At 36.0% G+C, this 461373-nt stretch carries 402 protein-coding genes, 3 tRNA genes, 1 other RNA gene, 4 pseudogenes and 1 riboswitch (2 of these 411 only partly in view); of the genes and pseudogenes, 225 read left to right on the forward strand and 185 right to left on the reverse strand.

Annotated elements, in window-relative coordinates; all coding sequences use genetic code 11:
• Both nadE and B0I22_RS03495 read right to left on the reverse strand, forming a co-directional pair.
• Positions 1-14, reverse strand: the start of a protein-coding gene (gene nadE / locus B0I22_RS03490) for an NAD(+) synthase (protein ID WP_133943271.1). Its footprint begins 784 nt before the window's first position; the window shows 14 of its 798 coding nt (coding positions 1-14); its start codon is at positions 12-14; the stop codon falls past the left edge of the window.
• Positions 15-75: 61 nt separating this feature from the next.
• Positions 76-597: a GNAT family N-acetyltransferase gene (locus B0I22_RS03495; RefSeq protein ID WP_133943272.1), complete on the reverse strand. Its 522-nt coding sequence runs from the start codon at positions 595-597 to the stop codon at positions 76-78.
• Between the two features lie 46 nt (positions 598-643).
• On the opposite strand from B0I22_RS03495, the gene gldB reads away from it, so the two are divergent.
• From gldB to pheA, 8 genes are all read left to right on the forward strand, one after another.
• Entirely contained in the window at positions 644-1627 is a 984-nt protein-coding gene (gene gldB / locus B0I22_RS03500) for a gliding motility lipoprotein GldB (protein ID WP_133943273.1), read from the forward strand.
• A 76-nt stretch (positions 1628-1703) separates the two neighbouring features.
• Positions 1704-2030 (forward strand): gliding motility protein GldC, encoded by a 327-nt coding sequence (gene gldC / locus B0I22_RS03505; protein WP_133943274.1) that lies wholly within the window; start codon positions 1704-1706, stop codon positions 2028-2030.
• 95 nt (positions 2031-2125) lie between these two features.
• Positions 2126-3277: a cystathionine gamma-synthase gene (locus B0I22_RS03510; RefSeq protein WP_133943275.1), complete on the forward strand. Its 1152-nt coding sequence runs from the start codon at positions 2126-2128 to the stop codon at positions 3275-3277.
• Between the two features lie 99 nt (positions 3278-3376).
• A complete protein-coding gene (locus B0I22_RS03515) occupies positions 3377-3874 on the forward strand; it encodes a GNAT family N-acetyltransferase (protein WP_133943276.1) in 498 nt (165 codons plus the stop codon).
• An 8-nt stretch (positions 3875-3882) separates the two neighbouring features.
• On the forward strand, positions 3883-4953 hold the full coding sequence (locus B0I22_RS03520) for an endonuclease/exonuclease/phosphatase family protein (RefSeq protein ID WP_133943277.1): 1071 nt from the start codon (positions 3883-3885) through the stop codon (positions 4951-4953).
• A 32-nt stretch (positions 4954-4985) separates the two neighbouring features.
• Positions 4986-5429, forward strand: coding sequence for a hypothetical protein (locus tag B0I22_RS03525; protein ID WP_133943278.1), 444 nt, complete (start codon positions 4986-4988; stop codon positions 5427-5429).
• Between the two features lie 56 nt (positions 5430-5485).
• Positions 5486-6277, forward strand: a complete 792-nt coding sequence (locus B0I22_RS03530) for a DUF2490 domain-containing protein (RefSeq protein WP_133943279.1) — start codon at positions 5486-5488, stop codon at positions 6275-6277.
• A gap of 336 nt (positions 6278-6613) precedes the next feature.
• Positions 6614-7462, forward strand: coding sequence for a prephenate dehydratase (gene pheA / locus B0I22_RS03535; RefSeq protein ID WP_133943280.1), 849 nt, complete (start codon positions 6614-6616; stop codon positions 7460-7462).
• Positions 7463-7654: 192 nt separating this feature from the next.
• On the opposite strand, the gene B0I22_RS03540 is transcribed toward pheA, so the two are convergent.
• The 4 genes from B0I22_RS03540 to B0I22_RS03555 are packed head-to-tail and all read right to left on the reverse strand — an operon-like array spanning position 7655 to position 10342.
• Positions 7655-8197, reverse strand: coding sequence for an HD domain-containing protein (locus B0I22_RS03540; RefSeq protein WP_246022132.1), 543 nt, complete (start codon positions 8195-8197; stop codon positions 7655-7657).
• A 10-nt stretch (positions 8198-8207) separates the two neighbouring features.
• Positions 8208-8498, reverse strand: a complete 291-nt coding sequence (locus B0I22_RS03545) for a hypothetical protein (RefSeq protein ID WP_133943281.1) — start codon at positions 8496-8498, stop codon at positions 8208-8210.
• Entirely contained in the window at positions 8485-8958 is a 474-nt protein-coding gene (locus B0I22_RS03550) for a hypothetical protein (RefSeq protein ID WP_133943282.1), read from the reverse strand. Before B0I22_RS03550 ends, B0I22_RS03545 begins: the two co-directional genes overlap by 14 nt.
• Positions 8936-10342: an APC family permease gene (locus B0I22_RS03555; RefSeq protein WP_133943283.1), complete on the reverse strand. Its 1407-nt coding sequence runs from the start codon at positions 10340-10342 to the stop codon at positions 8936-8938. Before B0I22_RS03555 ends, B0I22_RS03550 begins: the two co-directional genes overlap by 23 nt.
• A gap of 183 nt (positions 10343-10525) precedes the next feature.
• Between B0I22_RS03555 and B0I22_RS16065 the strand changes: the two genes are divergently transcribed.
• The 18 genes from B0I22_RS16065 to B0I22_RS03635 all read left to right on the forward strand — a co-directional run bounded on the left by B0I22_RS16065 (position 10526) and on the right by B0I22_RS03635 (position 26372).
• Entirely contained in the window at positions 10526-10678 is a 153-nt protein-coding gene (locus tag B0I22_RS16065; protein WP_166668171.1) for a hypothetical protein, read from the forward strand.
• Positions 10672-11535 carry a hypothetical protein gene (locus B0I22_RS03560; protein ID WP_133943284.1) on the forward strand — a complete coding sequence of 288 codons (864 nt, stop codon included), beginning with the start codon at positions 10672-10674 and terminating at the stop codon, positions 11533-11535. Before B0I22_RS16065 ends, B0I22_RS03560 begins: the two co-directional genes overlap by 7 nt.
• The gene (locus B0I22_RS03565) at positions 11532-12071 is read left to right on the forward strand and encodes a hypothetical protein (RefSeq protein WP_133943285.1); all 540 of its coding nucleotides are present in this window, start codon (positions 11532-11534) and stop codon (positions 12069-12071) included. The genes B0I22_RS03560 and B0I22_RS03565 overlap by 4 nt, the downstream gene beginning before the upstream one ends.
• 178 nt (positions 12072-12249) lie before the next feature.
• Positions 12250-12651 carry an LNS2 domain-containing protein gene (locus tag B0I22_RS03570; protein WP_034975001.1) on the forward strand — a complete coding sequence of 134 codons (402 nt, stop codon included), beginning with the start codon at positions 12250-12252 and terminating at the stop codon, positions 12649-12651.
• 100 nt (positions 12652-12751) lie between these two features.
• Positions 12752-13708, forward strand: coding sequence for a D-2-hydroxyacid dehydrogenase (locus B0I22_RS03575; RefSeq protein WP_133943286.1), 957 nt, complete (start codon positions 12752-12754; stop codon positions 13706-13708).
• A 208-nt stretch (positions 13709-13916) separates the two neighbouring features.
• The gene (locus B0I22_RS03580) at positions 13917-14933 is read left to right on the forward strand and encodes an asparaginase (RefSeq protein ID WP_133943287.1); all 1017 of its coding nucleotides are present in this window, start codon (positions 13917-13919) and stop codon (positions 14931-14933) included.
• A 48-nt stretch (positions 14934-14981) separates the two neighbouring features.
• A tRNA-Ser gene (locus tag B0I22_RS03585) sits at positions 14982-15068 on the forward strand.
• Between the two features lie 188 nt (positions 15069-15256).
• Positions 15257-16606, forward strand: coding sequence for a sigma-54-dependent transcriptional regulator (locus B0I22_RS03590; protein WP_133943288.1), 1350 nt, complete (start codon positions 15257-15259; stop codon positions 16604-16606).
• A 159-nt stretch (positions 16607-16765) separates the two neighbouring features.
• Complete coding sequence (locus B0I22_RS03595) at positions 16766-17125, forward strand: DUF7674 family protein (RefSeq protein WP_133943289.1); 360 nt, start codon at positions 16766-16768, stop codon at positions 17123-17125.
• 12 nt (positions 17126-17137) lie between these two features.
• Positions 17138-17272: a hypothetical protein gene (locus tag B0I22_RS16400; protein WP_281276565.1), complete on the forward strand. Its 135-nt coding sequence runs from the start codon at positions 17138-17140 to the stop codon at positions 17270-17272.
• Between the two features lie 87 nt (positions 17273-17359).
• On the forward strand, positions 17360-17437 hold the full coding sequence (locus tag B0I22_RS16455) for a potassium-transporting ATPase subunit F (protein WP_133943952.1): 78 nt from the start codon (positions 17360-17362) through the stop codon (positions 17435-17437).
• 19 nt (positions 17438-17456) lie between these two features.
• Positions 17457-19154, forward strand: coding sequence for a potassium-transporting ATPase subunit KdpA (gene kdpA / locus B0I22_RS03605; RefSeq protein WP_133943290.1), 1698 nt, complete (start codon positions 17457-17459; stop codon positions 19152-19154).
• Between the two features lie 11 nt (positions 19155-19165).
• Positions 19166-21205 (forward strand): potassium-transporting ATPase subunit KdpB, encoded by a 2040-nt coding sequence (kdpB, locus tag B0I22_RS03610; RefSeq protein WP_133943291.1) that lies wholly within the window; start codon positions 19166-19168, stop codon positions 21203-21205.
• Positions 21206-21217: 12 nt separating this feature from the next.
• Positions 21218-21778 (forward strand): K(+)-transporting ATPase subunit C, encoded by a 561-nt coding sequence (locus B0I22_RS03615; protein WP_133943292.1) that lies wholly within the window; start codon positions 21218-21220, stop codon positions 21776-21778.
• Between the two features lie 19 nt (positions 21779-21797).
• On the forward strand, positions 21798-22877 hold the full coding sequence (locus tag B0I22_RS03620) for a porin (protein ID WP_133943293.1): 1080 nt from the start codon (positions 21798-21800) through the stop codon (positions 22875-22877).
• Between the two features lie 74 nt (positions 22878-22951).
• The gene (locus B0I22_RS03625) at positions 22952-24073 is read left to right on the forward strand and encodes a sensor protein KdpD (RefSeq protein ID WP_133943294.1); all 1122 of its coding nucleotides are present in this window, start codon (positions 22952-22954) and stop codon (positions 24071-24073) included.
• A gap of 8 nt (positions 24074-24081) precedes the next feature.
• The gene (locus B0I22_RS03630; protein WP_133943295.1) at positions 24082-25803 is read left to right on the forward strand and encodes an ATP-binding protein; all 1722 of its coding nucleotides are present in this window, start codon (positions 24082-24084) and stop codon (positions 25801-25803) included.
• Between the two features lie 269 nt (positions 25804-26072).
• Complete coding sequence (locus B0I22_RS03635; RefSeq protein ID WP_133943296.1) at positions 26073-26372, forward strand: hypothetical protein; 300 nt, start codon at positions 26073-26075, stop codon at positions 26370-26372.
• A 59-nt stretch (positions 26373-26431) separates the two neighbouring features.
• On the opposite strand, the gene B0I22_RS03640 is transcribed toward B0I22_RS03635, so the two are convergent.
• The 6 genes from B0I22_RS03640 to pelA form a co-directional block, all read right to left on the reverse strand.
• On the reverse strand, positions 26432-26977 hold the full coding sequence (locus B0I22_RS03640) for a hypothetical protein (RefSeq protein WP_133943297.1): 546 nt from the start codon (positions 26975-26977) through the stop codon (positions 26432-26434).
• An 89-nt stretch (positions 26978-27066) separates the two neighbouring features.
• Entirely contained in the window at positions 27067-28518 is a 1452-nt protein-coding gene (locus B0I22_RS03645; protein ID WP_133943298.1) for an LptF/LptG family permease, read from the reverse strand.
• Between the two features lie 108 nt (positions 28519-28626).
• Positions 28627-29616, reverse strand: coding sequence for a WG repeat-containing protein (locus B0I22_RS03650; RefSeq protein WP_133943299.1), 990 nt, complete (start codon positions 29614-29616; stop codon positions 28627-28629).
• 96 nt (positions 29617-29712) lie between these two features.
• Positions 29713-31338 (reverse strand): NADP-dependent glyceraldehyde-3-phosphate dehydrogenase, encoded by a 1626-nt coding sequence (locus tag B0I22_RS03655; RefSeq protein ID WP_133943300.1) that lies wholly within the window; start codon positions 31336-31338, stop codon positions 29713-29715.
• A 238-nt stretch (positions 31339-31576) separates the two neighbouring features.
• A complete protein-coding gene (locus B0I22_RS03660) occupies positions 31577-31966 on the reverse strand; it encodes a DoxX family protein (protein WP_034965509.1) in 390 nt (129 codons plus the stop codon).
• Positions 31967-32025: 59 nt separating this feature from the next.
• On the reverse strand, positions 32026-33045 hold the full coding sequence (gene pelA, locus B0I22_RS03665) for a pectate lyase (protein ID WP_133943301.1): 1020 nt from the start codon (positions 33043-33045) through the stop codon (positions 32026-32028).
• A 393-nt stretch (positions 33046-33438) separates the two neighbouring features.
• Between pelA and B0I22_RS03670 the strand changes: the two genes are divergently transcribed.
• The gene (locus B0I22_RS03670) at positions 33439-34725 is read left to right on the forward strand and encodes an AAA family ATPase (protein WP_133943302.1); all 1287 of its coding nucleotides are present in this window, start codon (positions 33439-33441) and stop codon (positions 34723-34725) included.
• A complete protein-coding gene (locus B0I22_RS03675) occupies positions 34718-35563 on the forward strand; it encodes a DUF4435 domain-containing protein (protein WP_133943303.1) in 846 nt (281 codons plus the stop codon). Before B0I22_RS03670 ends, B0I22_RS03675 begins: the two co-directional genes overlap by 8 nt.
• Before the next feature lie 28 nt (positions 35564-35591).
• Here B0I22_RS03675 and B0I22_RS03680 read toward each other — a convergent pair whose 3' ends face one another.
• The 9 genes from B0I22_RS03680 to B0I22_RS16225 all read right to left on the reverse strand — a co-directional run bounded on the left by B0I22_RS03680 (position 35592) and on the right by B0I22_RS16225 (position 42667).
• Positions 35592-36266 (reverse strand): TonB-dependent receptor plug domain-containing protein, encoded by a 675-nt coding sequence (locus B0I22_RS03680; RefSeq protein ID WP_133943304.1) that lies wholly within the window; start codon positions 36264-36266, stop codon positions 35592-35594.
• Between the two features lie 112 nt (positions 36267-36378).
• Positions 36379-37080, reverse strand: coding sequence for a hypothetical protein (locus B0I22_RS03685; RefSeq protein WP_133943305.1), 702 nt, complete (start codon positions 37078-37080; stop codon positions 36379-36381).
• Positions 37081-37365: 285 nt separating this feature from the next.
• Positions 37366-38130, reverse strand: coding sequence for a Rossmann-fold NAD(P)-binding domain-containing protein (locus tag B0I22_RS03690; protein ID WP_133943306.1), 765 nt, complete (start codon positions 38128-38130; stop codon positions 37366-37368).
• A 74-nt stretch (positions 38131-38204) separates the two neighbouring features.
• Positions 38205-38465, reverse strand: coding sequence for a hypothetical protein (locus B0I22_RS03695; RefSeq protein ID WP_133943307.1), 261 nt, complete (start codon positions 38463-38465; stop codon positions 38205-38207).
• 66 nt (positions 38466-38531) lie between these two features.
• Positions 38532-39629 (reverse strand): hypothetical protein, encoded by a 1098-nt coding sequence (locus tag B0I22_RS03700; protein WP_133943308.1) that lies wholly within the window; start codon positions 39627-39629, stop codon positions 38532-38534.
• Positions 39630-39638: 9 nt separating this feature from the next.
• The gene (locus B0I22_RS03705) at positions 39639-41624 is read right to left on the reverse strand and encodes a urocanate hydratase (RefSeq protein ID WP_133943309.1); all 1986 of its coding nucleotides are present in this window, start codon (positions 41622-41624) and stop codon (positions 39639-39641) included.
• On the reverse strand, positions 41624-42055 hold the full coding sequence (locus B0I22_RS03710; protein ID WP_133943310.1) for a hypothetical protein: 432 nt from the start codon (positions 42053-42055) through the stop codon (positions 41624-41626). The genes B0I22_RS03705 and B0I22_RS03710 overlap by 1 nt, the downstream gene beginning before the upstream one ends.
• 194 nt (positions 42056-42249) lie before the next feature.
• Positions 42250-42552, reverse strand: coding sequence for an endonuclease domain-containing protein (locus tag B0I22_RS03715; RefSeq protein WP_221411220.1), 303 nt, complete (start codon positions 42550-42552; stop codon positions 42250-42252).
• Positions 42500-42667 (reverse strand): hypothetical protein, encoded by a 168-nt coding sequence (locus B0I22_RS16225; RefSeq protein ID WP_221411212.1) that lies wholly within the window; start codon positions 42665-42667, stop codon positions 42500-42502. Before B0I22_RS16225 ends, B0I22_RS03715 begins: the two co-directional genes overlap by 53 nt.
• Positions 42668-42970: 303 nt before the next feature.
• On the opposite strand from B0I22_RS16225, the gene B0I22_RS03720 reads away from it, so the two are divergent.
• Complete coding sequence (locus tag B0I22_RS03720) at positions 42971-43360, forward strand: acyl-CoA thioesterase (protein WP_133943311.1); 390 nt, start codon at positions 42971-42973, stop codon at positions 43358-43360.
• Between the two features lie 36 nt (positions 43361-43396).
• On the opposite strand, the gene B0I22_RS03725 is transcribed toward B0I22_RS03720, so the two are convergent.
• From B0I22_RS03725 to B0I22_RS03740, 4 genes are all read right to left on the reverse strand, one after another.
• Positions 43397-43696: a hypothetical protein gene (locus B0I22_RS03725; protein ID WP_133943312.1), complete on the reverse strand. Its 300-nt coding sequence runs from the start codon at positions 43694-43696 to the stop codon at positions 43397-43399.
• 69 nt (positions 43697-43765) lie between these two features.
• Complete coding sequence (locus B0I22_RS03730; RefSeq protein ID WP_133943313.1) at positions 43766-44737, reverse strand: 2-hydroxyacid dehydrogenase; 972 nt, start codon at positions 44735-44737, stop codon at positions 43766-43768.
• 240 nt (positions 44738-44977) lie between these two features.
• Positions 44978-45655, reverse strand: a complete 678-nt coding sequence (locus tag B0I22_RS03735) for a DedA family protein (protein WP_133943314.1) — start codon at positions 45653-45655, stop codon at positions 44978-44980.
• A gap of 91 nt (positions 45656-45746) precedes the next feature.
• Positions 45747-47027, reverse strand: a complete 1281-nt coding sequence (locus B0I22_RS03740) for a replication-associated recombination protein A (protein WP_133943315.1) — start codon at positions 47025-47027, stop codon at positions 45747-45749.
• Between the two features lie 163 nt (positions 47028-47190).
• Between B0I22_RS03740 and B0I22_RS03745 the strand changes: the two genes are divergently transcribed.
• The 3 genes from B0I22_RS03745 (at position 47191) to B0I22_RS03755 (ending at position 48750) form a co-directional block, all read left to right on the forward strand.
• Entirely contained in the window at positions 47191-47895 is a 705-nt protein-coding gene (locus tag B0I22_RS03745; protein ID WP_133943316.1) for a hypothetical protein, read from the forward strand.
• Positions 47896-48001: 106 nt separating this feature from the next.
• Entirely contained in the window at positions 48002-48538 is a 537-nt protein-coding gene (locus tag B0I22_RS03750; RefSeq protein ID WP_133943317.1) for a DUF2975 domain-containing protein, read from the forward strand.
• Positions 48539-48540: 2 nt separating this feature from the next.
• A complete protein-coding gene (locus tag B0I22_RS03755) occupies positions 48541-48750 on the forward strand; it encodes a helix-turn-helix domain-containing protein (RefSeq protein WP_133943318.1) in 210 nt (69 codons plus the stop codon).
• Here B0I22_RS03755 and B0I22_RS03760 read toward each other — a convergent pair.
• The 4 genes from B0I22_RS03760 to rlmN all read right to left on the reverse strand — a co-directional run bounded on the left by B0I22_RS03760 (position 48747) and on the right by rlmN (position 52622).
• Entirely contained in the window at positions 48747-49724 is a 978-nt protein-coding gene (locus B0I22_RS03760; RefSeq protein ID WP_133943319.1) for a polyprenyl synthetase family protein, read from the reverse strand. The two genes, B0I22_RS03755 and B0I22_RS03760, sit on opposite strands and share 4 nt — an antisense overlap.
• 286 nt (positions 49725-50010) lie before the next feature.
• Positions 50011-50592 (reverse strand): LOG family protein, encoded by a 582-nt coding sequence (locus B0I22_RS03765; RefSeq protein WP_133943320.1) that lies wholly within the window; start codon positions 50590-50592, stop codon positions 50011-50013.
• 48 nt (positions 50593-50640) lie between these two features.
• On the reverse strand, positions 50641-51519 hold the full coding sequence (locus tag B0I22_RS03770) for a hypothetical protein (RefSeq protein WP_133943321.1): 879 nt from the start codon (positions 51517-51519) through the stop codon (positions 50641-50643).
• Positions 51520-51587: 68 nt separating this feature from the next.
• Positions 51588-52622: a dual-specificity RNA methyltransferase RlmN gene (rlmN, locus tag B0I22_RS03775; protein ID WP_133943953.1), complete on the reverse strand. Its 1035-nt coding sequence runs from the start codon at positions 52620-52622 to the stop codon at positions 51588-51590.
• 195 nt (positions 52623-52817) lie between these two features.
• On the opposite strand from rlmN, the gene B0I22_RS03780 reads away from it, so the two are divergent.
• Positions 52818-55148, forward strand: coding sequence for a GAF domain-containing protein (locus B0I22_RS03780; protein WP_133943322.1), 2331 nt, complete (start codon positions 52818-52820; stop codon positions 55146-55148).
• On the opposite strand, the gene B0I22_RS03785 is transcribed toward B0I22_RS03780, so the two are convergent.
• A complete protein-coding gene (locus B0I22_RS03785) occupies positions 55124-56080 on the reverse strand; it encodes a hypothetical protein (protein ID WP_133943323.1) in 957 nt (318 codons plus the stop codon). The two genes, B0I22_RS03780 and B0I22_RS03785, sit on opposite strands and share 25 nt — an antisense overlap.
• A 10-nt stretch (positions 56081-56090) precedes the next feature.
• On the reverse strand, positions 56091-57293 hold the full coding sequence (locus B0I22_RS03790; protein ID WP_133943324.1) for a Pycsar system effector family protein: 1203 nt from the start codon (positions 57291-57293) through the stop codon (positions 56091-56093).
• Between the two features lie 611 nt (positions 57294-57904).
• On the opposite strand from B0I22_RS03790, the gene B0I22_RS03795 reads away from it, so the two are divergent.
• On the forward strand, positions 57905-61582 hold the full coding sequence (locus B0I22_RS03795) for a metallophosphoesterase (protein ID WP_133943325.1): 3678 nt from the start codon (positions 57905-57907) through the stop codon (positions 61580-61582).
• 82 nt (positions 61583-61664) lie between these two features.
• On the opposite strand, the gene B0I22_RS03800 is transcribed toward B0I22_RS03795, so the two are convergent.
• Together B0I22_RS03800 and queA are read right to left on the reverse strand one after the other, a co-directional pair.
• Positions 61665-62525: a hypothetical protein gene (locus B0I22_RS03800; protein ID WP_133943326.1), complete on the reverse strand. Its 861-nt coding sequence runs from the start codon at positions 62523-62525 to the stop codon at positions 61665-61667.
• A gap of 83 nt (positions 62526-62608) precedes the next feature.
• Positions 62609-63658: a tRNA preQ1(34) S-adenosylmethionine ribosyltransferase-isomerase QueA gene (queA, locus tag B0I22_RS03805; protein ID WP_133943327.1), complete on the reverse strand. Its 1050-nt coding sequence runs from the start codon at positions 63656-63658 to the stop codon at positions 62609-62611.
• A gap of 242 nt (positions 63659-63900) precedes the next feature.
• Between queA and B0I22_RS03810 the strand changes: the two genes are divergently transcribed.
• The 5 genes from B0I22_RS03810 to B0I22_RS03830 all read left to right on the forward strand — a co-directional run bounded on the left by B0I22_RS03810 (position 63901) and on the right by B0I22_RS03830 (position 71097).
• Positions 63901-65778 carry a DUF349 domain-containing protein gene (locus B0I22_RS03810; protein WP_133943328.1) on the forward strand — a complete coding sequence of 626 codons (1878 nt, stop codon included), beginning with the start codon at positions 63901-63903 and terminating at the stop codon, positions 65776-65778.
• 154 nt (positions 65779-65932) lie between these two features.
• Positions 65933-67786 carry an endonuclease gene (locus B0I22_RS03815; protein WP_133943329.1) on the forward strand — a complete coding sequence of 618 codons (1854 nt, stop codon included), beginning with the start codon at positions 65933-65935 and terminating at the stop codon, positions 67784-67786.
• A 209-nt stretch (positions 67787-67995) separates the two neighbouring features.
• On the forward strand, positions 67996-68718 hold the full coding sequence (purC, locus tag B0I22_RS03820) for a phosphoribosylaminoimidazolesuccinocarboxamide synthase (protein WP_133943954.1): 723 nt from the start codon (positions 67996-67998) through the stop codon (positions 68716-68718).
• A gap of 16 nt (positions 68719-68734) precedes the next feature.
• Positions 68735-70258, forward strand: a complete 1524-nt coding sequence (gene purF, locus B0I22_RS03825; protein WP_133943330.1) for an amidophosphoribosyltransferase — start codon at positions 68735-68737, stop codon at positions 70256-70258.
• 419 nt (positions 70259-70677) lie between these two features.
• Complete coding sequence (locus B0I22_RS03830) at positions 70678-71097, forward strand: nucleoside-diphosphate kinase (protein WP_034965572.1); 420 nt, start codon at positions 70678-70680, stop codon at positions 71095-71097.
• Positions 71098-71252: 155 nt separating this feature from the next.
• Here the strand turns inward: B0I22_RS03830 and rpe are convergent, their stop codons facing one another.
• The gene (gene rpe / locus B0I22_RS03835; protein WP_133943331.1) at positions 71253-71903 is read right to left on the reverse strand and encodes a ribulose-phosphate 3-epimerase; all 651 of its coding nucleotides are present in this window, start codon (positions 71901-71903) and stop codon (positions 71253-71255) included.
• A gap of 70 nt (positions 71904-71973) precedes the next feature.
• On the reverse strand, positions 71974-73050 hold the full coding sequence (gene chrP / locus B0I22_RS03840; RefSeq protein WP_133943332.1) for a chryseobasin maturation metalloprotease ChrP: 1077 nt from the start codon (positions 73048-73050) through the stop codon (positions 71974-71976).
• Between the two features lie 59 nt (positions 73051-73109).
• On the opposite strand from chrP, the gene B0I22_RS03845 reads away from it, so the two are divergent.
• Positions 73110-73817 (forward strand): DUF4294 domain-containing protein, encoded by a 708-nt coding sequence (locus B0I22_RS03845; protein ID WP_133943333.1) that lies wholly within the window; start codon positions 73110-73112, stop codon positions 73815-73817.
• 68 nt (positions 73818-73885) lie between these two features.
• On the opposite strand, the gene lolA1 is transcribed toward B0I22_RS03845, so the two are convergent.
• From lolA1 to B0I22_RS03860, 3 genes are all read right to left on the reverse strand, one after another.
• Entirely contained in the window at positions 73886-74530 is a 645-nt protein-coding gene (lolA1, locus tag B0I22_RS03850) for an outer membrane lipoprotein periplasmic chaperone LolA1 (protein ID WP_133943334.1), read from the reverse strand.
• Between the two features lie 147 nt (positions 74531-74677).
• Positions 74678-77272, reverse strand: coding sequence for a T9SS-dependent M36 family metallopeptidase (locus B0I22_RS03855; protein ID WP_133943335.1), 2595 nt, complete (start codon positions 77270-77272; stop codon positions 74678-74680).
• 139 nt (positions 77273-77411) lie between these two features.
• Positions 77412-77702: a putative quinol monooxygenase gene (locus tag B0I22_RS03860; RefSeq protein WP_133943336.1), complete on the reverse strand. Its 291-nt coding sequence runs from the start codon at positions 77700-77702 to the stop codon at positions 77412-77414.
• A 124-nt stretch (positions 77703-77826) separates the two neighbouring features.
• On the opposite strand from B0I22_RS03860, the gene B0I22_RS03865 reads away from it, so the two are divergent.
• Positions 77827-79158, forward strand: coding sequence for a dihydrolipoamide acetyltransferase family protein (locus B0I22_RS03865; protein WP_133943337.1), 1332 nt, complete (start codon positions 77827-77829; stop codon positions 79156-79158).
• A 315-nt stretch (positions 79159-79473) separates the two neighbouring features.
• On the opposite strand, the gene B0I22_RS03870 is transcribed toward B0I22_RS03865, so the two are convergent.
• The 3 genes from B0I22_RS03870 to B0I22_RS03880 are packed head-to-tail and all read right to left on the reverse strand — an operon-like array spanning position 79474 to position 81426.
• On the reverse strand, positions 79474-79716 hold the full coding sequence (locus B0I22_RS03870; protein ID WP_133943338.1) for a hypothetical protein: 243 nt from the start codon (positions 79714-79716) through the stop codon (positions 79474-79476).
• 54 nt (positions 79717-79770) lie between these two features.
• Positions 79771-80883 carry a peptide chain release factor 2 gene (gene prfB, locus B0I22_RS03875; protein WP_133943339.1) on the reverse strand — a complete coding sequence of 371 codons (1113 nt, stop codon included), beginning with the start codon at positions 80881-80883 and terminating at the stop codon, positions 79771-79773.
• Between the two features lie 51 nt (positions 80884-80934).
• A complete protein-coding gene (locus tag B0I22_RS03880; protein WP_133943340.1) occupies positions 80935-81426 on the reverse strand; it encodes a hypothetical protein in 492 nt (163 codons plus the stop codon).
• Positions 81427-81585: 159 nt separating this feature from the next.
• Between B0I22_RS03880 and B0I22_RS03885 the strand changes: the two genes are divergently transcribed.
• From B0I22_RS03885 to B0I22_RS03895, 3 genes are read left to right on the forward strand one after another with little or no spacing between them, the layout of a single operon-like run.
• Positions 81586-82143 carry an RNA polymerase sigma factor gene (locus B0I22_RS03885; RefSeq protein WP_133943341.1) on the forward strand — a complete coding sequence of 186 codons (558 nt, stop codon included), beginning with the start codon at positions 81586-81588 and terminating at the stop codon, positions 82141-82143.
• A complete protein-coding gene (locus tag B0I22_RS03890; protein WP_133943342.1) occupies positions 82124-82813 on the forward strand; it encodes a hypothetical protein in 690 nt (229 codons plus the stop codon). Before B0I22_RS03885 ends, B0I22_RS03890 begins: the two co-directional genes overlap by 20 nt.
• A gap of 6 nt (positions 82814-82819) precedes the next feature.
• Positions 82820-83905, forward strand: a complete 1086-nt coding sequence (locus tag B0I22_RS03895) for a hypothetical protein (RefSeq protein WP_133943343.1) — start codon at positions 82820-82822, stop codon at positions 83903-83905.
• Positions 83906-83970: 65 nt separating this feature from the next.
• Here the strand turns inward: B0I22_RS03895 and B0I22_RS03900 are convergent, their stop codons facing one another.
• Complete coding sequence (locus B0I22_RS03900; protein ID WP_133943344.1) at positions 83971-84267, reverse strand: type II toxin-antitoxin system RelE/ParE family toxin; 297 nt, start codon at positions 84265-84267, stop codon at positions 83971-83973.
• Entirely contained in the window at positions 84252-84485 is a 234-nt protein-coding gene (locus B0I22_RS03905) for a hypothetical protein (RefSeq protein WP_133943345.1), read from the reverse strand. The genes B0I22_RS03900 and B0I22_RS03905 overlap by 16 nt, the downstream gene beginning before the upstream one ends.
• 126 nt (positions 84486-84611) lie before the next feature.
• Here B0I22_RS03905 and B0I22_RS03910 point away from each other — a divergent pair, with 126 nt between their 5' ends.
• The 7 genes from B0I22_RS03910 (at position 84612) to B0I22_RS03940 (ending at position 91351) form a co-directional block, all read left to right on the forward strand.
• Positions 84612-85037 carry a hypothetical protein gene (locus tag B0I22_RS03910; RefSeq protein ID WP_133943346.1) on the forward strand — a complete coding sequence of 142 codons (426 nt, stop codon included), beginning with the start codon at positions 84612-84614 and terminating at the stop codon, positions 85035-85037.
• Positions 85038-85131: 94 nt separating this feature from the next.
• Entirely contained in the window at positions 85132-86313 is a 1182-nt protein-coding gene (locus B0I22_RS03915) for an acetyl-CoA C-acyltransferase (RefSeq protein ID WP_133943347.1), read from the forward strand.
• Between the two features lie 137 nt (positions 86314-86450).
• Positions 86451-87932 (forward strand): MFS transporter, encoded by a 1482-nt coding sequence (locus B0I22_RS03920; protein ID WP_133943348.1) that lies wholly within the window; start codon positions 86451-86453, stop codon positions 87930-87932.
• A 38-nt stretch (positions 87933-87970) separates the two neighbouring features.
• Positions 87971-88753 carry an alpha/beta hydrolase gene (locus B0I22_RS03925; RefSeq protein WP_133943349.1) on the forward strand — a complete coding sequence of 261 codons (783 nt, stop codon included), beginning with the start codon at positions 87971-87973 and terminating at the stop codon, positions 88751-88753.
• Positions 88754-88848: 95 nt separating this feature from the next.
• Positions 88849-89775 carry a mevalonate kinase family protein gene (locus B0I22_RS03930; RefSeq protein WP_133943350.1) on the forward strand — a complete coding sequence of 309 codons (927 nt, stop codon included), beginning with the start codon at positions 88849-88851 and terminating at the stop codon, positions 89773-89775.
• Positions 89776-89923: 148 nt separating this feature from the next.
• On the forward strand, positions 89924-90847 hold the full coding sequence (locus tag B0I22_RS03935) for a UbiA family prenyltransferase (RefSeq protein ID WP_133943351.1): 924 nt from the start codon (positions 89924-89926) through the stop codon (positions 90845-90847).
• Positions 90848-90862: 15 nt separating this feature from the next.
• The gene (locus B0I22_RS03940) at positions 90863-91351 is read left to right on the forward strand and encodes a GNAT family N-acetyltransferase (RefSeq protein WP_133943352.1); all 489 of its coding nucleotides are present in this window, start codon (positions 90863-90865) and stop codon (positions 91349-91351) included.
• Positions 91352-91445: 94 nt separating this feature from the next.
• Here B0I22_RS03940 and B0I22_RS03945 read toward each other — a convergent pair whose 3' ends face one another.
• The gene (locus tag B0I22_RS03945) at positions 91446-92240 is read right to left on the reverse strand and encodes a S1/P1 nuclease (protein ID WP_133943353.1); all 795 of its coding nucleotides are present in this window, start codon (positions 92238-92240) and stop codon (positions 91446-91448) included.
• A gap of 152 nt (positions 92241-92392) precedes the next feature.
• On the opposite strand from B0I22_RS03945, the gene uvrA reads away from it, so the two are divergent.
• The gene (gene uvrA, locus B0I22_RS03950; protein ID WP_133943354.1) at positions 92393-95221 is read left to right on the forward strand and encodes an excinuclease ABC subunit UvrA; all 2829 of its coding nucleotides are present in this window, start codon (positions 92393-92395) and stop codon (positions 95219-95221) included.
• Between the two features lie 93 nt (positions 95222-95314).
• Here the strand turns inward: uvrA and map are convergent, their stop codons facing one another.
• Positions 95315-96079 (reverse strand): type I methionyl aminopeptidase, encoded by a 765-nt coding sequence (map, locus tag B0I22_RS03955; RefSeq protein WP_133943355.1) that lies wholly within the window; start codon positions 96077-96079, stop codon positions 95315-95317.
• Positions 96080-96210: 131 nt separating this feature from the next.
• Here map and B0I22_RS03960 point away from each other — a divergent pair, with 131 nt between their 5' ends.
• The 6 genes from B0I22_RS03960 to B0I22_RS16300 all read left to right on the forward strand — a co-directional run bounded on the left by B0I22_RS03960 (position 96211) and on the right by B0I22_RS16300 (position 100325).
• Positions 96211-96405 carry a quinol oxidase subunit 4 gene (locus tag B0I22_RS03960; protein WP_133943356.1) on the forward strand — a complete coding sequence of 65 codons (195 nt, stop codon included), beginning with the start codon at positions 96211-96213 and terminating at the stop codon, positions 96403-96405.
• Between the two features lie 176 nt (positions 96406-96581).
• Positions 96582-96977 (forward strand): hypothetical protein, encoded by a 396-nt coding sequence (locus B0I22_RS03965; protein WP_133943357.1) that lies wholly within the window; start codon positions 96582-96584, stop codon positions 96975-96977.
• Between the two features lie 294 nt (positions 96978-97271).
• Entirely contained in the window at positions 97272-98657 is a 1386-nt protein-coding gene (gene mnmE / locus B0I22_RS03970; RefSeq protein WP_133943358.1) for a tRNA uridine-5-carboxymethylaminomethyl(34) synthesis GTPase MnmE, read from the forward strand.
• Between the two features lie 524 nt (positions 98658-99181).
• Positions 99182-99736, forward strand: coding sequence for a site-specific integrase (locus B0I22_RS16290; RefSeq protein WP_246022133.1), 555 nt, complete (start codon positions 99182-99184; stop codon positions 99734-99736).
• Positions 99737-99804: 68 nt separating this feature from the next.
• Entirely contained in the window at positions 99805-99963 is a 159-nt protein-coding gene (locus B0I22_RS16295; protein WP_246022134.1) for a hypothetical protein, read from the forward strand.
• Between the two features lie 218 nt (positions 99964-100181).
• The gene (locus B0I22_RS16300; RefSeq protein WP_246022135.1) at positions 100182-100325 is read left to right on the forward strand and encodes a hypothetical protein; all 144 of its coding nucleotides are present in this window, start codon (positions 100182-100184) and stop codon (positions 100323-100325) included.
• Between the two features lie 414 nt (positions 100326-100739).
• Here the strand turns inward: B0I22_RS16300 and B0I22_RS03985 are convergent, their stop codons facing one another.
• The 7 genes from B0I22_RS03985 to B0I22_RS04015 form a co-directional block, all read right to left on the reverse strand.
• Positions 100740-101075 carry a helix-turn-helix domain-containing protein gene (locus B0I22_RS03985; RefSeq protein WP_133943359.1) on the reverse strand — a complete coding sequence of 112 codons (336 nt, stop codon included), beginning with the start codon at positions 101073-101075 and terminating at the stop codon, positions 100740-100742.
• Positions 101051-101479 (reverse strand): transposase, encoded by a 429-nt coding sequence (locus B0I22_RS03990; RefSeq protein ID WP_133943360.1) that lies wholly within the window; start codon positions 101477-101479, stop codon positions 101051-101053. The genes B0I22_RS03985 and B0I22_RS03990 overlap by 25 nt, the downstream gene beginning before the upstream one ends.
• A 152-nt stretch (positions 101480-101631) precedes the next feature.
• Complete coding sequence (locus tag B0I22_RS03995) at positions 101632-102129, reverse strand: hypothetical protein (protein WP_246022136.1); 498 nt, start codon at positions 102127-102129, stop codon at positions 101632-101634.
• Between the two features lie 48 nt (positions 102130-102177).
• Positions 102178-104193, reverse strand: a complete 2016-nt coding sequence (locus tag B0I22_RS04000) for a hypothetical protein (protein WP_133943362.1) — start codon at positions 104191-104193, stop codon at positions 102178-102180.
• 909 nt (positions 104194-105102) lie between these two features.
• Entirely contained in the window at positions 105103-105900 is a 798-nt protein-coding gene (locus B0I22_RS04005) for a hypothetical protein (protein WP_133943363.1), read from the reverse strand.
• 68 nt (positions 105901-105968) lie between these two features.
• The gene (locus B0I22_RS04010) at positions 105969-106538 is read right to left on the reverse strand and encodes a hypothetical protein (protein WP_166668172.1); all 570 of its coding nucleotides are present in this window, start codon (positions 106536-106538) and stop codon (positions 105969-105971) included.
• A 363-nt stretch (positions 106539-106901) separates the two neighbouring features.
• The gene (locus tag B0I22_RS04015; protein ID WP_133943365.1) at positions 106902-108395 is read right to left on the reverse strand and encodes a LuxR C-terminal-related transcriptional regulator; all 1494 of its coding nucleotides are present in this window, start codon (positions 108393-108395) and stop codon (positions 106902-106904) included.
• Between the two features lie 742 nt (positions 108396-109137).
• Here B0I22_RS04015 and ku point away from each other — a divergent pair.
• The 25 genes from ku to B0I22_RS04140 all read left to right on the forward strand — a co-directional run bounded on the left by ku (position 109138) and on the right by B0I22_RS04140 (position 144846).
• Positions 109138-109917 carry a non-homologous end joining protein Ku gene (gene ku / locus B0I22_RS04020; RefSeq protein ID WP_133943366.1) on the forward strand — a complete coding sequence of 260 codons (780 nt, stop codon included), beginning with the start codon at positions 109138-109140 and terminating at the stop codon, positions 109915-109917.
• An 81-nt stretch (positions 109918-109998) separates the two neighbouring features.
• Positions 109999-110610, forward strand: coding sequence for a DNA polymerase ligase N-terminal domain-containing protein (locus tag B0I22_RS04025; protein ID WP_133943367.1), 612 nt, complete (start codon positions 109999-110001; stop codon positions 110608-110610).
• A gap of 65 nt (positions 110611-110675) precedes the next feature.
• Complete coding sequence (ligD, locus tag B0I22_RS04030) at positions 110676-112538, forward strand: DNA ligase D (protein WP_133943368.1); 1863 nt, start codon at positions 110676-110678, stop codon at positions 112536-112538.
• 324 nt (positions 112539-112862) lie between these two features.
• The gene (locus B0I22_RS04035; RefSeq protein ID WP_133943369.1) at positions 112863-113471 is read left to right on the forward strand and encodes a hypothetical protein; all 609 of its coding nucleotides are present in this window, start codon (positions 112863-112865) and stop codon (positions 113469-113471) included.
• Positions 113472-114034: 563 nt separating this feature from the next.
• Positions 114035-114760: an NUDIX hydrolase gene (locus B0I22_RS04040; RefSeq protein ID WP_133943370.1), complete on the forward strand. Its 726-nt coding sequence runs from the start codon at positions 114035-114037 to the stop codon at positions 114758-114760.
• Positions 114761-114772: 12 nt separating this feature from the next.
• Positions 114773-116257: a xylulokinase gene (locus B0I22_RS04045; RefSeq protein WP_133943371.1), complete on the forward strand. Its 1485-nt coding sequence runs from the start codon at positions 114773-114775 to the stop codon at positions 116255-116257.
• 109 nt (positions 116258-116366) lie between these two features.
• Positions 116367-117695, forward strand: a complete 1329-nt coding sequence (gene xylA, locus B0I22_RS04050; RefSeq protein WP_133943372.1) for a xylose isomerase — start codon at positions 116367-116369, stop codon at positions 117693-117695.
• A gap of 83 nt (positions 117696-117778) precedes the next feature.
• Positions 117779-120643, forward strand: coding sequence for a SusC/RagA family TonB-linked outer membrane protein (locus tag B0I22_RS04055; protein ID WP_133943373.1), 2865 nt, complete (start codon positions 117779-117781; stop codon positions 120641-120643).
• A 12-nt stretch (positions 120644-120655) separates the two neighbouring features.
• The gene (locus tag B0I22_RS04060) at positions 120656-122596 is read left to right on the forward strand and encodes a RagB/SusD family nutrient uptake outer membrane protein (RefSeq protein WP_133943374.1); all 1941 of its coding nucleotides are present in this window, start codon (positions 120656-120658) and stop codon (positions 122594-122596) included.
• An 84-nt stretch (positions 122597-122680) separates the two neighbouring features.
• Entirely contained in the window at positions 122681-123859 is a 1179-nt protein-coding gene (gene uxuA, locus B0I22_RS04065; RefSeq protein WP_133943375.1) for a mannonate dehydratase, read from the forward strand.
• Between the two features lie 196 nt (positions 123860-124055).
• Entirely contained in the window at positions 124056-124871 is an 816-nt protein-coding gene (locus tag B0I22_RS04070) for an SDR family oxidoreductase (protein WP_133943376.1), read from the forward strand.
• Between the two features lie 349 nt (positions 124872-125220).
• A complete protein-coding gene (locus B0I22_RS04075) occupies positions 125221-126933 on the forward strand; it encodes a glycoside hydrolase family 43 protein (RefSeq protein WP_185145336.1) in 1713 nt (570 codons plus the stop codon).
• Positions 126934-126987: 54 nt separating this feature from the next.
• Positions 126988-129477: a glycosyl hydrolase 115 family protein gene (locus B0I22_RS04080; protein WP_133943377.1), complete on the forward strand. Its 2490-nt coding sequence runs from the start codon at positions 126988-126990 to the stop codon at positions 129475-129477.
• 15 nt (positions 129478-129492) lie between these two features.
• Entirely contained in the window at positions 129493-130554 is a 1062-nt protein-coding gene (locus B0I22_RS04085) for an aldose epimerase family protein (protein ID WP_133943378.1), read from the forward strand.
• A 620-nt stretch (positions 130555-131174) separates the two neighbouring features.
• Complete coding sequence (locus B0I22_RS04090) at positions 131175-132887, forward strand: GH35 family beta-galactosidase (protein WP_133943379.1); 1713 nt, start codon at positions 131175-131177, stop codon at positions 132885-132887.
• A 9-nt stretch (positions 132888-132896) separates the two neighbouring features.
• On the forward strand, positions 132897-134810 hold the full coding sequence (locus tag B0I22_RS04095) for a sialate O-acetylesterase (RefSeq protein ID WP_133943380.1): 1914 nt from the start codon (positions 132897-132899) through the stop codon (positions 134808-134810).
• Positions 134811-134837: 27 nt separating this feature from the next.
• Positions 134838-136283 carry an MFS transporter gene (locus tag B0I22_RS04100; RefSeq protein ID WP_166668173.1) on the forward strand — a complete coding sequence of 482 codons (1446 nt, stop codon included), beginning with the start codon at positions 134838-134840 and terminating at the stop codon, positions 136281-136283.
• A 90-nt stretch (positions 136284-136373) separates the two neighbouring features.
• Entirely contained in the window at positions 136374-137495 is a 1122-nt protein-coding gene (locus tag B0I22_RS04105) for an endo-1,4-beta-xylanase (protein WP_133943382.1), read from the forward strand.
• A 41-nt stretch (positions 137496-137536) separates the two neighbouring features.
• The gene (locus tag B0I22_RS04110) at positions 137537-138502 is read left to right on the forward strand and encodes a glycoside hydrolase family 43 protein (protein WP_133943383.1); all 966 of its coding nucleotides are present in this window, start codon (positions 137537-137539) and stop codon (positions 138500-138502) included.
• Between the two features lie 284 nt (positions 138503-138786).
• The gene (locus B0I22_RS04115; RefSeq protein ID WP_133943384.1) at positions 138787-140823 is read left to right on the forward strand and encodes an alpha-glucuronidase; all 2037 of its coding nucleotides are present in this window, start codon (positions 138787-138789) and stop codon (positions 140821-140823) included.
• 105 nt (positions 140824-140928) lie between these two features.
• Positions 140929-141735 (forward strand): Cof-type HAD-IIB family hydrolase, encoded by an 807-nt coding sequence (locus B0I22_RS04120; protein ID WP_133943385.1) that lies wholly within the window; start codon positions 140929-140931, stop codon positions 141733-141735.
• A gap of 156 nt (positions 141736-141891) precedes the next feature.
• Positions 141892-143118: a hypothetical protein gene (locus B0I22_RS04125; protein WP_133943386.1), complete on the forward strand. Its 1227-nt coding sequence runs from the start codon at positions 141892-141894 to the stop codon at positions 143116-143118.
• 23 nt (positions 143119-143141) lie between these two features.
• Positions 143142-143702: a LemA family protein gene (locus tag B0I22_RS04130; RefSeq protein WP_133943387.1), complete on the forward strand. Its 561-nt coding sequence runs from the start codon at positions 143142-143144 to the stop codon at positions 143700-143702.
• Positions 143686-144066 carry a hypothetical protein gene (locus B0I22_RS04135; protein ID WP_133943388.1) on the forward strand — a complete coding sequence of 127 codons (381 nt, stop codon included), beginning with the start codon at positions 143686-143688 and terminating at the stop codon, positions 144064-144066. The genes B0I22_RS04130 and B0I22_RS04135 overlap by 17 nt, the downstream gene beginning before the upstream one ends.
• Positions 144067-144147: 81 nt before the next feature.
• Positions 144148-144846: a CoA transferase subunit A gene (locus tag B0I22_RS04140; RefSeq protein ID WP_133943389.1), complete on the forward strand. Its 699-nt coding sequence runs from the start codon at positions 144148-144150 to the stop codon at positions 144844-144846.
• A 91-nt stretch (positions 144847-144937) separates the two neighbouring features.
• Here the strand turns inward: B0I22_RS04140 and B0I22_RS04145 are convergent, their stop codons facing one another.
• From B0I22_RS04145 to B0I22_RS04155, 3 genes are all read right to left on the reverse strand, one after another.
• Positions 144938-145978 (reverse strand): hypothetical protein, encoded by a 1041-nt coding sequence (locus B0I22_RS04145; RefSeq protein ID WP_133943390.1) that lies wholly within the window; start codon positions 145976-145978, stop codon positions 144938-144940.
• Between the two features lie 14 nt (positions 145979-145992).
• Complete coding sequence (locus B0I22_RS04150; RefSeq protein ID WP_133943391.1) at positions 145993-146820, reverse strand: NACHT domain-containing protein; 828 nt, start codon at positions 146818-146820, stop codon at positions 145993-145995.
• A 74-nt stretch (positions 146821-146894) separates the two neighbouring features.
• Complete coding sequence (locus B0I22_RS04155) at positions 146895-148682, reverse strand: ABC transporter ATP-binding protein (RefSeq protein WP_133943392.1); 1788 nt, start codon at positions 148680-148682, stop codon at positions 146895-146897.
• Between the two features lie 389 nt (positions 148683-149071).
• Between B0I22_RS04155 and B0I22_RS04160 the strand changes: the two genes are divergently transcribed.
• Positions 149072-149725: a CoA transferase subunit B gene (locus B0I22_RS04160; protein ID WP_133943393.1), complete on the forward strand. Its 654-nt coding sequence runs from the start codon at positions 149072-149074 to the stop codon at positions 149723-149725.
• A gap of 87 nt (positions 149726-149812) precedes the next feature.
• Here the strand turns inward: B0I22_RS04160 and B0I22_RS04165 are convergent, their stop codons facing one another.
• The 4 genes from B0I22_RS04165 to B0I22_RS04180 all read right to left on the reverse strand — a co-directional run bounded on the left by B0I22_RS04165 (position 149813) and on the right by B0I22_RS04180 (position 154025).
• Positions 149813-150619, reverse strand: a complete 807-nt coding sequence (locus tag B0I22_RS04165; RefSeq protein ID WP_133943394.1) for a DUF4197 domain-containing protein — start codon at positions 150617-150619, stop codon at positions 149813-149815.
• 185 nt (positions 150620-150804) lie between these two features.
• Positions 150805-152316: a carbon-nitrogen hydrolase family protein gene (locus tag B0I22_RS04170; protein ID WP_133943395.1), complete on the reverse strand. Its 1512-nt coding sequence runs from the start codon at positions 152314-152316 to the stop codon at positions 150805-150807.
• Positions 152316-153011 carry an SIR2 family NAD-dependent protein deacylase gene (locus tag B0I22_RS04175; protein WP_133943396.1) on the reverse strand — a complete coding sequence of 232 codons (696 nt, stop codon included), beginning with the start codon at positions 153009-153011 and terminating at the stop codon, positions 152316-152318. The genes B0I22_RS04170 and B0I22_RS04175 overlap by 1 nt, the downstream gene beginning before the upstream one ends.
• Before the next feature lie 279 nt (positions 153012-153290).
• A complete protein-coding gene (locus B0I22_RS04180) occupies positions 153291-154025 on the reverse strand; it encodes a hypothetical protein (RefSeq protein WP_133943397.1) in 735 nt (244 codons plus the stop codon).
• A 319-nt stretch (positions 154026-154344) separates the two neighbouring features.
• Here B0I22_RS04180 and B0I22_RS04185 point away from each other — a divergent pair, with 319 nt between their 5' ends.
• From B0I22_RS04185 to B0I22_RS04195, 3 genes are all read left to right on the forward strand, one after another.
• Entirely contained in the window at positions 154345-162276 is a 7932-nt protein-coding gene (locus tag B0I22_RS04185; RefSeq protein ID WP_133943398.1) for a BspA family leucine-rich repeat surface protein, read from the forward strand.
• Positions 162277-162286: 10 nt separating this feature from the next.
• Positions 162287-162655 (forward strand): hypothetical protein, encoded by a 369-nt coding sequence (locus tag B0I22_RS04190; RefSeq protein WP_133943399.1) that lies wholly within the window; start codon positions 162287-162289, stop codon positions 162653-162655.
• Positions 162656-162891: 236 nt separating this feature from the next.
• Positions 162892-162993: riboswitch (SAM riboswitch) on the forward strand.
• A gap of 102 nt (positions 162994-163095) precedes the next feature.
• Positions 163096-165912: a TonB-dependent receptor plug domain-containing protein gene (locus B0I22_RS04195; RefSeq protein ID WP_133943400.1), complete on the forward strand. Its 2817-nt coding sequence runs from the start codon at positions 163096-163098 to the stop codon at positions 165910-165912.
• 174 nt (positions 165913-166086) lie between these two features.
• Here B0I22_RS04195 and B0I22_RS04200 read toward each other — a convergent pair whose 3' ends face one another.
• The 11 genes from B0I22_RS04200 to B0I22_RS04250 form a co-directional block, all read right to left on the reverse strand.
• Complete coding sequence (locus B0I22_RS04200) at positions 166087-168627, reverse strand: copper-transporting P-type ATPase (RefSeq protein ID WP_133943401.1); 2541 nt, start codon at positions 168625-168627, stop codon at positions 166087-166089.
• 147 nt (positions 168628-168774) lie between these two features.
• Complete coding sequence (locus B0I22_RS04205; RefSeq protein ID WP_133943402.1) at positions 168775-169260, reverse strand: hypothetical protein; 486 nt, start codon at positions 169258-169260, stop codon at positions 168775-168777.
• Positions 169261-169389: 129 nt separating this feature from the next.
• Entirely contained in the window at positions 169390-169947 is a 558-nt protein-coding gene (locus tag B0I22_RS04210; RefSeq protein ID WP_133943403.1) for a hypothetical protein, read from the reverse strand.
• 51 nt (positions 169948-169998) lie between these two features.
• Positions 169999-170901: an EamA family transporter gene (locus tag B0I22_RS04215; RefSeq protein WP_133943404.1), complete on the reverse strand. Its 903-nt coding sequence runs from the start codon at positions 170899-170901 to the stop codon at positions 169999-170001.
• 32 nt (positions 170902-170933) lie between these two features.
• A complete protein-coding gene (locus B0I22_RS04220; RefSeq protein ID WP_133943405.1) occupies positions 170934-171740 on the reverse strand; it encodes a class I SAM-dependent methyltransferase in 807 nt (268 codons plus the stop codon).
• 23 nt (positions 171741-171763) lie between these two features.
• Positions 171764-172324, reverse strand: coding sequence for a helix-turn-helix domain-containing protein (locus B0I22_RS04225; protein ID WP_133943406.1), 561 nt, complete (start codon positions 172322-172324; stop codon positions 171764-171766).
• 40 nt (positions 172325-172364) lie between these two features.
• Positions 172365-174116: a tetratricopeptide repeat-containing sensor histidine kinase gene (locus tag B0I22_RS04230; protein ID WP_133943407.1), complete on the reverse strand. Its 1752-nt coding sequence runs from the start codon at positions 174114-174116 to the stop codon at positions 172365-172367.
• 9 nt (positions 174117-174125) lie between these two features.
• On the reverse strand, positions 174126-174776 hold the full coding sequence (locus B0I22_RS04235) for a response regulator (RefSeq protein ID WP_133943408.1): 651 nt from the start codon (positions 174774-174776) through the stop codon (positions 174126-174128).
• 96 nt (positions 174777-174872) lie between these two features.
• Positions 174873-175145 (reverse strand): hypothetical protein, encoded by a 273-nt coding sequence (locus B0I22_RS04240; RefSeq protein ID WP_133943409.1) that lies wholly within the window; start codon positions 175143-175145, stop codon positions 174873-174875.
• Between the two features lie 69 nt (positions 175146-175214).
• Positions 175215-177080, reverse strand: coding sequence for an outer membrane protein assembly factor BamB family protein (locus B0I22_RS04245; RefSeq protein WP_133943410.1), 1866 nt, complete (start codon positions 177078-177080; stop codon positions 175215-175217).
• Positions 177081-177222: 142 nt separating this feature from the next.
• Complete coding sequence (locus B0I22_RS04250) at positions 177223-179442, reverse strand: NADP-dependent isocitrate dehydrogenase (RefSeq protein ID WP_133943411.1); 2220 nt, start codon at positions 179440-179442, stop codon at positions 177223-177225.
• 202 nt (positions 179443-179644) lie between these two features.
• Here B0I22_RS04250 and tpx point away from each other — a divergent pair, with 202 nt between their 5' ends.
• The 3 genes from tpx to B0I22_RS04265 all read left to right on the forward strand — a co-directional run bounded on the left by tpx (position 179645) and on the right by B0I22_RS04265 (position 181569).
• The gene (gene tpx / locus B0I22_RS04255; protein ID WP_133943412.1) at positions 179645-180142 is read left to right on the forward strand and encodes a thiol peroxidase; all 498 of its coding nucleotides are present in this window, start codon (positions 179645-179647) and stop codon (positions 180140-180142) included.
• Positions 180143-180207: 65 nt separating this feature from the next.
• Positions 180208-180945 (forward strand): hypothetical protein, encoded by a 738-nt coding sequence (locus B0I22_RS04260; protein WP_133943413.1) that lies wholly within the window; start codon positions 180208-180210, stop codon positions 180943-180945.
• Positions 180946-180996: 51 nt separating this feature from the next.
• On the forward strand, positions 180997-181569 hold the full coding sequence (locus tag B0I22_RS04265; protein WP_133943414.1) for a Crp/Fnr family transcriptional regulator: 573 nt from the start codon (positions 180997-180999) through the stop codon (positions 181567-181569).
• Between the two features lie 87 nt (positions 181570-181656).
• On the opposite strand, the gene tatC is transcribed toward B0I22_RS04265, so the two are convergent.
• Both tatC and B0I22_RS04275 read right to left on the reverse strand, forming a co-directional pair.
• Complete coding sequence (tatC, locus tag B0I22_RS04270; RefSeq protein ID WP_133943415.1) at positions 181657-182484, reverse strand: twin-arginine translocase subunit TatC; 828 nt, start codon at positions 182482-182484, stop codon at positions 181657-181659.
• A 71-nt stretch (positions 182485-182555) separates the two neighbouring features.
• Complete coding sequence (locus B0I22_RS04275; protein ID WP_133943416.1) at positions 182556-183515, reverse strand: KpsF/GutQ family sugar-phosphate isomerase; 960 nt, start codon at positions 183513-183515, stop codon at positions 182556-182558.
• Positions 183516-183694: 179 nt separating this feature from the next.
• Here B0I22_RS04275 and recQ point away from each other — a divergent pair, with 179 nt between their 5' ends.
• Genes recQ through B0I22_RS04295 form a run of 4 tightly spaced genes read left to right on the forward strand, consistent with a single transcriptional unit; the run spans position 183695 to position 187551 of the window.
• Positions 183695-185905: a DNA helicase RecQ gene (gene recQ, locus B0I22_RS04280; RefSeq protein WP_133943417.1), complete on the forward strand. Its 2211-nt coding sequence runs from the start codon at positions 183695-183697 to the stop codon at positions 185903-185905.
• 18 nt (positions 185906-185923) lie between these two features.
• Positions 185924-186163 (forward strand): hypothetical protein, encoded by a 240-nt coding sequence (locus B0I22_RS04285; protein ID WP_133943418.1) that lies wholly within the window; start codon positions 185924-185926, stop codon positions 186161-186163.
• Complete coding sequence (locus tag B0I22_RS04290) at positions 186148-186477, forward strand: hypothetical protein (RefSeq protein WP_133943419.1); 330 nt, start codon at positions 186148-186150, stop codon at positions 186475-186477. The genes B0I22_RS04285 and B0I22_RS04290 overlap by 16 nt, the downstream gene beginning before the upstream one ends.
• A gap of 3 nt (positions 186478-186480) precedes the next feature.
• Positions 186481-187551: a glycosyltransferase gene (locus B0I22_RS04295; protein WP_133943420.1), complete on the forward strand. Its 1071-nt coding sequence runs from the start codon at positions 186481-186483 to the stop codon at positions 187549-187551.
• Positions 187552-187586: 35 nt separating this feature from the next.
• On the opposite strand, the gene B0I22_RS04300 is transcribed toward B0I22_RS04295, so the two are convergent.
• Together B0I22_RS04300 and mnmC2 are read right to left on the reverse strand one after the other, a co-directional pair.
• On the reverse strand, positions 187587-188003 hold the full coding sequence (locus tag B0I22_RS04300) for an NUDIX domain-containing protein (RefSeq protein ID WP_133943421.1): 417 nt from the start codon (positions 188001-188003) through the stop codon (positions 187587-187589).
• A gap of 32 nt (positions 188004-188035) precedes the next feature.
• The gene (gene mnmC2, locus B0I22_RS04305) at positions 188036-188710 is read right to left on the reverse strand and encodes a tRNA (5-methylaminomethyl-2-thiouridine)(34)-methyltransferase MnmC2 (RefSeq protein WP_133943422.1); all 675 of its coding nucleotides are present in this window, start codon (positions 188708-188710) and stop codon (positions 188036-188038) included.
• A gap of 83 nt (positions 188711-188793) precedes the next feature.
• Here mnmC2 and B0I22_RS04310 point away from each other — a divergent pair, with 83 nt between their 5' ends.
• From B0I22_RS04310 to B0I22_RS04320, 3 genes are all read left to right on the forward strand, one after another.
• Entirely contained in the window at positions 188794-189864 is a 1071-nt protein-coding gene (locus B0I22_RS04310; RefSeq protein WP_133943423.1) for a branched-chain amino acid aminotransferase, read from the forward strand.
• A gap of 138 nt (positions 189865-190002) precedes the next feature.
• Positions 190003-190515, forward strand: coding sequence for an FKBP-type peptidyl-prolyl cis-trans isomerase (locus B0I22_RS04315; RefSeq protein WP_133943424.1), 513 nt, complete (start codon positions 190003-190005; stop codon positions 190513-190515).
• Positions 190516-190533: 18 nt separating this feature from the next.
• Positions 190534-191628, forward strand: coding sequence for a peptidylprolyl isomerase (locus B0I22_RS04320; protein ID WP_133943425.1), 1095 nt, complete (start codon positions 190534-190536; stop codon positions 191626-191628).
• 63 nt (positions 191629-191691) lie between these two features.
• Here B0I22_RS04320 and B0I22_RS04325 read toward each other — a convergent pair whose 3' ends face one another.
• On the reverse strand, positions 191692-191931 hold the full coding sequence (locus B0I22_RS04325) for a hypothetical protein (protein WP_133943426.1): 240 nt from the start codon (positions 191929-191931) through the stop codon (positions 191692-191694).
• A 156-nt stretch (positions 191932-192087) separates the two neighbouring features.
• Between B0I22_RS04325 and B0I22_RS04330 the strand changes: the two genes are divergently transcribed.
• Positions 192088-192738, forward strand: a complete 651-nt coding sequence (locus B0I22_RS04330; protein WP_133943427.1) for a J domain-containing protein — start codon at positions 192088-192090, stop codon at positions 192736-192738.
• Between the two features lie 230 nt (positions 192739-192968).
• On the opposite strand, the gene B0I22_RS04335 is transcribed toward B0I22_RS04330, so the two are convergent.
• The 8 genes from B0I22_RS04335 to B0I22_RS04370 all read right to left on the reverse strand — a co-directional run bounded on the left by B0I22_RS04335 (position 192969) and on the right by B0I22_RS04370 (position 200993).
• Entirely contained in the window at positions 192969-193637 is a 669-nt protein-coding gene (locus tag B0I22_RS04335) for a GDSL-type esterase/lipase family protein (protein ID WP_133943428.1), read from the reverse strand.
• 85 nt (positions 193638-193722) lie between these two features.
• A complete protein-coding gene (locus B0I22_RS04340) occupies positions 193723-194787 on the reverse strand; it encodes an endonuclease (RefSeq protein ID WP_133943429.1) in 1065 nt (354 codons plus the stop codon).
• A gap of 199 nt (positions 194788-194986) precedes the next feature.
• On the reverse strand, positions 194987-196069 hold the full coding sequence (locus B0I22_RS04345) for an endonuclease (RefSeq protein WP_133943430.1): 1083 nt from the start codon (positions 196067-196069) through the stop codon (positions 194987-194989).
• Positions 196070-196264: 195 nt separating this feature from the next.
• Positions 196265-197275, reverse strand: coding sequence for an endonuclease (locus B0I22_RS04350; protein ID WP_133943431.1), 1011 nt, complete (start codon positions 197273-197275; stop codon positions 196265-196267).
• Between the two features lie 13 nt (positions 197276-197288).
• The gene (locus B0I22_RS04355; RefSeq protein ID WP_133943432.1) at positions 197289-197831 is read right to left on the reverse strand and encodes a tRNA methyl transferase PRC-barrel domain-containing protein; all 543 of its coding nucleotides are present in this window, start codon (positions 197829-197831) and stop codon (positions 197289-197291) included.
• An 80-nt stretch (positions 197832-197911) separates the two neighbouring features.
• Entirely contained in the window at positions 197912-199114 is a 1203-nt protein-coding gene (locus B0I22_RS04360; protein WP_133943433.1) for an ABC transporter permease, read from the reverse strand.
• A gap of 12 nt (positions 199115-199126) precedes the next feature.
• A complete protein-coding gene (rbfA, locus tag B0I22_RS04365) occupies positions 199127-199486 on the reverse strand; it encodes a 30S ribosome-binding factor RbfA (RefSeq protein ID WP_133943434.1) in 360 nt (119 codons plus the stop codon).
• 376 nt (positions 199487-199862) lie between these two features.
• Positions 199863-200993 carry an alpha/beta hydrolase-fold protein gene (locus B0I22_RS04370; RefSeq protein WP_133943956.1) on the reverse strand — a complete coding sequence of 377 codons (1131 nt, stop codon included), beginning with the start codon at positions 200991-200993 and terminating at the stop codon, positions 199863-199865.
• A 163-nt stretch (positions 200994-201156) separates the two neighbouring features.
• Here B0I22_RS04370 and B0I22_RS04375 point away from each other — a divergent pair, with 163 nt between their 5' ends.
• Entirely contained in the window at positions 201157-202452 is a 1296-nt protein-coding gene (locus B0I22_RS04375; protein ID WP_133943435.1) for an aminopeptidase P family protein, read from the forward strand.
• A gap of 168 nt (positions 202453-202620) precedes the next feature.
• Here the strand turns inward: B0I22_RS04375 and B0I22_RS04380 are convergent, their stop codons facing one another.
• Entirely contained in the window at positions 202621-203259 is a 639-nt protein-coding gene (locus B0I22_RS04380; protein WP_133943436.1) for an alpha/beta hydrolase, read from the reverse strand.
• 13 nt (positions 203260-203272) lie between these two features.
• Positions 203273-204568 carry a tyrosine--tRNA ligase gene (gene tyrS / locus B0I22_RS04385; RefSeq protein ID WP_133943437.1) on the reverse strand — a complete coding sequence of 432 codons (1296 nt, stop codon included), beginning with the start codon at positions 204566-204568 and terminating at the stop codon, positions 203273-203275.
• A 249-nt stretch (positions 204569-204817) separates the two neighbouring features.
• On the opposite strand from tyrS, the gene B0I22_RS04390 reads away from it, so the two are divergent.
• Positions 204818-205360 (forward strand): DUF1003 domain-containing protein, encoded by a 543-nt coding sequence (locus tag B0I22_RS04390; protein WP_133943438.1) that lies wholly within the window; start codon positions 204818-204820, stop codon positions 205358-205360.
• Between the two features lie 35 nt (positions 205361-205395).
• On the opposite strand, the gene B0I22_RS04395 is transcribed toward B0I22_RS04390, so the two are convergent.
• The 4 genes from B0I22_RS04395 to B0I22_RS04410 all read right to left on the reverse strand — a co-directional run bounded on the left by B0I22_RS04395 (position 205396) and on the right by B0I22_RS04410 (position 209661).
• Entirely contained in the window at positions 205396-206508 is a 1113-nt protein-coding gene (locus B0I22_RS04395) for an FAD-dependent monooxygenase (RefSeq protein ID WP_133943439.1), read from the reverse strand.
• A 1-nt stretch (position 206509) separates the two neighbouring features.
• Entirely contained in the window at positions 206510-207100 is a 591-nt protein-coding gene (locus B0I22_RS04400; RefSeq protein WP_133943440.1) for a hypothetical protein, read from the reverse strand.
• Positions 207101-207234: 134 nt separating this feature from the next.
• A complete protein-coding gene (locus tag B0I22_RS04405; RefSeq protein WP_027383822.1) occupies positions 207235-208101 on the reverse strand; it encodes a sigma-70 family RNA polymerase sigma factor in 867 nt (288 codons plus the stop codon).
• Between the two features lie 108 nt (positions 208102-208209).
• On the reverse strand, positions 208210-209661 hold the full coding sequence (locus B0I22_RS04410) for a hypothetical protein (protein WP_133943441.1): 1452 nt from the start codon (positions 209659-209661) through the stop codon (positions 208210-208212).
• Between the two features lie 121 nt (positions 209662-209782).
• On the opposite strand from B0I22_RS04410, the gene gldD reads away from it, so the two are divergent.
• The 4 genes from gldD (at position 209783) to B0I22_RS04430 (ending at position 214691) form a co-directional block, all read left to right on the forward strand.
• Positions 209783-210361 (forward strand): gliding motility lipoprotein GldD, encoded by a 579-nt coding sequence (gldD, locus tag B0I22_RS04415; protein WP_133943442.1) that lies wholly within the window; start codon positions 209783-209785, stop codon positions 210359-210361.
• A gap of 70 nt (positions 210362-210431) precedes the next feature.
• Positions 210432-211352, forward strand: coding sequence for a PfkB family carbohydrate kinase (locus B0I22_RS04420; RefSeq protein ID WP_133943443.1), 921 nt, complete (start codon positions 210432-210434; stop codon positions 211350-211352).
• A gap of 58 nt (positions 211353-211410) precedes the next feature.
• On the forward strand, positions 211411-213246 hold the full coding sequence (locus B0I22_RS04425; RefSeq protein WP_133943444.1) for a hypothetical protein: 1836 nt from the start codon (positions 211411-211413) through the stop codon (positions 213244-213246).
• A 65-nt stretch (positions 213247-213311) separates the two neighbouring features.
• Positions 213312-214691: a peptidylprolyl isomerase gene (locus B0I22_RS04430; protein WP_133943445.1), complete on the forward strand. Its 1380-nt coding sequence runs from the start codon at positions 213312-213314 to the stop codon at positions 214689-214691.
• A 75-nt stretch (positions 214692-214766) separates the two neighbouring features.
• On the opposite strand, the gene B0I22_RS04435 is transcribed toward B0I22_RS04430, so the two are convergent.
• From B0I22_RS04435 to B0I22_RS04455, 5 genes are all read right to left on the reverse strand, one after another.
• Entirely contained in the window at positions 214767-215105 is a 339-nt protein-coding gene (locus tag B0I22_RS04435) for a hypothetical protein (RefSeq protein WP_133943446.1), read from the reverse strand.
• Positions 215106-215160: 55 nt separating this feature from the next.
• On the reverse strand, positions 215161-216252 hold the full coding sequence (locus B0I22_RS04440; RefSeq protein WP_133943447.1) for an MBL fold metallo-hydrolase: 1092 nt from the start codon (positions 216250-216252) through the stop codon (positions 215161-215163).
• Positions 216253-216300: 48 nt separating this feature from the next.
• Positions 216301-216657, reverse strand: coding sequence for a DUF2116 family Zn-ribbon domain-containing protein (locus tag B0I22_RS04445; protein ID WP_133943448.1), 357 nt, complete (start codon positions 216655-216657; stop codon positions 216301-216303).
• A gap of 190 nt (positions 216658-216847) precedes the next feature.
• Entirely contained in the window at positions 216848-217375 is a 528-nt protein-coding gene (locus B0I22_RS04450) for a hypothetical protein (RefSeq protein WP_133943449.1), read from the reverse strand.
• 10 nt (positions 217376-217385) lie between these two features.
• On the reverse strand, positions 217386-217850 hold the full coding sequence (locus tag B0I22_RS04455) for a hypothetical protein (RefSeq protein WP_133943450.1): 465 nt from the start codon (positions 217848-217850) through the stop codon (positions 217386-217388).
• 176 nt (positions 217851-218026) lie between these two features.
• Between B0I22_RS04455 and B0I22_RS04460 the strand changes: the two genes are divergently transcribed.
• The 3 genes from B0I22_RS04460 (at position 218027) to B0I22_RS04470 (ending at position 221596) form a co-directional block, all read left to right on the forward strand.
• On the forward strand, positions 218027-218359 hold the full coding sequence (locus tag B0I22_RS04460) for a single-stranded DNA-binding protein (protein ID WP_034968038.1): 333 nt from the start codon (positions 218027-218029) through the stop codon (positions 218357-218359).
• A 67-nt stretch (positions 218360-218426) separates the two neighbouring features.
• A complete protein-coding gene (locus B0I22_RS04465) occupies positions 218427-218867 on the forward strand; it encodes an HRDC domain-containing protein (RefSeq protein WP_133943451.1) in 441 nt (146 codons plus the stop codon).
• A gap of 182 nt (positions 218868-219049) precedes the next feature.
• On the forward strand, positions 219050-221596 hold the full coding sequence (locus B0I22_RS04470; protein WP_133943452.1) for a phosphoenolpyruvate carboxylase: 2547 nt from the start codon (positions 219050-219052) through the stop codon (positions 221594-221596).
• A gap of 96 nt (positions 221597-221692) precedes the next feature.
• On the opposite strand, the gene B0I22_RS04475 is transcribed toward B0I22_RS04470, so the two are convergent.
• Positions 221693-222463, reverse strand: coding sequence for a 4-hydroxy-tetrahydrodipicolinate reductase (locus B0I22_RS04475; protein ID WP_133943453.1), 771 nt, complete (start codon positions 222461-222463; stop codon positions 221693-221695).
• Positions 222464-222865: 402 nt separating this feature from the next.
• Between B0I22_RS04475 and B0I22_RS04480 the strand changes: the two genes are divergently transcribed.
• Both B0I22_RS04480 and B0I22_RS04485 read left to right on the forward strand, forming a co-directional pair.
• Positions 222866-223258 (forward strand): hypothetical protein, encoded by a 393-nt coding sequence (locus B0I22_RS04480; protein WP_133943454.1) that lies wholly within the window; start codon positions 222866-222868, stop codon positions 223256-223258.
• Between the two features lie 135 nt (positions 223259-223393).
• Positions 223394-223804, forward strand: a complete 411-nt coding sequence (locus B0I22_RS04485; protein ID WP_166668174.1) for a hypothetical protein — start codon at positions 223394-223396, stop codon at positions 223802-223804.
• A gap of 66 nt (positions 223805-223870) precedes the next feature.
• Here the strand turns inward: B0I22_RS04485 and frr are convergent, their stop codons facing one another.
• Both frr and pyrH read right to left on the reverse strand, forming a co-directional pair.
• On the reverse strand, positions 223871-224425 hold the full coding sequence (gene frr, locus B0I22_RS04490) for a ribosome recycling factor (protein WP_133943456.1): 555 nt from the start codon (positions 224423-224425) through the stop codon (positions 223871-223873).
• A 243-nt stretch (positions 224426-224668) separates the two neighbouring features.
• Positions 224669-225376 carry a UMP kinase gene (gene pyrH / locus B0I22_RS04495; protein WP_133943457.1) on the reverse strand — a complete coding sequence of 236 codons (708 nt, stop codon included), beginning with the start codon at positions 225374-225376 and terminating at the stop codon, positions 224669-224671.
• Between the two features lie 147 nt (positions 225377-225523).
• Between pyrH and porQ the strand changes: the two genes are divergently transcribed.
• The 5 genes from porQ (at position 225524) to B0I22_RS04520 (ending at position 228675) form a co-directional block, all read left to right on the forward strand.
• Positions 225524-226522: a type IX secretion system protein PorQ gene (gene porQ, locus B0I22_RS04500; RefSeq protein WP_425459589.1), complete on the forward strand. Its 999-nt coding sequence runs from the start codon at positions 225524-225526 to the stop codon at positions 226520-226522.
• A gap of 108 nt (positions 226523-226630) precedes the next feature.
• On the forward strand, positions 226631-227308 hold the full coding sequence (cmk, locus tag B0I22_RS04505) for a (d)CMP kinase (RefSeq protein WP_133943459.1): 678 nt from the start codon (positions 226631-226633) through the stop codon (positions 227306-227308).
• An 88-nt stretch (positions 227309-227396) separates the two neighbouring features.
• Complete coding sequence (locus B0I22_RS04510; RefSeq protein ID WP_133943460.1) at positions 227397-227774, forward strand: YtxH domain-containing protein; 378 nt, start codon at positions 227397-227399, stop codon at positions 227772-227774.
• Positions 227775-227868: 94 nt separating this feature from the next.
• A complete protein-coding gene (locus tag B0I22_RS04515) occupies positions 227869-228177 on the forward strand; it encodes a phage holin family protein (protein WP_133943461.1) in 309 nt (102 codons plus the stop codon).
• 3 nt (positions 228178-228180) lie between these two features.
• A complete protein-coding gene (locus tag B0I22_RS04520; RefSeq protein WP_133943462.1) occupies positions 228181-228675 on the forward strand; it encodes a phosphoribosyl-ATP pyrophosphatase in 495 nt (164 codons plus the stop codon).
• Positions 228676-228699: 24 nt separating this feature from the next.
• Here the strand turns inward: B0I22_RS04520 and B0I22_RS04525 are convergent, their stop codons facing one another.
• Positions 228700-229428 carry an RNA methyltransferase gene (locus tag B0I22_RS04525; RefSeq protein WP_133943463.1) on the reverse strand — a complete coding sequence of 243 codons (729 nt, stop codon included), beginning with the start codon at positions 229426-229428 and terminating at the stop codon, positions 228700-228702.
• Between B0I22_RS04525 and tamL the strand changes: the two genes are divergently transcribed.
• The 9 genes from tamL to rsgA all read left to right on the forward strand — a co-directional run bounded on the left by tamL (position 229414) and on the right by rsgA (position 242546).
• A complete protein-coding gene (gene tamL, locus B0I22_RS04530; RefSeq protein ID WP_133943464.1) occupies positions 229414-232008 on the forward strand; it encodes a translocation and assembly module lipoprotein TamL in 2595 nt (864 codons plus the stop codon). The two genes, B0I22_RS04525 and tamL, sit on opposite strands and share 15 nt — an antisense overlap.
• A gap of 15 nt (positions 232009-232023) precedes the next feature.
• Positions 232024-233058 carry an SRPBCC family protein gene (locus tag B0I22_RS04535; RefSeq protein ID WP_133943465.1) on the forward strand — a complete coding sequence of 345 codons (1035 nt, stop codon included), beginning with the start codon at positions 232024-232026 and terminating at the stop codon, positions 233056-233058.
• Between the two features lie 126 nt (positions 233059-233184).
• Positions 233185-235995 carry a 2-oxoglutarate dehydrogenase E1 component gene (locus tag B0I22_RS04540; RefSeq protein ID WP_133943466.1) on the forward strand — a complete coding sequence of 937 codons (2811 nt, stop codon included), beginning with the start codon at positions 233185-233187 and terminating at the stop codon, positions 235993-235995.
• Positions 235996-236061: 66 nt separating this feature from the next.
• Positions 236062-237297 (forward strand): 2-oxoglutarate dehydrogenase complex dihydrolipoyllysine-residue succinyltransferase, encoded by a 1236-nt coding sequence (odhB, locus tag B0I22_RS04545; protein ID WP_133943467.1) that lies wholly within the window; start codon positions 236062-236064, stop codon positions 237295-237297.
• 84 nt (positions 237298-237381) lie between these two features.
• Complete coding sequence (locus B0I22_RS04550) at positions 237382-237909, forward strand: hypothetical protein (protein ID WP_133943468.1); 528 nt, start codon at positions 237382-237384, stop codon at positions 237907-237909.
• A gap of 179 nt (positions 237910-238088) precedes the next feature.
• The gene (gene dnaX / locus B0I22_RS04555; RefSeq protein ID WP_133943469.1) at positions 238089-239171 is read left to right on the forward strand and encodes a DNA polymerase III subunit gamma/tau; all 1083 of its coding nucleotides are present in this window, start codon (positions 238089-238091) and stop codon (positions 239169-239171) included.
• Positions 239172-239308: 137 nt separating this feature from the next.
• Positions 239309-239803: a hypothetical protein gene (locus B0I22_RS16305; protein ID WP_246022137.1), complete on the forward strand. Its 495-nt coding sequence runs from the start codon at positions 239309-239311 to the stop codon at positions 239801-239803.
• Positions 239804-240234: 431 nt separating this feature from the next.
• Positions 240235-241314, forward strand: a complete 1080-nt coding sequence (locus B0I22_RS04565) for a chorismate mutase (protein ID WP_133943470.1) — start codon at positions 240235-240237, stop codon at positions 241312-241314.
• Positions 241315-241619: 305 nt separating this feature from the next.
• Positions 241620-242546 carry a ribosome small subunit-dependent GTPase A gene (gene rsgA, locus B0I22_RS04570; protein WP_133943471.1) on the forward strand — a complete coding sequence of 309 codons (927 nt, stop codon included), beginning with the start codon at positions 241620-241622 and terminating at the stop codon, positions 242544-242546.
• 57 nt (positions 242547-242603) lie between these two features.
• Here the strand turns inward: rsgA and B0I22_RS04575 are convergent, their stop codons facing one another.
• Both B0I22_RS04575 and B0I22_RS04580 read right to left on the reverse strand, forming a co-directional pair.
• Positions 242604-244016: an OmpP1/FadL family transporter gene (locus B0I22_RS04575; RefSeq protein WP_133943472.1), complete on the reverse strand. Its 1413-nt coding sequence runs from the start codon at positions 244014-244016 to the stop codon at positions 242604-242606.
• 31 nt (positions 244017-244047) lie between these two features.
• On the reverse strand, positions 244048-245145 hold the full coding sequence (locus B0I22_RS04580) for a prolyl-tRNA synthetase (RefSeq protein ID WP_133943473.1): 1098 nt from the start codon (positions 245143-245145) through the stop codon (positions 244048-244050).
• 147 nt (positions 245146-245292) lie between these two features.
• Here B0I22_RS04580 and proS point away from each other — a divergent pair, with 147 nt between their 5' ends.
• The 3 genes from proS (at position 245293) to B0I22_RS04595 (ending at position 249718) form a co-directional block, all read left to right on the forward strand.
• A complete protein-coding gene (gene proS, locus B0I22_RS04585) occupies positions 245293-246768 on the forward strand; it encodes a proline--tRNA ligase (protein ID WP_133943474.1) in 1476 nt (491 codons plus the stop codon).
• 173 nt (positions 246769-246941) lie between these two features.
• On the forward strand, positions 246942-248267 hold the full coding sequence (locus tag B0I22_RS04590) for an OmpA family protein (RefSeq protein WP_133943475.1): 1326 nt from the start codon (positions 246942-246944) through the stop codon (positions 248265-248267).
• A 116-nt stretch (positions 248268-248383) separates the two neighbouring features.
• The gene (locus tag B0I22_RS04595) at positions 248384-249718 is read left to right on the forward strand and encodes an Nramp family divalent metal transporter (protein WP_425459590.1); all 1335 of its coding nucleotides are present in this window, start codon (positions 248384-248386) and stop codon (positions 249716-249718) included.
• Between the two features lie 70 nt (positions 249719-249788).
• Here the strand turns inward: B0I22_RS04595 and fsa (B0I22_RS04600) are convergent, their stop codons facing one another.
• From fsa (B0I22_RS04600) to gyrA, 3 genes are all read right to left on the reverse strand, one after another.
• On the reverse strand, positions 249789-250442 hold the full coding sequence (gene fsa, locus B0I22_RS04600) for a fructose-6-phosphate aldolase (protein ID WP_133943477.1): 654 nt from the start codon (positions 250440-250442) through the stop codon (positions 249789-249791).
• A gap of 127 nt (positions 250443-250569) precedes the next feature.
• Positions 250570-251952, reverse strand: a complete 1383-nt coding sequence (locus B0I22_RS04605; protein WP_133943478.1) for a tetratricopeptide repeat protein — start codon at positions 251950-251952, stop codon at positions 250570-250572.
• A gap of 17 nt (positions 251953-251969) precedes the next feature.
• On the reverse strand, positions 251970-254597 hold the full coding sequence (gene gyrA / locus B0I22_RS04610; protein ID WP_133943479.1) for a DNA gyrase subunit A: 2628 nt from the start codon (positions 254595-254597) through the stop codon (positions 251970-251972).
• Positions 254598-254746: 149 nt separating this feature from the next.
• Here gyrA and B0I22_RS04615 point away from each other — a divergent pair, with 149 nt between their 5' ends.
• The 3 genes from B0I22_RS04615 (at position 254747) to B0I22_RS04625 (ending at position 259320) form a co-directional block, all read left to right on the forward strand.
• Entirely contained in the window at positions 254747-255061 is a 315-nt protein-coding gene (locus B0I22_RS04615; protein WP_133943480.1) for a DUF4286 family protein, read from the forward strand.
• 177 nt (positions 255062-255238) lie between these two features.
• On the forward strand, positions 255239-256882 hold the full coding sequence (locus B0I22_RS04620; protein ID WP_133943481.1) for an ABC1 kinase family protein: 1644 nt from the start codon (positions 255239-255241) through the stop codon (positions 256880-256882).
• A 230-nt stretch (positions 256883-257112) separates the two neighbouring features.
• Positions 257113-259320: a polyribonucleotide nucleotidyltransferase gene (locus tag B0I22_RS04625; RefSeq protein ID WP_133943482.1), complete on the forward strand. Its 2208-nt coding sequence runs from the start codon at positions 257113-257115 to the stop codon at positions 259318-259320.
• Positions 259321-259681: 361 nt separating this feature from the next.
• On the opposite strand, the gene B0I22_RS04630 is transcribed toward B0I22_RS04625, so the two are convergent.
• The 10 genes and pseudogenes from B0I22_RS04630 to B0I22_RS16460 form a co-directional block, all read right to left on the reverse strand.
• Positions 259682-259927 carry a hypothetical protein gene (locus B0I22_RS04630; RefSeq protein ID WP_133943483.1) on the reverse strand — a complete coding sequence of 82 codons (246 nt, stop codon included), beginning with the start codon at positions 259925-259927 and terminating at the stop codon, positions 259682-259684.
• A gap of 159 nt (positions 259928-260086) precedes the next feature.
• Positions 260087-260368, reverse strand: coding sequence for a hypothetical protein (locus B0I22_RS16310; protein WP_246022138.1), 282 nt, complete (start codon positions 260366-260368; stop codon positions 260087-260089).
• Between the two features lie 84 nt (positions 260369-260452).
• Positions 260453-260809: a hypothetical protein gene (locus B0I22_RS16315; RefSeq protein WP_246022139.1), complete on the reverse strand. Its 357-nt coding sequence runs from the start codon at positions 260807-260809 to the stop codon at positions 260453-260455.
• Between the two features lie 256 nt (positions 260810-261065).
• Positions 261066-261608 carry a restriction endonuclease subunit S gene (locus B0I22_RS16405; RefSeq protein WP_281276576.1) on the reverse strand — a complete coding sequence of 181 codons (543 nt, stop codon included), beginning with the start codon at positions 261606-261608 and terminating at the stop codon, positions 261066-261068.
• Between the two features lie 108 nt (positions 261609-261716).
• A pseudogene (locus B0I22_RS04640) lies at positions 261717-263741 on the reverse strand (HsdM family class I SAM-dependent methyltransferase); the annotation flags it as partial.
• Positions 263742-264023: 282 nt separating this feature from the next.
• Complete coding sequence (locus B0I22_RS04645) at positions 264024-266456, reverse strand: TonB-dependent receptor (protein WP_133943485.1); 2433 nt, start codon at positions 266454-266456, stop codon at positions 264024-264026.
• 71 nt (positions 266457-266527) lie between these two features.
• Positions 266528-266971 (reverse strand): MarR family winged helix-turn-helix transcriptional regulator, encoded by a 444-nt coding sequence (locus tag B0I22_RS04650; protein WP_133943486.1) that lies wholly within the window; start codon positions 266969-266971, stop codon positions 266528-266530.
• Between the two features lie 540 nt (positions 266972-267511).
• The gene (locus tag B0I22_RS04655; protein ID WP_133943958.1) at positions 267512-268570 is read right to left on the reverse strand and encodes a nucleotidyltransferase domain-containing protein; all 1059 of its coding nucleotides are present in this window, start codon (positions 268568-268570) and stop codon (positions 267512-267514) included.
• 5 nt (positions 268571-268575) lie between these two features.
• The gene (locus tag B0I22_RS04660; RefSeq protein WP_133943487.1) at positions 268576-269325 is read right to left on the reverse strand and encodes a nucleotidyltransferase domain-containing protein; all 750 of its coding nucleotides are present in this window, start codon (positions 269323-269325) and stop codon (positions 268576-268578) included.
• Positions 269303-270127: an RtcB family protein gene (locus B0I22_RS16460; protein WP_425459592.1), complete on the reverse strand. Its 825-nt coding sequence runs from the start codon at positions 270125-270127 to the stop codon at positions 269303-269305. Before B0I22_RS16460 ends, B0I22_RS04660 begins: the two co-directional genes overlap by 23 nt.
• Positions 270128-271006: 879 nt before the next feature.
• Here B0I22_RS16460 and B0I22_RS04670 point away from each other — a divergent pair.
• Genes B0I22_RS04670 through B0I22_RS04680 form a run of 3 tightly spaced genes read left to right on the forward strand, consistent with a single transcriptional unit; the run spans position 271007 to position 276397 of the window.
• Positions 271007-275002, forward strand: a complete 3996-nt coding sequence (locus B0I22_RS04670; RefSeq protein ID WP_246022140.1) for an AAA domain-containing protein — start codon at positions 271007-271009, stop codon at positions 275000-275002.
• Positions 274999-275334 carry a HopJ type III effector protein gene (locus tag B0I22_RS04675; RefSeq protein WP_133943489.1) on the forward strand — a complete coding sequence of 112 codons (336 nt, stop codon included), beginning with the start codon at positions 274999-275001 and terminating at the stop codon, positions 275332-275334. The genes B0I22_RS04670 and B0I22_RS04675 overlap by 4 nt, the downstream gene beginning before the upstream one ends.
• A 52-nt stretch (positions 275335-275386) precedes the next feature.
• Positions 275387-276397 carry a helix-turn-helix transcriptional regulator gene (locus B0I22_RS04680; RefSeq protein ID WP_133943490.1) on the forward strand — a complete coding sequence of 337 codons (1011 nt, stop codon included), beginning with the start codon at positions 275387-275389 and terminating at the stop codon, positions 276395-276397.
• On the opposite strand, the gene B0I22_RS04685 is transcribed toward B0I22_RS04680, so the two are convergent.
• Positions 276394-277536 carry a DEAD/DEAH box helicase gene (locus tag B0I22_RS04685; protein ID WP_133943491.1) on the reverse strand — a complete coding sequence of 381 codons (1143 nt, stop codon included), beginning with the start codon at positions 277534-277536 and terminating at the stop codon, positions 276394-276396. The two genes, B0I22_RS04680 and B0I22_RS04685, sit on opposite strands and share 4 nt — an antisense overlap.
• Positions 277537-277680: 144 nt before the next feature.
• Between B0I22_RS04685 and B0I22_RS16410 the strand changes: the two genes are divergently transcribed.
• Positions 277681-277806, forward strand: coding sequence for a hypothetical protein (locus B0I22_RS16410; protein WP_281276568.1), 126 nt, complete (start codon positions 277681-277683; stop codon positions 277804-277806).
• 119 nt (positions 277807-277925) lie between these two features.
• Positions 277926-278090 carry a hypothetical protein gene (locus B0I22_RS16070; RefSeq protein ID WP_166668175.1) on the forward strand — a complete coding sequence of 55 codons (165 nt, stop codon included), beginning with the start codon at positions 277926-277928 and terminating at the stop codon, positions 278088-278090.
• A gap of 36 nt (positions 278091-278126) precedes the next feature.
• Here B0I22_RS16070 and B0I22_RS04690 read toward each other — a convergent pair whose 3' ends face one another.
• Complete coding sequence (locus B0I22_RS04690) at positions 278127-278420, reverse strand: rhodanese-like domain-containing protein (RefSeq protein WP_133943492.1); 294 nt, start codon at positions 278418-278420, stop codon at positions 278127-278129.
• Positions 278421-278707: 287 nt separating this feature from the next.
• Between B0I22_RS04690 and queG the strand changes: the two genes are divergently transcribed.
• From queG to alaS, 6 genes are all read left to right on the forward strand, one after another.
• Positions 278708-279631 carry a tRNA epoxyqueuosine(34) reductase QueG gene (gene queG / locus B0I22_RS04695; RefSeq protein WP_133943493.1) on the forward strand — a complete coding sequence of 308 codons (924 nt, stop codon included), beginning with the start codon at positions 278708-278710 and terminating at the stop codon, positions 279629-279631.
• Between the two features lie 239 nt (positions 279632-279870).
• Positions 279871-280548 (forward strand): TIGR02117 family protein, encoded by a 678-nt coding sequence (locus B0I22_RS04700; protein ID WP_133943494.1) that lies wholly within the window; start codon positions 279871-279873, stop codon positions 280546-280548.
• A gap of 139 nt (positions 280549-280687) precedes the next feature.
• The gene (locus tag B0I22_RS04705; protein WP_133943960.1) at positions 280688-281332 is read left to right on the forward strand and encodes a murein L,D-transpeptidase catalytic domain-containing protein; all 645 of its coding nucleotides are present in this window, start codon (positions 280688-280690) and stop codon (positions 281330-281332) included.
• Positions 281333-281465: 133 nt separating this feature from the next.
• On the forward strand, positions 281466-281600 hold the full coding sequence (locus B0I22_RS16435; protein WP_342772843.1) for a GxxExxY protein: 135 nt from the start codon (positions 281466-281468) through the stop codon (positions 281598-281600).
• A gap of 41 nt (positions 281601-281641) precedes the next feature.
• The gene (locus tag B0I22_RS16440) at positions 281642-281842 is read left to right on the forward strand and encodes a GxxExxY protein (RefSeq protein ID WP_342772850.1); all 201 of its coding nucleotides are present in this window, start codon (positions 281642-281644) and stop codon (positions 281840-281842) included.
• Between the two features lie 201 nt (positions 281843-282043).
• Positions 282044-284647 carry an alanine--tRNA ligase gene (gene alaS / locus B0I22_RS04715; RefSeq protein WP_133943495.1) on the forward strand — a complete coding sequence of 868 codons (2604 nt, stop codon included), beginning with the start codon at positions 282044-282046 and terminating at the stop codon, positions 284645-284647.
• An 83-nt stretch (positions 284648-284730) separates the two neighbouring features.
• On the opposite strand, the gene B0I22_RS04720 is transcribed toward alaS, so the two are convergent.
• Positions 284731-285213, reverse strand: coding sequence for a SixA phosphatase family protein (locus tag B0I22_RS04720; protein WP_133943496.1), 483 nt, complete (start codon positions 285211-285213; stop codon positions 284731-284733).
• A 506-nt stretch (positions 285214-285719) separates the two neighbouring features.
• Between B0I22_RS04720 and B0I22_RS04725 the strand changes: the two genes are divergently transcribed.
• The 3 genes from B0I22_RS04725 (at position 285720) to B0I22_RS04735 (ending at position 294589) form a co-directional block, all read left to right on the forward strand.
• A complete protein-coding gene (locus tag B0I22_RS04725) occupies positions 285720-286319 on the forward strand; it encodes a hypothetical protein (protein WP_133943497.1) in 600 nt (199 codons plus the stop codon).
• An 82-nt stretch (positions 286320-286401) separates the two neighbouring features.
• Entirely contained in the window at positions 286402-294042 is a 7641-nt protein-coding gene (locus B0I22_RS16075; RefSeq protein WP_166668176.1) for an Ig-like domain-containing protein, read from the forward strand.
• A 16-nt stretch (positions 294043-294058) separates the two neighbouring features.
• A complete protein-coding gene (locus B0I22_RS04735) occupies positions 294059-294589 on the forward strand; it encodes a hypothetical protein (protein WP_133943498.1) in 531 nt (176 codons plus the stop codon).
• Positions 294590-294655: 66 nt separating this feature from the next.
• Here the strand turns inward: B0I22_RS04735 and B0I22_RS04740 are convergent, their stop codons facing one another.
• Positions 294656-295354: a DUF1826 domain-containing protein gene (locus tag B0I22_RS04740; RefSeq protein ID WP_133943499.1), complete on the reverse strand. Its 699-nt coding sequence runs from the start codon at positions 295352-295354 to the stop codon at positions 294656-294658.
• Positions 295355-295437: 83 nt separating this feature from the next.
• Positions 295438-296469, reverse strand: a complete 1032-nt coding sequence (locus tag B0I22_RS04745) for a succinylglutamate desuccinylase/aspartoacylase family protein (protein WP_133943500.1) — start codon at positions 296467-296469, stop codon at positions 295438-295440.
• Positions 296470-297226: 757 nt separating this feature from the next.
• Here B0I22_RS04745 and B0I22_RS04750 point away from each other — a divergent pair.
• The 13 genes from B0I22_RS04750 to B0I22_RS04810 all read left to right on the forward strand — a co-directional run bounded on the left by B0I22_RS04750 (position 297227) and on the right by B0I22_RS04810 (position 317935).
• On the forward strand, positions 297227-300265 hold the full coding sequence (locus B0I22_RS04750; RefSeq protein ID WP_133943501.1) for a SusC/RagA family TonB-linked outer membrane protein: 3039 nt from the start codon (positions 297227-297229) through the stop codon (positions 300263-300265).
• Between the two features lie 18 nt (positions 300266-300283).
• Complete coding sequence (locus B0I22_RS04755; protein WP_133943502.1) at positions 300284-301834, forward strand: RagB/SusD family nutrient uptake outer membrane protein; 1551 nt, start codon at positions 300284-300286, stop codon at positions 301832-301834.
• 66 nt (positions 301835-301900) lie between these two features.
• Entirely contained in the window at positions 301901-303466 is a 1566-nt protein-coding gene (locus B0I22_RS04760) for an alpha-N-arabinofuranosidase (RefSeq protein WP_425459591.1), read from the forward strand.
• Positions 303467-303473: 7 nt separating this feature from the next.
• Complete coding sequence (locus B0I22_RS04765) at positions 303474-304964, forward strand: arabinan endo-1,5-alpha-L-arabinosidase (protein ID WP_133943504.1); 1491 nt, start codon at positions 303474-303476, stop codon at positions 304962-304964.
• 2 nt (positions 304965-304966) lie between these two features.
• Positions 304967-305914, forward strand: a complete 948-nt coding sequence (locus B0I22_RS04770) for a glycoside hydrolase family 43 protein (RefSeq protein ID WP_133943505.1) — start codon at positions 304967-304969, stop codon at positions 305912-305914.
• A 9-nt stretch (positions 305915-305923) separates the two neighbouring features.
• Positions 305924-306913 carry an arabinan endo-1,5-alpha-L-arabinosidase gene (locus tag B0I22_RS04775; RefSeq protein ID WP_133943506.1) on the forward strand — a complete coding sequence of 330 codons (990 nt, stop codon included), beginning with the start codon at positions 305924-305926 and terminating at the stop codon, positions 306911-306913.
• An 83-nt stretch (positions 306914-306996) separates the two neighbouring features.
• Positions 306997-308976, forward strand: a complete 1980-nt coding sequence (locus B0I22_RS04780; RefSeq protein ID WP_133943507.1) for an alpha-L-arabinofuranosidase C-terminal domain-containing protein — start codon at positions 306997-306999, stop codon at positions 308974-308976.
• A gap of 134 nt (positions 308977-309110) precedes the next feature.
• Positions 309111-311057: a glycoside hydrolase family 97 protein gene (locus tag B0I22_RS04785; protein ID WP_133943508.1), complete on the forward strand. Its 1947-nt coding sequence runs from the start codon at positions 309111-309113 to the stop codon at positions 311055-311057.
• A 50-nt stretch (positions 311058-311107) separates the two neighbouring features.
• Positions 311108-312799, forward strand: coding sequence for a ribulokinase (locus tag B0I22_RS04790; protein WP_133943509.1), 1692 nt, complete (start codon positions 311108-311110; stop codon positions 312797-312799).
• The gene (locus B0I22_RS04795) at positions 312783-313484 is read left to right on the forward strand and encodes an L-ribulose-5-phosphate 4-epimerase (RefSeq protein WP_133943510.1); all 702 of its coding nucleotides are present in this window, start codon (positions 312783-312785) and stop codon (positions 313482-313484) included. Before B0I22_RS04790 ends, B0I22_RS04795 begins: the two co-directional genes overlap by 17 nt.
• Before the next feature lie 29 nt (positions 313485-313513).
• Complete coding sequence (araA, locus tag B0I22_RS04800) at positions 313514-315010, forward strand: L-arabinose isomerase (protein ID WP_133943511.1); 1497 nt, start codon at positions 313514-313516, stop codon at positions 315008-315010.
• A gap of 25 nt (positions 315011-315035) precedes the next feature.
• Complete coding sequence (locus B0I22_RS04805) at positions 315036-316187, forward strand: aldose epimerase family protein (RefSeq protein ID WP_133943512.1); 1152 nt, start codon at positions 315036-315038, stop codon at positions 316185-316187.
• A gap of 2 nt (positions 316188-316189) precedes the next feature.
• Positions 316190-317935: a sodium:solute symporter gene (locus B0I22_RS04810; RefSeq protein ID WP_133943513.1), complete on the forward strand. Its 1746-nt coding sequence runs from the start codon at positions 316190-316192 to the stop codon at positions 317933-317935.
• Positions 317936-318050: 115 nt separating this feature from the next.
• On the opposite strand, the gene B0I22_RS04815 is transcribed toward B0I22_RS04810, so the two are convergent.
• Positions 318051-318737: an NUDIX hydrolase gene (locus tag B0I22_RS04815; protein ID WP_133943514.1), complete on the reverse strand. Its 687-nt coding sequence runs from the start codon at positions 318735-318737 to the stop codon at positions 318051-318053.
• Positions 318738-318920: 183 nt separating this feature from the next.
• Between B0I22_RS04815 and B0I22_RS04820 the strand changes: the two genes are divergently transcribed.
• From B0I22_RS04820 to B0I22_RS04845, 6 genes and pseudogenes are all read left to right on the forward strand, one after another.
• Positions 318921-321302 carry a glycoside hydrolase family 127 protein gene (locus B0I22_RS04820; RefSeq protein WP_133943515.1) on the forward strand — a complete coding sequence of 794 codons (2382 nt, stop codon included), beginning with the start codon at positions 318921-318923 and terminating at the stop codon, positions 321300-321302.
• 85 nt (positions 321303-321387) lie between these two features.
• Positions 321388-322041: pseudogene (fsa, locus tag B0I22_RS04825) on the forward strand (fructose-6-phosphate aldolase).
• Positions 322042-322047: 6 nt separating this feature from the next.
• Positions 322048-322896 carry a transketolase gene (locus B0I22_RS04830; RefSeq protein WP_133943516.1) on the forward strand — a complete coding sequence of 283 codons (849 nt, stop codon included), beginning with the start codon at positions 322048-322050 and terminating at the stop codon, positions 322894-322896.
• A gap of 12 nt (positions 322897-322908) precedes the next feature.
• Entirely contained in the window at positions 322909-323862 is a 954-nt protein-coding gene (locus B0I22_RS04835) for a transketolase family protein (protein WP_133943517.1), read from the forward strand.
• Positions 323863-324117: 255 nt separating this feature from the next.
• Positions 324118-324624, forward strand: coding sequence for a CinA family protein (locus B0I22_RS04840; protein ID WP_133943518.1), 507 nt, complete (start codon positions 324118-324120; stop codon positions 324622-324624).
• Positions 324625-324850: 226 nt separating this feature from the next.
• Positions 324851-325423: a YciE/YciF ferroxidase family protein gene (locus tag B0I22_RS04845; RefSeq protein ID WP_133943519.1), complete on the forward strand. Its 573-nt coding sequence runs from the start codon at positions 324851-324853 to the stop codon at positions 325421-325423.
• 291 nt (positions 325424-325714) lie between these two features.
• Here B0I22_RS04845 and B0I22_RS04850 read toward each other — a convergent pair whose 3' ends face one another.
• From B0I22_RS04850 to B0I22_RS04875, 6 genes are read right to left on the reverse strand one after another with little or no spacing between them, the layout of a single operon-like run.
• Complete coding sequence (locus B0I22_RS04850) at positions 325715-326419, reverse strand: lycopene cyclase domain-containing protein (protein ID WP_133943520.1); 705 nt, start codon at positions 326417-326419, stop codon at positions 325715-325717.
• On the reverse strand, positions 326419-326877 hold the full coding sequence (locus B0I22_RS04855; RefSeq protein WP_133943521.1) for a sterol desaturase family protein: 459 nt from the start codon (positions 326875-326877) through the stop codon (positions 326419-326421). The genes B0I22_RS04850 and B0I22_RS04855 overlap by 1 nt, the downstream gene beginning before the upstream one ends.
• Positions 326877-327347: an SRPBCC family protein gene (locus B0I22_RS04860; protein ID WP_133943522.1), complete on the reverse strand. Its 471-nt coding sequence runs from the start codon at positions 327345-327347 to the stop codon at positions 326877-326879. The genes B0I22_RS04855 and B0I22_RS04860 overlap by 1 nt, the downstream gene beginning before the upstream one ends.
• Positions 327348-327396: 49 nt before the next feature.
• Positions 327397-328233, reverse strand: a complete 837-nt coding sequence (locus tag B0I22_RS04865; protein ID WP_133943523.1) for a phytoene/squalene synthase family protein — start codon at positions 328231-328233, stop codon at positions 327397-327399.
• Positions 328217-329713, reverse strand: coding sequence for a phytoene desaturase family protein (locus tag B0I22_RS04870; RefSeq protein WP_133943524.1), 1497 nt, complete (start codon positions 329711-329713; stop codon positions 328217-328219). The genes B0I22_RS04865 and B0I22_RS04870 overlap by 17 nt, the downstream gene beginning before the upstream one ends.
• A gap of 3 nt (positions 329714-329716) precedes the next feature.
• Positions 329717-330391, reverse strand: coding sequence for a MarR family winged helix-turn-helix transcriptional regulator (locus B0I22_RS04875; RefSeq protein WP_133943525.1), 675 nt, complete (start codon positions 330389-330391; stop codon positions 329717-329719).
• A 221-nt stretch (positions 330392-330612) separates the two neighbouring features.
• On the opposite strand from B0I22_RS04875, the gene B0I22_RS04880 reads away from it, so the two are divergent.
• Positions 330613-331170: a tetratricopeptide repeat protein gene (locus B0I22_RS04880; protein WP_133943526.1), complete on the forward strand. Its 558-nt coding sequence runs from the start codon at positions 330613-330615 to the stop codon at positions 331168-331170.
• Between the two features lie 54 nt (positions 331171-331224).
• Here the strand turns inward: B0I22_RS04880 and B0I22_RS04885 are convergent, their stop codons facing one another.
• Positions 331225-332163, reverse strand: coding sequence for a DUF4349 domain-containing protein (locus B0I22_RS04885; protein ID WP_133943527.1), 939 nt, complete (start codon positions 332161-332163; stop codon positions 331225-331227).
• Positions 332164-332458: 295 nt separating this feature from the next.
• Between B0I22_RS04885 and B0I22_RS04890 the strand changes: the two genes are divergently transcribed.
• Positions 332459-333085 (forward strand): hypothetical protein, encoded by a 627-nt coding sequence (locus B0I22_RS04890; RefSeq protein ID WP_133943528.1) that lies wholly within the window; start codon positions 332459-332461, stop codon positions 333083-333085.
• Positions 333086-333122: 37 nt separating this feature from the next.
• On the opposite strand, the gene B0I22_RS04895 is transcribed toward B0I22_RS04890, so the two are convergent.
• From B0I22_RS04895 to B0I22_RS04910, 4 genes are all read right to left on the reverse strand, one after another.
• Positions 333123-334715, reverse strand: coding sequence for a peptide chain release factor 3 (locus B0I22_RS04895; RefSeq protein WP_133943529.1), 1593 nt, complete (start codon positions 334713-334715; stop codon positions 333123-333125).
• A 99-nt stretch (positions 334716-334814) separates the two neighbouring features.
• Entirely contained in the window at positions 334815-335990 is a 1176-nt protein-coding gene (locus B0I22_RS04900) for a DUF1566 domain-containing protein (RefSeq protein ID WP_133943530.1), read from the reverse strand.
• 156 nt (positions 335991-336146) lie between these two features.
• On the reverse strand, positions 336147-337673 hold the full coding sequence (locus B0I22_RS04905) for a SulP family inorganic anion transporter (RefSeq protein WP_133943531.1): 1527 nt from the start codon (positions 337671-337673) through the stop codon (positions 336147-336149).
• Between the two features lie 139 nt (positions 337674-337812).
• Positions 337813-338997 carry an MFS transporter gene (locus B0I22_RS04910; protein ID WP_133943532.1) on the reverse strand — a complete coding sequence of 395 codons (1185 nt, stop codon included), beginning with the start codon at positions 338995-338997 and terminating at the stop codon, positions 337813-337815.
• A gap of 183 nt (positions 338998-339180) precedes the next feature.
• Between B0I22_RS04910 and B0I22_RS04915 the strand changes: the two genes are divergently transcribed.
• The 3 genes from B0I22_RS04915 (at position 339181) to B0I22_RS04925 (ending at position 343803) form a co-directional block, all read left to right on the forward strand.
• On the forward strand, positions 339181-339981 hold the full coding sequence (locus B0I22_RS04915; protein ID WP_133943533.1) for a class I SAM-dependent methyltransferase: 801 nt from the start codon (positions 339181-339183) through the stop codon (positions 339979-339981).
• A 1-nt stretch (position 339982) separates the two neighbouring features.
• The gene (locus B0I22_RS04920; protein WP_133943534.1) at positions 339983-340894 is read left to right on the forward strand and encodes a glycosyltransferase family 2 protein; all 912 of its coding nucleotides are present in this window, start codon (positions 339983-339985) and stop codon (positions 340892-340894) included.
• A 215-nt stretch (positions 340895-341109) separates the two neighbouring features.
• The gene (locus B0I22_RS04925; RefSeq protein ID WP_133943535.1) at positions 341110-343803 is read left to right on the forward strand and encodes a PD-(D/E)XK nuclease family protein; all 2694 of its coding nucleotides are present in this window, start codon (positions 341110-341112) and stop codon (positions 343801-343803) included.
• Positions 343804-343919: 116 nt separating this feature from the next.
• Here the strand turns inward: B0I22_RS04925 and B0I22_RS04930 are convergent, their stop codons facing one another.
• The 3 genes from B0I22_RS04930 to B0I22_RS04940 form a co-directional block, all read right to left on the reverse strand.
• Positions 343920-344570: a peptidoglycan recognition protein family protein gene (locus tag B0I22_RS04930; protein ID WP_133943536.1), complete on the reverse strand. Its 651-nt coding sequence runs from the start codon at positions 344568-344570 to the stop codon at positions 343920-343922.
• Between the two features lie 55 nt (positions 344571-344625).
• Entirely contained in the window at positions 344626-345198 is a 573-nt protein-coding gene (locus B0I22_RS04935; protein WP_133943537.1) for a DUF1287 domain-containing protein, read from the reverse strand.
• 302 nt (positions 345199-345500) lie between these two features.
• Positions 345501-346682: an acyl-CoA dehydrogenase family protein gene (locus B0I22_RS04940; protein ID WP_133943538.1), complete on the reverse strand. Its 1182-nt coding sequence runs from the start codon at positions 346680-346682 to the stop codon at positions 345501-345503.
• A 350-nt stretch (positions 346683-347032) separates the two neighbouring features.
• Here B0I22_RS04940 and B0I22_RS04945 point away from each other — a divergent pair, with 350 nt between their 5' ends.
• Entirely contained in the window at positions 347033-347803 is a 771-nt protein-coding gene (locus B0I22_RS04945) for a DUF2971 domain-containing protein (protein ID WP_133943539.1), read from the forward strand.
• Between the two features lie 45 nt (positions 347804-347848).
• Here B0I22_RS04945 and B0I22_RS04950 read toward each other — a convergent pair whose 3' ends face one another.
• From B0I22_RS04950 to purB, 5 genes are all read right to left on the reverse strand, one after another.
• A complete protein-coding gene (locus tag B0I22_RS04950; RefSeq protein WP_133943540.1) occupies positions 347849-350746 on the reverse strand; it encodes an AsmA-like C-terminal region-containing protein in 2898 nt (965 codons plus the stop codon).
• Positions 350747-350829: 83 nt separating this feature from the next.
• The gene (locus B0I22_RS04955; protein ID WP_133943541.1) at positions 350830-351222 is read right to left on the reverse strand and encodes a barstar family protein; all 393 of its coding nucleotides are present in this window, start codon (positions 351220-351222) and stop codon (positions 350830-350832) included.
• A complete protein-coding gene (locus tag B0I22_RS04960; protein WP_133943542.1) occupies positions 351200-354889 on the reverse strand; it encodes a phosphoribosylformylglycinamidine synthase in 3690 nt (1229 codons plus the stop codon). Before B0I22_RS04960 ends, B0I22_RS04955 begins: the two co-directional genes overlap by 23 nt.
• A 9-nt stretch (positions 354890-354898) precedes the next feature.
• Complete coding sequence (locus B0I22_RS04965) at positions 354899-355927, reverse strand: NERD domain-containing protein (protein WP_133943543.1); 1029 nt, start codon at positions 355925-355927, stop codon at positions 354899-354901.
• A gap of 64 nt (positions 355928-355991) precedes the next feature.
• On the reverse strand, positions 355992-357419 hold the full coding sequence (gene purB / locus B0I22_RS04970) for an adenylosuccinate lyase (RefSeq protein WP_133943544.1): 1428 nt from the start codon (positions 357417-357419) through the stop codon (positions 355992-355994).
• A gap of 154 nt (positions 357420-357573) precedes the next feature.
• Here purB and apaG point away from each other — a divergent pair, with 154 nt between their 5' ends.
• Positions 357574-357957, forward strand: a complete 384-nt coding sequence (gene apaG, locus B0I22_RS04975; protein ID WP_133943545.1) for a Co2+/Mg2+ efflux protein ApaG — start codon at positions 357574-357576, stop codon at positions 357955-357957.
• An 18-nt stretch (positions 357958-357975) separates the two neighbouring features.
• Here the strand turns inward: apaG and B0I22_RS04980 are convergent, their stop codons facing one another.
• The 3 genes from B0I22_RS04980 to B0I22_RS04990 are packed head-to-tail and all read right to left on the reverse strand — an operon-like array spanning position 357976 to position 360392.
• A complete protein-coding gene (locus B0I22_RS04980) occupies positions 357976-358530 on the reverse strand; it encodes a 3'-5' exonuclease (protein ID WP_133943546.1) in 555 nt (184 codons plus the stop codon).
• Between the two features lie 6 nt (positions 358531-358536).
• Positions 358537-359514 (reverse strand): glycosyltransferase family 2 protein, encoded by a 978-nt coding sequence (locus tag B0I22_RS04985; protein ID WP_133943547.1) that lies wholly within the window; start codon positions 359512-359514, stop codon positions 358537-358539.
• Entirely contained in the window at positions 359514-360392 is an 879-nt protein-coding gene (locus tag B0I22_RS04990) for a lysophospholipid acyltransferase family protein (RefSeq protein ID WP_133943548.1), read from the reverse strand. Before B0I22_RS04990 ends, B0I22_RS04985 begins: the two co-directional genes overlap by 1 nt.
• Before the next feature lie 87 nt (positions 360393-360479).
• Here B0I22_RS04990 and B0I22_RS04995 point away from each other — a divergent pair, with 87 nt between their 5' ends.
• Complete coding sequence (locus tag B0I22_RS04995; RefSeq protein WP_133943549.1) at positions 360480-361028, forward strand: thioredoxin family protein; 549 nt, start codon at positions 360480-360482, stop codon at positions 361026-361028.
• A gap of 69 nt (positions 361029-361097) precedes the next feature.
• Here the strand turns inward: B0I22_RS04995 and rplI are convergent, their stop codons facing one another.
• The 7 genes from rplI to B0I22_RS05030 all read right to left on the reverse strand — a co-directional run bounded on the left by rplI (position 361098) and on the right by B0I22_RS05030 (position 367751).
• Positions 361098-361613, reverse strand: a complete 516-nt coding sequence (rplI, locus tag B0I22_RS05000) for a 50S ribosomal protein L9 (protein WP_133943550.1) — start codon at positions 361611-361613, stop codon at positions 361098-361100.
• Between the two features lie 147 nt (positions 361614-361760).
• The gene (gene rpsR, locus B0I22_RS05005; protein WP_055987318.1) at positions 361761-362063 is read right to left on the reverse strand and encodes a 30S ribosomal protein S18; all 303 of its coding nucleotides are present in this window, start codon (positions 362061-362063) and stop codon (positions 361761-361763) included.
• Positions 362064-362088: 25 nt separating this feature from the next.
• Positions 362089-362430 (reverse strand): 30S ribosomal protein S6, encoded by a 342-nt coding sequence (rpsF, locus tag B0I22_RS05010; protein ID WP_133943551.1) that lies wholly within the window; start codon positions 362428-362430, stop codon positions 362089-362091.
• 125 nt (positions 362431-362555) lie between these two features.
• Positions 362556-364244 (reverse strand): T9SS type A sorting domain-containing protein, encoded by a 1689-nt coding sequence (locus B0I22_RS05015; RefSeq protein WP_133943552.1) that lies wholly within the window; start codon positions 364242-364244, stop codon positions 362556-362558.
• 201 nt (positions 364245-364445) lie between these two features.
• Positions 364446-365792: a chloride channel protein gene (locus B0I22_RS05020; RefSeq protein ID WP_133943553.1), complete on the reverse strand. Its 1347-nt coding sequence runs from the start codon at positions 365790-365792 to the stop codon at positions 364446-364448.
• 2 nt (positions 365793-365794) lie between these two features.
• Positions 365795-366628, reverse strand: coding sequence for a dihydropteroate synthase (gene folP, locus B0I22_RS05025; RefSeq protein ID WP_246022142.1), 834 nt, complete (start codon positions 366626-366628; stop codon positions 365795-365797).
• Between the two features lie 55 nt (positions 366629-366683).
• Positions 366684-367751: a DUF2891 domain-containing protein gene (locus tag B0I22_RS05030; protein WP_133943554.1), complete on the reverse strand. Its 1068-nt coding sequence runs from the start codon at positions 367749-367751 to the stop codon at positions 366684-366686.
• 179 nt (positions 367752-367930) lie between these two features.
• Here B0I22_RS05030 and B0I22_RS05035 point away from each other — a divergent pair, with 179 nt between their 5' ends.
• From B0I22_RS05035 to B0I22_RS05085, 11 genes are all read left to right on the forward strand, one after another.
• A complete protein-coding gene (locus tag B0I22_RS05035; RefSeq protein WP_133943555.1) occupies positions 367931-368467 on the forward strand; it encodes a DUF1599 domain-containing protein in 537 nt (178 codons plus the stop codon).
• A 47-nt stretch (positions 368468-368514) separates the two neighbouring features.
• Positions 368515-369585 carry a BT_3928 family protein gene (locus B0I22_RS05040; RefSeq protein WP_133943556.1) on the forward strand — a complete coding sequence of 357 codons (1071 nt, stop codon included), beginning with the start codon at positions 368515-368517 and terminating at the stop codon, positions 369583-369585.
• A gap of 109 nt (positions 369586-369694) precedes the next feature.
• Complete coding sequence (locus B0I22_RS05045) at positions 369695-370045, forward strand: tellurite resistance TerB family protein (RefSeq protein WP_034974793.1); 351 nt, start codon at positions 369695-369697, stop codon at positions 370043-370045.
• A 7-nt stretch (positions 370046-370052) separates the two neighbouring features.
• Entirely contained in the window at positions 370053-370814 is a 762-nt protein-coding gene (tpiA, locus tag B0I22_RS05050) for a triose-phosphate isomerase (RefSeq protein ID WP_133943557.1), read from the forward strand.
• Between the two features lie 401 nt (positions 370815-371215).
• A complete protein-coding gene (mce, locus tag B0I22_RS05055) occupies positions 371216-371614 on the forward strand; it encodes a methylmalonyl-CoA epimerase (protein WP_133943558.1) in 399 nt (132 codons plus the stop codon).
• A gap of 63 nt (positions 371615-371677) precedes the next feature.
• Positions 371678-371751: transfer RNA gene (locus B0I22_RS05060), tRNA-Ile, on the forward strand.
• Between the two features lie 732 nt (positions 371752-372483).
• Positions 372484-372999, forward strand: a complete 516-nt coding sequence (locus B0I22_RS05065) for an RNA polymerase sigma factor (protein WP_166668177.1) — start codon at positions 372484-372486, stop codon at positions 372997-372999.
• A gap of 73 nt (positions 373000-373072) precedes the next feature.
• The gene (locus B0I22_RS05070; protein WP_133943560.1) at positions 373073-374335 is read left to right on the forward strand and encodes a histidine-type phosphatase; all 1263 of its coding nucleotides are present in this window, start codon (positions 373073-373075) and stop codon (positions 374333-374335) included.
• 84 nt (positions 374336-374419) lie between these two features.
• Positions 374420-375247 (forward strand): FecR family protein, encoded by an 828-nt coding sequence (locus B0I22_RS05075; protein WP_133943561.1) that lies wholly within the window; start codon positions 374420-374422, stop codon positions 375245-375247.
• Between the two features lie 79 nt (positions 375248-375326).
• Entirely contained in the window at positions 375327-378314 is a 2988-nt protein-coding gene (locus B0I22_RS05080) for a SusC/RagA family TonB-linked outer membrane protein (protein ID WP_133943562.1), read from the forward strand.
• A 7-nt stretch (positions 378315-378321) separates the two neighbouring features.
• The gene (locus tag B0I22_RS05085) at positions 378322-379932 is read left to right on the forward strand and encodes a RagB/SusD family nutrient uptake outer membrane protein (RefSeq protein ID WP_166668178.1); all 1611 of its coding nucleotides are present in this window, start codon (positions 378322-378324) and stop codon (positions 379930-379932) included.
• Positions 379933-380163: 231 nt separating this feature from the next.
• On the opposite strand, the gene B0I22_RS05090 is transcribed toward B0I22_RS05085, so the two are convergent.
• The 15 genes and pseudogenes from B0I22_RS05090 to B0I22_RS05155 form a co-directional block, all read right to left on the reverse strand.
• Positions 380164-381207: a serine hydrolase domain-containing protein gene (locus B0I22_RS05090; protein WP_133943564.1), complete on the reverse strand. Its 1044-nt coding sequence runs from the start codon at positions 381205-381207 to the stop codon at positions 380164-380166.
• Positions 381208-381237: 30 nt separating this feature from the next.
• On the reverse strand, positions 381238-382101 hold the full coding sequence (locus B0I22_RS05095; protein ID WP_246022143.1) for an alpha/beta hydrolase: 864 nt from the start codon (positions 382099-382101) through the stop codon (positions 381238-381240).
• 229 nt (positions 382102-382330) lie between these two features.
• Positions 382331-383455: a helix-turn-helix domain-containing protein gene (locus tag B0I22_RS05100; protein WP_133943566.1), complete on the reverse strand. Its 1125-nt coding sequence runs from the start codon at positions 383453-383455 to the stop codon at positions 382331-382333.
• A 693-nt stretch (positions 383456-384148) separates the two neighbouring features.
• On the reverse strand, positions 384149-384484 hold the full coding sequence (locus B0I22_RS05105) for a helix-turn-helix domain-containing protein (protein ID WP_133943567.1): 336 nt from the start codon (positions 384482-384484) through the stop codon (positions 384149-384151).
• Positions 384460-384888 carry a transposase gene (locus tag B0I22_RS05110; protein ID WP_133943568.1) on the reverse strand — a complete coding sequence of 143 codons (429 nt, stop codon included), beginning with the start codon at positions 384886-384888 and terminating at the stop codon, positions 384460-384462. Before B0I22_RS05110 ends, B0I22_RS05105 begins: the two co-directional genes overlap by 25 nt.
• Positions 384889-384900: 12 nt before the next feature.
• Positions 384901-385371 carry a hypothetical protein gene (locus B0I22_RS05115; RefSeq protein ID WP_133943569.1) on the reverse strand — a complete coding sequence of 157 codons (471 nt, stop codon included), beginning with the start codon at positions 385369-385371 and terminating at the stop codon, positions 384901-384903.
• A 29-nt stretch (positions 385372-385400) separates the two neighbouring features.
• Positions 385401-387200 carry an SdrD B-like domain-containing protein gene (locus tag B0I22_RS05120; RefSeq protein ID WP_133943570.1) on the reverse strand — a complete coding sequence of 600 codons (1800 nt, stop codon included), beginning with the start codon at positions 387198-387200 and terminating at the stop codon, positions 385401-385403.
• A gap of 386 nt (positions 387201-387586) precedes the next feature.
• The gene (locus tag B0I22_RS05125; protein WP_246022144.1) at positions 387587-387976 is read right to left on the reverse strand and encodes a hypothetical protein; all 390 of its coding nucleotides are present in this window, start codon (positions 387974-387976) and stop codon (positions 387587-387589) included.
• 151 nt (positions 387977-388127) lie between these two features.
• A complete protein-coding gene (locus tag B0I22_RS16320; RefSeq protein ID WP_246022145.1) occupies positions 388128-390980 on the reverse strand; it encodes a DUF11 domain-containing protein in 2853 nt (950 codons plus the stop codon).
• Between the two features lie 1755 nt (positions 390981-392735).
• Positions 392736-393338, reverse strand: a pseudogene (locus B0I22_RS16465) (vWA domain-containing protein); the annotation flags it as partial.
• 169 nt (positions 393339-393507) lie between these two features.
• Entirely contained in the window at positions 393508-394047 is a 540-nt protein-coding gene (locus tag B0I22_RS05135) for a hypothetical protein (RefSeq protein WP_133943573.1), read from the reverse strand.
• A gap of 409 nt (positions 394048-394456) precedes the next feature.
• Positions 394457-395026: a helix-turn-helix transcriptional regulator gene (locus tag B0I22_RS05140; protein ID WP_133943574.1), complete on the reverse strand. Its 570-nt coding sequence runs from the start codon at positions 395024-395026 to the stop codon at positions 394457-394459.
• A 407-nt stretch (positions 395027-395433) separates the two neighbouring features.
• Complete coding sequence (locus B0I22_RS05145) at positions 395434-396915, reverse strand: tetratricopeptide repeat protein (protein ID WP_133943575.1); 1482 nt, start codon at positions 396913-396915, stop codon at positions 395434-395436.
• A 36-nt stretch (positions 396916-396951) separates the two neighbouring features.
• A complete protein-coding gene (locus tag B0I22_RS05150; RefSeq protein WP_133943576.1) occupies positions 396952-398403 on the reverse strand; it encodes a tetratricopeptide repeat protein in 1452 nt (483 codons plus the stop codon).
• A gap of 636 nt (positions 398404-399039) precedes the next feature.
• Positions 399040-399113: transfer RNA gene (locus B0I22_RS05155), tRNA-Arg, on the reverse strand.
• A gap of 182 nt (positions 399114-399295) precedes the next feature.
• Here B0I22_RS05155 and B0I22_RS05160 point away from each other — a divergent pair.
• The 4 genes from B0I22_RS05160 (at position 399296) to B0I22_RS05175 (ending at position 402789) form a co-directional block, all read left to right on the forward strand.
• Positions 399296-400213, forward strand: coding sequence for an ABC transporter substrate-binding protein (locus B0I22_RS05160; RefSeq protein ID WP_246022146.1), 918 nt, complete (start codon positions 399296-399298; stop codon positions 400211-400213).
• Positions 400213-401028 carry a CPBP family intramembrane glutamic endopeptidase gene (locus B0I22_RS05165; RefSeq protein ID WP_133943578.1) on the forward strand — a complete coding sequence of 272 codons (816 nt, stop codon included), beginning with the start codon at positions 400213-400215 and terminating at the stop codon, positions 401026-401028. The genes B0I22_RS05160 and B0I22_RS05165 overlap by 1 nt, the downstream gene beginning before the upstream one ends.
• Before the next feature lie 203 nt (positions 401029-401231).
• Positions 401232-401816: an RdgB/HAM1 family non-canonical purine NTP pyrophosphatase gene (gene rdgB, locus B0I22_RS05170; RefSeq protein WP_133943579.1), complete on the forward strand. Its 585-nt coding sequence runs from the start codon at positions 401232-401234 to the stop codon at positions 401814-401816.
• A 55-nt stretch (positions 401817-401871) separates the two neighbouring features.
• Positions 401872-402789: a ribonuclease Z gene (locus tag B0I22_RS05175; RefSeq protein ID WP_133943580.1), complete on the forward strand. Its 918-nt coding sequence runs from the start codon at positions 401872-401874 to the stop codon at positions 402787-402789.
• A 5-nt stretch (positions 402790-402794) separates the two neighbouring features.
• Here the strand turns inward: B0I22_RS05175 and B0I22_RS05180 are convergent, their stop codons facing one another.
• On the reverse strand, positions 402795-403406 hold the full coding sequence (locus B0I22_RS05180; protein WP_133943581.1) for a hypothetical protein: 612 nt from the start codon (positions 403404-403406) through the stop codon (positions 402795-402797).
• A 45-nt stretch (positions 403407-403451) separates the two neighbouring features.
• Positions 403452-403745 (reverse strand): hypothetical protein, encoded by a 294-nt coding sequence (locus B0I22_RS05185; RefSeq protein ID WP_133943582.1) that lies wholly within the window; start codon positions 403743-403745, stop codon positions 403452-403454.
• Between the two features lie 154 nt (positions 403746-403899).
• Between B0I22_RS05185 and B0I22_RS05190 the strand changes: the two genes are divergently transcribed.
• The gene (locus B0I22_RS05190) at positions 403900-406332 is read left to right on the forward strand and encodes an alpha-ketoacid dehydrogenase subunit alpha/beta (protein WP_133943583.1); all 2433 of its coding nucleotides are present in this window, start codon (positions 403900-403902) and stop codon (positions 406330-406332) included.
• Here the strand turns inward: B0I22_RS05190 and B0I22_RS05195 are convergent, their stop codons facing one another.
• Positions 406333-406593, reverse strand: coding sequence for a hypothetical protein (locus tag B0I22_RS05195; RefSeq protein WP_133943584.1), 261 nt, complete (start codon positions 406591-406593; stop codon positions 406333-406335).
• A 363-nt stretch (positions 406594-406956) separates the two neighbouring features.
• Between B0I22_RS05195 and B0I22_RS05200 the strand changes: the two genes are divergently transcribed.
• From B0I22_RS05200 to B0I22_RS05235, 8 genes are all read left to right on the forward strand, one after another.
• A complete protein-coding gene (locus tag B0I22_RS05200; protein WP_133943585.1) occupies positions 406957-407457 on the forward strand; it encodes a GbsR/MarR family transcriptional regulator in 501 nt (166 codons plus the stop codon).
• A gap of 73 nt (positions 407458-407530) precedes the next feature.
• Positions 407531-407950, forward strand: a complete 420-nt coding sequence (locus B0I22_RS05205; RefSeq protein WP_133943586.1) for a hypothetical protein — start codon at positions 407531-407533, stop codon at positions 407948-407950.
• Positions 407951-408025: 75 nt separating this feature from the next.
• Entirely contained in the window at positions 408026-408436 is a 411-nt protein-coding gene (locus B0I22_RS05210) for a hypothetical protein (protein ID WP_133943587.1), read from the forward strand.
• Positions 408437-408510: 74 nt separating this feature from the next.
• The gene (locus B0I22_RS05215; protein WP_342772844.1) at positions 408511-408975 is read left to right on the forward strand and encodes an SRPBCC family protein; all 465 of its coding nucleotides are present in this window, start codon (positions 408511-408513) and stop codon (positions 408973-408975) included.
• Between the two features lie 86 nt (positions 408976-409061).
• Positions 409062-409586, forward strand: a complete 525-nt coding sequence (locus tag B0I22_RS05220) for an RNA polymerase sigma factor (RefSeq protein WP_133943588.1) — start codon at positions 409062-409064, stop codon at positions 409584-409586.
• Between the two features lie 11 nt (positions 409587-409597).
• Positions 409598-411997 (forward strand): vWA domain-containing protein, encoded by a 2400-nt coding sequence (locus tag B0I22_RS05225; RefSeq protein WP_133943589.1) that lies wholly within the window; start codon positions 409598-409600, stop codon positions 411995-411997.
• A gap of 103 nt (positions 411998-412100) precedes the next feature.
• A complete protein-coding gene (gene lpdA / locus B0I22_RS05230; RefSeq protein WP_133943590.1) occupies positions 412101-413492 on the forward strand; it encodes a dihydrolipoyl dehydrogenase in 1392 nt (463 codons plus the stop codon).
• Between the two features lie 66 nt (positions 413493-413558).
• Positions 413559-414362: a patatin-like phospholipase family protein gene (locus B0I22_RS05235; protein ID WP_133943591.1), complete on the forward strand. Its 804-nt coding sequence runs from the start codon at positions 413559-413561 to the stop codon at positions 414360-414362.
• Here the strand turns inward: B0I22_RS05235 and B0I22_RS05240 are convergent.
• Positions 414334-415131 (reverse strand): alpha/beta hydrolase, encoded by a 798-nt coding sequence (locus B0I22_RS05240; protein WP_133943592.1) that lies wholly within the window; start codon positions 415129-415131, stop codon positions 414334-414336. The two genes, B0I22_RS05235 and B0I22_RS05240, sit on opposite strands and share 29 nt — an antisense overlap.
• A gap of 105 nt (positions 415132-415236) precedes the next feature.
• Positions 415237-416064: an ion transporter gene (locus B0I22_RS05245; protein ID WP_133943593.1), complete on the reverse strand. Its 828-nt coding sequence runs from the start codon at positions 416062-416064 to the stop codon at positions 415237-415239.
• 120 nt (positions 416065-416184) lie between these two features.
• Here B0I22_RS05245 and parS point away from each other — a divergent pair, with 120 nt between their 5' ends.
• Genes parS through B0I22_RS05265 form a run of 4 tightly spaced genes read left to right on the forward strand, consistent with a single transcriptional unit; the run spans position 416185 to position 418991 of the window.
• Positions 416185-416640 carry a type II RES/Xre toxin-antitoxin system antitoxin gene (gene parS, locus B0I22_RS05250; protein ID WP_133943594.1) on the forward strand — a complete coding sequence of 152 codons (456 nt, stop codon included), beginning with the start codon at positions 416185-416187 and terminating at the stop codon, positions 416638-416640.
• A 5-nt stretch (positions 416641-416645) separates the two neighbouring features.
• Entirely contained in the window at positions 416646-417098 is a 453-nt protein-coding gene (locus B0I22_RS05255; protein ID WP_133943595.1) for an RES family NAD+ phosphorylase, read from the forward strand.
• Between the two features lie 13 nt (positions 417099-417111).
• Complete coding sequence (locus B0I22_RS05260) at positions 417112-418209, forward strand: Nif3-like dinuclear metal center hexameric protein (protein WP_133943596.1); 1098 nt, start codon at positions 417112-417114, stop codon at positions 418207-418209.
• A gap of 2 nt (positions 418210-418211) precedes the next feature.
• On the forward strand, positions 418212-418991 hold the full coding sequence (locus B0I22_RS05265; protein ID WP_133943597.1) for a zinc ribbon domain-containing protein: 780 nt from the start codon (positions 418212-418214) through the stop codon (positions 418989-418991).
• Positions 418992-419069: 78 nt separating this feature from the next.
• On the opposite strand, the gene B0I22_RS05270 is transcribed toward B0I22_RS05265, so the two are convergent.
• Entirely contained in the window at positions 419070-419897 is an 828-nt protein-coding gene (locus B0I22_RS05270) for a GIN domain-containing protein (RefSeq protein ID WP_133943598.1), read from the reverse strand.
• Positions 419898-420018: 121 nt separating this feature from the next.
• Here B0I22_RS05270 and B0I22_RS05275 point away from each other — a divergent pair, with 121 nt between their 5' ends.
• Complete coding sequence (locus tag B0I22_RS05275) at positions 420019-420510, forward strand: DUF4920 domain-containing protein (protein ID WP_133943599.1); 492 nt, start codon at positions 420019-420021, stop codon at positions 420508-420510.
• 46 nt (positions 420511-420556) lie between these two features.
• Here B0I22_RS05275 and B0I22_RS05280 read toward each other — a convergent pair whose 3' ends face one another.
• A complete protein-coding gene (locus B0I22_RS05280; protein WP_166668179.1) occupies positions 420557-421960 on the reverse strand; it encodes a T9SS type A sorting domain-containing protein in 1404 nt (467 codons plus the stop codon).
• Positions 421961-422082: 122 nt separating this feature from the next.
• Between B0I22_RS05280 and B0I22_RS05285 the strand changes: the two genes are divergently transcribed.
• From B0I22_RS05285 to B0I22_RS05300, 4 genes are read left to right on the forward strand one after another with little or no spacing between them, the layout of a single operon-like run.
• A complete protein-coding gene (locus B0I22_RS05285) occupies positions 422083-422919 on the forward strand; it encodes a 1,4-dihydroxy-2-naphthoyl-CoA synthase (protein WP_034979240.1) in 837 nt (278 codons plus the stop codon).
• 35 nt (positions 422920-422954) lie between these two features.
• The gene (locus B0I22_RS05290; protein WP_133943601.1) at positions 422955-423644 is read left to right on the forward strand and encodes a DUF2461 domain-containing protein; all 690 of its coding nucleotides are present in this window, start codon (positions 422955-422957) and stop codon (positions 423642-423644) included.
• Positions 423645-423653: 9 nt separating this feature from the next.
• Entirely contained in the window at positions 423654-424583 is a 930-nt protein-coding gene (menA, locus tag B0I22_RS05295; RefSeq protein ID WP_133943602.1) for a 1,4-dihydroxy-2-naphthoate octaprenyltransferase, read from the forward strand.
• 14 nt (positions 424584-424597) lie between these two features.
• Positions 424598-425281, forward strand: a complete 684-nt coding sequence (locus B0I22_RS05300; RefSeq protein WP_133943603.1) for a metal-dependent hydrolase — start codon at positions 424598-424600, stop codon at positions 425279-425281.
• 72 nt (positions 425282-425353) lie between these two features.
• On the opposite strand, the gene ffs is transcribed toward B0I22_RS05300, so the two are convergent.
• Positions 425354-425451: signal recognition particle sRNA small type (ffs, locus tag B0I22_RS05305), an RNA gene on the reverse strand.
• Positions 425452-425584: 133 nt separating this feature from the next.
• Here ffs and B0I22_RS05310 point away from each other — a divergent pair.
• The 10 genes from B0I22_RS05310 (at position 425585) to B0I22_RS05355 (ending at position 434043) form a co-directional block, all read left to right on the forward strand.
• Positions 425585-426175, forward strand: a complete 591-nt coding sequence (locus B0I22_RS05310) for a DUF4199 domain-containing protein (protein WP_133943604.1) — start codon at positions 425585-425587, stop codon at positions 426173-426175.
• A 99-nt stretch (positions 426176-426274) separates the two neighbouring features.
• Positions 426275-427228 (forward strand): glycosyltransferase family 2 protein, encoded by a 954-nt coding sequence (locus B0I22_RS05315; RefSeq protein WP_133943605.1) that lies wholly within the window; start codon positions 426275-426277, stop codon positions 427226-427228.
• A 38-nt stretch (positions 427229-427266) separates the two neighbouring features.
• Positions 427267-427968, forward strand: coding sequence for a GIN domain-containing protein (locus tag B0I22_RS05320; RefSeq protein WP_133943606.1), 702 nt, complete (start codon positions 427267-427269; stop codon positions 427966-427968).
• Between the two features lie 17 nt (positions 427969-427985).
• The gene (locus tag B0I22_RS05325; RefSeq protein ID WP_133943607.1) at positions 427986-429707 is read left to right on the forward strand and encodes a phospho-sugar mutase; all 1722 of its coding nucleotides are present in this window, start codon (positions 427986-427988) and stop codon (positions 429705-429707) included.
• A 197-nt stretch (positions 429708-429904) separates the two neighbouring features.
• A complete protein-coding gene (locus B0I22_RS05330) occupies positions 429905-431158 on the forward strand; it encodes a pyridoxal phosphate-dependent aminotransferase (RefSeq protein WP_133943608.1) in 1254 nt (417 codons plus the stop codon).
• Between the two features lie 60 nt (positions 431159-431218).
• Entirely contained in the window at positions 431219-431692 is a 474-nt protein-coding gene (locus B0I22_RS05335; protein ID WP_133943609.1) for an antitoxin Xre-like helix-turn-helix domain-containing protein, read from the forward strand.
• Entirely contained in the window at positions 431692-432159 is a 468-nt protein-coding gene (locus B0I22_RS05340) for an RES family NAD+ phosphorylase (protein WP_133943610.1), read from the forward strand. Before B0I22_RS05335 ends, B0I22_RS05340 begins: the two co-directional genes overlap by 1 nt.
• A gap of 47 nt (positions 432160-432206) precedes the next feature.
• Positions 432207-432932: a 3-deoxy-manno-octulosonate cytidylyltransferase gene (kdsB, locus tag B0I22_RS05345; protein ID WP_133943611.1), complete on the forward strand. Its 726-nt coding sequence runs from the start codon at positions 432207-432209 to the stop codon at positions 432930-432932.
• Positions 432933-433021: 89 nt separating this feature from the next.
• Positions 433022-433684, forward strand: a complete 663-nt coding sequence (locus B0I22_RS05350; RefSeq protein WP_133943612.1) for a LolA-like protein — start codon at positions 433022-433024, stop codon at positions 433682-433684.
• Positions 433685-433689: 5 nt separating this feature from the next.
• Positions 433690-434043 (forward strand): MmcQ/YjbR family DNA-binding protein, encoded by a 354-nt coding sequence (locus tag B0I22_RS05355; RefSeq protein ID WP_133943613.1) that lies wholly within the window; start codon positions 433690-433692, stop codon positions 434041-434043.
• Here the strand turns inward: B0I22_RS05355 and B0I22_RS05360 are convergent.
• The gene (locus B0I22_RS05360) at positions 434040-434966 is read right to left on the reverse strand and encodes a bifunctional riboflavin kinase/FAD synthetase (protein WP_133943614.1); all 927 of its coding nucleotides are present in this window, start codon (positions 434964-434966) and stop codon (positions 434040-434042) included. The genes B0I22_RS05355 and B0I22_RS05360 overlap by 4 nt on opposite strands.
• 161 nt (positions 434967-435127) lie before the next feature.
• Here B0I22_RS05360 and atpD point away from each other — a divergent pair, with 161 nt between their 5' ends.
• The 3 genes from atpD to B0I22_RS05375 all read left to right on the forward strand — a co-directional run bounded on the left by atpD (position 435128) and on the right by B0I22_RS05375 (position 438641).
• On the forward strand, positions 435128-436636 hold the full coding sequence (gene atpD / locus B0I22_RS05365; protein WP_133943615.1) for a F0F1 ATP synthase subunit beta: 1509 nt from the start codon (positions 435128-435130) through the stop codon (positions 436634-436636).
• A gap of 55 nt (positions 436637-436691) precedes the next feature.
• Positions 436692-436973: a FoF1 ATP synthase subunit delta/epsilon gene (locus B0I22_RS05370; protein WP_133943616.1), complete on the forward strand. Its 282-nt coding sequence runs from the start codon at positions 436692-436694 to the stop codon at positions 436971-436973.
• A gap of 246 nt (positions 436974-437219) precedes the next feature.
• Positions 437220-438641, forward strand: a complete 1422-nt coding sequence (locus tag B0I22_RS05375; protein WP_133943617.1) for a sugar MFS transporter — start codon at positions 437220-437222, stop codon at positions 438639-438641.
• Between the two features lie 168 nt (positions 438642-438809).
• Here the strand turns inward: B0I22_RS05375 and B0I22_RS05380 are convergent, their stop codons facing one another.
• The 4 genes and pseudogenes from B0I22_RS05380 to B0I22_RS05395 all read right to left on the reverse strand — a co-directional run bounded on the left by B0I22_RS05380 (position 438810) and on the right by B0I22_RS05395 (position 442518).
• Positions 438810-439361, reverse strand: coding sequence for an REP-associated tyrosine transposase (locus B0I22_RS05380; protein WP_133943618.1), 552 nt, complete (start codon positions 439359-439361; stop codon positions 438810-438812).
• 143 nt (positions 439362-439504) lie between these two features.
• Positions 439505-440683, reverse strand: a pseudogene (locus B0I22_RS16325) (5'-nucleotidase).
• A gap of 469 nt (positions 440684-441152) precedes the next feature.
• A complete protein-coding gene (locus B0I22_RS05390; protein ID WP_133943619.1) occupies positions 441153-441953 on the reverse strand; it encodes an anti-sigma factor in 801 nt (266 codons plus the stop codon).
• Between the two features lies 1 nt (position 441954).
• Positions 441955-442518 carry an RNA polymerase sigma factor gene (locus B0I22_RS05395; RefSeq protein WP_246022147.1) on the reverse strand — a complete coding sequence of 188 codons (564 nt, stop codon included), beginning with the start codon at positions 442516-442518 and terminating at the stop codon, positions 441955-441957.
• Positions 442519-442794: 276 nt separating this feature from the next.
• Here B0I22_RS05395 and B0I22_RS05400 point away from each other — a divergent pair, with 276 nt between their 5' ends.
• The gene (locus B0I22_RS05400) at positions 442795-443505 is read left to right on the forward strand and encodes a ferritin-like domain-containing protein (protein WP_133943620.1); all 711 of its coding nucleotides are present in this window, start codon (positions 442795-442797) and stop codon (positions 443503-443505) included.
• Positions 443506-443529: 24 nt separating this feature from the next.
• Complete coding sequence (locus tag B0I22_RS05405; protein ID WP_133943621.1) at positions 443530-444345, forward strand: ferritin-like domain-containing protein; 816 nt, start codon at positions 443530-443532, stop codon at positions 444343-444345.
• Positions 444346-444416: 71 nt separating this feature from the next.
• Here B0I22_RS05405 and B0I22_RS05410 read toward each other — a convergent pair whose 3' ends face one another.
• From B0I22_RS05410 to B0I22_RS05425, 4 genes are all read right to left on the reverse strand, one after another.
• A complete protein-coding gene (locus tag B0I22_RS05410) occupies positions 444417-446612 on the reverse strand; it encodes a B12-binding domain-containing radical SAM protein (protein WP_133943622.1) in 2196 nt (731 codons plus the stop codon).
• Positions 446613-446654: 42 nt separating this feature from the next.
• Positions 446655-447176 (reverse strand): helix-turn-helix domain-containing protein, encoded by a 522-nt coding sequence (locus B0I22_RS05415; protein WP_185145337.1) that lies wholly within the window; start codon positions 447174-447176, stop codon positions 446655-446657.
• Between the two features lie 159 nt (positions 447177-447335).
• Positions 447336-447989, reverse strand: a complete 654-nt coding sequence (locus B0I22_RS05420; RefSeq protein ID WP_133943624.1) for a hypothetical protein — start codon at positions 447987-447989, stop codon at positions 447336-447338.
• Between the two features lie 15 nt (positions 447990-448004).
• Positions 448005-449063 carry a TerC/Alx family metal homeostasis membrane protein gene (locus B0I22_RS05425; RefSeq protein WP_133943625.1) on the reverse strand — a complete coding sequence of 353 codons (1059 nt, stop codon included), beginning with the start codon at positions 449061-449063 and terminating at the stop codon, positions 448005-448007.
• Positions 449064-449402: 339 nt separating this feature from the next.
• On the opposite strand from B0I22_RS05425, the gene B0I22_RS05430 reads away from it, so the two are divergent.
• Together B0I22_RS05430 and B0I22_RS05435 are read left to right on the forward strand one after the other, a co-directional pair.
• Positions 449403-450506 (forward strand): M14 family zinc carboxypeptidase, encoded by a 1104-nt coding sequence (locus tag B0I22_RS05430; protein ID WP_133943626.1) that lies wholly within the window; start codon positions 449403-449405, stop codon positions 450504-450506.
• A gap of 179 nt (positions 450507-450685) precedes the next feature.
• Positions 450686-451204 (forward strand): hypothetical protein, encoded by a 519-nt coding sequence (locus B0I22_RS05435; RefSeq protein ID WP_133943627.1) that lies wholly within the window; start codon positions 450686-450688, stop codon positions 451202-451204.
• Between the two features lie 48 nt (positions 451205-451252).
• Here B0I22_RS05435 and B0I22_RS05440 read toward each other — a convergent pair whose 3' ends face one another.
• Positions 451253-452692: a glycoside hydrolase family 30 protein gene (locus B0I22_RS05440; RefSeq protein WP_133943628.1), complete on the reverse strand. Its 1440-nt coding sequence runs from the start codon at positions 452690-452692 to the stop codon at positions 451253-451255.
• A gap of 160 nt (positions 452693-452852) precedes the next feature.
• On the opposite strand from B0I22_RS05440, the gene B0I22_RS05445 reads away from it, so the two are divergent.
• Genes B0I22_RS05445 through B0I22_RS05455 form a run of 3 tightly spaced genes read left to right on the forward strand, consistent with a single transcriptional unit; the run spans position 452853 to position 455667 of the window.
• Entirely contained in the window at positions 452853-453695 is an 843-nt protein-coding gene (locus B0I22_RS05445) for a hypothetical protein (protein ID WP_133943629.1), read from the forward strand.
• A gap of 30 nt (positions 453696-453725) precedes the next feature.
• The gene (locus tag B0I22_RS05450; RefSeq protein WP_133943630.1) at positions 453726-454916 is read left to right on the forward strand and encodes an MFS transporter; all 1191 of its coding nucleotides are present in this window, start codon (positions 453726-453728) and stop codon (positions 454914-454916) included.
• Entirely contained in the window at positions 454900-455667 is a 768-nt protein-coding gene (locus B0I22_RS05455; RefSeq protein WP_133943631.1) for an NUDIX hydrolase, read from the forward strand. Before B0I22_RS05450 ends, B0I22_RS05455 begins: the two co-directional genes overlap by 17 nt.
• 55 nt (positions 455668-455722) lie before the next feature.
• Here B0I22_RS05455 and B0I22_RS05460 read toward each other — a convergent pair whose 3' ends face one another.
• From B0I22_RS05460 to polA, 4 genes are read right to left on the reverse strand one after another with little or no spacing between them, the layout of a single operon-like run.
• A complete protein-coding gene (locus B0I22_RS05460; protein WP_133943632.1) occupies positions 455723-456754 on the reverse strand; it encodes a M28 family metallopeptidase in 1032 nt (343 codons plus the stop codon).
• Between the two features lie 50 nt (positions 456755-456804).
• Positions 456805-457155 (reverse strand): bleomycin resistance protein, encoded by a 351-nt coding sequence (locus B0I22_RS05465; protein ID WP_133943633.1) that lies wholly within the window; start codon positions 457153-457155, stop codon positions 456805-456807.
• A 10-nt stretch (positions 457156-457165) separates the two neighbouring features.
• A complete protein-coding gene (locus B0I22_RS05470; protein WP_133943634.1) occupies positions 457166-457435 on the reverse strand; it encodes a YciI family protein in 270 nt (89 codons plus the stop codon).
• A 47-nt stretch (positions 457436-457482) separates the two neighbouring features.
• Complete coding sequence (gene polA / locus B0I22_RS05475; protein ID WP_133943635.1) at positions 457483-460317, reverse strand: DNA polymerase I; 2835 nt, start codon at positions 460315-460317, stop codon at positions 457483-457485.
• 131 nt (positions 460318-460448) lie between these two features.
• On the opposite strand from polA, the gene B0I22_RS05480 reads away from it, so the two are divergent.
• Together B0I22_RS05480 and mgtE are read left to right on the forward strand one after the other, a co-directional pair.
• Positions 460449-461003 carry a pyruvate decarboxylase gene (locus B0I22_RS05480; protein WP_133943636.1) on the forward strand — a complete coding sequence of 185 codons (555 nt, stop codon included), beginning with the start codon at positions 460449-460451 and terminating at the stop codon, positions 461001-461003.
• A 102-nt stretch (positions 461004-461105) separates the two neighbouring features.
• Positions 461106-461373, forward strand: partial view of a magnesium transporter gene (gene mgtE / locus B0I22_RS05485; RefSeq protein WP_133943637.1) — the 5' portion only. The gene runs 1052 nt beyond the window's last position; only the first 268 of its 1320 coding nucleotides appear in the window; it begins with the start codon at positions 461106-461108; its stop codon lies off the right edge, out of view.

The following is a 461373-nucleotide window of genomic DNA, read 5'->3' on the forward strand; positions in this document are numbered from 1 at the left end:
TTTTTTGTCTGCATATTTTTTAAATATTTTTTAGCCTTGTCAAGGTTTCAAACCTTGACAAGGCTGTTTTAACTATTATTTTTTTTCTAATTCGTACCAATAGCAATTGTCGCCATTATCAACAAAAACACCTTTGTTTTCAAAACCTAATTTTGTGAGAATGTGATTGGAAGATTGATGCTCGACATCGGCGTAAGCGTAGATTTTATCAGCATTGAGTTGATTAAATCCTAAATCCAATGAAGCTTTTGCTGACTCTGTTGCGTAACCTTTTCCCCAGAATTCGGGAAGAAATCTATAACCCAATTCATAAACATTTTTGAAGCCATTCACTTCATCTGTCAGAAGTTTGATGCCACTCCAACCGATGAATTTGTTGGTTTCTCTTTCGATGACAGCCAATCTTCCGGTTCCGTTTTTTTCGTATTGATTCAGAAGACTTTCAATCAGTTTTAAACTTTGTTCCTTATTTGTAAAAGGTTGGACTCCTACATATTTCATAACCTCAGGATTGCTGTCCAATAAGAACAAATCATCCATATCGTCTAGCGTTATTTTTCTTAAAATTAATCTTTCCGTAATTATTGGTAGCTTCATCTATTAAATTGTATTTTTGCTTTTCGAAAATCTTAATGTAAAAATAATGAAGTTTTTCCGATATATCTCTTTTTCGGCGATAATTGTTTTCAGTTTATCGGCTTGCAAAAAGGAAAACGAAAATAGATGGGAAGTTGAAATCAAGAATCCTGTCAAAAAAGTAAATGTGACGGACATCTCTGGCGAATTCTACAATTCATCGGTGAGTTTGGAAGATTTCAAGAAGAAATATCCGTGGTTTCAAGGTTCTGTTCCAGATTCGGAATATGGTGACCGACGAAAAGATACGATGGAAGTTCGCATTTATAAAGAAGCAATTTCCAAGATTGATAAATCCAAACTCGACAAAGATTTGGTGAATCTTTTTTCACATATCAAAAATTATTTTCCGAAGTTCGTTCCGCCTCATATTTACTTATATTCATCGGTTGTTGATCCTCAAAATGTGACAGATCCTATTTTCTTGAGAGAAGATGAAAATATGCTTTTCGTAGATATTACGGGATTCTTGGGCGATAAAAATAAAAATTACAACGGTCTCGAATTGTATTTTCAAAAATCAATGAATCCGGAAAATTTGGTTCCTAAGATTTCTATGTTTTTTGCGTCCAGATTGGTTCCTGCGCCAATGGATCAGCAAAAGTTTTTGGATCAAATGGTTTATCAAGGTAAAATTCAAATTCTTCAAGATGCCTTTTTGCCGAATGGTCCAGAGCATTTGAAAATGAATTATTCTAAGGAGCAATACGATTGGGCAATTGCGAATGAAGCCAATATCTGGAATTATTTTGTAGAAAACGATTTGCTTTTTAGTGCAGATCCAAATCTATCCGAACGATTCATCACGCCTGGGCCTTTCTCAAAATTCTACACAGAAGTAGATCGTGAAAGTTCACCACAAATCGCCATCTGGACAGGTTGGCAAATTTGCAAACATTATCTGAATGCCCATCCAGAAGAAAAACTACCCGTATTTTTGAAAAGAAATGCAACAGAGATTTTCAACGGATCAGAGTATAGACCGAAATAATATAGAGTGATAAATTATGAGTTTCAAATTTCAGAATCTCAATTTCTAAATATTTAAATTTTTAAGAATAAAATCAATGAAAAAATCAAAAATAGTTATAGACGTAGAGCTGGACGATAACCACGTTCCTGAAAAAATGTTTTGGAAAGCTGAAGATGGTGGCATCAAAAGACAAGAAACCAAAGCGGCGATGATTTCCGTTTGGGACAGCAAAGCAATGGAAGCGCTTAGAATTGATCTATGGACCAAAGATATGCCTGTGGACGAAATGAAAAGATTCTTCCATCAAATCTTAGTTTCAATTGGACACACATACGAAAGAGCCACCAGCGAAGACGATGTGGCACAATGGTTGGCAGAAGTTGCTGAGGAATTTGCGGTGAAGTCAGCGATAAAAATGTAAATCGTAAAATAGCAAAACTGTAAAATTGTTTATAATAAATAAGTGATTTAACAAATCATCAAATCAACGATTTTACGAATTAACAAATCAACAATATGAAATTCAATACAAAAGTTATTCACGGAGGACAACAGCACGAGCCAGCAACTGGCGCAGTCAATGTTCCCGTATTTTTAACATCAACATTCGCACAAAAAAGTCCGGGACAATTGATCTCTGGCTACGAATATTCAAGAGGTGCAAACCCAACGAGACAAGCTTTGGAAGATTCTTTGGCAAGCATCGAAAATGGTGCGAGAGGTTTGGCTTTCGGTTCAGGTTTGGCCGCTATCGATTGTGTTTTGAAATTGCTAAATCCGGGTGATGAAGTCATTGCAGTAGATGATCTGTACGGCGGATCTTACAGAATGTTTACTAGATTATTCGAAAAATACCAACTGAAATTTACATTCATTGGATTCGATAATGTTGAGCAACTTGAAAATGTCATTACAGATAAAACGAAATTGATCTGGCTGGAAACGCCAACCAATCCATTAATGAAATTGGTGGACATCAAAATGGTGGCTGACACTATGAAAGGAAAAGATATTTTGGTAGCTGTAGATAATACATTTGCAACGCCTTACATTCAAAAACCTTTGGATCTGGGTGCTGATATTGTGATGCATTCTGCAACCAAATATTTGGGCGGACATTCTGATGTCATCGCTGGTGCTTTGATCGCGAAAGATGCGGAATTAGGAGAAAAACTACATTTCATCCAGTTTGCAAGTGGCGGAATTTTGGGTCCTCACGATTCTTATTTGGTTTTGAGAGGAATTAAAACTTTGGCGCTTAGAATGCAAAGACATTCAGACAACGGTTTCGAAGTGGCAAAATATCTGGAAACGCATTCTTTGGTTGATAAGATTTATTATCCAGGATTGTCGTCTCATCCACAATACGATTTGGCGACAAGACAAATGACCGAATTTGGTGGAATGGTTTCTTTCACGTTCAAATCTGGGAATAAAGAAGATGCAGTTAAATTCTTGGAAAATATCAAAGTTTTCACTTTGGCAGAATCTTTGGGTGGCGTAGAATCATTAGCAAACCTTCCAGCTTTGATGACGCACGCATCCATTCCACAAGAGAAAAGAGCGATTCTTGGAATCACTGATGACTTGGTAAGATTAAGCGTCGGAATCGAAGATGCAGAGGATTTGATTGCTGATTTGGAAAAAGCGTTTAACTCAATTAGCTAAATCGTAAAATTGTTGATTTGTAAAATCGTTTTGCAGTTTTATGATTAATTAATTTAACAATTTTACAGTTTTACAAATCAACATTTTAAACATAAAAATATGACTTTTCGAGATGCCACTTTAGAAGACCTTCCAAAAATCGTAGAGATCTACAATTCTACGGTGGCGTCGCGATTGGTTACCGCTGATCTGGAACCTGTTTCTGTCGAAAGCAAACTCGACTGGTTCAATGACCACAATTCTGAAACGCGTCCACTTTGGATGGTTCAGGATTCTCAAGGGAATACGATTGGTTGGGTAAGTTTTCAGGATTTCTACGGACGTCCGGCTTATCAGAAAACGGCTGAAATCAGTATTTATATTGATGAAAAATATCGCGACAAAGGTTTTGGAAGACAGATTTTGGAATTGTCAATCGACAAATGTCCAAGTTTGGGCATCGAAAATCTACTCGCATTCATTTTTGCACACAATTTGCCAAGTTTGACCTTGTTTGAAAAATTCGGGTTTGAATTGTGGGGAAATCTCAAAAATATCGCTGAATTGGACGGCGAAAAAAGAAGTTTAATTATTTTAGGAAAGACCATTAAAGATTAAAAATATCTATGGAAAGTTACACGTATTGTTTGTATTGGATTCTTTCCATTTTGGCGATTCTGTCGGTGTTTGTGCCTGTTATCAAAAACACATTTTGGATTTTCAGGATTTTCGATTATCCTCGTTTTCAGAAATTCGTCATTCTCATTATTCTTGCTTTTCTATGGAATTTCGCAGTTGAAAATCCGACGATTTACGATAAAATTCTTCTGATTACGGAAGTCGTAGTTGCACTTTATTTGTTTTATATCATCATTCCTTACACCAAATTTGGAAAGACAATGATCGATAAAACCGAACCAGATCCTGACGAGGAATTGTTGGATATTTTAGTTTGCAACGTATATCAGCACAATCGGAATTATCAAAAATTGGTTGATTTAATAAAAGAAAAAGATCCTTCAATTTTGTTTTTTCTGGAAACCGATGAAGAATGGAAAAAAGCCTTGGAAACAGTCACGAAAGATTATCAGTACAAAATTGAAGTTCCACTTGCCAACACGTATGGCTTATTGTTTTACAGTCATTTTCCGGTCAAGAATTACGAGGTCAATTATTTGATTGATGACGATATCCCGTCCATTGTTGCCGATGTGGAATATAATAACAACGTTGTCCGATTGTTCGGAATCCATCCAACGCCACCGGTTCCTCAGGAAAATCCGGAAAGTACGGAACGTGATGCGGAAATTCTGATGGTTGGCGAAAAAGCCGAAGAATACGGAAAGCCCGCCATCGTTTTTGGAGATTTGAACGACGTCGCTTGGTCGCAAACCACGAAGTTGTTTCTAAAATCCAGCGGAATGCTCGATCCACGACGCGGACGTGGAATGTTCAATACCTTTCACGCTAAATATTGGTTTTTGCGTTGGCCTCTGGATCATTTTTTTGTTAGTCCGCATTTTCGTTTGGTGGATATGAAAGTTCTGAAAACCGTTGACTCTGACCATTTTCCAATCTGGATTTCATTAGTCATTCGCAATGAAGACACGGAAGATCAATTGGATATTTCGCACGAGGAAGAGCAGGAAGTGGCGGAAAAAATAGAGGAAGGAATCGAAAAAGGTGATGCCAATTAATTTTTGTATCTTGAAAATTAAATTTAATAAAAATGAAAAAGATAATTTTTAGCCTCCTGTTTTCCCTTGGTTTCATCTTCGGTTCTGCGCAGATAAATATGCCAAAACCAATTGTCATTGTTCAAAATGTCGTGATGGGATCTTTAACTTTGAATAGTTTGGATCCCAATAAAATCGAAAGTATTCAAGTTTTTAAAACGCCTTCGTCCGAAACGGCAAATTTTGATGACTTGGTTAAAAATGGTTTAATTAATGTCAAGCTTAAGGAAGAAATGTCCATCGAAAGTTTGACAATTTCTGAAGCTAAAAAGAGATTCGAATTGCCTGCAAATGCCTTAGTTTTTCTTAATGACATCCAAGTTCACAACGAAACGATTCTGATTGCAGAAGATTTATTAAAAACTACGAGAGTCATTAATCCTGACAAAAAAGTAAATAATTTTACTGCGCCAGTTTTGAGTATTAAAGCAGACTAAACTTGTTTTTCCCTTTCTGAATCATTAGTTTTGTAGAAATCGATATTATTTCAAATATGTTTTTCAACAAAGCAAAAGTCCTGCTCAGTTCAGTTTTTTTAATTTCAATTTCATCCACATTTTCCGCACAAAACCGAATCAGCGATCACAACAATATCGGCTGGTACGCTTATAACGGAACTTTCAAGCTGGATTCAAAATTCTCCATTCACACAGAATATCAGTGGCGAAGAAATGATTACATCACGACTTGGCAACAAAGTCTTTTGCGTTTGGGAATCAATTATCAAGCGAATCCAAATTTACAATTGCGCGTTGGTTACGCTTGGGCCGAGACTTTTCCGTACGGTGAAATTCCGCTCAACGGAATGGGAAAAGATTTCACAGAACATCGGATTTACGAAATGGCAACTGTGACAGACAAAATCGGAAAGATAGATTTGTCGCACCGTTTTATGCTGGAACAGCGTTGGGTTGGGCGATATTCTAATGCCAGTCTGACTTCCGAAGACCAATATCCATTTATGAACCGAGCGCGATATATGATTCGTTTGCAAATGCCTTTGAAGGGAAATTCAATTACGGACAAAACCCCGTATATTGCAGTTTATGACGAATTGATGATTGGATTCGGTAAAAACGTTGGCGAAAATGTCTTTGACCAAAACAGAATCGGAATTTTGTTGGGATATAAATTCAACAATTTGGTTAGGGTAGAAGGTGGATATCTGAATCAGATTGTGCAATTTGGGAGGGAAATAGAAGGGAAGAATGTGTTCCAATATAACAATGGATTTATTGTAAGCGCCAATTTCAATTTTGATTTTTCTAAGAAAACAGTTGATTAATTTAACAACTAACCTAACAAAAGATATTGTCTTTCTTAAGTTTTGCAAAAATTCAAAAGGAAGTCAATTTTCTAAAAAAAATAAGAGTCTGTTTCAAATTTTATGCTTGAAATTTATATCTGCTTTTTCTGCTATGTTATTTAGTTTCTCGCTGATTTTAAAGATTTAGCAGATTTTAATTACGGAAAACAAATCTGCCTAATCAGCAAAATCTGCGAGCAAAATATTTTTAAATTAAATTTAAATACGCTCTAAGCTTTTATACTATTAGTAAGTTTTTGTTTTTAGATTTTCTTTTGTGACTTTTGTGGTTCAAAAATTCTTTAATTTCGCAAAATGAAAATAGCATTCCTCGGCCCCGAAGCTTCTTTTACGCAGTTGACCGCAACGCAGTTATTCCCAAATGACGAGTTGATTCCAAAATCAAACATTTTGGATTGCTTCTTGGCGGTTCAAAACAATGAAGTGGACAAAGCGGTTATTCCATTGGAAAACTCGATTGAAGGAACGGTTTCTATGACCTTGGATTACCTTTATCAAACACCAGAAATAAAAATCGAGGCTGAAGCTGTGATGCCAATTGCACATCATCTGATGATTCATCCGAGTCAGGAAAATCAAGATTCGATTGAGAAAATCTATTCTCATCCGCAGGCTTTAGCGCAGAGTTTTCATTCGCTCAATAAAAATTATCCCGAAGTTCCAAAACAGGAATTCGCTTCCACTGCCGCTGCTGCAAAACGGGTTTCCGAAAATCCAGAAAGAAAAATCGCCGCTGTTGCGAATAAATTTGCTGCCGAATTATACGGTTTGAAAATCCTTAATGAAAACATCCACGATGTCGAGGAGAATCACACCAGATTCATCATCATTTCTAAAACTGAGAATTATTACGAGAATCATCTTGAAAATATCGGCAAGAAAACCGCAATGCTCATCACTTTGCCACAAGATCACGCTGGAGGATTGCATCAGGTTTTATCGGTTTTTGCGTGGCGAAATATGAACCTTAGCAAAATCGAATCCCGAACTTTGAAAACCAAATTGGGAAATTACTTCTTCTTCGTAACCGTAGTTGGCGGTTGGGATGATGTGCTTTACATCAATTCCATGGACGAACTGAGAGCGATTGGTGCGGATGTGAAGTTTTTGGGGAATTATAAAGAGTTTTTATTGGAAGCATAGAACTCGTTTTTTTGTCATTCCGTAGGAATCTAAACGGTTTTTTCAGTGTGTTGAGATTCTTTCAGAATGACAAAATACTGCTAAAACTAAATAGTACTTGCAATAGATAATCATAACATTGAAATTTCTCGTTGAATATTTTCTCTCGCCATCTTCTCATATTTCTCTTTAAAATAATCCGTTTTGAAAATCTCATCGAACTCTAGGAAATGAGTTAGTACTTTTTTTTCGTCCTGGATTATAAAGAAAATCCGGATAGATTGAATACTCCTTTCTGATTTGATAAACGTAATTTTCATAAACATTCCAATCTTTGCCGAGAATTGCTAAGTCAGCATCGAGAAGGAAATTGGTATCAGAATCGTTACTTTTTTTGTGGGATTTTGTCGCGAGAATTTGATTGTAGATTTTAATTATTCTTTCGTTTGAAATATTAATTTTTTCTAAGCGTTTCTTTGCAATTTCTGCGCTTTTTTCTTCGTTGTCTTTGGATGTTGCTTTATAAATGATGTCGTGATAGAAAACTGAAAATAGCAAAGCATCGTAGTCTATAATTTCATCTTTGACTTCTCCCAATTCACGAATCATATTTTCAAGATGAATGAGATTGTGATATTGTCTGCTTTTTTGAGAATAAGATTGTTCTATTTCTTTCCAGTAATCGAGTTTTAGTTTTTCATCTGAGGAGAACTTTGATATTAAATCCGAAAAAGTTGATTTTAGATTGATGGACATTATCTTGATATTAAAAATTTAGAAATAGCAAATATTCTGAATTTAGATTTTCATCAAATAAATAATCTATTTTAATGTTTTTCTTTATTAATGCTAACATTTTGCTCTCATTTAAACCAAATTTTTTGATTGAATTGACTTCAATAATATTATTTTCAGAATCTAACTTGATTTTATAAACTCCAAATTTGTTTTTTAATTTTTCCCCAAATACAGATTTAAATTCGTTATTTAAAATCTTATTTGCCTCGTCAAATTTTAATGAATTATCATAGAAATTTACAAATTTAAAATTTACCAAAAAGACTTTTATTCTTTTCTAAATAATCAAATTGCTTACTGTAGTTATCTATTTTGTTAAAATCACTAGTACTAATCTGGAGCATACTACTACAGAGAGAGACTACATATTCACCATTTTCGTTTTTATATAAAAGTATTAAATATTTTTCTCCAACTTCCACTTGTTTTTCACAAGAAGCTGAATTTGAGTTTTCAGAATTACCTATTATTTTTAATTCTTCGAATTTTTGACCTTTATACAATTTATCGAAACTAATTTTTGCTCTGTAGGTTCTTGCTCCAAATATTTTTTCTTTTTTAATTTCATTTCCATAAGTAGATTCAATTGTAATTAATCCAACTACATCTGAATCAAAATAATCCTGAGCAATGACAGCTGTTGCGCAAGAACAGGCTGAAATTTTAACTGATATGAAAAATAATATCAATAGAATTTTAATCCTCATTTGTGATAACATCAGATATTGTTTTCTTATTAATAAAAAAGTAAACCGGCAACCCAAGCAAAATCAATCCCAATCCGGGCAACGTATAATCTGGTTTATAAATCAAAAGCAAAATACAAAACGCTGTTCCAATCAAAAGGTAAAGCACTGGCGTGAAAGGATAAAGAAACGTTTTATAACCTCTTTCCATTTCTGGTTTTTTGATTCTGAGGTAGATCACACCGAAAACTGTCAACATATAAAACAGAACAATCACGAAGGAAACCATATCCAAAAGATTCCCGTATTGTCCGCTCAGACAAAGTAAACTTGCCCAGATTCCTTGCATCCAAAGTGATTTTGCGGGAACGCCATTTTTGTTGTTTTCAATGGCTGATTTTAGGAAAAGTCCATCTTTTGCCATCGTTTGGAAAACCCTTGCACCAGCGAGAACAATTCCGTTCACACAGCCAAAAGTCGAGATCATTACCAAAATTGCGATGATGATTGTTCCTGCATTTCCAAACATTTTCTCAGCTGCAGAAACCGCAACTCTGTCATTAGCCGCAAAAGCGATAGAATCTCTGTCAAGCGCATTCAGGTAAACGAAATTGACCAAAAGATAAAGAATCATCACGGCAGAAGTTCCAAGAATCATCGCTTTCACAACATTCTTTTTAGGATTCTCGATTTCGCCAGAGATGAAAGTGACGTTCTCCCAAGCCACAGAACTGAAAACTGAACCAACCATCGCTGCGGCAATGCCACCAAGGATTGTTGCGCCAGAAATTCCCGTCCATTCTGTGTTTTTTAGGTTTTGAAAAGCGTCCCAACCGAAACTCATATTGGAACTCCAATTGGATTTATCAATCAAAATAAAACCTAAAATAATCAATCCAAGAAGTGCGATTATTTTTGAAGAAGTAAAAACATTCTGCAAGATTTTCCCGAACTGTACACCTTTCGTATTCACATAAGTCAGGAAAAGAATAACGACAATCGCTAAGATTTGAATCCAAGTAATCTGAAATTCACCACTTTGGAAAATCGATGCAGCATCATTAAGAGAAGGAACAAGATAAGCCGTAAATTTCCCGAAAGCCACAGCCACAGCCGCAATCGTTCCGGTTTGGATCACCGTAAACATTCCCCAACCATAGAGAAATCCCATTGGTTTTCCAAAAATCTCGGTGATGTAAGTATATTGTCCGCCCGCTTTTGGGAACATCGCCGAGAGCTCGCCATAACTGATTGCTGCTGCAACGGTCATCACAGTCGTTATCAACCAAACCACGATCAGCCAATAGCCAGAACCGAGATTCCGCATAATATCTGCGCTCACGATAAAAATTCCGCTTCCGATCATCGATCCCATTACGATCATCACAGCGTCCCAAAGTTTGAGTTTCTTTTCCATAGTTTTTATTAATAATCAAATATATCTAAAATAACTCAAGATTCTTTACAAACATTATTTCCAATAAATTTTGAGCTGGTTGTTAACTGTAATTTATACTTTTATATTTAAGATTTACAAATGATTGAGAATGTTTTCTCAATATATTTGTCTCTAAATCGTTTTAAAAAATTAAAACAACAAATGAAAAAAATCTTTCTCCTTTTTTGCTTAATCTTCATTTTTTCTTGTAAAGAAAAGAAAGAAGAAGTGTTGAATAATCCTGATTTCAAAATCGAAGCTGCGAATCGTGATTCCAAAATTCCTGACAGTAGCGCCGACAAAGCATCTTGTTAAAAACAACTGATGACGGATTTTTCAGGATTTTTATTAAGTCTAATGAAGCACGCGGAAAGTATTTTTATTCCGATACGCTCAATGTTTTAATGGCGGAAAACTACATCAAAAAAGATAATAAATTTATAAAGACAAGAAGTTCCACATTGCTGGAAGGCGAGTGGAACTACCTGGAAATCGATTCTACCAACTTGTACAATCAAAAAATTAATAATGTCGATTTTCAATTTATTTCTGCGAATGATTCTTTCCAAGGAAAGGCAATTCCGGAGCAAAGCGCTCATTTTTGGATGATCAATACGAACAATGTTTCAGAATATTACGAATTGATTTACTCTGGTTATCCCGACAATCTTTGCGCCGAATGTATCAAAGGAGATTTTGCAAAAGATAAAAAATTGGACAAAAATCCTTCTGCGAAAAAAGTACTTTATGATTTTGCCAAGAAGTCCAAACTGATTTATCAAAAAACAAATGATGAAAAAAAGCCTAGCCATTTCAAAAATTTTAGAGAAAAATGGCAAAAAGACAATCAAGCCGAGATCAATTGGGGAGCCGGATATGGAGGCGAAATGGATGTAGTGATTTCTACTTATTACAATCAGAATTTGTTTGAGATTTCCGGTGGAACAGAAGCAAGTTTAGAAAATCAAAATTATTATTTAACCAGTTATTTCCGTGGTGATGTGATTGGATTTGACAAACAGAAAAAACGCTATTTTCCGATTATCGTAGAAAGTTGTGCTCACTTTTGCAACAAAGAAATTGAGTTTGTGAATGATCACACGATCAAAATCACTTATGAAGATGACAAATCTTGGGAATTGGATTTGACTAAAATAAAGTTTAACGAATGAGACCTTCAACAAAAAATATTTTGCAAAAAGCAACTAGGATTTTCTTTGTTTTATCTTTAGTGATGATTGCTTTCAGTTTGTCAGATGCATTTTTGAAATGGTACGAAATTCTGCAAATCACAATTCCTTATGCCATAGTTTGGTTGATTGTTATTGCAATCACGCTTTTGCTATTGGTAATTTTACAAAGGTGGAAAAGGTTTTTTCTAATTTTGTTTTTGGCAATTGGGAACTTTTTATTTTTCTTTTATGTGGCTTTTTCTTTTCCAATGACTGTCGGGAAATCAATTCCAAACAGTCAATATCGTTTAGAAGCTAATATAAATCAATACAAAATCTTGAAACAAAATTGTTGTTACAAAAAAGTAATTGCAACAAAATCTTCAAGAATTTTCTTTACAACAAATATGAAAACTGGACTCGTTCCAACGTTTGAAGCAACATTAATTTCAGAAAACAATGAGTTGATAATTTTGGACATTAAAACTTCCGGAGTAAAACCTAAAGTTCGAGACACAATCAAAAAGCTTGAATAATTTTCCAAATTGAAATCATTTCAGGTGTAAAATATTTTCTCTCCTCTTGATTTGGTTAAAACAAAAAGTAAATTTTTCTTTAAAATATTCTATAAAATTAAGATTTTATTAAGCATTCGATAATGATTTGTGAGTTCAACAAGAAAAGCTTAATTTTGCCAACTTAATTTTGAACCTCATGGAACTAGAATACGTAGAACATCTGAGCCCAATGCTGAAAGGCGATATCAAGAATTATCTGATCGATATCGACGGAACTATTACAGAAGATGTGCCTAATGAAGAGCCAGAAAGAATGGTAACTTGCGAACCTTTTCCAGATGCGCTGGTAACAATCAACAAATGGTATGACGAAGGTCACCAGATTTGTTTTTTCACGTCCAGAACAGAGGACCTGAGAGAGGTGACAGAAACGTGGCTCAACAAACACGGCTTCAAATATCACAGCGTTTTGCTAGGAAAACCAAGAGGCGGAAACTACCATTGGATAGATAACCACCTTGTAAAAGCAACAAGATACAAAGGGAAATTTACTGATATGGTTGAAAAACAAGTGACCATAGAAGTTTTCCGTGACTAAGAAATATCAATGATAAATGATGATTGATAAATGATGTTTATTTATACTCAAATCGACATCAATAATCATTTATCATCTATCAATTATCAATTATAAAAATATGAAAGTACTTGCAAATGACGGATTGACGCAATCTGGAATCAATGCGCTATTACAGAACGGATTTGAGGTAATCACTGCGAAAGTGGCTCAGGAAAATCTGATCACTTACATCAACGAAAACAATGTGACGGTTCTTCTCGTGAGAAGTGCAACGAAGGTGACGAAGGAAATGGTGGACAATTGCCCTAGCCTAGAGATTATCGGACGTGGTGGTGTCGGGATGGACAACATCGAAGTTGCTTATGCAAGAGAGAAAGGAAAACACGTGATCAACACGCCGGCAGCTTCATCCGAATCTGTGGCAGAATTGGTTTTTGCGCACCTTTTCTCAGGTTGTAGATTCTTGCAAGATGCAAACAGACAAATGCCTGTAAAAGGAAATACCGAATTTGCAAAACTTAAGAAAAAATACGAAGCTGGAATCGAACTGAGAGGTAAAACCATCGGAATCGTCGGCATCGGAAGAATTGGACAAGAAGTGGCAAGAATCGCGCTTGGATTGGGAATGAAAGTGATTGCTTCTGACACCAGAATCGGGAAAGCGAGCGTGCGAGTAGATTTCTACAACAGCCAATACATCAATGTTGAAATTGAAACTGAACCGTTGGAGCAATTGATCCAGCATTCAGATTTCATCACACTTCACGTTCCTGCTCAGGATGGACCAATCATAGGAGCGGCTGAGTTGGATAAAATGAAAACTGGCGCCGCAATCGTAAACTGTGCAAGAGGTGGCGTGATAGACGAAACTGCTTTGATAGAAGCGCTTGACAGTGGAAAACTAGCTTTCGCGGGCTTAGATGTTTTCGAAAACGAACCAACGCCTTCCGACGCTATTTTGAATCACCCAAAGATTTCTTTGACGCCACATACAGGCGCAGCAACGGAAGAAGCGCAAGACAGAATCGGAACTGAATTGGCAAATCAAATTGCTAGCATACTTTTGGTTAAATAATTTAACCAAAACATAAATTAAATGCTCGTTTTTTAACGGGCATTTTTTATTTTCCCGATTCAGATTAAAAATTTACTTTTGCTGAGAATTTTTATGGCAGCTTTTCCGTCTTCCGCTCCCAATCTTTTTTCCAGCGCTTTTCCAGCCACAAAAAAGGATTTCCGCTCAAGCCGGGCTGCAGATTTTCGCTTCGAATCAATATTGTTTTATGAAAAGAAAAGTTCTATTAATTTACACCGGCGGAACCATCGGGATGGAAAAAGATTATGAAACCGGAAGTCTGGTTCCATTTGATTTCTCTACGATTTTCAAAAGAATTCCTGAAATGAATCTTTTGGAATGCGAGGTTTCCGTTCATCCATTCGAAAAACCAGTTGACTCCTCAGATATGGGACCAAAAGAATGGCGAATGATTGCTGATTGGATTTTTAAAAACTACGATAATTTTGATGGCTTTCTGATTCTCCACGGAACAGATACGATGTCTTACTCAGCTTCTGCATTGAGTTTTATGCTTCAAAATCTTGGGAAGCCAGTGATTCTGACAGGTTCACAATTGCCAATTGGAGATTTGCGAACTGATGCCAAAGAAAATCTTCTAACAAGTTTATATTACGCCAGTCTCTACGAAAATGATGAAGCTGTCATCAAAGAAGTTGCTGTCTATTTTGAATACAAACTCTTGCGTGGAAACCGAAGTTTGAAATATTCTGCAGAATTTTTTGATGCTTATCAAAGTCCGAATTATCCGATTTTGGGGCAATCTGGTGTCAATCTCAACATCGAAAAAGATTTGCTTTGGAAACCAAAAGCTGACTTCGAACTGGATAATTATCTGAACGAAAAAGTTCTTTTCTACAGAATCTTCCCAGGAATGAACTTCGAATCTCTCTTGGAACTCAAAACGCCTGAAGCAATCGTATTGCAGGTTTTCGGATCAGGAACGATTTTTAATAATGAAAAAACGCAAAACGTTCTTCAGGAATTGAGAAATAGAGGAATTGAGATTGTGGTCATCAGTCAATGTATATCAGGAGGAATCAGTTTCGGGAAATATAGCAACAGTAATATTTTCACGAAGATTGGAGCCATCAGTGGAAAAGATATGACAGCAGAGTCTGCGATTACCAAATGTATGCACATTTTGAAGAATCCAAAATATACAAAACCTTTTTCGGAGGTTTTCAGTGAAAATATTTGTGGAGAAATTACAGAAGAATTCTAATATTGTTTTTGAGAATTCAGATATTTCATTATATTTGCAACCTCAAATAGAGAGGTGTCCGAGTGGTTGAAGGAGCTAGCCTGGAAAGCTAGTGTGCGGGTAACTGTACCGAGGGTTCGAATCCCTTCCTCTCTGCAAAGGTGATAAACCAAAACGTTGTGAATATTGATATTTGCAACGTTTTTTTTTGATTCTGTTAGTCATTTAAAATTCAGAAAAAAATGTGCTACTGGATCATTTCTAATTCAATGACTCAACTTCTTTTAAAAAGTTCTGCTGGAAATAAACAGCTATTAATTACATTTGCAGAGTAATAGTATCAATTGAACAAAATCCTAATCATAGACGACGAAGAAAAAATCAGGACTTTACTTTCCAGAATTATCGGTTTGGAAGGTTTTGAAATATTTCAGGCTTCTGATTTGAAGAATGCGAGAAGAAGATTGGAAGTTTCTGATATTGATGTAGTTATTAGCGATGTAAAACTTCCCGATGGTAGCGGTGTTGAGTTTTCTAAAACTATAAAAGAAAAGTACTCATCAATAGAAGTCATTCTTTTGACAGCTTACGGAAATATTCCAGACGGTGTTCAGGCAATTAAAAACGGCGCTTTCGATTACATTACAAAAGGTGATGACAATAACAAAATCATTCCATTAGTTTACAAAGCTTTGGAAAAAGTCGCTTTGAATAGAAGGGTTTTGCAACTCGAAAAACAATTGGACAACAAGCAGTCTTTTGACAATGTCATTGGAAAATCCAAGTTAATTGAATCCGCCATCAATTCTGCGAAAAAAGTCGCAGTTACTGATGCAACGGTGCTTTTGACCGGTGAAACAGGAACTGGAAAAGAGGTTTTTGCGCAAGCCATTCACAATGCGAGTCATCGTAATAAACAGAATTTTGTAGCGGTAAACTGTTCTGCATTCAGCAAAGAATTGTTGGAAAATGAATTGTTCGGACACAAAGCTGGTGCATTTACCGGCGCAATGAAAGATTCCAAAGGGATTTTTGAAGAAGCCAATAATGGAACAGTTTTTCTGGACGAAATAGGAGAGATGCCATTGGATTTACAAGCTAAATTGCTTCGGGTTTTAGAGTCTGGAGAATTTCTGAAAGTCGGAGACAGCAAACCTACCAAAGTGAATGTAAGAATCATAGCGGCAACTAATCGGGATTTGCAGAATGAAATCAATAATGGGAATTTCCGTGAAGATTTGTATTATCGAATTAATATTTTCAATATTGTTCTACCTTCCTTGCGAGAGAGAACTTCTGACATAGAAGAATTGGCCAATTACTTCTTGAAAAAATTCACTCATAAAATCGGAAATAAAATAACATCAATTTCCAACGAATATCTTGATGTCTTGAAAAAACATTCTTGGAAAGGAAATATCCGTGAGCTTCGTAATATTATTGAAAGAAGCGTAATTCTGGAAGACAACCAAACATTATCAATTGAAAGTTTACCTTTTGATTTACAGAAGATTTCAACTTCTCAAACATCTATGGACAAAACATTGTCAGCTTTCTCAATGGCAAGTGCAGAGAAAATCCACATCCAAAAAACTTTGAATTACACCAAAGGAAACAAAGCTGAAGCCGCAAGATTACTAGAAATCGGAATTGCGACACTTTATCGCAAAATAGAAGAATACAAAATCTCATAAAATTAATTATCATATTGAGAAAAAGCCTATCATTTTGATAGGCTTTTTTGTTGTTTAAAACTTCAAAATAAAATTTAATTAATTGATTTATAGTTGATTGAGTGTATTTATTTTTTAAAGGAATATATCTTGGCATTAGTGATTCAAAACAATTATAAAATGAATCACACAGAAGCCATTCAGGAAATCATCAAAGTTGCTCCTGAATTCGAAGAAGAGTTCAAAGAAATCTACAAGACCAAAAATTCTTATATGGTCATCAATGTTTTCACGAAGCAAATCCAAAAATTGATACAAAGGAAGGACAAAATTATTCTGATAACTTGTCTCAACAAGATGAACGAAATCTACAGAAAAGGCGACCAGACTTTGAAAAACGCAGTGGAATCGATTTTTATTTATTCGTTGGACAGACTTACTTTTTCCTGCGACAGAGTTTACAAAAATCTGATTTTCGAAAAGATTCCATCAGGACTTCAGAAAGCTTATTTGCGTCAGGTTTACAAATCAGGATTATAAAAATTACAACTTATGAAAATCAGAAACCGAATGAGTTGGGAAGAATGGAAAGCTTCCAATTCCAAACATAATCTTCAGATTTTAATCGTCAATCTCGCTGTAATTCTTAGTGTTTTTGTTTTTGCAGCCATAATTCAATTCTCATAAAAATTTAAAAATGACAATCACATTAATTATTCCGGGCGCATCATTTTTTGCCTTCTTTTTTCTAACCGTAAAATACTTTGAAAAGATATGATAACGCTCTTTATTATTGCCATCGCAGTGTTTGCGTATATGTGCTACGTTTTGGTAAAACCGGAAAAATTTTAATATTCAAATTAATTAAAAAATGAACTCAGAAATATTAGGAATTATATTAATGTTCTTTCTGGCGGTAGCTTTTGCGATTCCATTAGGAAGATACATCTCCAAAGTTTTCGGAAACGAAAAAACCTGGCTCGACAAGATTTTAAATCCCGTTGATAAATTATTTTACAAGCTTTCAGGCATCAATCCCGAAACTGAAATGACTTGGAAACAGCATCTTTTGGCATTATTGACCATCAATCTTGTTTGGTTTCTCACAGCAATGTTTGTTCTGACCAATATGAGTTGGCTTCCCTTGAATCCTGACAATAATCCATCGATGAGCGGAGATTTGGCGTTCAACACAGCGGTAAGTTTTGTGACGAATACCAATCTTCAACATTATTCAGGAGAAACAGGAATGTCATATCTCGGACAATTAACATTAATGCTTTGGCAATTCATAAGTGCAGGATGCGGAATTTCAGTTGCAGCAGTGGTTTTCTTTGCAATGAAAGAAAGAACGACCGATAAATTGGGGAATTTTTATTTCTTTTTTGTAAGAAGCTGCACCAGAATTCTATTACCTATTGCCATTTTAGTTTCAACATTATTGGTATTCAATGGAACGCCGATGACGTTTGAAGGGAAAGATTCAATCACAAACCTGCAAGGCAATAAAGTCGATGTTAGCCGAGGTCCGGTTGCCGCATTTGTTGCCATCAAACATTTGGGAACGAACGGTGGCGGATTTTTCGGTCCGAACTCAGCGCATCCTTTAGAAAATCCAAATTACTTTACGAATATCGTCGAGATTGTAACTCAGATGCTGATTCCGCTTGCAATGGTTTTTGCAATGGGATTCATTATCAAAAGAAGAAAACTTTCCTGGACAATTTTTGGAGTAATGACCATCGGATTTTTATTATTGATAATTCCAACCGTAATTTCAGAAGTTAATGGAAATCCAGCGATTTCCGAGATGGGAATTTCACAAACGATGGGAAATATGGAAGGAAAAGAAGTCCGTTTTGGTTCTGCAGCTTCTGCTTATTGGAGTATTGCAACGACAGTTATTTCGACAGGAAGTATCAACTCAATGCACGATAGTTTTATGCCTTTGAGTGGAATGAATCAGCTTCTTGGAATGATGGTTAACTGTTTCTACGGCGGAGTCGGTGTTGGTTTTCTGAATTTTTACATTTTTATCATCCTCGCAGTTTTCATCAGTGGATTGATGGTTGGAAGAACACCGGAATTTCTAGGTAAAAAAATCGAAGCCAAAGAAATGAAAATTGCAATGATGATTGCGCTCCTTCATCCACTTTTAATTCTGGCAGGAACAGCGATTGCAAGTTATACATACGCTCATAATCCCGAAACTTATGCAAGTTGGCTCAATAATCCGGGATTCCACGGCTTCAGTGAAATGCTGTACGAATTTACATCTTCGAGTGTAAACAACGGAAGTGGTTTCGAAGGTTTAGGCGACAACACACCATTTTGGAACATCGCCTGCGGAATCGTAATGCTGATGGCGAGATATTTACCAATCATCGGTCCGGTTGCAATTGCAGGAAGTTTGGCGGCTAAAAAATACATCCCGGAAAGTGCAGGAACGTTGAAAACAGACACGCCAACTTTTGGATTGATGATTTTCGCCGTCATCGCCCTTGTCGCTGCATTATCTTTTTTCCCAGCTTTGGCTTTAGGACCAATTGCAGAATATTTTTCACTTTAATTTTATCAATAATGAAAGGAAATAACAACAATTTGTTTCAACCAGAACTCGTCAATGAGGCTTTGAAACAATCATTTATAAAACTAAATCCGTCCACAATGTTCCGAAATCCGGTGATGTTTATGGTTTGGGTTGGAACTATCGTAATGGCCGGCGTTTGCGTTTGGATTGCGATGGGAGAGATGAATCAAGGAAGTTTGATTTACAATATTATCGTAACAGCAATTCTGTTTATCACTTTATTGTTCGCCAATTTTGCTGAAGCTATCGCAGAAGCGAGAGGAAAAGCGCAGGCAGATTCACTCAGAAAAACAAGAGAAGAAACGCCTGCGAAATGGATAAAACCTGTTGGGGAGATTTTTAATGATGAAATTACTATCGTTCCATCATCTCAACTCAAAAAAGGCGATGTTTTTCTTTGTGAACCGGGCGATATTATTCCATCAGACGGAGAAATAATTGAAGGTTTGGCAACGATTGACGAAAGCGCCATTACCGGAGAAAGCGCACCTGTAATTCGTGAATCCGGAGGCGATAAAAGTAGTGTGACTGGTGGAACAAAAGTTTTATCTGACAGAATAAAAGTAAGAGTAACCACAGAACCGGGAGAAAGTTTTCTTGACAAGATGATTGCTCTGGTAGAAGGCGCTTCCAGACAAAAAACACCCAACGAAATTGCCTTAACGATTCTTTTGGCAGGATTCACATTAGTATTCATCATCGTTACGGTGACTTTGAAACCATTCGGAGATTATGCACATACACCAATTACGATTGCGGCTTTCATATCATTATTTGTTTGTCTGATTCCAACGACGATTGGTGGACTTTTATCAGCCATCGGAATTGCAGGAATGGACAGAGCTTTAAGAGCCAATGTCATTACAAAAAGTGGAAAAGCGGTAGAAACTGCCGGCGATATTGATGTTCTTTTATTGGATAAAACAGGAACAATTACCATCGGAAACAGAAAAGCGACCCATTTTCATTTGGCAAATGGCATTAATGAAAAACATTTTATAAAAGCTGTTGTATTAAGTTCTATGGCGGACGAAACACCGGAAGGAAAATCAATTATAGAATTAGCGGCCGTAAATCCTTTAAGCTACGAAATCAAAAATCCTGAATTCATCAATTTTACAGCAGAAACCAGAAGTTCAGGTGTAGATTATGAAAACATCAGAATCAGAAAAGGTGCGTCAGATTCCATCAAAAATATAGTGGAAAAAGCTGGTAATAAATTTCCAAAAGAAACCGAAGAAGCTGTAAGAAATATTTCTAGTAACGGAGGAACACCTTTAGTCGTTTCCGAAAACGAAAAAGTTTTAGGTGTTGTCGAACTTCAAGATATTATCAAACCTGGAATCCAGGAACGTTTTGAGAGACTGAGAAAAATGGGAATCAAAACCGTAATGGTAACAGGAGATAATCCTTTGACCGCAAAATACATTGCCGAAAAAGCTGGTGTTGATGATTTCATCGCCGAAGCAAAACCGGAAGATAAGATGAATTACATCAAAAAAGAACAGTCCGAAGGCAGATTGGTCGCAATGATGGGCGATGGAACCAATGATGCGCCGGCTCTTGCACAAGCCGATGTTGGTGTCGCAATGAACAGCGGAACTCAGGCTGCGAAAGAAGCTGGAAATATGGTGGATTTGGATAACGACCCAACTAAATTAATTGAAATCGTTGAAATCGGAAAGCAATTATTAATGACCAGAGGAACGCTCACCACATTCAGTATTGCGAATGATGTTGCGAAATATTTTGCGATTGTTCCGGCACTTTTTATCGCTTCGATTCCGGCATTGCAAGGTCTTAACATTATGAATCTTCATTCTCCAGAAACAGCCATTTTATCAGCGGTTATTTTCAATGCGATTATTATTCCGATGTTGATTCCGTTGGCTTTGAAAGGTGTTGCTTATAAACCAATTGGCGCCAGCGCATTGCTTAGAAGAAACCTTTTGATTTATGGGTTGGGAGGCGTTTTGATTCCTTTCATCGGCATAAAAATCATTGATTTAGTCGTGTCATTATTTTTTTAAAATTTTAATAAAATGAAACAAAATATATTACCAGCAATTAGACTTACGGCGGTTTGTCTCGTCTTCTTCGCAGGATTCTACACGCTTATTATTTTCGGAATCGCACAATTTACTCCAAACAATGGAAAAGGAGAAGTGTTGAATTTCAATAATAAAACATATTATTCGAATGTCGGACAGGCATTTACAAAAGACCAATATTTCTGGTCTCGTCCTTCGGCTGTAGATTACAACGCAGCTGGAGCAGCGGGAAGCAACAAAGGTCCATCGAATCCTGATTATCTGAAAACCGTTCAGGAAAGAATTGACAACTTCATCAAACATAATCCTGAAATTCAAAAATCTGAGATTCCATCGGAGATTGTAACTGCAAGTGGAAGCGGACTCGACCCAAATATTTCAGTTCAGGCAGCTAATGTTCAGACAAAAAGAATTGCCAAGATTAGAAATATTAATGAAGATAAAATCCAGAATCTAATCGCATCAAATACCGAAAAACCTTTCCTCGGATTATTCGGGACAGAGAAAATCAATGTTCTGAAACTCAACATTGCGCTTGACGGTTTGAAATAATATTAAAATTAATTTAAAAATGAAAAAAACTATACTGCTGGCGTTTTCAATGCTGGGATTATCAACGATGCTTTTTGCTCAAGAAGAAAACAAAGCTTTGAAAATTACAGGTTACGCAGAATTATATTATCAATTTGATGCTAATAATCCAAAGAATAATTCACGTCCTGGTTTTGTTTACAGCCACAATCGGAACAATGAAGTGAATCTGAATCTCGGATTTATTAAAGCCAATTATGAAACCGAAAAACTACGCGCAAACCTTGCTTTTGGAACCGGAACTTATATGAACGCCAATTATGCAGCAGAGCCTGATGTTTTGAAAAATATTTATGAAGCGAATGTTGGCGTTAAGATTTCAAAATCAAAAAACTTGTGGATTGCTGCCGGAATCTTGCCTTCTCACATCGGTTTTGAAAGTGCTGTCAGCAAAGATTGCTGGACTTTGACAAGAAGTATTTTGGCTGAAAATTCTCCTTATTACGAAAGCGGAGCCAAAATCTCTTACACAAGTGATAATGGAAAATGGTTCGTTAGTGGATTAGTTCTGAATGGTTGGCAAAGAATTCAACGAGTTGATGGGAATTCTACAGTTGCTTTTGGTCATCAGTTAACTTTCAAACCAATGGAAAAAATCACTTTGAATAGCAGTTCATTTATCGGAAATGATAAACCTGACAGTATTAAACAAATGCGTTATTTTCATAATCTGTATGGGATTTTTCAACTTTCGGATAAGTTGGCTTTGACGACAGGATTTGATATCGCAGCAGAACAGAAAATGAAAGGAAGTGAGCAATATAATGTCTGGTATTCGCCCGTAATTATTGCGAAATATAAAGTGACTGAAAAGTTGAGTTTTGCTGCAAGAGGCGAATATTATAGTGATAAAAAAGGAGTCATCATCGCCACAGAAACCGATAATGGTTTCCAGACTTTTGGATATTCTCTGAATGCAGATTATTGGATTCTTCCGAATCTGGTTTGGCGAACAGAAATCAAAAATCTGAATAGTAAAGACCAGATTTTCCTAAATAGGAATGATGTTTTTCAGAACAACAATTTTTCGGCAGTTACATCATTGGCCATTAGTTTTTAATAGTTTCCATATTAATGTCCCTTACCGAAAAATTTTGGTAAGGGATTTATTAACTTTGATAAAGATAATCTGTTATGGATGAGAAAAAATCTGCGCAGGACTTCCTCAATTTAATCAAAAAATCAAGACGGGGAAAATTCAAAATCTACATCGGGATGAGCGCTGGTGTGGGGAAAACTTATCGAATGCTTCAGGATGCACATTCACTTTTGTCAAACGGAATTGATGTGAAAATCGGATATATCGAGACTCACAATAGAAAAGAAACGCATGCTTTGGTGGAAGGACTTCCTGTGATTCCCAGAAGAACATTGTTTTACAAAGGAAAAGAGTTGGATGAGCTGGATGTTCAGGCGGTTATCAATCTTCGTCCGGAAGTCGTGATTGTAGATGAATTGGCTCATACAAACATCGAAGGTAGCAAAAACGAAAAACGCTGGCAGGATGTAATGGAAATTCTGGAATCTGGAATTAATGTGATTAGCGGAGTCAATATTCAACATATAGAAAGTCTGAATGAAGATGTGAAAGACATCACGAATATCGAAGTCAAAGAACGAATTCCAGACAGCGTTTTGGCTCAGGCAGATGAGGTTGTGAACATCGATTTGACGGCAGAAGAGTTGATTGACAGATTAAAAGCTGGAAAGATTTATGACCAATCTAAAATCAATTCTGCTCTAAGCAATTTTTTTAAAAGCGAAAATATCCTTCAACTTCGTGAACTGGCTTTGAAAGAAGTGGCTTCCCAGGTGCAACGGAAAGTGGAAACCGAAGTTTCGTCAATCAAAAATATCAGAAAAGAAAAGTTTCTCGCCTGCATCAGTTCGAATGAGAAAACGGCTAAAAATGTCATCAGAAAAGCGGCAAGATTAGCCAATTATTACAACAGCAAATGGTTTCTTTTGTATGTTCAAATCCCCAGAGAAAGTGCTGATAAAATTGCGCTGGATAAGCAGCGTCATCTCATTAATAACTTTAAATTAGCAACAGAATTGGGCGCAGAAATTATCAAAGTTGAAAACACCAATGTGACAAGGGCAATTATGGAACAATGTGAGGAAAGAAAAATTACGACTGTTTGCATCGGGAAACCGCATCTCAACCTTTGGAAAGTGATTGCTGCAACGGATACTTTCAATTCTTTGCTTAATAAATTATCGCAAGAAAATATAGACTTAGTTATATTAAGTTGAAATTAAAAATGAAGATTAAAACTAAATTAAACGCTGGCGTTGGGTTACTTTTCCTGATGATTTTGATATTGTCTGTTTTAAGCGGTTGGTACATCAATCAACTTAAAAAAGATACCAATAACATTCTGAAAGCCAATTACAATACGCTCGAATATTCCCGAAATATGCTTTTGGCTTTGGAAGAAATCAATTCTGACCCATTGGCTTTCAATGTGTTTGAAAAACATTTGGAAAAGCAGCAAAAAAACGTGACCGAACCTGGCGAAAAAGAAGCGACGGATAATGTCGCCATTCATTTTGATGCTTTGAAAAAACAATCTGGGAATGTAACTCTTCAATCATCAATTCGAAAAGATATTGCTGAATTGATGCAACTCAATATGAGTGCTATCGAACATAAAAGCAGCATTGCGGATTCTACGGCGAAAAGTGCAATAATGGCAATCTCTGTAACCGGAATGTTGTGCTTTATTATTGCCTTTATTTTATTGGTGAATCTGCCATCCAACATTGCAAATCCCATCAAAAGTTTAAGTGAAAGTATCAAGGAAATTGCGAATCAGAATTACAAGGAACGTGTCCATTTTGAAAGCAGAAGTGAGTTTGGAGAATTGGCAAAATCCTTCAACACAATGGCGGAAAAACTTCAGGAATATTCTGAAAGTAAGTTGGATAAAATCATCAGAGGCAAAAAACGAATCGAGACATTGATTGATAATATGCACGACCCAGTTATCGGAATTGATGAAGATAAAAAAGTGCTTTTTGTGAATGATGAAGCATTAAAAATCACAGGTCTTAGAAAGGAAAATTTTGTTGGAAAACTGATTCAGGATGTTGCTGTGACAAATGATTTAGTTAGAGATTTGATTAAAGAATTGATTCAGCCAGAAAATGTAAATCCAAATAATGAACCGATGAAAATCTATGCGGACGGAAAGGAAAGTTACTTTGAAAAAGAGATTGTCGATATTAATGTCATTCCGACTGGCGAGAAGGAAAGCCGTTTTATTGGTCAGGTGATAATGTTGAGGAATATTACACCTTTTAAAGAATTGGATTTGGCTAAAACCAATTTTTTGGGAACTGTTTCTCACGAGTTTAAAACACCAATTTCATCTATCCAAATGGGATTGCAACTTTTGGAAAATAACCAAATCGGAAATTTGAATGATGAACAAAAAAATTTGGTTAATGGCATCAAAGAAGATTCTAATCGACTATTAAAAATCACGGGCGAATTACTCAATATAACCCAAGTAGAAAGTGGTTTGATTCAGCTTAATAAAAAACTTTCTAACATTCAAAATATCATTGATTATGCCATTAATGCTAACAAATCGGCAGCGGAACAAAAACAAATTCAGATAAAAATCAATATACAAAACGGACTTACAAATGTCTTTGCTGATGCAGAAAAAACGTCTTGGGTTCTTAATAATTTGCTTTCAAACGCAATTCGATATTCCTATGAAAATTCCGAGATTGACATTGATGTTCGAAATGAAAATGATAAAATCAGATTTTCTGTAAAAGATTTTGGACGAGGCATTGAAGAACAATACTTGAATAAGATTTTCGATCAATATTTTAGAATTCCGGGAACAAAAAAAGAAGGAACAGGTTTGGGATTAAACATCAGTAAACAATTTGTGGAAGCGCAAGGCGGCGAGATTTATGTTAAAAGTGAACTCGGTAGTGGAAGTGAGTTTTCATTCACGCTAGAATAATTTTTTTTAATCAAAATTTGAAACTTGAAATTTCAAATAAATCAGTGTCAAAAGTGCTATTATGATCTCAGTCATAAAATAATTAGTCACATATTTTTTACTTTTACGGTACAATGAAACCAGAAATTTCATTTTTTCTCAAAAACTATGATTCTTTAGTTCTTCATTAGAATTAAAGAAAATTAGATTCTTATCAATCCACATTTCGGTTGTCTCTCAGAAAATGAGGGACAACCTTTATCTAAGATTCTAATTTAAAAATTAATAATATGAACCTTGCAAAATTACTACAATCTCTGAAGTCAGAAAGTTTTCTAAAAGTACAAAATGAGGGCGTCAAATTCGAAAAGGATGCAGAAATCTACGCCAAGGAAATCAATCAGAATATCTTTCTCACGTTTGTCATTCTCAAGGATTTGAAAATGAAAAAAATCTACGCCACAATCGCCAGTTTTGACAGCTTCGAAAGCATTGGCCGCAAAGATCCCATCCAGATGATGTTTCATATTAATATCAACAGGAAAGAGGATTTTCATTACTTCGAAAAGTACGTTAATATTTCGGTTTAGCATAAAAAAACCTCTGATAGAAAAGTCTGTCAGAGGTTTTTATTTAAAGTAAAAATTCACTACTTCACCTTTTCCAAAAGATACAATTTACCGCCGGAAAAAGCCAATTTTGGCATCAGGCTTCCTTCCAAAATCATTGTTTTGCTGTTGATGTCGATGATGGAAATGTAGTTGCTCGAGTTGTATTTGATATAATTTTCTTTCTCCTTAGTCAACGGGTTTTTCCCAAATTCGAAATCATATTTTTCCCAACTCAGTTTCTCTGTGCTGCAATGCACGGGTTTTAGTTTAGACTTTTTAGAATTGAAAATAATCTGGTCAAATCCCTCTACACATTCGCTGTCAAAAGAACTTTCTGGGTTTGGATCATTCGTAAAAGTTTCGAAAGAACCTTTGTAAACGCCAATCACTTTCCAAGTTCCGTCGATCCGGTCTTCGTCTATCTTTCCTTTGGCCTTGCTCACCGCCCAGCTTACACCTTTTACAGTTCCTTTCACGGTTTTGTAACCCAATTTGGCTACACCACCAACAACTTTGGTAGCAGTAGAAACAATGCAAGATTGCAAGACTGCCACGGTACAAACAGCGATAATTATTTTTTTCATAAATTTAGATTTCTACCACGAATTTAGCATTAAAATATGGTAATGTTTCTCTATTAATGTAAATTAATATCGTTTTTGATGAATGGAAATTATTGATAACGTTGATGCTCTTTCGGTTTGCTGAATTTATCAATAATTGGTTTAAACAGCGCTCGGTATTTTTCGATGTCAAATAGCTGAGAATCTGTTAAAGCTTTGTATGTCAACCAAATACTAAATGGAAATAAAATTAGATTCGGAATCCAAGTCGCCAGATAAGGATTGAGAGAGCCTTTCCAAGAGAGATTTTCCACTGTAAGATTCACCACGTAGAAAATGATGAAAATCACAATCGCAATAATCACCGGAAGTCCCATTCCGCCTTTTCGGATGATGGATCCAAGACTTGCACCAATCAAAAAGAAAATCATACACGTGAAGGAATAAGACACGATTCTTTGCTGATAGATCACGATTTTGTTATGTCCTTTTACGATTTCCCTTATGGCATTTTCATTAGATTCCATGCTGGTTTTCACAGTTTCGATTCTGTTGTAGGCTTCCCAGAGAACTTCCAGTTTCTTTTCTTTTTTTAAAGTGTCAATTTTATAAGGCTCGGTAATTTTCTCTTTGGATTTAATTTTATCGATGTATTGAACCTGATTATTGGTCTGAGAAAGCACAGGAGCTACGATAGAACCTAGATTTGTGACGTTTCCTTTTCTGTTTTTTACCAGTGTTTCATTCACTTCCGCATAGGTTTGGAAACGGTAATCGTCCGTAATTTTTTCTTTGTCTATCGCATTGTTAATGACTTCGCTAATATCGATATGGTAAACCAAGCTGTCAAATTTCACCGATTGATTGGGTTGTTTTTTTCGTTCTTCGTAAGGTTTGTTCGCAATATTATCTTCGAAAACATAACCATTGTAAAGAATTAACTTCAAGAAATTGGGATTTTCAGCTGTTGCAAATTTTCCTGTTTTTGCAACAACAGTCTGTTGATTGTCGTATGGACTTGCATTTTTGTGGAGAAAAACACCATCTAATTTATCGCCATTTATACCAGAAATTTTATCAAACTTAACAGAATAACCAGGCATTTGATCTATAAAAACGCCTGGTGTAAAGTTGATCGCAGGTTTAGAAGAGATGATATTGAACATCATATTCTTCGCTTTCCGCTGGAAATCCGGAATCACATTATTGGAAAACAGAAACAGAATGCCGGCAAGCATCCCAACCGTGATGAAGAGAGGCATCATCACCCGCACGAGTGAGATTCCTGCAGCCTTCATCGCAGCCAGCTCATATCTCTCTCCAAAATCCCCAAATGTCATAATCGAGGACAGGAGAATAGTAAGCGGCAAAACCATACTCACGACACTGATTCCCAGGTAAAAAAGGAATTTGGAAATCTCCCAGTAAGTCAATCCTTTCCCCGTCAGTTGCGACATTTGCGTCCAGATGATGTTCACAATAAAAATGAAGAACAGTACACTGAAGATAAAAAGGAAAGGACCAAAAAAGGTCTTTATGATGTATTTATCTAATTTTTTCAATTCAGAAATTTAAACCTCAAAAATACTGCAAAAAAAGCAATACTGAAATTGATTGGCGGATTTTAGGAAATATTTAGAATTGTTTTGTCATTATTGCAATCCGTTTATTTAATTATCAAACTCATAATCTACTTTGAAATACGATTTTCCGTTTTCGCCAATGTAAACATCGTCCGATTGATGATTCTTGTAATTATTAATTTTAGCCCGGAAAATCTCAAACTTTTTACCATCAATCGTCAAAGTCTTTGCAGGATTGAAAGAAGAAAATTTGTTTTCAATAGTAGTTCCGGAAGTGATGATGTAATAATGTGTGACACTTTTTTTGGAACTGGAGTTTTTATCTTTATAAGCGATGTAATTTTTCTGAATGTAAATTCTGTCGTACTCTTTGGCTGGAAAAATTACCTTTTTATCCTGATCGATCACATATTTTTCGGAGCCATTTTCTACTAGAATAATGTATTTTGAAATGCTTGGACTCCAAGTCACATTTTTATAAACCGCTTTTTCATCATTCAGTAGAAAAACAGAAATCTTGGGCAGGAAAACGCCCAAAGGTTTGCATTGACCTTCATCCGTTTTTGAGCATAATTCGTAGTGTGTATTATTGGCGGATACAACATTGATCTTGCCTTTTCCAGGATATTTTTTATTAAGCAAATCCAATACTTTTTCATTAGAATAAGAATGAGAAATGTCTTCATCTTTCACGATGTCAAGCGGACTATAATTTCCAGACCTGCTTTCCAAAGTTTTCTTTTGCGTCAATTGATAATTTTTGGAATAATAATGAACTTCTTTATCAGAAATATAAATCAAATATCCATTACTGGTTTCTGAAATAGGATTGATAGAAATGAACGGAATCACAAGTTTCAAATCTTTGTTCATCAAACCATATTTCCCATTTTCTTTGATTGCATAACCATTGGTTTTTGCGGAGAAAAATCGAGTTTCGTCGTATTTTGGTTCTAATAATAATTTGCCTTCGATATCGCAAAGTCCAAATTTTCCATTGTTGTTGAATGGAATTAAATGTTGAGCGGTGAGATCTAAATTAATCACAACGAAAATGATGAGATATTTGAATTTCATATTTGGGTTTGTTTTTTTATAAAATTAATCTTTTAAAATAAGAACACAAAAAAAACCTTCTGTGACGAAGGTTTCCATTAATGATATTAAATATTCTTAGAAAATATAATCCGTACTCAAAAAATTAGAATCGTGATCTCTGACAATCGTATTTAAAAGTTCTTTGTTCGAATCAGTTATTTTCGCTGCCACCAAAGATCGAATCGAGAAAGATCTCAAGGCATCAAAGACAGAAAGCGTTCCTTCCGCACTGTCTTTTCTTCCTGTGAATGGGAAAACGTCCGGACCTCTTTGCGCCTGACAATTGATGTTCACACGACTTACCAAATTTACAAAAGCATCAATCAGTTTAGAAACTTCCAAAGCGTCTTCACTGAAAATACTCACTTGCATTCCGTGCGAAGCATTCACTTGATAGTCAATTGGTTCTTCGATATCATCAAAAGGAACAACCGGAATCACGGGACCAAATTGCTCCTCGTGGTACAATTTCATATCGCTGTTCACAGGATAAACCACGGCTGGAAAAACGAATGATGCTTCGTTGTAACCACCGTTTTCGTTCAAGACTTTTGCACCTTTCTCCAAAGCGTCATCAATGCATTCTTTCAGATAAGGCGGTTTGTTGACTTCCGGAAGTGGCGTGATTTTCACATCTTTTTCCCAAGGCAAACCTGCTTTCAAAGCGGAAACAGCTTCTGTCAATTTCTTGGTGAATTCCTCAGCAACCTCTTTCTGAACGAAGATCAACTTCAAAGCGGTACATCTTTGTCCATTGAAGGAAAGTGCGCCCAGAATAATTTCGCTGACTGCAATATCGAGGTTGGCGTGTTTGGTAACGATGGCGGCGTTTTTCGCATCAAGACTTAAAATGGCTCTTAGTCTGTTGACTTTTGGATGAAGTTTCTTCAAACCATTTGCAACTTTGCTCGATCCGATAAATGCCAGAACATTCACTTTTCCACTTTCCATAATTGGCGTGATGATTTCGGCACCTTTTCCATAAAGCGTGTTTACTGTTCCTGCGGGAAATGCTTCTTGAAAAGCTTTCAATAATGGATAATGTGCAAGAACGCCGTGTTTCGGAAGTTTGAACAGGATTGTATTTCCCATAATCAAAGCAGGAATCAACGTTGTGAAAATCTCATTCAACGGATAATTGAAAGGTCCCATACTCAAAACCACGCCGAGTGGCGCTCTTCGGATCTGGGCAATCGTGCCTTCCGCCTGTTGGAATCTGGAAGACTCTCTGTCGAGTTCTTTCAAAGCGTCGATGGTTTGGTTGATGTAATCTACAGTTCTGTCAAATTCTTTGGTAGAATCGGGGAGGGTTTTGCCAATTTCCCACATCAGTAGTTTGATGACCAATTCCCGCTCTTTGATCATTAGATAGACAAACTTCTGCATACATTTGATCCTGCCTTCCACAGACATCGTTGGCCATTTGCCAAGTCCGTTGTCATAAGCTTTTACCGAGGCTTCCAAAACATCCATCGCATCTTGTGGACTGATGTTGGGGATGCTTCCAAGAAGTTTTCTTTCCAGTCCGTTTTCGGTTGGGATGCAGATTGGGGAATAGATTTCGGTAATTTCTCCATTCCATTGGACTAATTCTCCATTCAAAAGATATTCTCTTTGGTGAATGATGGGAACTTTATATTCTTCCGGGATTTCGTTTTCTGATTTGAACAAATGGTTGAAATTGGTTTGTACTGAACTCATAGTTTTTTATTTAATGTGAAATTAAATTCGATTTTTCGAAGTATAAATTTAGAGATAAAGATTGATTCTCAGCGCTTGTTAACATAGATTTATTCTATCCGAAAATCAAAAAAACTCAACAATAGCTGAGTTTTTATTTTAGTATATTGCAGATGCTTCGACTCCGCTCAGCATGACATTAAAGTAATCTTTTTAATAATTGTCAGTCTGAGCGGAGTCGAAGACCTTATGTGTAGAATCATTTACCATCCGTCGATTTCAAAGCCCAAGCAATCAACGCTGGTTGCATAAACAATCTTGCGAATCTCTTGTTATCTGTATTCAGTCCAAAGGCGTTTCTTCTTTCTTTGTATTGGGTGTAGTTTCCCGGGAAAACGGCAGTGAATAATCCTGCAGTGATTTTCCCGACAAGCGATTCGTATTTCTTGGGTGCTGTGATGACGGCGACGCCCATTGCGATTTCAACGATTCCTGAATAGACTACAGTGTCATCTTTTTCCAATGGCACCCATTCCGGAACTTGTGCCTGAAATTCTTTTCTTGCAAAGGTCAAATGTCCGATTCCAGCTGAGATCAGCATTGCGCCTAAGCCATATTTTGCGATGGTTTTGATTGTACTTGCTTCCATAATGAACGATTTTTATGGAAGAGGTTCAAGAATGATTCCAAATACAAATTCTTATCGAATTACTCCGCCAGTTTATTTTTCTCCAGCCATTTCGGGAATTCTTTGTCGATTAGTTTTTGAGGAGTGTCCACATACCAGCTGTAGCCGTTTCTTCTTTCTTCCGAGACGTCGTTGTAATTGTATTTGATGCTTCCATCGCGGTCTCCGAAGAGCGAACGGTTGTCATTCACATCATAGAATCTGGACCAGATCACCGAGTTCTTTTCTGGCGCCAATTTTCTCAATGCTTTCCCATTTTCCTTCGTCACTTCGTAACTGAAACCTTCGATCTTGTTTTGTTTGAACCATTGGATGGCGGACTTCACGGCGCGTTCTATCTCTGGCGTTACGGGTTGCATCATCAGGAATTTGATGATATTCACAGACTCTGCACTTGCCAGGGAAACGGGCTCAAATGCTCTGGCTTTTTCTGGAACAAGGGTGATCTCGTTGTATTGATCGCCCCAGATCGTGAGTTTTTCTTTTTGTAGAATCTGAGTTTTAAGAATACAATTGATGCCATTTTGGACGGCTAGTTTTGATTTGGTCTTCAGTTTTTCATCCACGACTTCGAAGCCGTTTTTGCCTTCTGCCACGTTGTAAAGAACCGTCAATGCGTTGATCATTGCGTTGTCGTTGTAAGTGATCTGCTTTCTGTACAGCGATCTGTTAGGATAATATTGTGGGAAACCGCCGTTTTTGTATTGCATCTGTAGCAAGTACGCAATTCCTTTTTCGGCTGACTTTAAGTAGCTTGGGTTCTTGGAGGTTTGGTAGGCATTGATGAGGATGTTGATCTCTTTGGTGGTCGCATTGTTGTCGATTGTGGCGTGGTCATCTCCGGTTTCCTTGATGCTGCGGGTGAGTTCTTTGCTGAGAGGGAGATCGTAGTTCACGGTAGATTTGTCCTCGAGGTGTTTTCCCCAACCGCCGTTTGGAAGTTGATAGACCAAAACCTTCTCCGCCAAAGTATCTTTTGTCTGCGCAGTACACGCCATTGTAAGGAAGCTGATCGCCAGTAACGCTATTTTAGATTTCATTATTTTAAATTTTGTGCAATCGGTTGCATAGCGCTAAGATAGAGATAATTGCTGATTTAGAAATGCGTGAATGATTGGTAGCTCAAAATTATTTTATGAGTATGGTAGAGTTCTGTGGATAAAGAAGGTTTAAGCTAAGTGGTTTTTGTCATTTTGACAGATTATTTTGAGAGACAGTTTCCGTTACATCGCTGTTACCTTTCCGTTACCTAAGTGTGTTTTTGTTAGCTTTTAGTTTTGGGTGGTTTTTGACAGTTTTGCAGAGTGGTTTTTTGATTTTTTTGTTGTTTACGGAAAACCGTAATTGTAAGTAGTTTAAGATAGCTATTTTTGTGATTTGAATATATAGAATTGTTTGTATTTTTGTGCAAATACCTATTAATTATAATTATTATGTATAAAATTAGAAAAGTAAAAGTTACTGGTTTTTGGAATAAATTTTCTATTGAAACGAACTTAGATGAAAATGTTAACATTTTTATAGGCAGAAACGGTACTGGAAAAACTACTTTTATAAACCTTATAGAAGCTGCTTTAAGCGTTAACCTAGAGAATTTAGTATCAACAAAGTTTGATGAATTAGTAATTCATTTGCAACAGGGAAAAAGCAACCGAAAAATTACTATTTCTAAAATAGAACATAATTTACAATACAAAGAACTACAATATAAAATTGGGACTAATGTTTTTAGAATTCCCATCTTAAGTACTAGAGAATTAAGAAGCTTAAATAGTGGTAGAGTTCATCCAAAATATTTACGTGAAAAATTCTCAATTAAGGATTCTTTGGAGCCCTTAGTTAATTTAACATATCTTTCGGTTAGTCGTGAAAAAATTTTTAATGACAGTATCGAAGAAAGAAATTCTAGCGAAATCTATAATGCAATAGATAATAGACTAGAGCAACTAATAAGTGATTTGACAGTATATCAGCTGGAATTAGAAACTGAGGTTAGTAAGCTATCTAAAAAATTCCAAGAAGATGTCTTGAAGATTATGCTTTTCGACGAAAATCTTGATTATATCGATATTACTAAACATATTGAAATTAATCTAGAAGAGATTCGACTTGGACTTTCAAAAGCATATTCTGTACTTGGAATTTTAGATTCGACAACAGAACAGAAAATTGAAATACATACTGAAGAGTTAAAGAAGTCAGTTGAAAAAATTAATTCTAGTTTAAAAAGTGAAAAAAATACGCCAATATTTCCTAATGATGTAACACCTTTAACTCTTGTTAAGCGTACAAAAAAAATAATAGATCTATCTTCTAAATTGGAAGATGATAAGAAAAAAGTTTTTTTTAGGGTTGATAATTACATAAATCTTCTTAATAAATTTCACTCTAATAAATACTTTTCTTTACAAGGAAGTAAAAAAGGAGCAATTGGAATTTTTAGTGATAATCAAAGTAGAATTGATTACTCTGATTTATCTTCCGGTGAAAAACAATTGCTAATACTATTGACAGAAACATTATTACAAAAGGAGAATAATTCAATTTTTATAGCGGATGAACCTGAACTTTCATTACACATAGAATGGCAACGAATGATAATTACGTCAATTAGAGATTTAAATCCAAATTCCCAAATAATTTTGGCAACCCATTCACCTGAGATAGTAGGTAGGAATTTTAGTAGTGTGATAAATATGGAAAAAATTATTAATGGATAATTTAGAATACTCAACAGCAGCGCTCGAGGCAAAAGCTCTGTTTTATAATAAAAAAGCCGTTCTATATGTTGAAGGGATTGATGATCCATTATTCTGGTATGAGTTTACTAGTAAATTGAGTCTCGATTTACATATCGAAGAAATTGGAGGGGGAGAAAATCTTGAAAAAATTATAGATAAAATAATTGAAGATGATGCTAGAATTTATGTTGCTCTAGATCGTGATTATTTGGATTTTTATGATGAAGAAGTTAAACAAAGATATATTCATGATAGGGTTTTGCTAACTTATGGACATTCCATAGAGAATACGTTATATAATTCAAAAATATTAAATGAAGTAATTAAAAGTTATGTTAGAGTAACTGATTTTGATAAAATTCAAGAAATTGAAGAATGTTTTCAAATGTTTGAACAGGATGTTAAAAATTTATTAATTTTTGATATATTATCTAATAAATTTAATTCATCAGTTAAAATTTTAGGAGATTCTTGTATGAGGCATTTGAAGAGTGCTAAATCATTAAATTTATGTCCTAACAAAATTTTAAGCTATATACAAGATTTACCAATCAATTATGCGAACGAATTAAAAATTGACATTGAAAATAAGATTGATAATTCGGACAAAACAATATCCCAGATTATTAAGGGACATTATCTCACGTCATTTGTTATAAACTTGATAAAAAGTTATATAAAGCGATTTAGAAATAAAGAAATTACTTTCAGTAATGATAATTTATATTCTTCAATTATAGATAAGATTTTTTTTATAGAAGACTTGGATGAATATAAACATTATTTGAATGAATGTAGTAAAATTAACTATGCATAATTAGTAAACTGAAATATTCCATTTAAAATCAATCCGTAAAAAACTGTTTCCCCTTCAAACTAACAATCACAACCCCATTTTTCCCTTTCGCTCCATATTTGGAAGTAGCGTCTTTACCTTTTAAAACTTTGATATCCTTAATGTTCTTCGAATCAATCTGCTGAAATTGTTTATTTGTAATAATTTTTCCATCTGCAACGTATAATGGTAGATTCTTTTCGTTGATGGATAAAGGCGCTCCAGTTCTGAAATGTTGCGTATTTGGATTCTGTCTATCAGCATCAGATATTGCGATCTTACCAAGTCTAAAGGGTGTATTCTGGTCTCTTTTAACAGGTTCTTTAGGAACTTGCACCTGAACGACTTCGCCAGTAATCTTGGTTGGAGAACTCGTTTTTACGGGCTGATTCACTTTCGGTTGCGTCTGTGCCGAGACTATACCTCCGGACGTGAGGACAAATCCAACGGCAAATTTTGCAAACAAGGAATTGATGAAAGAATAGCTGAGATTTCTGTCCAATTGATCCACTCGGAAACTGGCGCAGATGTTGGGGTTCTCGGAAAGATCTGTGATGATGTCCAGATCAGACGCGCTGGTGAAATCTCTCACACTTTTGGAACAGACTTGGCAGAATCTGCCTTTTTCCTCGGGCGTCATATTCGCCCAGTTTTCGTGACACGGTTTTGGGATGGTAACTTTCATAGCGGTGCATTTTTATAGTAAGATGCATTTTTAACTCCAAAGGTTGGAAATGACGTTGAAAATATTACCAATTAACCTTCAAAACTTGATGAAGTGCTGTCACAGAAAAGCCTCAATGGGAGATTCTGTACACATAGAGATTGACTTTGGCATTGGTAAGAAGTCCCAGATCCAATAAGCCATTGGAGTTAAGCGCAAAGGTCAAAGAGTCGCCCGTATTGAGTTCTACAATAGATTGGATGCTGGATGAGGTAACGGGAATGGAGGCGATTTCCAGAAACAAGATGGCAAGCCTGACTCCGTCAAAACTTTTTTCTTCCCAAAGAGAATTGTTTTTCAATAGCCCTAGTTTTTTCCCGCCGAGGAGTTCTACATTCACGCCGGATTCGAATTGTATTTCGTAATTTACCATATAGATTCCGGGTTTTGTAGCCGTGTAAACACCATTGTTAAATATTGCAGGATTTCCGAGTTTTGTGTCGGATGTGCCTGTGAGACTTAGTTTTTGCCAACCTCCCCCTAGATTTAGATTTAGCAAAGACCAATTTCCGGTTCTGGTGGCGTAGTATGCTGTATTTCTTTGTGAAAGATAGTTGCTGCTCACCTCCTTGATAGCGCCATCGCCAGCTACAGAGTTGTCTCTTATGAGAAAAGAATGATCTGGGTTGATGGTTTCTACATTCGCAACGGTTCTTATGGTGAGATCACCGTTGATGTCCAGTGTAGATTTAGGATTGTCTGTATTGATGCCGACTTGTGCACGTGTGATGGTGGCCAATAGAATCAAACCAAAAAAATAGAATTGCTTTTTCATAATCTGTAGTTTTTCGAATTAATATGAGCTTGCCAGGATATATTGATTAAAACAAATTTCTGATCTTGCTTGTACGACTTTATCGATCCTTTTTTACGAAGACTTGGTTCAATACGTTGTACTTGCAAGGCAAAGTTTGCGAAAAAAAGCAAATGATAATTCCGTAGAAATACCGCATTTTATCATTAATGAAAAATACCTATTGCGTTGGCAATGAGTTGTGTTAATGAAAAAAAACCTGCTGGTATGCAGGTTTTGAGTTGTATAGATTTGAGTTTTACTATTCTAAAGATGGAAATATCTTGGGTCGGGATATTGGAATTCAAAATCGAAATCTGCAATCAGTTTTGCGGGCGAGATGGTTCTGCCTATGGGAGTTCGTTCGCCAGAGTAGGAGAGTCCTTTTTGAGCGTTGATAACTTCCTCTTTGTTCGGATGGATGGGCGCTACGATGTTGTAAACCTGGGACTCGGAATTGTTGTCCAGCATTTTTTCCACCGCGGAACAAATATCAGCGTAATGAATGTGGTTCACCAGCAAATCGAGATTCGAGATATTGTAATTCTTGAGAAGCCTTTGGTCGCCCATCAAGCCTGCTAATCTCAGAATATTGGTTTGGGGAAATTGTTCTAAAATGAAATTTTCACTTTCTACTTCCTGCGCCGGTTTGTCAGCTTCTGTGAAATTTTGTTCGGTCTCCGGATAGACGCCAGTGGAGCTGAGTAGGAACAGCTGACCTTTGTAATCGCCGAGGAAATTGAGAAGGTTTTGGCGTTTGTCATTCATCTGAATCTGTGCCCCTCGAAGTCCGGAAAACGGAACGCTGATGATAATGGCGTCTAAGTCTTTTGCGACATCCCACGGTTTCATCTCAGGGTCTAGTTTGTCTGGAAAATTCACTAAAGTAGCGTGGTAGCCTTTGGCGCTGAGGTCTTTTGCTTTGGAAGGGGTGGTAGTGGTTGCGAAGATGTTGTATCGGTTGGATAGTCTTTCTGCGATGTGATTTCCAAGCCAGCCGAAGCCGATGATTCCTAGGTTTTTGTTCATCATTTTTTTATTTTATCTTAAAAGGAATTCACGAACCTTTCGTTTTCATTTGAATTTTAACTTTTTAGTGATTAATATTATTTAAAATTTTCTATAGTTTTATGTAAAGATTCTAGAACCTCTTTTTTGGTTTCATTGCTCCAAATTTTAGGATCTACGTATTGCGCAATAATTAGTAATTCTTCTGGCGTAAATCGCTTGTCTTTAAGCTTCTTGAAAAAAGTTGGTTTTTTGATTCCAGATTTTTCTATGATAAAGGATAATTTGACTGGAGAATTTTTAAGAATTTCATCAATATTGTTTTGAATTTCGATGTATTTTTGGATTTCTGCTATCATTATTTTATGTTTTGTGTCTCATTATGTGATACAAATTTAATAAAAATTTGACAACGATCGTGATAATTAATGAGAGTTAATCTCTAAAGAATTTCTAAAAACCTCGAATTTAACTAATTCATATATTTTTTGCCAATTTTCATCAAATAAATTTCCTTTTAATACAATTCTTCCATTCTTTAATTTATCAGAAATACTGGGACTTAATAAAAATTCATTTTTGTCTCCAATAAATACTTTTTTGCCGACATTTTTTTCTGTGAATTTCACTAAAATGTTTTTACCATAATCATTCAAAAAAAGAGAAATGTAGAAAAGGTTGTCTTCATAAATTTCTTCATTTTTATGGCCTTCAAAATAAAATCCCTCGACAGAATTGATAAGCTTATTTTCCAGGTTATCAGATTTTCTAACAAAAAATAATTTTGAAAAAATATCGAAATCTTTTCCTGGGTTTAATAGAAAAGTAACATTTCTTGAATCAAAACATTTAGACTTTTGGTAATAATCCAGAATAGGAATTGAAACATCTTTATAGATTAACAGATGGTTATTTTCCTTCTTCAAATAATTGTTTTTAACCAAATTGTTATTTTCATTCAAGAAGCAATGATGAATTTTTTCTAATTCTATTTCATCAATTGCTTCGTGAAAAAACAATCGACTATTAAAGAAAATAGTTTTTGTTTTTTCTAAATTTTCTTTATTGATGAAGTTAATTGTAAATTGATTATAATCGGTTTGGGTAATTTTAAAACCTCTAATTTCATTATCAATCAATATTTTTTCTAAAAATTCAGAATCAAAATTTACTTGAACTATTTTCTTATATAAGCTGAGTAAATTTCCATTTTGCATTTCGAAAGATAATGAATCTCGTTGTTTTTTCTCCAAATCGGATAAATTTCGCTTCTCTTTTTCACTAATTTTAAATTCATTTTTTAAAACAGAATCTAAAATGTTGACATAATTATAATTCAAAGAATTTTGTGTAATAGAGTCTGCCTTCCTAAAAGCATTCAGAACAAATTCATTTTTTGCATTGTTTCTGATAAAGCTAGAAAGAAAATGTTTTTCATTGAACTTCAGTTTCAAAACATAATCTGTTTGGGAGAAAAAGAAATTGAAAATAAAAAATGTGATTAAGAAATATATTTTTTTCATTTGTTAAATTTAAAACAAACTCTCATCCACAAAATTCGGCAACGTCACCTTCAAATTCGGTTCAGCTTCCATTGCTCTTTTAATTGCGAAAACAGCACCTTCATTTCTTGCCCAGCTTCGTCGGGAAATTCCGTTGTTGACGTCCCAGAAAAGCATTGATTTTAATCTTCTGTCGGCATCATCGCTTCCATCGAGCAACATCCCGAAACCACCGTTGATGACTTCGCCCCAACCAACGCCACCACCGTTGTGAATACTCACCCAGGTCGCCCCACGGAAACTGTCGCCAATCACATTGTGAATCGCCATATCTGCCGTAAATCTCGAGCCGTCATAAATATTGGAAGTCTCTCTGTAGGGCGAATCCGTACCCGAAACATCGTGATGGTCTCTTCCCAAAACCACCGCTCCGATTTCTCCGTTGGCAATGGCTTTGTTGAAGGCTTCAGCGATTTTCATTCTTCCTTCGGCATCGGCATACAGAATTCTCGCTTGCGAACCAACGACCAGATTGTTTTCCTGAGCGCCCTTAATCCACGTGATATTGTCTTTCATCTGCTGTTGGATTTCTTCGGGCGATGTTTTAATCATTTCTTCTAAAACGGCACACGCAATATCATCGGTTTTCTGCAAATCTTCCGGTTTTCCGCTGGTACAAACCCAACGGAACGGCCCGAAACCGTAATCAAAACACATCGGTCCCATAATATCCTGAACGTAACTCGGGTATTTGAACTCCCTTCCAATCGTAGGATTTTCTGACATTACATCAGCTCCGGCTCTGGAGGCTTCGAGTAAAAAAGCATTTCCATAATCGAAGAAATAAGTTCCTTTTGCTGTATGTCTGTTGATGGCGGAAGCGTGTCTTCTCAAGGTTTCCTGAACTTTTTCTTTAAATAAATCAGGGTTTTCTGCCATCATCGTATTGGATTCCTCAAAGGTTTGCCCGACCGGATAATAACCGCCCGCCCAAGGATTGTGCAGTGAAGTCTGGTCTGAACCGATATCGATTCTTAAATTTTCTTCATCAAATTTCTCCCAGATATCGACGATGTTTCCAAGGTAAGCCAAAGAAACCGTTTCCTGATTTTCCTGAGCTTTTCTTACTCTTGCCACCAGTTCATCCAGATTTTCGTGGATTTCATTCACCCACTTCTGTTCGTGACGGATTTTGGTAATCTTTGGATTCACTTCTGCAATCACCGTAATACAGCCTGCGATATTTCCGGCTTTTGGCTGAGCGCCAGACATTCCGCCCAAACCTGAAGTGACAAATAATCCGCCTTTCGGTTCTTTATTGATTTTTCTAAAAGCATTCAAAACGGTAATCGTCGTTCCGTGCACAATTCCCTGCGGACCGATGTACATATAAGATCCGGCCGTCATTTGTCCGTACTGCGAAACACCCAGCGCATTGAATTTTTCCCAATCATCCGGCTTGGAATAATTTGGAATCATCATTCCGTTTGTCACTACGACTCTTGGCGCATCTTTGTGCGAAGGAAACAATCCCATCGGATGTCCGGAATACATTGTCAATGTCTGTTCGTCAGTCATTTCAGACAGGTATTTCATCGTCAGAAGATACTGCGCCCAATTGCTGAACACCGCACCGTTTCCACCGTACGTAATCAATTCGTGCGGATGTTGCGCCACGGCATAATCCAGATTGTTCTGAATCATCAGCATAATCGCTTTTGCTTGTTCGGATTTCCCTGGATATTCGGCAATGTCTCTTGCTTTCATCTCATAGTCGGGACGGAAGCGATACATATAAATTCTGCCGTATTTTTCCAGTTCTTCCCGAAATTCAGGCAACAATTCTGCGTGGAATTTGGGTTCGAAATAACGTAAAGCGTTTTTCAGAGCAAGTTTTTTCTCTTCGTCTGATAGGATTTCTTTACGTTTCGGCGCGTGATTGATTTGGGTTTCGTATGGTTTTGGTTGAGGTAATTCGGAGGGAATACCTTGTTGGATTTGTTGTTGGAAAGTCATTACTTAGGTGATAGTTGTTGGTTGATAGTTGATGGCTTTTTTATGGTTTTAAAGATATTTAAAATGAAAAACATAAAACCAAAAATTGTGAATGGAATTAGAATTCTATTTTCAGAATTATTAGAAAGTAAAATGTAGTTTAAAATAAATATAATGAAATGAACTATAGAATATAGAAAATCTGTAAATCTTCCAATCAGAAAAATGATAAAATAGCTTAAAAGATATATTGGATACGTAAAAAGGAAAAAAGAACCGGTATAAATTGGGTTTCTCAAAATTCCATCAATATCAATTCCTCCAAAATTAATAGTTTTATTGACACCATAAGTTCCCACGGCTCCTTTTGCTGATAAAAAGTAAAATATAATTAATAGTAAAAGCGGAGTTAGGAATAGAGAAAATAGATATTTTTTAAAAACTTTTTTCATAATGAAGTTTCGATTTTCAAAGTTTTAAAGATATTCAATTTGAAAAATATACAATAATGAATTGAGAAAAAATTCCCCTCCCTTGGAGGGGAGAAATTTGAAATTGTAAATTTCAGATTTAGGGGGTGGTCAATTATGCGGAATCACCCCGTCTTCTCCCTTTGGTCGAATCCCCCATTTATAGGAGGAGAATTTTAGCATCTGTAATTTTCAATAATAAAATCCTCCAATTCTTTCATTACCAATGTCAAATTATTCTTCACATCAAAATCTGTAATTCTGAATATTTTCAATCCCAGAGATTCCAAATAAGTTTGTCTTATTCCATCATAAACTTGTTTTTCGTCGTGACTTGAACCATCGATTTCAATGATTAGTCCAAGCGTTTTTACATAAAAATCGACAATATAGTTTCCTATAATTCTTTGTCTGTCAAAATCGATGTCATGAAATGTTCTTGCACGAACTTGGTTCCAGAAAAGAACTTCGCTTAGGATTCCGGCTTGGCGTTTTCCGCTTAATAATTTTTTTCAGGTGAGGATTGTAGGGTAGATGTTCTACGAAGTTTCTAAGGATGGGAATTCCGTTGATTTGGGTTAGGATTTCATTCATTTGTTTATGTTTTTTTGATTGACCACCCCGATAATTTACCTTTGGTAAACCATCGAACTTCCAAAGGAGAGGAATTTTCTAATAGGATGTCAGAATCTAATTTAATAATTTTTCATATAACAATTCCTAAAACCTATATTTGCACCATCAAAAAAATGGGTGAATCGTGTGCAATCCACGAGCTGTCGCGCAACCGTGATTCATTTGAATGAGAAGTCGGATCCCCAAAAACTTTCGCGATTTGAAGTAGAAATTCAATTTTCTATTCATTTCAATGTTTAATATTAATTCTAAAAAAAAGAAATGAATTACGAAACCCAAATTCAGGAATCAGAAACCCACGTTTTCAAAGTTGTTTTTCCTAATACAACCAATCATCACAACACAATGTTTGGCGGAAAAGTAATGGAAATGATGGATGAAGTGGCGTTTATGACAGCAACAAGATTTGCCAGAAAATCATTCGTAACCGTGAGTTGTGACAGAATCGATTTCAAAAAACCAATTCCTGCTGATACTTTGGTTGAGTTGATTGGGAAAGTAAAATATGTGGGCAACACCAGCGTAAAAGTGAATGTCGAGATTTTTGTAGAAGAAATGTACAGAGATGTTCGTGAGAAAGCCGTTTCCGGGGATTTTACCTTGGTTGCAATTGATGAAAATAAAAAGCCGTCAAGAATTTTTGAAAACTAAAAACAAGAAAGCTTACCGATTTGGTAAGCTTTAATTTTATTCTACGATGTCGTCGTTTTCTTCTTCGTGGTCATCTTCATTATCGCTGGTGCTGTAATAATTATTTTCTTCGTCTGGCAATTGATTGGTGACCTGCTCAAAATTATCATCGTCTTCAGCGCCAGGAACGTCGAGTCCGAAAGGCATTTCGTCGTTAACTTGACTGGCATCTCGGATTGGATTTCCATCGCCATCCAGCGGAATATGCTTTTCTCTGTTGAAAATATCTTCGCCGGGATTGTAATTCAAATCTTCCAAATTTCTGTCTTGCTCATCTTTATTATTTTGCGTAATCATAATAATTTATTTTTTTGGTTAATGAATTACAGACAAATTTGATTCCAAGATTTCAATGTCAGAAGTTAATTATTCATAAACTTCAGGATTCACGATGGTTGGCATTTTCTCACCTTTACTAAAAGCTACCACGTTTTCTGATGCCAATTTGGACATTCCGCTTCTGGCTTCGATAGTTGCAGAACCGATGTGTGGCAAGATGCAAACGTTGGGAAGTTGGAGTAGTGGACTGTCACTTTCCATCGGTTCCGGATTCGTTACGTCCAAACCTGCACCCCAGATTTTTCCTGATTCTAAAGCCTCGTACAAATCTTTTTCATTATGAAATCCACCTCTTGCGGTGTTGATGAAAATAAGATTTGGTTTCATCTTTTCGAAAGTTTCTTTGTTGAAAATATCCGCTTGTTCCAGCGTGAAATTGGCGTGAATGCTTATTACATCAGATTTCTGAACAAGTTCTTCAAAAGAAACATATTTTGCATTCAGTTCTTTCTCAGCTTCTTCATTGTGATTTCTGTTGTGATAAATGATGTTCATTCCAAAAGCCGATTTGCATTTTTCAGCCATTTCGAAACCGATTCTTCCAAGTCCTAAAATTCCCAAAGTTTTTCCATACAATTCTTGACCGAGTTCTTCCAAAGCGTCGAAGTCTTTCCAGTTTCCTGATTTTACTTTTTCGATGTTATAATTGACTTTTCTGGAAACCATTTGCATCAATAGAAATGCAACGTCAGAAGTAGCTCTACTCAAAACATCTGGCGTGTTTCCAACTGGGATTTTTCGTTTTGTCGCTTCTGCAATATCGACTTGGTCAAATCCTACCGAAAATAGAGCAATCGCTTTTACATTGAGACAATTGTCGAAAAAGTCTTTGTCATATTTGTTCTTGCCGACATTCAAAATGATGTCTGCTTTTTTACAGTTTTCCAACCATTCTTCGTGGCTTGGATTATCGTTTTCTGAAGTGATGATTTCCAGATTGTTTTCTTTTAAAATATCGATTCCGATTTGTGGAATTCTTTTGTTGATGAATACTTTCATTTCTTATTTTTTATTGATGTTCAATTTTATGTAGAAAATTTCTACTGATGAAAAAAACCGCAGCCCGACTTGAGCGGAAATCCTTTTTTGCTTGTACTCAATTTCTATTTAATTAAGAAAAGTTCTGCAAAAAAGATTGGGAGCGGAAGGCGGAAAAGCTGCCCAAATATTACTTTTTAAAATACAAAAACCGGAAATAGCTCTCCGGTTTATATGTTGTTTTTATATTGCAATCAAAAATTATTCCTGCGTTGGTCTTTCTTTGTCTTTTGTGAAAAAGAATTTGATGATAATTGGAAGTGTAGTCACCAAAACAATAATCAGAATGATGATTTCCAGTTTTTTCTTCAAATCTATTCCGAACTGATCCATAAACAATTTGTCGAGATAATGTCCCGCAAAAATCATACTGAATGACCACAAAACTGCGCCTACAACATTGTAGAGGAAGAATTTTGGTTTGTCCATCTTCACAATTCCTGCAACGATGGGAGAGAAGGTTCTCACAATCGGAAGAAATCTAGAAAGAATAACCGCAACTGCGCCGTGCTCTTCGAAGAAATCGTGCGCTTTAAAAAGGTATTTTTTCTTGAAAAAGAATGAGTCTTTTCTTTCGTACAACAATGGTCCGCTTTTGTATCCAAACCAGTAACCGATTTCGTTTCCAATGATTGCGGCAATGGCTACGGCTGTTGCCAAAATGGTTGTATCCAGAAAATCTGATCCTGTGGAACCAAATGTTGTGTCAATAATTGAAACGGCATAAATTCCCGAGATGAAAAGCAAGCTGTCGCCGGGTAAAAAGAAACCGACGAAAAGTCCTGTTTCTGCAAAAATGATGAATAAAATGAGCCAAAATCCACCCAAATGGATGTAAAATTCGGGGTTCAATAAGTCTTTCCAGCTTTGGTATTCCATAAATTATAAGTCTGCGGCAAATATATTAAAAGCAATCTGAATTAATCTGTTAAAAATAAATATTTAGGATTATTTAACGTAACCACGATGTTTAGTCATATTTGTCGCCCCATTTATCTTTAAGTTGTTCCTTGATTTTTTTCTCCGTTGAGTTGTTAGCCGGTTCATAAAATGCAGTTCCCTTGATTTCGTCTGGCAAAAATTCCAAATCGACAAAATTTCCCTCATAAGAATGAGCGTATTGGTAATCTTTTCCGTAGTCCAAATCCTTCATCAGTTTGGTTGGCGCATTTCTGAGATGGAGGGGAACTGGGAGATTTCCTGTTTTTTTGACGAAAGCCATCGCTTCGTTTATTGCATTGTAGGTGGAGTTGCTTTTTGGTGAAACGGCAAGGTAAACTGCGGTTTCACTTAGAATAATTCTAGCTTCCGGATTTCCGATAACGTTTATGGCTTGGAAACAATTGTTTGCCATTACCAAAGCATTCGGATTTGCCAAACCAATATCTTCGGCCGCCAAAATCATCATTCTTCGGGCAATGAATTTGATGTCTTCGCCGCCAACCAGCATTCTCGCGAGCCAATAGACGGCGCCATTTGGATCTGAGCCTCGCATCGATTTGATGAAGGCTGAGATAATGTCGTAATGTTGTTCTCCATTTTTGTCATAGAGCGCCATATTTTCCTGCAGTACAGAAAGAACATCTTTGTCCGAAATCTTATTTTTCTTCGCAGATTTGAATTGATTCAAAACCAACTCGATGGAATTAATCAATTTTCTTGCATCGCCTCCGGAATATTGGATGAAAGCTTGTTTCTCTTCTAATGAAAATTTGGTGTTGTAGATTTCATTGTATTTAGAAACAGAAATGTCGGCGAGTTCTTCTAATTTTTCAAAAGTCAAAGCTTTCAAAATGTAAACCTGAGTTCTGGAAAGCAAAGCGGAAACCACTTCGAAACTTGGATTTTCTGTGGTTGCACCAATCAATACAATCCAGCCTTTTTCCACAGCGTGTAGCAAAGAATCCTGCTGAGATTTGTTGAATCTGTGGATTTCATCAATGAACAAAATCGGACTTTTTCCAGAAAAAAGATTCTGTTTTTTAGCTTCATCTATGACGTCTCTCACATCTTTCACGCCGGCAGAAACGGCTGACAATTTATAGAATTTGCGTCCGGATTTTTCAGAAATGATTTCTGCCAAAGTGGTTTTTCCAGTTCCTGGTGGTCCCCAAAAGATGAGAGAATTGATTGTGTCATTCTCCATCATCCGTTTTATAGTTCCAGATTTTCCTGTAAGATGTTCTTGTCCAAGGACTTCATCAAGGGTTTTGGGGCGTAGGATTTCGGCAAGTGGCGCATTATTCATAATTCAAAAATACAAAGTTTCTGTTGGAATAGATGATTTTGGATTGTTTATTGATAATCAATATTTAATATTGATATGTAAATTTTAATTTGTTATATTTACAAAATAGTTATTGAGATAAGGGTTTTCTGGTTTTATTGATTTTTATAATTTAAAAAGCTTAATCATGAAAATATTCAATTTTTTATCAATGACCTGCGCTTTTTTCTTTTCCGTTTCTGGTTCATCGCAGGTAGGTATTAACACTAGCAATCCGCAAGCAACATTGGATGTAAACGGAAATGTTATTATTAGAAACACGCCAGAGACGGTGGTTTTGCCTGGTTACAAACTCTTGGTTGCTAATCAAAACTCTTTTGAAGTTGGTAAAGTGGATCCTTCGCTTTTTTTTACTGGCAGTAATTCCAATATTGCAAAAGCATCCGCATCTTCTGGGGTTTCTTTGCTGGAGCTGGATCTGAGTTTGCTGTATCCCGGTTGGAATTTGCTCAAGTTTGGGAATACTGAGATCAATCCTGCATTGTTCACTTCCACAACATCGGATTTCTATTACACGGTTCCCAATAAGGGAAAATATTTCATTCATCTGAACTTTAAAATCCGAACATTATTAACTCTGGGTGTTGCTACCAATTCTCAAATAGGGATTTTGAAAACGTCTGGAAACACAACCACTTTGATAGATTCCAAACCCTTGAGTGTGATTGGATTGACTTTGGCGAACGATTCTTTTGAAACCATCCATTCAATTTACGAGTTTGAAGCTGGCGACAGAATTAGATTTGTTTTCAACCGCGGACTCTTGAATCTTGGTTTGGGTCTTCTCAATAATTCTTCCGGAACTGTTTTGCTTTATAAAATGTCGGATTGATTTTATTGTGAAATTGTCATAAAATTTAATTTTAATGAAAAAAGAAAAATATTTATTGTTTTTCAATAAATATTTTTTGATATTTGCATCATTAAAAACAACAATTATGTCAAAAACAAACAACTTCGTCTTTTGGGCTTTATATGTTATCGCCTGGATTATATTCGTCGGCTTGTGTATTGAAGCTGGTGGATTGATTGTGAATTTCGTTTTCCATCTTTACAACCCAGAGATTATCCAAAATCTTTATCAAAAGTTGGATTTGATGGAACTCTATAAAAGCAATAGCTCGGCTTTTTACAATGTTTATAGCTTTATTCTCATCATTTCAATTTTGAAAGCTGTTCTTTTTTATACAGTAATCAGCTTGATGCACAAAATGAATTTAACCAAACCGTTTAGTGATTTTGTGGCAAAGAAAATTTCATTAGTTAGTTATTATGCGCTTTCAATTGGATTATTGAGCTATATTGCTCAACAAGTTGTTAAAAACTTGAGTCATCGCAGTTTTGTTCCCGACAATTTAAACCAATTTTTGGGAGATAGTGAAGCGTTTATTTTTATGGGCGCTGTGATTTATATTATCGCAGAGATTTTCAAAATAGGCGTCAAGTTACAGGAAGAAAACGATTTAACAGTTTAATTATGCCAATAATCGTAAATCTTGACGTGATGATGGCAAAGCGAAAAATGTCACTCAACGAACTTTCCGAAAAAGTAGATTTAACACTTTCGAACCTATCAATCCTGAAAACCGGAAAAGCAAAAGCTGTTCGTTTCAGTACTTTGGAAGCGATTTGTAAAGCTTTGGATTGTCAGCCAGCTGACATTTTGGAGTATCGAAAAGAAGATTAAAGTTTTCTGTTGATCACGTAGTCCAGCATCAGTTTCAACGATTCTTTCGCCTCATTATCAGGAAATTCTGCTAAGATTGCCAGCGCTTTTTGCTGGTAATCTTTCATTGTTTGGATGGCATAATCCATTCCGCCGGAAGATTTCACGAACTCAACGAGTTCACGCACTTTTTTAGAATCGTTGTTATAACGCTTTATCGTTGCGAAATATTTTTTGTAATTCTCAGGACTTGCGTTTTTCAAAGTGTAAATCAATGGCAAAGTCATCTTCTGTTCCTTGATGTCAATTCCAACCGGTTTCCCAATGATATTACTTGTTTGATAATCAAAAAGGTCGTCTTTAATTTGAAAAGCCATTCCCGTGTAAGTCCCAAATTCCTGCATTTTTTTAGCAGTCGCTTCGTCCACATTGTTGGATAGAACACCAACTTCACAACACGCCGCAATCAAAGTTGCAGTTTTCTGACGGATGATTTCGTAATAAACATCCTCAGTAATATCAAGTTTTCGTGCTTTTTCAAGTTGAAGCAATTCACCTTCAGACATTTCGCGGATCGTCCTTGCAATCACAGAAAGCAGATCATAATCCTTGTTGTCCGTAGAAAGCAAAACCGATTTTGAAAGCAAATAATCGCCCACCAAAACTGCAATTTTGTTCTTCCAAAGCGCATTGATAGAAAAGAAATTCCGACGTTTGAAACTCTCATCCACAACATCATCGTGCACCAAGGTCGCTGTATGGATTAGCTCAATCATACTTGCGCCACGGAAGGTTTTTTCATTCACGTCGCCCACCAGTTTTGCGCACAAAAACACAAACATTGGGCGCATCTGTTTCCCTTTTGTGGTCACGATGAAACGCGTGACTTTGTCCAATAGAGCAACATTACTTTTCATAGATTCATAAAACTTTTGCTCGAAAAGTTTCATTTCCTCAGAGATCGGCGCTTTGATTTGTTCTACTGTATTTGCCACTTTTTACGTTTAGGGATTATGTTTTTTTTGGAGCAAGACGATTGCTAATTCTTTTCACTTGTTCAACCCGCTTTCCGTTGCAATCTTTTTTTTGAAAAAATTGTCATTCTGAGGCTCTCGAAGAACAATTTTTTCAAAAAAAAGGATTTCCACTACAATCGGGGCTATGTTGAGGATTTTTCTATCGATTGACCAAAAAAACTATTCAGCAAATATAATTAATCTAAATCGTTATCAAGAAACAAAATAAAGACTTTTAGAGCCTTTTTGATTTTAATCACAAAAACTAAACACTTTCTTTACTAATCCATTTTGTAACGTCTGGCGCAACATAATTTTTCATCATATCGATAAGTTCATCAATATCACTGCTTACCAAAACCATATCTCGATTGATTTCTTTCAAAAATCCTTTGTCAACCATTGTTTGTATGAAAGTGATTAGAGAATCGTAGAAACCATCGGTGTTTAGAATTGCAATCGGTTTTTTGTGAAGTCCCAATTGTGCCCAAGTCAACATTTCGAAAAACTCTTCCAAAGTCCCAAAACCGCCTGGCAATGCAATCACACCATCACAAAGTTCGTTCATTTTGGTTTTTCTTTCGTGCATAGTTTCTACCAAAATAAGTTCAGTCAAGTTTTCGTGAGCAATCTCCTTTGACTTTAGAAAGTTAGGTAAAACACCAATGGCTTTTCCGCCATTATTCAAAACACCGTCCGCTACAGCGCCCATCAATCCTACATTTGCGCCACCGTAAACCAATTCGATTTGATATTTTGCTAATGTTTTTCCTAATAATGTCGCTTCTGATTTGTAAATTTCTTCCGTTCCAAAACTAGATCCGCAGAAGACTGTAACTCTTTTCATTTTCTATTAAAACTTGTTTCTCTTGATTTAAATAATTCTCAGAAGTAATTATTGCAATTCGCTGTAAGGAACAAAATAAAGACTTTGGGGCACTTTTTTGATTTTTATATCGAAACGTTCTCCCGAAATGTAAATTCCTTTTTCCGTTGCCGTAATTCCCTCAATTTGTCCAATATTGAAAGCTCTTCCAAGCGCATATTTTTTTAAAGGTTTATTGAAGAACAGATTTCCATTTTCATCCTTTTCGAAAATCATTAGAAAAACCCTCGCTTTCTTAGTGTAGCCAACAACGTACAATTTGTTATCGTAAAAAGAAGAATCCGTCACCACAAATCCTGTGTCAAAACTTTCCAATTTCTGAGCTGGTTGATTTTCAGATAGATTTGGATTGATGACGTAATGAGAAACAGTATTCGTAATCCATTCCTTCGTGAAAATATGAATATTTCCATCCAAGAAAATCATCGCTTCTGCATCAAAATTATTGTTGATATTCTTCGGCGTAAAATCCTCTTGTTCAGGATAATAAAATGGAATTGTTTTAATAGAATCTATAATTATTGAGTCATTCTTAAAAGGAACTTTATAAACTTTCAAATCCTTTCTCGTCCCAAGATTATTCCCAAATTCCCCGATGTAAAAATTTTCGGCATCATTCGTGATCGCTTCCCAGTCAATGTTTTTCAATCCAGTTTGAAAAGTTTTTTCGATGTAAGAACTTTCGGGTTTTATCTCGAAAATTTCGCTCGTATTTCCGCTGTCATTGAAGGAAAATATTCTGCCATCAAACTCAGTCAATCCAGAGCTTTCTCTCAAAGAATCACTTAGAACGGCGCTTTTGTATTTTTTGAGTTTTAGTTTTTGGGTTCTCTGAGCTGAGATTTGAAAACTCAGCAGAAGAAATAAGAGATGGAAAATCCTTTTCATATTTCGTAAAAATAAGAATTGATTTTTTGAAGAGGAAATTTGATGGATTAAAATTTTGTTAAGGAAGATTACTCCGCAGATTTGTTCGCCAATTGTCCACAAGCGGCGTCAATATCGCCACCACGGCTTTTTCTGACCATAATTGTGATGCCGGCTTTTTCCAATTCACGGACGTATTTTTCTTCCGCCTCAATACTTCTGTGGTCAAATTTTCCTTCGCCAATCGGATTGTACTGGATTAGGTTGACTTTGCTTGGAACTTGACGGCAATATCTGATCAAGGCTTTGATATCTTCGTCTCCATCGTTGATGCCTTTCCAAACGCAATATTCGAAAGTAATTGGCGAACCGGTTTTTTGATACCAATATTGAAGCGAATCCATAATGTCCGTCAAAGGAAATTTCTCTGAAAATGGCATAATATCATTTCGTTTATGCTCGATTGCGGAATGAAGAGAAAGTGCCAATTTGACTTTAATTTCTTCATCGGCCAGCATTTTTATCATCTTCGGAATTCCGGATGTGGAAACGGTAATTCTTCTCGGCGACATTCCAAGACCTTCCGGTTTTGTGATTTTATGAATGGCCTCGACAACGTTTTTGTAATTCATCATCGGTTCGCCCATTCCCATAAACACAATGTTCGTCAATGGTCTGTCAAAATATTCTTTGCTCTGTCTATCGATTAAGGCAACTTGATCCACGATTTCTGCGACTTCCAGATTCCGCATTCTTTTGAGTTTTGCCGTTGCGCAGAATTCGCAGTTCAAAGAACAGCCGACTTGTGAAGAAACGCAGGCTGTACTTCTAGATTCAGTGGGAATCAAAACAGATTCTACCATCAATCCATCGTGTAATTTCACACCGTTTTTGATAGTTCCGTCTGTTGATTTCTGCAACAGGTCGATAGAGATTGGATTGATGAAAAAATCACGCGTCAGATTTTCTCTCAACTCTTTGGAAAGATTCGTCATCTCATCAAAGGAATGCATATTCTTGCTCCAAAGCCAATCATAGACTTGTTTCGCACGGAATGGTTTTTCGCCGATCGTGCCAAAATAGTCTTTAAGTTGTTCAAGGGAAAGTGCGCGGATGTCCTTCAATGTCTGAGAATTTTTTTGCAAAGATAAGGTTTTTTGGATGAAGATTTTGGCGTGGGAGAGTGAGAACGTTATTATGACATTTGATGAAATCAATTATTATTAATTTTCAATCCATTAATTTTTAAAGTAATTTTGCACTTTCATCGACTTTAATATTAACTCGATAATATTTTTTATTTGCCAGAACTTTACCCAATGGAATTCCAATCCTTCTACGAAAGCCCTTTTAAACTGAATTTTTCTTTTGAAAAACTAATTCAGAAAATGGAGTCCGAAGCTTCTCAAAACCCTGATTACGAAGTTTATCACAGGAATATTTTGAATGAAGTAAAACAATATCCTGAACTTACCACAGGCATTAAAAACCTTGATTTTTTCGAAAAAAACGAAAGAGTGATGAAGGAACTTTTGAAGGATTTGTTCCCGCCAATGCTTACGAAAAATGAGATCAAAGCCATTGGTTTCCCTTTTTACAATTTCTTTTTCAATCCGACTGAGCGTTTCCAAAATATCATTGATAAAGCTGGGGAAAACTTTGATATGATTATCAAAGATATGGACCCACACCGTTTCTACGTCATCAGTTGTTGTATTATTTTGCGCAATTATTACAATGTGGAGCTCAATTTTGTGCAACCTTTTATTTTTGATATTCCAAATGAGGAGGGAATAGTGAACCATTATCGTTTCCTTAATAATGTCGATTTTATCGAAATAAATCCTTTAGAAAATGTCAAAAAATTGACGGAAGATGAGATTGCTGAGTTGATGGACAATTTTGAAGATTATGATTTGTGGCGAGAGAAATTTCCACCTCAAAGTTGGGAATTGAAAGGTTTTGCGGTCATTAGTTTCTTTGATGCCACGACAGAAAATGCGATTTCGAATCTAAAAAGCAAACTCATCAATATCGAAGATGATAAAAATCTCAAAGCCGAAATGAACACAGTTTTCCGTTCGATTTTTCAGGTTTCGGATTTGGAAGTTGGCTACACTGCCATTAATATTGAAGAAAATAAATTCGTCAGAAGTCCTATCAATGGGATTATGGAGAGTTTTATCCTTTCCTCGACACCACGAAATTTCAAATATGAAATGCTTTGCGAGAAGAATTTCAATGCGTTGGTAGAATCCAAAAAATTCTTCAGCGTTTCCGATGTTGACCGAAGTTTCCGCGAATTTCCAGATAGCGAAATGGCTAAACAATTTTACGAATCCGGAATCAAAAGTGCGATTTTTGCGCCTATCATTAAGGATAAAAAAATCCTCGGAATTGTAGAATTGGTTTCCCGAAAAAAACAGCTCAACAGCATCAACGCCAACAAAATGGAAATCGTAATGCCCTATCTGGAAGATACGATGGACAGGCTTTACACGGGAATCGAGACGAGAATTCAGGCGATTATTCAACGGGAATATACGTCGATTCATCCAAGTGTTTATTGGAAATTCCGTCAAGAAGCGGAACGACATATCGGATTTTATAAAGAAGAATTCGATTTGCCTTACCGAAATATAAGTTTCCAAAATCTAACGCCACTTTTTGGACAAACCGACGTTCGTAATTCCTCCATTTCCAGAAATTTGGTCATTAAAAAAGATTTGGGAATTCAGTTGGGATTGATTTCAGATTTGATTTTAGCTTTAAGTTCAGAAAATGATTTTGATGGAATTAATGACCGACTGAAATATTATCAGGAATTGCTTCAAACAGACATCAAAGCGGATACAGAAAATATCGTTCAGACTTTTATTTTATCGGAAATTCATCCTTTATTTCAATCGATAAAGCTTCAAAATATTGAGTACAATCAATTGGTAACGGATTATTTCAAAAAACTGGATTCCAGAACCGATATGGTTTACGATTTTCGGAAAAAATTTGACGAAAGTTTGTCAGCCATCAATCGAAATTTAGCCGATATTCTCGACAAAAGACAGGAAGAACAACAGCTTCGTTTTCCATTTTATTACGAGCGTTTCAAGACGGATGGCGTGGAACATAATATGTACATCGGTTCATCAATTGCGCCAGAATTAACTTATGACCCAATCTTCTTGAAAAACCTGAGATTGTGGCAATTGCGTGTTCTTTGCGAAAGTGAATTGCAATACAACCAATTCCGAAAAAATCTGGAATTTTCTTTGGATGTTTCATCTTTGATTTTGGTTTACAGCACTGCAATCAGCATCAGATTCCGAATGGATGAAAAACGTTTCGACGTCGATGGAAGCTACAATGCGCGCTACGAAATGATTAAAAAACGCATTGATAAATCAACGATTAAAAACTCATCTGAACGCATCACGCAACCCGGAAAAATCAGCATTATTTTTTCTCAGGAAAAGGAAAGACACGATTATCTTCAATTAATCAAAATCCTTCAAAATCAAAATATTTTAGAATCTAATGTAGAAGAATTGGAAGTTGAAGATTTGCAAGGAATCAACGGTTTGAAAGCTTTGCGTGTAGAAATTAATTTTGAGGCGGAGGAAGTGGATTATGAGTTTGTGGAAGGAGTTTGATACTTCTCAATCAAGTTATTAATTTCAGAAATTTCTTTATTGTTTTCATTAAAATTAAATTCTAGCAATAGCTTTTCTTTTACTTTGAATAGTAATTCCAGTGATTTGTCTGTGTCTTCCAAATGGTACAAGCAAGAAAATAGATTTTCAAATAAATACTCTGAATCTTCTTTATTTTTTGTGAGAATAAATAAATGAGTATATAAAGTGTTGATATTTAGATATTTATTATCTGAAAAAAGAATTATATCTGCAATTTTATAATGAATCTCTTCTTTCCAATTTAAAATTTCTTTTGAAAAATTTTCTGTTTTAATTTTATTAAAATTATTAATCCATTTTTCAAAATCAGGAGAATGAATATATTCCCAGTGTTCAGCTGAGTCTTTTGCTAGCTTTATTACCTCATTATAGAAATCTTCGAATTCATTGTTTATTTTCTTTTCGAGTACTATTCCTTTTTCATTTACAAAAAAGGATAAAGAGTATCGATTGATTTCTTTAAAAAATGAATAATTAAATCTCGCAAAATATTTTGTTTGATTAGGATGCATTTCTACATTTTCTAATATAACTTTTTTAGATATATTTTCTTTTGTGAAATCTATTCCCAATTCTGTTATTTTTTCCTGTGGAATTTCACTAAACAAAAGGTTTGCAAATTCATTTATAACTGAATTCGAATCAGAATAACTTGAAATGATAATATTTTCAATATTGTTTTCGATTCTCTCAATATCAACAATGAAATTATTTATTTTTTTTAAAGTTATATTTTCTGTTCTTTTTTTAGTGAAGAAAATAGAAATATCAATATATCGATATTTTTTGTTTTTGTAGGTGCCGGAATAAATATTTCGTAAATTATCAAAATCTTCTTTTTCGAATCCTGCAACGGTAATCAATTTACGTTTAAAAAAATTAAAATTCATCTTATAAATTTTACATCGTCACATTCCGAAAAGCCACCATAAAAGCAACCACAGAAGCCAAAATCCCAATCGTGAAAACAGTGTAAGTCAGTCGCAACAATTTGTATTTTCGGTTCAGCACAATTCCGAGATAATAGAGGTCTTTAATCATCGTGTCGTACAGATATTGTCGGTCGCTCATCATTTCCTTCATCGCCCACAAGTACTCTTCCATCGGCATTTTGTAGAAATTCCCGAAGAACAGCAGATTCACTTTTTTCTCCTCGATTTCCTTTCTCGTAAACGTTCCGCTCGACACTTTCGGTCTTGTGGACATTATCGCCAAAATAATACACGCCACACTCGACATTATCATTATAAAAGTCGGAATTATTAGGTGCGAATTGCTCGGCGCATCCAGTTTCGGAATCAAGGTTGACAAGGCCACAGAAATAATCACGGCATTGACGGAAAGTAGAATATTTGCCTTGCTGTCGGCGATTTGGCTCAGTTGCGTGTGGTTGTTCAGCGTCACTCGGAACATCGTTTCAATCCCACGTTCCGGCGAATCCATCTTCTCCAGTTTCTTTTTATTCAGAAGCGCTTTGTCACTATCCTCGGCGTTTTTTTTCTTTTTCTCTTCCTTCATATTTTTAATGTCAGAAAGGATTCGGTCCACATTTTTTTCCTTGATGGGTTGCCAATTTTCCTTCGCATATTTGGTGTAAAATTGATGCTTCGAAAAGAACACAATATTAATTTCCGACCATTGTTGCTTACTGAATTTCTGATGATGAACCTCCTTGATTTCCTGTCTCAAGTTTTCACAAATCCTGAAATAATCATCCGAAGCCAAATGATACAAATCCGCATCTTTTATCACTTCTTCCAGCTGATTTGTTGGTTTATAGAATTTGTCCGTTGCCAAAATCAATGCTCCGATTTTCGCAATTCTTTCTTCCGGAAATTGATGTTGTTTCAAAAAATCTGTAGCAATTTTTCGACTTTCTTCCTCGTGATTATCCACGTTATCCACATAACCCAAATCGTGAAACCAGCCTGCCAAAAGCAGATTTTCCGTATCTTCAGGATTGATATTTTCTTCCTTCGCCAGAATTTTTATTTTCTCGACAACCTGAATCGTGTGGTCAAGATTATGATAAGTATAGACAGACGACAACTTATCTTTGAGCAAATTTTTCGCATAATCTTCCGAGATTTTCAAAATATCCATAAAAGCAATTTGGAACAAATTTAAGAAAGATTGGTGATTATCTGAGATTTAATAAAAATTTTTATGGCGCCTATTTCCGCCCTCCGTTCCCGCTTTTTTGCTCGTCGTTCCTCCTCACAAAAAGAGCTCCACTCAGGTCGGGGCGCAGATTTTCGGTGGTTTAAAAAGTTTTATAGAAAGAAAAATTTTACCACCTTTGCGTTAAAATCCAATTCGAGTATCCGCAGTTTGTCATCAATAAAAATAATCACAAGCTTGTACAAGCGTTTGTCGTTCTGTGAAAAAAAGTTAGTAATTATAAAAATTTACTGAACTTTGTCTTCAAATTTTAAAAATTGAGGTTGTTTAAAGTAAATAAAAGTATAAAATTCATTTAGTAGCAAGAAAACTCCTTTGGAGTTTTATCTGTGTAGAAATAATGTCCAAAACCATTTTGCGTTCCTTAGGAACGCTATCTGTAGTCTTTAATAGATGTTGTTATTGCAATCCTACGGATTGCATTTGGACTAATTTCCCATTGTCTCTACACAGATTCTGCTCCTAAAGGAGCATTTTATAATTTTTTGCGATTTTTTTTACTTTGAACAACTTATTGATTTAATCAAAAAAAAATGAAAAAAATATATCCTCTTTTTCTTTCAATCATCATCTCAATCACTGCCATTTCCTGCGCAGTTCAAAACGCAGATTACGGGAAAAATGCCAAAGATTTTGAGAAGAATTCTGCCATCAAAGACAGCATTATTCATACTTTTTATTTAGTTGGCGACGCTGGAAACCTCGACCAGGACGAAGCTTTTCATAATATGAACACTCTCAAAGATTCATTAGCCAAAGCTTCAGCAAACAGCACTTTGCTTTTCTTGGGCGACAACATCTATCCAGTCGGAATGCCGAAAAAAGATGATAAAAACAGACCACTTGCCGAGAAAAAAATGGATAATCAGATTTCTCTGTCTCAAAATTTTAGAGGAAAAACGATTTTCATTCCAGGAAACCACGATTGGTACAACAACGGCATCAAAGGCTTGAAACGTGAAGAAGATTACGTCATCGAAAAACTAAATGGTAAATCCGCATTTTCACCAAGAAATGGTTGCCCAATCGAAACCCGAAAAATCAATAAAAAACTGACGTTAATTCTCATCGACACCGAATGGGTTTTGGCAGATTGGAGCAAAAATCCTGGCATCAACGAAAAATGTGATTTGAAAACCCGTGAGGATTTTTACACCGAATTCGAAGACCAGCTCAACAAAAATCAAAACAAAACCATTGTCGTAGCAACGCATCATCCGCTGATTACACACGGTTCTCACGGCGGATTTTATTCTTGGGAAAAGCAATTGTTTCCATTAGAAAATAAAATTCCACTACCAATTTTAGCAACCGGAATCAATTTGATACGAGCAACCGGCGGAATCACGCATCAGGATATTTCGAACCAGAATTATAAAAATTTAGCCGACCGACTAAAAACCTTGATTGGTGGACGGAAAAATGTGGTTGTAGTTTCTGGTCACGACCACAATTTGCAATACATCGAGCAGGGAGACATTCGTCAAATCGTCAGTGGAGCAGGCTCCAAAACCGAATCTGCACAAGCCGTTGGAAACCACGATTTTTCCTTTGGTAAAAACGGTTACGCAGAATTAAAAATTTCAAAATCAGGAAATGCGGAAGTCAGTTTTTTTAGTTTGAATCAGGAAAAATCAGATTTGCTTTTTAGAAAAACGGTTTTGGGAAAAGAAGAAAAAATCGCCAAAGATTATCAAAAAAATTTCGCTCCAAATTCGCAGGCTTCCATCTACGATTCGGCGATGACGAAGAAAAATAAGTTCTATGAATTTCTTTGGGGAAAGCATTATCGTGAATATTATTCCAAGAAAATTAATGTAAAAAATTTAGCTTTGGATACGCTTTTTGGTGGCGTAAAAACCGATAGAGCCGGCGGTGGACATCAAACCAAATCTTTACGCTTGGAAACCAAAAACGGAAACGAATATGTCATCCGAGCATTGAGAAAAAGTGGCGTTCGGTTTTTGCAATCCGTGGCTTTTAAAAATCAATATGTGATTGATGAATTTACGGGAAGTTATGCGGACAAATTTTTGTTGGATTTTTACACGACTTCTCATCCATACACGCCTTTGGTGATTGGTGAAATGGCTGATAAGTTGGGAATCCGTCACACAACGCCACAGCTTTTCTATATTCCGAAACAGAAAACTCTTAAGAACTTTAATGAAAATTTTGGTGATGAATTGTATTACTTGGAAGACCGACCGATGGAAACGGAAGAAAATCCAAACAAAGTGGTCGGAACGGACGAAGTGATTCTCAATCTGGCGAAAGACGAAAAATATAAAATCGATGAAAAATCGTGGATTAAAGCACGTTTGTTTGATATGCTCATCGGCGATTGGGACAGGCATCACGACCAATGGAAATTTGAAGCGAGAAAGGAAAATGGAAACGTGATTTACAGCCCGATTCCGAAAGACAGAGACCAGGCTTTCACGAAATATGATGGTTTTGTGACCGGAATTATTATGGAATTTCCGGAGTTGAAACATATGCAGACTTTTGATAATGAGATTGAAAGTGTGAAATGGTTTAACCGCGAACCTTATCCGCTGGATTTGGTTTTTGCGAAAAATTCTGTTCAAAGTGATTGGTTGAAAGAAGCAGAATTTATTCAAAATAATCTAAATGAAAATGATATTCGGCTGGCTTTTAAAAGTCTTCCGAAAGAAGTTCAGGACGATGTTTCAGAAGATTTAATTAAGAAATTATTAATTAGAAAAAAAGATTTGCCAAAATATGCCTCGCAATATTATCATCTTTTGAATCAAAAAGTAATCCTTACCGGAACTGACAAAAAGGACAGATTTGTCATCACGAGATTGCCCAACAATGAAACCGAAATTAAAATCATTAGACTGAAAAAATCAGGCGAAGAATTGCAATCCTCTAAGCTTTATTCCGGGAAAATCACGAAAGAAATTTTGCTTTACGGATTGGATGACGAAGACGAATTTTTAGTGGAAGGAAATCAAAAATCCAGCATCAAAATCAAACTTTTGGGTGGTTTGGATAATGATAAATATTCGGTTTCCAATTCGAAAAAAGTAACGATTTACGATTATAAAAGCAAAGCCAATAATCTGGATAACAAAGGAAATACGACTGTAAAATTGACGGATGATTACGACATCAATCAATACAATTACCGAAATGCGAAATACAATGTTTTCACAACCTTTATGAATTTCAACTTCAACCCGGATGATGCTTTGGCAGTGGGTTTCAACGCAGATTATACGGTGAATGATTTTATCAAAAATCCGTATTCTCAAAAGCATCATTTTACGGCGAACTATTTCACGGGAACCAAAGGTTATGAGTTGGCTTATCGCGGATTGTTTCCGCTGTTGAAAAGCAATTGGTTTTATGGTTTGGATACAAGAATCACGAGTTCACATTACATCCGAAATTTCTACGGAATTGGGAACGAAACCATCAATCCAAAGGACGAATTTGGAGATAGATTCAACAATGTGAGAGCTAAGGAATTTGCGTTTTCTCCATCAATTAATTGGAACAAAAATGCGTCAACGTTCTCTGCGAAACTGAATTATGAAATTTTGAAAATTGATAGAACGAACAATCGTTACATTTCAATTCCTGGCGTTGTGAATCCTGATGTTTTTACCTCGAAACAGTTTGGTGGAGCAGATGTTTCTTTTAATTATGAAAACTTTGACAACACAGCCAATCCGAAATTGGGAATGAAATTCGATATTCGAAGTGTTTACAATATCAATTTGAAAGATACTAATCGTCAATACGCATCCATCGAAACGGGACTTGGTTTTCTGCATTATTTAACAAAAAATCAAAAGCTGGTTTGGTCATCTTACGCCAAAGCAAAATGGCTTCTGGGCGATGATTACGAGTTTTATCAAATGGCGACTTTGGGCGGAAGTCGGGATTTGAGAGGTTTTAGATTTAACCGTTTTTATGGGAAGAATTCTTTCTATCAAACGTCGGATTTGCGATATGAAGTTGGGAAAATCAAAAACTCGATTTTGCCTTTATCTTATGGATTTTTTGGTGGATTTGACTTGGGAAGAGTTTGGGTTCCAAATGAAAAATCAAACAAATGGCACAATTCCTACGGAGGCGGTTTTTGGCTGAATGCTGTGGATGCCATTTCTGCGAATCTTTCGTATTTTACATCTTCGGATGGTGGGAGATTGGTTGTTGGGATTGGTGGGACTTTTTAGTTATCAAATTTTGTGTAACTTAATAATATAAAACCCCTTCAGAGTTTCAAACTCTGAAGGGGTTTCTTTATAAATGACAACTTTACTTCAACTTCAATTCATACAAATTCCCGGTAATCTTCTTATCACCTTCATCTGTCATCAAGATTGTGTTTTCATCTTTGAAACAAAGTCCTTCTTTTTGGGTGTGGTGATTTAATTCAATTTTTTCCACGTTTCCGGAGAAGAAATTATTGCCTTTCCAATTGATGAAAATCCAAACTTTGTCGGAACTCAAAATCGCAACTTTGTCTTTATTTGGGCTAATGTCTGCGCTCGTCACAGCACAATGATTGAATTGGTCACACGTCACAAAACTTCCAATCTTTTTTGCAGGTAATTTCTGAGTCGAATTATTGTCAACTTCATATAAAACCGTTGTTCCTTCAAATTTCGAACTTCTGTTTTTCGTGAAAAGATAGAATTTGTTGTTGTGAATTAAAAACGATTCCACATCGAAGATTCTGTCTTTTTTCTTGGGTGGAAATTCTGTTTGTTCCGGATAATAGAATTGGACAATCGATTCTGCTTTTGCTTCGTTCTTATCCAAATCGGACGCATTTATTTTATAGATCGCAAGATTCTGTCTTTCATTATCATTGTTCCCAAAATCACCGATGTAGATATTTCCTTCATCATCAGAAGTCAAATCTTCCCAATCGTTGTTTTCAACATTGGTAATAGTAATTTCCTTGATTAATTGTCCTTTATCATTAAACCCGAAAAGAACATTTTTGTTGTGATTGTCCTCAATCGTCCAAATCAACGACGAAACTTTTGAAATCTCGCAAGCCGACGCTTCTTTTATTTTTTTTGGTAAAGATGAAATGATAGAAAAATTCTCCTGAGTTTGCGAACAAGAAAATGTAATCGATAATAATGCTAAAAAGGAAAGTGCTTTCATTGGATGAAATTAAATAAAATATAAGACATAAAAAAATGCACAACCATAAAAGTTGTGCATTCTCTATTTGAAAAATTCAAATCTTAAAGAATCAACATAGCGTCTCCGTAAGAATAGAATTTATATTTTTCTTTTATCGCTTCTTCGTACGCTCTCATCACAAAATCTTTGTTTGCAAAAGCGGCAATCATCATAATCAAAGTAGATTTTGGTGTGTGGAAGTTGGTAATCATTGCGTTTGCAACTCCAAATTCGTGAGGCGGATAGATAAATTTGTTCGTCCAACCTCTGTAAGCCGAAATCTTTTTGTTAGAAGAAACAGAAGTTTCCAAAGCTCTCATCGTAGTCGTTCCAACGGCAACAACTCTGCGACCTTCTGCAACTGCTTTGTTGATGATTTCTGCGTTTTTCTCATCGATGATGGCTTCTTCAGATTCCATTTTATGTTTAGACAAATCTTCAACTTCAATTGGGTTGAAAGTTCCAAGTCCAACGTGAAGTGTGATTTCAGCAAAATCAATTCCTTTGATTTCCAATCGCTTCATCAAATGTTTCGAAAAGTGAAGGCCTGCAGTCGGCGCTGCAACAGCACCTTCGTGTTTTGCATAGATAGTTTGGTATCTTTCTGCATCTTCTGGCTCAACTTCTCTCTTGATGTATTTCGGAAGTGGCGTTTCTCCAAGTTCTGTCAATTTTGCACGGAACTCTTCATAAGAACCATCGAATAAGAATCTAAGCGTTCTTCCTCTAGAAGTTGTGTTGTCGATAACTTCAGCAACTAGAGATTCGTCCTCTGTGAAGAATAATTTGTTCCCGATTCTGATTTTTCTTGCTGGGTCAACCAAAACGTCCCAAACGCGCGTTTCAGCATCTAGTTCTCTCAACAAGAAAACTTCAATCTTAGCTCCGGTTTTTTCTTTGTTCCCAAATAATCTTGCAGGGAAAACTTTTGTATTGTTGAAGATGAAAAGGTCTTTCTCGTCGAAATACTCAATCACATCTTTGAAAAGACGGTGCGTGATGGTTTCCGTTTTTCTGTCAAGAACCATTAGTCTTGCCTCATCGCGGTTTTCTGTTGGGTGTTCTGCCAATAATTCTTCTGGCAAATCGAAATTGAAATCAGATGTTTTCATAAAATTTACGGATTTTATTTTGTTTTATCAGGAAAGCCTGATGTTAAATTTTCAGGAGGTGCAAAGATACGACATCAGAAAGCCTTTGTCAAGTAATTATTAATTTTTAAATTTTTAATAAGAATGTTAGTGATTGTTTTATGTTTTTTTGAGAAAATTAGAATTTATATTTGGTGTTTTCTGTAAAAAACAGTTAATTTAGTGCATTTAAAAGTTGTTATTGTCAATTAATTTGCTTTGTTATGAGTATTGAAAACGAAAATCCTGAGAACGAAAATCTAAATTCTGAAGTCAATTCTGCTGAGAATCAATCAGTAGAAGAAGTGACGACGGAACAAGTCTCGGAAACTGAAACTCCAAATTCTGAATCTGAAGTAAATCCTTCTGAAGAAGTTGCTACAGAAGAAAATTCGGAAACCGAAACTGTACATCAGGAAATCGAAGTTGTGGAAGAGAATTTTTCAAATTTATCTTTGAAAGAAGCTTTAGCTGAAATGGAAACCATCGTAAACAAAGATGATGCGCATCATTTTTCTAAACAGTTCAATGCTTTGAGAGAACAGGCGAATCACAAAATTGCCGACGAAATCGAAGATAAAAAACACGATTATCTGGAGCAGGGCAATCCAGAAGAGCATTTTGACAATCATCATCCTGAATCTTCAAAATTGTCTGCGCTTGTCCATATTTACAGAGAAAAGCAGGATAAATTTCACAAATCTCAGGAAGCTGAGCATCAAAAAAATCTTGATGAAAGACTTTCAATCATCGAAAAATTGAAGAATCTTTACACCAATTCTGAGCCTGGAACCAATCTTTTCAAATCGATTAGAGAAGTGAAAGAAGCTTGGGGAAATGCTGGACAAGTCGCAAAATCCGAATTCAAAAATCTTAATAATAATTATTTCCATCATCTGAAAATGTTCAATGAGATGTTGGATTTGAACAAAGAATACTTGGAACAGGAATTTGCTCATAATCTTGAGAAAAGAGAACATATTATCTTGAGAGCAAAGGAATTGTTGGAAGAAAAAGTAGTTCAAAAAGCTTTGAACGAATTACAATATTTGCATAAACTTTGGAAAGAAGAAGCTGAACCGGTTGCAGAGGAATTCCGTGAGAAAACTTGGGAAGAATTCAAAGAAATTTCAAATAAAATTCACGAGAGAAAATCTGAATTGATTGCCGTTTTAGAATCCGAGCAACAGGAAAATCTTGAAAAGAAAAATAAAGTTATCGAAGAATTGAAAACTTTGTCAGCACCTCAAAATATCAATCATTCTTTTTGGCAACAGGCGATAAAAAGAGTAGAGGAGTTGCGAGCAGAATTTCTGAAATTAGGACTAGTTCCTAAGAAATTGTCTAACCAAAATTGGACAGATTTCAAACAAGTTTTGAGAGATTTTAATACGGCTAAAAATGATTTTTACAAGAACTTGAAAGGTTCTCAGATTCATAATCTTGAAGAAAAATTAGGTTTGATAAAAACAGCTCAGGACAATATGAATTCTGAGGATTGGGAAACTGTAGTGCCACTTTTCAAAAAACTTCAGGAGGATTGGAAAAAAATCGGCCACGTTCCTAGAAGTCAAGCGAACAAAGTTTGGGATGATTTCCGTGAAGCTTGCAATACTTTCTTCAAAAATTACAGAGAAAAAAATAATGCAACGGGAGACAATTGGAAAGAAAACTATAAGAACAAAAAGGCACTTCTGGAAGAGCTTAAAACTTTGACAGATGAAGAAGGTTCTGTAGAAAAAATCGAAAATATCAAGAATGCTTGGAATGCGATTGGGAAAGTGCCAAAAGATAAATTGTCCATCAATACAGAATTCAACAAAACGCTGAGGGAAAAACTGAAACTCAACAAAATCAATGAGTTTGATTTGAAAGAAGAGAATCTTACTGAAAATCAATTGACTGACAAAGCAAGAAAAATCAAAAATCAAATTGCTGATTTGGAATCAGAAGTTGTTCAGCTGGAAAATAATTTGGCGTTCTTTGGTAATGCGAAACGTGACAATCCACTTCTGAAAGACACTTATGAAAAACTGGATGGCAAAAAAGAACAATTGGAAAGCCTGAGAGTCACACTTCATAACATCATCGCTGGAGAATAAAATTTGAAAATTTTAAAATACGAATCCCCTTTCAGAAGGGGATTTTTTTGTTCAAACTTAAATGTAAAACATTATTAATATTCAAGTAATTAAAAATGAATATTATATAATAAAAAAATGATATTTTTATGACCCCATAATTAAAAATACCATTATGCTGAAAAAATACTTATTTGTATTGTCTGCTTTTCCGATTTTGACACTTGCTCAGGCTCCTGCTGGATATTATTCAGGAACAGAAAGTTTGACTGGTTATGCTTTGAAATCCAAACTCCACGAGATTATTTCTACAAAAACTTACAATTTTCACTATGATGATCTTAAGACTTTGTATGGTCAAACGGATATGGATCACCATTACGATTATGATGCCAGCAATTCTACTTATCTTTTAGATATCTATTCTAATAATCCAACTGGTACAACGGCATATCATTACACGCTGAATAATATTGTAAGTGGTGCAAATGCTGAAGGTCTGGGATGGAATCGTGAACATATGATGCCACAGAGTTCTTTTTACAGTGCTTACCCTATGTATTCTGATTTGTTTTTCGTAATTCCAACAGATGGTAGAATCAATCAGTTAAGAAGTGATTATCCTTATGGAAAGGTCGCTTCTGCAAGTTATACTTTTACCAATGGCTCGAAACAAGGAACCAACGGGATTCCTGGATCAACTTATAAGGAGCGAGCTTACGAGCCTGTGGATGAGTTCAAAGGCGATGTTGCAAGGTCATTGTTATATTATGTTGTGAGATATGAAGGAAAATTGGGGAGTTTTAGATTTTCAACAAATGCAGATCCAACAAAAGATCGAAATCCTCTTGATGGAACAGCGGAACGCGCTTACGAAAAATGGTATATAGATATGCTTTTGAGTTGGCATCAGCAAGATCCAGTTTCTCAGCGCGAGATAGAACGTAATAATGCGGTTTTCAATATCCAGAAAAATAGAAATCCTTTTGTAGATCATCCGGAATGGGTGAATATTATCTGGAATCAAACCCCTGATAATGTTGCGCCATCTGCGCCATCTTCATTGGCTTTGCAAAGGAATTCGGCATATTTTGTAAGCCTCAATTGGCAGGCAAGTCCAGAATCTGATGTTTTGGGCTATAATATTTATCAAGATGGAATATTAGTCGGAACATCTAAAACCAATTCTTTCACAGTCGATCATTTAATGCCGGAGACAACTTATAATTTCGCTGTGAAGGCTTATGACAATGCCTATCTGGAAAGCCCAGAAAGTAATACAATGAGCATTACGACTCTGGCTACTGATGTTTTTGCAAAAGATTTACAAATAATCAAATATCTCGAAGGAACAAGTAATAATAGAGCTTTGGAGATTGTCAATAGAACTGGACACTCTATTGATCTTTCAAAATACAAATTGGGCATTCAGCTCAAGATTAATAATTACTTTTTTGCAGAGCCATTTGAGTTTGAAGGAAAGGTGGAAAACAATGAAAGTTTTGTAGTTATCAATCCAAATGCAAATTTTGGATGTTTTGATGTTTCCAACGCAAAATTCGTTACAGCCTCGCCAGCACTTACTTTCACAGGGAGTAATTATGTAGAATTATCGTTCAAATCTACCACAATAGATGCTATTGGGGCAAAAGGTGTTGATAATACCAATGCCAACAAATCGCTGTACAGAAAGTTAGATGTCATCAATCCAACTTCAACGTTTGACCTTACGGAATGGACTTCGTATGCTTCAGATTATTGCCTTAATTTAGGTAATTTATCAATTAATGATATTGCAAATAATTCTCTTGAATTTAATATTTATCCTAATCCTGTAGTCGAAGTTATCAATATAAATGGAGACATTAGCAAAGCCAAGTCCGCTAAGATTTACGATTTTAATGGCAAGTTGATTAAGGAGATTAATAATCCATTCGTGAACAAAAAATCAATCAATGTTAGTTCATTGTTATCTGGAACTTACATTTTGAATGTTGATGGAAAATCGATGAAGTTTATCAAAAAGTAAAAAGACATAAAATTTTTATTAATGAACTCCTTAATTTTTTTAAGGAGTTTTTTTGTTTAATAATGGCGGTAATTCATAAACTACATCATCGTTTTTATCGATTTAGATTTAACAAATAATTTCGTAAATTTGTGCGTAAATCTAATAGTAAAAAGTTTAAATGGAAATCGTAATGAAAGCGGCTTCTATTTAGAAAAATGAAAGTAATTATGAGTCAAAAGAAAGAAATGCTTTACGAAGGTAAAGCTAAACAGGTTTTCGCTACAGATAAGCCTGACGAAGTCGTTGTACGTTATAAAGATGATGCTACAGCGTTCAACGCACAGAAACGCGGACAGTTCGATAGAAAAGGCGAATTGAACAACGCAATTTCAACCCTTATTTTCGGTTATCTTGCAGAAAACGGAATCCCAACGCACCTTATTGCAAAACTGGACGACAGAGAGCAATTGGTAAAAAAAGTGGACATCATTCCTTTGGAAATGGTTGTTCGTAATTATGTTGCAGGAAGTATGGCTCAGAGATTGGGAGTAGAAGAAGGTTTGAAATCACCAGTTACCATTTTTGATCTTTGCTACAAAAAAGACGAATTAGGAGATCCGCTGATTAACGATCATCACGCTGTTTTCCTTGGCGCTGCTTCTTACGAAGAACTGAATGAAATGTACACTTTGACAAACAAAATCAATGAACTTTTGATTGCTTTGTTTGATAAAGCCAATGTGATCCTTGTAGATTTCAAAATCGAATTGGGAAAAACTTCTGATGGAAAAATTGTTTTGGCAGACGAAATCTCACCTGACACTTGCAGACTTTGGGACAAAGATACTATGAAAAAGCTTGACAAAGACAGATTCAGAAGAGATCTTGGCGAGATCACAGAGGCTTACGTAGAAATTTTCAACAGACTTCAAACAGCTTTAGCTAAATAATCCAAAAACCATAAAAATGGATTTAGAATTTCAAGAATATAGCACATTACCGAAATATGCTTTCCAAAACCGCTATCAGGAATTCGAAGAAACCAAACATCTTTCCAAAGAAGAAAAGGATGAACATTATCCTTTTGATAAAATGGAAGAAGAATGTGGCGTTTTTGGATTGCATTCGACAGAAAATCAGGATACATTTTCACTATCTCAGTTTGGACTTTTTGCGTTACAGCATCGTGGTCAGGAGGCTTGTGGAATTGCGGTTGGTAACAACGGGAAAATCCTTTCTGTAAAAGATGAAGGTCTGGTTTTGGACGTTTTCAAATCGATAGAAGATCCTCAGCAATATATGGGAAGCACCGTTATCGGTCACACCAGATATACGACTGCGGGAGACAAAAAGAAATACAACTTTCAACCGTTCTTTGCAAAGAATGAATACGATCAAATCATCCTTTCCATCGCTCACAACGGAAATCTTACCAATGCAAAACAACTCAGAAAAGAATTGGAAGATGAAGGTGTAGTTTTCCGTGCAACTTCTGACACCGAGGTTATTTTAAGATTAATTCAAAAAAATCTTGACCTTGGACTTCGTGGCGCAATCAAAGCGACGATGGAAAAGATTGAAGGTGCCTATTCTGTAGTTGGACTTACAAGAAATAAATTTTTCGCTTTCCGAGATTTCAACGGGATCAGACCTTTGGTTTTGGGTGCGGTAGATGAGAATACATTTGTTGTAGCTTCAGAGAGTTGTGCGTTGGATGGAGTAGGAGCACAATATGTGCGTGATGTTTTGCCTGGCGAAATCATTTATACGAATGATAATGAGAAAGGTTTGCAGTCTTACATTGTGAAAGACGACTGTGTCAACAAAATCTGTGCGTTCGAGTACATTTATTTCGCAAGACCAGATTCTACTTTGGAAGGCATCAACGTTCATGAAGTGCGTGAAAAATCCGGAATGAAAATTTGGGAACAAGCGCCTGTCGACGCCGATATTGTGATTGGTGTTCCAGATTCTGGAGTTCCTGCCGCGATTGGTTTTTCCAAGGCTTCTGGCATTCCATTCAGACCGGTTTTGATCAAGAACAGATATATTGGACGTTCGTTCATTATTCCGTCTCAGGAGATGAGGGAACATTTGGTAAACCTAAAACTGAATCCAATCGTTTCCGAGATCAAAGGTAAAAGAGTCGTAATCATAGATGATTCTATCGTTCGTGGAACAACTTCCAAACGTTTGGTTAAGATTCTTAAAAACGCAGGTGTAAAGGAAATCCACTTCAGAAGTGTGTCTCCGCCAATTATTGCGCCTTGTTTCTTAGGAATTGATACGCCGACGAAGGACGATCTGATTTCTGCCAATATGAACAAAGAAGAGCTCAGGAAATATCTTGATGTTGATAGTTTAGAATTTTTAACTGTCGATAATCTCATTAATATTTTAGGTTCGCCCAATCATTGTTTCGGTTGTTTTACAGAGAAATATCCAGTGCAAAATCCAGATGAGTTGGCATTTGTAGATCAAGGTGATTAAAATTTGGGCAGCTTTTTCCGCCTTCCACTCCCAATCTTTTTTGCAGACGATTTCAGTTTAAATACAACTTTAGCAAAAAGCAAAAAAGGATTTCCGTTCAAGTCGGGCTGCGGGATTTGTTAAATGATCAAGTTACCTAAGCAAGTTTAACGTAGGTCAAATAATATAAAACCACCAAAACGAGATTATCGTTTTGGTGGTTTTATATTATTTTCAAATTTTGAGGAACAAAAACAAAAAACCCTGCCGAAGCAGGGTAAAAACTAATAACCATGAAAACTCAAATTAAACATGAGAATCGAATATTAAGTAGCAAACTGTGTGCCAAAAAATATCTTTTCCCAGAAAAGAATTTCCGAGAGCAAATGTAACAAAAAAATATTGTAAATTTGCACTTCTTTAAAACAAAAATTAAAATAATGTCAGGAAAAATCACATTTACCATGATCAAGCCAGATGCAGTTGCAGACGGACACATTGGTGCGATCCTTGGAAAAATCAGTGAAGCTGGTTTTAAAATCAAAGCTTTGAAATTGACGCAACTTACAGTTGCTGATGCTAAGAAATTCTATGAAGTACATTCTGAAAGACCATTCTATGGAGAATTGGTTGACTTTATGTCTTCTGGCCCAATCGTAGCAGCGGTTTTGGAGAAAGATAATGCAGTAGAAGATTTCAGAACTACAATTGGCGCTACAAATCCTGCTGAAGCGGCTGAAGGAACTATCAGAAAACTTTTCGCAAGAAGCATTGGTGAAAATGCAGTTCACGGTTCTGATTCAGACGAGAACGCATTGATCGAAGCGCAATTCCATTTTTCTGGAAGAGAGATTTTCTAATTTCTTCTGAAAATTAAATATAAAATAGGCTGTCAAAACTGACAGCCTATTTTTTTTTATTTCATAGCCCCGATAGAAGTGGCATCCTTTTTTGCTGGGGGAAAAGCCTAGGCAAAAAAGATATAGCGGATAGCGGGAAATAGCTCCAAATAATTTTATAACTTCAATAACTCAATGGTTCTTTCTGGATCTGGAGAAGAGAAAACTGCATTTCCAGCAACCAAAACATCTGCACCAGCTTCAAAAAGTTTGGACGCATTGTCGAGATTCACGCCACCATCAATTTGGATTAGAGCAGTTGAATTATTACTCAAAATCAAATCTTTGGTTTCACTGATTTTTTTATAGGTGTTCTCAATGAATTTCTGTCCGCCAAATCCTGGATTGACGCTCATCAATAAAACCAAATCGACATCTGCAATGATATCTTCCAGCATCAAAACTGGCGTGGAAGGATTCAGAACAACGCCAGCTTTTGCGCCTTTGCTTTGGATTAAATTAATCGTTCTGTGTAGATGAACGCAGGCTTCGTAATGAACGGAAACCAAGTCTGCTCCCAACTCGATGAATTCCTCGACGTATTTTTCTGGCTCTACAATCATCAAATGTACATCCACGAATTTCTTTGCGTGCTGTTGAACGGTTTTCATCACCGGAAATCCGAATGAGATGTTTGGAACAAATCTGCCGTCCATCACATCTACGTGAAACCAGTCAGCTTGGGAATTGTTGAGCATCTCGATGTCTCTCTGTAGATTTCCAAAATCTGCAGAAAGTAGGGAAGGTGCAATAAGTTTTGTTTTCATTTTTACTTAATTAGATATTAGGATTAAGTTTTTAGGATTAAGGTATAACTGAGACCTAAATCCTAAAAACTTAATGGTATTTCAACTTCATTGTTGGTTCGATTTTCAGCAGACTTTCATAGATTAGTTTGATAACATTGCTTACATCTTCTTTGGAAACCATTTCCACGGTCGTGTGCATATATCGCAAAGGTAAAGAGATCAATGCACTTGGGACACCGCCGTTGGAGTGGGCGAAAGCATCAGTGTCTGTTCCTGTTGCTCTGCTTGCAGCCGCTCTTTGGAAAGGAATTTTTTTGGTTTTAGCTGTATCGATAATCAATTCACGGATGGTGTGATGTACGCTTGGTGCGAAGAAAACAACTGGTCCGTCGCCACATTTTTGGTCACCTTCTTTTTTCTTTTCAATCATTGGTGTTGTGGTGTCGTGCGTCACGTCTGTCACAATGGCAATGTTTGGTTTGATGGTGTCAGCAATCATATCTGCGCCATAAAGTCCAACTTCTTCCTGTACAGAATTGGTGATGTAAAGTCCGAATGGCAGTTTCTTTTTGTTCTCTTTCAAAAGTCTGGCAACTTCGGCAATCATAAAACCTCCGATTCTGTTGTCCAGTGCTCGGCAAACGAAATATCTGTCATTTAATTCAAAAAACTCGTCAGGGTAAGTAATCATACAACCCACGAAAACTCCCAATTCTTCCACTTCTTTTTTTGTGGTTGCGCCACAATCAATGAAGATGTTTTCAATTTTTGGTGTTGGTTCGTTTTGGTTTGCACTTCTGGTGTGGATTGCCGGCCATCCGAAAACGCCTTTCACAATGCCTTTTTCTCCGTGGATGTTAACCACTTTGGAAGGTGCGATGGTTTGGTCGGATCCGCCATTTCTAATCACATAAATTAATCCATCATCTGTAATATAATTCACATACCAAGAAATTTCGTCGGCGTGAGCTTCTATTACTACTTTGAAATCAGCTTCTGGATTGATGATCCCGTAAGCTGTTCCGTAATGATCGACCTCGATTTTATCGACGAAAGGTTTGATGTAATCCATCCAGACTTTTTGTCCGTTGTGTTCATAACCTGTAGGAGAGGCTGTGTTGAGATATTCTTCTAGAAATTTAATTGCTTTATTTTCGAATTTCATATGAGGAAGGAATGATTTTTGATGTTAAATTTTGTTAACTTTTTTATGAAGTAAAAGTAATGAATTTTAATAAATTGTTTCCGATTCTTTTTCTGTTTGTTGGGATATTTTGTTTTTCGCAACAAGATACTTTGGAATTGAAATCGTTTGATGATATCCCAAAAAGCAAACTGAAAAAAGATGAATTTGGAAATGAATACTACTACGATGAAGCTCAAAAAGCGAAAATCTACACCATCAATGGCGAGCAGGTAATTGTTTTGGATGAGTTGGTTTTGCGGGCAAATCCTCACTTTAATAATCAATTGGATAGGAATTTTTATTTCTTTCTTAATAAAAAACTGAACCGAGTTTATCCCTTGTTTGTACACGCTTTGCAGCAATATCGTGACATCCAGAGTGAAAGCGCAAATATGAAAGGTTCCGAAAAAACAAAATATATCAAGAATCGACAAAATATCTTGGCTGGAGAATATGAAAAGCAGCTCCGCGAATTAACGACATCTGAAGGACAGGTTTTTGCTAAATTGATGAATCGTGCAACGGGAAAAACGGTTTTCGAAATTATCAAAGAATTGCGAGGTGGCTGGAGCGCATTTTGGTGGAATGTGAAAGGAAATATTGCTGATGTAAGTTTGAAAACACCTTACGATCCACATAAATATAGAGAAGATCTTTTTATAGAATCCCTGTTGCAATCTAATTGGAATCTTGGTTATTTGCAACCATATCCTGGAGCAGATTCATTTAAAGTGAAAAAGAAATAAGTATAATAAGTATTATATATAAAAAGCCTTGCAATTGCAAGGCTTTCTTGTTTGAGGATAATAAATTGTTACAATTCTGTAATTAAGTAATTTTGATATTTCGTTTTATCAAAACTAAAAATTGATGGAGAAAGTGTTTGATTTTCTTTATAATTATTAATGGAAATTACAGCAAGATCATTATTGGTTGAGATTTGTTCCAATTTGATAAGTTTCTTCTGTGGTGTGTTAACAAATAAAGTTACACTTTTTAGACCATTAGCTTTTACAGGTTTCATTGTAATGATGTCCACTGGAATTCCATTAATTGTTTTCTTTCCAGAGTACTTTACATTATAGTCTTTTTTATAAGAGTCTAAGTAGCTTAATGGTGAAAAGTGTGTTTGATTTTCATTTGGTTTTGCAATCGTGATTTCTTTGTCCTCTTCACTGATGTTGTAAACCTTGTTACCATCAAAAATCTGTTCGACACCCATTATTTTCAATTTGTATCGGTTGTTATCGGAATAGAAAATTCCCGTTTGACTTTGGGAATCACTTTTACTTCCTGTTGTATAAGAAAATTTGAAATAAGAATTTTTTTTGCTTTTGTAACTTTTCGTAATATCATCTAAAATAGTTTTAGACTTGTTGTCAATAGTTTGACTGCTTACAAGTAAACTAAAACCTGTAAAAGCTAAAACCGATAAGTATTTTGTTGTATGATTTTTCATTAATATTTGCAATTTTGATAATGCAAAGTTATGTTTTCAAGATTGATGCCAATTATTATGAATGCTAAAGTTTGTTAAGATTATCAAACAAAAAAACCTTTTTAGATTTTTCTAAAAAGGTTTTTAATTTACACTGATTTTTGCAGATTATTCTACAATCAATTTTTGTGCATCAGATTTTCCATTTTCAGTAATTACGACAAGGTAAGTTCCTCTTACAAGACCTTGGGTAGAAACCGATTCTGAACTATTTTTCTTTCTTTCCAAAGATTTAACAGTTTTACCACTCAAGTCGATGATGTCAACTTTTACAGTAGCGTTTCCAACTGTTGGAGCTGTTTTGATGAAGAATTCTCCTTTCGCAGGATTTGGATAGATTCCGAATGTTTTGTTTTTAGCAATGTCATCTGTTGCAAGTACGCAACCTTCCGGAACATCAAAACCGTTTACTTGATCATTAATCAACGACGCACTACCAGCAGAAGCGCTAACGCCTAAACCTCTTCGTGCAAAGACATTCCAAATAAGACAGTTATCTGCACCACCTGCAAGTTCATCTGCTTTTAAAATTGCATCTCTTCCTGAGATAAAACTAGGATTACAAGGTTGAAGTTTTAGACCATCCATTACCAATTGAAGTGTTTTGGCGCTTCCAGAGTTTGGATCTGCAGTTACATCAGAATTATATCCATATTTCTCAGCCATTTTCCAATGCAGATCCCAAAGCATAGTTGCCCAGATTTCTCCAATTGCATGCTGTTGACCTCCGGTTAGATTTGTATTTGCATAAGTATGTGGATTTACAGTCATATCCGTTGTGTACCTGTATTGTCTGATACCTGAAGCATTGGTTGCAGTGTTGTTGGAATAAGTTCCGATTCCTCGTGGGCTAGTGGCTGAAGCATTAGGAGAGTTGGTAAGCATTAATGCAAAAAAGTCAGACCAACCTTCTCCCATCTGTTCAATACTTTGTAAACAGGCATAACCTTGGGATGTAAGTCTGTTGGAGATTCCGTGTCCATATTCGTGAACGATGATACCATTGTCAAAACTTGAATTTTTATATCCCACACCTAAGTCTTTCAAATTAACATTTATAGTTTTACCAGCTGTAAGTTCTGCTGTAATAAAATCTCCTTCTGCTTTTCCAATCATTATAGACGGGATACTAATTCCTGTTACTCCAGATGAAGCCATGTCAACAGCAGTATTTGAATTTGTTCTGTGTACAATTACACCTATAGCACCTGCCAATTGCGCATTTCTAGTTTTAACATCATAAGAGCATCCAGAATGTGTAACAAGTGCAATTTTTCCTGTTAAGCTTCCAGTGGTTAGGGAGGTACAAGCTGTTGGAACAGATGGAATTATGATATCGCCCGTAATTCCTATTTCCATTAGAGGTCTTCCAAATCCAGCAGAACCAGTATTTACTGCTGGGCGCGTAGCTAGTATGGGATCAGTATAAAAAAGTCTAGTCTTTAGGGAAACTCTCTGATTCCATAAAAACATTTGCATTCTTGGAGCTTGATAATTGGATTGTGAAATCTCATATCCGGCATTGAAATTAGCATTGTTGTAACCACTTCCATCGTATGCTTCGGCTCTTACTGCGTCATTTCCAAAACCGCCTTTTCCAAAATTATTTGTTTGAAAGTTCTTATTCGCTTCTCTAAAGCCAAATTTGTACATGATGTCGTGTATCATATTATTGGCATAGAAAAGATTAGTCACTGCTGAACTTTTGTTTTCATAAGCGCTCAAAGTTGTACTTTCTGCAAAAGGGAAATCAAAAGTCAAGTTTCCTGTTGAACTACTTTGAGGAGAGAATCCATTAATATTATTAGTAGCATTATTATCTACATATGCAAAAACGTTATTTCCACTAGTATTGGTATAGTTTGTGTTACCGGTAGAGTGCCAGCCTTCAGGCGAAGCATCTAGATCCCAAGGGTTCGTAACTAAAGCTCTAGAACCAAAAGTTGGAGCTTCTAATGGGAAAGGGAAAACATTGTAAGTAGCATCAGTTATCGCCTTTGTAGATTTTTCTGTTCTGCTTTTGGCTTGTTGCTCTGTAGTGATAACATGGTTGAGTAAGTGAGTACTTTGATCTTGAGAGCCATCTGCAAAATGATCTTCATCAAAAGAACATTCAATAATCATGTTATTACTTTCTAATATTTCACCATTAATAAGACTAACAAGAACGGCAAATGATTTGTTTTCTTTGTTTTCGTTTATAAAAAATAACTGCGCAGGAATCAAACTATTGTTTTTCTCGTAGTAAAAACGAAGGTTGTCAACTTTTTTATCAGTCTTATTCAACGCATCTTCATTCTGCGCATCCCAAGTCTGAAATCCACTGTCAGTAATGTTCAAATGTCTTAAAGCTGTAGAAAGAGCTTCTGATTTGTCAATTTTATCCGAAATAACTGCGTTGCTACTCAATTTTTGGAAATTATTGTTGAAAGAAATTACTTTTCCATCTCTAATAATTGCTTTTGCCAATGACTTATAGATGGGAGTTGTTCCGTGATATTGCTGAACATTTACAATTTTAGATTTTAAGCTTGGAGAATCATCCTCATTTAAGATTTTGAATTCGGCGTTTTCAATCCCTCGAGCACTAACATCAGATTTCATGAAGTTTTTGATTAGGCTTTCGGAAGACTGTGCATTCAGATTGGCAAACAAGAAGAAAACGCCAATGCCTGCGCACTTAGAGAGTTGATTTATTTTCATTATTTAAAATTTATTTTCAATTAAAAAAAAGATTAACAAAAATATTAAAAATTTTCTTTTTTTATGGATTTAATTCAAACAATTTTCATTTATTTGAATTTTTAATAATTATTAATTGTTTTTTTTATTGATTGTGTAATTAGAAAAGCTTATTTCCAATGTAAGCAATATTTGGTTTTTCTTGAAATGGTCTTATGCCTTCGCGGAACTTCATCATATGATCTGCCACTTGGTGGCTTTGCAAATCATCATTGGATTCCCAGATTTCATGGATGAAAAAAACACCTTTGTTTCTGTTGTCTTCAAAGAGGTCATATTGGATACAGCCTTTTTCTTTGCGGGTTTCTATCACGAGTTTTTTCATTAGTTCTATGGCATCCATCATCGAGTTTTCCTTGATGTGAATGATTGCGCTTAAATAAATATTCATTGTATGATTATAAAATTTTTGATTATCAAATGTATAAAAAATTGTCGTTTTTAATTTTTAAAAAATAGAATTATATAATTAATAAAAAAAAATGTACTTTTGGAAAAATTCAAAAATCAAAAAAATGGCAGAATATAAACTATTGCTTCCGAGTATGGGCGAGGGAGTTATGGAGGCAACTATTATCAGCTGGATGTTCAATGAAGGTGATTTTGTGAAAGAAGACGAATCTGTGGTGGAAATTGCGACAGATAAAGTTGACTCTGATGTTCCGACACCAGTTTCCGGTAAAATCATCAAAATCCTGAAACATAAAGATGATGTTGCGAAAATAGGTGAAGCCATTGCGATTTTGGAATTAGAAGGAGATTCTTCAAATGCAGAAGTTTCTGAGGCCAAATCTTACGAAGAGGTAAAAGACCAGATTCATCAACCTGAACCAGAAGTAATCAGTACTTTGGAACAGCCATTATCTAATACATCTACTTCATTTAATAGTCAAAATTCAGATTTATATCTGTCGCCTTTGGTAAAGTCTGTTGTTCAACAAGAGAATATCTCAGAATCTGAACTTAAAACAATTAAAGGAAGCGGACTGGAAGGCAGAATCACAAAAGAAGATATTCTTGATTTTGTGAAAAACAGAGGCAATAAAGTTGAAAATCCAGTTTCTCCAGCGCCACAAGTTTCCAACACTCCAGCACCTCAAAAAGCTTCAGCTCCAGCTCAGCCAATCAGCATCAACGACGGTGACGAAATTATCCAAATGGATCGTGTCCGCAAAATCATTGCAGAAGCGATGGTGAATAGCAAACACACTTCGCCACACGTCACTTCTTTCATCGAAACTGATGTGACCAATGTTGTGACTTGGAGAAATGCCAACAAAAATTCTTACCAAAAAAGAGACGGAGAGAAGTTGACTTTTATGCCAATTTTCATCAGAGCGGTTGTGAAAGCAATTCAGGATTTTCCTATGATTAATGTTTCTGTTGATGGTGATAAAATTATCAAGAAAAAGAATATCAACATCGGAATGGCAACGGCTCTTCCAGATGGAAATCTGATTGTTCCAGTGATTAAAAATGCAGACCAATTGAGTTTGTCAGGATTGGCTAAAGCAATCAACGATTTGGCTTACAGAGCAAGAAATAAAAAACTGACGCCAGCTGATACGCAAGGTGCGACTTACACGATTTCAAACGTTGGAACTTTCGGAAATCTAATGGGAACACCGATTATTCCTCAGCCTCAGGTTGCGATTTTAGCTGTTGGTGCGATTATTAAGAAACCTGCAGTTATCGAAACTGAATTTGGAGATGTGATTGCGATTCGTCAGAAGATGTTTATGTCGCATTCTTACGACCATAGAGTAGTGGACGGAAGTTTAGGCGGAATGTTCCTGAAACACGTAAACGATTATCTGGAAAATTGGGACCTCAATACAGAAATATAAAATCAAAGCCTCAGAATTTTCTGAGGCTTTTTTATGTTTTTCTTTTATCTGGAGATTGTCTGTTGGAAAAGAATGATAAAATCTCAATCTTATCATTCTTAATTCTATAGTATAAAGTGTTGAATTTTAAAATTACTGCTTTTCTAGTTTGCAATTTATCAGAGTGCGGAAAAATATTTGGATTTTGCGATATGATGGAACTAATTCTTTCAATTTCATCGCCCAAATTATCAATTTCTTTTTTGAGAAAATTCTCTTTCAAGATATCCAACAGTTTCAGCAAGTTCTTCCAAAGCTAAATCAGTCCAAAGAATTTCAAATCCTTTTTCCATAAATTTCTCTCGCTTTAGAATGTGGATTTAATTTTCCAGCGTCTGCTTGTACAATTCCTTTTTCAATAGATTGTCTTTCAGCGTCCGAAATTTGATTTGCCCAATCTTTTTTGTTTTCACGAGAAATTAAATCTGAAATTTTTTCCAAGAAAGTTAAATCTTCAATAGTTGATAACCATTGAATTAACTCTAATTTTTTATTCTGTATTTGTAAGTTCGTATCCATTTTTAATTCTTTTATCAAATTTAAAAATATTATTTCAAATTGATTTGATGTTTTCTACAAATCATCCATTTCCCCACTTCCAGCTTGCCCTTCATTCATCAGATAAGCTTTTAAGAAAGGCGTGATATTCCCGTTCATCACGCTGTCAACATCTGAAGTTTCGTGTCCGGAGCGGACATCTTTTACCAATTTATACGGTTGCATTACATAATTCCGGATTTGAGAACCCCATTCGATTTTCATTTTTCCGGCTTCAATTTCGTTTCTTGCCTTCAGACGTTCATCAAGTTCGATTTGGTAAAGTCGAGATTTCAGGAGTTGCATTGCTTTTTCCTTATTCTGAAGCTGAGAACGTGATTCTGAATTTTCAATGATAATTCCTGTTGGTGCGTGACGAAGACGAACGGCGGTTTCCACCTTGTTTACGTTCTGTCCACCGGCGCCGGAACTTCGCATTGTTTCGAAACTGATGTCGGCTGGATTGATATTAATTTCAATAGTATCGTCAACCAAAGGATAAACATAAACCGAAACGAAACTTGTGTGACGTTTTGCGTTGCTGTCAAAAGGCGAAATTCTTACCAACCTGTGAACGCCATTTTCACCTTTCAAATATCCGAAAGCAAACTCGCCATCGATTTCTATCGTTACGGTTTTGATTCCTGCAACATCGCCTTCCTGGAAGTTGAGTTCACGAAGTTTGTAGCCTTGTTTGTCGGCCCACATCGTGTACATCCGCATCAGCATACTTGCCCAGTCGCAAGATTCTGTTCCGCCGGCTCCGGCTGTGATTTGAAGAACGGCTGACAGCTCATCGCCTTCGTTGGAAAGCATATTTTTGAATTCCAGATTTTCGACTTTTTCGACTAATTTTGGGAAAGCTTCGTCCAATTCTTTTTCAGAATCTGGGTCTTCTTTTGCAAATTCTAACAGAACCTGAAGGTCCTCAAATTCTGTTTTGATATCGTCATAACCTTCCACCCATTTTTTCTTGGAACGGAGCTGTTTCAGGAAAACTTCGGCTTCTTTGGAGTTATTCCAGAATTCGGGTGCTGCGGTTTTCTCATCGTCGTTGGAAATTTCGATTTTTTTCTTTTCGATTTGGAGGAATTTGTGCAGGTCTTCGATTCTGGATTGGATATCTTTTATTTGGTCTGTGTTTACCACGTTTGTTTTAATTTTTGCAAAAATAAGAAGAAATTGATGAAACTGATTTTATTAATTTATTTTAAGATATTCAAAGAGTGTTTTATTTGTCACATTTAGATTTTGATTAAAAAACTCATTAAGAATAAAAATGTGTGTTAGAGGAACAATCAAAACAAGTAATAGGATAAGAAGGTTTTTTAAATCCTTAATTATTAGTTTTCTTTCGATTATAAATCTAATTCCAATAAATAGCATTATAAATGTTGCAATTCCAGACGTCATTATCATCCAAGCAATTCCTTCATTATCGTGAGTTCCAGGTGCAATATACCAATCTAATGTTCTGCTTAACAAATAAAAGATAAGAATTGCTAATAGAATTTTGTTGTATTCAATTAAATTTTTTTCTCCACTATATTTAATAAAAGAAGGTAAGAGAATGGTAGTTCCTAGCATAAAACCTAAAGGAGGAAATGTTAAGCTAAAAAGTTGAACTGCCAATAATATTAGAAAACTCAAAGCAATGAACTTTGATTTATTGTTTTTTAAAGAATAATTCAAAAGAATATTTTTTTGTTTGGATAAAATTACGAATAAAGTTATAATTAAAAATTAAATTTATTAAAGTAATAATCAGTTGTTTGAGTATTGGTTTTAAATTGTTTTGAAAATCGAGGCAACCATTTTGGTATTTTGCCGTCTTATAGTCAGAAAGCGAGAATGAATCGAAATTTACAACATATCTTTTCCAAAGCAAAGAAAAATGACCGACTGGCTCAGAAGAGTTTGTTCGAGATGTTTTCAGGGAAAATGTTGTCGGTGGCGAATTCTTACATTAATAATCGGGATGATGCAGAAGATGTTTTGATGAATGCTTTCTACAAAGCGTTTACGAAGCTTGAGGATTGTAAAAATTACGAATCTTTTCCGTTTTGGCTGAGGAAAATTGTGGTAAATGATGCGATTAGTTTTATCAGGACAAACAAACATATTTTGTACGCGGAAACTGAGTTTACGGACGCAATTGCAGAACATACGGAAGATATTGATACGTTTTCTCAGGACATCGATTTGGAGGTGATTTTCAAGGAAATGCCGATTGGTTATAAGTTGATTTTCAATCTTTCGGTTTTTGAGGAAAAGAAACATCAGGAGATTGCGGAAATCCTGAATATCTCAGAAGGAACCAGCAAAAGTCAGCTGAGTAAGGCGAAAAAATGGCTACAAGATTATTTTAATCAACAAAATACGAAACAAAATGCAGAATCTGAAATCTAAATACGAACAAAAGGAAATGAAAGTTTCCGAAGGTCTTTGGGACAGATTGGAAGAAAAACTTGACCAAGTTCCTGCGAAAGAAGACAAGCCAAAAATGGTTTGGTTGAGATATGTTGCGGTGGTTTTACTGATGATTGGTTTGGGTGGAAGTTTTTTGATGATTAATCATAAATCTGATATTAATGAAAATCAGGAATTTGCGAATCGAACTGAAAATTCAAATCCAACTGAAACAATAGAAAATGATGAAGTTGATACATTAAGTCCAATTAAAATTAATTCTGAAAAAGATAATCAAAAATTGGCTGTTGAAGATAAAGGTTCTTCGACTCCGCTCAGAATGACAGAGGAAATTAAAAAAGAAATTCAAAATACAAGTGTGGTTTCTGAGAAAGAAATCTTAATCAAAAAAGAAGAAATTTCAATTCCGAAGCCGGAAGAAAAACTGGCTCAAAATGAGATTCAAAAACCTAAGGAACGACCAAAATATATTACCTCTTCCGATTTACTTTTCGGAGTGGAAATCGACAAAGCGAAATCTGAAACTCCAAAATCTGCAATGGGAATTAATGTTTCAAAACCTAAAATTGATTCGGATTTTCCAAATCCAAAACGTATCAAATTTTTCGGAATTACGCTCTACGACAAAGATTCTTTAACAACTAAATAAACTATTATGAAAGTCAAAATTTTACTTTTGGCAATGCTTTCAAGCTTTGCTACAGCACAAACTACGCTCGATAATCAGATGAAATCTTACACCGAGAAAGTTAATACAATCGTTTCTATCGAGAAAGCAAATATGAAATTGGAAACCGATAAAATCGATGAAGCTTTTGCGTCTGGAAAAATTACAAAAACAGAACAAATTGCTCAGAAAGAATCGGTTTCTAAAAAGTACGAAACACTCATCAATGAAAAAATTGAAAGCGAGCGGAATCACTTAGATGAAATTACTAAAGAAACTGTCAGAGAATCCATCTACGAAAATCCTTTCAACGGGAAAACCGCTTCACAAGCCGAATTGTCTGTTGGAGGAAATGGATTATCTCTTTCGATAAGAAAGAAAGATAAATCGCCAAAGGAATATATTAATCAAAGTTCTATAAGTGTTGGATATGCTTTTGCAAATCTGACTAAAGACAAAGGCAGTTTCAATCCTTTTGAGAATGATTCTGAAATGCGAATCGGAAATTCTCATAGCATAGAAGTCCAGTTCAGAAAAGACCGTCAGTTGGGAAGTTTCACGAGTCCGTGGGTTTTGAGATACGGTTTGGCTTACAGAACCGATACTTATATGCCAAAACGTCCACAGGTTTTTGTTCAGGAAAATTCGCAATTATTCCTTGAGAATTTTAAAGAAGGAAGATTGAAACGCTCAAAACTCAGAAATGTTTACCTGACTTTGCCAATTGAATTTCAGCTTTATCTGAATCCAAAATACACAGAATATGATGGAAAACAATATCTGGATGTGAGAAAAAATATGTGGAAAATTGGATTAGGAGCTTATGCAGGAATCAATACAAGAAGCATCGTGAAAGTGAAATATTACAACGAAAAAGATAACTTCAAAAAGTACGATTACACTTTGGATGACGGCGTAAATGCTTTCTTATTCGGAGGGAAATTCAGTCTGGGTTATGGTGGCGTTACTTTGTTCATCAAAAAAGATTTCACACCTATTTTTAATGACAAAACCATTTTGCCAAACAAAAACGGAATCCAAGTCGGAATCGAGATTGCGAACATTGATTTTTAAAACATTATATTTTCATAGAACACTTTTTATTATTTTCAAAAGCATACTTTTAGGAGTGTGCTTTTTTATTTCAATTTAAAAGTTTCAGGGTTTTGATTTCCGTGTCTGATAGTCAGGATGTAAAGTGTGTCGTTTACAAATTCATAGTAAAGAAGATACTTGTGAATAATTTTGATGTAAACATTTGGAATATCTGTTTTTCTGCCAATCTTGGGTTGTTCAAGAATCAAATTTAATTGAGCTTCAATCAAGGAATTTAATTTCAAACTAAAGTTATTAGACTTGTTTCTATTCATCCAATATTGAAGAATTTCGACAAGTTCATTTTTTGCTTTTCGAGTCCAGATTATTTTTTCAGCCATTCTTTTATTTCTTCTTGAACGCTATCATTTGCTAAAATATCTCCATTCTCGATTTGATATCTTGCTTCAGAAATTGCTGTTTTTTCATTTTCATTTGTGATGTAAAGTGATTCATCAGCTTGAAATTTCAATTGTTGTAGCAATTCCTTTAGCCTCACTTTGTCTTTAATATTAGTGATATGATTGATTAAATCTAATTTTAATTCTGCAGTATTCATAATTGAAAAATTCTTGATATAAAATTATAAAATTAATTTGACTTTTTTTGTGAAAAATTAAAAACAACTCCGCACATTTTTTGCAAGTCAAAAATTTTTATTTACATTGGCGAACAGGATTTAGAAATGAAAAATTTACAGTTAATCGGATTATTTTTGGTTGTGGCAGGCAGTTTTCTGCCCTTGGTTCATATTCCAATTGTTGGAAACTGGAACTATTGGAAAGTCGATAATACACTTGCGATTGCAGTTTGGGGATTTTCTTTATTGATGCTAGTTTTCATACTGATTGGCAAAACCAAATTGGTTAGAATAATGGCATTTTTAATGATATTGCTTTTTGTTTTCACAATTGTTGCCATTAAGTTAAAATCTTTGGATTATTTCAGCTTTTTACCTTTCAAATCCTGGCAATCCACATTTGCAGGAATTGTGAAATTATCCTGGGGATGGTTCATCGAGTTTCTGGGCGCGGTTATTATTTTAATTGCATCGAGAAAAAGTAAAATTAAACCACAAAGTCACAAAGATTTGCACAATGAGCACAACTAATTTTACATTAATTGCAACCTTGTGAGCTTTGTGAAAAGAACTTTGTGAACCTTGTGTTTAAATAAATATTAAATCAAAAAAAATTAAAAATATTATGAAAGAAGTATTCATTGTATCAGCAGCCAGAACGCCAATGGGAAGTTTTATGGGAAGTCTTTCGACGGTTCCTGCTACACAATTGGGCGTAACTGCTGTTAAAGGAGCTTTAGACAAAATCAACCTTGACCCAACTTTGGTCGAGGAAATCTATATGGGAAATGTTTTGCAGGCTGGGGAAGGTCAGGCTCCGGCAAGACAAGTGGCTTTGGGCGCAGGTTTGTCCAATCATACACCTTCTACAACCATCAATAAAGTTTGCGCTTCGGGAATGAAAGCCGTAACAATGGCAGCTCAGGCCATAAAAGCTGGCGACGTCGATATCATAGTAGCTGGCGGAATGGAAAATATGTCGATGGTTCCCCATTATATTGATGGAAGAAATGGCGTGAAACTCGGCGAAATCAAAATGCAGGATGGACTTCTGAAAGATGGTTTGACCGATGTTTACAACAAACAGCATATGGGTGTTTGCGCAGAATTGTGTGCTAAAGAAAACAACATCACGAGAGAAGAGCAGGATGCTTTTGCAATCCAATCTTACAAAAGAGCTGCATCAGCTTGGGAAGCTGGTAAATTTGCAGAAGAAGTTGTTCCTGTTTCGATTCCTCAAAGAAAAGGAGAACCAATTATTTTCTCAGAAGATGAAGAATATAAAGCGGTTAAGTTTGATAAAATCCCAACTTTAGCGACTGTTTTTCAGAAAGAAAATGGAACAGTAACTGCGGCAAATGCTTCAACATTGAATGACGGCGCATCTGCTTTGATTCTAATGTCCAAAGAAAAAATGGAAGAATTGGGATTGAAACCTCTAGCGAAAATCATTTCTTACGCCGATGCAGCTATTGAGCCGGAACGATTCACCACTGCGCCTTCGGTGGCAATGCCAATCGCCTTGAAAAAAGCCAATCTTACAAAAGACGACATTGATTTCTTCGAATTTAATGAAGCATTCTCAGTGGTTGGTTTGGCTAATAATAAGATTTTAGGTTTAGATTCTTCTAAAGTCAATGTGAATGGTGGTGCCGTTTCTATAGGACATCCGCTGGGAAGTTCTGGTTCCAGAATCATTGTCACTTTGATTAATGTTCTGAAACAAAACAACGGAAAATATGGCGCAGCTGCAATCTGCAACGGTGGTGGTGGCGCAACAGCTATTGTGATTGAGAATTTGCAATAGTCATTAATCAAAATATAATTTAAACCCTTTCAGATTTCACGTTTGAAAGGGTTTTTGTTATTAAATTTTTGATACAAACGCATTTTTTCGTGAACTTGTAATTCCTTTTTTTACTTTTGTCTAAATAATTATTTCCAATGTCCGAAATAGAAAAAACAATTCCAGAAAACTCAATCAAAAATAATCCGAAAATTATGCGCGCCTGGGCGTTGTATGATTGGGCAAACTCGGTTTATTCACTGGTGATTACCTCCACAATCTTCCCGATTTATTACGCAATTTTGACGACGGCGTATGAAAAGAAGGAATATGTGGCAGAAACCAAGCAATGGATTGATGTTGCGGTGCCTCATATGATTAAAATATTTGGCAAAGAATACCATCCAGACACAGTTTACGGTTATTCTCTCACGCTTTCCTTTTTGATTGTCGTTTTGCTTTCGCCGATTTTGTCGTCGTTGGCAGATACGATTGGAAACAAGAAATCTTTCCTTCAGTTTTTCTGCTATCTGGGCGCGACTTCTTGTATGGGATTGGCGATGTTTACAGGAATGGGAACGGTTTGGCTCGGTTTATTGTTCAGCGTGACAGCAAGTGTTGGTTTCTGGGGAAGTTTGGTTTTTTACAATTCATTTTTGCCGGACATTGCAACGCCGGATAAGCAGGATTCGCTTTCTGCAAAAGGTTATGTTTACGGTTACATCGGTTCAGTTATTTTGGTAATTATTTGTTTGATTTTGATCCAAGTTTGTGCGGAAACGCCTAAGCAGGCGCAGATTTACACGCGTGTGAGTTTCCTTTTGACGGGTGCTTGGTGGTTTGGATTTTCTCAATATACCTTCAAACATTTGCCACAATTTGGTCAGGTCAAAGAACAATTGCCGAAAGATTTGGTTTTGCTTAATTATAAAAATATCTTCAAAAGTCACAGAGAGCAAGGTGGTTTCTTTGAAGTTTTGAAAGATAATTTCGGATTTTATTTTGATGTTTTCAAACAAAGTTTCCGCGAATTGTTCAAGGTCGGCGGTCATCTTTTTGCCGATAAAAATCTGAAATTCTTCCTTTCCAGTTTCTTTTTCTACAGTGTCGGGATGCAGACGATTTTCCTAATGGCGACACTATTTGGAAAGCGTGAAATCAATATGGCTCAGGATAAATTGATAATGACCTTATTATTAATCCAAATAGAAGCGATTATTGGAGCTTTGTTTTTCTCTTGGTTATCAAGAAAAATCGGAAACAAAAATGTCATTAGTATCACGGTAGCTTTGTGGATTGGCGCGTGTCTTTCAGCTTATTATTTGAATAAGGAAAATCCGAATGTAGAATATCAATTTTACGGAATTGCTGCTGTGATTGGTTTGGTAATGGGCGGTTTGCAGGCGATGTCGAGGTCAACCTATTCCAAATTGTTGCCGCAGGATTCTATGGACAACACGACGTTCTTTAGTTTTTATGATGTCTTGGAAAAAATCGCGATTATTTTAGGAACTTTCATCTTCGCAACGTTGATAGAATATTACAACAATATGCGTTACGCCGCTTTATCGATGACAATTTTCTTCGCCATTGGTTTGATATTGATTCGTTTTATGAAAGTGAAAAATAACGCCAAATAATTATCATTTTGAGAATATTATGTTTTTTGTTTTTGTTAATGTTTTCAGCTTTCAAAGCTCAAACTTCGGTTTCAGAAGATTTGATTATTGGTAAGAAAATTACATTGGATTCTAAGATTCTTAATGAAAAAAGGACACTGAACATCTATCTTCCACAGACTTATGACAAGACCAAAAGTTATCCTGTCATCTATATTCTGGACGGAAGTATGAATGAGGATTTCCTTCATTTGGTCGGACTTCATCAGTTTTTCAATTTGCAGTTCAAAATGCCGGATTTTATCATTGTTGGTATTGCAAACGTTGATAGAAAAAGGGATTTTACATTCCATACAGATTTGGAAGATTTGCAGAAAGATTATCCTACGACAGGACATTCCGACAAGTTTATTGAGTTTGTTGAAAAAGAATTACAGCCTTTAATCAATCAAAATTATAAAATAGAAAAGACAAAATATTTGATTGGTCAATCGCTCGGCGGACTTTTGGCAACTGAAATTTTATTGAAGAAACCAGAACTTTTCACCCATTATTTCATCATCAGTCCAAGTCTTTGGTGGGATGATGAAAGTCTTTTGAATATGGCTAAGTCATTACTTTCCTCACAAAAAGATGAAGAAAAATTTGTGTATGTTTCTGTCGGGAAAAATGAACATAAAACGATGGTGAAAGATGCGGATTCACTTTTTCAAATTCTCAAAAATTCAGAAAAAAAGAAATTGAAATTAGAATATAATCTAATGCAGGACGACAACCACGCAACTATTTTGCACAAAAGCGTTTACGAAGGATTTTTGAAATTATATCCATCATCAGATTAATTTTGAATAATTAATAAAAATTTAAAATCTCGGTTCATTTTTTGATAATAGTCGAATAGTTTATTTTTTGTAAATTTGCAACATCAAAACACACTATGACAAACCCTTTATTTTACGCTAAAATTCTTCTCTTCGGTGAGTACGGCATTATTGAGGATTCTCAAGGGCTCACTTTACCGTACAGTTTTTATAAAGGAACACTCAAATTTTCCGATTTGGACAACGATTTCGAAAAGAAATCCAATCAATCTTTGGAAAAATATTCCAATTATCTTCTTGATTTAGAATTGCCTGTAGAATACAAATTGGATGTCAATTCTTTTAAGAATGACATTGCAAAAGGTTTGTTCTTCGATTCCAATATTCCGCAAGGTTATGGCGTTGGAAGTTCGGGTGCTTTGGTGGCCGCGATTTTCGAAAAATATTCTTTCACAAAAAGAGAACCTGATACGATTTCCAAAAACGAACTAAAGGATTTGAAAATGATTTTCGGTCAGTTGGAAAGTTATTTCCACGGAAAAAGTTCTGGAATCGACCCGTTGATATGCTTTATGAATCTTCCAATTCTGATTGAAAGCAAAGACAGCGTTGACAAAGTTTCCATTCCAGCAGAAGAATTGGGTAAAGGCGCAATTTTCTTGATTGATTCTGGAACGATTGGCGAAACCGGACCAATGATTCAAATCTTCTTTGAAAAGTTGAAAAACGAAGGTTTCCGTAAAACGTTGAAAGAAGAATTCATCCGTTACAACAACGCTTGCATCGACGCTTTCCTTAGAAAAGATATGAATCCGTTTTTCAAAAACCTGAAGAAATTATCGGTTTGGGCTTATGAACATTTCCGCCCGATGATTCCGGAAAATCTTTTCAACATTTGGAAAAAAGGAATCGATTCTAATGCTTATTACCTCAAACTTTGTGGTAGTGGAGGCGGAGGCTATATTCTTGGCTTCTCCAAAGATTATGAAAAGGCGGAGAAAATGCTGGAAGGTTTTCACAAAGAAGTGATTTACAGATTCTAAATTATTTAAAATCAAAAAAATATAAAAGTCTTCGACTCCGCTCAGACTGACAGCTCTAAAAAACATTGTTAGTATAAGCGTTGTCACACTGAGCGGAGTCGAAGTGTTTTTCATAATACTCAAAAGCTTACGCACAAAGAACTTTAAAATGACCAACGAAACGAAACCTGCTTCCCGAAATGCCCTGTACCGTGTTTCTCAGTTGATGGGTTTTCTGTTGGGCGCTCGTTTTTTCGTAGCGGTTTTGCTCACATTTGCACTTTACGTTTCCACATTTTTTCTGTTCAATCGAGAAGAGAGTTTCAGGAATTTTGTCTTCGATTATAAGGTTCACTTTATCATCATTTGCTCTGTTCTAAGCATTTTAGCAGGCGGAATTATCAATCGGTTTTATGATAAGGAAAAAGACCAATTGGTCAAGCCTTTTCGTTCCAGATTGCAGAATTTCCTCAAGGAAAAATATTTTCTGACGGCTTATGTTATTCTCAACGCATTGTCTCTTGGGTTGGCATTTTTTGTGTCACATCGGGTTTTTATTTTCTTCTTGATTTACCAGTTTTTGATGTGGTTTTACAGCCACAAACTCAGCAAAATCATTGTTCTCAATAACTTCACTTTTGTGGCGTTGACACTTTATCCATTTTTCGGAATGTTGATTTATTATCAGACGTTTTCGCTGAAGATTTTATTTCTCGCAATCTTCCTTTTTCTAATGCTTTTCATCATAGATATTACAAAAGATACATTGACAAGAAACGCCGATAAGATGTTTGGTTACGAAACGATTGCGAACCGATTGGGATTTCAAAATACAAGGTCTATTTTACTAATTTTATTAATTATTACCTTAATTGTTTCATTGATTCTAAGCGTTGGAATTGGCTTCAAAAATATAATTGCGTGGTATTTTTTATTAACAATCATTGTGATTCTAGGAACAGTTTATATGTTGTTCCGAAATCAAAAAAATGATAAATTCAAAGCTTTGAATCTTCTTAAACTTTGGATTTTCTTCGGAATTCTGGCAATGCTTTTGGATGGAATCTATCACAAATATCCTTGGTTAATCTAAAATATTCTCAAAAAAATGTCAGTAATCATTAGAGAAAATAAAGTCGAAGATAACGCTATTCTTGCAAAAATTATCAAAACTGCATTTCACGATTTTGAAGTTAGTTGTACGGATGGAACGGTTTACTCCGACCCGACTACAGATGATTTATATTCATTATTTCAGACTGAAAAATCAGCATTGTTTGTTGCAGAAGAAGATGGACTAATTTTAGGCTGTTGCGGAATTTTTCCAACTGATAATTTGCCTGAGGACACAACTGAACTCGCCAAATTCTATCTTTCAAAAGAAGCAAGAGGAAAAGGAACTGGAAAATTATTACTCGAAAAATGTCTTGAAAAAGCTGAAGAATTAGGTTATAAAAACGTTTATCTCGAAAGTATTCCAGAGTTCAGCAAAGCAGTTTCTATTTATGAAAAACAAGGCTTTGAATATTTGGAAAAACCTTTGGGAAATTCGGGACATTCTGGTTGCAATCTTTGGATGATTAAAAATCTTGATTAATATTTGAGAATTAAAATACTTAATCAAATAAGAAATAAGTAAGTCCAAAACCTTCCGGAATTGGACTTTTTAAATATTCGATTTTAAGCTTTACTTACCCGAAAACATCATTCAGCACCTTCGCCAAACGCAATCCGCCGTACAACAATTGTCTTTCAACGGTCGATTCAAAACGGTAATTGTAATCGTAACTCAATTTGGAATCTTTCGGTGTATGGAAATAAATCGAGTTGGCGATTTTCTGACTGTCGTACAACCAATCCTGCAAAGTTCCACCTTGGATGGTTTTTACTTCATCTTTCGATTTGATATCCAAAAGATTGGCAAATTCTGTATAGGAATATTTTCTGTCTTCCACCATTTTAGTATCCCAAAGTGAATGCAAATTTGTCGCTTGACCAAAATAAGTTACATTGATTTTATTTCCTCCCAAATCCTCATAACGCCCAACGTGAAGCGGTTGATGAAGGTCACCCATCAAATGAACCAAGAAGACCAAAGCATTTTTCTTATCAGATTCCGAAGTGTTTTTATCTTTAATTTTTTTTGCTAAATTTTCAATCTGAGTATAAAGATTCGGACTTTTTTGAGCTTCCAAAGAATCTTTGAATTGCTGAAAATTCTTTTGTGCATTGATGTTTACATAATGCCAAGACGACGTTTCCTTCCAAACGCCAGTCGTATCAGATTTGATGAAATCTGGCCAGTTAGCGTAGTAAGCCAATTTCTGATTTTGAAGAAGTTTTTTGATGTTTCTCTCAGCTTTCGAACTCAAATGATGTTGTGCGATTTCTGCAATCACGCGGTGGCCAGTCAATCCCCAAGCGAAGCAATAGAACGACGAGAATATTAAAACAGCAAAGGTGAATTTTGATAAAATACGTTTCATTTTTTTAATTTATTTCAAGTGGCAAAGATAGGTCTATCAAAAATTTATTTAAGGCCAAAACTCTGTTAAATATTATTAAACTTGGATTAAGGTAAAGTGCAATCGTCAATTAAATTCCGTAAATTTGCGTTTTCCCAGAATGAGACTTTTCTATGCAAGATAATCAGGAATTTATCGAAATATACGGCGCTCGAGAGCACAACCTCAAGAACATCACCGTCAAAATCCCACGCAACGAATTGGTGGTCATCACAGGACTTTCCGGAAGCGGAAAATCTTCCCTCGCATTTGATACGATTTTTGCAGAAGGGCAAAGACGTTACATCGAAACGTTTTCTGCGTATGCAAGGCAGTTTCTCGGTGGATTGGAACGTCCGGATGTTGACAAGATTGAAGGTCTGTCGCCCGTAATCGCCATCGAACAAAAAACGACCAACAAAAATCCACGTTCAACCGTTGGAACGATTACCGAACTTTATGATTATCTGAGACTTTTGTTTGCAAGAGTTTCCGACGCTTATTCGATGAGTTCTGGGAAGCGTTTGGTAAGTTACACGGAAGACCAGATTCTTGAGACCATCAAGGAAAACTTCAAAGGGAAAAAAGTCTATCTGATGGCACCGGTTGTGCGTTCCAGAAAAGGACATTACCACGAATTGTTCATCCATCTTTCAAAGAAAGGTTATTCGCAGGCCAGAATCGACGGCGTTTTACAGGATATCGAATACGATTTGAAACTCGACCGTTACAAAACTCACGATGTAGAAGTGGTGGTGGACCGATGGATTATCGGAGAATCGGCGACGGAACTGAGAATGCAAAAATCTCTGAAAACCGCTTCCGATATGGGCGAAGGTTTGATTGCGATTCAGGAAATGGGAAGTGAGGAAATTCATTTTTTCAGTAAGAATTTGATGGACGATATCACGGGAGATTCAATGGCTTTGCCGGAACCGAATACGTTCTCATTCAACTCGCCGAAAGGAAGTTGCGAAACGTGCAAAGGTCTTGGAACAGTTAAAAAAGTGAACACCGACTATTTTGTCGAAAATGATAAACTGTCAATCAATCAAGGTGCGCTTTTGCCACTCGAACAAATCAAATCCAACAAATGGATTCTTTCTCAGATTAAATTAATCTTGGAAGTTTTTGATTTGAGTTTGACAACGCCGTTCAAAGATATTCCGAAAGAAGCTTTGGAATACATCTATTACGGTCATAATAAGGACATTACGAAAGAACTGAAACACGCCGGAATCTCGAAAAAGATTAAAATCAACTTCGAAGGTTTGGTTCATATTCTTGAGGAAATCGTGGACGAACGTGAAAATTACGACGCTGTTTTGGTGGAACGTAATTTTACAACTGAGGAAGTTTGCCCGACTTGTAAAGGCGCGCGTCTGCGTCAGGAAAGTTTGAGTTTCAAGATTGACGGAAAAAATATTGCGGAAATCAACGGCCTTTCTCTATTAGATTTGAAAGAATGGCTGGCTGACGTAAAAGATACTTTCAGTGATAAAAATAAAATTATCGCTTACGAAATCCTTAGAGAAATTGAAACCAGATTACAATTCCTTTTGGATGTCGGTTTGGATTATTTGAGTCTCAGCAGAAGCTCGAAAACCCTTTCCGGAGGGGAATCTCAGCGAATTCGTTTGGCGACGCAAATCGGTTCTCAACTCGTAAACGTTCTTTATATTTTGGATGAACCTTCAATTGGTCTTCATCAACGAGATAACGAAAGATTGATTAATTCCCTGAAACATCTTCGTGATATAGGGAATTCGGTTTTGGTGGTGGAGCACGATAAAGATATGATTCTGGAAGCCGACCACGTTTTGGATATTGGTCCGAGAGCGGGAAAATTCGGTGGAGAAATCCTTTGGCAAGGTCATCCGAAAGACATTAAAAAAGCCAACACCATCACGGCAGATTATTTAACAGGAAAAAGAAAAATCGAGATTCCTGCAGAACGAAGAGCCGGAAACGGAAAATCGATTGTTCTGAAAGGCGCGACTGGAAATAACCTTAAAAATGTCAATCTAGAAATTCCATTAGGAAAATTGGTGGTTGTTTCAGGGATTTCCGGAAGTGGAAAATCGTCTTTGATTAATGGAACACTTTATCCAATTCTGAACCGCCATTTTTACAGAGCAATCCAAGAACCTTTGCCTTACAAAAGCATTGATGGGATTGATAATATCGACAAAATCGTAGACGTTGACCAAAGTCCGATTGGAAGAACGCCACGTTCTAATCCAGCGACTTACACAGGAATGTTTACCGATATTCGTAATCTTTTTGCCGAATTGCCAGAGAGTAAAATCCGTGGTTACAAAGCAGGAAGATTCTCTTTCAATGTGAAAGGCGGACGTTGTGAAACTTGCCAAGGTGGCGGTTTGAAGGTTATTGAAATGAATTTCCTACCCGATGTTTACGTGCATTGCGAAACTTGCCACGGAAAACGTTTCAACCGTGAGACTTTGGAAGTGCGTTACAAAGGAAAATCGATTTCTGATGTTCTGGAAATGACCATCAATGAAGCGGTAGAATTCTTCCAGCCGATTCCGAAAATCTACATCAGAGTGAAAACTTTGCAGGATGTTGGTTTGGGCTATATCACGATTGGTCAGCAATCCACGACTTTGAGTGGAGGAGAAGCGCAACGTGTGAAACTGGCAACGGAACTTTCGAAAAGACAAACCGGAAATACACTTTATATTCTTGATGAACCTACAACAGGACTTCATTTTGAAGATGTAAAAGTTTTAATGGAAGCCATCAATCAATTGGTGGAATTGGGAAACTCCTTCATTATCATAGAACATAATATGGATGTTATCAAACTCGCAGACCACATCATCGATGTCGGCCCGGAAGGTGGAAAACACGGCGGACAAATCATTGCAGAAGGAACGCCTGAGCAGATTATCAAATCCAAGAAAAGTTTGACGGCGAAGTTTTTGAAAAAGGAAATGTAAGTTAGAAGTTAGAGCTTAGATTTTAGAAGTTAGATTTTATGAATAAATAAAAAATGTCATTCCGATTGGAGTGACATTTTTTGTTTGATTTTCTTAATTATAAATTCCGTTAGCTTCCGTCAAAATCATTGGTTTTCCGTCTGTCACAACAATTGTATGTTCGTGTTGCGCCATAAAACCACCTTTGTTTCCAACCATTGTCCAGCCATCTTTTTGCGTGTCTGCAATCGTGGAAGTTGTGGAAATGAAAGTCTCAATCGCCACCACAGAATTCTTTTTGAATCGTTGTGTATTGAATCGGTCGCGGTAATTTGCAATCTCGTGTGGTTCCTCGTGCAGACTTCTGCCAACGCCGTGACCAGTTAGGTTTTTGATGACTTTGTAACCTCGTTTTTTGGCTTCGGTTTCCATCAGATGGCCAATGTCTGAGATTTTCACGCCACCTTTAATATTTGAAATTGCTTTTTGCAGAATTTCTTTGGAAGCGTCAATCAGTTTTTGATGATGGTTAATGTCTTCCCCAATCACAAACGAACCGCCATTGTCTGACCAATAGCCATCCAACTCCGCAGAAACATCGATGTTGATAAGGTCGCCTTCTTTCAGAATCGTTTTCTCAGACGGAATCCCGTGACAAAACTCATTATTCACGCTGATGCAAGTGTAACCGGGAAATCCATAAGTCAGATACGGAGCAGATTTTGCGCCCATTTCTTCAAGAATTTTACCGCCGAAATCATCCAATTCTTTGGTTGAAATTCCAGCTTTGGCAAAGTTTCTCATTTCCTTCAAAGCATACGCAACCGTCTCGCTGGCCTTTTGCATTCCGATTAATTCTGACTCGTTGGTGATGGACATATTGGTAGTTTTTAATTCAGTAAGAGTCAAATTTATCGATTATCATTAGAAAAAACAAATATGGACGACTTACTCCAATCAAAAATTTGCAAATGGTATCAATTTTGTCATTAATGATAAAAATAAAAGTTATGAAATCAATTAAAATTTATTTAGCGACTGGTGTTTTCCTTCTTAGTTTTGCTTCTTGTGTTGCACCACCAAGACCACCGAAACCACCAAAGCATCCGCGACATTCTAAGGCAAAGCCAATGCCTCCAGGACACGCTAAAAAAGTTTTCGGAACCAAGTCGGCAAGACCTTTTGCGCCTGGACAACGTAAATAAGTTTAAAAAAAATAAAAGTTGGAAATTCCAAGAGATTCGGTTCTCTTGGAATTTTTTTGGTTTCTAATGTTAAATTTTCACTTTCAATGTTAATTTAATATGAACGGAATATTAAAATGTTGTAACTTTGTCATTAGATAAGATAAATATTAACTAAAAATCAATTGATTATGGAAATGAAAATGATAAAAAAAATGGTTGCATTATCAATATTTGTATTTGCAGGTTTGTTCAATGTAGCACAAGCTCAGGAATCTGAGAAAAATATACAAGAAGTGGTTCTGAGTTCTGGTGATGGTTTCGGGGAACTTAGGAAACTGGTAAAAGATAATTTCGATTTTACAGCTTCCGAATATAAAGAAGGAATTGTCAATTCTGATGTGAGATTCAGTGTTGCAGAGAACGGAAAGATTACCAATATCCACGCAAACGGCGATTGCAAAAACGTGAGCAAAGAACTTGAGAATGTATTGGCAAGCCTAATCTACAAAGTGGATGCTGATAAAATAAATTCTAAAATGATGGCGACCACTTACGTAATGCCCGTGAGTGTGAGGATAGATAATAGATAAATGTTTAAAATTGTTAGTAAGAAGCCATACGCATTTTTGTGTATGGCTTTTTTGTGTTTTAAAAGAAACTTTCAAAATGAAAATGAATAGTTGATTGGATCAGAAAACCCGTAGCCCTGATGGGAACGGCATCCTTTTTTGGCATTGCGAAGTAAACTTCAATCAAGATAAACTCTCGCCGTTCGCAATGACAAAAAAGATATAGTGGACAGCAGGTTCCCGGCTCCTAACAATGGTGATAGAGTTTGAGAGTTCGAGTGATTGGGAGTGTGTTAAATTTCGTAATTTTGCGGGATGAATCAGGACACGATCTGTGCATTGGCCACGGCAAACGGAATAGGAGCAATTGGGATTATCAGGATTTCTGGGGAGAGATCTTTTGAAATTGTGAATCAGATTTTTGAGGGCAAAAACCTTGAGAAAGTGGATTCTCATACGGTGCATTATGGTTTCATAAAGGAGGAAAATGAGGTGATAGATGAAGTGATGCTGTCGGTTTTCCACGCGCCAAGGACTTTTACGACGGAGAATTCTGTGGAGATTTCGTTTCACGGGTCGCCTTACATTGCCAAAAGAATCTTGGAAGTTTTGATAAAAAATGGTGCGAGAATGGCGAAGGCTGGTGAGTTTACGATGCGTGCTTTTATGAACGGAAGGATTGACCTGAGCCAAGCCGAATCTATTGCTGACCTGATTGCATCTGACAATGAAACGTCTAGAAAAGTGGCTCTGAATCAGCTGAAAGGTGGGATTTCGCAGGAGATTTCGGTTCTTCGGAATGATCTTTTGAATTTTACTTCGTTGATAGAATTGGAATTGGATTTTGCGGAGGAAGATGTAGAATTTGCGGATCGCTCGGCTTTGAATCAGTTGCTGAATAAAATTGAAGTGAAATTGAGCTCTTTGATCGATAGTTTCCAATACGGAAATGCGATCAAAAATGGTACTGCGGTTGCGATTATCGGGAAACCAAATGCGGGGAAATCCACCTTGTTAAATGCTTTGCTCAAAGAAGAAAGGGCGATTGTGAGCAATATTGCTGGGACGACGCGTGATACGATTGAGGAGATTTTGCACATCAAAGGCAATGCTTTCCGACTGATTGATACAGCAGGTTTGCGTGATACGGTAGATGAAATAGAAGCGATTGGTGTGAAAAAGGCCAAGGAAAAAGTGGATTCTGCGGACGTTTTGGTTTATTTGGCTGATGCATCAACTGAGGATTTTTCGGAGGATTTTGAAATTTTAAAACCCTTGTTGAGAGACGATTTGAAACTAATCATCTGTGCGACAAAGATTGATGAAGTGCTTCCGACAAAATACAATCTTGTAGAAGAATCCTTCCGAAAAGAGATTGATTCTGATTTTGATTTTATAAAAATTTCAGCGGTTGAGAATCAGAATATTCAGGATCTTAAAAATGAGTTGTCTTCGTTTGTTGAACAGTTGAAATCCGAAGAGAATAATGTTGTTATCACCAATCAACGCCATTTTGAAGCTTTGAAGAAATCGCTTGATTCGGTAGAAAAAGTGGAGGAGGCTGTGAGTTCTAAAATCACAACCGAGCTTTTGGCTTATGAGTTGCGAAATGCTTTGGAACATCTGGGGGAGATTTCTGGGGAGTTTAGCAATGACGAGGTGTTGGGGAATATTTTTTCGAAGTTTTGTATCGGGAAATAATTTAGCTTTTCTTTGGTTTTTTTCTTTCTTTCTTTCTTTCTTTCTTTCTTTTGTTTGATTATCAGATATTTATAAAAATTTTATTTTCTCTTTTTAGACTATATTTGTACCACTTTTGTACTACTTCAGACCTTGAAAAAAGTGAAAAGTAGTACAAAAGTGGTACAAAACTAAATATATGAAAATATCACTTAGTCAAAGAAAATTAAAAGACGGCAGGATTAGTCTGTCAATCGAGTTTTACCGTGGTTCTGAAATTACTGAAGACGGAAAAAGATAACACCTGCGGAGTTACGAGAATTTGGATACGTATTTAACTGTAGATCCAAAAACTGCCAAAGAAAAAAAGAAAATAAAGAAGCTTTGGAATTTGCAGAAAATATAATTTCAATTCGAAAAGCCGAATATGCACAAGGAAGATTTGAGTTGAAAAATACTGCGAAGGCTAAACGAGTATTTTTAAATTTCTTCGCTGATCTTGCTGAGGAAAAACGAACGCTCGATTCGTCAAATAATTATGGTAATTGGTACTCCACCTACCAACATTTAAAAAAGTAGTTCCAAAGAATTTAACTTTTGAGGAAATTGATGAATATTTCATTAAAAAAGTCAGGAAATACTTTGAAAAGGATGCAATTAGCAAGAGTGATTTACCTCTTTCTCAAAGCTCAATGTATTCTTATTTCAACAAGTTTAAAGCTGCACTTCGAAATGCTTTCGATAATGGTTATTTGACGATAAATTATGCTTCAAAAATAAAATCGTTTGAACAAGCTGAGAGCCAAAGAGAATATCTGATTTTTGACGAATTACAACGTTTAGCTAAAGCTGAATGTAAATATCCTGTTTTAAAGAGAGCTTTTCTATTTTCTTGTTTATCCGGATTGCGTTGGTCGGACATTAATACATTGTTTTGGTCAGAAGTTCGTGATGAAGATGATGTAACTAAAGTGAATTTCCGGCAAGAAAAGACTGACGGAGTTGAATATTTATACATCTCAAAACAAGCGAGAGAATTGGCAAAACCAGCAAGATCGAGTTTTCAAAGGCTTAAAATATGGAATGACCTACAATACTGAAATTATTCGCTGGTGTAATCGTGCTGCCGTTCCCAAACATATAACTTTTCATTCAGCCCGACATACAAATGCTGTTTTACTTCTGGAAAAATGGAACAGATATTTATACTGTTTCTAAAAGATTGGGACACAGAGAATTGAGAACTATGCAGATTTATGCAAAAATTGTGGATAGCAAAATGAAGGAAGCTGCGGAAATTATCCCGGAATTGAATATTGAGTTGTGAAATATTAAATAGATAATCGATTTATTTCCGATTATCTGTTTATATTTTGACATTTGTAATGTGAGTATTGAAGTCTTAATCCAGATTATTCTTCTTTAGACTTTTGACATTCCAGATTAATCCACATTGTTCTTATTTCGCTCTTAAGTGTTTGATTATATTGTTTTTATGGTTTTCTATGATGATTTTTGCTTCATTAAATTTGTTAAACGAAAGCAATGGAAAATAACGAAATCATCATCCACCAACTCAACCGAATTGAAAAACATATTTTTGGTTTAAAGGAAATTCTGAACGTTGAAGAACTTTCCGATTACACAGGATTCAAGAAATCCTATATCTATAAAATTGGTACATTCTAACAGTATCGCTTTTTCTAAACCTAACGGGAAAATTCTATTTTTTGAAAGCAAAAAAATTGATGAATGGTTGTTAAAAAACAGCCATAAATCAAATGATGAAATTCAACAGGAAGCCATAGAATTTTCTTTACGCAAAAAAAATTAATCCTAATTATTACAGTAGTTAGGATTAAATTCTTTGTTTCTTTTTCCATAATACCCAGATGCTTTTGTGGAGGAGAAAAATACTCTGTGTCAAAATGGTACAGACGGCAAAACTATTTTTGATCGCAATCTAAATTATCTCAAATTGAAGTATTCATTAGTTGAACGTTAGTGATATGATGCCATTAAAGTATAATTAAAAGTGATGCTCGATCTGATAAAACGTTCAACTGTTAAGGTTGAAGCAGTTCATTAAGATCAATATTTCTTTTACAAAAAGGCTTTCTTCCATTTGGTAACCGTATTTCGGCTTAATTTAAAATGCGTTGCTAATTGTGTATTAGTCAACTTTTGTTTGTTTTGGTAATCCAAAATTTCTAATATAGCGGACTGGTCGTACGCGCGATGTTGCTGATCAAAAATTTCTTTAGATTGGTCTTTTAAACCGAATATTTTAGTATCCAGGGTCAAAATATCCATGACGGTTAATTTTTCTTTTTCCATTATCTTTTTGCAGTCATCTATTTTATCTGGAAATTTCTTATGAAGAATATCAGTGTATATCCTCTTATAATTGGGCACTATATTTTGTATTTGTTTATCCATTTGTAAAGTGTGGTTTTGGGGATTTGGTAGTCATTGATGATTTGAGCAATTGATTTTTCTTCTTTTTCAATTAGTTCAAGTATAAAAAATATGATTTCTTGTGTATATATATTTTTGCGAAATTGAGGAAGCTTTGATTTTTCTTTCTTCATATTTGCTTCTTTATTCGGTTTTGGAAGAGGGGAAAAGAGGATTAGGTGTTGGGAAAATATTCTGAAGAAATCATATTGTAACAGCTTGCTGAGTTTTAAAAGCATTTCTGTATTAAGATTATCCGAATCATAAATATTGAGGAGTTCTAGATCAGTACAATTAAGAGATTTACAAATTCGCTCATTGGTCATCTGGACTTCCGAAACTCTTTTTTCGATCAATTTGCCGATATGTATATTTTTAAGACTCATCAAAGTATTTTTTTATTGATAGTTTCCTACGTTCTTTTGTTTTAGAATTTCAATTAATATTACTTGAAATTCAATAAAAAAGAATTACAGAAGCAGAATTAATTCCGCATTCTGTAATCTTAATGTGAATAAATATGTTTGATCTTATATGTTTACGGCTTCCAGAAAGACCATACGGTTCCATTGAATACCGCTAATTGTCTAGCATCCGTATCATAAACTAACATTCCCGAAGCTGGATTGCTAATATTAAGATGTGGGCTAGCTACCTTAGGAAGTATCATCGCCTTGTCTGTATCAGATAGAACGAGAATTCCAGGTGTGGTATCATTTAAGCCATTTGTTCCGATAACTGCTTTTGCTGAGTTATTTTCTACTTTGGAATTTTGCAATGATGTGTCAACCGTACCAGTTTCATCCACACTCAGATCAAACCACCTCCCAGATCTTCGATACTTCACTTTTTTGTCGGTAGTATCATAGATAATAGTTCCATCTACGGCTCCTGCAACTGAATTCTCAGAAGTTACCCAAGGCAATAGTAAGCCCTTGTTTTCACTTCCGAACTCCAGAGATACGGAAGTATTGGTTACATTTTCTTTTCCAATAGCCACTTGAGAATAAGCACAAATAGCTACGAAGGTCAACAATATGATGAATGTATTTTTCATTTAGATTAATTTTTTAATATTTAAACATTATTTATTTGGACAAGCTGGCGTTACCATGCAATGCCAGGCCATAGAGGATGCTCCATCTTTTAGGGTGTAAATTTTCAAGCATTTAGCTTCTTCGTCATATACCATCATTCCTTCAACAGGGTTAGGAATTGCATTAACTCCAAAAGAAGTAGAAATCCTATTGACCACAAATCCTTTTGTTTTAGATTCCAGTGCTGTCCAAGCACCTTTTCTCACCATAGGCCAATTATCGCCTTGGTCTTTACCCGCTCTGCCAAGAGAGGTAATGCCGTGAGTGGTATTTAATGTAATTCCAGATGTTGACGCTGGTTTGTAGCAGAAACAAGGGGTTATTTTTTTACCATATCCAAAGCCTTTCATAGATGTATCTCCAATTACATTTTGAGAAATACTTACTTCATTGCTAGATGATGTGTTCCATGGAATTGTATTGAAACTATTTCCAGTCTTAAATCGAGCAGGGTACAGTTCATAATTTTCATTATCTGCTGAAACCTTACTTGCAAATAATGTAACGATACCATTTGAGGATATATTCACTCTGATGATTGGGCGTGCATTGGCTTGATCTCCATATAATTGATAGATTGCTGGGATTGTGCCGTCCTCCCAATGTGTGCCGTCCAGAAACTCAATATTCTGATTAATGTTTTGTGTACCAGCTACTATAGATTGAAATTCCAATTCATTATTTGCAAGCGGAACTCCATTGATAATCATATTAAAAGAATTATCAAGATTATAAATATCAAAAGTGTATCCATAGTCGCTTCCCGGTTGTGAAGGAATGGTTGATATCAATGGGCTAGATGACAAGGAATCACCAGGATAGTTCCATTCAAATAAATTTCCGTTTACAGGTTCTGTACAGATTTCAGCGCATTGTGAATTGGCTAATGCATTTTTGGAATCTCCTACGCCTTGTCCATTTGCTCCCACTAATGTTGGAACGCCATTGGCATCAACTACAATTCCAAGGTTTTGATTGCTAGCCGACGATCCGACCCCTACTTTTACCGTACCCGACGCGCTGGTAAGATCTGAAGCTGTAAAACCACCTGCTCCTTCTATGGCATCTAAACAGCCGTCATTATCAGAATCTAGATCTAGGTAATCTGGAATGCCATCACCGTCAGTGTCACAATATTGGGTTACTCTAATTGTAAAGTTGTCAAATAATATTGCTCCAGAAGAAGCAAGCGAGTAGAAATACACCCGTACTTTATACTGTTTATTAGGTTCCAACGCATAATCCGGATTTTTATAAACCTGTATTGTATTACTTTTACGGCTACTCAGATCTGTCAGCAAAACTGTGCTGGTTGCGAAATTATCTGTTGATATTGCAACTGCAAACCTATAATCGATAGGATTTACGCTCTGATGAAACACCGAGGTTCTGTCAAATATATATTGCATACTATTTGGTACAGACGTGCTCCAGTTAGAAGTTTTGAATTGATATTCAACATAATCATTCTGGGAAATGGCGCCAGAGAGGGTAGTTGTTGATGCACTGATGCCCGACAATTGATATGAGCTCATGAAAATAGAAATTGATGTCAAACCATCTCCTTTTGACGCAGCGATTGTGCCATTATTTGCAATTACAGAAGGTTGTAGAATTTGAGGATTTAAGCCATAACTTCCATCACCTGACCAGATAACTGCAGCACCTATCGGATTGACACATTCATTGGTGTCCAGTATTCCATCATTATCATCATCCAAATCACATTCGTCAGGAACGCCGTCTCCATCGCTGTCTAAGGTACTTCCACTTGGAGCAGTTATGACTTGATTTGCAGAAGGCGAACTGGAACAACCTGCAGAAGTGACAATCACAGTATATGTTCCAGGAGTGGAAGTGGTGTAAGTCTGGGCTGTCGCTCCACTGATTGCAGTTCCATTTTGGTACCATTGGTTTCCAGCAGTAACAGAAGAAGTTAATGATACAGAACCTCCATTACAAAAATTTAACGCTCCTGAAGTAGTGACAGTGGGAGTAGGCACATCACATGTTGGCTTAATAGAAGCAGAACAAATACCCATTAATGATCCTGCTAAACCACCATTTCCATTAATTGTTAAACGGGTATAGGGCAATGTAGATCTAATTCTAAAATATCCTCCACCATCATTGTATGCCGGCGGAGAACTTGTTGTATAAATGGTGTTACCAGATATTGTAGCATTACAACTTTGAGTTGATGAGATCGATACAGCTCCCTGGTTGGGTGTGAATATGAAATTTTCTGACTGGGGATAATTCGTATTTCCTCCTCCAGAAAGCACTATAATAATGTCATTTACAGGCTTATTAAAGTTAAGTACCAATTGCCACGGTGCTACCGATGCATTTGTGGAAGGATAATTATCACCTACCCATAAAGAGTTACCACTCAATGATGCACAGTTCCCATTCCAAGAAGGATTGTAAACCGAGATTTTCCCGCTTGAGCTAGATGTTACTTGTACGCCGTTTACTGTAATATTTCCGTTCATTGGTATATTTGCAGTAGCAGCACAAGTTTGTGCTTGAAATAAATTTTCACGTGCTGTGAAAATCAATAAAAGTATTGGTAATACTTTGATTAAATGTTTGTATATTATTTGTTTCATCATTTATTATTTGTGTATTTAAAAGCCTGGATAGACTTTACTTTTTTTCATTTGTTGTTTATTGTGTGCTTACTAACCTTGTACTTTCAACATCATTTGTTTATTTTTTTCTACTCTCTGTAGTTCACCATATACATCTGAGAGACTTTTCTCAAACTACTTCTCATGATATATTTAAATATGGGAGAGGTGTTTATTATCGTGAGATGAAACACAAGAAATGATTCAGCTTTTTCCTACTCGATTTTTAACATGAAAAATTTCACCTGCTTTTCATCATTATTTAATATTTAAACTTTTCTAATTAATAGGAATAGCAAAAAAATAATTTTCAAAGGCAGCTGTGTTATATTCCCATGCATTCGCACCAATTGATTCAATCGCTAAATAAATCCGTGAATTGTCCTGAGTGACATTAATTAAAGAACTGCCTGGCATAAAATTTAAATCAGTCACCCTTGCACTATTTGAAATCAATCCGGCAAAGGCAGTACTAACTCCTGCTGGTCCCAAATGTGTAAAATTGGTTCTCGTAATTGTATTGGTTGTACTGCTGGTTAGATAAGCATGGAGCCAAGCTTCGCTGTTTACAATATTATAGCCAAGTGTGATTCCGACACTAACAAGCCATTTCCCTTTGGGTAATGTAATATAGACTCCGGTATTTGTTACGCCCGTAGCAGAAATTAATGACCTTACAATGTTTGATGGGGTGGGAAAGGTCCCCGTGATGGTGGGTCTCATAGAAGCCGGAGTCTGCCAAGTTCCAATTCCGGTTGCATCACTCGTTAGTACCTTGCTTTCACCTTGAGTACCATCAGCTAATAAAAAACCAGTCACAGGAGCAATCGTTGTTCCTCCAGTTTGTATTTCTAGTTTCTGGGAAGGGTTTATTGTGCCTACACCAACATTTCCGTTTGGTAAGATGGTGAAATCATTTAATTGTTGCGTAGCAGTATGCGCTGATCCTGTGGTGGGATTGTCTTTTCCTCCATCTATGTTAAATATTCCTTTGGGATTCTCGGTATTGATCCCTACTTGAGAGAATGCAGCTCCCGAAAAAAAGATAGCACCTAAAAAAAATACATATTTTTTCATTTTATTTTATATTGTTTTTTGTTCAAAAACTTTTCAACACTTTTTTAAATTTTAATATCATTTAGTTTTTATATGGCCAGGCAGGCTGGTGGAGGTCTAACTTTAAAATCATTAAAAAAGCCGTTTATATCTTCTTTAAAGCTTTTAATATTGCCTTTAGACCTTATGGAACTGTAGGTTTTTGTAGAGTTCCAGCTTGTAGAGTTCTCCAAGAATTTATTTGAGTAATCTTGAAAACTCCCTGAAAAAGAAATTTTGTGAAGATGAGAAGTGATGAAAAGTTGATTTTTATCTGTTGAAGAATAACGATAATTAACAGTAGGTTTCTTCCTGTGTTTTAATGCAGTCCGATTTTTTTGGCTGGTACTTTTCTTTTTTCTTACAGAAATTGATCTTTTTTTAGGCTTTGTAGCTTTCTTTTTTCCGGAGTTTGCAGTTTGAGGGAAATTGTGCACATATGTACCTTCTACAATATAAATTGATGCACTTTCGGATTTCGGATTTTTGTTCCTGAAAACAATCTGTTTATCGTGTGCGTAAATTTGTCCAAAACTATTCTTACAAATGAAAAGAAGACAGAGAATACCTAAAGCTCTTCTAAGTAAATAGAAAAGCTCTGGATTATTTTTTCTCATCATTTGCGTGTGGTACATTATTTATAAAGTTTCGTTTTTAATCAGAATTTTTAGTTCCAATACATGCTTGGGCAATTCTCTTTACATAGAATTGGTTTTACAAACTAATCTTCGTAAATAATAGAAGTGTGTGTTGTGTTTTTCATCATTTTGTTTTTGAGATCTCAATAAGGAAATTATATTTAATATGACCTGTCCTGAAATCTGATGCAAATGAAAAAAAACAGATTATAACTATAAAAAAAACCGCCCCCTAACAACCTCCCGATTTTATTTTGTTGCTGATAATCAAGGTGGTATGATAATAAAAAACAAGAGGGCTCTCTAAAAGAACCCTCTTGTTTTTATACACAGTTTATAGTGTTTTTAAGCTTCAGCGATATAATTTCTTATCCAAACCGTAAAATCCTCATCACTGTTCAATGAGATTCTTTTCCGAAGGTTTGATCTATTATTTTCAATCGTTTTCAAGGCCTTGAAAGTGTATTCTGCAATTTCCTTATTGCTAAAGCCCATATAGATGTATGCAAAGAAACAAAGCTCTGTAGTTTTTAAGGCAGGATTTAATTTTAGCAGTTTTTGAGCGAAATCCGGATAGGCATCTTGAAACTTTGTCCAAAAAAGAGGTGAGTTATTTTTAACTAGCTCTATCAATTCTGAAGTTGATTCATTTACCCTTTGTCGCAACATTTCAATTTCATCTTCTTTTTCCTGGATTGTAAATATTTTTTCAGATAATCTTGATTCTTGTTCCAAAATAATTTTTCGTTTTTTCTTCCTGATATTGAAAAACACAGCAACTAACAACGAAATACAAAAGAAAATAATACTTGCAACAATTAAATTTTGATTATATCTCAAGTTAATTTTGTCTATTTCCTCTTGGGTCAAGGCGTTGTGAAGCTCTTTTTGTACAATTTTTAAATCTTCCCTACCATCTATTTCTCGCCTTTTTTCTGCTCTTTCCATGTAACGCAACATATTGGCATGATCGCCCAATGCCTTGTATGATGAAGCGATCTTAGAATCGACATTGGCATGGTAGTGTTTAAATTTTTTCTTATTCTCGACTGATTTTAGATAAAACGCTATCGCTTTTTGATAGGATCGCGTCTGGTAATAGTAGTCACCATAGATCTCATAGAAGAGAGCCATGTAATGGTAACGTTCCAATACTGCGCTATTGAATGCTTTTTCAATAAAAGGAAGTGCTTCCTGTGGTTTTTTTTCCTGAAGCAGAATCCAGCTTTTATAAAAATAAATAAATGGTTTATCTCTATAGATTTTTTTTGTTGAAAAATATTTTTGTTCTGGAATTTTTTCAATCGCAACTATTGATTTGTCAGCATATAGATGAGCTGACTGAAGATCATTCGTATCAATGTAATAGTCTGCGATACCAACGTAGTAGTTGGCAGTTAAAAGTTGGGATTGTAAATCGCTGTTATGTTCAACCAATTCTAAAGCCCTTTTTTTACTCTGAACTGATTGCTCAAACAAGGACATTCTTGCGTAGTAAGATCCCTGCAAACTAAAAAACAATGATTTTAAAATAATATCATTTTTCAATTCACTTATTTTGAGACCTTCTTTAAGATAACGAGAGCTTTCTTCAAATCTTCTGAAAAAAACAAGAGATTTGGCTGCATAGTAATATGCTTTTGCCATTCTCTCTTCATCTTTTTCCTTCTTTGCCTTTACAAGGGCTTTTTCGGCAAACAGGAGTGTTTTATCAAAATCTACGTTGATGTTTTGGTCAGCTAGATTTATAAGACTGTCAATTTCCTTTTTAGAATCTCTTTGTTGTGCAAAATGCAGATTAAAGAATAAAATTAATAACAGGGATGTTTTTTTTATCATCTTTTTTTATCAAGAATCTCAAAAATACTGAAATATTAGTAGAAGTCTCGAACATATATTTTATATCTTTAGAATTTGACATAAACTAGACTTTGAGATTAAACAAATACTATCGCAAGACTGCAAATTAATTGTTATGTATTTTTGTACTTAGAAACAATCAAAACAAAATTAATTAAGATGTTTGATAAATAAACCATTTTAACACCTATCTTAAAAAGATTCTATAATACCTTAATTACGTACCACTTTTGTACACCTTTTGTTGTATAAATCACCATTAATAAACGCTTATATAGATACTTGTATAAGAAAGTAACTTTTACAACCTCATATAAAATTTTCCAGAAGAAGATATTGATGAACGTACACAAAGATTATCAAAATTGGCTGATCATTAGGAAATGATGTTTGGTTAAGAACTTATTCACAACTCCGATTCTTTCATAAAAGATTGATTGGAGATTTTTTCTTTTTTCTGTTGATGCAATCTCCTTAATGTAAAAGGGAAAATTGATAAAAATCTAACTTACAATTCAAAATATTATATGGATAACATTGATTTATCGATACCTTGGCTTATTTAAATTAAGACCAACAGAAATTCCAATTTCAACTCCATTTATGTTCCAGTAGAAATAATTTCAAATTTTCAAAGAATCGAAAATCGATGATGGAATATTTATTGTTAGAAACTAAGTAATAATATTTCATTATTAATTTCAATTATAAAAACTGAATTATGAGAGCAATCTGGAATGGCGCCATTGGCTTTGGACTTGTGAATATTCCGATCAAACTATATTCTGCGACAGATTCCAGCACTTTGGATTTGGATATGTTGGACAGCAAGGATTTGAGTAACATCAAATTTAAGCGTGTCAACGAGAAATCTGGGAAAGAAGTCGTTTGGGAAAATATCGTGAAAGGTTACAAGCTTGAGGACAAATATATCGTTCTCGACAAAGAAGATTTCGCGGCCGCAAGTCCGGAAAAATCTAAAGTTCTCAGTATTGCGCAATTCGTCAAACAAGATGAGATTGATTCAGCCCTTTTCGAAACACCATATTTCCTTGAACCTCAAAAGAATGGTGAAGCGGCTTACAAATTATTATTAAAATCATTAATGAAAACCAAAATGGTCGGCATCGGTTCTTTTATTTTGAGAGAACGAGAAATCCTATGTCTGATTCGGCCTTACGATGATAAGATTTTGATTGTCAACAGAATGCGTTATCCTGAAGAAATGAGAAGCTACGAAGATTTGAAAATCCCAACCGGAAAAGCACCGAAGCCTGACGAACTCAAAATGGCAGAGTCATTAATCAAATCTTTGGCGACCACTTTTGACCCTTTAAAATACAAAGACACTTACAATGCAGATTTATTGAAAATCATAAAGCAAAAAGCAAAAGGCAAAAAAGTAAAATTGGTGGAAGAAAAAGAACCAAAAGGAAAAACCACCGACCTGATGGCAATGCTCAAAGCCAGTCTCGAAGGCAAAAAGAAAAAAGCTGGGTAGAAAAGATACAAGAAAGAAGGCAAAGGATTCAGGCTTTACAATTGAAATCATTTATCAATTATCATTCATCATTTATCAATTATGGCACTCGAGGATTACAACAAAAAACGCAACTTTAAAGAAACTTCAGAACCGAGTGGAAAGGAAAAAGCGAGCGGTAAAAAACTGAAATTCGTGATTCAAAGGCACGCAGCGTCGCGATTGCATTATGATTTCAGACTTGAAATGGAAGGCGTTTTGAAAAGTTGGGCAGTTCCAAAAGGTCCGTCATTGAATCCTTCCGACAAACGATTGGCGATGATGGTTGAGGACCATCCTTACGAATACAGAACTTTTGAAGGCTCGATTCCGAAAGGAAATTATGGTGCCGGCGAAGTGGAAATTTGGGATGAAGGAACCTACGAACCCATTGAAAAAGTAAAAGGCAAAACTGATGACCTCGTGATGCGAGCGGAACTTCACAAACAATCTTTAAAATTCATTCTTTACGGTAAAAAATTGAAAGGAGAGTTTGCATTGGTCAAAATCAAAAATCCGCAAGAGGACAACGCTTGGTTGCTCATTAAACATAAAGACGATTTCGCGGTTTCCGATGACTACAACGCGGAAGAACACACCTCCAAAAATTCAAAAGTAACAGCTTACCTCGAGGGGAAAGACAGTAAAAAAAAAATACCGCCTCGGAAAGCATAAAGCATTTTAAAAATTATACGCCAGCACTTTCCGGTGAGAAAAAATTATCGGAATTCATCACGCCGATGCTGTGCAAAACCACTGGTAAAGCCTTTGATGATGCGGATTGGGCATTTGAAATTAAATGGGATGGTTATCGGGCAATTGCGGATTTAAGAAACGATTCTGTTGGATTGTATTCCAGAAATGGTCTCGATTTTTCTCAGAAATTCAAAAAAGTAATAAATTCATTGAAACTTCAGGAACACGAGATGATTCTTGATGGCGAAATCGTTGCTTACGATGACAAAGGAAAACCGAACTTTCAATGGCTTCAAAGAATTGGCGATAATCCTGATTTGGCCCTGATTTATCAGGTGTTCGATTTGCTTTGGCTTAACGGACATTCAACCGAGGAACTGACTTATCTTGAACGAAAAGAATTGCTGAAAGAAGCTTTGGTTCAGAACGATATCGTTCAATTCCACGACCATATTATCAAAGACGGAAAAGATTTTTATCAAGTCGCAAATGACCTTGGTTTGGAAGGTATTGTGGCGAAGAAAACTGACAGCACTTACAAAGAAGGCATCCGAAGTTCGGAATGGCTGAAGATAAAAATCAATCAAACCGATGAAGCAATTATCTGCGGATTTACCGAACCAAAAGGATCTCGGATCAAATTTGGTTCCCTAATTCTTGGGAAATATCTGGACGGCGAAATGGTTTTTTGTGGACATACTGGAACGGGTTTCAATGATAAAATGCTTTCTGAACTTCATCAATTAATGAAACCTTTGATTATCGATAACTCGGTTTTCAAAATCACGCCGAAAACCAATGCAAAAGCGACCTGGGTGAAACCAGAACTGGTTGCCGAAATCAAATTTACGGAAGTGACGAAAGATTTTATTTACCGCCATCCCGTGTTCCTACGACTTCGCGACGATGTGAAACCGAAAGAGGTGGAATTCAATTCTGAAAACAAATCAAAAAACGAAATTGTGAAAAAAGCCGAACCGAAAACAAGAACTGCCAAAAACGAAATCATCAAAAAAATCGGAAAACAAGAATTGAAACTGACGAATCAGAACAAAATCTATTTTCCGGATGACGATGTGAGCAAAGGCGATGTCATCGATTATTATCAAAGTATTTCCAAATATATTTTGCCACATCTCAAGGCGCGTCCGCAATCTATGAATCGTTTTCCTAATGGTATCAAAGGTTTGAGTTTCTATCAAAAAGATGCGTCTGAAGAAACGCCGAATTGGATAGAGATTGAAAAAGTTTTTTCGGAAAGCAGTGACAAATACATCAATTACATCATTTGTAACGACAAGGAAACTTTGGCCTATCTCAACAATCTCGGTTGCATCGAACTGAATGTTTGGACAAGCCGATTGCCAAAAGCCGATTTTCCCGATTACCTTGTTTTAGACCTCGACCCATCAGACAAAAATACTTTTGAAGACGTGATAGAAACGACTTTGGCGGTGAAAGAAGTTCTGGATTTTGCAGGAATCAAAGCTGTTCCGAAGACTTCGGGAAGCTCCGGAATTCACATTTACATTCCGATGGGCGCGAAATATGATTACGACCAAGTCAAGGATTTTGGACATCTTTTGATGCAGATGGTTCAGCAGAAATTGCCGGATTTGACAACACTTGAAAGAAGTCTTCAAAAACGAGATAAGAACAAAATCTATCTCGATTATCTTCAAAATCGTCGTGGACAGACGCTTGCGAGTGTTTACAGTCTTCGCCCAAAAGAAGGCGCGACCGTTTCGATGCCATTGGAATGGGACGAAGTGAAAGTTGGACTGAAACCTACAGATTTCACTATTCATAATGCTTTGGAGCGATTGAAAGAAAAAGGCGATCTTTTCAAGCCTGTTCTAGGAAAAGGTGTTGATATGTTGAAGGTGATTAAGAAATTGGAAAAGTAGAAATTGTATTTTTATTAATCTAAAAATTAATAAGTTTAATTTTTCTTTTAAATTAATATTTTGCATAGATAAAAATGAATTATCACAATGTTGAAATGCAAAGTATTTCCAAAGCTCTATTTAAGAAATTAAGGAGCAAGTAAACTGTAAATCTAAGCAGTAATTAATGCCTTTCTATATGACTGTAGTCATAGCGAAACTGTTATTGAAATCGTATTTTTACAACGGTTTGTAATTTCAAATTCAGAATGTTATACTTTTTTATTTCAAATTTTAAAGGCTGACTCAGATCATAGTATTGTAATTATTTAAAACAAAAATATTTTGAAAGCTAAACATATTTCCGGCGTTCCTGGTCAAAAAGAGGGAGCCTTCCAAGATACAGAAAGTCATAAAAAAATTGATTCGCCAGAAGCAGCTTTTACAAATTTTGATATTTTAAAAACAAGATTTTTATCGGTAAACGAGTGGCAAAATTACTGTGGGAAATCGACCGCAGAGTTTAAACTGTTTGATGAGAACGGACAGCATGTGAATCGCAAACCACAAGAAGGTGATTATATAAGAATAGATATCCCAGGACCAGGTGATTTTGAAGCCAAAGGTTTTGATTGGGTAGAAATCACTGAAATGGACATTACCAGCGAAGAAAGCTTTCGCATTACTTGCAAACCTTCCAAAGATCCCACCGGTCAAAGCTCAAAGATTGCCCATTTTTACTCTGCCAAAACGAGTTCGACATTTATCATTTCCATAACGGGGCATTCTCTCAAAGTGGGGGTTTACCTGCGAAATGAACTACCTAATTCGCAGACAGGTTTTCTGAATCGTGTCAGAAACTTCCTGATTTCTCTCGGGGGTAATACTAGATTTACAAAAATCCAGTGGAAAAGTTTTACGGATGGAATGTTGGATTTCCAGCCTCATTTATGAATTTTTATCGTCTTCTTTAACTCACCATTTATTGACTTAATTTTGACTTAATTTTAAAATTAAAGTTTTGTTATTTATTTTCTAAAAAATATTCAAAATTATTGTCAATTCTATGGATATTTAGGTTTTATTGATGTTCAGTTTTATTTCAATCTTAATACTTTTAGGGATTAATTAATTTCCTTAAATCGAAATTTTAAAGTTTTAGTAGAAAATTTAGTCAAAAAAACTTGGCATTATTATCCATTTTCATTCCAAAAAACGCAAATTTTTGTTAATTTTTATAAAAAAATAGAGGTATAATAAAAGATTTGTTATCATAAATTATTCTCCAAAAATAAGTTAAAATTTTGTTTAAATTTCTTCAATTAAGTATCTAAGCAGTAAGTACTTTAGAATTATATATCATATTAAATATGATAAGCTTATCATATTGTTTACATCATTCTTATCATATAAAATCGATATGTAAATAGTTGATATATAGTACATAATGTAAAATTTATTTTTTTATTTCAATTCTATTTTTATATTTGTGATGTTACGTAAATGTTAACACTCAAATGAATCCAGAATTTATACATACCTATGTTTCTGTTGACTGTGTGGTTTTCGGTTTTGACTATGAAAATAGACTGAACATTTTGTTGGTGCAGCGCCACGTAGAAAATATGCCGGTTGACAGTCAGAAAAAATTGCCAGGAAGTTTGATCTTTAGTGATGAAGATGTGGATGATGCGGCAAATAGAGTAATGTATGAATTGACCGGAATCAAAAAAATGGTTTTGAAACAATTCAAATGTTTTGCAGATCCTGCCCGCGCCAGCAATCAGAATGATATCAAATGGATGGGAACGGAGTACAAACATAATATTGACCGAATCATCACTGTGGCGTATCTCGCGCTTTGCAAAATAGACCACAAGATCAACAGCTCAAAATATGATACTGTAGATTGGCATCCAATAGACAAAGTTCCGCAATTGCCCTTCGATCATAACCAAATCATCAATGAATCTTTGATAGAAATCAGAAAGTGGATGGAAACAGATTTCTCCATCATCTTTGAACTCTTGCCAAAGAAATTCACAATCAGAATGTTGTATCAGCTTTACAGCGCCGTGAGCGAAAAGAAAATTGACATCAAGAATTTTCACAAGAAGATTTCATCATTCAATTATATCATTCAGATGGAGGAGATCGAGCAGAATGTTTCCCATCGCGCTGCAAGATATTACAGGTTTGATCCTAAAATTTATAAAAAAACCCACAATAAATTAATTAAATAAGTTTCAAGAATTATGTATTTGTTAGGATATGATATCGGCAGTTCTTCTGTAAAAGTTTGTCTCATAGAGGCTTCCAGTGGGAAAATTGTAGCCTCTGATTTTTCACCGAAAAAAGAGATGAAAATCACAGCCATCAATCCTGGTTGGGCAGAGCAAAATCCTGCGGATTGGTGGACCAATCTAAAGTTGGCGCATCAATCCGTAATGTCGCACGCCAATGTAGATGCAGATGACATCAAGGGAATTGGGATCACTTGGCAAATGCACGGATTGATATTGGTTGATAAAGACCAGAATCTTCTTCGTCCATCCATCATCTGGTGTGACAGTCGCGCAGTCCCTTATGGTGAAAAGGCTTTCAAAGAAATTGGAGAAGAAAAGTGTCTTTCACATCTTTTGAATTCGCCAGGAAATTTCACAGCTTCCAAATTAGCTTGGGTTAAGGAAAATGAGCCGGATATTTTTTCTAAGATTGATAAAATAATGTTGCCCGGAGATTACATTGCAATGAAACTTTCCGGCGAAATAGGAATTACTGTTGAAGGTCTTTCCGAAGGGATTTTCTGGGATTTCAAAAACAATTGTATCTCAGAAGATGTTATTAATTATTACGGAATTCCGAAAAGTTTTTTTCCAGAGATTGTTCCAACATTTGGGATTCAATCCACAGTTTCCGCTTCTGCCGCAGAAGAATTGGGACTGAAAGTAGGAACGCCAATTTCCTACAGAGCCGGCGATCAACCGAATAATGCATTGTCATTAAACGTTTTCAATCCGGGAGAAATTGCTTCTACAGCAGGAACTTCTGGTGTTGTTTACGGTGTTTTGGATCAGTTGGATTATGATAAATTATCCAGAGTTAACACTTTCGCACACGTGAATCACACCGAGGAGCAAATGAGATTAGGCGTTTTGCTTTGCATCAATGGAACAGGAATTCTTAATTCTTGGTTGAAGCACAATTTTGCCACTTCATTATCATCTTATGGTGATATGAATGAACTTGCATCACTTTCTCCAATAGGTTCCAAAGGTTTGAGCATTATTCCATTTGGAAACGGCGCCGAAAGGGTTTTGGAAAATAAAGATACAAGATGTTCCATCCACGGAATTAATTTTAATATTCATTCAAAAGGTGATGTTCTCCGCGCTGCGCAGGAAGCCATTGTTTTTTCTTATGAATACGGGATGAACATTATGCGAGATATGGGAATGGACATCAATGTCATCCGTGCAGGAAACGCCAATATGTTTTTGAGTTCCATCTTCCGTCAGTCATTAGCGAGTGTGAGCAATGCAACCATCGAGCTTTACGATACAGACGGAGCTGTTGGAGCCGCGAGAGCCGCAGGAATGGGAATCGGTTTTTATGAAGATTCCAAAGAAGCATTTTCTTCATTAGAAAAAATAGCTGTGATAGAGCCCGAATCCGAGAAAAGAGAACAATACTTAGAAGCCTACGAGAGGTGGCAAGATCATCTCAAAGAAATAATTTAATCCAAAAAAACATACCGAATTTACATTCACTTGCTGACTCAAAAAGTCTGTGAGGAAGGGATTCTACAATCAAAAATTGAAGTCAATAATTAAAAATAAATTAAATAATATGAACATTTCAACAGAAACAAAAACGTTTTTCCCAGGAGTAGATCAAATCAAATTTGAAGGTAGAGAGAGCAGAAATCCATTGGCGTTTCGCTATTATGATGCAGATAGAGTAGTGATGGGGAAACCAATGAAAGAATGGATGCGTTTTGCAATGGCTTGGTGGCACACACTATGCGCAGACGGTAGCGATCCATTTGGAGGACCAACTATTCACCACCCTTGGAGCAAAGGAACTGATGCCGTTTCCAGAGCCAAATATAAAATGGACGCTGGATTTGAGTTTATGCAAAAAATGGGATTCGGATATTACTGTTTCCACGATATTGATTTGGTAGATCCTGCTGACAATTGGAAAGATTATGAAAAAAATCTTCAAGCTGTTGTAGAATATGCTAAAGAAAAACAAGCAGAAACAGGAATCAAATTGCTTTGGGGAACGGCTAACGTTTTCACGCACGAAAGATATATGAACGGAGCTTCTACCAATCCAAACTTCGATGTTGTGGCTTGCGCAGGAACTCAGGTTAAAAATTCTATCGATGCAACGATTGCACTTGGTGGTGAAAATTATGTTTTCTGGGGCGGAAGAGAAGGTTATATGAGCCTTTTGAACACCGATATGAAACGTGAGAAAGAGCACCTTGCCCGTTTCCTTACAATGTCTCGCGACTATGCAAGAAGCCAAGGTTTCCAAGGAACTTTCCTTATCGAGCCAAAACCGATGGAGCCTACAAAACACCAGTACGACTACGATGCAGAAACAGTAATCGGATTTTTGAAAAGCCACGGATTGGAAAAAGATTTCAAATTGAATCTTGAGGTAAACCACGCAACATTGGCAGGACACACTTTCGAGCACGAACTTCAGGCTGCAGTAGATGCAGGAATGTTGGGAAGCATAGATGCAAATAGAGGAGATTACCAAAATGGTTGGGATACAGACCAGTTTCCAATCGATTATTTTGAACTAGCTCAGGCTTGGTTGGTAATTCTTCCAAGTGGCGGTTTAGGTTCTGGCGGTGTGAACTTCGATGCGAAAATCCGTCGTAATTCTACAGATGCCGATGATCTTTTCATCGCTCACGTGGCGGGTATGGATGCTTTTGCAAAAGGACTTTTGGTAGCAGCAGATATTTTGGAAAATTCAGATTACAATAAACTGAGAACAGAAAGATATTCATCATTTGACAGTGGCAATGGAAAAGCTTACGAAGAAGGTAAATTAACTTTAGAAGACTTGCAAAAAATTGCCCACGCATCCGGAGAACCAATCCCGAAAAGTGGCAAGCAAGAACTCTTCGAAGCGCTTGTGAATATGCATATCTAAAAAAATAATAAGGGTGTTGATGTGATTTTACATTAATGACATCAACACTTTTAGAACAACCTAACTTAAAACAATAAATTATTATGAATAGATTTAATTTTGCCAAAAACAAGGCTGCAATATTTTTTGCAATGGCTTTGTTGCCTACCACGTTGGCCTATTCTCAAAGTACAAATGATACCGTTGTTGCCAATGAAAGTAAGATAGATGAAGTAGTCGTAATAGGATATGGAAAACAGAGAAAAGAGGCTGTCACAGGATCCGTAGTTTCTGTAAAAGGAGACGTTATGAGGGAAGTTCCTTCTGCGAATATTAGCCAGGCTTTGCAAGGTCGTGCCGCGGGTGTTGATATCGCCCAAACATCGAGCAAGCCAGGAGCGCCAATGCAAATCAGAATACGTGGAACGCGTTCTCTTACAGGGAATAACGATCCTTTGATTGTTCTGGACGGGATTCCTTTTCCTGGATCATTGGCGGATATTAGTCCTAATGATATTCAAAGTTTAGACATCTTGAAAGATGCTTCTGCTACGGCTATCTACGGTTCTCGTGGAGCGAATGGAGTTATTTTGATTACTTCCAAAACTGGTAGAAAAAGACAAAAAGCGACTTTTTCTTACAATACATTCACAGGGGTTTCAAAAATATTTTCAGAATATCCGATGATGAGTGCTGACAAATTCATCAAACTTCGTGCAGACGCCAATCTTTTTGTTCAGCCGGGTGTAGATGAATCTAATGATATTAATACCGATTGGCAGGATCTTCTTTACAAAAAAGGAATCACTACCAATCACGATGTCGGGATTTCTGGAGGAACAGAGAAAGGGTCTTACAACTTCGGATTCAGTTATTACAATGAGAAATCTGTGCTTCCGGGACAAGGTTTTGAAAGACTGAATGTGAGAGGAAGTTTGGATCAGGATCTAGGGAAATATTTCAAAATAGGAATGTCCACCAACAATGCTTACACTGTAAACAAAGGCTCTAATCTTGGAATCTACAATGCGTTGAGTTCCACACCAATTTCCAACCCATACAATGCGGATGGAACTTTGAAAGAAAGAGTGATAATGTCTGCGGATACACAATATGTAACCACTAGAGCAAGTTTAGACAGACTTGGAGATGCTTGGATAGATAAAGCTTTGTCTTTCAGTTCATATAATAATTTCTTTGGAGAGTTTAATATTCCTTGGGTAAAAGGTCTTAAACTAAGATCCAACGTAGGTTTGAACTTTAAAACTACAAATACTGGAAACTACACTGGAGAAGGTGTTTTCAGCTCAGAGCCAAATAATCTTTCATCTGCATCCATTGGTAATTCCCTTACAACACATTGGGTTAACGAAAATATCTTGACTTACGACAGAACTTTTGCTGATAAACACAAAGTGAATGTTGTAGCATTGCAATCTCAGGAGCAAACCAAATTCAACAGTTCTTACATCACGGCAAGAGATATTCCTACAGATGCTTTCCAGTTTTATAACTTAGGACACGCAGAAGGAGAGATTACCATTAATCCAGATCAGCAAGGTTATTATATTGCTGGATTGAAGTCTTGGATGGGACGTGTAATGTACGAGTATGATGGACGTTATATGTTTTCTGCAACCATCAGAGGAGATGGGTCTTCTAGACTCGCGCCAGGATACCAATGGAATATCTACAATGCATTCTCGGCAGGTTGGAATGTAGCTAATGAAGCTTTTCTTAAAGATTCTCAGTATGTTAATAACTTAAAACTGCGTTTTGGGTATGGAGGAACAGCGAATCAAGCGGTAAGTCCTTATACAACTTTAGGACAACTGAGCACAACACCATATAACTTTGGTAGTGCTTATGCAATGGGATATTACGTGTCCAGACTTCCAAATCCAAAATTGGGTTGGGAAAACTCAGAAACATTTAACTACGGTTTAGATTTCGGATTATTTAATAATAGAGTTACTGGTACTTTTGAATATTATGTAACTAATACCAAAGATTTGCTTTTGGATGTTAATTTACCATTTACTTCCGGAGCAGACAGAACGCTTTCAAATGTTGGTTCTACTCAGAACAAAGGTTTCGAATTTTCATTGAATGGTAGCATCATCAATGGTCAAGATTTTAGTTGGGATGCAGGATTTAATATCTCTGCAAACAGAAACAAAATTACGTCATTGGCTTCTGGTGCAACTAGAGATGAGTCAAACTGGTGGTTCGTAGGACATTCGATAAACTCCATATTTGATTATCAGTATGAAGGTCTTTGGCAAAATGGAGATCCTAATTTAAATACATTAGAACCAGGTGGAAATGTTGGTATGATTAAGGTTCTTTACACAGGCGGATACAATGCTGATGGAACACCTGTAAGAGCTATTGGGCCAGCAGACAGACAAATCATCAATACAGATCCGGATTTTGTTGGAGGTTTCAATACGAGATTAGCATATAAAAACTGGGATTTGAGTATGGTTGGAGCTTTCAGAAGTGGAGGTGTTTTGATCAGTACACTTTACGGAAATACAAGTTACTTGAATATGTTAAGCGGTAGAAGAAACAACGTTGATGTAGATTACTGGACAGAGGAAAATCCGAATGTGAGATATCCAAAACCAGGCGGAATCCAAAGTAGTAATAATCCAAAATATGGTAGTACTTTAGCTTTGTTTGATGCTTCTTATCTTAAAATCAGAACGATAACTGTAGGTTACAATTTTGATCAGGAAGTTTTCAAAAAAGCGGGAATCACAAGATTGAGAGTTTACGCAACAGTTACCAATCCATTTGTATTCTTCTCTCCATACCACGATGAGTCTGGAATGGATCCGGAAACAAACTCACTTGGAAATGAAAATCAAGCTGTGAATGATGTTTACAAAAGCAGATTCTTGACAATTGGTACCAACACGCCATCTATACGCAACTATATGATTGGTCTAAACTTAACATTCTAAAAATTATTCAAAATGAAAAAATTCAGAATAAATACAGCAGTAAAAGCAGTTTTGGCTACAGTAGTATTATCAAGCTGTTCGAATGATATATTAGAAGAAACACCTCGCGCAACTTATACATCAGCCTATTTTGGAACAGAAGAAGGTGTTTTGGGAGGTATCACTTTTATGTATGCCAATCTTAGAAATATCTATGGTAATGGTTATTGGCTAAATGCCACAGAAACCGGAACCGATGAATATACTTGGGGACACGGCGCAGATGGAAACTACAAAGATATGGATCTATCTGGTGTTGGACAATTGACCCCAGCAAGTAGCCGGTCTGATGTTTTATGGAACAATGCTTTCAAAAGTATCAACACTTCAAATGGTGTAATAGAAAAAGGTGGACAGTTTAATATTGCAAGCAGTATTATCGCAGAAGCTAGATTCTTCCGAGGTTTTATGTATTTCAATCTTGCACAGACTTTTGGTGGAGTTCCATTGGATTTAGGTTCTGGCGAATTAGCTTTCAACACAAGTACAGTAAGAGGTTCCAAAAGAAATACAGTAACTGAGGTTTACACAAAATCTATTTTTCCAGATTTAATAAAAGCGATAGAAGATTTGCCAAATACGCCTCGTGTTACGGGTGGTGTTACAAAAACAGTAGCCAGACTTTATCTAGCAAAAGCTTATTTGACCTACGCTTGGTGGCTTCAAAATCCAAACAACATCCCAACTTATCCGGAAACGCCTAGAGTGGATCCTAATGGACAAAGTGCACAATGGTACTTCCAAAAAGCTTATGATATTGCGATGGAAGGTATCAACAATCCTTCAGGATATGCACTTCAACCAACTTACTACGATGTGAACGTAGGAAGTAATGATCGTCATAAAGAAATGTTGTTGTTTGCAGATCATACAGAAACAAGTGAGTATTACGATGGTTCAAGTGCTTCATACAACACAGGATCTTCACCAGGAAACTTTGCAATGTGGATGACAACTTGGGATTATACTTTCCTTGAAAGTTCTTCTGACGCTGCTTGGACAGGTGCAAAAGTTCGTTCTGTTCAAAGAGAATCTGCACAAGCTTATGGAAGACCTTGGAAATGTATGGCGCCACCAATCGAAGTCGTAAAAAATACCTTTGCTGATAAAGTAAATGACTCTAGATACGACGGAACTTTTGTTACGACTTTCAGATCCAACTGGAACAAAGCCGGAATTTCAACTAATACGCTTTACGGAGCAAACGGTTTACCAGTACAAGTAGGAAGCGCAATACTTTCATTTATAGATGAGGACAATTCAGCGATTGATTATTCTAATTCTGTTTATAAAAGTAATGTTGGAGCTGGTGTATTACCAGGAAGAGCAGATTTTGTAATTGCACCAAATGGAATCAACAGATATGCTTATCCAAATCTTTGGAAAATAGGATATTACAGATCTTCTTACACGGGATTGGGTCAGCCAAATGGAGGAAGTCCAAGACCTTTCCCAATTGCAAAATTCTCAGAACTGTATTTTGTTGCAGCAGAAGCAGCTGTGAAAGGCGCAACTGGAGCTACAAGTGCTAGAGATTTGATCAATGTTATCAGAGCTAGAGCTGGAAAATGGAGATTCAGTAACAATGGAAATGTTGTTAAAAATGAAGATAACAGTGCTGCAATGATCGCTGCAACACCAGCTGCAATCACAATTGATTATATCTTGGCAGAGAGATCCAGAGAATATTTTGGTGAAGGTTACAGATGGCATGACTTAGTAAGAACTCAAAAATGGGGAGAATTGGCGAAGTCTTACACCATTGGTGGTACAGCTTTGACAGACCACACGCCAAAGACTTACAACAGAACAATTTCTAATTATATGTACTTGAGACCAATTCCTCTTAGACAAATGGAATCTATGGAATTAAGTCCTGCAGAATTGGCGGCTTACCAGAATCCTGGATATTAATTATTAATAATTTCACATTCATATCAATCAAGAACAAAGTAGGTGTAGCCTTTACACCTGCTTTGTTTAATTAAATAAACTACTATGGAAAAAACTTGGCGTTGGTTTGGGAAGAAGGACAAAATCAAATTGGATATGCTCCGCCAAATCGGAGTAGAAGGTATTGTATCAGCACTTCACGACATTCCGAATGGCGAAATCTGGTCATTGGAGGCCATCGAGGATTATAAAAACTATATAGAAAGTTTCGGACTTCGTTGGTCTGTAGTTGAGAGTCTTGCCGTGAGCGAGCCTATCAAGTACGGAGGCGAAAACAGAGATCAACTGATAGAAAATTATATCGAAAGTCTCAAAAATCTTGGCAAAGCAGGCGTTAAAACCGTTTGCTACAACTTTATGCCGGTTTTGGATTGGGCTCGTACAGACCTTTATTTTCAATGGAAAGATGGTTCGTCATCATTGTATTTTGACAAAGCCAAATTCGCCTATTTCGAAATTCACATTCTGAAAAGAGAAGGCGCTGAAAAAGATTACACCCAAGAAATTCTCTCAAAAGTTGAAGAACTAAAAACCACTTTAACCGATGATGATAACAATGATTTGATCGATTCTATCATTGTAAAAACACAAGGTTTTGTGAATGGAAATATCAAAGAAGGCGATCAAAATCCAGTAGCCATTTTCAAAAGTCTATTGGCACTTTATGACGGAATCGACAAAGATCAGCTTCGTCAGAATATGAAATATTTCCTCGAAAAAATAATGCCCGTTTGCGAAGAATATGGCATCCAAATGTGCGTTCATCCAGACGATCCACCATTTTCGTTGTTAGGTTTGCCAAGAATTGTGACCAATGAAGATGACATCGATTGGTTCCTGAATGCGGTCGATAATCCCCACAACGGATTGACTTTTTGTACAGGTTCATTGAGCGCTGGACTTCAAAATGACGTTCCAAAGTTGGCTCAGAAATATGCTTCCAGAACAAAATTTGTCCACCTCAGAAGTACCAATGTTTTCGAAAATGGAGATTTCATAGAAGCTGGACATTTGGAAGGCAGAGGGAAAATTGTTGAGGTTATCAGAATTTTTGAGAAGGAAAATCCAGCTTTACCAATGCGCATCGATCACGGTCGACTTTTGACGGATGATATCGATAAAGGCTACAATCCAGGTTATTCTTTCTTGGGAAGAATGCTGGCATTAGGTCAAATTGATGGCGTAATCGCAACAGTTCAAAACGAATTGTCAAATAAAAACTAAATCAAAACCCAAAGGATTTAATATCAGTAGCCGTAGGTGAAACCTATGGAATATAAATTATAATTTCCCAACAAACCCGAAAGGGTTCAACAACAATAGCCGTAGGTGCAACCTACGGAAAAATCGAACAAACAAAAACCGAACCCGAAGAGTTCAACATTATCATTTATCAATCATCATCCATCAATTATAAAAAATGAACGAAATATTCAGCATAAAAGGAAAAGTCGCAGTCATCACCGGAGCTTCAGGCGTTCTCGGCGGAAGCTTGGCTAAAAGTTTCATCGAAGCCGGCGCAAAAGTAGTTGCGATTGGCAGAAATCAGGAAACTTTAGATTTGAAAGTAAAGGAACTTACGGAATCCGGAGGCGATGCATTAGCCATCGAGGCAAACATTATGAACATCGAAAGTCTCGAAAATGCTTCAAAACTAATTCTCGAAAAATATGGCAAAATCGATATTTTATTGAATATCGCTGGCGGTAATATTCATTCGGCAACACTTTCTCCAGACCAATCATTTTTCGATATGAATTTGGAAGGCTGGGATGAGGTGACGGATCTGAACATCAATGGAACCGTTTACCCGAGCTTTGTTTTCGGGAAAGCAATGGCAGATCAGGGAAGTGGAAGCATTATTAATATTTCTTCGATGGCGGCTTATTCAGCGATTACGAGAGTTGGAGGTTATGCGGCGGCGAAGTCTGCAATTACCAATTTCACGCAATGGTTGGCTACAGATTTGGCGCTTAAGTTTGGAGACAAAATCCGTGTGAATGCCGTTGCGCCAGGCTTTTTCATTGGCGATCAAAATCGTGCGATTCTCATCAATCCAGATGGATCTTTAACCGACCGAAGCAAAAAAGTAATTGCCAAAACACCAATGCAAAGATTTGGCGAAGTGGAAGAACTTAATGGAACCGTTCAGTTTCTATGTTCGGATGCGGCCAGTTTTATCACAGGCGCTTTGATTCCTGTTGATGGTGGTTTCAGCGCTTTCAGTGGCGTTTAAAATTGAGTATTATTTTCTTTATACAGTGAACAAGGCCTTGATTTTAATTTCAATTAAGGTCTTGTTTTTAAAGTTTTTTTCTCAGTTGAATTATCATCAATCTATTAAAAACCTGAGTTCGATTAATAATTTATTACTAAGTGATTGTTATGTGTTTGAATTGCAATCAATAGGGTCGGGCTTTAGCCCGGCTATAAAATGTGGAGATTAAAAAGGCTTTAGCCAAACTTTATAATAGATTTTGGCTAAAGCCAATTTCGGATTAATATTTTGTAAATGGGCTAAAGCCCATTCCTATTAATGTTTTTTTTACAAAATTTAGAATCAAACTCAGGTTAAAAATAAAATAATGAAACAGAATCCAATGAATCTCAATTTTAAAATAAATAGAAACTCGCTGATTGCGACAGCATTATTGACAATCTCTCAATTTTCTGCACAAACTTTTTCTGATTTTTCTTATAAAGGAAATGATAAAATCTACTCAGAAAATCCTCTGAAAGAAGACGAATTCTATTCTCCGATTCTTCAAGGCTGTTATCCGGATCCGAGCATCACGAGAAAAGGAAACGATTATTATTTGGTCAATTCTTCATTTTCGATGTTTCCGGGTGTTCCAATTTTTCATTCTAATGATTTGGTAAATTGGAAGCAGATTGGTCACGTTTTGGACAGACCTTCCCAATTGAAAGTCGATAAAGCTGGATTTTCAGAAGGAATTTACGCTCCAGATATTAAATATAATAAGTTCAACGATACTTTTTATATGATTACTACGCAGATTGCAAGTGGAATAGGAAATATGGTCGTGAAAACAAAAGATCCAAAACAAGGCTGGAGTGAAGTTCAAAAACTAAACTTTGACGGAATTGATCCTGCAATTTTCTTTGATGATGACGGGAAAGCCTACATTGTCCACAACGATGCACCACCAAAAGGAACAGAACAATACAGCGGTCACAGAGTCATCAAAATCTGGGAATATGATTTGGAGAAAGACCAGATTGTTGCCGGTTCAGATAAAATTATCGTGAATGGAGGCGTAGATATTAGTCAAAAACCGATTTGGATAGAAGGTCCGCATTTGTACAAAAAAGACGGTAAATATTTCCTGATGTGTGCGGAAGGTGGAACTGGTGGCAATCACAGCGAAGTAATTTTTATGTCGGATTCTCCAAAAGGTCCATTTGTTCCGGCTGGTAACAATCCTATTTTGACCCAAAGATATTTTCCGAAAGACAGAAAAGATAACGTGGATTGGGCTGGCCACGCAGATTTGGTGGAAACGCCTGATGGAAAATATTACGGCGTATTTTTAGCCATTCGTCCGAACGAAAAAAACAGAGTGACAACTGGTCGTGAAACTTTCATTTTGCCCGTTGATTGGAGCGGAACTTATCCGGTTTTTCAAAACGGTTTGGTGCCAATGAAACCAAAATTAAAAATGCCAAACGGCGTGAAAAATCAAACCAACGAAAAAGAATTTTTTCCCAATGGTAATTTCACTTTCAATGATGATTTGAAAAAATCTCAATTGGATTACCGATGGATTGCGATGCGTGGACCTCGTGAAAGTTTTATTTCTCAGACTAAAATCGGGATCAAAATCAATGCGTTTTCTACGAATATCAAAGCAAAAGCTCCAATTTCAGCATTGTTTCACAGACAGCAACACGCAACTTCGGAAACTTCTGTGACTTTGGATTTCAAACCAAAATCTGAAAAAGAATTAGCGGGAATCACTTGCTATCAAAGCGAAAATTTCAATTATGTTTTTGGAATTACGAAGAAGGACAAAGATTTCTACATCGTTTTGGAACGCACGGAAAAAGGAATTTCAACTGTAGTTGCAAGTGAGAAGATTTCGCTTTCGAAGAATATTCAACTTCAAGTTTCTGTTGTTTCGGATGATTATCAGTTCAATTATTCTTTGGATGGGGATAATTTTAAGAATCTTGGCGGAAAAGTCTCTGGCGACATTTTGTCAACAGATGTTGCAGGCGGATTTACGGGAAGCTTGATTGGTTTGTATGCAACGTCTGATAATGATATTAAATTTTAAATAATTATGAATCAATTTGTTAAAATAAATTATTTGAATTTTTTTTTATCATTAATGACATTTTCTTTTATCATTAATGTAAAAGCAACTGAACCTTTCATCACGACTGAAAAAAGTTCTGATGTTCTTGTTATAAAGGAAAAATCAACAAAGCTTTCAATCTTCACAAATTCATCCATCGATAAAGGAATTCTAAGAGCTGTAAATAATCTTCAATCTGATTTTCAAAAAGTAACAGGCGAAACTCCGAATGTCATTAATCAAATTTCAAATTCAAATTCGCCATTGATTATCATTGGAACGATTGGAACCAATTCAGTCATTGATGAATTAATCAAACAGAAAAAACTGAACGAGAAAGATTTAAAAGGAAAACGAGAAAAATATCTCATTCAAAATATTAAAGATTTCAACGGAATCTCAGAAATCATCCTGATTGCAGGAAGCGACAAACGCGGAACAATCTACGGAATCTACGAGTTTTCAAAGCAAATTGGTGTTTCGCCGTGGCATTATTGGGCAGATGTTCCGGTCAAAAAATCGGAAAATATTTATTTCAAAAAAGGAATTTACACAGATAATGAGCCAGCTGTAGAATACCGTGGAATTTTCCTAAATGACGAAGAACCTTCGCTTGGAGGCTGGGCGAGAGCGACTTTTGGCGGTTTCAATTCCAAATTCTATGAGAAAGTTTTTGAACTGATTTTGAGACTCAAAGGCAATTATCTTTGGCCGGCAATGTGGGGAAGTGCTTTCTACGATGACGACCCACAAAACGGAATTTTGGCTAACGAAATGGGAATCGTAATGGGAACGTCGCATCACGAGCCGATGGCTTTGGCACAACAGGATTGGAGACGATACATCAAGAAAAATAATCTGCCAAATGTCTGGGATTATTCTAAAAACAAAAAAGTTTTGGATGAATTCTGGACAACCGGAATAGAACGTTCCAAAAACTGGGAAAAGCTGGTTACAGTCGGGATGCGTGGCGATGGCGACGAAGCGATGGGCGAGGGAACCAACATTTCACTACTTGAAAATATCGTTAAAAATCAAAGACGAATTATAGAAAAAACTTCTGGTAAAAAAGCCAATAAAACGCCACAAGTTTGGGCATTGTACAAAGAAGTTCAGGATTATTATGATGCGGGAATGCGTGTTCCGGATGATGTGACTTTGCTGTTTTGTGATGACAATTGGGGCAATGTGCGCAAACTTCCGGATTTGTCAAAACCTTTGCACAAAGGCGGTTACGGAATGTATTATCACTTCGATTATGTTGGCGGACCGAGAAATTCCAAATGGATAAATATTAGTCCAATCCAAAGAGTTTGGGAACAGATGAATCTCACTTACGAACATAAAGTTGATAAAATCTGGGTTGTAAATGTCGGCGATTTGAAGCCGATGGAATTTCCGATCAGTTTTTTCTTGGAAATGGCTTGGAATCCGAAACAATTCAATTCTGATAATCTTTTGGAATACACGCAAAATTGGGCTTCTGAACAGTTTGGAGAAAAGAATTCTAAGGAAATTGCAAGAATGATAAATCTATATGCAAAATATAACCGAAGAGTCACGCCTGAAACTTTGGACAGCAAAACTTACAGCCTCGAAAATTATAATGAATTTGAAACTGTTGTGAATGATTACAGGAAACTTTCTCTTGATGCAAATCGCTTGTACAACGAGATTCCTGTTGAATATAAAGATGCGTATTACCAATTGGTTTTGTATCCGATCGATGCTTGTAGTAATTTGTATGAATTGTATTTTAATGTCGCAAAAAATCATCATTTAGCTTCAAAAAAAGACCTCAGAGCCAATGATTTTGCAGACAAAGCAAAGGCAAACTTTGAGTATGATTCGGTTTTACAAAACAAATACAATAATGAAATCTCTGGCGGAAAGTGGAAACACACGATGGATCAAACCAGAATTGGGTACGACAATTGGCAACAGCCTGAAAAGAATAAATTGCCTGAAATGATTTATTTAAACGAAAATGAAGTTTTAAAAAGCAGAAGTTTCAAAGAAAAAGCTGGTTACATTTCAATCGAAGCGGAGCATTTTTCAAGAAAAAATAATTCAGATAAAATTGAATGGAAAGTCATTCCTGATTTTGGAAAAACTTTGTCTGGAATTACCACTTTTCCTCAAAATATTTCTCCAAAACAGAATGAGAATGTTTCGCTTGAATATGAAGTTGATTTCACTTCGACAGGAGAATTTGAAGTTCAATTGTTATTAGCGCCGACTCTTAATTTTAATTCAAATAAAGGTCTTCGTTATGAGATTTCTTTTGATAATGAAAAACCTCAAATCATCAATTTCAATGGACATTATCGTGGAGAATTAGGGAAATGGCAGTCGGAACACATCATCAAATCCAAAACGAAACATCAGATTTCAAAAGCTGGAAAACACACCTTGCGTTTCCGAGTTTTGGATGCGGGAATTGTCCTTCAAAAAATATTGATTAATACAAGCGGTTTGAAAGATTCTTATCTCGGTGCGCCGGAAAGTGATTTTGTAAATTAATTAGATTTAAAATTAATGAAAGATATTCAAGTTTCAGATTACGGGACAATGGCTGACGGAAAAATGGTCAAGAAATATACGCTGACCAACAAAAATGGGATGAAGTTGGAAGTCATCAATTTTGGTGGAATCATCACTTCACTTACGGCGCCAGACAAAAACGGGAAGTACGAGGATGTCGTTTTAGGATTCACAAAACCGGAAGATTATTTCAATGGAAATCCATACTTTTTTGGAGCCATCATCGGAAGATACGGAAACCGAATTGCGAACGGAAAATTTGAGATTGATGGAAAATCATATCAAGTCAATCAAAATGATAATTCTAATAGTTTGCACGGCGGAAAAAATGGTTTTCACACAAAGTTTTGGAATATTGAAATTGTAAAAGATTCAGAATTTTCATCATTAAAACTGACCTACACAAGCCCAGACGGCGAAGAAGGTTTTCCTGGAAATCTGAAAACAACGGTTTTTTACACGCTGACAGATGATGATGCTTTGGAAATCTCTTATGAAGCTAAAACCGACAAACCGACGATTGTCAATCTGACACAACATTCGTATTTCAATCTTTCGGGAGATTTTGCCAAGGAAATTCTAGACCACGAATTGCAGATTGATGCCAATCAATTCCTTCCGACAAACTCGTCAATGATTCCAACTGGAGAATTGAAAAATGTGGAAAACACAGCGTTTGATTTTACAGTTTCAAAACCAATCGGAAAAGATATTAATGCTGATGATAAGCCATTGAAATTGGGAAATGGTTACGATCACAATTTTATTTTGAATGGAAATGGACTTAGAAGTATCGCCACAGTTCATCATCCAGAATCGGGTAGAGTGATGGAAGTTCTGACAAGCGAACCAGGCGTCCAGTTCTATTCCGGAAATTTCCTCGATGGAAAATTTGAAACTAAAACTGGCGGGAAAAGTGAAAAGAGAACTGGATTTTGTTTGGAAACTCAACATTTTCCGGATTCTCCAAATCAACCAAATTTCCCATCAACAGTGTTGAAACCGGGAGAAAAATATGATTCAAAAACGATTTATAAATTCTCTGTGAAAAAGTAAATTCTAAGAGTTTTTTAGAATTTAATCTAAATCATAATTAAATGTAATATGGACACTTAATTTTGAATTAATTTTAGAATTTTTTGAAAATCAGCATTTAGACAATGTTTTCTGTTATTTGAAGAGACTTAAATTGAGCTTTAAAGTTCAAATTAACATTAAATATAAATGAATTGAATGTTAAAATTATGTTAAAGTTGAATTCTGATTCACAGAAGCTTTTCATAAGTTTTACCAAAAATCATATCGTCAAAATTACGATAAGTGTAAGAGATTGAAATTTGAAGAATAATTTTCGTTTAGGCTAATCAATTTGTATATAAAGAATTTGAATTTATGGTCTTGATTATCTTTCCTTTTGCTAATCTTATTTTTTATGATAAGGGTAGCGATTTTTTTCAATATTTTTAGACTTTGAAACCTAGGAAAAGATTGATTCCAACTGCATTTTCTCAAATTGGTTTGTCAGTTAGAATCTTTCTGCTATTTTTAAAAATGTTGATTCGAAACCAATTTTTCCAAACACAATTGGATTTGATACCGATTGATTCGAATCATTGAAATATTAGTATTGATATTAAACTTTTCTAGCTAATTAATTTTAAATAAAAGATTTCTATATGAGACTTTACAAAATACTTGCACTTGGATGTTTTACACTGTCAGCTGCCGTTTCTGCGCAGAAGACTTTACCTCATTTGCAGAAGAAAGGAACTGCCACACAGTTGATTGTGAATCAGAAACCGTTTTTGGTTTTAGGTGGTGAGTTGGGAAATTCCTCTGCATCATCGTTTCAGGATATCGAAAGAGAATTTCCAAAACTTCAGAAAATGGAACTCAATACAGTTTTGGTTCCTGCATCTTGGGATTTGATAGAGCCGGAAGAAGGGAAATTTGATTTTAAAATTATAGACAAAGCCATAGACCAGGCGAGAAAAAACAACCTGAAAATTGTTTTTCTATGGTTCGGAGCGTGGAAAAACTCGATGAGTTGCTATGCGCCACTTTGGTTCAAAAAAGATTACAAAAAATATCCAAGAGCTTACACCAAAGCAGGGAAACCTTTGGAGATTGCAAGTTCTTTTTCGGATCAGGTTTTTGAGGCCGATCACAAAGCTTACTCGCAATTGGTAAAACATATTGCCGCTGTAGATAAAACTGAAAATACAGTCGTAATGATTCAAATCGAGAACGAAATCGGAATGCTGGAAGATGCTAGAGATTATTCCAAAGCGGCCAATGCAGCATTCAGCACACAGGTTCCGGAATCTCTGATGAAGTTTCTTGTGAAAAATAAAAAAGACCTCCATCCTTCACTTTCCGAAAAATGGGGGAGACAAGGGTTCAAAACCAAAGGGAATTGGCAAGAAATCTTCGGAGCAGATTTGTTTACAGACGAATTGTTCACGGCTTATTCTTACGCTTTGTATGTTGAGAAATTAGCCAAAACTTCACGTTCTCTGCACGATATTCCGCTTTTTGTGAATGCGGCGATGAACAGCCGAAACCGACTTCCAGGACAGTATCCTGCGGGAGGACCATTGGCTCATCTTATTGATATGTGGCATTCTGCAGCGCCAACAATCGATTTTCTTTCACCAGATTTATATGACGGCGATTACGCCAATTGGGTTACAAAATACAGACTTCACAACAATCCGCTTTTTGTTCCGGAAGTGAAAATGACGGGTAACAACGGTGTTCAGGCATTCTATTCTTTTGGCGAGCACGATGCGATTGGCTACAGTCCTTTTTCCATCGAAAATAATTCTGAAGCAGGAAGCAAAAGATTAGCAAACGCCTATTCCAAATTGAAACAGCTGACGCCAATTCTTGCAAAGCATCAAGGTCAAGGTTTGTCCAAAGGGCTTTTGTTTGACCAAAAAAATATCGAAAGAATCATTAATTATGATGATCTGAAAATTACCGCAAGACATTATTTCTCACTTCCGTGGGATGCAAGAGCTAAAGATGGCAGCGTTTGGCCAGAAGGCGGCGGACTGATTCTAAGATTGGCAAAAGATGAATATCTGATCGCTGGAAGTGGAATCGTGCTTGAGTTTGAAAAGGAAAATGAGAAAAAAGAAATTCTTGCAAAAGACTTGGGCGAAGATGGTTTCGTGGCACAAGGTGGTAAAGATCAGAAGCAAAACCAATGGAATGGCGGAAAGCGTGCTGGGATTGGAACTGTAGATGAAATTGATATCAATGAAGACGGAAGTTTCAAATATATCAGAAGACTGAATGGCGACCAAACGCATCAGGGAAGACATGTGAGAATTGGTGTGGATGATTTTCAGATTTTGCACGTAAAACTTTATGAATATCAATAATTTAGATTGATGAAAAATTTCATTATTTATAAAAAAATCAGCATTCTTTTTTGTGCCATTTGTTTGATGACAAACTTGGGTGCAAAAGTGAAATTGCCGGCTTTGGTTTCCGATGGGATGGTTCTTCAGAGAAATCAAACGGTTAAAATCTGGGGAAAAGCGGATACGAAAGAAAAAATTAATGTTGAGTTTTTAAATAAAAAATATGCAACGATTGCTGATGAAAATGGCGATTGGAAAATCAATTTGAAATTGTCCAACGCGGGCGGACCTTACAAAATGAGCATTAATGAAATTAGTTTAAATGAAATTTACGTTGGCGATGTTTGGCTGGCTTCGGGACAATCCAATATGGAATTGCCGATGCGAAGGCTGAAACCACTTTATGAAAATGAAATAAAAACTGCCAACAATCCAAATATCAGATTTTTCACAGTTCCACAGAAATATGATTTCAAAACGCAACGTGAGGATTTGGAAAGTGGAAAATGGGAAGCAACGAATCCTGAAACCATCAACAATTTTTCTGGTGTTGCTTACTTTTTTGCTAAATCACTTTATGAAAAAAATAAAGTTCCGGTTGGCATCATCAATGCAAGTTTGGGTGGTTCTCCGGTTCAGGCTTGGATGGATTTTAATTCTTTGAAAAAATTCCCAGAGTATCAAGACGAAGCTAAATATTGGCAAAATGATGATTTAATTAAAACCACAGAATCATCCGAACAAGCGCTCAGCAAAGCTTGGTACGAAGAATTGGATCAAAGTGATATTGGTTACAACCAACATTGGGAAAATTTCGATTTGAATGATTCCGATTGGAAAACGATGAAAGTCCCTGGTTCTTGGGAGGATTTGGAAGGTCAATTTGAAGGATCAGTTTGGTTGAGAAAAGAAATTAATATCACAAAAAACCAAGTCGGAAAACCAGCTTTTCTGAATCTCGGAAGAATCAAAGATGCGGATGTGACTTACATCAATGGAAAAAAAGTAGGAAACGTAACGTACGAATATCCGCCACGCTGGTACGATATTCCGGCTGGGATTCTGAAGGAAGGCAAAAATATCATTGCTGTCAGAGTCATCAACGGAAGTGGAAAAGGGGAGTTTATTGCAGATAAACCTTATTATTTGGAAATCGATAATGAGAAAATTTCTTTGGAAGACGAATGGAAATATAGAGTTGGCGCAAAGATGGAAAAAATGGCGCCCGGACAAACTTTCATCCGCTGGAAATCGACTGGACTTTACAACGCGATGATTCATCCAATAATCAATTATCAAATCAAAGGTTTTCTTTGGTATCAAGGCGAAAGCAATACCAAAAAACCTGAAGAATACAGCGAATTGCTATCCACAATGATTTTGGATTGGCGTGCGAAATGGAATCAAAAAGATTTGCCTTTTCTAATTGTTCAGTTGGCTAATTTTATGGATAAAAAATCTGAACCCGTAGAAAGTAATTGGGCAGAATTGCGCAATCAGCAAAGAAAAGTGGTTTCGAATGTTCCAAACACTGGATTGGCTGTAGCGATAGATCTTGGCGAATGGAATGACATCCATCCATTGAACAAAAAATCTGTCGGCGAGAGATTGGCGCTTCAAGCTTTTAAAATTGAAAATAAAAATATAGTTGCAGACGGACCAATTTACGAATCGATGAAAATTGATGGAAACAAAATCATTCTTTCTTTCAAAAAAGGAACTGATGATTTTGCACAAGTTTCAGATTTAAAAGGCTTTGCAATCAAAGATAAAACAGGAAATTATAAATGGGCAAAAGCGAAAATTGAGCAAAATAAAATCGTAGTTTGGAATGACGAAATTAGCAACCCAACAGCCGTGAGATACGATTGGGCAGACAACCCAGACGGAAATCTCATCAATAAAAATCAACTTCCAGCTTCGCCATTCACCACAGAATAATCATTTATCAAATATCAATTATAAATAATGAACAACACTCAAAAAATATCAGTTGTAGAAAAAGTAGGCTACAGTCTTGGCGATTTAGCTGCGAATCTGGTTTTCCAGACTTTGGTGACATATCTCGCCTATTTCTACACAGACATCTACGGCTTGAAACCAGAAGATGCCTCTATCATCACACTTGTGGTTGGTTTGATTGCGGGATTTGGATTCAATCCAATCGTTGGCGCGTTGGCAGACCGTACTAGAACCAAGTGGGGGAAATTCCGTCCTTGGATTTTGTTTACAGCAATTCCCTTGGGTGTTACCGCGCTATTGGCTTTCAGCACGCCAGATTTTTCTTACAAAGGAAAAATGATTTATGCGGCCGCAACTTACACTTTATTATTGTTGCTTTATTCTGCTAATAATTTACCTTATTCTGCCTTGAGTGGCGTGATTACGGGCGATATGGGCGAAAGAAATAGTATTTCATCTTATCGATTTGTAGCCGTGATGTTTGCTCAGTTTTTCGTTCAGGTTTTTATGTTGCCGATTATTTTATCAGTCGGAAATGGTGACAAAGCTGTCGGAATTGAAAGCGTAATGACTTGGTTGGCAATCATTGGTTCTGTAATGTTGTTAATAACATTTTTCACAACAAAAGAACGCGTAATTCCAAAACCAGAGCAGGAATCCAGTTTGAAAGCTGATTTAAAAGATTTGTTTCAAAATAAACCTTGGGTGATCACATTGTGTGTTACAACTTTGATTTTCATTACATTAGCAATGAAAGGCGGATCTTACGTTTATTATTTTAATAATTATGTTGATGAAACGGCGTTGGCAAATTTTATTTCTCCAATTACAGGATTTTTCAGTTCGATTGGAATGAATTTCTTTGGTGAAGATCCAAAATCAGCTGGCTTCGGATTGTTCAATGCTGGTGGCATTATTATGATGATTATTGGGATTGTTTTCTCGAAGAAATTAGCAGATAGATTCGGTAAACGTGACGTTTTTATGGTGTCATTATTTATCGCAACTGTATTTGTCTTTTTGTTCCTTTTCTTTCCATCAAAATCAGTTGGATTGATGTTCACTTCTCAGATTCTGCACGGTTTCTTTTACGGCATCGGAACGCCACTTTTGTGGGCAATGATTGCCGATGTTGCCGATTATTCTGAATGGAAAAATAACCGAAGAGCAACAGCAATCATCTTCTCCGCAATGATGGTTGGGCTGAAAGTAGGATTGAGCATTGGAAGTTCATTAGTAGCATTCATCATTGGTCAATACGGCTATATTTCTTCGGAAGGAGCGGAAAATATCATCCAACCAGAAACGGTGGCGACGGGCGCAAAAATGCTCGTGAGTATTTTCCCAGCGATTACATTTTTCACCGCTTGTGGATTGCTTTTCTTTTATAAGATTGATAAAAAAACAGAAATACAAATCGAGCAAGATTTAGCAGAAAGAAGAAAAAAATAATTGAATATGAAATCGCCACTATTTTCAAATAGAAACGTCATTGAAAATTGAGCGATAACATACGACCATCTAAAACAATAAAATCGACGTATGAAACAAGTAATAATCTCTCTCAGCATAGCAACTCTGGCTATTTCCAACAGCGTTTTTGGACAGCAGGAAAAGTCAGCAACGTTAAAATCTGCGTACCAAAATGATTTTTTCATAGGTACAGCTTTAGGACTTTCTCAAATTTATGAATCTGATAAACAAGAATCAAAAATTGTAGCAAATCAATTCAATTCCATTGTTGCAGAAAACTGTATGAAGTCTATGTTTTTGCAACCTCAAGAAGGTCAGTTTTTCTTTGAAGATGCGGATAAATTTGTAGCATTAGGAGAGAAAAATAAAATGTTCACAATTGGACACACTTTGATTTGGCATTCCCAATTGCCGGATTGGTTTTTCATTGATAAAAATGGAAAAGATGTTTCTCCGGAAGTTTTGAAACAGAGAATGAAAAATCACATTCATACCGTTGTTACAAGATACAAAGGCAAAGTGAAAGGCTGGGATGTGGTGAACGAAGCCATTATGGAAGATGGTTCTTACAGAAAATCTAAATTTTATGAAATCCTTGGCGAAGAGTTCATCCCTTTGGCTTTCAAATATGCTCAGGAAGCAGATCCAAAAGCAGAACTTTATTATAACGATTATAATGAATGGCATCTTGGAAAAATTGAAACCGTTGTCAAAATGGTGAAAAATATGAAATCCCGCGGAATCCGAATTGACGGCGTAGGAATGCAAGCTCACGTGGATATGACAAGCCCAACTCTGGCAGAATATGAAAAGGCAATCGTAAAATATGCACAAGCTGGCGTGAAAGTCAATATTACAGAGTTGGATCTTAGCGTTCTCCCTTCACCTTGGGGAACTTCTGCAAACGTTGCGGACAAAGTGGAGTATGACGAAAAAATGAATCCATACGTGAATGGACTTCCCAAAGATGTAGAGGAAAAATGGGAAAACCGATATATGGATTTCTTCAAATTATTTCTGAAACACAAAGATAAAATCCGCAGAGTTACTTTTTGGGGCTTGACAGATTCTCAGTCTTGGAAAAACGATTTTCCTGTGAAAGGACGCACGGATTACGCCTTGTTTTTTGACCGAAAATGTGAAGCAAAACCCATCGTCGAAAAAATCATCAAACTAGCTGAGAAAAAATAAAACTCTAATACCTAATTTCTAAAATCTAACATCTCAATAAAATGAACAAAGCAAAATACCTTTTCCCAAAAGATTATATGGCAGATCCATCCGTCCACGTTTTCGAAGGTAAAATCTATATTTATCCGTCCCACGACAGAGAAAGTGGAATAGAGGAGAACGACAATGGCGATCACTTCGATATGAATGATTATCACGTTTTCTCTTTGGATGATGTAGAAAATGGGGAAGTTACGGATCACGGTGTTGTACTGTCTGTAAAAGATATTCCTTGGGCTGGCCGACAGTTGTGGGATTGCGATGTAGCGCACAAAGACGGCAGATATTATATGTATTATCCTTTGAAAGATAAGAATGATATTTTCAGAATTGGTGTTGCGATTAGTGATAAACCTTCTGGACCTTTCGTTCCTGAGAAACATCCGATGTTGGGAAGCTACAGCATCGACCCGTGTATTTTTGAGGATAATGGGAAACATTATATGTATTTCGGAGGAATCTGGGGCGGACAATTACAGCGTTACAGAAATAACAAAGCTTTGGAATCTGCCATCTTGCCAAATGATGATGAACCAGCAATTCCGTCAAAAGTAGCTCTTTTAAGTGATGATATGTTGGAGTTTGCCGAAGAACCAAAAGACTTACTGATTTTAGATAAAAACGGCGACGAATTATTGCACGGTAATCCGCACAGATTCTTCGAAGCGTCTTGGATGCATAAGTATAACGACAAATATTATTTCTCATATTCTACCGGAGATTCTCATCTTTTGTGTTATGCGATTGGCGATAATCCTTATGGACCATTTACTTACGAAGGTGTGATTTTGACACCAGTTGTTGGTTGGACAACCCATCACAGCATCGCAGAATTCAAAGGCAAATGGTATCTGTTCTTCCACGATTCAGTTCCAAGTGAAGGTAAAACGTGGCTCAGAAGTATGAAAGTCGTAGAATTAGAATATAACGAAGACGGAACTTTCAAAACCATCGAAGGTCTAGATTAAATTAAATCATTTCCAAAGAACTCGAAGGGTTCAATATGAATAGCCGCAGGTGCAACCTACGGAAAACGGAATGAGACAAAACCACAGAACCCGAAAGGGTTCAATATGAATAACCGTAGGTGAAACCTATGGAAAACAGAATGAAACAAACCACAGAACCCGAAAGGGTTCAACAACAATAGCCGTAGGTGAAACCTATGGAACACAGAATGAAACAAACCACAGAACCCGAAAGGGTTCAATAATAATCGCAGGCAAAAAACCTCTGGATAAAACCTTTTCAAATGCAAAATTTCAAAGCTTACGTTCTAATATTTTTATTAATTCCATTCTCAATGTTTGCGGAAGATGGAAGTCAATTATGGCTTCGATTCCCAAATGTAAAAAACGGAATTTCTGCTGATAAAATTATTTCTAAAGGCAACAATCCAACCATCGAAATTGCTAAAAATGAATTAACCAATTTCTGGCAAGGACAAACAGTGGAATTAAGGACAGATAAAGCTTTGAAGAACCAGAAAGATGGTTACACAATCAAATCGTCATCAGACAAAATCACCATTTCATCTAGCAAAGAAATCGGTTTACTTTATGGCGTTTATCACATTTTGAGACTTCAACAAACCAAATCCAATATCAACAACTTGAACATCACAGAAAAACCTTCTTATGATGTCAGAATTCTGAATCATTGGGATAATCTGGACGGAACGATTGAGCGTGGTTATGCCGGATATTCGCTTTGGAAATGGGAAGATTTGCCTAATAAAATTTCGCCCCGTTACAAAGAATATGCAAGAGCCAACGCCTCAATCGGAATCAATTCTGTGGTTTTGAATAATGTGAATGCGTCTCCGAATATCCTCAGAAAAGATTATCTTGATAAGGTGAAAGTTTTGGCTGATATTTTCAGACCTTATGGAATTAAAGTTTATTTGTCCGTCAATTTTGCGTCACCAAAAGTATTATCTGGATTGGAAAATTCAGACCCATTAAACAAAAATGTTCAGAAATGGTGGAAAGACAAAGCGAGCGAAATTTACCAAACCATTCCAGATTTCGGCGGATTTTTGGTAAAAGCGAATTCGGAAGGTCAGCCAGGTCCGCAAGATTACGGAAGAACCCACGCAGACGGCGCAAATATGATGGCAGATGCGCTGAAACCTTATGGTGGAAATATTATGTGGCGCGCATTCGTTTACAGTCCGAGCAAGGAAGATCGTGCAAAACAAGCGTATTTGGAATTTGTTCCGTTGGATGGGAAATTTCGGGATAATGTGATTGTTCAAATCAAAAATGGACCGATAGATTTCCAACCGAGAGAAGCTTTCAATCCATTATTTGGCGCTTTGAAAAAAACACCAGAAATGGTAGAATTTCAAATCACTCAGGAATATCTTGGATTTTCCAATCATTTGGCTTTTCTGGCTCCGCTTTTCAAAGAGGTTTTGGACAGCGATACTTATTCGGATGGCAAAGGTTCTACGATTGCAAAACTGACGGATGGAACGCTTAGAAAAAACAAATTCACGGCAATTTCTGCAGTAGCCAATATTGGCGAAGATAAAAACTGGACCGGTCATCACTTTGCACAAGCCAACTGGTACGCATTCGGAAGATTGGCTTGGAATCACAGTTTGTCATCAGAACAGATTGCCGATGAGTGGATCAAGATGACGTTTACAGATAATCAGGATTTTGTAAAACCCGTGAAGGACATAATGCTGACTTCCAGAGAATCTGTTGTAGATTATATGATGCCTTTGGGACTTCATCACATTTTTGCATCGGGACATCATTACGGGCCAGAACCTTGGGGCGATTACAAAGGCGGAAGGCCAGATTGGTCGCCGGTTTATTATCACCAAGCTAATGAAAAAGGCATTGGTTTCGATAGAACAAAATCTGGTAGCAATGCCGTTTCTCAATATTTTCCACCATTGGATGAATTGTATGGAAACATCAAAACAACGCCGGAAAATCTCATTCTTTGGTTTCATCACGTGCCTTGGGATTACAAAATGAAAGATGGAAAAATGTTGTGGGAAGAGTTGGCTTACAAATATGACTCAGGTGTCAAGAATGTTAGAGAATATCAAAAAACCTGGGACAAAATGCAAACTTATGTGGATTCGGAAAGATTTGCCCACGTTCAATCAAGATTGAAAATTCAGACAAAAGATGCGGTTTGGTGGAAGGATGCTTGTTTGCTATATTTTCAACAATTTTCTAAGCAACCGATTCCATACGACATTGAAAGACCAGTTCACGAACTAGAAGATTTGAAGAAAATCAAATTGAATATGGGACATCATAATTAATGTTTGATTAATGCCAATCAAAAAGTCATTGTAGGTTAAATGTTTAACTTTGCAGCTTTAGTTTAATGTACAAACCATCAAAAATCATTGTTGTAAATTAGCATTATGAAAGATATTAAATTGATTGTGACGGATATGGACGGGACTTTTCTGAACTCAGATTATGAAGTGAGCCCAGATTTTCCAGCCATCTATGAAGAATTGAAAAAGAGAAATATTCTTTTTGTGCCTGCCAGCGGACGTCAAATGCCCGGAATTACTCAATATTTTAAAACCATAGAAGACGAGATTGGCTTCATTGCAGAGAATGGCGGATATGTGATTTATAAAAATAAGGAGCTTTTTGCGGATAAACTGGAACAGGAATTTGTGATAGATATCATCAAAAAAACAAGAGAAATTCCTGGTGCCAGACCTGTGTTGTCTGCCAAGAAAAAAGCTTATTATGATAGTGATGACAAGGCTTTTGTAGATTATTTCACCAGATATTATACAGAAAATCAAAAAGTGGATGACTTGACTTTGGAAGTGGACGATGATGCTTTTAAAATTGCCATCTATCATCCCGAAGATTCTGAAAAATATCTTTATCCATTCTTGAAAGAATTTGAGAAGTATAATTTGGAAGTTGTCGTTTCCGGTAAATATTGGGTGGATATTATGAATAAGAATATCAACAAAGGCAAGGCGGTAGAGATTCTGCAAAATCTACTGAACATCTCGCCAACGCAGACGATGTCTTTTGGTGATTATATGAATGACATCCAAATGCTGAAGAATTCCAAATATTCTTATGCGATGCAAAATGCGCATCCAGCCGTAAAAGAAGCCGCCAATTACGAAGCAACTTCCAACGATGATTTTGGTGTTCTGAAAACCATTTCAGGCTATTTGGATAGCATTGAAAATTAGACGAAATTAATTTTAAAAATACAGAAAGACAAAGCATTTTAATGTTTTGTCTTTTTTATTAATATTAATTTAAAACTTTTCTGATCTTAATATGAAGTTCTAATCCATCTTTTTGACTAAATTAGTAAAACCAACTGGAAATTTTTCTATTTGCCTATGAATGATTTTTTAGAATTTTACAATAATTTGGCGATTGACAACGGGCTTCTGATTATGCTAATGGTGATGAGTGCTTTCGTAGCCATTTTTCACACCTTTATTCTCATCGGACTTTACGAAATCGATTTGAAACCCAAATGGCTTTTCTTCATTCTCAATCCAGCATTGATTGGATTAAGTTCATTTTACGATAACAAACTTCCTGCGCTGGTTGCCATTGTTTTGTTCTTATCGGTTTTTGTTTTGGGAATTGTCGGGATGATTTATTCAGCCATTAGAAGTGGTTGGCAAAACTCCAAAGAAGAAGATGCACGCCGAAAAAGAACGGGCGAAAAACCGCTTCCACTGTGGAAAAAGATTGTGATGACGCTTTCAGGATTATTAATCATTGGATTCGTTTTCAGTTTGGGCGTTCCGTATTTTATCATCATTGTCTTCATCATTGTTCCATTTTTAGGCTCATTAAAACCGAATAACAAAAAGAGATTTTACAAATACCAACGCACTTTGCCAACCGCCAATATCAGATCGGTAGCGATGGGTTTGGCAGAGATTTCCGGGAAAGTTAAAACCATCGAGCCAATGGTTTCGAGGATTGGAAGCAAACAATGCATCGGCTTTCTTCATACGATAGAAAAAGTTTCTACGGACAAAGACGGGAAAGATTCTTACTCATTGGAATCTTCCGAAACCATTTGCAAAACTTTCTATTTGCAGGATTCTACGGGGCAAATCAAAGTTGTGACAGATAATATCGAGTTCATTGATTTTGAAATTGATGAGCAATACCAATCTTCGATGAAGCGCTACACACAGTATTTGCTTAAGGAAGATATGGAAGTTTTGATGATTGGAAAAGCTGGCGTGAAGGAAAATAACGAAGCAGTTTTCGTGAAAGAAGAAGTGAAAGATGTCTTCGGAATTTCGCCAGTTGAAAGCGTTGAGAATTACAACACAATGCGTCCGATTATCCAGTCTGCAGGATATTTCATTTATTTTTGGGTAATTCTAATGGCGTTGATTTTTTTAACGTCTGTTAGACTCGGGAATAATGGAATTGAAATTGGTAAAATCAGATTCGATTTGCCATTTCAAAGTTCAAAACCGGTGAATTCGGTGGATGATTTTTATGATAATGTTTATGACAGTTACGAGAAACCAGAACCGGTCGAAAATATATATGATGAAGCGGACGGCGCAAAAGCCGTAGAAGCACCAGAATAAATTAACCAAAGAAAAACAAAATTATGATACAGATTTTAGCTTACGTCATCATCGGATTGGTGGTTTTAGGATTGTTGAACGTCGTCGTTTCCATTTACAATAGACTTGTGATGCTCAACAACAATGTGGACAAATCCTTCGTAAACATCGATGTTTTACTGAAACAGAGAGCGGACGAAATTCCTAATCTCGTTAAAGTCGTAAAAGAATCGATGAGATTCGAAGAGTCATTGCTGACCAAATTGACAGATTTGAGAACGCAATATCTCAACGCCACTTCGGCAGAAGAAAAAGTGGAACTTTCCAACCAAATGCAAACCCAGCTGAAATCCATTTTCGCCGTTGCAGAAAACTATCCGGACATCAAGACGAGCCAAAGTTTTCTTTCGCTTCAAAGCCGTGTTTCCCACATTGAAGATGCAATCGCGGACAGAAGGGAATTTTACAACGAAAGTGTCACGATGTACAATATCGGAATCGAAGAATTTCCAAATCTCATCCTTGCGAAAATAATGTTGTACAAGAAAAAACAGCTTTTGCAAATATCTGAACAAGAAAAAAAATACGATGGCGTTACCTTTTAGTTTCATAGATATTCTTAGATACATAGAATCGGAACCCGGCGTTTTGGTGGCGTTTTCGGCGTTTCATCCGTTTGCCTTGTTGTTGCTCACGATTCCGCTTTGGCTTTTCAAAAAAATGGGGATTTACAAACCAGCTGAGACGATCGGAATTTTCGGATTTTCGGTGATTGTGATTTTGATGGTCGGTTGGCTTATGGGCTTTGTATTTCAGATTTTACTAATGTTTATGGGCGTTCAGGGGATGAAAATGTTGTTGATTTACATCGCGATGTATTTCTGTATCACGGCTTTTGTAATTGTAAATGCGAGAGGTCTGCAGAAGCAATTTGACAGAGATATGCTGAAAAAACTTAAAACTAATTAATAAGTTACAAAAGCCTTTACATTTCTAAAGGTTTTTTTATATTTATAACCCAACAAACAGAACGATTTAAAACTCAATTTTATGATTGATAAAAGAGTGAAAAACGCCCAAGAAGCGGTAAAAGATATAGAAAACGGAATGACGATTATGCTCGGCGGATTCGGACTTTGCGGGATTCCTGAGAATTGCATCACAGAATTGGTCAACAAAAACGTAACGGATTTGACCTGCATTTCCAACAATGCTGGCGTTGACGACTTCGGATTGGGATTATTATTACAAAAAAAACAAATCAAAAAAATGATTTCGTCCTACGTTGGCGAAAACGCAGAATTCGAGCGTCAAATGCTTTCCGGAGAATTGGAAGTAGAACTCACGCCACAAGGAACACTTGCCGAAAAATGCAGGTCAGCACAAGCAGGAATTCCCGCATTTTACACGCCAGCAGGATTCGGGACAGAAGTGGCGGAAGGCAAAGAAGTCAAAGATTTTGATGGGAAACCACACATTTTGGAACACGCCTACAAAGCAGAATTCTCCATCGTAAAAGCCTGGAAAGGTGACCACGCAGGAAATTTGATTTTCAAAGGTTCAGCCCGTAATTTTAATTTCCCAATGGCAGGCGCCGGAAAAATTACGATTGCAGAAGTGGAAGAGTTGGTAGAACCCGGACAATTGGACCCGAACGAAATTCACATACCCGGAATTATGGTTCAAAGGATTTTCCAGGGCGAGAATTATGAGAAGAGGATAGAGCAGAGGACTGTGAGGAAGAAATAGAAAATGCGCTGATTTAGTCAGCGCATTTTTATTAGAAATATGATTCAGTTTTTATTTCCAACAAAGTATATAATTTTAACATCTGGCATTCTTAAATTAAATCTACTAAATCTTTTTCATTAGTTTTAGTTTCTTTAATAAACTCTTCAGTTTCTAAAATTTCTGTGTCTAGAAATAAGACAAATTCTTTTGTTAATTGCGAAATAAAATCTTGGTCTAATAAATTAAAAAATTCATCGAATAGTTCATCTGTAAATTCTAAATGTGAAGTGACTAATTTAAATGAAGCATCTGTTTGTCTTTTTGTTTTGGAATTAACAAAATTATCTATCTTATAATCAAATATTTTATTGTCTTTTAACTCTTGAATTAAATATTCATTTAATTTCTTAGTAAATGGAATATGTATATAAATTGTCTTTCTTAATAAAGCTGTTCTCATCGGAAAAATATTAATAGAATCATTACTTTTTGAAATAAGTCTTCGATTAACAAAACCTTCCATAAAAAAACGAACTAATTTTTTTTCATTTGTATCTTGCGGAATACTTTCGAAATCTTTTTTTAACGTTAATAGTAAATTATAATGGAAATATTGAGTGTAGTTGTATAAGTCAATTTCTTTTAATAATAAAAGTAAATTTTCAATTTCTCTTATTAAAAGATTATGTTTTGTATCAAATTTGTTAATTATTTTCTCGTAAACACGCCTATTCTCGGTCTCTTTAAGTTCACTAATAAACAAAGCTGTAAAATATTCTTGTAATGATCTATGTGAAAAAGATATTTCTCCATCATCATCAACCCAAAGTGAAATAGCTGATTTTAAATCTGTAATAAAGCTATTGTTGTCAAATTCAATACTTTTTTTTGATTTTATAATCTTAAGTTTTTTCATTATATAATCAGAATCGAATACGAACTCACTTTCAAAATATGATAGAAAACTAAATGATTTTAAAATTTCTTCGAATTGTTCTTGATCCAAACCACATTGTTTTTCACGAACAAAACCAAGCTTAGTCTTACTGTCGTGTTCCGAGAATAAAGCATTTATAACTCTGCGATAGAATATATATTTTTTGTCAGGAATTGAAGCGTAATTTTGAAATGTTAGGAGATATAATGACAATAGTAATGGATTGACTAAAAACTTTGAATATACTGAATTTCACCTTGTTCAATTGATTTTACAGCTTTTTCGGCTAACTCCTTTTCATTACCTAACTGTTTGTAGACAAATCCCTTAATTTCGCCATTCTCAAGGCTCAATTCCTTCATCTCCAAATTTATAAACAATGGTAAATGTTCGATATTTGTATATGGTCTGGAAGTTAATATATATGAATTTTTCGTGTATTTTTCAATAAAATCATTTAATTGTTTAACTGTTTTTTTCTTTGTTTTTTGATCTAACTCATCAAAGCCATCTAAAAAGAAAGTAAATTTTCCATTTTCTAGAAATCTTTCTAATATATTCTCATTGCTCTGAAGCTTATTGCTATTGCAGATTTCTTTTATATAACTTTCCAATGAAAAAGAAGAATCAAAATCATTAAGATAACGGAGTTCAACTAATATTGGAATCGAATTTTTCTCTAAAATTGTATTTAAAAATAAATGCTTTACTAAAGTACTTTTTCCGCTCCCAGCATCACCAATGATTGTTAAATATTTATATTTTTTTGTAAGTAATCTAATGGAATCCGTTGAAATTATCTCTCCATTTTCATCAATTAATTTTGCAGGAAAATAAATGTCATATAAAAAAACGGGAGTGTTTCCTCTTAGCAATGTTTTAATGTGAGAATATTTTTCTTGATGTTTATTTAGATAATTCTTTAAATCTTTCCCGATGTATTGTTTTATTTCATCGGAAGTAACCCCAACAAAATTGTCAAGTATTTTTTTTGATTCTTCAATTAATGTTTTGGTAAAGCCCGAAACCATTGATTCGAGTATTTTTTCTTCCATTCCTTTGGGTTGTATTTATATGATGATTTTTACAAGTAAATGTACATTTTTATAGATAGAAATCAAAATTGTATCTACATTTTCCTTTCCCCAATCTGCTGTCTCCACATCGCATAATACAAACCTTTTTCGGCAATCAGATTTTCGTGAGAACCCATTTCTATGACTTGTCCGCGTTCCAAGACGTAGATTCTGTCGGCGTGCATTATGGTGCTCAATCTGTGGGCGATGAGAACGGTGATTTGTTCTTTTTGTTCAGAAATATCTTTGATGGTCGTTGTGATTTCTTCTTCCGTGATGCTGTCCAAAGCAGAAGTCGCTTCATCAAAAATCAATAGATGTGGTTTTCTCAATAAGGCTCTGGCAATGGCAATTCTTTGTTTTTCGCCACCACTCAATTTCAATCCACCTTCGCCAATCACGGTTTCTATTCCTTTTTCGGCGCGTTCCAATAATCCTGTGCAACTTGATTTTTTCAAAGCCATTTGGATGTCCGCTTCCGTTGCGTCTGGATTCACGAAGAGAAGATTTTCTCGGATGGTTCCTGCGAAAAGTTGCGTGTCCTGGGTCACAAAACCAATTTGATTTCTCAATTCATCAAAATCAAATTCTTTCCCGTTGATTTCGTTATAAAAAATATTCCCTTCCTGAGCTCGGTAAAGTCCAACAAGAAGTTTCACCAACGTACTTTTCCCGGAACCACTTGACCCGACAAACGCAATCGTTTCTCCATTTTTGACATCAAAAGAAATATTGTTCAAAGCTTTATACTGCGCTGACTGATGCTTGAAAGAAACGTGTTTGAATTCCAGTTCTTCAATCGCACCAATTTGTTTCGGGGTCAAAGGTTTTTCTTCGACAGGCTTTTTCATTAGATTATCGAAGTTTTTCAAGGACGCTTCGGCTTCTCGATAAGAAATGATGATGTTTCCAATTTCCTGCATCGGACCGAAAATAAAGAAGCCGTAGAACATCAATGACAAATATTGTCCAGGTGTAACAATATTTCTGAAAATCAAATATAAAAGCGTCAGCGTAATCAGTTGCTGAAGAAAATTGACCATCGTTCCCTGGATGAAACTTAATGAACGGATGCTTTTGACTTTCTTCAGTTCAAGTCCAAGAATTTTATAAGTGTTGTTATTCAGTCGTTTAACTTCCTGTTTCGTTAAGCCTAAACTTTTTACGATTTCGATATTTCTCAAACTTTCCGTTGTACTTCCAGCCAAACTCGTGGTTTCAGTCACAATCGTTTTCTGAATATTTTTAATTCTTTTACTTAATAAATTCGTGATAAAAGCAATGAGAAAGATTCCGACCACATAAACAGGCATTATCGACCAATGCAAACGAATCGCATAAACGGAAACGAAAATAATACTCACCAAAATTCCAAAGAATATATTGATGAAATTGGTAATAAACTTCACCGAATCTTCTCTTACCTTGGTCAAAATCGATAAAGTTTCGCCACTTCTTTGGTCTTCAAATTCCTGATAAGGCAACGCCATCGAATGTTGCAAACCATCTGTAAAAATATTCGCTCCAAATTTCTGCGTAATCACGCTCACGACATAATCCTGAAAAGCTTTGGCAATACGACTTATCATCGCCGTTCCAATCAATAAACCAAGAAAATAAAACGCACCGTGGAAAACATCATTTCCATAAAGAAATTGATTCAGGTTTCTAGGCATTAATTTTTCTTTATCGAAAAAGTTGGGATGTGTGACTAGTTGGTCGAGAATATTTCCTGTGATAGCGGGCGCAAACAAAGAAAAAACCTGATTGATAGTTGCTAAAAAAAGTGAGGTAAAAAGCAACCATTTATGTGGTTTGAGATAATGTAATAGTGTCTTCATAATAATTGGTGCAAAATTACTGATATAATTTCTCTTGACTTAGAAATAATTTTGGATTAATCGAATCTATAAAATCGATGGAACCATATAGACATAGATTAACTATACAAAGAAAATAAGCGCAAAGATTTAATTTGAAATGTGAAAATTTTAGCTTGCAAAGACAGATAAATCTGTATTGATGAAGCTTGTGGTAGAATTCTTTCAAATTTCAAAGTAATCAATTTTTGCCCTTAATCAAATCAATTTATTGGTAATTCATTGCTAACTACAATTATGAAAGTTTTGATAAATCTTTGCGTTTAAATTTCGCATACTGAGAAGCAAATGTTCTGAAAAAATGTGATGTAATCAAGAATTTTATATAAATTGCAGGACAACATTTCACTATGCTTACAAAAGAACAAATCGCACAGCGCATCTCCAGAGAAGTCAAAGACGGCTATTATGTAAACCTAGGAATCGGGATTCCCACATTAGTGGCAAACTACGTCCCAGACAATCTTTCCGTAGAATTCCAAAGTGAAAATGGCGTTCTCGGAATGGGACCTTTTCCGTTCGAAGGCGAGGAAGATGCCGACCTTATCAATGCTGGAAAACAAACCATCACGATTCTGCCAGGTGGTTCTTTTTTTGATTCGGCTTTCAGTTTTGGGATGATTAGAAGTCAAAAAGTGGATTTGACCATCCTTGGCGCAATGGAAGTTTCTGAAAATGGCGATATTGCCAACTGGAAAATTCCGGGCAAAATGGTAAAAGGAATGGGTGGCGCAATGGATTTGGTAGCCTCGGCAGAAAATATCATCGTCGCAATGATGCACGTGAACAAAGCTGGTGAATCTAAGATTTTAAAGAATTGCACGCTTCCCTTGACAGGTGTCAATTGTGTCAAAAAAGTAGTGACAGAATTAGCTGTTTTGGAAGTGACCGACAAAGGTTTCAAACTTCTGGAAAGAGCACCAGGAATTTCTGTGGAAGATATCATCAAAGCAACAGAAGCGGAATTGATTATTGATGGTGAGATTCCGGAGATGCAGTTTTAATAATTAAAAGATTAAAAGATTAAAGAATTAAAATGTCGCCCCGTGATAATAACGAGACGACATTTTAGTTTTGTCTAAATTCTAAAATTACTTCTTAACCGCTCCAAAAACCTTCTGAAGAATAGAAGTTGTTCTCATTACTGAGTTATTTCTAATTCCGGTTTCTTTCTCGGCTACCATTTTGAAAACACCGTTGATGGTTTCAGTAGTGACATATTCGTTTAGGTCTGTAGTAACTGCTTGTCCTGTGAATGTGTTGTATTTTGAAATGATGTTTTTCCAAACCGTATCTGCGCCGACTTTACTTAAAGACGCTTGCACTTTTGGCTGAAAAGCCGTGAAAAGTTGCGTCTGAGTTTTGGTCTGAAGATAATTGGTCGCCGCGTTGTTACTTCCCAAAAGAATATTTTTTGCATCATTGATGGTCATTGATGTAATGGCTTTCGTAAAAATCGGAGTTGCTTCTGTTACGGCGTCTTCTGCCGCTCTGTTGAGCAGTTTAACGCCCTGATCTGCCAAACTTCCCAATCCGAAACTTCGAAGTGTAGTATCAATTTTTCTCAGTTTTTCTGGCATCAATATTTTGACTGCTTCGTTTTTTAGGAAACCATCAGTCACACCCAATTTTTGCACGCCTTCTTTTACGCCAAGATTCAAAGCTTCTTTGAGGCCTGATGAAATTTGGGTAGAAGTTAGGTTGCCAAGATTGATATTTGAATTGGAATTAGTCGTTGTTGTAGGAACTGGAGTTGTAGAAGTTGCTGGAGTTTGTGCTTTCGGTTGAGTAAGATCTACGCCTGTTTTATCTTTAACCACTTTTAAAAGATCACCAAACTGTGCCTGTGCAGAGATTGAAAATAATAAAGCAGAAGCTAAGAAAATCGTTTTTTTCATTATTTATAATTTTATACAAATTTAGATGATTAATTTGAAGCGTTGTTAAATATGCTCTCAAACTAATTTTGCAAATGTTGTTTTTGCAGAATCCCGCAGCCCGACTTGAGTGGAGCTCTTTTTTGCATTGGGAAAAGCCTTGGCAAAAAAAGCGGGAACGGAAGGCGGAAATAGCTGCCCAAATTTTAATTCTGATTTCTCAGTATCACATCGTACAAATCCTGTCTTCTGTCGGTCAATGTTTTCACGGAACCGTTGTAATGAAGCTCTTTTAACAAGTTCAAATCCACATCTACAATGATGGTCATCTCTGTGTTTGCCGTTGCTTCACCCTTGATGGCATTGGACGGAAATGCAAAATCCGAAGGCGTGAAAACCGTCGCCTGACCATATTGAATATCCATATTGTTCACACCAGGCAAATTCCCGACGCAACCTGCAATTGCGACATAACATTCGTTCTCGATGGCTCTTGCGGCGGCACAATGGCGAACGCGCGTGTAAGCGTTCTGAGTATCTGTGAGATAAGGGACGAATAGAATCCTCATTCCTTGGTCTGCCAACAATCTCGGCAATTCTGGAAACTCTACATCGTAGCAAATGATCACACCGATTTTTCCACAATCTGTATCGAAAACTTTGATCTCGTTTCCGCCCGTCATTCCGTAGTATTTCTTTTCGTTTGGCGTGATGTGAATTTTTCTGTATTCATCAATTTTTCCGTCACGGTGAAGCAGATAACTCACGTTGAACAGTTGACCTTCTTCCAAAATCGGCATACTTCCGGAGATGATGTTCACGTTGTAGCTGATGGCCATTTCCGAGATTTTTTCTTTTATTTCTTCTGTGAGTTCAGCCAATTTTTCCATCGATTCTCTTTCGTTGAGATGATTGAAGGGCGCGAGTAGAGGTGTGTTGAAGAACTCCGGAAACAAGCAGAAATCTGATTGATAGCCGGCAACTGCATCTACAAAAAACTCGACTTGTTTGTAGAAATCTTCAATGTCTTTCAGCGGTCGCATTTGCCATTGAACCAAGCCAAGACGTACAACACTGTCCTGCATTGTATTTTTCTTTGCCGTGTAATAGATATTATTCCATTGCAAAAGAACGGCATATTCCTCGGATTCGGAATCGCCTTTCAAATAACCTTTCAAGATTTTGACTGGGGAAAAATTATTCCCGATTTGAAAACTTAAAACAGGATCATAAATCTCCTTATTTCTAACTTTTGTAATATATTCTCTAGGTGATAGTTCTGAGCTATACAAGTGATAATTTGGAATTCTGCCACCAACGATGATGGATTTTAGATTCATTATTTCGCAAAGTTCTTTTCTCGCGTCGTACAATCTTCTTCCAAGTCTCAAAGCTCTGAATTCTGGATCCACGAAAACTTCGATGCCATAAAGTACATTTCCGATATTGCTGTGCGTGTTGAAAGTGCCATTTCCTGTGATTTCGTCGTAGGTATGTTGATCGCCGTAAAGCTCATAATTAACATTGATGGACAATGCCGCCGCTGCTAATTTTCCATCGACAAGGATACAAATCTGTCCTTCTGCAAAAATGGAAGTCAGTTTTTGAATATTCCTTTTGCTCCAGACATTGTCATCTATTACCGGATAAGCTTTTTGCATAGCTTCTGCCAATTCATCATAATCATCGATGTTTAGTTTTCTGATTTCTACCTGCATTATTGATACTTTTCTATTAATATTTGTTTTAATTTCTTCATTCCTTCCGTGGCCGAGGCTTTGAAATAATTCTCATTTCGGGTAAATGAATTTGGATTCTCAAGGTTTGGATCGATGACGAAAACTTCGCAATGACTCGGAATATATCTTAGGACAGAAGCCGCTGGATAAACCTGCATCGATGTTCCGATGACCAAAAACAGATCAGCTTGTGAAGCAATTTCAATCGCTTTGTCCATCTCTGGAACCATCTCGCCAAACCAGACAATGTGCGGGCGGAGTTGCGAACCATCCGGATGCAAATCTCCAATCTTGATGTCATCAACATAATCAACAATTGTGCTGTTTTCTTTGATTGATTTTGCCTTGGTCAGTTCACCGTGGAGATGAATGATTTTGGTCGAACCACCTCGCTCGTGCAAGTCATCCACATTCTGCGTGATGATATGGACATCAAAAAAAGCCTCCAATTCTGCAAGCAATATGTGCGCCGTATTGGGTTCTACTTCGGTCAATTGTCGTCTTCTGGCGTTGTAAAAATCCAAAACCAACTGTGGATTTCTGGCAAAACCTTCGGGCGAAGCGACATCTTCAATCCGGTGATTTTCCCAAAGTCCATTGTAATCGCGGAAGGTTTTGATGCCACTTTCTGCAGAGATGCCTGCGCCAGATAAGATGACTAATTTCTTTTTCATCGTTTTCTACTTTTCTCAAAGTTAAAGATTTTGAAGGAATTGAAGTATTATAGAATATGAATTTAAAATAAAATGTCTTATGTTTTTATTAACTTTCTCATTCTGAAATTTGTCCATTCCCAAAGTCTTCATAGGCTTTTATTGCAGATTTCATCCTGTCTTTTTCGGGGAAAAGATGCTTTTTCCAGATAGTAACCCTAGAACAATGCTAAATCAGCTCAAGACATTCCCAGTAGATCTGTCTTTTTTGCCCATTACATCCAGCAAATAATCATTGGGTTATTTTGGGTGAGAGAGGTCTGCCCACAGATAGCAAGAGGCTGTGGTTTCTTTTCTGTTGTTTTTATCTGGTTCTTCAAAATCCATTTTGCAGAGACCTATGACAAAAAGAAGCTTGTTGGCAGGCAGTGGATCTGTTGTCCAAACTGTTTCTGGGAGATTTATAAGAGGCGAGATCTCCATTGTAAAATCGGCACAAATCTCTACAGAAGGATGGGAGTCCTGCTGTATATCTACAGCCAGTACATAGAATGATAAAGTGATGCTGTCCGACTTTTCTACCGGGCGAAAATCTCTCTTGAAGATCAGCTCTTGCATACCGATACTAAGACGAAGATCTGTATCCAAGCTATAGCTAGGGAAGAAACGGCACAAAGATCGCCACTCTGCCTCTTCATTGAACTCGAAGCCCGTCATCATCTGGGGCAAGCTCCATTGGATACTGGTATTAGGAGTGTTGGGGTCTATATCTCTAACTGCCATCCTGTTAAAATGAGTGCGGTGGCGGTAGGCGTACTTCTTGTCTGTAACTATCGGGAGCAGGCGCAGGAGGTTCTGGCGGTAGAGCTTGTCTAGATTGCTGATTTTTCCAAAACAATTGGCTGACTTTTCTGTGGCAATGGTTTGTTTTATTCGGTTTGGTTTGCTCCGTACCACCGTCGTGTTTCCCAGATTTACAAATACCAAACGGCCAACACTGCCGCTCAACTGTCCTTTTGGATTGATTTTTCCCATCTTATTTGTGTTTTTTAAGAAGGCTATTGCCGTCCTTTGTTCGTATAAAATTAATTAAAAATAAAATATAAAAACAATACAAAACTATATTTTTTATAGTCTATCAATAGCTCAACTATGGACTTACTATAGAGTCTGTTCCTATGAAACCCAAGCTGTGAAAGTATAAATCAACAAGAAAAGAGAGGGCGTTTTTTGTTGATTATTAGAATTGTAAAAATTGTAAAGTATTGTGAATCATAGGTTCTTATTTGTAAAATTATTTGTCCACCCTTTGTCCACCCCTGTTTTTTGGAGTTTGTGATCTTATCTGATTTCTTTGTTTGCTGGATTACTATTTATAAACTCCTGTAAAGATGAAAAAACTCTATTTATTTCTATTGATGACCCTGCTATTGCCTTACCTTTCTTTTGGGAAGTCCCATGCCGTAGAAAAAACGATTCTAAAAAACCTACTGCAGATGTGCCTTTTGTCACCACTTGGGACTTGAGCAAGACTGGGAGCGGGACTACCTCGCTTAGTTTTGGGGTACAGGTTGCGGGTGCTGTGAACTATAGCTGGCGTGCTACGGATAACTCTATGGATGGTAACGGAACAATAAACAATGGTGCCACCGATGCTACAATCACCGGTTTGCCAGCAGGTAAAACGATAGAGCTGAGCATAGAGCCAGCTAACTTGAGAAGATTTTTTACTTACAATAGTTCAACATATACAAATTATGTAGATAGGCAACGTCTGATGGATGTGAAGCAATGGGGTACGGTGGCTTGGAGCAGTATGCAGAATGCTTTCTATGGATGTAGCAATCTCAACATCAAGGCAACGGATGTACCTAACCTGAGTGGGGTAACGGATATGTCTCAGATGTTTGAGGATTGTAGTAATCTCAATGGTCCAGCAAATATCAACAGCTGGAATGTTGGAAATGTGACAAATATGTCTCGAATGTTCGCATTAGCAAATTCTTTTAATCAGAATATCGGAAATTGGAATGTTGGAAATGTGACAAATATGCAAGGTATGTTCTATGGGCCATCATCTTTTAATCAGCCTATCGGAAATTGGAATGTCGGAAATGTGACGAATATGCAAGCTATGTTCAATAGTGCATCATCTTTTAATCAGCCTATTGGAAATTGGGATGTTGGAAATGTGACAAATATGTTGGAAATGTTCACAGGTGCATCATCTTTTAATCAGCCTATCGGAAGTTGGGATGTATCTAAGGTGACTAGTATGGCTAATATGTTTCAGTCTGCATCATCTTTTAATCAGAATATTGATAGTTGGGATGTATCTAAGGTGACTAGTATGGCTAGTATGTTTCAGTCTGCATCATCTTTTAATAAGAATATCGGGAATTGGAATGTTGGAAATGTGACGAGTATGTATAGTATGTTCTATAGTGCATCATCTTTTAATGAGAATATAGGGAATTGGAATGTTGCTAATGTGACGAGTATGTATGCTATGTTCTATGATGCATCAGCTTTTAATCAGCCTATCGGAAGTTGGGATGTTTCTAAGGTGACGACTATGCAGGGTATGTTCGCATTTGCAAATTCTTTTAATCATAATATCGGAAGTTGGGACGTGTCTAAGGTGACGACTATGCAAAGTATGTTCTATAGTGCATCATCTTTTAATCAAAAGTTGGGAGCTTGGACATTGAACAGTGGGGTTAATTTAGGAAGTATGCTTAGTAATTCTGGGCTAGACTGTATCAACTACTCATCTGCACTGATGGGCTGGGCAGCTAATCCTGCAACACCATCGGGTAGAAGTCTGGGAGCAGACGGCAGAATCTATGGGACTAATGCCGTGGCGGCCAGAACTACGCTAGTGACTGGCAAAGGGTGGACGATATCTGGTGATACAGCAGGAACTGAGATTTGTGCACCTCTTGCCGCTACAGATTACTTCATCACCACTTGGGCTGGGAACGGGACTACCTCGTTTAGTTTTGGGGTGCAAGTTGCGGGTGCTGTGAACTACAGTTGGCGTGCGACAGATAACACTACCAATGGTACCGGAATTATAGCCAATGGTACTACTAATGCTATTATTATAGGTTTGCCAGCTGGTAAAACCATAGAGCTGAGCATAGAACCGAAGAACTTTAGAAGAATTTTTAATAATGGAACAGACCACCTACGCCTGACGGATGTCAAGCAATGGGGAACAGTGGCTTGGAGCAGTATGCAGAGTGCTTTCTATGGCTGTAGCAATCTCAACATCACAGCTACCGATGTCCCTAACCTGATTGGGGTAACGAATATGTATCAGATGTTTGCGAATTGTATTAGTCTCAATGGTCCAGCAAACATCAACAGCTGGAATGTTGGAAATGTGACAAATATGGAAAATATGTTTCTCTATGTACAATCTTTTAATCAGAATATCGGGAATTGGGATGTTTCTAAGGTGACAAATATGTCTCAAATGTTCGCATTAGCAAATTCTTTTAATCAGCCTATCGGAAGTTGGGATGTTTCTAAGGTGACGAATATGGTAGGTATGTTCAGTGGTACATCAGCTTTTAATCAGCATATCGGGAATTGGAATGTTGCTAATGTGACGAGTATGTCTGCGATGTTCGAGGCTGCTATAGCTTTTAATCAGCCTATTGGAAGTTGGGATGTTTCTAAGGTGACAAATATGTCTTATATGTTCAATGTTGCATCAGCTTTTAATCAGCCTATCGGAAGTTGGGATGTGTCTAAGGTGACGAATATGGGTTATATGTTTCTGTCAGCATCGGCTTTTAATCATAATATCGGGAATTGGGATGTCTCTAAGGTGATGAATATGAATGGAATGTTCTCTGGTGCATTGTCTTTTAATCAAAACTTGGGAGCTTGGACATTAAACAGTGGGGTTAGTTTAGGGAATATGCTTGGTAATTCTGGGTTAGACTGTAACAACTACTCATCTACACTGATGGGTTGGGCGGCTAACCCTGCTACACCAAACAATAGAAGTTTGTACGCATTTGGCTTCACGTATGGGACTAATGCAGTGGCGGCCAGAACTATGCTTACCACAGCAACAGGCTCTGGTGGAAAGGGCTGGACTATATCTGGTGATACGGCTGGGGTTACTGCTTGTGGTACAGTTCCCGTAACGCCCGATGCCAATAACATCCTCTACGTGAACACTGCAGTAGTAGGCGGAGACGGCTCTGGAAACAGTTGGGCAAACGCCATCAAAGAACTGGCGGATGCACTGAAGTGGGCTAATACCAACAAGGCTAATTTTGCTACCACACTATTACAGATATGGGTAGCCAAAGGTACTTATAAACCAATGTACCGCCCAGATACTTTTGCTGGGCCTAATATCACCGATAGAAACAACAGCTTCCTGATGGTGAGCAATGTAAAACTTTACGGTGGCTTTGCAGGTACAGAAGCAACCTTGGCAGAGCGTAATCTTGGTAATACGGCTAACGCAACTATCCTAAGTGGTGACTATAATAATGATGATGTGGTGACGGGTACTGGTGCTACATTGGCGATTACTGGTAATGCGGAGAATGCTATGCACGTGGTTGGTAGTTTTGGGGGTGTAGGGGTTGCAGAATTAAATGGGTTTGTCATCAAAGCAGGGAATGCAAATATTTATGAAGCTCCTAATTTTAAAGTAAATGGTTATGATTCTTATCTTCCTATTGGGGGAGGTATTTTGATGAATACTTCTAATCCGACTATTCAAAACTGTATATTTAAAGAGAATAGTGCTATTAATGTAGGGGGAGCAATGGCACTTTATCCATCATCTTCAAAAGTTATCAATTCTCTTTTTGTTAATAATTTAATTACTGGTTCATCTTGGGGTGGGGGAGCAATTATTAATAGTGGAAATACTTCCCAACCTATTTTTATGAGTTGTACAATAACTGGTAACAATTCACCTAACGCAGGAGCTATTTATAATTGGGACTCTCCTCAGCCTAAGATTTACAACACAATTATCTACGGTAACTCTTCTGGGATTAATAATACTACGGGTAATGACATTCAAAACTCATTAATACAAGGCCTTAGTATTACAACTAATGGCAATATAAATGGTTCAACCAATCCTTTGTTCGCCAATGCTTCTGCAGGAGATTACAGATTACAATCTACGAGCCTAGTGATAGATAAAGGAAGCAATACGCTCTACAATGCTAATGGTGGTACCCTAAGCACAGACAAGGACTTGGCGGGCAACTCTCGTTTGAACAGTACAACTATAGATATGGGGGCATACGAATATACGGTAGTTACAGTACCAGAGCCTACAGCTGCGGCAATACAAATCTATACAGGCAATGGAACTATCGCTAACCTAACGGCTACAGGAGATAATTTAAAATGGTATGCGGCACTTACGGGCGGAACGGCTTTAGCCTCTACAACCGCTTTGACAGATAATACCAAATACTACGTGAGCCAAGCAGTAAACAATGTAGAAAGCGCTAGAACAGAGGTTCTTGCCAAACGCATCAGTGATGATGCTCAGTCCTTTTGTGGTGCTACTACTGTTGCTAATTTGGTGACCACACCATTGCCTGGTAATACCGTTAGCTGGTATAGTGTATCCTCTGGCGGAACAGCTTTGGCAAACAATACGGCATTGGCGACTGGGGACTACTATGTGGAGATGCGGAGTTCTGGTTCACCAATACCAATTGCTAGTGGATTAAATAATCCATACGGTGTTGCAGTTGCCAATGACAGCAAGATTTGGGTAGCAAATAGGGGAGGTAATACTATTCAGCAGTTGGACGCCAACGGGAATGTACTTGCTACCAAGTCAGGATTTAGTAATCCGATTGGTATTAATATTCAAAAGGATGGGCGATTACTGGTAGGCGATTGGGGAACTAGCCGAATATTGCGCACAAATGTCAATGGTGATAATCCTGTTGCTCTTGGGGCTGGATTTGATCACGCTTTCCGTGCTGTGGAGCAAGCTAATGGTAAATTACTAGTGGCAGACGCTTGGAATCATACGATCAAAAGAATGAATGCTGATGGTAGTAACACGACAGTATTGGCTTCAGGATTTAATTATCCAGCTTCTGTGGCAGAAGATAGAGATGCTAATATCTGGGTTGCAGATTATAGGAATAATGCCATCAAAAAAATGAATAGTGATGGTAGTGGGATTAGTAGTATAGGAACTGGAATTAGTAACCCTTTTGATCTTAAAATTGATCTACTAGGCAGAATTGTCTTTACTCAAATTGATGGAAAACTGCGTAGAATGAACCCCGATGGTAGTAACATAGAGACTCTATATAGTTTTGTGAGTGGAGAGAATAATTTGGCCTTAGAATCCAATGGGAGTATTTTGGTTACTGAGGCTGGTACAGGAAGGTTGTATCGTCTCAGTCCTTCCTACACCACCAACCGAGTAAAAGTGCGCGTCACGGTCAATCATTTTGGAGCTATCTCCTATGTGGATAAAAATGTAATAGGCGGAAACAAAAGTGGCTCGTCCTGGGCAAATGCCGCACCAGAGCTAGCAGATGTGATGAGATGCGCCAGAACACAGTATGATGCGAACAATACCATTTATGATGCAACACCACTAAAAGTCTTTGTAGCCTTAGGAACGTACAAACCATTGTATAACGCTGCAGATGGGCAGTATAAAACGGATGGCCGTAGAGACAATGCTTTTGTATTGGTAAAGAATGTACAGTTATATGGTGGTTTTGATCCAGCTAATGGGATTAGTACGTTAAACGATAATAGAATCTTTGGAAGCAACGGAAGTATATTGAGCGCCGATATAGGAACAGCGAACGTTGCTACAGATAATACTTACCATGTATTATTGAGTTCAGGTAATGTTGGTAATGCGGAATTAAATGGCTTTGTAGTAAAGGATGGTTATGCAGATTCTTCTAATTCTGGTGTTTTAGGTGCAAATAACCAGTCCGGAGCTGCCATGTATATTAGTAATTCATCTCCAACTATTAATAACTGTAGCTTTACTAATAACAGTGCTATGTGGGGTGGAGGTATCGTAATTAATGGTTTTTCTTTACCAGTTATTAAAAATTGTAATTTTACCAATAACAGAGCATGGTCTTACGGAGGAGCAATTTCCTTGTACGGAAATACTTCAGCATCAATAGTTAATTGTTTTATCCATGAAAATATTGGAGATAATTATGGAGGTGGCTTATATAGCAATTCTTTATCTTCTTCAAAACTGATTAATACGACCATTGCTAATAATGGAGTAAATGCCTTTTATACTAGTTCAAGTACGTCGGTTATACAAAATAGTATTATCTGGGATTCAATATTTGGGGCTAACATCGCTACCTATTCTCTGATAAAAGATCTATATCCTGCCGGTATTGGTAATATTGATGCTAGGGGTTTATTTGAGAATGATGTATTTACTAATTATTTAATTCAAGATTATACCCTAAAGCCTACAAGTCCGGCGATAGACAAAGCAAATAATGTTTTATACTCTGCTAGTGGAGAAAATCTGAATTTAGACAAAGACCTATCAGGCAACAACCGACTTTCTGAGTGCACTATCGATATGGGCGCTTACGAATATCAAAACTCTGATACTTACATCAATTGGGACGGCACTTCTTGGAGCAATACAACAGGACCTACACAAAGCTTGGGCGCTTGTATTAATAACAATTACAATATTGCCAACAACTTCACTTCAAAGAATCTGAAAGTCCTCAATGGAGTCCTTAATATCCAACCAAACAGCACGGTAAAGGTTTATGGTAACATCACGCAATCGGTAGACAATAATATTGTTTTGGAGAGTGATGCCAACTTGATTCAGACTAATGATAATGCAGTAAATAGCAATCATAAAATCAATGTTAAAAGATCTGCCAGTATGCGGAAGATGGATTACACCTATTGGGGAACGCCAGTCAGCAATCAAAAATTATTGAATGATGTTGCGATAAATGATGGTTTCTCAGTCGGAACGCCAAACAATAGGATTTACAGGTACAATGAACCTAATGATTATTTCGCTGCAACCACAGATTCACATTTTGTTCCAGGCAAAGGCTATGCAATCCGTGGAAAAGATGGTTTTGATGAAAACATTCTATCAGCAACTAGTTATCTCTTCAATGGGAATGCGAATAATGGAGTTTATCCTGCAACGGTTCAGAAATCTAAAAATACAATTCTCAATAATATAGAGTACGAGCACGGCTACAACCTGATTGGAAACCCATATCCTTCGAATATTGACTTTGATAAATTCTTCAATCTCAATACCAACAGCAGTAAGATCTTCGGAAAAGTATGGTTTTGGACCAATGTCGCTCCAAGACTCAATCAGTCTGGTTCTGGCTATAGTGGAAATAACTATGCAACTCTGACATTAACCGGAGGAACACCACCAACCACGACGCAGCCAAACAGTGGACTTACGCCAACGCAGTTTATCAAAGTAGGACAAGGTTTCATAGTTCAAGTAAGAGATCTTGCAACCACTACATCACCGACTGTCACACACCAATTGGATTTTAACAACAGCATTAGAACTTCTGAAACGGGCGTTTTCTACAATGCTAAAAATAGTTCGTCAGACAAAGACCGTTTCTGGTTGCAACTCATTTCACCGGAGCAGTTTACAAATACGATTCTCGTTGGTTATATCAATGGTTCGGTGGATGCTTACGATGGCGATTATGATGCTGAGGTAATGACGATTGGCGATGATGCCATCTACAGCAAATTGGATGATTATAAACTTCAAATCCAGGGAAGGAAATATCCTTTGAATCAGGATGATAAAGTTCCATTGGGGATGAAATATGCACAAACTGGAATCTACCAAATCTCATTAGGCGACAAAAACGGAATTTTCGATGTGCAACAGACCATCTATTTGCGAGACAAACTTCTGAACAAAGTCATCAACATTTCTGAGAATGATTACAGTTTCCAAGCAGTTAAAGGCGTAGAGGATCACCGTTTCGAGATTGTTTACAAACCGGATAATTATTTGGATGCCAATTCCACCGCAAGTCAACAGCTTACAGTTTACAAAGACAAAACTGAGTTTGTAGTCACCAGCAGTCAGACTGTCAAAAAGATTCAGATTTTTGATATGAGTGGAAGATTTCTGGATGAGGTTTTGGGGAATTCCAAAGCATTGAGAATCTCTCACCAATCTCTTGTGAATGGTGGTTATGTGTTGAAAATCTACCACGGAAACGATATTGTAACCAAAAAAGTCATCAAGTAACAATCAGATTATGAGAAAACTTTGTACCATTTTTCTGTGTATTTTTTCCATATTGATTTTAGGTCAGAACTGGAATCTGGAAACAAATCCGTTTAACAATCCGTACAGAAATCCTTATGAAAATTCTAGCGCGAAAAAGGAACAGGAAATCAAACGGGATATAGATAACGTCAACAAAATCATCAGAAACTCAACTGTCATCTACGAACATTTCAAAGACGAAAGGGTAAAGAATCCGGAAGAAACGCAGAACAATGCCAATGCGTCTTTTCCTGGAGCGCCCGGAGAGCCAGTTCCGATTGACGATTATTTGATTTTGTTAATGATTGCTGGATTTGCCTTGGTCATCATTTATACAAAAAATAGAGAAACGGCATAACTCCTCGACAAAAACAACTACTACTTTCATTTCTTTTATTTTTTCCAAAAGCCTGTCAATGTGATGGGCTTTTTGCTTGATAAATTATTGAACTAATTAGAATACTTTGTTTTAATGATTTGATTATTAATAAGTTAATTCAATATGATATTTATCATACCAAATTAGTAGGAAATAAATTTGGTTGAAATTATCTTTTCAAATTACTTTTGCCCTGTGATTACAAGTTGCTGTCATACTTATTAAGAAAGACCGAGGGATCTGACCCAGTGAAGTCTTAACAACCTGCCGAGAGGAAAGGTGTTGCATTCAGCCTTTGAAAAAAGGAAAGATAAGTGGAAAAAGTTTTTATTAGTTGGACTAAATCGTTCCTTATATAGCTTCTTTCAGATTTATCTGAAGGAAGTTTTTTTTTGTTATAAACGTAAAATTTAAAAAATATGAATTCTAAAATTATTATTAATTCCAGAAAAGGATTGGTGCTTTCTGCGGCCGTTATATTCTTTTCAGGTATTTCTCTGGCTCAAGCTCAGGAAACAAAACCAGTACAAGACACAGTAGCGAACAAAGAAATCGAAGAAGTGGTTCTTGTAGGTTCCAGAAGTGGTGGACGATCCAAAGCCGACAGCCCGGTTCCTGTGGATGTTTTCAATTTGAAAGACATTCAACAAAGTTTGCCACAGACGAACATCAATCAAATTCTTAATACGATTGCGCCATCTTTTACATCAACCATCCAAACCAACGCAGACGGATCTGACCATTCCGATCCTGCACAGTTGAGAGGTTTGGGACCAGATCAAACTTTGATTTTGGTTAATGGAAAAAGAAGACATACATCCGCATTAGTCAATGTTAACGGCGCTCCAGGAAGAGGAACTGTCGGTACAGATTTGAATGCCATCCCAGCATTTGCTCTTTCCAGAATCGAGGTTTTGAGAGATGGTGCTTCTGCGCAATACGGTTCTGATGCCATTGCCGGTGTGATGAATCTTCAATTGAAAAGAGACACTGGAAAACTGACAGGACAACTGAATTACGGTGGTTATCTGACAAATGCAGCGAAGGATCACACTGGAAATTACGATGGTCAGCAATATCAATTGGACTTAAACTACGGAAACAAAATCGGAAAGAGAGGTGGTTTCTATAACTTGACTTGGTCTTCTCAATTCCGTGATCCGACGAGAAGAGCAGGAACCGAAAGTGGAAATATTTATAATGCCTACAACGCGATTGAGAAAAGAGCCTCAGAAAATGGCGTGAATCTTTCATCTTATTTCAATAATATCAACAATCTGAAAGGAACTGCGGGCGAGCAAGATTTCGTGAATCTGATTCACCAGTATGCTCAAGGCGTGAGTTATTTTGATTCTGGTTTCCAATCCAACATTCAAAATGCTTCTACAATTACGGCTTTGCAAGGATTATTGGGAGCCAATTATACCAATCAAGAATTGGCTTACAGAGGACAAGACAGAAAAGACTTCAATATGCAAGTGGGACAATCGAAACTGAATAACCATCAATTGTTTGCAAACGTAGAAGTTCCGTTGAATGATGATTGGAAGGCTTACACTTTTGGTGGCTATTCTATCAGAGACGGTCAATCAGGCGGTTTTTACAGAAGACCAAATCAAGCGAGAACATTCACTGGAATCAGCATTGACGGTTATTTGCCAGAGATTCACACAAGGATTCAGGATGTTTCATTGTCTGCTGGAGTTAAAGGGAAATGGAACGGATGGAATGTTGATCTAAGTAACACTTTCGGACAAAATAGTTTCGATTACACTATTGAAAATACAGGAAATACAAGTTTAAGATTCAATTCTCCAAGTACTTTCAAAGCTGGTGGATTGCAGTTTTTGCAGAACACGATCAATTTGGATTTCAGCAAATCGTTTGATGTTTTCCAAGGAATCAACGTCGCTTTCGGAGCAGAGCAGCGTCACGAGAATTTCAGGATCAATCCAGGCGAAGAAGCTTCATACACCGCTTATGACATCAATGGAAATGTGCAAACGCCAACAACACCAAATGCTTTGAAACCAACTGACTTTTTTGGAGCAGCATTGGCAGGAAGTTCTCAGGTTTTCTCGGGCTTCAGAGCGGAGAATCAAACGAATAGAAACAGGAATTCTTATGCTGGATATGCAGATGTGGAATTCAATTTTACCAATTGGTTTTTGGTAGATGCTGCCGTTCGTTTTGAGGATTATTCAGATTTTGGTTCGACTTTCAATTACAAATTAGCGTCCAGAATCAAACTTTCTAATGACTTAAATTTCAGATTTGCAGGATCCACTGGTTTCCGTGCGCCATCCATTCATCAGATTTATTATAACACAACTTCCACATTGTTCACGTCACTCCCGGGAAGTACAACACCAACTTTGGTAGAAGTAGGAACTTTTGCTAATGATTCTGGAGTTGCAAAAGGTTTGGGAATTAATAAATTGAAACAAGAAACTTCAAAATCTGTAAGTGCGGGTTTCACATACAAAATTCCTGCTCTAAATTTGAATATTACTACAGATGCCTATTTCATCAGAATAGATGACAGAATTGTGTTGACAGATCAGTTTGCTAGACCGACAGATGCCCAAATATTACTAAATCCTAATCTGCAAGAAGTAAGAAATGAACTTGATAGAAACAATGTGAATGCGGCGCAGTTTTTTGCCAACTCCATCGACACAGAAACGAAAGGTTTGGATTTGGTGATTAGCCATACGTTGACAAAAGAAAGTTTCAAGTTTACGAATGATTTCGCCATCAATTTAAACGAAACTAAAAAAGTTGGCGACATTCACGCGTCAGATCTGTTGAAAAGTGCAGGATTGGAAAATACCTATTTCGGCGAGAGATCCAGAGTTTATCTAGAAAATTCAGTTCCAAAAGTGAAAGCGAGTTTGTCTAATAATCTGAAGTGGAATGATTTCAATTTCTATCTGAGAAACACTTACTACGGAAAAGTTTATGGTGCAGACATTGTGGATGCCAACTTTGACGGTGTCATTTTGCCAAACGAACATCAATTGATTTCTGACAAAATTATTACAGACTTATCAATCGGTTATGACATCAACAAGAATTTCAACTTAACGATTGGAGCTAATAACTTGTTTGATATTTATCCTACAAAAAACTTGACAGCTTCTACGAATAATGACCAATTCATCTATTCTAGATCCACATCTCAGTTCGGACAAAACGGACGATATGTGTTCAGCAAGCTGACGGTTTCTTTTTAATTTGACGATTTTAAGGTTTTATATTTGTTTTGAAATGGCATCGGGGTTTTCCTCGATGTCATTTTTTGTTTATGGAATTTAGTATTATGAATGCTTCGAGAGCCTCAGCAAGACATCGCGAATAATAACAGTTTTAATAAACATTGTCAGTCTGAGGCTCTCGAAGACCAATAATTATAAATCCAACTTCGCATTATTCAATCTCAAAGAATTAAGAATCACAGAAACCGAGCTAAAACTCATTGCCGCCGCGGCAATCATTGGACTTAGCAAAATCCCGAAGAAAGGGTAGAGCAGTCCAGCCGCCAAAGGAATTCCCAAAACGTTGTAGATAAAAGCAAAGAACAGATTTTCTTTAATATTTCTCAATAACTTTTCACTTAAAATTTTGGCTTTTGCAACACCGAGAATATCACCTTTCAACAAAGTTATTTCTGAGCTTTCTATCGCGACATCAGTTCCGGTTCCCATTGCGATTCCGATGTTAGCTTGAGCCAAAGCTGGCGCATCATTGATTCCGTCGCCTGTCATTGCCACTATTTTTCCTTCGTTTTGTAGTTTTTTGATTTCATTCATTTTATCTTCGGGAAGACAATTGGCTTTGAAGTTCTTGATTCCGAGTTGTTCAGAAACTGCTTTTGCTTTGTTTTCGTTGTCGCCCGTCATCATTATCACTTCGATGTTTTGATTTTGAAGAAGTTCAATCGCTTGTTTTGAAGTCGGTTTTATGTTGTCAGAAAAACTTAAAAATCCTAAAACTTTTCCACCTTTTGCCAAGTAAGAAATGGTTTTCGCTTCGTTTTGTTTTTCATTAATTTTTAATTTCAGATTTTCTGGAATATTGATGTTGAAATGCTTCAACAAAGATTCATTTCCTAATAAAACTTCTTCGTTATTAATGATTCCTTTCACGCCTTTTCCAGAAATGTTTTCGAAGTTTTTTACTTTCTCGAATTGTAAATCCTGATTGTCACGCTGAGACTCTCGAAGCGCATTCAAAACAGCATTCGACAAAGGATGTTCAGAATTTTGGTTGAGTGATGAAGCGAGTTTTAAAACTTCATTTTTATCTGAATTTTCCAAAGTTTCGATGTTGTCCAGACTTGGCTTACCTTCCGTTAAAGTTCCAGTTTTGTCAGTAATTAAGACATTGATTTTGTGCATTTGTTCCAAGGCTTCGGCATTTTTTATCAAAATTCCGTTTTGCGCACCTTTGCCGATTCCGACCATCAAACTCATTGGTGTTGCCAATCCGAGAGCACAAGGACAAGCGACAATCAACACAGCGACGGCATTTACAAAAGCATAGGTCAATTTATTTTCGCCACCGAAAATGTACCACGCGACGAATGTTAAAACCGAAATCGCCATCACGGTCGGAACAAATATCTTCGAAACTTTATCCGCTAATTTCTGGATTGGCGCTTTGCTTCGGCTGGCGTCGTTCACCATTTTGATAATTTTGGAAAGCAAGGTCTCATCGCCTATTTTTTCTGTTTTCATCAGAAAAGTTCCGTTTCCGTTGATAGTTCCGGAAGTGACTTTGTCGCCTGATTTTTTTTCTGAAGGAATTGGTTCGCCTGTAATCATCGATTCATCCACATTGGAATTTCCTTCGATAATTTTTCCGTCAACAGGGATTTTTTCACCTGGTTTTACTCTTAGAATATCATTGATTTTAATTTCAGAAAGTGGAACTTTTGTCTCATTTTCATTAATAATTAAATTCGCTGTTTCCGGCGAAAGATTCATCAAAGCTTCAATGGCTTTTCCGGTTTTTTGATGCGCTCTTGCTTCCAACATTTGTCCCATAATCACCAAAGTCAAAATCACACAAACCGATTCAAAATAAAGCGGAACTTTTCCATCGTGAGACAATTCGTGAGGCAGAATATCAGGGAAAATTAAAGCAATTAAACTGAAAATAAATGCGACAGAAACGCCCAACGCAATCAAAGAAAACATATTGAGATTCCACGTTTTGAATGAAATCCAACCACGTTTCATCACAAACCAACCTGCGTAAAACAGGACTGGAATCGTTAAAATCAATTCAAAAATCGCCTGAACTTGATAAGAAAAAGGAAAATCGATAAACATTCCGCCCATCGAAAGAATGAAAACAGGAACGGAAAATCCCAATGCAATCCAGAATTTTCTTTGCAAAGTTTGATAGGTTTTGTCTTCGTGTTTTTCGCCTTTTATCGGAATCATCACCAAATCCATCCCGCAAACCGGACAACCGACGTTGGAATCATAAACCTTATCGCCTTCGCAAAACATCGGACAATAGTATTTTCCTTGATTTTGAGTTTCGAGTTCTGGGTTTCGAGTTTCGGGTTTTGAAGTTTGAATATTGAACTCAGAATTTTTAACCAAATCATCAGTGATTTCCTCCAAATGCATATGACAAACCGGGCAACCGGAATCTGATTCGTAGGTTTTGTCACTTTCGCAAAACATTGGGCAAAAGTATTCGCCGATTTTATCTTTGAAACTCTCGGGAAGATTGGTTTTGGAATAGGTTTTTGGTTTGTTTCGTTGGTCTTCACGCTCTTCTATCGGAACGAGGAACATATTACAAACCGGACATCTGCCTTGCTTGAAATACAGTTTCTCACCTTCGCATTCCATCGGGCAATAATAGACGGAACTTGGCGAAATTCTTTGATTGGGATGAAGATTGTCGTGATTATGATGATTGTGGTTTTCCATTTTTGAAAATTTAATGATACAAATTTCAACAAATCTAAAATGATTGTGTTGTAAATAAATGGAAAGATTTTATATCCAATTAAAACAAAAACCTTCAGAAATGTCTGAAGGTTCATTTTTTATAACTTTAAGATTGAAGAATCTATTTTATTTTCTCGGTTTCAAAGAAAGATTATCCAAATAAACGGCTTGATGAACACCATTCAGCATCACTTTCAGACCTAAGTTGCTGTCTTTTTTCAATGAGATGTTGAAGACTTTTTTGTCTTTCCCAATTTTCACCGGTTTTGCGATGGTTGCAAAAGTTTTTGGGTTTCCTGCGTTTTGGATGGATAGAATTTCCAATGTTGTTTCTCCGCCATTATCTGTCACATCAAGGCTTAACTTGTAGTTTCCGGCTTTGATTTTTGGCGTTACGAGATACATATTTTCCTTAGGACTTGTCATCGAGTAGAAGATGATTTTGTTTTCGCTGGCGTAGAGCATTGCTTCGCCTTTTTGGATAGACCAACATTTGTTGATATCTTTCCAGTTATCAAAATTTTCTGTCAAGGTGGAGACGGTTTTACATTGCGCATTAATTGTCACAAATCCGCATAAAGCCACGATTCCTCCGAGTATTAGTTTTCTCATTTTCGATTAAATATTATGAGGTAAAAATAAGTAAAAATGAGTGAGTGGCAAAGTTATTTTTAATGAATCTAAATAGCTTGGTTTCTATTATAATTTAATCCGAAAATATATTGATTTCTGATAGAACATTTAATCCTCGATTCTCTGTAATTCTAAGGTGTCACTATTTTTTGTGAGCGAAATTGATATTTCAATTGGAACGTAACCTTGTTCTTTTTCATAATATTCTCTGTAAAAAATATTATTTTTTTGGAAATTTATGGATGTCTTATTTGGGATTTTTCTAAGTTGATGTTTCGCTTCTGATAAAGCTGTAGAATCATATATTTTAAAATTATCACTAATTGTAATTTGACTAATTATTCTATTTCTGTCAGCTTCGGAAATTTTAAGTTTTGTGAACTGAAAATATTCAGGAAAACCCTCAATCTTATTATCAACTATTTTGAAATCGTCATTAAGAGTGATATTTAAAAATTTTAAATCTTTTTTTACATCATTTTTTGAAAAAACAAAAGCATCAACAGAATTCATAAATGCCAAGCTGAGAAATATGAGTAATAAAATTGATGAAATGATGTACGCCGTTTTTTTATTTCCTGTTTTGTAAAGAATTACGAAAACTATTGGAATTAACACCAGGAAAAATATCAAAAACAATAATGCAATTAATAAAGGAATTCCCATCGATTAGTTTTTTTATAATTCTTAAAGTTAACAATTTTGAATATTAATCAGCTATTCAAAAGATTTTTCTCTGTTAAATTTAAAAATCTCCTTCCCATTAAACACAATCACCGCCAAAAATATCAAAGCATAAGAGAAAATCTGCAAACTTTCCAAAGGCTCGTGATAAACAACGCCAGCCAAGATAAAGGCAATAATCGGATTGATGTTCAGAATCATTCCAACCTTAGACGAACTGATGCCGGAAAGTGCATAGAGATTCAGGAAAAGTGGAACAATCGTGTACATCACAGCGATGATTTCGACGTAAAAATAGAATTTGAAATCGGTAATAAGTCCACTTGAATAGAATGGGAAAAATGGCAACAAAATCAATGCGCCCAAAAGGATGTGGAAGTTGATAACCAGAAACTTATCAAAGTTTTTATTGATGCTTTGGCTCACAAGATACGAGGCGTAGGTGAAACCAATGAGACTGCTGTAAAACATATCAATCAAATTGGCGTAAGACAGCAAAACACATCCAACAAAACTTAGAAAAACCGACAACCATTGTAGTTTCGTGAGCTTGTCTTTTAAGATGAAATAGGCGAGAATCGTAGTGATAATCGGGCAAACCAAATAGGCGACAGAAGTTGCGCGAACGCTAACGTGATTCATCACAAAAATAAATGAAAACCAATTGGCAGTCAACAAAATACTGCTGAGAATATTGAGACCAATGAGATTTCGTTTGCTTTTTTGAGGAAGTTGTTGGAAATAATCCAGATTATTGGCGAGTTTTTTCCGTTTGAAAAGCAATGAAATAACAGTCATTATCAACGCGCAACTGAAAACTCTGTAAAACAGAATGTCCAAGGAAGCGTACTCGTGGAGCGGTTTCAAAACCAAACTGAATGTTCCCCAAAGCGAAAACGCAATGATGGCGGAGAGATAATGTTTTAGATTGTTCAAAATGTGGGGAATGATACTGCAAAAGTACCGATTTAATACGCTTTCTTCGTCGCCAAAACAGAATAAACCATCGGAATCTTATCACCAAGATGTTCGATTCTGAATTTTTTCGGAGCAATTTCCACTGTTTTGTTGAAACAATTGTACGACGAATAATCGTATTCGTCAAGAGAATTAATCTCAAGTCCGTTGGTTATCAAACTGTTCAAAACCTCGCTGAATCCGTGGTTCCACATCACATAATCTTGTGTAATGTCGGCAGTTTTGTCTGCGTAAGTTCCGCTTTCAGTTTCTACAATTGCTCCTGAATTGAAATATCTGTAAGCAATATTTTCAAAATTGTCATCAAACATCCAAACCACAGGATGGAACTCAACAAACACAAATTTTCCATTGGGTTTCAAAAATTTGGAAACCACTTTTGCCCATTTGTCCAAATCTGGCAACCAACCAATCGTCCCGTAACTTGTAAAAACAATGTCGAATTTTTCATCAAGATGATTGGGCAAATCGTAAATGTCGGAACAAATAAAAGTCGTGTCTGTATTGGTTTCTTTTGCCAATTGTTTCGCGCTGTCAATCGCTTTTTTGGACAAATCTACGCCGGTAACTTCAGCGCCCAATCGGCTCAGGGAAATGGAATCTTGACCAAAATGACATTGCAAATGCAGAATGGATTTCCCTTTGATTTCGCCCAACAAATCAAGCTCAATATCGTTAAGCGACGTATTTCCGTTTTTGAAACCTTCGAGGTCGTAAAATTCGGATTCGAGATGCGAATCTGTTCGGTTGTTCCAAGATTCTCGGTTGATTTCTATGTAGTTTTTTTCTGGATTCATAGTTTATTTTTAATGTAATTTCATCAAACCTTATCCAGCGCAATCCTCTTTTTCTCCTTAGAATTCAAAAACTGAGTAGGAGAGAAGCCTGTGATTTTCTTGAATTGAGAAGAAAGATGCTGAACGCTTTTGTAACCTAATTTCTGAGAAATTTCAGTTAAATTAAATTCTTTATAAAGCAACAGTTCTTTCACTTTTTCAATCTTCTGCAGAATGAAATATTGCTCCAAAGTCACATTTTCATTCTGCGAAAAAAGTTTGGAAATAGAACTGTAATCTCGATGGATTTCGGAACTCAGAAACTCTGTCAAAACAAAATCCTCACTTAAATCTTCTTCAGCAATTTTTTGAATAATCAAGTTTTTGATTTTCTCAATCTGTTTTTTGGAAGAATCTTCCAGAATTTCAAATCCTATTGATTTTAGTTTGGAGTTGAGCGTTTGAAGTTGTTCATTAGAAATCTGATTTTTAGTTTCAACTTCGCCCAATGAAATTTGAGTAATGTCGATTTTCAATTCATCAAATATCGATTCAACCGCAGAGACGCAACGGTTGCAAACCATATTTTTGATAGAGATTTTCATCTCACGAATTTACTAAATTCTGAATAATAATCGTCAAAATTTAAACTTTAGGAATGCGTAAAATTATCTGAGTTCCATTACCTTTTTCAGAGTTTATTTCAAAATCAGCATTCAGTTCGGAAGCTCTTTTTTGCATATTTCGGATGCCGTTTCCAAGTTCAATTTCTTCTGTATCAAAACCTTTTCCATCGTCTGTTATTTTGATTTCGATTTGATTATCAATTGTTTTTGCTGTCAGATTGATGTTTTTCGCTTCGGAATATTTCATTGCATTGTTCACCGCTTCCTGCGTGATTCGGTAGATATTCATCCCTTCCACAGATGTGAATTTCAACGAATCCAGAGCATTTTCTCTTTCGAAAATAATGTTAATAAAGTCATTAGACTTTTGCGCTTTTTCGACAAAATTCAGGATTCTGCTTCGGATTTCATTGAAGTCGATTTCTGAGTGATTCATCGCCCAAATCGTGTCGCGCAGTTCTGTGATTGTGTCTTTTGTAAAGGTCGAGATAGAGGATAATTTGGAATTTATTTTCTCGTCTTTGATATTAAAAGCTTGTTTCAAAGTTTCCACAGACGAGATGATGAACGTGAGTTGCGCTCCAATATTATCGTGCAAATCCCGTGAAATAGACAATCTTTGTTCCTGCAATTTGTTCTGGGTTTCGATTTTAGAAATGGCTGTTGTAAGTTCGTATTCTTGTTTTTGTTGTTTGTTTTTGAGAAATAAAGTTCTGTAAATCAAAAATGAAATGATGATTAATGAAACGAAAAGTATGGACAGAATTTTAATCGTATTCAATCTTTTTTTCTCCTGATTTTTCTGCTTCAAAATTTCCTTTTCTTTTTGAACCGTATCAAATTTCATCTGAAGTTCCGCCATTTTATCATAAGTTTCCTTGTTGATAATTTGGTCTTTTAAAGCTTGACTTTTCTTGAAATATTCTAAAGCTTTTGGTAGATTTTGGTTGAGTTCATAAGCTTGGCTAAGCATTCCATAATCGTGTCGCAGGAGATTTGTAATTTTATATTTCTCGGCAAGTTTCACCGATTTTTCAAAATTCTGAATGGCGAGCGGATAGTTTTTCATTGCTAAAAACAAATCACCGTTGTAAGCAAAATTGTCCGCAATTCCATAATCGTCCTTCAATGCCACTCTTTGAGCCATAGCTTTATCAAAATATTGCTTTGCTAAGTCAAATTTTTTCTGTTGAAGATAAGCCTCACCAATGTTGTTCAAACTGTAAGGGATTCCAACGCTGTCATTAGATTTAGTTTTGATTTCCAAACCTTTATGGAAATAGATAAGAGCGCTATCTTTTTGATTCAGATTGTTTTTGATGACACCATAATTATTATAAATACTGAGAAGAGGCTTGGTGAAATTTGCTTTTTCAGCAATTTTCAAACCTTTCATCATATATTTCTCCGCATCTCGGATATTGGTGGCTTTCAGCCGAAATCCCATTTCTCCATAAACAGATGATACATTTTCCAGATCATTCAATTTCTCAAATATTTCTATGGATTTTAATGAGTATTTGATGTTTTCGTCATAATCGCCATTGTAATAAAATGCCAGTGAAAGTGATGCGTAGGTTTTTGCTTCAGCCTTTAAATTTCTGGACTTTTTTGCATCGAGCGCATTTTTTCTGAGTTGTGGAATCACTGTTTTCAGATTGGTTTGGATGTAAGTCATCGGCAAATTGCTGATAGAATCAATCTGCTTTTTCGATTGCGAAAACACATTAATGAAAGTAAATGTCGAGAAAAAGAGTAGAAGTTTTATCATCGGCAATGTTTAAATGATTCTACTGCTTTTAGCTTTCTCAATCGCCTCCAGTTTGTTATGAACTTGAAGTTTTTTATAGATATTCTCGATATGTTTTCTAATGGTGCTGGGAGATAGGAAGAGGTTTTGAGCGATAATGTTATAATTCAAGCCTCGGCTCAGTTGTTCCAAAACTTCTATTTCTCTGGGTGAAAGTTTGATATCCTCCTCGCATTTTTTATTTTCAAATTCTTGAGGATTTCTAAGTAATTTCAAAGTTTTGAAAGCGATAGAAGGACTCATCGCCGCGCCACCTTCCAAGACTTCCATTATCGATTTTTGAAGTTCCTGTGGCGAAGTTTCTTTCAGAAGATAACCATCAGCACCAGCTTTTATGGCGTTGAAGATATTTTCATCATTGTCAAAAACAGTCAGAATCAAAATCTTGATTTGCGGATAGCGGTGTTTTACAAATTCCGTCGCCAAGATTCCGTTCATCACAGGCATTTCTATATCCATCAAAATCAAATCTACGTTCGCATCTTTTTCCAGTTTTTTGATCAGGTCTTTCCCATTGTCTGCAAAAAATTTGATTTTGAAATCTTCGTACAAAGACAATTTTTCCTGAACAGCTTTTGCCAGGAAAAAATTATCCTCAGTGATTGCAATCTTTGTAATCATAATTATAAATTTAATTAAAATCAACAGAGATAACAGAATATTTGTTTTTCATCCTATTAAGTTTTTAATAAAATTAAAAATATTTTTCTATTAAAATTAATTTTCCGAAATTTTTCTAAAAACATCCATCTGCAAATCAAAAATATCCTCATTCAAACGCAGTTTTGCATTTTCGATTTTTGTAGAGAAGTCTTGGTTTAATTGTAATTTCAGTTCATCCTGCTTTGTCACAGAGTTTAGCAACGCCAATTTTTGATAAAGTTCAGTCAATTTTCTCTGATGATTTTTTTTGATAGCATAGATTTTTCTTATCAAAATTGAAATGATAAAACTGAGCAAAACGATAATTCCGATATAAAAAAAATCCAATAGTCTGATTTTAAAATTAAACAAAAACCCCTCTTTTTATTTGAGTAAAAGCGAGGGGTCACAATAAACCTACTTCATAAGATTATACTTGTAGATTGTGTTGTTATTAGCTTGATAATAGAGCGTTCCAGAGAATTCGTCCACTTCGTAAGTTGGTTTTTTATCTTTTAATAAAATCTCTTCTTCCTTCTCGCCCGTATTTTTATTCACTTTTGCCAAGCCTGCGCCACTATCCAATTTGGTCAAAATAAACTGATAGTTTTCTGTGGCAGAAGTCGCTTTGAAACGTCTTGCCATTTCTGCAAAAGAAGCAGACGCAACACCGGCAAACGCATCGCCCATTGCTTTGTATCTTTCGCCTTCCGAGGTGTATTGCCCAATCGAGTTTCGGTTCATTCCCGCTTGATAAGATGCGCTTGCAGAAACCGCTGTAGAAGCAACCGCCAAAACGCCGTGCAAAATCATTCCGGCTGTACTTTTCCCTGGAGAGCGGAAATATTGTTGATATTTTGTAGATCCATCGTGAGCAAAATGCATCATATTCTGAGAAGATCCGATGAAAATCCCATTGTCTTTGGCTCTGATGTTTGTCGGTGCTTCTTTTTCATCAAATTTATAGGAAGCGAAAGAAGAAATATCACCAGAGTTTTCATCGATAGATTTGATTTCTTCGCCTGTGCTTATCAAATATCGTTTTCCCATTTTGTCATAAGTACTGCAAACGGCCTTTGCCTTTTTATAGTTAATGGCTTTTCCGTAGATAGATTCACCTGTTTTCAAGTCAATAATATTAGCATCCTCGTCTGTGATGTAGATCATTCCTTTTGGAACCAGAGCCATTGTGTGGATGTTTTCTCCAGTTTTCAAAGGTTTTCTGAAAAGCGTTTGTCCATCAAAGGAAATTTTGTTGATGCCACCTTCTTGGATTCCGAAAAGTATTCCATCATCCATCACATAAAAATGCTGAACGTAACCTTTCGTTTTTGGTGCTTTTTCCCAAAGATCTTCGCCCGTGCTGGAGCTTAGAAAAGCAATTCTGGATTCGGAAGCGGCGGAAGCTAATTTCATCAAACCAGATTTTCCACTGTTGTCCACATCACTCACGACAGCTAATCCGTTGGGGAGAATTTGGAAATTGGAGATTTTTCCTTTCACAGAATGTGGTTCTTTCCAGAGAACTTGTCCGCTGTCGCTCAGTTTGAAAATATTGGAGTTTCCGTTTGGTTTTTGCTCGATGGCGTAGATTTCTTTTCCTGTTTTGTCTGCTGTCAACCAGCTAATATCATCTACTTTGGCTTCCCATAGCTGATTTCCTGTGTTAAGATCCAGACAAATCGTCGCTTTGCTTGTAGGTATCAATAGTTTGTTTCCGGTAATGAGAGGTTTTCCCGTGACGGTCGTGATGCTCATAGAAACTTTTCCAGGATCTTGAAGGTTAAATATTTTTTCTTCTTTCCCCGTTGCGAGATCATAGATTCCGACTGCCATTGCAAATTTTTCCTTCGAACTTCTTTGTCCTGCAATGATTAATTTATTTTGAGGAAGCATCAGATTGAATTGCGTCAGCATTTTCCAGCCATTTTCTTCTGTAGCGAATAGTTTTTTGCCAGAAACAATATCAATGACACTTTTCTTTGAACTGAAAATTCCGCCTTGAGCAATGATGACATAAGGAGAATTCGGGACAAATTCTACTTCCTCTTGTTTCACTTTTCCATAATCTTGAAAATTGAAATGAAGCTGATTGCTTTCTGGTTTAATGCCTGCAAAACCGTCTCCGTTGGCAACTAGAAGTACGCCGGCATCCGTCAGTTTCATAAACTGAATGTTGCCATCCATTTTGAATTCTGAATCTGGTGCTTTTTGTCCAAACATAAAAATATGACTTCCAAGCAAAGCTGAGACGGCGACTGTTTTAAAAATTTGAGTTTTCATAATGATGAAGTTTAGGATTTATTGTTGTCCCAAAATTCCATTATTAATGAAGCTCAAACAATACGGCATTTGACGTATTTTAAATGAAAAAAGCACCACGATCTGTGATGCTTTCATTATATAAGTTTAATCTCAATTAAAACTAAATTGCGTTCAAAATCTGATTCAAAGTTTCAGAAGGTCTCATTGCTTTGTCTGTTTTCTCGAAATCCGGTCTGTAATAACCATCGATTTCTTTTGGCTGACCTTGAGAACCAATCAATTCTTCATTGATTTTGCTTTCGTTTTCAGTCAACGCTTTTGCAACAGGCGCAAATTTGGAAGCGATGTCTGCATCTTTAGTTTGATTTGCCAAAGCTTCCGCCCAATAAGTTGCCAAATAGAAATGCGAACCTCTGTTGTCAATAGTTCCTAATTTTCTTCCTGGAGATTTATCTTCTGCCAAGAATTTTGCATTAGCCTCGTCTAAAGCATCAGCTAAAATCTGAGCTTTTGTATTGTGTTGAGTTTGAGCCAAATGTTCCAAAGAAGCCTGCAAAGCCAAGAACTCTCCAAGAGAATCCCATCTCAAATAACCTTCTTCGATGAATTGCTCGATATGTTTCGGAGCAGAACCTCCAGCTCCCGTTTCGAACAATCCGCCACCGTTCATCAATGGAACGATAGACAACATTTTCGCAGAAGTTCCTAATTCCAAAATAGGGAAAAGGTCGGTCAAATAATCTCTCAAAACGTTTCCAGAAACAGAAATGGTGTCTTTGCCTTCTCTCGCTCTTTCCAAAGTTTCGGTCATTGCATCTTTTACGTCTAGGATCTTGATATCCAATCCAGTTGTGTCGTGATCAGCTAAATATTTTTCAACTTTTTTGATCATTTCTCTGTCGTGCGCTCTTGCTTTGTCCAACCAGAAAATTGCTGGTGTATCAGATAATCTCGCTCTGTTGACAGCCAATTTTACCCAATCCTGGATTGGTGCATCTTTGGTCTGACACATTCTGAAAATATCAGATTTCTCAACTTTTTGCTCAAGCAAAGTATTTCCATTTTCGTCAAGAACTTTGATTGTTCCATCAGCATCAGCTTGGAAAGTTTTATCGTGAGAACCGTATTCTTCAGCTTTTTGAGCCATTAATCCAACATTCGGAACAGAACCCATTGTTTTTGGGTCAAGCGCTCCGTTTTTCTTCATATCATCGATTGCTGCTTGGTAGAAACCTGCGTAAGAACGGTCTGGAATGATAGCAACTGTATCATCTTCTGCACCAACTTTGTCCCACATTTTTCCGCCATTTCTAATCAATGCTGCCATAGAAGCATCAACGATGATGTCAGATGGAACGTGGAAATTGGTAATTCCTTTGTCAGAATTTACCATTGCTACTTTTGGACCTTCAGAAAGAACTTTGTCGATGTCAGCTTTGATTTCTGCTTCTTGTGGAATTCCAGCAATTTTATCGTAAAGATTCTGCAATCCATTGTTTGGATTGATATCTAAGGATTTGAAAGTTTCAGCATATTTAGCAAAAACATCTTTAAAGAAAGTCTCAACAATTGCTCCGAAGATAATTGGGTCAGAGATTTTCATCATCGTTGCTTTCAAGTGAGCAGAAAGGATTACGCCTCTTTGTTTCGCTTCATCAATTGCTGTTTGAACGAAAGCTTTCAACGAATTAAGATTCATCACAGAAGAATCGATTACTTCGCCAGCTTTTAGGTTTGCAAAATCTTTCAACACTTTTTCAGAACCATCATTTCCAAAGAAAACGATTTTGAATTTAGAATCAGATTCCACAGTTGTAGAAGTTTCTGTTCCGTAGAAATCGCCTTGTTCCATATTCGCAACATCCGTTTTGCTGTCAGAAGCCCAAGCGCCCATTTTGTGAGGATTTGCTTTTGCATAATTTTTAACCGCTTTTGGCGCACGTCTGTCAGAATTTCCTTCTCTAAGAACAGGATTCACTGCAGAACCTAGAACTTTAGCATATTTAGCTTTAATCGCTTTTTCTTCTTCCGTTTTTGGTTCAGCAGGATAGTTTGGAACTGCGAAACCTTTGGATTGTAATTCTGCGATGGCTTCTTCCAATTGAGGTGCAGATGCAGAGATATTTGGTAATTTAATAATGTTTGCTTCCGGAGTTGTAGCCAATTCTCCAAGCTCCGATAAAGCATCTCCAATTTTTTGGTCATCTTTCAAAAACTCCGGAAAGTTTGCCAAGATTCTACCTGAAAGTGAAATGTCTTTTGGAACGATGTTAACGTCTGCAACAGAAGTGAAAGCCTGAACGATAGGCAAAAAAGAATGTGTTGCCAACATTGGTGCTTCATCCGTAAGCGTGTAGATAATTTTTGATTTTTCTGACATTATTGAGTTGATTTTATTTCGTTTTGAATCACAAAAATAGGTATTTTATAATGATTTTAAAAGTGTGCAAATATGATTTTTATTTCAATCAAGATTTAATATTGGATTATTGATATTAAAAGTTAAATTTTATTAAAGTAGAATTAATTATTGTAGAATTAGAAAATCAACCATTAACTTTGATGCAAATAAATTATAAACAATGTCACAAATTACATTCAAAGGAAGTCCTATCAATACAGTTGGAACTTTGCCAGAAGTTGGAACTATCGCTCAAGAATTTACATTAGTTGGAGCAGATTTATCAGAAAAACATTTGGCTGATTACACAGGGAAAAGAGTTTTGTTAAACATCTTCCCAAGCATCGATACGGGAGTTTGCGCGGCGTCTGCAAGAGAATTCAACAAAGAAGCTAGTTCTTTGGAAAATACAGTTGTTATCAACGTTTCTAGAGATTTGCCTTTCGCATTGAGCAGATTTTGTGCCGCGGAAGGTCTTGACAATGTAGAAGTTTTGTCAGATTTCAGAGGGAATTTCGGAGAAGATTATGGCGTTACTTTGGACGATTCTCCATTGAGAGGTTTGTTAAGTAGAGCGGTTGTAGTTTTGGATGAATCAGGAACTGTAATTTACGCAGAACAAGTTCCGGAAATTGGACAAGAACCAAATTATGCAGAAGCTGTGAATGCTTTGAAATAATTTCAAAAAATAAATCATTCGTCATAACCGAAAATCTATTAATTTAGATTTTCGGTTTTTAATTTATGGACATATTAAAAAATATCTATCAACATCCTTCCCTCTCAGAAAACAAATTGAGAGTGATTTTCAATAATTTTAAAAATGTTGCTATTGTATTTCTTCTGATTATAAGTGTAAAAGGAAATTCTCAAATAAATACTAAATACATTGAAATAAGAAACTCTTGGGATTCTTGTTTTGTCGAAATTGAAAATAAAACAAATAAAAACTTGATCTTATTCTTGAATTTAAGAAAGAGTGAATATAAAATTTCCTCTAAGAAATTGCAGATTATCGATGATTTTTATGCTCCTTATTCTCAAATTAATACGAGTAATTATAATGATTGCATGAAAATTTCTGAAACCAAGATAAAATATATTCAGAATAAATATAATTTGAGTCACGATGATGCGGTTAATTTCCTATTTAAAATAAATTCCGTAGTAGTTATTCCGAAAAATAAAAAAAGAATTATTGGATTTAAAATGTTTAATTATTTTGAATATGAAAAAAATCATTTTCCAGACGATGAATATTTTCTTTCAACAAAGATTAGATTTAAAAATCCAATCTTTAAATTTCCTAAGCAATACTTAGATTCTCTAAGCAAAAAACACCAAATAATTGATGAAATCAATTTACCAATAACAAAAATCGATATTAATAAATTTTATTCTAAAATAAATATTGATTCAATTATTGAGAACTCTAATGTATCTTCGGATGAAAATTGCAATCTTGTTTTCAAAAGAAAATAAATAATTATTCATCAACAGAAATTTATTACTTTACATTTTCGGTTTTTATTTATGGACATATTAAAAAATATCTATCAGCATCCCGCATTTTCAGAGGAAGATTTGAAATTGATATTTGAAAAGCACGAGAAAATGTTTTTCAAAAAAGGTGAATTCTTCTTGAAAGAAAATGAAGTTTCCAATGAGTATTTCGTTTTGGAAAGCGGTGTTGCGCGTTCTTTCGTTTTTGATGTTAATAATAATGACATCACAATCAATTTTTTTACAGAATCCGACATTGTGATAGAAGCGTCCTCGATTTTTCAAAGAATTCCATCGATGGAAAACATTCAGGCAGAAACCGATTGCGTGGCTTGGAAGATTGATTATGATGATTTTCAGAATTTATTTTTGACAATTCCTGCGCTTGCAGAATGGGGAAGAGCGTGGATGTCTTACCAGCTGTTTTATTTAAAACAGAAATCTGTGGAAGTGATAACCAAATCTGCAACAGAACGTTATCTGGATTTAATTAAAGCAAAACCAGAAGTTCTAAAATTTGCTCCACTCAAAAATATTGCTTCCTTTCTTGGGATTACAGACACTTCGCTAAGTAGGATAAGAAAAGAAATTATTAAGGGATAAATCACCAATTTTCTCTTTTAATTTAGAAAATAAAAAAGTCAGCAATGTAAAAACTGCTGACTTTTCTTTTATCATATTCGTTGTGATTTACAATTTTGTAAGATCTTTACTTAGATTTTTCTTTTGCATTTTCTTAAAAATGACATTCGACATTATGATACTGATTTCATAAAGCAAAACCAACGGAAGTGCCGCCGCCATCATACTTAGAACATCGGCAGGTGTGATGATTGCCGCAACCACCATTATCAAAACAATCGCGTGGCGTCGGTAAGTTTTAAGGAATTTTGGTGTCAGGATTCCGATGGAAGTCAAAATGTAAACCGCTATCGGAAAAAGGAAAACAACGCCCATTCCTATCGTAACTTGCAGAAATAGAGTGGTGTAATCCGATAAATCAAACAATTGAACAATATTGTCCGAAACTTTGAAAAGTAATCCGAAGTTGATTGCGAAAGGCAGAATCAAAAAATAACCTGTCAAAACGCCACACATAAACAAAATCCAAACAGAATTGATGTAAAAAATAGAATTCTTTCTTTCCTGTGGCATCAATGCTGGGCTGATGAATCGCCAAATTTCCCAAACCAAATAAGGAAACGCCAAAACCAATCCCGAGAAAATGGAAACCGCCATCATCACATTGAACTGCTGAAACAATTGTTTCTGCTGAACGCTGAATTGCGCCGGCAAAATAAAACTGTCCGCTCCAGTCAACTCTCTGGAAAAATGATTCACCACTTTGAACGTGAAAAAATCACTCCTCGTAGGACCGAAAAAAATATGATCCATCACCCAATTGATATTGAATCCGACAATGATTGCAAATACCACAATTGCCAGAATAGATCTTACCAAATGCGATCTTAGTTCTCCAATATGCCCTAGAAAGGACATTTCCTTTTCTTCACTCATTATTTTATAAATGATAAATTATGATTGATAAATGATTTTCGACTTAATCTTTTACTTTTTTTCTTGTTTCTTTAATTAATGCCTTCATCCAGCAATTTATGAATATCAATAATACCAAAATATTGATCATCATTTGTCACTACCAATTGTCCGATATTGTATTCTTTTAAAATCTGCATCGCTTCTTTTGCAAGCTTATTTTTATCGATTGTTTTTGGGTTTTTGCTAATGATGTCAGAAGCTTTCACTTTCGAAATATCGTCTTGATTCAAGAGCATTCTTCGGATGTCACCATCTGTGATGACGCCGATGATCTTTCCGTTTTCTACAACAACAGTGATTCCGTGTTTGGATCCGCTGACAGAAATGATGACGTCTCGGATTGAAGTTTCAAGTCCAACTTCCGGTTTGTTATTAGAAACAAATTGCTCCACTTTCGCCGTCAGATTTTTTCCTAAACTTCCACCTGGATGGAACTTTGCAAAATCCACATCTTTAAAGCCTTTTAACTCCATCAGGCAAACCGCAAGCGCATCACCAAGAGCCATTTGCACCGTCGTTGAACTTGTTGGTGCCAATTTGTTTGGGCAAGCTTCTTTTTCTACGTGTGTATTGAGAATGATGTCCGACATTTTCCCCAATTTGCTGTCAGGATTTCCCGTCATCCCAATCAAAGCGGTAGAATATTCTTTCAGAAAAGGCAAAAGATTCACAATCTCTGCAGAGTTTCCCGAGTACGAAATGCACAGTACAATATCTTGTTTTTGGATCACGCCAAGGTCGCCGTGGATGGCTTCTGCAGCGTGTAAAAATTGCGAAGGTGTGCCGGTAGAATTGAGTGTGGCTACAATCTTATTGGCAACGTGTGCGGATTTTCCAATGCCCACGACAATTAGTTTTCCTTTGGACTCATTGATGGCGAGAACACTTTTTACAAAGCTTTCATTCAGGCGGTTTCGAAGGCTGGTAAGTTCCCCAATTTCAATATCCAGCGCCTGGTGCGCATTAAACAGAATTTCTTTAGGATTCAAAATTTTATAATGTTTAATTATTTTTTTTAATAATATTTATTTTGTATCTTCACGGTAACATTTTTAAACAGAATTAATGAAGTTTTTAGGCTTCATTTTTTTATCCCATAAACTTAAGGATTTTTACTATTAATGTAATACCTTCGACAAAATGCAAATTTAGCAAACTATATTAAAGGATGGACACAAAAGACATCAACTTATCTGCTGAACTCAAAAAATATTTTGGATTTTCTAAATTCAAAGGGCAGCAAGAGCTAATTATAAATGAACTTTTAAGTGGCAAAGATATATTTGTTTTGATGCCAACTGGCGGCGGGAAATCACTTTGCTATCAGTTGCCAGCATTGATTTCTGAAGGAACTGCCATCGTGGTTTCACCTCTGATCGCTTTGATGAAAAATCAAGTGGATGCCGTAAACGGACTTTCTTCTGACGAAGGTGTAGCGCACGTCCTTAACTCTTCGTTAAATAAAACCCAAACGAAACAAGTGATGGATGACATCACAGCTGGTAAAACCAAATTGCTTTATGTTGCGCCAGAATCTCTCATCAAGGAAGAGTATGTGGAGTTTTTGAAAGCGGTTAAGATTTCCTTCGTCGCAATAGATGAAGCGCATTGTATCTCAGAATGGGGACACGATTTCCGACCGGAATATAGAAATCTGAAAGGTATAATTGATAAAATTGCAGATGTTCCCGTTATTGCTTTGACGGCAACTGCGACCCCAAAAGTGCAGGACGATATCCAAAAAACTTTAGGGATGAACAATGCTTTGGTTTTCAAGGAAAGTTTCAACAGAGCTAATCTGTATTACGAGATTCGTCCGAAAGTGAATGTGGACAAAGAAATTGTAAGATTTATCAATCAACACAAAGGAAAATCTGGAATCGTCTATTGTTTGAGTAGGAGAAAAGTGGAGGAGTTTGCCCAACTTTTACAAGTGAACGGAATCAATGCTTTGCCATATCACGCAGGACTTGACCAAAAACTGAGGGTTGCAAACCAAGACAAATTCCTAATGGAAGAGGCTGATGTCATCGTAGCAACTATCGCTTTTGGAATGGGAATCGATAAGCCGGATGTTAGATTTGTAATCCATTATGATATTCCAAAATCTTTGGAAAGCTACTATCAGGAAACTGGTCGTGCGGGAAGAGATGGCGGAGAAGGCCATTGTCTGGCTTTCTATGATCCCAAAGATATTGAGAAATTAGAGAAATTTCTGGCACAAAAACCTGTTTCCGAACGTGAAATTGGACTGCAGTTATTGAATGAAGTTGTAGGTTACGCAGAGACATCTATGAGCAGAAGACAGTATTTGCTTTATTATTTTGGCGAGCGATTTGACCCTGTGACTGGCGAAGGTGCGCTGATGTGCGACAATTCTCAAAATCCACCTAAGTTAAAAGATGCGGCGCAAGATTTGAAAAAAGTTCTGGAAATGATAAAATCTTTAGGGGAGAAATTCCGGACAAAAGATTTGATTTCTATTATTTCTGGTAAAGAGTCTGCTGTTACAAAATCATATAAATTAGAACAGACAGGATTTTTTGGATTTGGAAAATCCGAAAGTGATAATTATTGGAAGTCTATCATAAGACAAGCCACCGTTCAGGATTTCCTTCGAAAAGATATTGAAACCTATGGTGTTTTGAAAATTTCTGAAAAAGGAAAAGAATTCATCAGTGGAAAAACCGAACAGTCTTTTCTCATTGCAGAAGACAGGGAGTACGATCTCGTGCAGTCCAAAGCGAAAGCGGATAATGAGCAGATTCAAACCCAAGCTGGGGGCGGATTGGATCAATTGTTATTTGGACAATTGAAAGATTTGCGCAAGACAGTTGCAAAGAAATATGGGATTCCGCCTTACACGGTTTTTATGGACCCAAGTTTGGAAGATATGACCGTTCAATATCCCATTACAGTAGAGGAAGTTGCTAAAATCTATGGTGTTGGCGAAGGAAAAGCACGAAAATATGGGAAGGAGTTTGCGGATTTTATCAAGAAATATGTGGATGAAAATGAGATAGAAAGAACGCAGGATTTGGTAATGAAACAAGTGGCTAATAAATCCAGTCACAAGGTTTTTATCATTCAAAATACCGATAAAAAAATTGATCTTGAAGATATTGCAAAAGCTAAGAATCTGAGTATGACAGAGCTTTTGTCTGAGATGGAAAGTATCATTTATCAAGGAACAAAACTCAATATCGATTATTACATCAATGAGAATTTTGATGAAGATATTGTAGAAGAATTTATGGATTTTATGAAAAATTCTGAAAGCGACAGTATGAAAACTTTGCTTGCGGAATATGGTGATGATTTGACGGATGAAGAAGTTAGGATCTTAAGAATTAAGTTTATAAGTGACGTGGCGAATTAATTTTAAAATCAAAATGAAATGAATTCTGATTTTATTAATGAAAAAAAAGAACTTCTGCAATGGATTTCTGAATTGCAAGATGAAGAAACGATTTTGGAGATTTTGAAAATCAAAAATGATTTTGAAAGTTTGGTTAAGGAGTCAAAGTCAGAATACATTGTAGCCGATGATTTTGAAGAAAGATGGGCAAAAGGTTTGACTTCTGAGCAATCTAGAGCAGAAACGAAACGTAGAATCAATGAATGGTGGGGGAAATAGAGGTTATTTACTCATCAAATTTTAGAGATTATGTTGATGAATTAGCTAGAATTTTATATAAAATTGGCTATTTTGGATTTTTGGAAAATGCTCATCGATATACAGATAGGATTTATGATTTTATTGATGATAATATTGACAAACCTATCTCAAAATATTCACCTGAAAAATTCCAAAAATTCGGAAAACATTACATAAAATACAAAGCCAACGAAAACACAACTTGGTATATCTTCTTCGATAGAAAAGACAATCGTTTTCTAATCAATCATATTCTGAATAATCATTCAACCGATTTTCCAGAATTATTATAACAAATGAAAAAATCCATTATTTTCATATTACCAGACTTGGAAACTGGCGGCGCAGAGCGCATTGTGACCACCATTGCAAATCACCTGCCGAGAGACAAATTTTCTCCAGCTATTCTTTTGCTAAGGAAAGAAGGCGGTTATCTGGAGTTGTTGAAGTCTGATGTCGAAATTATCGACATCCAAACGCCAAGAATTCGGCATTCTCTCAAACCGATTCTATTGGAAATCAAACGCAGAAAACCGGATATTGTGTTTTCTGGTTTCGGAGAAGTGAATGCTTACTTGTCACTCTTTATCAAACTTTTTCCCAATACAAAATTCATTGCAAGAGAAACCAATGTGGTGTCGCAACACGTTACAAGAAAAGAAATCCGATTTTTCTATAAATTCTATAATAATTACAGCAGAATCATTGCGCAAAGTAATGATATGGAAATTGATTTGATAAAGAATTTTGACATCAAAAATAACAAATTAATTAAGATTAATAATCCTGTAGATATCAATTATATAGAAGAAAAATTAGCTGAATCCGAACGTCCAGCAGAATTTTCTCATCAGCACAAAAACGTTGTAGCCATCGGAAATCTTTCGGCTAGAAAAGGTTTTGATAACTTGCTGAAAGTTTTTACGAGACTAAAAAATCAAAATATCCTGCTTCATATTTTAGGGGACGGAAAAGATAAAGAGATGCTTTTGCAAATGAAGGAAATGCTTGGTTTGGATCACGTCATTTTTCATGGGAAAAAGAGCAATCCGTATCAATATCTCAAGTTTGCAGATCTTTTCATTTTGTCTTCGCGGTACGAGGGTTTTCCCAATGTTCTTTTGGAAGCAGGAACGTGTGGCGTCTATTCATTGGCGAACAACTGTCCTGGTGGAATAGATGAAATCATTGTCGATCAAGTGAATGGTGAAATTTCAAATATTGAAAGTTATGATGATTTTGCTGAAAAAATAAAGCACGCAGTTCATAGAAACAACGACAAAGAAAATATTAAAGCCTCGATAAAATCTCGTTTTTCTAAAGAAATAATCCTGAAAAAATACGAAGATCTGCTTTGGAATATTTAAGAACTTCATATCTATAAATATAAAATTCCTGAATCTTACTTCAGGAATTTTTCTTTTGCTAATTCGAAAACTCTTTTATCAATTGGGAGTTGAAACGGATTGTCACCATTGAGGTCAAACCATTCCGATCTTTCTATGCAAGGATCAAGAATTAACAAGTCCTGCTCATTTAGGATTTCTGCCAGATAATAGATGGTAATCAGTTGCTCATTGTCCCGAAATCTGGAAACCAGAAAATCGTCTTGTGTGTAGAAGTGCTCTGTAACATTGATGTCAAGATTCAACTCTTCTTGGAATTCTCTTTTCAAACATTCTATCATGCTTTCCCCGAATTCCAAACCGCCACCGGGCAATTTTGTAAGAAAATCTCCTGCATATTCCTCGTGCAGCGCAAGAATTTTGTTGTCCTTAATACAAAGCGCATAAACACGAATGTTAATTTTATCGATCATAAAAGTGATTTGTGATGTCTAATTTAGGAAAATTATTTTTTCCAGGCGTTTATCATTTCTCTTTTTCCTGGAGGACCTTGTTTTTTCTCAACTTCAAAACCTAATTCTATCAAAAGCCTTCGCACACTACCTTTAGAAGAATATGTGGTAAGTAATCCGCTAGGTTTCATTTTGTCTGCAACGATTTCTAACAATTCCTTCTCCCAAAGGTCCGGCTGTACTCTCGCTCCGAAACAGTCAAAATAAACCAAATCAATAGGTGGCAAATCGAGATTCTTAATATTATAAAAATCACTTTTCAACTTTGTAAGAGAAAAATCTGAATCTAAACTGACGGATTTTTCCCATTCCGTTTCGTGGATTTTTAATGACAAATCTTTGACTATTTCCTTCGAAAATAATTCTGAATAAGATAATTCTGAAGCTTCATGAAAAAAAATTGGATATTTTTCTACCCCGAAATAATTAATTTTATGATTTTTATCATTTCGCAAATATGCATCAAATGTTACCAAAACGTTAAGACCTGTTCCAAAACCTAACTCTAAAATATTAATTTCATAACTATTTATTAAATTAAGTCCATTATTAATAAATACATGGTTCGCCTCTTGTAATGCCCCATGTTTGGAGTGGTAAGTCTCTTCTAATCCGTTGATTAATAGTGTTTTGCTTCCGTCGCTGGTACTGATTAATTCTCTTTTCAAAGTATTTTTTTACAAAATTAAACTAAATTTTGATTATTGAAAAATTATTATATATTTGTAATACCTCAACAAAAAATTAAAAAATGATAATTCAAAAATCTACAAATCCAAGAATTTCTACGTTTGATCCTACAAATTTTGCATTTGGGAGTACATTCGTAGATCATATGATTATTTGTGAATACGAGAATGGAAAATGGGGGGATCTGCAATTGGTTCCTTATGGTCCAATCGGTTTTACCCCTGCAATGATGGGGGTCAATTACGGACAGGCTTGTTTTGAAGGAATGAAGGCTTACAAAGATAAGGATGATCAAATCTTCCTTTTTCGCCCGGAAAAGAACTTTGAACGTATTAACAAATCCGCAAAAAGATTAGCAATTCCTGAGATTTCGGAAGAGATATTTATGGAAGGACTGAAAGCTTTGGTGGATATTGATAGAGATTGGATTCCTCATGGAGAAGGAATGTCTCTTTATTTAAGACCACTATTGTTTGCTACAGAAGAAGCTTTGAAAGCTAGAATTTCTGAAAAGTATATGTTTGCGATCGTTGCAACGCCAGCAAAAAATTATTACACGGCTCCGGTATCTGTTAAGATTGCAGACCACTATTCCAGAGCGGCAAGTGGAGGTGTAGGTGCTGCAAAAGCGGCAGGAAATTACGCTGCATCTTTCTACCCAACTCAATTGGCAATAGAGGAAGGCTACGAGCAAATCATCTGGACAGACGATTGTTCTCACGAGTATTTTGAAGAAAGTGGAACGATGAATGTTTTTGTGAGAATCAACGATACCATTTATACACCGAAAACTTCAGATAAAATCTTAGATGGTGTTACCAGAGATAGTTTTATCAAGTTGGCCAAGAAAAGAGGAATTGAAGTTGTAATTGGAGATGTAAAAGTTTCTGATGTTGTAGAAGCTCAGAAAAACGGAACTTTGAAAGAAGTTTGGGGTGTGGGAACTGCGGTTGTGACAAGTGTTTTTCAGGCTTTAGGCTATCAGGGAGAGCATTTGGTTTTGCCAACACTTTCCGATGACGAGAGCTATGCATCATTACTGAAAAATGATCTTGTGGATATCCAGACCAATCTTGCGGAAGACACTTTCGGATGGAGAGTTTTGGTAGAAGAGCAAGTTTACAGCGTATAGATTTAAATTAATATAATTAAATTGAGAATGAAAACCGGAAATTGCTTCCGGTTTTTGTTTTTTGATAACAATTAAGTCTATTAAAATTCTTAATTTCGCAAAAGCTTTTTGATACATATCGAAGAGCAAATCGGAAAGATGAAAAACTTATTTTATACATTCATTTTAGTTTTGACTGCAGCCTGTGCAAAGCAAACGCCTGTACAACAGCCTGCCGAGCTGCATCTATCTGAAAGTGAAATGGAAACTTCTAAAAACCGAACCAAAGATCTGAACAATTTGGAAAGAACCCAGATTGAAGATTGGATCAAGTTTCAGGAAGTAAAATATTACCCGATGGGAATGAACTATTGGGTGAATATTCAAAATCTGGATCAGCAACCTCGTAAAAATAACGGTGAGATTGTTTCTTATCAATATCACATTTACGATTTTGATAGAGTGAAACTCTACGAAACTCCGATTGCAAATAAAAATGTTCAATTTGGACGTTTCAAAGAATTGGATGCTGTAGAAGATGTGATCCGGTATTTGAAAAAAGGTGAAGAAGCAGAAATTCTTGTTCCTTCGGTTTTGGCCTATGGAACCTATGGCGACAGCAAAAAAATAACCAACGATATGCCTTTGATCATTAAGGTAAAAGTATTGTAAAGTAACGATTATAAAACAATGAAAAAAATTATAGCACTTTCTATAACATTATTAACATTATTAAATTGTAAAACATTGGAAATAGACAAAGAAGTTTATAAAGGTCTGCCAGACGGACTTTATGGAAATTTTGTAACAAGCAAAGGTGAAATTTTGGTAAAATTCGAAGATGAAAAATCTCCAGTTACGGTTGCCAATTTTGTAGGTCTTGCAGAAGGAAAAATCGAGAACAAATCCAAGAAAAAAGGAGAGCCTTTTTATGATGGAACTATCTTCCACAGAGTGATCAAAGATTTTATGATTCAAGGTGGAGATCCACAAGGAACTGGAATGGGAGATCCAGGATACAAATTCGGTGATGAGAAAAATGACCTTCAACACACTGGAAAAGGAATTTTATCTATGGCGAATTCTGGACCAAATACCAACGGTTCCCAATTCTTCATCACTGAGGTTGCAACGCCTTGGTTAGACGGAAGACACACTATTTTTGGTAAAGTTGTTGGCGGTTTGCCAGTGATTGATTCTATTGCAAACGTAGAAAAAGGAGCTCAGGACAAACCGAAAACTGATATTGTTTTGACAAAAGTTGCCGTTTTCAGCAAAGGTGATGCTTACAAAAAATACGATGCTGCAAAAATCTTCGAAGAAGGTAAATCTAAAATCGAAGAAAAAAATAAAGCTTATTTAGCTAAAGCTGAAGAGGAAAAAGCAAAAAAGTTAGCTGAGTTTGCTGCTAATCAGGAAAAATTGGTTAATGACATGAAAGCTGGAATGCAATCAACTGCTTCTGGACTTTTTTATAAAATCACGAAAACGACTGCAGGTGTAAATCCAACACCGGGACAAACTGTTGCCGTGCATTACGCTGGAAAATTGATCAACGGTGAAGAGTTTGATAATTCTTTCAAAAGAAATGCGCCAATCGATATTCCAATCGGCGTTGGACAAGTCATCAAAGGTTGGGACGAAGGGATTCTTCTATTGAAAGAAGGTGAAACTGCAACTCTATTGATTCCGCCAGCTTTAGGTTACGGAGAAAGAGGCGCAGGAGGTGTGATTCCACCAAACTCTTGGTTGGTTTTTGATGTAGAATTGGTTAAGATTAACTAATCAAACATTATAGATAAAAAAGGAGCGAAAATTAAATTCGCTCCTTTTTTTTGTTCATTGGATTTAGTTTGCAACTTTTGTACGGCAACACTTGCTTTCAAACTCAGATTTGATTTTATTTTTTAGTTCGGAGTAATCTTCATCACTCAAAGTTCTGATTCTGTCTGCGAAACCAAAAGGTGTTCTTTCCTTCACATCGTATTCGTCAAAAATCCCTTTTACGAATGCTTTTCTTCTTTGTGCTTTTTTAGCGATAACTGCTATTACGGCCAATCCTGCGATTGCCAAAATTCCTTTTTTCATTATTTTAAAATTTTACGTTTTACATTTAGGAAGACGCTAACTGGTTTGGTTTACTTTAAAATATTTTTTTAGGTTAATGACAGATTCTATTAATATAATCGGAATTAGGCTTTCTAATTTTTGTTTTTCAAGCTTTGAATTTATTAAATTTGTTCTGTGAAGGATTACTATTACTTTCTCGGAATTCCTCAAAATGCTTCTGCAGAAGACATCAAAAAAGCCTATCGAAAACTCTCTCTGAAGTATCATCCGGATAAGAATGAGAACGATGACTTTTTCTCGGATCGTTTTAAGGAAATCAAAGAAGCTTATGAAACTTTGATGGATGCGGGAAGAAGAAAGTTGTACGACCGAAATCTTTCCAGCCAGCAGAGAAATGTGAAAAGCATTCTACCACCGAAAATCAAGAATTTTTCTGCGAGTAAAATTCGTGCGAAAGCAGGCGAAGAAATTACCGTTTATTGGAATACTTATGATGCAGATTTGGTGAAGATAATACCTTTCGGATTGGAGAAGCCCAACGGTGAAAGGACCATTAGAATTAAAGAATTTGACTCTCAAGGGAAATTTCAGATTTTGCTCCACGCTACGAATACTGTGCTTCATAAAACCATAGTTCAAGGAATTACGATTACAGAATTGGCGGAAAGTCAATCGGATTCTTTTGAGAAAGAAACGTTGAGCAATTCGACAAATACCTACCAACAAACGCAAAAAAAAGAAACCAAATCACAAAGATTGGTTTCTCTCATTATATTTTTAGCATTGGTTGCTATGATTATTGTATGGCTGTTAGCTGATTTTTAATCTGCCCGGACATTTTTTACAACGTTTTCCTTTTTTAAATTTTTTACAACATTTTTTCTTGTCACAATACATCATTTCGTCATTTCTGAAAGCTGGCGCGAGTGGTGCAATTTTGAATGCTATAACTTGTGGAATCATAGCTGCAAATATAAGTTAATTTAGAATAAATACAAATAGAAAATTAATTTTTTGTTATTTTATCCACAATGCTTTCAGAGAGTTATCGGAGATTATTTTAAATAAGGCGCCATCACTTTTGTCCAAAGCTTATAACCTTCGGGTTTCATATGAAGCATATCATCCAGAAAAATATCGGTGCGGACTTTTCCTTCTGAATCATTCATGATCTCAGTAATATCAATGTATTCTGCGCGCTTTTGAGTTTTAAGATAAGATTCTATCATCTGATTGACTTCCTTTACAATTGGCCAAAATTGCTGACGGCTTGGAGAAAGTTTAATGGAAACATAAGCAACTGGAACTCTCGGATATTTCTGGCGAATCTTCCTGAAAAATGTTTTAAATCTTTCGAAAACTTCTGCTGCAGTTGGATTATCCGTCGCTACGTCATTTTCTCCGCAATAGATAATAATTTGTCTCGGTTTGTAAGGATCCAAAAGGTCATCTGCATAATAATTCAAATCCAGTAATCTTGACCCGCCAAAAGCACGATTGACAATGTTTTTGTTAGGAAAATATTCATTCACATCTTTCCAATACGTGAAAGAAGAACTTCCCACCAAAAGTATTGGTTTTTTAGAAATCGGATTTTCTTTATTAATTTTTTTAAATTCCTGAACTTCTTTCCAAAATGGTTTTTCCTGACCGAAAAACAAGAGAGAGTTGAGAATAAAAGCTAGGAATAGAATTCTTTGGAAAAGGTGTTTGTTCAATTTCATTTTTAAATTTTTTTGAAGTTTCAAGGTACAAAAAAACAGTTGCTTTTGGCAACTGTTCCTTGGGTTTTATAATTTGTTAAGAGTATTAATCAACAATAAATTTAGTGTTCAATTCTCCCGTTTTCAAGATGTAAACACCTTTTGGCAAATTTTTCAAAGTCAATGTATTTCCATTTTGGAAGGGATTCTCAATCGTTTGTACGTTTTGTCCAACCGTATTGTAGATGAATGCTTTTTTGAATTGTTTCAAATCTTTGTCACCAGTCACAGTAATTGTGCTTCCTTTCACAGGATTTGGAGCAATTTGTAGATTTTTAGAGAAAGAAGCATCATCCACAGCCATCACAGTTCCCCAGATTTGCGCAATATATTCTGGATGATCTACAAATGGGTTTCTGTTTTTTTGATAGTTGTAAACCGCATTGTTTCTGTCGATTTCTTTCAGAGAAACAGGATCTTGCTGATGCCATCTCAACAACATGTTTAAGAAAGGTTCTTTGAAAACTTTGGTTTTAGATCCATCATACATGTCGTAAACAAAACTCTGAATTTCGTTTTCATAACGTGTAGCAAAATAGAAATAGATTCTGGCAATATCACCTTTAAACTCATTGATTGGTTCGAAAACAATTCCGCCATAGCCATTTAGTTTACTGTTTCCCAATTTAGAGCCGTTTTTTGAAGTCCAGCTTGCAGTTCCCACTTCACCATAAGGATAGTTACTTCTTTTTCCGTTGACTTGATAATCCGTTGCTAATAGATGATGATAGTCATTATGCATCGGCGTTCTATCATCAAACGTAGATTTAGGAATTGTGTGTTCTCTGTTGTAGCAAGTTCCTTCAGGACCATTTGATGAACCACACTGATCTGTTACGATTGTATAATTGTAAGGATCTGTACCTGTCGGATTTTCGGAATAAATATCCATAACAGAGTTATCATTCTCATAGTATTTATCTCTGTCCGCCGTAGCGAAAACTACCCAGTTGTAGTTTTTGTCTTGATGACCGTTTGTAACAATGTCTCTAAGTTTTGTTTTTAAAGGGAAACCTGTGAGACCAGTTGTTTGGCTGTAATAACCTGTTGGGATTTGGGCATTCATAAAACCCGAAAAACCAACTAAAAGTAAAAGAATAGATTTTTTCATTTCAAGAAAAATTATTTAGGGCGACTAAGGTATAAAATATATTAATAGCAAAAGTAATGAGTTCTTAACAAGGTAGAAGATTCTTTATAATTATATTGATTTTATTCTTGTTAAAATGGTTAATGGAAATTATTTACTTATGAAATAAAAAAAAGACAGAAAATAATTCCTGTCTTTTAGCTATGATAATTTTTATTAATTAATCGATAATAAACTTGGTGTTTAATTCTCCAGTTTTTAGGATATAAACGCCTTTTGGTAAATTATTAAGTTTAATTGTATTTCCGTTTTGGAAAGGATTTTCAATTGTTTGAACATTTTGACCAATCATATTATAGATCATTGCCGTTTTGAATTGTTTCAAATCCTTGTCGCCAGAAACAGAAATTACATTTCCTTTCACAGGATTTGGTGCGATGCTCAAATTTTTAGAAAAGTTAGCATCATCCACAGCAAGTGGAGAAGTTCCCCAAATACTAGTAACCCATTCTGGATGATCGATGAAAGGGTTTCTATTTTTTTGATATAGATATGCAGAATTATTTCGATCGATTTCTTTTTGAGAAACAGGATCTTGCTGATGCCAAAGTAAAAGAATGTTTAGTTCCCAAGTTACAAGACCTTGATTAACATTACTTGTGTTTAGAATGTTACCACTAGAAAAACCAGAAAGTTGACTCTGATAACGTGTTACAAAATACAAAAGGCATCTTGCAATATCTCCCTTGAACTCATTGATAGGCTCAAAAACAGAACCACTGTATGTAGAGCCTGGCGTTGCGTTAGGTCCTACTTTTCCACCATTTTTAGAAGTGTAGCTAGGATTGTTCACTCTACCAAACGGATAGTTGCTTCTCATTCCATTCACTTTACCATCTGTAGGCAGAACGTGATGGATGTCACTTCTCATTGGTAGTCTTTGATTGAATAAACTTTGAGGAACAGTATGTTCTTTATTATAACAGTCGCCCTCAACAGAGTAGTTTCCACATTTTTTTTGACCAAAATTATAATTGTAAGGATCTGCGCCAGATGGATTCTCAGAGTAAATATCAAGAACGGTGTTATCCTTTTCATAATATTTATCAGCATCACTGGAAGGATATTGGCTATCTAAATCATCATAAGAATGCTGGCTGTAACCCGCTGTGATGATTTGGGATAATTTTGTTTTCAACGGATATCCAGTAAGTCCGGATGTGCCGTCGTAATAACCTGTAGGAATCTGGGCATTCGCAAAGCCGAAGAATCCAGTCATTAAAATAAGGATAGATTTTTTCATTTGAAATAATTAGGGCGCTAAAGGTATAAAATTAATTAAACCAATGGTGTTATTAATTATTAACATAGGAGTTGTTAAGAAATAAAATTCGATATGTTTTATTTGCTTAAAATGTAATAGATAGTTAAGGTGAGTAATAAAATAAAAAAAGACAGAAAATAATTCCTGTCTTTTTTAAATTATAAATTTTACCTATTAGTCAATAATTAATTTGGTGTTTAATTCTCCCGCTTTCAAGATATAAACTCCTTTTGGTAAATTTTTCAGTATAATTTTCTGATTATTTTTTACATTGCTTATAGTTTGAACCAATTGACCAGTCAAATTATAAATTTTAACCTCTGCATCATTGCTAATCCCATTGATGAAAAGTTCATTGTTTCTTACAGGATTTGGATATACTGATATTATTTTGTTTGTAACTTCACCAGTAGCTAAAATTGTGTTTGGCCAAGTATTCTGAGCTTTCGGTCCGCCCCAGATTACGGTAGCAAGATATGGATTATCTATAAACGGGTTTCTATTTTTCTGTACGCCAAAGAAATGGTTGTTTCTTTGGATTTCAAATGCTGATACGGGATCTTCTGCATTCCATTTTAACAAAATATCAGCCATATCTGCTGAATAAGTAAATGGGCCTTTAGTAACATTTTTCGGTAAACATTGTGTAGGATACCTTACATAAGTGTACATTATGATTCTTGCAATATCACCTTTCCATTCGTCCCCAGGAAACCAACCTCCGTTGGTTGCATAAGCTGTCGCTCCTGATCCATCGGCAAAAAATAAATTTCCTCTGTTGCTATTTAATTGTATATCAGAAGGTCTTAAATGATGTCCATCTGAGCCAGCGCCAGATTGTCCCAATGCAGGAGTTCCTAAAGATTGTGCGAAAACGTGTTCTCTGTTCCAGCCACTTTCTGGGTTGGCCGCGCGACTTCTTTGGTGAATTCCTGAAGTCTGTGAACCATAAACTAACAAAATGTTATTCGGAACAGCAGGATCTTTGTCGCTAATTTTTAACTCATCTCGTAATTGAGAGTAACTGATTTTCACAGTATGGGTATTTGTAATCAACGTAGTAAGTTGTGTTTTTAGAGCATTACCTGTTTTTGTAAAATCAATTCCGTTGTAATACGACGGTGCGGTTTGTGCAAATATTACGATTGAAGTAATGATTGCTAAAAATGATAGTTTTATTTTCATATTAAAATTGTTTTTAGATGTTTATTGTTGCTAAAAAGGTCTCGTTGTGATAAATGCTTGCATTCTTATATTTATAGATATTAATGGATTCCGGAAATTCTAAAAATAATTCCTCTTTATCGTAATAAAGCTTTACATTATCTAATAAATATTCTTCATCAAAATAAACTTTCACAACTACAGGTTCAAAATTATTATTTAAAAAGAATGTATCTGTATCTTCTAATTGTAAATCTTTTTTTAAAATTCTAAGTACTTTAACTAAAAGCCCAGGATGGTTATTTCCCGCTCCAACAAATATTCTGTTTTCATTTTGATCTATTGAAATTACATACAATGGCAATTGATGTCCGCCACTTGATGTTTTTCTTCGTTGACCTAATTTAAAATTTTCAATTCCTTGGTGTCCACCAATCAATATACCATCAAATAGATCGTATGTTTTGGGAGTTGAATACCAAATTAATTCTTCTTTTTTGGTCAAAAAATTAAGAACATCTTCATTATACAATGATGATGAGGCAAGTATTTCTACAATTTGTCCTTTGTCTTTCATTTCTTAAAGCCCTTTATCAGTTATTCTATAATAATGAGAAACGGGCGACTAAGTTAATAAAAAAACGAATACGCAAATTTTTATTTTTCAGTCAGATAGCGTTTGTTGATTTTTGAAAACAAGAAAGAAATCGTAACTCCAAAGAACATTGCCACAGCGGAAACAATGAAATAATTGAAGAGTTCTATCTTCACAGGGAAAGCCAGATTCTCGCTTGCTCGGAAAAACCCGGTTTTTATCTGAACAAAAGAAATAGCAGATCCAATTATCAACCCGCAAAGCACTCCAAAGAAAACAATCAACAATCCTGTGAAGAAATAAGTCAGCCTCAAATCTCTTTTGCTAAAACCTAAAGCAATCAAAGATTTAGCTTGATCCTTTTTATCCAGTTGGAGAATCGTGATTGCGCCAGCCAAATTGAAAGTTGTAATGAAAATCACCAAACCAAAAATCAGATAGATCATCAACTTTTCAGTATTGATCATTTTCCAAAAAGCCGCATTTTCCTCAGATTTTGTGTTGACGATGATTTTATTTCCAAATTCTTGCGTCAGTTTTGATTTGATAAGATTAGAATTTGCTGGATTTTTCAGTTTGATAACAATTTGATAGCAAGCTGATTTCGGCAATCCCAAAAGTTCCTGAGCCAATTCCAAAGGTGAAACGATATAATTATCCAACTGGTCATTTCCGGGAAAAATCCCGCTCACATAGATGTCTTTTTTGTTGAAAATATCATTTTCCTGTTGGATGATTCCTTTTCCTGGTTTCGGCATCAAGATCGTTGCAAAATCCTGAGTAGAGTTCACAGGAAGTGATAGTCGGTTGTCCAAACCATTTTCCATAATGACTTCATTATTGTATTTGAAGTCCGGATATTTCCCGTAGAAAACACTTTCATTGATAGGATTCACTTGTATGTAGGCCGAATCTACGCCTCGCAAATAGGCAATTTCACCATTATCTTTGTAGCCGAGATAGACCTTTTCCTCAATCACTTTTGAAAAATGAGAGATCTCAGAATTATTCTTTAGAGATTGACTTATTTTATCAATTTCAGGAAGTACTTTTCCTGTTTTGCTTTTTATCGTAAGATCCGCGTGAAGATTGGCGATCATATCCTTATTAAGTTCCTCCAAACCAGAAAAAACCGAAATAATAATGAACATAGCCGCCACCGCTGCAACCATAGCAAACGCCGCAAGCCACGTGATAAACGTCACTGCCGTACTTCCTTTTTTGGAAATCAGGTATCGGGATGCTATGTAAAAAGCATTTTTCAAACTCGCGAAAAATTAAAGAATTGGATTGTCGCCTTCGCCTTTCAGCTCTCTTTCGATGCGTTCTACATCGTCCAGACTTGTGTCAATATAAAAAGCCAACTGCGGAATGATTCGCACTTGTTTACCCATCTTTTGTCCGATGTAATTGCGGTAAAAAGAATTGTTGGTATTGATTTCCTTCAAAATTGGTTGGCGCAAATCCGCAGGGAAGATGCTAAGATATATTTTTGCGATGCTAAGATCCGCTGTCACTTTCACATCAGAAACCGAAACCAAAAAGCTCTGTTTGCTTTCTGATGCCTGTTTGCGGAAGATTTCCGCCATATCTTCCTGAATGATCTGTGCTACTTTTCGTTGTCTGTTACTTTCCATAAATGTTGCAAATTTAGTGTTTTTGTTTTGATTTTTGGGAAGCAATTTCGGCTGAGAATGAAGCTTTTGATATTATTAGTTCTTAGGGCAGCTTTATCCGCCTTCCGTTCCCAATCTTTTTGCCTTGGCTTTTCCAGCCACAAAAAAGGATTTCCACTCAAGTCGGGCTGCAGCTTCGCAAAGTTCAAACATTTCAATTTCAATCAAATATTTGTCAATAGTTGAACTTCTCTTATCAATTTCAAAGAGACGAAGTCTCGAAATATTGGTAGAAAATTAATAAAGACCAAGACTCAAAGGTGCGAAGCTCCGACATATTTTTTAAGAATATAATTCTCGAATTAGCCATTTAAATTAATATTTATTGTAAAAAATATTATTCCATCAACCAAATCAAACTCGCCTTCAATTCACGTTTCCAATAGCTTTCTGTATGTGTTCCGTCTTCATCTATTTTCACAAAGATATTCTTTTCCGGAACCGATTTCTTTAATAATAATTTTTCCACGTTTTCAATTTCCGGAGCCATAGTTTCATCCTCATTTTTTCCTGCTACAAAATAGAATTTAGAATTCTTGAGATTATTTTTTCTAATGTTCAAATATTTTTTCAAATCCGCCGAAACAAACCAAAAAGCCGGACTGAAAATTCCCGCTTTTCCAAAAACAGACGGATATTTTGCCGAAGCATAAAGCGAAATCAATCCGCCCATCGAACTTCCCATAATCAAAGTTTTTGAAGCTTGCTTTTCGGTTCTGTAAGTTTTATCGATGTAAGGTTTCAGCGTTTTTGCAAGAAATTCTACGTACAAATCGCCTTCGCCAATAGTTTTATATTTCTCATTATTCCAAGGTGAATATTCTGCCAATCGTTTTTCTCCGCCATTATCAATTCCGATGACGATTGCGGATTTTCCGGTTTCTTTATAGAGTTCGTTCAGGGTTTCGTCAACGCTCCATTCTCCGGAAAAACTTGTGAACTCATCGAAGAGATTTTGTCCATCGTGCATATAGATCACGGGATATTTTTTCTTCGAAGTTTCATAATCGGGTGGGAGATATATCCAGATTTTTCGAGTCGTTTTAAGTTGTGGAATATTGAAGTTCTCATTCAATATTTTCACATTTGAAGTTGCTGTATGAATTTTTTCTTTCGGTGAACTCCAGTTTTTTACTTCCAGATTTAGGGTTTGAATTTTCTCGGGATTTTCCAAAATTCGGTTTGGGATTCCGTTTCCGTTTTCATCGGTTTCGGAAAAATCCCAACTTCCTTTCGTGATTTTATATTCGATTTTTTGAGTTTGATTTGGAATTGTCAAACTATAAAAACCATTATTGTCTTTCTTAAATTCAAATTGAGAATCATCCGCTTTCCATCCATTAAGATTGGAAGCCAAATATAATTTCGCATTTTCCTCCGTGTTTTGAGGAAGTTTAGTTATCCGAAATGTGATTTGTGATTGCACTGCGATAAAGAACAATGTAAAGATTAAAGCCAGATTTTTCATAAAAGTAAAAGTAATAATTTGTCTCACATCTTTGGATTTATATTTTATGAAAAATTTAAGCCTTAATTTTAATTTTAATCTTTTTAGGTTTTGTAAATTTGGAACGCTTTAATTGATGTTTATTCGATCAACCAAAGCCTAATATCTAATATCTATTTTTAAAATGACAACAAAATACGAACAAATCCCAAGTTCACTTTTCGTAAAAAACAGAAAGAAATTTGCCGAAAAACTATTACCAAAATCTTTGGCAGTTTTCAATTCCAATGATATTTATCCCATCAGCGCCGATTCCACGATGCCTTTTCAGCAACACCGCGATATTTTTTATCTGAGTGGTGTAGATCAGGAAGAAAGTATTTTGGTGATTTTCCCAGACGCTTATTTGGAGGAGAATCGTGAGATTTTGTTCTTGAGAGAAACCAACGAACACATTGCAGTTTGGGAAGGCGAAAAATTAGATAAAAATCAAGCGTTTGAAACTTCGGGAATCAAAACTGTTTATTGGCTAAGCGACTTCGATAAAGTCTTTAAGTCATTGATGTACGAAGCTGAAAATGTTTATCTTAATAAAAACGAACATTATAGAAATGCTGTAGAAACTGAGCTCCGAGAAGACCGTTTTATCAAAAAAATCAAAGCGGATTTCCCGATGCACAATTATAAAAGAAGCAATCCAATCTTACAACGTTTGAGAAGCATCAAAGAACCCGAAGAATTGGCTTTGATTCAAAATGCTTGTAACATCACAGAAAAGGGAATTCGAAGATTGCTAAGTTTCATCAAACCAAATGTTTGGGAATACGAAATTGAAGCGGAATTGATCCACGAATTTGTGAGAAACAGAAGCAAAGGTTTTGCCTACACGCCAATCATCGCAAGTGGAAATAATGCGAATGTTTTGCATTACATCGCAAATAATATGCAATGCAAAGATGGCGACGTGATTCTTTTGGATGTTGGTGCAGAATATGCGAATTATTCCTCAGATTTAACGCGTACAATTCCGGTAAACGGAAGATATTCTGAAAGACAAAAGAAAGTTTACAACGCTGTTTTGAAATGCAAAGAGGAAGCGGAAGATCGTTTGGTTGCTGGTAATAACTGGTACAGATTCCACAAAGAAATGGGAGAGGTTTACACTTCGGAATTGCTTCAATTAGGTTTGATAGACAAAGCGGATGTTCAGAATGAAGACCCAAAATGGCCGGCTTACAAGAAGTTTATGATGCACGGAACATCTCATCATATGGGATTGGACACGCACGATTACGGAATTTTGACCGATGATTTTGTGGAAAATATGGTCTTTACAAACGAGCCTGGATTCTATATTCCTGTCGAAGGTTTTGGCGTAAGAATCGAGGATGATTATGTGATCCAAGAAACTGGAAAACCATTTAATATGATGGCCAACATTCCAATTACAGTAGAAGAAATTGAAGATTTGATGAATTAAAAAATTGAATTAAAATATATGAATCCGCAGTTTTTATAATTGCGGATTTTTTATGATAAGTATGTGTGTAAAAAAGCCCGCTTATGTTTTATATAAGAGGGCTCATTGTTTAACAAATTTTTAATTCATTCGTGTTGTGGATATGATAACGCAAATTGGATGCCAAGATTATTTTTTGAAAAAATCCATCAGATCCAGATAATTCTTTTGGTTCACACCGTGTCCACTCATATATTCTCGGAAAGAGAAATAAGCGCTCAAATCATAAAGCAAATCCGCTCCTTTTTTTCCCCATTCGAAAGGAATAATCGCGTCGTCTGTTCCGTGCGAAACGAAGAAACGCAATTTTTCAATTTTCTTTTTGTCCTTTACCAAGTTCTTCAACATTTTTTCCTCTGGGAAAGCGCTTAAACAAGCGATTTTTGAGAACAAATCTGGATACTGTAAAGCCAAAGAATAAACAATAATTCCACCTTGGCTGAAACCACAAAGATGAGTCGGGTTGTTGGTCAATCCATATCTGTTGGTTACTTTTAGGATGTTTTCCATTACTAATTTTACGGCTTCGTTTCCTTCATTTTCTTCAAGGAAATTTTCTGGACTGTTGAAGTCAATTTCAAACCAGGCAAATCCGCCATAACTTGAATCATTTGGAGCGCGGAAACTCACGACCAACCAATCTTCTGGCAAAGTCGGAACGAAGTTGAACAAATCCTCTTCATTACTTCCGTAGCCGTGTAGCATAAACAGAATTGGCGTTTTTGAGGTGATATTTTGAGGTTCTCTTACGAGGTATTTTAAATCCATTTTTTATTAAAAATTAATTGACAGAAACAATGAAATAATTCTTCTTTCCTTTTTGAATTAATAAGAATTTCCCATCAATTAAATCATTTTCCGAAACTGAATAATCTTCTCCAACCTTAGTTTTATTAATAGAAATTGAGTTTCCAGCTAATTCTCTTTTAGCTTCGCCTTTAGATTTTAGGAAACCTGTTTTTTCAGAAATCAAATCAATAATGTTAGCTCCAATCGTTTCTGATTTTGACAATTCTTTTTGAGGAACACCGTCAAAAACCTGAAGGAATAATTCTTCATCCAAACTAACCAAATCTTCTGCAGTTGACTGTCCAAAAAGGATTTGAGAAGCTTTCAATGCTTTTTCAAATTCTTCTTTCCCGTGAACCCAAATCGTTACTTCTTCTGCCAATTTCTTTTGAAGTTTCCATTCGTGCGTTGCTAATTTATGTTCTTCGATTAAAGCTTCTATTTCCTCTTTTGGAAGGAAAGTATAGAATTTGATAAATCTTTCTGCGTCAGCATCAGTTGCGTTTCGCCAAAATTGGTAGAATTTGTAAGGCGACGTTTTCTTGGCATCCAACCAATAATTCTCTCCACTTTCTGACTTTCCGAATTTCGATCCGTCTGCTTTTGTAATCAAAGGAACAGTCAATGCGTAAGCTTCGCCTTGTGCTTTTCTACGGATCAGTTCTGTTCCGGTCGTGATATTTCCCCATTGGTCAGAACCTCCCATTTGAAGTTTCACGCCTTCGTTTTGGTAAAGGTGAAGGTAATCGTAACCTTGTAAAAGCTGGTAAGTAAACTCCGTAAAACTCATCCCGTCCACGCCAGAATCTCCGGAGAAACGCTTCTTTACGGAATCTTTTGCCATCATATAATTCACAGTGATGTGCTTTCCAATATTTTTAGCAAAATCAAGGAAAGTGAAATTCTTCATCCAATCGTAATTGTTGACAAGAATCGCCTTGTTGTCGCCATCGCCATCAAATTCTAGGAATCTTGATAATTGGTTTTTCAGACAATCCACGTAATAGAGTAGCGTCTCCTCACTCAAAAGATTACGTTCTGCAGATTTGCCGGAAGGATCACCAATCATTCCTGTCGCACCTCCAACCAAGGCAATCGGCTGATGACCGTGTTGCTGGAAGTGGGCTAAGATTTTGATTTGGATAAGGCTTCCGATATGCAAAGAATCCGCAGTTGGGTCAAACCCAATGTAAGCTTTTGTCATTTCTTTATCCAGTTGATCTTCCGTTCCCGGCGTCATATCAGAAAAAAGTCCGCGCCATTTTAGCTCTTCGATAAATGCATTCATTGTCTTAAAAAATTTCGTGCAAAGATAAGGATTTGAAGTGGTAGTTCATTTCCGGATTTGAAATTATTATTTTTAGAATTACTATTGCTTTGAACTTTTAAGTCAATGAAATGATTTTTATAAAAACTTTTCTAATTTTAAGTTATTTTTGTGGTGTTCTTGAATTTTTGAATCGTATTAATATAAATATTCAGCTTAATTTTTTACTGTAGGAATTCAAGGTTTACATTAATTAAAATAAATCCAGCAATGAAAATCACAGAAGAGAACCAAGAAAAACTCAGCGTTTTAGAAAAAATTGCCAATGGAATCATCTGGTGGGTAGGTTCTATTCAGTCGTTGGTTTTCCATACAATTTTCTTTATCATATCTTTTGCTTTGCCGATTTTCAATATCGTTGAGTTCGAACATATGTTATTGGTTCTCACGACTGTTGTTTCGTTAGAAGCGATTTATTTGGCGATTTTCATCCAAATGTCTGTCAATAAAAGTACAGAACATATCGAGGATTTGAAGGAAGATGTAAATGAAATCCAAGAAGATATTGATGAAATCCAGGAAGACATCGAAGAAATCCAGGAAGATGTAGAGGAAATTCAAGAAGATATTGACGAAATTCAGGAAGATGTTGAAGAAATCAACGAGGACGATGACGACGAAGACCACAGCGAACGTGCCAGAACGGTAATGTTGAAAAGTAAAGTTTCCAATAATAAAAACGACATCAAGAACTTAAAAGATAAAATCAAAGAACTTGAAGGTTTGATTGAAAGTTTGAAAAAAGAAGAGTAGTGTGTCAGTTTGAGGCTCTCGAAGACCAATAAAAACTACAATTCCAATTTCAGAATCTTCTCCATCTGTTTCTGATTCACACTTTCCGGAATATTCCTAAAAACAAAATTCCGAAGTCCAGTCAAGTTTTCCCATTGCGCAACTTTCCCAAGCGTCCAACTCATTTTCACAATGTGATTGACTTTTGATTTTCTGATTTTTTCGAATTGATAAAAAACTTTATTCCAATCTTTTTCAGTTTCTAAAAGTTTTCCGATGATGTAAGCATCTTCCACCGCTTGGCAACCGCCTTGTCCCATATTTGGGGTTGTGGCGTGTGCAGAATCTCCAATCAAACAAAGGTTTTCAGCTGTCCAATTTTCTATTGGTTTTAGGTCGATGATGTCATTCAGAATGATATTTTCTTTCGAAGTTTTACCAATCATTTCCAAAATATCAGGATGAAATTCTTTAAATGTTTCTAATAAATCAATGTCCTTAGAATAGAATTTCTCGTTCACCAACGCGTACCAATACAAAGTATTTTCCTTAATCTTCACAAAGCCGAAACGTTTTCCTTTTCCCCACATTTCGTAAGCATTGTGGCTGTATTTTTCTGGGATTTCTTTAGTTAGAATGCCTCGCCAACATTTTTGTTTGGCTTCTCGTATTTCGCCAGATTTTAGGATTTGGTTTCGAATCAAAGATTTCACTCCGTCAGCTCCGAAGATGATTTCGCTTTCGATTTCAGTTTTGTCTTCAAAAGTCAAATGGTAATTTTCTTTTTTCTCAATTGTCGAAAGACGTTTATTTAGAATGATGTTTTCTGAAATATTCTCGCTCAAGACTTTTTGAAGTTCTGCTCTGTGAATCGCAATATTGCAAACATTGTATTTGCTCTCAAGTTTCAGAACGTCGGTTTTTGAAATCGTTTTAAGATTTTCATCAGTGATAATTAAAGCTTGCATTTTGGTTCCTGCATTCTCGATTTTCTCTTTCAATCCGAGTTTGTCGAAGATCTGCATTGCATTTCCAGCCATTGCAATTCCAGCTCCGACGGGTTTTATTTCCGGCGCACTTTCATAGATTTTGAAATCGATGTGGTGTTGCTTCAGAACATTTCCCAAAGTCAAACCGCCAATTCCGCCACCGATAATTGAGATGCTCATATTATTTCATATTTTTCAATTCGTTCAGCAATTGATTTTGTTTATTAATAAACTGATTCAGACTATCAGTATTCAGAGGATGAGCTTTCTGATATTTTTCAATTTCAGGAATTGTTCTTCTGATTTTTAAAGCCTGATAAAAACTAAAAATTCTATTGTTATTAAGTCTGACTTGTTTTTTAAGTTCCTCGAGTTTATTTTTATTTACACTAAACTTGTCTGAACTATTTTCTACAAGTCCGAGAATTTCTTTTCTCATAATAGAATCTTGAATTGATTTTGCACTATTCTTTGCTAATAAGTAGTAATCATCTGAATTACTGACAATATCACTATTAATATTCTTTAATATTTTACCATCATTTTGTATTGAATTAATTTTTTCATCAAGTTTTTGAAGTTCAGCATCATTCTTTAGTAATTCCGAATAGATTCCATTTAAAATATCCTGGCTTTTGCTCATCCTTTTTATTGAAAAATTGGATTCTGTATTTTCTGCAGCCTTTTCAACAATTTCATTCTTATCAGAATTATTTTCTTTACAAGAATAAACGGACAAAATAAGAGAAAGGAATAAGAAAGTTTTTTTCATAGTTAATATCGCTTTTAACAAAGTTAATTATTAAAACAAAAAAAGCAAGACCAAAAAGTCTTGCTTCAATTATATTAAAATTATCAAAAATTGGTTTTGCCCCAACCCTAAAGGGAACCCAATTTTACTAATTTTTATTTTCCAAGGTAAGATTTCAATATCTTACTTCTTGTATTGTGTTTCAATCTTTTGATTGCTTTTTCTTTGATCTGACGAACTCTCTCTCTCGTAAGGTCAAAAGTTTCACCGATTTCTTCAAGAGTCATTGGATGTTTTCCGTTCAATCCGAAATACAATCTTACCAAATCCGCCTCTCTTGGCGTCAAAGTTTGAAGCGCTCTTTCGATTTCGATTTGTAGAGATTCCAACATCAAATCTTTATCTGGACTTGGAGATTCACCCGAACGCAAAACGTCATAAAGGTTAGAATCTTCACCTTCCACAAGTGGCGCATCCATCGATAGGTGACGACCACTGTTTTTCATAGATTCCTTGATGTCTTCCTCGCTCATATCCAGAACTTCTGCCAATTCTTCCGGAGAAGGTGGTCTTTCGTTCTCTTGCTCCAAGTGAGCATAAGCTTTGTTGATCTTGTTGATAGAACCAATCTTATTCAATGGCAATCTTACAATTCTCGACTGCTCTGCCAAAGCCTGCAAAATCGATTGACGAATCCACCAAACAGCGTAGGAGATAAATTTGAAACCTCTCGTCTCATCATATCTTTTCGCCGCTTTCATTAGACCAAGATTTCCTTCGTTGATTAGATCGGGAAGAGAAAGTCCTTGATTTTGATACTGTTTAGAAACCGAAACCACGAAACGTAAGTTGGCTTTGATCAATTTCTCCAACGCAGCTCTGTCGCCAGCGCGGATTCTCTGAGCCAAATCTACCTCCTCGTCAGCGGTAATCAATTCAACTTTTCCAATCTCTTGCAGATACTTGTCTAGTGATGCGGTTTCCCTGTTGGTAACCTGTTTTGTAATTTTTAATTGTCTCATTATAAAAACCTCATTCTGTTAGGTTGCATTATATTATACGATCACAACATCAAAAAGGTTACAAATATTTTATTAATGAAACAATTTTATGAGAATATTATGAAATGTTTATTTGCAAGTAGCATATTCTTTTGCGATTTGAATCAAATCATTCACATCCTTGATGTTAAAGTTTTTCTTTTTGATGTCATCTGCCAATTCTTTACAAGTCTTCAGATAATCTATCAGTCTGTTTGCTTCTGTATCATCAGAACTTCTGTCTAGCATCAGACCTTTATCTTCTTTATCAATTTTCACAACGAATTTTTCTTTTTCTACAGGATCTTGAAGAATTTGGATGCCTTTGTCTTCATAAATTAAAGTGTAGAAATACGCATTGTTAAAACTAAGATCGTTGATGTTTGTAAGCTTTTTCATCGCCTCACCTTTCACTCCCAAACCGATATAACACGTTTCTCCATTTTCTGTCTCGATACAGAATTTGGCACCAGAAGAAGCATTGATGGTTTTGGTTCTTGGTTGTTTTTTCTCATTGTTATATTTTACCATCAATCTTTGACCGAATTTGTCTGCGTAATCTGTGGGCAACACATCGCCAGTTCTATCAATGTCAAGTTTTTGAAAATAGATCGTCAAACTTCCTGTCATTTTCTTCCCATCTTTGTCTATCACGTAGCCATCGGTATTGTAGATGTTTGCAGATCTAACTTTTGCGTCTGCAATTTTAGCGTCTAAGATTTGACCTCTTAAAGTTTTTGCTTGATGTCCCAGCATATAACCTTCTGCCATCAGGACGGCTAGAAACTCTTCACCAAAAGCTGGATCTCCTCTTAAATATGATTTTGCGGCATTGTAATAGAAAGTTTTGTCATCATAAGTTTCAACCTTATATTTTTTAAAGCCTTCTTTTTCATTTTTGACAGTGGCAATTCTGTTTTTGTCCAAATCGAAAACCTGTATGCAATTATTAGTATCAAAGGCGCTGCATTGTCCAAATTCTATTCTTCCAATAACTTTTCTAACGCTCATGTTTTGGGTTCCAATAATATCTTGTCCTGAGATTGCCGGTGCAACACTCATTTTGATAGAATTAATTTTAGTTGCTCTTTCTTGGGCTCTTTGTATTTCCTGAGCTGCAACATTGTTAACTTCTGCGCTGGTATTATTGAAAAGTTTGTCTAATGCCGTTTTATCTACACCATTTTTTGTGAAAACACCATATTTTACTGTAAGATTATGTGTAATGATATTCTGCACACTGAAAGAAGCTTTTAAAACCTCATGTTGGATTGTGGCTTTTTGAGTTCCATCTCCCGAAATCACCTCCAAATATTGTAATGGTTGCGCACTGGAAACCTGCGCAAGTCCTTTAAAGTCTACTGTGAAAAGTTTTTCTCCTGCTAAATTGAAATACTCGTAATGATCACGGTAAGGATTTTTTATGGTAGCAGCAGGCGTTCCATCAATTAAGATTTGATCTTTCTTGATTTTGACATCTTGAGAAAAAACTTTAATAGAACAAATAAAAATCAAAATAAATGTAAAGCTTCTAAGTTTCATAGGTTTGTTTTTTTCAAATATACATGAATTATACAATGGATTTAATTGGAAATCAATTATTCTTAACAAAAATTAAGTATTCAAAATTCTTTGTATCAATTCTAATTGTTATTTTTGCGGAATGTTTAAAAATCTGATCAGAGTTTTCATAGGCTTATCACTTTTCTCCTGCGGCAAAGAACCGGTTCCAAAACCGAAAGGAGATCTGCGTTTGGAATATCCAACTCCGAAATATCTGAATTTTTCTGCACCGTGCGATTACTCATTTGACTATTCAGATTTTGCAAAAGTCAAAGATGCAAAACAGTCTTGCTGGTACAATTTGTCTTATCCTGGGATGAAGGCAAACGTTTTCATTACTTATTTCCCCATCAAAAATGATTTTGATCTTCACGTGAAAGAAGTGGAGAAGATGGTTTACGAGCACACAATCAAGGCAAGTTCTATCGACACGAAATCTTTCGCGTATCCAGAGAAAAATGTTTACGGAAATTTCTACGAATTGAAGGGGCAATCGGCTTCAAACATTCAGTTTTTTGTGACAGATAGTACGAGACATTTTGTAACCGGAAATTTATATTTCAATTCCCGTCCGCGTCCGGATTCTTTGGCGCCGGCTGTGGATTACATCAAAAAAGACCTTTTGCATTTGATCGATTCTTTTGAATGGAATAAGAATGACAATCAAAGCAAGAAATAATAAAAAATATAATCAATATAAAAAACTTCGGACATCCATCTTTGGACTTCCGACATAAAAAACTTAAATTATGAAATTACTAGCAGTAGGAACTGTAGCATTTGATGCCATCGAAACACCTTTTGGAAAAACAGATAAAATTCTTGGTGGTGCAGCCACTTACATCGGACTTGCGGCTTCGGCTTTGGATACAGACGTAAGTTTGGTTTCCGTGATCGGAGGCGATTTTCCTCAAGAATATCTGGATATGATGACTTCAAAAAACATCAATGTAGATGGGGTAGAAATGGTGAAAGAAGGGAAAACTTTCTTCTGGAGTGGAAAATACCACAACGATCTAAACTCCAGAGATACTTTGGTGACAGAACTTAATGTTTTAGCAGATTTTGACCCGAAAGTTCCTGAGCATTCTTCTGAAGCAGAGGTTCTTTTGTTAGGAAATCTAGATCCTGTAGTTCAATTGTCAGTTTTGGAAAGAATGAAAACGCAGCCAAAATTGGTGATTCTTGATACCATGAATTTCTGGATGGACATCGCTTGGGACAACTTGATGAAAGTGATTGCTAAAACAGACGTTATCACCATCAATGACGAAGAAGCAAGACAACTTTCCGGAGAATATTCTTTGGTGAAAGCGGCTAAGAAGATCCACACTTTGGGTCCAAAATATGTGATCATCAAAAAAGGAGAACACGGCGCATTGCTTTTCCACGACGGAAAAATCTTCGCGATTCCTGCTTTGCCTTTGGAAGAAGTTTTTGATCCAACCGGAGCTGGAGACACTTTCGCTGGAGGTTTTGCATCTTACTTGACGAAAAAAGGAGATTTCAGTTTTGAAAGTATGAAAACGGCAATCATCGTTGGAAGTGCAATGGCATCTTTCACGGTGGAGAAATTCGGGACAGAAAGAATCGAAAACGTGACAAAAGCAGAATTGAGCGAGAGAATCAACCAATTCAAAGAGCTTACGACTTTCGAATCTGTGATTTAAATTTAACTTAATTCCAATTTATAACTCCAAAGAAGAGTTGTAATTATTCATATTAAAAATGAAAAAAAATATTTTTCCGATTGTTTTGGCTTTTGCCTCACAAATGGCTTTTTCGCAATATCTAATCGTAGGGAAGGACAGCATCTCTGTCAAAGATTACATCAGAGACAATAAATACGGTCTGGAAACCAATGGTCCGGACAAGTCTGTGAATTCTACAGTGGAGTTTCTACTTTTGCAACAATTAGCAAAGGAGAAAAAAGCGGATACACTTAATTTTTTCGTCAATTCTATCAATCAGAAAATGTCTGAGTTGAGAGAAGAAAAGTTCTACCCAAAGCCTGTTTCAGAGCCTTTGCTTCAGGATTTTGTAAACTCCAATCAAAAGGAAATACAGATTTCACTTTTCATAAAAGAGAAAAAAGCTGACGATAAAACCGATTATAAAAAACTTTATAATGACGTAAAATCCGGGAAAATGACAATGGACGATTTTCTGGCAAAAAACTCTACACCAGATGCTTCCAAACCATTCTATATAAAACCGGGAATGTTGGATTACAAGCTTTATCAGGAGATTAAAAATGTGCCTGCTAATTCTTACACCACTTTCATAGATAGACCAAACATTGTTGGTTTTGCAAAAGTTTTGAATACCAGACCAAGTTTGGGTTACATTATTTTCGGTGTTTTATCGATTCCGAATGATGCCAATTACGAAGCTACAAAAGCCAAAATCTATAAAGAATTGGAATCTGGGAAGAAATTTCAGGCAGTTGTGAAGGAGTTTGGATCTACGGAAGAAGAGAAAAATTCTGGTGGCGCTGTGATGGGATCTCCAATTTTGCCGGATGAAGTTTATGAAGCTTTCAAAGGTCAGAAAAAAGATTTCTACACGAAGCAGCCGATTCTTTTCAATGATAAATATTTTATTTTTAATATTTATAACATGGAACCTTACACGCTGAATGACGCCAACCGCAAGTTCTTCCAAAAAGAAATGCTGTCCACCAGTTATGGCGAAGAAGTGACTTCCAGATTGGTAGAATGGTTGAAAACTCAGAATAAATATACAGAAACAGCTGATTTTGCAGAGTTGAAAAAGTCTTATCAAAGTTATCTGAATCCAAAGAATCCAAAAGCCATGCTTTTCACTTACGGGAAAAACAGTGTAACGTACGAAGATCTTAAAAAAGCGATAGACGGACAATACAAAAATCTGGAACAAATGCCAACCAATCAATGGTCTGAGCTTTTGAATCATCAGTCTCAGCAATATATTGTGGGAGTTTATGCCAAGAATTTTGAGAATCTTCCGGATGTGAAACCTGAGGTGGATGAACTTAGAAAAAATCTACTTTCTGAATATATATTCTCAGAATATCTGAAAGGCGAAGTTAAAAACAATCCTCAACTTTTTACAGAATATTACAACGAGAACAAAGCCAAATTTGTTTGGGAAAAGCGCGCTGAAACAAGAGCCGCAGTAATCTCTGATCCAAAATTGCTAAAGGAAATCGAAAAGGAAATCAAAGATCCTAAAAAATGGGAAGCGCTGAAAACCAAATTCAAAAACCAGGTGAATGATAAGAACAAGGTTTTGGTTCATTTTGAGGAAGGAAAAATCCAGGAATCTTCTGATATATTCAAAAAGAACAACGTACCTTTCAAAAAGGGGACATTCACAACCAAGATTTCTGACCGCGATGTGGTCGTTGCAATAGATGCACTTTTGCCGGAACAGCAGATGACACAAGAGGAATCTCAGGAAGATATGACAGATGGCGTGACAGAAAAAGTGTTGCAAAAAACAATCGCAGAACAACGCGCGAAAACAAAAATAGAAATTCAGCCCGCTTTTATGGCAGAACTGAATAAAAATTTTAAGAAATAATTATAACTAATAATAAAGCGGAATAGGCGGATAATCCTAATTTTGCAGCTTAATAAATAAAAATAATGTCGAAATACACAAAATGTCTTTTTCTCTTGTCCTTATTCGTTTTCCTTTTCACAGGGAAACTATCAGCTCAATTGCAAAAAGGACAGCTTATAGATGGAATTGCAGCGGTAATTGGTGATGAAATCGTGCTGGAGTCTGACATCAAGGATCAGGAAAACTACGCGAAGCAGCAAGGTGCCAATGTAGGAGATAAATGCGATTTTATGGAGAGTATTCTTAATAATAAATTGCTAATCTACGAAGCCAAAAAAGATACATTGATTGAGAACAGAAGTGCAGCCATCAAAGAAATGGCAGGGAATAAATATACCCAGATTCTAGGACAGTTCCCAGATGAGAAAGCAATGCTTGCGGCTTATAAATTCAGAACATCGTACGAGATGAAAACGGCGATAGAGAAGATAGATGCTGACAACTATTACGGACAGGCAAAGTACGGAAGAATCACAGAGAAAGCGGATGTAACGCCAAATGAGGTGACGGATTTTTACAACCAATTCAAATTCCAGTTGCCAAATGTGAAGGACGAAGTTTCATTATCAAAAATCAGTATTTTCCCAAAAATATCATCGGCTCACAGAAAAGAAATTATTGATAAGCTTAATAAAATAAAAGAAGACATCAAGAAAGGTGAAAGCTTTGAAAGCCAAGCCAGAATCTATTCCGAAGACGAAGGTTCTGCTGCATTGGGCGGACTTTACAAGAATATCAACGTGGGACAAATGGTAAAACCTTTTGAAGCTGCGGCGCTTAATCTCCAGGAAAACGAGATTTCTGATCCTGTAGAATCTGAGTACGGCTATCACTTGATCCAACTCATCAAAAGAAACGGAAAGAAGTACGACGCAAGACACATTCTTATCAAAAATACGCCAAACGCCAGTGAAATATCGGCTGCTAAAAAAGAATTAGACAGTATCAGAACTTTGATTTTGGCTAACAAAATTACGTTTAAGGATGCCGCGTTCAAATATTCTGATGACAAAAGCAACAAGTTCTCTGCGGGAATTATGACCAACAATCAGGATGGTTCTGACAGATTAGAAAAGCTAAACCTGGATCCAACGATTTCTTACCAAATTGCAGGTCTTAAGAAAAACGATATCACAGAACCTTTCCAACAGGAAGATCAGCAAAAAAGAAAAATGATGAGCATCATTCAAGTTAATGAAATCATTGATGCGCACCAACTGGAACTTTCTACAGATTACGAAAGAGTGAAGGAAATGGCGCTCAACAAGAAGAAAAACGAAATTGTTGAAAAATGGGTGAATGCAAAAATCCCGTCCATCTTTATCTCATTGGATGACAAATACAAAGACTGCAAATTCCACAGCAACTGGCTAAAAGGAAATGTAGTGACTACAGCGAAATAAGCTGTATAATTTTATAAAATAAAAAAGGATGAGTGTTTTGCTCATCCTTTTTTTGTTTTGATTTTTTGAATAAAATTATTCCGGTTTTACAATCTTGAATTCCGAGATTTTCCCATCCCATTTTTCATTGTAAGTAGAAAATTCGATAGAAGTGATTTGTCCCATCGTCACATCGATGACGTAGCTCAAACCTTCCTTCAAACCTTTGATTTCGATGTTTTCGCCATTGCTGAAAAGTGCATTGGTGTCATCCAATTCATTACTGAAATCAACATATTCAAGATTGACGTTCAAACCTTCGCCTGTTGATTTTCTTTCGGAAACTTTCAAGAATGGAATATGAGATTGCAATTGCGGATATTTTGCCGTTAAACATTCTAATAATGATAATTCTAGGTCGTTTAATTCTTGCATAGTCAGCTTCTATTAGAATTTGTAAATTAAGTAATTCTATTTTGAAATGAAATAATTATTTTAAATTTTTCCACCATCCCGTAAACTTCTGATTTGCATCAGTTAAACTCATTTTTTCGCCAATCATCGGTGTGCAGATTCGGAAGTTTTTGTCTTTGCAGTTTTCAGTAACTTTTTCCAATGGCTCATCCCAAGCGTGGTTAGCAAGAGAGAATTTCCCAGAGTGGACGGGCAAAACATTTTTAGCGCCAAGATCTTCCATAACCTTCGAAAATTCCTCTGGCAAAGTATGGATGTATTTCCACTTTTCATTATACTGTCCATTTTCCAGAATTGCCCAGTCAAAAGGCCCGAATTTTTCTCCGATTTCTTTAAAATGAAAATCATAACCGCTGTCGCCACCGATGAAGATTTTCTGAGTCGGCGTTTCCAAAACGAAGGAAGACCAAAGCGTCGTATTTCTCTTGAAAAGTCTTCCTGAAAAATGTCGGGCTGGGGTAGAAGTGATCTTAAATCCATTAGAAGAAAAATCCTCATACCAATCCAATTCCGTGATTTGATTTTCCTTATAATCCCATCTTTCGAAATGCGCGCCAACACCCAATCCACAAATCACTTGCTTCACTTTTGGTTGCAATTCTTTCACAGTTTTATAATCCAAATGATCGTAATGATCGTGCGAAATAATCAAAAAATCAATCTCAGGAAAATCTTCTGTGGTGTAAATATCCGCTCCAGCAAAGGCTTTCGTAGTTCCAGGAATCGGCGATGCGTTGCCACTGAAAACAGGATCTACCAAAAATCGCTTTCCATCAATCTGAAAATAGTAGGAAGAATGTCCCATCCAAACCATAAAATTCTCTGTGATTGGCTGGCTTTTCAAATCGGTTTTTACGCTTGGGATTTTGTGGTCTGGTGTTTTGTTTGGCGTTTTATCGGTCAGGAATTCCCACATCACTTGTCGCATCGTGAAGCCTTCTGCCACGGATGGCGTGATGCTGAGATTCTGGAAAGTTCCGTCTTTGTAATTGGGCGATTTTTTCAGTCGTTCCAATCGCTTTCCTTTGATGGAACCGCCGAAAATCGGATGATTGAATATCAAAATGATCACAGCTAACAGACCAACAACAGCGAGATATTTGTACATAATTTTTTCTGAATGAGACGGTTTGAAAATTGATTTACTTTAAAATAATTAATCAATCGTTTTTTTGACAATCAAAATCCACTCATTGTCCAAGATTTTGTAACCTTGATCATAAACGAAAAAATATTGCGAACCATTTTTGTAAGTTACGATTTGTGTCACATAGTCAAAATCGAAATCGGCGCTTTGCAACTTCAGTTTTGTGATTTTCGTTTTGCCTTCGCTATTGTATTCGGCTAGGATTCGGTAGTTCTTGCGGAGTCTGTTGTTCACATTCCGCATATAGTTGGTCGAGTTTTTATTCTGCTTGTTGTTGAAGGCATTTCGGCAAGCATCGGAGCAGAATTTCTTGTCGGATCTACCGATGATCTTGTCGCCACATTCTGGGCAGGTTTGGGTTTCCATTGGTGTGTTTTTATAAATTAAAATAGTTTTTTAAATAATGAAAATCATTAACCACAAAAGTCACAAAAGAAATTGGTTAAAATATTTCTGCAAAAAAGCAATAAATTAACAATCTAAAAGCATTTTCTTTTTTGAACTTTTGTAAAGCTTAAAAAGAAAAAAAACTTTTGTGACTTTTGTGGTTTCAAAATCATTTCAAATTCACTTTTTTCTTAATCAATTTTCCATTTCCTTCACTCATATCTTTTTCCAAATAAAAAATTTGGTTTTTCTCACGAAAGATTTTATTTTGTAAATCATCCTTGCTAATTCCGTCACAACCAGTCGGAATCAAAAATCTATCGACAATTTTTTTCCAATTTCCGTTGATATTAGAATAAGTTTCCATCGCGTAGGTGCAACCGTTCATTGGAGATTGGTAGATTGATATTTCGTCGATTCCATCGCGGTTCAGATCACCTTCGTTGATTAGGATGAGTTCGCAACAGCCAGCTTTTATTGGTTTTAATTTCTTATCAGAAAACCGAATTTCATATTCTGCTGGCGTTCCGTCTTCGATGGGATTTCCTTTCGCTTCTTTAGTTTTGATGACGCTTGCGATAACTTTTTTTCCATTTCCAAGAAAATTCCCTTCAATTTTCTCTCCGATTTTTTTGTTCGTCGTAGTTTGACCAAAAGTGAAAATTCCGATTGTCATTAAGATTAAAGTCAATTTCATATCGCAGATTTTATTTTTTATTAAGAACCAAACTATCGCTGAATTTCTCAATCTTCATTGTCAATATTTTCGGTTTAGCGAAACGTTCGATTGGCGCTTCACAAGTTCCGGTTCTTGTGATGCTTTCGATTTGAAATTTGATTTCAGATTTGTCAACAAATTTATATTTTCCATCGATGGAGGTGAAGCAGTCATTCCCACATTCCCAACTGTTGTAACTCCTGAATTTTTCCTTGTCCGTAAATTCAATCGCAGAAAAATTCCAAATGAGCGCCGTGTCATTTTTCTTATTTAAAATAAATTGTTTCTCACCGATTTCATATCCAATCAGTTTTTCATCCTTGATGAGCCAAGTTGTATTAACTAGATAATTCTCATAATTTCTGACAACAGTTTTCTCGTTTTTCTTTTCGCAATTGATTAGAAAAGTTAAGGTGAGAAAAGAGTAGAGTAAGGTTTGGATACTTTTTATCATCTGGATTTTGTTTAAATCAAATGTATAAAATCCTTCCCAATTACAAACGATTACAAACGGATATAAATACTTTTCTACCGAATACTGTTTTCTTTTTGATGAAAATTTGCAACAGAAAATCAAGCGAAAGACGAACACTACTTGGTTTTAAAAGTTTAATTCAAAAATTTAATATTATGTCTTTAAGAAACAAAGTGACACTTATTGGTCACACAGGAAAAGAAGTAGAAATTTTCAATTACGAAAATGGTAACAAGCAAGCAACGGTTTCAATTGCTACCAATGATTACTACACCAAAGCCAATGGCGAGAAAGTAGAAGAAACACAATGGCACAATTTGGTTGCTTATGGCAAAACTGCCGAAGTGATGGAAAAGTATATGCCCAAAGGCAAAGAAATCGCTATCGAAGGAAAACTAACTTACAGATCATACGATGACAAAGATGGGGTAAAACGAATGATAACCGAAATCCGTGTGGAAGAATTGGTTCTTTTGGGTTCCAAATAATCTACATTATTCAAACCTTGGCAAGTCAAAAACTTGTCAGGGTTTTTCATTTTAAAATTTCAATGTGATGAAAGTTAAAATATTTAAAATAAGAGTTTCAGAGGAGTTTTTAGAATCAGATCAGGAGTTAATCAACAATTTTCTTGCGCAATCTGAAGTCTTGCACACCAATTCAAAATTAATTGAAGAGGAAATCAATTATTGGTCTGTCCTAATTTCTTATGAGGAAAAAAAGTTGAAAAACATTTCAAGCAAAGCAATTCCAATATCCGAAGATGAACTCTCGGAAGAAGAAACGATCATCTATAATAAGTTGAAGGATTGGCGATCGGAAAAAGCGAAGGAAACTCAATTACCAGCTTATATAATTTTTCATAATGCGCATCTGGTGTCAATTGCAAGATACAAACCGAATAATTTGGAAGACTTGGAACAAATCAACGGATTGGGCAAATCCAAAACAGAAAAGTATGGTGCTGAAATAATAGAAGTTTTAGAAAATGCTTAACATTCATTTGAATATGATATTATTCCTTGTTGTGTTTTATTTTTTTTAGCTTAAAATATTTTATATTAATCATCAGTAAACCCTGTGAGCTTGTGTTTAAAAAATTATCATTTCTAGAGATATTAAGATAAAAATAACATTTCCAAAGATTGATATTCTAATTTATCTCTTATTTTTGTTAGATGCTAAACGATCAGAAAATTGAAAAATTCAGGCAAATTGTAGAGAATAAATTTCAAATCTACAACTCGCTCTTTATGAGTTTGCCATATGATAAAATGACAAACATTGGAATGTTGTTGCCTTTTCTTTACGAAGAAAGTAAGGATGGTTACAATGTCGGGAAGTCTCCGGAAGAGATTGTGGAGGAGTTTTTCCAAAAACATACGGAACTGGAAACCGAGGATCAAAAACTGGAATTGCTTTTCAAAATCATACAATACATAGAAAGACAAGTCGTATTGTTTGACAGTATAGAAGACGCCGCTTTCCAACAATTGCATAAAGAAAGTGACTCCGGAACGGTTCTCAACCTCTACGAAAGAGCAACGCAGGAACATCATCTCACAGCCATTCGTAAGAAGATGGATGACTTCGGGATTAAGATTGTTTTCACGGCGCACCCAACGCAGTTTTATCCAAATGCAGTTCAGAGAATTATCCACGATTTGCGCGATGCTATTATCAATGATTCTGTGACGCAGATTGATACTTTGCTTCAGCAATTAGGAAAAACACCTTTTGTGAATAAGGAAAGACCAACACCTTTGGATGAAGCGATGAGCATCATTTATTATCTGAGATACGTTTACTATCAAAGTATTGGCGAGCTTTACCGAAAAATAAAACAAGTTTACGGAACGTCGAATTTTACGCCAAATCCGGATATTATTCAGTTGGGATTCTGGCCAGGCGGAGATCGAGACGGGAATCCTTTCGTAACGGCTGACATCACAATGAAAGTGGCGGAAGAATTGAGGATTTCTATCCTGAAAGATTACTACGGCCATTTGAAAATCGTAAGACGGAGATTGAGTTTTCGTGGCGTTTCGGCTGTTCTGGAGCAATTGAGCAAAAAACTCTACGCTTCTATTTTCCAAAAAGACAGCAGAATCTCGGCACAAGAAATTATTGCCCGATTGGACGAGGCAGAAAAAATACTGAAAGAAGAACACAACTCGCTTTTCATAGATGTGTTGGATGATTTCCGAGACAGAGTCAAGATTTTTGGGACGCATTTTGCAACTTTGGATATTCGTCAGGATAGTAGAATTCATCAAAATGTGATTGATGATATATTCAAAAAAATAATTGATGGAAATGTTGATGAAAGAACCGACGATGAGAAAATCGATTTGCTTTTGGATTCCGGAATTGTTTTGAATCCAGACGATTTTGATGATGAGATGACCTGTGAAACGTTGAAAAGTGTTTACAACATCAAAACCATTCAGGAAAGCAATGGCGAGCGCGGAATGCATCGCTACATCATTTCCAACTCAGACGAAGTGAAAGATGTGATGAACGTCTATGCGATGATGAAACTTTGTGGCTATGCGGATGATGAAATCAACATCGATATTGTTCCGCTTTTTGAAACGATGGAAGGTCTTGATAAATCAGAAGAAGTGATGAAAACCTTATACAACCATCCGGTTTACAAAAAACATATTGCCAGACGAAACAATAAACAAATCATTATGCTAGGTTTCTCAGACGGAACCAAAGATGGCGGTTACCTGAAGGCAAACTGGCAAATCTATACATCGAAAGAAAAATTAACCAAAATCTCCGAAGATAATAACATCAAAGTTGTTTTCTTCGACGGTAGAGGCGGACCTCCAGCAAGAGGTGGCGGAAAAACCCACGATTTCTACGCGTCTCAAGGAAAAACAATTGCCAACAACCAAATCGAATTGACGATCCAAGGACAAACCATTACAAGTGTTTTTGGAAATAAGGATCAGGCAAAGTTTAATTTTGAACAATTGCTGACGGCAGGAATCGAAAATGATGTTTTCAAAAGCATCAAAAAAGATTTGAACGAAAAGGAAAGAAAACTGATTTCAGAATTAGCGAATATCAGCTATCAAACCTATTCCGATTTGAAAGCGCATCCAATGTTTGTCCCTTACTTGCAGGAAATGAGTACATTGGAATATTATGGAAGAACCAACATCGGAAGCCGACCAAGCAAGCGAGGCGCCGGTTCTGAACTGAAGTTTGAAGATCTGCGTGCCATTCCATTTGTAGGATCTTGGGCACAACTGAAACAGAATGTTCCTGGATTCTTTGGATTTGGCTCAGCGCTCAAAAAATTGAAAGAGGAAGGCAGATTTGATGAAATCAAAGAACTTTACAAAGGTTCGGATTTTTTCAAAACATTGGTTCTCAACTCGATGATGAGTATGAATAAAACTTACTTCCCGCTGACTTATTATATGAGAAATAATGAAAAGTTCGGAGAGTTTTGGAATATTCTCTTCGCTGAATTTTCATTGTCAAAAGAAATGATGCTGGAACTGACAAACTATAAAATCTTGATGCAGGAAGAACCAATCAACAGAAAATCCATCAAAATACGCGAGAAAATTGTGTTGCCACTTCTCAGCATTCAGCAATATGCACTGATGAAAATCCAAAAAGGAGAAGGCAACCGCGAAGCTTATGAAAAGCTGGTGATGCGATCTCTTTTTGGAAATATCAATGCAAGTAGAAATTCCGCTTAAGGCACGAAACAAGATAAAATTAGAAGAATCAAGTTAAAAATGAAACCTCTCAAATTACTGAGAGGTTTTTTGTCGATTTAAGCGAATAATTTTAAATCAAGATAAATTGTTTTGAGATTGATTGAAAAAATAAGGTCGCAAAATATCTTCAAAATTGTACAGGCCGTTCAGTTTATTTTTAAGATTTTCTGCTACGAACAAAGCGCCACTTCCAAACGCTTCTCTCGAAATAGATTCGTGAACCAACCGAACCGTCTGATATGGAAATCCAAAGATAACTTCGTGTTTTCCAACAATTCCGCCAGCTCTCACCGAATTGATGCTTTCTGTTTCCACATCCAAAACTTCTGCAATTTTCACAGCAGTTCCCGATACACCAGACTTTGCTTTGAAATGTTCTTCAATAACTTCTATGTCCACGCCAGGCGCAATACTTTTCAATAACGATGAGGCAAATAAGAGATAATTAACACCCAAAGTAATGTTGGGTGACCAAAAAACTACAGTGTCGCCGGCAAGTTCTTTTAGAAATTTCGTTTCATTTTCTCCATAATGCGAAATGGCGGAAATGATTTTAATTTTTTTTTGAGAAACGATTTTGCCGTAAGAGTAAATGCTTTTTTTATTAGAAAAATCGATTATGAAATCTACTTGATGGTCTGTCAATAATTTTTCCAAATCTGTGGTCTGCTGAGAATAAATCATCGCAAGGTCCGAAACCGAAATTCCCAATACGTCTTTTGCAGAGAGATTTTCCATCTTTTCGCTGTTTCGAAGCACCCATTCCAGAGAGAAATCCGGATGCTGGAGAATCACATTGGCAACCGCTTTTCCAGCCTTCCCAAATCCTATTAATCCTATTTTCATAATTACTTACTTTTTAGATATATTTAATTATTAATTTCGAATTCTTAACATCAGTAAGGTACAATAAATAAAATAAATGCTATTTAACATCCATTCTAACTGATAAAAAGAACTTAAGAAATTCTATTTTTAATTTTAGATCATAAGAAGTTTTACTTTGTAACAGAATTTGATTCCAATCAAAATAATAAAAAGTGCGATCAAAAAAACACACTCAAAAATTGAAACGAGGTTTTTATGAATCTTAAAACAGAAACTTAAATCTTTTAACATGACTTTTTCTTTTAGTCATTTCTTTTTGAATTTAAAATGAATATTTGTTTTTAGTAATCTTAAAATTCCTAATGCAAATCCTTTGTAATGGCATAACTTCTGATAAGTAATCCACATCAAATTACAACTATGGGACTACAATTACAATTGGCGCAATGCGATACATGCAATGGATATTCTTCTTCAACAGTTTTAAATCCTAAGGATCTGACCCACCCACAAATCATTGATCATTATTTTTATCACGGAGAACCTTGGTTTACTTTGGACCAGAAGACATTTGATCAATCTGTCAAACATTGTAACACTAATGTTCGGATAATTGATTTTGACGAACATGTGGAAGATGATGAGAAATATTGTAATTGTGGTGATGGCAAGAAATTAAATATAGAATCTGCATCAATATTCACGGATAAAAAAAAGATAAGTGAGTACATAGATCAAGATATTTATTTTTATGACCTTTATATCACTTGCCAAAATTTTTATCAAGATTTTTCAACGCGTAAGGTAATTTGAAATTTGATTTTCAGAAGTTTTTAAAATTAAGCCTTCAGGATTTTCTTTTGATCATTTGCTTTATGGCAAACATTTAACGATTCTAATTAAATGGCTCAATTTGTGCAAATGCAATTACTACAAAATCAATCCAATATGTACAAGAAAATACTTGCAGGTCTGGGTGGCGCAATTGCCCTCAATCTATTACACGAAATCATCAGAAACAATTTCGACAATGTTCCAGAAGTAAATAAAGTAGGAGAGGAAGCTCTGAATAAAAGTCTAGAGAAAGTCGATCTCAAAATTACAGATAAAGATCAGTTCTATTTAGCGACGCTCGCAGGAGATGTTATTAGTAATGGCGTCTATTATGCATCTACGGCGACCAGCGGTTTCAATATCGTCTCAGGACTTGCTGCTGGAATAGGTGCTGTTGTACTTCCAAAAAATATGGGACTCGATGATTCACCTGTTGCAGAAACCACTCAGAAAAAGATAATGACAGTCGGCTATTATTTATTTGGCGCAATAGTAACTAAGCTCATCTACGATAGAATCAAATAACAGAATAAAAAAACCTCGTTCAGAAAATTGAAACGAGGTTTTTTATTACAATTCCAAAACAGAAACTTAAACTTTCAAGATTTCAGCTTCTTTTACTTTCAGAAGTTCGTCAGATTTTCTTACAAAAGCATCCGTCAATTCTTGGATGTCTTTTTCAACACCTTTTATCAGATCCTCAGCGATTCCTTCCAGTCTTTTCAATTCCTTGTTACCTTCCTGTCTTGCATTTCGGATGGTAACTTTGGTTTGATCGGTTTCGCCTTTTGCTTGTTTCGCAAGGTCACGTCTTCTTTCCTCGGTCAAAGGCGGAACGTTGATGATGATCACATCACCATTGTTAGAAGGTGCAAATCCAAGATTGGAGTTCACGATTCCCTTTCCGATAGCACCCAGCGCAGTTCTGTCCCAAGGTTGGATAGAAAGCGTCATTGCATCTACCACAGACACGTTGGCAACCTGACTTAGTGGCGTTGGTGCGCCATAATAATCCACCATTACATCCTGAACCATAGACGTAGAAGCACGTCCGGCTCTGATCTTTTGAAAAGCGTGTTCCAAATGCTTGATTGCAGCATCCATCTCTTGCTTTACGGAGGCTACAATGAGTTCTAATTCTTCCATTGTATATTTAAAATTTGATAATTGACACATTATTTATAATTGATAAACGATAATTTATGATTGATATTTTTTTTGGGCAGCTATTTCCGCCTTCCACTCCCGCTTTTTTTTGAAAAATTCCAACCCTCGAAATCCCCAGCTTATTTTTCAAAAAAAGAGCTCCGTTCAAGTCGGGCTGCGAAAAGATTCAACATTCCAAATAAAATTGAAGATTTGAATCATCTATCAACCATCAAAAATCTTTTACATATTCACGAGCGTTCCGACAGTTTCTCCGTCGATAAGTCTTTCCAAGTTACCTTCCTTGTTCATATCGAAAACGATGATTGGCAATTTGTTCTCGTGACTTAGTGTGAAAGCAGTCATATCCATTACTTTCAGGTTTTTCTCAAACACTTCGTCAAAAGACAAACTGTTGAATTTCACTGCGTCTGCATTTTTCTCAGGATCGCTGTCGTAGATTCCGTCAACTCTGGTTCCTTTCAGGATCACGTCTGCATCAATTTCGATGGCTCTCAATGTTGCAGCAGTATCAGTCGTGAAATATGGATTTCCAGTTCCAGCGCCAAATATTACAACACGTCCTTTTTCAAGATGACGAACTGCTTTTCTTTTGATAAATGGTTCAGCCACTTTGTCCATTTCGATAGCAGATTGCAATCTCGTGATGATTCCTGCATCTTCCAAAGCGCCTTGCAAAGCCATTCCGTTGATTACAGTTGCCAGCATTCCCATATAATCGCCTTGAACTCTGTCCATTCCTTTTGCAGCGCCAGCCAATCCTCTGAAAATATTTCCACCACCAATTACGATTGCCACTTCGCAGCCTTTGTCAACTACTTTTTTAATCTCGACTGCATATTCTTTCAGCCTGTCGTTGTCGATTCCGTATTGGCGTTCTCCCATTAGTGCTTCACCACTCAGTTTCAGAAGGATTCTTTTGTATTTCATCTATTTTGTAATTACTTTTTGATTTTTATTTCAAATTTTGACTGTGCAAATATAATGAAAGGAAAAGAATTACGTTAATGAAAAAGATAGTAGTCCAAAAATTTTGATAAGCATCAAAATAGATTATTTTTGCAAAGCCAAAAAACAGTGTTGAAGAAGTTTTACAATCTATTTTTTATCGCAATCTCTGGTGTGGTTTTTTCTCAAACGGGAACCACGGTTTACCAGTTCCTGAATATTCCCATCTCTCCAAGACAAGCTGTTTTGGGTGATGCCGTATCCGTCCGTGATTATGATGTCAATTTTACGGCCGCAAATCCGGCGCTTATGAATCTAGAAATGGATCAAATGCTTTCCGTGAATTATGCCTCTTATTTGGCAGATACAAAAATAGGAAGCATCAGTTACGTTCGTGATTTGGAATTTGGACATTTGGTTTCCTTCAATGCCAGATATATGGATTATGGATCGATGCCGAGAACTGACGAAAATTCTAATATCAATGGCGATTTTTCTGCGATGGATGCTTCTGTTGGACTTGGCTACGCTTACCAGTTCGAAGATAATTGGACGATAGGTGCCAACGTTAATTACATCACTTCAAAAATTGATACTTATTCCTCTTCTGCAATTGCGGCAACTGCCGGTGTGACTTATTATTTTGATAAGAGTAATGAAACTTTGGCTTTGGTTTTCAGGAATTTTGGTTATCAAATTCAACCTTATAATGGTGTTCGGGAAAAACTGCCTTTCCGTGTAGATCTTGGATATACGAAAATTTTGGATCAGTTTCCTGCTGCATTGACGATTACGGCACACGATCTTCAGCAATTCAATATTTCTGCAGAGACAGATATTAATGGACAGCCTACCAAATTTGGAAGGAAAGTCTTGGATCACATATCTCTAGGTGCGGAGTTGTTTCCTGGTCAGGCTTTTAATATCAGATTTGGATATAATGTGAAAAGAGGTGGGGAATTGGCAGTTTTGGACCAGAGAAGTTTCAGTGGATTGTCCGCAGGTTTCAGTTTGAAGATTTCTTCTTTCAGATTTGATTATTCTCATATGCGTTATCACAATGCTTCCAATGTCAATATGATTGGCCTTACAATGGATTTGATTGAACTGAGCGGAAATAGAAGATAAACTAGAAGCTCAAAAAAATAGTATTCAAATTCAGGAACTAAGATTTAATTTCTTAATCTTTCAAATGATTATAATGTCAAAAGTCTCAAAATTTTTTAATTTTGTGTTATGACAAAAAAACCGGTAATCGCGATCGACGGATTTTCATCCACGGGAAAAAGTTCCATTTCTAAAATCATTGCAAAAAAATTAGGTCTCATCCATATGGACACAGGCGCACTTTACCGAGGTGTGACTTACTTTGCACTTCAGAATTGTACCGATGAAAACCGAAACATCGATATTCAAAAACTAATTACCAATCTGTCACAAGTAAAATTGGAATTTCAAAACATTGATGGCGAGCTCCAGTTATTTCTAAATGGTAAAAACATCAACAGAGAAATCCGTTTTCCTCAAGTTTCCGACAATGTGAGTCAAGTAGCAAAAGAAGCGGATGTGCGTAATTATCTTTTGAAAACTCAGCGAGATATTGCGGAAAAGGGTGGTGTGATAATGGATGGCAGAGATATCGGAACAGTTGTCCTTCCAAATGCGGATTACAAATTTTTTATGACAGCAAGTCAGGATGAACGTGCCAGAAGACGTTTCCTGGAATTAGAATTGGCAGGCGAAAAAACCGACATCGAAACCGTGAAACAAAACTTAATCTCACGAGACAAAATCGATAGCGAAAGAGAGGTTTCTCCTTTGAAACAAGCAGATGACGCTATTCTCATTGATAACACAAATATCAATAAAGAAGAAACCATTGGCTTGATTTTGTCCTCTATCAAAAAGTTTTAACAAAATTTTAAGAAGCCAATTCTTCTTTTGGCATTTTAGTTGTAAATTCACAAGTATCATTATACATTAACTTAAAAAATCATAAATAATGTCAAAAAAATCAAATTCAGGAGCAGTATTAGCTGCATTATTAGCAGGCGCTGCAACAGGTGTAATTTTAGGTTTGCTTTATGCACCAGAAGAAGGTAAAGAAACCAGAAAAAAAATCAAAGACAAAGCTAACGACTTGAAAGACAAAGCTGTTGACGAGTATGGAAGAACCTCCGAAATCGTAAAAGATAAATATTCTGAAGTTTCTCACAACGTAAAAGACAAGTACAACTCTTTGTCATCTACTGTGAAAGAAACTGCTAGCAATGTAGCTTCTACAGTAAAAGACAGCTATGATAAATATAAAGATCAGATTGTTTCCAAAACGTCTGATGTTGTAAAAGACGTAGAAACAGAATTGGACGGTTTGAAATAAAAACCTCAAATTTTTAGTTTTTCGAAAAGGAATTTAGTTTCTAAATTCCTTTTTTTGTAAATAAATGTGTAATTTTATATTTAACAAGACTCATATGATTGATATTATAAAAGATTATACGTCCAAACGGCTCGATCTGGTAAAACTCCAGTTGACGGAAAAATCCTCTCTGTCAGCAGGAATTATTGCTTTTTTATCCATTGTTCTGATTGCTTTTTCATTCTTTATTATTTTGTTCAATTTTGGAATTGCTTTCCTTATTGGGCAATCTATGGGAAATATTGGGCATGGATTTCTGATCGTAGCTGGATTTTATTTTATAGTGATGATTGCTGTATTTTTCATGAAAAAAGCAATTGTGAAATCTGTAGCAAATCAAGTAATAGACTTTCTAAACAAATAAGTTATGGCCACTAATTATACTAATCTTGATGAACTTAGAAGTCAGAAAAGACTTTTGAAAGAGGAAATAGGTGGATTGGAAGACCTATTGACTTTCAAAAGTAAAAAAGACAGTCTAAGTGTAATGACAAACGGACTGACAGACAAATTCCTGAAAGAAACTGAAGATGAAGATGGTGAAAAATCCTTAGCTTTGGATACGCAGAACATCATGAGAGAAATCTCCGCAGGGATGAAGGAAACCGCTTCCAAAAGAACTGTAATGGGTCTGGCAAATGACAGCGTGCAATCTGGATTGCTGGAAACTACTCTCAAAATGGGAACTGTAGCGCTGGTAGGTAATTTCGCAAAAAAAAGTGTGATGAATAAAAATTGGAAAAGAAAAGCATTAGGCCTTGCCCTAATCTATGTTGCGCCTTACGCGTTGAGATTTCTCCGTAAAAAACTGGATGAATATCAAAGAAACAAAACCGCTTCTAGCTTAGAAAAATTGATTTAATTCTTAAGCTAAGATTAATGACCATTATTTTTTAGAAAAAATCTCTCCAAGGATAATTCCCGCAGACATAGAAACGTTTAAGCTTTCTGTGGATTGGGAATTTCCAAATCTTGGGATGGTAATCATTTTTGTAATAAGATCTTCCGTGGAAGGTCTTATTCCGTTTCCTTCATTCCCAAAAACCAATGAAAACTTCTCCGGAAATTGTGTTTCATAGATGTTTTCGCCATTCATATCGGTTCCTAAAATCGGGTGCTTATATTCTTTGAAATAATCTTCAAGATCGGTGTAAAAAACATTGACTCTGAGGAAAGACCCCATTGTCGCTTGGATAACTTTCGGATTGTAAACATCTACAGTATCATTGCTGCAAATGATTTGCTCAATCCCAAACCAATCTGCCAATCTTATAATTGTACCTAGATTCCCAGGATCCTGAATCCCGTCCAAAATCAATTGAATAGAAACATCTTTCAGAATCTTGTCTTCAGGGATTTTGCAAACCGCAACAGAATCTTTCGGATGTTGCAGAAAACTGATTTTTTTGAGATCATTGGGCAAGATTTTTTCGATTTCCTGCGTTGTGAAAGTAATATTTTCTGGTTCTACAGAATATAGGTTTTCAATTTCGTAGTCAGAGTCGGGTAGTTCTTTTATAATTTTATTACCTTCAACTAAAAACAAATTGTATTTTTGCCTGTATTTCTTTTTGTCCAGAGATTGTATAATCTTTATAGTATGAGCCGTAAGCATATCAACAAATATTTTCAAAAATATCATATATTTTCCTACGCCGCAATTTTAAGTGTCATTTTGTATGCGTGTAATGTCACGAAGAAAGTTCCAGATGGGGAATATCTTCTTACAAAAAACAAATTTCAGTTTGTAGATGGCAAAGTTCATGCAGATGAGATCGAAGATATGGTGGCGCAGAAACCGAACAAGAAAACGCTAATGGTTTTGCCTTTAGGATTGTTGTTTTACAATGCTGCGAATCCAAAGTACGATACCATTCTGAAAGAGTATATGACTTATCCCAGCGAGATGAGAAATCAGAAACTTCGGGATTCACTTTTTGTCAAATACGAACGTCCAGAATATGTAGGTAAAAACCTTTTTTGGAATCGTTTTTTTCATACCGTTGGACAGGCACCCGTTATCTTTAGCGATGCGAAAACCAAGCAAAGTGAGAAAAGTATTAATAATAGATTAGTCAATCGTGGCTATTGGGATTCTGAAGTGAAAACGAATGTCAAAAAAGATTCTGCTTCCAAAAAAGCCGAAGTAGAATATGTCATTACGCACAAAGATCCTACGCACATCAAAGAATATTATTATCATATTCCAGATCCAAACATTCGCTCGCTTTACGAATCCCGACTAGATAAAAGTCTTGTCAGAAAAGGTCAGGTTTTGGATGAGACGGTTTTGGAAAAAGAAATTACAAGAATTAATGATCTTGCGAAGGAAGCTGGTTATTATAAATTTAATAATGACAATCAGGATATCTATTTCGTAGCAGATTCTTTGAGAAGCAGAAAAGATGTTCCAGTGGTGATGAACATTCATAAAGATTCTCTGGATACGCCTTATCGAAAAGCAACGCTTGGAAAAATATCTGTGTCTGTTGTCAATAATATTAATAATATCAACCGACTGAAAATAAAAGACAGCATCCGAGGCATTCAAATCAGTAGAAACAACAGAAAATATGACTCAATTTCTCTTTGGCGACCAATTACCATAAAACCTGGTGATCTTTATAAACAATCGGACTTAGATCTTACGCGAAGAAACTTGATTGCGATGAATAATTTCACCATTCTCAAAGCATCTGATGAACTTAGAAAAAATGGAACGCCTGCAGAGAGAGACAGCATCATAGATGTAGAATATATTCTGAAACCGCTGCCAAAGTATGAGTTCAATATTGCCACAGATGTTCATTATTCTCAGATTCTTAATTTTGGGTTTTCTCCTTCTGTAGATCTTACGACGCGTAATGTTTTCGGTGGTGCAGAGAATTTGATTACAAGTTTTTCTGGCATCGTAGGAACTACAAAAGATCCCAAAAATCCTGATGCATTTTTCAATGCGTACGAATTGTCGGCTCAGGCTTCTTTGCAATTTCCAAGACTGTTGGTTCCGTTCAAAAATTACTGGAAACTGGTTCCCAAGAGATATTCGCCAACCACAAGCTTGAATCTTGGAGCCTCTATCCAAAATAATATTGGATTGGGAAGAATCAACTTCAACACAAGTCTGTCCTACAATGCCAATGTTAAAGATGGGCTGGTACAACATAGATTGACGCTATTCAATACGCAACTAAGTCTTACCCAAAACAAAGACAGGTATTACGAATATTTTCCGGGAGATAATGACATTCGGAAAAATATATTCAATCTCTATGAAGCCAGCAATCCTGGGATTAATCAAAATGACTATTCCTTTGATGAATTTTCAGCTCTCCTTTTGGGAGACACAGCTTTCATAAACAATTTGATTAATTCTGACAGGAATTTGCTTTACAATTTCATGCAGTCGATTTACAACAAGGAGCGCCAGACCCAAGATGTTATTATTTCTTCTATCATTTATAATTATACGTATAACGAGATAGGGAAGAAGGAATATGTGAATCCGTTTTCCTTCATCGGAAAAGTAGAATTGGCAGGTAATTTTTTGAATTTAATAACTAAAAAAGAAGAGAATTACCTTGTTTATGGAAATACGAAAACCATCTTCAAAATTCCGTTTTCTCAGTTTATCAAATTTGATTTGGATTTTAGAAAATATTTTACATTTTTTAATGATAGAGCAAAACCGCATACATTGGCAATCAGACAATTTATGGGGATCGGAATTCCTTATGGAAACTCCAGCGAGATGCCATTTGTAAGGTCCTATTTCAACGGAGGTGCGTACGACATCCGAGCTTGGATGGCGTTTGGCGGTTTGGGTCCTGCAGATTCTCAGTTGGATGAGCGAGTGCGTTCCTATGCGATGGACAATTTGAAGCTTACAACCAGTGTAGAATACCGTGTTCCGCTTACCGATATGTTTGAAACCGCTATTTTTACAGATGCCGGAAATATCTGGGGACTCAAGGATAATGGATTTGGAGATCAGTTCAAATTCAGAAAGTTCATTAGCCAAATGGGTGTGGGAAGTGGTTTTGGAATCCGTATGAACATTGCTTATGTAAATCTGAGATTGGATATGGCTTACAAAATGTACGATCCAAACCGTCCGCAAGGAGACCGTTGGGTAGTAGATAAAATCAAGCCTCTGAAACCAACTATTAATTTTGCCATCGGTTATCCATTCTAAAATTTATCTTTATCCATGAGACTTGTCAAGTTTATCGTTATTATCATTTTGTGTCTTTTCGGGATCTATTCTATCTCTATGAATTTTGTGGATGAGAGCAAGAGTTTTGTGCATCATTCCGAGATCGATTATCCTGTGGATCGTGTTTTTCCTCAGTTCAATAATCTTCAGAACTTCACCACTTGGAATGATTTCTTTAATGAAAAAGATAATATCAGTTACAATTTTTTCAGTCCGTACGAAGGCATTGGAAGTGCGATGAAGTTTTCGGATAAGAAGAATGATGATTTCGGAGATTTGTTCATCCGATATTCCAATCCCAACAGAACTTTGCGTTATCAGCTTTTTGAAGGCGATAGCGAGAATCCTTATTTGATTGATGTCAAATTCATTCCTTCTGGCAACAAAACCAAAATGATTTGGAATATTCACACCCCAAAAAGAAGCTATCTGGAAAGATCTCTCAATTTGGTTGCAGAAGATTTTTTTGTAGAAAATATTGATAAAAGTATGAAAAATCTCTATCTGCTTTTAGGCAACAAAGTCAACAAAGATCAAATCTTGGCTTCTGTAAAATATGATAGCGTGATGGTGGAAAACAGAGAGGGTGGACTGCTTCTTGGCGTGAATGTAAGTGCCAGAAATACCAAGGATATTCTCTTCAAAAATGTGATTATGAATCACAACAAGGTTCTCAATTTCGTTAAATCCGATCTTGCAAAGAAAGACGATGAGTTTGGTACGCCCGTACTGATGACAAATCCAGCCAATCTTAAAGACAAAGAAGTTTCTTATTTCTACGGTGTTCCGCTTTCCAAAAGAACTTCTGTGAGCGACAATAATTTTAATTTCCAAACCATCAATCCTTCCAAGATGTATGTGATTTATTATCAAGGCAATTACACCGGTCGCATCAAAAACATTCAGGAGCTGGTAAAAAAAGCAAAGAAAGATACCTTAAGAAATGGCCAGCTAATGGAGGAATTCTTGGAAGAGCCTGCTGAAAATCAAGATGTAAAGCTGAAATTATCTTTGCCGGTTTACAGATAGTTTATCTGACAAATATCATGTATATTTACGGGAATAAATCGTTTGATTGAATGCTAATCCACAAAAAATTAGTAAATTTGGTCGCAATTATTTAATCGTAAATATTTTAACAGATAATCTGTAATAATGGATAAATTTTCATTTCTAAATGCGGTACATGCTCAGCTGATTGATGATATGTACGAGCAGTACAAAAAATACCCCGATGCATTAGAACCTTCTTGGAAAGCTTTTTTCCAAGGTTTCGATTTTGCTTTAGAAAACTATAGCGAAGATGATTCGTATTCTTCGGCGCCTTCTAATTCTGCTCCAGTTCAATACGCACAACAAGCTGTTGCAAACAATGCGGTTTCAGAAGATATTACAAAAGAATTTAAGGTGGTAAACCTTATCAATGCTTACAGATCAAGAGGTCACCTTTTCACAAAAACTAATCCTGTAAGAGAAAGAAGACATCATTTCCCTACGCTGGAGTTAGAAAACTTCGAATTGTCAAAAGAGGATTTGAATAAGAAATTTAATTCTGCGACACAAACCGGAATGCCTGGTCCTGCAACTTTGCAAGAGATCATCACACATTTGGAAAACATCTATTGTGATTCTATCGGTGTGGAATATATGCACATCCAAAATGTTGAGGAGAAGAAGTGGATTATGGAATGGGTGAATGTTAACGAAAACCATCCAAATCTTTCTGCTCAGGAAAAAACAGAAATCCTTTTCAAATTAAACCAAGCGGTGGCGTTTGAAAATTATCTTCATACAAAATTCGTAGGTCAGAAACGTTTTTCTCTTGAGGGAGGCGAATCTTTGATTCCTGCACTTGACCAATTGATTACTCGTTCTTCTCAATTAGGTGTTGACGAAGTGGTTCTTGGAATGGCGCACAGAGGACGTCTGAATGTTTTGACTAATGTTTTCCAAAAGTCTTACAAACAGATTTTCTCAGAATTTGAAGGGAAAGAATTTGAAGAAGACGTTTTCTCTGGTGACGTTAAATATCACTTGGGATCTTCTAAAAAAATCACTACTGCAAACGGCGAAGAAGTTAGAATTAATTTAACGCCTAATCCATCACACTTGGAAACTGTAGCTGCGCTTGTAGAAGGAATCTGCAGAGCAAAAGTTGACAACGTTTACAAAGATGATTACTCCAAAGTTTTACCAATCGTGATTCACGGTGATGGCGCAATTGCTGGTCAAGGTATTGTTTATGAGATCGCTCAGATGATGAATCTTGAAGGTTACAGAACGGGTGGAACAGTTCATATTGTTGTTAATAATCAAGTATCTTTCACAACCAATTATTTGGATGCAAGATCATCTGTTTATTGTACAGATATTGCAAAAGTGACGGATTCTCCAGTGATGCACATCAATGCTGATGATGTAGAAGCTGTAGTTCACGCCATCAGATTTGCAGCAGATTTCCGTGCTAAGTTTGGTAAAGATGTTTACATCGATCTTCTTGGATATAGAAAATATGGACATAACGAAGGTGATGAGCCAAGATTTACACAGCCAAACCTTTACAAATTAATCTCAAAACACAAAAATCCGAGAGAGATTTACAAAGATCTTTTGATTAAGGAAAATGTGGTTTCTGACGAAGTCTTGACTAAGATGGAGAAGGAATTCAAAGGTTTGTTGGATGAGGATTTTGACGCTTCCAAAGAAATCGAGAGAAATACGATGGACGTCTTTATGAAAGATGACTGGACGGATTTCCCGATCGGTGGAAAAGGTTGTGTTTCAAACTCCGATGTTGATACAACTTACGACCTTGAAAAACTGAAGGAACTTGCTATTAAAATTTCTACACTTCCTGCAGATAAAAAATTCATTAATAAAATCACCCGTCTTTTCGATAACAGAGTGAAGATGGTGGAAAATAATTCTTTGGATTGGGCTGTAGCAGAGCTTTTGTCTTACGCTACACTTCTTACCGAAGGTTACAACGTAAGGATTTCTGGAGAAGATGTGGAAAGAGGAACTTTCTCTCACCGTCACGCAGTTGTGAAAACTGAAGATACAGAGGAAGAATATATCCCATTGAGACACGTAAACGATCAAAGATTTGATGTTTACAATTCTCATCTATCAGAATATGGTGTTCTGGGATTTGATTATGGTTATGCGATGGCGGCGCCTAAAACATTGACAATTTGGGAAGCTCAGTTTGGAGATTTCACAAACGGAGCGCAAATTATTGTAGATCAATATTTGGTTGCTGCTGAGGAAAAATGGAAAATCCAAAACGGAATGGTGATGATGTTGCCTCACGGGTCAGAAGGTCAAGGTGCGGAGCACTCTTCTGCAAGACTTGAGAGATTCCTGACGCTTTCTGCAAACGAAAATATCATTGTTGCAAACATTACTTCTCCTGCGAATTATTTCCATTTGTTGAGAAGACAGATGAAATTCGGGTTCAGAAAACCATTGGTAATTATGACTCCTAAATCTCTATTGAGACATCCAAAAGTTGTTTCTCCATTAGAAGATTTGGCAACCGGAAGTTTCCAACCAATTTTGGATGATCCAACGGCTGATCCAGCAAAAGTGGAAAGAGTTGTACTTTGTACAGGTAAATTATATTACGATCTTTTGGCTAAGAAAGAAGAATTGAATGATGATAAAGTAGCCTTGATAAGACTTGAGCAAGTTTATCCATTAAACTTCGAAAAAGTTCAGGCTATTTTTGATAAATATAAAAACAGAAAAGACCTAATCTGGGCTCAGGAAGAACCAGAAAATATGGGAGCTTGGAGTTTTATTTTGAGAAACTTTAGAAACACAGATATTCAGTTGATTTCTCCGGTTGCGAGCGGAACGCCAGCTCCAGGAAGTCACAAGATGTTCGAGAAAAATCAGACGAAGATTATCAATTCTGTTTTTCAATGTAATGATGAGCCTGCAAAAAGACCAGTTACAGCTTAATAAAATTAATAAACTATAAAGAATAGCAATCTTAGGATTGTTCTGAAATTAAAAACAAATATTAGTATGTCAATATTAGAAATGAAAGTTCCTTCACCAGGAGAATCTATCACAGAAGTAGAAATTGCAACGTGGCTAGTACAAGATGGTGATTACGTAGAAAAAGACCAGCCAATTGCAGAAGTAGATTCTGACAAGGCAACTTTGGAACTTCCTGCTGAACAAAGTGGAATCATTACTTTGAAAGCAGAAGAAGGAGAAGTGGTGCAAGTTGGTCAGGTGGTTTGCCTTATCGATATGGATGCGGCAAAACCAGCAGGAAGTGCAGCTCCAGCTGAAACTCCTAAAGAAGAACCAAAAGCTGAAGTGAAAAAAGAAGAAGCGCCTGCTCCAAAAGTAGAAGCTGCTAAAACTGAAACTTACGCTGCTCAAACGCCTTCTCCAGCTGCTAAAAAAATCCTTGACGAAAAAGGAATTGCTCCAAGTCAAGTTCAGGGTTCTGGCAGAGATGGCAGAATTACAAAAGACGATGCTGTTACTGCTTCTGTTCCTGCAATGGGAACTTCAACTGGCGGAAACAGAGCTCAATCGACTACAAAACTTTCAGTTCTTAGAAGAAAGATTGCTGCAAGATTGGTTTCAGTTAAAAATGAAACAGCGATGTTGACGACTTTCAACGAAGTTGATATGTCAGAAATCTTCAGAATCAGAAAACAATACAAAGAAGAATTTGCTGCAAAACACGGAATTGGACTTGGATTTATGTCTTTCTTCACAAAAGCTGTGACTAGAGCATTAAAACTTTACCCAGATGTGAATGCTTCTATCGATGGAGATTTCAAAATCAATTATGACTTTGCAGATATTTCTATCGCAGTTTCAGGACCAAAAGGTTTGATGGTTCCAGTTCTTAGAAATGCAGAAAATATGTCTCTAAGAGGTGTTGAAGCAAACATCAAAGACCTTGCTTTAAAAGTAAGAGACGGAAAAATCACAGTTGATGAGATGACGGGTGGAACTTTCACTATTACAAATGGTGGAACTTTCGGTTCTATGATGTCAACGCCGATTATCAACCCGCCACAATCTGCAATCTTGGGAATGCACAACATTATCCAAAGACCAGTTGCTGTTGACGGACAAGTGGTAATCAGACCAATGATGTACGTTGCAATGTCTTATGACCACAGAATCATCGACGGAAAAGAATCCGTAGGTTTCTTGGTAGCCGTAAAAGAAGCAATCGACAATCCAGTAGAATTCCTAATGGATGGCGACGAGAGAAAAGCTTTGGAATTGTAATTAATTTCATCGATATAAAATTAAAAAGAGAACAATTTTTTTTGCTCTCTTTTTTTATTATATTTATTTCCTAAAACACATATTATGGATCATATGGAAATTTTTTTCGAATCACCTTTATACAAAAAGGCAGAGGAAATAGACGACACGCTAAATTCTATCGCTAAACTCATTCCAGAAAGGAAAGTTTTTTTTATTTTTATGAATGGGCTGATTCTCAAGGCAAGCGGTAGAATAACAAGTAACTTAATTAAGGCGCAGGATAGCAACCGCTATGATCGAAAGATGCATTGTGCAGCATTGGTTAGAAGTTCTTGTTTAGAAGTTTCAGGTTTAGGTGAAGAATTTCGTAAACGAGGTTTTTCTGATAGCAAATATTTCAGTATTGTAGATCGGCAAATAGAAGAATTTAGAATTCTTTTTCTAGAGTGGGTCGCTACTTTTGACACCAAACAGTTTATTACCGATAGATGGGGTATTTTTAATCCACCGGGAATTTCTATTGATCACATACAAAATCCAGAAGATATTGCCCATTTGCTAGCCGAAGATGAAGATGACAGCAATGACGACGGTCTTATGGATAAACTTCTCGGAAACGATGATGATTAATAAAAAGCTTTATATTCTTGAGAAAATAATTTGTTTATAATTTTTAGGGAATTTTGCGCCTCAATTTTTATAGGCAGAAGATTTGTCTTTATCATATATTAACCTTAAAGTTAATTTAACTCAGAAATAATCTGGCAAAACCATTTCCAAAATTCACAATTAATCCTTACTTTTGAGCAATGGAAAATTTCATAGTATCCGCACGCAAGTACCGTCCGCAAGAGTTTGACACTGTTGTTGGGCAATCGCACGTTACCGATACTTTGGAACACGCCATCGATGAAAGTCAATTGGCTCAGGCTTTGCTTTTTTGCGGACCAAGAGGTGTAGGTAAAACAACTTGCGCCAGAATCCTTGCCCGTAAAATCAATGAAAAATCCGGCGCTGCAGATGATGATGGATTTGCATTTAACATTTATGAATTAGATGCCGCGTCCAACAACTCAGTTGACGACATCCGCGAGTTGATTGATCAAGTAAGATTTGCACCTCAAGTCGGAAAGTATAAAGTTTATATTATCGATGAGGTTCATATGTTGTCTCAGGCAGCTTTCAACGCATTCCTGAAAACTTTGGAAGAACCGCCAGCCCACGCTATTTTCATCTTAGCAACGACTGAGAAACACAAAATCATTCCGACAATTCTTTCCAGATGTCAAATCTATGATTTCAAAAGAATTACGATTGAAGATATTCAGGAGCATTTGAGAAAAATTGCTGATAAGGAAAGCATCACTTACGAAGATGATGCGCTTTATTTAATTGCTCAGAAAGCGGATGGAGCGTTGAGAGATGCTTTATCTATTTTTGATAGACTAAGTACTTTTTCTCAGAAGAATATAACGCTCGAAAAAGCGGCGGAAGTTCTCAATATTTTAGATTACGACCAATATCTTAAAATAGCTGATTTAGCTAAGGGAAATGATATTCCAGGTGTTTTGACTGCGTTCGACGAAATCGTGAAAAAAGGTTTTGACCCACATATCTTCATTGCCGGACTGGGAAATCATTTCCGTGATTTGATGATGGCTCAGAATCCAAAAACTTTGAACCTAATCGAAGTTGGAGAAAAAACAAAATCCAAATTTGCCGAGCAATCCCAAAAATGGAAAGCTCAGGAATTGATAGATGGTATCGAGATTTGTAATTTCGCCGACATCAATTATAAAAATTCCAAAAATCCACGTTTGACTGTTGAGATTGCCTTGATGCAATTATCAAGTCTCACTGCAGGTTTGGAAGCTAAAAAAAAAAGTTCTTAATATTAGCGCCACTTCTTGAAGCTAATCTGATACAAGACTCAAGTAAAAAGACTCAAGAGTCAAAATCAGCAACAAAAGAACCAACAACTGACAACCAACAACCATCAACCAAAGTATCTTTCGAAGAACCAAAAAAGGTGATTCAGAAAGCATCTGAACCTATTGCTAGAACTTCTTCGAATTCTCAATTCAGTATCAAAGCAGCTCTGGAGAAAAAGGAGGAAATTATAAAAGATGAATTTGCGGAAATCAAAGATGAAAATCTTCCTTCCAACCATTTCTCTCAAACAGATGTGGATAGAGAATGGGATATTTTTCTCAAGAATCTCTCCAGAACAAATACTTTCGTTTACAACGCCATCAGCAGTTTTAAATTAGAAAAAACAGATGAGCATCAGATCACGGTCAAGTATTCTTCCGAATTTGCAAAGTCAGAATTTGATAGGATTAGCCCAGAGTTTTTTAATCATTTCAGGCATAAAGTAAATAATTTTAAATTCGAAATTGATTATGTTACTGATTTGTCAATCAAAAAAGAAGTGATGACTAAACGGAAAATCTTCGAAAAGTTTGTGGAAATCAATCCGCTTTTGAAAGATTTAGATGATTTGATGAGATTCGATTTGACTTAATTAAAAACATTTATCACTTAATGTAAAATTAATGCAACAATCATAGTTCTCATTTCCCATTAATTTATATATTTGTTCAAGATTTCGATGAAAATAATCGAAATCAATTAACCCAATCAAGCTAAAAAGCCTTCCAGTAAGGCATTAATAAATGGAATCAATCCAATTTCCATATCTTTCAACTTTTGCATCTGCCGAGTATTTTGGTGGATCATTTAGCTATTTTGGATCTTATTATAGAAATTTTAGAAACTATTACCGATTTTATTGGTTTAGCTAACTAAGTTTCTTTCTCAAAAATTTTGTGGAATATTTCAGATTTCCGCAACTCATTTAAAGTTTTTAAACGTTATTTTTTGGAAAAGAATTATAAATCAACATTTATAACAGATATACTATTGCATTAATTTAAAATATATAAAATTAAAAATATGAACCTTAATGAATTAAAAAACGATTGGATCAACGACTTCGCAAATCCAATGATCATCGCAGGACCTTGTAGCGCAGAAAGCGAATCTCAAATGCTTGGAACCGCAAAAAGGCTGAAAGAAAGTGGCGCGCAGATCTCCGCTTTCCGTGCAGGAATTTGGAAACCGAGAACAAAACCAAATGGTTTCGAAGGTGTAGGCGTTATTGGTCTCAACTGGCTGAAAAAAGTGAAAGAAGAATACGGTTTCAAAACAGCGACTGAAGTTGCAAATGCGCACCACGTTTTCGCAGCGTTGGAAGCTGACGTTGACATCCTTTGGATTGGCGCACGTTCTACAGTAAATCCTTTCACGGTTCAAGAAATTGCTCAGGCATTAAGAGGAACAAACAAACCGATTTTGGTGAAAAATCCAGTAAATCCAGATTTGGCACTTTGGATTGGCGCTTTGGAAAGATTGTTAGGTCAAGGGATTGAGAATGTTGGTGCGATCCACAGAGGTTTTTCCACTTACCAAAAAACAAAATACAGAAATATCCCGAACTGGCAGATTGCTTTGGATTTCAAAAATCAGTTCCCGAATATCCCATTATTTATCGATCCGTCTCACATTTGTGGGAACAGAACTGGTTTGGCTGGCGTTTCGCAAGAAGCTTTCAACGTTGGTTACCAAGGGGCAATTATAGAAAGTCACGAGGATCCGGATAACGCTTGGAGCGACGCTTCTCAGCAGATTACGCCAGAAGTTTTGGCGGAAATGATCAACAATCTTCAGGTTCGTAATTCCGATATCTCTGGTTATGAGGACGAGATGGGAAAACACCGAACGCTTATCAGCGATATGGATTTCCAGTTGATCGAATTGTTATCGCAAAGAATGAAAATTTCTGAAAAGATCGGAAGTCTGAAAAAAGAAAACAACATCGCCATTTTCCAGCCAGAGCGTTGGAAAGTGATCACAGAATATGCGAACCAAAAAGCAAGCGAAACCGGAATGTCTCAGGAATTCATCGAGAAAGTTTTCAAAGCGATTCACGAAGAAAGCATCGAGGTTCAGAATAATATTATGATTGATAGATAATTGTCAGTCTGAGTTTCTCGAAGACTTAGAAAAATAATTTGGGCAGCTTTTCCGCCTTCCACTCCCAATCTTTTTTGCAGACGATTTCAGTTTAAATAGAACTTTAATTCACGCAAAAAAGGATTTCCGTTCAAGTCGGGCTGCAGCTTCGCAAAATTTGAACATTTGTTTTTTCATTCAACATTGGTCAAAAATAAAACATTTGCAAAATGTAAAAATATCCCTTTCAGAATTCAAACTCTGAAAGGGTTTTTCATTTAAAAACAGATAAAAGCTTTAACTTTGCAAAACATAAAATCTATTTTTTGAAAGGAATCATCATAAAATCTACAGGAAGCTGGTACCAAGTTTTAGAAGAGAAAGCTAAAACGGTTTACGAAGCCAGAATCCGAGGCAAATTTAAACTGATCAAAACCAGACTTACAAATCCGCTTGCAGTAGGAGATGAAGTGGAATTTTCTTTGGAGCAAGATGATGTGGCCTGGATTACCAAGATTTTTCCGAAAAGAAATTATCTCATCAGAAAATCGGTCAACCTTTCCAAAGAAGCGCATATTATTGCTTCGAATGTAGATATTGCCTGTTTCATTTATACTTTGAAATTCCCTGAAACATCATTAGGATTTTTGGATCGTTTTCTTGCTTGTTGCGAAGCTTATAATATTAAGCCTTTGATACTGTTCAACAAAATGGATACTTTGAATGACGAAGAAAAAGAAATCGTAGAAAACATCGAAGCAATGTATCAAAACATCGGTTACGACACTTTGAATATCTCATCTTACACAAAACTCAATCTTAATTTTTTGATTGATAAGATTAAAGATAAAACGTCTGTTTTCTTCGGACATTCCGGTTGTGGAAAATCAACTTTGGTGAATGCGATGCAGCCAGATCTTCATATCAAAACAGGTGAGATCTCAGAATCTGTTTTGAAAGGAAAGCATACGACGACTTTTGCGCAGATGCATTTTTGGGATTTTGGTGGTTCGGTGATAGATACGCCAGGCGTTCGGGAGTTTGCAATGATTGATGTTCAAAAAGAAGAAATTCAACATTACTTTCCAGAGATTTTCGAAGTAGGAAGAAATTGCAAATACCACAACTGTATGCACATCAATGAACCGAAATGTGAAGTCGTGAACGGTTTGGAAACTGGAGAAATAGAGGAGACAAGATACTTCACATATCTAAAACTGATGGAAGAAGCAGAAGAGATGAATCAAAACTAAAAAGAAAGTCCTGTAAAATATTTTTACAGGACTTTTTTATATTTAAAGTGAAAATTCTTAGAATTTCCACCCAACAGTCACAAAGAAATTACTTCTGTTGTTTTTAACTTTCGAAACAGCATAAGCATCACTATTCACATCAAATCCACCATTGAAATATCCGGTATTATAATCCACATTTCCTTGTAGGAATGGACTGGAATATTCAGATGAAATGTTTTGATAAGATGCATCGATGTAAAAGGATTGGAAATCATAACCTATACCTGCACCGAAAGTGTTTCTTTTTCCCATAATCAAATTAGAGTAAGATTGATCCGACATAGTGCCATTGTCATTGTAAGCCAATAAAGATAGATTATCAAAGCTGTTTCCCTGGTAAGCATATCCGCCTCTCAGTCGGAACGCGTTGATTCTATATTCTGCACCCACACGGACTTCCGAAGCATTCTTGTAAGCGTCATCGAAGAAATTATTCAATTCCACTTCTGCATCTCCATACTCTTTGTACTTAGGTTTGCTGATTCCTTGAACAAAATCGACGTTTATAGCAAAATTTTTGTTGGGAACAAATGCTGCACTTAAAGTGGCTTTCATCGGTGTCGAGAATTTTCTGTCTTCACCGTAAGTTCTATCGTCTTGGTTAAAGTTGTATTGGCTGTAAACTCTATCCATTCTCCACCAAGTTGGCGTTTCTAAAGCAGCACCCACACGAAACTGATTTCCGACTTTTGCAATTACCCCAAAGTTAGCAGAGAATCCGTCTGCGTTTTCTTCATAACCTGTATATTGTTTGGAGTAAGGCAAACTTGTATTGTCATAATCGGATAAAAATTGAGCATTATCAAATTGTCTCAAAAATGAAGTATGGAAATTAAGCCCAGCTCCGAAATACAATTTGTTTTCATAATTTGCACCCACTGCAAAATTCATTTTTGATTGGTCGCCATACCTGTCATAAGCGTGACCTTGATAGGTATAATTAATGACTTTATCCGGCAAAGAAAAATTATCTACAATTTTGATATTTTGATTTCCTGCAGATTCGGTATAATTATCCAAAGATCGAGTAGAGTAGTTGACTCCAACGTTGATGAATTTCCATTTGGAATTGAGATCATTCAAATTAATTGTCAAAACACCTCCTGTATTATTAAGATCTGTATTATTCAATTTATAATTTGAAGATCTGCCGGCAAGTGTCGTCGTATTTTTGTTACTATTCACTCCCAGCGTCAAGTTCAAATCACTGGTGATAAAAACCCCGATACCCGCCGGATTGACATTAGCCGAAGAAATATCACCACCTAGAGCTCCGATAGATCCTGCCATCGCATTGTATTTGGCAGTTCCGTTGATTGGATTCGAAGAATAGACATCCACTGTATTTGTAATTACCGAAACATCCTGAGCTTGTAAATAAACAAATGAAACCGGAATGCTGAGCAGTAATAAAGTTTTTTTTAGCATTTTTATATGAAATGTTGTTTAAAATTAAAAATTATCTTCTTCCACCGCCACCGCCGGATCTCATTCCGCCGCCGCCAGAAGAACCTCCAGATCTCATTCCACCTCCGGAATTGAATCCTCCTCCAGAATTTCCTGATCTTGTTGGTGCTACATAAGTATCATTTCTGTAACCGCCACTTGGCTGTGTATTTCTGAATCCGCCATTGTTATTAGGTGAAGTTCTTACGCCACCATTGTTTGGATAATTTTGTCGGATTCCGCCGTTGTTTGGATAGTTCTGTCTGATGCCACCATTTTGTCTGATGCCTGTATTGTTTTGATTGATTCTATTACCATTATTAGAATTTCTGAATCCGTCATTCATGGTTCTCAATCCACTGTTTCTAGTTCCAACTTCATTTCTGATATCTCTGTTTGGACGGAAACCTGTTGAGTTAATTGCATTGAAAGGTCCAGAAGTTCTGTTTCCAACTCTGTTTTGAGAAATCATCCCATTGAGTCTTCCGCCATTAGCTCCAGATCTGTTGTAAATAATTGTATTGTGGTGACCGCCCCAATATCCGCCTCCATAATAACCTCCCCAGCCATAGTTCCAGAACGGATCATAGAATCCACCGCCCCAGCCCCAAGGTGAGTAGAATGAGTTGCCCCATCCCCAGCCGAATCCCATGCCCCAACCCATCGAGTTGAAACCACTATTCCAGCCCCAGCCATAGTAAGGATATCCCCAACCGCCAAAACCTCCCCAGCCGTAGCCCATTCCCATTCCGCCCCAACCCCAGTTGTTGAAACTAGAGTAGTTTGTTTCTGTTCCTGTGAAATTTCCCCAGTCAGAATCGCTACTTAGCGCGTATCGGTTATTTTGGTCTTGAACGTTTTGTTGATTGTTATCATAGATGCTAGGATAAGTATCTTGATAATTATAATAATTGTCAACTTGATTGTTGTAATTGCCAGAATAGGTACCAGCTGGCAAAGAATCCTTGTTCGGGTCGTAGTAAACGCCGTCTGTTTCTGAATAACCACCGGTGTAGATAACACAAGAAGTTAATAGAAAGCTGCTGGAAATCAATATCAAACCTTTTGATTTGATGAAATTGAATAAGCTTTTATTGTTGATATTTTTCATTTTATGAGATGTATTAAGTTTCCTATATTTGCATTTCTTAAAAGAAACCAAATTTTATACCATTTAAATATTATAAATACGTGTAAAATTAGGCTTTTTATTTAGATTAGAAAGTTTAAAAAAAGTTAAAATCATATCAAAAAATTTATGGCAAAATTAACATCAAGAGCAGAAGATTATAGCAAATGGTATAATGAATTGGTTGTTAAAGCGGATTTAGCAGAGAATTCTGGCGTGAGAGGTTGTATGGTAATAAAACCGTACGGCTATGCAATTTGGGAAAAAATGCGTGACGAGATGGATAAGAAATTCAAAGAAACGGGTCACCAAAATGCTTACTTTCCTCTTTTTGTTCCCAAAAGCTTGTTCGAAGCAGAAGAAAAAAATGCAGAAGGTTTTGCCAAAGAATGCGCAGTAGTAACGCATTACAGATTGAAAAATGATCCCGACAATCCAGGTAAACTAATCGTAGATCCAGATGCAAAATTGGAAGAAGAGTTAATTGTACGTCCAACTTCTGAGGCGATTATTTGGAATACTTATAAGAATTGGGTTCAGTCTTACAGAGATTTACCGATTTTGATTAACCAATGGGCAAATGTTGTAAGATGGGAAATGAGAACCAGATTGTTCCTTAGAACCGCGGAATTTTTGTGGCAAGAAGGGCACACCGCTCACGCCACAAAAGATGAAGCCATCGAAGAAACAGAAAAAATGCTGGAAGTTTATGCAAAATTCGCAGAAGAATTTATGGCAATTCCAGTAATCCGTGGAATCAAATCTCCGTCAGAAAGATTTGCCGGTGCAGATGAAACTTATTGTATCGAAGCTATGATGCAAGACGGAAAAGCTTTGCAGGCCGGAACTTCTCATTTCTTGGGTCAGAATTTTGGAAAAGCTTTTGATGTGAAATTCACAACTAAAGAAGGAAAAATCGAATATACTTGGGGAACTTCTTGGGGAACTTCAACAAGATTAATCGGAGCTTTGATTATGACGCATTCTGATGATCTTGGATTGGTTTTGCCTCCAACTTTGGCTCCAATTCAAGTCGTGATTGTTCCTATTTTTAAAGGAGAAGAACAGTTGGCAGAAATCAGTAAAGTGGCTTTGGATATTCAAGCTAAATTGAGAGCTAGAGGAATTTCCGTTAAATTTGATGATGATACTCAGAACAAACCAGGTTGGAAATTTGCTGAATATGAACTGAAAGGTGTTCCGTTGAGAATTGCAATGGGACCAAGAGATTTGGAAAACAAAACAGTTGAATTAGCAAGAAGAGACAACTTGACCAAAGAATCTGTTTCTGTAGAAGGTTTGGACACTTATATCGAGGAATTGCTCAAAACGATTCAAAACGATATTTATACCAAAGCTTTGACTTTCCGCGAAGAAAATATGACTAAGGTAGATTCTTATGACGAGTTCAAAAAAGTTTTGGAAGAAAAAGGTGGATTCATTCTCGCACATTGGGATGGAACGGAAGAAGAGGAAGAGCAAATCAAGCAAGAGACAAAAGCCACCATCAGGTGTATTCCTTTGAATAATGAGCAAGAAGATGGCATTTCTCTGATAACTGGGAAACCTTCCAAACAAAGAGTTGTGTTTGCAAAAGCGTATTAAAAATAAAATTTCTATATCAAATCCGAAGAACTTCTTCGGATTTTTTTTGTCTCTAATTTTTTGTTGAAGTTAAATGATAATCTGTTAAAGTTTTATTAAAATTATCAATAATGAAAATTTGTGGATTAATATTTGGTAACATTACAATACATCAAACAATAAAATAAACTATTATGTCAACTAACCTTATCGACCTTATCAAAGGTCAGCTGGGACCGGCAACGGTTTCTCAAACTGCAACTCAATTAGGCGAGAGCGAATCTGGAATTTCAAAAGCTATTTCTGCATTATTGCCTGCCGTGGTAGGTGGATTTGTTAATAGCAATGCACAATCTGAATTGTTTAGCACAGTGAAGGATGCTGCAACCTCTGGCGTTTTGTCCAATCTTTTGGGGAATTTGGAAGGAAGTGATTCTGTAATTTCAAAAATTCTAAGCTTGATTTTCGGCGATGGAGACAAGCTGGCTGCCATTACAAATTCGGTTTCCGAATATGCAGGCATCAAAAATGAAGCTACAAACTCTGTTTTGAATCTTGTAACTGGCGCAACAGCTGGAACTATCGGGCGATATGCGGTAGATCACAATTTGGATGTTTCATCTTTTGGAAATCTAATGAACGATCAAAAATCAAATCTTGCTTCTCTTTTGCCTGCAGGATTTAGTTTTGCTTCATTAGGCTTAGGGAATTGGTTTGGATCTATGGACGCAGCTCCGGTGAATGTAATTCCAGAAGTGAATCAAACGCCGATCGTAGATGTGAATCCCACAACCCCTGTTACCGAGAAACCAATTGTAACAGAAACTCCAAAAGTAGATGTGACAAGAAGCGGAACTACACACGAAATCGTTTCTGATAACAGTTCTGGTGGTAGCATTTGGAAGTGGCTTTTACCATTGCTTTTATTATTGTTATTAGGCTGGTTTTTCTGGAAACAATGTGATAAAAAAGCAGAACCAATGCCAGTAACAACGGTTGACTCTACAGCAACAGTTTCTGATTCTACAAATCCAGCAGTTGACTCTGTGACGTTTCAAAGAGAAACCATTATGGTGACATTGCCAAGTGGAAAAACGCTTCAAGCTTACAAAGGCGGAATCGAGGATCAAATGGTGAATTTCTTAAAATCTGACGAATACAAGAATTCTACTGAAGCACAATTAAAAGACAGATGGTTCAATTTTGACAATTTGAATTTTGAATTCGGAAACTCAAAACTAACTCCTGAATCTCAAGTTCAATTGGAAAATCTTAAAATGATCTTGGCAGAATTCCCAGATGCTAAAATTAAAATTGGGGCTTACACAGATAAAAAAGGTGATGAAGCTGTTAACTTAAAATTGTCTGGAGAAAGAGCAGCGGTTGTAAAATCCTCTCTTAATTCTGCTCAAGTATTAGAGGCGGAAGGATACGGTTCCAAATTTGCAAAAGTTTCTGCCGATGCTACTGACAAAGAAAGAGAATCTGATAGAAAAACTGCAGTAAGATTTACCAAGTAAATTTTTGTTTAAATTAAATATAAAACTGTCAAGAGATTGACAGTTTTTTTATTGTTAATTTGCAGGTTAAGTAGAGTATAACTATTTTTGTTAGTCTAATCTAACAATACGAAATATTGAATCAATTTAATCATAACAGAGGTTGGCGAAAAGAGAAGAGTTCCAACTCTCTTCAGGAGTCTTTTGCCAGCGTTCATATTCCGAAAGACGGAAGCTTCAAGAAGAAACTATTTGCCTATATGGGACCTGGATTGCTCATTGCAGTAGGTTATATGGATCCGGGGAATTGGGCGACAGATATTGCAGGTGGAGCGCAGTTTGGCTATGCTTTGCTCTCTGTGGTTTTGATTTCAAATCTGTTTGCAATTCTTTTGCAGCATTTGTCTGTAAAATTGGGAGTTGTGGCAGAGCGGGATTTGGCGCAGGCGTGTAAAGATCATTTTCATCCTGTGGTCAATTTTATTCTTTGGATTTTCTGCGAAATTGCCATTGCTGCGTGTGATTTGGCAGAAGTGATAGGTTCGGCAATCGCTCTTAATCTTTTATTTGGAATACCACTCAGTTGGGGTGTTGTGATTACGATTGTCGATGTTTTTCTGATTTTATTCCTTCAGTCACGCGGTTTTCGCTACATAGAAAGTATTGTTGGAGGTTTGATATTAATTATTTTTATAGCATTTTTTTACGAAATATTTCTAAGTCAGCCAGAGGTTTTCCCGATGTTGCAAGGTTTGATTCCTCAGAAAGAAATCATCACCAATCCATCGATGTTATATATTGCCATCGGAATTTTGGGTGCTACGGTAATGCCTCACAATCTCTATCTTCATAGTAGTATTGTGCAAACAAGAAACTACCCAAGAACCACCGAAGGGAAGAAGGAAGCATTGAAATTTGCGAGTATCGACAGTAGTCTTTCCTTGATGCTAGCATTCATTATCAATGCGGCAATTCTCATCATTGCAGCAGCTACTTTTCACACGTCTGGGAACAAAGATGTGGCGGATATCAATGATGCTTATATGCTTTTGACACCGCTTTTGGGAACTACACTAGCGAGTATTTTCTTTGGAATTGCACTCTTGGCATCTGGTCAGAATTCTACTTTGACGGGAACACTCGCGGGACAGATCGTAATGGAAGGTTTCCTGAATATCAGACTAAAACCTTGGGTTAGAAGATTAATTACCAGAGTTATTGCCATTGTTCCAGCGTTGATTATCTCTATTCTTTATGGAGAAAAGGGAACGGCAGAATTGTTGGTTTTCAGTCAGGTCATTTTGTCGATGCAACTTAGTTTTGCTGTAGTTCCGTTGGTTATGTTTACCAATAGCAAAGCGAAAATGGGGGAGTTTGCTAATAAAATGTGGATCAAAGTTTTGGCCATCATCATCAGTACAATCATTATATTTCTGAATCTCTATCTCTTGAAAGAAACATTCTTTCCTTGATAATAATAAAAAAAACCGTTTCAAAATTTTGAAACGGTTTTTTTTTTTATTTTTTCTTTCTTTGAAAATATTATCCTAACTTCTTAGAATCTGCAACAAACTGCGCCAACCCAGAATCTGTCAATGGATGATTCAATAGATTTAGGATTGATGGTAGCGGCGATGTGATGACATCTGCGCCAATTTTTGCACAATTGATGATATGCATAGGACTTCTGATGGAAGCTGCAAGGATTTCTGTATCAAACATGTAATTGTCAAAAATCAAACGAATTTCTTCGATCAAATTAAGTCCATCCACAGAAATATCATCTAATCTACCTAGGAAAGGAGACACGTAAGTTGCACCTGCTTTTGCAGCCAAAAGTGCTTGTCCTGCTGAAAAAATCAGAGTACAGTTGGTTTTGATGCCTTTGTCTGAAAAATATTTTAGAGCTTTGATACCATCTTTGATCATCGGGATTTTTACGACAATTCTCTCGTGAAGTGCCGCCAATTCATCGCCTTCTTTGATCATTTCTTCATAAGTTGTAGAGAGAACTTCTGCAGAAACATCGCCGTCTGAAATGTTGCAAATATCAACGTAATGCTTGTTGATAGCTTCTTTTCCAGAGATTCCTTCTTTTGCCATAAGAGAAGGGTTGGTAGTAACGCCATCCAAAATTCCAAGGTCTTGTGCTTCTTTAATTTGGGCTAGGTTGGCTGTGTCAATAAAAAATTTCATATAAAGGTATTTGTTTGTTTATTAAAGCTTGTTGTTATTTTTTATAAGTGTAACTGATTACAAATATACAGTTTTAGTTTGCTCTGTAAAAATCAAAAAAAAAAGAAGCCAGCTGGCTTCTTTTAATTTACTTCATCGCAGCTTCTTTCGCTTTGAATTCGTTGTACTTAGCAGTATTTTGAGTGGTCATATAAAGTCCTTTCAAAATGCTGACCATATCCTTATCATTTGGATTGTTGCTGTAATATTTCTCTGCATAAGGAATCGCTTTTGAGAATCGGCTTCTTCTTTCCTCCATCAATTTATTAGCAGCATCTATCTTTCCTGATTTTCTCAGTTTGTTGTATTCGTCAACAGTTTTGGTGTCATCTCCCATATAGAAGTAAACCATATTCTGAAGTGCATTACTGAAGTTAGGATCAATTTCTAAAGCTTTTTTCAAAGATTCCTCTGCATCTTTTTGCATTGAAGGATCTTTCAATTGCAAAACGCCTAAATTGTACCAGTTTACTTTATCCGTTGGATTTTTCGCCAATTGTGCTTTAAGGTTACTTACAAATTGTTCCGTTTTACCAGATTTATAATAAGCGTTTCCTTGAATTTGAGAAAGTGTTTTGTTGTTTGGGAACTTTTTCAAACCATCATCAGAAATAGCAGCAGCCTCCTCAAATTTCTGCTGATCAAAAAGTAATGAAGCTAGAATCTCATAAAGTTCTTCTTGCTTACTAGGTGTTTTTTCTATTTTAAAATCAGAATAATCGCTGCCGTCTTTCATTTTTTGATAAAGGTCGTATGCGTTCTTATCAAGATTTTCTACAGTTCCAGTTTTCTTGTTTTTTGCAGTGTAATTAGTTTCGATTCCTGTATAATTTGCTTTGATCAACTCATCAAGAATCGCAATGCCTTTTGCTTTCTGATCTTGAGTTTGTGCATAAGCTACACCAGCGTAGTAAAGATAGTTTTTGTTATCCTGTCCGGCTGCTTTGAACAAGTAGTAAGTCTCTGCAAATTTTTCTCCTGCAACATCATATTTTTTGTTGTTATAATTTGTAGTTGCCATTGCACTCGCTGCTTGCAATTGAGGATTGATTGTATTTCTCAGTTTCTCAGCTAATGAAGGTGTAAACTTTTCTTGCTTCAAAGAAATTCCGTTTCCGAATTTTTCTGAAGCTTCTTTTCCAACAAAATAAACTCTGTTTTTCTCAGCATCTTTTCCTGTGAAAATAGGTTCTGCACCCAAAGTTGCAATCTTTGCAAGAATTTCTGCACCTTCTACGCTTTTCCCGGATTTCAATAATGACAATCCTTTTGCATAATAGTATTGCTCAAGAAGAGAAGGCTCTAATAAATAAGTCTTATCTCCAAAAATGCCTTCTGCTTTCGCAATTTCTGAACTTGCAGTCGTATGATCTCCTGAATCAACTGCTTTTACAGCGTTAGCAATTTCTTTTTTCTGCGCATTCATCAATGCTACAGATAAAACTGCCAAACTTAAAATTAATCTTTTCATATGTTAACTTTTATTTTTTATTCGTTGTCTTCGGTTTCATCAGCATTATCAGCGGCTTCTTCATCTTCGATTTTCTTCAGTTCCTCCTCGTCGCCGATGTTGATCTGATTGTTTCCAGTCTGTGGTTTCACTTTGAATTCTGGATTGTTACTGTCGTTTTCTGCAACTTCTCCGTCTTCTTCTTCCACAACTTCACTATCCATTTCTACTTTTGCAATCGCTGCAATTTCGTCCTTGGTTTTAAGATTAATGACTTTCACACCTTGGGTATTTCTACCCATCACACGCATTTCGTTCATATTCATTCGGATGGCAACACCAGATTTGTTGATAATCATCAATCCGTCTTCGTCTGTCACACTTTGGATAGCAATCAGATTACCGGTTTTCTCAGTAATGTTCAGCGTGATTACACCTTTTCCACCTCTGTTTGTGATTCGGTAATCTTCTACGGCTGTTCTTTTTCCATAACCTCTTTCTGATACAACCAAAACTGTATCATTTTCCAAGTCATTTACAACAATCATTCCGATTACTTCGTCACTATCTTCAAGAGAAATTCCACGTACACCAATCGATCCTCTGCCGACAGCTCTCGCTTTTTCTTCAGGGAATCGAATACATTTTCCGTTTTTGGTAGCAATCATAATTTGAGAATTTCCGTCTGTCAATCTTGCGCCTAATAATGCATCATTATCACGGATTTCGATAGCATTTACACCATTTGTTCTTGGTCTGGAGTAAGCTTCCAATGATGTTTTCTTGATGGTACCGTTCTTGGTGATCATCACAACATTCATTTGGTTGATATATTCTTGATTTTTAAGATCTTTGGTTCTAATGTAAGCCTTGATCTTATCGTCTTGCTCAATATTAATTAAATTCTGAACCGCTCTTCCTTTTGAAGTTTTAGATCCTTCCGGAACTTCGAATACCCTTAGCCAGAAACATTTTCCTTTTTCTGTGAAGAAGAGTAGGTATTCGTGGTTGGTTGCAGTTACGATATATTCCAAGAAATCCTCATCTCTCGTAGTTGCCGCTCTGTTTCCAACGCCACCTCTGGATTGTACTTTGTATTCAGAAAGAAGTGTTCTTTTGATGTAACCAGCGTGAGAAATAGTCAAAACAACTTTTTCGTCTGGGATGATATCCTCAATAGAGAATTCTCCTCCAGAGTAATCGATTTCAGAACGTCTTTCGTCGCCGTATTTTTCTTTGATTTCTTGAAGTTCAGTTTTGATGATCTCATAACGTCTTGGTTCATTCGTCAAAATGTCTTCCAAATCTTTTATTAAAGCCATTATTTCTTCGTACTCAGCACGGATCTTGTCCAATTCCATTCCCGTAAGACGAGCCAAACGAAGATCTAGAATTGCTTGTGCCTGAATTTCAGAAAGTTCAAATTCTTCAATCAAACCTTCTTTCGCGGCTTGTGGATTGGCGCTGTGACGGATGATTGCAATCGCTCTGTCAAGAGAATCCTGAGTTCCGATCACTTTCATAAAGCCTTCAAGAATGTGTGCTCTTTCCTGTGCTTTTCTAAGTTCGTATTTTGTTCTTCTTACAATTACTTCGTGACGGTGATCTACGAAATGTAAGATCATATCTTTCACATTCAGCTGTACAGGTCTTCCTTTAACTAAGGCGATGTTATTAACTGAAAATGAAGTTTGTAGAGAAGTGTATTTATATAAAAGGTTTAATACGACATTTGGTATTGCATCGTTCTTAAGTTCATAAACGATACGCATTCCGTTTCTGTCAGACTCATCACGGATTTCATAAATTCCCGGAAGTTTATCATCTTTAACCAATTCAGCAGTTCTGGCAATCATTTCTGCTTTGTTGACTTGATAAGGAATTTCTGTTACGATGATCGCATTTCTATTTCCAATCTCTTCGAAATTGATTTTCGCTCTCAAAACGATACGCCCTCTTCCTGTATGGAAAGCATCACGCACGCCATCATAACCGTAGATGATTCCACCTGTTGGGAAATCTGGAGCAATGATGTGCTTCATCAACTCATCGATGGTAATTTCTTTATCATCAATATAAGCACAAATCGCATCAATACTTTCAGATAAGTTGTGAGGCGCCATATTCGTCGCCATACCAACTGCAATTCCGGAAGCTCCATTGACCAAAAGACTTGGGATTCTTGTAGGAAGAACGGTAGGCTCTGTTAAACTGTCATCAAAGTTATTTTGAAAATCAACAGTTTCTTTATCAAGATCGGCAAGAATCTCATCGGATATTTTTTTAAGTCTTGCTTCCGTATAACGCATTGCTGCTGGTGGATCGCCGTCCATAGAACCGAAGTTACCTTGTCCGTCAACCATCTGATAACGCAAACTCCACGGTTGCGCCATTCTTACCATTGCATCATAAACCGAGCTGTCGCCGTGTGGGTGATATTTACCTAAAACGTCTCCAACAATTCTCGCAGATTTCAAATGTTTTCTGTTAGAAAAGACATTAAGACCATACATACCGTAGAGCACTCTTCTGTGAACGGGTTTCAGTCCATCTCTCACATCTGGCAAAGCTCTTGATACGATTACTGACATCGAATAATCGATGTAAGAGGTTCTCATCTCGTCAACAATGTTGATTGGTATTAACCTTTCTCCTTCCTTATGCATAAATATTTTTTAATTTATTGTAAATCAGAATTTTAAAATACATTCTGATGCTTCAAGTTTTTCTGTTTTTTATAACGGGCTAATTTACAAAAAAAAACCGATTTTTGCATTCTGAATTTATCAACATTAATCATAAAAAAATATAAAAAATGAGCATCCTTAGTATTACATTTCATACAATCGAAAATAAAATTGAAGAATGGGACATCTATGTGGAAAGTGATCTGCATCAGATGGTGGAAAATCTTTTGGATGTGGAGCAATATATCCTTTCCGAAGTTCAATCGGATATGGTAAGCGAAGGAAAGAATACCAATTTATTTTTAGTTTTTGATAATGATGAGATGAGAGAGCAATTTATGGAAAGTGAAATGGTAAACTTGGAAGAAAGAATTAATGGGAGATTTGGTGAGCAAGTGATGATTTTCCCAACTTTTTTAAATCCTAAGAAAAAGAGATTTTAAATAAGGTTTTGAGTCTAAAAATTATTCTCTCGCAGATTTTTACTTTAAAGTTCTATCTTAATGTCAGTAAAAGTGGAATCAAATACTATCAAATGTCAGTCTGAGGCTCTCAAAGACCTTTTAATTTTCTGGGAATAATTTTTGGAGTTACTTTGTAGCTCCTTTATTTTTATAATTATGTTCGACAAACAACAACGAAAACTTAAGCGTTCTGCCAGATTAATTTCCGTTCTCAGTAAGTATGGTTTTAAAGATATGATTGCCAGAATGGGCAAAAAACCGGAAGAAAATTCGGTAAATTCTGACGAAATCATTTCCAAAGGAACGGTTTACGAAAGGATTAGATTGGTTTTGGAAGAATTGGGTCCGACGTTCGTGAAGCTAGGACAAACGTTCAGTAATCGGGAAGATCTGCTTCCGCCAGAACTGATTCAGGAGTTGCAGAAACTTCAGGATCGGGTAGAAATTGTTGATATGAATGTTGAGGAGATTTTGGAAAATGAATTCAATATTTCTGTTAAAGAACATTTCTCGGAGATTGTTGTAAAACCTTTAGCAACGGCTTCTATTGCTCAGGTTTACAAAGCAACTTTGATTACTGGAGAAGAAGTTATTTTAAAGATCAAAAAACCGGATGTTCTAAGTGTTATTGAGGATGATTTGCTATTAATAAAAGATTTAGTGAAATTGATTTCGACCTATTCAGAGATTGCTTCAAAATTGAACTTAAAACAAGCCATTGCCACTTTTGAAAAGTCATTGTTAGAAGAAGTTTCTTTGGTCAATGAACGAAATAATATCAAGCAGTTTGCTTTAAATTTCAAAAATAATAAGGAAACCTACGTTCCAATTGTTTACGACGAATTTTCCAATAATAATGTCCTTTGTATGGAGTTTATTGATGGAATTAAGGTTACAGATAAAGCTGAACTTTTGAATCATAATATTGATCCTATCAAAATCTCAGAAGTTGGTTTGAGGCTTTTCGTTTCTCAGATTTTGGATTACGGATTTTTCCACGCCGATCCACACGCAGGGAATATTTTGGTGAAGAGAGATGGGAGAGTCGTCTTTATTGATTTTGGTGCAGTTGGGAAAATTCAGCCAAATGATAAAGAGATTCTTGAAAGTTTGATTGTGGCTTTTGTTGCTAAAAATTCTAATAAGATTGTAAGGTCATTAAAAAAAATGGCGGTCAGCTACGAGATTCCGGATGAGAGGCGATTTGAAAATGATGTGGAAGAAGTTCTGAATTTCGTTCACAGCACGTCATTGAAAAATATCGATCCGCATATTATCATTAATAAAATGAAAGACGTTTTGAAGGACAATCAGCTTTATATGCCGGATTATTTTTATCTTTTGTTTAAAGGAATTGGTTTGATAGAAGGTGTTGGGCGAACAATCAATCCCGATTTGGACATTGTGAAAAGTCTGCATCCTTACACCAAGAAAATCTTGACGAGAAAAATTAGTCCAAAAAAACTCTTCAAAAGTGGAATGGACAAAATGATGAATTTCACCGATAATGTGGATGAAATCCCGAAAGAGTTGCGCTCCGTTCTGCAAAAACTGGATGATAATAAATTCACCATTTCCAGCGAGATAAAAAATATTGAGAAAACCAATAATCTTATCAAATCGAGTATCATTAATCTAATCTTAGCAATGGTTTTAGGAGCAAATATCATTGCAACATCCATCGTTTTCGTTTCAGAATCTGGACCAAGAATTGGCGAAATGTCTTTGGTGGCTGTTTTGGGATTTTTGTTTTCGGTAGTTTTGGTAATAATCTTATTATTAAGGATTACTAGAAAATAGTTTTAAAATTTTATCATCTCGCTGATTTGATAGATTCAGCAGATTTGAAATGTTAAATTTGTAAGATTAGTTTGATTTGATAGGAATTATTACTTAAATCATTCATTTAAAAATTCTTGTTTTGATACTTATTAATTATATTCAAATAAATACATTAAATTTGCACCACATTTTTAGACGAAATATAATTAATTAAAGCACTCAATACGGAGTGCAACACAAAAGAATTTATGAGTATACCTCAAGCAATTACAGAAACGGTCATTCTTGCAGACGGCAGAGAGATCACAATCGAAACAGGGAAATTGGCAAAACAGGCTGATGGATCTGTAGTAGTAAAAATGGGCGGGACAATGCTTTTAGCAACTGTTGTAGCCAGCAAAGAAGCAAAAGATGGCGTAGATTTCTTGCCATTGACAGTAGATTACAGAGAGAAATTCTACGCAGGTGGGAAAATCCCTGGAAACTTTTTCAGAAGAGAAGCTAGACCATCCGATCAGGAGATCTTGACAATGCGTTTGGTGGACAGAGTTCTAAGACCATTGTTCCCTGAAGATTTCCACGCGGAAGTACAGGTGATGATCTCTTTGATTTCTTACGATGGACAATCCATTCCAGATGATCTGGCTGGTTTTGCAGCATCTGCAGCGATCGCGATCACGGACATTCCTTTCAACGGGCCAATGTCTGAAGTAAGAGTGGTGAGAATTGACGGAAAACTTTCTGTTAATCCAAAACTAGAAGACCTTAAAATCGCTGACCTTGATATTATGGTTGGTGCAACGAAAGATTCTATCGTAATGGTAGAAGGCGAGATGAAGGAGATCTCTGAAGCAGAAATGCTGGAGGCTATCAACTTCGCTCACGTTGAGATCAAAAAACAAGTTGAAGCTCAGGAGAGATTGGCTGAAAAAGTTGGTAAATCATTTCCAAAAAGAGAATACAGCCACGAGAATCACGACGAAGCGATCCGTGAGAAAGTTTGGAAAGAAACTTACGATAAAGTATACGAAGTAGCGAAATCGCCTTCAGGTAAAGAAGAAAGAAGCGACAAATTCAAAGCGGTGCGTGAAGAGTTCTTGGCTCAATATGTTGATAACGCTGAAGAATTGGAGAGAGTAACACCTTTCGTAAAAGTATATTACCACGATGTTGAGAAAGAAGCGATGCGTCAGATGATCTTGAATGATAAGATCCGTCTTGATGGTCGTGATCCTCAAACCATCCGTCCGATCTGGAGTGAGATCGATTATTTGCCAGGTGCACACGGTTCTGCGATCTTCACAAGAGGGGAAACTCAATCTTTGACAGCAGTAACTTTAGGTTCTGTGAAAGATGCAAATATGGTTGACAGCGTGATGATCAATTACGACGAGAGATTCTTCCTACACTATAACTTCCCACCATTCTCAACTGGTGAAGCTCGTCCTTTGAGAGGAACATCAAGAAGAGAAGTTGGTCACGGAAACCTGGCTCAGAGAGCTTTGGCGAATATGATCCCGGAAGAAAATCCTTACACCATTCGTATCGTTTCTGATATCCTGGAATCCAATGGTTCATCTTCTATGGCGACTGTTTGTGCAGGAACTTTAGCATTGATGGATGCGGGTGTTCAGATCAAGAAACCAGTTTCTGGAATCGCGATGGGATTGGTAACTGACATCAAAACAGGAAAATTCACAGTGCTTTCTGATATCTTGGGTGATGAAGATCACTTGGGAGATATGGACTTCAAAGTAACCGGAACTGCAGACGGAATCACGGCTTGCCAAATGGATATCAAGATCCAAGGATTGTCTATGGACATTATGGAGAAAGCCCTTCTACAAGCTAGAGACGGAAGATTGCATATCCTTGATAAATTAAACGAAACCATCTCTGCACCAAGAGAAGACGTGAAACCTCACGCTCCGAAAATGGTGATGCTAGAAATCTCTAAAGATTTCATTGGTGCGGTAATCGGACCTGGTGGAAAGATCATTCAGCAGATGCAGAAAGATACGGATACTGTTATCGCTATCGAGGAAGTTGGAGAGATCGGAAGAATCGAGATCTCTGGTGTGAGTAGAGAGAAGATCAACGAGGCTATCGCAAAGATCAACGAGATCACTTTTGTACCAACTGTAGGTGAAGTTTACCAAGGTAGAGTTGTGAAAGTAATGGACTTCGGAGCTTTCGTAGCGATCGCTAAGGGAACTGAAGGACTTCTACACATTTCTGAGATCGAGTGGGCGCGTCTTGATAAAGTGCCTTACAACGAAGGTGACCAAGTTGAGGTGAAGTTTATGGGTTATGATGACCGTAAGAAAATGAAACTTTCCAGAAAAGTATTGTTGCCAAGACCAGAAAGACCGACTCCTAAACCAAGACCAGAAAGTCAAGTGAACCCTGAAGGTAAAGACCAACCAGGAGAACACAAGCCTTTGAACGAAGCATAAGATTAAGTCTTAATGATATTGAATCCCCCGAGTTATCGGGGGATTTTTTTTGGAATTTTTTATTTATTGTCCTTCGAGAGCCTCAGGAGGACAGGGTTGGGCGTACCTACGGCACTCTTGTGTTTGTGGGGTGGGTGTTTCTATTAACAGGTTGCTCCTCTGGAGTTCTTGTGAATTCGGGATTTAGTTTCCGGATAAGAGAATGTTAATTGCGGACGGCAGAATATTTTTGAAAGGAATTTTTTATTTATTGTCCTTCGAGAGACTCCGGATGACAGGGTAGTGGCGTACCTACGGCACGCCTATATCTTGTAACTGGGTGTTTCTATTAACAGGTTGCTCCTCTGGAGCTTTTGTGAATTCAGGATTTAGTTCCGGATAAGAGAAAATTAATTACGGACGGCAGAATATTGTTTACGGATGCAAGAATATAACTTCCGGATGTAAGAATATAGTTTCCGGATGCGAGAATATAACTTACGGATGTAAGAATATAGTTTCCGGATGCGAGAATATAACTTACGGATGCAAGAATATAGTTTCCGGATGCAAGAATATAACTTCCGGATGCGAGAATATAATTCCAGATGGGATAATATGAAAGCATTGTATTAAAATAGGAATTTCTTTATTAAGAATCCTTCGAGAGCCTCAGGATGACAGTACTAGTAGTACACTATTATAAAAACATCCTGTCAACATATCTTGACAGGATGTGGCATTAGAAAAATCAGACTGTGTAATAGACTATTGACTCGTCTGTGTATTATTTAGGTTCAGTAAACTTGATTGATGATACGTTGGCATATTCTGTGGAGGTAGCACCATAAAGACCTTTGACATATTTTTTGACGTTTTGGGCAATATCGTAGAGTCCAGTGTTTTCTGCGTATAGAATTTGATTTCTTTCTATTAGTTTGACATTGAGTTCGGCTTCGGTCTGGTCTACGGGTTGTGTTGTGCTTATCAGTGAAGCGTGGTAAGGCGATAGCGTGGTTAGTTTTAAATCGTCTTCGTTAGGCGTGTAACTGGGGATAGTTGCCAGCAACTGCAAGAGGATTCCGAAATTTTCGGCTTGCTGGGTGTATGATTGGCGGGAAGTGGATACTGTTTTTGGTGGTTCTCCGCCTTCTTAGGTTGTGGTTTTTGGTTTCTTTTGTCCGCCTTGGATGGTGCGGTTTAGGGTTCTCGCTTGGTCGATGGTTCCTTGTGGTAAGCCTAGGATTTCTAACAGACTTAGAATTCTGGTACAGGTTGGTTTCAGGTTTTCGAATGCTACCTGACGCAGGGCGATGGCGTTTTTGTTGGCATTTCGTTTTTCTTCTACTTCGCTGAGTTTTGCAACGGCAGTGGTGTAGAGGGTTTGGAGATTGGAGACCGATAGACTTGCTACGGGAGGGTTGTAAAGTGTGTAAACGGAAACTTGCTCTGTGAGTTTTTGTAGGTTGGCTACGTTTTTAGCGTGTCCTACTTCTGATGTTGAAGACATAATATTTGTATTTTTAGTTGTCTTCAAATATAGAATTTATTTTGAATCTGATAATAAAAAGATTGATTAATTGTGAATTATGTAATATTATGTTAAATTGGGAATGGGAAACCCTAGCGGGAGGCTAGGGTTTTTTGTTTTTTTTGGATGCACGGATTGCAAATCCGCGCTATCGGGATTTTTTTACTTTACTAATGAGCACGAGCGGGACGCTCGCGCTAGCAGAGGTTTGTTGTGAGAAAGCACGAGCGGGACGCTAGCGAGGGGAATCTATTTTTTTATTGGCAAACAAGACTATATCTTTAATAACCAATTTTTGAATTGCGGAAATAAGAGCTCTCATCAAAGCAAAGTCAATTTCATTATTGATAGCCGGTAATTGAATTTTAGTTATTTTGATTTTATCACGATTAAATTTTGTCCCATAATCATAATTCAATTCTAAAATTGCTTTTCTAAAACTTGAAATGGCAAAAAACAATTCAAATTTTTGAAAGTTTTTGTCGTATGCTTTAAGTACTTGTAAATGACTTTTTCCAATAAACTCAGTAGGTTGATAGAAAATTGTTCGTTCTGATTGCCAAGTATCACTCAATGTAATTACATTTGATGGGTTTAGTGGTTCTAAATTACTCCAACCGATATAACCATTATTTTGTGATTGATTGGAAACGTATGGGGTTTTACCATTTTCGATGAGAATATTTCTATCATTCATTTTGTAAGCTTTAGATGGTGAAACATCAAATAGTTTTTGAATTTCAAACTCTTCAAATTTCACTTCACCTTTTTCAAACATTTCAAATACTCGTTTTTCTTCACCAGTCAAAATATAGTTTTTAAGATTTGGAGCTGAAAAACACAATTTTAGCTCTGCTATACGTTCCTTTTCCAGTGCAGCCACAAAACTTTTATCTTCATTTTTTTGTCTTAGTAAGTTTGACACCTCCCAAGCTAAGTAATCGCCAATAGTTTTTTTGAAATCTTTAATTGTTGGCTTGGTATCAATTTTTTGATAATGATCAAAATTCCAATCGTTTCCATTTTTAGATATAACACTCATTACAATTGTTTGCTTCAAATTCCATAAAGTCGGAGAAACATCTGCTGTTACTCCATTTTTATAGATTTCAACTATATCATTATAGCGTTGCATCGAATTGTCTAATTCAATAAGACTTCGTTTGGTGCGTTTGTAACCATCGTTCCTAAAGTCAATAAATTTGACTTGTTTTTTATAATCGTGGCTTTTGCCTGTATGCTCGATAACATAGATAGAGGTCTGAACTCCTGCCATAGGTATAAATAAATCTATAGGCATTTTGATGCTTGCTAATAATTGGTTTTTAGCCAAAATAGCTTTACAACTTTCAACGCCTCGACCGTTTCCTGCAGAGTCTTGAATTATAATTGCCGCTTTGCCGCCAATCTTCATATTTTCAAGACCAAACAGAATAAATGGCATTCCATTTTCTTTAAAACTAAAAGGTGGATTTAGTAATAATTTATCGGCGTTAAACTCTCTGTAAAGGTCGGCTGGCTCATTAAAAGATGAACCTTTACGGATGTTACTTGAACCATCGCCACGCAAAATCATATTTGTTGAAGCTAGCGTAAACATTTCTGCGTTAAGCTCCACTCCAAGCAACTGATTTTTCTTAATTTCTTTTATTTTGTCAATTGCTTTCGTAGTGTTTTTACCATATTTTTTTTCTGCATATTCTATCATCATTTCCATAGATGAAATTAAAAAACCAGCTGAACCTGTGGCTAAATCCATAACCTTAGAGTTTTCATCTACTTCTAAAATTTGGGTCATCATTTTGGTAACATAAGGTGGAGTTAAAACAATCCCAATTTCCTTTCCATCACCAAGTGCATACTTCAAAAATTCAGAATACATTTCTCCCATAATATCTAAATGCCCACTCATAGAGTCTATAGACAAAAAAATGTTTTCATAGATGTATGTGAAAATTTGTTTATTGACACTTGCCAAATCAGGTAATAACTTTCCTATTATGGGGTCTAAATCTGTTTTTTTATCACGGTCGGTATCTTTGTTAATTTCCTTAAAGGATGCCATCATTAGATTTAATTTATCTAATGGTATCTCTTTTAATTTAAGGTAATTTTCTATTTGAGTTACGATAGTGTCTCCGTCTCTTTGATTGTCTAGATTGATTCCTCTTAAATCGTCTGGAGTTAATCCATTTTTAATATCCGCAATATCTTGCATAGCTAGAAGCATTCCCGAAACATATAGCACACGTTGAGGAGCTGTAATAGCGTGATTATTCATCAATTTATTTAGCTTCTTTGCATATTCTTGTAATTTCGCTTGCGAGTCTATTAAAATTTTATGTTTTTCGTCTTCTGTAAGTGTTGCTGCTTTGTAAAACTCTGCAAATGATTTTTTTGATTCTAAAAAATCTAATGAAGTGTAAGTGTCTATTAATTTGTATGTTTCATCAGTTGCGCCAAAAACATAATACACTTTTATAGTTACGTTATTAGCATTATTACCAGCTATTCCAATTGCAATTGCTTCGGTATATTTTTTACTCATTATAGCACATTGTGCGTAATGAATTGCTCCATTTACTGCGAAATTTTTAACGGATTTTATATCGTTTTTGATTTTATCACCATTGGTTGCCGATAGCTTATTAATGCCTAGTTTATTTTCAATTAAAACAGGGATTTTTCGATCAGCGAATATTTCAAGGTGAAAATCAGGTTTCCAAGATTTGCCTTTTTCTGTTTCACCAGCTTCTTCAAGAGCGAGACGTTTTAAAATCACGCCTTTTTGAATTGCATCTTTTAAAAAATCAGACATTGCCGATTCTACAGTATAGTTGTTTTGTTTAATTCTTGCAAATTCTGATTTTACCCAATCATTTACATTATCTTCCAAATTCCAGTCCTTCATTTTATTCTATGGTATTTTGATAATTTGCAAAAATAGTTTAATAATATTATCTATGTTATTATAGTCTACGAAAAATAAACAAATTCTACTATTAACTCTATATTTTGAGTAGTAATTTTATCCCTGACCATTCAAAATACTATTATGAGTTTCGGTCAATATTTCAAAATGATATTTTTCACATCATTTAATAAATTAGTTTAGATTCCTCCGGAATGATAAAGAGGATGTTTGCAAAGTAGAGATTGCTTCGTCACTTCGCTCCTCGCAATGATAATTGTTTTACCCATTCCCAGCCCTATGCTTCAAATCATCCGCCCCACCAGTTTTCCTCGCTTGTCCAGATTTTCCTGAGCCGAAGTTATAAGTATAGGAAAGCGTTGCCATTCTGGTGTCTCTTCTCACAATGAAGTTTTCTGCATAGCCGGAATAGATGTTTCGGGCTTCCGGATTGCTCTTGAAGAAGATGTCGTTGAAAGAAAACTTGAGCGTGCTGTTGTTCTTGAATTTCTTCTGAGCACCGATGTTTACAGACCACATCGGTTTCAGGTACATATAGGCGTAAACTTCTTTGGCTTTGTAGTTCCCCGAAAGTTCTGCTGAAAAACCATTTCCGATTTTGAAAGAATTGATGCTGTTGAGGTCAAATGTGAAGTTCCCCTGATTCTTGATATTGGTGTCGGAAATATTGCCGGTGTAACTGCCGTAATAGAAATTGGCACTGTTGTTCATCTCCCACCATTTGGTCACTTTTACAGGCGCAATCAGGTTGAGTCCGTAATAAGAAGCGGAACTGAGATTCTCGTTGGTCTGTACCACCACCGTTTTTCCGTCTTCGATAATCGGCATCAGGACATCTGTGATGTTTTTGTTGGTTTTGCTGTAGCTCAAGGTCGCAAAATACTTGTTGCTCAAACTGTACGTGAACTCATAATTCATCGTGGTTTGCGGGTCGAGATTGGGATTTCCGGCTTGGTAGGTTGTCGGGTCCAGATAGAATTTGAATGGGTTGAGCTGACGGTAATTCGGTCTGGTAATTCTTCTGCTGAAGTTGAGTTCTACGCTGTTTTTGTCATCCACATCATAAGAAAAAACGGCACTTGGAAATAACTGTGTGTAATTCTTTTTGTTGATTTGGTTGGTTGTGAGCTGATTTCCTGTCACGTTGGTATTTTCCATTCTGAGACCAAAATTGACTTTGAATTTTTCCCAATTCTTAATCACGTTTCCATAAACGGCATTGATGTTTTCCTCGTAAATGAAATGGTTGGTCTTAGAATTATCAATAACGGAAGTTCCGGAACTGGCATCAAAAAACTGAAGGTCGTTGTCCGCTTTTACAAAACTCGTTTTAAGTCCTGTTTCCAATTTCCAGTTCTTTTTGAAGACTTTGATAAGGTCTGATTTTAAGGAATAAATATTGAGGTTTCCGTCCAAATCGCCTTTTAAAATATAGGGGTTTGGGTTAGTTGGACTTGACGGAGAAAGGTTTCCATTATTATCAAAATTTCTTGTATTGAAGTTTTGAAGCGATGTGTTAGCATAATTGATATAATCCAAATCTGTCGTGAGTTCTGAACCCAGCGAATCGATTTTGTATTTGTGATTGAAGTTTAAAGACGCATTTTTCCAATGGTCGCGGTTGTTGCTTTTGGTGTTGAAAGTTCCGTCCGGCTGGTAATTTTGATTCAGAATCTGAGTGTCGTTATTGCTCGTCGGGTCAAACCTGTTGCTCACAAGACCAACTGAAAATCCTAAAACATTTTTATCGTTGGCGTAATAATCCATTCCGACTTTTGCGATGTGATTTCGGAAGTTCATTTTCAGGAAATTGTTCTGAACATAGGCGTTTTGGAACGTTTCGTTTTCATAGAAGTTTCTATCTAAAGTCAATTTGTTGTAAAATTCTCTGTAAGCAAAGCTGTAATTGGCAAAAAGATTCACTTTTTTGTTTCTGTGATTGATGCTGAAACTGTTGTTGTTCTTCACATATTTTCCGGTTCCGAGAGACGTGGAAAGACTGCCGTTGGTGCCTTTTCGCTGGTCTTTTTTGAGTCTGATGTTGATGATAGAAGTTCCGGATGCATCGTATTTTGATGAAGGATTGGTAATGAATTCGATTTTTTCGACTGTCGAAGAAGGGATTCCTCTGAGGTAATTGGCAAGGTCGGTTCCTGTCATCGGCGTGTTTTTTCCATCGATTTGAACGAGCAGGTTTGCTTTGCCACGCATGCTGATATTGTCGTTGCTGTCGATATTCACGCCGGGCGCTTTTTCCAACACTTCGAAGGCGGAATTTCCGGTGGAGGCGATGCTGTTTTCTACATTCAGAATCATTTTTCCGTCCTGCCGTTCGATATAAGGTTTTACTTTGGTAATGGTTACGGCTTCGATTGATTTTTCATTGAGTGAAATCGAAGGAAGTGTGGTATTTTCATTCACGGAAACTTGTGATTGATAAACTTCTGTTCCGCTTTTATTGATTTTCAGATTGTAATTTCCTGAAGTTAAATCATTGAAACTAAACTTTCCATTTTGGTCGGCTAATTCGGTTTTTACCAATTTGTTTTCTGAATTGAAAAGATTGATTTCTATCTGATTTGTATTGCCGGAATCAATCGTTCCTGACAAAGAAAAATTCTGGCTGGACTGTGCAAACACATTTGTGAAGAAAGAGACCATCCATAATAGGATGATTAGAAATAGTCTGGTCATTGTGTTATTTTTTTTGTTGAAACTGATTTTTATTTCTCGCAGATTTAAGTGATTTTGCAGATGAATATGCTTTATTTATTTTTTGTGTTGATGCAGTTTTCTGATATTTTGAGAAGGGCAGAGTTCATTATTTCCAGTTCAGTTTTAGAAACATTTTCTAAGGCTACGCTTCGGTTGTTCTCGATGAGGTTCTGAACTTTTTCGATGATTTCTTTTCCTGATTTGGTAACTTTCAGATTGGTTTTTCTACGGTCATTGGGGTGAACTTCTCGGGAAATGAATTTGGATTTTACTAATAATTCGATAATTCTTGTGACAGAAGCATTGTCTTTGAAAACCAGATTTCCGATTTCGTTTTGGGTAATTTCTGGATTTTCGAGAATGGCTTTTATGATGAGCCATTGGTCAATCGTGATATTGAAACCGTTTTCTTTCAGTTGTCTCTGTGCGTAATTTCTGTAAGCTCTGATGGCTTTATCGATGTTGTAAAATATGATTGAATCTAATTTTTCCATAGTTTGAAATTTTAAAATGACTTATCAATTATTGATATGTCAATTAATTTGTTGTGATTGTTTTTGATTTGTTACAAATGGGTGAAAAAAAAGTAACACTATCGGGTTTTGATAGTGTTACTCATGCACTTGAAATATCTATAAAAAATATTGCCATAAATTATGGATTGTATTTTTTATATCTTTGATTGTTAGATTTATTTAGAGAATTTAATATGATTGAAAAATATCTTAAACACGCGATTTCAATAGTTATTTTTATTGTTCCGATTTACATTTACTTTAATCCACCTCAAGATAGAGATGCGGGACCAATGATGGCGTATAGTTTCTTGTTTTTACTTTTTTTGTTATTATCAAGTTTGTTTTCAATAATTATTCTCCTTTCATCAATTCTAAATTTTAAGTCAAACAAAATCGAAAATTCATTGTTGATAATTTCCACTTTCCCAACAATTATTTTGTTAATATTTGTTTTTACTAAATTTTAATTCAATTGAGATTTAAATGAAAGTTCAAATAAACATTAAATACAAATTTTTATGAATAAAGCTTTTTTCTAATCTCAATTAAATTTTTCTCAGCTTTTTCTTTATCAGGGAAATCTGGCAATGAAGAGTTTTTCGCCAACAAATTCAATTCTTCGATTAATTGGTCAGCCAACAAAAGCAAATCATCATAATCCCAATTTCCAGCTTTGATATCCAAAAGTTCATCGCGGTTTTTGACACGGATTTCAATCTTATTATTCTTGAAAATGTTGACAGCCGATTGCAAAAGTCGAATTGTATGCATCATATTTTTGCTGTCATAATTTTTCCCGTGCTTTTGATTGGTATTGTACCGGTCTTCATTTCTTTTTTCTACCCAATCCCAATATTCCTTATAGCTTTTGCAGTAAGTAGAATAGGCATCTTGATTGAAAAATAAATAAGCTTCCAGCTTTTCATTTTTTGGAACAGAAGATAAACTGACTTCATTAGAATCTTCATTTTTATGGATTCCATTGTAGTTTTTATTTCCAATTTCATCATAGAATAACGCAAAAACTCCTTTTGAATTTGGCATCTTTACCAATCCGCAATTTTCCTTTAAAAAGTTTTTTTTCTTCAACCAATCTTTTGCAGGAATTGAATTTGAATCTTCCAATATCACACAAAAATCCAGAATTCCTTTTCGTTCTTTTTCAACAGGATTTACAATCTTTTTATTAAGTCCTCTTGCTTTCTGAATCTGTGTTGATGCATATCCGCCAAATGTATCTCTACAAAGTTTTGACAAAAAATTTTCCTGACGGAACTTATCCATTATCGGATTTTTGTAAAGAATACAATCTTCTGGCGGTGCTAATATTTCCAGAATATTTGGATTGTTTTTTAATAGAAGTTCAACAAAACGTCCTATTTCATAATATACAATATCATTAGTTTCGTTTGAAACTTGCGGAATATATTCTAAACCAAAAAACATATTTTTCGGCAGATAAAAAATACCTTTTATATCCGTATCCGAATTTTCCGTCGCCAATCCGAAAGACTTGCTTCCGGAAATGGCTTCGAAAAGGATAAGGTTGTTTTGTTTTAAAAAATCGATAGTTATCATTGTTACGATTTTAATAATTCTAAAAAAACTTTTTCAGCTTTTGATTTATCAAGATTTCCAGCTCTCAAAGTTTTTGCCTTTTCTGAAAGGTTTTCTATTTCCGATTTAAGATATTCAAAAAGTTCCCAATCTTGAGCGTGAAAATATTTTTCTCCATTTTCAGATTTTACATTCAATAAAAATTGAACTTTATTAAATATATTTTCTGGTAACAAATCTAACATTTCGTGAAATATCACAGGCGGAAAAGTTCCTTTCTCAACGACCCATTTTGAGGCTAAAATTGTCCGCAGACAGTAGAAATAATCTTTAAGCTTCACTTCGTCCTTGTTACACGATTCCAAATATTTTTTACTTATCGATAAATAATGGAAAACTACTGCAACAGGAGAAAAAGCTTCTTGTGCTAAAGGTATCATCTTTTCCAAAAATGCATCGTTTTTTATATAAAATATATGTGAAAACAAATGCTCCAAAAGTGGAACGTTTGATTTGTTTAACAAAAGAAATGTTTTCTTCAAATCCCAACCAGAACCGTCCAAATCATCTTCTGTCATAAATTCTATCGTGTCCCGTTTTTCCCAAGGCGAAAGATACCAGTCAACCGGATGTTTGTATATGAAACGTATATCATAATCGCTATCCGGAGAAGCAAATCCCCAAGAACGGCTTCCTGATTCTATCGCAAAAAGTATCTCTATATTTTTTTCTTTTTCGAGAGTTTTTAATTTATCTATTATTTTTGTTTTCATTGTTTTGTTGTCTAAATTTTTTCTTCTTTTTCCAAGACGCATTCTTCCCAACATCGCCAGCCATTATACAACCATAAGGCATTACTTCGTCCAGAACCTCACAAAGTCCATATTCCTCAATTTGCGCTCTTACGTTTTTTGCACTTTTGTAGGCGCTTGGCAATTCGGAAATATCAATTTCGTTGGTAAAAAATCTGATATCGAGACCTTGCGTTTCCTCAGCAAAAACTTCATCAATGGTTTTATGAGCCAGAGATTTTTTATGCTGCGTTCTGCTGAAGTTTCTTCCTGCACCGTGAGGAGCAAAACCTAAATTTCTGTCGTTGGTTGTCCCTTGAACAATCAATACAGGTTCCGCCATATTCAGAGGAATCAGTCTTGGACCTGTAATATCCGGCAAAAATTTGTCGTCCAGCGGAGTTGCTCCTTTCGCGTGGTAGAATAAATCTCCATCTCTGAATACAAAATTATGTTCGTTCCAATATCTATTTTGTTTTTCGATATTTAATTTTTCCAAAGTCGCATTATGAATGGATTCGTGGTTTTCTTTCGTCCATTTTCTAATCAACTGCAAAGCTTCCCAATATTGTTCTCCTTCCTCAGTTTCAAACGGAATCCACGCATTTTCTTTCAACGTTTCCGGCGAAAGTTCCATTCGGAAGCGGTTGGCGACTTTCATTCCTTTGTCATATAACTTTGCACCAGGCGCTCTGGAACCGTGATGTGTTACCAACATTGTGTTTCCTGTGTTTTTGGAAATCCCAACAAACAAAAAGTGGTTTCCGTCTCCTTGAGTTCCCATATGCGAACGGGCGATGCTAATTAGGTTTTCATCATTCAGGAAAAGATTTTCTCTGAAAGCATCCATCAATTCCTGAGACATCGGCATTTGTTCACTTCGTGGTCTTCCTCCGTAACCGAAATGCGTGATAGAATGTGCTGTATCCAAAACATCTTTAGGATTTGCTTTTCCAAAATCTGTCAGCATCACAGAACAACAGATATCTGCACTATGAAAACCTGGATGAATGGCGTTTTTCGCTACCACAACTCCGCCAACTGGAATATGACCTTCTGGTCCGGTTGGACAAGCATCAGGCATAATTGCACCGCCAATTAAAGTTGGGGTTTTCATTAGGACATTCATTGTGTTGATGACTTTTTCTACGTTGTCATTTTCGCTTTCATCTTCTGCTCTGATGTTGATGATGAATTCTGCCGGATTTTCTAATAATGAAATCGGTTCCGGAGATTTGAACTGCTCCAGATATTCTTTCATTTGAGTTTCATCAAGGTTGTTTTCGTTGATATATTGTAAAGCTTCGGCAAACCATTTTTTAGGTGTGAATCCTAAAGCGATTAAGTCGTTTCCTGTGATTGTAGTCATAATATTAATTTTATTTGTAACCTTGATGAGATTCGAACTCACATTCCATATTGGCATTGAGGCTGTAAATACGCTTCCCTACTAAATTTCGGTGCATCTGTAAACTCTACCCATTAGTCCGCACAGGTCTAACCGGAATATCCTCAAAATCCACGAATACGTCAATTTTTCCGTAGGCTTTTCCTTTTAAGCTACAAGGTCATTTTGATGATGCAAAGTAATTGCGTAAGTGCGCAATGTTTTTGCGTATCTGAATTTTTTTATACATTTAATGAAAATTTTTTAAAAAGCACAATGGAGAATTTGAATTCGGATATCTTTCAGGCCTTTCAAAACAAGCTCAAAACCGGAAACAGACGAGGCGTTCACCTCAATGCAATTCCAGGAAACTCAAGATATAAATTTGATTTAGCGAGATTGTCTGAGATAGAAAAAAGTTTACCTGAACATTTTATCGTCAATCTTTTGACTCAGAAAAATGTGAATTTCAAATTCTCTGTCCATCAAAAAAATACGGAGACACCTAAGAATGATAGTTATCTTTTGGAGGACGAGGGTAAAACCAATGAAGAACTGTTTCCCAACTCTGCAATCGCGGAAGTTCCCCAAGAGAAAAATAAACTGAGTGCTCTCGATAAGCTGACGACCAGCCTGGAAAATCTAATCTTCCAAAACGAAGTGATTCAGTCGGAGAAAGGCGTGAATTCTTTGGGTTTTGGTTTCCCAATCCTGATTCGAAAAGATATGGACGGACAGATCTCTGCATCGCCCATCCTGATTTGGTCTGTGACGATAAAAGCGGTCAACGAGATGAATACCTGGGAAATCAGCCGGACGGAAGATGACCCGATCTATGTGAATGAGGTGCTCATCAACCATCTGCAAAGTGATTCTGGTATTAGCATCAAACAAATCTCGGAGGAAATGCTTGCCGATGGAAAAATCGATAAACCAGAACTTCTTAATATCTGTCAGAGCCTGTTGGATCAGCTGAAGATTACGCAGAATCTGGATTTTATTCTCAATAATTATGAAGAGATTCCTTTTATAAAAGCCAAAGCTTCTTATGAAAACCGCGTTCCGAATAAAGGGGATTCGGTGATTATGAAATCTGGCGTTTTCTCCATCTTTGAGGTTCAGAAGCAGAATATCATCAATGATTATGAGACTTTGAAGAAGGAATTCAAACCTATTGAAAATTTCGAGAAAGGTAGTTTTCAAAGTATTACTTCCGTAGAAACCGATCCATCACAACAAGGGATTTTGGAGTCGTTGAGATCTCAATCCAAGATCTTGATCCAAGGTCCACCAGGAACGGGGAAAAGTCAAACTTTGACGGCTGTTTTGCTGAATGCCCTGGAGAATAAACAAAAAACCATTGTCGTCTGCGAGAAGCAAACGGCGCTGGAAGTGCTTTACAATGCGTTGCAAAAGTTGGGTCTGGGACGCTATTGCATTATGATCAAAGATGCTTCGACTGATAGAAAGTTGGTGGTAGATTCAGTCCGAAATACGATTGATTCGGCGGATTTTAAAAAGCTGATTCAGCCATATTCTGAGCAATCATTGCAAAATCAACTGACAGAAATCTCTCAGCATAAAGATACGATAAACGCTGTCCACGAGCTCTTGAATTCTGAATTGGTTCCAGGAAAAAACTGGACGGAGATTGTAGGGAATCTTTTGACCTATCAAGACTCCAAGGAAAATATTAATCTGCAAGATCTGAAGCTTTATTTTTCTGAAGATGAATTTAAAGTGATTGAGAATGTTTTGGCAAATGGGGAAGAATTGTATCAAAGTTTCAAGCCTTATGAAGCATCATCATTCATCAATCCTAAAAAATTAATTAAAGATAATTTCCATAGCAGTCAGCAGAATTTGGATTCGGCTTTTCAGAATTATGAGTATTCTTGGAAAGAAATTCAGAATTTGATTAATGATTTCAAACCGATCTATGAGGAAAAGCGCAAACAGGATTTTGGGAAGAATCTGCAAGAAGTTTCCGACTATATTGATGAAACCGAAGTTCTGACCTCAACCTTAAATCAAAGCTCGGAGGAATTGCATCCGGAAATTACGAATGGTTTTTTCTATAAACTAACGGCGCTATTTTCATCAAGCAAGAAAAATAAGATCAAGGCCCAGAAGCGATTGCTGGAGCTGAGTTCATTGGTAAAGCAAATCAGTTTGAAGGAATTTTTCCCTGCCATCAATTTGTCTGATCACCTTTGGAACAATAGAAATGAGATCATCAATTATAGACCGAAAGTTCAGGAGATTCAGTCTGAGTTTTTGTCTAAATTAGAAACAAGTTTTACTGAGATTGATTTTCTTAATGCCTTTGATCCCGTTATTTCTGGTCGTGAAACCGAAATGATCTCACAAAAAATCCAGCAATTACGCAAGGTAATCTCCAATGATTCTTGGTTGAATAATCTGGAATTTGGGAATACTTATCAAAGCTTCATAACTTATATTGAGCGAAATTTAGAACTTTACAAAACTTACAGAAACAATCCAGAGAATCCTTTGTTGAAAGCGTTTAGCTGGTTTACTTTTTATAATTCGCTTTCGAATTTTCAGAAGTCGATTTTGGAAAAATTGTATCCGATCACTAATTGGAAACCGACGTTTTATTCGGCTTATTACCCGTTGTTGCTCAATCATTATTCTGACCCGAAACTGAATTTCAGTGAGAGAAATTATGAGGAAATCGGAAAAAAAATTAAGCAATTGGGGATTTCTCAGAAGAGTTTTGTGGAGTTTTTCTGGAACGTTGCCCAACAGAATTCGGTGAAGCAATTTGAGCAAAATAATAAGGATGTAACTGTGGCGAATCTGTATAACAAAAGAAGCAGTATCAATCACAAAAGACTGACTTTGAGACAAATCGTTCAGAAAGATATTGACCTTTTCACGCATTTCTTCCCAATCATTTTGACGACGCCGGATGCTTGCAGTAATCTTTTTCAGGGCAAGAATTTTTATTTTGATAATGTCGTTTTTGATGAAGCCAGTCAGTTGAAATTGGAAGACAATCTGCCAGCGATCTTGAAAGGGAAAAACGTGATCATTGCAGGCGATGAGCATCAAATGCCACCTTCCAATTATTTTAGCAAAGTGTTTGATGGAACGATTGAGGACGAGGATGATATTGAATCTGAAGCCGAAGTTATCACGTACAAAAATGCAATGTTGAACATCGAATCTCTATTGGATTATGCGATGGAAAATAACTATGAAAAGAATCATCTTGATTTCCATTACCGTTCCAAACATCCTTATTTGATTGACTTTTCCAACCACGCTTTTTATAATTCGAGGTTGAAACCACTTCCGACAAAATCTGAAAATAAACCGATAGAATTTTTCCAAATCGACGGTGTTTTTGATGAGCATACGAATAAGGAAGAAGCGGATAAAGTTTTGGAGATTTTGGAAAGCATTCAGCCTTTGAAAGATGGGAATTATCCTTCTGTGGGAATTGCGACTTTCAATATTTTGCAACGGAATTATATCAAACGAAAGATTGTTCAGAAAGCCAATTTGCCTGAAAATGATAAATTCAAAGAGAGAATTCAGGGTTTGGAATCATCAGGATTATTCATCAAAAATCTTGAAAATATCCAAGGTGATGAGCGCGATATTATCATCATTTCAACGACTTATGGGCGGAAATCGAGTGGGAAATTCATTCAAAGTTTTGGACCTGTGAATCACACCAAAGGTTACAAATTACTGAATGTGATCATTACGCGAGCAAAAGAAAAAATCTACATCTGCAACTCGATTCCGGAAGAGGTTTTTTCCAATTACAAAGATGCTTTGCAACAAGAAGGTTCAAACAATCGAAAGGCGGTTTTCTATGCTTATTTGGCTTATTGCAAGGCGGTGAGTGAAGAAAATGAGAATGGAAGATTGGAAATTCTGAATGTTTTGGATCAATTCGGATATTCGAAACAGTCTAATGAAAGTGGCGAATCCAATCTGTTTATTGATCAGATTTTTGACCGATTGAAAAAGGATTTTCCAGATTATAAATTGTCGAAGAATATTGATTTTGGTGGTTATCAATTTGATATTCTCATTGAAAAAGAAGGCAAGAAATCTTTGATTGTAGAATGTATGAGCAAAGAGAAATACGCTGACGAATTGGGCTATCTGGAAGATCTGCACAAAGAAAAAGTGTTGAAGAATTCGGGTTTTGAGTACGTCAGAATTTGGAGCCAGAGTGTTTGGCGGAATTTAGAAAATGAACTTCAAAAAATAAATAAAAAATTACTATGATATTTGAACAATTAGAAAAATCAGCAGGCGAGATTCAATTCAAAGATGTGATTGCATTCATCGATGAACATTACGATTTTACGCCGACGAAATTCAAGAACGGAAACACAGTGAATGAAGCTGACCAGAATAATGGCTCTTGCAAGGTTTTCAGTTTTGCAAAGTTGAATGCATTATCCAAAGAAGAAACTTTGGCTTTGTTTGGAGAATTTTACAGAACAGATGTTTTGCAAAATCCTGAAGGAAATGACCATCAGAATATCAGAAATTTTATTGAGTTTGGTTGGGATGGTATTTCGTTTGAGGGTGAGGCTTTGAAACGAAGATTTTAGAATTTAAGTAAAGATCATTTATCACTTATCTTTCATCATTAATAAAAGCTTTATGTCATCCAACAAAAACGCATTAATCCGCTACAAAACCTTGGACAAATGTCTGAAGAACAAGTTCAAAAAATATACTTTGGAAGATTTGATTGACGAATGTTCCGAAGCGTTGTTTGAGTTTGAAGGCAAAGAATCTTTTGTGAGCAAACGAACTGTTCAACTCGACTTGCAGAATATGCGAAGTGAGAAATTTGGATATGAAGCGCCAATCGAGGTTTATGAAAGAAGATATTATCGATACAGTGATCCAGAATATAGTATTCATCAAATTTCCGTTAATGAAAATGATTTGAAAGCGATGAACAATGCCGTTCAGATTCTGAAGCAATTCAAGGATTTTTCGATGTTCAAGGATATGAACGGAGTCATTCAAAAGTTGGAAGATTCGATACAATCGACGAATCAAAAATCAATCATTCATCTTGACAAAAATGAGCAGCTAAAAGGTCTTGAGCATATCGATACGCTTTACGGAAGTATTTTGAACAAGAAGGTTTTGAAGATTTGTTATAAAAGTTTCAAAGCAAGGGAAATGAATATTCTGACTGTTCATCCGCAATTGTTGAAGGAATACAACAACCGTTGGTTTCTCATTTGTTTTCATAAGAACAGCATGATGAATCTCGCTTTGGATAGAATGGAAGAAATTGAAATCGATGAGAAAACAGAATATATTGACAAAGATTTCAATTCTGATCGGTATTTCGGAGAAGTAATTGGCGTAACTGTTTCGGAAACACAACGTCCGAAAAATGTGATTTTCAAAGTGATTTCAAAACACGTACCTTACGTGAAAACCAAACCTTTTCATCATTCTCAGGAGATTATAGAAGAAGATGAGACGGGAACAACTTTCAAAATCTGTGTTCAACTCAATTTCGAATTGGAAAGAATGATTTTGGGAATGGGAGAGTTTATCACCGTTTTGGCGCCAAGAAAATTAAAGCAACGAATTGCCAGAAGTCTAAAGTTAGCAGCGGAAAATTATACTTCTGAAACGATAAATTAATAACCGTGTAAATTAATTCCTTCCGTTCTTTGAAGCGTGACTTTCTTTCCCATTTTCTTTTGGATCACTCGGAAATGTTGTAACTCGTCGTCGGTCAAAATATTAATCGCTGTTCCTTTTTCGCCCGCACGACCAGTTCTACCGATTCTGTGAATATAATCCAAAGGCGAACGAGGTAATTCATAATTGATGACACAAGGCAACGCGTCGATGTGAATTCCACGACCAATCAAATCTGTTGCAACCAAAATTTGCGCACCGTTTACTTTGAATTCTTCCAAATTATTTCGTCTTGCACCTTGCGATTTCTGACTGTGGATTGCAACCGCTTTTATTTTGTTTTTCTTTAGTTTTTCAACCAAATTATCTGCAGATTTTGTGGAAGAAACAAAGATTAAAGCTTTCTCAACCTTTTTTTCTTTAATTAAATAACGCAAAAAAGGCCCTTTGTTTTCAGGAGACACGTGATAAGCCAATTGCTCAATATCATCAATGGTAACTTCTTCTTTTTTGATTTCAATCAATGTTGGATTGATGGAAAGACGTTGTTTCATCTCAGAAACTTTATCATCCAAAGTAGCTGAAAACAACGTCGTTTGTTTCATCGCAGGCATCAAACCGAAAAGCTTGTTCATTTCCTCGCCAAAACCTAGTTGAAACATTTTGTCGGCTTCATCTATCACCAAATGTTGAATTCCAGAGATACTCAACGCATTATGGTCAATCAAATCAAGCAATCTTCCAGGCGTCGCAATCAAAACTTCCACGCCAAACATTCCTTTCATTTGCGGATTGATGGAAACGCCGCCGTAAACTGCCATCGTTTTAACTTCACGCTTCAAATTATCTGTGAAAGCTCGGAAAACTTCATCAATCTGAATTGCCAATTCACGAGTCGGAACCAATATTAAAACCTGAACATTACGGTCTTTTTTAACTTCCGTGTTTTGAAGTTTTTCTAAAATCGGCATCACAAAACAAGCCGTTTTCCCAGAACCAGTTTGTGCAATTCCCATAAAATCTCTTCCCTCCAAAATCACAGGAATCGATTGTTCCTGAATCGGAAAAGGTTTTAGATAACCTAATTTTTTGACAGATTTGATAATATTGCTGGATAATCCTAACGACTCGAATGACATAAAATATTGATTTGGTGCAAAGATAAGTTATTGAAATTGGTTTATATTCTAAAGTTTTGCAGATTTCAAATTTCTGGACAATAATATTTCTATGTTAGAATTATAATGGCGTATTTCTTGTAATATTCTTTAAAATTAAAAAAAATGAAATCAAGATTATTAAGAATGGCTTTGACTTGGGTTGCTCCAATTGTAATTGGTTACATCGTCAAAAAAGTAGAGGAGAGAATGTCCCGAAAAACTCAACCCAAACAGATTCCTCAAAACTAAAAATTCATCCATCAATTACTGATGGATTTTTTATTGATTCATATTCATAATGGCAATTAATTAAATGAAATATTCTCTTTTGGCTTAAGTTTTGAATTTATCAGCAAAATATTTATACTATGAAAAAATATATCAATTTCATTCCCTTGTTTTTATTAGCAGGAATGTTGACAAGTTGTGAAGCCGTAGAAACTATTTTCAAAGCCGGAATGTGGTGGGGAATAATCCTCGTAGTCGGCATCGTCGGTTTAGTATTATGGTTATTATCCAGGGGTAAAAACTAAAAAAGCGGGAATGATTTCCCGCTTTCTTTTTATAAATTAATGATTTATAAATTTCAATGTTGCGCTAAGATCATTGTATCCACCGCCGTTGTAAACGTTGTCAAAACCTTGAGATTTGTAAAAATCTGTCGCTTTTCCCGATCTGTTTCCCGATCTGCAGAAGAAAATTACATTGCCGTCCAAAGCTCTGATTTCATCGATGTGAGCTTCGATATCGCCTAAAGGAATATTATTAGCTTCCGCAATATTTCCATCCATTTCCAATTCCAAAGGTTCGCGAACATCAATCAAGTGATAGTTTCCAGCTTTTAATACATCTTCTATTGCCATAATTTTTATTTTTTACATTATTAATATTAACAAAATTACAATTTAAATTTTTAAAATATTAAAAGCTTATTTAAAAATTAGTAAAACCACATAGACACATAGAAAAAGCGCAATATTCGGATTTACAAAGATAAAATAGGACTAAACACACAACTATTTTATCTTAAATCTATACAAAAACTATGTGCCTATGTGGTTAATAAAACTTTTCAATGTAAATTTAAAATGGCTCTAAATATTCTTTCACAAAAACATCAAAATTTAAAACATTATTTTTGTGCTGTAATATGAGTAACCAAGAGAAATACAGCAGTCTGATAAAATCCAAAGCTTTGGCTTTCGGGTTTCAGTCTTGTGGTATTTCCAAAGCAGATTTCTTGGAAGAAGAAGCGCCAAATTTGGAAAAATGGCTGAAGAACAATTTCAATGGCGAGATGCGCTATATGGAAAATCATTTTGATAAAAGATTGGACCCGAGATTATTGGTTGAAGGCTCCAAATCTGTGATTTCTCTGAGTTATAATTATTTTCCTGAGGAACTTCAAACCAATACAGATTTCAAACTCTCAAAATACGCTTACGGCGAAGATTATCACGAAGTTATCAAAGATAAATTGAGAAATTTGGTTGCCGAACTTCAATCTGAAATAGGGGAGTTTTCTTTTCGAGTTTTTGTAGATTCTGCGCCGGTTTTAGAAAAAGCTTGGGCTAAGAAATCTGGAATTGGCTGGGTTGGAAAAAACTCGAATTTAATTACCAAAAAGAACGGTTCGTTCTATTTTTTGGCAGAGATTATTTGCGATTTGGATTTGATTCAAGATTCGCCGGTTACAGATCATTGCGGAAGTTGTACGAAGTGCATCGATGCTTGCCCAACTCAGGCAATAATTTCTGATAAAATCATCGACGGAAGCAAGTGTATTTCCTACGCCACGATAGAGCTGAAGGACCAAATTCCTGATTTTTTCAAGGACAAAATGGAAGATTGGATGTTCGGTTGCGACATTTGTCAAGACGTTTGTCCGTGGAACAGATTTTCTGCACCAACTTTGGAAGAGAAATTCCGACCAAATTCTGAAATCAAAAACTTCACAAAACAAGAGTGGAAAGACATTACCCAAGAAATATTTTCCTCGGTTTTCAAAAAGTCAGCAGTGAAGAGAACTAAGTTTTCCGGACTTAAAAGGAATCTCGATTTCTTGTCAGGCTGAGGTTCTCGAAGCCTTCTAAAATCATTTTCTTTTCTGAACTCTTTTCGGGGCAACTTTCACTCTGATTTTTTGTCTTTTGTTGGATTGGCGATTTTTCGGCATATTTTATTACTTTTTCGCTAATAAATTTCAAACTAAAATTCCATAAAACCAAGATTTATTAAAAAAAATTAACATTTTCATTTTGTGTCAGATATTTTATTAACTTTATAGTTCGACGCTCTGGCAAAAACCATACAATGAAAAAAATGTTATTTCTAATTCTTAAAATAATCGGCTTCTTGATTGGAGTCGTTTTTTTGTACATTATATTAAGCTTGTTACTCCCTTTGATTCCCGTAAAAGCGAAGGAAACCAACGAGCCAAAAATTATAGAAGCCTACATTTTGACCAACGGCGTTCATACGGATTTGGTACTTCCTGTGAAGTCAAAATACATCGATTGGAGCCAGAAATTACCTATTGAAAATACCAAAGGAAAAGATTCAGACCAGAATTTCATAGCCTTTGGCTGGGGAGACAAAGGTTTCTACCTCGATACACCAACCTGGGCAGAACTCAAATTTTCTACCGCTTTCAATGCCGCATTTTGGCTTAGCGAATCTGCGATGCACTGCACTTATTACAAAAAAATGACAGTCGCTGATGATTGCAAAAAAATAATGCTCACAGAAAAGCAATATCAAGATTTAATCAAATTCATAGACGATAGGTTTGATAAAGATTCAGAAGGAAAATATATTCTGATAAAAACCGACGCCGTCTATGACAAGAATGATGCGTTCTACGATGCAAAAGGAAGCTACAACTTCACCTACACTTGCAACACGTGGGCAAACGACGGACTGAAAGCTGCGGGTCAAAAAGCCGCATTCTGGACGCCAACAGATTTCGGGATTTTCAGACATTATAAATAGAATAACATCAATAAATATTTGGGCAGCTTTTCCGCCTTCCGTTCCCGCTTTTTTTGCCAAGCTAAACCCAATGCAAAAAAGAGCTCCACTCAAGTCGGGCTGCGATAGTTCAACATTTCAAATCAGTTTCACTTTTTCTATGAAGTTCATTTTTTGTCTATTTTTCTCTACAATTATTTTCGGCTGCCAAAAAGAAAAATCGAACCAGCCAAATCCAGTTGTCGCTGATTCAGTCGTTATTTCAAAGCCAAAAATCGATCTTTCGAAAACAAATCAAAAAGCCAAAGAAGCTTTAGAATTCTGCAAAGCCAAAAACTTCAACACAGATTTTTGTATCCTAATCGATATGAGTTTGCATTCCGGGTTGAAACGTTTTTTTATTTATGATTTCAAAAAAGATATAATTACCAATGAATATTTAGTTGGTCACGGTTGCGGAAATTCTTCTTGGAGTGCAGATGACACAAAAGAAAACCCAAGTTTCAGCAACGAAGATAATAGCCATCTTTCGTCATTAGGAAAATATAAATTAGGAGCCAGAGGTTACAGCAATTGGGGCGTTCACGTCAAATATCTGATGCACGGTTTAGAAGAAACAAATAACAACGCTTTGAAAAGAATCATCGTTTTTCATTCTTGGGAAAAGATGAGCGATGAAGAAGTCTATCCAAAAGGCTCACCCGAAGGTTGGGGTTGTCCCACAGTTTCCAATAATGCTTTCAAACAAATTGATCAAGTGCTGAAAAATTCTAAGAAGCCTGTTTTGATGTGGATCTATAATTAAATTTGATTGAATTTTTGCTACTTGATGAAAATTTTTAAACGCAAAGTTTTTTTTAATAAATTCATATATTTAAGGAAGCATAGGCAGATGAATCTGCATTGATGAAGGCAATAAATTAAAAACACAAAATTGTATGACTGAAAATGAATTGTCCTATAAAGTTATAGGAGCGGCAATTGAAGTTCACAGAACTTTAGGAGTTGGATTACTTGAAAGTGCGTATGAATCTGCACTTCTTTATGAATTACAACAATTAGGTCTTATGTAAAAACTCAAGTTTTTCTATCAACAATTTATAAAGGCATCAAGATAAACAAAGCTTACAAAGTCGATATGATAGTTGAAGATAAACTGATTGTTGAAAACAAAGCTGTGCGTGAACTGCATCCAATCGACCATTTTCAAACAAAAACCTATTTGAAATTAACAGGTCTTAAGCTTGCTCTTTTAATCAATTTCAACACACCACTTTTAAAAGACGGAATCCACAGAATTGTAAACAAATTATAAAATCACGCTTAATCAAATCAATTCATTGATTAATCTTTGCTCACTTAAAATCACAAAACTATAAAAAGTCTTTGCGTTTAAATTTCCTATTAAGAAACAATATCGAAATAATACAATATCTCATATTTTAACCCAAAATTTCTTAAATTCGCAACCTATAAAAAGCAATTAGCAAAACGCTAAATGCCAAAAGCCCAAACTATGACTTCACAAGAAATAAGACAGCAATTTTTAGATTTTTTCAAAAGCAAAGAACATCTCATTGTTCCTTCTGCGCCAATTGTTCTTAAAGATGACCCAACACTGATGTTTTCCAATTCCGGAATGACACAGTTTAAGGACTATTTTTTAGGCTACAAAGAACCTAAATCTTCCAGAATTGCAGATACTCAAAAATGTCTTAGAGTTTCCGGAAAACACAATGATTTGGACGATGTTGGTCGTGATACCTATCACCACACGATGTTTGAGATGTTGGGGAACTGGAGTTTTGGCGATTATTTCAAAAAAGAAGCAATTACTTGGGCGTGGGAATTACTAACCGAAGTTTACAAAATTCCGAAAGAAAATCTTTATGTGACCATCTTTGAAGGCGACGAAAAAGAGAATCTTGAAAGAGATACAGAAGCTTACGATTTGTGGAAACAATTCATTTCCGAAGATAGAATCATCAATGGAAATAAAAAAGATAATTTCTGGGAAATGGGAGCGAGTGGACCTTGCGGACCTTGTTCTGAAATTCACGTTGATTTGAGAACTCCGGAAGAAAAAGCGAAAGTTTCAGGATTAGAATTGGTGAACAATGATCATCCTCAAGTGGTAGAGATCTGGAATCTCGTTTTTATGCAATTCAATAGAAAAGCAGATGGAAGTTTGGAAAATCTTCCTGCGAAACACATCGATACAGGAATGGGATTTGAGCGTCTTTGTATGGCGCTTCAGCAAAAAGAATCCAATTATGACACCGACGTTTTCACGCCTTTGATCGCTAAGGTTGAGGAACTTTCGGGTAAAAAATATACAGGAATTCTAACGGACGAAAAAGACATCGCCATCCGTGTGGTTGTAGATCACATCCGTGCGGTTTCATTTGCGATTGCTGACGGACAATTGCCTTCCAATGGTGGCGCAGGTTACGTCATCAGAAGGATTTTGAGAAGAGGAATTTCTTACGCTTACAGATTTTTGGATAGAAAAGAACCTTTCCTTTTTGAATTGGTAGCTGTTCTTCAAAATCAAATGGGCGCATTTTTCCCCGAACTTGAAAAACAAGGAAATCTAGTTACAGAAGTGATCAAAAGTGAAGAAGAATCTTTCCTTAAAACAATAGAAAACGGTTTAATTAGAGTTGAAAAATTAATTCAACAAACCATTTCTGAAGGCAAGAAAGTTCTACCAAGCGAAGAGGTTTTCGAATTGTATGATACTTATGGTTTCCCAGATGATCTGACGAGAATCATCGCAGAAGAAAAAGGTTTGACAATCGATGAAGCTGGTTTCGAAGCCGAAATGGCGAAACAAAAGCAACGTTCCAAAAAAGATTCGGCGGCGAAAGTTTATGACTGGGTTGTTTTGGAAGAAAAGCCTGAAACATTCGTTGGTTACGATGTTTTAGAATCCGAAACTTACATCACAAGATATAGAAAAATAGAAAATAAAGACGGCGAATTTTATCAAATTGTTTTGAGTAATTCTCCTTTCTATCCGGAAGGTGGTGGACAAGTTGGCGACAAAGGCGTTCTCGAAAATGCAACCGAAAGTTTAGAAGTTTTGGAAACTAAGAAAGAAAATGGATTGATCATTTCTTTAATTAATGGACTTCCGAAAGATGCAGGTGCAGTTTTCTATGCCAAAGTGAATGTGGCTGACAGAAAAAATTCTCAAGCCAATCACTCTGCGACGCACTTGTTGCACGAAGCTTTGAGAGAAGTTCTTGGAACGCACGTGGAGCAGAAAGGTTCTTATGTTGGTCCTGATTATTTAAGATTCGATTTTTCACATTTCAGTAAAATGACGGAGGGAGAATTGGCTTTGGTTGAGGAAAAAGTAAATGCGAAAATCAAAGAGAATTTGGCTTTGCAGGAATTCAGAAATATTCCGATTCAGGAGGCTTTGGACAAAGGCGCAATGGCGCTTTTCGGAGAGAAATATGGCGATAATGTAAGAATGATTCAGTTCGGAAGTTCAAAAGAATTATGTGGTGGAACACACGTGAAAACTACGAGCGAAATCGGACATTTCAAACTGACTTCAGAAAGTTCAACGGCTGCGGGAATCAGAAGGATTGAAGCAATTTCCGGAGAAAAGTCTGAAGAATATTTCAAGAATTTGGAAACTCAAGTTTCTGAAATTTCGCAATTATTAAAATCAAAAGATTTAATCAAATCAATTGAAAAATTGTTGGAAGAAAATTCGGCTTTAAAATCTGAAATTGATTCATTCAAAAAAGAAAAGGCGAAAGGAGAAATTCAAAATTGGAAAAATGATTTCGAAGATAAGAACGGGAAGAAATTATTAGTAAAGAAAACGTCTCTGGATGCAGGTTCTGTGAAAGACATCGTTTTCCAACTGAAAAAAGATACACCAAATTCTGTCATCATCATTATTTCTGATGCAGGCGAAAAACCAATGGTAACTGTTGGTGTTTCTACGGATTTGGAATCAACTTATCACGCTGGAAATATCGTGAAAGAATTGGCAAAAGAAATCCAAGGCGGAGGCGGAGGAAACGCAGGATTTGCAACTGCCGGCGGAAAAAATCTTGCAGGGATTGATAATGCTTATCAGAAAGCTTTGGAAATTTAATTTTCAAATTTTATTACACAAAACTAAAAGCGTCTCGAAATTTCGAGACGTTTTTTTATTATAAATCTTAATAAAATAAATAATTATTTAGCAAAATTCTTTGGCGAATAAAAATATAAGAATTTCTTTTTAGCCGTCGCAAAATTACTCCAATTGTCGCAATCTATTTGATAAGCAACAACACCGGAAGTTGGGAGATTCACAATTTCGTCTGTCAAAGAGTTGGCAAAGTTGGAAATGCCATTGTTGTGAGAAAACAATGCTACTGAATTGATGGAATTATCTAAACCAAAAATTAAGCTTTCAAAATTGCTCTCTCGCGGATTGTAAAGTGTCGCATCTGTGTCGTAATGTTTCTGAAAAACTTCTGAAAAAAGCTCACACGTTTGCTTCGCACGTTCTGCCGGACTTGTGATGAACGCGTCTATTTCTACCGATTTGTCTTTGAGAAGACGAGCCATTTTTGGGGCGTTGATTCTACCTAAATCGTTGAGCGGACGATCAAAATCTTGAACATCTACAGGCCAATCGCTTTTGGAATGTCTCACGAGTAAAAGTGTTTTCATTCAGAAATAATTAATATAAAATTAAAATTAGATAATATTTTTGATATTTGAATGCTTTTTTGTTATAAAATTTCCTCAATGATGATAAAGGACATAAAAATGTTGTAGAAAAAATGAGTCTGCGATCTTTTATTATCCATCTTGTTACATTTTTTGAAGCCAATTTATCATTGATATCTTAATTATTCTCTAAGATTTATCTTGTATGCATTAAGTTGAAATTTTTCACAATTTTTACTGTTACTATTGTGAATATTGAATAAATATTTGTTTAATGTCTTGATATTTGTATTAATATCAACTTATTGTTATAAAGTTTTTGATTTGTGATTTATTTTAATTTATATTTACCGCTTAAATAAATGATTATCAATCAATACTTTAAAACATTAGAAAGTTGCTGCGAATCTGCATTGTTTTGATGTTTGAAATATCATTTTTTTTACTTGTAAACAGTTGTGGGAACAGAAAAGCATTTTTCAAATCATCTTTTTTCATTCTTTCTTTTGAGTAAGAAAAAGTTTTTTGGACTTTTATTTTTATGTTTTTTTTGTTTGGTTTCTGCCCACGTTGAGATTGAAAATGGGGAAAATGTTGAAGTTGAGAATGATTCGGCTTCTGTGGAAAAAATTGAATCAGTTGATCAAATTGAAATCAGCAATCCATCTCAAGTAAAAATCTATGTAACGGCTGGGACTACGATTGTAAATACGACAGATCAGAAGTTGACAATTGTCCAAATTGAGGCGCCAAAGCAAACCTCTAAAGACAATCATTTTTCAGCTCCAAAAAAACTTTTAGCCACTAAAAAATCAGTGGTAAAACCGCTGAAAAAAGTGGAACAAAAGAAATATGTGAATGATTATCATTTTTCTGGCGCTATTCCTTCGCAGATTCATTTTTCTACACTCACAAAAGCAAGCTTTGCAATCCTAAATTTTTCTTCCCAAGAAAAAACGAATAATGGTATTGTAACATTGTTTCTTTTTGATTTTAAAAATACCAGTATCAATATAGAACCAGAATTATTTTTGTATTCTGATTTTATTTTTTCCAATCTTCATCTTACGACATTCTCTGTAAGACCTCCGCCGTTTTTGAGTTAAAATTTCATTTTTTGAAAATTCTCTTTCTTAGTCAAGGAAGAGATCAATCCTTTTATTACTAATTTTTTATACAATTATAAAAATGGAGGAATTTTACTCTAAAAATAATACAAACAGGTTTTGGAAAATCTTGCTGATTCTTATCGCTTTTTTCCCGAATCTTATGCTCTCCCAAAGTGTACCATCTTCATTAGGTACTACCAACTGTTGGGATTGCGTTCCAAACGTTGGCTGGACAAAAGTATTGGGAACACCAGATGTTTCTGATGCCAACAATGCCGCAGCAACGACTAATGGTGGTCTTTGGACTGGAAGACCTTTACCTCTGCCTCCCAATGGTCATACGCATTGGATTACAATTCGAGATGTAGGAGGTGCGGGAGCCGAAGAAATCATCAGAACTACTATTTCTAGTTTGGAAATAGGTAAAGAATACGAAGTAATTGTCTATTCTATGGCTGCGCTAACAGGAACTGCGAGCGGAGCTTACAGCCGTACTTACATCGATCAGTTTTTCTTCGAAATCGAAGGCGGAACTAGAGTAGCGATCAACGATGTCACCCAAAACAGTTGGGGCGTGAAAAAGCTAAGATTTACAGCTACATCTACATCCAGAACACTTACATTTTATCCAGGAGCTAACGGAGCTGGAACTGCGGGCTATGAAGCTGTGAACATTTCTCTTACGGTGAACGCTATCAACTCAGTTCCAATTGCTGTGAACGATAGTCGTACAGTAATAGGAACTAATCCCATTACGTTCAATATTTTGACGAATGATTCTGATCCAGGTGGTTCTCTGAATGTTAATTCTGTAGATTTGGATCCATCGACGCCGGGACTTCAAAAAACATTTTCCAATGCACAAGGATCTTGGTCAGTTAACACTGTGGGCGATGTTACCTTTACACCAGCGCCTTATTTTTATGGGACAGCCACGATACCTTACACAGTTGATGATAATTATACAGTGCCGGGATCTACGCCTGTTACTTCTGCACCAGCAACCTCATCACCAGCAAATATTTTTGTCTTTGTAAGCTTAGATTCAGATGGTGATGGGGTGACCGATGATGTGGATTTGGATGATGATAATGATGGGATTTTGGATACTGATGAAGCAGATTGTATCAATAAAGTCACTAATCTATCAGTTTACAATGGTCAGAGTACTTCTCAGGCAGTACTTAGTGCAAACAACATTACGGTCGGTACTTCCAGAATGCTTGTGACGCACACCACGTTTGGAAACGGGAATATTAATATTAATGAAATAAGTGATAATCACGTGCCAGGAGAAGTGGGAATACGATTAGGACACCCAAATAATACAACAAGGACAGAAGATAACAGAATAGAATCTAATTATACTTTTTCTGCTCCTGTGAGTAATTTTAATTTTAGCCTCCACGATGTAGATGCAGGAGACATTATTAGAGTTATATTATACGATCAAAATGGTAATGTCATTCCTATCGTAAGTTCTATGTACACAATACTTACGCCAGGATCTGTAAGTTATAGCACTACGAATAATTATTTTCAAGATACAACTGGCTCGGATACATCGGGGACAGTAGGAACAATACGTTTTAATCTTACAGGCTATCTAATTTCCAGAATTACACTTCAATATTGGGATTTGGAGGATACAGGAACTTACTCCTTTGTACCACAAACAGGGCAGGAGTGTAATGGTTCCAAAGATACAGATGGAGATGGAATTCCGGATCGTTTAGATTTGGATAGTGATAATGATGGTTGCCCAGATGCCATTGAAGGTGCGGGAAATTTAACAACATTGGTAAACTCCTCTATGCCAGGTGGAAATAGTGGTGCAACCAGCGGAACTCACAACCAGCCAGTTATTCAAAATCTTGGAAATACTGTTGGGAGCACGGCTACAACAAGAGGAATTCCTACGGTCGCAGGCACGGGACAAGGCTTAGGTCAATCTGCGGATGCTACAAAAAATGACTGTTTGGATAGCGATGCAGATGGCATTCCCAATTGGCAAGATTTGGATGATGATAACGATGGAATATTAGATGCTTTAGAATCACCAAATTGTTTCTATAATGCTACTGAAGCCAACGTAATCACTTCTGTAAAATCCAAATTTAATCCTTCTGCAGGAACTAATATTCCCAATTTGTATGATGCTTCTACAGCGACAGTGTTTAACTTCGGCGGTTCGCAAATTGTAAACCCAGATGATGCGTTGTTGACTGTAGAATATATCGTTCCGGTTGCATTAACTAATTTGAATGTAGATCAGCTTGCTTCCGGATTGATGACTGCTGGCACCAACAGATTTGGAAAATTATTCGGTTCAAATGATGGTGTTAATTATACCGCTTTATCTGCTGCTGGAGGTGGTATTCGTGTGGATAACACAGGGATTAAAACATTTCCTAATTTGACACCTACTGTTTCATACAAATATTATCAAGTAAGATATGTTGGAACAGTTGCTGCAGGAAATACTACATCGGGAATCATCGGGACAGGAAATATAAGAGAAATAACAGGTGATTTCAATGCTGCTGCGTATGTTCCTTCTGCAAATCAAAAACCAGGAGTTTGTACATCAGACTCAGATGGAGATGGCATTCCAAACCATTTGGATTTAGATTCTGATGGTGATGGATGTACAGATGCTATAGAAGGAGCGGCAACTTTTACACCTGCCAATCTTGTGACCGCAACAGGATCAATCTCCACACAGACGCCTAATCAAAATCTTGGTAATACAGTAAACACAACTGTGGGATCTCCAAGTTATGGAGTACCTACTATTGCTGGCGCAGGACAAGGCTTGGGAGAATCTCAAAATTCAACCAAGAATGACTGTTTAGATTCTGACGGAGATGGTGTTCCCGATCATGCGGATTTGGATGATGATAATGATGGAATTTTAGATGCTGTAGAATCTCCGAACTGTTTTTATACCTCGGCGGAAGCAAACGCAATTTCAAGCGTAGTTTCTCCTTTTAATGGAGTGGCGCCAGATCCGCTGGCTGGAAACAATATTCCTACTTTATTTAATGGAAGTACTGCTGATGCAAATCCATTCAATTTTGCAGCGGCTCAGACTATTACTCCTGGAACAGCAATCTTCACGATTACTTATCCAACTGCTATTGCTTTATCAACATTGACAGTTACACAAACTGCAAATGGGATGACGCCGGCATCCAGATATGGTGTTTTGTACGGTTCCACAGATGGAGTGAGTTATGTTCCAGTATCAAATACAGCGGGTATATTACTGAATGCAAGTTCAGTTGCATTTACAGTAACATCATCAACCCCATATCGATATTATCAAATACGGTATATAGGAACTGCTTCTAACGGAAATACAACAAATAGTCTTTTGGGAACAGTTGCAATTCAAGAAATAGCATCTGTAATTGCAGCGTCTTACATTCCTTCTGCAAATCCAAAACCAGGAATTTGTAGTGCAGATACGGATGCCGATGGGATTCCAAATCATTTGGATTTAGATTCTGATAACGACGGTTGTACAGATGCTTATGAAGGTGGCGCAAATATTACAATTGGACAGTTGGTAAATTCAACAGGTACAGTTAGTGTGGGATTTGGATCTACAGCTCCCAATCAAAATCTTGGAAACGCTGTTAACACAACTGCAGGATCTGCAAGCTATGGTGTTCCAACTATCGTTGGTGCGGGACAATCTCTAGGCGATTCTCAAAACAATTTGCTTAATGAATGTTTGGATTCTGATGGCGACGGTATTCCGGATGTTGCAGATTTGGATGATGATAATGATGGAATTTTAGATTCAGTAGAAGGTATTTGTACTGCCAATTCTCCATTGAGTTTAACAGGTTGGAAAGCAACAGTTTATGATGCTCCTGTTATCAATGCTTGGACTCAAATTTCAGCTTCTACATCATTCCCAACAGCTAGTTACGCACCGATAGCAACTTTTGATTATAATGAATTTGCGGGGACTAATAATGCATTTAGCATCAATTTCACTGTAACACCTTACGGAATCAATGCAACCCATCCAAAAGTTATAAACTTTTCAGGAACGCCAATATCTTCTGCAGCTACGAATGAAGATTTTGCTGTATTATTCAGAAAAACAATAGAGTACAGAGAGGCTGGTACTTATGTTTTCAATTTAACGTACGGTGATGATCACGTTTTTATTTATAAGAACGGAGTTAAGGTCAATCAACAACAAGATGTTTACAACGTAGCACCTCTAAACGGTTTTGCTACCATTTCGGTTGTTGCGGGTGATGAGATTTCAGTCTTATTAGTTGAAGAAAATCTATATAATACGACCATAAACATAGGAACGTCTAAAACTGCTGGTATATGTTATTTGAATGATACAGATGGCGATGGGATTCCGAATTATCTAGATTTGGATTCGGATAATGATGGCTGCCCAGATGCAATAGAGGGTGCTTCTACCACTATTACATCTTCAAATCTTGTCAACTCATCTATGCCTGGAGGTAATTCTGGAGCAACGAGTGGTAATCACAATCAACCCGTAATTCAGAATCTTGGTAATACCGTGAATACAACTTCTGGTTCTCCAAGTTATGGAGTGCCAACTATTGCTAACGCAGGTCAAGGGATTGGAAATTCTCAAAACTCAAACATCAATGATTGTTTGGATAGCGATGGAGATGGTGTTCCAAATCATGAGGATTTAGATGATGATAATGATGGAATTTTAGATGCCATAGAATCTCCGAGCTGTTTTTACACATCGGCAGAAGCAAACGTGATTTCAAGCGTAGTTTCTCCTTTCAATGGAGTTGCACCAGATCCGCTGGCTGGAAACAATATTCCTACTTTATTTAATGGAATTACTGCTGATGCAAATCCATTCAATTTTGCAGCGGCTCAGACTATTACTCCTGGAACAGCGATCTTCACTATTACTTATCCAACAGCTATACCTTTATCAACATTGACAGTTACGCAAGCTGCAAATGGGATGACGCCGACATCTAGATATGGTGTTTTGTATGGTTCCACAGATGGAGTGAGCTATGTGCCAGTATCAAGTACCGCAGGTGTATTACTGAATACAAATCCAGGCGTTACTTTTACAGTAACATCATCGACACCATATCGATATTATCAAATACGATATATAGGAACGGTTTCTAACGGAAATGCAACAAATAGTCTTTTGGGAACAGTTGCAATTCAAGAAATAGCATCCGTAGTTGCAGCGTCTTACATTCCTTCTGCAAATCCAAAACCTGGAATTTGTAGTGCTGATACTGATGGCGATGGGATTCCAAATCATTTAGATTTAGATTCGGATGGTGATGGTTGTACAGATGCCATAGAAGGTGGAGCCGCATTTACAACTGCGAATCTGGTGACTGCTACAGGAACTATTGCTACACAAACACCAAATCAAAATCTTGGAAATACTGTTGGAAACACGGCAACTACAATGGGTGTTCCAACTATTGCTACCACAGGGCAAACAATCGGGAATTCTCAGTCACTTTCAAAGAACGACTGTCTGGATTCTGACGGAGATGGTGTTCCGGACTGGGAAGATTTAGATGATGACAACGACGGAATTTTAGATTCGGCTGAGTGTCCCCCTGTTTATGCTGATTATACTGCGACTACAATTACTGGAGCAGCAGATCCAATAGCTACAGTTGCCAATATCAGATGGGGAAGTGTAACAGGAACGCTCATTAGAACTAACAATGGAACAACAGTTAATTCTGCATTAAATTTTTCTACTTTAAATTTTTCCAATTCTTCAGTTTTCACACCCGCAGGATCTGCAACCCAGAGTATGATTAGCGAAGGTATTACTGGTTTCAATAACACTAGTAACTTTACAAGATATACTCTCACATTGGATCAACCGGTTGAAAGTATCACACTTCAACTTGCCAATTGGGACTATATGAGAACACGTTTTGTAGGAAGCCATAGAGAAGAGCGCTTGAGTGGAGGAACACAGATGATCTATGACCCGGTTACAAGACAGCTTTATGACTCTGATCCAGCTACTTCAAGTGTCGGTGTAGAAACCAGAGATGGGTACGGTTCTATAAGAATCACGAGTATCAATGGAGCTCCCATCACACAAATCATTTTTGAGAGATATGATGAGCCTAATTCATCAAGTGTAACGGATGGGTTTTTCTATACTTTTTCTGTAGAGGCAATTTGCGACTCGGATGGAGATGGTATCCCTAACCGTTTAGATCTTGATAGCGACGGTGACGGATGTACAGATGCAGTAGAAGGAGGAGGAACTTTTACCAGCACAAATTTGGTAAATGCTTCTGGTGCGCTTTCTACACAAACACCAAATCAAAACCTTGGGAATACAGTTGGGAATACAGCAACGACAATGGGAGTTCCAACCATTGCTACCACAGGTCAAACAGTTGGGAATTCTCAAGCCTCTTCAAAGAACGATTGTCTGGATTCTGACGGTGACGGCATTCCAGATTGGCAAGATGTAGATGATGATAATGACGGGATTTTGGATACTGCAGAATGTAGCAATACTTTTGGAGATTTGCTTACTGCATTTGGCGCAGGTAGATTGTTGGGTATTATGCCTTCAGATTTTGGATTAGGTTTAGGTGTTAAAAACCAAAATATAACCAGAGATATAAGTACTAAATTTGGTTATCCTGCTAATTCAGGTGCGGTTGTCATTTCAATTACAAATGCATCTGTGCATCCAACTCAGGACGCTTGGTGGACTAAATTTGGAGAATCACAGTCTGTGTGGAGAGTCACAGGAACTATGAGTGCTTTTGTATTAATGACTCAAAATCCTGAATATTATGGCAGTGACAGCAAAACAATTCACATCTATGATGGTGACACTGTTATCCCTATCACTGGAACTGGTATTCCAGGACAAGATAATCAGACTCCATCAGCACAATGGTCAACAAATCTGACTGCTACTGCTAAAACACTTGCCAATCTCCAGCCTGAAGATAGCAACAATGCAAACATCAAGATTGGACAATGGAGATTCGCCAATATGAATTTTGGACAAAAAACTTTTGGTTTCTCAACTACCACAAGATTTGCAGATCCTACCTACGCTGTAAATATGTATTTGGAATGTGATTCTGATATGGATGGAATTCCGGATAGGCTAGATTTGGATAGCGATGCGGATGGTTGTTCAGATGCTTTGGAGGGAGGTGCTATAATAGAAACTTCTCAATTACAGACCTCTGGAGGAACTTTGAGCGGAGGAAGTACAAACGTTAATCAAAATATTTGTACAACGTGTGTCAGCACAGGCGGAGCCAATATTGGATTGCCGCAGTTTGCAACACCGGTTCCATCTGGGTATAGCAATGCCACAGGACAAAGTATTGGAGATTCCAAAAATGGTGCTGTTGCGGCTTGTTACTGTACACAGCCACCTGCTGCAGGAACAGGAGAAATCACAAAAGTGGGAATCTCTGTTCAGCAAAAGCAAGAAGGCTGGCCACAGAATATCCCGAATGGTCACATTGTTTTGGAATCCAAAGAAAAAGGATTAGTCATTACAAGAGTAGCTCACGTTAGTTTTGTACCTCAAGCGACGGATTCTATTGCCACGCCATTCGCAGGAATGTTGGTTTATGACATTCAGGATTCTTGTGTGAAACTTTATAACGGAATCAACTGGAAATGTCTTGAGAGAAGTTGTAATACAGCCAGTAATTAATTAAATCATTAAACAAATGAAAAATATAATATTAACAGCGTTTTTTAGCTTAGTTACGACGACTTTGAATGCTCAGATATCGATAGGCAAAAGTGCAATTACCAATGCCAGTGTCTTGATGGAGTTTGATAATGCTTTGACAAATAAGAAAGGTATCATCCTCTCCACGGTGGATAACGTTACCAATGCAATTGGATCAACTCCCGCTGCTAACAACGGAACATTCTTGTTTGACAGAAGTGATGACCGTGTGAAAATGTACGAAAACAATACTTGGATAAATCTAAGTGATCCTGGTAGTGAAACTAAAATTACGCCCAATACTTCAGCTGAAACAACTGCTAATCAAGGTGCCATCATCGGAGCAGATACAAGCAATGCAAAAGGTGTTTTGGTCTTGGAAGCTAGCAACAAAGCCTTGGTTTTACCTTGGATTCGTGATCCGCATTTGACAGTTCTCAATCCTTATCCGGGAATGATGTGCTATGACACAACCAGCAGAACTTTGGCAGTGTTTGACGGCACGGTTTGGAACTATTGGAAATAAATTGATTTTTTAATCAACTATAATTAAGCCTTCAAAATTAGATTTTGAAGGCTTTTTCTTGATGAATCAACAGATGAGAAGCAGTCTTAGTTCTCCATCATTTTCCACGGGCGCGCGATGAATGCAAGGCGGCGTTTTTTGATCGGGATGATCTACAGATAAACGCCAAAGATTGCCAATTCCTAAACTAATGGGCATTGCATTCGATTTTGGCTGATAATGCAAATCAAAATAATATTCCTCCAAAAAGTTTTCAAATCCTGATTCAGGACCATCATAGAGTTTTTTGAGTTCTTCACGAATTTCTGGAACTAATATTTTTTGAATAGCCATATCATTAGGCAAAATATCGCTGGTTGCGCCAAAATAGGTGCAGAGATAAGTACTGGTTGCCACAGGAGATCTATCAACGTGGTAGGAATAAACATCTGTCGAGATAAAATCAAACTCGTTATCCCGCTGATAGTTTCTTAATAAATTAAGCGATGGTGATGCACCAAAATCGGTTAAAAGTTGCAGATCGGATAAAATAATTTCTCTGGCAAATTCTCCTTCCTGCGACAATTCCAATGCTAAAAGATCTTCTGGTGAAACTTCGGTAATGTCCTCTTTCAAATGGAGCTTGGAAACTATTTCTTTGAAATCTCCCGACAGTTCTCTCTCCCAGCAAACGGCATTCATTTGACCTTCGAAATTTCTTTTCACAAGATCAGAAAACGAATTTACAATGGCGATTTGAGATGTTTCTAATAGATAATCTTTCATAGAATTGCAAAATAATGTTGTGTAATTATAATAAAAATTAGTTTAGGTTTTATGGTAATTAAACTAATCCTAAAAATTTCAAATCAGAAGCCAATACAAAGCAAAGTTTCGCCCAAATTCACAGGTGGCGTTCCTATTTTGTAGAGGATGACACCAGATTCCGGCGCTGTGATTTCTTTAATTTTATTTCCAAAAATATCGTTTATAAAACCAATTAATTCACCTTTTTTTACAGAATCTCCAGCTTTCAAATCACTGTAGAAAATCCCCTGAACTGGCACAGAAACATACGCTTGCTGGTTGTATCTTATTTTTACAGGGTTCGCTCTTGTGATATTTTCATCATACATTTTAAGCTCAGACATCATTCTGAAAATGGCATTTTTTGTGAAAGATAATTCCGACTTTTCCCAGTTTCCTAATTTTCCAATCTCAATGCTCAGTGCAGGAATACCTTGTCTCACCGCTTGTTTGAAAGAGTACATCGCCGGTTTGTCTGCAGGCAAAATGTATGGGTAGGAAACCACGGTGTCAAAACCACTTACTTCGCTCAGTTTTGCAGCCAGTTGCGTTTGCTTTGTAAACTCTTTGTTGTCGTAGTAGCAGATAAATGGAATCAAATCTTCGCCCACATCACCGCCATGCATATCCAGCAAAACATCGGTTACGCCAAAGATTTCTTTCGTCATAAAATCTGCCATCACTTCCGTGATTGTTCCGTTGGGATTTCCAGGGAAAACGCGGTTCAGATTCAGTTGGTCAATTGGATTTACGAATGGCGTTCTTTTGTAAAATGAGGTCACATTTACGATGGGAATAATGATGAGGTTTCCACGCAATTTTTTTGGATCAATTTCTTTGCGAAGTTCTAGCAGAGACATAATGGTAGGATATTCCATCCCGTGGATTCCTGCGATGATGGTGAACGTTGGACCTTTTTGTTTTCCCTTTATCACGGTGATTGGCATATCTACAGATGCCGTTTTATCCAATGTTTGCAATGTGAAAACAGTGTCTTTTACTGTTTCTTTTTCGCTTAGTATTTTTTTGAGTTTAAGATTTTGAGCCGAGACTGATAAGCTGATAAAAACGGCTAATAACGAGTAAAATTTCATTATAATTTTATTGATAAAACAAATAATTGACTGTTCCTCCTTACAGAAATACGATGATATTTTAAAGTTCCGAAGTTTTTTGGCTATTAAGAACTATCAAAACTAACAGTAAGAAAACCGATAAATAAAATGAAAGTAGTTCTATACGAGGATTTCTGATAATGACGGTTCAAAGTTACCATTTATAAATAGCGTAGGCAAAGTCTGACTTGTTACGAAGATATTAAATGTTGTAATTATTAGTTTTTTGGCATCAGTTTTAATGCTTATCATAGAAAATTTTCATTCTCATTTTGAGACATTTTCATATTTTGATTTGATGAATATTTTTCTCATTTTCAAAAATTACACTTTTTAGTTCTTTTTTTGGTTATTATTTTATCCCAGAATTGAAAAATTTGGGGTAAATTACTGTCTTAAAATTTGTTAATCATAAGTTAAATTATTGTTAAAATTTGATATATTTTTAATGTCTTAATTCTGCATTAAGGTTTGGTTCATATTGAATTAATATTGATAGTTTGTTTTAAATTATTATTTTAGTAATTTAATGATATTCAAATGTTTATAGCTTAAAATTATTTTGATTTTCTTTTGAATTATTTCCTTTTTTTTTATTTCATAAATGCTTTTCGGGAGCAATTTTCTATTTCATTTTGATGCTGAATGTTAACAAATTCTGCTTCATCTATTTTGTATATGAATTCTTTTATTACATTTAGAAGTGTAAAAAATACATTTATAAAATAAGCCTTTTATGAATAAAAAAATTGATTCCATTTCAAAGATAGCCGGTCGATTCTTATCATTTTCCAGCTCTCGAAAATTTATGGTTGTGCTTTTCGCCACCATCTCCAGTTCTATTTATTCACAACAGATCATAAAAGGGTCGGTTGTATCTAATTCCGACGGTAAACCTGTATCCAACGCAACAATCAAGATTGCAAATTCCAAAGTTTTGGTGGAGAGTGATGCAGATGGAAATTTTGAAATCACTGCAAGTCCAGATGATGTTCTTGTATTCACTTCTTCTGACTTTGACTCTCAGGAAATCAAAGTAGGGAAGAAGACTTTGTTTAATATCAAACTAAGAAGAAATCTTAACAATATTGATGAAGTTGTCGTAATCGGTTACGGTAAACAAAAGAAATCTGACATCACAGGCGCAGTTTCGGTTGTGAAGATGGAGGATGCGAAAAAAACGGTAACTTATGATATTGCAAAACAATTACAAGGACAAGTTGCAGGTGTGACCATGCAATCTTCTGGTGAGCCGGGAGGTTTTGTGAATATGAAAATCCGAGGGATTACATCTTTTACGAATAACAATCCACTCTTCGTTGTAGATGGAATTATGGTCAATAGTCCTGGCGATTTTGCTCCGGGTGATGTAGAGTCTATTCAGGTTTTGAAAGATGCTTCTGCTGCTGCTATCTACGGTGTGCGTGGAGCTGCGGGTGTTGTCATCATCACAACGAAGCAAGGCGCTAAAGGAAAAATGAGTATTGGCTACAAAGGATTAAATGGTTTTCAGTTTGCGCCTAAAAAACTAAGTCTTACCAATCGTGAGCAATATCAGCAAATTACAAATCAATCTTATTTGAATGCTGGTCTTCCAATTCTTTCTGGAAACGATCCTAACAGTCCATATTATATTAATAATGTTGATACAGATTGGCAGGAAGAAGGTTTTACGACGGGACAAATTCAGAATCATTCTGTAAACTTCAATGGAGGTTCAGAAAATTTGAGTTACAGTATTAATCTAGATTATTTTAAAAACACCGCTTATCTCAACACACCACAAGATTTTGAAAGATATGCGTTGAATGCTAACTTCAGTGGTAAAAAAGGAGACAAGTTCAAATATGGCGGTAAGTTTTCCTACACACAATCTGATAAGGAAAATTTCAATGGGTACAACAACGGTTCTGTTTTAGTTTCATTGATTCAGGCAATTCCTACAATGCCAATGTATGATTCTAACCGTTTAGGAGGATTTGGTGGAACAGATGCTAATACGCAGGCTGCTATCTCTCTGAACGTTTTAGGTTATAACCGTTTGATTCAAAACAATACGAAAAGAAACCGTTTCTTAGGAGACTTCTGGGCAGAGTACGAAATTGTGAAAGGCCTTAAATATAAGCTAGATGTTTCTGCAGACAGAACGACTGTTCATAACCGTTTATTTAATCCTGAATCGGATTTAGGATGGTACTACATCACAGAAGCTAGAGAAGCACAATTGGATGTTTCGGACAACTCTTTGCAAACCACATTCATCAATAATCTATTGACTTATGATTTAAAACTTGGAGATCATAATTTCAATTTTATGGCAGGATGGATTCAGCAGAGAGACGATTACTATAACCATTGGTCAAGAGGTGTTGGTTACGCAGCGGGAACTATCCCACAACTGGAATATGCCACTGCCAGAGACACCGGAGAATATAGAAATGTAGTGACAACAACTTCTTACATCGGAAGGGTAAATTATAACTATAATGAAAAGTATCTTTTCACAGCCAATTTCCGTCAAGATAAAACGTCACTGTTTGCACCAAGAAACAATCATGCAGAAAACTTCTCATTCTCTGGAGGATGGAGATTGGACAAAGAAGAATTCATCAAACTTCCGGATTATATCAAATTATTAAAACTGAGAGGAAGCTGGGGAAGATTGGGTAACAATACCATTCCTGTGTACTCTTGGGAAAACACCATCAATCCGTTCGCAAATTATATTTTTGGAGGTGGATTGCAACCAGGATCTACTATGATTACAATCAAAGATCCAAACATCAAATGGGAAACTGTAGAATCTACAAGTGCGGCATTAGAACTTAACTTGTTCAACAAATTAGATTTCACTGCAGAATATTATACCAAGAAATCTTATGACATGCTTTTGTCTGTGCCGTTGCCATTCAGTTCTGGTGGAACGCCAAACAACATTGTTACCAATGCTGGTGATATGAAAAGTATGGGATGGGAGTTCACATTAGGTTACCGTCAAAACATTGGGGATTTTAGATTAGCATTCAATGCCAACTTGGGAATCATGGACAATGAGGTTCTGAAACTTGGTGAAAATAATAGCCCTATTATCGGAATCAATTCCAGAACAGAAGTGGGAAGATCTGCAGGAGAACTTTACGGTTGGATCGCAGAAGGGATTTTCCAAAACACAGCCGATGTTCAAGGACACGCTACTCAGACGAATGCTGCTCCTGGTGATGTGAAATTCAAGGATCTAAACGGTGACGGAATTATTGATGACCAAGACAGAACTTTCCTTGGAAGATCTATGCCTAAATATACTTTTGGTATCAATCTAAGTGCGACTTACAAGAATTTCGATTTATCAATGTTCTGGCAAGGAATGGCTGGTCATTACATTTATAATGGAACCTACTCATCTTTAATGATTGGAGATTTGACCAACCATTCTACAGATATGTTGAACTATTGGACACCCGAAAATACCAATACAAACATCCCAAGACCGGTTAAAAATAATCCAAACGATAACAATAGACCATCTAACAGATTCGTAGAAAAAGGAGATTACATCAAATTGCAAGCGCTGGAGATTGGATACACTTTCGAGACAGATAAAACAATTTTTAACAAAGTTAGAATCTACACATCTGGTCAGAATCTCTTGACATTTACAAAATACAAAGGTTACGATCCAGATTTCATCAGTGATGGATTGATATCAAGAGGTTTTGAATTTGGTTCATTCCCAAATCCAGTCACCGTTTCTTTTGGTATCGAAGCTAACTTCTAATTATTAATCTACAACAAAATGACAAAGAAATATTTTTATATCGCAATAGCATCATTATCATTATCAAGTTGTGTGAATGATGCAGATCTAGATCAACACGATCCCAACGTCAACACAGAAGCTAATTTTTGGAAAACAGATGAAGATGGACTAAAAGGTGTCAACGCAGTGTATGCAGGCTTAATTACAGATGGAACTTATATGAGAAGCACGCCGCTTTTACTAGATGCAAGAGCAGATGATACGCACAGTGTAAGTCCTTGGGGAGCAATGTTTACGGCGGGTAAATTCACAACAGTTATTTCTCTAGATGACATCTATGGGTGGGCATTCAAAGATTACTATCAAGGTGTTTACCGTGCAAACCAAGTTCTTTTGAATGTTCCAAATATTGCATTTGCAGATCAGGAACTTAAAAACAGAGTTTTAGGACAAGCACATTTTCTTAGAGGTTTGTACTTCTTCCATCTGGTTAATTTGTATGGCAGAGTTCCGCTTCCGTTAGACTTAGAGCTTTACCACGGTCAGAAAACCAATGAAGAAGGTTGGCAGCAAGTCATTGCAGATTTTCAAAAAGCAGAAGAATTGCTTCCGGTTTCTTATACCAACTTAAATGGTTTGGACAAAGGTCATACAGGTAGAGCAACCAAAGGTGCAGCAATGGCTTATCTAGGAAAAGCATATCTCTTTACCAAAGATTTTTCTAAAGCAAAAGAACAATTCGAAAAAGTCATCAACCTTGGAACATATAGCTTAGTTTCCAATTATTCAGACAACTTTACAGAAGCCAATGAGAATAACTCAGAATCTATTTTTGAACTTCAGTTTGATAGAAACATTGGAGGAATAGATTTAGGCTGGGGTGGAGCACCAGGATCATCTTGGGGTAAAACATCTGCAAGAGCCATTACTTACGGACCTCCAGGATTTGGATTTAATGATATCCAACCTACGAAAGCTTTGTTTAATGAATATCAGCAAGAGAAAACCGTTTCTGGAGCTTTGGATCCACGGTTAGGAGCTACAATGTTCTACAACCATCCAGGTGAGACACTTTACGGGAAAGATTTTGCTCAAAATTACGCAGGTAATCCAGCATATCTGAATGATGTTTTCACAAAGAAATATCAAAATTATAATAACGGCTCAGTTAGTGAATATGACTGGAGATCGGGAATCAACGAAAGGTTGATGAGATACGCAGATGTCTTAATGATGTACGCAGAATGTCTTAATGAGTTGGGAAGCACTTCTCAAGCTTATGATTACATCCAGATGGTAAGAAACAGAGTCCAATTGCCGGATCTTAGAACTACTAAACCGGGAATGACACAAGCTCAAATGAGAGAACAAATCGCTCACGAGAGATTCCTTGAGTTTTCTTTGGAAGGCCACCGTTTCGATGACATCAGACGTTGGGGTTGGCTTCAAGATCAATCTAAACTGAATTGGTTGAAATCCAGAGATAGCGAGTTCAATACTTACTCTCCGGGCAGAGAATATTATCCAATTCCATTGACGGAAATTGATAACAATCCAAACAACATCACCCAAAATCCGGGCTGGTAAAAATCAAAAATAATTCATCTGGGTCAGTGGTTTTCTGCTGATCCAGATTTATCAAAAAAAATGAAAATGACTTCTATGATTACGAAAAATATAAACCCAGGAAAATTCTTCTTTACAGTCGGGATTGCACTTAGTATGACAGTTCAGGCTCAGACCAAATCTACAATCACAATTGATACCAATGCCAAAGCACCAACGATAAACAAACACATCTACGGTCATTTTGCTGAGCATCTTGGAAGAGGGATTTATGACGGAATCTTTGTAGGCGAAACTAGTACCATTCCTAATACCAAAGGTGTGAGGAATGATATTATCAAAGCTTTGAAAGACCTTAGTATTCCAAATCTTAGATGGCCAGGCGGTTGTTTCGCAGATACTTACCATTGGAAAGATGGCATCGGTCCAAAAAAAGAAAGACCAACTATTGTTAACAGATGGTGGGGTGGAAACACAGAAGATAATAGTTTCGGAACACACGATTTCCTTGATTTGGCCAAAGAAATAGGCGCTGAGCCGTATTTAGCTGGAAACCTTGGAAGCGGCGAAGTGAAAGAATTATCAGACTGGGTAGCTTATGTCAATGGCGATACCAAAAATCCAATGAGTGACCTTAGAAAAAAGAATGGTCAGGAAAAACCATGGAACGTAAAATATTGGGGCGTTGGAAACGAAATGTGGGGTTGTGGTGGTAATATGACGCCAGAATTCTACGCTAATCTTTACCGCCAATATTCCACTTTTATGACGGATTGGAATAACTCGGATAAATTATTCAGAATTGCTTCGGGAGCTAATATCGATGATTATCATTGGACAGAAGTAATGATGCGAGATATCCCAAGAGGCTTGATAGAAGGTGTGGCTTTACATTCTTATTCTTTTGCAAACTGGGAGAAAAAAGGTGATGCCGTCGATTTTTCTGAAGACCAATATTTTGCAACGATGAAATCTGCGCTTCGTATGGATGAATTGATCCAAAAGCACAGCGCCATTATGGACAAATACGATCCTGAGAAAAAAACAGCGTTGATTGTTGACGAATGGGGCGGATGGTACGAAGTGGAAAAAGGAACTAATCCAGGTTTCCTTTACCAACAAAATACAATGAGAGATGCGATGATTGCAGGTGTTACGCTTAATATCTTCAACCAACATAGTGATAGAGTGAGAATGGCAAACTTGGCTCAGACAGTGAATGTTCTTCAAGCTGTAATCCTGACTAAAGGAGAAAAAATGTTGTTAACACCAACTTATCACGTAATGAATCTTTACAAAGCGCACCAAGATGCCAAATTGATTCCTTTGAATATCGATAGCCCCAATTACAGCAACAAATCTGAAACTCTGAAAGCGGTTTCCGCTTCGGCTTCAGAGAAAAATGGCGTCACGACAATTTCATTAGTCAATATCGATAGCAAAAATGCAGTTGAGACAAGTATCGATTTGAAGAATTTCAAAGGTAAAAACTTCACAGCTCAGATTCTTGAATCAAACAAAATCAATGACCACAACACTTTTGACAAACCATCATTGATTGCGCCAAAAGAATTCAAAAATATCAAAAAAGAGAAAGATGCTTTGAAATTGACTTTGCCTCCGTTCTCAGTTGTTGTTCTAACATCAAAATAATCATCTTATGAAAACTCAATTTAATATCAGAAAGTTACTATTAGTAGTCCTTTCTTCCGCAGTGATCTATTCTTGTAAAGAAGAAGACTGGCAACCGGAAAATAATTATAATGCGGAAACTGGCACTGGAGAAAATACAAATTTTGATGCCATTACAGATACTTACGCAGATGTTGCAGGTCTTCCTTACATCAGTATGTGGGGCTATAGAAACGTTCACGATCCATCCATTATAAAAGTGGGGGATACTTACTATTGTTACAGTACAGACGTTGCTTTTGGAGTTGTTGTAAAACCTGGAATTCAAGTTAGAAAATCAAAAGATCTCATCAACTGGACTTTCGAAGGTTGGGTGTTTGATGGTCTTCCAAAGAAAGGTGCAGATTACATTAAACAAAATGGAGGAACGCCTGATAACGCATTATGGGCACCTTATGTTCTGGAAGTGAATGGAGAATACAGATTGTATTATTCTTTGGCATCCAACAAAGGAAGATTGAGTGTGACTGGATTGGCAACTTCATCTTCGCCAATGGGACCTTGGACAGAAAAAGAGATTGTGGTCACTTCCAAAGATGACAACAGCGTTGGAACAAATGCGATAGATCCTACAATTTTGGTAGCCGACGGAAGACATATTATGTATTACGGTTCTTCTTGGGATGGGATTTATAAATTAGAATTGGATCCAACTACAGGATTGGCGAAAAACTCTGGAGACAGAGGAACAAGAATCGTTCAACGTGCTTCTACAGGCGGAATGAGAAACGGAAATCTGGAAGGTCCGGAAATTATCTATAACGCAGAACAAAAGAAATATTATTTATTTTTAGCTTACGACTGGTTGCAAACCAAATACAACGTGAGAGTCGCAAGATCCGACAGTCCGGATGGTCCTTTCTTGGACTACAATGGCGTTAATGTTAATAACAATATAGATTCTGCACCAATGATTATTGCGCCTTATCAGTTCAAAGGTCATTCTGGATGGCAAGGTGTTTCGCATCCTGGTGTTTTCAAAGGAGAGAATAACCAATATTACATTGCGCATCAAGGTCGTCCGGGCGTGAACAGTTTCTATATGGATCTTCACGTTCGTGAGTTGTATTGGATGCAAGATGGCTGGCCGGTTGCTTCTCCGGAAAGATATGCTGCGGTAACTCAGAAAGAAATTAAATCTGCTGATTTGGCTGGAACTTACGAGCAAATCGTTCTTGGTTACAGAGTAACTCCTGGTTATGCAGCAGAGCAAACAAGTCCAGATTTCCAACCTTCATCTGAAACTATTTTAAGTCCAAACGGAACTATTAATAATGACCCAAATAATACTTGGTCTTACAGCGCACCTTATTTGACACTTTCTTGGGCTAATGGTGCTTTCAAAGATATTCTTTATGTAAAATACGGTAGAGATTGGGAAAACAAAGTCTCTTCTACAATTCTATTTACAGGTCTGAATCAATTCGGAACAGCAATCTGGGCTAAGAAAATTAAATAACAATGATTTTAAAATTTAAAAATATAGCGGCAACGGCATTGTTATCTTTTTACATTGCCGGAAACGCACAAACGGGCGAAAATCCAATCATCAAAGATGAATTTTTAGGAGATCCAGCGGCGTTGGTTCATAAAGGAAAAGTGTATTTGTACGCTGGTCACGATGAAGCACCAAATGATTTCAATTTCTATAAAATGAATGAATGGAAAGTCTATTCTTCATCCGATCTTAAAACTTGGGACAAACATCCCGTTCCTTTGAAAGCTTCAGATTTTGCTTGGGCTTCCGGCGATGCTTGGGCTTCTCAAGTGATAGAAAAGAATGGTAAATTTTATTGGTACGTTACAGTAAGTCACAAAACAATTCCAGGAAAATCAATCGGTGTTGCAGTAAGCGATTCGCCAATTGGGCCATTCAAAGATGCGTTGGGAAAAGCTTTAATTACGAATGATATGACCAAGAAAACTACCATCGATTGGGATGATATTGATCCGACGGTTTATATTGATGATAAAGGTCAAGGCTGGTTATTTTGGGGAAATACAGTTTGTTATTATGCAAAACTGAAAAACAATATGACAGAATTGGACAGCGAAATCAAAACCGTTGACCTTCCAAAATTCACAGAAGCGCCTTATATCCACAAGAAAAATGGATGGTATTATCTGTCTTATGCGACTGGTTTTCCTGAGAAAATCGCTTATGCTATGAGCAAATCTCTCGATGGACCTTGGGAATATAAAGGAATTTTAAACGAATTAGCAGGAAATTCCAATACCAATCATCAATCTATTATCGAGTTCAAAGGCAAAGACTATTTCATCTATCACAACGGCGCTATTGAACCAAATGGTGGAAGTTTCAGACGATCGGTCGCTATAGAACATCTTTATTATAACAAAGACGGAAGTATCAAACCGATTATTATGACTACAAAAGGCATTAACTAAATTTTTGACATGAAATTTTTCAAGTATATTATTATTTTCTTAGTCAATGGTTTCGCTTTCGCACAGGAAGCGAAGCCAATTGATGTTCAATTTTCGCACGATCCGGTCGCTATCAAACAAGGTAATACTTATTATATGTTTACGACTGGGAAAGGGATTGGCGTTTATTCTTCGACAGATTTTAAAAACTGGAAACCTGAGAAAAGTGTTTTCGATGTAAAACCAACTTGGGCAGACAAAGTAGTTCCAAATTATGACAATCATATTTGGGCACCGGATGTTGTTTTTCACAACGGACTTTATTATTTATATTATAGTGTTTCGGCTTTTGCTAAAAATACTTCTGCAATCGGCGTGACAGTTAACAAAACTTTAGATCCGAAAAGCAAAGATTTCAAATGGATTGATAAAGGCATCGTAATCCAAAGTCATCCAAACCGAGATATGTGGAATGCCATCGATCCTCAAATTATTTTTGATGATAATAAAGTACCTTATATGGCTTTCGGTTCTTTCTGGGACGGACTGAAAATGGTAAAACTGAATCCAGATTTAATCAGCATTGCGCAACCTCAGGAATGGCACACGATTGCAAAAAGAGAACGTTCTTTCAAGTTGGACGATACAGATCCAGGCGATGCAGCGATAGAAGCACCTTTCATTTTCAAAAAAGGTAAATATTACTATCAATTTGCGTCTTGGGATTTGTGTTGCAGAGCGGAAAAAAGTACGTATAAAGTGGTTGTAGGTCGCTCCGAAAAACTCACAGGACCTTATGTAGATGACAAAGGAATTCCAATGAACGAAGGTGGCGGAAAACTGGTCATCGAAGGGAATAAAAATTGGTTTGGCGCAGGACACAACAGTACTTATACTTTCGATGGAAAAGATTATATGATTTTCCACGCTTACGACGGTAAAAACAAAGGTTTCCCAGTTGGGAAAATCAAAGAAATCACTTGGCAGAATGATTGGCCAACTGTTACACCATTAGATTAATTTTCAACTTCATATTTGGCATTGTCAACCGATGCCAAATTTTCTTTTTTAATAATTATCACTCCTATTTTAATCAAATTATTATGATCCGAGTAAGACATAAAATGCTTGTGGCAAGCATCGCTTTATTAAGTTCAGCAACTATCTGGGCACAAAATTCAAAACACACTTTGGAATTGGACGGAAGTTCAACAAACATCAAAATTCAACCAGCAATGTATGGTGTTTTCTTCGAAGATATCAATCAAGGTGCAGATGGTGGACTTTATGCGGAATTAGTAAAAAACCGTTCTTTCGAATTTTACAATCCATTGATGGGATGGACACAGCCAAAAGGTGATCTTCATTCCGAAAACAAGAATTCTGGTTATGCTAATATCGTGACGGATAAAAATAAAAGCAATCACAACTACGCCAGAGTTACGATTAATAATGATAAAAACTACGAACTGATCAATGAAGGTTTCAAAGGAATGGGACTTCACAAAGGTTCTAAGTATAACTTCAGTTTTTTATCAGAAAAAGCTTCCGGAAACATTCATCATATCAAAGCTGATTTGATTGATGAGCAAGGAAATGTGGTTGGTTCAGCTAATATCGCATTAAACAAAAACGGATTTCAAAAATATGATGCTGTAATTACGCCTTCCAAAACCGTAGAAAAGGGAAAATTAAAATTAACTTTTGAAGGCAATGGAGTCTTGAATCTTGATATGGTTTCTCTATTTCCACAAGAAACTTGGAACAACAGACCAAATGGCCTCAGAAAAGATCTTGTTCAAAAATTGTATGATTTGAAGCCTGGATTTGTACGTTTTCCTGGAGGTTGTATCGTTGAGGGTAGAACTTTGGCAGAACGTTACCAGTGGAAAAAAACCGTTGGAAATATCGCTGATAGAGAAATTCTCATCAACAGATGGAACACAGAATTCGCTCACAGACCAGCGCCGGATTATTTCCAATCTTTCGGACTTGGGTTCTTTGAATATTTCCAATTGTCAGAAGATCTTGGTGCAGAACCACTTCCAATCTTGAGTTGTGGAATTGCTTGCCAGTTCAACACAGGAGAGTTGGTTCCGATTGGCGATATTGATACTTATGTTCAGGATGCTTTGGATTTGATTGAGTTTGCAAACGGCGATCAATCCACGGCTTGGGGAAAAGTGAGAGCGGATATGGGACATCCAAAACCTTTCAATTTAAAATATATTGGTGTTGGAAACGAGCAGTGGGGACCAGATTATATCGAGAGATACAAGATTTTTGAAAAAGCGATTAAAAGTAAATATCCGAATATGATTATCATTTCAGGAAGCGGACCTTTTGAAGCCGGAGAATATTTTGATTACGGTTGGGACGAATTGAAAAAACTGAACGCCGAGATCATCGATGAACATTACTACAAAACGCCTCAATGGTTTCAAGAAAATGCCAAAAGATATGATAACTACGACCGAAAAGGACCAAAAGTTTTTGCTGGAGAATACGCTGCACAAACTGTAGCAATCGCAAGTCCGGATAATAAAAATAGTTGGGAGACTGCACTTTCCGAAGCAGCTTTTATGACAGGTTTGGAGAGAAATGCTGATGTGGTTTATATGACGTCTTATGCGCCACTTTTGGCTCACGCAGAAGGCTGGCAATGGACACCAGATTTGATTTGGTTCAATAATTTATCTTCTTATGTGACACCAAATTATTACGTTCAGAAGTTGTTTTCTAACAACAAAGGAACAGATGTAATCAAGATTTCTGAAAACGGAAAAGCCGTGACTGGAGATGAGAAATTATATGCTTCTGCAGTGGTTGATAAGAATTCGAAAGAAACCATCATTAAGATTGTAAATACAGATTCTAAATCCAAAGAAATCAACATCAATTCTAAAAATCTAAAATGGGGTAAAAACTTAACCAAAACTACATTGTCTTCTTCCAGTCTTTCTGATGAGAATAATTTCAGCTTGGAGAATATAAAACCAAAATCGGAGAATATAAGCGTGAAAAGTGGGAGTCTTTCTACAACAATTCCAGCGAATTCTTTGGTCGTTTTGAAGATTAAATAGTTTTAAATTATTGATAATCAGTATAATTAAAAAATAAGTGTTTTTTTTACATTTATTTCAATAAGAATATTATATTTGTGTTAACAGAAACTTAATATTTCAACTTCTGCAGTAGTAATTTTTAAAATTAAATAATGAATATCACTAAACTTTCTAAGGATTTTGCAGTTCTATTATTTTTTTCGATAAGTCTCAATGCTTTTGCTCAACAGGCAGAAATATCGAGTCCGGACAAACTTTTGAAAGTGAAAGTTTCTTTGGAAAATCAGGAGTTGATATATTCTGTTTTTTATGAAAATAGGGTAGTTCTGGAAAATTCGCCACTTGGTTTAACGACCAATGCTGGAGATTTTACCAATAAGATGAGTTGGAAAGATTCCAAAACGTCTTCTGAAAACAAAACTTACAAGAATCAGAAAATCAAAAAATCAGAAGTTAATTATTCTGCCAATGTTCTGGAAGTAGAAACTCAGAATAATGAAAATAAGATTCTCAAACTTCGATTTCAAGTTAGTAATAATGATATTGCTTTCCGCTACGAGATTCCCTCTTGGAAAGACAAATTGAGTTTGGTCGTATTATCTGAAAAAACAGGTTATACTTTTCCAAAACAAACCACCACTTTCCTTTCTCCAATGATGCCAGCAATGACAGGTTTTGGAAATTCTGCACCAAGCTACGAAAGTGGTTATGAAGCGGATGCAACATTAGGAAAGATTTCAAAAAATAAAGAAGGTTATGTTTTTCCAGCGCTTTTTCACATCGGAAAAGATTGGGCAATGATTTCCGAAACTGGCGTTTCCAGCTTGTATTGCGCATCGCATCTTTCTGAAGCCAATGGAAATACTTACAATATTGCTTATCCGGATCCAAAACAGAATAATGGATTTGGAACTTCAGGCTCAGCGATTTCTCTTCCAGGCGTTACACCTTGGAGAACAATTACGGTTGGAAATTCTCTGAAACCAATTGTAGAAACTACGATTCCTTTTGATGTTGTTGAGCCTTTGTATGAAGCTTCTCAGAATTATCAATTCGGGAAATCATCTTGGAGCTGGATCATCTGGCAAGATCCAAGTATGAATTACGAAGATCAGGTTAAATTCATTGATTTGGCTTCTCAAATGAAATTCGAATATATTCTTGTCGATTCTCTTTGGGATACGAATATTGGAAAAGAAAGATTCAAAGATTTGATTGCTTATGCTAAATCCAAATCGGTAGATATTCTTCTTTGGTACAATTCCAATGGATCAGCAAACGACTCTCCAATGGGACCAAGAAACAAAATGAATACAGCCATCGAACGTAAAAAAGAAATGAAATGGCTGAAAGAAGTTGGCGTAAAAGGTTTGAAAGTCGATTTCTTTGGTGGCGACAAACAGGAAACAATTCGTCTTTACGAAGATATTTTGTCTGATGCCAATGATTACGGATTGAGCGTGATTTTCCACGGTTCAACTTTGCCGAGAGGTTGGGAAGTAATGTATCCGAATTTTGTAGGAAGTGAAGCAGTTTTAGCTTCCGAGATGTTGGTTTTTGATCAAAATGTAAGAAATTCAGAATCATTTTACGCAAGCCTTCATCCGTTTATGAGAAACTCGGTTGGAAGTATGGAATTTGGTGGCGTTGTCCTTAATAAATATTTGACCAAATCCAATACAGAGAAAAATAAAAGACTGACAACAGATGCTTTCCAATTGGCAACCTCGGTTCTTTTCCAAAATCCAATTCAGGTTTTCGCTATTACTCCAAATAATTTGACTGATGTTCCAGCTTTCGAATTGGATTTCCTTAAAAAAGTACCAACAACTTGGGACGAAACGGTTTTTATCGATGGTTATCCAGGGAAATATGTTGTGCTCGCAAGACGTCACAAAGACCAATGGTTTGTAAGTGGCGTGAATGCAGAGAAGAAATCAATCAAATTAAAACTGAATCTCAATATGTTGAAATCCAAAAAGATGGATTTGATATTTGATTCAAAAAATAATGAAACTCAAACCAAATCTATCAAAATTTCTGACAAAGGAGAATTTGAAGTTGAAATTCCAAACAATGGTGGTTTCGTGATTCATTAAAATATTTAGACAACAAAAATTAATTAAACAAAATTTATAAAGCTTTTACAATGAAAAAATATGTTATAGGTCTGGATTATGGTTCCGATTCCGTAAGAGCCGTTCTGATTGACACGGATAACGGGGCAGAATTGGCTTCCAGCGTTCATAATTATAAAAGATGGAGCGAAGGGAAATACTGTAACTCGAGCGAGAACAGATTCAGACAACATCCATTAGATCATATTGAAGGTCTTGAATTCACTATTAAAAATGTACTTCAAACCAGCCAAATAAATCCTGAACAAGTAGTCAGTATTTGTATTGATACAACAGGTTCTTCTCCAATTCCGGTAACTCAAGACGGAACGCCGTTGGCTTTGGTTCCAGGTTTTGAGGAAAACCCAAATGCAATGATGGTTCTTTGGAAAGATCATACATCAATCAAAGAAGCTGATGAAATCAATGAATTGGCGCAAAGATCATTAGAAGATTACACCAAATATGTTGGCGGAATCTATTCATCCGAATGGTTTTGGGCTAAGATTTTACATATCGCAAGAGAAGATAAACAAGTCAAAGAAGCTGCTTACAGCTGGATGGAACACTGCGATCTGATGACATTTTTGTTGGCAGATCACAAAGATTTGGCAACATTCAAAAGAAGCCGTTGTGCAGCTGGTCACAAAGCAATGTGGCACAAGAGCTGGGGCGGACTTCCACCAGTAGATTTCTTGAATGAGTTAGATCCTTATTTGGGAGAATTGAGAGGTCGTTTGTTTAATGAAACTTACACTTCTGATCAAGTTGCAGGTCATCTTAACGAAGAATGGGCAACAAAATTAGGGTTAACAACCAACACTGTAATCGCAGTTGGAACTTTTGATGCACACGCAGGCGCTGTAGGAGCAAAAGTGGATGAAAATATTCTCGTAAGAATTATGGGAACATCTACTTGTGATATTATGATCAGTTCTCATCAGCAGATTGGCGACAGAACTGTAAAAGGAATTTGTGGTCAGGTTGACGGTTCTGTAATTCCAGGTTGTGTTGGTTTGGAAGCTGGACAATCGGCTTTCGGAGATCTTTTGGCTTGGTATAAAGATATTTTACTTTGGCCGGTTAATTCAATTTTGATGAATTCTGAATTATTAAGTTCTTCCCAAAAAGAAGCGCTTAGAGAAGAAGTTTCTGATAAATTAATCAGAAGTCTAACTCAGGAAGCTGAAAATATTCCATTGTCTGATGCCGTTCCGATTGCTTTGGATTGGATTAATGGAAGAAGAACGCCAGACGCAGATCAAACTTTGAAAGCTTCTATCAGCAATCTTTCTTTAGGAACAAAAGCGCCCCATATTTTCAAAGCTTTGGTTAATGCGATTTGTTTTGGATCCAAGAAAATTGTAGATCGTTTCGAGGATGAAGGTGTTAAAATCGAAAAAGTAATCGGAATTGGAGGTGTGGCTAGAAAGTCGCCTTTCATTATGCAGACTTTGGCGAATGTTCTTAACAGACCAATTATTGTTGCAGAATCTGATCAGGCACCAGCTTTGGGTGCAGCGATTTATGCAGCAGTTGCAGCAGGCGTTTACACAACCGTTATCGAAGCAAGTAACAAAATGGGATCTGAGTTCGAAGCAGAATATTTTCCGCAAGTTGATCAGGTAATTAAGTATGAAGCTTTTATGGAACAATACCAACAATTGGCAGATTTCACAGAGTCTAATATTAAAGCAAAAAAAAGATATGAGCTCAAAGTATAAGGAATTACAAAGAGAATGCTACGAAGCTAATATGCAGTTGGAAGAACTGAAATTGGTGGTTTACACTTTCGGAAACGTGAGTGCGGTAGATAGAGCAGAAGGAATTTTTGCTATCAAACCGAGTGGTGTTCCTTACAAAGATTTGAAGCCGGAAGATATGGTAATAATGGACTATGATGCCAATGTGATCGAAGGAAAATTAAGACCGTCATCTGACACAAAAACCCACGCTTATCTTTACAAACATTGGGAAGATATCGGTGGAGTAGCGCATACGCACGCGATGTATTCTGTGGCTTGGGCTCAGGCTCAGTTGGATATTCCGATTTTTGGAACAACTCACGCAGATCATTTGACTTCTGATATTCCTTGTGCACAACCGATGAGCGATGAATTGATTCAAGGAAATTATGAGTTCAATACAGGAATTCAGATTTTGGATTGTTTCAAAGAAAAAAAACTATCACATCTGGAAACAGAAATGATTCTGATTGGGAATCACGGACCTTTCACTTGGGGCAAAAACGCAGACAAAGCAGTTTATAACAGTAAAGTTCTGGAAACCGTTGCAGAAATGGCTTATCTCACAAGGCAGATTAATCCATTAGCACCTCGTTTAAAAGATTCTTTAATCAAGAAACATTACGAAAGAAAACACGGTAAAGACGCTTACTACGGACAATAATTTTAAAATAATAAATAATATATATATCAATGTTAACAGACTTAAAAACTAAAGAAATCTGGTTCATCACCGGAAGTCAACATTTATACGGACCTGAAACGCTTGCTCAGGTTGCAGAACATTCTCAAAAAATTGTAGAAGCATTCGGACAATCTTCTTTGATTCCTGTAAAAATCGTTTGGAAACCAACTGTAAAAACAACAGATGAGATTTACGAAACATTAATGGCAGCAAACCACGCTCCAGATTGTATCGGAATCATCACTTGGATGCACACTTTCTCTCCTGCAAAAATGTGGATCAGAGGTTTAAGTGCTTTGCAAAAACCAATGCTTCACCTTCATACACAGTTCAATCAGGATATTCCTTGGTCAACAATGGATATGGACTTTATGAACCTGAATCAAGCGGCTCACGGAGACAGAGAGTTCGGATTTATGGTAAGCCGTCTTCGCAAAAACAGAAAAGTGGTTGTTGGACATTGGGCAGAAGAAAGAGTACAAAAACAAATCGGAGAGTGGTCTAGAGTTGCTGCCGGTTGGGATGATTGGCAAGGTGCTAAATTCGCTCGTTTCGGAGACAATATGAGATATGTTGCTGTAACCGATGGAGATAAAGTAGAAGCTGAAACTAAGTTTGGATTCTCTGTGAACACTTGGGGAATTGGAGATCTTGTAAGCGTTATCAATTCTATAGGAGAAGGCGAAGTTAAAACTTTGATCGAAGAGTACGAGGCTTCTTACAATATGGCCGCTTCTTTATTGGCTGGCGGAGCAAACAGAAAATCATTGGAATCTGCTGCAAGAATAGAACTTGGATTAGAAAAATTCTTGGTTGATGGAAACTTCAAAGGTTTCTCTGATACTTTCGAAGACCTTCACGGAATCGAACAATTGCCAGGAATTGCTGTTCAAAGATTGATGGCAAAAGGTTACGGATTTGCAGGAGAAGGCGACTGGAAAACGGCTGCTTTGGTACGTGCAATGAAGATTATGGGACAAGGTCTTGAAGGTGGAAATGCCTTTATGGAAGATTACACATATCATTTGAATCCATCCAATCCATCGATTTTAGGTTCGCATATGTTGGAAGTTGATCCAGTTTTGGCAGTTAACAAACCATCTTGTGAGATTCATCCTTTAGGAATTGGCGGTAAGGCAGATCCGGTTCGTTTGGTTTTCAACTCAAGAGGAAATATCGATTCTTTGGTAGCTGCATTAATGGATTTCGGAAATCACTTCAGATTATTAATTAATAAAACTAAAGCTTTAGATATTACGGAAGAAATGCCAAATCTACCTGTAGCCAGGGTTCTTTGGAAACCACTTCCAGATCTTTACACGGCTGCAGAAGCTTGGATTCTTGCCGGTGGAGCGCATCACACTTGTTATTCTGAAAACTTGAGCGTAGAGCAATTGGAAGATTTCGCAGGCATTGCAGGAATCGAATCTCTAGTGATTGATGAAGATACAAAAATCAGAGATTTCAAGAATACCATTAACTGGAATGAAATCTATTATAGATAACTTTACGAATTAATTTATTTAAATTATGAAGAAAAGATTATTCAAAATATCAGTCGTTTTGCTGACAGCTCTATCTATTTGGAGCTGCAGTAAAACAGAAAAACCATCAGATGCAACTATGGAAAAACTAAGTGTTTCAGATTATGCGGTTTCTCCGGCTGGAGATTCTATCAAGCAATATACTCTGAAAAATAAAAATGGGATGGAGGCGAAGATCATCAATTATGGTGCGATCATCACATCTCTTACTGCGCCTGACAAGGACGGTAAATTTCAGGATATTGTTTTAGGTTATACAAAACCTGAAGATTACTTCAATGGAAATCCTTATTTCTTTGGTGCTTTGATTGGAAGATACGGAAACAGAATTGCTAATGCGAAGTTTGAATTAGACGGTAAAACTTACGATTTAGACAAAAATGATGGTCCAAATCATCTTCACGGTGGTAAAAAAGGTTTCTATACTAAATTGTGGAAAGTGGATGAAAAAGCGTCTAACGATCATACTTTGAAGCTTGATTACACAAGTGCAGACGGCGAAGAAGGTTATCCTGGAAAGCTGGATGTTTCTGTAATTTATACTTTGAATGATGAGAATGCACTAGAGATCGCTTATTCTGCAACAACAGACAAGAAAACGATTGTGAATTTGACTCAACATTCTTATTTCAATTTGTCGGGTAATTTCAATCAGCCAATTACAGATCACGAACTTCAGTTGAAAGCGGCAACATTTATTCCTGTTAATAATACTTTGATCCCAACTGGAGAATTGAAGCCAGTTGCAGGAACGCCTTTCGATTTTAATCAATCAAAATTAATTGGTAAAGATATAGAAGCTTCGGATGAGCAACTGAAATTAGGAAAAGGTTACGATCATTGCTGGGTTTTGGATGGAAAAGGATTGAGAACGATTGGTTCACTTTATCATCCGGCATCTGGAAGAGTAATGGAAGTAATTACTACTGAACCAGGCGTCCAATTCTACTCAGGGAATTTCCTTGATGGAAAATACGATACAAAAACTGGTGGCAAAAATGAATTCAGAACTGGTTTGTGTTTAGAAACTCAACATTATCCGGATTCTCCGAATCAGCCATCTTTTCCTTCTGTGGTTATGGAACCAGGACAGAAATATGAAACAAAAACGATTTATAAATTCTCTGTAAAAAAATAACTATGAATTGGAATTCACACGAATTTATCTGGCTAGACTGGGTAATCATAGTAGTCGGAATCGTAGCAGTCGGTTGGGCTGTTTGGCGTTCTGTACAAAAAGACAAAAAGTCTCAGGACGGCGCCAATAGTGAAGATTATCTATTTGGAAAAGGGGAACCTTGGTACATTATCGGGGCCGCAATCTTCGCAGCAAATATCGGTTCCGAGCATCTTGTAGGACTAGCAGGAACTGGTGCAAAATCCGGAGTAGGAATGGCGCACTGGGAAATGCAAGGTTGGATGATTCTTTTGTTAGGATGGCTTTTCGTTCCATTTTATCAATTGATGAACAACAAAATGGGGAAAATCATCACAATGCCAGATTTTCTTAAATACAGATATACGCCAGCAACAGGATCTTGGCTTTCAATCATTACATTGATTGCTTATGTTTTGACTAAAGTAAGCGTAACTGCTTTCACAGGTGGAATCTTTATGGAAAGTCTATTGGGAATTCCATTCTGGTATGGTGCGATTGGATTGATTTTATTGACCGGAATTTTCACTGTTCTTGGTGGAATGAAAGGCGTAATGACATTGTCTGCAATCCAAACGCCGATTTTGATTATTGGTTCTTTTATGGTTCTTTTCTTAGGACTATCTGCTCTTGGAAACGGAAGTATTGGCGAAGGCTGGACTGCAATGATAGATTTTGCAAAGACTCAAAATGTTGGTGCAGATGGTGTTGCTTATGGTACCAATCATATGTTCCACTTGGAAACTGGTGATCCTATGTATGACGATTATCCAGGTTTCTGGGTTTTCTTGGGAGCTTCCATTATTGGTTTCTGGTATTGGTGTACAGATCAGCACATTGTTCAGAGAGTTCTTGGCCAACAAAAAGGCGAAGCTAATGAAGTCGTGATGATGCGTGCAAGAAGAGGAACGATTGCAGCTGGTTATTTCAAATTGTTGCCAGTTTTTATGTTCTTGATTCCAGGAATGATTGCGGCGGCTTTGGCGGCTCGTCCGGATAGTGGATTTGTTTTGAGCGATCCGGATACGGCTTTTGGCTCTATGGTAAAGTTTGTTTTGCCTGCAGGCGTTAAAGGGATTGTAACAATTGGATTTATTTCTGCATTGGTTGCATCATTGGCTGCATTTTTCAACTCTTGTGCAACATTGTTTACAGAAGATTTCTACAAACCAATGTACAAAGATAAAAGCGAAGCTACTTACGTTAATGTAGGTCGTTTGGCTACAATGGGTGTTGTGGTTTTAGGGATTGTTTGGATTCCTGTGATGAAGAGTTTGGGTAGTTTATATGATTATCTTCAAGGGATTCAATCTTTGTTGGCGCCGGCGATGGTTGCGGTTTTTGCATTAGGAATTTTTTCTAAGAAAATCTCGCCAAAGTCGGGAGAAGTAGGAATGATTGTAGGTTTCATCCTTGGAATGGTACGTTTGTTAACCAACATTTTTACCAATTCCGGAAAAGATGTGATGACTGGAGTTTTCTGGGAAAACACAACTTGGTTCTGGCAAACGAACTGGTTGATATTCGAAATATGGTTATTGGTTTTCATTATTGTATTAATGATTGTCGTGTCTATGTTTACACCAAAACCAACAGCTCAACAAATCGATGCAATCACATTCACAGGAAGTTACAAAGAGTTAATTAGAAAAAGCTGGAATGTTTGGGACGTCGTAGCATCTCTTGGAGTTGTTATTCTTTGCGGATTGTTCTACTGGTATTTCTGGTAAAGAAAGTTTGTTCTCTTTATATTTATTAAAAAAATACTGATCACTTCTTTGGTGATCAGTATTTTAATAAAATATCTTTTTGCTTTTCTCTACTATCCTTATTCTATTTAAGAAATTATATTTTGAATAAGTAACCTTGAGATAATTTTTTATGGTATTTTTCCTTATCAAATCGGTATAAAAAAGAACCTTTTCTGGAAGAAGTCATATCTTTTTCATCAGTTTTCACAAGGATATCCATACTATTGATTTTGCTGATGAAATTTCTCTTGTCATATTTCTCATCAAAAATAGCTTCATAAAGAGATTGCAGATCTTTCATCGTAAATTTTTCTGGCAACAATTCAAATCCGATAGGTTGTGTAGAAGCACGATATCTCAATCTTGTAACCGCATTTTCTACCATTATGTTGTGATCGAATATCAATGTCGGAAAGTCCTTTAGATCAAACCATTGCGCACTGTATTTTTCATTAATCTTGATATTCTCATCCGCATTGATAAGGGCAAAATAAGAAACAGAAATGATTCGCGCCGTAGGTTCACGATCCAATTCACTAAAGCTTTTGAGTTGCTCCAAATAGATGTTTTCCAATCCAGTCAAAGAATGAAGAACGCGGCTGGCAGATTCATCCAGAGTTTCTTCTCCGTTTACGAAACCTCCCATCAGAGACCATTCTCCTTTTTTAGGTTCAAAGTTTCTTTTGACAAGTAAGATTTTCAGATTTTCGCCATCAAAGCCAAAAATAATGCAATCTACAGCGATGAGATGTTTTATATATTGTGAGTAATCTTTCCTCATTAAATGGTATTAATTTTTAAATAATTTACAAATTTATCATTTTTAATTGGCGAATCGGATATAAAAATTAATAAACGTTTTGTTTACATTTATTAAAAATTATTTTAAACAATTTCAAATTAAATCTCGATCAATGCTTTTCAATAGCGACAATCATTCGATTTAATTAAAACACCAAATTTTATGAAACAGATATTCTTCATCATTCTCCTTTTGAGTTTCCAATTTTCGGAAGCGCAAGAAAATCAAAAATATCAAAAAATATCATATTTCCAACTTCAGGATGTTCAGCTCTTGGACAGTGATTTTAAAAACGCAATGAACCTGGACAAAAGTTACATTCTTTCACTCAATCCAGATCGATTGTTATCACCTTATCTCAAAGAAGCAGGATTGATTTCCAAAGCTTCCAACTATCCAAATTGGGAAAGTACTGGCTTAGACGGACACATCGGAGGTCATTATCTATCGGCATTATCTCTGATGTATGCGTCAACAGGCGATTCTAAAATCAAGGAAAAATTAGATTATGTGATAGATGAACTGGAAAGATGTCAGAATGCGTCGGGAAATGGCTACATCTCAGGAGTTCCTAATGGAAAAGCAATCTGGAAAGAAATCTCCGAAGGCAATATCCGTTCTTCTCTTTTTGGGCTTAATGACCGTTGGGTTCCTTTGTATAATATTCACAAAATTTATTCTGGTTTGCGCGATGCATATTGGTACACAGACAGCAAGAAAGCCAAAAAAATGCTCATCAAACTGACAGATTGGATGATTGCTACCACTTCAAAATTATCCAGAAATCAAATCCAAACTTTGCTCATCAGCGAACACGGCGGTTTGAACGAAGTTTTTGCTGATGTTTACAACATAACTGGCGATAAAAAGTATATTAAATTAGCCAAAGATTTTTCACAAGACACAGTTCTTGATCCGCTTCTGGAAAAGAAAGATGTCTTGACAGGAATGCACGCCAACACCCAAATTCCTAAAGTGATTGGGTTCAAGAGAATTGCTGATATTACCAATGATCAAAACTGGAATCAGGCGACAGATTTGTTCTGGCAAAATGTGGTTCACAAAAGATCCGTTGCTATTGGAGGAAACAGCGTGAGTGAACATTTCAATCCTATTACAGATTTTAGTGGAATGATGAAAAGTGTAGAAGGTCCGGAAACCTGCAATACGTACAATATGCTGAAACTTTCCAAAGATCTTTTTGCGACTTCTGGTTCGTCATCCTATATGGATTATTATGAAAAAGCGCTTTACAATCATATTTTATCGACTCAGCATGATGAGAAAGGCGGTTTTGTATATTTTACGCCAATGCGTCCGGGTCATTACAGAGTTTATTCCCAGCCGGAAACCAGTTTTTGGTGTTGCGTAGGTTCTGGTTTGGAGAACCACGGGAAATATGGAGAATTGATCTTTGCTCATACGGAAAAAGATCTTTTGGTCAATCTTTTTATTCCTTCAAAACTTAATTGGAAAGAGAAAAATGTAACCGTTACCCAAATCAATCATTTTCCAGAATCTTCTGAAACCAAACTGATTTTCAATTTAAAAAACAAATCAAAATTTAATTTGAAACTAAGAATTCCAGAATGGACAAACAGTTCTGAAGTCAAAATTTTAATTAATAATAAAGAATATCCAATTAATAAAGACCAAGACGGCTATTCTAATATCAATAGAACTTGGAAAAATGGCGATGTTGTGGTAATGCAATTGCCGATGCATCTTTCAGCAGAACAACTTCCTGATGGTTCAGATTATTATGCTTTCAAATATGGACCGATTGTTTTAGCTGCAAAATATGGAACCGAAAATCAAAAGGGATTGTTTGCGGATGACAGTAGAGGCGGACATATTGCGCACGGAATTCAGATTCCACTTAATGATATTCCGGTGATTGTCGGGAAATCTTCATCTGTTTTGGAACATATCAAAAAAGAAAATACGCAAGGTTTAAAGTTTAAATTGGATGGACTTTATCCAAAAGATAAATTCAAAGATGGATTGGAATTAGTTCCTTTTAATCGTATTCAAGCAGAAAGATATATCATTTATTGGCCTCAAGCCGATGAAGATAAAATTGAGGAATTAATGACTTTAAAAACTAAAGAAGAGCAGGAACTTAGAAAGTTGGAAAGTATTACCGAAGACAAGATTGCATTGGGAGAGCAACAGCCGGAGTCCGATCATTTTTTCAAAAGTCAGGAATCGTCTGCTGGTTATTTTGAAGACCGTCATTTCCGTGATGCCAAAGGCTGGTTCAGTTACGAGATGAGAAACAAAAACAAACAAGCTAAATATCTTTATCTGGCTTATTTTGATACAAATAAAAACCGTGTTTTGAATATTGATGTTAATGGAAAGAATGTGGTTTCTAGAACTTTGGAAGGTGCTTTTGGCACCAAAATTCAACAATTAATTTTAGAAATTCCTCAATCAGAATTTAATATTGAAAAACTAACGGTTACAATAAAAGCAAAAAATGAAAAGAATACAGCCAAAATCATAGAATTGCGTTTACTGAATCAAAGCTTTAATCCGTAATATTTTCTTGAATTTAAATAAAATAATTGTAAATATAACAAAATAAGTGTAATTTTAACACTTACAAAACTTAAACTAAATCTTTATGAAATTTTTCATCGACACTGCCAATTTAGAGCAGATAAGAGAAGCAAATGACTTAGGAATTCTAGACGGTGTAACAACCAATCCATCATTGATGGCAAAAGAAGGCATCAGCGGAAACGAAGCTATTCTTAAGCATTACAAAGACATTTGCGACATTGTAGATGGAGACATCTCTTAAGAAGTTCTTTCTACAACTTACGAAGAAATGATTGCAGAAGGAGAAGTTCTTGCTGCCATTCATCCCAATATTGTGGTGAAAATCCCAATGATAAAAGACGGTGTAAAAGCCTTAAAATATTTTTCTAATAAAGGAATTAAGACCAATTGTACTTTGATTTTCTCTGCTGGACAAGCTCTTTTGGCAGCGAAAGCCGGAGCAACTTACGTTTCTCCATTTTTAGGAAGATTAGATGATATCTCCACAGATAGTTTAAATTTGATTGAAGAAATCAGAGTGATCTTTGATAATTATGGTTTCGAAACTGAGATTCTAGCAGCGTCAGTTCGCCACGCGATGCATATTATCAATTGTGCAAAAATTGGAGCAGATGTTGTGACTTGCCCTATCCAACCGATCTTATCTTTACTTAAACATCCTTTGACAGATAGTGGATTGGAGCAGTTCATCAAAGATTCACAAAAAATGCAATAATCGATTATGGCTCACGATATTTCAAAACTTCAAAGTATCGCTTCTCAGGTGAGGAGAGATATTGTAAGAATGGTTCACGCTTGTCAATCCGGACATCCTGGTGGTTCGCTGGGTTGTACAGATTTTTTGGTTGCATTGTATTTTGATGCAATGAAACGTAAAGAAGGCTTCGATATGAAAGCTAAAGGAGAAGATGCTTTTTATCTTTCTAATGGACATATTTCGCCTGTTTTTTACAGTGTTTTAGCGCACGCTGGTTATTTTGACAAATCAGAATTAGCCACTTTCAGAAAATTAAATTCCAGATTACAAGGACATCCAACCACGCACGAAGGTTTGCCTGGAATCCGTATTGCTTCTGGCTCTTTGGGACAAGGTTTATCTGTTGCGATTGGTCACGCCATCGGTAAAAAATTAGACAAAGATGAGAACCTAGTTTTCAGTCTTCACGGTGATGGTGAATTGCAGGAAGGACAAAACTGGGAAGCGATAATGTACGCCTCTCACAACAAGGTTGATAATTTGATTGCAACTGTAGATTACAACGGACAACAAATCGATGGACCAACTTCAAAAGTCCTTTCTTTAGGTAGTCTTAAAACAAAATTCGAAGCCTTCGACTGGAAAGTTCTGGAAGTAGAAAATGGAAATGATTTGGAAGAAATTCTTAAAGTTCTAGACGAAGCAAAATCTCTAACCGGAAAAGGACAACCAATCTGTATTTTGCTAAAAACCGGAATGGGTCACGGCGTAGATTATATGATGGGAACGCACGCTTGGCACGGAAAAGCGCCTAATGATGAGCAACTGCAAAAAGCATTAGACCAATTAGAAGAAACTTTGGGTGATTACTAAAATTTGAATCAAATGAAAAAATATACATACACAGAAAGTAAAGACACCAGAAGTGGATTTGGAGCTGGATTGGCAGAATTGGCGGATAAAAATCCAGACGTTGTGGCACTTTGCGCAGACCTTATCGGTTCTTTGAAAATGGAGAAATTCATCGAAAAAGCACCTGAAAGATTTTTCCAAATCGGAATTGCAGAAGCGAATATGATTGGCATCGCTGCAGGTTTGGCGATCGAAGGTAAAATTCCATTTACAGGAACCTTTGCTAATTTCTCGACTGGTAGAGTTTATGACCAGATTCGTCAATCCGTAGCTTATTCTGATAAGAATGTGAAAATCTGTGCTTCCCACGCAGGATTGACTTTGGGAGAAGATGGTGCAACTCATCAGATTTTGGAAGATATTGGATTAATGAAAATGCTTCCGGGAATGACGGTGATCAATACTTGCGATTACAATCAGACCAAAGCAGCAACCATTGCGATTGCAGATTATGAAGGACCAGTTTATCTGAGATTTGGAAGACCTGTAATTCCTGTTTTCACAGATGAAAATCAAACATTCGAAATCGGAAAAGCTTGGATGGTAAACGAAGGAAAAGATGTGACAATCGTTGCAACCGGACATTTGGTTTGGGAAGCCATCAAAGCGGGCGAAATATTAGAAGAGTTGGGAATTGATGCAGAAATTATTAATATTCATACCATCAAACCTTTGGATTCTGAAGCGATTTTAAAATCAATCAAAAAAACTGGTTGCATTGTAACGGCGGAAGAACACAACAGATTGGGCGGACTTGGCGACAGTGTTGCACAGGTTTTGACAACCGAATATTATGTTCCTCAGGAATATGTTGCGGTAAATGATAGCTTCGGTGAAAGCGGAACACCTTCAGAATTAATGGAAAAATACGGACTGAATGCTGAATCCATTGTGGAAGCTGTAAAAAAAGTTTTGAAAAGAAAATAGAATTTCAGTATTTATTTTAATGATTTAAAACCGCAACTATTTGATTGAGTTGCGGTTTTTGTTTTTTCAATCAAGTGAAATTCTAAAAAAAATCAGTTGTTATGAGTCAAATCATATTCTAAGCTTATCTAAGTCAGTAGCTTTGAGTCAATACTTTCAAAAAGAAGTGCTTGTCTATAATTGACAATCACTTTGTAATAGTCTCAGAACGAATCAGGTTCTTTTTATCAATTAATAATTTAAAATAAAGAAACGATGGAACTTCTAAAAGCAGTACTAGACAAGATTAGCTATAATCTTAGGGAAAGAAATGAAACGATTTCCGTGGCAGAAAGTGTAACTTCTGGATTTCTGCAGTTGGCTTTTTCTCAGATGCCTGGTGCAGAAAAGTTTTTCAAAGGTGGAATCACCGCTTACACGCTGGAGCAAAAAGTGAAACATTTCAACATCGACTATGACAAAGCCCGGGCGGCAAATTGTGTCTCACGGGAGATTTGTGAAGCGATGTCTCAAAATGTAGCCTTGATTTTTGATACCGATTGGTCGATTGCTACCACAGGTTACGCGACCCCAGTTCCAGAATCGGACAATGAAATTTTTGCATATTACAGCATCGCTTATCGAGGAACGATTATTCGGAGTGATAAAATCGAACTTCACCACCTCACCAAACCGATGGATGCCCAACATTATTTTATGGATTATATTTTGGGTTGCCTTCGTTGCGAGGTTAAAAGAAATCATTCTACCATTTCAATTTAAAATAAAGTTGAGCTGATTCTAATATTTTAATTTTTCAAATTGATTATTCTTATTTGAATTTTATAAGAAGTTATTTTATTATAACTTCTATTATTTTGTGTCTAAAATTTAGTACAAATAATTATTAATAATATAATATATTTATTTTATTGTTAATTTATTTTGGCTTAATAGTTGTAAATATTGTTTTAATCACATTTATTAATTATTAAAATAAATAAAAATTATGGCAACTACAAAAACAAGTACAGCTGCAAAGAAAACAACAGCTTCATCAAGCAAAGCAAACTCCAAAACACCTGCTAAAAAGGACGCAGCCAAAGACCTGAATGATCTGTTTGAAGATAGTTTGAAAGACATCTATTGGGCAGAAAAAGCATTGGTAAAAGCTTTACCAAAAATGATGAAAAACGCGACCAACGAAAAACTCAAAACCGCCATAGAAAACCATTTGGCAGAAACCAAAATCCACGTTACGAGATTGGAAGAATGTTTTGAAGCGATTGGAAAAAAAGCGCAAGCCAAAAAATGCGATGCGATGCAAGGATTATTGGACGAGGGAGAAAGCATTATAGAAGAAACCAAACCGGGAAGTGTACGCGATGCCGGCATTATTGCGGCAGCTCAAAAAGTCGAGCATTACGAGATTGCGACTTACGGAACTTTGGCAGCATTTGCTAAAATTCTGAAAGAAAGTAAAGCTTTGAAAAATCTTCTCAAAACGCTGGAAGAAGAAAGAAACTGCGACGAATTGCTGACAAGTCTAGCAGATGTGAATCTCAATTCGAAAGCAAAATAATCAAAAAAAGAGAGCCAAATCATAGCTCTCTTTTTTATTTCAATTATCGCAAACACTATGACTGAAGTCATAATCTAAAATCAACTTTGCATTATATATTTGGATTCTGGAAGAAATTATGGGAAAATTTTTACATTTATTTTTAATCTGCTTATTTATGAGTTGTTCGGAAAAGCAGAAAACATCTGAATCTGATAAAAATAAATCCTCAAATAAAAAAGATAGTCTTGTAAAACATAAGCGATTGTTCAAAATTCGCAGAAATACTAATTTCAATTTTCCCTTGTAAATTCAAAGTTTTTCGGCTTCGATTTCCTCTTTTTTGAATCGATAAAAGAAAAACAAATTCCAAAGAATCATCTCATAGCCGTAAAAGAAATCTTCAATTGGAATCGTCAGCATTCTGAAACCAATGTGATTTTCGGGATTGTAATTCACGATAGGAGAGTCCAGACCTGTTCCGGTAAGGATTCCATTAACTAAGAAAAATCCAGGTGTCAATATCAAATAAATGAAAGATGCTTTCCCAATCCAATTGATTTTTAAAACGAAATACAAAATTAACAAGCTAATTGAAGTTGATAGGAAAGTGACAAATGTGTAAATTCTATCGTGATAATATAGTGCAATTCCCAGAAATAAGATGGATGAAATCACAACGAAAATCTTTTCAGATTCTGGTTTCCAATCGAGTTTGAAAAATTTATCAAGACAGAAATAAGTGAAAACACAGGAAAAGGGAATACAAATGAAAAATAATATTTCTTCGATTGGCAATTCCGAAATTTTAAAGCCAATTAAATATCGATAATTAAACCACCAAACACCATTTTTTGTAAACCAAACATCCCAAAGAATAAACACCAAACCGACTAAAAGCGAAGCTTTGATAAAAGCACCAAAGTGTCTGTTGAACTTAATCTTCGGATGAAAAGAAAAAATAAAACAGATGATTACTGTAAAGAAATTAATTAGCAAATAGGTGTATTGAATCATCAGGCTTTATCTTTATTAAAGTACATTTTGAAATATTTGAATGGCACCCAAAGAAATCCAAAACATTCGCCATCTTCTTTGTTGATATGTTTGTGATGTTGTTTGTGAGCCCGTCTGATTGCCAATAAATAAGGGTTTTTCGTATCCTTCAAAAACTTCACGCGTTGATGAATGAAAATATCGTGGACAAAAAAATACGACATTCCATAAAGTGTAATTCCAATTCCGATGTAAAACCAAACATCAAAATCGTTCATTGTTCCAATGTACATCAATGCAATTGCAGGAATCGCAAAAATAACAAAGAAGTAATCATTTTTTTCTAATGGCGGATCACTGCTATGATCGTGATGATCGCGGTGAAGTGACCATAAAAATCCGTGCATCACGTACTTGTGAACGACCCACGTAAAGCCTTCCATCAGGAAAAAAGTTATTAAAATTATCAAGAAATTCATTATTCTTTTCTTTTGTTGTTGAACATCACTTCCAAGACTTCGTGTCGGAAATCAAAGATACTTTTAAGCTTGCTTTTCACAAAAAGTTGGTGTGCTATTTCGCCAAAAAATCCCATCGGAATTTCGTAGCTTACGGTATCTTTTATCAAAACACCATTTTCATTGGGGATAAATTCGTGGTAATGATTCCACAATTTGTAAGGTCCTTTTTGCTGAAAATCGGTAAAACTTCTTTGGAAATCCACTTGTGTGATTTGCGTTTGCCATTTCATAGGAATTTTAAAAACAGGTGAAACCGTGTAATCTATCAGCATTCCTTTGTAAATTTCGTCGTTTTCCAATTTTGTCAACACGGTGAAATTCATATCTTTCGGCGTGATGACGGCTAAATTGTTGGCGGATGAGAAGAATTTCCAAGCCGTTTCTATATCGCAGTTGAGTTGTTGCTCTCTATAAAGTCTGTGTACCATTTTCAATTTTTAGATTTATTTCAATTTCATTTTACAGATCTATAGAAATTTAGATCGATAACATTTTATATTCTACATAACTTTCCATCATCAAGGATATTTTTTTGCTATTTGAGATTCGGATTCTTTGGTTTATCATTTTTGTAGCCGACGTTTTCTTGATTTTTTTGAAGAGAGAAAGATAATATCTGTACGCCAAATAAACGCCAAATCTGGAAGAAGTTGGTAATTTTTTGATGCCTTCTAGTGCCAATTGGAATTCGTGTGCGATTTCTTTTTCGATTTCCGCTTTTACTTGATTGTCAAATGCTTTGATGTCAACATTTGGGAAATAAGTTCTGCCCAAAACATCATAATCGTCTTTCATATCACGCAGGAAATTTACTTTTTGGAAAGCCGACCCCAAAATCATTGCTGAAGGTTTCAACCTCTCAAATTCTTCCTTGTCTCCATTGACGAAAATATGAAGGCACATCAAACCAACCACTTCCGCGGAACCCAAAATGTATTCTTTGTAAAGCTCTGAATTGTAATCAATTTTGTGCAAATCCATTTCCATACTTCGCAGAAATTGCTTGATGAGTTCGTGGTCAATCTCGTATTGATGAACAGTTTCTTGGAACGATTGCATAATTGGATTGAGAGAAATTTTTTCTTCCAAGGCCAAAAAAGTGTCTTCTCGGAAACGTGTTAAAAGTTTTTCTTTGTCAAAGCCGTGAAAACTATCCACAATTTCATCTGCTAATCTCACGTAACCATAGATTGCGTAAATGGGATTCCGAATTTTGGATGATAAAGCCAAGATTCCTAGCGAAAAACTCGTGCTGTATTGCTTTGTCGTCTGTTTGCTTATCTTGAAAGATAGGTCGTCAAATAGTTTTTTCATAGCTAGATATTAATTGTTTGTTGGCTTCTATCGATGCGATTTTCCCTGAAATAATACTTGGTGGAACTCCAGGACCTGGAACCGTCAATTGTCCTGTGTAGAAGAGATTTTTTACTTTTTTGTTTCTGAGAGAAGGTTTCAGAACGGCCGTTTGTGATAATGTATTTGCCAGTCCGTACGCGTTTCCCTCGAAGGCGTTGTAGTCCTGTTTGAAATCCTCCAAACAGAAACTCCTTTTATATTCGATTTTTAAAATTAAATTTTCCGCGTTCGTGTGTTTTTCCAATCTGCTCATCATTTCGAGGAAATATTTTTCCCGCATTTGATCAGAATCTGCAATTCCGGTGGCGATTGGCATTAATAAAAATATATTTTCGCAATTGTCCGGTGCAATATTCTTATCTGTTTTTGATGGACAACAAACGTAGAACAATGGTTTTGAAGGCCATTTTTTATCACCATAAATTTCCGTCGTGTGCAGGTCTAAATCATTTTCGAAGAACAACGTGTGATGTTTCAGATTTGGAATTTTTTCTTTGATTCCCAAATAAAATATCAAACAAGACGGTGCGAAAGTTTTCTTCTTCCAATAATTATCGTCGTAATTTCTGTATTCTTTTGGAAGCATTTTGCGTTCCGTGTGTTCATAATCCGAGGAAGCAATAATGGAATCAAACTCAATTTTTTCGCCATTGACAATGAGCGCATTTGCTCTTTTATCATTAATGACAATTTGCTCGACGTTAGCATTAAAATGAAACTTAACACCTTGTTCCATAGCGATTTCCTGCATCGATTCTATAATCTTGATGAAGCCTCCAATTGGATACCAAGTTCCTAATTTATATCCGCCATAATTCATCAAACTATACAGCGCTGGAATATCTTTCGGAGAAGCACCAAGGAAAATCACAGGAAATTCCATTAGCGTAATCAACTTTGGATGTGAAAAATATTTTCGGACAAACTTGCTGAAATCTGTTAACAAATCGAGACTGAACGCACTTTTTAAAATCTTAAGCGAAACAAACTCAAACCAAGAATTGCAAGGTTTTGTGACGTAATCTTTCATCCCAACTTCATACTTGAATTGGGCGTCTTTCATAAAATCGTCCAAGCGTTGTCCTGCGCCTTTTTCGGTCTCTTCGAAGAGCGTTTTCATTGCTTCAAAATCTTGGGGAATTCCCATTATTCCATCAGAAAAAACCATTTCAAACTGTGGATCGAGTGGCACTAATTCATAGAAATCGGAAGCTTTTTTATTAAAATCATTAAAGAAATTTTCGATAATATCTGGCATCCAATACCAACTTGGACCCATATCGAAAGTATAGCCATTCTCCGTCTGGAAACTTCGCGCACGACCTCCAACTGTGGAATTCTTCTCGAAAACGTGAACTTCGTGACCGAGTTTTGAGGAGTAGGCGCTGGCAGACAAGCCTGAGAATCCGGAACCGATGATGGCAATTTTCTTTTTCATAATTTAATTTTTCCCGAAAGAGTAGTCTTGGTAAACGGTTTCTATTAATTTTTCGCTGTTGATATTTTTGGAGAATATAGGCTGATGGAATTTTTCCAATTTGTCGAGAATTCTTATCAATTCCATTTTTTCGGAATGGTTTAGATTTCCGCTGACAATTTGTGTGGCGTTTCTAATCTTTTCCATTTGATTGTCTAATGCCAATTTTCCAGCTTCAGTAATGTTAAGAACTTTGGATCGCTTGTCTTCTTGGGAATTGGATTGTTGAATCCAGCCTTGGTTTATTAATCTGTTAATGATCAATATTCCGGAGGATTTGTCGTGGATATTTTTTTTAATCAATTCCATTTTAGTCATCGAACCAAAAGCTTTGAGATTGATCAAATAACTGAATTCGTCCTGCGTTTTGAAATCCGAACCTGCGATGGCGGATTTGGAATAAGTTTTTGCATAGCGATTGAGATGGACCAACAAAGTGCTAATCACGCTTTCCGCTGATCTTCCGTTTTCTTTTCCGGGCCAGTTTTGCTGGGAAGTTTCGGATTTGACCTTTTTAAATTCTGAGTTTGCAACCCAAGCTTTGAAACCATCAGCATCGTTTGAATAAAAATTTTCTTGATTTTGTGATTCAAATTCTTCCGCTAGATTGATGATATCTTTAATAAAACTATATTTCATTTGTGATGTATTTGTATTTTTCTGTACTAATTATTATGCCAATTGTTTATTAATGATATAAAATTAGTCAAAATTTATTTCACAAATTTGATAAATCGTAAAAAATCTTAATTACGCTGAGATTTATGTTAAGAATTTCTAAAAAAAATTAAAATTTGAAAAGAATAACGAATTATGGAATCGTTGTTGTGGCTTAGCTAATAACATTAAAACAAAAAGTTATGAAAACGGAAATGAAAAGTTTAATGTTTGGATTATCATTGGTAGCAGGAAGCTACTTAACTGCCCAAACAACACCGACCACGAATGATACTGTAAAAATGGAAACGACTGCAAATGCGACAGGCACAGCAGTTACAAACCCTACAATAGAAGCCTTGCAAAAGCAAGTTGCGACAAAACCAGATGATACACAAGCTTTGGTGACTTTAGCAACAGCCTATCAAGACGCGGGAGATTGGAACTCTGCAATTGCGACTTGGAACAAGATCACAGCCATCATTCCAGATTGGGCGCCAGCATATTACAGTATTGGATACGCCAACCAATCTGCGAAAAATAACCAAGGTGCTAAACAGGCTTATGAACAATATATTGCAAAAGTAAAACCAGAGGAAGTGGAAGCTTCTAAGCAAAATCTGGGTTACGCCTATTTCTTTATTGCATTCCAAGATAAAGACACCGATAAGGAAAAAGCAAAACAATATATCGCAAAATCTTTGCAATATGACGGTTCAAACCAAGATGCGCTCGCTTTGAGCAAAACCTTGATGAACTAATTTTTAATACACTCTTTATTATAAAAAAGACGCTTAATTTAAGCGTCTTTTGTTTTATACATTCTCTTGTGAATCCTTATTTTCAGAAGGATTTTGAGTTTTGTTGTTTTTCTTTTTATAGAAATAATAAACAATTCCGGCAATCAGGAAAACAGGCCAAAAGGGTAGGAGAAAGAGCAGAATGCTTCCGATGACATCCCAGCCAGAGGAAATTGCGTCCAGAGATTTTGATCCAAAGCTTTTGTCTTTTTCGTCCACAGTTGGATGGATTTTGTTGCCGTACAAAGTGATTTCGATGTCGCACATTTTGTTTTGATTGTAATCATTTCCGACAATCTCGACATTCTTATTTTTCACAATTCCAAGGTCTGCCAATTCCTCAACCAAATAATCGAATTTCTGCAACGGAACTTTTGCCGTGATGTAGTAAGTTTGGAATTCGTCATTGCTAATGAGATTTTCGGTTTTGATAATTCCGTCATATCTTCTGATTTGGTCCTGAACCAAATATTTTCCCGTTGCAATATCATCAACATTGATTTCTACATAACCTTTCTTTATAATCGAAGCTGGTTTTGGATGTGAATCTTGTTGCGGTTTGTCTCTGTAAACGATTTTATTAACCGTTTTGTTGACAGGTTTTGGAATTTCTTTTTTGATGGAATTTTTAATCGAATCCAGATTGGAACTGATTTTTTTCTCCTCGATTTCCTTCTTGAATTTCTCAACATTCTCACCAATTGAATCGATTTTGCTCTTGCTGTTTTCAAAAGCTTTCTCGATTTCTTCTTTATTTTTAATTAAATCTTTAGCCTTCAAGTTGACTGAATCCACAATCGAATTGGCGGTAGATTCAAATTTCTGTACGCTTTCCGAAGCTTTATCAAATAACGAATCTGCATTAGCGATTGCATTATTAGCTTGTTCTAAATCTGCCTTCTTACACATTGTCAATGTGCTCAAGGCGAACACGGTCAATATTAATTTTTTCATTTTGGATAATTTTGTTGATGTAAAACTACCAAGGCTGTGAAAAATTAATTTGTAAATGAAAGGGATTGTTTTTGTAAGGTTTTAAATTAATGTAAATCAGTTGTTTGTGTTTATTTTACAAAAGATTTACAAGAGATTAAATCAGATTTGAATTCAAGTTATAATAATAAATCCGTGTTTTTAAACTAAATCCAACTGAATATTTTTGCATTTAATTATTAAGTTGAAAATTATTTATTAAAAATTCAAATGAATCTAATTTTTTTTTAATTTTAAATTCTAAAACTTAAAACCTATGAAAAAAATTCTAATTCCAATCCTAGTTTGTTGTGGATTGTTTTCTAATGCTCAAAGCAGACCTTCAACTGGTGCAGCTGTAGGTGTAGCAGCAGCGGCAACTGCGGTTACATTTTTAGCGGCGAATGCTGCAAAAAAAGAAGTTGCAAAACAGATTTCTCAGTTTCGGTCAAAGGAATATATTATCAATCAGATTATTGGTGATGCTGGAAATCGAGAAATTAAATTTGAAACCGAAAGTTTAGCATCCGATGATAGCGGAGGTTTGATTTCTGTAGCTTTCAATTGTGATGAAGTAAATGAAAGAGGATTATTGCTTGCATTTTTTGGAGAAAATCGAGATTCTAATGGAAATCTGGGAAATGCTTATGCGTTCAGATACTTACCATTGGAAGAAGCACAAAATGTATTATTAAGACTAGAAAAAGTGCGTGAAGAAAATTCAAAATATTTGTCAGAATCTTCTAATGTCAACAATGTTTATGTTCAACATCAGGATATTAAATTTGTTTTTTACAGAGATTTTGGAAATCAAATCCGAGTTTTTTGGAACGGATTTGAAGTGATTTGGGAACAAACTGCTTTTGATCGAACAAAAAGAAGATTAAACAAATGGTTTAAATAAAAAAAAGTGATTCCAATCTAGGAATCACTTTTTTGTTTTATGATTGTTTAAACTCACTAATAAAATGCAACTTCACATTCGGAAACTTCTCCTGTGTCATCACAATCGTAAAAGATGAATCTGCAAGGAAAACCAATTGGTCGTATTTATCTCTCGCCAAAAATCTCTGTTTCAATCGCGCAAATTCCTGAAATTCCTCAGACCTTTCGTCCGCTTCCACCCAACAAGCTTTGTGGATTCCGATTGGCTCATACGTACATTTTGCACCATATTCGTGCTCCAAACGGTATTGGATCACTTCGTATTGTAACGCTCCAACCGTTCCAATGATTTTTCTGTTGTTCATTGTCAATGTGAAAAGCTGGGCAACACCTTCGTCCATCAACTGGTCGATTCCTTTGGCCAACTGTTTCGCTTTCAGTGGATCATCGTTGTTGATATAACGGAAATGCTCCGGAGAGAAATTCGGAATTCCTTTGAAACTGATCTTTTCACCAGCCGTCAAAGTATCACCAATCCTGAAATTTCCTGTGTCGTGAAGTCCCACAATGTCGCCTGGGAAACTCTCGTCCACAACTTCTTTTTTGTCCGCAAAGAATGCGTTAGGAGAGGAGAATTTCATTTTTTTGCCTTCTCTTACAAGCAAGTAATTTTCATTTCGTTTGAAAGTTCCGGAAACGATTTTCACAAACGCCAAACGATCTCTGTGTTTCGGGTCCATATTTGCGTGGATTTTGAACACAAATCCAGTGAAATTTTTCTCTTCAGGTTTTACAATTCTCGTCGAACTTTCCTTTGGCTGAGGCTTCGGCGCAATTTCGATGAAAGCATCAAGCAATTCTCTAACTCCAAAATTATTCAAAGCGGAACCGAAGAAAACAGGCTGTAGATCGCCGTTCATATAATCGTCTCGGTCAAATTCCGGATAAACGGATTCCACCAATTCCAACTCTTCACGAAGCGTCGCAGCGGCTTTTGCACCAACCAACTCATCGATTTGAGCATCATTGATGTCATCAAACTTAATCGCCTCACCAACTTTCTGTTTTTTCTCTTCCAAAAACAATTGGATATTCTTTTCCCAAATATTATAGATTCCCTGAAAGTCCGCTCCCATACCAATTGGCAGAGAAAGTGGCGTCACACGAAGACCCAATTTCTGTTCCACTTCATCAAGAAGATCGAAGGCATCTTTACCCTCACGGTCCAACTTGTTGATGAACACCAACATCGGAATGTTTCGCATTCTACAAACCTGAACCAATTTTTCCGTTTGTTCTTCAACCCCTTTCGCAACGTCGATTACGACAATTACGGAGTCAACCGCCGTCAAAGTTCTATATGTGTCTTCAGCAAAATCCTTGTGACCTGGCGTATCCAAAATATTGATCTTGTGACCTTTATATTCAAAAGCCAAAACCGAAGTCGCTACGGAAATCCCTCTTTGACGCTCGATTTCCATAAAATCGGAGGTTGCTCCTTTTTTGATCTTGTTGGATTTCACCGCGCCCGCTTCCTGGATCGCACCTCCAAAAAGAAGAAGTTTCTCTGTAAGCGTCGTTTTTCCCGCATCGGGGTGAGAGATGATCCCGAAAGTTTTTCTCCTGCTGATTTCTTGTTCTAAAGACATAATAAAATTTGAGACTGCAAAAATCGTGTTTTTTATCGAATTCTGAAAATCGAGTTTTTATAAAAGAATTAGTACCTACTTTCTGCTATATATTTTATTTTAATATCTTCTTACTGGAAAAACGTTGAGATTTAATATTTTGGAATAGTAACCAAATAATTCAAATCCAGTCTGTTGATTTTTAAAATTAGTTGAGTATGAATACTGGGAAGTATTTTGTGTTGATGTCCAAGCATAATCTCCAATATTTATGTTAGCTTTATACAAACTATTTGATATTACTAACATCTCTTCGCTTGATGCTAAAAACCAATCTGAATAGCCATTTCGGGTCAAATTATAACAAAGCTTTGCAGCACAATCTGCTTGTGAGGTATTATTAACAATAATTTGTGTATTTTCTAAACCTTTTCCAAAATCTGTTACTGTTCCTGAGATGTATTTAACTTCGCCCCAAGAAGCTCCATTAGTATTGGAGTAATATTTAAGTGAGGTTGGATGTATTTCTAAATACCTCCAACCATTAGTTGTTTCACCTTTGTCATAAGCAACATAACCACCAGCTGGTCCAAAATATCCTGTTGTTTTAAATTGTTTTTGTTCAGAATAATAATAGCCTCCTGATGAATTCTTCTTACAAGCTCTAACATAATATGTCGTATCCTTAGTTAAGTTTACTGCAGTTAAATCGTAAGAAGCAGAACCAATAACAGTTTTACTAACGAAATTATCATTTATAGTCGGATTAGGGTTTTTGCTATATACAAATCCTACCAATGAACTAGTTGAATTTTCCTGATTTATACTAGCTCTTAATTCCACTTCAGTTGCAAGTATATTTGTTGGGTTAATTATATTTAATATTTCATCTGTTTTAAAACTAACAGTATTACCATATTGTAAACCTTTTGCATTTTCACAATACGCTCGTACATAATATATTTTATTAGGTTCTAATTCATTACTTAGATTAAATGAAAATAATCCTGTTAAATTATTATAATATTCTTTAATATTATTTGAGGAAATAGTAGGATTATCAGATGTTCCCCAGCATATACCATATTTAATAATTTGACCATTACCATTATCAGTAATATTACCTCCTAATTCAGCACCGGTTGAATGTATATTTTCTGCTTTTAATGTGATGATTTTTGGTAATGTAACAGTAACATTAGTTTCAGAATTTTCATCATCAGAATTACTACATGATATTACGAATAGGAAAAGAATAATTTGAATGAATAAAGATAGGATTTTAATTGATTTCATATTTGAATTTTTTGCAAATATCATCTATTTTTCTTTAATATAGGTGTCAATTTTTAATATACTTTTTTGCCTGTTGTGTGTCTTTTGTAAAATAATTCAATTTTTTTAAATATTTATTTATAATCTTATTTTAGGATTCTCAATATTATAGATATATCAATTCTTCAAAACCCCATATTCAGTGTCTTCAATAATATTGATATCAACAAAATTCTCCGCATTTTTTATCAATCGTCTGCAATCAGGACTAAGATGTTTAAGGCGAATCGTTTTCCCTTGAGAGTGATAACGCTCAGTCAGTTTATTCAGAATATCAATCGCAGACATATCCACAACACGACTTTCCCTGAAATCAATAATCACTTCTTTTGGGTCATCCATCACATCAAATTTCTCAGCAAAAGTAGTTGTCGAACCAAAAAATAAAGGTCCAAAAATCTCGTAATGTTTCACACCATTATCATCAATATATTTCCTCGCTCTGATTCTTTTCGCACTTTCCCAAGCAAAAACCAAAGCAGAAATAATCACACCAATCAAAACGGCCAATGCCAAATTGTGAAGGAAAACGGTGATCAAAGTCACAACCACCATCACAAAAATATCAGACTTCGGAAATCTCTTGATCGCTTTGAAACTTGCCCACTCAAACGTTCCGATAGCAACCATGATCATTACGCCAACCAACGCTGCGACGGGCATTTTTCCAATTACTGGTGCTCCAAAAAGAATGATAAAAAGAATAACCAAAGCAGCAATGATTCCAGATAATCTAGCTCTTGCGCCAGCAGAAAGATTGACCAAAGTCTGCGCAATCATTGGACAGCCGCCCATTCCGGTAAAGAATCCGTTGAGAATATTGGCTGTTCCTTGTGCGACGCATTCTCGGTTGCTGTTTCCTTTGGAATTTGTGATTTCATCAACCAGATTTAAGGTCAACAAACCTTCCGTCAATCCAACGGTTGACATGATCAATGCAAATGGAAAAATGACTTTCAAAACTTCAAAAGACATCTCAACATTAGGAATGTGAAACGGAGGAAAACCGCCAGCAATATTAGCAATATCACTCACTGTTTTAGTTTGAATTCCGAAAATCATTACCAAAGCAAAAGTAACAGCAATCGCCACCAATGAAGCTGGAATTTTCTTTGTCAATCTTGGAAATATTAATACGACAGAAATCGTCAACGCGACCAAGCCAAGCATTATATATAAAGGACTTCCAAACAACCAACTATTCGAACCTTGGATTTTAAACTGATTGATTTGCGACATAAAAATCACAATCGCCAAACCATTCACAAAGCCGTACATTACAGGTTGCGGAACAAGCCGAATGAATTTACCCAACTTAAAAATCCCGACCATAATCTGAATGATTCCAGCCAAAACGACGGTCGCAAAAACATATTCGATGCCGTGGGAAATCATCAATGGAATCAAAACAATCACAGTTGCGCCGGCGCCACCGGAAATCAAGCCCGGTCGTCCGCCAAAAATTGCTGTGACCAATCCCATGATAAAAGCGGCGTACAAACCTGTCAATGGTGAAAATCCAGCAAGAATCGCAAACGATAAGGATTCCGGGATCATCGTCATTGCAACGGTTAATCCTGCGAATATTTCGTTTCTATAATTTACTTTTTGAGAGAAATCAAAAAGGTTGAGAACTTTCTGCATAAGAATTTGAAAATGCGAAATTAGGAAGAAACTTGTGAATTTAGTTGTAGAAGGAAATAATTAATTTTGTTCTAGATAAAGATGATTTTGCAGATTCGGTTTCATTAATAAAATGTGCTAAATCAGCGAGAATTTTAGATTATTCAGACAATTTCATTTTCAGAAAATAAGCCAAGCCCAATCCAACCAAAACAATCGCAATGCTAAAGGGAAAAATATACGCCAACCCAAAAGCATCAGCCACACCGCCAATCAAAGGACCCGTGATTCCCAAAGAAATATCGATGAACAATCCATAACCAGCCAACGCCGAACCTTGATTGGATGATGGAACAGTTTTCATCGCCATCACGCCCAAAGCTGGGAAAATCAATGAAAATCCTAATCCCGTAATTCCTGCGCCAACGAGAGCCAAATAAGGATGAGTCGCTAAACAAATGATGGTCAGACCCAATGTTTCAACCGTCAAACTGGCAATTGCGACATTGATTCCGCCAAATCTGTTAATTGCATTACTGAAAATCAATCTCGAAACGACGAACAAAATCCCGAAAACCGACAGACAAAGTGCGCCGTTTTCCCAATGGTGAAAATCGTAGTAAAGCGTGATGAATGTTGAAATCGTGGCAAATCCCAATCCCCCCAAAGCCAAACACATCCCAAAAGGCGCGACTTTTCCAAGCACGTTCCAGAAAGATTTTTGAGCTTCTTCAGATTTTTTGCCGGTTCGATTTTCTTTGGTTCTGGCGAAGAAATAGCCAATCAAGCCTAAAATGATAATCAGAATTCCCAATCCATAAAAACTGAAATTCTTCACAATCACAACGCCCAAAGACGCACCCAGAGCCAAAGCGCCGTAACACGCAACGCCGTTGTAAGAAATTATTTTTGCGGTATGTTTTTCACCAAGACTCATAATCGCCCAATTGATGGGACTTGCGCCAATCATTCCTTCTGCAGAACCAGTCAGCAAACGGGTGAAAATCAGGAAAACCAAACTCGTGATAGGAGAGAACTTAAAGTAAAACGCCATTATCAAAATAATTCCGGTCACTGAAAACCCCAACATACTTCCCAGAACTGCTGGTTTTGGACCTTTGTTATCCACTATTTTGCCAGAATAAGCGCGCATCACAAATGTCATCACATATTGCAAACTAATCACAATTCCCGCTACCAACATACTGAATCCCAAACCTTGATGAATGAAAATCGGTAAAACGGAAAGCGATAATCCGATAATGAAATAACCAATAAACGTGAAAATAATATATGAAATAAGGGAAAGTGAACTGTTCCGTGTGTTGTCAATCGTTGCATCCATATCATTAAAAATATCAAGATGCAAAATTACCCCACAATTATTTCTTAGACAGCGGTTTTTTGGTTAATAAATTGATAATTTTTTATAGATGAAATCAATAATCACCGTCAGATATATAGAAAAATCTGTAACTTTCGGCTTCTAACTCAAATTAGACTAATTTAAAACTAATTTTAACCCATAATGACGAAGCTTCAGAAGTTAAAAAACGCCATTCAGTACATCATTAAAGAACCAAGTTTACTCAATATTATTCTCGATTTGAATGATATTAGAAAACAGGAATTTGAAAAAAGGTATCCTCAATTTTTGAGTCTTCCAGAAGTTTCTCTGGACGAGATATCGGGTGGAAATTTTGAAGCTGATATTGATTTGTGCATTTTGGATGGTGGTTCACTTCCTACAGATTTGGCTTTGTTAAAGACTTTAGCGAAAGGAAAAGAATCTTATTTCGAGATTGGAACTTGGCGAGGCGAAAGTGTTTGGAACGTTGCCAAAGAAATCGATGATTGTACAACGCTCAACCTTTCAAAACAAGAAATGGAAGCGATGGGTTGGAATAAAAGATATGCGGAACTTCACGGTATTTTGTCCAAGAAAAATCCAAAAATCCTTCATCTGGAAGGCAATACCAAAACCTATAATTTTGCTGGATTGAATAAAAAATATGATTTGATTTTCATCGATGGTGACCATTCTTATGAGATGGTAAAACACGATACAGAAAAGGTTTTCCAACATTTGGTCCACGATGAAACTGTGGTGGTTTGGCACGATTACGCCTACAATCCTGAGAAAATCCGATACGAAGTTTTCAAAGCGATTTTGGATGCGTTGCCGAAAGAACTGCATCAAAATCTTTATCATCCACAAAATACAATGTGCGCTATTTTTACCAAGAAAAAATACAAAACTTCAACGTTTGAAAGTCCGAAAACACCAGAAGTTTTATTTGAAGTGAAATTAAAATCAAATCAATTTTAATTTGAAATTTCTCATCATTATTCCCACTCACAACGAAGAACAGAGCGTTGCTTCGTGTTTGGAATCTTTGCAAAAGCAGAGTTTTCAGGACTTTACCTGTGTGGTTGTGAATGATGGTTCTACGGATAAAACCAAAGAAATCATTAATAGTTTCAAGGTTCAAGATTCAAGGTTCAGAGTTTTAAGCTTAGAAAAATCAGAACATTCTCCTGGCGCAAAAGTGGTGCGGACCTTTAACAAAGGATTGGAATCTGTGGATTGGAAAAGTTTTGATGTGATTTGCAAGTACGACGCAGACATTGTTTTTCCACGAAATTATCTTGAAAAAGTCAATCGGGTTTTTGAAGAAAATCCAAAAGCTGGATTGGTTTCCGGTTTGGTTTACATTAGAAATTACAAACAAAATCCACAGATTAAAAACCTGAAATTACCGAGTGAAAATCTCTTAGATTTTAATAATAAAAATCACGATTGGGTTTTCGAAAATCTATCATCCAAAAATCACGTTCGTGGTCCGATTAAGGCTTACAGAAAGGAGTGTTTTGAAGCTATGAATGGACTTCGACCAGTTTTGGGCTGGGACAATTTGGATGTTTTGTTGGCGAAAAAAAATGATTGGGAAGTTGTGACTATTAAATATATTTGGGTAAAACATTTGCGCCCAACGGCTTATAAATACAAAGATCAGAAGGCAGAAAAACTCGGACAATATTTTTACAATATTGGTTTGAGTTTGCCTTTGGCGATGATTTCTTCTGCAAAATCCAGTTTCAAAAATCGTTCTGCAAAAGGGTTTTTCATCACAATTAATTCTTTTTTGAAACAGAATGAAAAACGGGAATTAAGCAAAGATGAAATTAAATTTATAAGAAATCTGCGTTGGAAAGAGTTCTTCAAAAACTTCGGCTTGTAAGTTTTCCATATTCTCTTTCAATTTATTATGATTTTTGCGCTTCTGTATTTGAAGATACAAAATGATTCTACTTTTATTCATCATTAAATGTTAAGCAGATATCAATCAAATTATTTTGAATCATTTCAAAAAAAATTGTGACTTTGTTTTAAAAATCTTTTCAAAGTCAACGAAAAAATATCTAAATTGAGCCTTTACTTCAAAAGGCTTTTTTTATGCAGTTTCTCCAAAGGATTATTTCAGAATTATTAGAAAATCACAAAGACCTTTCGGGCTTAGACATTGTTTTACCCGGAAAACGTCCAATGGTCTTCATCAAAAGGATCTTGCAGGAAAAGCAGTACCAAGGCCTTTTGCCCAACTTCGTGACGATAGACGAACTCATCGCAGAACTTTCTGAAGATTTGGAAGTAAAAGGAATCGCACTCTGGCTTTTCGCTTTCCGAACCTATCAGAAGGTAGATGCTTCCGAAGATTTCTCAGGCTTCCTGAAATGGTTTCCAACACTCCAAAAAGATTGGGATGATATGATGAAATTCTCAGAAAATGACCAAAAGATTCTTGAATGGATGTTGGATGAAGAGCGCATTAAAAACTGGGGCGAAGACCTTGGCGATGATGATAATGCAAGAAAGAGAAACCTCAATTTCTGGCGAAAAATGAACGAGTTTCTACCACTTCTGAAATCAGATTTAAAGAAAGAAAATCTCGCAACTGCAGGAATGATCTATCAGGAAGCTTTTTCCAAATTAGAAAATTTCGCAAAATCGACTCAGAATCATTTTGTTTTCTGCGGTTTCAATGCGCTATCAAGAGTCGAGGAACAACTTGTAAGAAAATTACTGCAATGGAACAAAGCTGAAACCTATTTCCAAGCCGACAAATATTACATTGACGATGCAAGACAGGAATCCGGAAAGTTCCTCAGAGACACCATCAAATGGAAAGAATTTGACCTTTACAGAAACTTTAATTGGATTGATGATCAATTCTCTCAACCAAAAAGCATTAAAACTTATGAAGTTTCCGGAAACATCGTTCAGGCAAAAGTTCTCCCTGAAATTCTGAAGAAAATTCCAAAAGAAGAATTATCAGAAACAGCTTTGGTCTTGTTGGATGAGAATCTTCTGCCAGCCGTTTTGGACAGTTTAACTTCAGTTGAAAGTGTTAACATTACGATGGGCTTTCCATTGAAAAATTTGTCATTTAGCAATGCGATCAAAAAACTATTTTACCTTCAAAAACAACAGGAAAAAAAGTCTTCCAGCTATTATTACGCCGATGTCTTACCAATTTTGGAAGAACTTCCGAATGATGAAATAGACAGCGCGGTCATTCAGGAATTTATTGCCAAAATCGAAGAAAGAAACATTGTTTATATTTCCAAAAATCTATTGGCAGAATTACTTGGAAAACTCAGTTATTTTCAATTGCTTCAAAAACCGGAATCAACTCAAAATTTTCTGGATCTTTTAATTAAATTCTGCTATGAATTGAAATTCAAAGAGTTGGATGATATTCAATATGAGAATGTGGCGCATTTTGAAAAGGTTTTCAAAGTCATCAAAAACCAATTGTTGCCTTATAAAATCGAAATTAAAATTGAGACTTTGGAAGTTCTCATCAATCAGTTGGTCAACACAGAAAGCATTGATTTTGTGGGAGAACCATTGGCCGGATTTCAAATTATGGGATTGTTGGAAACCCGACTTTTGAATTTTAAAAATATCATTCTCCTTTCCGTTAACGAAGGGAAATTGCCATTAGGAAATACCCAAAATACTTACATTCCGTTTGATGTCCGCAAAAATTTTGGACTGAATACTTTTCTGGAAAATGACAGTATTTACGCTTACCATTTTTATAGATTAATTCAAAATTCAGAGAATGTGCATTTGCTTTACAACGCTTTGAGTTCTGGTGTAAACACTGGTGAGAAAAGCCGATTTATCACTCAACTCGAAATGGAAAGTCCACACCAAATCGAACACATTATCATTGAAAATACTTCTGAAACAATTTCTCAAGAGCTAATGAAAATCGAGAAGAATGAAGCGGTAATTCAACTTTTAAACGAATGGAAAAACCGCGTTTCTGCTTCACATCTTGTGACCTATCTCTATAATCCAATTGATTTTTATCTCAATCAAATCCTAAAAACGAGAGAAACCAACGAAATCGAAGAAGAACTTTCACAAAGAAATTATGGGAATTTGGTTCATTATGCTTTGCAGTTTTTGCATGAACCAATCAAAGGTAAAATTCTATCAATTAATGATTTAGAAGATTTACTTCAAAAAGTGGATGAATCTATTGAAGATGCGATTGATAAACTAAAACACCAATCCGAATTCTATGAACGCGGAATGAATTTCATTCATAAAGAAATCGCCAAAAGGGTAGTGCGTAACATTGTAGAATATGATTTGGAATTGGTGAAAAATGGTTCAGCATTAGAGATCATCGACCTTGAAAAAGAAATCAATTGTGATTTTTATCTTGATGAAAACCGAACCGACAAAATCAGTTTCTACGGTTTCATCGACAGAATTGACCGCTTGGACGGAGTAACTCGAGTGATTGATTACAAAACGGCGAAACCAAAAAAATTAACCGTTAGTTTAGGAAAGAATAAGGAAGAAAAATTGCCGGAATTATTTTTTAATGATGATTACAAACAAGCTTTACAACTTTCGATTTATAAATATTGCATCACCAATTCTTTAAATATTAAACCAGAAAATGTGGAAACCGCCATTTGGTCTTTCGCAGAAGTGAATAACGGTCCGCAAAACCTTAATTTCATTGATATTGAAGATTCTGAAGTAGAAGATTCTATCAGAAATTTGATTGCTGAAATCTTGAATCCTGAAGTTCCTTTTGAAGAAAAGGAAAAAGTGAGTTGGTAACTCATAGCATTATCTTAAAACACAATTTTGTCATTCCGAAGGAATCCAAACTGTTTTATTTTCAGCGTGTTTAGATTCCTCCGGAATGACAAAATTGAAAATAATCTCAAATCATATCAAGGCTGGCTTTTCAATTTCAGATCCGTCACTTTAGCTCTTACTTTTTTCATAAAGTCATCACCCGGATCTGCTTTTCCTGTAAAATATTTCGGATCAGATTCTTTCCAAAGTTTTGAGTTTCGGAAAACGCCATATTCGGAATGTCCGATGAGATATTCAATCGGATATTTTTTTGCAAGATATTCTACTAATTCTGCATTGGCTTCAACTTGTTTATCAGTCAATGGTTGAGATTTGCTTCCGATATTTTCTACGCCGATGGCGCAATAATTCAGTCCAATGGTGTGTCTGGCAAATAGTTCTGGATCTACCAATTGATAGATTGTTCCATCTCTATCGATGATGAAATGTGAAGAGACATTTAGAGAACTTTGCTTTTTAAGCGTTGCTCTTTGATTCTCAAGATGTAGATTGTTGAAGTATTTGAAATTGGATTCCACAGTTCCGCCAGCTGTGTAATGCATCACGACGATTTTCGGTGTGATTTTCGGCGTTTTCTGATCTAAACCGTGGTGCTCTTTCATATATTCCAAACTCAATTTGATTTTTTCCTTAGAATAATCAATTGGTTTTTGAATGATTTTTAAGTTTTGAGCTTGATATAGAAAGCAAAAACTCAGAAATAATATTTGAAAAAATTTAGTCATAACTATTTTAAAGCACAAAAGTCACAAAAGTTTTTCATTTATCACTTATCATTTATTATCGTTGATAAAAATAATGCCCCGTAATCGTCCAACTAAAGAGACAATCCTGTAAAACTTGTCCTGCGCCAATGTTATGTGAAATCAAATAACGTTTCCCATCCGCTGATTTTTGATTAACTACAATCCCGATATGTGTCAGATTTTTAGGCAAATCCCAAGTGACAATATCTCCAGGAACATAATCTTTTGCATCATTCGTAATCGGTTTTACCTTCCCAAATCTTGAAAAGAAAACCATCAGATTTGGAACACGTCTGTGGTCGATATTGGTATCTGGTCTTTTCAGTCCCCATTTTTTAGGATATTTGGAGAAATTCTTCGCCATATCTTCGTGAACTTCCTTTTGCAAATCGATTCCCAATTTGCGGTAAGCACGAATTACAACATCGGTGCAAACACCTTTGTCAGCTGGAACATCGCCATTCGGATATTTCAGATTAAAATAAGTTGGGTCATAAACCACTTTGTCTTTAGTCAGGTTAATGGCTGCATTGGAAAGTTTGGTTTGAAAATTTTGTCCAAATATCGTAATGGAAACAAAGAATAGAATGGCGAAATATTTTTTCATATTAATGATTGATTAGTTTGAATTATAATAAAAACAAGTTTACAAGAAATTAACAAGTCGCTCCTACGGAGCTTTGTTTTTTGACAGCTTTTTTCTATTAACAGAAATCCCGACGGGATTAAATTCCTGCTCAGTTAGTAGCAATCTGTTAATAGATACAGTTTAGCATCGAACTAAAGCTCCGTAGGAGCGACCTGTGATTAAATTTTTAATATTACAATAATACACTTGCTATTGGAACGAAAAAACCTGCGAAAATATTCCGCAGGTTTCTGTTAAAAATATATAAGATTGATTTGGTCTTATCCAAAGGCATTGATGCCCGTAATATCCATTCCTGTAATCAACAAATGGATGTCGTGAGTTCCTTCGTAAGTAATTACCGACTCTAAGTTGGCAGCATGGCGCATCATCGGGAATTCTCCCATTATGCCCATTCCGCCAAGCATTTGTCGAGATTCTCTGGCGATGTCGATTGCCATTTTTACGTTATTTCTTTTCGCCATAGAGATTTGTGCTGGCGAAGCTTTATGTTCGTTTTTAAGATTCCCTAATTGGAAGCAAAGCAATTGTGCCTTAGTAATTTCGGTCAGGAATTCAGCTAATTTTTTTTGCTGAAGCTGGAATCCACCAATTGGTTTTCCAAACTGTTTTCTCTCTTTAGAATATTGAACAGCTGTGCAATAACAATCAATCGCTGCACCGATTACGCCCCAAGAAATCCCGTATCTTGCAGAATTAAGACAAGACAATGGCCCTTTCAAACCTTCAATATTTGGAAGCAAATTTTCTTTCGGAACTTTCACATTATTGAAAACCAATTCTCCGGTTTTGGAAGCCCTCAAACTCCATTTGTTATGCGTCGTTGGCGTTGTGAAACCTTCCATTCCTCGTTCCAGAATCATTCCTCGTACTTTTCCGTCTTCGCCTTTTGCCCATATTACAGCAATGTCAGCAACGGGAGAATTTGTAATCCACATTTTGGCACCATTCAAAAGATAATGGTCGCCTTGGTCTGTGAATTTGGATTCCATAGAAGAAGGGTCGGAACCATGGTTAGGTTCTGTCAAACCAAAACATCCAATCATATCGCCAGAAGCCAGTTTTGGAAGGTATTTTCTTTTTTGCTCCTCAGAACCATATTCGAAAATAGGGAACATCACTAAAGAAGACTGAACAGAAGCCGCAGAACGAACCGCCGAATCGCCTCTTTCCAATTCCTGCATAATCAATCCATAGGAGATTTGGTCAAGTCCTGGACCGCCATATTCCTCAGGAATGTAAGGTCCAAGTGCGCCGATATTTCCCAATTCCTTCATCAATCCGGGGATATCCGTATGATTTTGCGCTGCTTCATCTATCTGCGGCATTACGAAACTTTCTACCCAGCTTCTTACAGAATCACGGATAAGCTTGTGTTCTTCGGTCAAAAGAGCGTCTATGGAGTAATAATCTGGTATGCTTGTTAACGGGTAATATGACATTGTTTTTGTTTTGCCTAAAAATAGAGCTTTTCCTGAATTACCAAAAAAATTTGTTCACAAATAATTCATTTTCTGAAAAACATCATAATTGTTCCGCAAGTCGTTTTCAGACCTGCACAACTTTGGCGGAGGTTATAAAAATAGGGTTTTGTAACCAAATGACTTTTACTTTGATTTAAAAACCCTCGTTTTGTGACAAAAGTAAAAGTTGTTTTGTTTCCCACTAATCGTGGGAGACTTTCTGCAAAGTTGTTTGGTTTGAAAACGATGGTTTTGTAATGAAATGAGTTTCTATTTTTTAGAATGGTGTTGGGATTAATGTTATTTTTATCGTTAGAAATAAATAAAAAATGAATAATGATGAATTAGAAGTAAGTAGAGCTGAAATACCATACTTATTTCGTTATAGAAGCGATAATGATTTCACAATTGATGAAATAAAAAATAATTACATTTATTTCGCAAATTCTGAAAAACTTAATGACCCTTTTGATGCGTCCCATAAACTTGTAAATATTGATGATAATGATAAAAGTGTAAAAAAATCAATTGAATTTCTTAAATCAAAATTAACAGATAAGTTAAGTATCGATTATTTTGAAGAAAAATTCGGTAATAAAAAAGATTTTTTAGAATTTGTAAAGAAAGGAGTAATTGAATTCATCAATTATACAGGAATAGCTTGTTTTTCTATTTCTCCACTTAATATAATGTTATGGGCAAATTATTGTAATAATCATCAAGGTGTTTGTGTTCAATATAATACAGAAAATGACAAAACTTTTTTTAATGGAATCAGAAATGTTGAATATGTCCGTGATTTAAATCGAATTAACTATTCTATTGGAGATGGTGATAACGAAGCACTTTTGAAAATTTTCCACACTAAATTAGAACTTTGGAGACAAGAATATGAGATAAGATTATTAAAAAATCCTCCCGGAATTCATACTCTTAATCCAATTGCGATAAGAAGTGTGATATTTGGACTTAGAACTTCTGACGACTTTAGAGAAAAAATAGTTAATGTTGTAAAAAGTAATCAACCACATATTAAAATTTACAACTCTGAATTAATGGAAGACGGATTTGGGCTGACATTGACACAATTAATAATATAATACTAATAATTTTAAAAAAGCTCCAATTTGTTTGGAGCTTTCTTTCTATTTCTTCTTCAAATCTTTATCAATCTGCTTCTCGGCATTCTCAGCTTTCTTTTCTTGAGCGCGCTTTTCTTTTCGTTGTTGTGCTCGGGATTTTTTCTCAGCCCGTTTTTCTTCTCGGATGACTTTGTTGGATTTGGTGTTGTAAAGTGCTTCCATAATGCCTTGTCCAGTTTTACTGAAGATTTTGATTTTCGGTTTCTCGTGCGTTCCGGTGACTACAACTGGGAAACCTATCCATCCGCCTGGTGGCAATCCAACTCGGATTCGGAAATCGAGTAGGCCATTGAAACTCGTCGTTCCGCTGATGGATGGTCTCAAAACTGAAACTTTAAAAGTAAATGGATCCACGTGAATCAAATTATTTTTGATATTCGTTTTGATGTCAACGCCTTTCATATCTGGGTTATTGAAGGCATTAGCACCAAGGTCATTTCCAACTGCTGAAAGCATTTTTAGGTTTTTAACTTCGACATCTTTCAGATTGACATTTCCGCCACCTTCAAGTGAAGGATAAATCGGTTTCATATTCGCATCGAAATCGCCTTTCAGTTTATAATCCAATGACACAATTCCTTTCACATCTTTGGCTGCTGTCGCCATTTCACGCACCATATCAATTTCCTTGTAAGCGCGCTGAACATCGAAGTTATCGACTTTCAAAGCGACATCGTAATTGGCTGTAATCGGCGATTCGTTTTGATATCTTGCATCAATTCCCATTCGGCTGCCAACAATGTCAAATGTTGTATTTTTAAGATAAACTTCGCCTTTGTTTACAGAAGCTAATCCAACAAGATTATTCAGTCCAAGACCTTTAAATTCTACTTTTTTTGCATTCGCTTCCAATGAAACATCGAGGTTTGTAGGTACAATCACAACGCCGCTGCTTTTTGGATTTTCTTCTTTCGCATATTCAACGGCCAGCGATTTGTCTTTGTTGTCGCCTTCTTTCAGCGCCATAAATTCATCAATCAAAATATAATTCGATTTGAGATGAAATTTCCCGTGCAATGTTCCTTTTCTCTCGATGAAGTAATTAATGGTATTTAAAAGATAACCGTTCAAAGCAAAATCGGATTTACCATAAGTTGCATAGAACTTTCTGAACCACATTTTTTCATTTTCAAATTCGAAGTTTCCTTCTTTAATGAAGAATGATTTTGGTAGATATTCCGTCGTGGCTTTGATGTTTTTCAGGATTAAGTTTCCTCGGTTATCAAGCCTGCTGTATTGGCCGGTTGTCGCGTAACTTTGACGACCATTCAAAGATAAATCGGCCATTATCAGACCACTGACATCAAATCCTTCTTTCTTGAAAACCTGATAGATTCGACCAATATTCAAAACACCTTTTGCTCTGACTTTATACAACAAATCTTCGAAGTTTTGCAAATCGGCATTCACGAAAACAGGATTGCCTTCAAAATCAAATTTGAATGGGTCGAGTTTCACGCCCAGACTTTTGAAAGTCCCATCTGTGTTATAAATATTCGCTAAAATATTGATGTTTTGAATCGCATTTGGATAATAATTTGTTTTTAGCCAGCCATTTTTCAGATTCAGATAACCTTTTGTTTTTGGGAACAATTTTTTATCTAAGTTGAAAATCCCGTTCGACTGAATATCCGTATTCATCAAACCTTTCAGTTCAATATCTTTCAATCCCAAAGCCGAATCCAAAGTGGCCAAATCAATTCCACCTTTGATGTTGGCATTGATTTTCATCTCGTCCATTCCCTGCGTTCTTACAATAGCTCGGAACTTATTATTTTTTCCAAGGTCAAAACTCAGATTTCTCAAATCGAGTAGGAGTTTGTTGGTGTCCAGCGAAGGTAAATCAACATTCAAATCCAGATTCAGATTGTTCATCGGAACCGGCGCATTGCTGTTGGAAACCGAACCTTTATCGATTTTCAAACTTGCTTTCAAATCGGGCTTCAAATTTTTCGGCTCACTGAATCGACCTTTTAAACTAAAGAACAAATCACTGTTTCCCTCGATTTTCGTATCCTTCACCCAACCTAAATATTGCGGAGGCAAAACGGACAACATATCTTTAATCGTCGTTTTTTCCGACGCCGCATTGATGTTCAGATTATAACCATCTTTCAAAATACTGACAAAACCAGTAAATTTCAAAGGAAGTTCATTGATTCGCAACTCATTTTTTCTTAAGACGAAAGTCAAAGCGTTGGTGTTGATTCTCGTAATCAAATCGGCGTGAAGTGACTTTTCTTTAGCGTACCAAATTCTGTTCAAAGCAAAATCAAGTTTGTCGATTCCAAGGTCGGTTTCGAGGTCGAAAATATCTTCACTCAATCCACCTTTCCCTGTGTAGTTAAGACCTTTTGCATTGACCAAAACATTGGCTGCGTGGTCATTGTATTTGATATTCCAATTTTTCAGTTGAATCAAATCTAATTTAATCGATGCGCCCGTTCCTGCTGTGTCTTTTGGTTTTTCCGAAGGTTTGGAAACATAAACATTGTAGTTCGCCTGACCTTTTGAATTGACAAAAACATTGGCTGTAGCGTCGTTCACGTAGATTTCATCTATTTTTATCTCGCCATCAAAAATCAAATTTTTAAGATTGATTCCGACCGAAACGTCTTTTGCTGCGAGCAATGTATCTTGCTCAAATGGCTTGGAACCTTTGAGTAAAAAATCATCCACAGAAACCGTTAGAGAAGGGAAGTGGCGGAAAAATGTCAGGTGTGTTTTCTTGTAATCGAGTTCACCAGCCAGATGTTTGTTAGCAAATATCTTGACCTGATTCGAAATCTGCCCAGGGAAAAGTATTGGAATGATGAACATTAGAAATAGGATAGAGGCAATCGTAATTCCCAGCCATTTTAATATTTTCAGTAGCACTGTTATGATATTTCCCGCACTCATAAACATAGATTTTTATGATTAATTCAAAGATTGTGCTAAAGAAAAAATGCTTCCAGATTTGAAAGCATTTTGATTGTTGTTATTTATTTTAAAGTGAGATTGATATTCTTGTGCGATTCTAAAATCTCAATTAATATTTCAAATATGGTTTGTCCAGTTCCATTAATCAAATCATCGAGTTTTTGTTGAATCAATTCAACATTAAAAGGTTTTCCTTGTTTGATTTTGTTTTCGTAAAAAACCTTGGTCGCTTCAAAACCCAAATCCTGTTTTGATTTCTCAGATTCTTTCCAAATGATTTCACCTTCAAATCCATAAAGAATGTCATCAAAACCATCCAAAGTCCCGACTTTCCAATCTTCATCTTTCATCAAAACCTCGGAAACTTCCTCGTAGAATCCCGACAAATCAGAAAAATGGCTGCCATCGATGACAGCCGATTTCTTATTATTTTTATTTGAAGTATTCGACTCCATTTTTGAATATGTTATGATAATTCGCAGTTGGAATATTTTTCATCAGACCTTCTGCGAAACGTTCTGGATGTCCCATTCTACCGTAGATTTTTCCATCCGGACTTGTGATTCCCTCAATTCCGAACAAAGAATTGTTTGGATTGAAAGGCATTCCGTGAGCGATGTTTCCATCCAAATCTAAATATTGAGTCGCAATCTGTCCGTTTTCATACAACTTCTGAATTTCCGCTTCCGAAGCCATAAAACGACCTTCACCGTGAGAGATTGGAATGGTGTAAACCTGGTCTTTCATTCCTTTCAGCCAAGGCGATTCGTCGTTTAGAACTTTCACATTCACCATCTGAGAAATGTGTCTTCTGATGGCGTTGTGAGCCAAAGTAGGAGAGTCCGCATCCAAAACCTTGATTCTTCCGTAAGGCAATAAACCTGATTTTACCAACGCCTGGAAACCGTTACAGATTCCGATAATCATCCCGTCTCTATCGAGCAATTCGTGAACAGCATTTCTCATTTTCTCATTTTTCAAAACGTTTACAATGAATTTTGCAGAACCATCCGGCTCGTCACCCGCAGAGAAGCCTCCGGAGAATGCCAAAATCTGAGACTGTTTAATTTCTTTCACCCACGCATCAATACTTTCATCCAGCAATTGGTGGTTGATATTGATTAAAGGTAAACTGCTTACAATTGCCCCTTCTTTTTGGAATGCATTCAGCGTGTCATACTCACAATTTGTTCCAGGAAAAACAGGTAAGAAAACTCTTGGCTGAGCAATTCCGTGTTTCTTGATGATGATATTTCTAGGATTGATTGAGTTTAGTTTTGAATCTAATTCAACCACGATTTTTTCTTTTTCTACCGTTGAGAAAAGGTTCTCAAATGTACTGGTATTTGCTGCTAATAATTTTTCAATTGCAAATTCAGAATCATTGATTTTAAGAACATTAGAATCTTTAACTTCTCCGAGGAATTGAAGATTTACCGTGCTTAATTCTTCTTTAGATTCAATGATTAAGCTACCTATATTTTTCTTTAATAATAATTTTTCATCAACAGTAATCTCAGCGCCCAATCTGTTTCCGAAACTCATTTTGGCTAAGGCAACTGCAACGCCACCATCTTTCACAGTCTTCACTGAAACGATTTTTCCGGCTTTGATATTTTCGAAAATAAATTCAAAAACAACTTTTAAAGCGTCATAATTTGGAAGCCCGTTTTCCTGAGCAATATGATTGAAGAAGTACACTTTATTTCCTGCCTGTTTAAATTCCGGAGAGATAATGTTTTTCTTTTCTCCATTAGCACAAGCAAACGAAATCAATGTTGGCGGAACATTCAAATCCTGATACGTTCCACTCATCGAATCTTTACCGCCGATTGCTGCTAAACCAAAGTTAATCTGAGCATCGTAAGCTCCTAAAAGAGAGGCTAAAGGCTTGCCCCATTTTTCAGGATTCTGACCTAGTTTCTCAAAATATTCCTGGAAACTGAATCTGATATTTTTATAATCACCACCCATCGCGACGATTTTGGCAACGCTTTCAACGACTGCATAAGAAGCTCCCAATAACGAATTTTGCTTTGAAATTTCAGCATCAAACCCCCAACTAGCCAAAGAAACAGTTTCGATGTCTTTTGCTCCTAAAATTGGTAACGTCTGAACGCTTCCTTCCATTAAAGTCTGCTGATATTTACCACCTAAAGGCATCGCAACCGTGGTCGCACCGATGGATGAATCGAACATTTCCAACAAACCTTTTTGAGAAGCAACATTTTTATCGGCTAAGATTTTTAAGAAATTTTCTTCATTAAAAGCTAAAGTCTCGTCTTTCAATTCATTAAGATGCGTAATCTTAACTTCTTGACTTTTAGAACAACCGTTTGTATCAAGGAATTCTCTTGAAAGGTCAACAATCTTATCGCCTTTCCAGAACATCTGCATTCTTCCGGAGTCTGTCACTTTTGCCACTTCCACAGCCACAATGTTTTCAGCTTCACAAAACTTGATTAATTTGTCTTTATCTTTTGGTTCAACCACAACTGCCATTCTTTCCTGAGATTCAGAAATAGCAAGTTCAGTTCCGTTCAAACCTTCGTATTTTAAAGGTAAAACATCCAGATTAACCTCCAAAGAATCAGCGATTTCGCCAATTGCAACAGAAACTCCACCAGCACCGAAGTCGTTTGATTTTTTAATCAATCTCGTTACTTCAGGATTTCTGAATAATCTCTGGATTTTACGCTCTTCAACAGCATTTCCTTTTTGAACTTCAGAACTCATTGTGTGGATAGAAGTTTCGTCCTGTTCTTTTGAACTTCCGCTTGCTCCACCAACACCGTCGCGACCTGTTGCACCACCCAAAATGATGATTGAATCGCCATTTGAAGGGTTTTCACGTCTTACCCAATCCACAGGAACGGCGCCGGCAACGAAACCAACTTCCATTCTTTTTGCTTTGTAGCCTTCGTCATAGATTTCAGAAACCATCGTAGTCGCCAAACCGATTTGGTTACCGTAAGAAGAATATCCGTTGGCGGCCTGTTTTGTGATTGTTTTTTGAGGTAATTTACCAGGTAAAGTTTTATCAACAGATTCCAAAACATCCGCAGCACCAGTTAATCTCATCGCCTGAAAAACGAAAGAACGTCCAGACAAAGGGTCTCTGATGGCACCACCTAAACACGTAGAAGCACCACCGAAAGGTTCGATTTCTGTCGGGTGATTGTGCGTTTCGTTTTTGAATAATAAATACCAAGGTTCTTTTTTACCATCGTATTCAGCTTCGATTTGGATTGTACAAGCATTGATTTCATCTGAAACCACCAAGTTTTCCAATTGACCTGTTTTACTGAAATATCTTCCGCAAATTGTCGCCAAATCCATTAAAGAAATCGGTTTCAATTCGCGTCCTAAGAATTTTCTTTTTTCGATATAATCATTGAAAATCGTTTCCAATGTATGTTTAAACTGTCCTTCAAACTCAATATTTGACAGTTCTGTTTCAAATGTGGTGTGACGACAGTGGTCGCTCCAGTATGTATCCAAAACTTTCAGTTCCGTTTCCGTAGGATTTCTCTGTTCAGTTTTAAAATATTCCTGAATGAATTTTAAATCATCCAAACCTAAAGCAAAACCGTGGGAATTGTAAAAATCGTTAAGTTGTGAATCTGTAAAATCGTTAAAACCTTCGTGAACAATTACTTTTGACGGCGTTTCTTCCGCAGGAATATCTAATATTGATAAATTTTTCTCCTGAGATTCAACCTTATTAATTAAAAGATCTTTGATTTTAACCAAATCCGATTCAGAAACACCTTCAAACTCGATTAACTTTCCGCTTCTTACTTTAGACTTCTCATTTCCAGTTAATAAAGCGATACATTGTTGTGCAGAATCGGCACGCTGATCGTACTGTCCCGGTAAAAATTCCAATGCGAAATGAGTTCCTTGTGCAGGATTTTCTTCGATTAAAATATCAGTAACTGGGTCAACGAAAGTGCTGTTGACTACTTTTTCGAATTCACCGTCGTTTAATCCAAAAATATCGTAAACGTTGTACACTTTTACGCTTTGGATAGACGGAACAACCGCTTTTATTTCATCAAAAATTTTTGGACTTTCTACATCGAAAATCCCTCTTTTTTCTACGAAAATTCTTTTATTCATTTTTACTTTTTATTCAAATACCCTATGCTTTCCAAGCATATCTTTTACATTTTCTTTATGCAGTTCCTGTATTTTGTAATCTCTGCCATTAAGTTGAGATTCTTTGAGAACGTTTAATATTTTATCTAGATTTGAATATTCAATTTTATTATTGTTATTCAAAATCAGATTTATTACTTCAAAAACCCTTTCTACTTTAGTTATAAACGTTCCCTCAGGTACAAAGCTAATATCCTTCAATTCACAATTTCCGTAAAAAACTACAATTGAAAAATAGGGAATATTACTAAAGTTGATAAGTTGATTTTTTAAATTTTCTATGTGTTTATTATTTTGCAATATTGGATTGTAAAAATAATATTTTTGCTTGCCGTAAGCTAAAACCTTTGTCCATTTAGTTTTGTTGCCATCTCCATAAATCCAGCCACTATAATCTTTCACTTCAAAAACAAATAATCCAACTTCTGTTGTAACTACCAAATCAATTTGAGAAAAATTACCTTTATGGGTTCTTATAAACAAATCGTGAAAAATATTTTGCTCGGAAATACCATATTTTAATAATTTTAAAACTAAATCTCTTTCCGACCAAGTACCTCTATCTAAATCGGTAACAGTTTGTAATAAATTTCTGTCTTTTTTCTTTGAATTCGTAATACTTATTCTTTGATATATATTGAAAGTGATGATCAATAAAATAAAGGCGAAAACAATTTTTAAGATAAAGAAAAAAATACTTTTTCCTGATGGAAATGTTTCATCTGAAGATATCTTAATTGGGATTAAGTATTTTGAACTAACAAAACCAGATTTTTCTGCATATTTTATTTCAGACCAATTGTCTCTTTTAGAAATCAATTTTACTTCATCATCCTTTTTTAAAGTGAAAATAATAGGGTGCTTTTTTCCAGCTCCTTTTCTAACATTTAAATTTGCTGATGTTTTGTAATGCTGTTTTATGGAGTCATCTATATTTTCACTTGCATCAAATGGTACAAGTGAAAAAGTAAGCAGAAAAAAAACAATTACTTTTTTCAAAGCTTGACAAGAGATATTAACTAAATATTTAATAAAAAATGCAGCCCAAAAGACTGCATATCATTTATACTTTAAGATCAGATTCCAAGCCAATCAACTCGCTGTTCGCATCCAAAATTGGCTGAATTTCATTGGCAATGAATTCTTCCGTTTGAATTGGAGCAAAACCAATGAAGTTTTTCGGGTCAAGAACTTCTTTTAATTTTGATTTGTCTAATTTCAACGAATCATCGTTTAAAATTCTTTCAATCAAATCGTTTTCTTTACCTTCTTCTTTCACTTTTTTGGAAGCTTCCATCGAGTGAATTCTGATTACCTCGTGGATTTCCTGACGGTCGCCACCAGCTTTCACTTCCTCCATTATAATGTATTCCGTCGCCATAAAAGGAAGTTCTTCCATAATATGTTTATTGATTCTGTTCGGATAAACCACGATTCCGTTCATAATATTATTCCAAATCAACAAGATTGCATCAACAGCTAAAAAAGCTTGAGGAATTGTTAATCTCTTGTTTGCAGAATCATCCAGAGTTCTTTCAAACCATTGCGTTGAAGCGACCATCGCAGAACTTGTCGTCAAAGACATTACGTATTTTGCCAATGCTCCAATTCTTTCGCTTCTCATTGGATTACGTTTGTAAGCCATTGCAGATGAACCGATTTGGTTTTTCTCGAATGGTTCTTCAACTTCTTTAAGATTCTGAAGAAGACGTAAATCGTTGGTAAATTTATGTGCAGATTGTGCGATATTTCCTAATAATGCTACAACTTTAGCATCGATTTTTCTGTCGTAAGTCTGTCCGGAAACTCCGAAAACTTTTTCAAAACCGAATCTTTTTGATAATTCTTTATCTAAATGTTTTACTTTAGAATAATCTCCGTCGAAAAGTTCAAGGAAACTTGCTGCGGTTCCGGTTGTTCCTTTTACACCTCTGAATCTTAATGTTTCCAAGAAGAAATCAAGCTCTTCGATGTCGAGAACCAAACTTTGCAACCAAAGTGTCGCTCTTTTCCCAACAGTTGTCAACTGAGCTGGTTGGAAGTGAGTAAATCCAAGAGTTGGAAGGTCTTTGTATTGAATTGAAAAATCAGCAAGATTCTTCATCACGTTGACCAATTTTTTCTTTAAAATCAAAAGTCCGTCACGGATTTGAATTAAATCTGTATTGTCTCCTACAAACGCCGAAGTTGCTCCCAAGTGGATAATTCCTTTTGCAGAAGGCGCAACATCACCATAGGTATGAACGTGAGCCATTACATCGTGGCGGAATTTCTTCTCATATTCTGCCGCTTTGTCATAGTCGATGTTTTCAGCATTGGCTTTCAGTTCAGCAATTTGCTCGTCTGTGATTTCTAGGCCGAGGTCTTTTTCTATTTCAGCGAGAGCTATCCAAAGTTTTCTCCAAGTACGAAACTTATTATTATGAGAAAAATTAAATAGCATTTCTTCACTGGAATAGCGCTCTTCCAATGGATTTTTGTAGGAATTCATTTCTTTCTTTTTACTTTTTTAGATACACAAAATTAAGAAAATTAACCCATTCAATAAAATGAAATTGAAGTTAGAATTGGGATTTAACCAAATTGTAATTTTTTAATCCAACATTCGGCGAGATATTTGTATTTTCGAATTAAATCTAATAAAAATGGTGTCAAAAATTACATCAGAAATCAAAGTCAGTGTCACTGCTGAGTACGATAATTTCAATAGTTATCCTTCTGAGAATCGTTTTGTTTTTAAATATCATATTGAGATTCAGAATCTTGGAACTGAAACTGTAAAACTTCTTACGAGAAAATGGATCATCTATGATTTGGGATTTGGTTTTACAGAAGTCGAGGGCGCTGGCGTGATAGGTTTGACTCCCGTTCTTACTGCGGGCGAGACATTCACTTATTTTTCCAATGTCATCCTAAAATCTGGTGTTGGAAATATGACTGGATCTTACCAATTTGAAAATTCTTCGAAAGAAACTTTCGGTGTGGAAATTCCGAAATTCAATTTGGTTTCGGAAGTTTTGAGTAATTGATTTGATTTAAAATTAATTCTAAAGAACTTTAATTTTTTTGCTGAAAACCTCTCTTACTTCTTCATTGCGAGTGATGAAAAGTCTTTCAAAACTCAATAAAGAAATCTTCGCGCACACTTCTGCATCGGCATCTGCGCGGTGGTGATTGAAATTGATCTGATGATGATCTGCCAAACTTCGCAATCCGTAACTTTTCAAATCTTTCCAAGCCTTTTTTGCTACGCCAATGCTACACAAATAATTGATATTCGGTTTGAAAAAGCCGTAATGATCCAGACATCCACGCAAAACATTGGCATCGAAAGCTGCATTGTGAGCAATGATAAGATTGCCGTACATCAAATTCTCAATCTCATACCAAACATCCGCAAAAGTGGGAGAGTGCTGCACATCTTCTGGTTTTATGCCATGCACGGCCATATTATGATAATTGAAATAAGGAAATGAAGGTGGTTTTATGAGCCAAGACTTTGTTTCTTTAATCACGCCATTTTCCACAATGCAAATTCCCAATTCGCACGCAGAATTTTTCTCGTGAGTTGCAGTTTCGAAATCCAGAGCGATAAAATCCATTTTTTATTAAACTTTTTTAGAACCTAAGAAATGTTTGAACATTAACCATTTCGTTTGATAATAGGGATCAATCTGTTGTTTTTGTCTCAATTGAATTGACTTTGGAAGTTGAATATAAAAATAAACGTGCGCTTTGAGAACTGCCCAAAGAAATCGCCATCCATTTTTGTAAGCGAGATAAAATGCTGCATAACCATCAAGATGAAGCCTGAAAAACAAGATGAAAAATGCTTTCGAAGCTGGAAGATTCTTCAACATCATTGAGAGATTATTCCTGAAATTAAGATAAGTTTTTTGAGGATTTTCCTTTTTCAATGTGCCGCCACCTACGTGGTAAACTTTGGATTTTCCGGTGTAATAAATTTTTCTTCCTGCATTTTTAAGCCTCCAGCAAAGATCAATTTCTTCCTGATGCGCAAAGAATCTCTCATCAAAACCATTCATTTTCCAAAAATCCTCGGAACGTATAAATAATGAACAGCCAGAAGCCCAAAAAATTTCGGTTTCGTCATCATATTGTCCGTTATCAAATTCGATGTCATCAAAAATACGTCCTCTGCAATACGGATAACCAAGATTGTCTATCAATCCGCCTCCAGCACCTGCAAATTCGAATTTATTCTTTTGATTGTAATCTAGGATTTTCGGCTGGATTGCTGCGATATTTGGATCTTCGGAAAATAGCTTGGTGATTGGAGAAATCCAATTCTCAGTCACTTCAACATCAGAATTCAACAAGCAAAAAATGTCTGCTTTGATGGATTTTAAGCCATCATTATAACCTTTCGCAAAACCAGAATTGCTATTGTTTTGAATAATCTTAACCGATGGGAAATTTGATTTTAAAAACTGAACAGAATCGTCAGTTGAATCATTGTCGATGACATAAAGTTCTGCTTCTGTGGAATGTAGGATAACAGAAGGTAGAAATTTCTCCAGCCATTTTTTTCCGTTCCAGTTTAGGATTGCAATTGCGACAGTCATTATTCTTCGTAGGTTTTTATGGCATCCTTATATTTCCAACGTCTGTGAGACCACAGCCAATTGTCAGGTCTTTTGTTAATTGTATTCTCCAATAAACCATGGAATTTTTTCACAACCTCGTGCTCTACAAATTTTTCACCATCCGGATAGATTCGGTGATAATTCACTTGATAAAAGCCACGTTTCACTTTTTTCATCTCACAATAGATGAAAACCATATCCATTCTTGTAGATAATTTGTCGTAACCTATGAAAGCTGGCGTTCTTTGGTTGAGGAATTTCAAACCATAATTCACGTGAGAAACGTGTGGCGTTTGGTCTGCTACAAACATATAAATCGAATCTCCATCATTGGGTGTTCGGAAAATATGTTTGATTACTTCACCCGCTTCCAGAGACTTATTATTGAACCTATTGCGGATCATTTTGATTTTCTCTTCCCAGAATTTACTGCTCATCTTTCTATAAACCGGATGACAATCTTTCTGCGGAACTATGGTTGCTAAAGCATTGAACCACTCCCAGTTGAAAACATGACCAGAAAGTAGAATAATATTTTTGCCTTCAGCTTTAGCTTGGTGGAAAAGATCCTGATTCAAGTGTTGCATTCTCACTCGAGATTCGGTTTGGCTGATGGTAAAGGCTTTCAGCATTTCTGCTAAGTAATCACAGAAATTAGAAAAGAATTTTTTTGAGATGTCTTTGATTTCTTTCTCAGATTTTTCGGGAAATGAATTCTTCAAATTTTCCAGAACAACTGCTTTTCTGTAACCTATGATATAATAATTGAGGAAAAATACTATATCTGAAAACAAATACAATATCCTAATCGGTAATCTCGAAATTAATAATAATATGCTGAATAAAAATTGATTCAATGGATGATGAATATTCGCAAATATACTGAAAAATGGCGGGATATTTGCTTAAATTTGATGTTTGTAAAATCAATATTGAAGTAATAAATGAAAAAATCGATCTTAAAAATTTTCTTATTGGGAACTTTGGCAACATTTTCTTATGCTCATTCTCAAACCCAAGAGAAAACTCTTAGCAAAGAACAATTAGAAGCGAAAAAGAAAGCAGCAGCTGAGGAAAAAGCAAAATTGCCAAAACCTTATCATCCGGAAGCCAATGCAGAGTTAGAAATTCAGAATGCGGTAAAATTGGCCAAGAAAGAACATAAAAACATCATTATTCAAGCAGGAGGGAATTGGTGCATTTGGTGTCTGAGATTCAATGATTATGTACAGAAAACACCGGAATTAAAGAACATTGTGGATGAAAACTTTGTTTATTATCATTTGAATTGGTCGCCAGAAAACAAGAATGAAAAGATTTTCACTAAATATGGAAATCCGGGAGATAAATTTGGATATCCAGTTTTTGTAGTGTTGGATGAGAACGGGAAACAAATCCATACCCAAGACAGCGCAGTCCTGGAAGAGGGAAGTGGTTACAGTTTGGAAAAAGTAAAAGAGTTTTTCAATACCTGGAAACCAAAGAAATCTTAATCTAAATAATCAATAAAAAAACCATTCTGAAATCTCAGAATGGTTTTTTTATGCTTTTTTGAAATTCAATTAAGCTTCTTCAGCAGGAGTTTCTTCAACTTTTGCAGGAGCTGCTTTTGGTTTCGGAGCTTCTACTGGAGCATCAGAAACGATATCGAATTCGTAGTTGTACTCAACATTTCTGTGAAGTCTGATAAGAGCAGTTACTGTACCAGTTCTCTTAATAGTATTTCCAGGAATTTTGATATATTTTTTATCAACGTTTACACCAGCTTTTGCCAAAGCAGCAGCAAGATCTGCATTGTTGATAGAACCGAATAATCTGTCTCCAGAACCTACTTTTGCAGGGATAGTGATAGATGTCTTCTTCAATTGCTCAACTACAGCGTTTGCAGCAGCAACCAATTTAGCTTCTTCTTCTTTTCTAGATTCCAAAGTAGCTTCTAAAGCAGCTTTGTTTTTAGGAGTTGCTAATAAAGCAAAACCTTGAGGTAGTAAAAAGTTACGAGCGTAACCTGGTTTTACATTTACTGTATCGAACTCAAGTCCTAAGTTCTCTACGTCTTGTTTTAGGATAATTTCCATTGTTGTTGTCCTTTTTTAGATGTTAGATAAGAGATGTTAGATGTTAGACTTTAAGTCTAATGCCTTGTATCTAAAATCAAGTTAGAATTAATTATTTATTCAGCAACAAAAGAAGCAGGCAAACCTACTTCTTTTATTTTTTTTGTCTTATTTCAAAAGATCCGCTACATAAGGCATAAGAGCTAAGTGTCTTGCTCTTTTGATAGCTGCAGATACTTTTCTTTGATATTTAAGAGAAGTTCCTGTGTATCTTCTAGGTAAAATCTTACCTTGCTCGTTTACGAATTGTAAAAGGAAGTCAGCATCTTTGTAGTCTACGTGCTTAATTCCAAATTTTTTGAATCTACAATACTTTTTATCAGTTTTTGTATTGATATCAAGTGGAGTAAGAAACTTCACTTCAGATTCACCTCCAGCAGAGGCTTGTTTTGCCATATCGTCTATTGCCATTGTTTTAAATTTTAAAGGTTAATAATTAAGCTTTAGCAGATTTTACTTTGCTTCTTCTTGTTACTGCATAGTCAACAGCGTGCTTGTCAAGTTTAGTCGTTAGGTAACGGATCACTCTCTCATCACGTTTGTAAGCAGTTTCTAGATCAGCAACTACAGTTCCTTCTCCTTTGAATTCGATTAGAGTATAAAACCCATTCTTTTTCAATTGGATAGGATAAGCTAATTTTTTAAGTCCCCAATTTTCTTTGGCAACGATTTCGCAATTGTTTGAAGTCAATAGATCTTCAAATTTTTTCACTGCTTCCTCCACCTGAGCATCAGATAGAACGGGAGTTAAAATGAAAACAGTTTCGTAATTGTTCATAATGTTAATTTATTAATTAAAAATTCGAGTTGCAAAAGTACAACTTTTTTCCAAACTACAAATACTTAGCATAAAAAAATCCCGTCAATATTTGACGGGATTAAATTTGATAAGAAAAGTTTGGATTATTTCTTAACTACTTTTGTAGAAGTAGAAGTTCCGTTTTCTAATAATGTAGTTACTACATATACTCCAGAATTGAATCTACTGAAATCGATTTGAGATTTAGCCTCATTCAAATCTTTGGTGAATAATTGTTTTCCAGTAGCATCATAAACTTTTACAGATTTGATTTTACCTTGAGCCTCTATGGTAAAGATGTCTTTAACTGGGTTTGGATATGCTTTGATGTTGTTTTTAGCTGTTTCAACAACTGCAAGTACACCCACATTCAAAGTATAATCCTCTGCCTGTCCATAGCTTGCACCTGCACAAGGGTCAAGTAGAGTTGTTGCAGAACCGTATTGTTTTTTGATTCTCATTCTTGTATTTCCGACAGTAGCCCCAACTGGTACGGTAATGCTGTACTGTAATTGTTTAGCATCTGTTCCTGTAGAGTTTGTAATAGTTCCTGCAGAATAACTTTCATTAGCATCTGCAAAATCACCGTCTTGATTCCAGTCAATGAAAACAGCAAAGCTATTTGGGTAATCACCTCCAGTATTACCTTTCAATGTAATCGTGTGGGTTGAACCCTGATCTACATTTCCTACTTTATCCAAGAAAAATTCGTGAGCTGGAGAACCATTAACTGTCGCGCTTGTAGTGTTGTTAATTCCTGCAAAATCTACTGAAGTAATAGGTTCTATGTTATCGCCAAACAAGCCTGTGAAAGTTAACGGCCCGCAGTATGCAGGAGTTACAATTGTTTTGAAAGAACCTACAGTACATCCTGTAGCAGCACCTATATTATTTTTAGGAATAATTTTCCAATAATATGTGGTGTTCAATTCTAAGCTTGTGCTAGAAGTGTAACTAGTTCCTGTAACATTTCCAACCAAAGTTGTAGGATCTGCATTAGTATCCATATAAACATCATAGGACTCTGCATCAGCAGCTTGTGCCCAAGATAATGTAGTGGAAGAAATTGGAACGTCAGTAGCTCCCATTGCTGGAGAAACTAATACTGAACAGTTTGGAGCAGCGGTAGGAGCAATAGAAGTGGTTACTTTAAAGTCATCTACAGCAAAACCAAATTGATCGCTAGAAGTTGTCTGAATAGCTATATGCACATTTTGAGATTGGTAAGCACCTAAGCTATAAGTGTACTCGTGCCATGTCGCGTCGGATGGAGTCGTAACGATTGCTGATAAAGGTGTGAAGTCAGAAGCAGCAGTCCCTGTAGTAGAAATATAAACTCTGAATTTTTCGGCTCCATAATCAGCAGAGCAAGATTTTGCCCAAAAACTTAATGAACCACCATCGGCAGCTAATTGGATTTTAGGAGAAATTAACCAATCATTATTAGGCCCAGTACCTTCATCTGCAGGCATAATAGATGCAAAACTAATCATTGCCTTAACTCCAGTTCTAGCTGACCAGTTTGAAGTTGCACTAGAAGTCATCGGTGGAGTTGTTGTAGTTGAATTAAATACAATGAAAGCCATTGGATCATATTCGTTTTCAAAATCAATACCTTCAAAACCATAGGTTGTAGATAAATCTACATCTCTCAATGTCCATCCACCAACATTGGCAATTGCAAAATCTGTATAGCTTTCAAAACTATCCTGATAAACCACGTATTGTGCGTGTAATGTATTGGATGCTACTAAGCCAGCCAATGCAAAAATAGAAAATAGAACTTTTTTCATAAAATAATTTTTTAATTCTCTCAAATTTAGCTAATTTATTTTTAAATAGCCAAATATTAATTGTTAAAATTATTAATTATTTATATATAATCTATTTTAGCTGTTGATTTTTATATTTTGTAATGCTTTATTGTTGATGAGTTTTTATGTATTTTCATTTACTGTTTTTAATTAATAAAAAATATTAGATAATTTTTATGATTAATCTTTTTTAATATCTCTTAAAAAATTAATTTTCAACTCTTCGTACAAAGAATGTCGGCTCACCAAAACGGAGAAAATAGAGGACATCATCCCAGCAAGCATCAAGTGAAATATCAAAGAATGGCGATCTGTCATTTCCAAAACCAAAATCGCAGAGGTGAAAGGTGCTCGTGTAATTCCTGTGAGAAAAGAGACCATTCCCGCAAGAATCAAAACGTTGGTTTCGTTGTCCGTGAGATTCATAAGATTTGCAAAAACACTTCCAATAGAAGCTCCGGTAGAAAGTGCTGGCGCAAAAATTCCGCCTGCGCCACCAGAAGTAAAAGCCAAAGCGGGACCCAACATTCTGAGAATCGGAACATACCAAGCTTCAGTTTTATTTTCCGTAAAAAGGACTCGTTCTATAATGTCCTTCCCCGAACCTAAAATATCTCTGTTAATGAAATAGGCAATGGTCGCAACAATCAATCCACAAATAACAAGGAATACAACATTGGATAAATCGGTTTTTAATTTCTTTTTTAATCGATTGATTTTCAACATCGCCACAGAAAGCTGACTGCTCAAAATCCCTGCGATTCCAGAAACGAAAATAATCGGAAACATAATCCATAAAGTCACATCACTCGTTTTTGGATAACCAAGATAAAGATAAGAACCAGCAAAAGATTGCGCCGTAAGTCCAGCAATTATAACCGCCGTAAACAATGCCGTTTTGAAATAATTAATATGTGTCTTCGATAATTCTTCCACCGCAAAAACAATTCCGCCAAGTGGCGTATTGAAAGCTGCAGAAAGTCCAGCCGCCGCACCTGTCAAAATCATATTTTTCTTAGAAATTTTTGGCCACCAAGCGGGTAAAAATTCATAGACTTTCCGGAAAATGGAACCTGCAATTTGAATCGTCGGTCCCTCTCGCCCGATTGCGCCTCCGCTGGAAACCAAAACGAAACTGGAGAGAATTTTTATAATAATGATTCTGAAACTTAATAATTTGTGAATCAAATGATTGTCTCTCGGATTGGCAAGCTCTACCGAAGCCATCACCTGCGGGATTCCGCTTCCTTTTGCATACGGTGCATATTTTTTTACTAGCCACCAAGAAAGTACAAAACCAGCTGGCGCAATGATGAAGATCATCCAAAGATGCCAATTCAAAATTTTGTTAAGCGTATGTTCACCAAATGCGAAAATCTGAGCGTACAAAACCGCGATGATTCCCGTAATGATGGAACCAATCCAAAAAGGAACTGCTTGCAGGAGATTCTCTTTCAGACGCTCATTTCTGATGTTGTCGAAAGATTTTTTGAGAATAGTTCTGGCGTATCGGATTAATCTTTTCATACTCAGAGTTTCAAAGTTTCTGGATTGTGGAGACGGATGATTTTTGCGCCTTTTTCTATTAATTTCAAATGCAAATCTAAAGTTTCTTTTTCAACCTCATTGGCTTGTTTTCCGAGTGGTTTGTAAATGAAAGATTTCTTTGATATTCCTGCCAAAACTGGATATTTCCCGAAACCAATATATTCAAATTCATCTATCATTTTGTATTGGTCTTCAATCGTTTTTCCAAATCCAAAACCTGGGTCGAGTATAATGTCGTTGATTCCTTTTCGATTTAATTCTAATAATTTCTCAGAGAAAAATCGATTGATTGACAGAATAATATCATCAAATTTAATTTTCTCGTGCATCGATTCATAACTAGGATTGATATGCATTAATATATAAGGTAAGCCCGTTTTCGAAACCACATTCAATAGTTCAGAATCAAATTGTCCAGCCGAAATATCATTCACTAAATCAATGCCTTCATCAAAACCAAATTTCACAACATCTGCATAAAACGTATCCAGCGAAATCAAACTTTCCGGAAATTCTTTTTTAATCAATGAAATCACATTTCCAATTCTTCGAATTTCCTCATCAGATTTTAAATATTCTGCATTTGGGCGAGTTGATTGTGCGCCAATGTCAATGAAAGTTGCGCCGTTTTGCAAAAGATTTTCGGCTTGTTTCAGCGCATTTTTTTCATTATTAAATTCCCCCCCATCAGAAAAAGAATCGGGCGTGAGATTCAAAATCCCCATTAATTTTGGCTTCGATAAATCAACCAATCGGCCATTGCAATTGATTGAGAAGGAATTATCGTTTCGGGAATTGGTAACAGAAAAGTTCATTTTAAATTTTAAATAATGAATATTTTAAAACAAGTTTAATGATAAAATCGTTTTTCTAATTTGTCATCGCATAAACTGCAAAACTCGCTAGCCAATGGTCGCCACCATAATTTCCCTGAAAAATAATCGGAAGCGAATTCTCAATGAATTTTTCCTGAGTCATTTCAAATCTTTTTCTAAGCTTATTTCCTTCTGGTAAAGCATTCGCAATATTTTTCATTGCCCAAGCTTTTGAAAAGGATAATCCAACCAGATGAACGGTTTGATAATCACTCAAATCACTGATGATAGGAATCTGTTCAATGTTTTCCAAACTTCTTTTTTCATAGAAATTACTTAGCCATTTTTCAAATTCTTTTTGTGGCAAAATTCTGCTCATCAATTCTGCAATTTCCAGACTTGGAGAAAAGAAATCACTTCCGTCAGGCTCCAAATAAGCGGGCGTTTTTGTATTGTTCAAATAGAAAATTTTGGCTTTGTCAGACAATTCTTTCTCGAAGATTTTATCGCCAGTTTCTCTCGCCCATTCGATGGCGAAACACATTGCAAATGCGGTATTTGGATGAACGCCAGTTCTGTTTGGGTAGGTTTGTTTTGGTAAATAAGTTTTCCAAAGTCTCAGAATTTCGTCTGTCAACGGTTTTAAGTTTTGATGCCAAATTTTAGCTTTTGGGTGATTCCATTTTGCTAATTCTTCATCCAATTTGAGAATCCAAGCCCAGCCGTAAGTTCTTTCAAAATTCTGTGCGACTTGATATTTCGTGAAGTATTTGGCTTCTTCTTTAATTTTTTCTGGCGAAAAAGAGGCTTCTAAAATAGAAATGATTTGGTCTCTGTTTTCCAAATATTGTTCAGTACTTAATAATCTCACCAACATCCAATGTCCGTGCACAGAGCTGTGCCAATCGAAACAACCGTAAAAACTCGGGTGCAATTCTTTCGGTGTCAGAACTGCGTCTTTTTCAGAATTGATGACGTGTGCGGTTTTGTTCGGATATTCTTGATTGATGCATTTCAGAGGCATCGATGCGAGTTTGTTTGCCATTTCCGCCGTCAGTTCTGATTTTTGTTGAGCGTTTACAAAAAATGAAGACATTAGAAAAAGTGAAATGGCTGTTTTCATCGGTAGAATTTAAATTATTTTATATTGTCATTTTCAATCGCCAAAAACTTTTTTGACGTTTCAAAAAGTAGCGATTTCATTAAGGAAAATTTGGAATTATAAAAATAGATAATTTTTCCGGTTGGCAATCAAAATTTGAAAACAACAAAATTTGTATCTTTGACCAATTAGACAGATTTATGCACAATACATCCGCCCAGTTTGACGACGTTATCACGATTTGCAGGGATTTATTTCAAAAAAAAATGAAGGATTATGGAACCGCGTGGCGCGTTCTTCGTCCAAGTTCTATTACAGATCAAATTTATATCAAAGTCAATAGAATCCGTACTTTGCAGATGACCGACGTGAAAATGGTGGACGAAAGTGAGGAAGACGAATTCATCGCCATCATCAATTATTCCATCATCGGATTGATTCAATTAGAAAAAGGTTTTTCTGATGAACTGAACGCTAATCCAGATGAAACGATGGCGCTTTACAATTCCTACGCTCAAAAAGCAAAGGACTTGATGGAACGCAAAAACCACGATTACGGTGAAGCTTGGCGTGAAATGAGAATCTCATCCATCACCGATTTGATTTATCAAAAAGTCCTCAGAACCAAACAAATTGAAGACAACAACGGCGCAACTTTGGTTTCCGAAGGTTTGGATGCCAACTATTTTGATATGCTCAACTATGCAGTATTTTGTTTGATTAAGTTCAAAAATTAAGAGATTTTTTTAATCATTTATCAATTATCATTCATCAATCATCACTTATGAAAGCAGTTTTACGCTACATTGTCGCACTTATATTCATCGCTTCCGGATTTGTGAAAGCGGTGGATCTCAAGGGATTTTCTTTTAAATTGGAAGAATATTTTTCGCCCATCGTTTTTGACTTGCCATTTTTGGAGAAATATGCTTTGGTATTTTCAATCATTGTGGTTTTGCTGGAGCTGGTGTTAGGTTTTATGTTGTTAATGAAAATTAAACTGAAAGAAACCATTTATTCCTTGATTGCACTTTGCGTTTTCTTTGGATTTCTAACGTTCTATTCAGCTTATTTTGATGTCGTTACAGATTGTGGATGTTTCGGAGATGCACTGAAATTCACGCCTTGGCAATCGTTTTGGAAAGACATTACGCTTTTGGTTTTATTGATAATTCTTGCAGTTCTTTACAGAAAAAGAGAAGAAGATGAAGCCGTGAGATTTGGAAAGTTACCGTTATTGGGCGTTTTTGTTTTGGTGATGTTTTTCGTGATGTACCGCGGACTTTTCCACGAACCAATGATTGATTTCCGTGCTTATGCAATCGGGACAGATTTGGCTTCGGAGAAAGATAAAATCAATAAAAATCCGTCTGAATACAAGACTTTTTACTCATTGAAAAATTCAAAAACCCACGAGGTTAAAAAAGTGGACCAAGACGAATATATCAATAAGGAATATTGGAAAGATACGACTTGGCAAATCGAGGAAGGAAAAACCACTTCCGAAATCGTGAAAAAAGGCTACGAATCCGAAATTTCGAAGTTTAAAATCGAGGATACAAACGGAAATAACATCACAGACGAAATCCTGAAAGAGCCAAAAGTAATTATCATTTTCACTTACAAACCGAAGGAAGCTGACGCAGAATTGGTCAAAAAAACCGAGACGAAAGCGTTGTCAGAAAAAGCAAAAGTAATCGGCGTAAGCACACAACCTGATTTCTACAAGCAAGTCCCAAACTATATGATGGACGAAATTGCCATCAAAACCATCGCCAGAAGCAATCCTTTCATCTTGATTTTGGAGAAGGGAAAAGTGGTTGAAAAACTGGGCGCAAAAGATTATTTGGATTAATAATCTTAAATTTGAAATGCTGAAAACAATTAGTGACTTTTAAAATCAAAAAATAAATATTGTATTAGTCTAACATTCAAAGTCTAATATCTAACATCTATATTATATAATGAGAAAATCAAACAAACCAATCGCTGGCTATCACTTACTGATGATTTTGTCCGCAGTCGATGGAATCATAAAACCGGAAGAAGGGCTCAAAGTTCAGGAATATATGACCGAGGAATTTCCTTTCCGTCTCAATTTGGACGACGAGTTGGAAATCATCGCGCAATTGACATCTGACCAATGGCAAGACCACTTCGAGTTCCACGCAAAATGTTTCGAAGAAGATTCTACCGAGCAAGAAAGAAAAGACTTCATCCAATTCGCAAAATCACTCATCAAAGCGGATAACAAAGTGAGCGACGACGAGCATAAATTTTACATCCTACTGAAAAACCTTTGGAATTTAAATTAATATCAAAATGAGAAAAAACATTGTCGCAGGAAACTGGAAAATGAACAAAACCTACGCTGAAGCACAAGAATTGATGGCCCAGCTTTTAGAATACAAAAAAAACAACACCACCAACTGCGAGGTTTTCATCGCTCCGCCAGCGTTGTATCTGGCTTCTGCTAAAGAAGTTTTCAAAAATGGCGAAGTGGGCGTGTACGCTCAAGACGTTTCAGAATACGCGAGTGGCGCGTACACAGGCGAGATTTCTGTGGATATGTTGGCATCCATCGATGCAGACGGAAGTTTGGTGTCGCACTCCGAGAGAAGAACTTTCCACGGCGAAACCGATAGCCACGCGAACAGAAAAGTAAAAGCACTTTTGGACAAAGGTTTGACGCCAATCTATTGCAATGGCGAGAAGTTAGAGGAGAGAAAATCCGGAAGACATTTCGAAGTCGTAAAAAACCAAACAGAAACGGCACTTTTTACTTTATCTGCCGAGGAAATCAAAAAAGTTGTGATTGCTTACGAACCAGTTTGGGCCATCGGAACCGGCGAAACAGCCACTGCAGAGCAAGCGCAGGAAGTCCACGCCTACATCAGAAGCCTGATTGCTGACAAATACGGAAAAGAAATTGCGGACGAAGTTTCCATCCTTTACGGCGGAAGTGTGAAGCCAGACAACGCTAAAGAAATCTTCTCCCAACCAGACGTAGACGGCGGTTTGATTGGAGGCGCCGCGCTAAAAATCGAAGATTTCACAAAAATCATAGAAGGATTCAATTCATAAATAAAACTTACTTTGTCAAATCGAAGATTCGGCGTAGCCAAAGTTTATTCGATTTGACAAAGTTTTTTTTGGAGCTTAATCCCGCTATCCGTTGCAATCTTTTTTGCACCACATTTGGTCATCCGAAAGAAAGTGAAGTCAAAGCAAAAAAGGATTTCCACTACTATCGGGGCTAGGGGTTTTGTTATCCAAACAAATTTTGTCATCCAATAGTTAGCGTTCAGATATTTATTAATTGAACCATTATTGTTTTTCTTTGCTGAGCGTCAGCGTCTTTGCGAGCCTTAAAAATGTTTTCAATTAATTTAAAAAAAAATCTTAGCGAACTTTGCGTTAATTTTTTTATTCAGCTTCAGCATATCAAAAATTTATCTCCCTACTATTTTTAAAATTAAAACAATATGAAAATAGAACACCTCGGCATCGCTGTGAAGTCTCTCTCAGATTCAGATGATTTGTTTACCCGACTTTTGGGAAAATCAAACTACAAACAAGAATCTGTAGAAGGAGAAGGCGTTACCACCTCTTTTTATGAACTTGGCGAAAGCAAAATAGAACTTCTGGAAGCTTCAAACCCCGAAAGTCCAATCGCCAAATTCCTCGACAAAAAAGGGGAAGGAATCCATCATATTGCCTTTGGTGTAGAAAATATCCAAACCGAAATCGAAAGATTAAAACAAGAAGGCTTCACTTTCATCTCCGAAGAACCGAAACAAGGTGCTGATAACAAATTAGTTGTCTTCCTTCACCCAAAATCGACCAACGGTGTCTTGATAGAATTGTGTCAAGAAAAACCCTAAAACGTTTTGTAGATAGAGAAATTTTGCTATTTTTGCAAACACAAAATTTAACCAATTTTACGCGGTCCTATAGCTCAGTTGGTTAGAGTCCCTGACTCATAATCAGGTTGTCCCTGGTTCGAGCCCAGGTGGGACCACTACGAACCCTTGAATACGCTGATATTCAAGGGTTTTGTTTTGATTAAATACAACACATATTACTAATTTAACAAAATAAAACTTTTCCAAAAGAATGGATTTTAAAAAAAACTATTTTAAGATCCTTTTGAAATTAAAATAGCAGTTTAGTGTTTTTAATTATAAATAAATACCTCTACTTAATGAAGTTGGTCGTATTTTAAATTTGTGATCACAACAGGACTCTATCCAAACCATTCATTAGCAGATACAAATAATATTCTGAAGGTATTTAATGGAGTATAAACTTCTAATTGTCTTAATTTGATCTGATTACAATAACTAATACGCGTGTAATAAAACCTCTGTTTTTCTCCACCAGAACACCGTTTCCCATTTTTCTGAGATTATTGTAAGTATTGTTTAAAATCTCATTGATCATTTTATCAATGATAAGTTCTTTAAAATGCATTTTCAAATATATTATCTATAACAATTTGAAAATGTTATTTGTCATATCTTGATTGATAGACCTGTTAGGTATAATTATACAAAACTCAAGACAAAGTTCACACTAATTTTATTATTTTAAAAATTCACTTCTACAAGAGTCATAAAATGGAAACTTAAAATTTATAATTAAATTTTATTTGTTTGATTTTTAAAGTTTTATATTAAATTATCCCAATTCTTTTTTTTTGATATATTTGAGAGCTTAGTATATACATAGACGTTAAAAATATATTCTCCAAGTGCAATCTCAATTTGAAAAACTATATTCTGATTACAAAAATCAGGTTTATTTTTTCGTGAAAAAATACGTTCACGGGCAGGATGATATTGAGGATATCGTTCAGGATATTTTTGTTCATCTGTGGAAATATAGAGATTCTCTGGAAAAAAATAAAGAAGCCATTGTTTTCAAAACTGCTAAACAGGAAATTGCCAATTTCTATAGAAAAAATAAACTGTCTTTCTCAGATTTCAAGGAAGAATCTCATCTCAGCATTGTGAAGGACGAATATGACGAGGAAGAGTTCAAATCATATTCTGAACAAGCAGAAAAATTACTTAAACTAATTCCTGAAAAAAGCAGGTCTTTCTTCCTTAAGCATAAAATAGACGGACTTAGTTATTCCGAAATTGCAAAAGAAAACAGTATTTCCAAAAACGCTGTAGCTAAGCACGTTAATAAGGTGCTTCACATCCTAAAAACAAACATTAATCTATTTTTTCTGCTGCTGATTTTCATTAAAAAACTTTTTTAAGGTTGACGATTTCGGTAGGTCTGCGTAATTAATCGTAAGACAGAAATCAATCTGAAACTAAAATAAGTTTATAATGAAGAAATCATTTTCTATTCTGCTACTCGCAGCTTCCTTTTTTTATCAGGGACAAACTACCAAGGAAGAAATCCTCTCAAACCTGAATCAAACAGGAGGTGTTTACTACGCTTATCCAACTCCGACAAAAAAACTGACTGCAGTTCCGTCCGAATATCAGCCGTTTTATATCAGTCATTATGGGAGACACGGTTCAAGATGGCTCATCAATGACAAAGATTTTTCCGGCGTGATGGACATCCTCAAAAAAGCTAATGAGAATAATACCTTAACAGAAACCGGAAAATTAGCATTACAACGATTGGAAAAAATCTGGAAAATTGCTGAAGGACACAATGGAGATTTGACGGAACTAGGAGCAATACAACATAAGCAGATTTCGCAAAGAATGTTCAAAAATAATCTGCAGGCTTTTGGTAATAATGCGATTGTTACTGCAAAATCAACTGTTGTTCCGAGATGCATAATCAGTATGGCTTATTTTACCAATGAATTGACAGCGAATAATCCGAAGCTGAACATCAGCATAGAATCTTCAGATAAGTATATGAAATATCTGAATCATCATACCAAAGAATCTATCGATTTCAAAAGTCAGGATAACTTCTGGCAGGAAGAAAAGCGGAAAATGAAACAAGATGCATTGCGCTCAGACCGATTTATCAAAAATCTATTCAATAATGAAGACTATGTTTACAAAAATGTGAACCCTGAAAAAGTAGTGGAATCTTTCTATTGGATTGCCAGCGATATGCAGAATCTGGAAACGGATATTTCTTTCTATGATTTGTTCACGAAAGATGAATTGTTCAATATTTATCAGGCAATCAATTATCAATTCTATGTGAACGACGCTGCATCGCCTTTGAGTAAAGGATTGGTGAAAGATAATGCAATTCCGTTAGTCAAAAATATTCTTGAAGAAGCCGAAGATTATATTAAAAATAATAAAAGTGGAGCATCGCTAAGGTTTGGTCACGATGGAAATATTGCACCATTACTCGCCTTTATGAGAGTTGAAGGAATGGACAAAGAAGAAATCAATCCTAGAAAAGTCTATAAAGTTTGGAATACTTTTCAAGCTGCACCAATGGCTGCCAATCTCCAGATGATTTTTTATAAGAATAAAAAAAGTGATGTTTTGGTGAAATTTCTTTTGAATGAAAATGAAGTCAGCATTCCTGTTGAAACCAAAAGTTTTCCTTACTACCAATGGAATGATGTCAAAACTTATTTGGAAAAAATAACCAAATCAAATTAATATCAATTTTTTTGAATTAAAATTAATTTTAAAAAACTTTAGAAAAAAAGGTTGACGATTTAGAAATCCTGCGTAATACTGAATATGAATAACATAGACGACGAAAATTTTAAAAAGAATTGGGAAAAAACCTACGAAGAAAACCAGCGAATGGATTCGGAAACCGATGCACGAATCCAAGCGGGAATTCAGAGTAAGATAAAATCAAGTAACAAGTTCAAAAAATTATATTGGGTTGCTGCAGCTGCGGTAATCACAGGATTTGGTCTTCTTTTTTATACATCTCCTTCGTCGGCTTCTACTGAGGCTGTTCAGTCTCAATTTTACTCCAGTGTGGATTTTACAAAAAAGATTAATCTTCCCGATGGAAGTGAAATTATCTTAGAACCTCATAGTACAATTGAATTAGCAAAGGATTTCGGAAAATCTGACCGTAAAATCATATTCACAGGAAAAGCAACTTTCGATATTGCAAAAGATAAGACAAGACCTTTTAGAATCAATGCAAAAGATTTCACTGTACAGGTTTTAGGAACTAAATTTTTCCTTGACCAAACAATCGGAAAAGAAAAAGTAGAACTTTTTGAAGGGAAAGTAAAAGTCAATCATCAGGGAAAAATCACTTATTTGCTTCCAAACGAATCTTGGAACAAAAATGTGGAAGAGAAGCCTCAAACTTATATTGTTGCAAATGTGAAAAGGAATTTCTCCTTCGATGATGAAAATTTTGAAAATATCATCAATGAACTGGAAGTAGTTTATAATGTTAAAATCGATTATCCTCAAGAATATTCCAAAAAGAAAATCAAAGGTTCGTTCTCTGGCGATATGAACGAGGTTTTGTTCGCAATCTGTTATCCATTCAATCTTAAAGCTGAAAAAAAATCTGAAAATCAAATACAATTAAAATAAAAAAGCACCGATAATGACGGTTATCGATGCTATAAATGATTCGACTCGCTAAAGTATAATCAAATTAATCCTCAAATTTATGAAAAAAACAGTAATGTCCGTAATCTTATTGGTTGCCACAGGTCTTCCAATCGCTTACGGGCAGTCCGGACAAACACCACCGGTCGCTATGAAAAAAGAGAATCGGGTGTCTATTATCAAAGTTTTTGATAAGCTCAGCAAATCTTCCAAGATTCCGTTTCTCTATTCCAGCACAGATTTCAAAGATGTTTTTGTGAATGATAATGCTATCAATTATTCATCTTTGGAATCATCATTAAAATATCTCAAAAAATTCTATCCGATAGAATATGACATAAAAAATAATACGGTTGTTCTTAGAAAAACCAGTGTCAAATTGATTTCCCAATCAGAAAATTTTCCCATTCCCAAAGACACTATTGCGGTTCAGGAGAAAAAGATTGATGAGGTTGTCATTATAGGTTATGGTAAAATTAAAAAATCTGATGCAACAGGTTCTCTCACAACCGTTAAAATCGATAGTGAGAATGACGGAAGCCCAGTTTCTGCACAAGATGCTTTGACGGGAAAAGCGGCCGGAGTTAACATCATTTCTCCCGGCGGAGCGCCAGGTGCGGGTTCAACTATCAGAATCAGAGGTGGTTCTTCTTTGTCCGCCAGTAATGACCCACTTATCGTGATTGACGGAATTGCGATTGACAACTCTTCAACCTCAGGTTCCAGTAATATTCTTGGGATGATAAACCCGAATGATATCGAAACTTATACGGTTCTGAAAGATGCCTCTTCAACAGCAATCTACGGTTCCAGAGCTTCAAATGGTGTCATTATCATTACAACTAAAAAAGGAAGTAAAAAGACAAGATTCCAATATTCTTCCAATACAAAAGTGAGCTACAATCCCAAGATGCTGGACGTTTTGAGTGGCGATGAATACAGAAGTTTTATCAAGGATTATTACGCAGGAAATAATACAATTATCAACGGTCTTGGAACGGAAAACACCGATTGGCAAAAGGAAATCTACAGAACGTCTGTCAGTAATGACCAAAACTTCAGTATGACTGGAGCAATTAAAGATATTCCTTATCGATTATCTTTAGGATATACGGACCAGCAAGGGATTATCAGGAAAAATTCTTACGAAAGAATGAATGCGAGTTTGGCAATCAATCCTTCATTTTTTGACAAGCATTTGAACATTAATCTTAATTATAAACCAAGTATAGAGAATAATGATTTTATTTCCAATCCGGCAAGTTCGGCTGTGGGATTTGACCCGACTCGTCCTGTTTATGACAATTCTTCTCAGTATGGTTTAGGTTATTTTATATGGAAAGATGCGTCTGGAAAACCGATTACGATTGCAAGTGCCAATCCTGTTTCTGTCCTTAATCTAAGAAAAGATGAGTCAAAAGTCGTTCGTCATATTGGGAACATTCAGTTGGATTATAAAATTCACGGTTTCGAAGATTTGAAATTAAATGCCAATGCTGGTTTTGATATTTTGAAAAGTAATGGAGATATTTTTGTTCCGGATAATGCACCTTTGGCTTGGACTTCCATTGGAAATGACGGGCAAGGTCTGATTGAAAATTATACTCAGAAGAAAAATAATACGCAGTTAGACTTATATGCGAATTATACAAAGACGCTTTCCAATCATAAAATTGATGTAATGGGAGGTTATTCTTGGCAGAAGTTCTGGCAAAGTTATGATGATAATCAAACCAATATTTCTGGAAATAAAGTCTATCAGAATATCATTTCGAAGTCAGAATATTATCTGGTTTCATTTTATGGACGTTTGAATTATACTTTCAAAGACCGTTACCTTTTCACAGCTACAATTAGAAATGACGGTTCTTCGCGTTTTTCCAAAGACAACCATTGGGGACTTTTCCCATCGGCAGCGTTTGCTTGGAAAATCAATGAAGAAAGTTTTCTGAAAGATGGTGGTTTTTTCTCTGATTTGAAATTAAGATTAAGTTATGGAAAAACTGGTCAGCAAGATATTGGTGGAGATTACGAATGGATGCAAACCTATACCTACAGCCAATCCAATGCTTTGTATCAATTGGGGAACCAGTATTACCAGACCATTCGTCCCAACGGTTACGACCCGAACCTGAAATGGGAAACAACTTCTACTTATAACGTGGGTTTAGATTTTGGAATTCTTAAAAATATAATTTCTGGTTCTGTCGAAGTTTATAAAAGAACAACAGATGATTTGTTGAATAAAATTTCAGTAGCGGCAGGTTCCAACCTTACCAATATGATTTTTACGAATATTGGTTCTATGGAAAATAAAGGTGTCGAAGTTTCATTAAATACTATTCCAATCAAAACAACTGACTGGCAATGGACTTTGGATGCAAATATTACATTCAATGAATCAAAAATTACCAAACTTACGCTTGTTGATAGTCCAAATTATGGTGTGAATATCGGGAATGTTTCTGGTTCAACAGCAGGAACAATTCAGACACATTCTGTTGGATATTCTCCTTACACTTTTTATTTGTATCAGCAGGAATATGATGAAGCCGGAAAACCGATTGAAGGAAAATATAAAGGTGGTCTCGTAAAAGATAAAAACCCGATGCCAAAATCTTTCCTCGGAATCTCTTCTAAATTGAGTTATAAAAATTGGTATTTAGGATTCAATGGTCACGCTAATTTTGGGAACTATGTTTATAACAATGTGAAATCCAAAGATTATAAGACCAAAGCGACTTTAGGAAACGGAACTTATTCCAATCTTTTGAGTTATACAGCTGAACAAGGTTTTGATAATCTGCAGCTTTACTCTGATTTTTTCCTTGAAAAAGCTTCTTTTTTCAGAATGGACAATATCACGCTGGGACATAATTTCAAGAATATCAGCGACAAGTTCGATCTGGGTGTTAATCTATCTGTACAGAATGCTTTTGTGATCACAGGATATAGCGGACTTGACCCGGAGGTTTATCTTGGAATCGATAATAATATGTATTCCAGACCTCGTTCATTCCTTTTCGGACTTAATGTTAACTTCAAATAATCCAATTATGAAACGTATATATATAACCCTTATATTTTCTATTTTCACATTAAGCTCTTGTGTCAACGACCTTGATACATCTCCAATAGACCCCAATATCGTAACGACAGATCAGGTCTATTCCAATCTCGATAATTACAAAGGTGTGCTTGCAAAATGTTACGCAGCATTATGTCTCAGCGGACAACAGGGACCGACCGGAGACCCAGACATCAGTAATTTTGATGAAGGTTACAGTTCATTTATTCGTTTGGCTTTTTATGTTCAGATTTTATCAACGGATGAGGCAATAATGGGCTCGCAAACGAACGGATTGAGACAAATGGCGACAAATACTTGGGATTCCAACACGGCTATCCTGAATGGCTATTACGCAAGATTATATCAAATTATCGGATATACTAATGAGTTTCTAAGACAAACAACCGATGCCAAACTACAGGAGAGAGGACATACAGATGCCAGCTTCAAACAACAGGTTGCTTATTTCCGTGCCGAAGCTAGATTTCTAAGAGCTTATTCTTATTGGGTTTTGTTGGATACTTTTGGTAAAGTTCCATTCGTAACAGATTCTGATAAATTAGATCCACAGTTTTTACCAAAACAGATATCAAGAACCGATCTCTATTCTTATGTAGAAAATGAACTTAAAGAAATTGAAGCTGCACTTCCTGATACTAATGAATATGGAAGAGTTGATAAAACGGCAGCTGACTTTTTATTATCAAGGCTTTATCTGAATGCGCAAGTTTATACCAATTCGCCACAATGGGATAAAGCGGCCGAATATGCTGAAAAGGTAATCCAAAGCCATTACAGCCTTGCTCCAAAATACCTTTACAATTTCCTGGCTGACAATAATACTTCTCCGGAGATCATCTGGTCTCTGAATTTGGATGGCGTACAGTCCAAAACCTACGGAGGGACTACATTCTTTATTTTAGCGCAGACAGGAGGAACAATGCTCAATTATTTGAATCTGGGTATAGCCGGAGGTTGGGGCAATATCCGTCTTCGTCCGGAATTTGTCAATAAGTTTCAAACGTCAGATCAGAATTTTGTGACCACAGATCCAAATGCATTTTCAAAAAATGACAGTAGAGCTTTATTCTTCAACATCGGGCATAAGAAAGAAATTGCCACGCTTCCGGGAACCTTTCAGGATGGTTATGCTTTCACGAAATGGAGAAATGTAACCAAGAATGGAGTAGCAGGTTCTGATGCAGCTTATGTAGATACTGATTTTCCAATGTTCCGTCTTTCAGAAGCTTATTTGACCGCTGCCGAAGCAAACTTTAGATCGGGGAAATCCTCAGAAGCACTTAATTATATTAATGTCGTTAGAAACAGAGCTTATAATAATGGAAACGGAGCAATTGCCCTTTCTGATTTGAATTTGAATTTTATTCTTGATGAAAGGTCTAGAGAATTATCTTGGGAGCTTGTCAGAAGGACAGATCTTATAAGGTTTAATAGATTCACAACTGCTGATTACGTCTGGAGCTGGAAAGGTAATGCTCAAGCAGGCAAAGCTGTTGATTCCAAATTCAATATTTATCCGCTTCCATCAGCAGATATCACCGCCAATCCGAATTTGACACAGAATGACGGATTTTAACAAGAATTGATCTCACAATCAAGTTTTATATTATTTTCTATTAAACTTCCCATCAGTTTTGGTGGGAAGTTTTTTATATGATTCTTTAAGATTAAACTATTGTATTTCTTGATTGTAAGTATTTTTTAGATAAAATAGAGCGATTAAGATGGTTATAAACTTAAAAGTAGCTACTTTAACCGTTTATCAGTAGATATAGATGATGTTTTGAAAGTATTAAATATTTTATTTTCAATTTACATTGATGTCATCATATAACTTATCAACTACTTTTTCTAAAATTTCTCCTGTTTCATCAAAACTGGTGTTTGTCAATATAGATATTCCTATATTTTCTTTAGGATAAATCACAAACCAATTCTGCATTCCGTAAATACCTCCGTGATGTCTGTAAATTAATTGGTTATCATTTTCTATAATGTACCAATGATAGCCTTCCCAAAAATCAGAACCTTCTTTATGTAATTTTTTATGAGATTGGTTTACAATAGGATTTGACTGGTCAAGCTGTAATTTCATATATTTCACTAAATCCGGAGCTGTAGAATGCAATCCCGAAATTCCACCCCATAGAGTTCTATTGAAATTAGGCATTAATTCATTTTTATCATTGTAGCCTTTTACCAATCTTGTTCTGTCATTTTCGTTTAGTGTAAATTTGGTTTGGTTCATTTTATTGGGTTTCAAAACAAATTCAATGACCAATTCTTCAAAAGGTTTTTGATACACTTTTTCAAGGATATAGGCTGTCAACTCCGGAGCTGTATTTGAATAGGAGTATATTTCTCCGGGTTTTGTTTCAATTTTGATGAGTTTCAATCCTTCAAAAAAGGCCTTTTTATTTTCACTTTTTGGAGGCATATTAGGAAATCCACTTGTATGTGTGATGAGATGTTTGATTGTTATAGGTTCACCTTTAAATTCTAAATTTGGATAAGCTTCATCAAGATAGATTCTAATATCATCTAAATTTAGTTTTTTATCAAGGACAGCTTTAGCAGCTATATAGCCTGTAAACGTTTTAGTTACAGAAGCCAATTCATAGAGTGTAGAATTGTTGGGTTTGTTTCCTTTTCCAATCGTTAATTCTCCAAAATGTTTTATAGTGGATTTTCCATCTTTAAGAACAGCAATTGAAACAGAATGAAATCTTTTGTCCTCCAATAACTGAAGAGCATTTTTTGTAATCGCATTTTCAACCGTTTGTTTATTGATTTTCTGCACACTTTTACATCCAACTAAGACAAAAAGTAAAATAATGGCTAAGTATTTCATTGTAATGATTTTATAGTTTGATGGAATATATTAATCTAATGTTTTAATGATTGTATTTTGAAATTTTTCAGATTCATCTTTATGAATTTGATGTCCAGAGTTTTCAAATAAAAACAAATCTTTCTTGGGAGCTTTCACTTGCTTGTAATATTCTTCTGTAATGGAAGTTAAAGTTTGTATATCATTTTTGCCAACCAAGAAATAAACCGGACAGTTGACTTTCTTTAAAGTTTTTGGTAAATCAATTTTCATAACTTCATTCCACGCAGGAGACCAGGTTTTTGACCATTGAAGAAAACCTTTTTTGAAATCGTCACTTGTTACATATTGCTTTCCATCTTTGTAAAAAAGCCACTTTCTTAAGTAAAACATAGACTCGTCATTAGAAAAAGGAAAATGTACTTTTGACAATTCTTCCATCGCAACAGAGTTGTCTTTAAAATGAATTTTTAATGTTTTAAGCAATTCTTTCTCGCTTGCAAGTTGTCTGATTACCGGATTGACAGCATAATAAGCGTGCAATAATTCGGGATGATTTCTAACAATATAAAACCCTAAAGCATTTCCCCAGGAACTGCCTAACAAATAAAGCTTTTTGTGATTCAGTTTCTTGAGCAGGAAATTAATAACTTCATACGTATCTTTTTCCATCATTTCTAAAGACGGTTGAATGGGTGAAGGGTTTAATTCTAATGTTTTTCCAGCGTCTCTTTGGTCCCATTGAACAATCGTAAATTTATTCTTTAAAATATTGGTAAAAGAATCCGCATTTTTCATCATTGAACTTCCGGGACCGCCTGATAAAAATAGCAGAATTGGTTTATTAACATCATCAGTTTTGATTTCTATGGCTTGTTTTATTCCACCAATTTCTACAGTTAGGAGAGTGTCCATTTTTACGGTTTGTAATTGTGATAAACAAAATACAGACATCAGTAAAAAAACAAAAAGACTTATTTTTTCATTATTTCTAAGTTTTAATTTGCTTTAAATATGTTGGTACAAATATGATATAGAAAGTTTTGAAAAAAGTCCGTGTAAAAAAAGTCGGACTCATTTTATTGATTAAAATGAGTCCGATTATCTACAACTTGGAGTTCGAGTATTTACAATTATTTAATGATCAGTTGTTTCTGAATTCTATTGGTGTTTGATTCGTGTATTTTTTGAAAGAGGTATGAAAAGAAGATTTTGAATTGAAACCTACTTCATATAAGATTTCTAAAACGGTTAATTCTTTTTTTGTGGGGTCTTTTAGAATGGTCATTGCTTTTTTAATGCGGTATTCATTCACAAAATCAAAAAAATGCTGATTGATATGATGGTTAATTAAAACAGACAAATCACGAACAGGAATTTTTACCTGATTTGCCAATTCCTGAATGGTTAATGACGGTTCTAAGAAGGGCTCTTTTTCAACCATAAAATTTCTTAGCTGTTCAATTTGAAAACTTTTTGTTTCGTCGGTTTTATTTTCAGTTTCCAGAGTTTCAACAAAATTTTCTGTTGGTTGTAAGGTAGAATCGATTCTGCGAAAAAGCTCAGGATGATTTAATGCCTTTAAAATAAACCAACAAGCAGTCAATAAAAATACTGTTCCCGCAACAATATTCAACCAGATAAATAAATCTCTATCCTGCGAGTATCTTACGATGTTTTTTATAATAATACATAAGTGGATGAATAGAAAGATTATTGTAAGTTGAGACAGCCATTTGTACAATAAAGTATTTGGATTGGTATAATTTTCAAGGTAAATCTTCTTGTATTTTTTTAGGATAAGAAATACACCAATGATATAAAAGAAATATTGCAGTTCTGCGATTGCCTGATATAAAAAGATTTCTGGGGAATTCCACATATCTTTAAAGAACGACTCTTTAGCAGCACCTTCTGCCAGAAAAAGTCGTGGAACTAAAATTAAATTGACAACAATAAAAGGAATAAGATGTAGTAAATGCTTTCTTTTTAAAGCAAAATCTGAATAACAAACGGCATTAACGTACAAATAAAAAAGAGGCATTACCAATAAGTAAGCAGATATTTTAAAAGCTTTAAGATTATAACTATCTGTAAAAAGATGCATAAAAAGTCCGCTGATATCAATGGCATTAATGATAAGAAACGCTGCGAATAATCTGTTTTCCAGTTTTCTTTCCGTTTTTACCGTTAATAAAAATACGGCAAGCAGCAGCGATACAAAAACAGCAATCGCAGCAATAACTTCCAGAAAATTGAGTTTGTCCATTTAATCTTTTTTACAAAAATAGGGTATAAGTGATGAAGAAAAATGGTTCTTAATAATGAATTTCATTGATGGACTGGAATTGCTATATTTAGTATCAAAAAGTTATAATAAACCGAAGGAGAAAAAATAGCAGAACCTTAATGAGATTTCAAACCATACTTAAATACCGATGAAATCTCTGATGTAGCACTTTTAGGCTGTTTATTTTAGATATTCTGAGATTTCAACTGAAAAAATTCAAACCATAAAACATCAAGTTGTAACAGTTTGATAAATAATTTGTTATGTCTAGAAAAAAAAAGAAGAAAAAAAAAAAAAAATGAGACAACTAATAAATAGTTGTCTCATTAAGTGAATTTGGCAGGACTCTATCCAAACCATTTATTAGAAGATATTGACAATATTTTGAAGTTGTTAACTGGTATTTAAGTTATAAAAATGAAATCAGAAAATTGTTTAGCTATATCTGATAATTTTCTGATAAATAAAAACTTATCATAATATTTTCTTCTCATCAAAAGCCTATAGAAATTAAATTGGTACATTCAAATACATAATTGCCATAAATTTACTTAATATTTTATAATATAGTTTTATTGATTAGCCATTAAGATTAACAGAAATTGATTTTCAACGTTGGGAATAAATAGAGTTGCTTTGTTTGTCTTTAGAGAATTTCGAAAAACTATGCTGTTAACTAAATAATTTTTTCCATTTCGCTACTGAATTCCTGCTCAATTTAAAGTGAAATGCAAGTTGCGAGTTATTTAATTGATGTTTTCTCTGGTAGTTTAATATATGTTTTATTGTGGCTTTGTCATAAGATCGATGTTTTTGATTAAAAGTCTCAGTCTCTTTATCCGATGTCCCGAAAATCTTCCAGTTTAATTCTAAAATATCCAATGATGATAATTTTTTCTTCTGAAGTAGTGTCTTACATTTTTCAATTTTATGAGGAAAATCCCTGTTTAGAATGTCAGAATATATTTTTTTATAATTCGGTTCTATATTTTGTATTTTCTGATCCATTTGTATAGCGTTGTTTTTGGGATATTATAATCATTTATGACTTGTAAAACGGTTTTCTCTTTAGTTTCAATTAATTCTAATATAAAGTAGATTACTTCTCTTGTATAGATATTCTTGCGGAATTGAGGCATATTTGATTTCACTTTCTCGTTACTTTTTTCCGTGCTTAATTTTGCAATAGGGGCATGGAGAATCAAATGCTGAGAATATATTCTGAAGAAGTCATATTCCAGAAGTTTGCTCCATCGTAGCAAGATGCTAGTGTTAAGATTTTTGCATTTGAACATCTCATATATTTCTTTCTCAGAGGAATGTAGAAAAGAACAAACTCTGGAAATTTCTATCTTAGTTTCAGCAAGTCTTTTTTCTATTAACTCTCCAATATGTATATCTTTATAATTCATAGAGTTAAGGGATTAATAATGAATGAAGTTATTAACATTGATTTTCTTTTTATGCTCAAGAGATGAGATGAGCTTGTTTAATTGATTACGCCCAAATCCTGTAAGATAGAATTCTCTTTTTATTTCTTTCTTCTTAAAAGATTCAACAATCAATGCCACATTGTAACCCTGCAAAGTTTTTTTAATACCATAATCTTTAAGCTGTTTGGCAGGAAACTCTATTGTTTTACAATGATGTTTGTTTTCTAAGGGATGATAGAGTTTAATGGATATTACCTCCCCTGAATCTTCGTAAATAAACGTTTTCAATTTCATAAAAACTATCGCCAACGTGATCATTATTAAGACCAAAACAATATAAATGATCTCTTGTGAAGGAATCTGAAGGAGAAATGTAATAATTGCTGCAGTTACGCATGCAATCATCAATGCGCCAATGATGTACATAAATAATCTAATTTTCTTGTCATTTGAAACTTTCATTTGTAGAGAATTAAGTGTTGGATTTGATTTTAATTAGGACAGGTCTGCTTGGTAAAACACTTCCAGCTAAATGTTCCACCGTTATCATTTGTAGTATAGATTTTAAGACAATCAGCTTCTTCATCATAAACAAGCATACCATCGATGGGATTTGGAATTGCGTTTACGTTTGAAGTAGTTAAAATTCTGTTGACAACAAACCCTTTTGTCTTTGATTCCAAGGCAGTCCATGCTCCTTTCCTCACCATTGGCCAGCTATCGGCATTGTCACTGCCAGCTCTTCCCAATGAAGATATACCATGATTTGTATTTAATCTGATACCGATTGTAGCGCTAGGCTTATAGCAAAAATCTTCCACTCGGATAGAGATATTTGCAAGATTACTTGTTAGTCCGGCTACATCTTTTATAGTGTATTTTACAGTAGTAGCAATGCCGGAAAATCCTGTCGCAGGAGTGAATGTAAAAGTACCGCTATTATCTACGAACCAAGTTCCTTCCCCTACAACAGTAAATCCTTTGATATTCCCATTATCATAAATTACATTGCCAGCGTTCGAAGGGGCAACCAAATTAATGGTACGAGGTACCACCGAGCCACTATTAGGGTCAATATCATTCGTAGAAATGTTAACCGAAACCGAAGTATTAAAAGTTGTGACTACATTATCATTGGTAGCGATCGGTGGCTGATTAATACCGAAGTTCTTGTTAATGACAGGCGTACCCGCAACACTCACAGATAATGTGTTGGCTGTATTCCCGTCCGAATTACCTACCACTACAAAACCTGTGGGAATTGATAACTGAACAGTATAAATACCCGCCGAGACATTAGGAAAAACATAGATCCCATTGCTGTCTGTTGATGTAGAAGCAACAGTGGTTCCAGAAGAATCTTTCAGAACAACACTTGCTCCTGAATAGCCAATCCCATTGGGAACGCCTGCATTGTTGTCATTGTATACCGTTCCACTGACAGACATTTTAAGTATGATAGAACTTTTATTGTAAGCTGTAAAAGCCATATCACTTTGTCCGGAGAATACCTGAACCAGTCTTTTGACCTGTGAAATATTGGAAATGTTAAGTCCCAATTCGGACCAGTCAAAAGCTAATAATCTCAATTTTCTAGTAGGGCTACTGGATACACTCGCATTATAAGTAGGAGATGAAACATTGGCATTGTAGAATTTCCAGTCAGCATTCCCCAGATCTGGCACGCTTCCAAAATCCACAGCATACTGGCTACCGACAATATTATTTGTAGCATCTACAAAATAGTAATTATCCAGAACATTGCTAATATCGCCAATTTGTGTAATAATCAAATCCGGAATTCCATCACCAATGGAGGTCGGGTTGATACTTGTAATATCGTATGAAATCTTGCTGGACTGTGGAAAGTTGAAGATTCCTGTTCCTAAATCAAGGCCACTCGTTCCGTCCGTAAGGTATTTTAGTAAGTTATTTTCTACTGGAATAGGCATTACATTACCTGCACCGCCATAATTACTTCCTACACCGATAAATGTGTTTGATCCTGCATTTCCCACAGATGAAGCTACAGGAAATGAAGTATATTCCTGAGTCTGAAAACTGATTCCCTGAGAAACTAAAGATGCATCATTTACACCAGTAGAGTAGGTGTTGCCCTTCCAAGTAAAACCTAATAATAGATGACTGTTATTAGGTTTTACAGGATTTGGAGATGCTGCAGTTCCGCTTATCCAGTAACCGTTAAAATCAGTGTAAATCTTAGAAATGGGAAATTGTGAAAATCCCAAAATCCCAATGATCAAAAACCATAAGGTTAATAATTTTTTCATCGTATTAATTTGTATTTTAAATAAATTCTAAACTGTTATTCAAAATTATTTTAAGTGAAGTAATGTCTTGGTTTATAGGGTATTGATTGGTATTTATTTTTAGAAAATAGCCCCCTTTTATTATTCTCATCATTTGTGTTGTTGAAAAATAATCTAACAAGTAGGGGGCTAAAAAATTAATGGATATTGAATTTGTGTTTACTAATTAAGAAGACAAAAAGATTTTTGATAATAAAATCAATATCCTTTTTTCCCTTCTCTCTCTTTGAATTGATCAGAGAGAAAATTGTGAACATGTATTTTTAAAAAGCTTATTCATAGCTATTGAAATGATCACAGAATCGGAAACGGATTCCACTTTCTGTGATCTATATAAAAACATAACTTTAAGGCTTCCAAAAGGACCAGACTTTTCCGTTGTACACTGCCAGCATCTTATTGAAGGTATCATAGACCATCATTCCAGCAGAAGGATTTATAATATTGAGATGAGGACTTGCTACTTTAGGAAGAATCATTGCCTTATCGGTATCAGTCAGCACAAGTATACCGGGAGTAGTATCGGTTGCACCGTCTTTTCCGATTGCCACTTTGGCTGTTGGGTTTTCTGTCAACGAATCCTGAAGAGACGTATCTACAATGCCTGTTGTATCTACGCTGAGGTCGAACCATGCATTATTCTTTCTATATTTTACCTTTTTATCGGCAGTGTCATAGATGATGGTTCCATCAACAGCTCCCGAGACGGAAGCAGAAGAAGTTACCCACGGTAGCAAAAGGCCTCTATTTGCATTTCCAAATTCCAGGGAAACAGATGCATTCGTAACGGATGCCTTTCCAATGGCCACTTGTGAGTGGGCATTGGCAGCGATAGTAGTCAGTATTAATGTAATTATTATTTTTTTCATTTTAAGATGTGTTTTAAAATTAATTTGTAGGACATGCTTGAGTTGTTAAACAAGACCAGCCTGTAGCTGTACCTGTTGTATTAATCTGCAAACAGTTGAGCGTAACGTTATAAATCATCATACCTTCTACAAGATTACCTGCAGGAATAGCGGATATCTGTGATGAGGTAAGTCTGTTAACTACAAAACCTTTGGTTTTTGACTCGAGGGCCGTCCATGCACTTTGTCTTACCATCGGCCAATTACCATTTTCAACACCAGCTCTTCCCAATGAAGAGATACCATGATTCACAGGTAAACCTGTACCGGCAATTCCTGGCTTGTAGCAAGCTCCTGCTCCTGTGTCTGTATCTGTTGCAGTATTATTGGCAGCATTAGTATCCGTAATGTTTATTGGTGGAGTAACGGTGACCGTATTGACCAAATCTCCGGTAAAGCTACTTGGAATAGCTAGGGTGATAGTATATGTCACAGTACCACCAACCGGAAGACCAACAAGGTCATTGATAGCACCTGTTTGTGTACCCGAAACGCCTGTTGTAGAACCACTGGATGCAACTGCTGTATAACTTACGTTTGCTGCAGGAATTCCTGCTGGAACGGCATCCTTAACTTCTGCATTCACTACACCAAATGGTCCATTGTTTCTAACGATGACCGTATAAGTTGTGGTTGACCCTGGAATGTATGTCGTCCTGTTGTCGGTTTTCGTTACCGCTAGATCGGCACTGAAAGTAATAGGCTTTGTGATACAATGTGCTCCGTCATTATTGGAACTCGCAGGGGCAGGTGAGATCAAAACTCTCTGGCCTGTCGTAAGATTGAATTGATAGAAGCCTCCATCATTTCTAACTCCGAAAACTTCTCCTGTACTTGAGGTGTAAATAGCTCCATAATGGGCTTCTGTGTAGAGTCCACCTGTAGGACTAACTATCCCAGTAGCTGGATTGATAGCAATAAGTTGCCGACTGGTAGATGTGCTGGTAGAACTACTTACTCCATAAAGAAGTCCTGTAGTGATGCTATAGCCCAAGTCCGGAAGATAAACTACAGCAGCAGTGTTATTTTGATATTTCAATGCGATCGTTGTTGCTGTTTTAGTGGCAACGTTGATTTTGTACATCGTACTGGTTCCATTTGTTACATTAGCCATCACATAAAAGTTTCCAGCAGGATCAAATTCCCCTGAGAAATAGGTTGCCAACGGCAATCCAGAAATACTTCCCAGACTTGTAACGCTGCCGTTTGTATTGATGACCAACAATGTGTTGGATCCTCCTGCAGCCTGCTGTATCGCATACATCTTGCCGTCCTGAGGGTTGATTCCGATTGAGTTGTAGTTAACAGGTGCAGCAGTACCTATTGCAGTATAGGTAAATGGACTTGTGGAAGTATCTATCATATACAGTGTGTTGAGCTGAGACAAATACATTCTGTCATCACAACCGAAGGCTGTCGTATTTGTAACATAGAAATCTTCAACTTCCCCACCGCCTGCTGATGCAAAAGGTCTTTTGATAGCATCACTATCCAGAGATGTCCTTAATCTAACATAACTGTTGGGTGCCATTGTTAAATTGGTAGGTACAGTAAAATTGATATTGTAGGTATTTGTTCCTGAATTTGCAGGAACATTAACTACAATTCCTGTTTCATTGTCATCCAAAAAGTCACCGTCAGCATTCCAGTCGATGAAAGCGTTGGCATAGGCTGCTCGTGCTGAAGTATTGGTTACGATCACAGGCAAGCTGTAAGTTGAGCCCGCAGATGGAATTGTTAAAACTAAAGATGATAAACCATCTTCTTCTGCACCGTCCAAATCAGCTGCTGCAGAAGGTTGGTTTTGTATTTCTGCATCTGGTGCTGATGCTCCTAAATATAAGCCTGCAAACAAAGAGTGCGCTGCCGCAACAGGTATCGATCTTTCATTAAGATCATAGGTAACCGGTGCATCTCCATAATCTCTCTGTACCCCTGAAATATTGACACGGCAAGGGATAACGGTTTCACAACCTATTGATGAGTAAGCGGTAAGTACAAAGTCAATATAACCATTCGCATAATCCTGTGGATTTATAGTATACGTCGTTATTGGATTGGTACTATTTGCAAAAATACCATTGGTTCCGGAAGACCATTTGTAGCTGGCTGCTCCCGTGAAAGTATAGCTAAGATTAATTGTAGTTGCTGCGGAAGTTACAGATGAAGGACAAGTTCCTGCTGTACGTACCGGTGCTGCAACTCCTGTTACATTAGAACTAACAATTGGCGTTGTTGCCGAATTGTTATTGTAAGCAGGATCTATATTGGTCAATTGTGCCGTAAACGCTGTCGTTCCTGTTGCTGCACTCACGTCAACAGTGAAGGAATTAACGCCCGGAGCCAGTGAATAAACTGTAAAAGTTTTTGCGCCTGTGGTATTAGTAAAACCTAAATTACTTGGTAAAACAATATTGCTCACATTATAAGGCTCAGAAACATACAGAGAAGCATTGTTCAGATTAAGATTGAGCTCTGTATTATAAATAGCTACAGGATAAGGGTTTGTAATGGTAATTGTAGCAGCGGTAAAGTCTCCTGCACACACCGATGTCGGATTTAGTTTTACAGCAACATCTATCGTATGTGTTGTAGCACAGAATGTATTATCGAATAAGGTTATATTATCCTCCAGATGGTTGGAACCATCATAGCCATCCCCCGTGGTAGCAGTGTTTTGTGCTGTGAAGTTTTTATCAGGGTTGATGATGGGATTGGAATGTGCGGCATTTGTTTTTGTAGCCTGTACGATGGCATCAAAATCATAGGTCCCTGCTGCTGCATTGGTTACATCGTAGGTGTAAGTATAGGTAGCACAAGCGCCTGGTGCCAAAGGTGGACAAGATAAATCAAATTTAAATACTCTAACATGTCCTGCATATGCACCACCAGCGTTATTGTCCTTTGCACTACCAGCAACAACTTGTCCATTCGCGGATATTGCCAAATAAGTTCCCCAACCATCTGACGGTTGCTCCTGCGGTATAGAGTTTCTTAACACCCATGCACTTCCAGAATAATCATATACACGTAAAGATCCACTAGCAACAGCTGCACAAAGCACTGTATTGCCGGAAGATGACAATGCGACATCATAACCAAAGCCATCATAACCTCCTCCGGTTGTAAGGGTAGAACCCTTTTGTATCCATTGGCTGGTTGCAGAGTCCCATGTATATAATTTCACAGCACCCCCCACTGAAGTATAAGCATTTGCGCCTGCCGCAAAAGTATTGCCATCATCTGATATATCAACACTATGACCTAAATATTGATCAGCTGTAGTTCCAACGATTGTCTGACCGCGCTGTACCCATTGTGATGTTGCAGCGTTCCAAGCATAAGATTTAAGCAGACCTGCTTGTCCTGTTCTTATATTACCTCCTACCAATAAAAAATTTCCATCAGCTGACATAGCAACACGCGAAAGATAGTTGTTTGCCGCACCAGTAATAGTGGCTCCTTTCAATACCCATGCTGTTCCGTTCCATTGGTAAACTGATATGCTACCAGTGGTGGTACTAACTCCTCCTATAAGAGCCACTGTGTTTCCATCGTCAGAAAGACTTACTTGATCTGAATAAGATGAGGATGTATTTGAAATATTCAACCCACGTTGCTGCCATGTTGTTCCATTCCAGTCAAATATTTGTAAGACGTTAGTACCAATATCAACCAAGGCTATAGTATTGCCATTTCCAGATAAACTTACACTACGTACATCATCATCAATAAAATCTGAACCTTTCTGTACCCAGTTGGTTCCATTATAACTATAAACTCTGGATTTTTTATAAGCACCAGCTAGCATGGTTAAACCATCATTAGACAGGCAAATATTATCAGAACCAAAAGAATCTGCAGGGAATCCGTCAATATCAGTCCCTATCTGTGTAAAAGTACTTCCAATTACATCACAAGCGGGCGATGTGCTCCCCGTCAATACAAAGTTAGGAGCAGCAAATGGTAAAACACCCGTAACATTTGCAGGTTGTGGACCGCTATTACATACTTGTACGGTGTAAGTGATTTCATCATCACACGCACCTCCTTTAGAAGTTACAGATGTGTTCAATATCGCCATATTACATCCAGTGCCACTTATTAAATTGGTTCCGGAAGAGAAATTGTTTTGAGCATTTAACTCCGGCGATACAGAAAGTTGTGTTTGGCTTATAGAAGATGATACAGGAACCTGGTTACCCGCTGTAGTACCATTAAAATTAACCAAAGCAAATAAAGTCTTTGCCGTTTTCAGGTTCGGTATATTAACGCCGGTAATAGTTCCCGAAGATGATGAGCCTGCTGCGATATTTGCGACACCAGCATTATAAACACCTAATAAATTAGTCCCGGGAATACGCGGGTCTGCATCGTATAACGATATATACAAGTTTCCTGAAAAGGCTGCATTTCCTATATTGTTTGCTATATAATTTACGCTGTATTCTGCCGAAGTGGTACAGTTTTTCACTGTAAAAGCAGACAATGTAACCGTTAAATCCGACAATGGAGTAGGTGGAACATAAGTACACACATTTTCTGCTACAGCCTTTGCGCGAGCGATAACATTGCTGGCCAAAGATTGATAATCTGTAGAACTAAAGTAACCACCAGGTGAGGCCACTGCCGGTAATTTGGGGTCAGACGACGCCTCATCTATTGCCATTACAATAACACTGAAGCCTTTGCTTTTAAGTGTAGCTGCCGTATTAAGAATGGACTGCGGTATTTGCGAAGGATATGCATCTGTAAGAATGACTAATACCTGAGCTACATTACGTCCCGGTATTTGGGGCAACCCGGCTACTATGCTGGCGGCGCTCATTCCGTAACCTACATTGGTGCCTCCGGAAAGCACTCTGGGAGTGTTTTCGTAGCTGACAATATCACTTAATAGGGTGGTGTAATTGTTGGTTGAGCCGGGAAAATCGTATTGTAAATATTGATTGGTATTAGAAAAATCTCCTATGGCAATTCTTGTCTGAGTGGTTGCTGTGCCTAATGGCGACATTTCTATAGCCAATCGAGTGACAAATTGCTTGCTCTGTCTGAATTCTGTGGCATCCACAGAACCGGAGTTGTCGTTCAGTATAAAGATATCTGCACCGCATTGTGCAGATAATGATTGGATGAATAAAATCATCAAACCCACTATATACAATCGAACTTTAAGTTGTTTTAATTTCATCAGTATTGTGTTGATTAATTTGTTAAGCTAAATGTGATTTTGCAATCCCTGCGATTTTTACATTTGCTAAATCATATCGTTCTGATATGAAATTGTGTATTTTAATTTTCATCATTTGTCATTTTTTGATTTTGATCTGCAGGTCTTATATTAATTTCAAATTTTGTTTTTAAATTATATATGGCGGTGGGCGAACTCTTTGGCTATTTAAATGATAACTGAGATTGTAATCGGAAGTAGAGGGAGTTGTTTTCTCGCCTGATTTTAAGAATGTTTGAACTAACGTCCAATTTGTAAGAAGATGAGAGAATTTATAATTGAGATTGTTTGTGTTCGGACAGGTTGTCTTGGCGGTTGGAGTAGAAAAAAAAGTATCAGCATCTTCTTTGGGGAAGTATTGATAATCAAATCTGTACTTTTTGGCTTTTAGTTTTGAGGCAATTGGAAATTTTACTTTTTTATTTGCTTTGGAAGTGATTTTTCTAAACTTTTTTGAAAGAGCTTTCTTTTTGAAAGTGGTTTTTCCAGAATCAAAAACATACGTACCAGATGTGATATAAGTTGGTGAGATGTTGGAATTGTCAATGATTTTTACATTGCCAATAGCTGTGATCTGGGCATAAGAAAAGATATTGACTGCAAACAGAAAAAAAAGCCCAAAAGCTCTTCTAAATAAATAGAAAAGCTCTGGTCTTTCAATTTTCATCATTTGTGTTTTGCAGATCATAACTCTTTAAATTACTAATACCTACTAGGGCATTGTGCTAAAAAAAGAATCACTGCTGGCTGAAAATTGACCTTCTATGAAAAGGATTTGGCATTTAGTAAAAATCATCATTTGTGTGTGTTTTTATTAAAAGACATTATGGTCTTTTCGAAAATCTTATGCAAAAGAATAAAAGATTCTTTTTTTATGAAGAAAATACATACCTAACATGTACCCCTCATTTTTGTAACCTTCTCATTATCAATTTAATTAATGTTTTTATTAGTTATTGTGGAACTAAAAATAATATTCCATCTCTGGACTTTATTTGATACACATTCTGGGGAAATCGCTTCAATTCATTAAGAATTTTTCCTGGATTTTTGATGGATTAATTTAGCGACACTAACGTTTAAAATTTATCAATCCAGATGTACAGATTTTCTTCTGAAGATATGTTCATCTTTTTTCTGAATCGGTTTTTCCGTAGTTCAATGGCTTTGTGAGTTACGAAGGTGTAGCTGGCAATTTCTTTGGATGTTAAATTTAGTTTGAGATAGGCGCAAAATGTCATTTCTGAATTAAGAAGTTGGGGATATTGGCTAAGAAGATTTTGATAAAACTCAGGATAAACTTCCTTAAATCTTGCAAGAAATGCAGGATTATTTGTTTTTGCTAACTGCAAAACCTCTTCAAAAGCATCGTTTATTTTATGTTCAAGCTCTTTTTTTTCAAGCTCTCTTTGCAAAATAATTTCCTGTTTCCGAATTAATTCCCTTTCAGCATCTTGCAACGCTTTTTTCTTGATTGTGTTTTTTCTTTTCAACCGCGCATTGATAATGATGACAAGCAATATAGAACTTAGAAGAATTGAGAAAATAATCAAGACGTTGCTTTCTTTGAAGAAAGAAATCTCTTGCATATTTTGAATGTATCGTCCGTTGGCACTGAAGAATATAAAGGTAAAAAGTAACTTCATCATTTGAGATGTATTGACAAAAATTTGAAAGGATTCTTAGGTGCTCCGCCAATTATTGTAAATCAGAGGTACAGAATCCTTTTTTCTAAAAAAACTTTAAGTTGAATATCCAAGCTTATGACATCACTTGTTATTAGCATTGTTTTTCAAATGCCTACTTACGCTTTTTCGGAGGTTGTATACGGAAGTTGCTTTTTTGTTTGTCGAGATTTATCATTTGTGTGTGTGTTTAAAATTGTAAGTCAATAGGTCTATTGCTTAAAATTAAATCCAAATGAAAAGAAAATAGAGTAATTGCAAAGAAAATTTGCCCCCAACACAGCCCCCTCATTTGTGCAAATGATTGATTGTGAGGGTTTAAAAGTGGAAGTGATATTTAATTCACAGTAATGTGATTTGTATCAGATTGCCTAAATATTGCCAATCCAGACGTAGAGATTTTCATCCGAAGCAATATTCATTTTTTTTCTGAATCGGTTTTTGCGCAGTTCTACAGCTTTTGGAGTTACAAAAGTGTAGTTGGCAATTTCTTTGGATGTGAAATTGAGCTTAAGATAGGCGCAGAAAGTCAGCTCCGAGTTTAGCATATCCGGATATATCTCTAGGAGATTTTCACAAAAATCTGGATACACTTCCTTGAATCTTGTAAGGAATGAAGGGTCATTTTTTCGTGCCAGTTCAATCACTTCGTCAAAAGCATCGTTTATTCTATGTTCCAGCCTTCTTTTTTCATCATCCTTTTGGATAATGATTTCTTTTTGTGCTATAAGTTCGGTTTTAGCTTCCAGCAAGGCTTTTTTCTTGATCTTGTTAATTTTTTTTGAGCGTCGATTAATTAATATGATAATTAATATAGCTACTGCAATAATTGCAATGATAGTTTGAGTGCCCCTCTTTCTAAGGAATGATATTTCTTCCGTCTTTGTGTTCAGTATCGATTTGATTGAGGCTTGGAAATCCTCTTTTCTTTCCTTTTGAAAGATTTCGTTCCTTTTCTGATATTCTTTAAGATATTCTTTTTCTTTTTCGCTGTTTTTTAATATGCCATATATTTCTGAAATGTTTTTAAAAATATCCAAAGAGGATTCGTTCTTGTCCAAATTGAATTTTTTGAGGTCTTCAAGAGTTTTCAAATAATAGTTCAGAGCGTTATTGTAATCTTTGATCTGATAGTAATAGTCCCCCAAAGCAATGTATTGTACATATTTGCTGATAGAATTATCTTTTTCAATTTCGGCGAAGCTTTTCTTGAAATAGATGTATGCAGAATCTGTTTTCTGGTCATACAGGCATAGATATCCTTTAATATTATAGAGATCGGCACGTTCAAAGATGTGACCCTTGACAGAAACTTTCATATTGGTCTTAATGGCTTTATCCAAAAAGGGATGTCCAGCTTTATAGTTGTTTTGGTTGAGATAGATAGCGCCAACCGTCGCATAGGTTCTTGATAGAATTCTTATTGATTCTTCATCCGTATTCGATTTGATAAGATTGATGATATCGAAGTATTCTTTGAGACCTTGCTCTTCAAAACCTGTGGCAAAATAGTCCAACGCCAAGACTTCTTTGAAACTACAAGCCAAGACTACGTCATTCTTCACCGCATCCTCTTTTTGTCCTTTTTGAATATATTCCAGACTTTCCTTGTAACTGTCTAAAACATATAGGCATTTGGCAATAAAGAGATATGATTCCGCTTTTTTTTCAGAATGGTTTATTTTTTCAGCTATTAGGCTGGCTTTCTTTGCGTATTCCAAGGATTTGAGATTATCAATCCCGGAAAATTCATTTGACTTGTCGAGGTAGTGCAAAGCTTGATCAATCTCTTTTTGCTGGGAGCTGAATCTATTCCACCAAATAAGGCATAAGAAAATAAAAAATAATTTCATCAATTGTGGATTTTTTAAGGTTGTCAGATTATTAACTTATATCTTGTTGATCCAAACATAGAGATTCTCATCAGATGGGATATTCATTTTTTTTCTGAATCGGTTTTTGCGAAGCTCGACAGCTTTTGGAGTTACAAAAGTGTAATTGGCAATTTCTTTGGTAGAAAAATTAAGTTTTAGGTGGGCGCAAAAGCTTAGTTCAGAATTGACGAGGTCTGGATATTTATCAAGAAGGTTGTGACAAAATTCAGGATATACTTCTTTGAATCTCGCTAAAAATGATGGACTGTTTTTTTTTGCCAAAACCACTATTTCTTCAAAAGAATCGTTTACTTTGATTTCAAGATTTCGCTTTTCAATAATTCTTTGCTCAATCTCTTTCTTCTGATTTTGAATAAGCACTTCTTTTTGCCTTTTCTTTTTGCTGTAAAAAAAATATGCCGCAAGTACTGATAATAAAGCGGTTCCTGCTGTGAGAGTGATGATCCAATTATTTCTGTTTCGTAATCGGATTTTTTCTTTTTCTTTCTCATCATCTTTATCCTTAATTATTTTTTCGACTGACACATTTAGGGCTAAATTGTTTACAGTCTTTAAACTATCGCTTAATTCGATATATTTTTGTAAAAATTCATTCGATTCTTTATTTCTGTTAAGTTTTGCATAAGTCTTTGAAAGAAGATTGTAGATATTTACTCTTTCATCAACTCTCTTCATCTGCAAACTTAATTCGTGAGATTCGTGATACTTTTCTAAAGCTTTATCAAATTCTTTTTTCTGAAAGTAATAATTGCCATATTCCATAAGGACACCCAGTTTATTCAAAGGATCATATGTTTTTTTCTTTAAAGTTTCGGTAGCAATTTTAAGATAGTAGTCTGCAGAATCTATTTGATCTTTTTTGTAATTGATAAAATAATGGGCAATATTTGAACCTGTTATAGGATCAGCATCCAATCTATACGCTTTTTTAAAGTACACGTACATCGAATCGTAGCGTGAAAGAAATTTTGAACACTCCGCCTTGCATGCAAAGGCGATCTGGAGAGTTATTTTTTGTAGTTTTTTATTCTGAATTTTTTTACTTGCTACAATAGCTTTGTCAAAATACTTTAGCGATACTTGTTGAAGATTTAAAAATCCATAAACTTTGCCATATTCAATAAAAATCATTGATGTTATATCATATTCATTTCCCTCAATATTCCTTTCGGAGATTTCAAGATATTTCAGGCTTTCTTTATAATGCCCGGAATTGGTCAAAAAGTTGGCGATATATAGCGCTCCCTGTCCAATGCCTTTTTTGTAACCAATTTGCTCACTTTTTATTACAAGCTTTTTGGTTTCTGCAATTCCATTTTTAAAGTCAAAGTTATTGATGCTTTTTACATAAGTTTTTGATAAGGCGCTATCGATTTCCGAATATAATTTTTCCTGGCTCATAGAGAGAATTGGAATAATGACAAGAATATAGAACCAATTACGCATTGTTTATTTTAATGTAATATATGCAAAAATAAAAATAATATGTTATGAATTATTAAAAATTGTAGAGATATGTTTGTGTAATGTATTGATTTTTTTTGTTAGTTTAATTATTAATATTTATTCGATTCATCGGTTTTCAGTTTCTCCTTAAGGATTTTTTTTCTTCCTATAATTGAGTATTTAGTATAGCTCTTTCTAGTAGTAGTTTCAAGCCTTTATTGCAAGATTTAAACACGCAGAATTCGAATTCGAAGTAGTATAATCTCCGCTATTTATAAAAAGTGAGTTATTATACACCACAATAAATGTTTTTGAAATGGACAATAGTCACTTAAGGAGACAACTATTTTTAGTTGTCACTTTTTTAACAATAAATCTCTCTTTATCAAACTTTTGTTGTCTGATTTATTTTGTTTGACTGCTTTTCCATTTTACTTTGGCAACTATATAGTTTGAATGTACCAGGAGAATCTTAGTAAATATGTAAGAGGTATCATTTACTTAAAAATTATTATTTTTTTATGTTTAAAACCTAAATGTTTTAAAACAGTAAAAAAATGATGATCCGGCTTATTCTGGAATCAAAAACAAAAAAATGGCTCAATTTGGATTAAATTGGAGCCATTTGGGTGTTTGTGACCTCGACAGGATTCAAACCTGTAACCTTCTGAGCCGTAATCAGATGCGCTATTCAGTTGCGCCACGAGGCCTTTTTTATTGGTTTGCAAATATAGTACTTTTTTGCTTTCTTTGGAAGATGAAACGCATTTTTTTACTCTTAATTTTATTTCTTTTTTCAATTTCCTGCAAAAAAGAAAATACTCAAAAATCAAATGACAATATAACCATCTCATCACGAGTTAATTATGTTAAAAATTCCAATAACTTGACTTTGACCTCAGGAAAATTCAAAAATGTAATTCCGTACAAAAATCTGCCTTTCAAAAAAGCAATGTTGCTAAATTCTAGCTTGATTGGCTTCTTTTCTGAACTTAATTTAGAAAATAAAATCACTGGCGTCTCCAGTCCGGAATATATTTTCTCAGAAAAAATCCACCACCTAATCAACGAAAATAAAATCCTCAACATCGGAAACGAACAAAAATACGACATCGAAAAAATCCTTTCCAACAAACCGGATGTCATTTTCACCAATTATGTTCCCAACTTCGCCAACACGTACGAAGTCCTGAAAAACAACGGAATCGAACTTATTTTCCTCGATGACTTTATGGAGCAGAATCCATTAGAAAAAGCAAAATACCTTTTGCTCTTCGGAAAGTTGTTCGGAAAAGAAAAAGAAGCCGAAAAAGCCTATCTAAACATCGAAGACAATTACAAGAAAATCCAGGCCTTAAGCAAAAATTCAAAATCAAATTCCTTGGTTCTCTGCAACGAAATGTACGGAAGCCAATGGTTTCTACCAGGCGGAAATTCCTTCGTAGCCAAACTCATCAATGATGCCGGCGGAAATTATATTTTACAGGACAACAAAGAATCCACCTCGGTTCCACTAAGTTTCGAGGAAGTTTTCATCAAATCAAAACAAGCCAATTTTTGGATTAACATCAGTCCGCACAAAAACAAAAAAGAACTTCTAACGCTCAATCCAAATTACTCCAAAATGGACGTTTTCAATTCCGGCAAATTATATATGATAAACAACCGCGAAAAAGACCAGGCCAACGACTATTTCGAAAGTGGCGTTGTCCGGTGCGACGTGGTTTTGAGAGATTATTTCAAGATTTTTCATCCAGAAGACGTAACTTTCCAGTCAGAACCGTTGGTCTATCTCAAAGAACTTAAATAATGCAGGAACAAAATTACAAAGTCGATTTTTTCATTGGAATCATCCTCGTGGTAGGGCTTTTCATCGGGCAATCATTCGCTTACGCCATCGGTTTGGGATTATCGGCGTTATTCGACCAGGACATCAGCGAATCTGGCGGTTTCAACATCTTTATGTATTGTGCAACAATGCTAACGCCTGTTTTATTCTTCGACCTTTTAGTCGTTAGAAAAGAAAAAAAGAAACTTAATTTCGATTTTTCCACCAAACCATTTCGCGTCTATTTATTGATTTTCCCGATGATGTTCGGAATGATGCTCGTCGCCGATTACACCACGCAACTCATCCCGACAACAGGTGGAATTCTCGGTCCTATTTACGAACTCTACACCAAAGAATTCGCAAAACTCCTCAAAGACCCAGTTGCATTGGTCATTATGACCGTCATCCTCGCACCAATCCTGGAAGAAATCCTTTTCCGAGGCATCATAATGAAAGGAATGATAAACAACAAAGTCGCTCCAGTCACCGCGATTATCGTCTCCGCCTTGATTTTCGGCGCCGTCCATTTCAATCCGTGGCAATTTGCGGGCGCATTTTTGCTCGGTTTGGTATTAGGTTTGGTGTACTACAAAACGAAATCTCTGCTGATGCCGATATTGTTGCACGCCTTCAATAACTTACTGTCCGCATTGATGATGATGTACTCGGATTTAGAAACTTTTTCCGGATTATTCAACATAAACAAAGAACTTCTTCTTGTCGCTGGCGTGGTAATTTTCGCAATTCCATTTTATTTTTTCGCCATCCACAAGAATATTATTTATAAAGATTAAAATTATGGCAACTTATCCGCCCTCCGTTCCCGCTATTTTTTGCCAAGGCTTTTCCCACAGCAAAAAAATGAGCTCCACTCAGGTCGGGTTGCGCTTCGCAAGGTTCAACATTTGTCATCCGTTCAAACTTTGTCAAAGTTTCGAACTTTCAAAAATTAAATCATAATCATTTATCACTTATCAACTATCATTTATAACAACATATGGAAATCCTAATCGCCACACATAACCTACACAAAAAAGAAGAAATCCAGCAAATCCTCGGACCAGAATTCATCGTGACATCACTTACAGATTACGACCTGAACGACGAAATCATCGAGGACGGAAACACCTTCCAGGAAAACGCCCTCATCAAAGCAAAATACTGCTTTGAAAAAACAGGAAAGGGAAGTGTTGGCGACGACAGCGGATTGGTTGTTGAAACCTTGGACGGAAGACCTGGGATTTACTCCGCACGTTACGCAGGAAATCACAACTTCAAAAAGAACATCGAGAAAGTTTTGGAAGAACTGAAAGACGAACCAAACCGTCGCGCCTACTTCATCACCGTTCTATGTTTCAAAGACAAAGACGGCGAACATTACTTCGAAGGCAGAGTTTACGGAAATATCACGACAGAAGTTTTCGGCGAAGACGGTTTCGGTTACGACCCGATTTTCATTCCAGACGACCACAATATGACTTTCGCTCAGATGTTACCGGAAGAAAAAAATAAAATTAGCCACAGAAGCGAAGCTTTGAAAAAATTCTTAGAGTTCCTCAATTCCAAAGGGGGTCTGTTGTAATTTTTATGATGTTTTCATATATTTACCCTTTTAATTTTCAATACAAGCAAGAAAATTGAGTACATATCTTACCATTTTGGGATTCAACTCCGCAATTCCAACCATTAATTCCTCTCCAACTTCACAGTTTTTGGAAATGGAAGAACGTCATTTCCTCATCGATTGTGGAGAAGGAACTCAGGTTCAAATGCGAAAAGCAAAAGTGCGGTTTTCCAAAATCAATCATATTTTCATTTCCCATCTTCACGGTGACCACTGTTTTGGTTTGCCGGGATTGGTTGCCTCTTTCCGACTTCTGGGAAGAAAAACCCCATTGAATATCTACGGCCCAAAAGGCATCAAGAAAATGATGGACACGATTTTCGAAATCACGGAAACGTACAAAGGTTTTGAAGTCATCTATCACGAACTGGAAGGAAAAGAATCGGTAAAAATCTACGAAGACAAAAGGGTAGAAGTCTTCACCATTCCGCTCAATCACAGGATTTATTGCAACGGTTATCTATTCAAAGAAAAACCAAAAGAACGCCACCTGAATATGAAGGAAATCTCAAAACACAAAGAAATTGAGATTTGCGATTTCCAGAATTTGCGTTTAGGAAAAGACTTCGTCTCAGAAGATGGAAACGTCATCGATAATGCATCACTGACAACCGACCCTCAACCTTCCGTTTCTTATGCATTTTGCAGTGACACCAAATACAAAGAAGACATCATCCCAATAATAGAAAACGTCGACGTCCTCTACCACGAATCAACTTTCCTGAATAATCTAAAAGAAATGGCAGATTACACCGGACATTCCACAGCTTTGGAAGCCGCGACGATTGCCAAAAAAGCACAAGTTGGAAAACTGATTTTAGGTCACTTCTCAAACCGCTACAGTGACTTGAGTGTAATGACAGATGAAGCCAGACAGATTTTCCCGAATAGTTTTTTGCCTAAGGCTTTGGAGACGGTAAAGATTGGGTAAAGCTTTTATTTAGCTTCCTTATTAAGGAAAACCCATTCTTCTGTTTCTGGGAACATTTTAAACATTTCTATAAACTCAATAAACCATTTAGATTTTTGGAATTTAGAGATATTTATTGTTGAAGGAAGTGAATTTGAATAATAGACTTGATTATTTAATCGAAGTTTAAATCGGATTTTTGTCGAAAAATCTCCTTTATATTTTGGAGAATCTAATTCAATAATTTGATTTGGGTTAAAGTTAATTTTTCTTTCATAACTATTTCCACAAGTCGAAAAACCCCAAAACTCAATTGGTTTCCAATTACCTTTCTTGTCAATTGCTTCCTGAATTAAATATAAACTATTGTCTTGTGGAACTAAAACTAGATTTTCATTTGAAGAATTTTTTATAAATATTGAAAATTTATTTTCGTCTTTTTGTTCAATTAAAACCTTAATATTTTCAGACTTATTTATTTTTTCAAAATTCTTATTAATCTTATCATCCATAACAGATTCATTGACAATACTGTTTTCATTGATGAACATTTCATTCTGCAAATCCTGAGAAAAGATTTGTGAGCTGAATCCTGTAATGCAAAAGATTAATAAATTTATAAAAGTGAAAAATTTCATTTTCATACATTAGTTTATAATTCAAATATCGGAAAATTATTACCATTAAACCACATCAATACTCACAATACAAACCGCCAGCGAAATACAAAGCAAAGCCGAAAAGAAAAGAATATCAGCAATATTCTCTAATTTGTCTGACAGTTTTTCTTTATCTGTTCTAATGGCAAGGAATGACAAAGTACAACTAACCATCAAACAGAAAATCGCTCCAACGGTAAATTCATCCAAATAGGAATGATGACTGAACTTCGTAATCTTCAGAGAAGTGATGATGACCAAACAAAATCCAAGCAGATTGGTCGATGCGTTCAATATATGTGGCGCAGTTTTTTTCATTGGTTCAAATTGATGATTCAAAAATATTCATTAATTCTGTGGAAAAAATATAATTGATGAATTTTTATACTTTATAAAATTATCTTATTTTTACGAGATATCAAATCAATAAAAATTTCAGTAAAAAATTTTATATTTGTCAAAATTCAAAGTTATGCAAACAACCTATATAGAAACTCAGCAAATCTCATTTAAGGATTTTAAAAACAGCATTTTGGAAGACTACCGCTTAGGTAGGATTTCCCGCGAGATGTCCTACTTGGGAAGGCGCGAAGTTCTGACAGGTAAAGCAAAATTCGGTATTTTCGGAGATGGAAAAGAGTTGCCACAATTGGCGATGGCAAAGGTTTTTAGAAACGGAGATTTCCGTTCTGGATATTATCGTGACCAGACTTTTGCGCTGGCAATCGATGCGGTTTCTGTCGAAAGTTTCTTTGCACAATTGTACGCTGACACCAGCGTGGAAAGAGAACCAGCATCTGCAGGAAGACAAATGAACGGCCATTACGCCACAAGAAGTTTAAACGCAGACGGAAGTTGGAAAAATTTGACTGAACAGAAAAATATTTCATCTGATATTTCACCAACGGCAGGGCAAATGCCGAGATTATTGGGATTGGCTCAGGCTTCCAAAGTTTACAAATCAGTAAAATTTGAAGGTTCTGAGAAGTTTTCAAAAGACGGAAACGAAGTTGCTTTTGGAACCATTGGCGACGCTTCTACAGCTGAAGGTCATTTCTGGGAAACTTTGAACGCCGCTTGTGCATTGCAAGTCCCAATGATTGTTTCAATTTGGGATGACGGTTACGGGATTTCGGTTCCGACTCAAAACCAAAGAGCGAAAGCGGATATTTCTGAAATGCTTTCCGGTTTTCAAAGAAAAGCGGACGAAAAACAAGGTTGCGAAATCATCCAAGTGAAAGCTTGGGATTATCCGGCATTGATGGAAGCTTATGCAAAAGCAGAGCATTACGCAAGATATGAAAGCGTTCCAGTGGTCATTCACGTGACGGAAGTGACGCAACCACAAGGACATTCAACTTCTGGTTCGCACGAGCGTTACAAAAACGAAGAACGTTTGAAATGGGAATCTGAGTTTGACGGAATGTTGAAATTCCGTGAGTGGATTTTGGATTACAGCATTGAAATCGAAGGAAATGAAGAATATCTGGCTTCAGTTGAAGAATTGGATGCCATCGATTCTGAATCTAAAAAATTGGTAAAAGACGGTCAGAAAAAAGCTTGGGAAGCTTATCAAAAAACGATTTCAGATTTAAAAAATGAAGTTTTACCATTTGTAGAATCCATTAAAAATCAAAACATTGAAGTTTCTCAATTAATTGAAAACTTCAATAAAATTATTTCTAAAAGCAAAAGAGATATTTTCCATTTGGTAAGACAGTCTTTATTGGTTACAAGAACTCAAAATTCTGCTGAAAGAACTGCTTTGAAATCGAAATACGAAGAAATTTTCAAAATCGAAAAAGATAATTATTCATCGCATTTATATTCCCAATCCGAGTGGAAAGCAACGAATGTAAAAGAAATCAAACCAATCTATTCAGATGCATCGGAAGAAGTGGATGGTAGAGTTGTGGTTAGAAATAACTTCGATAAAATCTTTGCAAAATATCCTCAAGCTTTGGTTTTCGGAGAAGATGCAGGAAATATCGGTGATGTGAATCAAGGCTTGGAAGGACTTCAGGAAAAATATGGAGAGGTGAGAATCGCTGACACAGGAATCCGTGAAGCAACAATCCTCGGGCAAGGTATCGGAATGGCGATGCGAGGTTTGAAACCGATTGCTGAAATCCAATATTTAGATTATATTCTGTACTGTTTGCAAGGAATGAGCGATGATTTGGCAACCGTTCAATACAGGACAAAAGGTGGTCAAAAAGCGCCAGTAATCATTAGAACAAGAGGACACAGATTGGAAGGCGTTTGGCATTCCGGTTCGCCAATGGCGGGAATCCTTAACCTATCAAAAGGAATTAACATTTTGGTTCCAAGAAGTCTAATGAAAGCCGCAGGTTTTTATAACACAATGCTTCAAAGTGATGAGCCAGCCGTGATTGTAGAATGTTTGAATGGCTATAGACTTAAAGAAAAACAACCGGATAACTTAGGCGAATTCACGATTCCAGTTGGAAAAATCGAAGTAACTAAAGAAGGAAAAGATGTGACTTTGGTAACTTACGGTTCCACTTGGAGAATTGTTTCCGAAGCGGCGAATGAATTAGAAAAATTAGGAATTTCTGCAGAAGTGATTGATGTTCAGTCCTTAATTCCATTTGATTTGACTAATGAAATAGCTGAAAGCGTGAAGAAAACAAATAGATTGGTTGTAATCGATGAAGATGTAGAAGGCGGAACTTCTGCTTTTATTCTTCAGCAAATTTTGGAAAAACAAAAAGCTTTCAAATATTTGGATTCTGAGCCGTTGACAATTTCTGCAGAGAATCACAGACCAGCGTTTGCGAGTGACGGCGATTACTTCAGCAAACCATCAGCGGATGATATGGTGGAGAAAATCTATGCGATGTTTACGGAAATTAATCCTGAGAAATACCCAGCGATATATTAATTAGAAATTAAATAAACCTAAAAAGCCTTTTGAAGACTCGATTTTCAAAAGGTTATTTTTTTGTAAATCTTCTACAAAATCATTTTCGTCTCTGTACCTGATTTGCATCTTCTCAAATGTCGATTTTCGATAAGCATAACCTTCCATAAAATCTTCGTTACTTTCCCAATTTTGCAAATCCATCTTTCGCATCCAACGGATAAAATCTGAATTAGAATCAGTCTGTAAGCTTTTGTTACGTTTTAGGAGAATATATTTCATTAGTTTTTTTATGTAAATTTATTAATAAAAAGCGATTATTATTATTAATTTTAAATTAATTTTATGCGAATATCTGCATTGTTTATAACGATTGAATCGTAGAATCACCAAGTGTAATTGTGATTTTAAATAAAGGAATATTGGAATAATTGTTTTTAAGTATTATTAAACCAATCAAAAAATTATTGACAAGTAAATTTTTAACTATTAGATGAATTTATTCCATCATTTTGAAATCTAATTTTCAATAATTTTTGAAAGTTTAGAAAATTTAATTATATTTGTACAAAAATTAAAAGCATTACAAAAATGAAACGTTGAAAAACGTTATTTTTGATAATATAAAAACAATAGAAATTACAAATGAAACTCGACGAAGCCAAAGAAAAATACATTCAAACTTGGGGAACTTTTGCCACCAATTGGGGAATCAACCGAACAATGGCGCAGGTTCATGCTTTGCTTTTGGCAGAAGGAAAACCTTTGTCAACAGATGAAGTGATGGAGCTTTTGCAAATCTCGAGAGGCAACGCGAATATGAACCTTAGGGCTTTGATGGATTGGGGAATTGTGAAAAAAGAATTTGTGAAAGGGGATAGGAAAGAATATTTCATTGCTGAAAAAGATGTTTGGTTTCTCTTCAAACAAATCACGAAAGAACGCAGAAAACGTGAAATAGAACCGGTTGTAGCATTCTTGGAAGAGCTTAAAAATGTAGACGATGATTCTGAAGAAGCAAAAGAATTCATCAAATTAATGGATGATTTTGGAAACGTGACCAACAAAATCAATAACATAATGGACTTAGCCATCAAAAGCGATGACCATTGGCTGGTTGGGAAGATTACCAACTTACTGAAATAGAAGGAAATTCATTTTCCTTTTTTATTTCAGATTAAGTTTCAAAAATTTCTGAAAATATAAAAATTACAATACTATGAAAACTATTTTAAAATATGATTCTCAAATTCAAAGTTTCACGATTGCATTGTTTCTTCTGTCTTTTATTTTCATTAAATTTTTTAGTGATGATATTATTTCTAAATTAATAGTAGGCGAATTTTTCCTCATTGCCATTGTTCAATACACAAATAATTTGATTAAGTTTTTTTCTAAAGAATATATCAGAACCGATTCAAGATATGTATATATTTTTCTCTCAAGTTATGTGGTAATTGGTTTTATAATCTTGATATTATTATCAATTTTTGATATTGCCAAAGGAAATATTCCTCTTCGCCATTTTTTCGAATTACTTGTTATTTCTTGGATGATTCTTTCTCCAATACTTATTATTCAATCTCTATTAATTAGTTATTCAGATAAAAATTTGAACAATGAAAAACCTAATATTTAAAATCATAATGTTCTTCCTTTTCAGAACAAACCGAAGAACAAAAGGCGACTTTCTCAATCTTTAAAATCAAACACAATGAAAACGTTTTTTAAAATAGATTTTTATGCTCAATTATTAATATTTTTTGGAATGATTAGTTATTTGATTTTTGAATATATAACTACACATTTTGTAAGAAACCTTTTCTACTTCTATTATATCGTTGGAGGATTTCAGATTTTAAGTTTTTTTATAAGAGCATTTCTCAATTATAAAAAGTCAAAATCATACAAGTTTTATGGAATTCTTTTGATTCCTATCTGGATAACATTCATTCTTTCTATGTTTTTACAAGGTAAAAATATAGACTTAGGTATCTTCAATCAATTGGGAATAATATTTTATCTAATGCTTTATAGTGCATTCTTTTATGCTCCAATTTTGTCCTTGATTTACATATTTGATATAAAGAAAACATTAGAAAAATATGAAAAATCTAATATTTAAAATCATATTGACTTTTCTTTTCAGAACTAATAAAAGAACAAAAGGCGACTTTCTCAACCTTTAAAATCAGAAAAATGATGACTAAAATTTATCTAGAAACATTGATTGATGCAAACATTCAAACGGTTTTCGACCTATCCCGAAATATAGATTTTCACCAAAAGTCAACTTCTAAAACCAACGAAAAAGCAATTGCGGGAAAGACAAGCGGATTGATAGAGTTAGGCGAAACGGTAACTTGGCGAGCCAAACATTTGGGATTTTATCAAACGCTCACAACGAAAATCATTGAAATGGAAAGTCCGAAAATGTTCACCGATGTAATGATACAAGGCGCTTTCAAATCGATGAAACATCAACATATTTTCAAAGAAAAAGAAGGAAAAACTTTGATGATTGATATTTTCGAATTTGAATCGCCTCTTGGAATTATCGGAAAAATAGTCAATCAAATCTTTCTGAAAAATTATCTCAAAAAATTTATACTCGAGAGAAAACGAATGATAAAAGAAATTGCTGAATCACCTATTAATAATTAATTTTCAAATCAAATAATTTTCATAAATTTTCAAAATATTTCCAACCTTTTTTAAACTATTGCATCTTTCCTTATAAATGCCAGAATATGGAACACGAATTATACATAAGATGCAAAAATAAAGATCGCAACGCACAGCGGAAACTTTATGAAGAATACGCAGGCCGATTCTTCGCAACCTGCAAACGTTACCTGAAAAACGACAAAGATGCGGAAGAAGTTTTGGCAGATTCTTTCTACCTGATTTTCACAAAACTGGAGCAACTCAAAGAACTTCAGGTCTTCGATGCTTGGGCAAAGAAAATTGTGGTGAATCAATGTCTTCAGAAACTTCGTAAGAAACAGCCATTTTCGATTTCGATTGAAGAGAATTTTGTGGATTTGGCAGAAGCTGAGCCCGAGAATGTTTCCGAGGAAAGAGGAATTTTATCTCTTCTCAATTTCCTTCCGGAAGGTTGTCGCACGATTTTCAATCTGTTTGCGATGGAAGGTTATCCGCACAAGGAAATTGCACAAATGCTTTCTATTTCGGAAGGCACGTCCAAATCTCAGGTGAATTTCGCCCGCAAAAAATTGCAGGAACTGGTGAGACTTCAAACAATTAATTCTTAAAGTTTAAAAAAATGGAAAATCAAGATATCGATAAAATGTTCAGCGAAGCCGGAAAATCGGCGGAAGAAAAACCGACTTTCCCAAATTTCGAAAAAGTATGGCAAAACGTTGAAGAGAAATTAGATAAAAAAGAAGAAAAGAAAAGAATCATTCCACTTTGGTTGCCTTACGGAATGGTTGCTGGATTGGCTTTAACGTTTGGAGTTTTATATTTTGTGAATGATAAAGACACGAAAATAGAACCTCAAATCACATCAAACGATTACGGAAAACCAATCAATCCAAATCAAACAGAAACGCCAAAAAAAGTTGAGGAAATCAATAAAGCTTTTCAAGAGAATTTGGCGAAAAGTCCAGTCAAACCAGCTGAAGGAAAAGATATTATGGCTTATCAGAAAACTCCAAGTGCGATTGTTGCTCCACCAATGATTTACCATAATTCTTCTCCTGTGGCAGATGCAATTGCTCCAACAGTTCAGTACGAAATAAAAGCTGAAACAAATTCTTTAGCTGATGAGAAAAGAATTAGAGTTGAACAAGAAATGAGAAATAATATTGCTTCTCAGCAAAGACAGAAAGATATTGAAAGTTTTGTGGTTGTTGGCTATTCAACAGCAAAAAAGAAAGATAAGATAAGTTCTGTTAATCAAATTGAGAATCGTTCTAATTCAAGTTTTCTAAATGCAATACAAGGAAATGTTGCTGGTGTTCAAATCGCAACAGGGAAAGCAATTCCTGGAAGTTCTCCTAATATTAAAATCCGAGGAACAGCTTCATTAACTTCAAACAATCAACCATTATATGTGATTGATGGAATTCCTTACGAGAAAGCAAGTTTGGCCAATATTGACCCAAATAAAATTAAAGATGTTCAGGTTTTAAAAGACCTTTCTGCAACTTCACTTTACGGAACTAGAGGCGCAAATGGAGTAGTTGTAATCAAAACTAAAGGTTTGTCCAAAAAGGAAATTGATTTGCTTAATAACCCAAAACCTATTCAAAATCAAGAATCTTACGACGAGTGGAAAGAAAATAAATTCGAGTTGGCAAAGGCAGAACCACTTTCTACTTTCTCAATTGATGTGGACAAAGCATCATATTCCAACGTGAGAAGAATGATAAACAATGGCGAATCTGTGGACAAAAACGCTGTGAGAATCGAGGAAATGATTAATTATTTTAATTACAATTATCCTCAACCAAAGAACAATCAGCCTTTTTCCATCAATACAGAATACAACGATTCGCCTTGGAATCCAAAACACAAACTTCTGAAAATCGGGTTACAAGGTAAAATTCTGAATGAAAAAGAATTACCGGCTTCCAATTTGGTTTTCTTAATCGATGTTTCAGGTTCAATGAATCAGCAAAATAAATTGCCTTTGTTGAAAACTTCATTCAAGATTTTATTAGAAAAACTTCGTCCACAAGATAAAGTGGCGCTCGTAACTTATGCCGGAAGTGCAGGCGTTGTTTTGGAACCGACTTCTGCAAAGAACAAAGAAAAAATTCTTTCAGCTTTAGAAAATCTTAGTGCTGGCGGAAGTACAGCTGGAGGACAAGGAATTGAATTAGCTTATAAATTGGCTCAGGAAAATTTGGTCAAAAACGGAAATAATCGTGTGATTCTGGCAACTGATGGCGATTTTAATGTTGGAGTTTCCGATAATTCCGAACTTCAAAAATTAATTGAACAAAAAAGACAATCTGGAATTTTCTTGACTTGCCTAGGTTTCGGAATGGGAAATTACAAAGACAATCGTTTGGAAATGTTGGCTGACAAAGGCAATGGAAATTATGCTTACATCGATAATATGCAGGAATCTAACAAGTTTCTTGGAAAAGAATTTGCTGGAAGTATGTATGCGATTGCGAAAGATGTAAAGATTCAAATTGAGTTTAATCCGAAGTTCGTAAAATCCTATCGATTAATTGGTTATGAAAATAGAAAATTAAGAAATGAAGATTTTAAAAATGATAAAATTGATGCGGGAGAACTAGGAATTGGTCATACGGTGACAGCGATTTATGAAATCATTCCAACTGGTTCAGACTCAGAATTTGCACCTCAAGATATTGATTTGAAGTATTCTAAAAATGAATCTCAAAATGAATTTGGAGACGAATTAGCAACAGTTAAATTCCGTTACAAAAATCCGGATGAAGATGTAAGCAAAGAATTAATTCAGACTGTAAAAGATTCTAAAAATCAATTGAATAGCGCTTCGTCAGATTTCAAATTTTCATCGTCTGTCGCTTGGTTTGGATTGGTTTTAAGACAATCGGAATTCATCAAAGATAAAGACCTTGATAAAATCATCAATCTTGCAAAACAGGGAAAAGCAAACGATGAAGATGGTTATCGTTCAGAATTTATCAGACTGATTGAAAGTTACAAGCAGATAAAGTAATCTTCCCAATATTAAATTTTTGAAAAGCAACTCCAAGAGTTGCTTTTTGTCATATTATGCTTTCAATAATTTTCCGTAAATTCGCTAAAATTTTTTAATCACAATGAATTACGATATTATTGTTATTGGAAGTGGACCTGGCGGTTATGTGACTGCAATCAGAGCTTCTCAATTGGGTTTCAAAACAGCCATCATCGAAAAAGAAAATCTTGGAGGAATCTGCCTTAACTGGGGTTGTATCCCAACCAAAGCATTGTTGAAATCTGCTCACGTTTTCAATTATTTGAAGCACGCAGAAGACTATGGTCTTAACAAAGTGGAAAATCCAGGATTTGACTTTGCCAAAGTTATCCAAAGAAGTAGAGGTGTAGCTTCTAAAATGAGCGGTGGAATTTCTTTCTTGATGAAGAAAAACAAAATCGATGTCATTATGGGAACTGCAACAGTGAAAGCTGGTAAAAAAGTTTCTGTGGTAGATGCTGAAGGAAAATCAACTGAATATTCTGCGAGCAATATCATCATTGCAACAGGAGCGCGTTCTAGAGAATTGCCAAATCTTCCTCAAGATGGTAAAAAAGTAATCGGATACAGACAGGCATTGTCTCTTCCTGAGCAACCAAAATCTATGATTGTTGTAGGTTCTGGCGCTATCGGAATTGAGTTTGCTGATTTTTATAACGCAATGGGAACTAAAGTTACTGTTGTAGAATTCTTGCCAAACATCGTTCCTTTGGAGGATGAAGACGTTTCAAAACACGTAGAGAAATCTCTGAAGAAAGCGGGAATTGAAATAATGACCAATTCTTCTGTAGAATCTGTGGATACTTCTGGAAACGGCGTAAAAGCAAAAGTAAAGACCGAAAAAGGTGAAATCACGCTTGAAGCTGATATTCTACTTTCTGCAGTTGGAATTGCTTCTAATGTTGAAGGAATCGGACTTGAAGCAGTTGGAATTAAAACTGAAAAAGGAAAAGTTTTGGTTAATGAATGGTATCAGACTTCTGTTCCTGGATATTACGCAATCGGTGACATCATCCCGACTCAGGCTTTGGCTCACGTGGCTTCTGCAGAGGGAATTACTTGTGTTGAGAAAATCAAAGGAATGCACGTTGAAGCAATTGATTACGGAAATATTCCGGGTTGTACTTATTGCCACCCAGAAATTGCTTCTGTTGGTTTAACTGAAAAACAAGCGAAAGAAAAAGGTTACGAAATCAAAGTTGGTAAATTCCCTTTCTCAGCATCTGGAAAAGCGACAGCTAATGGTGATGTTGATGGATTTATCAAAGTAATCTTTGATGCGAAATATGGCGAGTGGCTTGGTTGTCATATGGTTGGTGACGGCGTTACCGATATGATTGCGGAAGCTGTTGTTGCAAGAAAACTTGAAACGACTGGACACGAAGTTCTAAAAGCAATTCACCCGCATCCAACCATCTCAGAAGCAGTGATGGAAGCTGTTGCTGCTGCTTATGGCGAAGTGATTCATATTTAATAGGATTAACATAATATTCATATTATAAAACCACAGAATTTTCTGTGGTTTTTTTAATTTTACTTAATGGAAAATTCGAAGATTGGATTGGTTTTGTCCGGAGGTGGAACACGTGGATTAGCCCACGCAGGGGTTTTGAAATTTCTGAAAGAAAAAAATATAGAACCCGATGTTCTGTCTTGTTGCAGCGCAGGTTCAATCGTTGGCTCTTTGTATGCAGTCGGGAAAACGCCGGAAGAAATTTTGGATTTTTTCCAATCCATCTATTTTTTTCATTGGAAACATTTTACTTTCAACCAGCCGGGATTTGTTTCATCTGCAATTTTCACTACTTATCTCAATCCCATTTTTCAAGAGATGACTTTGGGAGATTTGGACAAAGATGTGAGGATCGTCGCTACAGAATTGATTACTGGACAACAAAAAGTTTTCGAAAAACATTACAAAATAGTTGATGCGATTATCGCTTCTTCCTGTATTCCTGGGATTTCCACACCATATTTCATTGATGGAGAAATGTACAGCGATGGCGGTGTTTTGAACAATTTCCCAGCCGATGTCATCAATAATGAATGTGAAAAAATAATTGGCGTTTATGTCACGCCACCTCAAGATGTGGAAGCGAAAGACCTTAAAACCATCAAAGCTGTCACCACACGAGCTTACGAGTTGGCATCACACCGGACCGAGATTTATAAGTTTGCGTATTGCGACTGGTTTATGACATCCAAAAAATTATCCAAATACGGCATATTCGAAAGAAATCCTCAGCGATTGGTTGAGATTGTTGAAATAGGATACGACGAGGCCAAACGTTCGTTTTCAGAAAACGAAGAAGAATTTACCTTAATGTTTTCAAAAAAGGAATAATTGCCTGCCAGTTTTCTTCCGCATCATCGTGGAAGGCAGACAACGCCATTGTTCCGTGATGACCTTTGGTTTTGGATGGAAGATAAAATTCTTTTCTCGCAGAAACCGAATTATAGATTGATTTCCACTGTGCTTCTTCGTTTCTTGCCGAGGAAGTAAAGACTGGGATCTTTACATCTTTAGCGTATTCTGCAATGTTTTTATTTTCGATTTTAAAATATTCTCCCGGAGAGTAGGCGATGAGCGCTTTGTAGTCCTTGGGATACTTTGCAGCCATATAAAACCCTAGAGAAGCCGAGTAAGAACTTCCCCAATAGATTATTTTTCGCGATTTGATTTCATTTTTAGCATAATCGAAAGACGCTTCCAAATCAGGAATTACGTCTTGGAAAGATGTCGACATGCCTTGTTTCAGAGCTTCTTTTTTGGTAAGATTAGTGACTTGATTCAAGATATCTCCAGAGCGAAGATCTACCGCAAGCACATTGAATCCCAATTCTACAAGTCTAGGAGCAATGTGGCGAAATTCACCGCGACTAAAACCTGCCTGATGATATAATATAATTAGCGGACCGCGTTTGTTGTGGCTAGAGTAGTAATCTGCATAAACCTTAAGCCCATCGGAAGTTGGAAAATTTACGGTTTTATAGGTGTGGTGTTTTACACTTAATACTTCAGAAGTGTTGTAATCTGAAAGTGAGGCGCTCGAGGAACAACCAGTTAAACAATTAATCAGAATGATCCAAGGTATGAAATAAAGTTTTTTCATAGTGAGGAATTTAAATTATTATCTTAATTGTATTTGATATTTATTTAATATTCCTCAAATTTAAATGTTTATTTTTAATTATTCAATAAGTTATATTAATTATTTTTAAATTATTTTCTCTCCACATATTTTGCAGAAACGCGCATTCTCGTCGTTGTCGTCATTGCCACATCTTTTGCAATTGAAGTTGTTTTTCTTTTGTTTTCGGAACTCAGAAGTCACAATTCCGGTTGGGACGGCAATAATACTGTAACCACAAAGCATTACAATAATTGATAACATTTTACCTAAAGGTGTCGCAGGAGAAATATCGCCATAACCAACCGTTGTAATCGTAACAACGGCCCAATAAACACTTTGCGGAATACTGCTAAATCCATTTTTTCCACCTTCCACAACATACATCAAAGACCCAATAAGTACGATGAAAATCACCATAAACAAAAGGAAAATATAAATTTTTCTAGAACTGTGTTTTAAGGCCGAAACGATAAATCTACCATCGTGCATATAATCTGCCAGATTGAAAATCCTAAAAATCCTTAGCATTCTCAGCATCCTGATAATCGCCACAAAATGCCAAACCGGAAAAAACAGACTGATATAAAATGGAATTATTGATAAAAAATCTATCACTCCCAAAGGGCTGAAAATATATTCCTCTCTGTCTTTTACACAAATGATTCGCAATATATATTCTATTGTAAAAATTAAAGTGATGAAAAATTCAGCATAATAAAACTCTGTGCGATATTGTAAATTTATAATGGGAATCGTCTCTACCATTAGCAAAACCGTACTTATCAAAATAAGTGACAATAAAAAAATATCAAAGGTTTTTCCCGCTTTGGTATTGGATAAATAAACAACTTCGTAAATTTTTTTTCTCCAACCATCTTCCGGAATCAAATCAAACTCAGGCTTAATTTTCATAACTTTAAAATAAAAAATGAAGGTAATAAAAATTAAATCGCATAAGAAATAAAAATAATTAGACAAAAGTCTTTTTTTTAAAGACAAAAGTCTTACCTTTGTGGGAGATAAAGTAAAAAGATGAAAAAATATAAAACAACAGACGAAGCACATTCTGTATCAGAACCAATGGCAGTGTATGGATATCAGAATTTTGATGATGGCGGTATTTTCAGAATGATAGAAATCGCAGAACGAGGGATTTCTTTTAAATTCTTCGATAATCTTGTAAAAAAATTCCCTTTTAGTTTTCAAGATTGGGCGGGTTTTCTTCATATCTCTGGGAAGACATTATCCCGTTATCAAAAAGAAGAAAAAACCTTTGATACATTGCAGTCAGAGAAAATATTGCAAATAGAAATGCTTTACAAAAGAGGAGAGGAAGTTTTTGGGTCGTCAGATTATTTTTTGATTTGGTTGCAGGCAGAGAATCTCGCATTAGGAAAGACAAAACCACAAGACCTCATTGGAAGCAACTTCGGAATCTCACTTCTGATGGATGAGCTTACAAGATTGGAACACGGTATTTTAGCGTAGCATTAATGATAGTTTTTAGATTATCAAAAGAAATTTATGCTAACGATCTCTCCGGAAAAGGCGCAGAAATAGCTGGCGGAAGATGGAATAGCAAAGGCAATGCAGCTTTGTACACGGGGCAATCTATTGCACTTTGCGTTACCGAGATTGCTGTTCACATTCCACTTGGCATTATTCCAAAAGATTATCGATTGGTTCACATTGAAATTCCTGATATTGAAGTTTTTGAGCCGAAAAGATTTCCTAAAGATTGGAATACTTTTCCACATCTCGACGCAACTCAGAAGATGGGAGACAAATTTCTGAAAGAAAACAAATTCCTGACGATGAAAGTTCCTTCTGCAGCGGTTCAAGGGGAATTCAATTATATTATTAATCCTCGAAATAATAATTTTAACAAAGTTCAAATCAAGAAAGTAGAGAAGTTTACTTTTGATGACCGATTGTTTGTTAGATAAAAAAAGTAAATCAATGAAAATCAAAGAGTTTATAAATGAATTTGAAAAAATAATTCCGGTAAGGCAAGCTGAGGATTTTGATAATGTTGGTTTGCTTTGTGGAAATCCTGATAGAGAAATTTCGGGAATTTTGATTGCTCACGATGCTTTGGAATCTGTAGTTGATGAAGCGATTGAAAAGGATTTAAATTTTATATTTTGTTTTCATCCAATCATTTTTTCGGGATTAAAATCAATTACTGGTAAAAATTATGTGGAGCGAGCTGTTCTGAAAGCTTTAGAAAATAAAATTGCAATCTATGCGATTCACACCGCTTTTGATAATGATTATTTTGGTGTTAATTATAAAATATGTGAAGTTCTTGGATTGAAGAATCAAAAAGTATTAATGCCGAAACAGAATCAATTAAAAAAACTAGAAGTTTATGTTCCTGGTGATTCTGCTGAAAAATTAAAAAATTCACTTTTCGAAGCTGGAGCCGGAAATATTGGTTTCTATGACGAATGCAGTTTTTCGATTGATGGAAACGGAACTTTTCGCCCGCTGGAAGGTTCAAATCCTGTGACTGGAACTCACAATGAAAGAGAAAACGCCAATGAAGTTCTGCTTTCTGTGATTTTTGAAGATTATAAAAAGCATCAGATTCTCTTTGCGATGAAACAAAATCATCCTTATGAAGAAGTTGCTTATCAATTAATTTCGCTCGAAAATGAAAATCAATATACAGGTTTGGGAAGATTCGGAGACTTGGAAATCGAAATGGATGAGGAGGATTTTCTGAAATTCGTAAAAGAGAAATTTAATCTTAATGTTATCAGATACAATTCATTAACTCAGAAAAAAATCAAAAGAGTAGGCGTTTTGGGTGGAAGCGGAGCAAGTGGAATCAAGTCTGCAATTTCTGCAAAATGTGATGCTTATCTCACTGGTGATGTGAAGTATCACGATTTCTTTTCAGCGGAAGACAAAATGTTGATTTGCGATATTGGACATTTTGAGTCAGAACAATTTGTAACTCAACAATTATTTGAAATTTTGTCCAAAAAATTCACTACATTTGCAATCGCTAAAACGACAATAAAAACAAATCCTGTTAATTATTTTATATAGATATGGCTAAAGTAAACGAAATTTCTGTTGAAGAAAAATTAAGAGCTCTTTACGATTTGCAAATCATCGATTCCCGTCTGGATGAGATCCGCAATACAAGAGGCGAATTGCCGATTGAAGTAGAAGATCTTGAGATAGAAATTGAAGGTCTTGAAAAAAGAGCCCAAAAATTCGAAGCTGAAATTGCTGAGCAAAATGCTGAAATCAACAGCAAAAAAGACTTGATGAAACAAGCTCAAACTCTTATTGATAAATATAAAACGCAACAAGACAACGTTAGAAATAACAAAGAATTCGAAGCTTTATCAAAAGAAGTAGAATATCAGGAATTAGAAATCCAATTGGCTGAAAAGAGAATCAAAGAATTCGGTGGAAAGATAGATCACAAAAAGGAAACTTTGGCAGATTTGACTTCTAAAATCGATGAGTTGAAAAACCACCTTTCTCACAAGAAAAACGAATTGGAAAACTTGGTTTCTGAAACGCAAAAAGAGGAAGATTATCTATTAGAAAAATCTAAAGAATTTGCTGAGAAAATCGATAACAGATTGTTGGTTTCTTACCAAAGAATCCGTCAAGGTTCTTCTACAGGACTTGCAGTTGTAGGTTTGGAAAGAGGAGCACCGAAAGGTTCTTTCTTCACAATCCCACCACAAAAGCAAATGGAAATTGCTCAGAGAAAAAAGATTATTATCGATGAGCATTCTGGAAAAATCTTGGTAGATGACGAGTTGGTAAACGAAGAAACTGCTAAAATGGAAAGCATTATCAAATTCAACTAAGAAGCTGATAATCAAAATATAAAAAAAAGAGATTCCGAATTTTCGGAATCTCTTTTTTTTGTGAGAAAATAATATGATTTAACGGATATTGACAGATCCGGAACTGCTTTCGTTTTTGGTCACCTTATTCAGCTCGCCTCTTTTGATGACATTGATGTCTCCGCTGGAAGATGCGCTGGCTGTAAGACTTGTACGAACACCAATCGTAATATCTGCCGAGGAAGAAGTGGTAAGAACTGCACTTTCTGTAGTGAAATTCTCAGCCTTTATATCGCCTGATGACGATGATTGAGCGCTCACATTTTCCGCTTTTCCAGTGATCCTAATATCTCCGGAAGAAGAAGTTTGAAGATTCAGATTTTTCGCATTCACATCTCCATTGTAATCGCCACTGCTGGAAGCTTGGATGTTGACATTGTTTCCGCTGATGTTTCCTTTGATATTTCCAGAGCTTGAAACTTTCACGTCCAAATCCGCGAATTTGAAATCATCTTTCAACAGAATACTTCCGCTGGAGCTGGCTAGCAATCTATCAAAATCTCTGGCATAAACCTTAATTTTAATTCTGTCAGTCGATATGCTCAGTTTTTTTTGAGATTCAATTTTTACGTGCACTTTTCTTCCTTCTTGTTTCACAACCACATATTGCATCAAGTCAGAAGGCGCATAAACCACGATTTTCTCTTCATTAGATTTATAAACTTCTGCATTGAGACCAGTAGAAATCTGCAATTCATCAAAATCAACAGCGTAGGATTTATCAATCACCTCGCCTTTTCCAGAATCAGACAAAAGATTAGAAAACATAATGTCCGAGCCGTTTGCGCCATCGCTCCCTTTGCTTTGTATGCAAGAAAAATTACCAACAGAGGCTAATAAAATTAAAGATAAAAGTTTTATTTTCATAATAATAGATTTTAATAATGATAAGACAACTGAAAACTAAATTCTGTTACATCCAAAAATTATTTTTTCTGATTCTAAATAATTTTCTAAATTTACAACATTAAAAAAATAAAATTTTAAAATGAAAAATATACTATTCGCATTCGTATTGATTGGATTATCCGTTTCCGCATTTGCACAATCTGGTCCGCCGGCAGGTGACGCAAAAGTAGGAGAGTTCTACGGTCAGGATGTTTCCGCAAAAACTGTAAAGAAAGCCATTTCCGCAGATGAACTCAACAAAGAATTAAAAACCAAAAACAAAATCGCAAAAACTACTGTCAAAGGAAAAGTGACTGGCGTTTGCCCGAAAAAAGGATGCTGGGTAAGCATTGCAACGGACAACGGCGAATCTTTCTTCGTGAAGATGAAGGATTACGCATTCTTCGTTCCGACTGCTTTGGAAGGGAAAACCGTCGTTTTAGAAGGCAGTGCAGAGAGCAAAACCACATCTGTAAAAGAATTACAACATTACGCAGAAGACGCTAAAAAATCCCAAGCAGAAATCGATGCGATTACAGAACCAAAAACAGAAACCAGATTTTTGGCAAGCGCCATCAAAGTTATAGAGTAATTTTACGTCAAAATAGATTATAATAAAGCTGATTTTAGGGTCAGCTTTATTTTTTTGTAAATTTTAAGCTTGTTTTGTTACTGTCCGAGGAAACTTCTAAGATATAAACTCCACTTCTTAAACTTGAAACATCAAAAGTATTGGCATTAATTTTTTTATTTAAAATCAATCTACCTTGTGTGTCTAATATTTTTATAGATTCGATTTTTTGACTGAAATTTAAAAGGTCAGAAGTTGGATTAGGATATATTTTAAAGTCAGATAACGATTTGTTTTCCCGAACTGCGAGTAAACAATCTGTAACTACGGTCTGTATATTTTTAGCTTGAAAATAGGCTTTTTCTGAGTCGTCGCAACAAACATATGTTAGTTTTGGACATTCTAAAAATCCTTCACCAAATGTTTGCTGTTTCCCATTTTTTACAGATATATTTGAAAGATTGGATAATCTGAAAACATTGAACATTTCCAGATTGATATTATTCGAGACATCCAGATTGGTGATGGAATTAGAATCGGATACTGTAAATTGTTTTAATTTAATGTTTCTACTTAGGTCAAGGCTAGAAATAATGTTACTTGAAAAATTAAAATATTCTAAATTAAGACTTTTGGAAAGGTCTAATGAACTGATTTTTGAATGAGGAATACTTAGACTCTTAAGATTAGAATTTTGAATGGGTAGTAAAATTGAACTTAAATTTGAAGCATCATACCAAAAGCTTATATGTGTGACAGGTGATGAACTGAAGTTTATTGAAGACATTTTTGTAGTTGCAAAAACAATGCTTTGCAGCCCAGCTAGCTGAGAGAAGTTAAAAGCTGATAGATTGTCATTATCGATTCTGATTTGGCTTAATTTGTTGCAATTATCAAGATTTAGAGAGGCCAAATTGTCAGATCCTATTCTTATTTGTTCGAGTTGTGTGTTTTTACTTAGGTTTAATGAAGCGTAATTTCCAGTAACAACTAGGTTTTTCAATTTCAAATTCTGAGAAACGTCAATAGAATTGATTTTTGTTGAAAATAAATCAATATCTTCTAGTGATAAACAGTTATTGATATTGATCTCCTCCAAGGATTGATTGTAAAGACCTTTAATCTTTTTTAATTTTGTATTGCTTGATAATTGCAAACTTTTAAGTTTTGTAGTCTGTTCGATGTTTAATTCCGTAAGATTTTTAAAGGCTTCGATTCCTGTAATATCTGTAAGATTATTTTCGTAAGCGGTTGAAAGGTAACTAATATTCTCAGCTTCAGAATTTTGAATTTCTCCATCTCCATTCGCATCAACTTTAGTATAATTTCCGTTCAGATCTTTGGCGTATTGGTCCGAAATTTTAATTGAAATTAATAGTTCTTTAAAATAAGCATCAGGAATATTTACATTCTGAGAAAATGAAAAAGCGAATAGATTCAGAAAAATAAAAGAAAGTATTTTTTTTGTCATAATGGTAAAAGTTTTATCAAATATAATCATTAATAAGATTTGTTTTTGAAAATATTTTAATGTCCTAATTCATTGTTAAAGCCATCAATTCTGCTTATATTTACACTCTAAATTTTCAAAAAATGGCAGACTGGAAAATCGTCAAAGAATACGAAGATATTACCTATAAAAAATCAAATGGCGTAGCAAGAATCGCCATCAACAGACCAGAAGTCAGAAACGCTTTCCGACCAAAAACAACCTCAGAACTTTACGATGCTTTTTACGACGCTTACGAAGATTCGTCCATCGGAGTTGTATTATTGACGGGAGAAGGTCCAAGTCCAAAAGACGGTGGTCACGCATTCTGTAGCGGTGGCGACCAGAAAGCTCGTGGACATCAAGGTTATGTTGGCGAAGACGGAAGACATCGTTTGAATATTTTGGAAGTTCAACGTTTGATTCGTTTTATGCCAAAAGCTGTGATTGCTGTCGTAAATGGTTGGGCAGTTGGCGGTGGACATTCGCTTCACGTAGTTTGCGATTTGACTTTGGCCAGTGAAGAACACGCAATTTTCAAACAAACCGATGCAGATGTCACAAGTTTCGACGGAGGTTACGGTTCTGCTTATTTGGCTAAAATGGTTGGTCAGAAAAAAGCGAGAGAAATATTCTTTTTAGGAAGAAATTATTCAGCAAAAGAAGCGGAAGAAATGGGAATGGTAAATGCCGTAATTCCTCACGCAGAATTGGAAGATACTGCTTACGAATGGGCGCAGGAAATCCTTGCAAAATCTCCAACATCCATTAGAATGCTAAAATTCGCAATGAATTTGACAGACGACGGAATGGTTGGACAACAGATTTTTGCAGGTGAAGCAACACGTTTGGCTTATATGACAGAAGAAGCGAAAGAAGGTAGAAATGCTTTCTTGGAAAAGCGTAAGCCAAACTTTGGCGATGACCAGTGGATTTCTTAAAAATATACATCTAAATATTTATTGACATCTGCTTTATGCCAAACAAAAACATCTCACTTGAAACAGGATTCGAATTTCTGAAACAATTAAGCAGAAATAACAATCGTGTTTGGTTTTCTGAGCATAAAAAAGAATATGATGCGATTGCAAAGGAAAACAAGAAATTCGTAGAAGAAATTTTTTCTGAAATGGAATTTCACGATAGTTTGGGGCAAATTCATATTTTAAGAATTAACAGAGATATTCGTTTTTCTAAAGATAAAACACCTTATAAAACTAATTTCGGAGCTGGTTTATCTCGAAAAAAACCAATGCTGAGAGGTGGTTATTATATGCATTTGGAGCCTGGTAACACTTTTGTTGGAGGCGGTTTTTGGGGTCCGAATAATGAGGATTTATTAAGAATCCGAAAAGAATTTGAAATTGATGATTCTCAAATTAAGAAAATAACTTCAGATAAAACCTTTATAAAATATTTTGGAGAACTGAAAGGCGAAGATGGTGTAAAGACTGCACCAAAAGGTTTTGGCAAAAATCATCCTGCAATTGACTTGATAAAGAAAAAGCAATACGTGGTAATGAGGAAATTTTCTGACAAAGAAGTTTTTTCAGACAGTTTCCAGAAAGAGATTATCGCTACTTTTTTGGCAATGCGTCCTTTTTTCGATTATATGAGTGAGGTTCTGACAACTAATTTAAATGGCGAATCTGTATTTAAAGATTAAAAAAATAAAATGACCGATTGGATACAAGCAGCACGTCTGCGCACATTACCACTTTCTATGAGTGGGATTATTATGGGAGCTTTCATTGCAAAATGGAGGATTTCCCAAGAAGGCGGATTTTGGGATTGGAGAATTTTCGGATTGGCACTTTTAGTAACATTATTGTATCAAGTTCTTTCCAACTTTGCCAACGATTATGGCGACGGTGTGAAAGGAACTGACAAAAACAGAATAGGAGAGGCGGAACAAAGAGCTGTGGCTTCTGGAAGAATTACTGCTAATCAAATGAGGAATGCTGTAATTTTATTATCAATATTATCTTTAGTAGCAACTGTCGCATTGTTATACGTTGCTTTTTATCCGGATTACACTAAAGAGTTTTGGATTTTCATCGGATTAGGAATTGCTTGTATTTTGGCTGCGATTGGTTACACAGTTGGTAAAAAGCCTTATGGCTATTTAGGTTTGGGCGATATTTTTGTGTTTATCTTTTTTGGATTAGTTTCGGTTTGTGGGAGTTATTTTCTATTTACCAAATCGTTCAGTTGGGATTTGTTATTTCCTGCAACAGCCGTCGGAATGCTAAGTATGGCTGTTCTCAATTTGAATAATATGAGAGACATCGTCAATGATGAATTGGCCGGCAAGAAAACTTTGGCATTGAGATTAGGTTTCAAAAATGCGATGATTTACGAGATTATTTTGTTACAATTACCAATTCTATTGATGTTGGCTTTTTTGATGTACAATGGTTTTCAGGAGCGAGGTTTGTATTATCCATTCATTGTGATGATTTTGATTTTCCCATTTATGAAATTGAGGAGAAGCGTAATGGCTGTGAAAGAGCCAAAAGACTTAGACCCATTCCTAAAACAAGTTGGGATTTTGACTTTTCTAATGTCAATATTGACAGCTTTCGGACTGAATTTTTTTAATTAATTAAATAAAAAAAAATGAAAATAAAATTCCTCGGACAAAACTGTTTTTTGTTCACATACAACGGAAAAACAATTCTTTCCGACCCTTTTTATAATTATCAAAAAGAAAAATCTGGTTTTGACATCAAAGCACAGAAAATTGATTACATTCTAATAACTCACGCACACGGAGATCATACAGCGGATGTAAAAGAAGTTCTTGAAAATCATCCGGAAGCAACGGTAATCGGACAACCTGAGATTTGTGGATATTTTGGACATTCCAATAATATCGACATTAATTTTGGCGGTTCTGCAAAAATTGATGATTTGAAGATTTCTATGGTTCCTGCATTGCATACGAGCTCTTTTCCAGACGGAACTTACGGTGGATTGGCTTCTGGCTATATTTTTAGATTTGCGGATGGGAGAAACCTTTATTTGGCAGGAGATACAGGTGTGAGTTCGGAAATGAGCTTATTTCCTCAGGTTTTCGGAACATTAGATTTATCAATTCTTCCGGTTGGGAAACATTACACGATGTGTCCTAGAAAAGCCGCTTTCGCCGCATCAGAATTATTAAAAACGCCAAAAGTTATTGGTTGTCATTTTGATACATTTGCGCCGATAGAAATCAATCACGAAGAAGCAAAGAAGTATTTTTCAGATAAGAACATCGAATTTGTTTTGCCAAAATTGGGACAAGAATTTGAGTTCTAAATAAAAAAAATTAAGAGATCAAGTAGTTTAAAATTAAAACCGTCTTGATCTCTTAACTTAAAAAAAAATAAAAAATGGCAAGCTACCTAAATCACACCGCTACGACCAATTACCTTTGCTGTGTTCCCACCCTGGAGGATTCTCAGGAGCTGGTTGTTTAGGACTTGCCGGTGCAAAGATAGGAAAATTCAGAAAAAAGAAAAGAGAAATAAGAGAAAAGAAATATATTAAGATGTAGGAGATTGATAGTCAGTTTCAAATATTTTCATTAAACTCTCATTTCAAAAAAATAAAAATTAGATTATGACAAAAAACCCTTTGAAAGTAGGTTTTATTTTATTCGCAATTACAATGTTGACTTTCTTCATTGTTTATTACTTTTTCGCAAACGCCAACTATTGGAACACCACGATGCAAGTCAATGCATTTGGGATGACTTTTCTTTATGTAGCTGCTGGTTTTATTTCAACTTATTGGTTAAGACAAGGTACGAGAATCACTTACCCTCAAGCATTTAAACAAACATTTGTAACGCTTTTTACGGGCGGAATTTTATCAATGTTGTCTATCTTTTTGTTTCTCAATTATGTGGATACAGATGCGAGAGATATGCTGAATCATCAATATATTCAAACCGAACTCAAAAATCTAGACGAAGCTTACGCTCAGAAAAAGGTAGAAGTTGCCAATCACATAGACCGAAACAAAATCACGGAGTTGGAAACTGATTATAAAAATGCAAAAATCGGAAGAGAAGCAGCTTTGAAGGAGAATAGAAATTATTTTTCATTCAAGTTTATGTCTGCAATTTTTGGAGGTTTCTTATTGTTTTATTTGATGTTGTCTATCATTATTGCCGGATTTATGAAGAATAAAAAACGTTATGAAGAATAAAATTTGACTTTATAAATTTTGGCTTTATACCAGATGAAACCTTAAATCTCATTCAAAAGAAATATCTTTGACCTTTAAAATTACATCCAAAAAATATCAATGAATCTCTCTATAATAATTCCTTTGCTAAACGAGCAAGACTCTTTGGAAGAGCTGTTCACAAGGATTGACACTGTTTGCCGTTCTAATAAATTGTCTTACGAAGTTTGGTTCATAGATGACGGAAGCACCGACCTTTCTTGGTCCATCATCGAGAATTTGAAGATTCAAAATCCACAAATTCACGGGATCAAATTTTCCAAAAACTACGGAAAATCACAAGCTCTTCACGCGGCTTTCGAAAAGGTAAACGGCGATGTCATTATCACGATGGATGCTGATCTACAGGACTTTCCCGAGGAAATACCAGAACTTTATGAAATGGTAAAAGTAGGAAATTATGACATCGTTTCTGGTTGGAAAAAGAAGCGTTTTGATAATGTGATGACCAAAAATATTCCTTCAAAATTATTCAACGGTGCTGCTAAAAGAGTTTCTGGAATTTCGCTTCACGACTTCAATTGTGGACTGAAAGCTTATAAAAAACAAGTTGTAAAATCTATTGATGTTTATGGTGATATGCACAGATATATTCCAGTTCTGGCAGCCAATGCAGGATTTAGAAATATTACGGAAAAACCAGTTCGACACCAGGCAAGACCTTATGGAACTTCGAAGTTTGGGACGGAAAGATTTGTTCGCGGGTTCTTAGATTTGGTAACGCTTTGGTTTGTCAGCAGATTTGGTGGAAGACCGATGCATTTCTTTGGCGCAGCGGGAACTTTGACGTTCATCATCGGATTTTTGTCAGCCATTTGGTTGGGAATTTCGAAACTGATTGATGTTTATATTTTCAAAATTTATGGTAATTTGATTACAAATAATCCTTGGTTTTTCATTGCTTTGACGATGATGATTATGGGAAGTTTGCTTTTCGTAGCTGGATTTTTAGGCGAGTTGATTATCCGAACAAACCGTGAACATAAGAATTATCATATTGAGGAATTGATATAAATAAGATAATTTTTCTAATTTGGTAAATCAATAATCTTATGAAAAATCTACTTTATTTAATTCTAATTTTCACAGCAGTTTCCTGTGGTAAAGTGACTCCAAAAGGCGAAATTCAATCGAAAGATGTTGAATTGGCTGAGTTTTCAAAACTTAATCTGAAAGGGAAGTTCCGCGTGTTTTACGTACAAAGTCCACACAATTTTGTGAATGTGGAAACATATCCAAATGTCTTTGAAAATCTGCATATTGAAATTAAAGACAAACATCTTTATATCACGGAAAACAGTGAGACTGAGAAAGTAGATTTCTACAATATCACTATTTACGGCAAAAATGCTTTTGATGACATTAAAATGGCTGATTCCGTAGAACTTAACATTTCCAGCCAGATGAAAGTGGAAAATTTCTCCCTCAATTTAAAAGATAATGCTAAATTTATCGGTTCAGTGATTTCAGAAAAATCGAATATCGAAATGACGAATAAAAGTAGGGCTAATCTGTTGGGAAAAACTACTTTAGCAAAACTAAATATTAAAGATACAGCGAGCATCATTGCGCCATATTGGTACATCAGAGATTTGGAAATCGAGTCTCAAAACGGAAATTATGCGGAATTAAATGTGGATGAAGAAATCAAAGGAAAATTGAAAAATACTTCGAAACTGGTTTATTACGGTGAGCCTTCCAAAAAAGTGAATCTCACCGAACAAGCCACGATCGAAAAGAGAATAATAAAATAAACAAAAACTATAAATAAATGTCTGACACATCAACATTGGATAAAGCAAAACTTTGGCTTTCAGAAACATTTGACAAAGAAACAAGAAATAAAGTTCAAACTTTAATCGATTCTGAATCTCCAGATCTGGAAGATTCTTTTTACAGAGAATTAGAATTTGGAACAGGCGGAATGCGCGGCATAATGGGCGTTGGGACTAATCGTCTTAATAAATATACTTTAGGTCAAGCGACTCAAGGTCTTGCCAATTATCTTCATCAGCAATTTTCTGGCGAGGAAATCAAAGTGGCAATTGCTTATGATGTGAGACATAATTCTAAGGAATTTGGGAAAGTGGTGGCTGATGTTCTGACAGCCAACGGAATCAAGGTTTTGTTGTTCAAAGATCACCGTCCAACGCCAGAATTGTCTTTCACAGTTCGTGATAAAAAATGTAACGCAGGAATCGTGTTGACAGCTTCTCATAATCCGCCAGAATATAATGGTTATAAGGTTTATTGGAATGACGGAGCGCAAATTGTTCCGCCGGATGACGAAAATATCATCAGAGAAGTTTATTCAACCAAATTCGAAAATATCAAATTTGATGGAAACGATGATTTGATCGAATGGATTGGTGAAGATCAAGATGACGTTTACGTTGACGCTTGTATGGAAAATTCGCTGTATCAGAATGTTGGTAGAGATAATTTGAATATCGTTTTCACATCCATCCACGGTACAACCTACACAACTGTTCCAAAAGCACTTAAAAAAGCTGGATTCACAAAAGTGGATTTGGTGCAGGAACAAATGATTCCAAGTGGAAACTTTCCAACTGTTTCTTCGCCGAATCCAGAAGAGCCAGCAGCACTTTCTATGGCGATGGATCTTGCAGAGATTACCAATGCTGACATCGTGATCGGAACAGATCCGGATGGCGACAGATTGGGAATTGCTGTGAGAAATCTTGAAGGCGAAATCCAATTGCTAAACGGAAATCAATGTAATACAATTCTTACTTATTATATATTGGATCAATGGAAAAAAGCAGGGAAAATTACCGACAAAGAATTCATTGGTTCTACGATTGTGACGTCTGATATTTTCTTTGATGTAGCTGAAAAATTCGGAGTTGACTGCAAGGTTGGATTGACAGGTTTCAAATGGATCGGGAAAATGATCCGTGATTTTGAAGGTCAGGAAAAGTTCATTTGCGGAGGCGAGGAGAGTTTCGGATTTATGACCGGAGATTTCGTGAGAGACAAGGATTCTTGTGGTTCTATCTTGACGGCTTGCGAAATTGCTGCTTGGTGTAAAGCTAACGGAACGACTGTTTATCAATATATGATTGACATCTACAAGGAAGTTGGATTCTACTATGAAGGTTTAATCAACGTAGTGAGAAAGGGAAGAAGTGGTGCAGAAGAGATCCAAGAAATGATGAAAAATTTCCGTGAGAATCCTCCGAAAGAAATCGCTGGTTCTCCTGTGGAAGAAGTTAAAGATTTCAAAGAGCAGACTTGTTTTGTGGTTTCTAAAAACGAGAAAAAAGTGATGGACGATATTCCAAAATCTAATGTTTTGATTTATTATACCCAAGACGGAACCAAGGTTTGCGTGCGTCCTTCTGGAACGGAACCGAAGATTAAATTCTATGTTTCTGTGAAAGATTCTATCGCTTCTGAGCAAGATTTCGTAGAAAAACTTCCTAAGTTGGAAGAGAAGATCAATAAAGTAAAACAGGATCTCAACCTGTAATTGAAAATTTTATTTGAATTAAATATTATCTAAAATATTTTAATAGAAAAGTTCTCAATTGTTAAAGTCATTTAATTTTTGGGATTTTTTTTTTTGATGTAAGTTGAATTAGTCGGCTACATTTAAGACCTTTGTAAAACTATAAAAGAATAAAATCAGATCCTAAGTCTGAATAATAACATCTAAAACAAAATAAAGTGAAAGTATCAAAACTAGCATCTAACCTCGTTGGTTCAGAGATCATCAAAATCGGAAATGAAGTGAATGACCTGAAAGCGAAAGGTGCACAAATCTCAAACCTTACAATTGGTGACCTTAATTCCAATATCTATCCAATTCCACAAGAATTAAAAGATGGAATCCAGAAAGCTTATAAGAACAATCTTACAAATTACCCACCAGCAAACGGTTTGCAATCTCTTCGAACTTCCGTGAGCAATGATCTTAAAAAACGTTGGAATCTGGATTATTCAGCTAATGATATTTTAATAACTGCAGGTTCCAGACCTTTGATTTATGCAATTTTCAAAACAATTGTAGATGAAGGCGATAAAGTGATTTACCCAATCCCATCTTGGAACAACAATCATTATTCTTATTTGACGACTGCAAATGCGGTTGAAGTTCAAACTCAGGAATCCAATAATTTCTTGCCAACAGCTGAAGATTTGAGACCACATTTGGAAGGCGCTGTTCTGCTTTGCCTTTGTTCTCCGCTTAACCCGACTGGAACAATGTTCACAAAAGAACAATTATCTGAGATTTGCGAATTGGTTTTGGAAGAAAATAAAAAAAGAGGCGAGGACGAGAAACCGCTTTATTTGATGTACGATCAGATCTATGCGATGCTGACTTTTGGTTCTGATCATCACGATCCGGTAAGTCTTTTTCCAGAAATGAAAGATTACACCATCTATGTTGACGGAACGTCTAAATGTTTCGCTGCAACTGGCGTAAGAGTTGGTTGGGGATTTGGACCAAGTTTGGTGATTGATAAAATGAAAGCATTGTTAACTCACGTTGGCGCTTGGGCACCAAAACCAGAGCAGGAAGCCGTTGCCGAGTTTTTAGCTGATAATTCTGCAGTAGATACTTTCTTAGAAGATTACAAAGAAAAACTTAATAACAGCTTGAAAGAACTTCACGCCGGAATCCAAGATTTGAAAACTAAAGGTTTTGCGGTCGAAAGTATTTCGCCAATGGGTGCACTTTATTTGACAATCAAATTGGATTATCTAGGGAAAACTGCGCCAGACGGTAAAGTGATTGAAAATTCTACAGATTTAGTTTTCTATCTGATCAATAATGCAGGAATGGCTTTGGTTCCGTTTTCAGCGTTTGGAAATGACAAGTTAGTGCCTTGGTTCAGAGCATCTGTAGGCGGTTGTTCTTTAGATGATATCAAAGATTGTCTTCCAAAATTAGAAAAAGCTTTGGGTGATTTGAAATAAATTGGAAAAAATTCGCTTTTATAATTGAAAAAATTCTATCTTTGTGTAAAGGAATTAGAGATGGAAAATTATAAACAAAAAGGAAATCAACAAAAATCAAAAATAGAAGAGCCAATTGCTGCATACGGAGCAAGACCTTCTATCTTCAATCGATTTTCAATTCAAGACGATTATAAACTCCTGAAAAAAGCAAGAGAAGGTGTGAAAACGGATGTTTTTTATTCACTTGCTGATGCCATCAAGATGCCAGAGAAAGCTTTGGCATCTGTCATCAATCTTTCGCCAAGAACCCTTAGCAATTATAGAGATCAGGAAAAAGGGTTGGATCCGATTTATAGCGAGCATCTATTAAAACTGATCAATCTGTACAGTTTTGGAAAAGAAATCTTTGGAAATCTAGACGAGTTTACTCTATGGATGAACCGTCCATTTTGGAATTCTAATGACAAACCGATAGATTTTATTTCCACTTCTGGAGGTGTAGATCTGATCTACGAAGAAATAGAAAAACTAGCACAAGGTTATCCTGTATAATGCTGGTTTACAGAATTGTTCATAAGCGATATTCAGATTCTCTCTTTGCGAGTGGTCTGGAAGGAAGATGGAACTCCGAAGGAAAAAAAGTGCTTTACACGGCGGAGAGTATTTCTCTTGCCTATCTGGAAACATTGGCACATCGGAAAGGATTGGGATTTAATAGAGACTTTCGGATTATGGTCATTAAAATTCCGAATAATGCCGAATTTCAAACGGTTGAATCTTCAGAATTATCAAAAAGCTGGAGAGATTTCCGTAACTATTCCGATTGTCAAAAGATTGGAGATGTTTGGTTTGATGCTGATGAAAAATTGTGTTTGAAAGTTCCTTCCGCAGTTGTTCCCGAAAATTGGAATGTTGTGATCAATACATTTCATCAAGATTTTAAAAAAGTAAAGCTAATTGATGTTCTCGATTTTGAGCCGGACGATCGATTGGAACAAATCATAAAACAATACAAATAGTGAAACCTTAGAGGTACGTGAATTCCTAAAAAAAATCATAAAAATCTATGAACAAAATCATCGCAGTGATTCCTGCTCGCTACAATTCCACGAGATTTCCCGGGAAAATGATGGAAATTTTGGGAGATAAAACCATCATTATAACCACTTATCAAAACGTAGTAGAAACTGGTCTGTTTGATGAAGTGTTTGTTGCTACAGATTCCGAGATTATTTTTGATGAAATTTCAAAAAATGGTGGAAAAGCGGTAATGACAGGCGAACACGAAACAGGAAGTGACAGAATTGCAGAAGCTGTTCAAAACATTGATTGTGATATTGTTATCAATGTTCAAGGTGATGAACCTTTTCTCAAGAAAGAACCTTTGAAGCAACTGATTGATATTTTTTCTAATGATAATAAAAAAGAAATTTCTTTGGCTTCATTGAAAATTCAATTAAAAGAATCAGAGGAGATTGAAAATCCTAATAATGTGAAAGTTATTACTGATAATCAAGGTTTTGCATTGTATTTCAGTCGTTCTATGATTCCTTTTCATCGCGAATTATCCTATGATGTCAAGTATTACAAACATATTGGTGTTTATGCTTTTAGAAAGGAAGCTTTGATTAAATTTTCTTCTCTGGAAATGACACCAATGGAAATTTCGGAAAAATTAGAACAATTGCGCTATTTGGAAAATGGGATGAAAATCAAAATGGTGGAAACAGATTTTGTGGGAATTGGGATTGATACACCCGAAGATTTGGAAAAAGCCAAATTGCTGATATAATGATTAATATCTTTTTTAGCACTTTTTAATATTTCCACGGAATCGAAAACTTAATAAAAATCCTATCTTTGGATTCTTAAAAATTCTGAATGAAAAAAATAGTTCTCATATTCTCCATTATATTTTCCATTTTCATTTCTGCCCAAACTGCCACAGAAATCATCGATAAAAACATCGAAAATTCTGGAGGTCTTACCAATTGGAAACTTCTAAACACCGTTCAAATCCAAGGAAGAGTAACTTTGGGAATCAATGATGAATATCCGATAAAGATCTATCAGCAACGTCCGAATCTTAGCAAAACAGCAATGGTTGTAGGCGGAAAAGAAACGCCCGTTGAAGGTTATGATGGCAAGAATGGATATGCGATGAATTATGCTCAGAACAAGCTTCAGCAATATAATGATTACATTCCTGAAAACTTCGACAACGACTTTATCGATTGGGAAAACAAAGGTTTTGAAGCTAAATTTCTTGGTAAGGAAAAAATAGGAGAGTTGTATTATTTCAAAGTTGAATTGACGAAAAATGTGAACAAAACAATTTATTTTTTCGACACAAAAAGTTATATGCTTTTCCGTGAAATTAAAAAAGATGAAATCTTGACTTACTCTGATTACAAAAAAGTGGGACAATTGCTAATGCCTTACAGAATCGAATCGTCTTCACCAAAAAAAGACAGCGATTATGTAATGACAATCAACAAGATAGAAATCAACAAAGAATTACCAAAGAATACTTTTAAGTTTTAAATTCTATGGAAGCTGAGGAAATCCGCGAATATTGTTTGAGCAAGAAAGCCGTGACGGAAAGCTTTCCTTTTGACTTGGAAACCTTGGTTTTCAAAGTTGGTGGGAAGATGTTTCTCTTAATTTCCTTGGAACAACATCCTGCAACATTTTCTGCAAAAGCCAATCCTGAATGGAGTGAGGAATTACGAGAAGAATATTCTCAAATCAATGGTGCTTATCATATGAACAAAACCCACTGGAATTCTGTGGTTTGCGAAGGATTGAAACAAGATTTAATCTTTAAATTGATTGACCATTCTTACGATTTGGTTTTCAAATCTTTGACCAAGAAATTGCAAGCGGAAATCAATAATTCTTAAAATTGAAATTCCTCAGTCAATCCTTTATCCAAATCCAGCTTTTCAATTAATTTTTCCATCCCCTCAAATTTGATCTCATCGTGAAGATAATCTCTGAATTTCACAGTGATTTCTTTATCATAAATATCTTGGTCGAAATTCAAAATATAAACTTCGGTGTGTAAAGTCTGATTTTCATTATCGACGGTTGGATTCGTTCCGATGCTCAACATTCCTTTATAAAATTGACTATCAATCCAAACTTCCACAATGTAGGCGCCACTTTTTGGAAGCAGTTTATTAATAGGAACATCAATATTTGCAGTTGGATAGCCAATAGTTCTGCCTAATTTTTTTCCATGGATTACTTTTCCGGTCAAAGGATAAATGTAACCCAACATTTGGTTCGCATCCTTGATTCTACCTTCTGACAAAGCGATTCTAATTTTCGTAGAACTAATGTTAAGGTCGTTCTGTTGAACTGCTTGTAATTGATTCACTTTAAAATCTAACTCAGTAGAAAGTGATTTAAGCAATTCGAAATTACCACTTTTATTTTTTCCAAATGTATGGTCGTGACCGATGATGATGTGCTTTACATTCAGTTTGTCAACTAAAACTTGTTCACAGAATTCAGTACCAGTCAGATTACGGAACTCCTCATCAAAAGTTTTAAGGAAAATATTTTGGATTCCACTTTTTTCGAGCAATTCCAGCTTTTCTTCCAATGTGTTGAGCATTTTTACATCATCATTCGGATTCAGGAATTTTCTTGGATGCGGCCAGAAACTTAGAATTGCGGATTCTAAGTTTTCATTTTTGGCAATCTCATTTAACGTATTAATAATAGATAAATGCCCGAGATGAACACCGTCAAACATACCTAATGACAATGCCAATGGCGTTTTGGAGTGATAATCGTTGAAATCTGTGATGATTTTCAAAAGCTGAAATATTTTGACAAAAAGTGATGCGTTTTGTCCGGCTAAAAATACACCTAAAAATGGTGTTGTTAATTGTTATGCAAATATGATAAAAATCTTTTTTTCTGACAATGCAGAATTGCAAACTTTTATTATCTTTGCGCACAAGTAAAAATTTAGTAATGGCAAACCAAATTAAAGGAAAAATTTCACAAATCATTGGACCAGTTATCGATGTGGTCTTTAATGAAGTTGAACAATTACCAAACATATATGACGCTCTAGAAATCATCAAAAGCAACGGAGAAAAAGTTGTTTTGGAGGTTGAGCAGCACATTGGCGAGGACGTTGTAAGATGTATCGCTATGGATGCTACAGATGGTCTTCAAAGAGGACAAGAAGTTCTTGGAACAGGTCAGCAAATCACAATGCCAGTTGGAGAAGGCGTAAACGGACGTCTGTTCAATGTTGTAGGTGATGCTATCGACGGTCTTCCAAACTTGACTAGAGAAGGAGGTTTGCCAATCCACAGAGAAGCACCAAAATTTGACCAATTGACGACTTCAGCAGAAGTTCTTTTCACTGGTATCAAAGTAATCGATTTGATCGAGCCTTATGCAAAAGGAGGTAAAATTGGATTGTTTGGTGGAGCAGGTGTTGGAAAAACAGTATTGATCCAGGAATTAATCAACAATATTGCAAAAGGTCACGGTGGACTTTCCGTATTCGCAGGAGTAGGAGAAAGAACAAGAGAAGGAAATGACCTTTTGAGAGAGATGCTTGAGTCAGGCATTATCAAATACGGAGACGAGTTCATGCACTCTATGGAAAATGGAGGCTGGGATCTTTCCAAAGTTGATCTTGAAGAAATGAAAGATTCAAAAGCAGCTTTCGTTTTCGGACAGATGAACGAACCACCAGGAGCAAGAGCTAGAGTAGCACTTTCTGGTTTGACATTGGCAGAATATTACCGTGATGGTGGCGAAAGCGGACAAGGTAGAGATGTATTGTTCTTCGTAGATAATATCTTCCGTTTTACACAGGCTGGTTCTGAGGTGTCTGCACTTCTTGGACGTATGCCTTCAGCGGTAGGTTATCAGCCGACATTGGCATCTGAGATGGGTGCGATGCAGGAGAGAATTACTTCTACAAAAAATGGTTCCATTACTTCAGTACAAGCGGTTTACGTACCTGCGGATGATTTAACGGATCCAGCGCCGGCTACAACGTTTGCTCACTTGGATGCAACGACTGTATTGGACAGAAAAATTGCTTCATTAGGTATATATCCAGCGGTAGATCCATTGGCTTCTACGTCAAGAATCTTGGCGCCAGAAATCATTGGAGACGAACATTATGATTGTGCACAAAGAGTAAAAGAAATTCTTCAGAGATACAAAGCATTGCAAGATATTATTGCGATCCTTGGTATGGAAGAGCTTTCTGAGGAAGATAAATTGGTAGTTTACAGAGCTAGAAAAGTTCAGAGATTCTTGTCTCAGCCTTTCCACGTTGCTGAGCAGTTTACAGGTCTTAAAGGATCATTGGTAGATATCAAAGATACCATCAAAGGATTCAATATGATCATCGATGGAGAATTGGATCAGTATCCAGAGTCAGCTTTCAACTTGAAAGGAACTATCGAAGAAGCTATTGCAGCAGGACAAAAATTGTTAGCAGAGAACGTTTAATTTGCTGATTGCTGATAGCCAATAGCTATTTGCCAAAAGCTAAAAGCCAATTAAAATGAATATAAAAATTTTAACTCCGGAATTTGTGATCTTTGATGGCGAAGTAGAATCCGTTCTTCTTCCAGGAAAAAGTGGACAATTCCAAATCTTTAAAAATCACGCGGCGATTGTTTCTGCTTTGGTTGGTGGGAAAGTGAAGATTTATACTGATAAAGTAGATTCTTCTTACCAAAAATATCTGACCAAAGAAACAGAAGCAAAAAGCGCTTACTCTTACGAGATCAAAAGTGGTGTTTTAGAATTCAACAATGATAAGGGGATTATTCTTTGCGAGTAAAAAGCTTAACATACATAAACAAAAAAGAATCATTAGAAATAATGGTTCTTTTTTTTGTGCCTTTTGAGAAATATTAAATCTATCTTTAATCATTCTTAATCACACTATTACTCTGCTTTCATATCAAAAATGAAGCAGGACTTTTCTAAAAAACAGAATTGAAAATTACTGACAAATTTAATGTCTCAAAGTAAGATATTATCATCAAAACGCATTATCTTTAGCCACGTTATAAATTAAAAATATATGATAAATAATGAAGTAGGAACCAAAAGGAATTACACCGTTCCATTGGTTACGATTACCCTTTTGTTCTTTATGTGGGGATTCATCACGTGTATGAATGATATCTTGATTCCTTACCTGAAACAGCTTTTCAATCTCACCTTTTTCCAATCGATGTTGGTGCAGTTTTGTTTCTTTGGAGCGTATTTTATTGGCTCATTGATTTACTTTTTAATTTCAACCACACAGGGTGATCCCATTGATAAAGTGGGGTATAAGAAAGGTATTCTTTTCGGAATTTTTCTGGCGGCATTTGGGTGTGTTTTATTTTTTCCGGCGGCGAGTTTGTCGTCTTATCCTTTGTTTTTAGGTGCTTTATTTATCTTGGGACTTGGATTCACGGTATTACAAATCACGGCGAATGCTTACGTTTCCCTTTTGGGACCAGAAGATTCCGCATCCAGCCGACTGAATATGACCCAAGCTTTCAACGCCTTCGGAACAACGATTGCGCCGGTTTTGGGAGGTCATTTGATTTTCGAATTGTTCTCCGAGGCAGACGGATCTTTCTCTGCAGCCGCAACCAAGATTCCTTATTTGATTTTTGCCGGGATTCTATTATTGGTCGCACTGATAATCTCAAGAGTTAAATTACCAGATTTCAAAGTAGCCGGCGAAGAAGTCGTAAAAGGTTTTGGCGCTTTGAAACACAACCATCTCAAGTTCGGCGTTTTGGCAATGTTCTGCTATGTGGGCGGGGAAGTGGCAGTGGGAAGTTTCATCATCAGCTTTTTGGAGCAACCACAAGTCATGAATCTTACCGAATCTGTCAGCAAAAACTACCTTGCAGTCTATTGGGGCGGTGCGATGATAGGGCGATTCTTAGGTGCAATTTCTCTGAATCACTCCATCAGCCAAGGCAAAAAAGCCATCTATATGCTGGGAGCAGCGATTGCAGTTTTCCTGGTGATTTATGGAATTGTAGATCTCACGTTTGCACAGATTAGTTTCTTCCTCGTATTTATTGCTTTGAATTTCATTGCGTTCTTCATAGGGAAATCTGCTCCGGCAAGAACCCTTTCTATCTTTGCAGGTGTCAACGTTTTGTTATTAATCTCAACGATGCTAAACCACGGTGAGCTGGCAATGTACAGCGTTTTAGGCATTGGGATTTTCAACTCGATTATGTTCTCTAATATCTATACATTAGCGATTTCCGGTTTAGGAAAATACACGAGCCAAGGTTCATCTTTGGTTGTAATGGCGATCTTAGGAGGTGCCATTGTTCCGATTTTCCAAGGTTATTTGGCAGATCAGTTTGGCGTTCAGCATTCCTTTATTATTCCGGTGTTTTGTTATCTCGTTATTTTGGTTTTTGGGGCATATTGTACTAAGTATCTTGGCCACGTGAAGCAGGATGTGGATGCTAAGTCTGGGCATTAAGATTTTTGTTTTATATAAATGGAAAACCTGCTGTTGAGCAGGTTTTTTTTGTTTGATTATATTGACAAGCACGAGCTAGAAGCTCGCGCTAGCGACGAAGACTGTGATATTTAAGTTCTGCCTTGTCGCTGGCGCGAGCGTCTCGCTCGTACCAAACAACCTTAACATTCACAAATTAACATCAATCTTCAAAACTTCATCAAAATCATCACCATAATTTCGTGCACTACTATATTTCCACTCCCAAGGTTCTATTACAAAACCACTTTCGACAGGATTTTGATGGATATAATTTAATTTTTGCTCAAATACTTTCAAAGACCAGATTTCTATCGGTTGATTGTTCTGTTGCCAAAATTGATATTCTTTGACATTAGAATTTCTTCTTCCAGCTTTTTTGAACATCCAAAGCATCCATTCTTTTCTACTTTCCTGATTATTTTCTTGAATAGCTTTAAGTAATTTTCTTGATGTGAATCCTTTAAAATCTCTAATCAGTTCTGAAGGTTTTCCATCATCAGAACGAAAGATTAAATGAATATGACTTGGCATAATACAATATCCAAATATTACCATTCCTTTATTTTTCCTACAGTAGTCTAAAGAACTGATGATGATATTAAAATATTCAATTCTGGTAAATACATCAATCCAAAATACTGTTGCAAAGCTGATAAAATAGGCACCATCTTTTTCTCGGAATTTATATTTTCTACTCATTCTATTGTGTTTTGAGTAAAACTACAAAATATAATGATACGCTAGCGCGAGCATCTTGCTCGTGCTCAGGAAACGGCACGAGCTTGAAGCTCGCGCCAGCGTGAGGATTTTTGTGAAAATTTTGACTTATAATTCTGTAATTTTTATTCTTTGTTCATCTCCTCCGATGAATTTATAGGTACATCTTTAACGAATAGAGGAGAATCTGAAGCATACGGAACCCTACCAGAAGGGACAAATTTGGAAGAATCTTTTAAATGTATATCTTGGTCATCGAAAAAAATATGTGCTCCAAAAGCTTTCAATACTTTGTCTTTGCTTAAACCTCCGAGAAAATATGCTTCATCAACATATACACCCCATTTTCTTAGCGTTTTAATAACTCTCATATGGGAAGGTGCATTTCTTGCCGTAACAATAGCTAAACGGAGGGGTGATAATTCAATTGTTGTAGGCAATTCTTCTTGTATCTTAGATAGTTTGATTAGTAATTTAGCGAAAGGACCTTCTGCTCAAGCGTCGTCTTCGTGTTCTTGCTCGTATCTATGAAAGGCTTCAATACCTTCTGTCTTATATCTGTGTTCAGAGTCATCTGAGAATAAAACAGCATCTGCATCAAACGCTATTTTAACTCGGTTATCTAATGGCTTAAATTCCGTAGGTGGAGCATAAATATATGCCGCTGCACAACTTTTTGAATCTATAACAGATTGTACGTCTTTATTATCTTTGCTGAGAAACAAATCGATATCAAATGCATCAATGTATGGTGATAATGGTTCTCCTCCACTAAGAGCTATTCTTGTAATATCAAATTTATGTTGTTTTAAGGAATTCATAATCCTTACACCTGTCTCTGGACTATTTCTTGACATTACAACCACTTCAACAATTCTCTTTTTTGCAACTGTGTTTAAGTGTAATAAACTTTGAACTAAATGAAATGCTGTTCCAGGTGATAATGGTTCATTTTCATTTTCTTGTTGATATTTCCTATAACCTGCAATTCCTTCTTTTTCGAAAATTTCATTTTCTTTTTCTAAATCAAATAAAGCTCGGCTTGAGACACCAACTACTAAAATTTCTGATAGATCTACTGCCATCTTTCTATTTTTTTTTTTAATCAAATCGTTCAAAGATTTTATATTATTCTTTTTTAAGTATGTGTCCAAACGCATATCTCTTCTGACTTTCAAATCAATATCGTATTGTTTTTCAATTGTTCCAATATGAGTATCTCCACGTTTTTGACGTAAAGTTCCATCATCTGTTCTTTCTCTGTTGCCTTTCAAATCAGGCGCATCATTTTTACTTGTACTCATAATTTTATGATTGTGTGATTATCTTAAGAAAATCACAATTATTAATCCAGATGTTAAAATGTGACAATTTGACATTTTTTTTACTTTTTCTAAACTATTTGGGATTTTTTGTCATATCAGTATTTCTGTATTTTATTTAAAAGTATTATTATGGCAGAATTAAGGCTGATTTGAATAAACTATTAAATTTAAAGTGTATGAACTCAAAAACCCTCGTTTTCTAACCCATACAACTTCCGCAAAACTTTCAAAACCCCAGTTTTCAATCAAAACAACTTTTACTTTGATGTCCCAGACTGGCAAATCTTCTACGCAGACGTGAACGAACTGGTAAAAGCAGCGAAGAATTCCAACTTAGAACCGCCAGTAAAAGGGTAGAACCCAATGCCATTTACAGAACACCATAGAAAAAGCCGAACTAGAAATAGTCCGGCTTTTTGTTTTTTATGATGATGTGATGAGGGCGTTATTAGGTTGTACCCATTACAAACATATTCTCCATCGTTGGTACTTCGCTGCCGCCTTCTTTCTCCAGCGTTATGGCAAATGCCTGTGCATTCGGGATGTTGGCAAGCGCTGTTTTGCTGTCTTTTTCGGAAGTGTACATTCCGGCGTTTACCGGTTTTCCATCGGCAATTGCCCACAATTGGTACTGCATGCCTGCAGGTGCTTTTGGCAGGCTGTCCGCATTCAGATAGACTTGCTTGGATTTGGTATCCCAGAAAACCAAGGCTTTGGAATCCGGATGTTTTTCTACTCCTTTTAGCATCACCATTTTCATATCAGGATTGGAGAAGAGTTGCATTTTCTCATTCATCTTGCTGAGGGCGTCATCTTGCAATTGCTTTTCGGATTGTAGCTGGACAATTTGTTTTTTGTTGTCCGTAATATTATTGATCCAAAGGAAATTTCCAAGGATGCTGATTAAAAATAGAACAGACGCTGCAATACCATAGGTTTTCCAATTGATCACCTCTTTCACAGACTTGGTTTCGAACTTATGTTTTGGTATTTCCGGATTGTTGTTGGGCGAGACTATCGCAGGTTCGCTCTTGATTCTATTCCAGATTTTTGACTTCAAATCATCTGCCGGTGCTACTGCCTGCGCGGTGGCAAGGTCTTCCAATGTTTTTTGTGCATCCTCAAAAGCCTGCTTCACTTCGGCATTATTCTTCATCACACACTCCAAGATGCCTGCCTCCTCGGGAGAAGCAAGTCCTAAAATGTAAGATTCTATAATTCCGGATGATATGTATTCTTTCGTGTTCACGTTATTGATAACCTTTTAACAAATCCTTTAATTTCAACAATGCATTCCGCATTTTCGTCTTCACTGTTCCCAGTGGTATTTGGAGTTTTTCACAAATTTCGCTTTGGGTCATGCCCTGGTAGTACGCCATATCTATGATTTCTCTCTTGTCCTGGTCGAGACCTTTCAGCATATCGGAGAAGCCGGTATGATCGGATTCTTCATTAGTCGCAGAAAGTTCTGTAATGTTATATACGAAATCCGGAAGCGGTTGGTTTTTGAGTTCGTTCTGGAAATTTTTGGACTTGAGATAGTCGATGGCAGTATGGCGGGCAATATTGATCATCCACGTGTAGAAGCGGCCTTTGGAAGCATCGTACTGGTGGATGGAGTTCCAGATTTTGACAAAAACGTCCTGGATGATTTCTTCTGTATATTCTTTGGAATGTACAATTCGGAGGATGACACCATACAGCGCACCAGAATAGTGATCATACAAATGATGAAAACCATTTTCGTTTTTCTCTTTCAGTAAAACGATGAGTTGCTCTTCCGAATAGTTTGTTTTGATAAGAATATATTTCAATTCAAATGTAGTGAAATAATGTAAATGACAAACAAATTATTAAAAATATTTTATTCCAAGACCAATAACCCAAAATCCTTAGTAATTATTCAAAAATATAAGACTTATGTCGTGTTTTTTGTAAGATTAAATCAAAAATAGCACACTTAGTCAAAAATTAAATTATTGATTGATAGCGATTTAAAAATAATTTCAAAAAAAATAAATCTAAAATCTACCAAAGCCTCGTAGATGATAGTAACACCCACAACAACATATTAACTTTAAAATAATATTATGAAAAAAACAATTAATGTCTCCAATCAAGGTGCAAGCCTGGATACCGGAAGACGAAACTTTTTGAAACTCAGCGGTATTGGTCTTGCAATGGCAGGTCTTGCGCTGGTAGGATGTAACGATGATGATATGATGATAGATAATGGTGGCAACGTCTTTGATCTTGGAAAAGGCGATGTAGGTGTGCTAAACTATGCCTACGCTCTGGAACAATTAGAAGCCGATTTTTACAGCAAAGTGGTGAATAATTTCTACCCCGGAATATCCAGTCTGGAGAGGGAGGTCTTAACAGATCTTTACCACCACGAGGTGATTCATAGAGATTTTTTCAAAGCGGCGATCAGTGGTGCAACGTCCAATGTATTGCCAACGCTTGAGTTCCAATATCCCAATGTCAACTTCAATGATAGAAACTCTGTCTTGGCAACTGCAAAAGCATTGGAAGATACTGGTGTAGCGGCTTACAACGGCGCAGGAAAATACATTACCACGCCAGATTATCTGGTGATAGCGGGCAAAATAGTTTCTGTAGAAGCTCGCCATGCGGCCGCGATTCGTAATCTAATCAATCCTGGATCTGCAGATTTTTCTGGGGATGATGTGATAGATGCCAATGGTCTGGATGTGGCAAAAGAGCCTAAGGACATTGTAATGGCAGCAGGTGGTTTTATCAAAACGCCATTCACTTGGAAAGAAAGAAACATTGGTTAATTATTCATTTCAAAATCGATTATTATGAACATTCTTAAAATATTAGATAAACTTTCTGATGATAAATTCTTTACCACAGAAATCTCAAGATTAGACTCGCTCACTGGCATTACAAATTTTGGAAAAAAAGCAGCAGTAGCGGCAGTTCCCGTAGGATTGGGAGCAATGATGACCACTTCTGTAAAAGCTGAGACAAGCACAGCAACTGCATCAACCACGATGTTCAAAAGTGCGTTGACAGATGCTTTGCAATTGGCTTTGACATTAGAATACCTGGAAGATGAGTATTACCGTATTGGCTTGGCAACTTCTGGACTTATCCAAAATGCTGACAGAACCGTTTTTATGCAAATCTCAAAACACGAAACGGCGCACGTGGCCTTTCTGAAAACGGCTTTGACTTCCTTAGGACAGACACCAGGAACCAAACCAACTTTTGATTTTACAGCAGGTGGAAATTTTTCTCCGTTTACAGATTACAATCAATTTCTAATTCTAGCTCAGGCCTTTGAGGATACGGGAGTTAGAGCCTACAAAGGACAGGCAGGAAATGTGATGTCCAACAAAGATATCTTGCAGGCCGCACTTCAAATCCATTCTGTAGAGGCGAGACATGCTGCGCAAGTTAGAAGAATGAGAGCCAACAAAGGCTGGATAGAATTAGCCAATGGTGGGAATATGCCGGCAGCAACCAATGCTGTGTACGCTGGCGAAGGCGTAACCAATCAAGCAGGATTCAATACAGCGAGTGCCTTTGGCCCTGAAGCAGGATCTGCAGCTTATGACGAAGTATTGAGCGGCTCAGATGCCGCTGCCATTGCAGGAATATTCATAGCATAACAAGTCGTAATATTTTATTTTAAAGAATCCTTTTCCTTATTTCTGAGGAAGAGGATTTTTATTAATTATCATCACAAACTCAGTATAATTCCATTTTCTTTCAGTTGCTGAATTGGTTTTGAAAACCAGAACAATTCGAAATCTTCAAAGTTTTCTTCAAACTGAGTTTTAAGTTGTTGCAGCGTTATTTTCTTTGGATTTTGGATGTGATTATCTTCTAAAATCTGGATGAGCCAATCGCCTTTTTCTTTCTCAAGTTCTATTTTGACAATATTCGTTTTCAGGTGAAAAATAATCTGTTTCAGTTCCCAAGAATTTCCTTTTTTTGTTTTAATAATGTCTTTCGCAATGACATTTTTGTCCAGAAAAACCAGTTTGGAGTTGGCTTTGAAACTGAAATTATCGTCCTCCAAAAGACTGTCGTGGATGTAATCCGGATGGATTGTGGTTCTCGGAATTTTAAAATCAAACCAATCCTGCAAAGGCAATTCAAAATTGATTCCGTGCATATAATTGAACAAAGATTTCTTCAATCCAAAACTGAATTTGCTGTGATCGATTCCGGTTTTATCTGTAAAATCAATGTCATTATTAGCAAACAAAATTTCTTGTTTCATCTGAATCACACCATATTCCTCAGGATTGATTCCGACAGGTGAGTGCGCCGTCATCGCAAACTGATGCCAAAAGCCACTTTGCAAAATTCCCATCTCAAAAAGCTGACGAACCATTTCCAAAGAATCCACCGTTTCCTGAACGGTTTGGGTCGGGTAGCCGTACATCAAATAAGCGTGAACCATAATCCCAGCTTCCGTAAAATTCCTGGTCACTCTCGCCACTTGATCTACGGAAACGCCTTTGTCTATTAGTTTTAATAATCGGTCACTCGCCACTTCCAATCCGCCAGAAACCGCAACACAACCAGATATTTTCAAAAGAAAACAGAGATCTTGAGTGAAACTTTTTTCGAATCTAATATTGGTCCACCAAGTTACGACCAGATTTCGCCGCAAAATTTCCAACGCCACTTCACGCATCAACGCTGGTGGAGCGGCTTCATCTACAAAATGGAAACCAGTTTCGCCAGTTTGCTGGATGAGTTCCTCCATTCTATCCACTAGAATTTTGGCAGAAATAGGTTCGTAGATTTTGATATAATCCAAAGAAATATCGCAAAAAGTACATTTGCCCCAGTAGCAACCATGCGCCATTGTCAGCTTGTTCCATCGGCCATCACTCCACAAACTGTGCATGGGATTTGCCACTTCGATGACAGAAATGTAGCGGTTCAATTGTAAATCCGAATAATCGGGCGTTCCAATTTCGGATTGTTTATAATCGTGTCTTTTGGAATTATTTTTATAAACGACTTCACCGTTTTCCAATAAGAAAGTACGTTTGAAATCTGACTCTTCGTTGGATTTATTTGCAAGAACATTTTCACAAACTAATTCAAGCGGTATTTCGCCATCGTCTAAAGTAATGAAATCAAAAAATTCGAAAACTCTTTTATCTTTGACTTCTCTAAGTTCGGTATTCGGAAAACCTCCGCCCATTGCGGTTTTGATGTACGGATAATGTTCTTTGATAAACTTTGCAGATCGAAAAGCAGAGTACAAATTCCCTGGAAACGGAACGGAAAAACAAACCAATTTCGGCTGAACCAAATCCAGATTTTCTTTCAGAATTCTTAAAGTGAAATCATCTATAAAAGTCTGATTATCATTTAATTTAAAATATAATTCATCAAAAGAATTGGCGCTTTTTCCCAAGCGTTCTGCATATCTACTGAATCCAAAATCTGAATCCACATTTTCGACAATATAGTCCGAAAGATCTTCTAAATATAATGTAGCCAAATGTTTCGCCTTGTCCTGCAATCCCATATTTCCGAAAGCAAATTCCATATCATCCAACTGATTGAATCGGGAAGCTTCCGGAAGGAAATTCATAGAACAAATCTGCCTTGCCAACGTCGGATTTTGATTCTGCAAAAAGAGAATCACCTGATCGATGGTTTTAATATATTCTTCGCGAAGCGCAAAAATCCGCTGAGAATTTTCGGAAGAATTTTGAATATCAATTTTTTTCTTAAATATCTTTTGAATGCCATCTTTGGAAAACAATTCCAAAATCACTTCGATACCCAAATCCATCTGATAAGACGAAATATTTTTGGTATTCAGAAAACCTTTGATGTACGCCGTCGCCGGATAAGGCGTGTTGAGTTGCGTGAAAGGTGGCGTGATGAGCAGAAGATCTTTCAAAAGAAAATTTTTGCAAAGATAAGTTTTCTAAAATTTGAAATCTTAGTTTTCAAAAGTTTCAAAGGTTCCGTCTTCGTAAAAGAAAACAATTCTTTTCACATTCTTCTTTTTTGAATCGTGTTTTTGACTCAAATTTTCTAATCGCTGAGAATCGGATAAAATATTTTTTTCTGACTTGTGATAGGAAATATTGGATTCTCGCGCATTTTCATTTTTTGTAGAATTTTGTGGAGTGTCATCTTTTCCAAAGTTCTCGTCATCTATCAAAGAAAACAAATCTGGCAAAGACGGTTTTTTCTTCTCTACAACTTCTGGTTTTTCTTTAACTATAGGTTCAGATTCTTTTTCCGAGATTAACATTTTGCCTTCTCCAGTGATTAGCCAACTCCATTCAAATTCTGGAAAAGCGGTTTTTATTTTGGTAATGAAATCGAGAGAAGGTTTGTTACGTCCAGAAATAATATGAGAAATGCTCGATCGTTGCACACCAATTTCTTCTGCAAATTCTGCCGGCGATAATTCTGAATGTTCTATTACTTTTGTAAATCTATTGCTGAAATCCATTTTACAAATGTAATTAAAATTGTTTACAATTGTTTTACATTTGTAACCGAGGGTTATTTACTTTTGTAAACTGCTTGAAACAATATTTTAATAACAAAAAATCAGTAAGTTATAAATTTAAATTGATTTTGTAAATTATCAATTGTGGATAACTTAGACTTATTCACTTTTTAATTTTCTGTTACGAAAGAGTAACCAAATCGATGTGGATAAAAGTAAAACTGAGATAAACCCAATAATAATTATCAGCAGTTTTTGATGGGAATTTTCTCTTTGTAGAGTATTTACTTCATTATTTAGACGAATAATCTCTCTGTTAGGTTGGTTAAAAGGATCCTCAACTATAAGATCAACATCCAAAGAATCTGAAATCTTGGAGTTTTCAATATCTATTTTGTATTGTTTGCTTAAGCTCTCTAATGTTATTATTTCTTCAGAAGATATTTCGGTTAATTTTTTACTGTAAAGACATTTGTGGGAAAAGAGAAATCCAGTATCCGGTTCTTCATAAGCAAAGATTAGATATTCATCTTTTTCATCGAAAATAACATCGCAAGAATGGACTTGTGAACCAAAAAGAGTAGCTTGTTGGGTATAAAAATTATTGTAGGTTTCTCCTTTATAAAGACTTTTTATCTGAACTTTACTAACATAATCTTCCAAAGTCCCTAAACCAGAAGGTGTTTTTTGCACATCAAAAACACGCCCGATAAAAACATAATGTGCACTTTCAAATGATTGTTTCAGACTCATATTTTCGCATTTGCAAGCAAAAATGTTAATCGAAAATAAAAGTGCAAAAAGCGTTTTCATTTAGTTTACATTAAACTAAGACTCTATATTGTGAGGTTTCTTTTCGGGAAACATCAAGGAAGTTGCGATACTTAAAAATAAGATGGATACAATCACAATCAAAGAATGTGAAGTAGTAAATCCATTATCATCCAGATAGTGGTGGAAGATCATTTTGAGACCGATAAACGTAAGTAACGCAGCCAAACCAATCTTCAGAAATCGGAACTTATTCACAATTCCGGCCAGTAAGAAGAACATCGATCTAAGTCCGATAATTGCAAAGATATTGGAGAAAAAGACAATGTAAGGATCTTTGGTAATCGAGAATATCGCTGGAATACTATCAACCGCAAAAATCAAATCTGTAAATTCTACGATAATCAAAACCAGGAACAACGGTGTCATTTTCTTGATGCCATCGATAACGACAAAGAATTTGTTGCCTACAAATTGGTTATGAACTTTGAAATGTTTTTGGGCAAACTTTACCACAGGATGATGTTGCGGATCTATCTCGTCTTCTTTATTTCTATCGATAAACATTTTGACTCCCGTATATATAAGGAAGGCTCCGAAAACGTACATAATCCATTCAAACTTCTGAATCAAAGCAGCACCTATAAATATGAATAGGAATCTCATCACAATCGCTCCGAAGATTCCCCAGAACAATACGCGGTGATAATTGCGCGGTGCAACTCCAAATCCTGAAAACACAAGAAGTATAACAAAGATGTTATCTATAGAAAGCGCATATTCTACCAAATAACCGGTTAGAAATTCGAGGCCAAGATTTTTATTATAAAGCATGATGCTATGCTCCAGATTATCCGGAATGATCTTGATCGGATGTTTATGCTTTGCAACGACTTCTTGTAATCTCTCGATGCTATCGATCCCGTGGATCTGATGACCGAAGTAGGTAAGGACGATATAAAATCCTAAAGAAAGAAGAATTATGAAAACACTCATCAAGCCAGCTTGTTTCAAAGACACCGCTGAATCTTTTTTGTTGAAAACTCCCAAGTCGAGTAGGAGGAGTGCTAGTATAAATATCAAGAATCCCGAAAGGAATAAAATCTCGTTGCTCATCAGTAAAAAATATGAGCAAAAATAGCGAAATTATTATGATTTAGACACTTATACATTTGTAAAATATCAATATTTTAAAAGAAATTTTTGTTTAGCATTCTGATGAACAAATGAAAGAATATACTTGTTATCCATATTAAAGTAGATTTAAAATTGTACTTTAATAAAATTTCATAACGCATTGAAAAATAATGTTTTATTATTTTTAAATAAGAATATATCAATCCACAAAATAATTAACAGACAAGTTGTCATTTTAACTTGTTTAATGATTTTACAAATGTAATTGTTATTATTTCAGATTAAATGTTATTTTTGTCAAAATCTAAAAGAGCAATTATGAACTACAGTTTTCCTTATTCCAAAAATTCAAACTTCCCAGAACGCTATATTTCTCCAGAAAAATTATTTTCTTACTTACAGGACAATTACAGCAATCAGATCACAGAAATTGGAAAGTCTGGTTTAGGAAAACCCATCTATATGATGACGCTCGGAAATGGAAATATTCGTGTTGCTGCCTGGTCACAAATGCACGGCAATGAATCTACTGCGACATTAGCAATGTTGGATCTTCTGGCAATTACAGAGAAACATCCTGAACTCACAGACAAATTATTTTCTTTGATTCAGCTGGATTTTATTTTTATGCTAAATCCGGACGGTTCAGAAACTTGGTCTCGCAGAAATGCTTTTGATATAGATCTGAACAGAGATTTCATTAGAACGTCAAGTAGTGAAATGCGACTTTTGAAATCGATAATTCTGAATGGTAACTATAGCTATCTTTTGAATCTTCACGATCAAAGAACAATTTTTACAACAGATGGCGTTCATCCTGCAACTTTATCTTTCTTAGCATCGTCGGAAAATATTGAAAGAGATGTGACGGAAAACCGTAAAAAAAGTATGGCGGTGATTGCAGCAATATATCTTCAAATGAAACACGTTTTGCCCAATCGAATTGCAAAATATACAGACGAATTTTACCCAACATCTAGCGGAGACAATTTTATGAAATCAGGAATTCCGTCTATTTTGATTGAAGGCGGTTTTTATGAAAATGATTTGGATCGGAACAAAACCAGAGAGTTTTATACCCAAGCTTTGTATTTTGCTTTGAAAGCTATGTCTGTACTGAAAGGTGACACATTGAGTTACGAAACATATTTGGATATTCCACAGAATAAAGAAACCCATTTTGATTTGATCTACAGAAATGTAAAACTGAACACAGAGTTTGAATGCATTATGGATATCGCTGTACAGTACAGAGAAATTCTGGACGAAAATTATAAACTCACATATCAGCCGTACGTGATTGAAGTTGGTGATTTGAACCACAAAAAAGCTTGGCAAGAATTAGATTGTACAAATAAGAAATTTGTCTCTATCAAGAAATTCCCAAAACTAGATTCTTTAGTAGATTTCAAAATAGAATAATTATCTAAATAATAGATTTTATAAAGCATTGTAAATAAACGTTTTACATATTCTATTTAACATAATATAAATTATAGGAAATTTTATAATTATTTCATATCTTTGTTTTTTAAGCCGTATATGATTCTATAAATCAATCTGGTACAATATTTTCTAAGCAATCTTTAAATTATAATTTTATGAAAAAGTCTTTTTTAATTCTCTCAGGAACTTTATTCCTCATCACATCTTGTTCAAAAAATGATGGCAAGCAAACCAATGTAGAAAATCGAAAGCCTGATACACTGGCAATTGCCGAAGATCCGAATCAAATTTCTGAAAATGAAAATGTTGAAAATTGCTATATGAACGTGATTGGAAAAGATTCTATGTTTTTATCCTATAAAATTGCCAATGGAAATGTTTCAGGAAAGCTGAAATACAAAAATTTTGAAAAAGATTCTTCATCAGGCGATATCTCAGGAACAGTTTCTGGCGATACGTTGAAAATTAATTACAAATTCAGTTCGGAAGGTTCTATGAGCGAAAGAGAAATCTACTTTCTACAAGACAGTGGCGTTTTGCTGGAAGGTATTGGAAAATATGCAGAAACCAGCACCAACAAAGCAGTTTATGAATCCACAAAATCCATTAATTTCACCAAAGGACAAAGATTGAATCCGGCAGATTGCAAGATGATTTCAGAAAAATTAAAATAAAAACAGCAACTCAAAAGTTGCTGTACATAACCCTTAAAAATATATAGTTTATAGAACTATAGTCTGTATAGAATGTGCTGGCGCAGAGAGTTTCGAAGCTTTTCCTTCAATCCAAAGATGATAATCTGTGTCTGTATCACCTTCGTTCATCACAACAATTACCAGTTCCCCACTCTCGTTTTGGAAACTTGTGGAAAGTAAAAAGTCTTTGTTTGTAGAAGTTCCCAATCTTTGTGCATTTGGTTTTACAAATTTGGAAAGATGACCAACATAATAGTACTCATAGGTGTAGTGCAACTCCCCTTTTTTGGTGTCCGCAATGATGGGCGCAAAACAGAAATTCCCTTTGTGATTTGGTCCGCCTTTTTCGTCCAAAAGTACGTTCCAGTCTGTCCAGGCAGACATTCCTTTGTTGAAATCGTTAATCATATTTCTGCCGTACAATTCTCCGATATTGACATCATAAATTTTAGCAAAATCAAATTGTTCTTTGCAACCTTCTGAGAAAATCAAAAATTTGTCCGGAAAAGCTCTGTGTGTTTCTGCCAAATTATCAAACAAAGGCGTTTTGTTGTTCCAGGTTTCATACCAGTGGAAACCAATCCCAGAAGCATATTTAGAAGTTTCCGGGTCTTGCAAAGTCGTCGTTGCTCTTTGATAAATCAAATCTCTGTTGTGGTCCCAAATGATGACTTTTTTATCTTTATAACCATTTTTCCACAAAGTTGGTCCTAGATTTTCTCGTAAGAATGTAGCCTCTTCATCCGCAGTGTAGATGCAAGATTCCCAGCTTTGCGTTGCCATTGGCTCATTCTGAATCGTCAAGCCCCAAACCGGAATGTTTCTTTTTTCATATTCCTCGATGAATTTAATATAATAATCTGCCCAAACCTGATAATATTTGTCCAACAATCTCCCACCCTTCAGCATACTGTTATTAGATTTCATCCACGCTGGCGGACTCCAAGGACTGAAGTAAAATTTGAAATCCTTTGGGTCAATTGCTTTCTGAGCTTGTTTTATTAATGGAATTTTGTACTGTTCATCGTGCTTTACATCAAATGATTTCAGCGTTTCGTCATTGTCTTTCACATAAGTATAAGTATCGCTGGAGAAATCGCAAGAGTTCATATTGGTTCTTAGAATGTTGTAACCAAGTCCCGACTTTCCGTAATAAGCTTCGATAAATTCCTTTTGTTTGTCTTTCGGAAGCTTAGCAAAAACCTCTGCAGAAGCATCTGTAATCGCACCACCAAATCCCATCACTTTTTGATATTTGAAATTAGGCGCTACAAAAACGCAGATGTCCGTTTCTTTTGGCTGAGGAAAATCTGTAAAAACAGCATTGGATTTTGAAGCAAATTTTTCATTGCTTTTTTTGGATGTCAGGATTACTTTTCCCTCTTTCAAGCCTTTTTTCCAATAGTTTTGCGCATTGACATTAACTAAGAAAAAAACTGAAGCTAATAATACAATTTTACCTTTCATTCTTAATAAAATAATTCTCAAAGTGAGACAATAAAAATATACTTTTTTTATTACATCCGAAAATTTTTTAATATTTAAAAAAAATCTTTTATTTGTAAGGGAATTTTTTGAAATTACAATTTTAAATTAATGTTAATAATGACCATTTAAAATCCACAAAATGAAAGTAATTAGATTAATCATATTTCTTCTATTTCCTGTGCATTATTTTGCTCAAATAAACTTGGACAAATATGCAATTGACGACGACGGAATTACTGTTGAAAAACCAGAAGCTGGCAAAAACTACGATGAAAATTATAATTATAATAACATCATTTATAAAATCGGTAAAAGCTTGACTTACAGTTATTTTTATCAGAATGTGAAAGGAGAAAAATTTTTGATAAAACAAGGAAAAGAAATTCAGCTACCAGGTGCTCACAGCAGATATGATTGGGAGTTTGTAAATTTTGATAGACAAGATAATGAAACTGTCAAACATTTGATATTGAAACCAAGTTCCGGAAACCCTTTTGGAAAAGAGATTCCTGACTACAATCAAACGGCAATAGGTTATGAATACATAATGAATAACGGACAATTCCTAACAATGGAAATGACTGGCGCCATTGAGAATGAGATGAATGTTTGGATACATCCTCCACGAAGTAATTTTTTCAAAATTTTAGAATTAAATCCTTTTCCATACATCAAAGCGCCTTACCAAATCGGGACAAAATGGAATTGGAAGCTGGAAATCGGAGATCATTGGGCGGACAAAAGATGGCTGGAATGGAAAGGTGGAATCGAAAATAATTACGATTATGAAATCAAGGAAAAGAAAAATATAGCAACAAAACTAGGAAATCTGGAATGCTACATCATCCATTCCAAAGCGAAAAGCAGAATTGGTGAAACAGAATTAATTTCTTATTTCAATCCCAATTTTGGTTTTGTAAAACTTGAATACAAAAATATCGACGGAACGAAAACGATTTTAGAACTAGAAAAAGTAGAGTGAAATTTTGAGTAATTAACTTTAAAATAATAAATGACATCCAAAAACCAGATTAAGCTTCCGCTGATGCTCAGTTTTCTGATTTTTTCTATGCTGTTGAACAGTATGGGCGCCATTATTCTGCAGTTATCTAGTAAGATTTCTTACACTGGTTTGGGATTTTTAGAAAGTTTCAAAGACATTCCCATGGCGGTGATTTCTTTGTTTTGTGTCAATCTAATCAGCAAAACCGGGAACAAAAATGCGCTGATTTTTTCTTTGATTTTCATTATTCTAAGTTGCATTGCTTTGCCTTTGGTAGATGCGTTTTGGTTTTTCAAAATTTGGTTGAGTATTGTGGGCGTTAGTTTCGCTTTAGCAAAGATTTCGGTTTTCAGCATCATCAAAAATAATTATAAAGACAAAGAATTGGCAAGCACAATCAGCAGTGTAGATGCCGCTTTTATGTTCGGAATCTTCTTTGTGAATATTGGTTTTGGAAGTCTTCTCACGAGCGATTATGCAGAATATTGGAAATTCGGGTTTTGGATTATTGCACTTTTCAGCATCGCAACTGTTTTGATGATAAGACCTTTGGAAATCATAGAAATTCCGGCTTCTGAGAAGAAAATATTTTCTGGAGGTTTGAAGTTTTTATTAAAGCCAAAGATCATTTATTTCTTCATTATTATTTTTCTAATGGTTTTGGTGGAACAAAGTTTCAATTCCTGGTTACCAAGTTTTTATAAGAATAATCTGAAAATCAGTACTTATTTTGCCTTGCAATCTTCTGCATTTTTAGCCTTATTTTCATTTTTCGGAAGATTGATTACCAGCAAGTTGATTTTGAGATTCCATTGGTTTCGGATGATTTTGATTTGTCTTTTCATCATCTTCATCATTTTGGGAATTTCACAAATTTTGATAACTTATTTTTATGAGGATTACAAATACATTTTGGTCTTTCTGATTCCACTTGTAGGATTGTTCCTTGCACCACTCTACCCGCTTTACAACTCAGAAATCTTGAATAAAATTCCAGCGGAGAAAACGCATTACTTTGTTTCCATAGTCGTAATTTGCTCATCTTTGGGAAGTTCGTTGGGATCCATCTATATGGCAATGATTTTCTACCATAAGATGAGCTATTTTTATCCGATTTTTATATTTTTACCATTATTAATTATATTTGGACTCACATTCGTCCTCAATAAAACGCCAATAACCTATGACCGAAAACGCTAAGAATAAACAGAATCTCAAGGAACTTGTTGAGACTAAGGATTTTGTGGAACACTTATCTATAGATTGTGTGATTTTTGGATTCCACAAAGACAAACTCAAAGTTCTATTGCTAAAATATCACGATCTGGATCTTTGGTGCGTTCCTGGTGGATTTATATTTAATGATGAAAATCTAAATGATGCTGCTGCCAGAACACTTTACGAGAGAACACATCTTTCCAATGTATATCTGGAACAGTTTTACACTTTTGGCGATGTACGACGAACGGAAAACAATGTTCACCAAAAATTACTTGAGAATAAAAATATTGCGGTGGAGGAAAACCACTGGATTCATCAGCGTTACATTTCTGTTGGCTATTTTGCTTTGGTAGATTACACCTTGACTTACACTTTTCCGGATTCCTTCAACGAAGTTTGCCGTTGGTTTGATATTTCCGAACTGCCTGAGTTGGCATTTGATCACAAAGAAATGATTGAAAAAGGACTCCTCCATCTCAGAAAAAACATCGATTATCAGGTGATGGGAAGCAACCTCCTACCCGATAAATTTACAATGAAAGAACTCCAGCATCTTTATGAAGCCATCTTGGGAGAACCGCTGAGAAGAAACAATTTCCAGAGAAAAATATTGAGTCTCAATATCTTGGAAAGATTGGAAAAACACTTTACAGGTTCTGCCAACAAAGCGCCATATCTCTACAGATTTCTAGATAATTCTGAAATTAAAAATCTGGATTTCGATAAATAATTAAATTTAAAAACATAAAAAAAGACGACCTAAAAGGTCGTCTTTTCTATTGATATTATCTGTCGTTTTTACCATCGACCACGATTCTGTCTGCTCTGTTTGCTAGTTCCCAAGCGGTTGCAAAAACCAATTTTGTTCTTTGCGTCAGGATGTCATAATCAATTTTGTCTGGCGTATCTGTCGGTTTGTGATAATCTTCGTGGATGCCGTCAAAATAGAATGCCACCGGAATATTATGCTTTGCAAAGTTGTAATGATCTGATCTGTAATACAATCTTTGCGGATCTTTCGGATCGTCATATTTATAATTAAGCTCCAGTTTTACTGTTTTTTCATTAGCCGTTTCACTTATTTTTTTCAAATCCGAGCTTAGCATTTCAGAACCAATCACATAGACGTATTTTTTGCCTCTGTTTTCAGGATCATCTCTTCCAATCATATCGATGTTAAGATTTGCAACTGTATTCACTAATGGGAAAACTGGATGATCTGAGTAATACTCTGACCCAAAAAGTCCGTGCTCCTCGCCTGTTACGTGCAAGAAAAGAATAGAACGTTTTGGTCCATAGCCCTTCTTCTTAGCTTCTTGGAAAGCTTGCGCAATTTCCATTACCGCCACAGTTCCACTTCCGTCGTCATCTGCACCATTGTAGATTTCGCCTTTTTTCATTCCCACGTGGTCATAATGTGCAGAAATCACGATGATTTCGTTCGGTTTTTCAGAACCTTCTATGAAAGCTAAAATATTTTCGGAATCTGGCAAAGTCTCACCATATTTTTTCATTGCTTCAGAAGGCACTTTTTGATAGAAAGAACCTAAAGCAGACGGAAAACTGATACCATACTTTTTGTATTGATCTATCATAAATTCGCCGGCTTTCTTCTGACCTGCGCTTCCCGTTTCTCTACCTTCCATCTCATCTCCAGCGATGACGTAAAGATTGGTTTTCAGTTCCTCCAAAGTGATGCTGTTATAAGCATCTTTGAAACCTTTGCCTTCATAAGTGAAATTGGAATTTGTGGAAGTTGCACAACTAGTAGCAAGCGCCAAACCAAGGAACAATCCGTATAGTTTTATGTTTTTCATAAAGTTAATTTATTATTAAGTCGATTTTCTAAAAGAAATGTTACAATAATTTAAATTTTCTCTCCAAAAGTGAGCAAAGTTCCATTTGGATCAATCACAGAAAATTCTCTCGTTCCCCAAGGTTTTGTTTCGAGGTTTCCGTTGGGATGAATGGAAATTCCTTTATCCTGAGTCTGTTGATAAAACCTATCAATATTATTTGAAATCCTTAGATAAATCATAAAATCCGACTTCTCAGGAATCAAACTTCCAAATTCAAAAAAATGAATTTCGGAATCGTTGTAAGTCGCAATCAGATAATCACCATAATCCGCAACAAATCCGAATCCTAAATTTTGATAATAATCAATCGTTTTTTCTTTATTGATAAATGGTAGTTTGGGAATTATTTGTGAAATCATAATTTGAAATTTATGGTAATTCATCATTCCATTCTCGGATGGTCACTTTGGCAATCAAACCTTCCTGTACGAAAGGATCTCCATTTACAAAAGCTTCCGCAGATTCTTTATCCACAAAAATCGCCATCGCACCTTCTCCAGGATTTGCAAATGCGCCAGTTCCCAGAATTTTTCCGGATTTCAAAAACTCTGCTTCAAACGCCTCGTGACGCGGGAAAACTTCCATAAACTCATCCATTGTTTTCTCTGTGTTATGTTCGTAAAATACGACTGCTTTCATATTTGTATGTCTTTGATTTTATTAATGATGAAAAATTTGTACACTAATTAATGCGCTTCCAACCAATTATTCCCTACTCCAACTTCCACTAAAAGAGGAACTTTCGTTTCAAAAGCAGATTCCATTTCTTTTTTAATTAATGACATCGCAACATCAACTTCATCAATCGGTGCTTCGAAAAGCAATTCATCGTGAACTTGCAGAAGCATTTTCGTCTCAAGGTTTTGAGTTTCTAATTCTTCATCGATTTTTATCATTGCCAATTTTATAATATCTGCGGCGCTTCCTTGTATTGGAGCATTAACAGCGTTTCTTTCGGCGTGGGCTTTTACCACAAAATTGCTGGAATTGATATCTTTTAAATGGCGCTTTCTACCAAGAATCGTCTGAACATAACCCAAATCCTGAGCTTTCTTGACTTGCTCTGCCATAAATTCTTTCAAACGCGGATAAGATTCGTAATAAGAATCGATCATCTTCTTCGCCTCGGTTCTGGAAAGTCCGGTTTGTTCGGCTAAGGCAAAGGCACCCTGACCATAAATAATTCCAAAATTCACCGTTTTCGCCTGACCTCTTTGGGTTTTGGTCACTTCTTCCAATGGAATATCAAACAACTTCGCCGCCGTAGAAACGTGAATATCTTCGCCATTTTGGAAAGCGGCAATCATATTTTGTTCACCGGAAATCTCAGCAATCAATCTTAATTCGATCTGAGAATAATCGGCGGAGATAATCTTTTTTCCTTCATCAGCGACAAAAGCACCACGGATTTGTTGCCCTCTCAATGTTCGGATCGGAATATTTTGAAGATTCGGATTTACACTTGCCAAACGTCCGGTAGCGGCAACAGTCTGCGCAAAAGTCGTGTGAACGCGCTCATCTTTTTTATCAATTTGACTTGGTAGCGCATCAACATAAGTCGATTTCAGTTTCTGCAAAGTTCTGTATTCCAGAATTGAGGAAATGATTTCGTGTTTCGAAGATAATTTTTGAAGCACATCTTCGGAAGTTGCGTATTGTCCGGTTTTGGTTTTTTTCGCTTTCGGATCGAGTTGCATTTTATCAAACAAAATTTCGCCCAGCTGTTTCGGAGAATTCATATTGAAATTCTCCCCAGACAATTCGAAGATCTTGGATTCTAAAACGCGTAGATCATTTTCCAAATCGATACTTTCCTGAGCGAGCCAATTGTTATCGAGTTTTACGCCCGTCAATTCTATCTTGGCAAGAACGCGCATCAAAGGCATCTCAACATTGTAGAACAATTCTTCTAAGTTTTCTTTGGCCAATTGTGGCGCAAACAATTCATATAATTGAAACGTCACATCCGCATCTTCTGCGGCATAAGCAGTTTGCGTTTCGATATCAACTTCACGAAGCGTCAATTGATTTTTCCCTTTTTTACCGATAAGCGATTCTATGGAAACCGGTTTGTAATCGAGGTACATTTCTGAGAGATAATCCATTCCGTGTCTTCCATCGGGATTGAGAAGGTAATGTGCGATCATTGTGTCAAAGATTTTTCCTTTCACATCAATCTTATAATTCTGAAGAACTTTCGCATCGTATTTCAGATTATGGGCAATTTTCAGAATATTTTCGGCTTCAAAAAATGGTCGGAAAAGTTCAATAGTTTTCTGCGCTTCTTCTTGATTTTCAGAAATCGGAATGTAATACGCTAATCCTTTTTTATAAGAAAAACTCATCCCAATCAATTCAGCTTCTAACTCATTAAGCGAAGTTGTTTCGGTATCAAAACAAACCGATTTTTGCTTGAGCAAATTATCTAAAAGAATTCTCTGAGCTTTTGGATTATCGATGTATTGATAAAGATGATCGTTGCCTTCGATGGTTGATTTTGTGGTCGTTGCTTGTTCCAACTGTTCAAAATTGGCAAATAGATCCATTGTTCCATTTTTATGAGATGCAGATTTTGTTTCAACAATTCCATTATTTGGATTTTCAGTTTCCATCAATTCCTCAACATATTCTTTGTTTGAGAATGCACGGAAAAGATTTTCATAAAGTCTTCTAAACTCCAACTCTTCGAAAATTTCTTTTACCTTATCAAAATCCGGAACATCAAGATCATATTGTTCTTCGATAAATTCAATCGGCGCATCACAAAGTATTGTTGCTAACTTTTTGGATAACAAGCCTCTTTCTGCGCTGGCTTCAACTTTTTCTTTAAGCTTTCCTTTTAGCTGATGCGTATTTGCCAAAAGATTTTCCATCGATCCAAATTCCTGAATAAATTTCTTCGCTGTTTTTTCACCAACACCTTCCAGTCCTGGAATATTATCCACAGCATCGCCCATCATTCCAAGATAATCTATGATTTGTTTTGGATCATCGATTTCGTATTTTGCTTTGACTTCTTCAACGCCTAGGATTTCAATATCACCACCTTTCGAACTGGGTTTGTACATTTTGATTTTATCCGTCACCAACTGTGCAAAATCCTTGTCAGGCGTCACCATAAAGACATTGTAGCCTTGTTTCTCCGCTTTACAGGCAATGGTTCCGATGACGTCATCCGCTTCATAACCTTCAACTCCCAAAACAGGAATATGCATCGCTTCCAAAATACTGTAAATATAAGGTTTGGCAATTAAAATCGGTTCAGGTGTTTCCAAACGATTGGCTTTATATTCTGCATAATCATTGTGACGGACATTGGTTCTGCCTACATCAAAAACTACCGCAAGATGCGTTGGGCGATCTCTTTTAATTAATTCGATCAAAGAATTAGTGAAACCAAAAATGGCAGAAGTATTGATGCCTTTTGTCGTGATCCTCGGGTTTTTGATGAATGCAAAATAACCACGAAAAATCATCGCGTAAGCATCTATGAGATATAATCTTTTGTCTGTTGAAGTCATAAAAACAAAAGTAATAAAAATGTGATGATTAATGATTGAAAGACTTGAAAATAGAACTATTGAATTCTGTTAAAAAAATCTTAAAATTTGTATTGAAATATTGAAATTTGATTGTAATTTTGCAAAAGCAAATGAAAACACATCTATCTTCTTTTTTTCTAACTTTCTATGTATCAATTCTCCTGATTTCCTGCGCAAATTACGGAGACGCCCTACTTTATAAAAACAAAGACATTAAAGTTTCGAAAATAAAAACCGTTCTCTATTTCAATCCAGAAGTATTTCCCGACATTTCTGAAATCAAGGAACCAACTTACAACGCTTTTTACAGCGCAACATCTGACAAAATGAGATCGCTTGGAAATGTAAAATATCTTCAGGTAAATTCGCCAATGTCTTTTGATGATGTGGACACGAAAACCATCAAGGAAATCTGTGAAAACAACAATGCGGATGTCGCAGTGGTTCCAAAAGTGAAATATTTTAAAGTTGGTTTTGGAAAGTACGTCTTTTCTAATCAAGTGATTGTGAGTATGAAACTGTACGATTCCAAAGGACATTTTATAATGGAAACTTCTTATGATACGTACAAAGGCAATGGCAGATTGTTGGGAACAGCTTCCAATTCTGTGATCATCGGAACCAAAGGTGCAATCCGAAAAATGAATAAGGAGTTGAGAAATTAAGTTTTTTCGATCAAAAAATCATTTTATTTCACATTATATTAATCTATTTCTAAAGGATTTCTTTCAGATTTTAATACTTTTGCAATGCAAAAATCTTGAAAGATCGAGAATCCAGAAATCATATTAAATCCAGCCGACGTTGCAGAATCATTGAGCAAATTGCCAGTGAAGGAACGCTTGTTGCAATTTCTGAAATTACCGAAATCTGAAAAAGCCGATGTTTTCTCACACTTAGATCCTGATTTCCAGGAAGAAACAATCCGAAGCATTGCAAGCCACGAAGTTTCTGACATCTTGAACGAAATGTCACCCGATGACAGAACGCAACTTTTCGAGGATTTTCCAGATGAATTGATTAAATCTTCCATCA

It is taken from the genome of Epilithonimonas xixisoli (genome assembly GCF_004365655.1).
Taxonomy (GTDB): domain Bacteria; phylum Bacteroidota; class Bacteroidia; order Flavobacteriales; family Weeksellaceae; genus Epilithonimonas; species Epilithonimonas xixisoli.

What these genes read in the sequence shown, in the direction of transcription:
- B0I22_RS03495 (WP_133943272.1), bottom strand. Translation starts at nt 597, where the DNA reads ATGAAGCTACCAATAATTACGGAAAGATTAATTTTAAGAAAAATAACG.
- gldB (WP_133943273.1), top strand. Translation starts at nt 644, where the DNA reads ATGAAGTTTTTCCGATATATCTCTTTTTCGGCGATAATTGTTTTCAGT.
- gldC (WP_133943274.1), top strand. Translation starts at nt 1,704, where the DNA reads ATGAAAAAATCAAAAATAGTTATAGACGTAGAGCTGGACGATAACCAC.
- B0I22_RS03510 (WP_133943275.1), top strand. Translation starts at nt 2,126, where the DNA reads ATGAAATTCAATACAAAAGTTATTCACGGAGGACAACAGCACGAGCCA.
- B0I22_RS03515 (WP_133943276.1), top strand. Translation starts at nt 3,377, where the DNA reads ATGACTTTTCGAGATGCCACTTTAGAAGACCTTCCAAAAATCGTAGAG.
- B0I22_RS03520 (WP_133943277.1), top strand. Translation starts at nt 3,883, where the DNA reads ATGGAAAGTTACACGTATTGTTTGTATTGGATTCTTTCCATTTTGGCG.
- B0I22_RS03525 (WP_133943278.1), top strand. Translation starts at nt 4,986, where the DNA reads ATGAAAAAGATAATTTTTAGCCTCCTGTTTTCCCTTGGTTTCATCTTC.
- B0I22_RS03530 (WP_133943279.1), top strand. Translation starts at nt 5,486, where the DNA reads ATGTTTTTCAACAAAGCAAAAGTCCTGCTCAGTTCAGTTTTTTTAATT.
- pheA (WP_133943280.1), top strand. Translation starts at nt 6,614, where the DNA reads ATGAAAATAGCATTCCTCGGCCCCGAAGCTTCTTTTACGCAGTTGACC.
- B0I22_RS03540 (WP_246022132.1), bottom strand. Translation starts at nt 8,197, where the DNA reads ATGTCCATCAATCTAAAATCAACTTTTTCGGATTTAATATCAAAGTTC.
- B0I22_RS03550 (WP_133943282.1), bottom strand. Translation starts at nt 8,958, where the DNA reads ATGTTATCACAAATGAGGATTAAAATTCTATTGATATTATTTTTCATA.
- B0I22_RS03555 (WP_133943283.1), bottom strand. Translation starts at nt 10,342, where the DNA reads ATGGAAAAGAAACTCAAACTTTGGGACGCTGTGATGATCGTAATGGGA.
- B0I22_RS16065 (WP_166668171.1), top strand. Translation starts at nt 10,526, where the DNA reads ATGAAAAAAATCTTTCTCCTTTTTTGCTTAATCTTCATTTTTTCTTGT.
- B0I22_RS03565 (WP_133943285.1), top strand. Translation starts at nt 11,532, where the DNA reads ATGAGACCTTCAACAAAAAATATTTTGCAAAAAGCAACTAGGATTTTC.
- B0I22_RS03570 (WP_034975001.1), top strand. Translation starts at nt 12,250, where the DNA reads ATGGAACTAGAATACGTAGAACATCTGAGCCCAATGCTGAAAGGCGAT.
- B0I22_RS03575 (WP_133943286.1), top strand. Translation starts at nt 12,752, where the DNA reads ATGAAAGTACTTGCAAATGACGGATTGACGCAATCTGGAATCAATGCG.
- B0I22_RS03580 (WP_133943287.1), top strand. Translation starts at nt 13,917, where the DNA reads ATGAAAAGAAAAGTTCTATTAATTTACACCGGCGGAACCATCGGGATG.
- B0I22_RS03595 (WP_133943289.1), top strand. Translation starts at nt 16,766, where the DNA reads ATGAATCACACAGAAGCCATTCAGGAAATCATCAAAGTTGCTCCTGAA.
- B0I22_RS16400 (WP_281276565.1), top strand. Translation starts at nt 17,138, where the DNA reads ATGAAAATCAGAAACCGAATGAGTTGGGAAGAATGGAAAGCTTCCAAT.
- B0I22_RS16455 (WP_133943952.1), top strand. Translation starts at nt 17,360, where the DNA reads ATGATAACGCTCTTTATTATTGCCATCGCAGTGTTTGCGTATATGTGC.
- kdpA (WP_133943290.1), top strand. Translation starts at nt 17,457, where the DNA reads ATGAACTCAGAAATATTAGGAATTATATTAATGTTCTTTCTGGCGGTA.
- kdpB (WP_133943291.1), top strand. Translation starts at nt 19,166, where the DNA reads ATGAAAGGAAATAACAACAATTTGTTTCAACCAGAACTCGTCAATGAG.
- B0I22_RS03615 (WP_133943292.1), top strand. Translation starts at nt 21,218, where the DNA reads ATGAAACAAAATATATTACCAGCAATTAGACTTACGGCGGTTTGTCTC.
- B0I22_RS03620 (WP_133943293.1), top strand. Translation starts at nt 21,798, where the DNA reads ATGAAAAAAACTATACTGCTGGCGTTTTCAATGCTGGGATTATCAACG.
- B0I22_RS03625 (WP_133943294.1), top strand. Translation starts at nt 22,952, where the DNA reads ATGGATGAGAAAAAATCTGCGCAGGACTTCCTCAATTTAATCAAAAAA.
- B0I22_RS03630 (WP_133943295.1), top strand. Translation starts at nt 24,082, where the DNA reads ATGAAGATTAAAACTAAATTAAACGCTGGCGTTGGGTTACTTTTCCTG.
- B0I22_RS03635 (WP_133943296.1), top strand. Translation starts at nt 26,073, where the DNA reads ATGAACCTTGCAAAATTACTACAATCTCTGAAGTCAGAAAGTTTTCTA.
- B0I22_RS03640 (WP_133943297.1), bottom strand. Translation starts at nt 26,977, where the DNA reads ATGAAAAAAATAATTATCGCTGTTTGTACCGTGGCAGTCTTGCAATCT.
- B0I22_RS03650 (WP_133943299.1), bottom strand. Translation starts at nt 29,616, where the DNA reads ATGAAATTCAAATATCTCATCATTTTCGTTGTGATTAATTTAGATCTC.
- B0I22_RS03655 (WP_133943300.1), bottom strand. Translation starts at nt 31,338, where the DNA reads ATGAGTTCAGTACAAACCAATTTCAACCATTTGTTCAAATCAGAAAAC.
- B0I22_RS03660 (WP_034965509.1), bottom strand. Translation starts at nt 31,966, where the DNA reads ATGGAAGCAAGTACAATCAAAACCATCGCAAAATATGGCTTAGGCGCA.
- pelA (WP_133943301.1), bottom strand. Translation starts at nt 33,045, where the DNA reads ATGAAATCTAAAATAGCGTTACTGGCGATCAGCTTCCTTACAATGGCG.
- B0I22_RS03670 (WP_133943302.1), top strand. Translation starts at nt 33,439, where the DNA reads ATGTATAAAATTAGAAAAGTAAAAGTTACTGGTTTTTGGAATAAATTT.
- B0I22_RS03675 (WP_133943303.1), top strand. Translation starts at nt 34,718, where the DNA reads ATGGATAATTTAGAATACTCAACAGCAGCGCTCGAGGCAAAAGCTCTG.
- B0I22_RS03680 (WP_133943304.1), bottom strand. Translation starts at nt 36,266, where the DNA reads ATGAAAGTTACCATCCCAAAACCGTGTCACGAAAACTGGGCGAATATG.
- B0I22_RS03685 (WP_133943305.1), bottom strand. Translation starts at nt 37,080, where the DNA reads ATGAAAAAGCAATTCTATTTTTTTGGTTTGATTCTATTGGCCACCATC.
- B0I22_RS03690 (WP_133943306.1), bottom strand. Translation starts at nt 38,130, where the DNA reads ATGATGAACAAAAACCTAGGAATCATCGGCTTCGGCTGGCTTGGAAAT.
- B0I22_RS03695 (WP_133943307.1), bottom strand. Translation starts at nt 38,465, where the DNA reads ATGATAGCAGAAATCCAAAAATACATCGAAATTCAAAACAATATTGAT.
- B0I22_RS03700 (WP_133943308.1), bottom strand. Translation starts at nt 39,629, where the DNA reads ATGAAAAAAATATATTTCTTAATCACATTTTTTATTTTCAATTTCTTT.
- B0I22_RS03705 (WP_133943309.1), bottom strand. Translation starts at nt 41,624, where the DNA reads ATGACTTTCCAACAACAAATCCAACAAGGTATTCCCTCCGAATTACCT.
- B0I22_RS03710 (WP_133943310.1), bottom strand. Translation starts at nt 42,055, where the DNA reads ATGAAAAAAGTTTTTAAAAAATATCTATTTTCTCTATTCCTAACTCCG.
- B0I22_RS16225 (WP_221411212.1), bottom strand. Translation starts at nt 42,667, where the DNA reads ATGAATGAAATCCTAACCCAAATCAACGGAATTCCCATCCTTAGAAAC.
- B0I22_RS03720 (WP_133943311.1), top strand. Translation starts at nt 42,971, where the DNA reads ATGAATTACGAAACCCAAATTCAGGAATCAGAAACCCACGTTTTCAAA.
- B0I22_RS03725 (WP_133943312.1), bottom strand. Translation starts at nt 43,696, where the DNA reads ATGATTACGCAAAATAATAAAGATGAGCAAGACAGAAATTTGGAAGAT.
- B0I22_RS03730 (WP_133943313.1), bottom strand. Translation starts at nt 44,737, where the DNA reads ATGAAAGTATTCATCAACAAAAGAATTCCACAAATCGGAATCGATATT.
- B0I22_RS03735 (WP_133943314.1), bottom strand. Translation starts at nt 45,655, where the DNA reads ATGGAATACCAAAGCTGGAAAGACTTATTGAACCCCGAATTTTACATC.
- B0I22_RS03745 (WP_133943316.1), top strand. Translation starts at nt 47,191, where the DNA reads ATGAAAATATTCAATTTTTTATCAATGACCTGCGCTTTTTTCTTTTCC.
- B0I22_RS03750 (WP_133943317.1), top strand. Translation starts at nt 48,002, where the DNA reads ATGTCAAAAACAAACAACTTCGTCTTTTGGGCTTTATATGTTATCGCC.
- B0I22_RS03755 (WP_133943318.1), top strand. Translation starts at nt 48,541, where the DNA reads ATGCCAATAATCGTAAATCTTGACGTGATGATGGCAAAGCGAAAAATG.
- B0I22_RS03765 (WP_133943320.1), bottom strand. Translation starts at nt 50,592, where the DNA reads ATGAAAAGAGTTACAGTCTTCTGCGGATCTAGTTTTGGAACGGAAGAA.
- B0I22_RS03770 (WP_133943321.1), bottom strand. Translation starts at nt 51,519, where the DNA reads ATGAAAAGGATTTTCCATCTCTTATTTCTTCTGCTGAGTTTTCAAATC.
- B0I22_RS03780 (WP_133943322.1), top strand. Translation starts at nt 52,818, where the DNA reads ATGGAATTCCAATCCTTCTACGAAAGCCCTTTTAAACTGAATTTTTCT.
- B0I22_RS03785 (WP_133943323.1), bottom strand. Translation starts at nt 56,080, where the DNA reads ATGAATTTTAATTTTTTTAAACGTAAATTGATTACCGTTGCAGGATTC.
- B0I22_RS03790 (WP_133943324.1), bottom strand. Translation starts at nt 57,293, where the DNA reads ATGGATATTTTGAAAATCTCGGAAGATTATGCGAAAAATTTGCTCAAA.
- B0I22_RS03795 (WP_133943325.1), top strand. Translation starts at nt 57,905, where the DNA reads ATGAAAAAAATATATCCTCTTTTTCTTTCAATCATCATCTCAATCACT.
- B0I22_RS03800 (WP_133943326.1), bottom strand. Translation starts at nt 62,525, where the DNA reads ATGAAAGCACTTTCCTTTTTAGCATTATTATCGATTACATTTTCTTGT.
- queA (WP_133943327.1), bottom strand. Translation starts at nt 63,658, where the DNA reads ATGAAAACATCTGATTTCAATTTCGATTTGCCAGAAGAATTATTGGCA.
- B0I22_RS03810 (WP_133943328.1), top strand. Translation starts at nt 63,901, where the DNA reads ATGAGTATTGAAAACGAAAATCCTGAGAACGAAAATCTAAATTCTGAA.
- B0I22_RS03815 (WP_133943329.1), top strand. Translation starts at nt 65,933, where the DNA reads ATGCTGAAAAAATACTTATTTGTATTGTCTGCTTTTCCGATTTTGACA.
- purC (WP_133943954.1), top strand. Translation starts at nt 67,996, where the DNA reads ATGAGTCAAAAGAAAGAAATGCTTTACGAAGGTAAAGCTAAACAGGTT.
- purF (WP_133943330.1), top strand. Translation starts at nt 68,735, where the DNA reads ATGGATTTAGAATTTCAAGAATATAGCACATTACCGAAATATGCTTTC.
- B0I22_RS03830 (WP_034965572.1), top strand. Translation starts at nt 70,678, where the DNA reads ATGTCAGGAAAAATCACATTTACCATGATCAAGCCAGATGCAGTTGCA.
- rpe (WP_133943331.1), bottom strand. Translation starts at nt 71,903, where the DNA reads ATGAAAACAAAACTTATTGCACCTTCCCTACTTTCTGCAGATTTTGGA.
- chrP (WP_133943332.1), bottom strand. Translation starts at nt 73,050, where the DNA reads ATGAAATTCGAAAATAAAGCAATTAAATTTCTAGAAGAATATCTCAAC.
- B0I22_RS03845 (WP_133943333.1), top strand. Translation starts at nt 73,110, where the DNA reads ATGAATTTTAATAAATTGTTTCCGATTCTTTTTCTGTTTGTTGGGATA.
- lolA1 (WP_133943334.1), bottom strand. Translation starts at nt 74,530, where the DNA reads ATGAAAAATCATACAACAAAATACTTATCGGTTTTAGCTTTTACAGGT.
- B0I22_RS03855 (WP_133943335.1), bottom strand. Translation starts at nt 77,272, where the DNA reads ATGAAAATAAATCAACTCTCTAAGTGCGCAGGCATTGGCGTTTTCTTC.
- B0I22_RS03860 (WP_133943336.1), bottom strand. Translation starts at nt 77,702, where the DNA reads ATGAATATTTATTTAAGCGCAATCATTCACATCAAGGAAAACTCGATG.
- B0I22_RS03865 (WP_133943337.1), top strand. Translation starts at nt 77,827, where the DNA reads ATGGCAGAATATAAACTATTGCTTCCGAGTATGGGCGAGGGAGTTATG.
- B0I22_RS03870 (WP_133943338.1), bottom strand. Translation starts at nt 79,716, where the DNA reads ATGGATACGAACTTACAAATACAGAATAAAAAATTAGAGTTAATTCAA.
- B0I22_RS03885 (WP_133943341.1), top strand. Translation starts at nt 81,586, where the DNA reads ATGAATCGAAATTTACAACATATCTTTTCCAAAGCAAAGAAAAATGAC.
- B0I22_RS03890 (WP_133943342.1), top strand. Translation starts at nt 82,124, where the DNA reads ATGCAGAATCTGAAATCTAAATACGAACAAAAGGAAATGAAAGTTTCC.
- B0I22_RS03895 (WP_133943343.1), top strand. Translation starts at nt 82,820, where the DNA reads ATGAAAGTCAAAATTTTACTTTTGGCAATGCTTTCAAGCTTTGCTACA.
- B0I22_RS03900 (WP_133943344.1), bottom strand. Translation starts at nt 84,267, where the DNA reads ATGGCTGAAAAAATAATCTGGACTCGAAAAGCAAAAAATGAACTTGTC.
- B0I22_RS03905 (WP_133943345.1), bottom strand. Translation starts at nt 84,485, where the DNA reads ATGAATACTGCAGAATTAAAATTAGATTTAATCAATCATATCACTAAT.
- B0I22_RS03910 (WP_133943346.1), top strand. Translation starts at nt 84,612, where the DNA reads ATGAAAAATTTACAGTTAATCGGATTATTTTTGGTTGTGGCAGGCAGT.
- B0I22_RS03915 (WP_133943347.1), top strand. Translation starts at nt 85,132, where the DNA reads ATGAAAGAAGTATTCATTGTATCAGCAGCCAGAACGCCAATGGGAAGT.
- B0I22_RS03920 (WP_133943348.1), top strand. Translation starts at nt 86,451, where the DNA reads ATGTCCGAAATAGAAAAAACAATTCCAGAAAACTCAATCAAAAATAAT.
- B0I22_RS03925 (WP_133943349.1), top strand. Translation starts at nt 87,971, where the DNA reads ATGTTTTCAGCTTTCAAAGCTCAAACTTCGGTTTCAGAAGATTTGATT.
- B0I22_RS03930 (WP_133943350.1), top strand. Translation starts at nt 88,849, where the DNA reads ATGACAAACCCTTTATTTTACGCTAAAATTCTTCTCTTCGGTGAGTAC.
- B0I22_RS03935 (WP_133943351.1), top strand. Translation starts at nt 89,924, where the DNA reads ATGACCAACGAAACGAAACCTGCTTCCCGAAATGCCCTGTACCGTGTT.
- B0I22_RS03940 (WP_133943352.1), top strand. Translation starts at nt 90,863, where the DNA reads ATGTCAGTAATCATTAGAGAAAATAAAGTCGAAGATAACGCTATTCTT.
- B0I22_RS03945 (WP_133943353.1), bottom strand. Translation starts at nt 92,240, where the DNA reads ATGAAACGTATTTTATCAAAATTCACCTTTGCTGTTTTAATATTCTCG.
- uvrA (WP_133943354.1), top strand. Translation starts at nt 92,393, where the DNA reads ATGCAAGATAATCAGGAATTTATCGAAATATACGGCGCTCGAGAGCAC.
- map (WP_133943355.1), bottom strand. Translation starts at nt 96,079, where the DNA reads ATGTCCATCACCAACGAGTCAGAATTAATCGGAATGCAAAAGGCCAGC.
- B0I22_RS03960 (WP_133943356.1), top strand. Translation starts at nt 96,211, where the DNA reads ATGAAATCAATTAAAATTTATTTAGCGACTGGTGTTTTCCTTCTTAGT.
- B0I22_RS03965 (WP_133943357.1), top strand. Translation starts at nt 96,582, where the DNA reads ATGAAAATGATAAAAAAAATGGTTGCATTATCAATATTTGTATTTGCA.
- mnmE (WP_133943358.1), top strand. Translation starts at nt 97,272, where the DNA reads ATGAATCAGGACACGATCTGTGCATTGGCCACGGCAAACGGAATAGGA.
- B0I22_RS16295 (WP_246022134.1), top strand. Translation starts at nt 99,805, where the DNA reads ATGCTGTTTTACTTCTGGAAAAATGGAACAGATATTTATACTGTTTCT.
- B0I22_RS16300 (WP_246022135.1), top strand. Translation starts at nt 100,182, where the DNA reads ATGGAAAATAACGAAATCATCATCCACCAACTCAACCGAATTGAAAAA.
- B0I22_RS03985 (WP_133943359.1), bottom strand. Translation starts at nt 101,075, where the DNA reads ATGGATAAACAAATACAAAATATAGTGCCCAATTATAAGAGGATATAC.
- B0I22_RS03990 (WP_133943360.1), bottom strand. Translation starts at nt 101,479, where the DNA reads ATGAGTCTTAAAAATATACATATCGGCAAATTGATCGAAAAAAGAGTT.
- B0I22_RS04005 (WP_133943363.1), bottom strand. Translation starts at nt 105,900, where the DNA reads ATGAAAAAATATGTATTTTTTTTAGGTGCTATCTTTTTTTCGGGAGCT.
- B0I22_RS04010 (WP_166668172.1), bottom strand. Translation starts at nt 106,538, where the DNA reads ATGATGAGAAAAAATAATCCAGAGCTTTTCTATTTACTTAGAAGAGCT.
- B0I22_RS04015 (WP_133943365.1), bottom strand. Translation starts at nt 108,395, where the DNA reads ATGATAAAAAAAACATCCCTGTTATTAATTTTATTCTTTAATCTGCAT.
- ku (WP_133943366.1), top strand. Translation starts at nt 109,138, where the DNA reads ATGAGAGCAATCTGGAATGGCGCCATTGGCTTTGGACTTGTGAATATT.
- B0I22_RS04025 (WP_133943367.1), top strand. Translation starts at nt 109,999, where the DNA reads ATGGCACTCGAGGATTACAACAAAAAACGCAACTTTAAAGAAACTTCA.
- ligD (WP_133943368.1), top strand. Translation starts at nt 110,676, where the DNA reads ATGCTGTGCAAAACCACTGGTAAAGCCTTTGATGATGCGGATTGGGCA.
- B0I22_RS04040 (WP_133943370.1), top strand. Translation starts at nt 114,035, where the DNA reads ATGAATCCAGAATTTATACATACCTATGTTTCTGTTGACTGTGTGGTT.
- B0I22_RS04045 (WP_133943371.1), top strand. Translation starts at nt 114,773, where the DNA reads ATGTATTTGTTAGGATATGATATCGGCAGTTCTTCTGTAAAAGTTTGT.
- xylA (WP_133943372.1), top strand. Translation starts at nt 116,367, where the DNA reads ATGAACATTTCAACAGAAACAAAAACGTTTTTCCCAGGAGTAGATCAA.
- B0I22_RS04055 (WP_133943373.1), top strand. Translation starts at nt 117,779, where the DNA reads ATGAATAGATTTAATTTTGCCAAAAACAAGGCTGCAATATTTTTTGCA.
- B0I22_RS04060 (WP_133943374.1), top strand. Translation starts at nt 120,656, where the DNA reads ATGAAAAAATTCAGAATAAATACAGCAGTAAAAGCAGTTTTGGCTACA.
- uxuA (WP_133943375.1), top strand. Translation starts at nt 122,681, where the DNA reads ATGGAAAAAACTTGGCGTTGGTTTGGGAAGAAGGACAAAATCAAATTG.
- B0I22_RS04070 (WP_133943376.1), top strand. Translation starts at nt 124,056, where the DNA reads ATGAACGAAATATTCAGCATAAAAGGAAAAGTCGCAGTCATCACCGGA.
- B0I22_RS04075 (WP_185145336.1), top strand. Translation starts at nt 125,221, where the DNA reads ATGAAACAGAATCCAATGAATCTCAATTTTAAAATAAATAGAAACTCG.
- B0I22_RS04080 (WP_133943377.1), top strand. Translation starts at nt 126,988, where the DNA reads ATGACATTTTCTTTTATCATTAATGTAAAAGCAACTGAACCTTTCATC.
- B0I22_RS04085 (WP_133943378.1), top strand. Translation starts at nt 129,493, where the DNA reads ATGAAAGATATTCAAGTTTCAGATTACGGGACAATGGCTGACGGAAAA.
- B0I22_RS04090 (WP_133943379.1), top strand. Translation starts at nt 131,175, where the DNA reads ATGAGACTTTACAAAATACTTGCACTTGGATGTTTTACACTGTCAGCT.
- B0I22_RS04095 (WP_133943380.1), top strand. Translation starts at nt 132,897, where the DNA reads ATGAAAAATTTCATTATTTATAAAAAAATCAGCATTCTTTTTTGTGCC.
- B0I22_RS04100 (WP_166668173.1), top strand. Translation starts at nt 134,838, where the DNA reads ATGAACAACACTCAAAAAATATCAGTTGTAGAAAAAGTAGGCTACAGT.
- B0I22_RS04105 (WP_133943382.1), top strand. Translation starts at nt 136,374, where the DNA reads ATGAAACAAGTAATAATCTCTCTCAGCATAGCAACTCTGGCTATTTCC.
- B0I22_RS04110 (WP_133943383.1), top strand. Translation starts at nt 137,537, where the DNA reads ATGAACAAAGCAAAATACCTTTTCCCAAAAGATTATATGGCAGATCCA.
- B0I22_RS04115 (WP_133943384.1), top strand. Translation starts at nt 138,787, where the DNA reads ATGCAAAATTTCAAAGCTTACGTTCTAATATTTTTATTAATTCCATTC.
- B0I22_RS04120 (WP_133943385.1), top strand. Translation starts at nt 140,929, where the DNA reads ATGAAAGATATTAAATTGATTGTGACGGATATGGACGGGACTTTTCTG.
- B0I22_RS04125 (WP_133943386.1), top strand. Translation starts at nt 141,892, where the DNA reads ATGAATGATTTTTTAGAATTTTACAATAATTTGGCGATTGACAACGGG.
- B0I22_RS04130 (WP_133943387.1), top strand. Translation starts at nt 143,142, where the DNA reads ATGATACAGATTTTAGCTTACGTCATCATCGGATTGGTGGTTTTAGGA.
- B0I22_RS04135 (WP_133943388.1), top strand. Translation starts at nt 143,686, where the DNA reads ATGGCGTTACCTTTTAGTTTCATAGATATTCTTAGATACATAGAATCG.
- B0I22_RS04140 (WP_133943389.1), top strand. Translation starts at nt 144,148, where the DNA reads ATGATTGATAAAAGAGTGAAAAACGCCCAAGAAGCGGTAAAAGATATA.
- B0I22_RS04150 (WP_133943391.1), bottom strand. Translation starts at nt 146,820, where the DNA reads ATGGAAGAAAAAATACTCGAATCAATGGTTTCGGGCTTTACCAAAACA.
- B0I22_RS04155 (WP_133943392.1), bottom strand. Translation starts at nt 148,682, where the DNA reads ATGAAGACACTATTACATTATCTCAAACCACATAAATGGTTGCTTTTT.
- B0I22_RS04160 (WP_133943393.1), top strand. Translation starts at nt 149,072, where the DNA reads ATGCTTACAAAAGAACAAATCGCACAGCGCATCTCCAGAGAAGTCAAA.
- B0I22_RS04165 (WP_133943394.1), bottom strand. Translation starts at nt 150,619, where the DNA reads ATGAAAAAAACGATTTTCTTAGCTTCTGCTTTATTATTTTCAATCTCT.
- B0I22_RS04170 (WP_133943395.1), bottom strand. Translation starts at nt 152,316, where the DNA reads ATGCAGGTAGAAATCAGAAAACTAAACATCGATGATTATGATGAATTG.
- B0I22_RS04175 (WP_133943396.1), bottom strand. Translation starts at nt 153,011, where the DNA reads ATGAAAAAGAAATTAGTCATCTTATCTGGCGCAGGCATCTCTGCAGAA.
- B0I22_RS04180 (WP_133943397.1), bottom strand. Translation starts at nt 154,025, where the DNA reads ATGGGAAAAATCAATCCAAAAGGACAGTTGAGCGGCAGTGTTGGCCGT.
- B0I22_RS04190 (WP_133943399.1), top strand. Translation starts at nt 162,287, where the DNA reads ATGAGAAAACTTTGTACCATTTTTCTGTGTATTTTTTCCATATTGATT.
- B0I22_RS04195 (WP_133943400.1), top strand. Translation starts at nt 163,096, where the DNA reads ATGAATTCTAAAATTATTATTAATTCCAGAAAAGGATTGGTGCTTTCT.
- B0I22_RS04200 (WP_133943401.1), bottom strand. Translation starts at nt 168,627, where the DNA reads ATGGAAAACCACAATCATCATAATCACGACAATCTTCATCCCAATCAA.
- B0I22_RS04205 (WP_133943402.1), bottom strand. Translation starts at nt 169,260, where the DNA reads ATGAGAAAACTAATACTCGGAGGAATCGTGGCTTTATGCGGATTTGTG.
- B0I22_RS04210 (WP_133943403.1), bottom strand. Translation starts at nt 169,947, where the DNA reads ATGGGAATTCCTTTATTAATTGCATTATTGTTTTTGATATTTTTCCTG.
- B0I22_RS04220 (WP_133943405.1), bottom strand. Translation starts at nt 171,740, where the DNA reads ATGAATCCAGAAAAAAACTACATAGAAATCAACCGAGAATCTTGGAAC.
- B0I22_RS04225 (WP_133943406.1), bottom strand. Translation starts at nt 172,324, where the DNA reads ATGAAAATCTCTATCAAAAATATGGTTTGCAACCGTTGCGTCTCTGCG.
- B0I22_RS04230 (WP_133943407.1), bottom strand. Translation starts at nt 174,116, where the DNA reads ATGATAAAACTTCTACTCTTTTTCTCGACATTTACTTTCATTAATGTG.
- B0I22_RS04235 (WP_133943408.1), bottom strand. Translation starts at nt 174,776, where the DNA reads ATGATTACAAAGATTGCAATCACTGAGGATAATTTTTTCCTGGCAAAA.
- B0I22_RS04245 (WP_133943410.1), bottom strand. Translation starts at nt 177,080, where the DNA reads ATGAAAACTCAAATTTTTAAAACAGTCGCCGTCTCAGCTTTGCTTGGA.
- B0I22_RS04250 (WP_133943411.1), bottom strand. Translation starts at nt 179,442, where the DNA reads ATGTCAGAAAAATCAAAAATTATCTACACGCTTACGGATGAAGCACCA.
- tpx (WP_133943412.1), top strand. Translation starts at nt 179,645, where the DNA reads ATGTCACAAATTACATTCAAAGGAAGTCCTATCAATACAGTTGGAACT.
- B0I22_RS04260 (WP_133943413.1), top strand. Translation starts at nt 180,208, where the DNA reads ATGGACATATTAAAAAATATCTATCAACATCCTTCCCTCTCAGAAAAC.
- B0I22_RS04265 (WP_133943414.1), top strand. Translation starts at nt 180,997, where the DNA reads ATGGACATATTAAAAAATATCTATCAGCATCCCGCATTTTCAGAGGAA.
- tatC (WP_133943415.1), bottom strand. Translation starts at nt 182,484, where the DNA reads ATGAGTGAAGAAAAGGAAATGTCCTTTCTAGGGCATATTGGAGAACTA.
- recQ (WP_133943417.1), top strand. Translation starts at nt 183,695, where the DNA reads ATGGACACAAAAGACATCAACTTATCTGCTGAACTCAAAAAATATTTT.
- B0I22_RS04285 (WP_133943418.1), top strand. Translation starts at nt 185,924, where the DNA reads ATGAATTCTGATTTTATTAATGAAAAAAAAGAACTTCTGCAATGGATT.
- B0I22_RS04290 (WP_133943419.1), top strand. Translation starts at nt 186,148, where the DNA reads ATGGTGGGGGAAATAGAGGTTATTTACTCATCAAATTTTAGAGATTAT.
- B0I22_RS04295 (WP_133943420.1), top strand. Translation starts at nt 186,481, where the DNA reads ATGAAAAAATCCATTATTTTCATATTACCAGACTTGGAAACTGGCGGC.
- B0I22_RS04300 (WP_133943421.1), bottom strand. Translation starts at nt 188,003, where the DNA reads ATGATCGATAAAATTAACATTCGTGTTTATGCGCTTTGTATTAAGGAC.
- B0I22_RS04310 (WP_133943423.1), top strand. Translation starts at nt 188,794, where the DNA reads ATGATAATTCAAAAATCTACAAATCCAAGAATTTCTACGTTTGATCCT.
- B0I22_RS04315 (WP_133943424.1), top strand. Translation starts at nt 190,003, where the DNA reads ATGAAAAACTTATTTTATACATTCATTTTAGTTTTGACTGCAGCCTGT.
- B0I22_RS04320 (WP_133943425.1), top strand. Translation starts at nt 190,534, where the DNA reads ATGAAAAAAATTATAGCACTTTCTATAACATTATTAACATTATTAAAT.
- B0I22_RS04325 (WP_133943426.1), bottom strand. Translation starts at nt 191,931, where the DNA reads ATGAAAAAAGGAATTTTGGCAATCGCAGGATTGGCCGTAATAGCAGTT.
- B0I22_RS04335 (WP_133943428.1), bottom strand. Translation starts at nt 193,637, where the DNA reads ATGAAATTGAACAAACACCTTTTCCAAAGAATTCTATTCCTAGCTTTT.
- B0I22_RS04340 (WP_133943429.1), bottom strand. Translation starts at nt 194,787, where the DNA reads ATGAAAAAATCTATTCTTTTACTTTTAGTTGGTTTTTCGGGTTTTATG.
- B0I22_RS04345 (WP_133943430.1), bottom strand. Translation starts at nt 196,069, where the DNA reads ATGAAAAAATCTATCCTTATTTTAATGACTGGATTCTTCGGCTTTGCG.
- B0I22_RS04350 (WP_133943431.1), bottom strand. Translation starts at nt 197,275, where the DNA reads ATGAAAATAAAACTATCATTTTTAGCAATCATTACTTCAATCGTAATA.
- B0I22_RS04355 (WP_133943432.1), bottom strand. Translation starts at nt 197,831, where the DNA reads ATGAAAGACAAAGGACAAATTGTAGAAATACTTGCCTCATCATCATTG.
- rbfA (WP_133943434.1), bottom strand. Translation starts at nt 199,486, where the DNA reads ATGGAAAGTAACAGACAACGAAAAGTAGCACAGATCATTCAGGAAGAT.
- B0I22_RS04370 (WP_133943956.1), bottom strand. Translation starts at nt 200,993, where the DNA reads ATGAAAAATCTGGCTTTAATCTTTACATTGTTCTTTATCGCAGTGCAA.
- B0I22_RS04375 (WP_133943435.1), top strand. Translation starts at nt 201,157, where the DNA reads ATGACAACAAAATACGAACAAATCCCAAGTTCACTTTTCGTAAAAAAC.
- B0I22_RS04380 (WP_133943436.1), bottom strand. Translation starts at nt 203,259, where the DNA reads ATGGATTTAAAATACCTCGTAAGAGAACCTCAAAATATCACCTCAAAA.
- tyrS (WP_133943437.1), bottom strand. Translation starts at nt 204,568, where the DNA reads ATGAATGCATTTATCGAAGAGCTAAAATGGCGCGGACTTTTTTCTGAT.
- B0I22_RS04390 (WP_133943438.1), top strand. Translation starts at nt 204,818, where the DNA reads ATGAAAATCACAGAAGAGAACCAAGAAAAACTCAGCGTTTTAGAAAAA.
- B0I22_RS04395 (WP_133943439.1), bottom strand. Translation starts at nt 206,508, where the DNA reads ATGAGCATCTCAATTATCGGTGGCGGAATTGGCGGTTTGACTTTGGGA.
- B0I22_RS04400 (WP_133943440.1), bottom strand. Translation starts at nt 207,100, where the DNA reads ATGAAAAAAACTTTCTTATTCCTTTCTCTTATTTTGTCCGTTTATTCT.
- B0I22_RS04405 (WP_027383822.1), bottom strand. Translation starts at nt 208,101, where the DNA reads ATGAGACAATTAAAAATTACAAAACAGGTTACCAACAGGGAAACCGCA.
- B0I22_RS04410 (WP_133943441.1), bottom strand. Translation starts at nt 209,661, where the DNA reads ATGAAACTTAGAAGCTTTACATTTATTTTGATTTTTATTTGTTCTATT.
- gldD (WP_133943442.1), top strand. Translation starts at nt 209,783, where the DNA reads ATGTTTAAAAATCTGATCAGAGTTTTCATAGGCTTATCACTTTTCTCC.
- B0I22_RS04420 (WP_133943443.1), top strand. Translation starts at nt 210,432, where the DNA reads ATGAAATTACTAGCAGTAGGAACTGTAGCATTTGATGCCATCGAAACA.
- B0I22_RS04425 (WP_133943444.1), top strand. Translation starts at nt 211,411, where the DNA reads ATGAAAAAAAATATTTTTCCGATTGTTTTGGCTTTTGCCTCACAAATG.
- B0I22_RS04430 (WP_133943445.1), top strand. Translation starts at nt 213,312, where the DNA reads ATGTCGAAATACACAAAATGTCTTTTTCTCTTGTCCTTATTCGTTTTC.
- B0I22_RS04435 (WP_133943446.1), bottom strand. Translation starts at nt 215,105, where the DNA reads ATGCAAGAATTAAACGACCTAGAATTATCATTATTAGAATGTTTAACG.
- B0I22_RS04440 (WP_133943447.1), bottom strand. Translation starts at nt 216,252, where the DNA reads ATGTACAAATATCTCGCTGTTGTTGGTCTGTTAGCTGTGATCATTTTG.
- B0I22_RS04445 (WP_133943448.1), bottom strand. Translation starts at nt 216,657, where the DNA reads ATGGAAACCCAAACCTGCCCAGAATGTGGCGACAAGATCATCGGTAGA.
- B0I22_RS04450 (WP_133943449.1), bottom strand. Translation starts at nt 217,375, where the DNA reads ATGAAATTGACTTTAATCTTAATGACAATCGGAATTTTCACTTTTGGT.
- B0I22_RS04455 (WP_133943450.1), bottom strand. Translation starts at nt 217,850, where the DNA reads ATGATAAAAAGTATCCAAACCTTACTCTACTCTTTTCTCACCTTAACT.
- B0I22_RS04460 (WP_034968038.1), top strand. Translation starts at nt 218,027, where the DNA reads ATGTCTTTAAGAAACAAAGTGACACTTATTGGTCACACAGGAAAAGAA.
- B0I22_RS04465 (WP_133943451.1), top strand. Translation starts at nt 218,427, where the DNA reads ATGAAAGTTAAAATATTTAAAATAAGAGTTTCAGAGGAGTTTTTAGAA.
- B0I22_RS04470 (WP_133943452.1), top strand. Translation starts at nt 219,050, where the DNA reads ATGCTAAACGATCAGAAAATTGAAAAATTCAGGCAAATTGTAGAGAAT.
- B0I22_RS04475 (WP_133943453.1), bottom strand. Translation starts at nt 222,463, where the DNA reads ATGAAAATAGGATTAATAGGATTTGGGAAGGCTGGAAAAGCGGTTGCC.
- B0I22_RS04480 (WP_133943454.1), top strand. Translation starts at nt 222,866, where the DNA reads ATGGGACTACAATTACAATTGGCGCAATGCGATACATGCAATGGATAT.
- B0I22_RS04485 (WP_166668174.1), top strand. Translation starts at nt 223,394, where the DNA reads ATGTACAAGAAAATACTTGCAGGTCTGGGTGGCGCAATTGCCCTCAAT.
- frr (WP_133943456.1), bottom strand. Translation starts at nt 224,425, where the DNA reads ATGGAAGAATTAGAACTCATTGTAGCCTCCGTAAAGCAAGAGATGGAT.
- pyrH (WP_133943457.1), bottom strand. Translation starts at nt 225,376, where the DNA reads ATGAAATACAAAAGAATCCTTCTGAAACTGAGTGGTGAAGCACTAATG.
- cmk (WP_133943459.1), top strand. Translation starts at nt 226,631, where the DNA reads ATGACAAAAAAACCGGTAATCGCGATCGACGGATTTTCATCCACGGGA.
- B0I22_RS04510 (WP_133943460.1), top strand. Translation starts at nt 227,397, where the DNA reads ATGTCAAAAAAATCAAATTCAGGAGCAGTATTAGCTGCATTATTAGCA.
- B0I22_RS04515 (WP_133943461.1), top strand. Translation starts at nt 227,869, where the DNA reads ATGATTGATATTATAAAAGATTATACGTCCAAACGGCTCGATCTGGTA.
- B0I22_RS04520 (WP_133943462.1), top strand. Translation starts at nt 228,181, where the DNA reads ATGGCCACTAATTATACTAATCTTGATGAACTTAGAAGTCAGAAAAGA.
- tamL (WP_133943464.1), top strand. Translation starts at nt 229,414, where the DNA reads ATGAGCCGTAAGCATATCAACAAATATTTTCAAAAATATCATATATTT.
- B0I22_RS04525 (WP_133943463.1), bottom strand. Translation starts at nt 229,428, where the DNA reads ATGCTTACGGCTCATACTATAAAGATTATACAATCTCTGGACAAAAAG.
- B0I22_RS04535 (WP_133943465.1), top strand. Translation starts at nt 232,024, where the DNA reads ATGAGACTTGTCAAGTTTATCGTTATTATCATTTTGTGTCTTTTCGGG.
- B0I22_RS04540 (WP_133943466.1), top strand. Translation starts at nt 233,185, where the DNA reads ATGGATAAATTTTCATTTCTAAATGCGGTACATGCTCAGCTGATTGAT.
- odhB (WP_133943467.1), top strand. Translation starts at nt 236,062, where the DNA reads ATGTCAATATTAGAAATGAAAGTTCCTTCACCAGGAGAATCTATCACA.
- B0I22_RS04550 (WP_133943468.1), top strand. Translation starts at nt 237,382, where the DNA reads ATGGATCATATGGAAATTTTTTTCGAATCACCTTTATACAAAAAGGCA.
- dnaX (WP_133943469.1), top strand. Translation starts at nt 238,089, where the DNA reads ATGGAAAATTTCATAGTATCCGCACGCAAGTACCGTCCGCAAGAGTTT.
- B0I22_RS04565 (WP_133943470.1), top strand. Translation starts at nt 240,235, where the DNA reads ATGAACCTTAATGAATTAAAAAACGATTGGATCAACGACTTCGCAAAT.
- B0I22_RS04575 (WP_133943472.1), bottom strand. Translation starts at nt 244,016, where the DNA reads ATGCTAAAAAAAACTTTATTACTGCTCAGCATTCCGGTTTCATTTGTT.
- B0I22_RS04580 (WP_133943473.1), bottom strand. Translation starts at nt 245,145, where the DNA reads ATGAAAAATATCAACAATAAAAGCTTATTCAATTTCATCAAATCAAAA.
- proS (WP_133943474.1), top strand. Translation starts at nt 245,293, where the DNA reads ATGGCAAAATTAACATCAAGAGCAGAAGATTATAGCAAATGGTATAAT.
- B0I22_RS04590 (WP_133943475.1), top strand. Translation starts at nt 246,942, where the DNA reads ATGTCAACTAACCTTATCGACCTTATCAAAGGTCAGCTGGGACCGGCA.
- fsa (WP_133943477.1), bottom strand. Translation starts at nt 250,442, where the DNA reads ATGAAATTTTTTATTGACACAGCCAACCTAGCCCAAATTAAAGAAGCA.
- B0I22_RS04605 (WP_133943478.1), bottom strand. Translation starts at nt 251,952, where the DNA reads ATGAAAAGATTAATTTTAAGTTTGGCAGTTTTATCTGTAGCATTGATG.
- gyrA (WP_133943479.1), bottom strand. Translation starts at nt 254,597, where the DNA reads ATGCATAAGGAAGGAGAAAGGTTAATACCAATCAACATTGTTGACGAG.
- B0I22_RS04615 (WP_133943480.1), top strand. Translation starts at nt 254,747, where the DNA reads ATGAGCATCCTTAGTATTACATTTCATACAATCGAAAATAAAATTGAA.
- B0I22_RS04620 (WP_133943481.1), top strand. Translation starts at nt 255,239, where the DNA reads ATGTTCGACAAACAACAACGAAAACTTAAGCGTTCTGCCAGATTAATT.
- B0I22_RS04625 (WP_133943482.1), top strand. Translation starts at nt 257,113, where the DNA reads ATGAGTATACCTCAAGCAATTACAGAAACGGTCATTCTTGCAGACGGC.
- B0I22_RS04630 (WP_133943483.1), bottom strand. Translation starts at nt 259,927, where the DNA reads ATGCTTTCATATTATCCCATCTGGAATTATATTCTCGCATCCGGAAGT.
- B0I22_RS16315 (WP_246022139.1), bottom strand. Translation starts at nt 260,809, where the DNA reads ATGTCTTCAACATCAGAAGTAGGACACGCTAAAAACGTAGCCAACCTA.
- B0I22_RS16405 (WP_281276576.1), bottom strand. Translation starts at nt 261,608, where the DNA reads ATGTTTGAAAAAGGTGAAGTGAAATTTGAAGAGTTTGAAATTCAAAAA.
- B0I22_RS04645 (WP_133943485.1), bottom strand. Translation starts at nt 266,456, where the DNA reads ATGACCAGACTATTTCTAATCATCCTATTATGGATGGTCTCTTTCTTC.
- B0I22_RS04650 (WP_133943486.1), bottom strand. Translation starts at nt 266,971, where the DNA reads ATGGAAAAATTAGATTCAATCATATTTTACAACATCGATAAAGCCATC.
- B0I22_RS04660 (WP_133943487.1), bottom strand. Translation starts at nt 269,325, where the DNA reads ATGAAAACAAAAATAATAGATAAATTAAAAACTCTCGAAAAAGAAAAA.
- B0I22_RS16460 (WP_425459592.1), bottom strand. Translation starts at nt 270,127, where the DNA reads ATGGGAACTCAAGGAGACGGAAACCACTTTTTGTTTGTTGGGATTTCC.
- B0I22_RS04670 (WP_246022140.1), top strand. Translation starts at nt 271,007, where the DNA reads ATGGAGAATTTGAATTCGGATATCTTTCAGGCCTTTCAAAACAAGCTC.
- B0I22_RS04675 (WP_133943489.1), top strand. Translation starts at nt 274,999, where the DNA reads ATGATATTTGAACAATTAGAAAAATCAGCAGGCGAGATTCAATTCAAA.
- B0I22_RS04680 (WP_133943490.1), top strand. Translation starts at nt 275,387, where the DNA reads ATGTCATCCAACAAAAACGCATTAATCCGCTACAAAACCTTGGACAAA.
- B0I22_RS04685 (WP_133943491.1), bottom strand. Translation starts at nt 277,536, where the DNA reads ATGTCATTCGAGTCGTTAGGATTATCCAGCAATATTATCAAATCTGTC.
- B0I22_RS16410 (WP_281276568.1), top strand. Translation starts at nt 277,681, where the DNA reads ATGAAATCAAGATTATTAAGAATGGCTTTGACTTGGGTTGCTCCAATT.
- B0I22_RS16070 (WP_166668175.1), top strand. Translation starts at nt 277,926, where the DNA reads ATGAAAAAATATATCAATTTCATTCCCTTGTTTTTATTAGCAGGAATG.
- B0I22_RS04690 (WP_133943492.1), bottom strand. Translation starts at nt 278,420, where the DNA reads ATGGCAATAGAAGATGTATTAAAAGCTGGAAACTATCACTTGATTGAT.
- queG (WP_133943493.1), top strand. Translation starts at nt 278,708, where the DNA reads ATGAGTAACCAAGAGAAATACAGCAGTCTGATAAAATCCAAAGCTTTG.
- B0I22_RS04700 (WP_133943494.1), top strand. Translation starts at nt 279,871, where the DNA reads ATGAAAAAAATGTTATTTCTAATTCTTAAAATAATCGGCTTCTTGATT.
- B0I22_RS04705 (WP_133943960.1), top strand. Translation starts at nt 280,688, where the DNA reads ATGAAGTTCATTTTTTGTCTATTTTTCTCTACAATTATTTTCGGCTGC.
- B0I22_RS16435 (WP_342772843.1), top strand. Translation starts at nt 281,466, where the DNA reads ATGACTGAAAATGAATTGTCCTATAAAGTTATAGGAGCGGCAATTGAA.
- alaS (WP_133943495.1), top strand. Translation starts at nt 282,044, where the DNA reads ATGACTTCACAAGAAATAAGACAGCAATTTTTAGATTTTTTCAAAAGC.
- B0I22_RS04720 (WP_133943496.1), bottom strand. Translation starts at nt 285,213, where the DNA reads ATGAAAACACTTTTACTCGTGAGACATTCCAAAAGCGATTGGCCTGTA.
- B0I22_RS16075 (WP_166668176.1), top strand. Translation starts at nt 286,402, where the DNA reads ATGGAGGAATTTTACTCTAAAAATAATACAAACAGGTTTTGGAAAATC.
- B0I22_RS04735 (WP_133943498.1), top strand. Translation starts at nt 294,059, where the DNA reads ATGAAAAATATAATATTAACAGCGTTTTTTAGCTTAGTTACGACGACT.
- B0I22_RS04740 (WP_133943499.1), bottom strand. Translation starts at nt 295,354, where the DNA reads ATGAAAGATTATCTATTAGAAACATCTCAAATCGCCATTGTAAATTCG.
- B0I22_RS04745 (WP_133943500.1), bottom strand. Translation starts at nt 296,469, where the DNA reads ATGAAATTTTACTCGTTATTAGCCGTTTTTATCAGCTTATCAGTCTCG.
- B0I22_RS04750 (WP_133943501.1), top strand. Translation starts at nt 297,227, where the DNA reads ATGAATAAAAAAATTGATTCCATTTCAAAGATAGCCGGTCGATTCTTA.
- B0I22_RS04755 (WP_133943502.1), top strand. Translation starts at nt 300,284, where the DNA reads ATGACAAAGAAATATTTTTATATCGCAATAGCATCATTATCATTATCA.
- B0I22_RS04760 (WP_425459591.1), top strand. Translation starts at nt 301,901, where the DNA reads ATGACTTCTATGATTACGAAAAATATAAACCCAGGAAAATTCTTCTTT.
- B0I22_RS04765 (WP_133943504.1), top strand. Translation starts at nt 303,474, where the DNA reads ATGAAAACTCAATTTAATATCAGAAAGTTACTATTAGTAGTCCTTTCT.
- B0I22_RS04770 (WP_133943505.1), top strand. Translation starts at nt 304,967, where the DNA reads ATGATTTTAAAATTTAAAAATATAGCGGCAACGGCATTGTTATCTTTT.
- B0I22_RS04775 (WP_133943506.1), top strand. Translation starts at nt 305,924, where the DNA reads ATGAAATTTTTCAAGTATATTATTATTTTCTTAGTCAATGGTTTCGCT.
- B0I22_RS04780 (WP_133943507.1), top strand. Translation starts at nt 306,997, where the DNA reads ATGATCCGAGTAAGACATAAAATGCTTGTGGCAAGCATCGCTTTATTA.
- B0I22_RS04785 (WP_133943508.1), top strand. Translation starts at nt 309,111, where the DNA reads ATGAATATCACTAAACTTTCTAAGGATTTTGCAGTTCTATTATTTTTT.
- B0I22_RS04790 (WP_133943509.1), top strand. Translation starts at nt 311,108, where the DNA reads ATGAAAAAATATGTTATAGGTCTGGATTATGGTTCCGATTCCGTAAGA.
- B0I22_RS04795 (WP_133943510.1), top strand. Translation starts at nt 312,783, where the DNA reads ATGAGCTCAAAGTATAAGGAATTACAAAGAGAATGCTACGAAGCTAAT.
- araA (WP_133943511.1), top strand. Translation starts at nt 313,514, where the DNA reads ATGTTAACAGACTTAAAAACTAAAGAAATCTGGTTCATCACCGGAAGT.
- B0I22_RS04805 (WP_133943512.1), top strand. Translation starts at nt 315,036, where the DNA reads ATGAAGAAAAGATTATTCAAAATATCAGTCGTTTTGCTGACAGCTCTA.
- B0I22_RS04810 (WP_133943513.1), top strand. Translation starts at nt 316,190, where the DNA reads ATGAATTGGAATTCACACGAATTTATCTGGCTAGACTGGGTAATCATA.
- B0I22_RS04815 (WP_133943514.1), bottom strand. Translation starts at nt 318,737, where the DNA reads ATGAGGAAAGATTACTCACAATATATAAAACATCTCATCGCTGTAGAT.
- B0I22_RS04820 (WP_133943515.1), top strand. Translation starts at nt 318,921, where the DNA reads ATGAAACAGATATTCTTCATCATTCTCCTTTTGAGTTTCCAATTTTCG.
- B0I22_RS04830 (WP_133943516.1), top strand. Translation starts at nt 322,048, where the DNA reads ATGGCTCACGATATTTCAAAACTTCAAAGTATCGCTTCTCAGGTGAGG.
- B0I22_RS04835 (WP_133943517.1), top strand. Translation starts at nt 322,909, where the DNA reads ATGAAAAAATATACATACACAGAAAGTAAAGACACCAGAAGTGGATTT.
- B0I22_RS04840 (WP_133943518.1), top strand. Translation starts at nt 324,118, where the DNA reads ATGGAACTTCTAAAAGCAGTACTAGACAAGATTAGCTATAATCTTAGG.
- B0I22_RS04845 (WP_133943519.1), top strand. Translation starts at nt 324,851, where the DNA reads ATGGCAACTACAAAAACAAGTACAGCTGCAAAGAAAACAACAGCTTCA.
- B0I22_RS04850 (WP_133943520.1), bottom strand. Translation starts at nt 326,419, where the DNA reads ATGATTCAATACACCTATTTGCTAATTAATTTCTTTACAGTAATCATC.
- B0I22_RS04855 (WP_133943521.1), bottom strand. Translation starts at nt 326,877, where the DNA reads ATGAATTTCTTGATAATTTTAATAACTTTTTTCCTGATGGAAGGCTTT.
- B0I22_RS04860 (WP_133943522.1), bottom strand. Translation starts at nt 327,347, where the DNA reads ATGGTACACAGACTTTATAGAGAGCAACAACTCAACTGCGATATAGAA.
- B0I22_RS04865 (WP_133943523.1), bottom strand. Translation starts at nt 328,233, where the DNA reads ATGAAAAAACTATTTGACGACCTATCTTTCAAGATAAGCAAACAGACG.
- B0I22_RS04870 (WP_133943524.1), bottom strand. Translation starts at nt 329,713, where the DNA reads ATGAAAAAGAAAATTGCCATCATCGGTTCCGGATTCTCAGGCTTGTCT.
- B0I22_RS04875 (WP_133943525.1), bottom strand. Translation starts at nt 330,391, where the DNA reads ATGAAATATAGTTTTATTAAAGATATCATCAATCTAGCGGAAGAATTT.
- B0I22_RS04880 (WP_133943526.1), top strand. Translation starts at nt 330,613, where the DNA reads ATGAAAACGGAAATGAAAAGTTTAATGTTTGGATTATCATTGGTAGCA.
- B0I22_RS04885 (WP_133943527.1), bottom strand. Translation starts at nt 332,163, where the DNA reads ATGAAAAAATTAATATTGACCGTGTTCGCCTTGAGCACATTGACAATG.
- B0I22_RS04890 (WP_133943528.1), top strand. Translation starts at nt 332,459, where the DNA reads ATGAAAAAAATTCTAATTCCAATCCTAGTTTGTTGTGGATTGTTTTCT.
- B0I22_RS04895 (WP_133943529.1), bottom strand. Translation starts at nt 334,715, where the DNA reads ATGTCTTTAGAACAAGAAATCAGCAGGAGAAAAACTTTCGGGATCATC.
- B0I22_RS04900 (WP_133943530.1), bottom strand. Translation starts at nt 335,990, where the DNA reads ATGAAATCAATTAAAATCCTATCTTTATTCATTCAAATTATTCTTTTC.
- B0I22_RS04905 (WP_133943531.1), bottom strand. Translation starts at nt 337,673, where the DNA reads ATGCAGAAAGTTCTCAACCTTTTTGATTTCTCTCAAAAAGTAAATTAT.
- B0I22_RS04910 (WP_133943532.1), bottom strand. Translation starts at nt 338,997, where the DNA reads ATGGATGCAACGATTGACAACACACGGAACAGTTCACTTTCCCTTATT.
- B0I22_RS04915 (WP_133943533.1), top strand. Translation starts at nt 339,181, where the DNA reads ATGACGAAGCTTCAGAAGTTAAAAAACGCCATTCAGTACATCATTAAA.
- B0I22_RS04925 (WP_133943535.1), top strand. Translation starts at nt 341,110, where the DNA reads ATGCAGTTTCTCCAAAGGATTATTTCAGAATTATTAGAAAATCACAAA.
- B0I22_RS04930 (WP_133943536.1), bottom strand. Translation starts at nt 344,570, where the DNA reads ATGACTAAATTTTTTCAAATATTATTTCTGAGTTTTTGCTTTCTATAT.
- B0I22_RS04935 (WP_133943537.1), bottom strand. Translation starts at nt 345,198, where the DNA reads ATGAAAAAATATTTCGCCATTCTATTCTTTGTTTCCATTACGATATTT.
- B0I22_RS04940 (WP_133943538.1), bottom strand. Translation starts at nt 346,682, where the DNA reads ATGTCATATTACCCGTTAACAAGCATACCAGATTATTACTCCATAGAC.
- B0I22_RS04945 (WP_133943539.1), top strand. Translation starts at nt 347,033, where the DNA reads ATGAATAATGATGAATTAGAAGTAAGTAGAGCTGAAATACCATACTTA.
- B0I22_RS04950 (WP_133943540.1), bottom strand. Translation starts at nt 350,746, where the DNA reads ATGAGTGCGGGAAATATCATAACAGTGCTACTGAAAATATTAAAATGG.
- B0I22_RS04955 (WP_133943541.1), bottom strand. Translation starts at nt 351,222, where the DNA reads ATGGAGTCGAATACTTCAAATAAAAATAATAAGAAATCGGCTGTCATC.
- B0I22_RS04960 (WP_133943542.1), bottom strand. Translation starts at nt 354,889, where the DNA reads ATGAATAAAAGAATTTTCGTAGAAAAAAGAGGGATTTTCGATGTAGAA.
- purB (WP_133943544.1), bottom strand. Translation starts at nt 357,419, where the DNA reads ATGAATTCCTACAAAAATCCATTGGAAGAGCGCTATTCCAGTGAAGAA.
- apaG (WP_133943545.1), top strand. Translation starts at nt 357,574, where the DNA reads ATGGTGTCAAAAATTACATCAGAAATCAAAGTCAGTGTCACTGCTGAG.
- B0I22_RS04980 (WP_133943546.1), bottom strand. Translation starts at nt 358,530, where the DNA reads ATGGATTTTATCGCTCTGGATTTCGAAACTGCAACTCACGAGAAAAAT.
- B0I22_RS04985 (WP_133943547.1), bottom strand. Translation starts at nt 359,514, where the DNA reads ATGACTGTCGCAATTGCAATCCTAAACTGGAACGGAAAAAAATGGCTG.
- B0I22_RS04995 (WP_133943549.1), top strand. Translation starts at nt 360,480, where the DNA reads ATGAAAAAATCGATCTTAAAAATTTTCTTATTGGGAACTTTGGCAACA.
- rplI (WP_133943550.1), bottom strand. Translation starts at nt 361,613, where the DNA reads ATGGAAATTATCCTAAAACAAGACGTAGAGAACTTAGGACTTGAGTTC.
- rpsR (WP_055987318.1), bottom strand. Translation starts at nt 362,063, where the DNA reads ATGGCAATAGACGATATGGCAAAACAAGCCTCTGCTGGAGGTGAATCT.
- rpsF (WP_133943551.1), bottom strand. Translation starts at nt 362,430, where the DNA reads ATGAACAATTACGAAACTGTTTTCATTTTAACTCCCGTTCTATCTGAT.
- B0I22_RS05015 (WP_133943552.1), bottom strand. Translation starts at nt 364,244, where the DNA reads ATGAAAAAAGTTCTATTTTCTATTTTTGCATTGGCTGGCTTAGTAGCA.
- B0I22_RS05020 (WP_133943553.1), bottom strand. Translation starts at nt 365,792, where the DNA reads ATGAAAAGATTAATCCGATACGCCAGAACTATTCTCAAAAAATCTTTC.
- folP (WP_246022142.1), bottom strand. Translation starts at nt 366,628, where the DNA reads ATGAACTTTTCTGTTACCAATTCCCGAAACGATAATTCCTTCTCAATC.
- B0I22_RS05030 (WP_133943554.1), bottom strand. Translation starts at nt 367,751, where the DNA reads ATGAAAACAGCCATTTCACTTTTTCTAATGTCTTCATTTTTTGTAAAC.
- B0I22_RS05035 (WP_133943555.1), top strand. Translation starts at nt 367,931, where the DNA reads ATGCACAATACATCCGCCCAGTTTGACGACGTTATCACGATTTGCAGG.
- B0I22_RS05040 (WP_133943556.1), top strand. Translation starts at nt 368,515, where the DNA reads ATGAAAGCAGTTTTACGCTACATTGTCGCACTTATATTCATCGCTTCC.
- B0I22_RS05045 (WP_034974793.1), top strand. Translation starts at nt 369,695, where the DNA reads ATGAGAAAATCAAACAAACCAATCGCTGGCTATCACTTACTGATGATT.
- tpiA (WP_133943557.1), top strand. Translation starts at nt 370,053, where the DNA reads ATGAGAAAAAACATTGTCGCAGGAAACTGGAAAATGAACAAAACCTAC.
- mce (WP_133943558.1), top strand. Translation starts at nt 371,216, where the DNA reads ATGAAAATAGAACACCTCGGCATCGCTGTGAAGTCTCTCTCAGATTCA.
- B0I22_RS05070 (WP_133943560.1), top strand. Translation starts at nt 373,073, where the DNA reads ATGAAGAAATCATTTTCTATTCTGCTACTCGCAGCTTCCTTTTTTTAT.
- B0I22_RS05075 (WP_133943561.1), top strand. Translation starts at nt 374,420, where the DNA reads ATGAATAACATAGACGACGAAAATTTTAAAAAGAATTGGGAAAAAACC.
- B0I22_RS05080 (WP_133943562.1), top strand. Translation starts at nt 375,327, where the DNA reads ATGAAAAAAACAGTAATGTCCGTAATCTTATTGGTTGCCACAGGTCTT.
- B0I22_RS05085 (WP_166668178.1), top strand. Translation starts at nt 378,322, where the DNA reads ATGAAACGTATATATATAACCCTTATATTTTCTATTTTCACATTAAGC.
- B0I22_RS05090 (WP_133943564.1), bottom strand. Translation starts at nt 381,207, where the DNA reads ATGAAATACTTAGCCATTATTTTACTTTTTGTCTTAGTTGGATGTAAA.
- B0I22_RS05095 (WP_246022143.1), bottom strand. Translation starts at nt 382,101, where the DNA reads ATGGACACTCTCCTAACTGTAGAAATTGGTGGAATAAAACAAGCCATA.
- B0I22_RS05100 (WP_133943566.1), bottom strand. Translation starts at nt 383,455, where the DNA reads ATGGACAAACTCAATTTTCTGGAAGTTATTGCTGCGATTGCTGTTTTT.
- B0I22_RS05105 (WP_133943567.1), bottom strand. Translation starts at nt 384,484, where the DNA reads ATGGATCAGAAAATACAAAATATAGAACCGAATTATAAAAAAATATAT.
- B0I22_RS05110 (WP_133943568.1), bottom strand. Translation starts at nt 384,888, where the DNA reads ATGAATTATAAAGATATACATATTGGAGAGTTAATAGAAAAAAGACTT.
- B0I22_RS05115 (WP_133943569.1), bottom strand. Translation starts at nt 385,371, where the DNA reads ATGAAAGTTTCAAATGACAAGAAAATTAGATTATTTATGTACATCATT.
- B0I22_RS05120 (WP_133943570.1), bottom strand. Translation starts at nt 387,200, where the DNA reads ATGAAAAAATTATTAACCTTATGGTTTTTGATCATTGGGATTTTGGGA.
- B0I22_RS05135 (WP_133943573.1), bottom strand. Translation starts at nt 394,047, where the DNA reads ATGATGAAAATTGAAAGACCAGAGCTTTTCTATTTATTTAGAAGAGCT.
- B0I22_RS05140 (WP_133943574.1), bottom strand. Translation starts at nt 395,026, where the DNA reads ATGATGAAGTTACTTTTTACCTTTATATTCTTCAGTGCCAACGGACGA.
- B0I22_RS05145 (WP_133943575.1), bottom strand. Translation starts at nt 396,915, where the DNA reads ATGAAATTATTTTTTATTTTCTTATGCCTTATTTGGTGGAATAGATTC.
- B0I22_RS05150 (WP_133943576.1), bottom strand. Translation starts at nt 398,403, where the DNA reads ATGCGTAATTGGTTCTATATTCTTGTCATTATTCCAATTCTCTCTATG.
- B0I22_RS05165 (WP_133943578.1), top strand. Translation starts at nt 400,213, where the DNA reads ATGCAGGAACAAAATTACAAAGTCGATTTTTTCATTGGAATCATCCTC.
- rdgB (WP_133943579.1), top strand. Translation starts at nt 401,232, where the DNA reads ATGGAAATCCTAATCGCCACACATAACCTACACAAAAAAGAAGAAATC.
- B0I22_RS05180 (WP_133943581.1), bottom strand. Translation starts at nt 403,406, where the DNA reads ATGAAATTTTTCACTTTTATAAATTTATTAATCTTTTGCATTACAGGA.
- B0I22_RS05185 (WP_133943582.1), bottom strand. Translation starts at nt 403,745, where the DNA reads ATGAAAAAAACTGCGCCACATATATTGAACGCATCGACCAATCTGCTT.
- B0I22_RS05190 (WP_133943583.1), top strand. Translation starts at nt 403,900, where the DNA reads ATGCAAACAACCTATATAGAAACTCAGCAAATCTCATTTAAGGATTTT.
- B0I22_RS05195 (WP_133943584.1), bottom strand. Translation starts at nt 406,593, where the DNA reads ATGAAATATATTCTCCTAAAACGTAACAAAAGCTTACAGACTGATTCT.
- B0I22_RS05200 (WP_133943585.1), top strand. Translation starts at nt 406,957, where the DNA reads ATGAAACTCGACGAAGCCAAAGAAAAATACATTCAAACTTGGGGAACT.
- B0I22_RS05205 (WP_133943586.1), top strand. Translation starts at nt 407,531, where the DNA reads ATGAAAACTATTTTAAAATATGATTCTCAAATTCAAAGTTTCACGATT.
- B0I22_RS05210 (WP_133943587.1), top strand. Translation starts at nt 408,026, where the DNA reads ATGAAAACGTTTTTTAAAATAGATTTTTATGCTCAATTATTAATATTT.
- B0I22_RS05215 (WP_342772844.1), top strand. Translation starts at nt 408,511, where the DNA reads ATGATGACTAAAATTTATCTAGAAACATTGATTGATGCAAACATTCAA.
- B0I22_RS05220 (WP_133943588.1), top strand. Translation starts at nt 409,062, where the DNA reads ATGGAACACGAATTATACATAAGATGCAAAAATAAAGATCGCAACGCA.
- B0I22_RS05225 (WP_133943589.1), top strand. Translation starts at nt 409,598, where the DNA reads ATGGAAAATCAAGATATCGATAAAATGTTCAGCGAAGCCGGAAAATCG.
- lpdA (WP_133943590.1), top strand. Translation starts at nt 412,101, where the DNA reads ATGAATTACGATATTATTGTTATTGGAAGTGGACCTGGCGGTTATGTG.
- B0I22_RS05235 (WP_133943591.1), top strand. Translation starts at nt 413,559, where the DNA reads ATGGAAAATTCGAAGATTGGATTGGTTTTGTCCGGAGGTGGAACACGT.
- B0I22_RS05240 (WP_133943592.1), bottom strand. Translation starts at nt 415,131, where the DNA reads ATGAAAAAACTTTATTTCATACCTTGGATCATTCTGATTAATTGTTTA.
- B0I22_RS05245 (WP_133943593.1), bottom strand. Translation starts at nt 416,064, where the DNA reads ATGAAAATTAAGCCTGAGTTTGATTTGATTCCGGAAGATGGTTGGAGA.
- parS (WP_133943594.1), top strand. Translation starts at nt 416,185, where the DNA reads ATGAAAAAATATAAAACAACAGACGAAGCACATTCTGTATCAGAACCA.
- B0I22_RS05255 (WP_133943595.1), top strand. Translation starts at nt 416,646, where the DNA reads ATGATAGTTTTTAGATTATCAAAAGAAATTTATGCTAACGATCTCTCC.
- B0I22_RS05260 (WP_133943596.1), top strand. Translation starts at nt 417,112, where the DNA reads ATGAAAATCAAAGAGTTTATAAATGAATTTGAAAAAATAATTCCGGTA.
- B0I22_RS05265 (WP_133943597.1), top strand. Translation starts at nt 418,212, where the DNA reads ATGGCTAAAGTAAACGAAATTTCTGTTGAAGAAAAATTAAGAGCTCTT.
- B0I22_RS05270 (WP_133943598.1), bottom strand. Translation starts at nt 419,897, where the DNA reads ATGAAAATAAAACTTTTATCTTTAATTTTATTAGCCTCTGTTGGTAAT.
- B0I22_RS05275 (WP_133943599.1), top strand. Translation starts at nt 420,019, where the DNA reads ATGAAAAATATACTATTCGCATTCGTATTGATTGGATTATCCGTTTCC.
- B0I22_RS05280 (WP_166668179.1), bottom strand. Translation starts at nt 421,960, where the DNA reads ATGACAAAAAAAATACTTTCTTTTATTTTTCTGAATCTATTCGCTTTT.
- B0I22_RS05285 (WP_034979240.1), top strand. Translation starts at nt 422,083, where the DNA reads ATGGCAGACTGGAAAATCGTCAAAGAATACGAAGATATTACCTATAAA.
- B0I22_RS05290 (WP_133943601.1), top strand. Translation starts at nt 422,955, where the DNA reads ATGCCAAACAAAAACATCTCACTTGAAACAGGATTCGAATTTCTGAAA.
- menA (WP_133943602.1), top strand. Translation starts at nt 423,654, where the DNA reads ATGACCGATTGGATACAAGCAGCACGTCTGCGCACATTACCACTTTCT.
- B0I22_RS05300 (WP_133943603.1), top strand. Translation starts at nt 424,598, where the DNA reads ATGAAAATAAAATTCCTCGGACAAAACTGTTTTTTGTTCACATACAAC.
- B0I22_RS05310 (WP_133943604.1), top strand. Translation starts at nt 425,585, where the DNA reads ATGACAAAAAACCCTTTGAAAGTAGGTTTTATTTTATTCGCAATTACA.
- B0I22_RS05315 (WP_133943605.1), top strand. Translation starts at nt 426,275, where the DNA reads ATGAATCTCTCTATAATAATTCCTTTGCTAAACGAGCAAGACTCTTTG.
- B0I22_RS05320 (WP_133943606.1), top strand. Translation starts at nt 427,267, where the DNA reads ATGAAAAATCTACTTTATTTAATTCTAATTTTCACAGCAGTTTCCTGT.
- B0I22_RS05325 (WP_133943607.1), top strand. Translation starts at nt 427,986, where the DNA reads ATGTCTGACACATCAACATTGGATAAAGCAAAACTTTGGCTTTCAGAA.
- B0I22_RS05335 (WP_133943609.1), top strand. Translation starts at nt 431,219, where the DNA reads ATGGAAAATTATAAACAAAAAGGAAATCAACAAAAATCAAAAATAGAA.
- B0I22_RS05340 (WP_133943610.1), top strand. Translation starts at nt 431,692, where the DNA reads ATGCTGGTTTACAGAATTGTTCATAAGCGATATTCAGATTCTCTCTTT.
- kdsB (WP_133943611.1), top strand. Translation starts at nt 432,207, where the DNA reads ATGAACAAAATCATCGCAGTGATTCCTGCTCGCTACAATTCCACGAGA.
- B0I22_RS05350 (WP_133943612.1), top strand. Translation starts at nt 433,022, where the DNA reads ATGAAAAAAATAGTTCTCATATTCTCCATTATATTTTCCATTTTCATT.
- B0I22_RS05355 (WP_133943613.1), top strand. Translation starts at nt 433,690, where the DNA reads ATGGAAGCTGAGGAAATCCGCGAATATTGTTTGAGCAAGAAAGCCGTG.
- atpD (WP_133943615.1), top strand. Translation starts at nt 435,128, where the DNA reads ATGGCAAACCAAATTAAAGGAAAAATTTCACAAATCATTGGACCAGTT.
- B0I22_RS05370 (WP_133943616.1), top strand. Translation starts at nt 436,692, where the DNA reads ATGAATATAAAAATTTTAACTCCGGAATTTGTGATCTTTGATGGCGAA.
- B0I22_RS05375 (WP_133943617.1), top strand. Translation starts at nt 437,220, where the DNA reads ATGATAAATAATGAAGTAGGAACCAAAAGGAATTACACCGTTCCATTG.
- B0I22_RS05380 (WP_133943618.1), bottom strand. Translation starts at nt 439,361, where the DNA reads ATGAGTAGAAAATATAAATTCCGAGAAAAAGATGGTGCCTATTTTATC.
- B0I22_RS05400 (WP_133943620.1), top strand. Translation starts at nt 442,795, where the DNA reads ATGAAAAAAACAATTAATGTCTCCAATCAAGGTGCAAGCCTGGATACC.
- B0I22_RS05405 (WP_133943621.1), top strand. Translation starts at nt 443,530, where the DNA reads ATGAACATTCTTAAAATATTAGATAAACTTTCTGATGATAAATTCTTT.
- B0I22_RS05415 (WP_185145337.1), bottom strand. Translation starts at nt 447,176, where the DNA reads ATGGATTTCAGCAATAGATTTACAAAAGTAATAGAACATTCAGAATTA.
- B0I22_RS05420 (WP_133943624.1), bottom strand. Translation starts at nt 447,989, where the DNA reads ATGAAAACGCTTTTTGCACTTTTATTTTCGATTAACATTTTTGCTTGC.
- B0I22_RS05425 (WP_133943625.1), bottom strand. Translation starts at nt 449,063, where the DNA reads ATGAGCAACGAGATTTTATTCCTTTCGGGATTCTTGATATTTATACTA.
- B0I22_RS05430 (WP_133943626.1), top strand. Translation starts at nt 449,403, where the DNA reads ATGAACTACAGTTTTCCTTATTCCAAAAATTCAAACTTCCCAGAACGC.
- B0I22_RS05435 (WP_133943627.1), top strand. Translation starts at nt 450,686, where the DNA reads ATGAAAAAGTCTTTTTTAATTCTCTCAGGAACTTTATTCCTCATCACA.
- B0I22_RS05440 (WP_133943628.1), bottom strand. Translation starts at nt 452,692, where the DNA reads ATGAAAGGTAAAATTGTATTATTAGCTTCAGTTTTTTTCTTAGTTAAT.
- B0I22_RS05445 (WP_133943629.1), top strand. Translation starts at nt 452,853, where the DNA reads ATGAAAGTAATTAGATTAATCATATTTCTTCTATTTCCTGTGCATTAT.
- B0I22_RS05450 (WP_133943630.1), top strand. Translation starts at nt 453,726, where the DNA reads ATGACATCCAAAAACCAGATTAAGCTTCCGCTGATGCTCAGTTTTCTG.
- B0I22_RS05455 (WP_133943631.1), top strand. Translation starts at nt 454,900, where the DNA reads ATGACCGAAAACGCTAAGAATAAACAGAATCTCAAGGAACTTGTTGAG.
- B0I22_RS05460 (WP_133943632.1), bottom strand. Translation starts at nt 456,754, where the DNA reads ATGAAAAACATAAAACTATACGGATTGTTCCTTGGTTTGGCGCTTGCT.
- B0I22_RS05465 (WP_133943633.1), bottom strand. Translation starts at nt 457,155, where the DNA reads ATGATTTCACAAATAATTCCCAAACTACCATTTATCAATAAAGAAAAA.
- B0I22_RS05470 (WP_133943634.1), bottom strand. Translation starts at nt 457,435, where the DNA reads ATGAAAGCAGTCGTATTTTACGAACATAACACAGAGAAAACAATGGAT.
- polA (WP_133943635.1), bottom strand. Translation starts at nt 460,317, where the DNA reads ATGACTTCAACAGACAAAAGATTATATCTCATAGATGCTTACGCGATG.
- B0I22_RS05480 (WP_133943636.1), top strand. Translation starts at nt 460,449, where the DNA reads ATGAAAACACATCTATCTTCTTTTTTTCTAACTTTCTATGTATCAATT.